Below are 461,373 nucleotides of genomic sequence, written 5' to 3' on the forward strand. Positions count from 1 at the left end.
TTATACTTTTTATCATTTCGTAATACCCGCGTTTATAAGTATTGTAATATGTTTCAATCTGTTCTGGAGAATATGCTTCTAGGGCAAGTAATACTTCTTTGGTAAACTCAAGATAGCCTGTACCATTTGCAGTGATTAGCTTACCATCCCTTACCGCTTGTTGTTCTAAATAATTCTTTTCTCCTAGATACTTAGTTTCAGAAATTGTTTTTAATACTTCAAGGGTATTACTTGTATGTTTATTGGCATTTAAAAATCCATTTACACCAAGAAAAACTGTAGTATCACAGATGGCAGCTAAAACCAGATTTTTTGATAGAGTCGTTTCAATGAGTGGTATTATTTGTTTTGCTTCCTCTGTATGCCAAGAATGATTGGCACCAACTAAAACAAGTGCAGAATACTCTTCTGGAAGACTATTAATATCATAGTCTGGAAAGGTATAGAAGCCGCCAAAAGACTGTATTGGTGCTTTTGTTAAACCCAGTGTTTTCACACAATATTTTGTAGGACCATCTTGAATTCCTCCGTGCAGAGCTGGTGCAAGAAATCCACTTTCCCAGTCCGCATACTCATTTAACAGCACAAAAATTACTTCTTTTTTATTCAATTCAATCTCTCCTTTTTTCTTATCATAGCAGAATTAATATGATAGACTGTCGTCAAATTAATTCTAAATTAATCTATTATGCTAGCTAATTTACATTATATCTGAATAATTACATTTAAATCATTGAATTCCTTCTATCTCTAAATCTAATCTTTTAAAAAAGTCATCCATTAATTTTAATCGTTCAATACCAATTTCTTTTGCTTTTTTAGTATGTAGCTTTTCTGGAATTTTCTTAAACTTTACTTCATACTCAATAAAAGGTGAATGCTTTGAAACATCTTTTAGTCTTCCATTATCTGAAGTATTTGTATCTATTGGATTCTTTACTGATAAGCTTTGTCCAAATTGCCCTGCAAGCATAAAACAGCGAGCAATTCCAATTGAACCAAGTGCATCAAGTTTATCTGCATCAAAAAGTATTTTAGCTTCTATTGTTTTAGGTCTATTATCAGTTCTAAATCTGTGTGTAATAATGCAGTGCTTTATCTTTTCAATTTTATCTTCTTCATATTTTAAATTTCTTAATATATCCTCTGCCATTTCGCTTCCCAATATAGCATGGTCAATTTCTCCTGATTTATCTTTACTCTCTTTAACTCTAGCAATATCATGTAGTAATACTGCTGGAATAAGAACTTCTAGGTCTACATTTTCCTCGTATTTTGATAAAAACATACATAGATTATACACTCTAAGTACATGATCAAGGTTGTGTGCCGAACATGACAATTCCTTTTCTACAATTTCTCTAATCCTTTTATGTCTTATATCCATATCTATCCCCCATTAATAGTTAATTTTATTTATTATGATTTTATCAAACATATGTTCGCAATTCAATATGTTTTTCAAAATTTGGATGAATATGAATATTATATATTTTAAAAAGATATCATTTTAACTCTAAAATTTACCAATAAATTAAGCCTTGGTTTCCCAAGGCTTAATTGTTTATTACTTTTTACTATTTTTAACTTCAGTCCATATATCGTCGAATAATCTTGTAGCTTCTCCTACATCTTTAATAAGTTCATTACCTTCTACTGCCTCTCTTGGTGGATAAACAGCTATGTCATTTAACTTACCTGGATCAATTAGAGGATAAGCTGCTTGATTTGGGTTTGCATAAGGGAACTCTTCTGATACTTGAGCACTAATTTCTGGTCTATAAATGAAGTTTATAAATTCCTCTGCTAATTTTTTGTTTTTAGCCTTTGCTGGTATAACAAAGTTATCATACTGTGGAACTACCCCTTCTTTTGTTAGAACTGTTTCTAAATTAGGATTCTCAAGTTTGGCAAGATATGCTTCTGTACCCCATACATATCCTATTGAAGCTTCTCCATTTATTAATAAGGTTTTTGGCGATTCACTATCAAAAGCTTTTACATTTGGCATTAGCTTTATTAGATCTTCCTTCGCCTTTTTAAGTTCTTCAGGGTTTGTAGTGTTTATAGAATATCCATTCTTTTGAAGCGCCATACCTACAATAACTCTTGGGTCATCTAAGATAACCATAGAATTTTTAAAATCACTATCCCATAATCCATCAAAGGATGTAATTTCTTTTGATATCTTGCTTCTATCCACTACTATATAATTGCCTCCCCACATATAAGGTAGACTATATTTATTATTAGGATCAAACCCTAAATCTAATACATTTTTATCTATGTTCACAAGATTAGGTACATTAGCCTTATCTATTTCTTGAATTAGTTTTTGCTTAATCATTATCTCAATAGCATAGTCACTAGTAACTACTAGGTCATAAGGTATATTTCCGCCCATAAGCTTTGCAAGCATTTCTTCATTTGAAGAAAAAGTAGCGTAATTAACCTTTACGTTGTATTCTTTTTCAAACTGTTCTACAACTGATTGAGGTAAGAATTCAGACCAGTTAAATAGATTTAATACTTCTTTTTCAGTTTGTCCTACATTTCCGAACATAACAAATCCTGCTCCAAATACCATTAGCGAAACTACTACTGCTGATAATGCTTTTTTAATCTTCTTGTTTTTAAGAGCATTTTTTCTTATACCTTCAGCAATAAGTACCATACTTAAAGTAAATACCATCATCACTGTTGATAGAGCATTTATTTCCGGAGTAACACCAAACTTAACCATTGAAAATATCTTAAGTGGCAGTGTATTACTATCTGGTCCAGAAGCAAAAAAGCTTATAATAACATCATCTAATGATAAAGTGAAGGCAAGCAATCCTCCTGCTATAATCCCTGGTGATATTACTGGCAATGTAACCTTAGTTAAGGTCTGCCAAGGTGTAGCACCAAGATCTAGTGCAGCCTCTTCTAAAGCAATATCAAATCCGTCTAATCTTGCTCTAACCACTATAATAACATAAGCAATACAAAACGTTATATGCGCAAGTATTAAAGTTAATAATCCTGCTTCTAAATTAAGTAAGGAAAAAAAGGCAAGCATTGATATACCCATAACTATTTCTGGAATAACTACTGGAATATATAATAATCCTTCCATAACCTTTTTTCCCTTAAACTTATATCTATACATACCAATAGCAGCTAATGTACCTATAACTACTGCAAAAAAAGTACTCACAAAGGCTATAATTAAACTATTTTTTAGCGCCTCTAATATTTGAGCATTATTTAATAAACTTCTATACCAATCTAGTGTAAATCCCGACCATGTAGCATTTAATTTTGATTTATTAAAAGAAAATACTACTAAAACTAAAATTGGTAAATATAAAAATCCATATACTAAAGCTGCATATATTTTACTTAACAGATTTTTTTTCTTATCCATTAACTACTAACCTCCTCTGTGCCCTTTTTCGGTGTAGTTCCTTTAAAGTAAAGGCCAATAGCTATGAGCATTAGTATTATTACAATTACTGCTATAGCTGAACCAAATGGCCAGTCTCTGGAGGTTAGGAACTGATTTTTAATCAGGTTAGAAATAAGCATCGTCTTACTTCCACCCATTAAATCTGATATAAAGAAATAACCTAATGTTGGTATAAATACAAGCATACATCCTGCTACAATACCAGGCATAGTTAAAGGTAGAGTTATTTCTTTAAAAGTTTTATATGGTGAAGCACCAAGATCATTGGCAGCTTCTATATAACTCATATCTAATTTTTCTATAGAAGTGTAAATAGGAAGCACCATAAATGGTAGCATTATATAAAGCATTCCTATAAGCACAGCACCATCTGTATAAAGCATTTGTATTGGATTGGAAATAAGTCCAAATCTCATTAAATAGGTATTAATTACCCCTTCCGTTCTTAATAATATTATCCATGCATAGGTACGAACTAAAGAATTAGTCCAAAATGGAAGTATAACTAAAAGTAATAGAAGTCCTCTATATTTTTTATTAGCTCTTCCTATAAAATATGCAAATGGATATCCTATAATCAAACATCCTACAGTGGTACTAATAGAAATAATTAATGTCTTGATTAATATTTGTCCGTATATAGGAGATAATAATCTTTTATAATTGTCCAATGTAAAAGGTAACTGGATATCTCCATATTCACCTCTTGATAGAAAGCTAACTATTAGCACAAGAAGTAATGGAACAATAAAAAATGTAATTAACCATATGGCGACTGGACCTATGGTTTTAAATATTGGGGCAGACTTTAAAAATCTTCTCTTAAAACCCTCTTGACTTTCTAATGAAGCATTTTTATTTTCTGTCCTACGCAATAGCTTTCCAAGAAAGTTTGAAAAAGCCTTGCTAAGTTTACCCCACATTATTGTACCACCACTGCGTGTTTAGGATTCCATGTGGCAAACACGTATGGTTTATTATGGGCATCTAAGGAGTATACGTCACTTATAGGTTCTGATACAACGAACTCCATGCCATTTTTAGTAACAACAACGGTTTTAATAACCGAACCATTATAAATTCTCTCTTTAACATTTACCTTTATTCCAACCATTCCAATATCAACATTATTTGAAAGTTTAATTCTTTCTGGTCTAATTGCAAGACAAATTTCCTGTGCCATAGAAATCGGAGAATCACTTATTAGTATTTCTTCTCCAGCATCTTTATTTATAAGATATCTGTCTTCACCTTTTTCTAAAATTGTGCCTTCAAATAAATTAGTTTCACCAATAAAGTTTGCAACAAACTTAGTTCTTGGTTTTTCATAGATTTCTGCTGGAGTGCCAACATGTTCTATAACACCTTTATTCATAACTACAATCCTATCAGACATAGTTAATGCCTCTTCTTGATCGTGAGTTACATAAATAAATGTAATACCTAATTTCCTTTGAAGCTGTTTTAGCTCTAATTGCATTTGTTTTCTAAGTTTTAAGTCTAATGCTCCTAAAGGTTCATCTAATAAAAGCACTTTTGGATTATTTATAACTGCTCTTGCTATAGCAACCCTTTGCTTTTGCCCACCTGAAAGCTCATTTGGCATTCTATTTTCATAACCTTCAAGCTGAACCATTTTTAACATTTCACTTACTCTTGCTTTAATTTGGCTTTCTGATACATTTTTAACTTTTAAGCCAAAAGCTACATTTTCAAAAATATTCATATGAGGAAATAATGCATAACTTTGGAATACTGTGTTAACACATCTTTTGTATGCAGGTACTTTTGATACGTCTTCTTCATCTATAAAGATAGAACCTATACTTGGATCTTCAAATCCTGCTATCATTCTTAATGTTGTTGTTTTACCACACCCACTGGGACCTAAAATTGTTAAAAATTCTCCCTTCCTAATATCTAGAGAAACCTCTTTAACTGCTAAGGAATCACTTCCTACGAATCTTTTGCTAATACCTTCTAATTGAACCATTACGTCAATCAAGAAAATCACCCCTACCTTATATTGTTTGTTTATGTAAATTTAAAATTACTAACTTTATATAATTCACAATTTTAATTGCAAATCATCAATTTCCTTAAATCATGTTTTATAAAAATAAAAAACCCCTTGCATAAAAATTGCAGGGGTGTAGATTTCATAAGTATTTATCTCTTTGATAAAACTAGCTGTCTTTGTATATGGATTATAAATTACTTTATAAATTTAGGACAAACTCCAAAGCGTTAACCAACGTTATCTTAATATTGTTTAAACTACTTCTTTATTAAGATACTGTTGCTCCTATTTTCTCCATTAACCCCTCTTCTTTATTTATTTTAAATAATTGGTTTTTACTACTTATCGACTTATCCGTACTCATAATATCCCTCTTATCTCAAAATAAAATTCTTAATATTTATCTCTTAAATTTATAAAATGATAACCTATATAATAAAGCTATCAGCTTAGATTATACCAAAGCTATCAAGAAAATTCTACAATTTATTTATATTTATTTAATGTAAATTTAGACAATTGATTTACTTAACAATTATCTGATTAAGTCAAGTGATTTATAATATTATATTCTAGTATCTCTATAAATTTCATGTTTTTTATAAATACATAAAAATATCCCCCAAATTCAATTGAAGGACATTTTTAATATCTCAAATTTAAACGCTATAAATTATTTAACTACCCTAAAAAAGTTACCTAAAAAATATTAGGTATTTGGCAGGGGCAGCAGGACTCGAACCCGCAACCAATGGTTTTGGAGACCACTACTCTACCAATTGAGCCATACCCCTATAACGAAGATTATTTTATCATATTTTAGTATATATTGTCAATATAAATATGGTTCAGTATCTTTATATTTTAAAACAATTTACAACTTAATTTAATCCACAGTTCACAATGTAAAACTTAACTTAATTCACAATTCACAATTCAAAATTCACAATTGTGGATATTTCTCAGCAGAAGCTGAGAAATTTAGAATTAATTCTTAATTCCTATAATTTCTTCATAGTACTAGTTAAATTTATTAGTATTGCCCAAACTATACTGCACCTCAGTGGAACCCTTTCAGGGATTCACTACTGTCCCCCAGAGGTGGAGAGCCGGGAATTGTATTGCTAGTAAAAAAATTAATTTCAACATTAACTGCAAATTGTAAATCAAATAAGGAAGAAACTTCTATAAGATGAATTACAAATTGAATAGTTCTAATTTAAAACAATAAAAAGTACCAGCTTTTTGATGTATACATTAATTTTAAATTGGCATATCTATATATGTATATAAATATTAATATTTTAAAATAATGATTTATTTTTTGACATTATTTAATAATATGATACAATCTATTATTAAATATAAAAAAATTCAATATTGTTAGGAGTGAATACTATGGGAAATATCGCAGCATTTTTTGATATTGATGGAACAATATATAGAGAAGGTTTGATAACAGAAGTTTTTAAAAAGATAATAAAATATGAATTAGTAGAAGAAAAAAAATGGTATAGTGAAGTTAGACCATCTTTTATTAAATGGGATAAAAGACAAGGTGATTACGATACTTATTTGTTAAAAATGGTAGATATATATATAGAAGCTATAAAAGGTATAAGTAAAAATCATATAGATTACATTGCAAAAAAAGTAATAGAACAAAAAGGGGATAGAGTATATACATTTTCAAGAGAGAGAATAAGATGGCATAAAGAACAAGGTCATATAGTTATTGCTATATCTGGTTCTCCAATTGAGCTTGTAAGAGAGATGTCAAACAAATACAATATGGATGATTATAGAGGCTCAATATACTTGCTAGATGAAAATGAAACTTATACAGGTGACATAATACCTATGTGGGATTCTGAAAGTAAAGAAAAAGCATTGATGGAATTGAAAGAAAAATATAATATAGATCTTGAAAGAAGTTATGCATATGGTGATACATCTGGTGATTTTACTATGTTTAAGTCTGTAGGAATACCTTACTGTATAAATCCTACTAAGGAGCTTTTAACAAAAGTTATGGAGGATGAAGAAGTAAAGGATAAAATAAAAGTTATAGTTGAGAGAAAAGATGTAACTTATAACTTAAATATAGATAATATACAATTTTTATAATATTTTTAAAAAACTTTCTAGAGAATTTATCTGAGGTTTTGTTTTCACAAACCTAAAAGGCTTAAAAACTAGTAATGCTAAATGCTCAGCTACTAAGCCTTATAGGATTGTTCTACTTAACTCAGCTTCTTCTCTATATCTTAACTAAAATAACAATCAGTGAATACTACATTAAATTGAGTATTCGCTTTTTTAAAATATTAATTCTATTTTCTATTTCTTTAATTCTAGTAGCAAATCTTTCATGTAATTTAGGAATAATCTTATTTTCTCGCTCATCCTTTAGTAAAACTTTAAAAGTCATACAATAAATTTAAATTAATTCAAAAAACATTATTGGTTCACTAATTTTCTTCCTAATAAAAATATCCATGCTATATTTACAGCTAAACTAAAAACTAAAATCTTTCCATTTATATAGTTATTTCTTATTATTTCTAAACTATAATAATTAGGTATTATATAGGTTAGAAATTTTATTTTACTATCTATAAAATAATTTATTGCAGGTATAAACAATATAAAACTACAAAGCTTAGTTAATGTTAATCCTTGAAGTTTATTTTCTCCAAAAGCTCCCATAAAAATTGTAGTTATAGGTGCTAAAAGTGAGGTTAGAAATACTATTATAAAAATATTAATCATTCTAGCTTTTATTAAATTTGTAGTTATGAATAATATTAAGTTCATTATAAAACTAATGGCAAAAGGCATTGATAATCTGTATATTAAGTAATTTATTCTTTTAAGGGGTGTTACAGAAAAATATATTATTAAATTTTGATCTTTTTCATCTAATAATATTAATCCTACAAGTACTCCTATAAGAAAAGGTGTCATTATTAATGCCATCCACAGTATAAGAGCATAGTAATTGCTTAAAGACATTCTAAACTTACTCTCTATAAATTTAATTCCTATTGTACAAAATATAATTAATAATAATGGACAAGTAAAAGAAATTAAATACATAGGATCTTTATATATGTTTTTTAAATCTTCCTTTATTAAAATTAATAATTTTTTCATGTTTTCACCTACCCTAAACAAACTTATCTTTTAGAGTTATTTCTGCTAAATAATATAATACCATCATCCAAATTATAGAGATTAGAAAATATATAATATTAATTTCACTTCTATAAATAGCTCCTTCAATTAAGGCTATGGCTATATAAGTAGGAAATAGATTGAAAGGTCTAAAGCTTGTAACTTTAAAATAATTTAAAAGTGGAATTGCTATTAATATACCTACCAGTGTTGCTATTAAAAAATAGTGATTTAAAGTTTTTGAATACATCCCTGTTATTAATCCTATTAATGTAAAAATTATTGAGCTTACTACAACTACACTTGTTAATAAAATTATATTGAATTCTATTCCTTTAACTGTAAAAGTAATAATTAAGCTTACTATGACTGAAATAAGGCTTAAGGATATACATTTTGATATTATATACTCCTGTAATGTTAGTGGAGTTATAGATAACACTAAAGGTATACCTTGATTCCTCTCTAATAACACCATAGCTCCTACAAAGAAAAACCCTAAAAAAGTAGGATCTGAAAAAATTAAAAATATTAATGCCCTATTGGTGAAATTATTAGGTATTAATTGAAGGGCTAACATATAAATAGTAGAAATAAACCCATATACGAAATAAATGCCATTTTTATACTGAGACATAATATCATATTTTATGCTGTGTAAAATTCTCATACTAGAATCCTCCCTGTAACCTCTCTAAAAATTTCTTCTAAGGACGCTTCTAATGTATAAATCTTTTCCACTTCTTTATCGTTAATAATATGAATGAATTCCTTGTTTTCTCCTAAACACTTTAAGTTAAAATCCTTTTGCAGAATACCATTTTCTTTATATTCGACTCTAATTTTCTTATCTCCATATTTAAGCTTTAAATCTCTTGGGTTATCTATAAGTTTAATTTCACCATCTACTATAAATGCAACCCTATCACATATTTTTTCTGCAATGCTCATATTATGAGTAGTTAAAATTGTAGTTTTTCCTTCATGTTTTTTCTTTAGAATAATATCCTCAATCACCTTAGAATTATTTGGATCAAGGCCTGAAGTAGGCTCATCTAAAAATAATAATTCAGGATCATTTAAAAGTGCTCTACAAAAATTTAGTCTCATCTTCATACCCTTTGATAATTCTTCAACCTTTTTATGTCTATGACTTTCTAAGCCCACTATTTTTAGCAATTCTAAAATATTAGTGCAACTATTCTTATAAAGTTTATTAAAAAATTCTAAGTTTTCTATAGCGGTTAATTTCATATATAAATTAGGAAGCTCAAATCCTACTCCAATTTTCTCATAATATTCTCCATTACAATTTTTCACTTCTTGATTCATTACCTTAACAGTTCCTCTATAGTTTTTCATAAGTCCTAGAAGAATCTTTTGGACCGTACTTTTTCCTGCTCCTGATGGACCTAAAAATCCAAAAATTTCACCTCTTTTAATGTTAAAATTCATATTTCTGATACTGTCTTCTTTGCTACTTTTATATCGAAAATTTAAATTCTTAGCTTCTATCATAAACTTCCCTCCACAATAAAAGTCAATTGTTCGTTTTTGTTTTTTAATAAAACATACTGCAACTTTACAGTATGTTTTATTTGATTAATTTAAGTTTCTATGTCTATATAACTTATGTATTATAATTCAATTCCTTTTATAAATATAAATAAATAGCTATATAATGCTTCTTTTGATAATTTTTCACAAGGATTGTACTTAATCATGGTCAAAATTCCTTGTAAAAAAGCTGCTGCTATCATTTTTGATAATAAGACATTATGCTGATTTTTTTCTAAATGGCTTAAAAAATGTCCTTCTAACATTGAAAGAAATTTAAAATTAAAGCCATCAAATTCACTGCCTTTATTTCCTTCCATTAGAATTACAAAGTTTTTATTAAAAATTTCTTCAAAGCCTAGTGGGAAAAAATCATTTAATTCTGAAAAAATCATTTCCTTAGAAAAATTATTGACTTCTACATTAGTTTTATGATGATGGTTTATTAAATAATCAACCTTTTCTATAATAGGCTTCACTACAATTGAAAAAACCTCATTTTTGCTTTCAAAATAGTTATAAAAATTCCCTATGGTAGTTCCTGCCTTTTTAGCGATAGTTCTAATTGCTGCTTTTTCAAAACCTTTCTCATAAAACTCATCTTTAGCAGCCTCAATTATATAATTTCTAACTTCATCCTTTAGTACTTGCATAAAAAATCACCCGTTCTTTATTATACCTCTATAATATGCCAGCCTTTATAAAATGTCAACTTAATTTAACAGAAATAATCATCCTTTTACACCTTTTCTATTAGATTAGTATTAAAACTAAATTAGTTCATAACTAATAATTATTATTCTATGATATAATTGTTTTATATTTTGCATGAAGGGGAGATGTAAATGGAGAATTTAAAATTACAGATAAAGAAAAATCTCCATATATTAGTTATAATTTTATTAGCTTATATAGGAATTAAACTTATTGACAACTACTCAATAGTAGCTGATGCTTATAAGTTTATTATGGGGATATTATCACCTTTTATATTAGGTGCAGTTATAGCTTATGCGTTAAATCCATTGATGGTTTATATTGAAAAAAAATTGAAGGTTTCTAGGGGAATAAGCGTACTCTTAACTTGTGTAATAGTGATTTTAGTATTCACTCTTTCTATAGTATATTTAGTTCCTGGAATTACTGGAAACATTAAAAATCTTATTAATTCTACACCAGATATGGTTGCATCCGCTAATGGATGGATTAGAGAAAATGTTAATAGTAAATTCGTTCTAGAGTTAACTAAAAAATTTGATCTAGCCAAAACCTTAGGAGCATGGTCTACTACCTTATTTAATGCCTTGCTTTCATCATTGGTTTCAGTAACTGCTTCTATTATTAAATGGGGATTTGCTCTTATTATTGCTGTATATTATTTAATTTACAAAGAAATTTTTGTAAAATCTCTTAAAAAAGGAATATTCATTATATTCAAAAATAAGTATGGTGTAAAAATATTAGAATTACTACACTGTACAAATGATATGCTGGGAACATATCTAGGGGTTAGAGCTCTAGAATCTTTAATAGTTGCTATAGCTTGTTTTATAGGATTAATATTTATAAAATCTCAATATATCATACTTATTTCCGTATTCTTTGGAATAACCAACATGATTCCAATCTTCGGACCATTTTTAGGTATAGTATTTGGGACAATCTTAAATATATTCCATTCACCAGTAACAGCTTTAGTTGTGTTTATATGGCTGTTTATTTTACAACAAATAGATGGTAACTGGCTTGGACCTAAGATGTCTGGTGATAGCGTAGGTATTAATCCTGTTACTTGTATACTTTCGCTAAGTATAGGTGGCGCAGTTTACGGAATGGTAGGTATGCTTATTGCTGTTCCTATAGCTGGAGTTATGAAAATATATTACGAAAGATTCATGAAAAGATATGATGATAGACACCCAGAAGTTGCCCACATGGTGGATAATACTAAAATAGATATAAGTCACTTAAAGCCTGAAAAGAAAAAAACATCTTAAAAATATCTTTTTAAGATAGAATTCACAATTTATAAATAGGTCATCTCTCAATTTTTCTGAGAAATGACCTATTTATTTTAAGAATATAGATCATATTTTACTAACTATGATCTATATAAAATTTATTAATATCCAAGTTGCTTTCCAACAAAAATAACTTTTATTCTTCCTTTAATAAATTGTCCTCTTATAATTACAAAGTCATTGCAAATTCTATTTGGACTTTTGCAATCAATACAATATCCTAAAGTTGTACATGGAGTGTTTTTATTTAGCCTTTTAGCATCAATAGGAGCTGAATAATTTCGAACTCTTTTTTCCGCCTCATCTATGTCCTTAACTATCTTATTTATTCCAGCTACTAATATAACCTGCTTAGGTCCATATAACATTGGCGCAACTCTACTTCCATTACCATCTATATTATAAAGTTCGCCACTTTCAGTGATAGCATTTGTACTGCAAAGAAAAGTTTCTGCAGAAAAGTTTTTCTCATAAATTTTTCTTTTTTCTTCCTTTGTAATGCCATCTTTATATTTATCTAAAAAGATGTATTTTTCATTACGAAGAAAGTCTATAACTCCAGTTTCAAAAAGCGTCATAGAATCGCCAACTCCAACTATAGAATCATGAGGAATTAGATTTTTTAATAATTCTATTAATTCAACTTCGTCGTTAACAAAGTAACCTTCCATATTCCGTTTACCTAAACTTTCTATGGTTCTTTCTACTCTTTTTTCAACATACCATGAAAGATTTTTATCCATTTTAAATACATCCCTTCGAATAAAGTGATTTAATTACATTAGTTCTTTTAAATATACTCTTTTATTATATTTGCAAATGCTACTATATCATCTAGGCTATTTAAAATTATATCATACCTCTTATTTCCTTATTCTATAAGCTATTATTTCTATTATAAACCATTTCTACATGTGGAATATTAACATCTAAATAAACTTCTGATACTTCCTTAAATCCAAATTTTCCATAGGCTTTTCTTAAATATTCCTGTGCAGAAATTTTTATGCTTTTCTCATTTAATTCATTTTCTATAAAATTTATAGCTTTTTCCACAAGTTCTGTAAAAATCCCCTTGCCTCTATATTCTTTAACAGTTAAAACTCTACCGATAGCAACTTCATCATATACCAATCCTTTAGGAATTATTCTAAGATAAGCAATTACATTATTATTCTCTTCTTTAAAAAGATGATAGGATTTTAAATCTAAGCCATCTAATTCTTCATATATACAGTTTTGTTCTACTACAAATACATTAATTCTTTCCCTTACAATGTTATGTAGCTCCAGTGTAGTTAACTCTTCAAATTTTTTTAGTTTCCAAGTCATAATATATCCTCCTTCATTTGCTTTTTATATAAGGGATTTTTAAGAAAATAGCTTTTTATTATATTAGCTTATTTTATTTCAGATGCCCAAGCATATAATTAAATATTTATAGTTTATATTATAGTATTATTTTAAAATACATGATAGGACTTTCATAATTAAATATAGAAATACACTATATAAGCATATTACGAATTGATACAAGAATCACCATATATTATATAATACCAATGCAATAATATAATACCGGGTATTTACTACAGACAGTATTAAATATGATTTAATGAGGTGACTATAAAATTGAGATCACAGATAAAATTAATTCTTACTCTTCTCCTAATTTTGATATTAACTATAACAGCATGTAATAAAAAGCAAAAAGAATACTTTAATATTAATTTGGTAAAAGGCAAAAGTTATAATGAAGCTATTGAAAAAGGATTACAACAAGATGGAGCTTCTATTGAAGATTTACTTTATGAAGAAGAACTTGATAAAAACAAAATAATATTTTTTACAGTGGATAATTCTTTAGGTATAGCATGCGTGAGTAAAGATAAAGAAGATTGGATTTGGTGTAGATTGTCTTCATTTTACAGATTCGAATCTGATCCAATTTCACCTTCTCCATATATGGCTGCATGGTCAGAAATCACAATGCCTAATGGAAATAAGTATTATTTAGTAACGGGAAGAATATATGATTCAAATATATCAAAATTAACTTTATCCAGTAAAGAAATAAATGCTGTGATAAAAGAAAAAAATGGAGCCATATTTTGGTTTAAGCTATTAGATAATAAAACTTGGGACGAAAATATTAAAGCCTATGATAAAGATGGGAAAATAATAGAATGAAAATTTAACAGCCAAACTTAATATTAAAACATTAACAAATTATGACAAAAGATGCTTTTTAAAATAACTAGTCAGTATGCTATAATCCTTTATCTCACACAAAATATCTGTTTTATCTTTGACTAGTTATTTTATATATCTTATAAGTTATGTAGATATTCTTAAGAAAACCACATAATTAGTAACTCGTAATTTGAAATTATTATAGAGTTCTTATAAAATAATAATACAATTGTCATCTAAAAATTCAGCTAAACCTTTTTACTATAGCGGATTAAGCTTCTCTATAGTCAGTTATTAAAAATCTATGTTAGGCATCTTCAAAAAAATAACTAGTTAGTATACTAGTCTATTTTCCATCATACTACGTCAACAGAACTCACTCATAGCTTAAACTATGAGCGAAGCCTGTTTCCTTGTCTGACACAAAATAGACGTCACATCTTTGACTAGTTATTTTATTTCAGATGCCTTATTTTTTATTTTAAGCCACTCATCTTTTAATATATCCATGTACACTATATCTGAAAATTCACCAATCCTAGAGTCAAAACAGCCACTTCTAATTATGCCTATTTCTTTAAATCCTAATTTTTTATAAAGACTTTGTGCTCTCCTATTATCTATCATTGTAGTTAATTCTATTTTGTTTAGATTTAAGAACCTAAACATAAAATCTATAAAATGATATAATGCATCTATGCCGTAGCCTTTACCCTGTTCATCAACTTCACAAATTTTTATTCCAAATTCAGATTTTTGATTTCTGCTATCAAAACCATTATAATTAATTTCTCCAATAGGCATCATATCTTCTTTTCTTAATATCAAAAATCTCTTTCTTTCTGGATAAAGTTCATTATTTTCTATTTCTTTTAATATGCTCAATCTAATTCTTTCTTTACTTTGAAGAGTACCAAAGGCAAGAGTAGCATGCTCCATCATACTTTCATCATTCCACCATCTATATAGGTATTCTTCATCCCCAATTTCAAGTGGTCTTATAATAACCTTTTTTCCTTTAATCAATTTATATCCCCCTAAAATTTATTTCATATAAATTAATACTATAACAGTTGTGTTTCTAGATATAAATAAGCTTCTAATAGCCATGGATGTATAACCTTAAGATTTTCTTTATTATCCATCTGATATTTAATAAATTTAAATACGGATAATTCTAATGATGTATTAAGGGCTTTTTCCACTTCATTAATATAGGGTGGCGCCCCTTTTTGATCCCACTCTATTTTATCTGCTATAAATAAAACCATATCTAATGGAGAAGCATTGGATCTTAATGTAGTATGGCAACTAATAGCTTCTAAAATTTCCTCATTACTAATATTAAATATTTCTGTAGCCATAACCCTAGATATTTTTTGATGAAGAATCATTGGAAACTTTTCTTCCTCTAATAAAACCTCTATATTAAGTTTCTTACAAAGTTCTAGTTTTTCTTCATTTGGATAAACGCCACTTATATCGTGTAAAAGTCCTGCAATCTCAGCTAAACTTTCATTAACCCCAAATTGTTTAGCTAAAAGTTTAGCTTTTTCTGCAACCCTCAATGAATGATTTGCTATTATAATTTTATTATGTTTCATAAGAAGATTATATGAATCTTTTCTAATGTCTCCTGTTAAAGTTACATCTCTTGTTATTTTCTTGAATATATCATTCATTTCAGCTACCTCATTTTTCAATTATTTTAATATATTTAGGGGACAGTTCGTTAAAAATTGCAAAAATCACTAAACAGCTTGTCTAAAAATTTTAAAGTTTTAATGAAAAATTATGAACCGTCCCTAGACTCTTTTATCCATAACAACAAATTTAAAACCTTCATATTCTACATATTCGTCACATTCTGTAAAATTAAGTTTCTTAAATAATTTTAATGCAGGTATATTATTTTCGCTAGTTTCTATATATATTCTTTTTATATCCATGTTACTAAATATATACTCAGTTGCCACTTTTACTGCTTTATAGGCAATACCTTTATTCCAATATCTTTTATCCCCTATTTCTATGCCCATTTCTCCTTCTTTTCTTACTCTATCTATACTAAAAAAATTTACAAAACCTATAGGAGAGTCTTCGCAGTTTGTAATCATAAAATATTTATATTTTCTATCGCTTATATTTTCATTAATTATTTCATTATCGAATCTTCTACCACACTCTATACATTCCTTAATCAATTCTTTAGTATTTCGAGGAATTGGTCTTGGATCATGCTTATTTACTTCTTTATCTATTCTCCATGAAAAAAGACTTATAATATCTTCACCACAAATATCCCTTATCTTAATTTCATCATCTTTATAATAAATCATTTAATCCTCCTGTTTTAGGGACGGTTCATCAAAACTTTTAAAAATCAATAAACTGCTTGTCTATTTTTTTAGTTTCAATAAAAAGTTAGAACCGTCCCTTATATAAAATTTATAAACAGCTTGTCTAAAAAATTATAAATCATCCCTTATATTTAATTAAAACAATAAACTATCTTTTATAAATTTTGTTTATTTCTTCTATCATATCCATTGCAAACTTTTTAAGTTCTTCTCCACTCCACTTTTCTTCGTCAAAGTTTCCATTGTATATATTTAATGCCTTTTGTATTAAGTTCTCATAAATCTTATAATTTGCTTTTCCCCAGTTTCCACCTTCATGTTTAGAAGATACTACTCTTTCCTTTAAATAATAAAGGACTCTACATAAATTTAATATTATATATACTGGATTTTCCACTATCTCATCTATTGCATTTTCAACATCATTTAAAATAGAATTTATATAATATTTTTCAGGAACTTCACCGAAAACTTCCTTTATGTCTTTTCCATACAAACAGCGTCCTCTTTTATTTATTATTGTTATATGTGCTGCTAAGTCAGCATCGTCTCCATTATGGCAAAGAAATTCCTTATCTCTTATATATCTCTCTTTATACTCTTTTGAATAATGAAGTTCAAAAGGAGTAGGATATACAAAATTATTACTATACTTTTCTAAAATCACACTAACTTCAAATCCTTTTTTAGGTGCGAAATCAGATAAATCTATTAAAATATCTATAAGCTGCCTTTTAATATTAAAACTTAATTTATCTCTTACAACTACAAGAAAATCAATATCACTAGATTCACTATTAAAACATCCCATAACCAATGAGCCATGAAGATATATTCCTACGAGATTTTCTCCTAATAAATTTTTATATTTTTCTATAATTTCTGTTAATAAAATATTTATATTCATCTTCATATATTATCTTTAGCAATTACTATTATATAGGATGAAATTTATTCTAAAAAACTCCAAAGGCATTGACAGTGGAGTTTTAACCATAATTCTTAATTTTTAATTCAAAGCAAAAAATCTGCTATGAAAATTAAAATAATGTATAAATTAAATTTCAATTAAGAAATCCTATATAATACTATCCTTCACCAAATTAACCTCCTTCCTATTTATGTATATTCAAAAAATAACTAGTTCTATTTTAATTTGTTTTGTATTATGCTATATTAACAAAGTCCCTTGAGAACTCATGCATCCAAAATTATTAGTTATTCTATGAATTCTTATAAGAGAATATCTTCCCTCTCTTAATTTGCAATAAAATAAAAAGATATAGTAAAACAACTAATATTGAGATTACTCAATATTAGTTAACCATTCATCTGCTAAAACTGCATATTCATATGTATCATTCCAAATAGGTTTTCTTTCTCTATCATACTTGAAAAATACATTCTTTTGCAAATACCCTTCTCTTCTCATATTTAATCTCTCTAATAACTTCCATGAAGCTATATTCTCAGGATCACACATAGCAATTATTCTATGTGCATTTAACTTATTAAATCCATAATCTAAAATTTTCTTGCAGCTTTCTGTGGCATAGCCTTTTCCATAATATATAGAGTTAAAAACATATCCAATTTCCCATGTAGCAAATTCTTTAGGTTCTTGTTGCTTAAAATATATATTTCCTATTAATTTATTATTTTCTTTTAAACAAACTGCCCAAAAATCATCTTCCTTTGAACGATATATTGCTTCTTCTTTACATTGTTCTCCAGTATAAATATCATATGGCTCATATTTTACCACTGTTTCTTGAGAAAGATATTCGTATAAGTCCTTCCAATCATTTGGGGAAAATTTTCTCAATATCAGCCTTTCCGTTTCTAAAATTCCCATCTCTGCACCCTCTATTCCCAAAACTTAAACTCTTATAAAAATTATCATAACTTTTTAATATTTCCCTACTTAACTTGAACTTAATAAATACTATATGGCTTCTTGCTATAAAAACTAGCAATAAAATTGCTAGTTTTTAAAAATTTCATACCCTAATTATATGAAATTAAATTATTAAATTTTAAATAAAATTTATATTCTGCATTCAAACACTACATTTTCTTCATCTGGATCTGAAACTATACCGCAGTTTCTTATTATTTTTATGTGTTTAAATCCTACATTTCTTAAAATCTCTTCAAATTCACTGATATCATATAATCTCATAGAAAAATCCATTTCTTCACTTTCAATTATTTTATCACCATCTAAAAGTTCATATCTTAATGGAGAAGAAATGATTTTATTTATTTTATCATAATGGGATTTTGAATATTGTACTATAACTTTACCATCAGCTCTAGTTATTCTATTTGTTTCTTCCCATTTATCACATTCTTCTGCTTTACATTCTGTTGTTAATACATCTAGTAATAAAGTACCATTATCATTTAAATTATCTTTTAATCTATTAAGACTTGATACAACAATTTCTTCATCAAGCAATAATGAAAATGAACCTGCAGGTATCATAATTAAATCATACTTAGTTTCTGTCTGAAAATTATGAATTCCCGCATTAAAAACATTCCCATTTAAATTCTTAGCTTTCATCCTTTCCCTACAAGAATTTAACATATCATCTGAAATATCAAATCCTTCAATATTAAATCCCTCTTCTAGAAAAGGTATGATAAATCTACCTGACCCACACATAGGTTCTAATATTCTCATCTTCTTATCCGTTACATAACTCATATAAAAATCTAATTGTTCTTTGTCTGCTGTCGGCTTATCTAAATCATAAATTTGTGTACATAAGTTTCCGTAATAACTCAATATTATGTTCCCCCTATTTATTTAATTATTTAATAATAGCTTTTTACAGTAAAATCTTTAAAAATGAATCTTACTTACAAGCTTTAAAAACAATTTTTCTTACACTATCTTCTGATAGGCAATAAAGTGTTGATAATTTATTTATAGACAATCCAGAATTAAAAAGAGAAACTATTTTGCTATTTCTTTCATTTAATTCTTTTCTATATCCACTTTTTTCACCCCAAGAAATCTTCTTACTTTTTTTGGGTATATAAATGATTTCACCTTCCACATACTTTTGTATCTCTTCTAATAATTCCTTAGGTAAAACATTTTTTCCATTTATATAACTCAATACTATATCCTCCCTATTTAAGTCCATTAGTAAATAGACTCTAAAAACAAGGAAAACCTCATGTAAATATTCTAGATTTCACAGGTTTATTCCCTGTTTATAGAATTCTAACCTCTATTTCTAGATATTTGCTGACTGTCATTTGAACCTCTCCCTTCAAAATATATATGTAAATTTTAACATATTAATATAATCTATTCTACTAAAGTGAAGCTTATTAAAAGCTTATTATTTAAATAATCTATTTTATTTTGCTAATGCTCATAAATAAATATATAAAAACTACTACTAGAAGCATAAAAGATGTTACCGCTAGTCCATATCCCACAGAAAACTTTGTAGCTATATATCCTATAACTGGCCCTCCTATAATTTGTCCCAAAGAATTAATCTGCCCATAAGTCGAAATAATAGTCGCTTGATAACTCTCATGAGAATTGCGAACTATTATAGCATTATATAATGGAGCATTTAATTTTGTAAATATTATAGAAATCCAATAAAAAGTTATTCCGCAAATAAAGTTTATGCTAAAAGCAAAAGCACAAATGCTTAAGGATGTAACTAAATTAAAAACAAATAACAATATTATCTTTTTATCAGTATTTTTCTTTTCTAATTTTTTGTCCACATAATCTAGTAAAAATATACTAATTAATGCTGCTACAATGTTTACTATTCCAACATAACTTATTTCATTAATATTTATATTTTTAGGTATTCCAATATCTTTTACCAAATGTATAATCCAAAGTCTGTCAAAGCCTTCACTGTGAAGTCCATAGAATATAGCTACAATTAAAAGCATACTTAATACTTTATTACTTGTAATATGCTTCAATCCTTCTTTAAAAGTAGCAAACATTTTTTCATAGTTACTTAATTCATCTCTTTTTATTTTTTCAAAAGGTCTTTCATCCATAAAAATATATAAATAAATGGCTAAAATTAAAAGCCCTACTCCACCAAAAATAATAGGTATATTTAAATTAAAATTACCTAAGTATACACCTATGATAACACCTAAAACAGATGATATTTGTTCTAATTTCATCCCTTTTAAGAACACATTTTCAATATTTTCTCCCTTTAATTCATTACTTATCCATGCTATATCTGAACCACTAATAAAGGTAAATCCTACTCCCCATAAAAATTGTGATAGCATTACTGTCCATATCATCTCAATACTTCCCATAACTACAAAAGCTATTCCTATTAGTGCTACTCCTATAATTATTGAAAGTTTTCTACTATATAAATCTGCTAATATGCCAGTGGGTATCTCAAAAATAAAACAAGTACTTTCAAGTACAGTTCCAACTATTATGAGCTGTAGTGGATTTAAACCCACATTATTAATCTGATATAAGCTACTACTAGTAAATACTACAGTAAGAAATAATGAAACTAGAAATATATAAATAAAATATATTTTTCGTGAATTAATTTTATTTTTCATATGTACCCCCTATTCTATATATTTATTATCATAGAACTAAAATTTTTTCTCAATATAAAGAACAATTATATTCAATAATTCCTTATATTAAGTCTTTGTAGCATATAATATATAGGGATACAATGAGAAAATTAAAATATACTCTGAAAAATAGATTTTCTATAAAAATAGCTTAAATCTTTTAAAAATTATGGGGTAAATTCATTAAGTTTTATTTTTTAAATAAAACTTATTTATCCTTTATTTTTTTGTACATACTCCATGTACCTACTTCTTCAAACCCGATTTCTTTATAAATTTTCCCTACTTTTGGATTCTCATAGTAAAGACATAGAGTTTTTCCTTCTTTCAACAGTTCTTTGCATAATATATTTAAACAAGCAGAAGCATAACCATATCCTCTATATTTTTCCTCTGTCATTACATTTACTATCATTGCAGAGAAACTATTTTCAATAGAGGTTTGTGCGTAAGATATCATATTACCATCTATCTCTACATAGTAACCTCGTGCAGTTTTAGTTTCAAAATCTTTTAACAGCATTTCTTTAAAATTTTTACTTTCACCCTTAAATTCTTTAATTTTATCTCTTAATTGAACTATCCTATCCACATCATCTACTGTAACTCTTTTAACTACTATATTGTTATTTGCTTTAAATTTAGGATTAATGCTGCGTAAAATACTATAGTAATTTTTTTGTGGAGCTTCTAAATGTAAAACAGTTTCTTCAAATTTTGAAACAACTTCTTCTTTCCCTACTAGCATATAAAAATTGCCAAAGCCCTTTATAATTTTTGTCATTGCTTTTACATCAAATTCATTCTTAGCATATACCATAATAAATCCAAAGCACTTAAGAAGAATACTATTCAATTTATTGTTATTAAACCCTCCATAGACTTCCTGGAATCCTCCATCATATCCAAACTCTTCAATATCGCTTATTAAATAATGATTAAATTCCGTCTCTTCTTTTAAGAATTCCATAACTATTAAATTATCGCTTTCATTTAATTTTTTAATCATAGCTAACCCCCTTTTAATCAATATTCAAATGTAACAACTCAATTTATCTCTGCTTTTTTGCCCTTAGCAAATATTTTATTACAGTAACATAAAACAATAATTGATGTACATAAAAATCCAATTATACCTGAGATAGTGCCATAAACGTGATACTTATAAGTTAATGCTTGTGATAATGCAATCCCCCAAAATGTTATTGGCACAATTAATAGAGTTAAATTTAATAGGTATAATTTTGTTTTCTTAATATAAAATAACTGAATAATGGTATATATTAATATTCCTATTATAAAGTTTATAAGTTCCTCTAAAGAAATAGAAACTGGAATATCACTGGATAATATCATCTTATATGTAAAAATTAAAAATGTCCAAATAGATAAAATAAGACTTATGAATAAATCTGCTGCTTTCCTCATATTGAATCTCCCTTAATCATATAAATTCTACTCTTTCACTTAAAGTTATATTAACAAAATTTTACTATTTAAATTCAATAAATCTTTTATAATCCCTTTTTATTATAAAAATTAACACCTTACACATATAGATATACTTATCCTAAATTTAATGTATATATTAGAATAAATGCTATTCTTTAGTATTTTAGCTAAAACTATTAAATTCACAATTCTAAGTTTCTCAGCAGAAGCTGAGAAATATCCACAATTGTGAACTATGAATTGCGAATTCAATGGCTCAACTATGATATCAAAAAATACCGATTATTTTCACGTATATATTAAATTTAGAGCTGGCAAGGTGTAATATATTAAATGAAGTCGCATTTTTCTCCAGTATAATATACAACTAGTCGGTGCAACGCTCTCGTAGAGGCTATATATAAAAGCTTTCTATCAAATTCACTTGTATAATTATCCTTTGAAGCATTATATATAATAACCACATCAAATTCTAATCCTTTTGCCATATATGCAGGAATAACTAAAGTACCTTTTTCAAATTCACCACCTTTTATATTCAATAATTTAATATGGATTAATCTATTTAATCCTTCTTCAATTTCCTCTGACTCTTGCTGAGTTTTACAAATGATCGCAATAGACTCATAGCCTTCTTTATAGTAGTAATCAATATCTTTTATGATACTCTCATAAATTAATTCTTTATTTTCTTTGAATGTAATTGCTGGTTCATATTCATGTCTTTCAAAAGAAATAAAATCCTCTTTAATATTTAATATTTTTTTAGAAAAAGAATTTATTTCTATAGAGGATCTATAACTTCTATTTAAAAAAAGTTTCACTGATTTTTTCTTATGTAGTATTTCTTCTATATCATTATATAGGGATTTATCTCCATATTTTTCAAGTGTCTGATTAAAATCTCCTAACACCGTATACCTTGCCACATTAAATAAAAGCTTAAAAACCTCATATTGAAGTGGATAATAATCTTGTGCTTCATCAATAACTACCTGCCTAATTTCAGAAAACTCTTCATTACCTTCTAGTTTTAATTTAATATATAAAAGTGGTGCACAATCTTCATAACAAATGTGTCCATTATTAAGATTTTCTTTAGTTTCTAATATTATTTCTTCAATCTCTCTAGGAAGCTTCAATCCTTTAGAAAGTTTTAATAGAATATCATTTTTATTAAAAAGCATTTTATATAGGTTCATATAATCAACTTTAGTGAATCTATGGATATTCTTCATAAACACTTTTGATTCTTTTATAGAAAGTAGTCTACTAAAGGATTTTATTTCAAATTCATGATTAGGACTATTCTGTACAATTTTCTCAATTTTTTCAACCCTTATCTTTCTTAAAGGATGAATTTTATTTAATATGATATTTTCAATTCTTCTAAGTCGTTTTGCTATTGACATACCAATTTTATTATTAAGAAATTGATTCTTTATTTGTTGTCTTGTTTCAATAATTTTACCGTCATAATAAACATCTTCAAACTCAATTAAATTATGCTCAAAATATTCTATTAATCTATCAAGAAGTTTTATAAACTCTTTAGAACCTTTAAATTTTATACTTTGCATTTTTACATTTGATTTTTGAAGATTATTAAGAAGAATTAGAGACTCAAGTTGATCATTTCTACTTTCAAATTTAAAATTATTTCCTAAAAATTTATAGATAATATCATCAAAAGTGATTTGTTCCACATTCTCCTCTCCTAGTTCAGGTAAAACACCAGAAATATATTTGCTAAAAATAGAATTCGGAGAAATTATTATAACGTTGTTAGAATTTATTTTTGACTCCATTCCTATATAAAGTAAAAATGCGATTCTATGCAAAGCTATAGATGTTTTACCACTGCCCGCTACTCCTTGCACAATTAAAAGATGATTTTCAGTATCTCTAATAATTATATCTTGCTCTTTTTGAATAGTTTCAACAATATTCTTCATCTTTGAAGATGAATTATTACATAATACCTGTTGTAAAATTTCATCATTAATTCTTATACTGCTATCAAAAAAGTATTTAAGTTTTGAGTTTTCAATCTTATACTGTCTTTTCATTAAGATATCACCATAAATTATTCCAACTGGTGAGTTATATGAGCCTCTACCAACCTCACATTGATAAAACATACTAGAAATAGGAGACCGCCAATCATATACTAAAATTGAATTTGTTTCTTCATCCATTAAATTATAGATACCGATATATATTTTTTCTGTGTCATCAAAATCATCTTCTTTAAAATCAAATCGTCCAAAATAAGGGGATTTTATCATACATTCATATTTTTTTATTTTTTTCAATGTACTTTCATAACTCTGTGTTTGATTATTTACTGCAAAAAGGTATTGGTTCATTTCTGGAATTTTATCAAAATCATTTGAAGAATGGGATGTTTGTTCCCACATCTCTTTTCCTAAAGCTATAACTTTACTTAATCTGCTATTTAACTCTTCCTTTTCTTCCTCTAGTTCTTTTTCTATAAAGCCTAATGTACTCTCAAGATATAGAATTTCATCATGATTGTCTGGTTCAAAATTATTCATTCTTTCACTCTCCCATATTTTCTAAAATACCTATTGACATTAGCATTTATTTTATGATATAATTATTATGTAATATAAAATGTATAATTGGGATTTTTATGCCTATTTTTATTATATGTAAAAATCATATTTAAGTAAACCTTAAATGTGATTTTATTTTATAGTTTAATAATAGAATTTCTTCATAATTATTTTTCTTATGACATAATGATTATGAACTTATATAATCCTTCAAACTTAAATGCTTAAACTTTTCAGAATATTTAGTTATATTGTATTTAAAGTAGCTTTATGAATATATAATCAAAGATCTTTTAAATTTTAATAGTAAGAATAAAGAATAAAATATCTGTACATAATTTAAGATAAAAATATTTATTTATCGACATTTCAATGTAATGTTTATATCTCTAGATAGATAATATATAACTATTAAGTTGAATAAAGGAGGACTAACATGGAATCTTTAGATAAATTATTTGATGATGATTGGGAAGGTGACAGATATACTAATGATGATTTAAAAGAATGTGAGCAATGTGGCAAGCTCTGTCCATCAGAAGATTTATGTAAAATTGATGGTTTCTTTGGGAAATTCATAATTGCTTGCCCACAATGTGCAGTAGATATAGATTCAAGCATATATATGTGTTTTAATGACAGTGATGATATTACTTACGATGAAGCTGATTTTGATTCATATGATTAATATTTTTTTGTAAACTCACAAAAGAACCTTTGTTTATACAAGGGTTCTTTCTTAATATAATGCTAATATTAAAATTTCTTATCTAATTTTAAAGTTTTATTCTCCATAATACTCCTCTCTTAAAATTCCCATAACAACTTCATCATGATATTTGCCATGTCTGAATATCTCTTTTCTAAGTAATCCCTCTTTTTTAAATCCACATTTTTCATAGCTTTTTACTGCTCTCTCATTGAAGGAATATACATTTAACTTTATCTTATTTATATTCATTTCCTCAAATATAAAATTTATAAGAACTTTCATGGCATCTGTTCCATAGCCTTTACCTAAGTAACTTTTATCTCCTATAAATATTCCAACTGTAGCTACACTATTCTTCCAATCAATATTATTTATACCACAGCCGCCAATATATTTTTTATCATTTAAAGTTTCTATAGCAAAGTTATATAGATCTTTATTTGCTGACAAACCTTCAAACCATTTTACTTCATCTTCATAAGTATATGGATATGGTATGTTAGGAGCTAACAAACCTCTAATTTCTCCATCATTCATATATTCCTGTGCCTTTTTTATATCTTCTTTTCTATACTCTCTTAATTTAACTTTTTCACCAATATACATTAGTTTTCCCCCTTTATTTAATTTCTTAGATACACCTTAATCAAGTTCCACCATAGTTTATAAATGGTTTCAACAGCCAAATATGATATAACTAAACTAACATGCTAATCTATCATTTTTTTAAAGATATCTAAATTTATTTAATCAATCATCTATTTAAGTGATTGAAAAAAGAGCTTTAAATCCTGCTTTATATCTTGTGGTAAATCATGCCATCTTACGCCCTTTACAGCTCCTTCTAATGCACATAGCATATTACAGCAAGAGTTATCATCAATATTTTTTATTTTAATAAATGCTTCTTTACTTCCTATAGCTTTTAACTCATCAGCATTTTTAATTCCTGCATCAATTAATTTTTTCTCTAAGACTTTGCCTATATTAGGCATTTCAGATAGCCTATCCAAGATACTCTCCCCCTAATTTACATGTTTATTATGTTTCAACCTTTATTTTAAAATATCTCTATATTTCTAAATATCAACATCCCTATGATTATTGCAGCAATAATGCCTAATAATACAGAAAATATTACATATTGAGCATTGTTTTTACTCTTTTTAAATATATAGGAACTAAGGAAATATATTATAAATGCAAAAATAGCTGTAATCAAAATATTTCTAAAATCAAAATTCGTTGTAAATTCTGGGCTAATTGCAGAACAAAGCCTTGAATTCATCAATGTGGCTATTGATAGTAAATATAAGCACGCAATATTAGTTTTTCTATTTCTTTCTTTAAATTTTTTATCTTTTAAATTAAAATTATCATAAAACTTAGGACTTACAAATTTAATATACTTATCATAAAATTCTTTCTTAAAAGAAAATAATATTCCCATAATAAGAAATATAACTGACATAATTAAAAAAGTGATACTTGGACCTAAAACATTATAAAAAAGAGTATATAATAATAAAAGAACTATCATAAATAATACTATTCTCATTTAATTCTCCCCCTCTAGCTCTATAATATCAATTTAGGCATCTTTAAATAAATAATTTCACTTAAAGCATATTCAAAAATATTTAGTCAGTATGCTCGTCTATTTTTCATCATACTACATCATCAGAAATCCGTGACAGCTTGTCTATCATGGAAACCTTTCTCCTTATATGGCGCAAAATATACTTTCCATCTTTAACTAGTTATTTTCTTTCATATACCCTAAGTTTACATTTATTTTTCTATAATTCTATTTCTTTATTAAATTTACCTTTATTTTGAAATCTAAAGATACTGCTTAAAGTTTAGAGTATTATATCACATTTTTCTTTTCTTAACATCCTAAATATACTTCTTTATGGAAAGCTTATAAATTAATACTTTCTATAAAAATAAAGACTATTATCATAAATAGTCTTTATTTTTATAGAAAATCCAATATTTTTTAATTTCGTTTCATATATTCTTTTCTCAACATAGAATATACACTTATATTGCCATATTCACCCATTTCATAATTATAATAGTGTTCTCTTAATACTCCATCTTCACAAAAACCTATTTTTTTCACTAAGGCTATAGATGGAAAATTGTCTCTATCTATCATAGCAATAATCTTATTCATATATAATTCCTTAAAGGCAAATTTAAGGAGCCTTTCTATACATTCACTGGCAACTTTTTCTCTCCAATGATGTCTAACAATGGTATATCCTATCTCAGTATTATTTGAATATAAATCAATATTATAAAGCCCTATATCACCAAGAAATTCATTAGTTGTTTTATCAACTATAACCCACCTAATACCTTCTTTATTTTTATACATCACTTCTACTTTCTCTAAATACATATTTGCTTGCTTTTTAGCATCTATAATCTCCGTGCCAGAATACTTCATCACTTCTTTATCAGAAAAAAGTGCCTCTATATCTTTCAAGAAAATTTCATTATATCTGTAAAGTATAAATCTCTTTGTCTCCAAGGTAGGAAATTCTTCAAAACATTTATCTCTTAATCTAATATGATATTCTGGTTCACTATTCATTTACATCACTCCCTTATTCAATGGAGAATTGAGAATTGTAAAGACTTCTCCTTTAAGAATAAACTTTTAAATAAATTTAAAATAGTTATATTGGTTAGCATACTAACTAATTATTTTTTAAGATACTTTAGTTAAATTCTTAATAATCTTGATTAATATGTACAAAAGTATTCTTTATTATATATTACCAAATATTCAGAATACTTTCATGGTACTTTATACTATTATAAAGCTTATATAATACTATTACAGTTGATTATTATAAGTATAATGCTTATAACTCTTTAATTTAAGTTTTATTTTATATTTTTTATTTTTATCGCAATAGCTCTTAAATCTATTACTCGTTGTATATTTATAGATAAACTACCTTAAGAATTAATATATAGCTAAATATAACTACACCCTTAAGTTTTTCAATTCACAATTCACAATGCAAAATTCACAATTAAGGTGGAAATTATTTTTGATCAAAATAATTTCTTTAATGAATTTTTAACTAGCAATGCGATTGCTAGTGTTTTATTGTAGATGTCAACGGTGTTCATCAGTTATTTTTAATACGCCTTATAGTTTAATATTTATTCAATAATATATGAAGAACACTGATCGCCGCTACAGTTAATCAATTCTAAATTTCTCAGTTACCACTGAGAAATATCCGAAATTGTGAATTGTGAACTGTGAATTTTGAATTTGGTGGTTTTAGTGACAATATCAATAAGTTCTAATTATTTTCAGAGATAGATTAAATTTAGAGCTGATATATCTATATATCCATATTCATTATCATAAATTATTGACAATTACCCAAGTTAGCAGTAAAATCATTTTACAATCAGCCAGCCGACCGATAGGAGGTTTTTTATGGAAAAAAGCACTAAAGAAATTATCATAGAAAAAGCTACAAAAATTATTGAATTAAAAGGTGTTAAAAATACCAGTCTTTCAGATATATCAAAAGAATGTGAAATTAGTAAAGGCACTCTTTACTACTACTATCCCACTAAAGATGAACTGATATATGATATAGCAGACAGGCATCTTAAAGCCTTAACTGATCAACTTGTAAACTGGATAGAAACTATTGAAGATGAAAGTAGCCCTGAAGAAATTTTATCTACAGTTTACAAATCTATTTTGTCTCAAGAATTTAGAGGAAAACTCCATATATATCTTATAAGCGAGGCATTAATGGGAAATAAAAAACTTGAGGAATACTTTAAGGAAAACTACAACTATAGCAAAGAAGCTATAATTAAGGGGTTAAAGAAAATATATAAAAAAAATGATAATAGCTTTTATGCAATGGCCTCATTAATTTCTGCTACAATAGATGGTTTCTTAATTCAAAATATCCTTAAAATTAATGAAATACCTATAGAAACAATAACAAAATTCATTGTAGCAAATTACAATAGTGTATATAAAGAAAAATAGCTAATCAAAGATGAGTGATACATTTTCCATCAAATAAGAAGATAGGTTTCCATAATAGTTGGGATATTAAAATCTTCTAATTATTATTTTTATAAAATTAAAAGGGGATGATTACATTGGCATTAGGCAATTTTTATTTTGAGGATAAACTAGAAAAAGATATACATGTATATAAATGGACTCCAGAAGAATCAGAAATAAAAGGAGTAGTACAGATAGTTCACGGAATGGCTGAACACGCAGGAAGATATGATGATTTTGCAAGATTTCTAAACGAAAACGGGTATATCGTTTACGCTGATGACCATAGAGGTCATGGTAAAACAAGTCCTAATGAACTTGGATACATGGGTGAAGGTGATGTATTTCATCTTATGGTAGACAATCTTAAAGAATTAACAGATATAATAAAAAAAGAGAATCCTAAATTGCCTGTATTCTTATTAGGTCACAGCATGGGTTCCTTTATTTCTTTAAGATATAGTGAACTTTATGGCAGTGAGTTAAAAGCATTAATTTTATCTGGAAGTAATGGAAAACAAAATCTTAAATTTTCCTTTGGGACATTGGTAGCTAAAATGGAAATGAAGAAAAAAGGGCCTAAAGCTCCCGCTACTCTTATGGATAAATTAAGTTTTGGAAATTTTAATAGTAAATTTAAGCCTAATCGAACAAATTCTGATTGGCTTACAAGAGATACTAAGGAAGTGGATAAATATCTTGAAGATACTATGTGTGGCACTATACATTCCACATCATATTTTTATCATTTGTTAAAAGGACTTAAAAACAATTACAAACATGAAAATTTAAGTAAAATACCTCCAAATTTACCTATATTATTAGTGGCAGGTAAAAAAGATCCTGTAGGATTAATGGGACAAGGCGTTAAAAGGCTTCAAAATAGTCTAAAAGATGTAGGCATTAAAAAAGTCGACATGAAGCTTTATGATAATGCAAGACATGAGATATTAAATGAAGTTAATAAAGAAGAAGTCTATGGTGATATATTAGAATTTTTAGATAGAAATCAAAAATAGCTTATGCAATTGAGAATTGACAATAGGCAATTACGAGCTTTTCACCCCTGGGGCCTATATGAAAATTATAAGTCTTAATTAACTTTAAAATAACTACAAAAATCTAACCTGCAGTTATATTATAAGTTAAACCCCTGAGGTGAAAAAACTAATTTTAATCTCAATTTTCTATTTACAGATTTCCATTGATTAACTCTCTTTTCAATTTACTTGCCATATTCTATTCATTACTTATAATGTATTTTGTATTTTCATATGTAGTATAATAATTTAAAATATATATCTAAATACAAACTATAAATTTAAGAAGAGACATTTAAATATTTAAGAAAATATTTAAAATTAGGAGGAATCTTATGGATTTTAGAATTCAATATGACTGCTTAAATATAGATTGGAATTACGTATCTGAAACTTTAAAAAGAGTTGGAATGGCATATTTTGAAGGCGAGATACATAAAAAAGCTTTTGAGAATAGCCATGCAGTTGTATTTGTTTTTGATGATGATACTTTAGTTGGTTTTGGTCGTGCTATTTCCGATGGAGTCTATCAAGCTGCAATTTATGATATTGCTGTATTACCAGAATATCAAAGCAAAGGAATTGGAAGAATAGTTATAGATAATATTACCAAAAGCTTACCTCAATGTAATTTTATATTATATGCTTCACCTGGTAAGGAAGTATTCTATGAAAAAATGAATTTTAAGAAAATGAAAACAGGAATGGCATTATTTCTAAATCAAAAGAATATGCAAGAAAAAGGATTTACAGAATAATTAATCCACAATTGATATCTCTGTAAAAAGTTTAATTATTTTATAGAGATATCAATATAGTTATGATAATTGGGGTTATTAAAAATAACCCCTTTAATTTACGTCTTATTGATTTTAATTATTAAAATTTTCTGCCAAATTAGACAATGCTTCGTTATGCACTCTATAAACAGTCCATTCATCCATAGGAACTGCTCCTATCTGTTTATAAAACTTAATTGACGGCTCATTCCAGTCAAGACACCACCAGTCAAGTCTACCACAATTTCTATCTACAGCAAGCTTAGCTAAAAATGAAAGTAGTATTTTTCCAAATCCTTTTCCTCTCATTTCTGGCTTTACATATAAATCTTCTAAATAAATACCTGGTCGTCCCAAAAATGTTGAAAAATTGTGAAAAAACAATGCAAAACCTACTGGTTTACCTTCATATTCTCCAATTACAACTTCTGCTACCTTACGTTCAAATAATGATTCTTTTAAAATTTCTTCTGTAGCAACAACCTCATGTAATAATTTCTCATAATCTGCTAATTCCTTAATAAACTCTAGAACTAAAGGAATATCTTTCTCTTCCGCAAATCTTAAATTAAAATCTTTTACTTTAGTATTAATTAAAGTACTCATACTTTACCTCCTAATAATTAAGTATAATCTCTATAAATATATTAAATTATAGATTGTACATAAATGATTATAACATGAATTTGAAATAAAAAGAATATTCGGGATTATTGTCTTATGCTGTCATATATTAATGAAACAATAATTAATATAGAATTTTAAAAATATTTGCTCTATTATATAATTTTCTATACTAATATAAACAATGACCTATAGATATATCAGCTCTAAAATTAATATACATGAAAATAATTGGTCTTTTTTAGTATCATAGCTGAAACTGTTGAATTCACAACTCACAGTTCACAATTCACAATTGTGGATATTTCTCAGCAAGAGCTGAGAAATTTAGAATTGATTTATTTTTAAAGTAATATAGTCGCTTTTTATGAAAAATTAGCAGCTGTAGTTTCTCCATAGTACTAGTTAAGTTTATTAGTATTATTCCGAGCTATACTGCATCTCGGGGAAACCCTTATACAATTGAGAATTGGCTATTGAGAATGAAGAATTTTTGATACTTTTCCTTTATTGGAAGAAGTCTTTAATTGATTTATTTTTAAAGTGACATAGTCACTTCTATAAAAAAATCTATTAAAGAAATTAGTTTGATTAAAACTAATTTCAACCTTAATTGTGAATTTTGAATTGTGCATTATCTTAAGTTGTGAATTAAAATACTTAAGGGTGTAGCTATATTCAACTATACATCAATTTTTAAGGTAGCATATCTATATATAGAAATATACCTGTTCTAAAATTAAATAACTTATATTGATTTTCTAATAAAATAAAAGAACTCAGTAAAACAAAGTTTACTGAGTTCTTGGCAGGGGCAGCAGGACTCGAACCCGCAACCAATGGTTTTGGAGACCACTACTCTACCAATTGAGCCATACCCCTATAACGAGATTAATTATATCACATTCTTTTTATAAATACAATATGAATTTTATTAAAGTGATTTATCCAATTTTACAAAATTACTTCCGCTTTCAAATGAAAAATTTAAATTCATTTCTTATAAATTTTTTATAGTTTCTTAAAAAATAACAATCCAGTATGTTAGCCTATTTTCCATTATACTACGTTATCAAATCCTTCTCATAGCATCACTACGAACAAACCCTAACGCTTTATATTATATAAAATAGGCTAACCTCTTTATCTTGTTATTTTTTTTAAACTCCTAATTTAAGCTTATCCATATTTTAATTATTATTGCACATTAAAACCTGAGGATTTAACTTTTGATAATATCTCATCAAAGTTTTCTGTTCTAACCCTTACCACAATTTCTTTAACTTCTGTTTTGCTCTTTGGATCTACAACAACAAAACTTATTATGTCTCCTTTATTTTCAGTAATAATCTTAGATAGTTTTGATATTTGTCCTGGAATATCATGTGCTATGATTGCTAAACGATGTCCTTTATTTAATCCAAATAGTTCAGTAAATTGATGGAATATTCCATAGTGAGTTACTATACCTTTAAAATCTCCACGTTCATCTACAACTGCTATAAATGAAACACTTCTAGTTTCTAAGAAGTGTGCTGCTTCTTCAACTTGTTCCAATGGTTTTATTGTTGGTACATCAGTTCTCATAACGTTTTCTACTAAAAAATCAGAAAGTAAACATTCTCTTTCTACACATTTCTCATAATAATAAGTGTATATTTTTTCTTTTGATATAGCTCCAATAAACTTATTTTCTTCTGCAACTGGAATTGATAAAAATCCATGCTCTTCCATAAGTTCTAACGCCTCACCTATTGTCATTTTTGGCGTAACAGTTATAAGTTTATCTCTTGTCAACATTAAATTGCTTACAAACATTGTTTATCCCTCCTTGTATTAAGGTACTCATGAATATTATATATCAATTATTAGAATTTTTAAATATTTCCTAAGTATTTTTATCGTTATAATATATAATTATAATAAAATGTTCATTAATTGGTACTCTCTATGATAATATATTTATATAAGTTTAGTTTTTTTACATAAATATAGTTTGATTTGAGTAAATATTTAATATAGGATACGGCATCTTTCAATTGTTATTTTCCCCCAGATGCCTAAGTGGGGTTGATTTATGAAAATTAGTTTAAATAAAATAGTTCACGCACTTTCAATTGCTCTTGATTTAGCTATGGTTAATTCTGATATGGGATTAAAAATGATGGAAGATATAGATAGTAATAATAGCACTAAGTTGAAATTTTCTCATCATTCTAATCGAACAACTTATATTTCATTAAGAATAGGTAAACAGTTACAGTTAAGTGATGAATCATATAAAAACTTATATATATCAGCTATGCTCCATGATATTGGATGTCAAGGTATTTTTGATAAAGCTCATACCTTTAAAGAATATATAAAAGAGCACTGTATTGAAGGTGCTAATATGATATTAAAAATCCCTATGTTTATCCATATGTATGATATCATTTTATATCATCATGAAAATTATGATGGTAGTGGAGCAATGAAACTGAAAAATTATTTAACTCCTATTGAAAGTCAAATCATAAGACTAGCAGATTCTGTAGAAATTTTATATGATGAAGCTATACCTTTTTATATGCAGAAAGATAAAATAATAGAATATGTTAAGAAAAATGAAGGAATAATTTTTTCTCCTAAAATAGTAAAGGCATTTTTAGAGATATGTCCTGCTGAAAGTTTTTGGCTAGATATAAACAATACACCTTTCTTTCCTTTTATATTACAAGATATTTTACCTAAAGATATTACTTATGTTACTTTAGAAGAATTTGAATATATAGCAGATATTTTTGCTTCTATAATAGACAATAAAAGTTCTTTTACTGCAAGCCACTCTAGAGGTATTGCAAACCTTGCTTATGAGGTTTCAAAGCATATTGGATATAGTGATTCTAAATGCTTAAAGATGAAAATTGCAGGACTTTTGCATGATATAGGAAAGGTGGCTATTCCTAATGATATTTTAGATAAAAATACCTCACTAACTAATGAGGAATTTTCAATTATTAAATCTCATACCTATTACACAAAGCTAATATTAGATAGAATTGAGGAAATATCTGATATATGTGATTGGGCTTGTAATCATCATGAAAAACTTAATGGTGAAGGATATCCTAGAAAATTAAAAGCTGAAGAAATCTCTGAAGAAGCTAGAATAATAGGAGTTTGTGATATTTATCAAGCTTTAACAGAGGATAGGCCTTATAGAAAAGGAATGTATATGTATGAAGCATTTAGTATACTAGATGATATGGCTAGCAATGGATTTATATGTAAAAAAGCAGTTAAGCATATGAAAGATACTTTAATTGCTAAGGCTCAAAAAAATTCTACTAATGTGCCTTCAGAAAATAATTAGTTATTTTTCAAAGACATTTTAATAATATTTATTTTTAGTTATAGTTTACAACTACTATGGCAATACTTTGTCTATTGCCTTTTCTTTTTATTGCTTTTGGGCTAAAATATTAAATGAGGTGAACTTAATGGAATTTATCGTTAATACTATAGAAGAGACAGAAGGACTAGGTGTTCAAATAGGTAAGCTTTGCAATAGTGGGGATATTATCTGCCTTATAGGTGATCTAGGTACGGGTAAAACTCACTTAACAAAAGGTATTGCAAAGGGACTAGATATACAGGACAACATTACAAGTCCTACATTTAATATAGTTAATGAATATGATAATGGGAGATTAAAATTTTACCATTTTGATGTTTATAGAGTTAATGATTCTGACGAAATTGCAGCCATTGGCTTTGATGAATATATTTTTGGTGATGGAGTTAGTGTTATTGAATGGGCAAATTATATTGAAGAATTAATCCCTGAAGATAGTCTAACAATTGTTTTAGAAAAAATTCCACAATTAGGCTCTTGTTGCAGAAGAGTCACTATAAATTATACTGGTTTAAGATATGACTATATAAAGGAGTTAACACTATGAGAATTTTAAGCTTAGATTGTGCAACAGAATGTGCTACTGTAGCTATATTAGAAGATGATAAATTAATTGGAGAAATAAACTTTAACTATAAAAAACAACATTCTGTAATTCTTATGCCAATGATAGATGAGGTTTTAAAAAATACCTCATTAAATATAAATGATATAGATGGATTTGTAGTTTCTAAAGGTCCTGGTTCTTTCACTGGTCTTAGAGTTGGTATGGCTACTATTAAAGGGTTGGTTCAAGCTTCTAAAAAACCTTTTATAAGTGTTTCTACACTGGACGGTTTAGCAAATAACTTATTCTATGCTAATGGACTTATATGCCCTATTATGGATGCTTTAAGAGGAAATGTATATACTGCCCTATACAAATTTGAAGATAACAATCTTATATCATTAACTGAGCCTATGGTAATTTCTCTTGATGAGCTTATAACTACTTTAAAGGAAAAAGATGAATCTATATATTTCATAGGTGATGGAACTTATAAATTTAAAGAAAAGCTTTCTAATGAATTAGAAAATATTAATTTCGCTCCATCCCATCTAAATTTAGCAAGAGCAGCTTCTTTAGGACAAATAGGCATAAAATATTTAAGTGATGGAATACAAGATGATATATATGCTACTGCTCCAATTTATTTAAGACTTTCTCAAGCAGAAAGAGAATATGAAGAGAGAATGAAAAGTAATGGATAGTCTATATACTGAATTAATGAATGCTAAGACTACTAAATATGTTCAAGAAATATCATCATTAAGCTTTCCTATTCCTTGGAGTTTACAATCCATTGAAAAAGAATTAACTAATAAATTTGCTCGCTATGTAACTTTAAAAAATAATGATAAAGTTATTGGTTTTGGTGGAATGTGGATTATTTTTGAGGAGGCTCATATAACTAATATAGCTCTTCATCCAGAATATAGGGAGATGGGCTATAGTCATATAATTCTTGATAGTCTTGAATCTATATGTAAAGATGAAGGTGTAACTGCTATGACTTTAGAGGTTAGAGCTTCAAATATAGCAGCACAAAAACTTTATGAACGTCATGGATTCAAAGTTGAAGGGATTAGAAAAGGTTATTACGAAGATAATAAAGAAGATGGACTTATAATGTGGAAAAGAGATATTTAAAGAATCGTGAATAATCATCACGGTTTTTTATTTTATGTTAAAATGTTCATAAATTTCTCAGTAAGTAAAAAATCCTTTTAGAATATTTATTATTTTTTAACAGTGACTAAAATATTAATAAGATAATATAACTCATTCACGACATATAAAAAGCTAGGATAAAATCCTAGCTTATTTTTCTATCTAATTTTTTAGCCATAGGTTCCACTTTAAATATTGATACAGAAACTCTTTTATATAATATAAATGTAAGTGCTGAAACTATTACTGCTTTTATTCCATTGAATGGCACTATTCCATACATTACATATTTTATTAGTTCACCTTGTGGCATATCTGGCATATATAGTGGAATTAATAAAAATACATTAGCAAGCACACCTACTATCTCCATAGATATAAGACCTACACTCATTGAAATTAATGCTGTTTTTATAGTTTTATTCTTATGATAAATATATGCTGCTGGACAAACTAATGAAATCCCAATTAAAAAATTTGCTAATTCTCCAATAAATCCAGTATGAGTTCCTTTTAGTATTAATATTAATACATTCTTAAAAGCTTCTATTATTACCCCAGCTAATGGTCCAAAAGCAAATGCTCCCATTAATGCCGGTACATCACTAAGATCCATCTTAAGCCATGGAAAAGTCGGTAATACCGGAAAATCAAAATACATAAGTATAAAAGCAATTGCTGATAATAATGAAAGTTTAATCATCTTATCTAATGTAAAATTTTTTCTCATTTTAAATACCTCCCAAATTTATACAACTTCTAGGAATCATATAAAAATTAAAAAACCTGACATATAAAAATACGTCAGGGCAGAATAATTCTTACACAATCTTCTTTCATCCAGACTATACTGTCGGCTTCGGAGTTTCACCGAATCATGCCTCTCGGCTCGCGGGCTTTACCGCCGGTGGGGACTTACACCCCGCCCTGAAGAGTATCAAAATATTTTTTTCACAATCTAATTATATACCAAAATCAAAAATTCCTCAATAGAATAATGATAATTAGTTATAATTATTTGAATATTTATTTAGATTTTGTCCCATAATTTAGATATAACAATTTAGATACAATATTATATACGTAATTACCTCCTCTGTATATAGGGCTTATTAAAGCTTACGGGAGGTGATATAATGGGTAATATCATCCTTTGCATCGTGGTTCTTTCAATAACATCAATAACCACAATAACTATATTAGCTATTTTCTGTTACAAACAAGAGAACATTAAAACGCTAATGAAAAACAAAAATGATATAAAAAATAATAAAATTTCATCAGATTTTAGGCATCTGAAATAAATAACCAGTCAAAGATGCGACGAATATTTTGTGTCATACAAAGAGGAAGGTTCCACTGATAGTGCTACTATCAGTGGGTTCTAACAATGAAGTGTGGCACAAAATAGTCTAGCATACTGACTAGTTATTTCTTGAAGATGCCTATTTAAGATAGATAAAAAAATAGTAAATAACTTCTACCAAAAGTTATTTACTAAAACTCATTTATTGCGTATATAATCGAGCTAATTACAGAGCTCTATAATCCTCTCTCCTATATTATGTCACTTTCTTTTAAAAACATACATATTATTGATTATTTTTTAATTTAAAGTATATAAATCAAATAGGCCATAAAGCTTCTAATCATATTTTATATCTAATAAAAATCAGTTTTCATAGATATAAGTACTATTGATTTCGCAATTCACAATGCACGATTCATAATTTTGGATATTTCTCAGCAATAGCTGAGAAATTTAAAATTAATTTATCTTTGGAGTTATGAAGTAATTTGAAAAGAAAAAAACTAGCAATTGTATTGCTAGTAAAAAAATTAGTTAAAGAAATTAGTTTTATTAAAACTAATTTCCACCAAAATTGTCAATTGTCCATTTTCAATTCTCCATTGATTAAAAGTAGTCTATCTATATTCCAGCTTAAGCAATATCTACAATAAATTTATCTATTCTATAAATACTTTAACTGTACTTCCTAATTTGTTATACTTTGAAGATATTTTAATTAAATTTTCTATGTACACTAAAAAGTTCGTGTTATTCTCAAGAACCATTTTTCCCTCTTTAAAAAAGGTTATACATTCATAGCAAACTCTAATATCATATTTTGAGTCAACATATATATGTTCAAGTACACTACCATGACCGAGATTATCATAATTTCTTTTTTTAGCTAAACTTACTAATTCTTCAAAATCTTCACATTCTCTTATAGGATTTAAAACTTCTTCTTTTAATTCATCTTCTAAATTATAGAATTGAAATTGAGTCTTTAAAAAATCTTCTATATTTTCTATTAATACTTCCTCTTTTAATACATATAGTATAATTTTTTCTGATTCTTTTTTATTATACAAACTCATATCAATTTTTTCATCTAACGCTCTTAAAACTTTATCAACTTCTAAATTACTATCTTCAAAATCTGGTTTGTAAATTATAATATTATAACAAATTCCACCTTGTAAATATGCTCCCATATTAACTCCTTCCTCATTTCTATAACTAGGCATCTTCAGCAAAATATTCGTCCTATATTTAACTAGTTATTTTAGACACTCTATTATTTTATATAAATTTAAACCTTTTAATAAATTCTCTTTTTACATAACAAAATATAAAATACTCCTTTTAAGTGATGAAATCAATATCGAAATTTGTCTATTTTAACTTAATTATCTTCTTAATTTTCTATTTGAATTTATCAAAGTCTATTTCCGTAAATTTATATCTATTTTTGATATATTGCTCAATTATTCACCATTTTGCTCTTTAAAACTAAAGATTGATAATATAAAAATTTTAAATCTATGTAAACAATTTTAAATCTATGTAAACATCTATATTGTATGGTAAATTAAAGAAAATAATACAGGTAGAAAATATTTTGATTATTTTTATATTAAACTAAGAAGATTTTAAAAAGACTTATAATAAAATTTGAATTTATACAAATTTTATTATAAGTCTTATTTAAGTATTTATTTCTTCATTACTTTCTCATAGATAGTGATATTCTTTTTCTTTTTTCATCTACTTCTAGTATTCTAACTTCTACTATATCTCCTACTTTAACTACATCTAGTGGATGCTTTACAAATTTATCACTTAATTGACTTATGTGTACTAATCCATCTTGATGCACTCCTATATCTACAAAAGCACCGAAGTCTGATACATTTCTTACTGTGCCCATAAGTATCATTTCAGGTTTCAGTTGAGACATTTCAATTACTCCGCTTTTAAATATTGGTTTTGGAAGCTCCTCTCTTGGATCACGACCTGGCTTTTTAATTTCTTTTATTATATCTTTTAATGTAGGAACTCCTACCTCTATTTGTTCTGCTAAAGATTCTTCACCTATAGTTTTAACTTTTTCATCTATATCCTTAAGCTTAAATTTCTTTAATTCTTCTTTACTATAACCTAAAATATCCAATAATTTTTTTGCTGCTTTATAACTTTCTGGGTGAACAGATGTATTATCAAGTGGATCCTCACTTTCCATAACTCTTAAGAAACCAGCACATTGTTCAAAAGCCTTAGCACCTAATCTTTTTACTTTTAAAAGTTCTTTTCTATTTTTAAACTTACCATTTTCTTCTCTATAGGCTACTATATTTTGTGCAATGGTAGAGTTTACTCCTGAAATATAAGATAATAATGAAGGTGTGGCTATATTTAGATCTACTCCTACATTATTAACACAATCCTCAACTACGCCTTTTAATGATTCATCTAATTTTTTAGGAGTTACATCATGCTGATATTGCCCTACCCCTATAGATTTAGGATCAATTTTAACTAGTTCTGCTAGGGGGTCTTGAAGTCTTCTTCCTATAGATATAGCCCCTCTTACAGTTACATCTAGGTTAGGATATTCCTTAGTAGCAAGCTCTGAAGCAGAATATACTGAAGCCCCTGCTTCTGAAACTACTACATAGTATATATCCTTTCCATTCTCTTCTTTTACTTCCTTTATAACCTGTGCTAAAACCTCTTCTGATTCTCTACTAGCAGTACCATTTCCTAGAGAAATAACATCAACATCATATTTTATAGCCATTTCTTTAAGGATTTTTATAGATTTTTTAATACTATCTTCACTGGATGCTGTAGCATAAACAGTAACATTATCTAGAAATTTCCCTGTTTCATCTAATATTGCTATCTTACATCCTGTTCTAAAGCCTGGGTCATATCCCATAACAGTTTTTCCTTTTATAGGTGAAATCATAAGTAGCGCTTTTAAATTTGCTTTAAATATATCTATAGCACCATTTTCACCTTTATCTGTAAGTTCTGAACGAATTTCTCTTTCTATCGAAGGATATATTAATCTTTTTAAACTATCCTCTACAGACTTTTCTATAAATTCATCAGTTATACTATTATGTTTTAAAGTTTGCCTTTTTAAATATTCTATAATCTTATCCATATCACAGCTTATTTTAACAGAAAGTATTTTCTCTTTTTCTCCTCTGTTAATTGCAAGTATTCTATGAGAAGGAATGGATTTTACAGCTTCACTATATTCATAGTACATTTCATAAGGTGTAGTTTCTTCACTATCTCCTTTAGTTTCAATAATGCCTTCATTAAAAACTAAAGTTCTTATATACTTTCTATACTCAGCTACATCAGAAATCTTTTCACTTATAATATCCTTAGCACCATTTAGTGCATCTTCTATAGCGTTTACACCTTTTTCTTCATTTATGAACTCGCTAGCTAAAGCTTCTATATCTCCTTTAAATTCACCTTCAAATATAGCTTCTGCTAATGGAGTTAATCCTTTTTCTACTGCAATAGTAGCTCTTGTTCTCTTTTTAGGCTTAAATGGTCTATAAATATCTTCAATTTCTGTTAATGTTTCAGCTTTTATAAGAGATGTCTTTATTTCTTCTGTAAGCTTTCCCTGTTCATCTATAAGCCTTATAACATCTTCTTTTCTTTCTTCTAAATTTCTAAGATAGTTAAGTCTTTCTGAAAAGCTTCTTAAAACTATATCGTCAAGACCTCCTGTTCTCTCTTTTCTATATCTAGCTATAAAAGGAACAGTGTTACCTTCATCTAACATTTCTATAACATTATCAACTTGACTTTTACTTAAACCAAGTTCTTTTATAAGTTTCTCATTAATACAATTCATTCATTTACCTCCATTATTAATTCTTTAAAAAACTACTAATATAATTCACAACTTAATTTAATTCACAGTTCACAATGCACAATTATAGATATTTCTCAGCGATTACTGAGAAATTTAAAATTGATCCTGTAGCGGCGAACAGTGTTCGCCACATAATAGAAATTATTTTGCTAAAAATAATTTCCTCCTTAATTGTGAACTGTGCATTGTGAATTATCTATACACTTCCTATCATACCTTATTATACACATACATATTATTAATAAGAAATATTTTTATTAGGAGAGTGTTATGAAAAAAATTATTGTACGCTATCTACTTTGTGTTTCCCTTGTTTTGTCTTCCTTAAGTTTCCAAAATTATTTTAACATATATAACTTTAATACTTCAAATGTTAAAGAAACTATAGCATATTTATCTCATGATGATTTAAAAGGAAGATTGGCAGGAACCCTAGAAAATCAAATAACTGAAAAGTTCATAAAAGATAAATTTATAAAAAATAATTTAATTCCTTTTGATGATTCTTTTTTACAATCTTTTAGCATTAAATATCCTAAAGTATTAGAGGATGATCCTTCATTATTAGTAATGGATAGTAATAATAATATAATTGAAAAATTTGATTATGGAGTAGAGTATAAAGAAGATTTTATTAACTTTAAAGTAAATGAAGCAACCTTTGATAAAAGTCATATTAAAAATAATAATAATGAAACCTTAGTTATTAAAACTGATAATGCTTCAATAGTGTTTTATGCTACAGATACTGATGACTTAAACTTTAGAAGTTCTTTTATGGTTTATTCTCCTTTTGATTTATATATAAAGATGAAGATGCAAGAGTTAAAAAGATTAAATGATTTTTTAAATATGGGTAATTCTATATATGTATATATACCTTATGAAATTTCTCAAGCTAATGTAAATAATGTTATGGGATATATAAAAGGTGCTGATAGTAAAAAAAGTCCTATTATTTTATCTTGCCACTTCGATCATATGGGACAAGATATCTTAGGAAATGTTTATAATGGTGCCTTAGATAATGCTTCCGGTACTGCTTTTCTTTTAGAAATGGTAAATTATATTCAAAAGCTAGGAAAAGCTGATAGAGATATTTTATTCGTAGCCTTTAATGCAGAAGAGTTTGGTTGTATTGGTTCAAATGAATTTTTAAATAAATATAAAGATAAAATTGCAGAAAGCAAGCTTTATAACTTTGATATGATAGGGAGCCTTAAAGGTGTACCTCTTTGTATTATGGGTGGGGATAAAGATACTAAGGAAACTTCACTAATAAAAGATTTATCTAAAATTTTTGAAGAAGAAAAAATATACTTTAATTATCTATTTGAAAATTCTAGTGACCATGAAGGTTTTAGACGAAATAATATAGAAGCAGTAACATTATCAGATTATGATTTATCTAGAATTCATACTCTTGAAGATAAAGTTGAATATATAGATGAAGATGCAATAAAAAGATGCTTTAACGTAATATCTCAGGAATTAATTAAAAATTATTATAAGTATAATCCTTTAGTTTATTATAATAAACAAGTATTTACAGGATCCATATTAGGTGTATTTTTATTTTCTTATCTTTATAGAAAACATGAACATTAAATAAGAATTTTTATTCTAATAAAAGTAACTTTTTAAATTATATCGTTGACTAGCAATAAAATTGCTAGTTTTTTATTATAAGAAAACATGTGATAGCCTAATGCTTCTTTATAATGGTGCACACCTCTATAACTTATTAGTGTTTTAAAGGATAAATACAATTTATAAAGAATAAATAACTATACTACAGTACTTTTAAATTATTCTATTATATTTTATTTGAAAATTATCAAGCTATGAGAGGTTGAACTATGATTCTAAAAACATTGAATTTTTTATTGATTTTATTAGCAGTTTTAGTGCTAATAGATATATTTAAAGGAATAAAAAATGTGAAGAATAAAACTAAGATTTATGTTATAGAAAGTATAGCCTTATCTTTATTAGTAGGCTCTTTATTGTATATCATAGTAGATAAAATTTCCTTTAACCATATATCTTATATTGTATATGCTATAGCAACATTGTCTTATTTAATAAAACTATCAATAGAATTGTTGCATAAAAAAAATAATTCTAAACATTATGTATTGCAAAGTATTTTAAATATACTATTAGGAATATTATTTATTTTTGATAGAGGATTATATATTTATTACAATAAATACAATTCTCATTTAGGTACTATAGTATTTTTCTTGCTTATAGCTAAGCTATATGCTTATTTAATCTTTGGAGGAGATGAAATAAATAACGAATAATTGTAAATTATAGTATTTTAGAGATTATATTTTTAATTTCTTAAACACCTAGATTGAAAATTAATACAAAAGAAAAGTAAAGAGCTTTTAATACTTAAAGGAGATGATATTATGAATATAAACTCACCAATCTCTATTCCTCATGGACAATTAGGAATTATAGCCTTAGAAAGTAGTGGTGAACTAGGCAATAAAATTGATAGTTATTTAATAGAAAAAAGAAAAAATGACTTATACGATAATTTCAATGATGGTAATACTTGTAGAAAATCTTATCTCATTCCTACTAATGAAGTTCGCTTCTCTAATGGTGAAGGTAAAGTCGTATTAGAAGATACTGTACGAGGTAAAGATATCTATATATTATGTGATGTTGGAAATTATAGTTGCACCTATGAAATGTTTGGATTTAAGAATCATAAAAGCCCAGACGATCATTTTCAAGATATAAAGAGAGTTTTATCTGCAATAGGCGGTAAAGCAAGAAGGATTACTGTTATAATGCCACTAATATATGCTGGAAGACAACATAGACGAAAGGTTAGAGAGTCATTAGATTGTGCTATTGCCCTCCAAGAGCTAGAAAGATTAGGTGTTGGTGATATAATTACCTTTGATGTCCATGATCCTAATGTTCAAAATGCTGTACCATTAATATCTTTTGATAATCTTTATCCTACATATGAAATTCTTAAAACTTTTATAAAAGAAGAAAAAGATTTGCTTATAGATAAGACAAAAATGCTTGTAATAAGTCCTGATACAGGTGCAATGGATAGAGCTATCTATTACTCTAGTGTACTTGGTCTTGATATTGGTCTTTTCTATAAAAGGCGAGATCATTCAAAAGTAGTTAGTGGTAAAAATCCAATTGTTCAACATGAATATATAGGTAGAAGTATAGAAGGACAAAATATATTAATTGTTGATGATATGATTTCTTCTGGAGAATCTATATTTGATATAGTAACAGAACTTAAAAAGCACAAAGCTGAAAAAATATATGTATCAACAACCTTTTCATTATTCACTGAGGGTATTGATAAATTTAATGAGTTTTACGAAAAAGGATTAATAAATAAAGTATACTCAACAAATCTGACCTACATTCCTCAAAATGTTAAAGATTCTAAATGGTTTAAAGAGGTTGATATATCTCAATTTATAGCAAATATAATAGATAATTTAAACTATGATAAGTCAATTAGTCCATTATTGGATGCAACAAAAAATGTTAAGGATCTTTTAAATAGTACGAAATCATAATAAGAATGAAAATCTCCATTTAAGAAATTTAAGATCCTATTTCTTAAATGGAAATCTTTATAATTAAATTTAAAATAAATAACTTCTTTACTACCATAATAAAATTCTAGTAAATATACTTAGTTTATCTATTAACATTTGGCAATCACATGACTTTAAAACTTTTTAATGCATTGTTTCATCATCTTCATTTTCTAAAATTAATTATTAATTTTATCTTTACTATTTATTTTTTCATCTATATAAATATCAAGGGCTTTAATCCCTCTACGAGCAAGTTTAACAAACAATATAAAACCATATACTCCCATAACAATTGTACATAAAATAACTATTATATATACAATTGACATTAATGTAACAAGAACATTCAAAACTATTCCCCCTTAAATTCCATTTAACATCTATATTCTGTCATCTCTAGAAAAACACCTTTTAAAAATCCTATAAATTCCTTAATATAGTTTAAAATATCCTTATAAAATAATGATTTAGAATAGTTTCAAATTATATTAACCTTATTTTTTTAACCTTACCTTATTTTGTATGTTACTAATAGTAATATTTAAAATAAGGAGTGTAAAAGAAAATAATAGATTATTATTTCCTTTTGCACTCCACATATAAATTTGAAATTCTTATTGTTTATCTAATTTTTAATCTTTTCTATTATTTTATCAAGAGTTAACTTATACTGATTTCCAGTATTCATATCTTTTAAAGTTAATATATTACTTTTCACTTCTTCACTTCCAATTAAAATTATATTTGATATACCTAGTTTATTTCCATAATTCAATTTCTTAGATATTTTTCCTTCCTCAAAATACACCTCAGAAATAATTCCTTCCTCTCTTAGTTTACTAGCAACATTAATAGAATAATCTAGAGAATCATCTACTGGAATTACTAAAACCTCTGTTAATGTTGAAACTCCTTTACTTTCTATAATTCCAGCTTCTTTTAGTTGATAAAAAAGTCTTGTAAGACCAATGGATATCCCAACCCCTGGAAGTTTCTCCTTAGTATAATATTCTGCTAAATTGTCATAACGACCACCAGAGCATACAGAACCAATTTGTGGATACTTATCTAGCATAGTCTCAAAAACAGTACCTGTATAGTAATCTAATCCTCTAGTAATCTTTAGATCTATAATAAAATTCTTATCTGATACTCCAAAGCATCTCATATAGTGGATTACTTTTGAAAGTTCTTCTACTCCTTCAATATAGGAAGTATTTGAAATCTCTAGCTTCTTAAGAGAATTTAATATTTCATCATTATTTCCTTTAATATTAATAAACTCGATAATTTTTTTAATATTGTCAATAGGAATATCTATTTTTTCTAATTCTGACTCAACTGCCTCTGTACCAATTTTGTCTATTTTATCAACAATTCTTAAAGCTTCTACTTTATTTAAAACTTTAAAATGCTCAAAAACACCATTCATTATTTTTCTATTATTTATGTGTATTTTAAACTCTTTCAATCCTATTTCATTAAATATAGAAAAAATTATACTTGGAATTTCTGCATCATTTATAATATTTAATTTTCCATTACCAATAATATCAATATCACATTGATAAAATTCTCTAAATCGTCCCTTTTGATTTCTCTCTCCTCTATACACCTTTCCTATTTGATATCTACGGAATGGAAAAGTTAAGTCTGACATATGCTCAGCTACATATCTTGCTAGTGGAACTGTTAAATCAAACCTTAAAGATAAGTCACTACTTCCTTTATTGAATCTATAAACTTGCTTCTCTGTTTCTCCTCCCCCTTTAGCTAATAAAACCTCTGATTTTTCAATCACCGGCGTATCCATAGGTATGAATCCATATCTCTCATAAACCTTTTGTATTTTTTCAAGGATTTTATTAAACAATATTTGATCTTGTGGTAATAATTCCATAAACCCTGGTAGTATAGATGGTTTTACAATTTCTTTACTCATTATTTTCCCTCCAATAAATTATAAATTTTTATAATAAAAAAACCCTATAGGTGCTGTACCTATAGAGCTGATAATTTAGTATTTATCTTATCATCACCATAGTTACAATATCCTAGTAACATTAATAGACTTGTATCTATGGCTAATTTTTTTCCATAAATCAAGTCTTAATAATGATGATGATGAATTGTGTAATTTATTAACTGATATTTTAAAATCACAGTTATTCCTCCTGAATCAAAATTTAGAATATTTTAACATATATTTTGCATATATGCAAGTTGAAGTTATACATCTTAAATGAAATAACTAGTCTATAGGTGAATTATGTTGATCTAATATTATAGAAAATAGATTACATAATTATCTTTTAAAGATATCCACATACTAATTCTATAATATTCATTTATAACCTCTATAGTTCTTATCCATAAAACTTATCTTCTTTATCTTTAATATAAAAGAAAATAATGAAATAAATATATTAATTATTTTTTTATATAAAAATAATACCTCTAGGTAAAGTTCCTAGAGGTATCATTTCTATTTGTTTTGCTTTAAATATCCAGTTATAAACTCATCAAGTTCTCCATCCATCACAGCATTTATATTCGCAGTTTCTACACTTGTTCTATGGTCTTTTACTAGATTATATGGATGAAATACATATGAGCGTATTTGACTACCAAAACTGTTATCTTTAACTTCTCCAGTTAAATCTTCTATTTTATCTTTATGTGCTCTTTCTTTTAAATCGATAAGTTTTGCTTTAAGCATTTTCATGGCATACTCTTTATTAGTATGCTGGCTTCTTTCATTTTGACATTGAACTACTATACCTGTTGGTATATGCATGATTCTTATAGCTGATTCTGTTTTATTAACATGCTGTCCTCCAGCCCCACCAGATCTATAAGTATCGATTTTCAAATCTTCTGGCCTTATTTCAATGTCTTGGCTCTCAGTAAGCTCAGGTAAGACTTCGCATCCAGCAAAAGATGTTTGGCGTTTACCATTAGAGTTATATGGAGATATTCTAACAAGTCTATGGACACCTTTTTCAGCCTTCAAATATCCATAGGCATATTCTCCACTTATTTTCAAAGTAACACCTTTAATTCCCGCCTCATCTGCCGGTATATAATCTAATACTTCAACCTTAAAGCCCTGTTTTTCACAATATCTTGTATACATTCTATAGAGCATTTCTGTCCAGTCTTGAGCATCATTACCACCTACACCGGTATGAAGGGCTACAATAGCATTATTTTTATCATACTCACCAGATAGTAGTATTTCTATTTTAAACTTATCAACAATATCACTTAATTCCTTAAATTCTTTTTTAATTTCTCTGTAAGAACTTTCATCCTCTTCTTCTATACTAAGCTGTATTAAAACTTCCAAATCTTCAACTTTTTCACTTACTGAATCAAATTTTTCTATTTTATCACTAATAGCCTTAGCATTTTGAGTTATCTCTTGAGCCCTATTTACATCATCCCAAAAGTTTTGTTCCTGCATTTTCATCTCTAATTCATGAAGATTTTTTTTAAGAGATGCAAGGTCAAAGAGAAACCCTCACTTCCGCTAAATTTTCTTTAAGATTATTTACTTCATTTAATGCTTCTTCTAATTGTAGTATCAATATTATTCTCCTCTTCCACAACAGTTTTTATATTTATGTCCTGAACCACATGGGCAAGGGTCATTTCTATTTGGCTTTTCTTTCTTTTTCAAAGGCACTTTTGTCAGTGAACTATCTTCATTAGTTGAAGTTTCTTTAGCTACTCTTTCTCTTTCTGGTGCCTTTTCTATTCTCACATGGAATAAATATTTAACCGTTTCAACTTTAATATTCTCGATCATTTCATCAAACATATCGCTACCTTCCATTTGATATGCTTGAGATGGATCTTGCTGTTTATACGCTCTTAAGCCTATACCTTGTTTTAAATGATCCATATTATCTATGTGATCCATCCATTTAGAGTCAACAACTTTAAGAAGTATAACTCTTTCTATTTCTCTCATTTGTTCTTCGCCAAATACCTCTTCCTTATAATCATACATTTCTTTAGCAACTTTTAAGAAACTTTCTTTAAGCTCATCATTTGACATTTTCTCAAGCTCTTCGAAGGTGTATGTTCCCTTTTCTATAAATAACTCTTCCATGTAGCTTATAAGATTTTTAAGTTCATCATCAAAGGTTTCCTCAACGCCACTAATATGAGATTTAACTGCTGATTCTATAACATCTTCTATCATGCCTTGAATTTGATCTTTTAAATCTTCTCCAGTAAGCACTTTCTCTCTTTGACTGTAGATAATTTCTCTTTGTTTATTCATAACGTCATCATACTTAACAACATTCTTTCTAATATCAAAGTTATTACCTTCAACTTTCTTTTGTGCACCTTCTATAGCATTACTTACCATCTTACTCTCTATAGCATCATCTTCTGTTAGCCCTAGTTTTTCAATAACTCCTGCTATTCTTTCAGAACCGAAAATTCTCATTAAATCGTCTTCCAATGATATGTAGAATCTTGATTCACCTGGGTCTCCTTGACGACCTGAACGTCCTCTAAGCTGGTTATCTATACGTCTAGACTCGTGTCTTTCTGTACCGATTATTTTTAGTCCTCCAAGGTCTACAACACCTTCTCCAAGTTTTATGTCAGTACCACGTCCAGCCATGTTAGTAGCTATTGTTACCATGGATTTTTGTCCAGCTTGAGCAACTATTTCCGCTTCTTTTTCATGGTATTTAGCATTTAACACCTGGTGCGGTATTCCTTTCTTTTTTAACATCATAGATAATATCTCTGACTTCTCTATACTTACAGTACCAACAAGTACTGGTTGACCTTTTTTATAAGTTTCAGCTATTTCATTAACTATAGCATTATATTTTCCTTGTACAGTTTTATATATAGTATCTGGCTGATCTTTTCTTACAACAGGTCTATGTGTTGGTATAACAATAACGTCTAATCCATAAATTTCTCTAAATTCACTTTCTTCTGTTTGTGCTGTACCTGTCATACCTGCTAATTTTTTATACATTCTAAAATAATTTTGGAATGTAATTGTTGCAAGAGTTTTAGACTCTTTTTCTACTTTAACATTTTCTTTTGCTTCTATTGCTTGGTGAAGACCATCACTATATCTTCTACCTTCCATTAGCCTTCCAGTAAATTCATCAACTATTATAACTTCACCGTCTTTAACGATATAGTCTTTTTCATTTTTCATCATATAGTTAGCTTTTAGCGCTTGAACTACGTGATGTTGAATATCCATATTCTCTGGATCTGCATAGTTTTCAACATGGAAATATTTTTCTGCTCTTTCAACACCTTCATCTGTTAATATAACAGAGTTAGCCTTTTCATCTTTTGTATAATCTGATTCTTCTTTTAATGATTTTACAAAGAAATCTGCAACTCTATAAAACTCTGTAGATTTCTCTCCTTCACCAGATATAATGAGCGGAGTTCTAGCTTCATCTATTAATATAGAGTCAACCTCGTCAACTATAACATAATTAAGCTCTCTTTGAACCTTTTCTTCCTTATATACAACCATGTTATCCCTTAAGTAATCAAATCCAAACTCATTATTTGTTCCATAAGTTATATCTGCACCATATTGTTCTTGTTTTTCAGCTTGACTTTGTCCATGAATAATAACTCCAACTGTAAGTCCTAAAAATTCATGAACTCTTCCCATTTCATCCCTATCTCTTTTTGCAAGATAGTCATTAACTGTAATTATATGAACGCCTTTACCTGTTAAAGCATTTAAGTATGCTGGAAGAGTCGCCACTAAAGTTTTTCCTTCTCCAGTTTTCATTTCTGCAATTCTTCCTTGGTGTAGTATAATTCCACCAATTAACTGAACGTCATAATGCCTTAGGCCAAGAACTCTTTTAGATGCTTCTCTTACCACTGCTGCTGCTTCAGGTAGTATATCATCTAAAGTTTCACCGTTGTTAAGTCTATTTTTAAACTCTTCTGTTTTTGCTCTTAATTGTTCATCATTTAGTTTCTCTATATCTGCTTCTAATTCGTTTATTTTTTTAACTATAGGCATAATATGTTTTATTTCTCTTTCACTATATGTTCCAAAAATCTTTTCAAAAAGTTTCATGACCGTCATCCTCACTCTTCATCTAAACTTTGATTTATGTATAACTGGTTTTAGCAACTACTGATATTATAACATATAAAAATTATAGCCCAAATAAGCTAATAATAATATGTAGTAAATTCATCTTTATGTTTAATAGTAAATAAATATGCACTTTAAAATTATAGCATTTATTTATATTTCCTTCAACTTTCTGTGTTATATTATTCAAAATTATTAAAAAAATAATGTAAATTTAATTTAACATTTTAAAAAAGAATTGGAACAAAATTAAATTAAAGCTGGTAGAGTGTCTACCAGCTTTTTATATATTAAATATTAAAATTGTTGTTCTATTAAACCATAATTTCCATCTTTTCTTTTATATAATACATTAACTTGAGATGTTTCCCCATTCTTATATACAAAGAAATCATGTCCTAAAAGTTCCATTTGAAGAATTGCCTCTTCAGTAGACATTGGTTTTATTGCAAATCTTTTAGTTTTAACTATTCTAGGTTCAACATTATCATCGTCATAAACATAATCATCTATATTATGAAATCTTAATGAATCGCCATGATTTTTTCTTTGCAATTTTGTTTTTTGTTTTCTTATTTGTCTTTCAATTTTATCTAAAACTAAATCTATTGCTGCATACATATCTTCATTTTTCTCTTCAGCTCTCAATGTCACACCATTAAATGGTATTGTAACCTCTATTTTATGTTTATTTCTTTCAACACTTAAGGTTGTATTAGCCACAACATCCTCCGCAAAGTACTTGCTTAACTTTGAGATTTTCTTGTCTACCACTTCTTTTAGTGCCTCTGTTAATTCGATGTTTTTACCTATTGATTTTACTTTCATAATTACAACCCCTTTCTAGAGTTTGTAGCACTCATGTTCCATATTTAGTTTGTATCAATATTGTAATACTTATGCTGATTACTTTCAATTTAATTTTTTTGAATTTTTTGAAACATAAAGCTAATATCCCTCTACATGTCTTTTACTCTCTTTCACATTATATTTTTCTATAGACTTTTACAAATGCAGTTTATTTATAATTATGATATAATAATTATATGCGTGGGTATGAGAAAATATAGCATAAGACGCACTAAGTTCTTATTACTTTTCAGTGCTATTATGCCTTTTTTAAGCATTATAAATTGCATATAGATATTTTTATTATAATCTATGTTGAAATTTTTTAATTATTAATATGTAAAAACTATTTAATGAAAATAATTTTAATTAGATTAAAAGTAAAAAATTTTTTTTTTTTTTAAAAATAGCTCTTTGTAAGTTCAAAGAGCTATTTTAAATTTATATAAAATATTATATTATCTTAATTGCTTAACTGTTAGTGAAATTGATACTGTTGATGCTAATGATAAAGTTACCGGAATAAGCGAGTTATTAACTATAGTTATTTGATCTCCTGCAGCTAATGTTAAAATTCCCTGTCCACTAACCTCTCCTGTTGCTACTAGAACACTATAATTAATATTAGTTTGAATTGTACCATTTACCGCAATTGCAAAGGCTGCATTAACACCTATAGTTGTAGCAACTATGAACTCAACTTCATAATCACTAGCATTATTCACTGTTACCTGTGCATTTCCTGGTGTATGAGTCAATCCTACAACCACACCATTATTTGTTAATGTTAAGCTGGCTCCTCCTAAAAATACTTCTAGTCCAAGGGCTGTACCTGGTGAGTAAAAATATCCATAACTGGTTATTCCAGCTCCAGTTAGATCATTTGGCCCAGTTGCTCCTGATCCGCATGAACCTGTTGCTTTATGCAGTGCCAAGTATAGACAAAAAAATAATTTTAATTTTTTCGCAAACGTTGCTCTTTTTTCTTTCAGAAAAGCATTTCTTTATAAGCGCAGACAGCACTTTATCATAAAACCCCACATCAATACCGGTTTAATATATCCGCCATTTTGCTATAGTCTTTGTACAGTTTTGTTTTCATAATATAATTCTACACCAATTTGCAGGCTCTTAGGAATCTGCTTTTTGGTTTCTAAGCATAGAGATTGGGCTATCTCAATGCTTTACTTTTGAGACAGCCCCATTATTTTTATTAGGTTTTTAAGGATTATAATTCTTTCACACATCGAGTCTTTGTAGTGCAGTTTTGATCTATTTGATTTAGGATATTGTTATTATATATCCTTGACCAGCTTGCTTGCAAAGAAATTTACAAGTATGGTTTAGCTAATCTTTTGAATCAATATAGAGGCATTGGCGTTAATTTGTGTTCCGCCTGCTAGCGTTTGCAAGGTAACTGCCGCAGCACTTGTATGATTTCTCAAAGTTAAAACATCACCTGCTGCTGCAGTGACAATTACCATACCTGGGTTTGGCTGAGTTCCGGCACCAGACCCATAAATAGCCCCGGCAACGGGAGCCCCATTTTGGAAAACAGCAAACTGGTTTGGTTCTACACCAGCAGCATTAAACCAGACAGCATAATCTCCCGCAGTGCCAATAGTAATTGTAGATGTTCCAGGTGTATGGGCAATCGTACCTACAATAACACCGTTAGTACTAAAGATTATATCTGCTTCTAATGCAACAACTTGAGCTAGTAGATTATAAATATAGGCATATTCAGATAATCCCTGAGTACCAGTCACTCCTGTTGCTCCCGTTGAACCCGTCGCTCCTGTTGGACCTATTGGACCGGTTGGGCCTTGTCGTTCCTGTTGCACCAGTTGCTCCTGTTGGACCTATTGGGCCTGTTGCTCCTGTTGCCCCAGGTGTACCTGGCGCTCCTGGAGCTCCATCTGCTCCATCTGCTCCAGCTGGTCCTGGAGGACCTGCTGGACCGGTTGCTCCTGGAGCTCCATCTGCTCCTGGAGCTCCAGCCGCTCCTGCTGCACCAGTAGGACCTGTCGGACCGATTGGACCAGTTGCTCCTGTTGCTCCTGTTGGACCAATTGGACCTGCTACCAGTTGCTCCTGTTGCTCCTGCTGGACCTGCTGGTTGTTACCGGTTGCTCCTGTTGCTCCTGCTAGGCCTGTTGACCGGTTGCTCCCGTTGCTCCTGCTGGACCTGCTGGACCTGCTGGACCTGTTGCTCCTGTTGCTCCTGCTGGACCTCTGTTGGTACCGGTTGCTCCTGTTGCTCCTGCTAGGCCTGTTGGGCCGGTTGCTCCCGTTGCTCCTGCTGAACCTGTTGGACCGATTGGACCTGTTGCTCCCGTTACTCCTGTTGGACCTGTTGGACCTATCGCTCCTGCTGGGCCTGTTGGACCGGTTGCTCCAGTTGCTCCTGCTGGGCCAATTGGACCGGTTGGGCCTGTCGCTCCTGTTGGGCCTGCTGGACCAGTAGGACCTGTTGCTCCAGTTGCTCCTGCTGGGCCTGCTGGACCGGTTGGGCCGGTTGGACCCGTTGCTCCTGCTGGGCCAATTGGGCCGGTTGAGCCTGTCGCTCCTGCTGGACCTGTTGGACCGGTTGGACCGGTTGGGCCTGCTTGGCCTGCTGGACCTGTTGGACCTGTTGCTCCAGTTGCTCCTGCTGGACCGGTTGGACCGGTTGGGCCCGCTTGGCCTGCTGGACCGGTTGGACCTGTTGCTCCCGTTGCTCCTGCTGAACCGGTTGGACCGGTTGGACCTGTCGCTCCCGTCGCTCCCGTTGCTCCCGTTGGACCGGTTGGACCTGTTGGACCTACAACACATTGTATGCAGTGATTACAATGATTACAATGATTATGACAACATCCTCTAGAGATACTTCTTTCTCCATACTCTTCTAATTCATCATCTTCATCATAATAATAAAATTCAACTTCAATATAAGGTGAATTGTCGCTCCTACTTGAATCATATTGTATTAAAGTAGCCGTATCATTTTCTAATCCAACTAAAGTCATTCCATAATTAGGATACTTATTATTAATCCATCCATTTACAAATGAAGTAATATCAAATTCAATATAAGAATCAACTTTTACATCATCCATAGTAGTACAATAGAAATCTTCAGAATAACTTGGGGAATGATTCCAAGTAGCTAGATAATCATCAAAATCTTCTACATTTCTATAAAGTCTAATATCTTCATTAAATAAGTGCATGTCTAACTTATGACTTACATATAAATATAAAGAGGCTTTTTCTATTTTTACATTCTCATTCTCAAAATCACTAAAATCAAATTTTAGCAATGATCTAAACAATTTATTGAATGGTTGAGTTATCGATTTATTACCTGTAAATAAATATCTTACATTTGAAAAATTAGCATTAAAAAACTGTGATGTCACAAAAATATCCGCTTTAGGATACAATGTTATATTATTCATATATATATCCCCCCTATCATATTTATTTTATGCTTAAATCTATAAATTGGTTATAGTTATTTATACATTTATGATAGTAAGTATCTTAAATAGAATAACCTTTATTTTTAGTAAAATTTATTCTATTTAAAATCTAAATTATTTTTCTATTTTAACTAAATTACTTTAAAAATTATAAGTTACATAAAAGGATTATTATGTTTTAAAACTTTTAATTATATTTTTCTTAATAAAAAATAATGCTATGTATACAATATTGTACACATAGCATTATTTTTAAGCCGTTTGACCTGGTCTTTGACCCCACACTCGCCTGCTGGAGCTTTCGCTACCCAGATTTACCCTCTCACTACTAACCCTCTCGTTTTTCACGGCAGGACTTACTTCTAAGCCGCACCATGCTCATTAAAACTTTGTTTAACTTACGTGGATCGTTTTGCCTGCGACTGGCATCGACTTTCAACCACAAACCCGACTCATATTTTATTATTATACTACACTTTTTGAAGCAGTCAAGATGTATACTCTTCCAGCTCCAAATTTTTTTAATAATTTTACACAATTTACAGCTGTGGCCCCAGTAGTTATAACATCATCAATTAATAAAATATTTTTTCCCTTAATACATAACTTCTCATTAAACTTAAAACAATCACAAACATTGCTCCATCTTTCTTCCTTATCTAATCCTATTTGATCCTTAGTTTCTTTGAATTTTTCTAATATATCTAAGCAAGGTTTATTAATTTTAGAAGATGCTACCTGAGCTAGAAGTTTAGCTTGATTATATCCTCTTTTTCTTCTTACATTTTTACTTATAGGTACAAAAGTAATTATATCAACTTTTAAAGCTTCTTTCTCAATTAAATCACTCATATAATTACCTAAAAGCTCTGCTGCTAAATAATTATTAAAATATTTTAAAGACAATACAAGTTTTTTAATAATGTCATCATGCTTTGCTATAATATAGCATTTATATCTCTTATTTTCCCTTATTATATAAAAACTCTTATTAATAAACTTTATTTTGCTTTCACAACTATTACATATTATTTTATCTTTAGTATAAGATTTACATATAATGCATTGTTCTTTCGTCGGATATATTACTAAAGATATACAATGTATTAAATATTTTAAAACTTTAAAAATCCTTCTTCCCACGCTTTCCTATTTAATTCTCTCATTATAAATTTAGCCTTATGTATATCTTGTGTTTCTTCTTTACAAAGAAAAATCACTTCTCCTCGTTCTAATGATTCCGCTCTTTCTACCTTACTTGTAATATAAACTAGAGTTTTATAATCATAAATTTTATCATCTGCAAAAAATACTATTACATTAATATTATTTAAATCTTCATGAAACTCATCATAATCATCGGTAATTAAAATACTATTATTTGAAAATAAAAATTTTTTAACATATGTCTTATCTTTTTTGTCTTTTATATGGTAATATATATTTTCTGTTAATTTTCTTTTTAATTTATCCATATAACTATAAATATTTAGAACTTTAACCTTATCTGGTACATATATTATAGTTCTTCTATTTAAAGATATAGCCCAAGTTAAATATTCATAAGCTGCTAATGGTAAATCTTCATTTATGTTAATTCTCGTAGTAATTACTCTTGGTTCAATTAGTGGTGTTTTATTCTTATTCATAGGAAAATATATATTATCATCCTTTAAAAACACAGATTCAATAGAATATGAAATAGCTATTCCACTATCACTACAAAGCCCAATTAGAATTCTTTCTATACTCTTTTTATCTTGAAGTGGCATATATCCTAAATCATCAAAGATAATTAAATCATATCTATTACCTAAGTATAATGCCCTATTATAGTTACATATAATCATCTTATCTTTAACTTCCTGTGATGAGTCTTTTAAATACACATATTTTTCTTTATTAATATGATTTAGAATCTCTATTTTATCTTCAACTTCATTAGTTATATACACTATAGATTTACTATTATTTAAATAATAGAATATGGTAGCTAAAAAAATTGTAGCTGTATTATAAAAATAAGAAATAACATTTAATCTATCATGTTTATTTCGACAATATCTTAATATATCTTGACTTACTTCTTCCTTACCTCTAAACATGTTTATATTTATAGCCATAGTTATCTCCTCAAATCATATATCAAATATTTCTTCTATTCTCCATTTTAGTCCTGAATATCTTTCAAAAGTTCTATCATTATCTTTCATAAAACTAATAGCTTTTTGCGAACCTACAAGAACAACCATTTGTTTTGCTCTGGTTATACCTGTATATAATAAGTTTCTATTCATAAGTAGTGGTGGCCCCATAAACATTGGCATTATAACTACAGGAAATTCACTACCTTGACTCTTATGTATAGTTATTGCATAGGCAAGTGTAAGTTCATCTAAAAATACAGAGTCGTACTCTACAATTTTATCATCTTCAAAACTAACTACAACTGTATCATTTTCTTCTTTAATATCAATTATATAGCCTACATCACCATTAAATACCCCAACACCAGTAGCTTCGTCTTCTGTATTATATTTATTCCACTTTAAAGTATAATTATTTTTTGTTTGCATTACCTTATCACCAATTCTAAAAACTATATCTCTAAATTCCTTTTCCAATTTATCTTTTGATTGAGGATTTAATATATTTTGAAGCTCTCTATTCAAATTATCTATTCCAACTATACCCTTTTTCATAGGAGATAAAATTTGTATGTGCTTTGTTTTATCCCATGATCTATTAAATTTGGGAAGTCTAGTATTTATTAAAGATATAATTTGTTCTAATATCTTTTCTGTATCATAACATTCTATAAAATAAAAATCGCTACCTTTTTTATTTAACATAGGCATTTTACCATCATTAATTAAGTGAGCATTTACTGTTATCATACTTTCTTTACCCTGTCTAAATATTTCATTAAGTCTTACAGTCCTTATAGAATTACTCTCTATAATATCTCTAAGCACATTTCCTGGACCTACAGATGGAAGTTGATCTACATCTCCTACTATTATTAATCTTGTGCCCAATGATATTGCTCCTAAAAGGTTATTCATTAAATTAATATCTATCATTGAAGCCTCATCTACTATTAGAACATCACATACAAGAGGACTACTTTCATCTCTCAAAAGTTCAATACCTTCTTCTCCTGCACCTATCTCTAAAAGTCTATGAATAGTTTTGGCTTCTCTTCCAGTAGCTTCTGTCATTCTTTTTGCAGCACGACCTGTAGGCGCAGCCATAAATACCTTCATACCAGCCTTTTCAAATATGCTAACAATACAGTTAATTATTGTAGTCTTTCCTGTGCCAGGACCTCCTGTAATAACTTCAACCCCATAAGATATTGCTCCTTTTATAGCCTCAATTTGTGATTTTGCAAACTTTAAATTATTTTCTTTTTCAAAAGACTTTATTTCCTTTTCTCCATTAACCTCTAACTCATCATAGGAATTTGATGCAAGTTCAACAATTTTTCTTGTTACACCCAATTCTGCATAAAGATATGGAATAGTAAAAACTGCACTTTCTCCATATATATTCTCTATCTTTAATTTTCCTTCTAAAACACTATCATATACGGATTTTTGAATGTTTTCTTCATCAACAGATAAAATCTCTTTACACCTAACAATAAGCCTCTCTAATGGCATATATGTGTTTCCTAAAAGGCAAAATTCATTTACAACATATCTTATTCCACTTTTAATTCTAAAAGGAGAATCTTTATCTATGCCTAAATTTTTTGCTATATTGTCTGCTGTTTTAAAACCTATTCCTGATATAGTTTCTGTTAATATATATGGATTTTCTTTAACAATTCCTACAGAATTTGCTCCAAATCTTTTATATATTTTCATACATTGATTAGCGGAGATTCCATAGGTTTGAAAAAAAATCATAATGCTTCTAAGTTCTTTTTGTGAGGAATAAGATTTCATTATAAGTTCAATTTTTTTCTCCCCTATACCATTAATTTCTCTTAATCGCTCTATATTATTATCTAAAACTTCTAAAGTTCTTTCTCCAAAAAAATCAACTATCTTTTTTGCAGTAACAGGTCCTATTCCTGAGATAACCCCACTAGCTAAATACTTCTCTATCCCTAAAATACTACTTGGTAAAATTTCTTCAATACTTAGTACTTTTAGCTGTTCACCAAATTTAGGATGAATTACCCACTCTCCAGTTACCTTATAATGCTGACCTTCACTAATATAAGGGATTATACCTACAATAGTTTTTTTAATATTACCATTTCTTATATTGGCAATGGTATAACCATTATCCTCATTTTTAAAGACAATATCATCTATTATCCCTGTTATATCTGTCATGAAAATCTCTCCTAAAAATTCTTCTTTTGATTAATTATAACATAGCCCCTTATAGGGTTTCTAATTTTAAACCCAATATATAGATAAATCTAATTGCCTTATTAAAGTATTTCAATGTACAACCTAAAATAATGCACAATTCACAATTAAGGGAAAAATTAGTTCTTCACCTCTAGGGAATAGTTTAATCAATGGAGAATTAAGAATTGACAATTGACAACTATAGTTGAAATTAATTCTGTAAATTAATTTCTTTAAATAGATCTTTTAATTAAAGTGACTATGTCACTTTAAAAATAAATCAATTTTAAATTTCTCAGATTCTGCTGAGAAATGTCCATAATTGTGAATTTTGCATTAATTGTGAATTTTGCATTGTAAATTGTGAATTAAATATAATATACCCTATTCATAATATATTTTTACCATTTCAGAATCATTACAAACCTTTTAAATGTAAATTAACAATTTTCTATTTAATGATTAATATATGTAGCATTATATATAAAATAAAACCCTGTACTAAATCAAGTACAGGGTTTTATTACTATATATATCTTCTAATTTGAGCTACTTTACTTAATTTTTCCCATGGAAGATCTAAGTCTGTTCTTCCGAAGTGTCCATAAGCAGCTGTTTGTCTGTATATCGGTCTTCTTAATTCTAATTCTTTTATTATAGCACCAGGTCTTAAATCGAATACTTCTTTAATTATTTCGACAATCTTATCATCTGATACCTTTCCTGTTCCAAAAGTATCAACTTCAATTGATACAGGATTAGCTACTCCTATAGCGTATGCAAGTTCTACTTCTAGTTTATATGCAACTCCTGCAGCTACTAGATTTTTAGCCACCCATCTTGCAGCATATGCAGCTGAACGGTCAACTTTTGTTGGATCTTTTCCTGAGAATGCTCCACCGCCATGTCTTCCGTATCCACCATAAGTGTCAACAATTATTTTTCTTCCTGTTAATCCTGAATCACCTTGTGGTCCACCTATAACAAACTTTCCAGTTGGATTAATATAGTATTTAGTATTTTCATCTAATAATTCAGATGGTACTATAGCATTTATAACATGTTTCATTAAGTCTTCATAAATTTGCTCTTGAGAAACATCTGGGCAATGTTGAGTTGATATAACTATTGTATCTATTCTTACTGGTTTTTCATCCTCATATTCAACTGTAACTTGAGTTTTTCCATCTGGTCTTAAATATGATAAAGTTCCGTTTTTTCTAATTTCTGCCAATCTTCTTGATAATCTATGAGCCATAGCTATTGGAAGAGGCATATATTCTTCAGTTTCAGATGTAGCAAATCCAAACATCATTCCCTGATCTCCAGCTCCTACAGCTTCAATTTCCTCTTTTTCTTGTCCTCTTTTTTCTATTGCCTCATCAACACCTTGAGCTATATCTGGAGATTGTTCATCAATAGATGTTAATACAGCACAAGTATTGCAATCAAATCCAAATTTAGCCCTTGTATACCCTATTTCTTCTACAGTTTTTCTAACTACCTTTGGAATATCTACATAACAATTAGTAGTTATCTCTCCCATAACCATAACCATACCAGTAGTTACTGCTGTTTCACAAGCTACTCTAGCATTAGGATCGTTCTCTAATATACTATCTAAAACCGCATCTGATATTTGATCACACATTTTATCTGGATGTCCTTCTGTAACTGACTCTGAAGTAAATAATCTTCTCATTTCTTAATCTCCTCCTCACTACGTTTATAAAATAAAAAAACTCTTCTTAGATAAGAAGAGGCTAAATATACATACTTGCACTCTCTTATCTTGCAGAATTACTTCCGCAGGAATTGGCACCGTTGTACATACGCACCGGTTGCCGGGTTTCACAGGGCCCGTTTCCCTCCACCTCTCTTGATAAGAGTAAATATTTTATTATTAAGTTTACTAGATAAATACTAACATAATGTCATTTCCCTGTCAACATTGCTACTGTAAATTATATTAAGGAGAAAATTTTCCCACAAATCTTACATATATTACAAAAAGACACTCTATAAGGATGTCTTTTGCAATATATACATAATCTAGGTATAACTTATTTTAAGTCAAAAGTAATTGCAATTTATTTTCAGTCAAAGTCTCTATTAAATAAACTTAATAAATTCTAAATTACTATCCCTTCCTCTCTCCCCATAATTTTTTTATACGTAAAAATACCTAAGGTATCTGATAAAAACCATCCAATAGGAATTGCTAAACATATCCCAGTAAATCCTAAAGGTGTTATTGCAAGACCATATGCCAAGAGTACTCTAGTTCCTTGGGAAACAAAAGTGAGAATAATAGACACATTAACTTCGCCAAGTCCACGATAAAACCCATAAAACATTTGTAAAAATCCAAGCAATGTATAAGTAACACATACAATACGTAAATAATACACGCTAACTTCAATAACATCAATAGCTTCCTTCTTAACGAAAATTAATACCAACTGTGGTGCAAAAACAAAAACCAGTATAGAAATAGCCAGCGAAAATATAACTATAACTTTTGAAACACCACGGATCCCTTCACGAATTCTTTTCATATTTCCTGCACCTTTATTTTGCGCAACATAGGTAGAAAAAGCATTACCAAAATCCTGCATAGGTATATTAGCAAAAGAATCAATCTTTGAAGCAGCTGCAAAGTACCGCCATTACTATAGCACCAAAAGTATTAACGATACTTTGAATCATCATCATACCAAAGCTTGATGCAGATTGTTGTACAGCAGTTAAAATAGAATAACTAGCAACTGTTTTAAACATCTGCCTATCAAATACAATATCTTGACGCTTAAATTTAATAAAATCTATACGTTTAATTGCATACACAGCACAGCTAACCGCTGAAATACCTGAGCAATAAATGTTGCCAATGCAACACCTGTTACTTCCATATTTAATATTATAGTAAAAACCAAGTCTAAAATTATATTGATTACAGCAGATAAAATTAAAAAGTAAAGTGGGGATTTGGAATCGCCAATAGCTCTAAGTAAAAAAGAAAATGCATTATAAACTCCTGAAAAAATTAGCCCTGCAAATATAAATCTCAAATAATCAGCAGCATATGCTCTTGTTTCTGGTGGCATTTGAAACAACTGAATTATTTGCCCCATAAATAGAGATGTTATTACCGTAAGCGTAATGCTTATAATAAAAATAAATATAAAGGAAGTTGAAATTGCTTTTTTCAATTCTTCATATCGCTTTGCACCAAAAAGTTGAGAAAAAAGTGCAGACGCTCCCATAGAAAGCCCAATCAAAATAGATGTCACAAATGTCATAATTGCAAAGGATGAACCAACAGCAGCTAATGCCTCTTTTCCCACAAATCGACCCACAATAATTGTATCAACAATATTATAAAATTGCTGAAACAAATTACCAATAAACATTGGAATTGCAAATCGAATGATCATCTTCATTGGCTTCCCTTTTGTCATATCAGTTTCCAAATCAAACACCTCCAAATATCTATTTAAGTTAAAAACTTAAATTTCGTCTTCTAGAATAGCATTTTTTCTTTTTTCACATAATTTAAAGTAATCTATATATCTTTAAATTATTGAAATAAATTATGTTCAATTTAATATAGGATTGTAAGCAATAGCTAGTCCACCAGTTACAGGATTCTTATAAATTTCACAATCAATTTCATATACGTGCTTTATAAGCTCTTTTGTTAGAATTTCATTAGGAACTCCATTTGCAATTACTTCTCCACTTTTTAAAACATATAAAATATCACAATAGGTTGCAGCAAGAGAAAGATCATGTAATGCAGCCAAAGTGCCAACTTTTAAAGACTTAACAATTGATAAAATTTGTAATTGGTATTTAATATCTAAATGATTTGTTGGTTCATCAAGTATTAAAAATTTAGGTTGCTGAGCAATAGCTCTAGCTAATATAACTCTTTGTTTTTCACCGCCGGAAAGAGTTAGATAACTTCTATTTGAATATGAAACTAAATCTACTTTCTTAAGGGCTTCATTAACAATTTCATAATCACTTTTATTATTTGATTGCATTAAATTTTTGTGAGGGGTTCTACCCATCATGACCATTTCATATACAGTAAAGTCAAAACTCATATCATTAAATTGTCCAACAACTCCCATTGTTTTGGAAATTGACTTTGGACTAGATTTTAAAACATCTTTCTCATCTAAAAATACCGATCCTTGTTTAGGCTTAATTACTTTATATATACTTTTTAACAAAGTGGATTTTCCACATCCATTAAAAGGCCCAATAATACCAACAAATTGTCCACTACCAACATAGAGAGAAATGTCTTTTATAATATCAGCTCCTGAAAGTGCAACTTGCATATTATCAACTTTTAAATTCATATTATTTTCCTCCAAATCCGTAACTTTTCTTAATTAACATATACATAAACATAGGAGCACCAAGAAGAGCTGTGACAATACCAATTGGCAATTCACCTTTTGGTATGATTGTTCTTGCCAATATATCTGTCCAAATAAGGAAAATCGCACTAGTAAGGATACCTGCTGGTAAAAGCCGCTTATGATCAGAACCAACAACACTTCTAACTATATGAGGAATAATTAAACCAACGAATCCAATGATACCGCATGTTGCTACAATTACACCTGTAACTATAGATGAAATAACCATATAAAGCCTTCTATAAAAATTAAGATTAATTCCTAAAGTAACTGCAGCTTCATCGCCCACTAACATTGTGTTCATTATTCTTGATTGTAACAAGAAAAAATAATAGCTATCATCACAACCGTTCCGATTAAGGGTAAATCCTCCCACTTGGCAGAAGCAAGACTACCCATTGTCCAAAAAGTTATAGAACGAATTCCTTCTGAGTCTTTTGCAAAATAAACAATAAAATTTGAAAATGCACTACATAACGCATTAATTACTGTTCCAGCAAGAACTAACTTGACAGAAGACATTTTGCCACCAATACTCGAGAGCACCAAGACCAAAATAGCAGCTCCTAAAGCTCCAATAAATGCCCAAAAAGCAATCCCCATCTCACCGATAATACTTGTACTAGCAAAACCTATCATTATAGAAAATGTTGCTCCTAAAGAAGCACCTGAGGAAATACCCAATATATATGGATCAGCCAATGGATTTTGTACAGAAGCTTGCATAACAGCTCCACATAAAGCAAGCCCTGAACCAACAATCATTGCTAACAATACTCTTGGAAAACGAATCTGCCAAATAATATCTACAAACATTCCTGACGTAAGTTGACTAAGATTCCCAATTTGTATACCTGTTAATTTATAAATCAATATTCTACAGGATTCATTAAAAGGAATAGACACTTGCCCTATAGATACTGAAATAATAATAGAAAATACAATAGTGACAATTAATAAAAGGATTATTGAATTAAACATATATCGGCTTTTTAATACAGACTCAAAATTTGTTGAAGTATCTTTCCTATCGCTTTGTTTTATCTTTAATATCATTTTTCCCTTCCCCCAAATAATTCAGGATGAATAAATGCTGCTACATCTTCATATAGATCAGCAAGTTGAAGACCACCATTTATCGAATTTGTATATTCTGCCACCATTACATTTCCTGTTTTTATTGCACTGACATTTTTGAGTCTTTCGTTTGAAAGTAGTTTGTTTTTTATCATCTCACTGTTAGGCTCCTGAAATTCTGTGATAATAATTTTTTCCGGATTAGCAGCAATAATTGCCTCAATTGACATCTCGATATATCCATTCTCTGACAATTTCATATATTCTCCGCCTGCACCTTCAATCATTTCATCAATAATGCACCAAGAAGGTGGATAGTAATAATAGGTTTCTCGTGCACTTCCAATAAGCAATACCTTTGGAGTTTCTTTAGCACCTTGAGCTATCCTTTTAACATTATTGATTCTAGAGTTCTGCTCTTTTAGATATATATCGGTCTCACCCCTAACATTAAAAGCCATTCCAAAATTCTTAATTTCCGTAAAATATTCCTCGATGCTGCGTCCTATTGTAAAGTTTACAGCGGAAAGTACTTGAATACCCCTGTCATTCCAAAAAGAAATATCCCCCAATAATTCTTCTTTAAAAGCTGAAGATATGGAATAGATAATGTCAGGTTTCAATGCAAGTACAGCTTCTTTAGATAATTGCACGATTCTGTAATAATTGGCATCTGGTTAATTTGATTAGCATATTTTGAAAAGGATTGATTAAGATAACCTACACCAACAACTTTATCCTTTTGCCCAAATTCAATCATGAGTTCAGCCATAGTTTCTCCAATAACTACAACTTTTTTAGGTTCTCTTTCAATGGTTTGTTCTATTTCTTTACCTTCATTCGTATACATTTTAATAGTGACAGGATAATGATTTCCCCCTTTTGCGTCACTTTTTTCTTGATTTAGTTTTGCATCTTGATTATTTTGGCTTTGCTCTTGATTATCTTGCACCTTCTCAGTATGAGAGCACCCCACCAACATAGAAATACAAAAGGCTATTGCTAAAAACAACGTTGTAAATTTTTTTGACATTTTCCTACCTCCTAAGTAATTCTGTTGTCTTGTAAATAATATAAATTTTTAGAATTCAATTCGCCGCCTTATTTAGACGAACGCTAATTGTATTCGTGTAATAATTAAGCACATAATCTGTGTCTTCTATTAAAATTATCAATGACTAATTTTAATAGAAGAATATACTATGTTATATGTTCAAGTAATCACTATAAATATTATCTATAATACTTGGCAATTTTCTATTTGGTCAGTATTAGAATCTAATTCCTATTTTTGATAATACTTAATTTATGTGTCTTTAAAATGTTCCTATAACTTTAATTAAGTTCTTTAAATAAGTAGCATATATAGATAAACTGCCTTAAATATTTCAATTCACAACTTTAATAAATGGACAATTGACAATTGTAGTGGTAATTAGTTTTAATCAAAATAATTTCTTTAATTATTTTTTACTAGCAATATATTACTCGTGCTTTATAAGAAGTGATTACATTACTTTAAAAAATTATTAGGTGGCTAAACGCTTCACTAATCTACATAAATTTCATATATATTTACATTTTCGTCTCTTTACTGGTAATGATTCTTAATTTCATATGAATCATGTACTATTATACTGAAATAATATCTACTAACTATGTTGATACAAGCATTGTTTATGTTGATAAAAGAACTTTTGAAATCACAAATATTTATGTGTTATGTTCTATCAAATTACCTCATCATCTTTACTAACTTTAGTAGATTAAAAAGAACATGATGATTTTGAAAAGAAGATGTAAAAAATAACCATGGTAAGCTTAATATGAAGGAAAAATTTATATATAGTAACTATAAGTTTTACTTAAGACTATTTCATACTATATTCGTTAAAATACTTCAAAGAATTTATTATTTAATAGTTATTAACTTTTAAAATTGAAATTTATCTTAAGCAAAACAAAGCCACAGGTATTACCCTGTGGCTTTAAGTTTAAAGAGAAATTGATAAACTAAGAAACTGTACAAATCTAAGAATAAAACTTGCAAATAAGTGAGTATTACAAAATTATATATTTAGCAATTGGAAACTAAAGTGATGTAGTTCTATACTGTAATGGTGTTATTCCAAATTCCCTTTTAAATGCACAACAAAAATTACTTGGATTTGAGTATCCTACATCCAAAGCAATTTCATTAATTGACCTATCTGTATCCAGCAATAATGTAGCAGCACGCTGCAAACACATTTTTCGATGATATCTAAAGATAGTGTCTCCATATACAATTTTAAAGCCTTTAGCCAATTTGTTTCTGTTAAGAGCTAATTGCTTTGATAGGGTACTGACAGTTGGAAGTTCATATAAATTCGTCATTAGTATTTCTGGTACTTTTTTAATTTGATTGATTTCAAATTCACTCAAAGATACTTGCTCTATTATGTCTGTTCCGAGGATTTCATAGGATACTATTTTCGAGAATATTTCCATTACTTTACTTTCAAAAATAAAATTTTTGATTTTTTAGGCAAACTACAATTGAATATTTGTAAAAATACATTTCCAATTTCAGGAGATACTTTTATTCCTTGATAATACTGTTGTCGAAGTGTATTTTCCAATTGTTCTATTGTATCCTCCCAAAGTTCAATTCCACAACTTCCGAAATAAGAATCAATAGTCCCTTTTTCAGCAGTAATGGAGATCCCTTGATATTTCTGACCGGCACAATATCTTACTGAACCACATGTTCCTCGAGACATTGATACAGAAAGATCATTTGGAGTCAAACACATATTGCCGACCTTGGACTCTTTTATGGATAAACAACCAGCAACACAGTATTCTACTTCAAAGTATTCTTGTGATAAATCAAACTCTGTTATAATATCATGGTGGAAGACTACATCAAAAATTGTAAGTGTTACATTTCCCATTAGTTTATAAACTTTTATGCATCCTTCTCCATAGTTGGAATCTATATCATATATAGTTTCCTTGTCATTTTGATTGGCTTTGAAATCACGTATCGTTGAAAACCGCCTTCGCATTTCTGAATATTGCATAAGCATGTCTTCATATCCTTCTTTTATATCTATGTGAAATCTATATTCCATATTTATAATTGCCTTTCTAGTAATTAAAAAATATTTTACCATAAAACTTGATATATTCATTAAGTAGTTAGTTTTTGGTGGAGAATTAAGTCTCCAAATCACCAACAAGTTTACAGTCTGTACTCTTAACCACTTAGAAATCGTCTAAATTACAAAATCAACAGTACCAATAGGAGTTACAGCCTAATAATTACAGATAATACTAGCATAATGGAATTTTCTTGTCAATATTGCTTATATAACTCTCAAAATGATAAAATTTTTCTATTAATTCTCTATGAAAATAAGAAAAGACATCTTACTAAAGATATCTTTTGGGAAGTTAAGTAAATATAAATGCCATTGTTTTCTTGCTCTCTATGATTATTATCTGTAGCAATAGCATATTAAAATACTGTTAGTTTGAGAATTATGATTATTACAATCACCCCTATAGGAACAAGCTCACTATTAGATACAATCGGCCACGTGAGCACAATTTGGTTTTCTTTTGCCTATTTTTCTTTTTTTCAAAAGAAAAGCAAGTAGGATTAATGAACAAGAAAGATGTTGCATAATCCATGAGAGCAGCTCGAAAAATTTTTCACATGATACCATGAGCAAAGTGGTTTCTCTTTTGCTCTCTAAATATCACTTTTTTTCGGAATGAGCCGGATAATCTTATCATCATCTATATTAGGATTGCCCCTGCCATCCATATTACTAGTTGTCAGATAAATTGATCCATCTTTCGCCTGAATAACCTCACGCAAACGTCCATACTCACTTTTTAGCCATGATTCCACATTCTCCACTTCTGTTCCTTTTTCATTTAATGAAATTGCAAGTAGTTGTTCTCCACGCAAAGTAGCAACTAGTAATTTTCCTTGCCATGGTCCTTGATTTACGAAGGCAATACCAGAAGGTGCCCATGTATCTTCTCCGCTGTGTATCAAAGGTTTTTGTGTTACAACTTCTTTGGATTCTTCGTTTCCTTGAACGAGAGGCCATCCATAATTAGCTCCTGGTCGTATAATGTTTATTTCATCATGTCCTGTCTGTCCATGTTCTGATTCATACAAGATATCTTCTGAATTCCACGCTAAGCCTTGAGGGTTTCTATGCCCTAAGCTATAAACAGGTGAATTAATAATTGGATTATCTTCAGGAATACTGCCATCTAATTCTATTCGCAGTATCTTTCCCGCTGTGCTGGTTACCTCTTGTGCTAATGCAGAATTTCCTGCATCTCCTGTTGTTATATATAATTTCTGATCCGGTCCTATCTTTATCCTTCCTCCATTGTGAATTTGTCCACCAGGGATTTTATCTAGAAGAATCCGGTCAATGGTTGCCTTGTTATTCTGTTCAACTAATCTGACAACACGATTATAGATTTGATTACCCTCTACATATGAATGCATAACATACATATAACGGTTTTGTGAATAATTTGGATCTAGCACAATCCCCATTAATCCACCTTCCCCCTGACTTGTAAAGGGTGCACCAAATGTAATGAGCGGCTGAGTATTAAGTTTACCATCTTCAATTATTCTAATTGCTCCAGACCGCTCCGTAAAATACACTTTGCCTTCATCGCTTATCGCTATAGCCCACGGTACATATAGATTCTCAGCGATAATTTCAATCTCGTAAGGAAATTGCCTTGATGTGACTACATTAGCTTTGGCATTAGTTGCATTACGACTACGCAATATAATATTAGACAAAACATTGTAAATCGTTTCTCTCATACTATTATCCTCCAAATTTAAATAAATCCATATCTAAATGCATACTTTAATTATATTATAAGATATTTGTTTTAATGCATTATTGGCCATGCCTTAAAACTTTCACTAAAGCATCATTGAAAAATAGTAGAAATAAAGCAATATTTTCATATTAATAAGTTAATTTAAGGATTTCGTCTGAAAAACGAGGAATTTAATTCCAGTATACAAGCAATAAAAAACGTAGCAGACTTCTGACTGCTACGTATAAAAACATGATTATTTATAAAATAAAAGCTACATTTGAGCCCTCAAAATAAGGTAACAAATGTAGCTTTTTGCTTGGTGGAGGAGGACGGATTCGAACCATCGAAGCGAAACGCAACAGATTTACAGTCTGCCCCCTTTAGCCACTCGGGAACTCCTCCATATATTATGGAGCTGGCAATAGGAATCGAACCTACAACCTGCTGATTACAAGTCAGCTGCTCTACCGTTGAGCCATGCCAGCATATTATACAATTTTTAATGGTGGTCGCAACAGGGATCGAACCTGTGACCCTCTGCTTGTAAGGCAGATGCTCTCCCAGCTGAGCTATGCGACCATAATTTGGTGGAGGAGGACGGATTCGAACCATCGAAGCGAAACGCAACAGATTTACAGTCTGCCCCCTTTAGCCACTCGGGAACTCCTCCATGTATTATGGAGCTGGCAATAGGAATCGAACCTACAACCTGCTGATTACAAGTCAGCTGCTCTACCGTTGAGCCATGCCAGCATATTATACAATTTTTAATGGTGGTCGCAACAGGGATCGAACCTGTGACCCTCTGCTTGTAAGGCAGATGCTCTCCCAGCTGAGCTATGCGACCATAATTTGGTGGAGGAGGACGGATTCGAACCATCGAAACGAAACGTAACAGATTTACAGTCTGCCCCCTTTGGCCTCTCGGGAACTCCTCCACGTTATAAAACTGACTATTTAAAGTAGAACTTAAACTTATTCACTACAAATTAGCTACTCTACTATCAATGAATGCCAGTATTTTCACAAGTTCTTCAGAAAATTCCTGAGAACATTGACAAGGAATAGTATATAATTTTATAACTATTTTTTCAAGTTTTTTTTATACCGTTTTCAGTATTTATACTTTATTATCTCCATTTTTCTTATTTTTACTTCATATTTCGTATAGCTACAATTATTGTTTTAATTATATATGATTTATTTCAAAGCTAAAGATTCAATTAAATAATGTGCATCAAAATTCCTCAATACACGCTATTTGCTCATATTATGATTATTGTATATCTTATATATTAAATTAAAGTTTATTGCAACTCTTCTTTGTTTTTCATATTTAAAGCAACTGTTTTCATGTTTGTAAAGAATGAATCATCTTTAAAAAACTTTTCATATTTTTCACAAGCTTCTATACAATGGTCATATTGATCAGTGGATAAATAAACTGTTATTAAATCTTTAATATGATGTAATTGTGGAGTTACAAATAATAAATCATCTAAAAAATTATCTGTTTTATAGTTTAATACTTTATTTGTAAATATAGAAAATAAAAGTATTCCCGATATCCAAACATACTTTGCTCCCATAGCTCTAAATTCACTAATATCCCATCCACTTAGATGTTGTTCTGCATCATTACCATAGCATTCATCTTGTTTATAAAAAATATATGGTGTTGATATTATAACACTATCCGATGTCTTAAAGCATGCTTCTAATAGCTTTTTTCCATCTGATTTTTTCAAATGCTCTATAACATCTGCAAGTACTATTAAGTCATATTTAGGAAAATCCTTTTTATTTAAAATATTCATTGCATTACCAATATATATATTATCATAAATATAACCATGTATTGGTGTGATATATTTCTCATATATTTCTATTCCATCTATTAATATATTCCAAGGTGCATATCCACCATCATTATTCTCTCTTAAATCTAAATATTCTCTAACTAAAAATCCTATCTTGCCAAATCCAACTCCTATTTCTAGTATAGATTTAGGTTCCAAACTATAAATTGCAGGAATTAAATTTGACACTGAAGCTAAATTACTAGAAGGCATATCACCAACTCCTAAAATATTTTAAATTCTTCTAGTTATAATATAGATTTCAAAAATAAAAATGTTACCTTGGCCTTAGAAAATACTAAAATATATTTAAATTATTATCTTTAAGAAATTTACTATATAAATTAATCAGCATTCTCTACAGTATCCATATCTATGAACTTTCTCGCTATTTTCTTAACTTCATAAAGCTCTTTTTCTGATAAATAATTTTCTAATACATCTAAGCTCTTTCTTACTCCTATTTTTTGATTTTTATATTGGAGATAATCGTTAATTTTATTCTGTTCCTCTTTTGGTATTTTATCACTTATTGTAAAAAGCTTCACTTTATCATTAATGGATAATGCTGTTTCAATCTCTTCTGGTGGAATTTTTATTACTGAATTTTTTTTCCTCTGCTCAATATTATAAGAATCGAATTCTCCTTCTACTATTACTTCTGTATTCTCATCAACTTCATCTAAAAATAGTTTCGTATCCAAATTTCTGTCATTAAATTTGCTTTTATTATTATCTATTTGAATATTTTTTTCTAGTTTTTCTTCTTTTTCTAAATCTTTTTCTTTATGTAGCTCATTTTTTTCATGGATACTGAAAATTTGATTATTATTTATCATTATGTTGTCTCTATTAAATATATTTGATACTATCTCTTCGTCTCTTTTATCTGTAGCATAAAATTTTAAAATGCATATAGTAAATATAGTATAAAGAATAACTATAAAAGAATAAATCTTTCTTTTCATTACATCACATCCTTGTAGTTAAAATATCTTTTATAATTCTTTACCTAAAATTTAGCAAATATACATTTATTACGATGTAATCTTTAGCAATTCCAATAGCAATTAAAAACATATCTTAAATACTTATATTTTCAATTATTAGTTTTTCTTTTAATTGCTTTACTTTCCTATATATCTCTATATTTTTATAAAATTCAATAATTACTATATATTATTTAGCATATATATTTTATTAGGGCTATTGTATATAGTGTATAAAATTCTTTAATATTATTTAATTTATGAACTTATTAATTCCTCTTTGATAATTAGTAAATGTATTTATAAAATCCTAAGATAAATATTTGAGTTCTTTAAACAATATTAAATTTTAATATAGCTTTTTGATTAAATAGAATATTAATATACTTATTCCTATATTTTATACTTTTAATTTTTAATTAATTAAGAATACACATTATTCAAAATATAATTATAAATAATTAATTAGGAGGTGTAATAGGTGACTAGAGTGAAGACACATTATAACAGTCCCTTAGCCTATTATAATTTAGCAAATTTTATTAAAGACTACTTGGATGAAAATACTATTATTATTTGCATAGGAACTGATAGATGCATAGGGGACTCTTTAGGACCTTTAGTAGGAACTTTTTTAAAGGAGAAACAGTTCCCACTACCAGTTTATGGCACAATATCAGAACCTATTCATGCCTTAAATCTTGAAAGTAAACTATCTCAAATAAAAATCAAACATCCAGATGCAAAAATAATTGGTATAGATGCTTGCTTAGGTCCTTTTTCAAGTATAGGAGAAATACAAGTAAGAGATTTCCCCATTAATCCTGGAAAAGGTGTAGGAAAACAACTTCCTCAAGTAGGGGATATATCTATAATTGGAATTGTCGATTCTAGTGAGGATACTGAATTATTTACAAATAGAAATATAAGACTAAATCTAATAATGCAATTATCTAAAGTAGTAACTCGCGCACTAATACACTCTTATTATTTAGTTTTTAACGAAGAAATTTTAAAAGAATCCTAAAGAGTTCTCTCTAATTTTAGAGAGACTTTTTCATTTCAATCTACAGTATCAAAATAAAGAATATAGTTGCTTTAATGTAGAGAATTGTAAAGTAAGATAGAGTTACAAAGAAGAAATTTTAAAATTTTCTCATTTTACTAATTAAATAATATATACAATTTTCCTGTACGCAACTTTCTTATCCTTCCTTCTAAAGCATCCAGCCTTTAAGCAATAAGTTTTAGTAATATTGCCTTGGCTGAAGGACTTTTACGAATTAAAATGGTGAAGCTTTGCTGAGAAGGGTAAAATTAAAAGGACATACTTTAGAGTATGTCCTTTTAATAACTAACTTTTATATTAAATTAATAAAATGATAAATCTTCTCCGCTGAATGAATCATCCATTTTATCTATGAAGTCTAAAGCTTTACCAGTTCCTAGCGCAACACAGGAAACTGAATCTTCAGCTACATATACAGGAACTTTAGTATAATCTTGTATTAGCTTATCTAATCCATCTAGAAGTGCTCCACCACCAGTCATAACTATACCTTTTTCAGCTATATCAGCTGCAAGTTCAGGTGGAGTTTTTTCTAATACTGCATGAGTACATTCCGCTATAGCTGCTACTGCCTCTCCTAGAGCCTCTCTCATTTCTGTTGAATTAACAACTATATTTTTGGGAAGTCCTGTAATAAGGTCCCTTCCTCTTATTTCCATACTTATTTCTTCTTCTTTTTTATAGGCAGAACCTATATTAATTTTTAAATCTTCAGCAGTTCTTTCACCTATCATAAGTTTATGCTTCTTTCTTATATAACGAGTTATTGATTCATCAAAATTATCTCCCGCAACTTTGATTGATTCTCTAACAACCATTCCACCTAATGAAATAACTGCGATATCTGTGGTACCTCCACCAATATCAATTACCATATTTCCACTTGCCTTTGAAATATCAAGACCTGCACCTATCGCTGCAGCTAAAGGCTCTTCTATTAAATGAACTTTTTTTGCACCAGCATTTCTTGCTGCATCTTCAACTGCTCTTCTTTCAACTTCTGTAGCTTCACAAGGAACACAAATCACTACCCTTGGAGCTGATTTCTTATTTCCACAAGCCTTTCTTATAAAGTGTTCAAGCATTTTTTCTGTTACATCATAATCTGAAATTACTCCATCTCTTAGTGGTCTAATTGCCACTATATTTCCTGGAGTTCTTCCTATCATTTTTCTAGCTTCTTCTCCAACTGCTAAAACCTTATTTGCATTTTTGTTTATGGCAACTACTGAAGGCTCTTTTAAAATAACACCTTTTCCTTTAATATACACAAGCACTGTAGCGGTACCCAAATCTATACCCATGTCTGTCCCCATTCCGAAAAAAAACATCTTAAAATTCACTCCTGCTCTTTCGTATTTTAATATATACAGACTTATAATAAAAATCTTTTATATTCTCTTATTATAATACGAAATATTTTATCCTTCAATCGTTTTGTATTTCATCTTTGTGGCCTTACCGCCTCTTATGTGCCTTTCAGCTTTGTTTAAATCCAAAATATTTTTTGCCTCCTCAGCAATCTTTGGATTTATCTTGGGTAATCTTTCTGTCATATCCTTGTGTATAGTACTCTTACTTACCCCAAATACTACAGCTGTTTTTCTAATAGTAGCTTGAGATTCAATGATATATTTTGCAACCTCTAGTACTCTATCTTCGATGTAGTCTTTCAAAGTGTTACCTCCTTAACCCTTCTATATTTATAAATATGCTAAAAACTTGGTTTAAATTACTTTGTTATCAGTCATTTTCCGACATAATCGGAAAATGACTAATATTTAAGTTAGTTATGAACTAATATTTTTCACTTAAGATAAATGGTTAACTAAATAGTTATTTTTTATAACTAACAAATTTAGCTGGATCTACATTTTTACCATCTTTTAATACTTCAAAATGTAAATGTGGACCATATTCTTCATAAGCAAAGTTTGTTGTATTTCCTATTTTTCCTAATTCTTGAGAAGCTTTAACATTATCACCTTTTTTAACGTTTACTTTTTCTTCTAAGTTACAATACTTAGTAAGAACTCCATTTTGATGATCCACTTCTACATATGTTCCTTCTGTTGAAACATCTATGGTTTTAATAACTCCATCCATAGCCACCACAACAGATGCTCCTTTTTCAGTCTTAATATCCATACCAAAGTGTGGTCTATAATCCTTAGTTGATGCCATATATACAGGATCTTCTGAATAAGCTCTTGCTAACGAACCTTTAACAGGATTTATAGCTTCACTATTAGCTTCTTTTGATACAGCCTTACTATCATTTTCCTTTTGAACTTGAATATTTGGTACAGGTTCTAATTCTTCTTTTTTAACCTGTAATGCATCATTAAAGTTCTTAGGATCTACTACTGCATCACCTTCAGCTTTTGCAGTTTCTTCTATTACAGGTGGATTAGTAGCAACATCTTTTCTATTTCCAGCTGTTATAACTGCTACTGTAGCCACAGCACATAAGCATACAAATAAGATTACGTAGAAGCCCTCCTTCTTCAAGAATTGTTTAAATTTAGATTTATTATCCATAAAAACACCTCCACTAATATTGTTGTCCTATATAAATAACTTCATTCAATTTGCATATGAAATTTTTTCCTTATTTTTCGACTAAATTTACTATTTAAATTAATTTATTAATATATATATTTGTATAAGTATGTTTTTATAGATATATTTTTAATATAAATAAAAATATATTAAAAATAATAAGGTTTAATTGAAATTGAACTATAATAATGAATACTTATATATTTTGTAAATATAAAAATAGTTAATTAATTTTATGTATAATAAAAGATATTTACTTATAAAAAAAAGAAAAGCGATTTTATCACTTTTCTTAAAAACTTTTTAAAAAAGTCAGTTCATTAATATTATATTTTCCTTAATTATTCATATTTAAAACATTACAAATAAAATAATTGATTAAAAATGCGTAGGTATTTCTTAGTAAAAGCTGAAAAATTTAAAATTATTTATTTTTAAAGTGATGAATCACTTCTTATAAAGGACTAGTAAGATATTGCTAGTAAAAAATTAGTTTAAGAAATTAATTTCAACCATAATTGTGAATTTTCCATTGTGAGTTATGGATTAAAGTATGCAACAGTTTAACTATATTAGCTATACATTAACTTTTTTAGGTAGTTTATCTATAGAATGCTGATTAGTTAATTTTTAAAGATAATTAATTTTTATTTTTAAATTTACCTATTAATTTTAGTTACTTCTACACCTTTATAATAATGACTTAATATTTGTTTATAATCTTTCCCATCTTTAGCCATAGCGTTTGCACCCCACTGACTCATACCTACACCATGTCCAAAACCGCTGCAACTTATTTCTAATTCACTATCTAAAAAATTCAAATTGAAATTAGCGGAATTTAAATTATATAACGCTCTAAATTTAGTTCCTGCTATAACGGTATCTCCTAACTTTATTTCCTTGACACTTCCCCCCTCAGTTCGTCCTAGTATTTTAATTTGACTTTTAATATTGCTTACTACCATATTGGCATTATATTCATTATTCACTTTATCTACTAACTGGTCATAAGGTACTTTCACAGTGCTTTTATATCTAGGTGCCTGTTCCTCGCCTTCACTTTCAACACTTCTTAAATATGGAAGAGCATTAACAAATACATCCTCAGAATTTTCTGTTCTTCCACTACTAGTTGAAAAATAATATGCGCCTCTTGCTAATTCGTTATTATAAGTAATAACTTGACCTTCTGTTGCTTTCACAACTTCCTCAACTTTCTTCCAATTTTCATTTGCCGAATCTCCCCAAAGTTCCATTCTTTTTTCCTTATTCATATAAACTTGACAATGAATAGTATCACAAAGATCTGCCCCATTTCCTTTTGAGCATCCTCCTCCCAATACTTTAGTATGTGCGATGGTATATGTTCTTGCAGCTACTGCTTGTGCCTTTAAAGCCTCTACTTCAAAATTTATAGGCATTTCACTACTGATTACTCCTTTTATATACTCTTCTAATGGTAGTTCTACAACTCTATTCTCTTTACTAAGATAAATTTTTACTATAGGTACGTTAATATTATAAGTAGTTGCTGTCCCCTTTTCACTCTTACCATCCTTTATTTTGACTTCCTGTTCTTTTATTTCGAAGGGATTAGTAGTTTCTTCCTTATTATCTCCTAAAATGAAATAAGTTGATAATAATAAAAATACAAATCCTAAAGCTAAAAATATTAACACTCTAATAATTTGTGAAGCTAAATCCTCAGAGACTATCCCTTTACATTTGTTTATATTTTTATAGTTATTTGTAGATCTCATTTTATTCTCCTCCCACTCAGTATTTCATAAGCTTTAATGTTAATTTACTATATATGTTTATAATATTGTCATTAAGATATTATTAAAGTTATTAGATATTTATTAATAAATATCTAATAATATAACCACTAATTTATTTTAAAAATTATTATAGTAATATTAAATTTAAAGTTGATGTTTACAGTAATATAATTAATACCTTTAAGTAAGAAAATAAAAGAACTTTTTTAAGTAAAATAAGAAGAGACTATGAATAAAATCCATAATCTCTTTTATCTATACTTTAATTCTTTCAATATCTGCTCCAAGCTCTCTCAATTTATTTTCTATAGAAACGTATCCTCTATCTATATGGAATACATCTGAAACTATAGTTTCCCCTTTAGCACAAAGTCCTGCCAATACTAACGCCGCACCTGCACGTAAGTCTGTTGCTTTTATTTCTGCACCTGTGAGAATATCTACGCCTTCTACTACCGCACACCTTCCATCTATTTTAATATTTGCTCCCATTCTTATAAGCTCTCCAACCTGCATAAATCTATTTTCAAATATAGTTTCTGTTATTAGACTAGTTCCTTTTACCGTACATAAGAGGCTCATCATTTGAGACTGCATATCTGTTGGAAATCCTGGATATGGCATAGTTTTTATATCTATAGGTTTCAATATACTATTGCCATCAACAATTAAACTATTACTATCACATTCAATTGTAACTCCCATTTCCTTTAATTTTGCAATAATTGGTTTTAAGCACTCTTCATTAATATTATTTATCTTTATTCTGCTCTTAGTAATAGCAGCGGCTATCATAAACGTTCCTGCCTCAATTCTATCAAATATAGGCGTGTGACTTACTCCATCTAATGCATCTACACCTTTTATTATTATGGTGTCTGTTCCTTCACCTTGGATATCTGCACCCATTTTTCTTAGGAAAGTAGCTAAGTCAACAATTTCTGGTTCTTCCGCTGCGTTTTCAATAATGGTTTCTCCCTCTGCTAAAACCGCCGCCATCATTATATTTTCTGTTGCTCCTACAGAAGGAAAATCTAAATATATTTTTTTGCCTATTAGCTTTCTTGCCGTAGCCTCTACATATCCATGACCCATAGTAATATCCGCTCCTAAAGCTGATAATCCTTTCAAGTGTAAATCTATAGGTCTTGATCCTATATTACATCCTCCTGGAAGAGAAATTTTAAACCTTCCAAATCGTCCAATCATTGCTCCCATTATTAAAAAGGAAGCTCTCATCTTTCTCACTAATTCATGATCAACATTACTATCATTTAATCTTGAAGTATTTATTGTTACAATATTACTTTTGGAATCTATATCTACGTCTGCATAAAGTGACCTTAACACATCGCAAAGCACATAAACATCTTCTAGCATAGGTGCATTTTTCAAAGTACACTGTCCGCCGCTTAATATGGTCGCTGCTAATATAGGCAACACTGAATTTTTAGCTGAACTTATGTTCACTTCTCCTCTTAATGTTTTACCACCTTTTAAAATAAATTTATCCATGTTAATCCTCCATCAATAGTGCTGATTTAAAACGCTAAGGTTATTTCTGGGGTACCCATAATTAAATAATTACCTGAAGAGTATCTTACAACAGCAAATTGGAAGTCTATTAATTCATTATTTACTCTTTTAGCAACATAATTTTTAGTATTACAAATAGTGCTATAACCATTATTCAATTTTACAGTATTTAAACCTATAGCTTTCTTGTTTTCTAAAGCGTTTATTATACTATAATTAATAGTTTTCAAATTCTTTTCTTCAAGCATAGACTTAACTTGACGATAATATTGTACATTATAAGCATGTTCTGATAACACTTTATCTAATACCCCTTTTAAATCTTCTAATTTATTTTCATTGGTCTTTTCTACTAAATTTATAGTTATTAGAGTTTCGTCTTTATAGCAAGTTTTCTCAATATAACCATAAATCTTATCAAACTTAAATTCTCTATAATTAGAGTTATCATATATTGTTTTCTCTTCTATTGAAGTTGTGTATTCTCTTAATAATAGTAACAAGTTTTCATAGTAGTAATCATAGTTTTTATCTGCCTTAAAGGTGGTCGTAATAGAAACTTCTACTATATTACTATTTGTTGTAGATAAGATTTCATTAAATACGTCTGTCCTCTCTTTAGCCTGAAAGAAAAATATATTAAAATTAATTATAACTATAGTCATTATCAAAAAAATTACTGCTCTTTTTCTCTTAATCATACCAATTCCCCCATTCACTTAAATTATTGACTTGGGTATAAAATTTTATTCCCTTATTCAGGAAAATAATAAATTATCCCTCCTCAACTAAGAAGAGGGTTAATAATTAGGGAATTGATATATTATATATTATTAATATATAACCAAAGCATCGAAATTGTGCATTATTGTTTAATAATGTAGAAAAATAAAAAAAATATTATTAATTATCATAACTTTTCACATATATAATTAAAGATTTAAAATAATAAATATTATATAGTTATAGATAAAAATTAGAAATTATCAAATCTCTATTAAAATTTTCCTACAAACATAAATATTATAAAAATTAAATATAATACTATTTTAAGTTTAAAGAAAATCTCAAAATATATTTATCAATTACATAAAAAAAGAAAAGTGACTAGGCACTTTTCCTAAAAATCATAATAAAAATCCATAATTGTAGCTTTATTTAATACTAATTAAATAACGAAGAAAAAGTAGAAACATTTTTTAATAGTTTAATGGCAGTATTTAAATCAATATACTTCTCTCCATCTAATTCTATGCTATTATTCATAAACTGCTTTACTGCTTCCTCATACTCGTATTCAATATTAACTACAGAAGAATCCGGCACTTTAATTCTATTATTCTCCATTTTCCTCTTCCTTTCCAAGATAATATATACATAGTATGTATTAAAGTAGAAATTTTTATCCTTAAATATATATTTCCTAGGAAATCGACAAGATTATACATTTAAAATTTTACATTTTATATTTAACACATTGTCTAATAAAAAAGATATCTTTTTCAAAGTTCTTTTAACCGCAATTTAAGCCTTCCCTAAAAATAGCTAGTTAAAAATTCTAAAGATATTTATATTAGACAAAAAATAAGCTTCCACAAATAGTAATCCTATCTGTGGAAGCTTACATTGCAGTATTTATATACAATATATCAAAATACTGATTAATTATTTTATTGAAGATATTTTAAGTCTCATTAAAGATCTTCTAAGAGCTCTTTCTGCCCTTTTAATGTCTATATTATCTTTATTTTTTAACCGTTCTTCTGCTCTTTCTTTAGCAGATTTAGCTCTTTCTTCATCTATGTCTTCTGGCCACTCAGCCACACTACATAGCATTGTAACTACATTATTTTTTACTTTTATAACTCCGTTAGATGTAAAGCCATGAAATTCTCTATCATTTATATCTTGAAAGGTAGTTATAGTTGGTACTAAGTCAGATGCCATAGATATATGGTTAGGAAGTATTCCAAATCTTCCTTCACTACTTTCTGAGTTTAATTTCACAACTTCACCTTTATAAAATTCTTTATCTGGAGTCATTATTATAAGTTTGAAACTCTTCTCCATAGCTTTCCTCTTTCATAAATTTTATTCTAAAGTTTTAGCCTTTTCTACTGCTTCGTCAATAGTTCCAACGAATAAAAATGCAGATTCAGGTAACCCATCATGTTTACCTTCTAGGATTTCCTTAAAACCTCTTATAGTATCCTTTATAGGCACATATTTACCTTTAATTCCTGTAAACTGTTCTCCTACAGTAAATGGTTGAGACAAAAATCTCTGAATTTTTCTTGCTCTACCAACTACAAGTTTATCTTCTTCTGAAAGCTCATCTACTCCTAATATAGCAATTATATCTTGAAGTTCTTTATATCTTTCTAATATATGTTTAACATTAGTAGCTACCTCATAATGTTCTTCTCCAACAATTCTAGGATCAAGCATTCTTGAGCTTGATTCTAGCGGATCTACTGCTGGATATATTCCTAGCTCAACTATGGATCTTGAAAGAACTGTTGTTGCATCTAAGTGTGAAAATGTTGTTGCTGGTGCTGGGTCTGTTAAGTCGTCTGCTGGAACATATACTGCTTGAACAGAAGTTATAGAGCCGTTCTTAGTAGAGGTAATTCTCTCCTGAAGTGCTCCCATTTCTGTAGCAAGTGTTGGTTGATATCCAACAGCACTTGGAATCCTTCCAAGTAATGCTGAAACCTCAGAGCCTGCTTGTGTAAATCTAAATATATTATCTATAAATAACAAAACATCCTGACCTTGATCTCTAAAGTATTCAGACATTGTAAGACCTGTCAACGCAACTCTCATTCTCGCTCCAGGCGGTTCATTCATCTGCCCAAAAACTAAAGCTGTCTTGTTAATAACTCCAGATTCCTTCATTTCGTTATAAAGGTCATTACCTTCTCTTGTTCTTTCTCCAACACCAGTGAAAACAGAAAGTCCACCGTGTTCTTTTGCAATATTATTTATAAGCTCTTGAATCAATACAGTTTTTCCTACTCCTGCACCACCAAATAGACCTATTTTCCCTCCACGTTGGTATGGTGCTATAAGATCAATAACCTTAATTCCAGTTTCAAAAACCTCAGGTTCTACAGATTGTTCTTCAAAGGAAGGTGCTGGTCTGTGAATTGTGTAATAGCTTTCTCCATTAAATTCACCTTGATCATCAATTGGCTTTCCTAGTACATTGAAAAGTCTTCCAAGTACAGGGTTACCTACAGGGATTGCAATTGCTCTTCCTGTATCTACTGCCTTAACTCCTCTTTTTAAACCTTCTGTGCTTTCCATTGCTATAGTTCTTACTATATCATCACCTATATGTTGTTCAACTTCTGCAATTATAGTTTTACCATCCATTTTTATTTCTATAGCATTGTATATATTTGGAAGTGATCCTGATTCAAACTTTATATCTATAACAGGTCCTATAATTTGTACGACCTTTCCTATTCGCTGTGACATATTACCCCTCCAAATTCATCAGTCTTTTTAGAATTATTCTTGTGCCTGTGCTCCACCTACTATTTCTGAAAGCTCTTGAGTTATGGCACTTTGCCTTATTCTATTATACTTTAAGTTAAGCTCATCCAATAAGGTATCTGAATTACGAGTTGCTCCATCCATAGCTTCCATTCTGTAACTTTGTTCACAAACCTTAGAATGAAGCATAGAATTTAGCACTTTTCCATTTAAATATAAATCTATTACATTTTCAGTTAAAGTTTCTGAATTAGTGTTAAACTCCAAAGTTCCATTAGAATGAGTAAAATTCTCCATATTAATTGGCAGTATTTTTTCCATTCTAACCTGTTTTTTAAGCTGAGAAATAAACTCTGTATAAACAATATGAACTTCTGAAACTTCTCCTTTTCTGTATAAATCAAAGGCATGATTGTATATAGCTGAGGATTCTTTAACTGTAGGTACATCACCTACGTCAACATATTCTGCCACTGTGTCAACCTTATATCTATTGAACAATGTTTTTCCTCTTGCTCCTACAACTAGTACTAAACTATCTTCTCTATTATTTTCAATTTCATCTATAACATAATTTACTATAGAACCATTAAAGGAACCACATAAACCCATATCAGAAGTAAGTACAATATATAATTTTTTAGAACTATTGTTTTTGACGGTGTAAATACTCTCATCTTCATAGCTTTTTAAAACCTCATTATATACTTCTTCACACTCTTTAAAATAGTAGTTATTAGCGGACAATTTTTGTCTCGTCTTTTTAAGCTTTGAGGTAGCAACTAGTCCTAATGCCTTTGTAATTTTCCTAGTGTTTTTTATAGATTTAATTCTTCTCTTAATTACTATAAGTCCTGTTGCACTCATTTTCTACACCCCTATAGTTCTAATGAGAATTCACTTTTAAACTCTTCTATAGCAGCTACAAGTTTATCCTCAATTTCTTTATCTAATTCTTTTCTTTTTAATATAAGTTCTCCAACTTCCTTATAATGTGTACTCATAAATTCTAAGAAATTTCTTTCAAAATCCTTAATTTTAGATACAGGTATATCCATTAGATGTCCATGAACACCTGCATATAAAATCATAATTTGCTTTTCAACTGGCATAGGAACGTATTGATCTTGCTTTAGTATTTCAACTAATCTTCTACCTTTTTCAAGCCTTCTTTTAGTTTCTTTATCAAGATCAGAGCCAAATTGAGCAAAAGATGCTAACTCTCTATATTGAGCAAGTTCTAATCTTAATGTTCCTGATACTTGCTTCATAGCTTTTATCTGAGCATTTCCTCCTACCCTAGAAACTGATATACCTGCATTAACCGCTGGTCTCTGTCCAGCGTAAAACAACTCTGTTTCTAAGAAAATTTGACCATCAGTAATAGAAATAACGTTAGTAGGTATATATGCTGTAACATCACCTGCTAAAGTTTCTATTATTGGAAGAGCTGTTAATGACCCTCCACCTAACTTATCAGAAAGTTTTGCAGCTCTTTCTAATAATCTTGAATGTAAATAGAAAACATCTCCTGGATAGGCTTCTCTTCCTGGTGGTCTTCTAAGTAGTAATGCCATTGTTCTATAAGCAACAGCGTGCTTAGATAAGTCATCATATACCACTAAAACGTCTTTACCTTTATTCATGAAATACTCACCCATACTACAACCTGCAAAAGGTGCTAAATATTGTAGTGGTGCTGATTGTGAAGCAGTAGAAGCTACTACAATTGTATAATCTAATGCACCCATTTCTTTTAAAGTGTTAACTATGTGTGCAACCGTTGATTGTTTTTGGCCTATTGCAACATAAATACAAATAACATCTTTACCTTTTTGATTTAATATTGCATCTAAAGCTAAAGCTGTTTTTCCTGTCTGTCTATCTCCTATAATTAGCTCTCTCTGACCTTTTCCTATCGGAATCATTGAGTCAATTGCCTTAATACCTGTTTGTAATGGTTGTTTAACTGATTGACGCTCAATAACACCTGGCGCATTTACTTCAACTGGCCTAAATTCTGTTGTATTTATTGGTCCCTTACCATCAATAGGCATTCCTAATGAATCTACAACTCTACCTATCAGCTCTTCACCTACTGGTACTTCTACAATCTTACCAGTTCTGTGTACTATATCGCCTTCCTTGATTCCTTTTTCTGAACCAAGTAAAACACACCCTACATTGTCTTGCTCTAAATTTAGAGCCATACCATATACTTTATTAGAGAATTCTAAAAGCTCTCCCTCTAAACAATCATCTAATCCATATACCCTAGCTATACCATCACCTATTTGAATTATGGTGCCTGCATCTACGGTATTAATCTTATTTTCGTATTTATCTAATTCTTTTTTTAGAAGAGCTGTTATCTCTCCTGGTTTAATATGCATTATTTCACCTCAATCCTATATAAAGACATATCTACTTTTAATGTACGGATTGTCTCATATTCTTTATCTTACCTTTAACGGTACCGTCTATTATATCTTCTCCTATTTTGATATAAACTCCACCTAAAATATTTTCATCAATAACTTCTCTTATAACAACATTAACGCTATAGAATTCTGACAATCTCTTTTCTAGGTCTTTTCTTTGAGTATCATTTAAAGAAGTTGCTGTTCTAACTTCAGCCTCAATAGTTTTCTTTTTATTATCATAGTTTCTTAATTTTTGTTGTTCGTCTATACTTTCATCAAGTTCTTCAAAACTTCTGTCTGATAATGGTCCTTTAAATAAAATTCCTCTATGCTTAAAGTTACTAAGCTTTCCTTTTACTGTAGCATCAATTACATCCTCACCTACAGTTACATGAATTCCACCTAAAATACTACTATCTATAACTTCCTCAATAACGAACTTTCTTTCATAGAACTTTTCAAGATTAGCTATTAGATTTTTTCTTTGAATTTCAGTAAGTGGATTAACGGTTTTAACTATTCCTGTTAATACTTTAAACTTATCTTTCAAATAAACTTTATCTGTTCTCTTCTCTTCCATAAGTCCTTTCATTGCTTCAAATCTATTCCTTACAGTTCCATCTATAACGTCATCTCCAACTTTTATAAACATACCGCCTAATAAATTTTCATCAACTTTTTCTGAAATTACAATCTCTTTATTATATTTTTTTTCTAGTTTTTCTTTTAAACTTAATTTTTGTTCATCACTTAGTTTTACAGCAGTTCTAACTTCAGCTTCAATCATATTATGACGTTCAAAATAAATAAGTCTCATTTGGTTATATTTTTCTTTTAAATATAATATTCTATCTTTCTCAATTAATAAAATTAAGAAATCCAAAAGCTCCTCACTAACTTGATCTTTAAAAAGTTTTGTGAAAATTTCCTTTTTAGCTGCTCTGTGTATTTGAGGATGCTCTATTATTTTAATAAGTTCATCACCAGTTTCCATACTTTCGACAATGATACTTAGGTCCTCTAAAGTTTGTTCTAAAGTTCCTCGCTTTTCACAAACATCATATAATGCTAATGCGTATCTTCTGTCTAGAAATTCATACATTTTAATTACCTACCTTGGAGATAAACTCATCAATAAGTCTTTTATGCTCATCCTCATCAATTTTCTTCTCTAATGCTTTCTCAGCTAAAACTAAAGATAAATCAATAACTTGTGATTTAATTTCACCTTCAGCTTTACGTTTTTCTCTTTCAATGTCCTGCTTAGCCCTTGCACGAACTATATCTGCTTCTTTTTTAGCTTCTTCAATCATTTCGTCATAAACTCTTTCAGCCTTAACCTTATAAGTTTCTATTAGCTTCTGACCATCTTCTCTATATCTCTTAATTTTGTCTTCTTGCTCTGCTTTTAAGCTTTCGACTCTACTTTCTTCAAGCTTAGCCTTTGCAAAAGAGCCCTCAACTTCCTGCTTCCTTGATTCTATCATTTCCATTGTTGGCTTAAAAACAAATTTTCTTAGTATAAAAAAGAATATAAAAAAGTTTATTGTTCCAGCTAAAACTATACTTAAATTTATATCCATATAAAATCCTGGTTCTATATCCTAGACCAGGATTTTCACCTACCCTTCTTAATAAATTTTTTAGCCTTTTACGCCAAATAGAACTAGTAATAATCCTATAAGGAAACCATATATAGCTGTAACTTCTGAGAAAGCTCCTCCTATGATTAATGCGTTCATTATTTTTCCGCTTGCATCTGGTTGTTTTGCTATACTTTCAACAGCTTTAGCAGTTGCGTTTCCTGTTCCTATACCTCCACCAATAACTGATAATGCTGCTATTCCAGCACCTACCGCTGACATACCTGCTATAAATGCACCTGAATCTATATTCATAATTAAAATCCTCCTTAAAATACTTTAATTTATTTATAATTTTTTTAGTGTTCTGATGTTATCTTGATATGAATCATAGTTAACATTACAAATATTATGGTCTGAATTATCCCATCAAAGAAGTCAAAATAGAAAGCAAAGGGAACTGGAATTCCTATAGTTGCAATAAAATGAATATGACCTAGTGCTTCATATAAAAGCTCCATAACCATTGTTGCAGCAAATACATTACCAAATAATCTTAAACTTAATGATACTGGCAACATTACTCTTTCCAATATATTTATTGGTAATAATAGTGCTATAGGGCTAGCATACCCTTTAAAATACCCTTTTAATCCTAGCTTCTTAATTGTATAACCTTGGATTACTAAGAATGTTGTAAGTGCCAACCCTATGGTTACACTCAACTCTGATGTGGGTGGCTTTAATCCAAACATACCTATCATATTTAATGAAAATATATATAATGCTAATGCTCCAATATAAGGAACAAAGGCTAGTTTATCTTCTCCCATATTTTCACTAACTATTCCACTAAGCTTTTCAATTATTATCTCTATGGCACTTTGAATCTTTCCTGGAATCCTTTTAACTGTCTTACTATAAAGAATAGATAATATTGCTGTTACGCCAATAAAAATCCATTGAATTACTAAACTTAATGTAATATCAAACGGAAACCCAAATATATTTAACGTAAATATAGGTAAAACTTCCTCCATGTAAACACCCCTTTCTTATTGTTTAGCTTTAAAACCATATAATATTAATGAAATAATTTGAGAAGTATATCCAGCAATAAATATGAAAAAGTTAATAGTGCTTCTATTAACTATATAAGCTGCAACTAATGAAACTATAACTACTCTATAAATTTGGCTCAGTATTAAAATTATTTTTGACATTGAGTTATTTTCTTTCACTGATATATTTAACACTAAGCTATTTACTAATAAGTTAATTAGTGCAATTCCTATTCCTAACATAAAAAATAAGCAGGCTTTTCCAAATATAAAATATCCTATGGATATAAATATTAATGATAAAATCAAATCAAAGCTTGCTACTTGTTTTAAAAGTGATGTATTCTCATTATACACTTGAAATTCCTCTCTCTATGGGCTTACTAAGATATACGCTCATTAAGCTACAATAAATTATATGCTTAGACATAATATTAATAAACATTGTAATTTGACTAAATTAGCTCGTTTTTGTGAATTGCAGTTCAATATACCTAAATATTTCATTGTGGATATGTTTTACTCTCTTTTAATCTATTTTTCTGAGCCAACAGATATTTCCTTCAATTGTTATTCAATTCTTCAACAACGTGGAATTTTCTGACTGATTAGTTCATAATGGTTATGAATAACGCTTCATAATATAATTCAATAAATTAATAGCTCATTAAAAATTAAACGATTTTATGAATTTATTGTTTTTTAATGTTTCATTTTACTGAAAACTCTATAGACGTTATTGTTTATCACTTTTAATAATATGAATAATCCAAATTGAACTTTATTCATTTTTTATTATATTTATATAGTATTTTGTGAATTAACATCTGAAAATATTCAAGTTTAATCTGCTTTATACTTTTATTTACTCTTATTTTCTCACTAATTCAAAAAAAGTAAAAGCATTAGAATTATGAAAGTTAATTCTAATGCTCTATAATTTTACACATTAATTGGAAAAGTAAGCTTTTAATATATTGCATATTTCAATAGAAGTTTTTCCATTCCCATAAGGATTTGAAAGATTACTCATATGTTCATAAGCATTCTCATCTCTAAGAAGTTTGTTAGCTTCAAAAACAATCGTGTTTATATCTGTTCCTACTAGTTTAATAGTACCTGCCTGTAGTGCTTCTTGTCTTTCGGTAACATTTCTCAATACTAGTACAGGTTTACCTAAATGAGGAGCCTCTTCTTGAATTCCTCCTGAATCTGTCATAATCATATAACATTTATTCATAAGATTATGAGCTTCTTCAGTATCTAATGGATTTAATAAATGTATTCTTTTAATTCCACCTAAATGTTTTTCTACATCTTCTTTAACTATAGGATTTAAATGAACTAAATATATTATTTCTACATCTTCATTTTCATTAACTATTTTTTTTAAAGATGTACATATATTTTCTATTCCTTCTCCCCAATTTTCCCTTCTATGAGCAGTTACCATAATTACCTTTTTATTTTCAAAATCAATGCTATTTAATTCTTCAGTTTTAAATTTATAGTTTTTCTTAACAGTATAATTCATAGCATCAATTACAGTATTGCCCGTAACAAAAACACTATCTTCTTTAACATTTTCTCTTAATAAATTTTCTTTTGTAAGATTAGTAGGTGCAAAATGTAAATCTGCTATAGAACCTGCTAACTTTCTATTCATTTCCTCAGGGAAAGGAAAATATTTATCAAAAGTCCTAAGCCCAGCTTCTACATGTCCCACTTTTGTTTTATTATAAAAAGCAGCTAACGAAGCTACAAATGTAGTAGTTGTATCTCCATGCACTAATACTATATGTGGTTTTTCCTTTTGTATAATCTCACCTATACCTTCGAGTGCTCTACAGGTTATTCTACTTAAACTTTGCTTTTCAACCATGATATTTAAGTCATAATTTGGTTTTATAGAGAAAATTTCTAATACCTGATCTAGCATTTCTCTATGCTGTGCAGTTACACATACTATTGAATCAAATTCTTTTCTTTTTTCAAGCTCTTTAACAAGTGGTGCCATTTTAACTGCTTCTGGTCTTGTTCCAAAAACAGACAAGACCTTAATTTTTTCCATAGGTTTCACTCCTTAACTATTGTTCTCCATCAAACAAACCAAGTTCCCAAGCTATAAAGGCAATAAAAGTAACTACTGATGCCAATAAAAAATATGCTTTCTTACTGCTTATTTGCATTGCAATTATAGCTATACCACCTAATATTGCACTAATTAAATACATTATTAAAACAACTTGTCTTTGCGTTAAGCCAAGTCCTAATAATCTATGGTGAAGATGTCCTTTATCTCCTTGCATTATAGGTTTACCATTTACCTTTCTTCTTATCATAGCAAATAGTGTATCGTAAATTGGAAGCCCTAAGGCTAAAAGTGGAACAGCTATAACCAAAGCTGTAGCAGATTTAATTGCTCCATCAATAGAAATAGCAGCTAATAAAAATCCTAAAAGTTGTGAACCTGTATCTCCCATAAATATACTTGCAGGATTAAAATTATAAGGTAAGAATCCAATAATTGCGCCACTTAATATAGCAGTTAAAAAAGCTGCATCTACTCTTCCATTTATGATAGAAACTATAAATAAAGTTACAGAAGATATAAATCCTACTCCAGCAGCTAAACCGTCAACTCCATCTATTAGATTAAAAGCATTTGTTATACCTATAACCCAAATAATAGTTAATGGAATTCCTAACAACCCTAGATTTAAAAAGCTACCTCCACTATTTAATGGATTTGTAACTAATGTTATCTTAAGCCCAAATACTATTAAAATAATTGCTGCTACTATTTGAAAAACTAACTTATATTTTGGTCTTAATTCTTTAATATCATCAATTATTCCACCAATTACAATTACAGTAGCACCAATAAGAAGTCCTAAATCTTGAATAGAAAAATTACTTATGTTTAGAACTACTCCTACGATAAAAGCAATATAAATTGCTACTCCACCCATAAGAGGAGTAGGCTTGTTATGTATTCTTCTTGAATCACTTGGAATATCTATTGCCTTTAACTTAATGGCTAATTTTCTAACTAATGGTGTTACTACTCCTGATATAATTGCTGTAATAATCACCAATAAAACTATACTATCCATATAAAACCTTCCTATGAAATTTTATTCGCTTTAGTTTCTAAACTAAAATAATGTTGTTTAATGTTACAACTACTAAAACTCAATAATTTACATAATTATAATTAAGTATTAATTTTTTAAATTTATTAATTAAATCCATACTTATAATAATAAATATAAATGCTCATTAGTTAACTCAATTCCTAACTAACTAAAAAAATATATTTTTGTTATTTAAATACGAAACTTTTTCTAAAATATTATCTTAGTTTTAATATCCTTCTTCTTCTGTAAGAGAGTCATCATTTTCAATCCATTTGTTAACATACACTTCCCTATAATCTCTCTTGCTATCTCTTATTATAACCTTTTCTATACCAGCGTTTATTATAAATCTTTTACAAAGTGCACAAGGAGATGCATTTTCAACTAAATTTCCCGTAGATTGCTCTTTTCCCACTAGATACAACGTTGATCCTATCATATCATGTCGTCTTGCAGAAATTATGGCATTTTGTTCTGCATGAACTGATCTACAGAGCTCATACCTAGTTCCCCTAGGAACTTTTAATTCTTCTCTTCTACAGACACCAATATCACTACAATTTTTTCTTCCACGAGGTGCTCCTGAATATCCGGTAGCCATTATCTCATCGTTTTTCACTATCAACGCTGCAAAGTTTCTTCTTAAACAAGTTCCTCTCTCCAAAACTGTTTCACATATATCTAAATAATAATTATGTTTATCTATTCTCTTCATAAAATCCCCTCAAAAATTAATATGTATTCTACCTTATTATATAAAAAAACTATAATAAAGTCACGTATTTTCAGTTTTCATCTTAAATCGCTATAATATTAACTACTTTTAATTCACTATTAAACGCTAAATAGAATTTCATAAATTATTTTAGTTAATGGATTTTATTTAATAATAATTTGTAAGTAATTTCAAAAATCTTATGAAGTAAAAATAAAGTAAACACTACGAATTATAAATAGGCTTTATTAACATTTGTCTAAATGTGTAATTTGTAGTAAAATAATTTATATGTAAATTATGTAAATACCTTTGAAGTTTAATATAATATAAAATATAATTAACTAAATACTTATAAAATTGCAGAGGTGTATTATGGATTATATAACAAAAGCACTTAAAAAATGCATTCTTTTTAAAAACTTATCAGAAGAAGAAATTAAAAAAACTCTATCCACAGCCAGATATACTATATATAATCAATGTAAAAATTGTGTTAATTGCAAAACTTGTGTTTTAGCACTTGAAGGTGATGATTGCACTTCCTTAGGTATTGTACTTGAAGGAACAATAGAAATTCAAAAGCAATATCCTAATGGTAAAATAGTATCACTTAGTACATTAAAAACAGGAAATATATTTGGGGAAGCCATTGTTTTTTCTACACATCATAAATATCCTGCTACGATTATCAGTAATAAAAACTCAATAGTTATGTATATTTTAAAAGAAGATATCATATCAATGTGTAGTGGCAATACATTAATTTTAAACAATTTCATGGAGCTTCTATCTAGTAAGATACTTAATTTAAATAAAAAAATCACTGAACTATCTTTAGAAACTTTAAGACAAAAGCTTTGTTTTTACCTATTACAAGAATATAAAAAACAAAAAAACTTAAAATTAACTATTCCTATGTCTAAAAAAAGTTTATCAGAATATTTTGGTGTTCAACGGCCTTCTCTTTCGAGAGAATTAATTAATATGAAAAATGATAAATTAATTAACTCTAACAAGAATATGATAGAAATTTTAGACTTAGATAGACTTCAACAATATATTGATATATATTAATTATTAGCTAAAGCTTTATATTTCAATGGGTTATCACTTCAACTTAAAAATTTCTAAAAATTTCGTTAAAAAATAATAATTTTCTCTTGATAATTATTATCCGATAGTATATAATAAATTTGTAAGGAAGATTAAAACAATTAAACAAAATAATTCATTAAATTAGTAAATCATATTACACTATAAACTAAAAAATATTTTTATTTATTATTAAGGAGGATTTTTTTATTATGAAAAAGTTTGTTTGTACAGTATGTGGATATATTCACGAAGGAGATTCAGCACCAGAGTTTTGCCCAATTTGTAAAGCGCCAGCTGACAAATTTATAGAAAAAGTTGAAGGACAAATGGCTTGGGCTGATGAGCATAGAATAGGAATAGCTAAGGACGTAGATCCAGAAGTTATAGAAGGATTAAGAGCTAACTTTGTAGGAGAATGTACAGAGGTTGGAATGTACTTAGCAATGAGCCGTCAAGCTGATAGAGAAGGATATCCAGAAGTTGCTGAAGCTTATAAAAGAATAGCTTGGGAAGAAGCAGAGCACGCTTCTAAATTTGCTGAATTATTAGGAGAAGTTGTAGTTGCTGATACAAAAGCTAACCTACAAGCAAGAGTTGATGCTGAGCATGGAGCTTGCCAAGGTAAAAAAGATTTAGCTACATTAGCTAAGAAATTAAACTTAGATGCAATACATGATACAGTTCATGAAATGTGTAAAGATGAAGCTAGACATGGAGCTGCATTCAACGGATTATTAAACAGATATTTTGGAAAATAATAAATAAAATAAATTATATTAATATAGGCTATAGCATACTCTATAGCCTTTCATTCCCTATCCCATAAAAAAAGCATGGTAATCCATGCTTTTTTTATTAAAATGAATGTTTTATTATGATTTTAGTTGATAGTTATATAAACTAAAATTATTTATTTCTCTTTTAAATTTTTCTATAAGCAAAAGGTATCTGATATTTCTCACTTAAATCATTTTTATTGGTAAAAATAATATATCCCTCATAATAACCTAATTCTGAATTTTCAGGTACAGTTATCCTGACAGTAATTAATTTACTGCCCATACTATTTATAGTTATATTCTCATCAGTATCAATTGTCACATTATTTTCAACAGCATTATTTCCTATTTGACTCTTTAAATATTTAATATCTATGTTAAAATCCTTATTTAATACTGAATTATTGCTTATTTTAAGATTTTTAGTTTTTACTATTTGATTACTGGTATTTTCATTAAAATTTAAAGAGGATGTTATATTATCTATCTCTATTTTTTCGTAGTTTTTATTTAAAGATGCTGTCTTATCTAAAACTTGAAATTTAACTTTTGAATATACTGCTTCGTAAGCATCTATCATTCCTGCTCCAATTTCATATACACTATAATCATATTCTAAATCATCAGCAGTATTCATTAAAGCTGATTTTATATCAGAAGGATTATAGCCCTTATTCTTCTCTAATATTAAAGCAACAACTCCAGTTACATAGGCAGTTGCCATAGAAGTACCTGATTGTCTTTCATATGCTTTATCATAATTTCCTATTCCTTCTTCTCCTTTAAAATAGCTAGGTACAGACGATAGTATGTTAGCTCCTGGCGCAACTATTTCAGGTTTTATTATATAAGTTTCATTCACTGGTCCACGAGAGCTAAAATCTAATAATACTCCTTTAGTTATTTCTAATTCAGAAAAACTATTAATTTTAAATTGTATTTCTCTTTCTTTAAGTATAGATAAAATGGCTTGTCCTTCTTTAAACGGCAAAGTAAATACAGTAGGATAATCTTTATGCTCTCCAAAGTACATAGGTATATATCCTTGTTCTTCATTATCATTAATTACTATAGTAAAAACCGCTCCTTTTTCTTTTGCATTTTTTCCTTTTTCCAGTAAAGAATTTTTTCCTCTACTGACCAAAGCTATAGAATCATTTAGTTTCTTATCTTTAAAATCTTCTTTCATTCCATATCCACAATAAATAACTTTAAGATCCCTATTATTATAAAGCTGTAAATTTTGCATTTTATCTTTTAGTAATAATCTTAAAGTATAACTTTCATCTAAGGAACTAGAATTTCCTTTTATAGTAGGTATTATCATATGATTATTACTAGCACCTACAGTTATTCCTAAGGAAGCTGTTCCCGGCGTAGATATTGTATATAGCTCTGAACCATTATTTCCTGATGCCGCTACTACCATAACTCCTAAATTCATCGCATTATTTATAGCTATTGATGTAGGATATAGTGGATCATTTACATCTATTCCTAGTGATAAATTTAAAATATCCATACCATCCTCAACAGCCTTTTCTACTCCGCTTATAATACTCTCCATAGTCCCAATTCCATAAGGCCCTAAAACTCTATATACATATATCTCCGCTTCAGGTGCTACTCCTAAGACCCCTAAGTTACTATTTCCTTCAATACCTTGTCCAGCTATTATTCCTGCTACATGAGTACCATGAGTAGTGTAATAAGTATTCTCGCCCTTTTCATCATATTCAGGCGCTTTAGAATTTTTCCACTGTTCATATGTAGTCTCCATAGGATCATTATCCTTATCAATAAAATCATATCCACCTTTATAAACATCTTTTATTGCTGGATGATTATAATCAATTCCTGTATCTAAAATTCCTATCTTTATATTTTTTCCTTTAATCCCTTCTTCATGTAATTTATCAATATTCTTTAAAGGCACTGAACTAATTAGCTTTGAATTTTCACTCAAATTTGCTTCAGCTTTAATAGGTTTTATTTTTACTTCACAATCACTATAGATACTCTTAATCATAGGTATTTTCGACAATTCCTCTATCTTATTAGCGGGAATACTTACTGCTGCTCCATTAAATACCTTTTCATAAGAATTTGTAACTTGAACCTCAGGAATTTTCTTTTTATTAACTTCTTTAATGAAATCTTCATTAGCCTCATCATTTTTAAAGTTACTAATAGTACTTCTATATTCATACGGATTTTTTTCATCAAACTGAACAATCACTTTTACTTTCTCATTACTATTTAAATTTATATCCTCATCTAACTTTAGTACTTCTTCAGCTGATTCTGCATTGTTATTTAACGTCTCCCAATATTCTTGTGCCATTATTATTTCACTACCACTTAAAGTAATAATAAAAGTAGTGCAAATAAATATAGCTAACAATTTCTTAAAGTTTCTCTCCTTCACTTTTATCCCCCTTAACCATTTTATTATATATACTCATCCTAAATTTAATATATAGTTCAATATAATTACACCCTTCAGTATTTCTATTCTCAACTTAAAATAATGCACAATTCACGATTCACAATTCACAATTAAGGTTGAAATTAATTTTACAAATTAATTTCTTTAAAAATAAATCAATTCAAAGCTTCTCATGTAAAAGAGAAGTATCAATAATTCTCCATTGTCAATCGTCAATTTTCAATTGGCGAAGGGTGCAGTATAGTTCGGAAGAACACTAGTAAATTTAACTAACACTATGAAGAAACTACAGCTGTTAATTTTTTATAAAAAGTGATTGTATCATTTCAAAAAATTATTTCTAAATACATATCGACCTTAGAGCTGGCATATCTATATATATTTGTACTTTAATTGTAAATTCCCTTCTTTTTTTCAATATAAATCTATTTAATAAATATGTATAGTACTATTCTAATTCATAATATCTATACTTATTTATTTTTATTTTTGATATAGTATAAATGATGATTATAAATTAAGTCTATATTTTCCTATGAAAAATGAACGAGATTAGAAAAAGCTTTTCAAAAGCTGTTTTCTTAATGTTCTCCTACACTTATAGCTTGTATTTTAATGCAAGCTATTTTTTATACAATAAAACAATATATAAAATAATTGAGAATTGACAGTTGATAATTATCATAAAAATTAGTTTTAATCAAACTAATTTCTTTAATAGATTTTTTAATAGATTAATTTTAAATTTCTTAGCCATCGCTAACAAATATTCAAAATTAGTAATTTTCCATTTTGAATTTAATAGTTCTAATTACAATACTAAAAAATATCAATTATGTTCACACATATGCTAATTTTGTAACTTGTATATCTAAAGATTATCCAGCAATTTATAGATATTTCTTTTAATAATAAAATACAAAGTAAAGCCCCGAAATTATATCGGGGCTGTTAGCAGGTATCTGAAAGAAAATAATAAACCAAAGATGTTAGTATTTTAGACATATGAAATAAAATAACTAGTCAAAAATGCGAAATATATTTTGCATCAGACAGGTCGACAGGCTTTCATGATAGTCTACCTATTATGAAGTTATGACGACGCAGTATAATAGAAAATAGACTAACATACTGGTTTATTATTTTTTGAAGCTGCCTTGGTTATTTAATTAAAAATTTTAATAATACTCCACCATATTCGGCTATTAATGGAGCAAATACTAATGATATTATAGTCATAAGTTTAACTAATATATTCATTGATGGACCTGAAGTATCTTTAAACGGATCTCCTACAGTGTCTCCAACTACTGCTGCCTTATGAGTTTCGCTGCCCTTTCCTCCAAAATGTCCTTCCTCAACATACTTTTTAGCATTATCCCAGGCTCCACCAGCGTTAGCCATCATTATAGCCATTAAAACTCCACTGGCAACTGCACCACTTAGTAATCCTCCTAAAGCCTCTACACCAAATAAAAATCCAGTTAATATAGGAACTACTATAGCTAATACGCCTGGAAGTATCATTTCTCTTAATGCAGCATGAGTTGATATTTCAACACATTTTGAATATTCTGGAGTATTCTTTCCTTCCATTATTCCATCTATTTCTTTAAATTGCCTTCTTACTTCTTTAACCATGTCATTTGCTGCCTTACCTACTGATTCCATTGTTAAAGCACTAAATAAGAATGGAAGCATTACTCCTACAAGTACTCCAACTAAAGTAACTGGGTTTAATATATTTATCTCAATAAGCTCAGAAGCTTCTGCAAAAGAAGCAAATAATGCTAGTGATGTTAATGCGGCAGACCCTATAGCAAATCCCTTACCTTTTGCAGCTGTAGTATTTCCCACGGAGTCTAGCTTATCTGTAATTTCTCTAATTTCTTCAGGTAAATCTGACATTTGAGCTATTCCACCTGCATTATCAGCAATTGGACCATAAGCATCAACAGCAACAATAAGTCCAGTTATTGATAACATTCCTACTGCTGAAAGAGCAATTCCATATAGCCCCATTGAACTGTTACTACTTCCATCCATCACAAAGTAAGCTATTAGTATTTCTAGAGCTATTAATAATATTGTTCCCATAGTGGATTTCATACCAACTGCCATACCAGAAATAATATTAGTTCCTGCTCCTGTTTGTGATTGATCAGCTATTTTTTTTACACTCTTATAATCTGCTGAAGTATAAACTTCTGTTAGTTTACCTATCAAAATTCCTATAATCATTCCACTACCAACAGCAAAGAAACTGTTCAAGGTACCAAAAATCATCTTACTAGCAAACAATGCTCCTAATAAGAACAATCCACCAGCAATGTAAGTGCCTGAATTTAAAGACTTCTGTGGATTTTCACTTTTAGAAACTTTAACATATATGGTTCCTATAATTGAAGCTATTATACCTAAAGATATCAGAATTATAGGATAGGCTACTCCATTTGAACTATCTTTATAAACTACAGCTCCTAAAGTTATTGCTGAAATAATCGATCCAACATAGGATTCAAATAAATCAGCTCCCATACCTGCAACGTCTCCAACGTTATCTCCAACATTATCTGCAATAACTGCTGGATTTCTTGGGTCATCTTCTGGTATTCCTGCCTCAACCTTACCAACAATATCTGCACCTACGTCAGCGGCTTTAGTATATATCCCCCCACCAACTCTTGCAAATAGTGCTATTGAAGATGCACCTAGTCCAAATCCTGTTAATATACTTGTATCTCCATTAAAGACTAAATATATTATTGAAATTCCTAGTGTTCCTAATCCTACAACACTCATTCCCATAACTGCTCCGCCAGAGAATGCAATAGATAATGCCTTTCCTATACCATGCTTTGTAGCTTCTGCCGTTCTCACATTGGCTGATGTAGCTATCTTCATTCCGAAATATCCGGCTAAGATTGAAAATATAGCTCCACAAAGGAAAGATATACCAGTTTGAAAATTTATAAATATGCTAAGTAAAATTACAACTATAACTATAAAGACACTTAAATAAGTATATTCTTTTCTTAAGAAAGCCATTGAGCCCTCTTTTATATAGGATGCTATTTCTGTCATCCTTTCATTTCCTTTTTCTTCTTTGACAATTGTTTTACTTAAATAAAACGCGAAAATTATTGCAAGCACTCCGCCTACAATTCCTAATAAATATGCTTGTTCCATAATATCACCCAAATATAATTTCTAATATTTTATTAAAATATTAAATAAAATTATATTTTTATCCTTTTCCTTTAATTAAATTCCTTCAATTGGACTAATTTACCCTATAATATATAGAATAAATTTTTTAAAATATTTCAAAACCAAAACTTTTTTATTAAATAAATATAAATAATGTTATCCATATTTATTATAATTAAAAACATTGAACACTCTCATATCTCAACTACCTCCCTTTAACAATATTAAATTTTCTGAATATAAATTAGAGTAGTTAAATTTATAAAATTATAAATTTTTAAAATAAAAAAATTTTTATTTTTAATTATGTTTATTTTGAATTAATATGCAAAATATTATGCCTTAAATGTATAAATTAACTTTAACATAAATGTAAACAATTTCAAATACATTCTATATTAAATTATATTCTTTAAATCTTATTTATGAATTATTTCTTAAAAATATTAAAATAATACTTAGTTATTTTTGAAGTTTTTTCAAGTAATTTAAAATTTCCATATAAAAGCTAAATAAAAAGTTATATTAAAAAGTTTCAAATTTGTTGTATTTAAGCCTAACGCGAAAACATTAAACAAAAGTGAAACTTTTATAATAGTTTATTAGAAAAACTATTAAATTTCAATATATAAATTGAAAATTTTTTCAATTCACTATTTTCAGTATAGTTTTTAAATGATAAATCTTTAGTATTTAAATATTAATAATACCCTAAATAAAATATTTTTATCACAAATATAATTCTTATTATAAATTACAATTTAAGTTACTTAATTATTAGTATATGTATTCTTTAATGTCTTTATTTTCTATACTCCTTGTTACTTTCATATATCTTATTTATAATTAAAAAAGATATAACTAATTTATTAAAGGAATGATGGTATTGAGAGAAACAAATCTATCGGAAGATAAAAAGCATAATATAATCTATGCTTCAATTGATGAATTTAGTGAAAAGGGTTATAGCAAAGCTTCTACTAATACAATAATGAAAAATGCAGGAGTTTCTAAAGGCCTTATATTTCATTATTTTGGTAATAAAAAAAATCTATATATTTATATAGTACAATATACTTGTGATTATATGTCTCAATTTTTATCTTTAAATACACTTAAAGGTAAATATGATGTCTTTGAATTAATAACAGATATTCTTATAAGAAAAGTAAAAATTGCATGTGAGCATCCCAAAATGTATATGCTTATTTTCGATGCTTTCTATAATACTCCAGATGAAGTTAAGGAGGAATTTGATAATAAATCAGTTAATATTAAAAGCTCAACTATAACTATGCTTAAAGACAAAATAGATACCTCTAAATTTAGAGATGATATTGAATATGAAAAAGCTATATATCTAATTTATGTATTCATAGAAGCAATGATTAATAAGCACATAGATTCTTTTAAGAGCAAGCCAGATAAAGGATTGAGTCAAATAGATATGTTACTTGAAGAATTAAAATCTTATATAGATATACTAAAAAAAGGTGCATATAAATCAAAGTCGTGATAAAGTCACGACTTTTTCCATAGATAAATTTAAATATTTTTTCTACTATAAAAAATATTATATTTTAATATTACTAATTTAATTTTATATTTAATCTCAACTTAGTAAAATAATCATCTTCATTTTCATCTATATGTCTATATCCTAAATTTATAATCCCTTCCCCTTCATTTCCTGATTGAAAGTACATAAAATTTCTGCTATTCGATTGTCCATCTCTTTTTTTAGGATTAATTTCAAATGGATTTATTTTTTTATACTCTATAAATTTTATTACATTAGGATTTAACTCATTAATAATATCCCACTTAGCAGTTATAGTTGAATTTTCATATAGAGATATAATGAATTTAGAATTCTTTGGTATTGTAATGTTAATGCTATCATTATTATTAATATTATATTGATGAAATTTAAGTAAACCTTTATTATCAATAATTATATAAATATTTTCAGAGCCATCTACAGGATTAACATACTTATGATTTTCAAGCCATAAGTCTCTAAAACATAATTTAATTACCGTATTAGAGTAAAACTGAAAAATGTTAAATAAAGATATCAATATTATAAATAAAATAATTGCATTTTTTCTTCTCATAGTATACCCTCCTCTCATTATAGCTAATATTCATTTTTACTATTTTATGAACTATTCTTCATTTGCATATCTATAATATTTTTTACCAATACCCTTAGTAATTTTTTAAATATAGAACATTAATTAATTCTATATTTAATTGGACATACCTTTATTTTTAAATTTTTTATATTATCTCTTTAAAATTTTATTTATATATTGTTATTGCGAGTTCTCTTAACACTCTTTAAGTTCATAGCTTAGTTTGTTTAAAGATAAAAATTATACTGTTTATATTAAGCTTTTAGGTAATATTATGTAATTTTATTATCTACATAACTTCTCCACAACTTACTGATATGATGTACTCAAAGCTTATAGTAAAAGGAGAGATTGTTTATGAACAAAAAAATTTTAGTAATAACAGCTTTAACACTATCACTAGGAATTACATCCATTGCTTATGCAAGTAATTTATCAAATAAAGATTATGATATTCCTAAGGTTAATAGCTCAACTTCTCAAGATTCATCAACAAAAGAAGATGTTTATAATGACGATTTACTTAACGAGTTTGACAACGTAGATGTAAAATATAGAAAACAGATTCTAGAAGAAAAAGCTAAAGCTGTAGATAAAGCTATAGAAGATGGTAAAATTTCTGAAGAAGAAGGAAATAAAATAAAAGAAAACCTTCAATATAGAATAGACGAATGTAATAAAATTATGAATAGAGGATCTTTAAGCAGAAGTGGCAGATTTGGTTGTCACTAGATGTATAAATAAAACCGTGACTGATAGTCACGGTTTTATAATTTAAAATTAAAAATAATTAAGGCATCTTTAAAAAATAGCTAGTCTATTTTATTCAGATGCCTAATTTCATTCTTAATTCATATTCTTAATTCTCTACATTATTCATATCTTAATGCTTCAATAGGATCTAACTTTGCTGCCTTTCTTGCAGGATAAATTCCAAAGAAAATTCCTACTGAGGAAGAAAATATTATAACTGCTATTATGGATGTTATCGATAATACAGGAGTTATTCCTGCAAAACTACCTAGTCCATAGGCTGCTGCAATTCCTAATATCATTCCTATAATTCCACCTAAAAGTGATATTATAACAGATTCTGTTAGAAATTGAAGGAGTATAGTATTAGTTGTGGCACCTATTGCTTTTCTTATACCTATTTCTCTAGTTCTTTCAGTAACAGATACAAGCATTATATTCATAACTCCTATACCACCTACTAATAATGAAATAGCTGCTACTGCTGATATAAATCCTGTAAATATTCCTAACACTTCATTTACTTGATCTAATTGCTTCATAAGGCTTTCTGCAGTATAAACTTCTCTATCTCGATTATTATGTCTACTTTTTAAAACATTAATTGCACTATTTCCTGCTAGTTCAATATTTTCCTTTGTATCAGCCATGATATATAGAGTATCTATAACAAAATCTGTAGGATATAAACTTTCTAAGAATGACAAAGGAACCATGCTCATAATAGGCATATCCTCATTTTCTGCCATAAACATCATCTGTGAACTTTTTGTAACTCCAATTATTCTTGCTTTCTTAGCAGCTGCTTTAGGACCTACAGTAACATACTCTCCCACTACATCCGTATATCCAAAAAGAGATTTAGCTCCTATTTCATCTAAGACAATCACTGCTTTGCCTTCATTAGCTTCTATCTCATTAAAAAATCGTCCATGGATCATTTCTACACTTTGAATAAAAGCCAAATCTTGATTTCCTGCTGAAATTGATGCTTTTTTAGATTTTGTTTCTGAAGATATGTTACCCATTTTATAAGAAGAAGGGGTTATATATTTTACTGTATTAACTCTCTCAGCTATTTGCTTAATATCATTCTCACTAAAATAATCGGACATAGTAGCCTCATTTGAATTTACTTTTATACTTACTGTGGAGGATCCTATTTTCTCAAATTCACCGGTTATAGAGGATTTTCCACCTTCCCCTAAGGATAGAATAGCTATAACTGAACTTATTCCTATAATTATCCCTAACATAGTTAGAAAAGATCTTAGCTTATTAGCCTTTATGCTATCCATAGCCATTTTAAAATTTTCTATAAAGTTCATATTAAGCCTCCTCTCCATTTATCTTTATGATTCTAGATTTATTAAGTATTATTCTATTATTTACTATCTCATCATCTACAATTAAACCATCTTTAAACCTTACAATTCTCTTAGTATGTTGAGCTACATCTGGTTCATGAGTTACCATTATTATAGTTGAACCTTCATCATTTAAATCTTGAAATATTTTTATAATATCATCTGTAGAATTAGAATCAAGATTTCCTGTAGGTTCATCTGCCATAATCACCGCTGGATTATTAACTATTGCACGTGCAATTGCAACTCTCTGTTTTTGTCCACCTGAAATTTCAGTAGGTTTATGTTTAATCCTATCTAAAAGCCCTACTCTCTCAAGTGCTATTAATGATTTTTCTCTTCTTTCTTTAAATGACACTCCTGCATAAACCATAGGAAGTTCTACATTTTCTAATATTGTCATGCGAGGAAGTAAGTTGAAGGCTTGAAACACAAAACCTATTTCTTTATTTCGTGTAATTGCTAATTCGTTATCACTCAAATTGGATACATTTTTCCCATTTAACAAATAAGTACCACAATCCATCCTATCCAAACAGCCTAGTATATTCATAAAGGTAGATTTACCTGATCCAGAAGGTCCCATAATTGAAGTGAACTCACCTTTTCCAACCTTTAAAGTAACTCCCCTTAAGGCCTTAAAGCTAATATCACCTTGAGCATAGGTTTTTTCAACATTCTTTACTTCTAGCATTATTTAACCTCCTCTACATCTGCCTTTACCTCATCCCCATTATTAATGTTATTAGGGTTTAATATTATTTTTTCTCCCCCTTCTACACCTGATAGAACTTCAGATTCCATATCAGACTCTAATCCTAATTGAATTTCTTTTTCTACTGCTTTATTATCTTCTAACATATAGATAAAGTTTTTACCTGACTTATCTGCTTTTATAGCCTCTGCTGGTATTTTTATAACTTCTTTTTTCTCTCCCAAAAGTATATTTACATCTACATCAAATCCTGCCATCAATCCCTCTATATTATCTAAGATACTTAGTTCTACTTTTAGTGTAGTTTCTCCACTTCCCATAGCAGACATCGGCTGTTTAGCTATAGGATCTACATGTTCTACTTTCGCTTTATAACTCTTTCCATTAAATTTTACTTCGGCACCTTGCCCTACTTTAACTTTGTGTGCATCAAATTTACCAAGACCAACTTCTATTTTTAAGTTATCTAAATCTTGTACTACTACTGCAGGTTGATTCATATTTCCTATAGTACCTTCTAAAATATTTATTTCTGTAATAGTACCATTAAATTCTGCATCAATACTTCCCATATCATAAGATACTATTATATCTCCATCTTTTACTTTATCTCCTACTTTAAAATTAACTTCTGAAACCTTTGATTGAGGACCATAGTATTCTTTGACTTTCTTTGAAGCTATAACCCCTGCAGTACTTAAATAGGATTTAACTTCTCCTTTTTCCGCTGATATAGTTTTAACTTCTGGAACTTTTCCTTCTTTTTTCTTTGCTATAGGTAATGACATAGCTACTAAAGCTAAGGCTACTACCAAAATACCTATTATAGTTTTTCTTTTCATTCCTTATCCTCCCGTAATATAAAGTTATCAAGATATTTTATTTTTTCCATCAATTGATAATTTATTTTGTTATGTTTTCATAACTATTCTACCATCATTTTTAATAAATTCAACTAACAATTTTATAAATTCGTGTTATAATTTAAGTGTAATTATCTTATAGTTAGGAGTAATGTTTATGGATGACAAAGAACTAACTGTCATTGCAGAAAATATGCTTTCAATTTTTCCACTACTTATAAAAAAATTTTCTAAAATTGGAGACTTTGAAAATAATCAATGTTTACCAATTTCTCAATGCAATATATTATTTTTACTACATACTTTAGGAATATTAACTATGTCTGAAATATCAAAAAGACTATCCATAAATAAATCTAATTTAACACCACTTATAGATAAATTGATAAGTGAAAACTTGGTAGAAAGAATACCTGGAGAAAAAGATCGCAGAATCATACAGATTTCACTTACGGAAAAAGGTGTTGGATTCGTGGAAAATCATAAAGCACTTATAGCATCAAGGTTAAAGGAAAAATTTTCTCAATTTAATGAAGAAGAATTAAAAGAATTATCCTATCACTTTGATGGTATAAAGGAAATACTTTCTAAAATGCAAAGTTAATAGCAAAGTGAACTAGTTCACTTTGCTATTACGAATTTTTTATTAACTTTAATCATTAGTTATCCTAAGTATTCTTTTATTGAAACTCTCTTATGCCCATCTCTTCCCTCTGTTGTTTCTGCATAAACCATAGAATTTAAAACACTTTCTTCAACAGCTTCTGCCGCTGCTCTAAAAACTAAATCCATCTTCTCTTCATTTATCGCTTCAAAGGAAGTTATAAGTCTTTCCTCATAATGATTTATTTTATTAGCAGTTGTAAAGGAAATTACTACATCTCCACTTCCATTTCCAACATAAGAACCAGTTCTCGCCAATCCTATAACTGCTCGTTTAGAAACTCTTTTAAGTTGTCTTTCATTTAAAGGTATATCAGTAGCAATTATTGTTATTATTGATCCCTTATCTGTTTGTTCTGTTTCTTCAAGGTCATAGATTTCTTTTCCTAGTTCTCTATAATTAATTATTAAATCTTTTTTTCTTCCAAAATTAGAAAGCACTAATACTCCTAAAGTATATTCCTTGTCATCTAATTCTACAATTCTTGATGCTGAACCTATTCCCCCTTTTAATCCATAACAACTCATACCTGTTCCTGCTCCTACAGCACCTTCTTCAAAAATTACATCAGCATTTTTTATAGCTTCTAGAGCATGGTCACTTTTAATTGCTAATTGTCGTATATCATTTAAATATCCATCATTACATTCACAAACTACTGGATTTATTGTACCCGTTGTGTCTCCTATATCAGCATTGTTATTAAGCATATATTTTATTAAACCTTCACATACTGCTCCTACACTTAAAGTATTAGTAAGCAATATTGGAGTTTCAATATTACCAAGTTCCTCTATTTGAATAGTTCCTATGGTTTTACCAAATCCATTTATAATATAGGAAGAAGCCATAACTTTCTCCCTAAAAATATTACCTTCATGTGGAAGAATAGCAGTAATTCCCGTCTTAATTCTATCCTTGTTTAAAGTAACATGTCCTACTTTTACTCCTTCAACATCAGTAATTAAATTATTTCTACCTGTTTTTAACTCTCCTATAACAATTCCATATCTTCTAATTCCCATATTACCCATGATAATCTCTCCTTTATGAGTTTTAAAATATAAAACTTAAACTACAGCTAAATTATATCAAAAATCTTTTCTATGAATTGAAAATTAAGAATAGAAAATACAAATTATGGTTAAAACTTCATAGTCAAAACCTTTGGAGTTTTTTAGAATAAATTTTATTTTAAAAAATTCACTAAAGGTGATTTTCATCCTAAATTCGTACTCTTAATTATTAATGCCAAATTTCTAAGGATTTAAGCTGTTTCTATAGAAAATTTATTTTCCACAGTATATTTTAAGGTTTTATATACATATATAAAACCCTAGATATAAAATTTTATATCTAGGGTAAATAAGCGTAATCTAAAATTCATAAATGACAAATATATTAATCAAATTAAGAATTCTTAGGATACAGTAAAGCATTAGGGATTATGCTTTAATATATAAGAGGTTATTTAAGGTTTTAAGTAATCTTAATTTTTGTACTAACTATTTTATTGTCAGAGGGATTAATGATGTTTTAGTTACGCTATTTTGCTATATTTAATTGTACGTAAATTATATATCATTCATTTTAGGTTCAAGTGCTAGCCTTAGCACATCTCCTAAAACATTAAAACTAAGTACAGTTATCAATATTAAAAGTCCTGGAAATACTGCAAGATAGGCTTTATCTGACATTCTAGCCTGTGCTGCTTGAAGCATACTCCCCCATGAAGCCATAGGTTGTTGTACTCCTAAACCTAAAAAACTAAGTGCAGACTCTGTTAATATTGCGTCAGCTATATTAATACTTGATGCCACTATAACTGTTGGTAATACATTAGGTATAATATGGGTTTTAATTATATACCAATTACTTGCTCCTAGGGATTTTGAAACAAGAACATAATCTCTTTCTTTATAAGACAAAGTTTCTGATCTTACTATTCTCGCTATACCCATCCATCCAAAAGCTCCTATTATCACTATTGTATTTACTATGCTTGGCTTTAAATAAGCATTAGCAATTAATATTAAGAAAAATACAGGAATACACATAAGCATATCAATTAGCCTCATTATAATTGAATCTAAAATACCTCCTACATATCCACTTATAGCACCTACAACAGTTCCAATTATTACAGACACAACCATAGATAGTATACTCACAATAATGGATACTCGTCCTCCATATAATGCCCTTGTAAAATAATCTCTCCCAAGTTCATCTGTTCCAAATATGTGATTAATACTTGGACCTTGAAACTTAATTGCTATATCTATTTCATTGGGATCATAAGGAGATAAAAAGGCAAATATTGAAAATATAAAAATTACACAAAGAGATATAAGTGAAAACTGTGCTAATTTATTTTTTCTCATTTGCATTTTAAAATTAGTTTTAAATCTGCTTTTTACCACTTATGTCCCACCACCTTAATCCTAGGGTCAACTACTATATACAATAAATCTGCTATTAAATTACCTAAAATCACCATAATAGATGTCATCATAGTTATTGCCATAATTACTGGATAATCCATTGAAAATATTGAATTAATTCCAAGTCTCCCCATACCAGGCCATCCAAAAACTGTTTCTGTGATAAAAGCACCAGATACTACTGATGGTAAGCTCATGCCTAATATAGTTATTATAGGAATTAACGAGTTTTTCATAACATGTTTAAATAGAATCCCTCTCTTTGATAATCCTTTAGCCATAGCTGTAACAATATAATCTTCTTGAAGCTCTCCTATAGTAGCTGACCTTACATATCTAGTTAAAACTGCTATATTAGGAAAACTTAATACTACAGTAGGTAATATACCGTGTTTTAAAACATCTAAAAAAGAATTAACACCTACGGTTCTCATACCTACACTAAGAAGCAATCGAAGCTTTAACGCAAATATAGTTATAAGTATCATTGAAAACCAAAAGCTTGGTATAGATATACCTATATAGCTTAAAGTACTAACAAAATTATCTACAAATTTATTTTTATTAAGAGCTGTATACATTCCTAACGGAATTGATATTAATATAGATAAAACCATTGATGCTCCCATAAGACCTAATGTAGCAGGAAGTCTTGATAAAATTTCCTTTGCTACTGGCTGATGAGTTATAAGAGAATAACCTAAGTTTCCGCTTAAAGTGCTTTTAAGCCAATAAAAATATCTAATAAAAACTGGTTTATCTAATCCTAAGCTTGCCCTAATTATAGCTACTTGTTCTTCTGACATTTGAGGTGTTCTAAACCCCTGCGCTGGGTCACCTGGAGCTAAATTCATCAATATGTATGATATGAAGGAAATAAATAATAGCATAGGAATAGCTTCTAATACTCTTTTGAATATATGTTTCTTCATAGTATTTTCCTCCATCTCTTTATTCAATTAACAATGGACAATCATATAGGGTTCCACAATTAAAATTCAACTTATACATGATTTTAATTTCCATAATAAAAATTCTTTTCTATGAATGAAGAATTATGCTTAAAACTTTACGGTTAAGACCTTTGAAGTTTTTGAGAATAAATTTTATTTTAAGAAATTCACTAAGGGTGAATTTTTCCTAAATCCTTCATTCTTAATTATTAATCCTTAATTTTTAAGGAGTTAATCTGTTTTTATAGAAATTTAATTTTGTTCCAATTGTCCATCGTTAATTCTAAGTTTATTTAGATTATTTTTCTATCATGTAAAGCTTAGATAAATCTTCAAACATATATATAGGTACTGTTTTAGCTTCTTCTACTCCTCTAAAATTAGAACTTATAGCAATTAATGACTTTGTATATTGTATTGGGTATATTGTTGCATCTTCTGCTATACCCTTTTGTATTTTTTCATATATTTCTTTTCTTTTACCTTCGTCTGCTTCTTTTGCCCCTTCTTTCCATAAATCATCCATTTCTTTATTTGAATAACTCATGGCATTAAACATTGCACCAGTAGTATAGGCACTAGCATATCCGTTAGGGTCTACCCCCATAACATATCCATTTAATATTAAATCAAAATCTCTCTCTTGTTCACCTACAAGCTTACCAAAGAAAGCATTTCCATCTATAAGCACTGGTTCAACCTCAATACCTATTTCTTTTAATTGTTGTTGGATAATCATAACCGTATCTTTATCACGATCATATTGAAAATTTAATTTCATTTTCTCAACACCAGCACTTTTCATAAGCTCTTTTGCTTTTTCTATATTATGTTCATATTTAGGTACATCTTCAGTATAATATTTAGTGCTAGGCGCTAGAATTGAATCTGCCACTGCTGTATTTTCTAAATTCTTAAATTGCCCTTTTAATATCTCTTCTTTATTAAGTGCATAGCTAATAGCTTGTCTAACTTCTTTTTTCTTTAGATTCTCATTTTTTTCATTAAAAATCATATAGCTTAACATACCTTCTTCAAAAGAAGTTGTACTAAATCTATCATCATTGGAGAATTTTTCAAGTTCTTCTTCCGTTACATAAGCTGCATTAACTTCTCCATTTTCAAAAGCAATTTTAGAAGTATTTTTATCTGGAATTATTCTATAAACTATGCTTTCAAGATGAGGATTACCTCCATGATAATCTGTAAATCTTTCTAAGGTTAAACTCTCACCTTTTTTCCACTCTTTAAATTTGAAGGGACCTGAACCTACAGGAGTATTATTTTTCTCTGATTTTGCAAAATCTTTTTCTCCTTCAAATATGTGCTTAGGTATTGGTCTTAATGAGCCTAAATTGGCATCAAAAGGAGCAAATACTTGAGGTAGTTTAAATTCAACGGTTAATTCATCTTTTTTAACTACATCAATATTTTTTCCATCTACTACAAAAGACTCTCTATCAGCAATACCATTCTTTTCATCTTGTACAGCTTGAACCGTAAAAACTATGTCATCGGCAGTGATTTTTTGCCCGTCATGCCATTTTAAATTATCTTTTAATTTAACTGTATATGTAAGTTTATCTTCTGACGCTTCCATCTTTTCTGCAAGATAATATCTTGTCTCATCTTTATCTACAATGAATAATGGATCAAACAAGGCATTATTCACAGTGAATGTAATTCTATTTTGTTGAAAAAATGGATTTAAACAAGTAGGATCTGTATTAGCAGAAAACACCATTGTACCTCCATCCTTTTTAACTACCTCTTCTGTTTGTTCTACTTTTTTTCCTGTTGTATTGTTATCTGTTGATGTATTGGCCCCACAACCTATTAATCCTAAAGTTAAAACTATTGAAAGGGCTGTACATAAAAACCTTTTACTTTTCATAACTTTCCCCCCATAAATATAAGGTATTTAATTTACCCCATGTCTCCATATAGAATTCTATTAAAAATTTACTGAAAATTCAATGTTTTATGACTATTATATTAACTTTCTATGAACTTACCTTTTACTATTTGTAAATCAAATAGATACAATTCCTTTTTCCTATATCAATAAAAGTACTTTAAAATATTTTTATTCTTTATACTTTCAATTTTAATTAAATTTATTCTATGTATATAAATCCACTTTATTTTTTTATTTCTCATCAAATTTAGCCTTTTTAATGTTAAAATAGATTTAAATATACAAAAGGAGGACAATAGATGAAAGGTAAACATATTTCATTTATTTTATTAATTATAGCCACATTATTAGGAACTACATGGGGATTAAAAGCCTTAAATAATAGATATTATTCAATTGAAAAAAGTATTAAATATTTAACAAATTCTAAGTTTAAAGGAAGACTTACAGGAACAAAAGAAAATAAAAAAGTTGAAGATCATTTAAGTATTTTACTAGGGAATATAGGTGTAGAAAGATATAAGAACAATACTAATTATGCCATTCCCTATAATCATATATACTATCCTCCAGAGAAACAAACCTATAATATAGACCTAATCCTCAAAGATGATAAAAGACTTTCCCTTAAACGAGGAGAAGATTTTCTAGAAAATATTTATAGTGATATGAAAAAAACTTTGGATTTTACTTTTGATACTGATAATAATGATGACAAAATTCTAGTTGCTAATGATGTAAATAAACTTAAAGATATAAACTCCAATGAAAAGATAATATTTCTTAAAGCAAACGTATTTAAGAAAAACATCAATACTTCCGAAAGTTTAGATGATACTAATATAAATCTAATACAAATTTCACCTAAAACTTATGAGCTTTTAGAAGAGAATAAAGGTAGTAAGATTGAAATTAACTTTAAATCTCTAAAGGAAGATGTACAAGCTAATAATGTAGTTGGAATGATTAAGGGAAAAGATAGTAGTAAAGCATTAGTTCTATCTGCCCATTTCGATCATATTGGTAATGTAGATGATAAAGTATTTAAAGGTGCTATAGATAATGCCAGCGGAACTTCGCTCTTACTTGATCTAAGTAAAAAGCTAAAAGAACATTATAGCGAAAATCCTCCTGAGCATGATATAGTTATTTGTTTTTTTAATGGTGAAGAATCTAATCTTCAAGGTAGTAGTGCCTTCGTTAATACTCTAGTTAAAGATTATAGTGAATTATATAATATTAATATTACATCTATAGGAATAAAAGATGATGTTAATACTATTTTTTCAACTACAGATAATAGAGAAAATGAATTAATGGTAGATTTGAAAAATCATTTTGATAAAAATGGTTATAAATCTAAAATTGGTACTTCTTATTCTTCAAGTGATCATGATGCTTTTATAAGGAAGAATATTGTAGCAACAAATATTTCTAATGAGAGTATGGATAAAGTTCACACTTTAGAAGATACTTTAGATGGAATAGACTTTAAATATTTAAAAAATACTAGCAATGTACTTTTTGATTTTATAATAAATAATAAAAAATCAACTTATAAAATTTCTAATTCTAATGAAAATAATGTAGTTTCAACTCCTTCCCCTGAGGATATAAAAAAGCTTAATAAAGTTTTCGATATCTTAAAGTATCATCAGTATATGCTTGATCCAAATAATAACAAAGGAGTTATAATGAAATCCAATATAGTATTAGATAGTAATCCAAATACTGATAATAGTATACGTACATTAAACAAATACTATCCTAATCTAAATGTAGATAATAGTATAGGTAATTTCAAATTAACTTCTCTAAATATTTCTGAATATTGGTCTAATATAGATAGAAATTCTCTTGAACCAAATAAAATATATTTTAGAGATTATAATATTGATGATATCGATAACTTAGAGTTACTCTTTAAAGATAAAAATGAAGATCAATTAAAAGTTAATTTATTTATAGAAACTCCTTCAAACAATATGGATATATCACAAGAATATCCTATAAATAAATATAAAATTAGCAATGATACAAAAAATATAAATGGAGAAAGTTATTATTTATGCTTAAAAGATAATTCTCCAAAAGCATTATACAAATCAATAAAGATAAAGGGTAAAACTTTTCATCTATTGATTACCACTTCTTCAAATAACGAAGAAAATATTAATATTTTAAAAAACTTAGACTTAAAATCACCAATAGATAACTTAATAAATTCTTTTTAAAACTTCATATGTTGTACTTACATGATATTAATATATTAATGCCAATGAAATTAACTAGTGTAATAGATTAGATAAATCTATTACACTAGTTAATTTTTTAAATTATATCTCTAAAGTTTTGATATCTTTTTTGAAAATATAGAAGAATTTTTTTATAATCTTCCATGGTATCTATATCCATTAATATTCCAGGTTCCTCAACATTTACAGATTTAAAGCCTTTAATATTGATAAACTCTCTTAACGTATTACAATATTTGGACTTTATTAGTTCTTCTATTAGATAACTTTTCATTAATAGTGGATGACCTTTTTTTCCTTTATACATTGGAATAACTATATCTTCATCTAGTTTTAGCATCTGTTTATATATTTCTTTATTAATAATCGGATAATCTCCAGGAATCAAAAAAAATTTCTCCTCTTTAATATTCATTAATCCTTTTTTTACTGAGCTAAACATTCCATCTAAATAATCAGAATTATAGATTAGTTCTACTTTAGGATATTTGTTAAGTATGCCCTCTATTTCTTCTATCCTATTGCCGCCTACTACTATAATTTTAGAACATAAATCATACATTCCATAAATACATCTTTCAATTACAGTCTTTCCACCTATGTCTAATATTAGCTTGTTTGTACCAGCTCTCGTTGATAAACCAGCAGCTAAAATTATTCCCTCAACTTTCATATTTAATTACTTCTTATAAATTCCTTTCTATTTTTTAAACTTTACCATTTAAAATTGATTTTATGGCACTTTCAATTTCTTCATATCCTGTACATCTACATAGATTAGATTCAAGCCATTGTTCTATTACAGTATCATCAGCATTGGGATGAATCTTTGAGAGTGAATGGCAAACCATTAAAAATCCAGAAGTGCAATAACCACATTGAAATCCCCAATTTTCAACAAAGGCTTTTTGAATAGGAGCATCTTTTAGTCCTTCAACAGTAAGAATACTCTTTCCTACAGCTTCCACAGTAAGCATTAGGCAAGCTTTTATGGGCCAATTATCTACCAGAACAGTACAAGTACCACAATCTCCATTTTCACAACCAGGTTTTACACTAGTAAGGCCAAGTTCTTGACGTAAAGTATGTAATAAAATATCCGAAGGCTTAGCAATTACTTGCCTATCTTCTCCGTTTATATTCAGTGTTAAAACAGTATTATTTAATATCTGAAGCATTTTTACTAACCCTCCTTAAACTCTTCTAATACTTCACATAGCATTGTATGAAGCATAAACTTTCTATACTCAGAAGAACCACCAAGATCATTTATTATACTATCAGATATGTTATTAATAATTTTATTTATTCTTTCATTTGTAGAAATCAAGTTATTATTTAAAATGTCTTCTATTAGGTAATTTCTAAATGGATATTCGCGTAATCCACTAAAAGCAATATTAATTCTATTATTATTTTTTAATGCTGCTATTGTAATTAAAGGATAGTCTATCTTTTCATTTTTTGTTCTTTTTACATGTATGCACGGAAGCGAAAGAAATTTAGATTTTATAATTACTTGTACAATAAGCTCCCCTTTAGCAAGTTCAATTCTTTTATTAAATATGTCTTTTAGAGGAATACGCCTTTTTCCACTAATACTTGCTACTACTATCTCACTGTCCGATACCATAAGAGGTAGTATAGCTTCTTTATATATAATAGTTCCAGCTAAGTTTCCTCCTAATGTTATCTTATCCTGTATTGTATGGTCAGCTATCCTTTTAACTGTCAAACTAAGTAATGGAAAAAGATTTGATTCTGCAATATTAGTAAGTGTTACAGCAGAACCAATTATTAATTCGTCATTTTTCAATTCTTGTTTATTACATTCTAAAATACCTTTAATATCAATGACTGCTCCTGCATATACATTATGCACTCTTGCCATGCTAATAAATTCAGTTCCTCCACCATAATATATTGGTTCTTTCCCTATAGAATTTAATTTATGAAATAAATTAGCAGCTTCTTCTACGGTTTCTGGTTTATAATATTCAAAATCAAAGGGGATCATATTTACCTCCAGTCTCAGTTTTCCATATTAATTCAGGCGATATTGGCAATTTATCAAAATCTGATTGTGCTGCTAATGATATAGCATTAGCAAAAGCAGCTGATATTCCTAGAATGCCATGCTCTCCCATACCACGAGCGCCAAAAGGAGCATCTACTTGAGGAGTTTCTACAAAGTCGACTATATATTTAGGATTTTGCCCATAATGAATTGGTTTATAAGTTCGTAAAGAAGTATTTTCTAATATCCCAGCATCATTGTATAAAAGTTCTTCTCTAGTAGCTAATCCTAGCCCCATACTCATACCACCCATTATAAGTCCTCTAGCAGTTTTAGGATTAATTACCTTACCTACATCAATAACAGTTGCGGCTTTTAATAATTTATAAGTGTATTTTTTAGGATCATATTCTATTTCTACAGCTTGAGCACCTACAGTCCACGATACTCCTGACTTACCTTTTCCTGTCTCTTTATCTAATTTGGTCAAGTGCTTCATAATATAACTACCGCGTCCAATCATTTGCCCTCCTATAGATGTCCCTCCAGGATATTCATATCCGTAAACTAAATCTTTAAATGATACATATATTTCAGGATCATCTCTTAAATATACCTTTTCATTTTCAACCTCTAAATCTTTTGGAGTACATTTAAGTACTATAGCTCCAAGTTCGCGTAATTGTTGCATTAAATCTTCTGCAGCATCAATAACTGCATTTCCTATCATAAAAGTTGTCATACTTGCAACTGTCTTCCAATGCTTAGGTGAAGTTTGAGTATCTACGTTCATAACTACGTAAACTTTGTTTATATCCATTTTCATCTTTTCTGCAAATATCTGAGCTACGGTAGTTTTCATTCCAGGTCCAATTTCCACAGCGGAGAAATTAAGATTTACACTACCATCAGTATTTAGAGTAATAATAACACCAGATGAGGCGTTGGTTGGCGAGGTAGATGTTTTCCAAAAACAGCTCACTCCTTTAGTTCTTATCATACCGTTACTTAACTCTACCCTTGTACCTTCCTGCCAATTAATTACCTCTTTTAATTTTGATATACAACTTACTAAGTTACCTGTATTACTTAGTGTTATTTTATCTTGTGTTGGTGAAGAACTTCCAGAATATATAGCATTTTTCATTCTCAATTCTAAAGGATCTACTCCTATTGAAGCTGCTACTTTGTCTAAGATTCTCTCAATACAAAAAGTGAACTCTGCGTGGCCGAAGCCTCTATAAGATGTAACATACGTATGATTAGTATATACTGTGAGTGCATCACACCATACATTTTCAATATTATATGGACCACTACAATCAACAGCTATTGCTTTTGCCATACGTGGACCAGTATCAGCATAAGCACCACAATCTACATGGTAAGTACACTCTAATGCTTTTATTAAACCATCTTTAGTAGTGCCTATTTTAAGTTTAGCTTCAATTCCTATTTTAGATGGTGATGTAGTTATATCTTCTTCTCGAGAGTTAGCTATTTTAACCCTCCTTCCTCCAACAGCTTTTGAAGCAAGATATGCTATAAATTCAAGCTGAACAGTAGCTTTTCCACCGAAAGCTCCTCCAACTAAAGGAACTCGAACAATAATATTACCTTCCGGTATATTATAAAGTTTACTTAATCTCTTTTTTACTGAAAAAGGTGCTTGAGAAGATGTATATATTATTACATTTCCATCAGGTAGTATTTGAGCTTTAGCATTTCGAGTTTCCATAGCAATATGGTCAGATTGTGGAAGTGAAAAACTTGATTCTATAATGACATCGCTTTCTTCCCATCCTACACTCATATTTCCTTTTCTAATCTTCACATGGTCAGCAATATTTGAATTAAGCTGAGGATATACATCATCAACTGGACAGTGGTATTGTCCCAGATTTTCATGTATTAATGTAGCAGATGGTTTTATAGAATCACCTATTGAATTTACTACAGGTAATGGCTCATAAACAACTTTTATAAGCTTTACAGCTTTCATTGCCTCTTCCTCACTATTTGCTACTACCACAGCTACTGGCTCACCAAAATATCTTACTTTATCTTTTGCAATAGGAGGCCTGTCTTCAATTACAGAACCATTTAGTACAGGATAATACTCACCAGTGATTACAGCTTGAACGCCAGTAACTTTTGATGCTTCTGAAGTATCAATTGATTTTATAATGGCATGAGCATGAGAACTTGTGAGCATTTTAGCATGCAAAATATTAGGAGTTGTTGTATCATCATTATATTTTGCAGCACCAGTAACTTTATCCCAGGCTTCTTTTCTAGGGGTATTTACTCCAATTCTCGATATATACTCCATGTGATTCTCTCCTTTATATAAATCTTTAATAAATAAAATTCCACTTATATTAAAATAGTTTTTCCACATTTATCTATGATATTCATAAATGAAGGAAATCCATTAAAAGGCCTCAGTAGCATAAGGGTAATATTGTTAATAACTTTAATATAAATTTAAAAAATATTTTCTAAATTAATACCAAAGTTATTAATTTTTTTATGAATATAACGCTTGTTATATTCATAAATTTTCTATATTTTATTTGATTTTGTGACACTTTATTAACTATCTATTAATCTTTTTTTACAAATAAGAAATAATATTTTGTATATTATTGGTAGTATTTGTAATTTAATTTCATTTTTTGTTTTAAAAAACTTTGATTGAAAACAGTTACAAAATTCCTCTTTATTACTCTTTTATTTTAAAAGACTATAAAGTAGGTGAATAAATTATGAACAACAATCTATGCGAATTATTAAGGCAATGTAAAAATAGGGATTCTAAATGTATTTTAGAAATAATTAACAAGTTTAGTCCCCTAATAAGAAAGTACAGTAACTTGTTAAACTATGATGATGCTGAACAAGATCTAATAGTAGCTCTTATTGAAATAGTATACAAGCTCCCATTAAGCACAATTTCCAGCAAATCTCCTGATAAATACATTGTATCTTACATTCATTCCTCATTAAAAAATAAGTATATATACTTATCTAAAAAACAATCGATTTTATTAAAAGAAAGTGATGAGTTAAACTTAACTATATGTGAAGATCCTATAATGTCATATGACTTACATAATTCTATTTTTATAAAGGATTTACTAAGTCAAGTTACTGAATTGCAAAAAAACATATTAATATTAAAATTTATACAAAACTATAGTGAAATTGAAATTTCTAATATTTTGGAGATATCTAGGCAATCTGTAAATAGAGCTAAAAATAGAGCTTTAGTAACATTAAGAAAGTATTTAAGTGCATAAAATAGGAGGTTAAAAATGGATGATTTTATAAAATTAGCTTCAACACAAGGAATATGGAGTGCTTTAAGCATAGTTCTTATTTTTTATATATTAAAAATGCAAGAGAAAAGAGATTTGAGACAAGAAGAGCGGGAAAAAAGTTATAAGGAGATAATTTCTAAATTGACAGATAAATTGAACATAGTTGAAGATGTAAAAAAAGATGTAGAGGAAATTAAAAATCATGTATTTAAAAAAAATAAATGAAAGATAATTTTATTCTAAAGAAAATTGTTATATAACTCATTGATATTATAGATATACCAGTTCCAACTTTAATGTATCAAAAATATAAATTGTCCTAATAATAACTATAATCAAATGCCAAGGAGAGGTTATTATGGAAAGGAAACAAACTCAAGTAGCTACATTACACAATCATACTTTAGAAAATTTAATTAAATTAGAGCAAGAACATACTAGTAAATATTCTCGTAGAGCTCTTCGAGCTGTAATTATGAGCTATCAAGGTATTCATCTAGACGATATAGAAAGAATCTTAAATGTTTCAAGAGTTACACTTTTAACCTATATAAAATCTTGGAACAAGAATGGACTTGATTCTATTGAAGATGGTCGTGGTGGTTCTGAAAGCTCATTTACTAATGAAATGTTAGATGAAATTAGAATGATTTTAACAACTAAAGACCCTAGAGAATTCGGTTTCATTTCATCAGTATGGAGTATTGACCGCGTAAGAGAATATGTTGATAAAAAATTTGGTAGGCTATACTCCTATGAAAGAACAAGACAAATAATGATAGAACTTGGTTTTTCATATAAACGTGGAGAATACCATCCTACTTTAGCAGATCCTCAAAAGCAAATAGCTTTTAAAAAAAATGCGCAAGATACTCCGTATTGTAGAAAGCTCTTCTAATAAACTCTTATATGCAGCAGATGAAACTGCTATCAAAATAGAGGCTAATAATAGAAAAAGTTGGAGCCCTATAGGTCATCCCCTCTAATCGAAAAAAACGGGTTAAAAGATGGCTTAAAACTTATAGGTGCTACAGAACTTTCTAAAAAGTATGATTCAATTGTAGATGCATATCCTTATAATACTTCAATAACTTCAGACAATTTCATAGCATTTTTACAACATTTATTAGATTTAAATGAAAATAAAAAGATATATATGATATTAGACAATGCTAGAATTCATAAATCTAAAACAGTTGAAGCATTTCAGATAAGTAATAAAAAATATTTAGAGTTAATCTATCTTCCACCATATTCTCCTGAACTAAATCCTCAAGAAAATGTGTGGAATAGATATAAATCTTGTATACATACTTATCTATCTAAAGGTTCTAAAGATGTTTTGTACAATGAAACAGCTAATTTTTATGAAGTTTTCAATAAAAATCTTGAAGGTATAAAATCCTTGGTAAATCCTAGCAAGTATTACGCTGAATAATTTAAGTTTTGACTTGGTATATCTATAGAACTATATATACCAGTTCCAAATTTAATCTATGAATTCATAAAATTGTGCTATTAAATTATTTGAGTTTACATTAATATGAAATTGAGAATTGACGATTGACAATGGACAATTATTGATACTTCTCTTTTATAAGAGAAGTTCTCAATTGATTTCTTTTCATGTGGCACAGTTACTTGTATTAAAAAAATCTATTAAAGAAATTAGTTTGATCAAAACTAATTTCCACCACAATTCTCCATTGAATAAAGTTTATCTATAAAAAAACATATGAATATCCAATAACATTTTTTTATAAAATAAAAACTATTGTTATAAATCAAGATACCACGTTAATAATCTATATATTAACATGGTATCTTGTGATATATCTTATTTATATACTATCTTTAAAATAAAAATGCTAATATATAAACTTCTTCTTTATATAAATAAAATGTCTCAAAAATTACATAATACATATTTATCATATGGTAAATAAGATGTTTATAAAAGAATAAAAAAGCAATTCTTTAACAAATTACTCTTTCAATTAGGCTACGTAAAATATATATTGGATATATTTATTAATGATTTTTCACAGTAATTTTATTGCCTACTTTTACTATTTCTGCAGTTCCTATAATATTTTTATAGTTATTATTGATAACAAATTTTACTCCATCCTGTTCTACTATTAAATCATTTTCTTTTTGTTCATCCAGAACAACATCGAATTTACTCCCACTTCAGCAGAAGCCAATAGCTACAAGTCTTATAGCAGTTTTATTTTGCTTGTTTAAAAGCATCATAACGTCATTTAATACTGTAGGTGATATTATAATATTAAAGTTTGACTTTTTCTCTTTTTGTACTTCTTTACTTCTTTTTAAAAATGAAAATATCCCCATTTTATACCTCCGTATATATAGATAAACTACTTTAAAAATTAATGTATAGCTCAATATAGCTACATCCTTAAGTATTTCAATTCACAATGCAAAATTCACAATTCTGGTGGAAATTAATTCTTTATGAATTAATTTCTTAAACTGATTTTTAACTAATACTTGGAGAAGCTACAACTATTAGTTAGTTACTGCGTAACTTCAAAAATAAATAATTTTAAATTTCTCAGCTTTTGCTGAGAAATATCCACAATTGTGAATTATGAATTGAAAAAAGTTGTGAATTTAATAGTTCTAATTATAATACTAAAAGCATCAATTATTTTTACTTTTCTCATTCTAATAATTATTATAAAGAATAGATGTGGAGATGTTATGAAGATGGCATTATCACAGAAGCTAAAAATACCATAATAGGTATAAATTATATGAAAGAAATAATGAAATAAAAATAATAAAACAAAAACTGCTGGCATATTTATCTTGCCAACAGTTTATTAATTATAATTAACTATTTTGTTCCGAAAAGTCTATCTCCTGCGTCTCCAAGACCTGGTACTATGTATCCTCTATCGTTTAATTTTTCATCAAGTCCTGCTAGATATATATCAACCTCTGGATGAGCTTTGTGAACAGCTTCTACTCCTTCTGGTGAAGCAACTAAGCACATAAGTCTTATATTCTTAGCTCCTCTTTTCTTTAATGCAGAAATTGCATCTATAGCTGAACCACCAGTAGCTAGCATTGGATCTGTTACAATTACATCTCTTTCCTCTATATCCTGCGGTAATTTGCAGAAATACTCTACTGGCATTAATGTTTCTTCATCTCTATACATTCCTATATGACCTACTTTAGCAGCTGGTATAAGTTTAAGCATTCCATCAACCATACCTAATCCTGCTCTTAATATTGGAACTATCGCAAGCTTCTTTCCCGAAAGCATTTTACAAGTTGTTTTACATATTGGAGTTTCTATCTCAACATCTTCAACTTGTATGTCACGAGTAACCTCATAAGCCATAAGCATAGCTATTTCTTCAACTAGCTCTCTAAAGTCCTTCGCACCTGTATTTTTATCTCTTATAATAGCTAATTTGTGTTGTATTAATGGATGTGTTATTTGTATTACTTTACTCATGAATTTTGCCTCCTACTTGTTGTATTTTTTTTCTATTTCTGTAATTTTATCAATTCTGTTTTGATGACGATTGCCTTCAAATTTAGCATCTAAGAAAGTATCAACTATATCAAGAGCTAAGCCCTTGCCAACAACTCTTTCCCCTAAAGCTAATATATTTGCATTATTATGCTCTCTTGTTGCATGAGCACTAAAAGTATCACTACAAAGAGCTGCTCTTATTCCTGAAACCTTATTTGCAGCTATACTTATTCCTATACCTGTACCACAAATTAATATTCCAAAATCAAAGTTTTTAGCTGCTACTTCCTCAGCTACTTTTAATGCGTAATCTGGATAGTCACAAGAGTCTGATGTGTTAGTTCCAAAGTCCTGCAATTCATGTCCCTTAGCTTGTAAATGCTTTATGATTTCATTTTTTAAGCCTAATCCACCATGATCACTACCTAATGCTATTCTCATATTTGCACCTCCGAACTTCATTGTTTTCTATTTATTATTATAAAAAAAAGATATTAGTTAAATACTAGTATCTTTTTTTATTTTCTCAATAAGTAATAGAACATTCTCCTCTAATTCATTAAAGGTTTTAGAATATATGTCAATATCTCCTCCAAAAGGATCAATTACATCTCCTGACTTTCCTATATACTCATTGAAGGTAAATACCCTGTCGCTAAACTGCGGTACCTCCGTAGTCAAATAAGTTTTCATATAGGTTGTCATAGTTAAAACTAAGTCAGCTTGTTCTAATATATCAATATTCAATTGAACTGCATCTCTACTACTAATATCAATGTTATACTTATCTTTCAAAAGATTTGAGGTATGTATTGAGGTTTTAGAAGAAGGATTAATAAATAAACCTGCTGAAATTGCAGATACATTTTCTAATTTGCAATGATGATTGAAAAGCGCTTCTGCCATATTACTTCTACAGGTATTTCCTGTACATATAAATAATATCTTCATAATTACTCCTCCTTTTAAAATTTATATAATCATACTAAATAATCTTAAAGTAAGTCAAAAGTTCGCTATAACTTTTATTCTTACCCTTTAATCTCAATTCTTTTAATCATAGATTTATTATATCAAAACCAGCACTTTTGTTTAATCTATTCATTATTGCAAGGCCTACACCTTCTTCTGTAAATGCCTCACAAAGTATAACATCAACATCACTATGATCAAAACTTCTTAAAACTTTAAATAGGTTTTTTGCTACATCCTCTAAATTTTTTCTACTTCCTAAAGATACCACGGTACCTAGCTTATAATTTTCTATAGTTTCATCTGTAGCTATTACTCCTACCTTTTTATTATTTTCTATATAATTTAACATCATTTCGTTGATTTTTGCAATAGTTTTTTTAATATCTCCATTAAATACCTTTACTGGAGCCTTAGGTGCATAGTGTCTATACTTCATTCCTGGCGCTTTAGGCTTAAATTCTTTTGTAGGTTTTGAAGTTATAGTAGGATCTATATAAACATCTTTATCAATCTCTCTAAGCATTTCTATAGTTATACCACCTGGTCTTAGTATACAAAGTGGTGATGATGTACAATCTATAATAGTAGATTCTAAACCTACTTCACTTCTATTGCCACCTAAAATGTAATTAACCTTCCCACCTAAATCTTCTATACAACTCTCTAAATCAGTAGGACTAGGTCTACCTGAAATATTAGCAGAAGGTGCTGCTATAGGAGTATTAGATGCCTTTATAAGCTCAAGTGCTATTTTGTTTGATGGCATTCTTATGCCTATGGTTGGAAGGTTTGCACTTGTAGTCTCTGGAATTATATCACTTTTTTCAAATATTATAGTTATTGGCCCTGGCCAAAACTTATTCATTATTTTTTTAGCAACCTCTGGCACATTTTTGACATAAGGAGATATATCAAAATCTGCTACATGAACAATAAGAGGATTATCTTGAGGACGGCCTTTAGCAATAAATATCTTTTTTACTGCTTCACTATCTAATGCATTTGCCCCTAATCCATATACAGTTTCTGTAGGAAAAACTACAGTTCCTCCATCTTTTATCACATTTCCTGCTTCCCTTATTATATCTTTATCTATATTTTCTTCAACTAAATTCGCAACCTTTGTTTCCATATATTTATTCTCCTAAATTTTCTATTGTTTAAGGCATCTAAAAGAAAATAATAAATCAAAGATGTAAGTCTATTTTACATCAGACAAGGCGTCAGGCTCTGCTCATAGTGGTGCTATGGTCAGGTTCTGACAACGCAGTATGATGGAAAATAGGCTAACATACTGGTCTATTATTTTTTTGAAGGTACCTTAGGCATCTGAAAGAAAATAATAAGTTAAAGGTGTTAGTCTATTTTATATCATACAAGGCATCAAGCTTCACTCATAGTAGTGCTATGGGCGGTTCTGTGAGCGTAGCATGATATAAAATAGGCTAACATACTGGCTTGTTATTTTTTGAAGATGTCTAAATTACATTTAACATTATAAATCCTAAAACTATACCACTAAGTATTGATAAAGTAGTAGTAAAATCATCTGTTAGTTCATTACTTTCTGGCAACATTTGGCCAAAAATAACATAAAGCATTACACCACTAGCAAAAGCTAGGCACTTTCCTAATATTGCTTGTGAAATGGTTCCTAAGATAATTCCTAGCCATGCCCCTATAGCTGTTGGCAATGCAACTAAAAAAGCGTAGAACAATATTTTAGAAGGCTTAACTCCTGAAATAATAAGAGGAGTCGCCATAGCAAGTCCTTCAGGCATATCATGGATTGAAATCAATATACTCATCTTTATACCTAAATCTGCTTCTTTTAAAAAACCAAATCCCATAATAAGCCCTTCTGGAAAATTATGAAGCATAATACCTAATGCCATTAAAAAAGCAACTTTCATATGTGTATCTTTATGAAGGCTTGTTTCCTTACTTAGCATATCCGTTAATAATATAATTATTATGCCAAACAAAACAAACAACAATGTATTAATAAATCCATTATAATTTAAAGCTTCTGGTATTAGCTCTAAAAAAACTATGGATACCATAATACCTGTAGCTACTCCTAAAATTGTTCCCATCAATTTTTTAGAAGGATTCTTTATAAAGACTCCTAGTGCTGCACCTAAAAGTGTTCCCGCAAGCGATACTAAAGCAGAAAATAAACCTACATAAATTACAGTTTTCATGTGTGTCCCCCTAACCTCATGACAATTAATAATTTACGATTACTAATACCTTGTTTATAATGTATCTTTAAAAGTACTTAGTTAGTATATTAGTCTATTTTAGACCCTAATATAAAAATACAAATTAGATTTTTAAATGTAAACTATAAACCATCATTACCAATTCTATTACTATCAATTTATTTTAGGTTAGGGAAATTTATTCTTATCTTCTGCATTCTTTTATTATTTCTACTGCACTGTCAGTGAAAATTGCATTTACACACATCTTATATAAATACTCAAGTAAAATATACTTTTTAATTCCACCCTTTCTAATTATAAAGTAGAAATAGGGGTCTTCCTCTAGCAATCTTACCCTACTATAGTATTTTGCTACTGTACGTTGTTTTCGCAAAAATTTAGGGCCTATTTGATAAATCCTTTTATTTCTAAATTTTGATTTGGTTATAATCATAATATTAAAATATTTATCACTAGGAATAGCATGAACTATTGCAATCTTATCTATTATGATGTTATATTTATTTTTTAATATTCCTGTCTCAATAAAAAGCCTATCATCTTTTTGTTCAAACTCTAAATAATTTTCATTATATCTTATTAACATAGCTTGAAATATTAAAAATTCCGTTACTAATAAATATATAATAAAAAATATATTGAACTTTTTAGAGTAAAATAATACCACTGGTAATAAAATGAAAATAAAGCCCATAGACAGCATAAACCTTTTATAAGATTTTTTTTGCTTCTTAAGAGCTTTATTTATGTCCATAATCTCACACTCCATAATAATAAATTAATTTAGCTAATTAAAACATAACAATTTAATAAACATATTGTTATCAATATTCTATTATATAAACATTAAATTAACTCTAAAATAGTTATTTATAATACTATATAATAGTAAGTTAAAATATCCTTCATAAATACTACATAGTTATTTTTTCAAGATATCTAATTATATTTAATTATTATTTCCCATTGCTTTCATTTTTTCTGCTTGGTCAGTTGTGATTAATCCATCTAACATCTCGTCTATATCTCCATCAAGGAACGCTTCTAATTTATATAGTGTTAAACCTATTCTATGATCTGTTACTCTTCCTTGAGGATAATTATAAGTTCTAATTCTTTCACTTCTATCCCCTGTACCAACTTGACTTTTTCTGTCTTCAGCTATACCCGCAAGTCTTTCAGCTTCTGCTGCTTCAAATAATCTAGCTCTTAATATTTTAAGTGCTTTTTCTTTATTTTTAAGCTGAGATTTTTCATCTTGGCATGATACTACAAGCCCTGTTGGTAAGTGAGTCATTCTTACTGCTGAGTCAGTGGTATTAACGCATTGCCCACCGTTTCCTGATGCTCTAAATACATCTACTCTTATATCATTCATATTAATTTCAAGATCAACATCATCAACTTCAGGAAGTACTGCAACAGTAGCTGTTGATGTATGAATTCTTCCACTTGACTCTGTATCTGGAACTCTTTGTACTCTGTGAACTCCGCTTTCGTACTTAAGCTTACTATAAGCCTTGTCACCTTTAACCATGAATACAATCTCTTTGAAACCACCAATATCAGTTTCATTTGCACTCATTACTTCAACTTTCCATCTATTTCTTTCAGCATATCTTGTATACATTCTAAAAAGATTTGCAGCAAATAGTGCAGCTTCGTCTCCACCAGCTCCTCCTCTTATTTCTATAAACACGTTTTTATCATCATTAGGATCCTTAGGTAATAATAAAATTCTTAGTTCTTCTCTTAATGCTTCTATTGATTCATTAAGTTCTTTTATTTCTTCTTGAATCATCTCTCTCATTTCTCTATCTGATTCTTCATTTAACATTTCTTTATTAGTATCTAAATCTTCTAAAGAGGTTTTATATTGTCTATATTTTGTTACAACAGCTTCAAGATCAGAATGTTCCTTACAAAGCTTTTGCCATTCTTTTTGGTTAGCCATAACAGATGGGTCACTTATTTTGTTTGAAAGTTCATCATACTTGTTTTCAATAAAATCCAATCTATCTAACATAAAATTATCACTCCGTATAATCAATTTAAATTTATCTAAAATCTAGTTTAATTTATCGTAAACACTTACATACTATTATTCTACATCATATCATTATACCAATAAAATAATTTGTTTGCAATTTGTGAAATAAAAATTTCACTGTGATATCTTAAGTAAAATAATTAGCAAAACATACTAGAAGTTCTCTAAAATATTTGACCAATTACAACCCTATCATTTTGGTATAAATCTTTTAAAGAATAGATATTTTCAAACCCATTTTCCTTTAAAATTTTTATCACTGCTTCTTTCTGGTCATGACCTATTTCAAAGGCTAAATATCCTCCACTTTTTAAAGTATATTTACTTCCTAAAGTAATTGTTCTATAAAAATCTAAACCATCATCTCCACCATCTAATGCTAAATGAGGTTCATAATTTTTAACATCCTCCATTAAAGCTTCAATTTCATCCTTTCTTATATAAGGTGGATTAGAAACTATCATATCAAAGTTTTTCTTTTCTTCTATTCCTTTATTTAATAAATTACTATAGTAAACCTTACATCGCTCTCTTACCCCTAACTTTTCTATATTCTTTTCTGCTACTTCTAACGCTACGTCGCTTATATCATAAAGAATAACATTTGAATTACTTATGTAATGTGCAATAGAAATTCCTATTGCACCACTGCCTGAACAAACATCACATATATATTTAAGATTATTTTCTTTTATAATTTTTATACATTCTTCTACTAATGTTTCCGTGTCTGGTCTTGGAATTAAAACCCCTTCCTTAACATGAAAATCTAACCCCATAAATTCTGAACTTTCTAGTATGTATTTTATAGGCATTTTTTCACTTCTAAGTTTTATAAGAGATAAAAATTCTTCTTCATCTTCTTTAGAGACCTCAATATCCCTATTCATCATTATATACAGTTTTTCTACCTTCAAAACATGGCAAAGTAAAAGATTAGTATCTATCATGTAACTTTCAATTTGATTATCTTTTAATATTTCATAACCTTTAGTTAATAATGCTGCTATTTTCATAAGCTACCTCATCTAATACTTTATCTTCTATTCCTTCTGCTTCCTTTAGAGCTTTTATTGCTACCTCTATCATTTCTAAATCTGGCTCTTTAGTAGTTAGATGTTGAAGCATAAGTCCTGGTTTTGCAATAATTCTTGATAACTTACTTTCACTTTTCCCCAAAAATCTTATAATTTCATAAGTTACACCAGATACTATAGGAAGCAATAATAGTCTAGAAATAATTCTTTGTGATATTGATTGCCAACCTGTTAATGAAAATATTAATATACTTATAATCATAACTAGAAATAAAAAATTTGTTCCACATCTTGGATGTAATCTACTAAATTTTTTAGCATTTTCTGGTGTCAACTCTTCTCCACTTTCATAGCAGGCAATTGACTTATGTTCTGCACCATGATACATGTAAACCCTTTGTATATCCTTCATTTTTCCTATTGCAACAATATATATAAAAAATATAGTTACTCTTATTATTCCTTCTACTATATTTAATATTAGAGGAGTATCTTTTATATAGTTTTTGGTAACATTAGCTAAGAAGGTTGGGAGTATAAAAAATAATAGTGTTGCAAACCCAAGAGATATTATCAATGAAATTCCAAGTATTATATCCTGTCCTTTATCCTTAAAGGTTCTTTCAAACCATTTATCAAATTTACTTTCTTCCTCTTCTTCTGTTTCAAATAATGATGCTGAATAGTTAAGGCTTTTTATTCCTATAATTAAAGATTCAATTAAAGATACAAATCCCCTTATTATAGGTAGAGATAATAGCTTATTTTTTTTGGTATTACTTACATAACTTTCACTTTCAACTTTAATTTCTCCGTTAGTAACCCTCACAGCAGTAGCTATGCCTTTAGCTCCTCTCATCATAACTCCTTCTATTACAGCTTGCCCTCCTACGGAAGTCTTTCTTTTTTTTAAACTTAAATCCTTATTCACATAAACACCTACCTACCTAATTATTTGCTTCATTTTAAAATATTTAGATTATTTTATAGAATTAAGATTTTACCATACAGTATGATATAAAATGTACTAGAATATCAACTAATTATTTTTAAGATATCCTATTTTAAAAAATCAATTTAATATCTCAAGTTTAAATATGCTTCTAATGGATATTTAATTATTTTTCTCTCTCATACTTATCTTTATATTCAAAATAACATTTTGGGCAAAGCGCCTCATATTCTACATTATCTTCTTTATCTATAGCAATCTGTTCACCTTCAAAAACAAACTTTCCATTAATCATTCTTCCATTTAATAGAGCTTTCTTACCACAATTACAAATAGTCTTTAATTCTTCCAAACTATGTGCTAAAAGTAATAATCTCTCACTTCCTTCAAAGCCTCTCATTTGGAAATCCGTTCTTAATCCATAGCATATAGTTGGTATATTCATTTTAACTGCAATCTCAAAAAGTTCATCAATTTGTTTAGCCTTAAAAAATTGTACCTCATCTCCTAAGATACAATCTATAGGACCATTTTCTTCTATATATCTACCTATTTCATCATATAAATTTACATCGCCTGGTACCCAAATGTCTGCTTCTCTTGTAACACCTAATCGTGAAACTACCTTATTTCCTCCTTTAGTATCAGTTTTAGGTTTTACTATAAGTACTTTCATACCTCTCTCTTCATAATTATGAGCTACCTGTAATAAGTTTGTTGATTTTCCACAATTCATAGCACCATATCTAAAATAAAGTTTGCTCATTATAATTACCTCCACTTTTTAACACAAAAACATAACTATACAGTTTATTAGCGAAAATTTAACTTATACATCATTTTAAATTTCTTAAAAAATTCTTATTTATGAATTGAAAATTAAGAATGAAAAATACGAGTTACGGCTAGAACTCCATCGTCAAAGCCTTTGGAGTTTTCTTAATAAATTTTATTTTAAGTTTTCACATTGAATCTCTATATATTATGATGTTTTCACTATTACAAAATCGTATAATTTATTTTAATCCATAATTGATTGTAAATCAAATTAAGCTTTAATAAAAATTGTTGGAAATTTCTACACTAGGCTCTAAATTTATTGACTTAAAGTTTTAAATTATGCTATAATCAAGTAGTTGACAATACGGGTAAGTATGTTCGAAAGAGGTGAAGATAATGAGAGAAGGAATACATCCAAATTACAATCATGATACAGTAGTTAAATGTGCTTGCGGAAACACTTTTACAACTGGTTCAGTAAAAGATGAACTAAAAGTTGAAATCTGTTCAAAATGTCATCCATTCTACACTGGAAAACAAAAGATTGTTGATGCTGGTGGAAGAGTTGATAAATTCATGAAAAAATTCAACATTAAAAGCGAATAGTAATGAATATATAAGGCAAGAAAATGTAATTTCTTGCTTTTATTTTTTTATGGACAAACTTATATATAAAAGTCGTGATAAGCTATCACGACTTTTTATTTCATAATGTAATGGACAATTTTTAATTGTTAAGATTCTATTTATTGTTTTAATAAATCTGTATTTTTACTTAGAATATCAAAAAAATCTTTATTGCTCTTAGTTTTCGATAGAAGATTTATAAGCTTTTCAGTTACTGCTTGGGAATTCCCCTCATTATACATAAGCTTTCTAATACTATATGTAATCTCTAATTCTAATTTATTTAATAATAAATCTTCTCTACGAGTTCCTGACTTATATATATCTATAGCAGGAAATATCCTTCTTTCTTGAAGAATTCTATCTAAATGAACTTCCATATTTCCTGTACCTTTAAATTCTTCGAAAATCATATCATCCATTCTACTTCCTGTTTCCACTAATGCCGTTGCAAGTATAGTTAAACTTCCACCTTCTTCAACATTTCTAGCTGCACCAAAGAATTTTTTTGGCATTAAAAGAGCCCCAGTATCTAGTCCTCCAGATAAGGTTCTTCCTGTTCTTGTTATTGTAAGGTTATACGCTCTTGCAAGTCTTGTTAAACTATCTAACAATATTACAACATCCTGCCCCTGTTCAACCATCCTTTTTGCTCTTTCAAGTACCATATATGCTACTTTAGCATGATGTTCTGGCTCTTCATCAAAAGTTGAGTAAATAACATCTCCATGAATACATCTTTGCATGTCCGTAACTTCTTCTGGTCTTTCATCTATCAGTAAAACTATTAATTTGGTTTCTGGGTGATTTGTGGATATGCTTTGAGCAATTTTCTTTAAAAGAGTCGTTTTACCTGCTTTAGGTGGAGCAACTATAACTCCTCTTTGCCCTTTTCCGATTGGCGATATGATATCCATAAGTCTGGAAGATAAATCATTAGAATTGGTTTCAAGTTTGATTCTTTCTGTTGGATATATTGGAATAAGCTTTTCAAAAGATGTTCTTCTAGAAGCTTTTTCTGGATTTTCCCCATTAATACTTTGAACAAACAATAACGCTTTATATTTTTCGCCTTCTTTTGGTATTCTGACTTTTCCTTCTACTTCATCTCCAGTTTTTAAATTGAATCTTCTAATTTGCGATAGTGATACATATATATCATCTGGTCCACTTAAGTAATTGTTGGACCTTAATAATCCAAAATTTCCGTTATCACTTATCTCCAATACACCTTTTGCTGTGTCTGATTCATTTATTAACTCTCTAAGTCTCTCTTTTTTCTCTTGAACTGTTTCAATTTTTTCTTCCTCAAAATCTGTAGAATCTTCTTCTCTTTGAAGTTCCTTATTAGTTACTTCTACTTTACTATATTCAGGTTCTACTATTTCTTGTTCAATTTTATTTTCCTTGGGACTAATTCTCTCTCTTAAAATAATTCCCGATTTTTCTATTGATACTGGCGACACTTTTTTTATTTCTTGTATAAGTTCAGCTTTTTTAAACTTAGAAATATTTTTTATACCCAAGCTCTTTGCAAGTTCCTTAAGCTCGCTAAGATTCATTTCATCTAAGTCCTTACTCATGAGAATTTCCACCTCCGAATTCTTAAATTATCTATTTTAAGTACAAAATTATTCTCTATGATACATATGTAAATATTGTTAGGTTAAATTATATCCTATTTAAAGAGTTTTATCCATATTTTTCAAGAAATAATTGGAATACTTTTAATATGTATTATAAATACTTCATGTTTTATGTATTTCTAAAAAACAGCAACTATTAGTAAGGTTACAGTGCCTTATTATACATATACCATATATCTTTTGCAATATTTTTTCAAATGTTTTATTTGTTTTTTCTATTTTTATATTTTAAGTTTAATAATTTATCCTATTTTAATTATACTCTTTTTGTATTCAAAATAAATTTATCTTAAAAATATATTGCACTTCATTACATAATATGAATAAAATGTAATTGTATTGTATACATTTGTTGGAACTATTTCTATTTAAGAGGGGGAAATAAAATAAAATGAAATTTAAAAAATTAAAGAATATCAAGATTGCTACACTTACCATAATACTAGTAATTTTATCTAGTATGTCTACTCTAATTTTAGGTGGAGATGGTACTCTAAGTATTAAAAAAATGAATGATAATTCTGTTAAATTATCTTCAAAGTCTATTACATCACTTTCTACTGTAACAAATATAAGGGCTAACTTTATAAATCTTAGACTTTATGTATTGAGAAATATAAATTCTTATAATGTTGATTTAGAAAATGCTCTAAATTCTCAAAAAAGTGATTTAGAAGATGAAATTAAAGATTACTTAAGTATAAATATGGATTCTACTGAAATGACTCTCTTTAGTTCATATAGAGATTTATTTAATGATTACTGGAATAGCTGGTTAGAAATTAGAAAAGATTTAAAGCAAGGAAAACCCATATCAAATAATAGAATAAATGATTTAAGTAAAATAGGAGATGATTTAGAAAACATATTAAATAAACTTAGACTTCACTTACTAGATAATGCTAATAATATAATTAATGAAAATAGTGAAGTGTATAAAAATACTATGATGAACTTTCTTATAATTCTATCAATAGTTATATTTATTAATATTCTAGCTTCTATATTGATAGTTTCAAGACTTAGAAAATCCTCTAAGGAAATGGTTGAACTTTTAGATGTATTTTCAAAGGGAGATTTATCTATAAAAATTAATGAGTCTAGAAATGACGAATTTGGAATGATGAAATCTTCATTAAAGTCAACTAAAGATAATATATGTGAGATGATTACTGTAATAAAAGATAAAGCTGAATATATAACTGACGCCTCTGAGGTGTTATCAAATATTTCTAAGCAGCTTTCATCTGCTTCTGATGGAGTGAGTGCTACTATTCAAGATGTATCAAAAGGAACTCTTTCGCAGGCAGAGGATTTATTATATATCACTACCTTAATGAATAATTTAAATGATGATCTTAATAATATGATAGAATCTATAAAGGAAGTAGAACTTAATAGTTCAAATATTTATATTAAAGCAACTGAGAGTAATAAGGATATGGAGAATCTTAATTTATCCATGAAGAATACCTCTGAATCCTTCTCTAAGCTAACAAACATAATGTCAACAGCAGAAACATACCTATCACAAATATCTTCAATTACAGATTTAATTAATAGCATTTCAGAGCAAACAAATTTATTAGCCTTAAATGCTGCAATAGAATCTGCTAGAGCAGGAGAAGCAGGAAGAGGCTTTTCCGTAGTTTCTGATGAAATTAGAAAACTCGCTGAACAATCTAAAACCTCATCTCAAAAAATCAGCAAGCTTATAGAAAATATTTCTATTGAGTCAAATAAAATGTTAAAAACTGCTGATGATATGAAAAATGAAATAGAGAACCAAAAATCAAATATAGATATAGCCATTGAATCTTTTAAAGAAATTACAAAATCCGTTGAAGAAATGAGTCCTAGAATTGTGGCTGTTAATAATAATACTATTAATATTATAGATAAAAAGGCTTCTATATTAGATAAAATCCATTCAAGTTCTGCTATTGCTCAACAAGTTTCTGCTTTTTCACAGGAAATAGTAGCTTCATCTGAAGAAACATCAGCTTCCTCCCAAGAAGTGGCATGCACTTCCCAAAATTTAACTTTTAAGGTTAGAGAAGTTCTAGATGAAGTAAATAAATTTAAGTTAAAATAAATATATTATCTCTTTTAAAAAGATATATACGGAGTCTGAAACTATATATCTTTTTTATTATGAGAAACTTAATTTAATTCACGATGCACAATGCAAAATTCACAATTGTGGATATTTCTCAGCAGAAGCTGAGAAATTTAAAATTGATTCTGTTTGAAGTGACACAGTCACTTTTATTAAAAAATCTATTTAAAGAAATTAATTTGCAAAATTAATTTCAACCATAATTGTCAATTGTCCATTTTCAATTCTCCATTGTTTTAAGTTCTCCTTATAAAATAGAAAATGGAAAACTTTTCATTTACCTTATTTTTCTTTTCCTTTAAGAGAAGCTCTTATAAAATTGCTAAACAATGGGTGAGGTCTATTTGGTCTTGATTTTAATTCTGGATGAAACTGTGAAGCTACAAACCATGGATGGTCTTTTATCTCAACTATTTCTACTAATCTTTTCTCAGGGCTTGTTCCACTTAATATTAACCCAGACTCTATTAATTGCTTTCTAAATTGATTATTAAACTCATATCTATGTCTATGTCTTTCGTATATCACTTCATTATTGTAGGCTTCATAAGCTTTTGTATTTTTCTCTAATCTACAAGCATACAAACCAAGTCTCATGGTCCCACCTTTTTCATCTACTTCTTTTTGATCTGACATTAAATCTATTACTGGATGAGGTGTTTCTGGCATAAGCTCTGCACTATTAGCACCTTTAAGCCCTAATACATTTCTAGCATACTCTATAACAACACATTGCATTCCTAAACATATACCAAGAAAAGGCACTTTGTTTTCTCTTGCATATTTTATTGATTCTATCTTACCCTCTACCCCTCTATCACCAAAGCCACCAGGTATTAATATTCCATCTACATCTTTCAAGTGCTCTTCTACATTAGTACTTGTAACTTCAGCCGCATTTACCCATTTAATTTCTATTTTAGCATCATTATTCAATCCACCGTGATTTAACGCTTCAACAACTGATATGTAAGCATCGTGCAATTCTACATACTTACCTACTAAAGCAATTTTAACATTTCTTTTCAAATTCTTAAGTTTATCAACCATGCCAATCCATTCACTATTATCTATAGAATTTGAATTTAACCCCAGTTTTTCACATACTAATGTATCCAATCCTTCGCTATGTAACATTAATGGAACTTCATATAAATTTTCAGCATCTAAGTTTTGTATTACCGAAGAACCTTGTATATTGCAAAATAATCCTATTTTATCTTTTAAATCATTAGAAATTTCTTTTTCAGAACGACAAACAATTATATCTGGTTGAATCCCTATTGATCTTAATTCTTTAACTGAGTGTTGAGTTGGCTTTGTTTTAAGTTCACCTGCTTTTCCTAAGTACGGAACTAAGGTAACATGTATAAAGCATACATTTTCTCTTCCAACTTCATATTTTATTTGTCTTATAGCTTCTAAAAATGGTAATGATTCTATATCTCCAACAGTGCCACCAATTTCAGTTATAACTACATCAACATCTTTTTCTTTTGCGACTCTATATACTCTATCTTTTAGTTCATTTGTTATATGAGGAATTACTTGAACAGTGCCACCTAAATAATCTCCTCGTCTTTCTTTAGAAATTACTGACCAATACACTCTTCCTGAGGTTACGTTATTATTTTTACTTAAGTTTTCATCTATAAATCTTTCATAATGCCCTAAATCCAAGTCTGTTTCTGCACCATCATCAGTTACAAAAACTTCTCCATGTTGATATGGACTCATTGTACCTGGATCAACATTTAAATAAGGATCGAATTTTTGTATAGAAACTTTTAAACCTCTGTTTTTCAATAATCTTCCTAAAGAAGCTGCTGTAATTCCTTTTCCTAAAGAAGAAACAACTCCACCTGTAACAAATACATATTTCGTGTTCATAATAACTCCTCCTCACTAATTTTACCTATACATTAATTTACCAATATTTTATAATGCAAAAACAAAAATTCTAAAAATAACAATAATTTTTCTATTAAAACATGTTGACAAATTAAAATAGTTTGATTATAATAGAAATTACCCTATCGTATAATGGGATATTTGTATTTAAAAAACAAGTACTATACTATCATAATTTTTTGCTTTATGCTAGTGTTTTTTTGTTTTTTATTTTTATATATTCTCTTTTGGGTTAATACACAAATACAAACAACAATAAAAGGTGACTTATGTCACCTTTTTTATGTGTAATTTATATTAAGTTACAATACTAAAGATTTAAATTCCTGCAACGTAAAAAAGTAATCCTAATTAAAATTAGAATTACCTTTTATCTACATTAAAGTTATTAATACATGAGCCGACTTTCTTTCTGTGTCCAGAAGCATTACACTATCTTTGCCTATATCTTGCTTTATATAAAATTTAAAATTACTTAAATTAGATCTTAAATATCTAAAATATTCTTGTTGTTCATTGTCTAATTCATTAAACTTATTAATTTTTCTCATTATATTGTGTGTAAAATTCTTCTTATAAATTCTTAATATTTATATCTAATGTTGTATATAGAATTTCTTGTCCTTGGACTACCATCTCATATTCTATATGTATGTCACCGCCATCATTATTAACATCAATCTTTAAAGCTTTAGTTCTAAGTTTTAAAGATAATCCTCCATGAGGAGTACTATACAAAATATCTTCTTGATGATTTTTTTCAAAATTCATATTAGTAGTTATACTACCCTCTCTTATAAGAGAAAATTTTTCTTTTTCTATTTTTAAGATAGTAGTAGTACCTTCCATACCTGAAACTTCTGTTTCTTCATATTTTGCATGGAATACTCCTTCTTCTTCATAAAATACTCCTGGTGTTACTACCTTAATTTCTTCTTCATCATTTTGTTTACTATTTAAAGTTATTATAGCATTATCAACCATATATCTTCCTCACTAATTAATTATATATTTTTCAAGTTCACTATCATTTACTGTTTTTACTTCTATTATATTACTTGAAGGCTTGCCATACTTCCCATATTTAACAGTAACAGACTCTTCATCTTTTCCTTTACTATAACGTGCTGTTACTTTTGCTGCTAATTCTATATCGGCTTCTGTAGGATCACCAATTATAACAACCATTGATCCTTTAAAATCTGCTGCTAAAAATATAGTATCATTTTTAGCTAAAAGGTCTTTTATAATTTCTGCTTCCTCAGCCGTTCTTGTAGATATAATCTTAGAGTTAGTACCTATCCTAAAATGTCTTCCTATTTTTAATAGTTCTAATTCCCTATCAGATGCATCTCCTTGACTTTCTAATATGTCCTTTAACCTTCTGGAATAGTTAGGTTCTGTAAGCTTGCAACCTCCTGCTGGCGATGGATACTCAACTATATTCCACTGCTTAGCAAGTTCCATTTGAACTTTTCTATTTCTCCCTTGAATATCTAAAAGATTTTCTCTGTTTACTAATTCCTTTTCTTCCATCTCTGTAGGCGGAAGATTTTTAGCACACAGTGGTCTTAATATTTTAGTACCTATTCCACTTTCATTTTTAACCTTATCTAGAGCACTTCTATTTTGAGACATAGGTCTTTGATTTAAAACCTCACCTGTTATTATAAAATCTGCATTGAACTTTTCTAATAGTTCTCCACAGTATCTCATCATCATTGCATGACAATCTATACACGGATTCATGTTTTTTCCATATCCATGCTTAGGTTTTTTTACCATTTTGAAATGTTCTTCACTAAAATCTATTACTTCAAGTGGTATATCAATTTGTTTAACCATCTTTTTAGCATTTTCTTCATTAAAAAAATGTGATTTAAAACAAATGCCGATAACTTCCACTCCTTGATCCTTTATTAGCTTTGCAGCTAATATACTATCTAAGCCACCTGAAACCATCGCTAAAGCCTTTGTCATGTTCTTTCCCCCATTTAGTTCAATTTATACTTTGTCATACCTCAGTTCACAACTTAATTCAATTCACAATTACCAACATTCAACAAATTAGCTAATACTTTAATTGTATTACTTATCTCCATTATTCTAGTTAAGTAAACAGATTTTGCTCCGAACTATACTGTACCTCAGGGGAACCCTTATACAATTGAGAATTGACTATTGAGAATAAAAAATTATTGATACTTTTCCTTTATGGAAGAAGTTTTCAATTAATTTATTTTTAAAGTGACATAGTCACTTTTATTAAAAATCTATTTAAAGAAATTAATTTCAACCATAATTGTCAATTATCCATTCTTAATTCTCCATTGATTAAACTGTTGCCCAGAGGTAGAAACTAGCAATTGTATTGCTAGTTTAAAATCAGTTGAAGAAATTAGTTTGATTAAAACTAATTTCAACTTTAATTGTCAATTGTCCATTAATTAAATATATTATCTATTATTTCTTTCCATTGCAAGCTCTATTAATTCACTAATTAAATCACTATAAGATAATCCTGTTGCTTGCCACATTTTAGGGTACATACTTATGTGAGTAAAGCCAGGAATTGTATTTACTTCATTTAAATATACTTCTTCAGTATCTTTATCTACTAAAAAATCTACTCTTGCCATTCCTGCACAATCTAGAGATTTATATATTTTTACTGACTGCTCTCTTATAAAATCTAACTTTTTTTCATCAAGTGCTGCAGGTATCAATAATTTTGAAGCTGCATTTTGATACTTTGCTTCATAATCATAGAATTCTTTAGCAGGTATGATTTCTCCTGGTATCGATGCTTTAGGATCGTCATTACCTAAAACCGCAACCTCTATCTCTCTAGCATTTAATCCTTCTTCTATTAATATCTTTCTATCATGTTTTAACGCTTCTTCTAATCCAGCTTCAAGCTCTTCGCTGTTATGAGCCTTAGTTATCCCTACGGACGATCCACTATTCGAAGGTTTAACAAATACAGGATATCCTAATTTTTCTTCTATTTTTTTTATATATTCATCTTTTGATGTTTTATAATCATAATTAGTTATAACTACATAATCAGCTTGCTTTATTCCAGCATGCTCTAATATATACTTTGTATATATCTTATCCATACAAAGAGCTGAACTCATTACCCCTGGTCCAACACAAGGTATATTAAGTAATTTACATAACCCTTGAACTGTTCCGTCTTCACCAAATTGACCATGAAGAACAGGGAACACTACTTCTACTTCTTTATTAAAAACAACTTTTTCTCCATTAGGGCTTTTATGAAACTCATCCTTTTCCCAATCTCCACTTTCAATATTATCTATTTTTCCTGAGTATTCAAACCATTTGCCATCTTTATTAATCCCTATTGGGTATATATCATATTTACTTTGATCTATATGTCTTAATACAGAAGAGGCAGATACTCTTGAAACTTCATGTTCTGTTGATTGTCCACCAAATAATACTGCTACTTTTCTCTTCATTTAACATCTCTCCTAAATTGAAATTCATATTATTATAATATTCTCTTGTTTTAATTTGGAATCTCTATCATAATTACCGCTACAATATAGTTTATTTATTTTCACTAACTTTATCAAGGAAAATTATTAAAATTATAATTAACAATTAATACTTTTTAACTGAACTACATTATAAATTTACATATAATAACACTATTAAACAAGATTGTTAAATAGTGTTATTATATAAATTAAAAATTACGAATGAAAGGCACAGCAGCATAATAACTAATTATTTTCTCAAATATGTGTAGCTTGCAATGTAAAAGAAAATAAGCCTAACTTTTTAGAAGATTAGGCTTATTTCCTATTTGTATTATTTATATTAAATTTGGGGAGTTTACTTAAACACACTTTCAAATATCTCAAAAACTTTAGATTTAATTACTATATTATTATCATTTGAGTTATCTATTAGATCTACACCTTGGTTGCCATTAACCAAATTATTTACTTTATTATACTCTTTTTCATTTAGAACCTCTTTCATTTGCTTTTCAGTTTCCTCATAAGCAATTGAACCCTTAGTAACATCTACAAAACAAAGCGGGGGAAACATTACACACCACCAATTTTGACCTTCTCCGCTGCCTATAATTATTCTATAAGCCTCATACTTTCCTTGTGGTAAAGTTATGTTTCCATAAGTTTTAATAGGAAAATATTCTTTTGATAATGTGCTTTCCACGTCATAATTATATCCATTCTCATTTATTACTTCTTTTGCTATGTTTAATATATTTTCATTTTCTATGTCTAATATTTCCCTTGACTCTTCAATAGATTTTGAATTATTTAATTTTGGTGATATATATTGTAAAACTCTATCTCTAATCTGAAGTTTTAACGCTTGGTCACTTTCATTATCACTATTTGCTATTACATGAAATCTTATAAGTTTATTAGAAATATCATCTATAGATACATCCGTTGCTTTAACAGAATTTGATTTATAAGCTGAAAATATTGTAATAATTATTGTTAAAGTTAATAAAATTGACATCATTCTTTTCATATTTAAATCCCCCTAATTGCTTTTTTATTGTTATATTACAATTATTTCCAGTTATATTTTTTCTATACAACCTTTTTTATTTTTTTAAAACTTTATAGCTATTTGTCTAAATAAACATCTGCAAGGTAGTACTTTTAAAATTGTTATATATGTAAAAATAATTAATATTACTTAATATCATAACTGAAACTATTGATAATTATTCTAGAGGCGAACAGTGTCCCCCCCTAGAATAATTCTTTTAAAGAAATTAATTTGAAAAATTAATTTCTACTATAATTGTAAATTTTGCATTGTGAATTTTGAATTTAATCCACTACCCCTACATTCATTATCTTATTATTTACATCTACAGTTATCTCAGCATTTTCATATAAGATATTCCATTTATCTTTTATTTCTGCCCATAATTTAGGTTTATATCTCTTAATATACTCTCTAATTTCTAGCGAATCAGCTTTTATATCTGTTTGGAGATTTTTTGCTACCTTCTCTAATTCCTTTTTCATCGACACATTTAAATTTTCTTGAATCTCCTTAATATCTTTCTCATTTAAAAGTTTAGCCCCTTTATAATATCCCTTAATAGCCCCTTCATTTGTTATTTTGTAATTTACAAATAATTTCCCCTCTTTATAATCAACCTTAACTTTACTTACATTTTCATCTATATAATAATCAATTGGACGTCCATCTCTATACACAACTTTCTTCCCTGATCCTAACTTGCCTCTAATTATCTGAATATCTTGAGTTTCAACATCATTGACATATCCAATTATGCTAAAATCTCTAATTATGGCCATTCCTGAAAGTGATAAATCTTGTTTTGCTTTTAGCTCTTCTTTTTCATTTGTACTTTTCTTTTTCTTTTCTTGCATCATATCTGCTTTTTCTTTCTCTTTTTCTTTTTTCTTTCTTTCTTCTTCTGGTTCTTTTTCTTCTTCTAATACAATATAAGGCAGCATACTATCTTGCTTTTTTACATCCTCTAAATAATTATGTAAAGTAACAGGAATAATTGCTCCATATCTACTATTATTACTCATAATACCTGAGATATAAGACTCTAAATTTTCTTCCATTGTAGGTTTGTAAGAAACATAATTTTTAGCCACATCTTTTACAATTACTATCATCATTGATCTATTTAAAATAGCATCTCTTTCCACATAATCAAATACTTCTCTTAATACTTCTGGATAACTAAATAGCCTATCACTTATAACTAATAATTTCGTATGTCCAAAATGTAATGCCCTACTGCTTTGAGCAATAGCTTTAAAATAAGTATCCGTCATAGAGTACCCACTGGTAGTTATAGCTATCTCCTCTGCAGTTCCTTTTTGCGGGTTCAGATTTCTTATATCAGGAAACCCATAAGTAACTTCAATAATCGATAATGGCTTTTCTGAAAAAGCTTCTTCTGATCCTATATGCTTTAGCTCTTTTACTCTATTAATATCTGCTCCTATATCTACTGCAATAGTTGATACAAAAGCTCTTCTATCTATTTCAACGTTATCCCAACAACCTGTTAAAAGTAAGCACATTATAAAAATTATGAAAAATTTTTTAACTCTCATTTTTTATGCTCCTTTTCTTTTTAAGTAAACTTATCAAATAAGATATAATAATAACCACAATTATAGATATTATAAAAATCATTTTAGACATACTAATATCTCCACTATGCGTTTCTATCATGCTCTCAGGATATAATGCAGCTATATAAATAACAGGTATAAATAATATTGATGAAATTCTTATATGTTCTAAATTTAAGACTTTCTTTACTATATAAGAAGAAAAATAATATGTATTGCAAAAAGTAGTAAAATAAAACAATACCCATAATGCCATAACCAATCCATCCCAACGCTCCAATATTCCGCTCCTTGTATTTATGGATTTAAGCATAGTTATTGTTGGAAATATTCGCTCTGCTGTTTGTTCAACAGATAAAGTAGAAATTACAAATATAAAAGTTACAGCATAAAATAATGCTATAAAAATACTACTACTTCTAAATATTTTAGTTATACTTTCTTTTTTTTTAACATGTGGAAGCAGTACAAACACTATGCAAAAACCATTGATTAAAAAAAGTATATCTAAAACTCCCTTTACATATGATATAGGCTTTTCCCTTAGCATTGGAAGTAACATAGTGAAATTTGCGTTTGGAATATTAAGTAGTAATATAAAAATAGTTGGAATAAACATAATCCAAAATGTAATTTCATTAAAATTTACTATATTCATAAGTCCGCCTCTTACCAAATAAACTCCTATGAAAATCATAATTACAATTATAAATTCCCTTGGCGTTTTCTGAAGTAAGTACATGTTTATAACATCAGCAAAAATTCTAAGTGAAATAGATAATATATAGATCATTACAATTGCATAAGCTAGGGATATTATGTTTCCTAATATTCTTCCATAAGTATTATTTAAGATTGTTACAATATCTCTATAATCATTAAGTTTCATAAGATGGTTAATAATATAAAGAAGTAAAAATAATACTACTCCCATAATTAAAGCTGAAATCCAACCATCACGCCCTACAATCTTAGCAAGAGAAGATGGCCCATAAAATACCCCTATACCTATCATTGAAACTACTAGACTGGTAAACAATCCATGTTCTCTTATAAAATCATTATTCTTCATTTTCACTCCTCCAACCTTAGTAATTTATTTTTGCCTTATTTTATCTTGAGGCTTCATAAATTCTGGTCTTTGTTTAAATTTTATAAAAGGAAGTCTAACATATAAGTCTTTCATATCCCTAGTAACAAGATTTACTGATGGTGATAAATAAGGTATTCCAAAACTTTCTATTCTTGTTAAGTGTATTAAAAAGAATATTATTCCAACCATAATTCCATACAAACCTAATATGGCAGACAATATAACAAATAATACTCTAAAACAGGCAAAAGCATTAGTTAAAGAATAGTTTGGTATTAAAAATGTAGTAATAGCTGTTATTCCTACAACTATAACCATTATAGGGCTTATAAGCCCTGCGCTTACCGCAGATTGGCCCATTATTAATCCTCCAACTATCCCTATTGTAGAGCCTACAGGTTTAGGTAGCTTTATAATGGCTTCAATCAAAAGAGCTAAACTTAACTCCATAAATATTACTTCAATATAAGATGGGAAAGGAACGCCCTCTCTGGAAGCCGCTATAGCATAGGCAAGCTTAGTGGGTATTATAGAAGTATGAAAAGATGTAACCGCCACATACATTGCTGGCATAATTAATGAAATTATTATAGCAATTAATCTTATAATTCTAACACCGGATCCGTTAAGCCATCTATTATAATAGTCATCAGGAGATTGTAAAAATGTAGCTAGTACTGCTGGAACTATTAATGCAAAAGGAGAACCATCTACTATTAAGGCAATTCTCCCTTCATATAGAGCCGCCGCTACTACATCTGGCCTTTCAGTACTTTGCACCTGTGGGAATGGAGTAAAACTATTATCTTCAACATATTGTTCTATATAACCACTATCTAAAATAGCATCAAGATTTATTTTATCTAATCTTTTCTTTAATTTTTCTAATACATCTCTATTTACTATGTCATCTATATACATTATTACAACGTCTGTTTTTGATCTTGTACCAATTTGAGAAGATTCAATTTTAAATCTTGTGTCTCTTATTCTTCTTCTGACTAATGCAGTATTAAATCTTAAAGTTTCAGTGAAACCTTCCCTTGAACCTCTAATCGCCGTTTCACCTGAAGGCTCTCCTATGCCTCTATTAGGCCACGCTCTATTTGCTATAGAATAGCAAACATTCAAACCATCTATAAATAAAATGGTTTCTCCAGCTAAAACTATATTTATTCCATCACTAAGTTTGTCAATTTCTTTCATATCAGAAATAGTAATCAATTTATCTTTTATTTCACTTGGAGATTGAATTTTTATATCTCCAGTCATAAGTGGCATCATGAGATATTCATTAAGAAGATTTTTTTCTGACATTCCATCTATATAAACAATAGCAGCTTTGTATTTATCATCTATATCAAATTCCCTATAAACAACATCGGTTGCATTTTTGAATAATTTTTTAACATACTCAATATTTTCTTTTGCACTAGTATATATGGTATCGTTTATAACTTCTTTCATGCTTTACCCTTCCTCTCACTATTTTTTAAATTTATAACTTATAAAACATTCTTATTAAGTATACTGATACCGCAAAAATCATAAGACCAAACCCTACATATTTTGCCTCCTTATAAGCTTTCATCTCATTATTATTTTTAAAATAAGCTGTATCAATAAATGCTACAATGCCACCATTTAAAATACATAAAATCAATATATATATATCGAAATTTTCTAATATCTTCATAAAATACCCTCACTTTTGCATTTTTATGTAATCCTATTGTCTACAGTAAAAGAGAAAAATATACTTTTCTCAAACTATATGAGATCTTAAAAATTAGAAATAAAAAAATATGAACTTAAAAAAATTCATATTTTCAAGAATAGTTTAAAATGGATTTTTAGATATCTTCAAGAATAATTAGCCAATATACTAATGTGCTTTGTACCATATTCTGTTGTACATTTCTACTGAAAAATCATTCTCATTGAAAACTACCGCCTTATCTTATACACAGTATTCATTCCATCTTTAATTAGCTATTTTAGGGACTTTAAATAAACTAGTTAGAAAAAATAAAACCGCGACTATCAGTCACGGTTTTATATAGTTCTTGTTATAAAACATTCTTTATATTTAATTTTTAACTTTTCAAAACATCTTTGAGCTTTTAACATATCATCAAAAAAACCAAATACTGTAGGACCACTTCCACTCATCATAGAGCCTAATGCACCTAATTTTATCATTTCTTCTTTTATATGTTTTAAAAAAGGATATTTTTTTATTGTAACATTCTCAAGTAAATTTCTCATATTTTTGCTCACAAATTCTATATCACTATTTTCCATGGCAGAGATTAATCCTTCTGTATCAGGATGTTTAAATATCTTTTTTATATCTAAAGCTTTATAAACGTCCTTAGTAGAAACTCCAAAGTTAGGTTTAACCACAACTAGTATATGATTATTAAAAGGCTTTAGCGGAGTTATAACTTCTCCTATACCTTCACATAGTGCAGTTCCGCCTAAAATACAATATGGTACATCAGCACCTATTTTAAGCCCTACGTCCATAAGTTCCTCATCACTCACATCATTTTTATATAAATCCCTCATAGCTTTTAAAGTTGCTGCAGCATCAGCACTTCCCCCTGCCATTCCAGCGGCTACAGGTATATTTTTAGTAATATTTATTTTAACTCCTTCAGAAATTTTATATGTATTTTTAAATAATTCTGCTGATTTATAAACTAAGTTATTACTATCCACAGGTAGAAAATGTTTATTACACTTAATGTGTATACCTTCACCACACTTTTCAAAATCTAATTCATCATATATATCTATATTTTGCATTATCATTTTTAGCAAATGATATCCATCTTCTCTTTTTCCTACTACATCTAAGGATATATTTATCTTTCCATAAGCTTTAATCTTCATTTAATTCACCACCATAAAAATATTTTTCATTAGTATAGTATAACAATTATAACAGATATATAAGCTTTTTTTAAAGAGCTAGCAAGTTTTTAAATATACAATTTTATCCAATAATTATAAATTAGAAAGTATCACATTTAAATTTTTATCCTAAATAAATAAAATAAAGCTGCAAGGATAATTCCTTGCAACTTTATTTTACATTACCGCTCTACCTGGGATAATCAATTTATCCATAGGTTTAATATCATTTTCTTCTTGTAATTCATTAATATTCATGATTTCTTCCTTAGTTGTATAATATTTTTTAGCTATTTGCCACAAAGTATCTCCTGGTTGAACTACATAAATAGTTATACTAGCTTTCTTATTAGGCATTTCGCCTTCCATCGGCATCATCTCTGTCAAGAATTTTTTCTTAACTGTATATAGCACCTTACAGTAATTCCTAACTATTGCTCTTACACAAATATTACCCGCTTCAATACTTGCTTCTAACATTTCAAGATACATTTTACATATAGCATTCATGTCTATCTTAGCGCCATTTACATCAGTACTTGTAGTAAATGGTATCTCATCACTTACAGAAGCCACATAATCTTTTTCATCGTTAGTAGAATATAATACATCTACCTTAAGCACTCCATCTAAAGCCACTTTATCTTCCATAATTTTTTTATCAGTAATATTAACAGTACCAGTAGACATTATAATCCTATTTGGCTTAGGCATATCGTTATCTAACTCAATATCACCCTTAACTAATGTTTCATTTCCAACATTTCCTTGGACTACGTTCATATCAAAGTCTTGCTTTTCCATTTTAATCATTTGACTTGGAGAATAAGCGTCTTCTATCATTTCGACTTCGTCCTTGCTCATAACATTAGTAGTAGTTTTAACTAAAAATTCTACTTCTAATATTCTATTTTCCCCCATATCATCTTCCTTAACTTCACATTCAATTGGATGAATTAAAAAGTCTGTATTATGTTCCATTCTTTGTGATATTTTTTCTACGTCTAATTCCTTTGTTAATAATACATTTTCACTTACACATATAAGCTCTCTAGAATTTTTAGCTTTATATAAGACTTGAACGTTAGCAACAGCTTCTATATGAATTCCACCATCATAGAGTCTAATATCTTTTTTTCCTAGTGTAATAAAGCATTTAACTATTCTACCTATCTCAGGCTTATCCATATCTATCTTAAAATCAGTTTTACCTATAATCTCTCCTTGGAATTGTCCTACAACCTTATCTACTATCATAGGATTTTTCAAGAATTGAATATCATTATTGCTATCAACATGCTTAACTATTTCAAAACTATTTTTTTTAATAACTTCACATTCAACATTCATAACACCTTGAATACAAATTTTTCTCTCATTAACTATTATACAATGAATATGTTCCATATCTGCCTTTGCTTCGCAGAGCATATCATCTGTTGCATCTGGAGCATCAAGATTAGTATTAAATTTAGTATTATAAGTAATTGCATGAGCTTCAGTATTCTCATCTTCCCTAGCCATATATAAAACATTAAACTGAATTTGGCCTTCTACTACTACTTTTCCATTCATTACTTCTTTATTGGTAACTAACGGCGTTGCATCAAGCATCAATATTTCAGTTACATCCGGAAGAGTATCTGGTACTACGTATTCTTCTTTTATAACTATATCTTGAGATTTTTCACCTAATGATTGTTCATAGTCTATATTGTCTTTAACTAGATTCAAATCCATAACTTAATCCCTCCTATAAATACCTACTAATAATTTATATATATCTCTTAATAAAAATATGACTTAAATACAAAACAATAAATTCATATTTTCGTCATATTACGATAGTTTAAATATTTTTTTTAATTTTTTTTATCATTTTTGTTGACATTTGTCGATATTTGTTCTATTATAAAGATGGTTATTGACCATATAACCTCTCATAAATTCTCAATACCCTTTTATACCATAGCTGAAAGATGGATACCCCATCTTTCATTTTTTTATTTATATAAGATGACTAAAATAAAATAGTTGTTCAAATATATAATGAATATGTAATAATATCAATATAATTTAAAATCTAATTTAACATAAAAAAAGAAAAACGATACATGAAATTTGTATCGTTTTTCTTTATTTATGTCTAAACCTTATCCAGCAAATACTAATTGAACAGTCTTTGTTAGTACATCCGAATAACTGTATGTAACAGTCCTCTGAGATCCGTTTTCTAATCTGATGACAAAAATACTATCATAAGTTTTTTCTAAAATTCCATCATTTATTAGTATTTTTCTTCTGCCACCATTAGCCTTTAATGTTACCTTCTCGCCAACATGACGTTCAATATCTTTTTTAATTGAAGTCAGTACATCCCTTCTTTGCATGGTAAACACCTTCTTTCATCTTATATTATACGCCCAAATTACATTTATGTCAAAATAAAACTTATAATTTTATCACTTTTAATTAATCGTTGTCAATAATAATTATACGGGAAATTCTTTGATAATTTTATAACTAAATTATATTTGCTAAGGATTGGTTGAATTTTCATGTGTTTTTAAATATGAACTCACTTGTGTAACTTTAGTATGGCTGTATTTGAAGATTACTATACTTATATAATTTTTATTCTTAGATTGTTAACAATTAACAAAGTTTATTTTAAAGCCTTCTTCAATATAAAAATGAAAGATAAAATTACAAATAAAAATTGAGAATGAAGGCCTCATAGATATTCCTTCAATAGTTCAACAGTTATTTCTTCAAAGTTATTTAGTAACTTCTTATAAAAAAGAAAAGTGACCCAGTCACTTTTCTAGAAATAAATTTATGGCATAAAAATTATTTTTGACTTTTTAGGCAATATCTTTTTTTTAATTATCTTATATATTGAGACTTAGGAAATCCTTCTCTATATTTTCCTCTAGTTTGAAGTCCTCCAACTCCTTTTATTCCTGTTATACTATTTTGAATTGCATCCTGAATATCTACTATAGTATCGATACTTGTATAAGCTATTCTTTCGCATATAAGTACAGGATCTAAACAATGAATTAAAACTCTATTAGGTGAACTAGCAAAATTTGCTCCTGCATCTAAAAGTGCTTCATAACATGATTGACAAGCACCTGCGAAAATAACTAAGTCATCATAATTTGATTTGTATTCTCTTAATATGGATACACACTCTACAAAGTTTTTAGAATTTCTATAGTTATCTAAATTCATATAATCTGTTACTCCTTTTGTCATACCATCATGACCTGTAATAACAACTATATCTGGATTTACTTCCTTAACTACCTCCAATATCTTACTTGGTTGTTCCTTTTCATTTATTATTCTACCTACAGCATCTATTGAAAGTTGTTTGTACGTTTTAAGACATACTTGAAGATAATTAGGATCTCCATCTACATGAAGTACTTTGCCTGGTCTTCCAAAAAATAATTCTCTATTTTGTAGCCCTGTTTTCTCTCTTCTTACATAATCATAATAAGATTTATCTAATACTTCAGCTGCTTCGCCTCTATAATTAGAAGTTCTAGATAACAATATTTTTTTAATAGAAGAATTTATTTTTTTATTGAAAACTTTATCTATTTCTCCTAATCTATCTCTAGATACAGGTTCTAAATCCTCTTTAGAACAATCTGCCTCAATTCTTATGTTTAATCCTTTTAATACATAAACCTCTTTTCCATTCTCTTCTTTAATATCTATAATCTTAAAAGCTATATCTCCATCATAAGACTTTCTTACTACAACATCTCCTATTTTCATATACAATCCTCTCCATTATAACTAGCTATAATTATATGATATGGAAATGTAAAATTAAGGTGATAGATTTAAAAGTAACCAGACAGTATGTCCTCTGTTTTTTCTTATACTAGGTTGTCAGAGCTCTGTGATATAGGGTTTCATAATGAAAGTTTAACTTATACATGATTTTGATTTTCATAGCAATTTTTTCTATAAATTAAAAATTAAAGATACGAATTATGGTTAGAACTCCACTGACAAAAGCTTTGGAGTTTTTTAGAATAAATTTTATTTTAAGAAATTCTTCATTCTTAACTATTAATTTTTAATTTTCAAAAGGTTAAGCTATTTTTTTAGAAAATTTATTTTCAAGAGTATATTTCGAGTTTTTACATTGTATCCCTACAGCTGTGCATCATGGAGATTTATTTCTTTGTCTAATGCAAAATATACTACCATCTTTGACTAATCTTTTCTTTCTTATGTCTAACACATAAATAAATTAAAGCTATGTAATTAATATAATTACATAACTTTAATTAACTACAATGGATAAATTATTCCAAATTATAAATACTACTGAATTCTTTAATAAATGTTGTAAATTTTTCCTGTTCAGAGATTAACTCCTCCATCTTCTTGTTAAAGGTGTTCTGAATCCAATTTACTTCGTTATAATAATATCTGTTGCATAATCTCCAATAACGCTGAGGAAATAATAAAAATGAATATAAAACCTTATATTCTTCTTTTGTAAGTGGACTTATACTATTATATGCATCTATTATTAAATTAGCATATTTAATATCCCACTCTCTTCTTTTTAGTACCTTAATTAAAAAGTTTGATATGTCGTAAACTCGTACTTCTCTCTTACAGTAATCAAAGTCAATAACATTAACCTCATTATTATCACTAATTATTATGTTATGATATGTGTAATCATGATGACAAAAACTTTTACTCTCCTCTGTTTGTCTACAAATTTCAAAGTAATCAGAAGAGTTAAGATTGTCTAAGGCTTTTTTACTTAAATTTTTATAATAGTCTACTGTCTTTAAATAGTTGATGTCAAATTCATATTTATGATTTTTCTTTTTTCTCACCATTTCCTTCATCTTATCAAAGGATTTAATTCTTTTTTCAATAAGATGTGGCCATCTTCCTAAATCTGATTTTAATTTACTGTTTTCAGGTGGTTCATACCCTTTAGAAGCAATATGCATATGTGCTAGATTCTTTGCAGCTATAACTAAGTCGTCATCATTATAGAAGTCACACTCTCTACCATCAATCCACTGAGATAAAGTATAAATATCTTCATTTACCAGTGCATAAGGATTCCCTTCTTTATTTAAAAAATACCTATCTATATTTAGAAATCCACTCTTATATAAGTGCTCTTTTGCACCATATACAAATAATAGCTTTTGAGTGCCATAATTAATTTTTTTAAGGCATTTTGCGCCATCATCGGTCTTTAAGAAATATACACCTTTATTAGGTTTTATACTCTCTATTTTAATATCAAATTGACGCTCAATCTCAAATTCTCTCATCATAGTTAACACCTCCCCTATAATTTATATGTATTTATATATGCGTTTAGAATATGATTATAGGAACTTCTCACTTATACAATGGAGAACTTAATTTAATTCATAATTCATAATGCAAAATTCACAATTGTGGATATTTCTCTTTTATAAGAGAAGTTCCAAATTTATCTCTTTTTAAAGTGACACAGTCACTTTTATTGAAAAACCTATTTGAAGGAATTAATTTATAAAATTAATTCCTTCCATAATCCTTTATTCTTCATTATTAATTCTTAATTTTCATAAGCTGTTCATTATAAATTTTTCGTTGATTAAAGTTATGAATTAAAATACTTAAATAAACAACTATATTAGTTTATATAGCTATCATATTAAGTAGTATATGTATACTATAAAACCAATATTAATATTTGTTATACAACTTACCCGACCATAACATATTTTTCTATACTCAATTAATATAATTTATTAATAGTAATTTTTCTAAAGATATCTGAAAAAGTATGTTTAAGGAGTTTTAATATGAAAATTGGAATAGATGCGAGAGCAGCTAAATGGTACAGAGGAACAGGTATTGGTACGTATACTTATCAATTGATAAATTCATTAAATAAAGTAGACTTCATAAATGAATATTTATTGTTTACTGCTGAAAATTATAATAATCATATAGATTTTAAAAAAAATTTTTTTCTTTCACCTATTAAAGAAAGTAACTCTTCTAACTTTTGGGATGAAGTTAATATACCTAATATGTTAAATGGAAAAGATATAGATATTTATCATGTTCCTCAAAATGGAGTAGGGCTTCCTATTGAGAAAAAGTGTCCTTTTATTATAACCCTTCATGACACTATTCCTATTCATATGCCTGAAACTGTAGGTGATAGATATTTAGAAATATTTACAACTAAAATGAAATCCATTGTAGAAAACTCCGATGGTATAATTACTGTTTCGGAGTTTTCTAAAGAAGATATATCTAAAGATTTTAATTATCCTAAAGAAAAAATTTTTGTAACTTATCTTGCTAGTGAAAATATATATAAACCTATAGATAAAGTTATCGCAAGTTCTATCTTAAAAAAACAGTATTCTCTTCCTAATAATTATATTTTATATGTAGGTGGTTTTAGTCCTAGAAAAAATATTTTAGGCCTTATAAAAGCATATAGTAAATTACCCAAAAATATAAGAGAATCTCATAACTTAGTTATAGCAGGCAATAAAGGTAAATCCTATGAACTGTACAAAGAATGTGCTGAAGAATACAATGTAGATAATCATGTTATATTCCCTGGATTTATCTCTATGGAATACATGCCTTATTTATATAACGCTGCCTCATTATTTGTCTATCCATCATTTTATGAGGGTTTTGGTTTACCCCCTATAGAAGCTATGGCTTGTGGAGTTCCTGTAATAGCTTCAAATGTAACTTCTATACCTGAGGTATTAGATGATGCAGCAGTATTATTTAATCCTAATGACATTGATGAGCTGAGTAGTAAATTATATGAGGTCTTAATGGATGAAAATATTAAACAGGAGCTTATTCATAAGGGTTTCATTAAGAATAACTCCTTGTCTTGGGAAAAAACAGCTTTGGATACTTTAAAAGCTTATAAAGCAATACTTTCACCATGATAAATTATTAAAATAATTTTTTTAGATTATTTTAGAATTGCATAAAAAAGCTGCTTTAGAATTAATTTGAAAAATTAACTCTAAAGCAGTTCTTATTTATATTCAATTTTGAACTCATTATAAATTTTTTAATGTTTATTTGAAATTTTTCTTTTATAAAAATCTTCCCAACACCACTTAATTGGAGTTGGATTTTCTATCACTATTATTGATTGAAAATAATCTGTAGTTACACCTTTATTAGTTTCAAAAAGCTTTTTATCTACATGTAAGGTCTCATGACCTTCATATACATCAGAAAATGAAAAACACTCTTTAAAAATTTTCTTTTTATATGGACTTCTTTTATTATCTAATACAATTATTTTGCTTCCCTTTTCTATATCAGCTTCTTTTAAAGTATTTTTTAAATCTGTGGTAATGCTATAAAAATACTTTGGCCTCAACCAACCATAATCATAACATTGTCCTTCTTTATATATTATATTTATACTATATATTTTATCTTTAAAATTAGAGTCTTCTTTAATATTTGCGCCTAAAAATTTTACAGTATTGATTTCATTTTGATAAGCATTTTGTGTACCATAATGAAGATAATACTTGCCACCATCAAAATGTTCATATATTTTCTTAAAATTCTCATAATTCATTTTATCTCTTTGTTCATAACAATCTTTATTAACATATACTGGTGCATTAAACACTTCATTTATTCCAGAGTTGTTTTTTAAATTATTTACTATTAACTTAAGATCAAATACTCCTTCACTACCTAAATATTTTACATATATATTTTCATTTTCTTCTAAATCTTTATCTAGATCTTCAAGGGATTTTAAAAATTCACTGCTTTTTCTTCCTATAGTCCATTCTAATTCAGAATATTTTAGAACCTTTTTCATTTTATCCAATTGTTCTTTAGGAATTTCCTTATATTCCTCTAATATATTTTTAAAATAATAAGTTACACCACCTTGCTCTTCCCCAATATCTAACCCAACTATAGTTAATTTTTTATCCTCTGGTAAACTTTTATTTTTTAGATATAATTTTTTCATAAATTCCTTTGCTTCTTCGGTATTTCTCATTTCTATAATTTCCCATTTAAAAATATCATCTAATAATTTTTCATCTCCACTTTGTAAATACTTATTAAAAATAACTCCAGACGCATGCCCCCATTCCACTAGAAAATATTTTAAATCCCAATTATCTATCAAATAATTTATAAATTTATATTGAATATATGAGTTTTCTTTAACTGCATGGTACTTATTTGTGAAAATTATGCTTTTATCTTTTATATTTTCCCATATTAAATCTAAGTCGCTATTATCATTAATATCATTAAGTTTTAAATCTCTGCTGTTTTTCTTAATATAATCAATGTTATTAATAGGACGATTATAAAAAACAAATGCTCCTACTAAAACACATAAGAAACATATAATAGATACAATTTTTTTCTTCAAATATCTCACTCCTTAATTTTTTTAGTATCATGATACAATTCTAATGTAAATCATTTCAAAGCAATTATTAATTAATAATTCATGAATGTTATTTCATTTTTTATCAATCTTTCATTTTTTCAATTTATTATAAAATTATTAAACAATATCCATAACTTCCTCTTGCTTTTTAACAATTTATGCAAAATTTAAAAATAGCAATAATAAAATGCGAAAATTTATTTCTAATTTGGGATCAAATTATATTAAATAAAGTTAATTTTTTATTTCGAATATTTAAACTGAGTTGAGTATGTTTTGTCTCATAAAGTACGTCAGTAATTAGTCTTGATAACTTTGTTATTAGTGAAATATTTATGAAATGCTATTATATATTTATATAATAAAAAGAATAGCTATAACCTCATCATAGCTATTCTTTTATGTTAATATTTTATATTATAATAACTTTTAAATTGCTCTAAGAATTCTTTTCTCTCCTCCTGATATTCTAATTTTCTTTTAAGTTTAAATAAAAACACTTCTTCTGTCCATAATTTTTTTCTTTTATAGTAATTCTTACTTACACTATAAAAATCCTCAGGAAAGTATAACATTCCGTATAATACTTCTAGTTCTCTATTATCAAGATTTATATTTTCTTTATAACAATTTATTATATTATGCGCTTTTTCAAAATCAAAAGCAAAATTCTTAATTACTTTATTTATAAAATTACAAAGGTCATGGACTCTTAAATCTATAATTGCATAGTCAAAATCTATAAAATAAACATCATCCTCTTTGATTAATATATTATGATATGCTAAATCATGATGACATAAAACTATTTTATCTTCTTCGCTGCAAAGTTTTAAATATGGAGATGAATTTAAAATTTCTATACTTTTATCCATTTCCTCTATATAATAATCTACATTTTTTATAAAAATTTTATCAAATTCTTTTTTATTTTCATAAGTTTTAACTAAATTCTTAAAAATTAAAAGTTCTTCCTTCTTTCTAGCTAAATTGTCGATTAGAGTTCCTACCATATATCTATAACTATTTTCTTTATATCTAAAACCTTCAGATGATAAATGAAGCTTAGAAAGTGCTCTAGATGCCATACTAACCTCTATGGGATTATTAAATTCGCATTCTCTTCCTTCAATTAAGTTCATAACTACGTAATAATTATTATAATGTTTAGTACATATTTTACCTTTTTTATTCTTCTCAAAACTAAAAGTGTTCTTAAAATTATTATTCTCTATATAATTAATAGCACTATCTATAAATTCTAGATGATTTAAATCATAATCTAATTTCTTTAATATTTTATTTCCCTTATTTGTAGAAATTATAAATAGCTTTCTAATCGGAATTATATCATTAACCTTATAATTATATTTCTTAAAAAGTCCTATATCTAAATCATATTTACACAAAAAGTCTTTATCTCTAAATCTTCCCTCTATCATTACTCCACCTCACCTATTAGGGAAAAACCATCCTCCTCCATAGCCTTTATTAGTTTGCTACTATAATCTTTATCACTCCAATTTTTTTTATTTTTTCTATATTTATCATATATTTTCATAAATTCATGAGGATATGATAGCATTGCTAATATAAATCTTTCACTGTTATTATCTAGCTTTTCTAAATCGCAAAATTTCTTAACATGTTTTTCCCAATTTAAATTTGCTCCTTTTCTTTTAAGCTTAGATAATAAGTAATAGGCATCCATTTCAACCATATTATAGGCTATGTCGTAAAAATTAACTATTTCTAAAGTTTCTCCCTTATCTAAATTATCAAAACCTACATCACTTAGACACACCTCAACATTTTTCATACTTCTTGAAATCAAGTCCATATAATTTGAACTATAAATATAATTCATGCATTCTTCAGCTCTTTTTAAATATTTATCACCATTAAAGATTAATAATTTTTCAAATTCATTCTTAGGTCCAACTTCCTTTATTGTTTCCATATGCTTAGAAAACCTCTTTATCTGTACTTTATATTCTTCAACTAGCTTACAAGTATCATTATTTATCCTTCTTTTTAAATAGCCATTAAAGCCACAAGAATTAGCATGAAATTCAGAAATTAATTGTAGTTGATTAGCTACCCTTTCATCTAACCCCCTCTTGCTCAATGACTTATTATCTTTCAATATAAAATCGATCTTTTTAACTCCTTTTTCTTTTAAATATTCTCCAAAAGTATCATAGAAAAATCTTCTCATAGCACCACCCCTACTTGTGCTTTCTTTTTAGCCTTTTAGACATTTTATTTAATATTTCTTGCTTCTCTTGTTCCAGTTCTTGAAGCTTCTTTTGTCTCTTCTTAATCTTCTTAAGCTCTTTAATATTCTCCTCCATTTGTCTTAGCTTTTCATCATAGTCGTCAACTGTTTTTAGTCCATTATCCTCTTCATAATCTTTTTCATAGTTCTCTATTTTGTTTTCTTCATCTCTTTTATATGACATAACACCCCTCCATTTAAAATGATAAATTTAGGCATCTGAAAGAAAATTATAAATCAAAAATGTTAGTATATTTTAAGCATATGAAATAAAATAGCTAGTTAAAGATGCGAAATACATTTTGCATCAGACAAGAAGACAGTTTTTCATGATAGTTTAACTATCATGGAGCTCTGACGACGCAGTATGATACAAAATAGATGAGCATACTGACTAGTTATTTTTTTGAATATGCTTCATATCAGACAAGGCATCAGGTTCTGTTCATAGTGCTTCTATGGGCGGGTTCTGACAACGCAGTATGATGAAAAATAGGCTAACATACTGGTTTATTATTTTTTTGAGAATGCCTCAGATTATGAGATTTCTAAAACGCTCTATAAATTCTTGTTTTTCCTCTCGATCATCACAGAAAAATTTTAATTTTTTAAGAAAAAACTCTTCACCCCATGGTTTCTCTTCCCAATAATATTGAATACCTCTTTGCCAATAATCTTGAGGGAATTCCATAAATGCTGCCATTATAGGAATATCATCTTGCTCTAATCTATGAGTCTCCATATAAGCATCTAGAATCTCCCTAGCACTATTTAATTCCCATTTACTATATTTCATCCTTCTAATTAAAAGACTACTTAAATCATGAAGATAAGAATCTAATATACAATAATCAAAATCTATGATATTTATGTCTCCATTATGATTAATTAATACATTATGGTGAGCATAATCATGATGGCAAAAGCCTTTATTACAAACATGATTCTGCATTTTCTCCATATATTTACTACTCAAAAGATTTTTTATACTGTTATCACATCTTTTTAATTCTTCTTCCATAATGCTTAGATAAATCAAATCAAATTGGGATTTACATTCTTTCTTATCAATCCTTATCTTAAAATCTATAATTTCGTTTTTTCTTATCTTGTAAGTTTCTATCCATCTAAACCACCCAATTCTAGGCTGCATATTTGGTTTTATAATAAAATTTTCACTTTTACTGTGAAGTTCTCCTAATTTTTTAGCCGCATTTTTAACATCAAAAGGATTATCATAATTACTTTCTCTTGCATTTATCCACGGAGTTAGATAAGCATAATTGTCATATACCTTAATATAATCTAATCCATCTATAGTTTTAATTATTTCAGGAACATAATTAAAATCATTGTTTTGAAGATGTTTAATTGCCCCCAATATAAACAAAAAATGCTCAAATTCATAGCCTATGACTTTTAAGCAATAGATATTATAAGGAGTTTCCACTCTATATACACTTTTATTTTTTTCTACATAAGTTATATCAAGATTATAGTTCTCTTTAACTAATTGGCTAATAGTAGAAAGGTTCAAAAATCTCCCTCCAAAACAGTCTTCTATTTGTAATATATGAAAAGTATTTATAATGTGTGTTTTAATTTGTAAAGTTTGTAACATATATTTTTAATTAAACTAATATAGTAATATATAGTTTTGGTTTATTATTCCTTTATAGTGATACCATTCCTAAATTTAATATGTGATAAAATAATTGCTATTTTTTAATGTTTTAATTACCATCTATTTAATTGAAAAATTGTTGATTACTGCTGAGAAATACTTACAGTTGTGGATTATCCATTTCCATTGTTAAATTAATTACTATAAAGAAGAATACATGTTAATTTATATTAATTATAAGGGGTGAAATTCTATGAGGATTGCAATTGATGCTAGAGGTATCAATTGGTATGGAGGAACAGGAATTGGTACTTATACAGAGAATGTTCTACGGAATCTACTTAATATAGATAAAAATAATTATTATCATATTTACTGGTCTGGGGAGAATTATGAAAAATATGAGAAAAGTAATAGTAAAATAGTAATGGCATCAAAAAAATATCATAGATTTTTTCAAGATCATTATTTTCCTTATAATATGAAATCTGAAGATATTGACATATATCATATCCCCCAAAATGGTATAGGACTAAATTCTTCTATACATTGCAAGAAAATAGTTACTATACATGATTTAATACCTTATATCATGCCTGAAACTGTAGGTAGTGGATATTTACTAAAATTTTTAAAAGAAATACCTACTATTATGGAGCAAGCTCACGGTATAATTACTGTTTCTGAGTACAGTAAAAAGGATATATTGAAGTTTTTTCCTGTAGATGAAAAGAAAATTTTTGTAACCCCTTTAGCTGCAGATATAAAGTACAAACCTTTAGACAAAGAGGTTTGCAAAGAGTTTATTAGTAAGAAGTATAATATAGACAAACCTTTTATATTATATTTAGGTGGATTTAGTGAGAGAAAAAATGTACACTCTCTAATTTCAGCTTTTACAAAGATATATAAAGATTTAGATAAAGAATTTAATCTTGTAATTGTAGGTTCCTATAGAGATGCTTCTCAAGAACTGGTAAAACTTAGAGATAAGTTGAATATGACAGATAAGATATTATTTACAGGTTTCGCCGATGAAGAAGATCTCCCTCTTTATTATAATGCCTGTGAGACTTTTGTTTACCCTTCTTTTTATGAAGGCTTTGGACTTCCTCCATTAGAAGCTATGAATTGTGGTACTCCAGTTATAACTTCTAATGTAACATCTATACCTGAAGTAATAGGTGATAGTGGTATGCTAGTAAATCCTCATAGCATAGATGAACTTTCTAATGCCATAGGTGAAATGCTCTCAAATGAAAGCTTAAGAACATACTATGGAAATCGTGGCTATGAAAGAGCTAAGTTATATTCTTGGGAAAATACAGCTAAAAACACACTAAATGTATACAACGAGATTTATTCTAAAGTAGATATATACTAGGCTTTCTCTTAGATTACTTTACTGTCCTATCAATAAAATATAAGTTTTCCCTAAAAATATAAAAATAAAAGTGTAATAAATTATATTACACTTTTATTTTTAGCCTAAAATTAGTATTAAAATATATTCCAAGAATTTACGCCTAGTTATTTTAATTTAAGCATCTGAAAGAAAATAATGAAGCAAAGATGTTAGTATATGTCTCATATCAGACAAGGCATCAGATTCTGCTCATAGTTATGTTATGAGCGGCTTCTGACAACGCAGTATGATGGAAGATAGGCTAACATACTGACTTGTTATTTTTTTTAAGATGCGTTATTAATATATTCTTAGCATATCATGGCTGAAAGTTTTTATCTATATTACTATTGTAACTCAAAGGATACAATAAAATTATACTTCTTTGTCGCTTTATTTAAATTATAACTTTAGATTTTATCAATACCTTTTTCCACTTTCTTCTCAAACCATTTAGAAAAAACTAGTTCTTCTTTAAAGCCATATTTATTATAAAAATTGTAAGCTACTTCATTTGAACTTATAACTAAAAGCTTAATTTCTATTACATTTCTCTTTTTTAGTAATTCAATGGATTTCTTAACTATAGCCTTTCCTATTCCATTTCTTCTAGAGTTATTTAATACTCCAATATTATCAATCCAGCCTTCATTATCTATATCCGCTAACATATAGATTCCCACATTGACACCATTATCTTTAACTATACCTATAAGTTCCTCATTTCCCTTATACTGATGAATAAAATTTTCTACCTCTTCCTCACTTAAAGTTCCAGCATTAGGAGTACCTTTAAATGCTTCATTGTGAATTATTCTAAATTCACTAATATTCTTCTCTGTCAAAGGAATAAATTCTACTTCTATATTATTTTGCAACTGTGATAATTTATCAAAATTATACTTCATAATAATGGCATCATGAATATATTTAAATTTATAGCTTTCTATATAAGGTGATAAATATATGATTTTATTTCTAATACCTAAAATTATTCTCTTACTAAAAGCCTTATCACAAGCGTCTTCTGCTTTACTCATCAACAAAGATAGTATATTAGGATTTTTCTGTAATGTTTTTTCTGCTATGTAAATATCAGTAATATATCCATCTCCAGAGATTTTAACCTCTCTTGTTATGGCAGATATTGACCCCTTTATATCTCCATCTTCAAAGATAGCAAAAACATTCTTTCCGTAATTAAAAATCTCACTTTCAAAAAGTTTTATCATATCTTCAAGAGTTCTATTATAATTTTCATCTAAATTAATTATAAAATTGTACAAATCTTCTCTATTCTTATCATATAATCTATCAAAGGTTAGTATTCTCATTACTTCCTCCCAGTAAGATATAAAATTTAACATTTATACTATATTATATCATTAAATTTTAGATAATGATAAGATATATATCAGTTCTAAAATTAATATATGTGAAAATAATCGTTGCTTTTTAGCATTATAATTAGAACCATTGAATTCACAACCTTTTCAATTCAAAGTTCACAATTGTGGACATTTAATACATTAGTTAATACTTTAATTGCATTACTTATCTCCATTGTTATGGTTAAATAAATAGGCGTTGCTCCGAACTATACTGTACCTTAGGGGAATCCTAAAGGGCTTCACTACTGTTCCCCTGAGGTGGAAACTAGCAATTGTATTGTTAGTAAAAAAATTTATTAAAGAAATTAGTTTCAATCAGACTAATTTTCACTATAACTATCAATTGTCCATTAATTAAAGTTGTAAATTGGGATATTTAAGGACGTAGCTATATTGAATTATATATTTCTTTACTAAATATGAGAAAATCTTAATTAACTATTTTTTATAAAAACATACAAAGAATTAATAGTGAAGAATTAATTCTTTTCTTAATTCCTCACTATTAATTATTGCTTCTTGTAAATTCTTTACCTTTTAATTCTTCCTTAAATTTCATATATAGTTTACCTAGATTCCAAGCATCATCAAGGGCATTATGCTGCTGACCTTCAAATTGGATATCATACGCTTTCAGAGCATTTATTAATGAAATTTGAGTCTTGTTATTTAAGTGTTTCGTTAAAACAGCTTGAAAATTACCATAATTATCTATCATTTTATTCACAATTGAAAGATCACATTTATTTAATCTTACATCTCTTTTTAAAGCTCTTATATCATCATTTCCCCAACTTATGAAAATCGCTTCATCTTCTCCTACCCATCTTTCAAATCTAGAAAAAACTTTTATAAAATAGTCCGCATTATCTATTTCCTTCTGTTTTATATTTGTTAGTGTTTTGCAACGATCACTTAAAATCCAATTAAAAGATGGTTTTATATAAGAGTAAAATACTTTATTATCATTGTTACTATATCTTACTGCTCCAATTGAAATTATTTCATTATTTACACCTTCCGCATTGGTACAGTTCATTTCAAAATCAAAAAATATAATATCTAAATCATTATTTTCTAATATTTTATTTATATTTTTAGTATCATTATTTTCTTTATTTCTTCTTTTTGAATCTTTTATTTTTTTATTATTACCATAAAATTCTTTTAAAAACTTATACAGTTCTTTACTATTATTCTTATTAAAAACCAATTCCCAATTTTTATGCCATTGTAATTTTAAAGCTATTTTAGATAATTTTTTTATACTGCATTTATTTTCCTTAAATCCATTTAAAATTTCATTTATTTTATCTATTACTGCTTTAGAATCAGTATTAATATAAACTATATCCTCAGAAGTTATCTTTCCTTTTATCTCTAATCTTTCAATTTCTGCCATTAAACATTTTAAGCATTTTATATGTGCTTCTCTTAAATCTTCAGCATTAAAATTCTCTCTTGATTTGAATATTAGCTTTTTTTCATTAATAATCAAAAATAATCCTTTACTATTACCATTATCAGCATTAAACTTCATGCTGTAATAACATATAATATGTCTCTGCTGATTTTCCAACTATTACATCTCCTTTAACAGTGTAATTTATAATAAGCATTCTAAAAAAATAATTAGTCAATATAGCTAATTTTATCTTATATTACATCTATAGAATTTACTGATAGCTAAACTGTTTGTAAAATACAGTAAATTACCTTAACTAACTTTTATGTATACAAAAATTTATAGTTTAAAATACATTATTATTTTATATATAATACCGATTTTAATAGCTTATACCTTAAAATATTTATAATTCCTACTTACCATTTGGTATAACTTTATAAATTAAAATGAACTATATATAATTACTTATACATTATAATCTACAAGTTTATATTTTTATATTAAAATTATAAATCACTATTGAAAATCATAACTAAAATTAACAGATAAATCAAATAAAAATTATAAAAGTACTAAATCCTTTTAAAAATAAACTATAAACATTACTTTATCGACTTTACAAAATTTATTATAAAAAAGAAAAGTGACTTCGTCACTTTTCTTAAAATATCTTAAACTTCTCAATATGCTTGAGAAGTTTCTGTAATTCTTAATTCCTTACTCTTTATTTTATCATAAAATTACTCATATATATCTTTATAAGAATCCCCTTAAATCCTCTTCTTTTTTAATTTCATTTAATAAATGCTTTATTTCTTGATCTTTAGATTTGTCCATTACCAATATAACATCCCCAGCATCTACAATAACTAAGTCCTTAAGCCCAAAGCCAATAATTAAATTTTTACCTCCAAATACAGAACAGTTTTCACTACTATTCAGAAAAGCTGGTCCAGATATACTATTTCCTCTATAGCACTTTAAAAATCTCGTAAGTGCTGCAAAGCTTCCTATGTCATCCCAAGTAAATTCACATTTTATCACATAAGCCTTACGAGTTTTCTGCATTATTCCAAAATCTACAGATATTCCGTCTATAAGGTTATATTGTTCTTTAATAATATCCTCCTCATATTCTTCACCTATATGCATATAAATCTCCGTTATACAGCTATGCATCTTAGGAAGATATTTTTCCATTTCTCTTAAATATACATCTGCCCTCCATACAAACATACCGCTATTCCAAAGATAGGTTCCTTTTAATAAAAAATCCTTAGCAACTTCAATATTAGGTTTTTCAGTAAATCTTTCAACTTTGAAGGTTGGAATATTTCCCCCTATAGGTTTACCCATTTCAATGTATCCATAACCAGTTTCTGGTCTTGTAGGGTTTACACCTATAGTAACCAATCCTCTCTTTTTTTCTGCTATCTCAATAGCCTGATTTAAAGTATCGATAAACTGCTTTTCACCTTCTATATAGTGATCTGATGGCAATACCACCATAACAGCATCTTTATCTTTCTTTAACAATTTAACAGCAGACAATCCTATACAAGTTGCAGTTTCTTTATTCGCCGGTTCTAGAAATACATTCTCCTTACTTATTTCAGGCAATTCTTCATATATCTTATCAATATATTCTTGATTTGTAACAACAAAGATATTTTCTTTACTTACTATTGGCTTAATTCTATCTACAGTATTTCTTAAAAAACTCTTATTGTTTACAGTTTTTAAAAACTGCTTGGGATTATTAGCTCTTGATAAGGGATACAATCTTGTTCCTTTTCCACCTGCCAGAATTAATGCGTACAACAAAATATCACCTTTACATATTGCTTAATTTCATACTATGATATCTTCTGTTTTTTTGTGATAATAACGGATAAATTTATATTTTATTCCATATAAAGTTATAAATTTTTTTTATAATAATAAAACCTTAATGAGATTTTTAATCTATAATTCTTATTCAATTAGTTAATTATTTCAATATAATTAACTAATTGAATTATTTTTTATTTATATTTATAACTTTTTTGTTGACAAGGAAACAAAAAGCATATATACTTAAATTGTTTCCTAGGAAACTTTTTTTAAAATAAAAGGAGGTAATATTATTAATAAGTCACATGTTCTTTTCCATAATTTTAAACAAGTATATGAAAAACAAGATTTATTAGGTAAGCTTACAGACACTTATGGATATTTCAATGATTTTCGCCTTTCAGAAGTACACTGTATTGATTTAATAGGAAAAATAGAGGATCCCAATGTTACTAAATTATCAGAAGCTCTAGATATGACAAGGGGAGCTATTAGTAAAATGACTAAAAGAATGCTGGAGCAAAAGGTAATAACAAAATATCAAAAGCCAGACAATAAAAAAGAAATATATTTTGCGCTCACTGACCTTGGAAAAGAAATCTATATAAAACATGAAAAAGCACATAAAGATTATGAAAAAAGAGATTTAGAATTTTTCCAGCAAATAAGAGAAGAAGAACAAGATATTATAATTAAATTCTTAGAAGAGTTTAATCATCATTTAGAAAATAAAATTAAGGAGTTAGATATATATGAAGATTGATTTAACAGTTAAAATAAGTAAGGATATGTGGAATAAGCTTTGGAATGAAGCTTCAGAAAACAAAAAAATGACAATATTAGGTCATATAGGAACTCATTTTGATGTTATGGATAAAGAATTCTCATTGGATAACACTGAAAGAAATGGAAAAGTATTTGATGTAAGTCATATTAAGGATAGAGAAATAGAACTAGACGATATAGATATAACATCAATAAAAGAAAATGATTTTGTAATGTTTTATACAGGATCTTTAAAAGAAAAAGGATATGGTACAAAGGAATATTTTAAAGACTATCCTGAGCTGTCTGAAAAGCTAATTCAATACCTTCTTGATAAGAAAGTAAGTATAATTGGTATAGATACAGCAGGAATAAGAAAACCTTCTGAACATGTAAAAATAGACCAATATTGTGCTGATAATAATGTATTTGTTATCGAAAATCTTGATAATTTAGAAATACTGTTAAAAGAAACAACAAATAAAGAATTTAAGGTTCATACCTACCCAATAAATATAGAAGGCATGTCAGGACTTTGTTGTAGAGTAATTGCTGAAGTTTAAAGTAAAAAATCTTAGAGAAAAACTCTCTAAGATTTTTTATTTAGACATGTGAAAGAAAATAATAGGCTAATATATTTGTCTATTATTTTGGGGAAATTCCTTATATAGATTTTATTATTTCTAGAATTAACTTAGTTGAATCTACTAAATCTTTTATGTGTAGATGTTCTTCTAATGTATGAGGTTTTCTTTCCCCTATTCCCAAGTTTACTGCTTTTATTCCATTGGCATTTAATACATTTGTATCACTTCCACCGCCTGTAGCAGCAATTGATATTGGAAAGCCTAAGCTATTAGAAGCATTTTTTACAATCTCAACTATTCTATCACTTTCTTCTACTGAAAATGCACCATACATTCTTTGTACATCTATATCAACTTCTGCACCAAATTTTTCTGCAGCATCTTTTAAACATTTAACCATATGTTCTGATTGTTTATCTAATTTTTCATTAACTAAACTTCTAGCTTCAGCCTTTATAGTTAATTCTGGTGATACTATATTTGTAGGACCATCTGCAATCATTGAACCTATATTAGCAGTTGTATCTTCATCAATTCTAAGTAATTTCATATTACTTATAGCATGTGAAGCTACTTCTATAGCACTTATTCCTTCTTCTGGACAAACACCAGCATGAGCAGGTCTTCCTTTTACTACTGCTGTTATTTTATCTTGAGCAGGTCCTTTAACTATAATTTTTCCTGGTTCTCCACCACTATCAAGCACAAATCCTAGTTTAGAATTTAGCTTACTATAATCTAAATTTTTAGAACCAAATAATCCACCTTCCTCATAGATTGTGAATGCTATTTCAATTGGTCCATGTTCTATATTGTTTTCTTTTATAACTCTTAACGCTTCAACTACAGCAGCTATTCCTGCCTTGTCATCTCCACCTAATATAGTTGTTCCGTCACTATATATAACATCATCCTTTATAACAGGTTTTATACCTTTTCCCGGAGATACTGTATCCAAGTGACAACTGAATAATATTGGTTCTACCTCTTTTGTTCCTGTAAGCTTAGCTATGACGTTTCCAGTATTTGAACCTACTTTTTCCCCTGCATCATCTATTGTCACTTCTAATCCAATTTCTCTAAGCTCGGTTGCTATAAAATCTGCAAACTGTTTTTCATTTTTAGTTTCACTGTCAATTTGAACATATTTTAAAAACTCATTTACTATTCTATCTCTATTTATCATAACATCCTCCATCTTTAATCAATTGACAATTGAAAATAGACAATTGACAATTGAGGTGGAAATTATTTTTATATAAAATAATTTCTTCAAATTTGTTTTAAACTAGCAATACAATTGCTAGTTATTACGTGGCGAACACTGTTCGCCGCTACAGAATCAATTATAAATTTCTCAGTTTCCACTGAGAAATATCCATAATTGTGAATTGTGCATTGTGAATTAAAGAAAAAGGCACCGTACAGTGCCTTTAATTTTTATTAAAAGAATAATGGTGCTCCTGGTCCTAAGTTAAATCCTAGTAGGTACCAAACTATTAATAATGCTGTCCATCCTAATAAGAATATTAATGTATACGGAAGCATCATAGATATTAATGTACCTATTCCTGACTCGTCATCATAAACTTGTGCTGTTGTTACTATGAACGCGAAGTAACTCATAAGCGGTGATATAATGTTTGTTGATGAATCTCCTATTCTATATGCAACTTGAGTTAACTCTGGAGAGAAACCAAGCTTCATAAACATTGGTACAAATACTGGCGCCATGATTGCCCATTTAGCAGAAGCTGAACCCATAAACAGATTTATGAATCCTGATAATAATACAAAGGCAACTATTAATGGTAGACCTTTAAATTTTAATGCTTCTAAGAATGCTGCTCCTTTTACTGCTAATACTGTACCTAATTGAGTATAGTTAAAGTAAGCTATAAATTGAGAAGCCGCGAAAGCAAGTACCAAATATCCACCCATGCTCGCCATTGCTTTAGACATAGCACTTACAATTTGTTTATCATTTTTTATTGTTCCTGAGCCTATACCATATCCAACTGCTGGTATGAAGAAGAATAACATTATTATAAATACTATTCCGTTCATAAATGGAGAGTGTCCAAGAATTTCTCCTGTTTCAGGATTTCTTAATATACCGTTAGCTGGTATTAATAATAAACATAATGCTCCTATAAATAATAGGAATGCAATTCCAGCAAATAAAAGTCCTCTTTTTTCTTCTTTACTTATTTTATCTAGTTTTATTTCCGCTGAGTTTCCTTTGTATTCACCAAGTCTTGGCTCAACAATTTTCTCAGTTACTAATGTACCTAATATTGTGATTAAGAATGTAGACACAAACATAAATGCCCAGTTTGCCATTGGTCCTACTGTATAAGTTGGATCTATCATTTTAGCAGCTTCCGTACTTATACCACCTAATAATGGGTCAATAGTTCCTATAATTAAGTTAGCGCTAAATCCTCCAGAAACCCCTGCAAAAGCAGCTGCAATACCTGCAAGTGGATTTCTTTTAAAGCTTGCAAATATTAAGGCACCTAATGGTATTAGAACTATGTATCCTGCATCTGATGCTACGTTTGACATTATACCTGCAAATACAACAACTGCTGTTATTAAACTTTTTGGAGTTGATAAAACTAATTTTCTAATTAATGTTGATATAAGTCCTGTACCTTCTGCAACTCCAACCCCTAACATTGCAACTAGTACTGTTCCTAATGGAGCAAATCCTGTAAAGTTAGTAACAGCATTTTCAAACATGTATCTTATTCCATCTGGTGTCAATAAGCTAACTACACTAACTATTGTATCTTTAGCTTCATAAACTCCCGCATCATTTTTTGCGATTTTTGTGAAATTAACAGCAACTTCAGCTTTATAGCAAATATGCGATATTATCATAACAATAACACATAATATAAAGAAGATTGTTACTGGGTGCGGCAGTGCATTTCCAGCTTTTTCTACACCGTCAAGAAATTTTTGAAACAAACTTTTTCTTTTCTTTTCAGCCATAATTACCTCCTAATATTTTATTTTTTTGTTTGAATAGATTAACCATTCTTAAATGTAATCCATTACTTAATAGCTTGTACGAATTTTCGACAAATTTGTACAAAAGCCATTGCTGATATTAGAATATTATCATATGACTTTGCCCCAGTCAATCCATTTTATTGTCAAAAAAATTTTAAAAATATAAATTATATTAAAAATAAATTAATTGTACTATAAATTAGATTAAATGTAAATTAGTAGTACATTTAATTCAAAATTTTAAGGTATTATGGCGTATTAAATACCGCATTATGTGCACCACCAATACCGTATAAAAGGTAATATTATTTTATATTTTAAGATATATAAAGGTTGTATCTTTATCTTATTCTTTAGTTTGAATATTCTAATTAACTGTATTTTCAAAAAATTATAATCAAAATATAAAAAGCTACTGTAATATAACTAAAATATTACAGTAGTTTTTTCTTATAAATTGATTTTTATTTTTTCTCCATTTTTACTTGAAATATCAATAATATTTATTCCTCTATATTCTTTCAGTATCTTTACGAAACTTTTTACATCATTTTTCTCTAAATTTTCTATAAATTCAACGTTCTTACATGCTATTTTATTTAATAATTTCTTCCTACAAAAATCACTAAGTGCAACGCTCAATAACCAATAAGGACAATAAATAGTTATTTTCTTCTTTTCACTATGCTGAATTTTAATTTTTATCATTCTATATAAACCTGCACTATATCTCCATCTCCACTTTTTATATCGACAATAGTGCCTTCTAACCCTGAATCTATAGCCTCCATAATCATACCTACATCTACACCATTTTCTTGTAACTGTGGTATGTTTTTTATAGAATTTCCAAAAGCTTTAATTACCTTTAAAGGTATACTCATATTTACCTTATCACTGTTGTCTTTCTGAGAAGTAACTTTGATTTTTAAGCTTTTTTCCAATTTATCAAACTTATTAAATTTATCAACTTTATTTTGAATAATAACTTCACTTTTATCATTATTAAGTGATTGAATAAGCTTAGCCCCCTCCTCAGCAGTAATTTTGTTTTCAGAAATCATTTTTGTAATTCTTAATACTTCTTCATTCATAATTAACCCTCCCCAATTAGGCATCTGAAAGAAAATAATAAGCCAAAAATGTTAGCTTATTTTATATTAGACAAGGCGTCAGGTTCTGCTCATAGTGGCACTATGTGCGGGTTCTGACAACGTAGTGTGATAGAAAATAGGCTAACATACTGGTATATTATTTTTTGAAGATGCCTTACCTAATTATTTTTTTAACATTTCTATTGCCTGCTCTGCTGTAATTTCTCCTAGCTCTAACATATTTAATATGTCATCATTGCTATCATTCTTTCTAGCTAATTTGTATCCTAATGCTTCTACTACATCATCAAGTTTTGCTCTTACTGTTGGATAAGATATTTTTAATTCTTTCTCAACATCTTTAATACTTCCCCTACACTTTAAAAATACCTCCATAAAATGTATTTGTTCATCATTTAAATAGTTTATAGCTGGTAAATCAAATTCATTTTCTATTACTGTATTGCATGTGTTACATTTTAATCTTGTGATTTTAAGGTTAGAAGCACATACCGGACATTTACTTATAAGTTTGTACATAGTAATCACTTCCATTTGTTGTTTTATAATTTAATTATACTATACATTTTATATTTTTCAATATATATTTTAAATATTTTAATTATAATCAGGAAATAAATTAATATTATTAATTTACTTATTAATAATATTAATTTTTATAATTGGTATTTCATAATAAATTAATTTATTAAAATATCCTAATTACAATATATATTCTTGTACTGGAATAAGTTTCATAGCAAAAATTTATTATATAGCAATAATATATGTTTATTCATCAATTAAATACATTATATCCTAAATACTTACATTCTTTATGTAATCTGTATATTGATAATAAGTTAACAAAGAGTTATAATTTATATGAACTAGTTATCAGAATCATATTATAGGGGGGATATTTATGTTTAAAAAATTTACTAACGGTTGTGTTAAGTTAGTACAGAAGTATTTACCTGATCCATTTATCTTTGCTTCCGCACTTACTTTCATTGTTTTCATCCTAGGAATATTCTTAACTAAACAAAGTCCGTTAGATATGGTAAAACATTGGGGTAATGGTTTCTGGACCTTACTTGCCTTCTCAATGCAAATGGCTTTAGTACTTGTACTTGGACATGCTTTAGCTAATGCACCTGCATTTAACAGACTGCTTAAAAGACTAGCACGAATTCCCAAAACACCTTTTCAAGCAATTATAACTGTTACCATGGTATCTTTGTTAGCTTGTTGGATAAATTGGGGCTTTGGTCTTGTTATAGGAGCAATATTTGCAAAAGAAATTGCTAAAGTTGTAAAAAAAGTAGACTATCGTTTACTTATTGCTTCTGCTTACTCTGGCTTTTTAGTTTGGCATGCAGGACTTTCTGGATCAATTCCATTAACAGTTGCTGGCGGTGGAGAGGCTGTAAAAAAACTTACTCAAGGAGTAATTGATGCTCCTATATCTACTAGCGAAACTATTTTTAATCCTGTTATGCTTGGAATTGTAATCGTTTTATTTTTAACCTTACCTTTGGTAAATAGAGCAATGCATCCTAGCGAAAAGGAAACAGTACTTATTGATCCTTCTTTATTAGAAGAAGCTAAGGTTGAGGCTGCCAGCACTGTTGACATGACTCCTGCTGATAAAATTGAAAATAGTCCTGTAATTTCAATAATTTTGTGTTTGCTTGGTTTTTCTTATATAATTTATTACTTTATAGAAAATGGATTTAATTTAAATCTTGATATTGTTAATACTATATTCTTATTTTTAGGAATTTTACTTCATAAAACACCTAAAAATTATGTAGCTGCTATATCAGATGCTGCAAAAGGTGCTTCCGGTATTTTACTACAATTCCCATTCTATGCTGGACTTACTGGAATGATGATTGGAGCAAATTCATCTGGTATTTCAGTTGCTGGATTAATTTCAACCGGCTTTGTTTCAATTTCAAATAGAGTTACTTTCCCTGTATTTTCTTTCCTAAGTGCAGGTATAGTTAACTTCTTTGTTCCTTCTGGAGGCGGACAATGGGCGGTTCAAGCTCCTATTATGCTACCTGCTGGTCAAGCTTTAGGAGTATCTCCAGCAATAACTTCTATGTCCATTGCATGGGGTGATGCATGGACAAACATGATACAACCATTCTGGGCATTACCAGCCTTAGGAATCGCTGGACTAGGTGCTAAGGACATAATGGGATACTGTATAGTTGACCTTATATATTCAGGATTAGTAATAACAGCTGGATTCCTATTGTGTGGTATCATATTCTAAAACAATTGGCTTTTTTCTAACATTTAAAGGGATAGTATTAACTATCCCTTCTTTTTATTAAAACTATGACTTTTCATATAAAGTATCTAATTTAATGAATTTATAATTTCATCTGTCACTTTAAATAAAAATGGATTATGAGATACTATTTTAATAAATAATAAAACATACACTATCCTTTAATTATATTTACCATTAGAATTACGTGCCAATTACGAATATAAGATAGAGCCATGATAACCATTTATGTCCTTAGCAAATTGGTTTACGTTTTGGAGAACATAATTTTCCCCAACAGAAACTCCGACAACAACTGTCATCATCACTTATCGCAAATATATTTTTGTTTATAGATTTTACTAAATATTTCATTATATTTTCTCCTCCTTTTTTATTAGTGCAAATTAATAAAAAACGATTAAAATAATATAATTTTAGAAAATATTTAATAATAATTTTTTATTAGAAAATGAATAATTAGTAGTTTTTAGCATGGTTCAGCTTTAGCACCACTACATAGTTTTCCCCAGCAAAATGTTGGGCAACATGGGCCAGGACTTGATGCAAATATCTTCATGTTTTTTGGGCTTACTAAATATTTCATTTTATTTTCCCCCTTATATTTTTACTATAAATAATTAATTACTAAACTTGTTAATCTTTTAAATAGTCTCTAATTTTTTAGCATGGTTCAGCTTTAGCACCACTACATAGTTTTCCCCAGCAAAATGTTGGGCAACATGGTATTTTCAGGACTTGATGCAAATATCTTCATGTTTTTTGGGCTTACTAAATATTTCATTTTATTTCCTCCTCTTCTAATTTAAGTTTTATTGATTTATATGGACATTGTTTTCCCTCTAATCATGATAAGATTACTTTAAAAGGAAATACAATGAACAATACCAACAATAAATTTTACATCTTGCAGTTCTTATAAATCATTAAAAGCTTAGCAAGAACTATGAATCATTGGCTACTGATAAGTAATGGTTAGCAGCCTTCTTTAAGTAATCTTCTAATACGTATTTATATTCTGAACACCTAATAGAATCAAATTCATCTATTCTATATCTTGGACATCCACCCATGCATATAGGTAGTATATTACAATCTTTACATCTTACATCTTCACTAGCATCATATAAAAGATATTTAAATATATTATTAGCATTTGCCTTTTCTTCATTTAAGCTACCTATGCTTAAATTTTCCATTCCTATATCACTCCAGCATTTATATAAATATCCTTTAGGGTCTATAACATAGCTATTTATCATATCTGCACCACAATAATTGTGAACTAACGAAGGGTATCTTATTGGAGTATCTTCTTCAAATCCATATTTTACAAGTTTACCCGCAAATTTAAGTTGTGCTTCTGAAAAAGCTTGTCTACTTAAACATTTCTTATTTTCATAGCAATTATTGGTTGGTTCCACAAATCCTAGATATACTAAAATATTATTTTCAGTATTAATATGATTTATTTCTTTAAGAACTTCCTCCACTTTTTCTTCATTTTCCCTATCTACATTTATTCTTACAGATATTCTATTGATGTATTTTTTAATAATATCTAAATTAGAAATTATTTTGTCATAAGTTCCTTGTCCACCTAAAAGAAATCTTCTCTTATCATGGGTATCTTTTGGTCCATCTAACGTTATCTGCATAGATAAAATATTACATTCCTTTAATTTCTTAGCAATATCTTCTGTTATACCAAATCCATTGCTAATCATCTGCCCAATATAAGTAATATTCTTTTCTTCACAAATCTTAATTATCTCTTTAGACATCTTTTCAATCACATCCATCGCTAAAAGAGGTTCCCCTCCATACCAAACAATTGATAAAGTATGTATACTTGATGAATGTTGTTTTATTAATTCTATTATTTGTTTCTGTATATCTTCATCCATTACAGTAGTATTTCTACTATTTTTTTCATAGCAATACACACATCCAAAATTACAATTTAATGTAGGCGCTATAGTAAGTCCTAGTGAAGTTGTCCCAAATCTACTTTTAAATAATGAATATCTTATTTCTTTTAGTTCATCATAATCATCCTGTACAATAAATCCCCCATATTCCAAATCATTAAGTAATTCTTCACTAATGCTATTTTTTTCTTTCTCAAAATCTAAAAATTTATTTAAATCTTTCTTATCCATCAAAGCTAATGAATTAGTTCTAGCGTTATAAGCCACTACTTTTTTCTCATCTCTTTCAAAATCAAAGAAAAAATTGTATCTAGATTTTTTCATATTATTTTTCCCTCGCTTTCTGCTTTGTATCTATATATTCTATATTGTTGAATTTTTTCCTTCTTATGTAATTATTTTTTTAATATTCAAAAGTAATTGTTATAAATTCATCTTATTTTATTGAAAATTATTTAAAATATACAATTTAATAAGCTTATTTACTAAATTTAACTCTAAATTACATATTAAAAAAGTTAAATAAATATGAGATTTAAACCAAAAAAAAATTTGAAGGGGCTGTTTTAGAATTAATTTAAAAAATTAATTCTAAAACAGCCCCTTTGCATCAATACATTATAAAATTCCTTAAAATGACGGTATTATACTTCCATTATATTTCTCTTCTATAAATTTTTTAATTTTTTCTGAAGCTATAGCTTCACATAGAGCTTTTATATCTTCTTTATCTTCATTTCCACTTTTAACTGCTATTATATTAGCATAAGGTGATTCCTTATCTTCAATTACTATAGCATCTTTAGTAGGATTTAAATTAGCTTGCAGTGCATAATTTGTATTAATTATAGAAGCTTCCACATCATCTAAAGTTCTTGAGAGTTGAGGTGCATCTATTTCTTGTATCTTTATATTCTTAGGATTCTCTACTATATCTAATTTAGAAACTAAATCTTTGTTTTGAAGTTTTATAATTTTATTTTCCTCTAATAGTTTTAATGCTCTTGATCCATTAGTAGGATCATTTGGTATTGTTATAGTTATACCGTCTTTTAATTCATCTAAGTTTTTTATTTTCTTTGAATATAATCCTAATGGCTCTAAATGAACTTTATTTAATGCAACTATATTAGTTTTGTGATTCTTATTAAATTCTTCGAGATATGGAATATGTTGAAAAAAGTTTGCGTCCAGCTCACCATCTTCTACTGCTCTGTTAGGTAATACATAGTCGGAAAAAACTTTAATTTCAAGCTCATATCCTTTTTCTTTTAATATTGGTTTAACTTCCTCTAATATTTCTGCATGAGGTACTGCTGTTGCACCTACTGTTAATTTTTTACTATCAGCTTTTTTCCCACATGCTCCTAATGTAAAGACTAATAAACCACTCAATATTATTGTTAAAATTTTTTTCATTTAAATTACCTCCCTATTATTTCAATTTCTTATAAACTATATTTCCAAAGGATTGAATGCATTGTACTAAAAGTATTAATACAATAATCGTATATATCATTACCTTTTCATTAAACATGTTGTATCCATACATTATAGCAACAGAGCCTAATCCTCCTGCCCCTACTGCACCAGCCATTGCTGAATATCCTATGATAGTGATTGTAGTTAAAGTTATAGCTGATATTATAGAAGGCATAGCTTCCTTTACTATTACTTTAAATAATATTTGAAAGTTGCTGGCTCCAAAGGATTTGGCTGCTTCTATCAATGATTTATCTACCTCATTTAATGCTGACTCTACTACCCTTGCGACAAAAGGTGCCGCTCCTATAGTTAAAGGTACAATCGCTGCTTTTTCACCAATTATTGATCCTGTTAAAACTTTAGTCAAAGGAATTATGGCTATTATTAATATTATAAAAGGAAATGATCTTAAAATATTTATAACCACATCTAGAGCTTTATATATTAATCTATTAGGCTTTAATCCATCTCTATTAGTAACTGTCAATACTAATGCTAATAAAAACCCCAATATTACAGCAAATATTGTAGACCAAAATACCATATATAAAGTCTCTAAAAAACCTTTTAATAATATACCTTTTAATAGGGTTATAATCTCACTACTCATTATTAATCACCTCCCAAGATATATTTCTAGTTGAAAGATAATCAATAACTTTTTCTTTATTACAATTATCAATATTAATTACGAGACTTCCTAGCACATCGTCTCTAAATCTTTCAAGCTTTCCCCACACTATAGACATATCAATATTTAATTCTCTTGCCATAGAAGTTATAATGCTTTCATTAGATGCTTCTTTAGGAAAAAATATTTTTATATTTACTCCACTAGCTGGAACAATTTCTTCCTCTCCTATCAATCTTTTTAAAGCTTTAGGCGGCTTTATAAAAAGCTCTTCAACCTCTCCCATCTCTACTATTTCTCCACTCTCCATAATTGCAACCCTATTACAAGCTTCTCTTATTACTTCCATTTGATGAGTAACTATAATTATAGTTATGTTAAGTCTTTCATTAATCTCTCTAAGAAGATTTAGTATATCCTTAGTTGTTTTTGGATCCAATGCAGAAGTTGCTTCATCACATAAAAGTATATGCGGATCTAAAGCTAATGCCCTAGCTATTGCTACTCTTTGTTTTTGTCCTCCACTAAGCTCTTTAGGTTTAGAATTAACTTTATCTTCTAAATTAACTACCTTTAATAGTTCTAAAACTTTTGACTTTATATAATTTTTATCAAATCCCCAGCATTCTAATGGTAACGCAATATTTTCAAATACAGTTTTCCTTTCAAGAAGAGAAAAATTTTGAAAAATCATTCCTAAATTTTTTCTAAATTCTCTCAGTTCCTTTCCTTGCAAGTTATTTATTTCTCTATTTTCTATTTTTATAATGCCACTATCATACTTTTCTAGTTTATTTAGACATCTTAGTAATGTAGACTTACCTACACCACTATGACCAACTATGCCAAATATTTCTCCTTTATTTATCTTTAAGTTTATATCCTTCAGTACTTTTAAGTCTCCGAAGCTTTTTTCTACTGACAAAATTTCTATCAAAAGTATCACCCCTTTTTTTAGTACATAATTTGCTATACACTATATCTATTTCATAATTGTGAATAATTTTTAATATTACTAAAAACTTTTTTCTATCATAAAAGAAATCAATAAAGTTCTAGATATAAATTACTAATTATTATAATTAGCTGCTTATATTCTAAGATACTTATTTAGTATCTTCAAAAATTGACTTGTGAATGTATCACTACAGCTTTCATTTTATTATTTCATCAGAATATAGTAATAACTCAAACTTAAGTCGAATTTTATATCTTACTAGCAGGAAATAGATATTGTATCTTAATTAATTGTTTTATCTTATATATATTAGATGATAAATATTATCTAAAAATAGTAAATATTGTATAATAAATATTATTCGCGAATAAATAAATTAAAGCCCGAGGAAATCCTCGGGCTTGATATACCAAAGTATCCTCATCTCTCAACATAACGTTGCAGGATTTAGCACCAATGTACATAATGTACTGGTTGCCGGGTTTCATAGGGCCAGTCCCTCCACCACTCTTAATAAGTGTTATTATTTTTTTATTATTTTTTTCTTACATACTATTCTATATCTATTTTAAATTTTTTTCAAGTACTTTTAATTTTTTTTCAATTTTAATTTGAGTTTTTTTAGTCCTTCTCCTAAATAATCCTTATATACAACCATTAACAGAATGATTTCACCTATTCCTATAAGTATATAAACTAAGTTAACTTCCATAAAAGTTGAGTATAATACGTAGAGTGTTAATGCTACGGTCATTATAGAGAATTCCTTTATATGATAGTTAACTCTAAAATGCTTTAAAGATATAAAAGTTCTCATAGCAAAGAATATTATATAAGAAATTCCTGTTGAAATAGCTGCACCTTTTGCACCATATATAGGTACTAATATAATATTACCTATTATATTAGCTATGCATGATACTGCTGCAATATATATATGTGATCTAGGATTTTTAAGGAAATTAATTCCCATAACAGTAGTTTCAGATATTGTGTACATTATTGGCATAAAACTTAAGAATGGAATTAAGAAAATAGCACTTCTATATTCTTTACCAAGTAATAATATTATTAAATCTCTAAATAATATTAGAAGTATGCCTCCAAGCATCATTACCACTGTTATTAATAAGTTCATTTTCTCAAAAAACTTTGTATCATTAGGATCTTTTTCATAACGTTCAAATGCTACTGGAACCCAAAATGTTGTAAAAGAACTTTGAATTATATTTAATATAGAAATAATTTTAAAAGCTGATCCATATATTCCAACTTCATTCAAGTCATTAAAATGTTTAATCGCTATTTTATCTGCTGATTGGAAAAGCCAAGTGATTACAAAAGTAAATAGCAATGGTATTCCATATTCTAATATTTCTTTTTGACTTCTCTTATAATCTTTTTTATTTAAAGTAAATATGTTCCAATAATTAAGTTCTACCACTACCCCCACCAATGTAACTACAAGATTAGAGAAAAAGGCTGCATAAGCTAGTGTTCTAAAATCTCTGTTAAAAAATCCTGCTGATAGAAGTATAAATATTAAATTTGAAACTTTCTGTGCTATTAAAAGTGCAGAATATGCTTTTCCCTTTTGCTGCATTCTAATTAGCATAGTTGCAAATCTATTAAGTATTAGAAATGTTGTATGTACTATTAATAATATAATTATTCTTATACTATATTCTCCAAATAAATAGTTAGATATTTGTTTGCCAAATAAAACTAATATCAATATAGAAGCTATATTTAGTATAAAAGGAATTTTTAAACAACTAAAGAGTAAGTTCTTTCTGTCCTCCTCTTTCTCTTCATAAAAAAATCTAACAAAGGCTTGGTCTATTCCACAAATTATAAAAGCCATTGTTATATTTGTGTATAACTCAAACATTGAAAATTTACCAAATTCCTCTGGTGATAAAAGTCTAGTAGTTATAGGAGTTGTTACAACTGCTATAAGAATGCTAATCCAACTTCCAATGGAAAAAGATAAAAACTTACTTATCAAACTATCCTTCTTCATAATAGTTCTCCTTCATTTAACGTTCTCTTTATAGTTGTCTTAAAAGACATATAACTTTATTTTATACTTCTATATTATTATGTCAATATTTTAGTTCCCTTAACATATAGTCATAATGGTTAAAAAGTTGTTGTATATCTAAGTATAGCTATGCCTTTAAATATTTTAATTAACAACTTTGTCAATGGAGAATTGACGAGGACAATTGACATTTAAGGTCGAAATTAATTCTCAATTAGTTAAAGCATCTTAATTTTTCATATAATAAATTAAGATGTTTTTAATTTTGCTGTAGTATATATAAACTATTTCTTAATATACTTTTTAATAAATATTGATATTCCCCTATTTATATAATCTTTATAAAGTATATATAATAATAAAAGCTCTCCAATTCCTATAAATATATAAATCATATTAACCTTATTAAAAGTTGCATATAGTACATAAGATGTAAATGCCAATGTTATAATTGAAAATTTCTTTAAGTGATAATTTACTTTAAAATGCTTTAGTGAAATAGAAGTTCTCATTATAAAAAATATAATGTTAGAAAGCCCTGTAGAAATAGCTGCTCCCTTTCCTCCATACATAGGAACTAATATGATATTCCCTATTAAGTTTAATACAAGACATACTACTGAAATATGAATATGAGCTTTAGGATTTTTAAGAAAATTAATTCCTATAACAGTTGTTTCAGATATGGCGTACATTATTGGCATAAGTGTTAAAAATGGAATAATAAATCTTGCTACTCTATATTCTACCAAGAATAAGTATTATTAAATCTCTAAAAAGTATTAAGAGTATTCCTCCTAAAAACATGACTATGGTTATAATTTGATTCATGTTCTCAAAAAATTTTACATTTTCAGGTTCATTTTTATATTTTTCAAAAGCCACAGGTGTCCAAAATGTAGAAAAAGAACTTTTAACTATATCAATTATTGTTATAACAAATAATGCTGAACCATAAATTCCAACTTCTGATTTTTTACAAAAATACTCTATAGTTCCTATATCTGCCGTTTGAAATAAAATTGATATTAATGTTGTAAAAGCTAATGGAACGCCATAATTTAAAATTTCTTTTTGAGCTTTACCATTTTGGTGATTTTTTAAAGTGAAAGGATTCCATATTTCTAATTCTACCAATATAGCAATAAGTGTCATTACTAAATTTGAGAAAAAAGCTGCATATGCTAAGGTCATAAAATTACTACCATATCTAATACTATAAACTATTATAAAAATTAAATTTGAGATTTTCTGTGCTACTACTAACGCTGAAAAAGTTTTTCCTTTTTGCTTCATTCTAATTATGGTTGTGGAAAACCTATTAAGTATTAAGAAAGTAGTATGTAGCCCTAATAGTATAATTATTCTTTTATTACCTTCAAATAAATATGAGCTAATAGCATTTCCAAATATAATTAAAAATAATATAGAAATAAGATTAACTATAAAAGGCGTTTTTAAACATTTAAAAAGTAAATTCTTTCTATGATTTTCACCATCATCATAAAAAAATCTAATAAAAGCACTATCAGTACCACAAATAATACAAGCCATAGCAACGCTTGTATACATTTCAAACATTTTAAAAACACCTAAATCGTGAGTTTTTATAAGTCTTGTGATAATCATTGATTGAAAAAATCCTATTATAATAGCTATCCAGCTTCCAATAGAAAATGATAAAAATTTTTTAAATAAATTATTATTACTCATAATTAAACCCCTTAAATCCTATCTAGTAAAATCCATTATAAAAAATAATGGAGACTTTAATTTTATAATTTAAAAAAATAAACTAAACTATAAGGCTTAGTTTAAACAAGATTATTCTATAACTTTTATACCTATATTCTACTTTTGTGCTTTAAACCCTTTTCTACAAAATTTTAATCCTTATACATAAATTCTTTATATTTTGAACAATATATAGTTATAAAGAGTATTAAGGAGGTTTTCTCATGAAGAAAAAATCCATTCCTCTAGTTTATCCATTAGAATCTGAAAACCATAATAATTTTCATAGTATCTCCTATGATATTGAATTATCTTATGAAAAAAAAGATACGATAAAAGATTGGACTTATCATTATTTACCTGTGGAAAATCATTGCAATTGTGATTTTAATACCAATGTATATTTAAATGAATTTCATGAAGATCTATCTATTGATAGTAAAGATACAAACTATATACATAATGATTATGAATACTATTCAAAGTATTAAGAATAAAAATTTCATTTCATAAATCCTACCTAATATATAAAAAACGTGAGTTTAAAAACTCACGTTTTTTATATATTAGGTAGAATGAAAAAATATTTATAAATGTTAAAACACATTTTTAATTTCTAAAGTACAAAATTTATTTTCAACTATTAGCTTATATCTCTTATTCACTCTAACTTATTCATTACATATTGTTTTAAGTTACCTAATTTTTCTTCACAAGATTTAAGAGAATTTCCTCTAGCTGATATATAAATTTTTATCTTAGGTTCTGTACCAGAAGGTCTTATAACAATCCAAGAGCCATCCTCCAATATAAACTTGATAACATTTGATTTAGGTAAACTTATATTCTTTATATTATTATTCTCTAAAGTCTTAGCAAATCCTAATTTATAGTCTTCAATTTCTTTTACATTGTATTTACTTATGCGAGTTATATCTTTCCTAAAAGAATTCATTATATTATTAATTTTATTTACTCCTTCAATTCCATTAAACTCTAAAGATATTAATTCTTCTTTATAATATCCATACTCTTCATAAAGCTTTGTTAAGGCTTCATATAATGATATACCTTTAGTTTTATAATAAAGTGCCATCTCACATACAAGCATTGCCCCAATTATTCCATCTTTGTCTCTTACAAAATCTCCACATAAATATCCATAACTTTCTTCAAAGCCAAAAATAAATTTTTTAATCTTTAATTCCTCGATAAGCTCGCCTATATATTTAAAGCCTGTAAGAACTTCTAAAATTTCTACTTCAAATTCTTCACCTATAGGTTTAACCATGTCCGTAGTTACAATGGTTTTAATTATTACCCCATTAGAAGGAATCTCATTTATTTCTCTTAATGAGGTTAAAATATAATGACTTAAAAGTGTTCCTAATTCATTTCCTGTTAATAGTTTATATTCTCCTGTATGGTATTTAGCCATAACACCTATCCTATCACAATCAGGGTCTGTCCCTAATATAACATCAGGGTTAATATCTTTAGCCAATTCTAAGGCTATATTAAAAACCTTGGGATTCTCTGGATTAGGATAAGGTGCCGTTGGAAAATTTCCATCAGGTTTTTCCTGATCTTTAACTACAAAAGTATTTTTATAACCTAGTTCCTTAAATAACCTTCTAATAGGAACATTTCCTGCACCATGTAGCGGAGTATAAATAATATTTAATTCTCTACTATTTTCTTTTATTAATTGCTTTCTTATAGTTACATTTTTAACCTTTTGTAAATAAGAAGAATATATATCTTCTCCAATATAATTTAATAACCCTTTGTTTAAAGCCTCATTCTTTGAAATCTTTTTTATATCATCGAAATCTTTAATTAAACTAATATGGTATAGAATTTCTTCTGCTGCTTTATCAGTTATCTGAACTCCACTTTCATTATAAACTTTATAACCGTTGTATTCTTTAAGATTGTGAGAAGCAGTTATAACTATACCAGCTTTACAATTTAATTCCCTAACAGCATAAGAAAGAATAGGTGTTGAAGTTAAAGTATCAAATATATATACCTTTATATTATTTCCACAAAAAACTCTGGCTGCAAACTCTGAGAATTCATAAGACATATGCCTTGAATCATATGCTATAGCTATAGAAATATTTTCTTTATATTTTTTTGTTAGATAATTGCTTAAACCTTCTGTTACCTTGCCTATAGTATAAATATTTAATCTATTAGTACCTGCCCCTATAATTCCCCTTAATCCTCCAGTGCCAAAATCTAAATCCTTGTAAAATCTATCTTTTATTTCATTTTCATCAATGGCTTTAAGCTCAAATTTTGTTTTTTCATCTACTGAATTAGAATTCAACCATAAATTATACTTTTCTTTATATAGCATATTTCCTCCTAATTTTAATTAATAAAAGCTATATTAAAAAACCGTTACTAAACTTTATTTACTATATAGATCTCCAAAATAACTATTCAAAAGTATAATGAATATTTTAGTATACTGGTTAATTACCTTTTAAACATGCCTTGTTTAAAAATAAAGGCATCAATTTCCATAGAGAAAAGAAACATGTACACATTGTAGTACATGTTTCTTATATCAGTATATGAAAAACCGTCAAAATATTGCATATTTTCCACAAAATATTATTTTAAACTATTCTACTTTCTCTTCAGTTTCTTCAACTTCTTCTTTTATTTCAGGATTAAAAAACTCTAATTCATCCTCATCAAGCTTTGCACCTGTAGTTTTTATTAAGTCAAAGATTTCTTCATCATTTAATAACCTTGCTTCTACCCTATCAGCAAAAGTTCTAAACATTTCTTCTCTAAAATACTCTGAATTTATTCTAGGTAGGTTTGGAAGTGGTGTAAATCCATAATCCATTGCTTTTTTTACGCCTTCAACATCATATTTAAAGTAAAATTTAGATTTTTTCTTTACAAGTTCTCCAACTTTAATCTTTTCTCCATCACTATTCTTAAACATTAACCATAGTATGTCTTCCCTATTATTCATATCTTGAAGCTCCTTTATTTCTAAATTAAAGAAAAGCAAGTATATTCTTACTCATTTTTCTTCATTATATTTACATTAAAATTTTATGTATCATATCTATATATGATTTATTCTAATCCTTTTAGTTATCCTTTCGCAATATTAATTATTGCTTTTAATGATACAAGCTTTTTAAAATTAATTTCCAATACCAGCCATAGTGCCTATATATTCTTAACCTTTTAAGTCTTTTTCCAGTTATATCCTTTTAAATTCCAATACTCATCTTAATTATAAAACACTTTTTAAGAACTAAATATATATATACTATAGATATATAATATTATTGCCCCCCTAATAATAATCAATTCATAATACATATTTCATAAAAAGTTTAAATATATAAAAAGTGCTAATAATTTATACCAATTATTAGCACTTTTGTATTAATTTACAGAATCATATAATCTTTTTATAGTTTCTTTAGGATTTAAGTAAAATTCGCTACTTCTAATCTTATAAAATCTCCAACCTACCCTTTCTAGAGTATGTTGGCGTTCGAAAGATTCTTTCCATGAATATTTTTCTTCTCTTCTCGAACCTAAACATTCAATAGCAATTTTATGTTTAGCCTTTATTACAAAATCTATTTCGTATTTACCTACTTTAACTTTAGAAATTACCTCTATATTGAGATCCTTAAGCTCCTTTAACACATCTTCTTCGAAGGTTGTAAGAATATAGTGTCCAGTTTCTTCTCTTTTAGTAGTACATTCTTCATACTCCATAGCATATTCTAATAAGTTATGTCTTACTCCCTTAGGATTTAAATCCTCAAGATCTATAGAGTGGAATAACCACATTTGATTTCTCGCCCTACTTGCTGCAACATTAAATCTTCTTATATCTGAATCCTTAGAAAGCACTCCATATTTTACATTATCCGCTATAACAAAAGATAAGAACATTACGTCTCTTTCATCCCCTTGGAATGAATAAGCATCTCCACAAACTATTCTCCTCTTAACCATTTCTTCAATGCCTAGTTTCTCAATTATAAGATTTTCAATGAACTCTGCTTGTGCATCTCCTAAGAGAGATACTACTCCCATGGTCATATTTTCATATTTAGAATCATTACAGCATTCAATAATCTTATCCACTATAGCATAGGCTTCTTTTATATTTATGGCCTTACTTTCATCTCTAAAAGCTTCTTCTACTTTAACAGTAACTATAGGCTGTTCTAATGGATTATCGTTTTTGCCACATCTTAGAGGTACAATTTCATTAGAATAACATAGTTTATTACTGAATCCTATAATCTCATCAACACTTCTAAAATGCTCCTTTAAAATTAGCCTGTTAGGGAAAATTCTTAATGCTGTATTATATAAACTTGTTTTTAAATCAAACCACTCTGCATGTGGAATTCCTTTAAGATGAGTTTCAATTAATTTTTCTACCATTGAGTTATCCTTGCCTATTGCTTCTGGACTTATTTGTTTTTCATCACCAACTATTACTGCTCTTTCTGCTCTCATCAATGCAGTTAATGCAGTAATGTCACTTTGACTACTTTCATCTACTATTATAACATCAAATAAATTTTCATTTATCTTTAAGTTCTCAATAACTCTGTTTATAGGCATTATCCATACAGGAATAACATCTTTACAATTTTCCATTTCTCTTTGAGCAATTTTTCTGTATTTAACCGCTTGGGTACCAGTACCCTTACCTATTCTTTTTATAGCTTCCATCCAAGTAAACAAACTTCTCTTCTGTAATTCAGTAGTTCTCAATATTTGATTATACCAACTTTGCTTACAAACTATTTCTTTAACTAGCTTATCTTCAATTGCCTTTTCTTCATAAAGCGCTCTTTCTAAACTTTTAATATCAACATCAAGCTCTGTAGTTATATAATCGTTCCATACTTTATGTTTAAAAGCCCCTTCAAAGTTTTTAAAGTTTGATTTTAAGGTTTCTCTTTGATGAACTAAAATGTATTTTGTAAATTTAGGGCAACTATCCATAAGCATATCTCTAAACTTCATTAACTTTTCTATATCTTGAGAGCTTTTATTTAAATAACTTATACGCTCATAATATTTTAATACAAAACTACTGTTATTTTCTTCTATTTTATCTGCAAGCTCCTCAAAACAATTATATTTTCTTAATGCTTTAATATTATCATCTAAGTACTCTGCTAAATCCTCAAATTCTTTAATTGCCTTTAAGCTAAGAAGAGAATCTTTAATATAGCTATAGCTCTCTTTTTCATAGAGATTTATTTCTCTATTAAAATGTTTAGCTTTAAGTAACCCTAAAATTTTATCTTTATAATTGTTTTCCCATTCAATCACCATAGTTATCTTTTCAATAGCATCTTCTATAATACTATTGAAATTCACATCAGCAGGGGTTATTATTCTTCCTCCATACTCTTTCATAGTATTATTATAATAATTTTTAAGATCACGCTCTAATTTATATAATTTTATATAATTATTTATAACTTCAGCATGTTCCAGTGTAGATATAGGTTCATAATCAATCTTCACACTGTCTAATATATATTTAACATTTCCATGAAGTAATTTAAAGATAGCACCTATCTTACCTTTTTCTCTAAGAACCTTTTCCACTATTTCAAAGTCCTTTTTGAAATTATTCATATCAACATTTTCAGGAAGTTGAACTTTATGCTTATTAAGCTCACTTTTTAATCTTGAAACTTCTTTTAAAGTATCTCCACAGTGCTCTATAAATTCTGTCCATATATCTCCTTTAACTTTACTACAATAATAATTTTTCATTATAGTATAAACATAGGTATTTTCAATTTCTTCTATATTTTTATAGGCTTCATCTAATAAATTTAATAAATGATTATTAGAATAACTGGTAACTTCCTTATCACTCCACTGACTTACAACTTTTCTATGGATATAGATATCACTTAAAAGCTCTCTATATTTATCTATTTTTTCTACCAACTCTATTAATTCAGGAAGTTTGTCCATATATTCTTTAGTATTTTCATAGTTCTCTACCTCTATTAAAGAATATATTTCCAATAGCTCTAAAAATTCTTCAAATTCTTCATTGGTTAAAGGAGATTTGTCCTTTATAGAAAGACTATCGTCTATATAGCTTAGTTCTTTGCTATTTTCTCTTATGTACTTTGCCATATCCATTAAAGTATAATTTTCATTATTATAGGTAACATTATGATTCTCACTATACTCTATCTTTCTTAAACTTTCATAAATTCTATCCTGATTATCCTTACACTGTTTTAATTTAAATTTTAGAAGTTTAAATTGTTTTTTAAGTTCAGTAGTGTCTAAAGATAAATTTTCAGTAATTTTGCGTACTGCATCATCTAAATCTTCCATGGCCTTTGCATCATCACCTAATATACTCATACAAAGAGATCGAATTTCTTCTGGTATCTTGTTATTTAATACTTTAAGTGCTCTATCTGTTTGACTTGTAACTAATACTCTCTTACCATGAGCTAAAAGATGACAAATTAAATTTACTATAGTATGACTCTTGCCTGTACCCGGAGGCCCTTGTACTACCACTCCAAAATTTTCTGATAATCTCTTTGTTATTTCTTTTTGATCTTCATTATATGGCAGTGGAAATAATAAATCTTCACCTATCTCTTTCCATTTTTCTACTGTAACTTCATCTATTTCAAGTTTTTCATTATTAACTAACGCTTCTATAGTCTTAGGAATCTTATAACCCTTTCTTATCTCCTCAAGCATAGAGTTTAATTCCATATTCCACAGTCTTGTATCAACTTTTCTAAAGATTATAATAGGTTCATCATAAAAAATTATATCTCCAGTTTTTTCCATATCTAATAAAGAATCTAGTTTTTTATAATCATTACTATTATTTTGTATATCTAAAATATCTATAATTTTATCAATTGCCTCAGTTACTTCATCTTTATTTCTAGCATCTATACCTAGAGAATTTATTTGTGAAGTAGCTTCAATTATTTTTTGTAACGGAAAAGCCTCAAAACCACTTAAAATATCGAGCTCTATATTAGTTAAGTTATTATAAGGTTTTAATGAGAATACACTATTTTTATCGTTAAAACTTAAATCCATTTTTGTAGTAAAAATAGGGTGCATTATTTTAACATCTTCAACTTGTCCAATTAATAATCCATGAGCATATATAACTTCTAAATTTTCACTATTTTTCTGTAATTTTAAATATATTTTAGAAAATTTATTGTATATATCCTTAGCACTTTTATTTATCTCTAACCATTCATCTCTATTTTCACTGTTAATAACATTACAACCATCTATATCTAATATATGAGATTCAAAGAATACTTCCTCATATTCATTTATATTTCTTATTCGCTTATCATTGATATTTTTAATACTATGCAAATAAGTAAATATCTGCTCTACTTTCTTATTACTGCTCAAATCTAAACCCTCCAATTTTACTATTCACTCTATGTAAACTACTTTAATTTTTTATAATAAATCCTTTAAAACAATCATTCAAATATACTACAAATATTTTTATAGCAAGCTCATAACTTCCATTGATAGTTGTATTATCAATGGCTCCTCTAACTTAGTATGTCATAAAATAAGTTAGAATTTATTTTTTCAAAATTTCTAACTTTAATTACATTATAATTTATGTCAATAATATTGTAAAAGATTTTACAATATACAGTACTATCTTAAAAATTAATGCACAACTTAGTCAATGGAAAATTGAAGATGGACAATTGACAATTGACAATTGTAATTAAAATTAATTCTACAAATTAATCTCTTTAATTGGATTTTTAAAAAGTAACTGTGTCACTTCAAAACAAATTAGTTCTAAATTTCTCAGCTTTTACTGAGAGGTTTTCTAAATCGTCAATTGTAAATTTTCTACTCTCCATTGTATAAAGATGCAGTGTAATTCGGCATAACCCCTATTCATTTGACTATAACAATGTAGATAAGTAATAGATCAGCTAATGTATTAAATATCCACAATTGTAAATTGTGAATTGAATATCTATAATTTAAAATTAAAAATAATAATTATTTTGATATATACGTTAGTTTTACAACTAGTACATCTATAATATTGTACTACTTTTTTAATTATAAAAAAACTTATAACAATAATTCGTCATAAATTCCCTCTATTCTTGCCTTGTATTGCATTATCCTTCAAATTTTATTACTTGTTTTATGCTTTAACTGAACAGTTCAGAAAAATGAAAATTTTCCGTCAACTCTAGATTTTTTTCATTCAAATTTTGTTATTTTTTTAACGATTTTATGTTATAATATATCTAGAAATCTTGAGGGTGAAATCCTCATTACTAAAACTATATGGGTATAAAATTATTTAAAGGGGATTAGGTATATGTTTATTTTTGAAACACATTTAAAAAAAGTTAAACATGATGTTTTAAAAAGTATCGCTATTTTAGCAAAAAAGGACAAATTAACGCTTGAAGAATTAGGAAAAATTCACGAATGTATAGTAGACAAAGATAAACCTCAGTATAGATGCTGTATCTATAAAGAAAGAGCTATTGTAGGACAAAGAGCTAAACTCGCTGCAGGTTATTTACCTTCTGGTGAAAGCCTTGATGATCTTGTAGACATAAAAAATGATGATCAAATTATATATGTTATAGAGGCTGCTTGTGATAAATGCCCTATTAACAAGTTTACTGTAACTGAAGCCTGTAGAGGATGTATTGCACATAAATGCATGGAAGTCTGTCCTACTAAAGCGATGGTTCGAGTAGGTGGAAAAGCTTATATAAATCAAGAGCTTTGCAAAGAATGTGGCCTTTGCAAAAAACAATGCCCTTATGAAGCTATTTCTGAGGTCTTAAGACCATGCAAAATAGTTTGTCCTACAGGTGCACTTTCTGTAGCAACAGATAGGCAAGCTATGATTAAAAATGAAGATTGTATCCAATGTGGTGCCTGCATGACTGCATGTCCTTTTGGTGCTATCTCTGATAAAAGTCTAATTGAACCTGTAGCAAGAAGAATATCTCATGGTGAAAAAATGTATGCTATTGTTGCTCCAGCAATTGCAGGGCAATTTGGCGCCAAAGTATCAATGGGCCAAATAAAGACTGCACTTCAGAATATAGGATTTATAGAAATGTATGAGGCTGCTTGTGGAGCAGATGTAGTAACTGCCCATGAAAGTAAAGAATTTATTCATAAAATGGAGAATGGTGATAAATATATGACCAACTCCTGTTGTCCAGGCTTCTTTAGTTATATTGAAAAAAAATTTCCTACTGAGACAGCTCATATATCTACAACAGTTTCGCCTATGATAGCCACTGGTAGATATATAAGATCTTTAGATAGTGAGGCTAAAATTGTATTTATAGGACCATGTACTGCTAAAAAGTCTGAAATAAGAAGAGAACCTATAAAAGATATTATAGATTATGCTCTAACCTTTGAAGAATTATCTGCACTATTAGATGCATTCGATATGGATCCTGAAAAATGTGAGGATTCTAATGTAGATGGTGCTTCAATTTATGGTAGAGGTTTTGCCGCTGCTGGTGGATTAACTGCTGCTATAGAGAATTATATTAAAAGTCAAAATGTAAATGTGGAATTTAAACCTGTAAAAGTTAGTGGCCCTATGGAAATAAAAAAGGCTATGTCATTGGCTAAAGTTGGGCGATTACCAGGAAATTTCATAGAAGGTATGATGTGTGAAGGTGGATGTATAGGCGGTGCTGGAACAATTCTTCCACCACTAGCAACAAAATTAACTTTTACAAAGCAAAATAACCAAGCTACTAGAAAATCAGTAATTGAAAATGAAAAAATTGCAGAGTTTGAAGCTTTAAATTTAGAAAGATTATAATATAAAAAAAGTTCTATATTATACCAATAAAAAATTAAATTCTACGAAATAGAAAAATGGATAAGAAAATTTTCTTATCCATTTTTCTATTTATTAAAAGCCTAAGTCAAAATGTAATAACTTTAATGATGCCAATTTTTACTCAATATAAAGTACTTTTATTTTGCTTTTTAATGATACAAATTCTTTTGAGATTTTAGTTAATATGAATTCTCCTGTTACTTGCTCAATTTCATTTATACCAGTAACAACAGCAACTGCAATGGAAGCAGATCCACATGAAGTTTCATAATAAAAGGTATTGACTTCATTTACCCAAATAATAGGATGAATTTTCACTTGTTTATTTTCTCTCTTTGTATACCAAACTACACCTACAGCACTTCTGCTTAAAAGGTCTAATTCACTAGTAACTTCCTTATGAATATCTTTATAGTTACTAGGTAATTTCCCCTCAATAACAATATGAACGATTCCACCAAGATCAACTAAAAATGCTTGTGTACCATTAGAAAGTTTAACTTCTTTTGAAAGTATATTCATTCCATTAAATATACTTTCAACATTATATTCATTATCGGAATATTTATTTACAGTTGAATGAACACTACCATTAAATCCAGAAACAGTAAAATTAACTATTGATTCTTTTCTTAATATTGAAAAAACTACTGCTGCAGCTCGAGAAGCATTTCCACAAAACTCACTTCCAGCCATTTCAAAATGTAAATCCTTTGGAATAAGAAAACCAGACTGTTCAACTTCAAAATTATCATACTTTTTTATTAATTCATTGCCATTACTGCTATACCATTCTCTAGTTTGTGAATTTTCAATAAGTTGAATTACTGTAGTATTTCCTCCAGCTGCACTTACCAAATACTTCATATTACCATTCCCCTTATATAATTTTTTACTGACCATATTTATATAAACAAATTATTTAAAAATATACTTAATTGGATTAATCATAAAATTTTTATAGGTTTTTAATTATGATAAATCAAATGTTTCTTATAACTGGATAACTAGAGCTTTACTGGATTGCTACAACTAACATCTATATAGATAAACTACTTTAAAAATTAGTGTATAGCTGAATATAGCTACACCCTTGAATGTTTCAATTCACAATTCACAATGCAAAATTCACAATTATGGTGGAAATTAATTCTTTAGAAATTAATTTCTTAAACTAATTTTTACTAGCAATGTATTGCTAGTTCTTTATAAGAAGTGATTGTATCACTTCAAGAATAAATAATTTTAGAACTGGTATATCTATAAATATGCTACTTTGAGGTTTTGTTTGTAAATTCTATAAATTCTTAAAATTGTGTTATTAAATTATTTAAGCTTACACTAAATTCAAACAAAAACAGGATTTGCTTGCGCAAATCCTGTTAACTTATATTGTCTACTGCAAGACTTTCATTTATTTTCTTAAAACATTTAAAAATTTTTAAAATAATTTTTTGTAGAAAATACTTTTTAAAGGAAAGTCCTTCTATTTACAAGAATTTCTCTCTATTATTTCATAAGGTAGAACGAAATATTTTTTATCTATTTCTTCCTTATTTATTATTTTTATAAGTAATCTCATACTTATTGATCCCATATCATAAAGTGGCTGAGATATAGTTGTTAAGGTTGGATAATACATAGAGGCTAAATCCGTATCACTAAATCCCATAACATCTACGTCATCAGGTACAGATATATTTCTTTCTCTCAACGCATTAATAACACCTACTGCTACTTCATCGCTTCCACAAAATACAGCATCTACTTCATTATTCTCAAGTATAGTGTTTATACCTTTATATCCTTCTTGAGCATTTAAGGAAGAGAAATAAACTAGAGACTCATCAAATTCAAGTTTTTCTTCTACTGCACTTTTATAACCTTTGAAAAGTTTCTCGTAATTTCCACCATACATTGATGGGAAGAATCCTATAAAAGCAACTTTTTTATTTCCCTTATCAATTAAATAATTAGTTGCATCATATGCAGCTTTATAATTATCTATAGTTACACTTGGGTATTTACCCTTCTTATCACCTGTACCTACAGATACAATTGGTAGTTCAAGTTCATTAATAAGCTCTTCAACTTCATCTACAAGAGCATTACCTATATAAACAACCCCATCTACCATCTTCTCTTTTAGCATTCTAAAGCTTTCTTTTTCCCTTTCTAAGTCCAGATCTGTATTGCAGAGCATTATGTTATAGTTATAAATATTTGCAACATCCTCTGCACCTCTAACCACTTCTGGGAAAAGAGAATTTGCAATATCAGGAATTATTATTCCTATTGTACTTGACCTATGTGTCTTTAAACTTCTTGCTAAAATATTTGGTCTATATCCTAGTTTGTCTATTGCATCTAATACTTTTCTTTTCGTATCTTCGTTTACAACATTTATTCCGTTTAAAACTCTAGAAACAGTTGCTATTGAAACTCCCGCTTCTTTAGCTACATCTTTTATTGAAGCCGCCACGTTAATCACTCCTATTATAAATTAAGCTTTATTATTTATAGTAAGTTATAGAAACATAATTTACAATAGTTTTTCCTAATAAAATGTATTCTATGTTAACTATTAGCTTAATCTTTCAATTTCTTTTTCTTTAAAATAGACTGTTGAAAATGTATAGGCTAAAACTGAAATTACTATTGTAGAAATAATTAATAGTTCTGACATATTATCCTCTCCTTACACCCAATCTTTAACTTAACTATAATATATTGGGCAATTTATTTGGTTACAAATGAATTACATTTAAATAAATATAAATTTAAACTTGTAATTTTTCTTCCCTATAATATAGACGCTTTTTAAAGATAAAAAGTTTCATCATTTATTAAATTTTAATCAAACTTTAATAAAAGTCTTCTATATTTCTTATAATTGACATAAATTCCTTTTTTGACCCCTTAATTTTACATATGAGTGGCCACAATATTCTTTTTTCAATATAAAAAAAGAAAAGTGATTAGTCACTCTTCTTAAAAATTAATTGGATATGTCCTATATACTATTTTAAAAATTTGTTTATTTTATTACCTGTAATAGCTTATCCACTAATATAAATTCTATAGCTAATATAATTATGTATATGAATATTAAGAATAACAAATGTCCTTGAGTCTTGCTTTTATGCTTTCCTTTTTTCCTTCTATTCTTCTTTGAAAAGAAACTAAAATATATAAATATAAATAATGGTATGTTTGCTATAAGTAGTATTGCTATAAACTTTATTGGGTCCTGCATATCTTAGTCATCTCCTAAAAATTTAAATTCATCGTCTATCCATAAATTTTATATTACTCTTAATCTTTTAACAATTTTTTTAGCTTACATTTATGTTCATAGTACTTACACTTTTGTAATATATAGAATTTACTACTAGCATACCTTATACAATGAAGAATTGACAATGGGCAATGGAGAATTATAGATACTTCTCCTTTATAGGAGAAGCTTTAAATTGATTTCTTTTTTGAAGTTACACAGTAATTTTCTATATTGAAACTAGTTCTACAGTTGTTATTTAAATTAAGTAAATTAAATTCAACTATAATTATCAATTTTTCATTATTTTATAATTTATATTACTATGTAAAAAACCTTATTAATCAAATTTGAATTTGATTAATAAGGTTTAAATCGTGCCAAATAAAATAACTTATTTTAATTTCTTAAGCTAACTTTTCTACAGCAAGGTTTAAGCTTTCTCCATTTATCTTAACTTCTTGATAATTAGAGTCTGCATTATACACTATCTCAACAGCTAATGTATCTTTAGCAATTTGCTCTTCAAATTTTCTAATAATATTTTCAAGCATTTCATTTCCAGATACATATATGTTAATCTTATCTGCAACCTCAAAGCCACTTTCTTTTCTCATATTTTGAATTTTACTTAATATTTCTCTTACATGACCTTCTTCTCTAAGTTCATCTGTAATATTAGTATCAAGTACAACTCCTATATCTCCTTCACCTGCAAAAGCATATCCCTCTAAACCTTGCATTGTCACAAGTAGATTTTCAGATGTTAACTCTATCTCTGTTCCATCTACATTAATGCTAACAATTTTACCATTGTTTATAGCTTGTGCAAGCTCCATTTGATTCATTGAACCGATAGCTTTTCTTATACCAGGTATTAATTTACCATAAGCTTTTCCGAGTATAGGTAAATTTGGTTTTATTTCAAAGTTAACATATTTTGAAATGTCAGCACCAAGTTCTACTTCTTTTATATTAAGTTCATCCTTAACTATATCTCCATAATATTCTGGAAGTGTTCCTATTGAAACAAGCATTTTAGATAACGGCTGTCTATTTTTAATATTAGCACCATTTCTTGCACTTCTTCCAAGCTTAACTATTTTATATGCTTTATCCATTTCCATCTCTAATGAGTTATCTACTAAATCTTCTCTGTACTCAGGCCATTTGCATAAATGAACACTTTCTTCAGCATTTTCATCAAAATTAACTACTAAATTTTGATATAACTCTTCTGTAACAAATGGTATAAATGGAGAAGCTACTTTAGCTAAAGTTGTTAATACTCTATATAAAGTCATATATGCTCCTATTTTATCCTCTGTTAGATCTTCAACCCAATATCTTGCTCTATTTCTTCTTACATACCAGTTAGAAAGCTGATCTACAAAATCTTCAAGTTCTTTAGCACCTTGAGTGATTCTATAGTTTTCTAAATGTTCATCTATGTTCTTAACTAAAGTATTAAGTTTAGACATCATCCACTTATCCATTATGTTTTCTGATACAAAGTCTTCATACTTAGTTGGATCAAATTTATCTAATTCTGCATATAGAACATAGAAAGAATAAACATTCCATAATGTTCCTATAAATTTCCTTTGAGCTTCTATAACTGCATCTTCATAAAATCTTGAAGGTAGCCATGGTGCACTAGCTGTATAGAAATACCATCTTAATGCATCTGCTCCTTGATTTTCTAGTACAGTAAATGGACTTAATACATTTCCTTTATGTTTAGACATTTTTAATCCATCTTTATCTAAAACGTGTCCAAGTACTATGCAATTTTCAAATGGATTTCTCTCAAAAACAGTTGTTGATATAGCAAGTAATGTATAGAACCATCCTCTTGTTTGGTCAACTGCCTCTGATATAAATTGTGCTGGGAAATTAGACTCAAATATTTGTTTATTTTCAAATGGATAATGATATTGAGCAAATGGCATTGAACCTGAATCAAACCAACAGTCAATAACTTCTTCTACTCTCGTCATTTCTTTAGCACATTTTGGACAATTTAAATGTACGTTATCTATATATGGCTTATGAAGCTCTATTCCTTCTGGTACATTTATTCCCTTTTCATGAAGTTCGCTAACACTTCCTATCATTTCTCTGTGACCACATTCACATTCCCAAATTGGAAGTGGAGTTCCCCAGTATCTATTTCTTGAAATACCCCAGTCAATAACATTCTCTAAGAATTTTCCCATTCTTCCTGTTTTTACGTTATCTGGCATCCAATTAATTTTATTATTATTCTCTAATAATTGATCTCTAACAGAAGACATTCTTACAAACCAACTCTCTCTTGGATAGTAAAGAAGTGGTGTATCACATCTCCAACAATGTGGATATGAGTGTAGGAATTTTTCTCCTTTATAAAGAATATTGTTCTCTTTTAAGTAAGCAACAATCTTCTCATCTGCTTTTTTAACAAAGATACCAGCCCAAGGAGTTACCTTTTCAACAAATTTTCCTTCTGCATCAACCAAGTTTATCATTGGAAGATTGTAACGCTTACCTGTTTGGTTATCCTCATCCCCATATGCAGGTGCTGTATGAACTATACCTGTACCATCTGTTAATGTTACATAATCTGCATGAACTATATAGAATGCTTTTTCTTCTGGAGTTTCAAATTTAAACATTTGCTCATATTCTTTTCCAAGTAGAGCTTCTCCTTTGAATTCCGCAACGATTTCATATTCTCCCTCAAGTTTATTTAAAAGTGTTCTTGAAAGTATTATATTTTCTTCATTGTGCAGTACTTCTACATAATCATATTTTTTATTTACTGCTAATGCTACGTTACTTGGTAATGTCCAAGGAGTTGTTGTCCAAACTAATACATATTTATTCTCATCTTTTAGTTTGAATTTAACATATACGGAGCTATCCTTAACATCCTTATATCCTTGTGCAACCTCATGAGATGAAAGTGTAGTTCCACATCTTGGACAATATGGCATTATCTTATGACCTTTATAAATTAAGTCTTTATCCCACATTTGTTTTAATGCCCACCAAACTGATTCAATGTAATCATTGTGGAAAGTTACATATGGATCATCCATATCTACCCAATAAGCTAATCTTTCAGACATTTGTCTCCACATTTCAACATATGTAAATACACTTTCCTTACATTGTTTAACGAACTCTTCCACACCATACTTTTCTATTTCTGGTTTACCTGAGATTCCAAGCTTCTTTTCTATTTCAAGTTCTACAGGAAGACCATGGGTATCCCATCCTGCTTTTCTTAAAACCTTGTAGCCCTTCATTACCTTATATCTTGGAATTATGTCTTTCATTACTCTTGTTATAACGTGTCCTATATGAGGCTTACCATTTGCTGTTGGAGGACCATCATAAAATGTAAAATATTCACCATCTTCATTTGAATCAAAATTCTTTTGAATTACGTTTTTTTCTTCCCAAAGTTTTAATACATCTAATTCAATATCCATAAAACTCTTTGAAGAATCAATTTTCTTATACATAATAAATCTCCTTCCTAATATTTAATCTATATTTTATTGTAATCTATACTAACGATAATAAGATTAATCCTCATTATTATCATTAACACAATATATACTTCCTATAATGAAATATATTTTAAAAAATAAAAAACTCCGTCCTAAATAGGACGAAGTGAACTTCGCTATACCACCTATGGTAATATCATAAACTCAAACACTAACATGTTCTATCCTTTAACGCAGAAATACGGACAAACTTACTAAAATTCAGTCTTCAGCTCCTAGGTGATTTTCCCTTAACCATCACTATGAGGTTTCACCAAATCCTCACTCTCTGTAAGTTACTTGTTAAAGTACTTTTCCTAATCTTAGCCTTTTAAAATTTTCTAAATTAATTTTATATCAATTATAGTACAGTAAATTTTTATTGTCAATTTATTTCTATCCTTTTTTTATCTTAAATATTCAAGATATTTAAGATAAAAAATTAAACTCTATCTAGTATTTTTACATATTACATTTATTAGGATATATTAGAAAGAATTTTTTAAAGTATATTATTTAAAATAATGCTAATAATTAAATGAAATATAGTTTAATTTTCAACAAAATTAATCTTAAATTACAACTTTAGTTAAATTTTTAGATTAATATAGCAAAACTTTTTATTTATAAACTTAAAAATCTTTTACCTAAATATTTATAATAATTCCAATTATTTATATCCTATACTATAATTAAGATAAATTTAACAAGGAAATGTAAAATAAATAATTTATAAGGAGAGATGAAAATGAAATTAACTTGGCTTGGCCATGCTTCTTTTTTACTTGAGGATAGTGATGGTAGAAAACTTCTTACAGACCCTTTCGACGAAACTGTAGGATACACTGTTTTTAAAGGTAGAGTTGATGTAATTACCATAAGTCATGATCACTTTGATCACAATTACATTAAGATAATTGGTAATGAAGCTAAAATCATAGATAAAGTAGGCTTTTTTAATGAATGTGATATCCCTATTAGAGGAATACCATCTTTCCATGATGAAGTTAAAGGAGCAAAACGTGGAGAAAATATAATTTTCATAATTGAAATGGATGGATATAAAATTTGCCATCTAGGAGATTTAGGTCATTTATTAACAGCTCAAGACTTAGATATGATTGGTGATGTAGATATACTCCTCATTCCTGTAGGTGGAAACTATACCATAAGCGGCAGTGAAGCTGCTAATATCGCAAACTCAATTCAAAGTAAGATAACTATACCTATGCATTATAAAACTCCTCGCTTAACTTTTCCACTAGATGGAGTTGAAACTTTCTTAACTCACATGAAAAGCGGAGAAAGAATTAATAGTAACTCCATAATAATTGAAGATATATTAGATGAAGATAAAAATAAGGTGCTAATACTTACAACATAAAATTACAACTATAATATAGTCATTACATTAAAGCTTAATCCTTATACAAATATGCTTACTTGCTAAAATATTTTTAAATTACAATTACAAAAACTTATCTATTATACAATTCACAACTTAAAATAATGCATAATGTCAGTTCACAATTATGAACTGAGCATTATGCATTCAATAGCACTAATTAAAATACTAAAAAATAGCGTTTATTCTGATATATACAATAAAGTTAACATGAATATATCTATATAAAGTATTTATATGATAGCTGATAATTATAGAAGCAATATGATTTCTATAATTATATAATAATGTTATAAATTTTTAACTTCTTTAATTTTATTATTTATTATAATGTATTGGAGATAAGTTATTTTATTAAAGCCAAGTTTTCCATAAATAAATTTATATAATATATAATTACAACATAATAATATGTAAATAAAAGAAGGTGAGAGTATGATATTAAAGAATATCTTGATAGGAGTAGAGTACTTACTAATTCAAGGAACGTTAGACATATCTATAAATGAATTAAAATATGACTCTAGAAAGATAACTTCTAATGACGTGTTTATATGTATAAACGGAACATTAGATGATGGTAATAAATACATAGATGATGCTGTACTAAAAGGAGCAACTGCTATAATAACCAATAAAAATATTAAAATTGCTCCCCATATTACAGTAATTAAAGTAGATGATACAAGAGAAGCCCTTGCTATTATGTCATCTAATTACTATGGTAATCCTAAAAATTATATTAAGATAATAGGAATAACCGGTACTAACGGAAAAACTACTACTAGTTACATGATAAGAAATATCTTAAAAAATGCAGGATTTAAAACAGCATTAATAGGTACTATATGTAATTATATAGGTGATAAAAAAATTGAAACAGATAAAACAACACCTGAATCTTTAGAACTTCATAAACTTTTAAGAGAAATGGTAGACAATAATATTACTCACTGCATTATGGAAATCTCCTCTCACTCCTTAGCTTTAAAGAGAACATACGGAATTACTTTTGAACATGGGGTATTTACTAATATAACTCATGATCATTTAGATTTTCATGGAAATTTTTATAACTACTATCACTCTAAAAAAATTCTATTTATAAATTCTAAGAATTCAATTATAAATATAGATAATGAGTATGGTAAATCACTTTTAATTGAATTTAAAAATCGTTACACTTACTCACTTAAAAATAACGGTTCAATAAGCGCTAAAATATTATATTCTTCCTTAGAAGGTTCCTCATTTTATCTTAATTATAAAGAGAATTCTTTACCTATTAATTTAAGAATAGCAGGATTATATAATATTCATAATGCTTTAGCTGCTTCTATGGTAGGAATTCTGGAAGGTGTAAGCTTAGATTTAATAAAATTTTCTCTTGAAAATCTTCCTATAATTGAAGGTAGATTTCAATATGTATGTGAGGAATATCCTATTGATTATAAAATAATAATAGATTTTGCCCATTCTCCTGATGCTATAGAAAAAATATTAAATACAGTAAAGTCTTATACCGATGGAAGAATAATAACTGTATTTGGATGTGTAGGCAATGGTGATAGAGATAAACGCCCTATTATGGGACAAATTGCTACTGGTTTAAGTGATTACGTTATAATTACTACAGACAACCCTAAAAATGAAGATCCAGAAGAGATTATAAAAGACATTAAAAGTGGCATATCTTCTGATAATTATTCTATAGAAATACATAGACCTGCTGCAATTAAAAAGGCACTTTCAATTGCTAAAAAGAATGATATTGTTTTAATTGCTGGTCGTGGTCATGAAAGTTCTATGAAAGTTAAAGATAGAACACTATATTTTACAGATGAAGAGGTTGCAATAGACTTTCTAGAAAGAAGAATATAAGAAATTCATGTATAAAAAAAAATTACTTAGACTACTTAATTGCAATTAAGTAGTCTTTTATACTCTTATTTTCTTATATAATATTTCTTATTAAAAATTGTATATCTGTTATACAAAATGACATGCTACTATTACAATCATCTAACATATTTTTAGGCTTTGGTTATCTTTCTTTACATATGACCTTTGCACAAGTACATTAGAAATAAAGGAATATACCTAAGCCCACAATTACAACTCTTAAACTAACTATATAATTTCTAGCATTCTTCTACTATAACAACTTCTCCTTTTGATAAGCTTCTTTTTACATCCACTATTCTTTGATTTGATGATCCTCTGTACTTTAAATTATCATCTTTTTTACTAATATCAAATTTTCCATCTACAAGTACATCAATATTTTCAATTAATTCTCTCAATCCTACTTTTTTATTACTATTATTTAAAATTTCTTCAAAGGTATATCCTGTATAACACCATATATCTTTATTTAATTTCTTAACTTCCTTAGCTATTTGTGAAAAAGCTTCTGCTTGTTCTACAGGATCTCCTCCACTAAAGGTAACTCCTTTAATTAATGGATTTTTCTTTATATCATTAATAATATTATCAATATTAAAAGCTTGACCATCATTAAAGCTATGAGTATGAGTATTAAAACAACCTTTACAATTATGCATACATCCTTGAGCAAATAAAACTCGTCTCATACCTGGTCCATTAGTTAAACTTTCATGTATTATTCCTGCTAATTTTACTGTTTTATTCATTTAATCACCTATATACTTATAATTTCTGTCTTTCCAAATTGTTTATATATTTTACTAATAATATAATTTAGTTATTAATTTTAACTTTATTTTTTCATTTAAGTAATCTTAATAAATATTTTATCATAGATAAAAGTTACTAAACAAATATACAATTAAAACTTTTTATAGACTTAAATATTGGAAATAAGCCTTCTTAAAACAACTATTCTGCTATATCTTGTTTCTAGTTAAAAGCAAGACATATTAATTTTAGAAATTAAAAGCACCAAGAAATATTCCTTGGTACTTTTAATTATTTATTATTTATATTATAAACTTTTTTATGGTCTTCTGTATGAGAAATTCTATCTTCTCTCTCATGATATTTTCCTGGCCCAAATCTTTCATCTAGACTTAAATACCCTGTTACTCTAGATACACCTTGAATGTTTGTACTTCCACAAGTTGTACATTCAAACTTTTCACTATCCAAATAAGTACCACATTCTCTACAATATTTTATATGAAAATTAATTCCAAGATAGCTTATATTGGTATTTTCATAGGCATACTTAATTATATCCATTATATTGTCACCATTTGGGTAATCATCAACCTCTAAATAACTTATATGGCCTGAATTACAAAGTTTATGATATGGTGCTTCTATATGAATTTTATCTATTATAGATATTGGGAATCCTACAGGTACGTGATAACTATTTGTATAATATTCCTTATCCGTTACCCCCTCTATTTCTCCAAATATCTTTTTATCTTGTAATATAAATCTTCCACTTAATCCTTCTGCTGGTGTTGCATAACAACCCCAATTTAAGCCAGTTTCTTTAGTTAGCTTATCCGTAAAGTTTCTTATAAAAGTTATTATTTCAACCCCTAAGTTTCTTGAAGCTTCATCTTCTCCATGATGCTTTCCAGTCAAAGCCACTAAAGTTTCAGCAAGTCCTATAAAACCTATAGCAAATGTACCTTGCTTTAATATTGGTTCAATTGAATCATCTTGTGATAATCCTTCTGATCCCTTTAAAAGTCCTTGACCTGCAACAAAAGGTAAATCTTTTATTTTAAGCTTTTTAAGTACATTATATCTATGCATTAATGCTTCACTTGCTTGTTCTAATCTATTTTCTAGTAGTGAGAAAAACTTTTTCACGTCACTTTTTGCAAGTATTCCAACTCTTGGAAGGTTTATTGTAGTTGGTGCTATATTTCCTCTTCCTTTTGTGCCTGGCTCTCCATTGCAATTACTCATTACATAAGTTCTACATCCCATAGTCGCTGGCACTATTCCTTGATCATAATAAACTTTATTAAAGTCAGAATCTATATTCATGAAAGTAGGATTCATTCTCTTACTAGCTACTTCACATGCAAGTTTAAATAGATAGAAATATGGATCATTCTCTTCCCTATTTACACCTTTTTTAACTCTAAATATTATATTAGGAAATATAGGTTGTTCTCCACGACCTAATCCTTTTTCGTATTCTTTTAAGAATATTTCACATATAAGTGCTGCATCTTTACTTTGAGGTATTCCTATATTCATAGAAGAAAAAGGAACTTGACTACCTGCTCTAGAATGCATTGTATTCAAATTATAGACAACTCCCTGCATGGATTGCTCTATTATTCTTCTTAATTTTTTTTCTACTGCTTCTTCTAATACTTCTTCTGATATTCCTAACTCTTTTAATTCTTTTCTTATTTCTTCTCTTGTTGGTTCTACAAAAGTGGCTAAGTCATTATCAAAATCTGCATGGGATTGTCCTCCAAACATATCGTTTTGAGTAGATTGAAGTAATATACAAGAAAGTTCTGCTGCCGAATCTATACGTTTAGCCTTTCTTAAATAACCATATCCAGTATTAAAACCTCTTTCTAAAATTTCTTTAGTAGGGATATGCAAGCAGTTTATAGTTAAATTATAACTATCTAAATCGTGGTAGTATAAATCTCCATTTTCATGGGCTTTTGATAGGTGCTTAGGCATAGTAGATAAGTTATACCATTTATTGGACTCACTAGCTATTCTGAGTAGTTTAGAACTAAAATTGTTTCCAACATTAGCATTGTCTCTATCAGTTTCTACTCCTATTCTTTCTATAGCTTTCATCAAATCAGATTTTATTTCTCTAATTCTAGTTCTCTCTTTTCTATAATTTCCATAAGCAACACCTATAGGCTTATGACCATTTTCAAGTAAAGTACTCTGTACTATATTTTGAATTTCTTCTACTGTTAATTCTTCTACATTTAAATTCTCTATTCTTTTTATTATCTTTTGAGTTAACTCTATTTTTTCACTTTCTAGTAAATTATAAGATATTTCCTCTGCTGATCCTTTAATAGCATTAGTTATCTTAACAGAGTTAAATTCAACCTTTCTACCATCTCGCTTAACAACATATAGCATAAATTACCCCCCTAAAACACAACATATTGCACTCGGATAATTATACTCTACTAAAAAAATTATATCAATTTATAAAAATATCTATGAAAATGGACTATGGTTTATTAATTACATTTAACTTGTAATTGTTCCTTTTTTCATGTGGACATCATAATTGACATAAAGATTTATTTAAAATATCCATTAATCTAAAGTATAAAACTATCTAAAAATGCTCAAGCTATATTTATAATGAAAATTCAATGTTAACTATAGCCATATTAAGCTTAAATTTTATTATTACAGTAAATATGGTACAATCATAACAAGTGAAATTTTTTTATTCAGGAGGAATTTAGATGAAAACAGGTACAGTTAAATGGTTTAATTCTGAAAAAGGATTTGGTTTTCTATCAGTTGAAGGCGAGGAAGATGTATTTATTCATTTCTCTTCAATTCAAGGAGAAGGATACAAAACTTTAGAAGAAGGTGACAAAGTACAATTTGAAGTTGTAGAAGGTTCTAGAGGACCCCAAGCAGCTAATGTTGTTAAGTTATAATTTAGCTTATATAATTAAATATTTTTATTTCTTTATAAACAGCTACACCCTTCACATTATTATGAAGGGTGTTTATAGCTTAAGTAATATTCAAAATTTAACTAGTCAGTATACTAGTCTACTTTTCATCATACTGAGCCGTTAGAACTTAATGATAGCTTGAAGCCTCTGAGCCTGTGTGATGCAAAATATATGCCTACCTTTGGCTAGTTGCTTTTTCATATGCCTAAACTATTTCTTTATTAAATTTTTTATACTTATACATCTTCTTATCTGCACCACAGATTATAGTCTTAAAATCATATTTTTCTCCTCCAGCTATTTCAAAAATTCCGTAACTAAAATCTAAAGTATAGTCTTGTTCTCTATGATTTTTACATATCTCTCTCAAATTTTCCATAATTTCAATTGCCTCATCTTCTCTACACTTATCTAATAATATTAAAAATTCATCTCCGCCTAGTCTACCATATAAATTATTGCTATTGATATGAGATCTTAATGCTTGAGAAAATCTTATCAATAACTCATCACCTATAGTATGTCCATAGTTATCATTGACATATTTAAAATTATTAATATCTATAAAAACTATAGAACTTGTATAGTTTTTATTATAAAATTCGTTAAGATAATATTCTATTATCTGTTCTAAATAACCTCTGCTATAAAGGCAAGTCAGACTATCATAAGTTGCTTTTTCCCTTAATTTGCCTTGAATCAAATGACTTCTAACTGCCAATCTAAATTCATTCAGTATATATTTTACTGTTCGTATATCTTCACTTGAAAAAGCCTCTTCTATAACAGTACTATCTAAATTTAATATTGCAGTTAAAACTCCATCTAAATATATAGGTGCACTTAAAGTATTGTGTATATTTAAAGATTCTGTTGAAATAAGTATATACTTTTTTGAAGGATCCATATAAACTTCATTAAAATTTCTAGGATTTTCTATTATTGCAATATCCTTAAAATTATTTATTTTATGAAGATATATTTCCTCTTTTTTTAATATTATTTTTTTTAAATCATCAGAATATCCATGAAGAGATATAAACCTAAATTCACTTCCATCTTCTGTTATTTTAAGTAAGCTACCTTTAGACGCCTTCGGTACCAATTTTATAGCTGTATTTAATATTAGATCATAGACCTCTTTTTCATTTTTAAGGGAAATTATCTTTTCACTAACAGCATATAGAACTTCTTTTCTTTTTTCTCTTTCTATTAAGCTTTTTTTATAGCTATATATTATGCAACCCTCTATAACACATATTAGTGTTAATACCCCAGTCAATGTTACTAGTAAATTATTTGTCAACATATTAACCCCACTTTTTAACATATATGTTTATTCTTAATTATACAGAATAATTGTGAATATTTGCTATAAAAAAGATAAAAATAATATATATGAGTATTTGTTTTGTAGAAAAATAATTTAAGTTTTATATTTATGCAAGATTTTTGAAAATTGTTTTGTATATCTTTAAATTAAATCTATTTATTAGTCTAATACAAAATTTATAATACAGTTGAAAGGGTGATTTAATGTTTGGCAAAGTAATAGATATGAACAATACAGATGCATTTGTAGAACTTACAGAGGGTATAACTATAAATGTATCTGTAAGCAAACTCCCTAATCATATAAAAGTTGGTGACAAAGTAGATGTATCTTTTTCTAATTCTTCAACTATGCTATATAATAAAATAATAGATTTCTTATAATTTTTATTGTGTTTTCTTTAGTTACATAATATAATGAAATTGTAATAAAAATCTAATAAATTGCTAGGGGTGCCTTATGGCTGAGAGATGAACAATTCATTAACCCTTGTACCTGAACTGGATAATGCCAGCGTAGGAAAGCGTCTATATTAAAATAGAAATTAATATACCTTATGCCTATATTGGCATAAGGTTTTTTATATATTTAGCACTTTATAATATACAATTATTAGATTTATATTTCTTTAATATACACTTTTAAAAGTAATTTTATTTTTAACATATATTTAAAGCATCTTTGATTTATTATTTTAGATGTCTAAAATAAAAGGGGGGTTCAACTATGTTAAATGCATTACAAGAAAACTTATCAAAAGTTTTAAGTAGTAGTACTACAATTTTTACATTAATAGGAGCTCTAATAATAATTATTGCTTTTACAAAAATTAAAAAAATTAAATTTTCTACATCCATGATAACTCAAATTGGTGTAGCTTTAGGTGTATCCCTAGCACTTAGCTTTATAAAGCCTTTTAATGCACCTTATGGTGGAAGTGTTACTTTGGGAAGCATGGTTCCAATTATAATTATTTCCTATATTTATGGCCCTGTAGTTGGAGTTTTAACTGGATTTTTAAGAGGAGTATTAGATTTTATAATTGGTCCAGCTCAGATACTCCATCCTATACAAATACTATTTGACTATGTGCTACCATTTATGGCAATAGGTCTTTCAAGCTTAATTAAGAATAATAAATTATTAGGGACAGTTTTTGGTACCTCGCTAAGATTTGTATTTCACTTTATTTCTGGCTTTATATTTTGGTCAGCCTATGCACCAGAAGGTATGTCTCCTTTAGTATATTCATTCTTATATAATATTTCATACGTATTCTTTGATGGGTTAATCTGCGTATTAATATTAGCAGTTCTTCCTCTTGAAAGATTACAAAGAGAATTTAAAAGAGCCTAGGGAACTCCCTAGGCTTTTAAATTTAAAAATCATCTGGTTTTTTTTCGTATATTCCTATTTTCCATTCGCCTTTTTCATATTTATTAACTACATAATAGTTAGTTTCATACTCACCAGCATGTCCCTTAAAAGTAATTATCGCTTTATATTTTGTAGAAGTATATCCTTCAGTATTTATATTCATTACTATATCAAAACCTTCTACCTTTGCATCCTTCACTAAAGTTACATCAGACATCTTATTAAACCTTTGCTCAAAGTTCAATAAATCAGTAGATAAAATAAATTTTGACATTTCTAAATCTGAACTCATATTAATTCCTATTTTAGGATTGTCTTCTTTACTCTTTTTATACATGTCGACTGCTTCGTATATTGTATCATAATAAACATTTTGAAAATCTATAGGTTTTCTTATATTCCAGAAATTTTTAATTATGTCATTATCAAGTCTTTTTGATACTATATAGTTTTTATCATCATTATAAAAATTTGCACCATCATTCTTGTCTAATCCAGCAATATAGTTGAATTTATGAACCTTATCAGGTCCTTCATAAATTTCAAAAATATAATCTGCTTCTAGTGGACTTTTTGTATCAACTTCTTTAGCACTTGATAAGATTTTATATATTTCCTGTGCTACTCCAACATCAGTAACAGTAAATTTATAACTTTTATCTCTTGTACTTTGAATAGTGATTTTAGTTGCTCTTTTTTCTTTCATAAATTCAAAAGCATTGTTATTGCTCTTTAGCATACTACAACCAGTAAATATAAATACATTTACTAGAAATATTAATAATACCGTTGCATACTTCTTTAACTTATACACACTCTTCCTCCACACTATAAAATTAATAAAAGAGAAGCTTATGATACTTCTCTTTTATTTTTTATATTTTTAATTATAGTACTTATATGATATTAAATCAAATATTAATTGGCTTTAAAAGTCTTCATTATATTTTCAAATATTATAGGAATATTTTCTTTGTGACTTTTATCTTTTATATAGAAACTTGATTTTATTTTATTTCCATTCAAATTTAAAAAATAATCATATGTTCTATAAAAATCTTCTTTAGAAAGAGAAATATTATATTGCATTGAATAAACTTCGTCTTTCCCTATGTTTAACTTAACTAGTTTATAATCTTCAATACCTATATCCTTTATATGTTTTTTATTTTCCTTAATTATAGACTGTATGTCCTCATTTTCGTCCCAAAGTTCTACATGCCCTTTAATTATATTGTCATCAGAAATAAAATCACTATGATATTTAACTTTTTCATTGTTTACTTTAGTCTCACTATTAATCCAAGATTCAGGTAATCCATAAGTAATCTTTTCTTCTATTTTATATGTCTTGAAGGATCCTATATTATTTTGAGTCAATGTAGCAATTTTTAGCTTTTCTTCAAAGTAATTTCCAAGACCAATTATTAAAACCATAAGACCAACCATTATAATGGCTAAACCAGTTTTTCTCTTATTTATCGTTAATACCTTCATCAAATTTTCCTCCATAAATTATTATTAATATAATATATGAGTGCTAATATTAAATTATTAGAAAAGATTGTAACTTTATTAAATTTTAGCTATATCTTAAGGCCTATAAAATAAATACTTAATTAAAAATTAGAAGAATATTTTGTATCATATAAAAAGCTACCCTCTACGTGCTGAATTGTAATATACATAAAATATTACAATTCAATATGTTTTAAAATCTTAACAAATTATTTTTTATATGTAAAATAAATGTATTTACTAATTTACTCAATATTAGAAATTTGTTGATACTAAACGATAATAAAAAATGAAGGGAATTTTTCCCCTCATTTTATTTTTTTATATTATCTTTTAACTGGTACTACTACTGTAGAATTTTTAAAATCATAGAACATTAACCAATATCCCATTTCTGTATCATGCTTATGTGGCATCCATGCTACAAATCCTGTCTTTCCTCCATACGGTTGATCAGACTCAGATTTTTTGCCAGGTAACGCATATACGATATATTTTAAAATTCCATTACTATCATACTTATGACCTATCATAAAATGCTTATGCTTTGCAATATAAGGATAATAACAAATCATTGGATAATAAATCACTGTATATTTTTTATAATCATGCATGCAATACATTTCTTCCATTTTTTCAACAGGAACTTTATACCACACACAATTTTTAATATCATCATATTTATCCATTTTTTCAAACTCTTTAACTATATCTTTAAAGAATTTAGTCATCATATTCTTCATGTCTTTTTTGTAGTTATCGTCTTTATTATACATTTTTTCATGTTCTTCATAATAAGGATAACACTCATGTTTCATTTTGTGATCATAATCTTCTTTCATATGCTCATAATGCTTTTTCATTTCATGATCATACTCTTTATTCATATATCCATAGTCTTTTTTCATATGATCACAATCTTTTTTCATGTGATCGTAATATTTATTTATATAATCATAATCCTTTTTCATATGATCATAATGTTTATTCATATGTTCATGATCTTCCTTCATATGGTCACAGTCTTTTTTCATATATTCATATTCTTTCTTCATTTTATGATCGTGATCTTTTTTCATGTGATCACAATCTTCCTTCATATACTCATATTCTTTTTCCGTGTAATCGCAATCTTTTTTTATTTTATAATCATAATGCTTGTTCATATAATCACAATCTTTCTTCATATCATGATCATAATCCTTTTTCATATGACTGCAATCTTCTTTCATATACTCATATTCTTTTTCCATGTAATCACAATCTTTTTTCATTTCATGATCATGATCTTTTTTCATGTGTTCACAATCTTTTTTCATTTCATGATCGTGATCTTTTTTCATGTAATCACAATCTTTTTTCATTTCATGATTGTGATCTTTTTTCATGTGTTCACAATCCTTTTTCATTTCATGATCGTGATCTTTTTTCATGTGTTCACAATCCTTTTTCATTTCATGATCGTGATCTTTTTTCATGTGTTCACAATCCTTTTTCATTTTGTGATCATCACAATACTCTTTTTCCTTATGATGTTCTTTTTTCTCTTTATGATCATGTTTATCGTATTCATAATCTTTGCACTCATGCATTTTTTCTTCTTTCTTCTTCTCTTCTTTTTTATATTCTTTCTTTTCTTCTTTCTTATGATCATCTTTTTCTTTACATTCACAATCAGACTTATGTTTTTTCTTTCTCATTTCTTCATCTAATTCAGAGTTTTCGATATCTTTCTTAACAGTAGCTATATTTTCTTCTATACTACTTTCCTCTATATTAATTTGTGCTATATCACTTTCTTCTATATTACTTTTTTCTATGTTACTTTGTGCTATATTACTTTCTTCTATATTATTTTCTTTTACAGCTTCTATTTGTTGCTCATATTCATCAAATTTAACTTCTCTTGGCATAGGTTTCATATCTTCTTCCGAAATAACCTCATATTCCTTCCAATCCTTAGATACATCTGAAGTAATAAATCCATGCATTGCACATGTGATTTTGCTACCATCAAACTTAACAATGGCTGCTCCTGCTATTTTATCAGCACCTATACCACTATTTGCTATATTATCCATGTCATATTCATAAGTAACATCGGCTCTGCCATAATCATCTATGTTCATTTTAGCTATTTTCATTATTTTTTTAGTATCTTTCTTATCGCAAATAAGTACCATATAGCAAGGTCCTTTTTGTTTATTCATGTTTTGAACATAATATGATAATTTACATTTATTATTTTTCATTTCTAATTTAGCATAACCTGATGGAGCTTTATCTTGGTCTAAAGAATATCCTTTTTCATCTTCTTGCAATATAATAAAGAATCTACTATAACTTTTTTTAGGTGTCACTTCACGTTACCTCCATTTAAATTTATACACTATAAATATATGAGAGGGAACTTTAAAAAATGATAAAAACCTATACAAGATAAAGTTTAAACTCCTCCCATTTTGTCTTATAGTAGATTATATTTATACTTATTAAATAATATTCTATTTAATGTTAAAAACATTTAATTTTTAACTAGCTATTAATTATAAAAAATACCTCTTAGCTTTCTTAAAATATTTTTAGTCTTATACAAGATATATTTATAACCTCTAACTAATTATTTTCTTTCAAATATTTACAAATTCTTTTAAAATGAAAAAATCATTTTTACTAACTAAATTTTTAATTAGCAAAAATGATTCTTCAAATTAATTTTTAATTCTTTTTTTCTTCTAATATATTATTACTTAATGTAGCAAACTCTTGTATCGTTAAAGTTTCTCCTCTTCTATTAGGGTCTATACCTGCCTTTTCAAAAGCCCTTTGCAGTTTCTCTTTATCCATACTTAAGTTTTTCATTCCATTCCATAGTGTCTTTCTTCTCATATTAAATGATTGACGTATTATATTAAAAAATAATTTTTCATCTTCTACATCTACAGGAGGCTTATTTAATTTATCCAATCTTATAACTATAGAATCAACCTTAGGGGATGGTATAAAGCATGATGGTGGCACTCTTCTTATTATTTTTGTATTACAATAATATTGGACTAATAATGAAAAAGCTCCATATTCTTTAGTACTATGCTCTGCATCTATTCTTTCCGCAACTTCCTTTTGAATCATTATAGTTAAAGATTTAAAATTATAATCACCATTTAATAGATTAACTATAATAGGAGTTGTTACATAGTATGGAAGATTCGCAACAACTTTTACGCTCTGTTCATCACCTATAAGCTCATTATAGTTTACCTTTAAAGCATCTTTATGTATAAGTTCAAAATTGTCATATTCTTTAAGCTCTTCTTGTAGTATAGGTATTAATTTATCATCAAGCTCAATACTAGTTACTTTTTTAGCCTTTTTTAAAAGTTCTTTAGTTAAGGTTCCTACACCTGGCCCTATTTCTATAACATAATCTTCCTTTGAAATCTCTGCTCCATAAACAATATCCTTTAAAACATTATCATCAGTTAAAAAATTTTGTCCTAAACTTTTAGTAAACTTAAAACCATACTTATTCACTATATCTTTAGTCGTTAAGTTTTCCATAATCCATCTCCTTATCTATTTTTTTAAGTGCTTCTACAAACTCTTCTTTAGATATACCATAGTTATTTAATCTAGTTACAAATTGAGATGCATTACAATATCCTATGCCTAAAACTCTACCTAATGCATCTCTTCTTTCTTTAGATTTGCTATCCCCTGTAAGCTTAAAAAAGTACATATCTTGAATATCAAATTCTTTTCGAACTTCTTTCATTTCACACTTAGCATTTTGTAATGCTTTTATTATAGTTTCCGGTGATGCATTTTCAACTCCTATATCCCCATCTTTAGTACCTTCTTTTTGACTTATATATGCATGTTTAACATTGGGTACTCTTTTCGCTATTATCTTTCTTATTTTCTCTCCAGCAAAATCAGGATCTGTGAGTACTATAACTCCCTGCCTTTTTTGTGCTTCTTTTATCTTATTTATTGTACTTTGATTTATACCAAATCCACTTACTGCTATAAGCTCTGCATCTACAGCTCTTTTTACAGCAGTAATATCATCTCTTCCTTCTACAACAATAACTTCTTTAATCATCTGCTCCTCCAATATATTTCCATATTCCTTTATGTCATTTATAATTTTCTTCTATATATTTATTAATGTCAACTGAAAGTTATATACAAATTTAATTTATACAAAAACTATATGTAGTCGTTAGGTGGGCACTATCTCTATTATATGTTGAAAAATACTTTTTAATATATAAATAAGCTTTTAATTCTCAGTTATACAATTAACAATGAAGAATTATTGATACTTTTCCTTTATGGAAGAAGTTTTTAATTGATTTATTTTTAAAGTGACATAGTCACTTCTATTAGAATATTTATTTAAAGAAATTAATTTACAAAATTAATTTTAACTATAATTGTCAATTGTCCATTCTTAACTCTCCATTAATTAAACTGTTCCCCAGAGGTGGAAAAACTAGCAATTGTATTGCTAGTAAAAAGTCTATTAAAGAAATTAGTTTTAATTAAACTAATTTCCACCATAATTTTCAATTGTCCATCGTCAATTCTTCATTGACTGAGTTGTACATTAATCTTTAAGGTAATTTATCTATATATTCTAGTTCTATATAAATTCTGACAAGAAAAAAATAGGAGCATTGCTCCTATTTAAGAATATAAACATTTACTGTTCTTCTACCCCAATTGATCATTTCATTATAAGTATTAAAATATACATCAATTATATTTCCTTTGATAGCTCCTCCAGTGTCTTGCGCTATAGCATATCCATAACCCTCAACATATACTTTTGTTCCAAGAGGAATAATTCTTGGATCTACAGCAATTGTACTGTAACCATCTGGATCACGAACACAGTTTACTCCTATAGCAGCAACACCATTGTCATCTCCTCTATCAGCTGTATAAGCCGTAGATGACATAGTTAACATTTCCGTATAATAATCCTCGCCACCACGAGAAGGTCTTAAAACCCCTAATGTTCCTACATCAACTACTTGATTAATAGGTTGCTTTTTAACCTTTTCATTTAAAACTTTACGAGAAATTTCTTTACCATCTTCATACACAATCTCTGTTGTGATTAATTTCTCGCCTTTTTCTCCTTTTTGGACTACATTCTGTGTTCCTTGAGGCAAGTCTTCATTTTTTCTAACTTCTGTTGCAAAATTTAAATGCTTAACCTCATCTTTAACTTTCTTATTTACTCTTGTTATTTGAACTTTCAATCCATTCTGTAGAAGTTTTGACTTCTCAGGTATTATTTTATCAAGCTTACTTAAAGCTATATTCTCTGCTTGTAGCATTTTTTCTACATTATCCTCTGCAGACTTAATCTTTAACACCTTTCCATCAACATTCACTTCAACATCTATAGCTTTATTTATATATATATTGTCTCCATCTTTCACTTCACTGTCTAATGCCACAGATACTTTATCAAATTTACTTACTACAATACCCTCATTTTCTAGTATTGTATCTAAATTATTTGATAATGTTGTAATTTGTACTTCCTGGCCATCAATAACTATTGATATGGTTTTTCTCATGTTTATTATAGTAATAGTTATTCCTAATAATACTAACATTACTATAAATAGTGCCTTCTGCCAAGTTGAAAAATAAGTATTCAACTTCAGTTTTGCATTCATAATCATAAAATTACCTCCCTTAGACAAGAGTACTTCGAAATTATAACCTAAGTTTTGCAATTGTGTCAAATTTCAAGTATCTTTACATTGAATTGATTCTGTAAGCATACGTAGTGTACATACCTACAATGATGTGGTCAGCACTTATAATCGCAGAAAAATCAATCCTTAAGGGTAGATTTGTAGAAGACCATATTAAATATTTTTTGATGATGTTATGATTAAATATATTTAATAAACTATATAAATATTACTTTGAAATAAGATTTGTTCATAATTTATTAACATTTTTACTGCTGCTTTTTTCATGGAAATCATAGAATTATATATATTAAAAACCATTTAACTCCATTAATTCCACTGAATTTCCTTATTCTTTTGTGATTTTTAGGAACTTTTTTCAACAAAATGGATTTTATATATTCGTATTATACCCTATTATTTTATATTAAACAACCTTTTAGTGTTATTTATGGTATTTATTTCCACGGATTCTCTATTTAAATTTTTAATTTCCATTATCTTTTCTATTATATATTCTATATAATCGGATTGATTTCTCTTTCCTCTATAAGGTGCAGGCGCCATATAAGGACAGTCTGTTTCAACAAGTAATCTATCTAAAGGGACTTCTTTAACAACTTCCTTTATTACTTTTGCATTTTTAAATGTAACTACTCCTGTTACACCTATATAGTATCCTAATTTCAAGCACTCTCTTGCAAATTCTACACTGCCTGAAAAGCAGTGGACTACCCCCTTAACTTCAGGATATTCCTTTAGTATATCTAAAGTATCCTTATGTGCCTCTCTATCATGAATAACTACAGGCAAATTTAATTCTTTTGCAAGTTCCATTTGCATTCTAAATGCCTTTTTCTGAACTTCTTTTTCAGGATTTTCTTCCCAATAATAATCCAGTCCTATTTCTCCTATAGCTTTAACTTTAGAATTTTTAGATATTTTTCTAAACTCCTCAATTAATTCTTCATTTACAATGTCCGCATAGGAAGGATGTATACCTATAGCAGCATACATAAATTCATATTTATTAGAAAGATCAACAGAAATTTTAACCCCTCTTAAATCTGAACCGCAGTTTAAAACCCCTATAACTCCTTTTTCTTGTATATCTTTTATAATATTTTCTCTATCTTTATTAAAAGCTTTATCATCATAATGTGCATGTGAATCAAATATCATTTTTCCTACCTCTCCCTTTGTTTATAATGATGAAAGTAGTGGTGATAATAATCCCATTATCCCGCCTAATAATGCACCTAGCCATGTAATAGCCTTAAGCTCTTTACTTGCAATATCCAATATTAACTTTTCTACGAACATCACATCAAAACTATTTATTTTATCCTCTATAATTCTAGCTATATTAAAGCGCTCAATAAGCTGCGGTGCTTTATTATCTATGAATTTCTTATATAGGTCTATTAATACTTTGGAAAGTTTATTTACTGTTTCCCCATTGGTATTTATTAATAAACTTCTTGATGATTTTTTAACCACGCTATTAAGTCCATATTCAATTATAGCTTTAATTTTGTCCACAAATTCTTCTTTATATACAGTGTTGTCCACAATTTTTATTACCATATTATTAATAACTTCATCATAAGAAAAGTCCATATTTTTCAGTACTTCTTCTAAAGTTTCCATACTGCAAAATTTCTCTTCTAATTTATTTAATAAATTTTCTACTATATTACTTTCCTTTAATTGTTCTATGAAAAAATTAGATATAGTTTCAACAGCAGAATCTTTGCCTTCTTTAGATGTATTATTAACTATCTCGCTTAATTTTGTTTCCAAAATTTTGTCTACAATATCGTTTATTACCATTACTATATCAGTAATGTTTTGTTCTTGTGAAAGCAATTCTTCTGCTCCATTAACTATTTTTTCATATATACTATCTGATTTAATAAACATAGCAATCATAGGGCTCATTCCACTTAAAACTTCAGTTATTATATCTTTTATCTTGGCTTCTGCTTTCTCGCTCTTTATCCCTGTCTTAATATAAGATGAAATATCATATCTTTTATTATATGTATAGATTTTTAAATTGCTTGTCAATCCTTTAGGTATAATGTCATTTAATGACTTATCGCAATTATCTAAGTCTTTCATCTTATCATTTAATACTTTTTCAATGCTTCTCTTTAACTCATCACTATCTATATAACCTTTGCTCTTAGCTATTAAACTTCCTTTTACAGTATTATAAACATTATTACCTAAAAACTCCTTAGGATTATTTTTAAGTTTATTTTTAATTTCTATAGTTATAGCTTCACAAATTCCTTTTTTAAATTCTATACTTCTAACATTCTCTAATAAAGATTTAGATAAGCTATCTCTTATTCCATAATAGATTTTATTATAGTTTTCATTTAGCAGCTCTTTTGCTTTATCCTCGATTGTGATATCGCTACTCTGTAATTCTTTAAACTTCTCTCCTACATAATTAGAAATTCCCTCATTTATATTTTCGTTACAAAGAGCTTCTAATATTGTTTCTTTAGTTAGTAAATGATCTCCTACTGTTTCTCCTACACTTTTTGATATTCTTTCTTTCTCTTTAGGAATAAGCCCTGGGGTAAAAGGTATTTTAAAACTACCTATTCTTAATTCCTTATGAGGTCTAAACAACATTTTTATAGCTAACCAATTAGTTAAATATCCTATTACTGCACCTACCATTGATCCAATAATATACTTCATTTCTTCACTCCCTTTTAATATATAAAATCATAATTCAATATACAAAATATAATAACATAACTCTTAAGATATAGGCACTTAATATGATAAATTTTCTGATTAATTCGAAATGGTATTATAGTAAATATAATTACTGTCGATATATGTATGATGGCTACATGTTAAAAAAATCTATTTGACTAAATTTTAAATATTATTATATAATTCAAAATATGAAGTTATCTATATAAATAATTAATTACTAGGGGGAAATTATTATGACGTTAAAATTGGACATGATTCAAACTTTAGCCTTAGCAATAGTTGTCTACTACATAGGTAGATGGATAAAAACTAAGGTAACTATTCTAGAAAAATTTTGTATACCTTCACCAGTAGTAGGCGGTCTTATTTTTGCCATATTAAATTTAATACTTACTGAAAGCAATATAATGACCATATCTTTAGATTCAACTTTACAGAATCCTTTTATGCTTGCTTTCTTCACTACTATAGGCCTTGGAGCAAGTTTTAAACTTATAAAACAAGGTGGAATTCAAGTTGGATTATTTTTTATTGCAGCTTTATCATTAGTAATATTCCAAGATATACTTGGTGTTTTTCTTTCTAAAGCTATAGGAGTGAGCCCATTATTAGGACTTATATCTGGTTCAATAACAATGACCGGTGGACATGGTACTGGTGCAACTTGGGGGGCATTATTTGAATCTAACTATGGTCTAGCTGGTGCAACAACTACAGCTGCGGCAGCTGCTACTTTTGGACTTATATGTGGTAGCTTAATCGGTGGACCTATTGCTAAAAATTTAATTAATAAAAATAAACTAAAAAACAATGCTGATGCTTTTGTAGCAACAGATACAGAGATTAAAGAAAAAGTAAATTACGAAGAATTATTTAAAACTACTTCTATTATCTTTATATCTATGGGTCTTGGAACTATCTTAGAAATGATTTTCACTAAAATAGGTATTACTTTACCTGCATACATTGATGCTATGATTGTAGCAGCGATAATATTAAATACAGGAGAAGGTACAGGTAAATGGAAAATTAACTCAAAATGTGCAGATATTATTGGCAATATAAGTTTAAATGTGTTTTTATCAATGGCACTTATAAATTTACAACTATGGGAATTAAAAAGCACAGCAGGTCCACTACTAATTTTACTTATTGGGCAAGCAATATTAATGGCTATATTTGCTTACTTTATAACCTTTAGGCTTATGGGACAAGATTATGATGCAGCTGTTATGGCAGCAGGCCATTGTGGATTTGGAATGGGTGCTACACCAAATGGAGTGGCAAACATGGAAGCTATAACTTCAAAGTATGGAGCTTCACCAAAAGCATTTTTTATACTCCCAGTAGTAGGTGCTTTTCTTGTAGACTTTTCAAATTCATTGGTAATAACTCTCTTTGTAAACCTTTTTAGTTAATTAATTCCAGTATATGCTTATTTTTTAAATTTTTTAAATTTTTCACTTTTTTAAATTTTTGAATGTACTTTGCAAAAGACATGATTTTTATCATGTCTTTTTAACTAAAGATTTAAAATAAGACATCTAAAAGAATCTCAAATCAAAGATATCAAATTATTATTGTTTTCAATAGGTTTTAACAATTTATCAATCTTCTACAGTAAACTGCATATCATGTGTATTAAAGAAGCTGTAGATTATTAGCACTATATTCTTCTTATATTTTTACTGATATAATGTAATTAATATGTTTTAAGGATGGTGCAAATATGTTTGATACTCATATTCATACTGATTTTTCTAGTGATTCAAAGATGAATATAAAGGATGCTATTAATTCAGCTAAAAATTTAAACTTAGGAATAGTTATAACAGATCATATAGATTTAAATTATCCTGATAAAACAAAATTTAAAGTAGATTTAAAAGAATATTTTAAATGCTATAATTCTTATAGAAGTAATAATATATTAATAGGCATAGAATTAGGAATGGATATGGACTATCAGAAAGAAAATGAACTAATTTCCTGTCATCCCTTTGACCAAATAATAGGTTCTCAACATTCAGTAAATGGAATAGATGCTTTTAATCAGTCATTATATAAAGAAAAAAGTAAAAAAGAAATATTCTCACTTTATTTTGAAGATATGATAAACTCTATAAAAACTCATAATTATATAAATACTTTAGCTCATATAGACTTTATCTCAAGATATTGCCCTTATGAAGATAAAGAGCTATATTATAATGAATATAGTGATCATATAGATGAGATTATAAAATTGTGTTTATCTCACGAAATCTCTTTAGAAATAAACACAAAACGGTTAAATAATTCGCTAAGTACTAAAAATCTTATAGATATTTATAAGAGATATAAGGAACTTGGAGGGAAATATGTAACTATAGGTTCTGATGCTCATATTCCATCGTCTATTGGTTTAAATTTTGAACAAGCTCTACAAGTTTGTGAGTATGTAGGACTAGTTCCTATATACTATAAGGAAAGAAAAGCTGAATACATAAAAAGGTGTGACTAATAATCACACCTTTTCTAAATTATTTAAAGTAACTATCGTCAATTATGAATTTAGGCATCTGAAATAAAATAACTAGTCAAAGGTCAGACAAAGAAACAAGTTTCGCTCATAGTTTAAGCTATGAGTAAGTTCTGTTGACGCAGTGTGATGGAAAATAGACTAGTATACTGACTAGTTATTTTTTTAAAGATGCCTTATCTAAGCTTTAGTATCATACATAATTTCGAAATATCCCTGTGGATGTTTACAAGCAGGACAAACTTTAGGCGCTTCATCCCCTTCATGTATATATCCACAATTTCTACATTTCCAATATTGTTTCTCTTCTCTTTTATATAATCTACCTTCTCTTAGCGCATTCATTAAATCTAAATATCTTTGTTCATGAGCTTTTTCAACCTCTATTATATGGTTAAAAGCAAACTCAACTTCAGGATATCCTTCTTCTTTAGCAATTTTAGCAAACTCAGGATATGCTGTACCCCACTCTTCTTTCTCACCTTCTGCTGCATATTCAAGATTTTGTAATGTATTTCCCACTCCTATAGGGTATTCTGCATCAACCTTTATGTGAGCTTTTCCTAATCCTTCTGTTAATAGATTAAAAAAAACCTTAGCATGAGCTCTTTCATTATCTGCTGTTTCTTCAAATATTGCAGCAATATGCATATGTCCTTCTTTACGTGCTATGTTAGCATAATAAGTATACCTATTTCTAGCTTGAGATTCTCCTGCAAAAGCTTTAGCTAAATTATCCGCCGTTCTGCTTCCAACTAAACTTTTCATAAAACAACACTCCTTCAAAATTTCTCATTTCATATTTTTACCTAAAAGCTCAAAATTAATTCATAATGAATTAATTTGGTAATTGAACCTTTATACAATAAGTGTAACAAATAAATATATTTTTTTCTATATTTTCCAAATATTATAAAAACTTTTTTTTTCAAAGTACTTCAGCAATTACGTGTTACCCTAAATAATCTACTTTTATACGTCAATAAACTTTTATAAAATAAGAGTTATGATATTTGCATGCTGTACTTTTCCGTATTCATAATTTTTTTAAAATAATGACATATTAATATAGTGCAAGATAAAATAAAAAGAGCGTAATAATTATAACGTTATAATTATTACGCTCTTTTTATTTTAAATATCTTGAAAAATAATAGGTCATTATGTTATCTTGTTTTGCATTATACTAACTTGTCAGAACTTAACCATAGCAACGCTATGAGTGGAACCTAGTGCCTTATCTTATATAAAATAGACTAACATATTTAACTTCTTATTTTCTTTCAGATAACTTATCTTACTATACTACCTGTTGGCAGTTGGCCTGGATCTACTGTAAATAACTTACTATCATCATCCGTTGCTGCACATAATATCATACCTTGGGATAATTCTCCTCTTAAAGTTACTGGTTTTAGATTAGCAACTAATACCACATTTTTACCTATTAATTCTTCTGGTTTGTAGTTCATTGCTATTCCTGATACAACTTGACGAATTTCTCCACCTAGATCTACCTTTAGTTTAAGTAATTTTTTAGCTTTTTTAATAGGTTCACACTCTATAACCTTAACAACTCTTAAATCTATTTTATCAAAGTCATCAATTGTGATTTCTTCTTTTATAGGCTCCATTACTGGTGCTTCAGTTGCTTTTTTAGCTTCTTCAGATATCTTATCCAATTCAGCTATTTTAGCTTCCACATCTATTCTTGGGAACATCACTTCTCCCTTAGAAACTTTAACTCCTGATTTTGTTCCATTAAATGATGATAAGCTTTCCCATGTTGTTTCTGTAATATTTAATTGGCTATTAATTTTTTCACTTGTACTTGGTAAGAAAGATGATATTAATACAGAAGCTATTCTTAATGACTCTGCTAAATTATATAAAACTGTTGCAAGTCTTGGCTTTTGTTCCTCATCCTTTCCAAGTATCCATGGAGTTGTTTCATCTATATATTTATTTGTTCTTCTTATTAATGTCCATACATGATCTAAAGCATTAGATATATTTAATTCTTCTATAGCTTTCTCAACTAATATAGGTGTTTCAAGTGCTAATGAAATTAACTCTTCATCTACGGCTTCTTTAATATCTGGTGAAGGTATTACTCCATTAAAATATTTCTCTATCATTGTAGCTGTTCTTGAAACTAGATTTCCAAGATCATTAGCTAAATCTGAATTTGTTTTCTTAATAAATATTTCATTATTAAATAAGCCATCTGAACCAAATGGTATTTCATGTAGTAAATAATATCTAACAGCATCTACTCCAAAATGATTAACAAGTACTACTGGATCTACTACGTTACCTTTAGATTTAGACATTTTGCCTCCATCAACTAATAACCATCCATGGCCAAATACCTGTTTAGGTAACGGTAATCCTAAAGCCATAAGCATTATAGGCCAGTAAATAGTATGGAATCTTAATATATCCTTACCGATTAAATGAACATCCGCTGGCCAAAATTTATTATAAAGCTCTGTGTCTTCACTATTATATCCTAATGCAGTTATATAGTTTGAAAGCGCATCAATCCATACATATATAACATGACTTGGATCAAACTCTACTGGAATTCCCCAAGTAAATGAAGTTCTTGATACACAAAGGTCTTGTAACCCTGGCTTTAAAAAGTTATTAACCATTTCATTTTTTCTTGATTCTGGTTGAATAAATTCCGGATGAGCTTCTATGTACTCAAGTAATTTATCCGCATACTTAGACATTTTAAAGAAATATGCCTCTTCCTTAGCTTTTTCAACTGGTCTTCCACAGTCTGGGCAGTTTCCATTAGATAATTGTGTTTCTGTCCAGAAAGACTCACAAGGAGTACAATACCATCCCTCATAAGAGCTTTTATAAATATCTCCTTGCTCATGAAGTTGATTAAATATTTTTTGAACTGCTTTTTTATGATAATCCTCAGTAGTTCTTATAAATTTATCATATTTTATATCCATAATGTTCCACAGTTCTTTTATCCCTGCTACAATTTCATCAATATATTCTATTGGTGTAACGCCTTTTTCCTCAGCTATTCTTTGTAATTTTTGACCATGCTCATCTGTTCCTGTTAAAAACATTACCTCATGGCCTGTTAACCTTTTAAATCTTGCTAAAGCATCTGCTGCAACAGTTGTATAAGTATTTCCTATATGAAGATTTGCAGATGGATAATAAATTGGTGTAGTAATATAATATGGTTTTTTGCTCATGCTTTTACCTCCTGTATTTTAAAATATAAACTTTCACTCTACCTTTTAAGAGATTCAAATTGAAAAAGAAATTAATTACTAATCTCTTTTTTATAATTTTATAATAAAAAAGTCTCTATATGGAAATTTTTCCATATAGAGACGTTATATACGTGTTACCACTCTATTTTATACTTATTTCACAATAAGTACCTCATTAAGTGACTGGCAAAAAGCTTTTATCACCCTGCAATATATCGGTTGCTACCGTACCTCCCTTGCTCTTGCTCAAAAGGTCTGCTCCAAGGCCATATTCATAAAGCTTCATGCTACTAGCTTTCACCTAATCTAGCTCTCTTTAAAACACTTAACTTTATTACTCTTCTTTTCATAGCATTATATTATTATTACTATTATGATATGATAAAGTAGTTTTTATGTCAATATAATAAAAATTTTAAGTATTTTCCAAAGTACCTCATTTGCCTTTTATAACTATTGCCCTAATAACTATATACTATATTAAATGTATTTACTATTTTATAAAGCTTATATATAACATTAAAGTTACAATGCTGTCAACAATCAATGCAGATGGAATTCTTAATGCTATAACATTGTGTTCTAAATCTTTTTTATATTTGCCATATCCATATAGAGCACAAAGTAGGCTTATGGTAAACATACATAAAAAGCCAACAACACTATTATAATAACTAGGTAAGAAATTTACTCTACTAATGTGAAAAGCTTTATTTATAAAATAAAATTTTATAGTAAAAATAATACCATATATCACAAAATACATTATTTTTCTTAGCCTTTTACTCAACTTATATTCTATAAGAGCTACAATAGATACTATAGACATACCTGGTATAATCCATATAAGTCCCATAGAAACTATATAAACAGCTCCGAAAAACATTCCTTCTAAAGTTTGAATAAATGCATTTATTGCTTCCTCTTTTCTATTCCCAGAATTTTCACTTATAAACTTCGGATTTTTTGACGTAATATAAAGTTTTGCTTTACCTTCTTCAACAGAATCAATAAAAATTACTGAATCTTTATAATTTACTGGATTTATAGATACTTTTTTACTTCTTGATAATGGTTCTTTAAAGTCTCCTCTATACAAAACTTCACCAGACATATCCTTTTTATCTTTTGATATTTTCATCTTAACTATATCTGTTTGTCTTTTTAATTTTTCTGCTGTTCTACTAGTACTAACTAAAAATGTACCTAGCTCTTCACCATAGGTAGCTACAGTACCTATATCAACATCATAATCCGAAGCAATTTTATTTTTATCTGTTCCTATTTTTACTCCAAATGGTCCATAATGGCTAGCTTTTTCACTGTTGACAGGAAAATTCAAAAGGTTAAATCCAAATTCCTTACCTTGAAATATATACTCTATTAAAACATAAACATTTTCTTCATCAATTGCCATTGTAGCATTTCTAAATTTTACCTTTGAGATTTCAACTAAATTTCCACCTAGTTTAGGTTCTGTAACTTTACCATCTTCTATCCAAATGTAGTAAAATTCATCCAACCCCATCATATAACCAAGTAGATATTTATTCTTATATTTTGCACTTACCGATAACTTTATATTATCATCTATATTAACTCTAGAAACTTTGTTTATTAAATAATCCCTTATTTCAACATATCCATCATAAAAAACTGCTACTATATTTTCTGAAACTTTTGTTTTATTAATTACATTTTTTATACTTGTTTTGTCTACTAGATTTAAATCATCATCTAACTTTAATATTTCAATAGTGTTTTTATCAGCACCTGTTAATAAGAAGTTTATATAAATATTCTTATTGTCTGTAATAATATCAATATCTCTTGGTTCACTATCAGACGCTATAAATTGAGACTCTTTAATTTTTTTCCCTAATTTATCTATTAGCATTACCTTGATACTATCACTATCTTGATGGGCAACCACATAATTGCCCTTATATTCAATTATATCTGGAAACTCTGTTATGTTTCCTTGTGACAAAAATACTTCCTTACCCCATTTTTCACTTGGTGGCTTTATAGCTTCTTTATAATTTAAACTATAGTGAAAACAAAATATAGCTATAATTATCCCAACTACAATTGTGTAAAATTTTCCCCTCTTCACATATACCCTCTACTTTCTATAGTTCTAAAGTATACAATTATATATAAATTTCCAATAAGAATTTTTCTTTTATCTTAATATTCAATAACAATCTTAGTTTCTTTATATAATAGCCATATCTTACAATATAAAGATTATGTTTTTACATAATAAAACCAACAAATAATATTAAAGTTAAAAGTGAGTCTATTAATATTGGCTTTGAGAAACTTAGTACAATTACATTATAATCTAAATTCTCACTATAGCTTTTATATCCATAACTTAAGCAAACTAAGCTAATTAATAATGTACATGCTATGCCCACATTTAAGCTAAAAAAAGATGGTATAAGCATCGCTTGGTTAACATAGAATAGTTTATTTATAAAATAAAGCTTTAATAGATAAGCTAAACTATAAGTAAATATAAATAATATCTTTCTTATAGTTTTATTAAATTTAAATTCGATTATTGAAATAAGAGAGATTAAAGAAAGAGATGGTATAATCCATAATGAACCATAAATCACTAAATAAGCCATGCCAAAAAGTGTACTTTCAGAAGTACTTATAAGTGAAGAAACAGCTTCACTTAGTATTCTACTCTTATTATTAACTAATTTAAATTGTTCATCTTTTGAAGTAATATATACATTGCTTCTATCATCTCCTATAGGTTCACAAAATACTATTGCATTTTTATAGCTAACAGGGTAAATAGAGTTATTCCTACTATTTGATACAGGATTTTTTACAACAGCGCCATATTTATCATCAAAACGTCCACCTATTGAATTTTCATTATCTTCAATAGAAATTTCCACTATATCAGGTTGTTCTTTCATCTTAAAAACCTTTCTTCCACAACTCCCTAGAATCATTCCCTCTTGATTTGGATAATTAGCTAAACTAGTTACATCTACATTAAATTTCCTCATTTCATCTATATTATCACTAAAATTTTCCATTAACCTAAAATCACTTATATAAAGATCATTTTTATCTAATGAAAATTTGAAGTTTTTTACAGTATATTCTGTACTCTTATATACATACTCTACAATTGCATATATATCATTTTCTTTATAAGTAATAGTATTTGAAATGAAAGAAGAATTAGATCCACCCTGTACATCAAATGCAATTTTAGGTTCAGTTGTTTGTCCATTTTTATCTATAAAAAAATACTTATATGCACTTCTATCAGATATATATGTTATTAAATATTTATCTTTATAAGGAATACTTGTAGGCATCTCTGCTTTATTATTTAAATTAATTTTAGAAGAAGAATTTTTAAGAAAATCAATAAATTCTATATGATCATCATAAAAAATACATAATATATTTTCTGATAGATCAAGTTTACTTCTCATCTTATCAATTTGTTTTTTTCTATTAATTCTAAGTTATCATTTAATTTTAAAATTTTTACTGTATTATAATACATATCTGTTAGCATATAGGTAATATATATATTTTTATTATCAGTAATCACTCCTAAATCTCTAGGTTCTTTCCCATCTGCTTTAAAATTACTTTTCTTTAACACTTTACCTAGCTTGTCTACTATTATTACTTTTATATCATCTCCGTTCTGGTGAATAACAATATAATTATCATTATACCCAGTTAAAGCAGGATATTGCTTAATATCTCCTTTAGATATTAATACTTCCTTTGCCCATACTTCTGAAGGTGGTTTAATTGCTTCCCTATAGTTTAGATAATAATGAAATGCAAATATACATACAAATATTAATATAACTGCAGTATAGAAACTCTTTCTTTTCATACTTTATCCCCCCTATCACAATATGGATTCTTGAGGATTTAATGCATCTCTTAAAACATCCCCTATAACATTAAAGCAAATTATAGTTATGGTCATAATAGAAGCTGGAATAAATACTTGATATGGATAAAACATAAGTGAAAACCCTGTATTATACATAAGTGATCCCCAACTTAATAGAGGATATCTCATACCAAATCCAACGTAACTTAATAATCCTTCTAGTATAATTACGTTAGGAATTTCCATAGTTATAGTAACTATTGCTACGCTAATTACATTTCTAATTAAATGATTACAGATAATTCTAGAAGTACTAGCGCCTAATGCTTTTGCAGCTAAAACATATTCCTGTTCCTTTATTTGTAATAGCTGTCCTCTAATCACCCTTGCAACATTTCCCCATCCATTAATTGTCATAGCAAGAATCAAACTTAAAGGCCCAGGTCCTAAAATAAGATACATTAGCGTTATTATTACAATAAGTGGCACACTTGTTACTATTTCTAGTATTCTCATTATTATGTCGTCAATAATACCACCATAAAAGCTGCAAATACCTCCATAAACTATTCCTATAGATAAGTTTAAAAATGCTATAATAAAACTAATACCTAATGAACTTCTAGCTCCCTGCCATACACCTGCAAAAATATCTCTTCCTTCATCAGTAGTACCAAAATAATGAATACTATTTGGCCTTAAATTTTTCTCTTTAACAGGTTCGAAGTAATCAAATTTTGTAAAAAGCGGAGAAAAAATGGTCATTAAAATTACAGCTAATAAAATAATTGTAGCTAAAATTGCAAATTTATTTTTTAAAAATTTTATTTTTACACTTTGCCAATAACTTAAATTCCTCTCCCCCATTATTTCTTTTTCTTTAATCTTACAACCAACAACCTCAAAATCTTTCTTTTTTAATTCTTTCATAAACTCTCCCCCTAAAGTTTAAAATACCCGCCTCTTTAAAATATGTTATACCATATTCTACATATTTTTTAATAAATATAGAATTAATTTACTAATTATTAATAATATTCATAATAATAACAAAAATATTGTTATTTTGTCATTTGTTATTAACAGTATAATTTGCTTCTGATATAATTAAGTAACGTTGATATTTAAAAGGGGGGAGGTAATTATATGTTAAACAAAAAAGAAGTTAAAAGTGTACTTACCATTGCACTGCCTGCCGTTGGAGAAATGGTTTTATACATGATGGTTTGGGTTTTAGATACTCTTATGATTGGACAATATGGAGGACAAATAGCCGTTAGTACTGTTGGCATTTCTGGAGAAATATTATATACCTTTGCTAATATTTTTATAGCTATGGGTGTATCTATTGCCATAACCTCTATTGTAGCAAGACGTTATGGTGCTAAAGAATATGATACTGCTGAGGAATATGCTACTATTGGGTTTGTAGTAGGTACTATAATTAGCATAATTTGTACTGTTATAATTTTTATTTTTTCTAAACAACTCTTAACTGCTGCCGGTTGTGAACCTGAGGTCCTAGAAATTGCTATGAGATATATAAGAATTGTTTGTTTTGGAATTGTATTTAATATGATAACTAGCCTTTACTCAGCAATACAAAGAGCTTATGGAAATACAAAAATTCCTCTTATAACATCCTTCATAGTAATATTAATAAACATGACTTTAGACTATATACTAATTTTTGGTAAGTTTGGCGCTCCTGAATTAGGAGTTACTGGTGCTGCATTAGCAACTATAACTGCTCAAATTTGTGGATTTTTATTTTCTACATACTATACCTTTAAAAAGTCTAAGATTAAAATTAAATTTAAATATTTAAAATCCTTAACTATAGAAAAGACTAAAACCTTATTTAAGTTGTCTATACCTGCATCACTTCAAGAAGGTGCTTTTAGTATTAGTAGGTTATTTACAACTTTTATGATAATGAGGCTAGGAACTGTTGCTTTCTCTGCTAATACAATAACCTCAACTCTAGAATCACTATCTTATATGCCTGGCTGGGGATTTGCTGTAGCATGTACGACAATTGTTGGAAATAAATATGGTGAAAAAGATTACAAAGGTGCCATGAAATACGCTTATAACTGTGCAATTTTAGGATTAATTTCAATGATTTGTACAGCTTCATTGTTTATAATTATGCCTAAATTTTTGATTGGTCTATTTATAAATAGTAGTGAAGCTGAAGTTATTTCCTTAGGTGCTAAATGCTTAATGATAGCAGCACTTCAACAGCCTAGTATGGCAATTTCCATGATATATGGAGGCGCTCTAAAAGGAATAGGTAATACAAAAATACCATTTAAGGTATCTCTATTTACAGGATGGTGTATTAGATTACCATTAGTATTTTACTTCATTTATATAACTCAAAGCTCAGTAACATACTTTTGGTGGATTTGTGTAATTCAATGGATAGTTGATGCTGTACTAATTTATATTGCTTATAAAAGAAAATTTAATAGTCTAATAAAAGAATACCCTATTGAATCAACGCAGAATATTTGATAAAAATTTATAGACACACCTAATCAACTTAAATCCTTTTAAGTTATATGAAATAGAGTAATCCTTCAAGGCTGTGAGCTAATTGTCATAATACAAAACAGATTTTTTAGGATGTGTAAATCAGTGCACCTCTAAAATATTTAGAGGTGCTTATTTAATTTATTTTGATCTTATAATAATATATCAACTTATAAAACTAAGGACTAATAATTAAGAATGAACGATTTTAGTATATTATAAACTTTGCTACATTTACTGCTATAAGTACTGCACATATATCTACTAATACTGCCACCCATAAGGTATGTCTTATCTTTTTAATTTGTACTGCTCCATAATAAACTGCTAAAGTATAAAATATTGTTTCTGTAGACCCCATAATTATAGAAGCACAAGTACCTATAAAGCTATCTGGCCCATACTCTTTTACGATATCTGTAAAAATTCCTATAGCTCCGCTTCCTGATAGAGGTTTCATTAAAACTAAAGGTACGACCTCCGGTGGTACTCCTACTACATCTACTGCAGGCTTTATTAATGAAATTAAAAAATTCATAGCTCCTGATGCTCTAAATACATTAATAGCTAAAAGCATTGCTAAAAGATAGGGAAATATTCTAACACAAATTCCTATTCCATCTTTTGCACCTTCTATGAAACACTCATATACTTTAACCTTTTTAGAAATTCCATAGGTTGTAATTAAAATTATTATTATAGGGATAATAGCTTTTATTATATATTGAATTAAGGCTCTCACATCCATAGTACTCTCCTTATTTTAATTAATAATTTAAAGTCATATATAAATCTATATAGGTGATAAATAAAATTAATCTTATTCTTTAAAAATGCTTTTGCAGTAGTTTACAAAGAACTATCCCTATTATAGATGCACAAAATGTTGTAATAAAAGCAGCCAAAATTATTGCTCCAGGATTTTGAGAGTTTGCTGCTGCTCTTATAGATATCACTGTTGTAGGAATAAACTGAATACAAGCGGCATTTAAAATTAGGAATAATACCATGTCATTGGTGGCTCTACCTTTCTCCACATTTAGTCTGTCCATCTCCTCCATAGCTTTTATACCAAAAGGTGTAGCAGCATTTCCAAGCCCAAACATATTAGCAGTAAGATTCATAGCTATAGCTCCCATTACTTTTTCATCTTTACCTGCATCTCTGAATATTAGTTTTAATATAGGAGTCAATACTCTAGAAAGTTTTGAGGTTAGTCCACTTTTCTCTGCTATTTTCATAACTCCACACCACAGACACATCATTCCAACAAGTCCAATTACTAAGTCTACTGTTGAAGAAGTAGTTGATACTATTGCTTTAGAAACTATCTCTCCATCTCCATTTAATATGCCGAATCCTATACCTATAGCTAGTATAAGAAACCATATTACATTTATCATGCAAATTCCCTCCATAAAATTAATTTTTCTAATCTATAATGCAACATTTAGTCGTATAACCTGCACACTTTTATTAATAGATTAATAATATATATGAAGAATGGAACTATAAAATTTCACTTTGTACAAACTTTTATAATATGTAAAAAGTTAATGTAAATTATACTATTATGAACTTTAGTACGAAGCATCCACAATTTTTTTATTTTTAAATATTAATTTTTATTTAAAATTATAAACATATCCGTTGTTTAAGTTATAAATGAAACTTTAAATTTATAGGAGGAATTCATAGATGGATACTAGTAGGCTTTTAGAAATTCAAGAATCTAATGAAAATATCCCTGTATATTTTAATAACCATATAGTTTGGATAAATCATATAAATACTAAGCAAGAAATAGCTAAAATTATAGACTTAGATATATTAGAAACTTATGTAGTTCCTATTCGTAAATTATGTGAAGAAAATAATATTTTATAGTATATAAATTATTAATTAAACTTATTTTTAACTTGAAATTAATGCTATGCAATGCTAACATTTTATTAAGAAATAATTCGTAAAAAACAAGAAGATTAAATTTAAAAGGAGATTTTTATGAAGGAAAACAATTTACAACTAGCTCAAAAAGATATCGATGAGGCGCTATATACTATTGAAAAACTAGAAAAAAGTATAAAAGAAGATGCTCTTTCAGAAGATTTTGTTAAGAAAAACTTTTTAGAACTAACTAGAAAAATGCAAGAAATTGAAAACCTATTAAAAGAAGAAGGAATATTATAATAAAAAGTCGTGATTTTTTTAATCACGACTTTTAAAGTGAAAATTATCTTCTTTCTTTAGTTGTTATATATAACTTCCTTTAAATAAAGTCCTTTAGCTTGTGCAATTGGACCTGCTTCTTCTCTTTTCTTTTTATCTAATATAGTTTTAACCTCATCTACTGATATTTTTCCAGTTCCTACTTCTAAAAGAGTTCCTGTTATAATTCTTACCATATTCCATAAGAATCCATCTCCATTAAATTCTATTTCTATTAAATCTTCATTCTTATTTATATTAATATAATTTATAGTTCTCACTGTAGATTTTTTCTTTGTTTTAAGCGTAGTAAAGCTTTGAAAATCATGAGTTCCAACTAATATTTTGCTTGCCTTTATCATATTTTCTAGATTTAACTTTTTATCTATATGGTAAACATACTTTCTATTAAAAACATTTCTAAATTTACTATTATTTATTCTATAAATATAAGTTTTAGCTTTAGCATTATATCTAGCATGAAATCTTTCTTCTACTTCTTCTATTTCTTTAACTACTATATCTTCAGGTAAAAATTCATAAAGATAATCAATCATCATTTCTTTGCTTAACATACAATTAGTATGAAAATTTGCTATGTAATTTTCTGCATGTACTCCTCCATCGGTTCTCCCACAACCAATAAGCTCTATTTTTTCACTAGTCATTTTAGAAAGCACCGCTTCTATTTTTCCTTGTATAGTATTATCACTATCACCAAGTCTTTGCCATCCCTTATATCTACTTCCGTCATATTCTATAGTTAATTTTAAATTCTTCATAATATAAATCCACCTTTTTTATATATTCTTTCTAAGTTTACTATAATTTAATCTCTTTATTCAATAAAAAAAGACTACCAATTATATGGTAGTCTATATGGTAATGTTATACGAATTATTTTGTGTGTTCTTTTACTAATTGATATAAAATTCTTGATCCTGCACCTGTAGCACCAGATGTTATATAATCTAATGGTTTACTACTCCATGAAGAACCTGCTATATCAAGGTGTAGCCAAGGTTTGTTTTCAATAAATTCACCTATAAATAATCCAGCTGTTATTGTACCAGCATTACGTCCGCCAGTATTTTTAAGATCTGCATTTTCTGATTTTATAAGTTCTTTATATTCATCAAAAGCAGGTAATCTCCAAACTTTTTCTCCTGTTATTTTTGAAGCTTTATCAAGAAGTGAATAAAACTCATCACTATTTGAAACAACACCAGTTGCTGTATCTCCTAATGCAACTAAAACAGCACCTGTTAAAGTTGCTATATCAACAACTTTAGAAACTTTTTCATTTCTTATAATATAAGTTACTGCATCAGCTAATGTAAGTCTTCCTTCTGCATCTGTATTTAAAACTTCGATAGTCTTTCCTGCCATTGATCCTATTATATCACCTGGTTTATAACTTCCTCCAGAAATACAATTTTCACAAGAAGCTACTACAGCTACTACATTAACTTTTAATTTCATTTTAGCTATAGTGTGCATAGCACCTATAACAGCACCCGCACCACCCATATCTGATTTCATAGTATCCATACTTGCTGATGGTTTTAATGAATATCCACCAGTATCATAAGTCAATCCTTTACCTACAAGACCTAGTATGTTATCTTGATTTTCACTATCTCCCATATATCTCATAACAATAAGCACAGATTCCTTGTCTGAACCTTTTCCTACTGTCAAGAATGAAGTCATTCCTAATTTTTCAACTTCCTCTTCACTATAAACTTCAACTTCAAAGCCTGCTTTTTTACCTATTTCAACTGTTCTATTAGCAAGCTCTCTTGGAAATAAAACATTTGCCGGTTCGTTTACTAATTGTCTAGTAATTATATTTCCTTCTCCTAAAGAAATACCTTCGTTTATTATGTCCTCATATGAATCCAAGTTACAAGCCAATATATTTACTGTTTCAAGTTCTACTGGTTTCTTTTCACTCTTATATGTGTCAAATCTGTAGGTTGACATTACTGAAACTTCTGTTATTGCCTTAATAGCATCACCCATAGAATCAGTTTCTTTAAGTGCACCTACATGTATATCCACTGACTTAGCTTTTAATTTTATAGCTTCTTTAATAGCCTTTCCTGTGACTTTTCTTAACTTCTCTATTTCAAAACTTTCTTTTTTACCTAATCCTGCTAATATTAGCTTAGTTGGAGCCTCTTTTCTTAGAAGATTTAAAACTAAAATTTCTCCATTTGTACCTTTAAAATCTTCAACCTCTAAAACGTGAGCAATTGAATTTTTTATAACATCATCAGATAAGTTTTTGCCAACTTCTTTCATACCTTCAAATATAAATATAGCTTTTACATCGGATAACTCATTAAAATTTTTAAAATCATATGCTTTTATATTCATTCTATTATCCCCCTTCATAAATCAATACGGATAATTAGTATCAATTGATTTTCTTTATTATTTAGATTTTATCCCTATAAAATCTTATTGTCAACTACATTATATCAGAAAATTCTTTAATTTATAACAAATACTATTTTCCTTAAAGATAAAATTATTAAAAAGTAAAATTATTACTAAACATTACATTGTTATTGACTTTTATATTTAGTTATTTAAAGTAAAATAACTAGTCAAATGTATTATCATACTTACTAGTTATCTTTCCTATAATCTCTTATTATTTTATAACTTGTGGTTCTGAAAAGCCTTTACCAAAAACTTCTTTAATATCTGTTATTGTTAAAAATGCTTTATCATCTATTTCTTTTACTATTCTTTGTAATTCTACTATTTCATTTTTATCGCAGACAACAAATAGTATTTTTTTATTTTCTTTAGTATACATTCCTGTACCGTTTAGACCTGTAACTCCCCTATTTAACTCTTTCATTAAAGCTACTGCAATTTCATCAGCTTTATCAGAAATAATATGTACTGATTTCGAAGCATTACCACCACTTATTATATTATCTACTACTGTGGATATAATATATATAGCTATTAATGCATACATTCCCTTTTGTATGCCAAATACTACTATTCCTAAAATAATTATACATGTATCTATAAGTCCCATGACTTTAGCTAAAGATACACTTGGAAACACATGTTTTATAATTGTTGCTGCAAGGTCTGTTCCTCCTGTGCTAGCAGATGCCTTTAATACTAGCCCTATTCCTGCTCCTAATATAATGGATCCAAATATACTTACTAATATTAATTCTACATTTATAACTGGTAAAAACTCTGTATACCATAACGCAAAGGATAAGTATAATGAAGCAAATATAGCTTTACCCCCAAAGGACTTTCCTTTTAATTTTATCCCTAATATAAATAGTGGGATATTAACAACTATATTTGTTATCCAAAGTGGAATTCCATATCCAATTATTTTAGATGTAATGTATTCTAAAACTATGGCAAGTCCTGAAATTCCTCCTATAACTAATTGATTAGGTTTAAAAAACATATTTATAGCTGAAGCTAACAGAGTTGTTCCTAATATTATCATAAAATATTTCATTAGTTCTTCTTTTTTGAAAACCTTTTCCATCATCATTCCCTCCTTTGTATCAATAAACACTCATATGTTATAACATATTTAATATTAGTTGTAAACAAACTATTAATGTATTGTAAATAAACTATTTATGGAAATATAATTCTTATAATATAATGATATAATATAGGATTTACATCGTAAGCTAATTTAATTATATTTAAAATAATTAATCAGTATTTCTAGTGATTTTATTTAAAATACCTAGTATATTCTTTCTTAATTATAGAACTTAATAGTTACTTTAATTCATTTTTAAATTTAAATTATAATTATTTTTAAAGCTTATAACTATAATTTGTGTTATCATATTATTGGCTTCTTAAAATTTTATAATAATGTAATATTTTAGAGCTAATATTTATTTAGTAATAGTGAAAACTAATAATATAGTTAACACAAATGAAGTTAAGATTATATAACCGTAACTCTAACCTAATTTTCTTTATAATTATAACTTTAAGGAGAGTATGATGGAATTTTATAGTATTTTTAAAGATATTTTTAATTTTATATTTTTAATTAATATAGTTTTTGCTGTTATAGTAATCCTTTTTGAAAGAAGGAATCCTGCAAGTACTTGGACATGGATTATGATTATGTATTTTATTCCCATTTTGGGATTCGTACTCTATTTATTTGTAGGTCAAGACTTAAGAAAGCAAAAATTTTTCTATTATAAAAAAGAAGAAGAAGATAATTTACTTTCTATTACTAAAGATCAGAAAAATATATTAAAAAATGATTATATAGTAAAAAATAATGAACTATTATCTGAATATCATGATTTTATTAGGTTAAATCTAAGTACAGATAATGCTATTTTTACAAGCAATAATGACATCCAGCTTTTAAACAATGGCGATGAAAAATTTCCTAAGCTTATAGAGTGTCTTAAAAACGCTAAAAATTTTATACACATGGAATATTATATATTTAAAAATGATGATATTGGAAATGAGATATTAAATGTATTGGTAGAGAAGGCTAAAGAAGGTATTGAAGTTAAACTTTTATATGATGGAATGGGATGTTTAAGACTTCCTAAAAATTTCTTTCAACCCCTTGTAAAAGCTGGTGGTGAAATTAGCTGCTTTTTCCCACCTTTTATACCTTATATAAATTTAAGAGTAAATTACAGAAATCATAGAAAAATTTGTACTATAGATGGAATTCATGGTTTTATTGGTGGCCTTAATATAGGAGATGAATATTTAGGCCGTTCTAAAAAATTTGGATTTTGGAGAGATATGCATCTTTATATAACTGGAGATGCTGTAGATTCTTTGGAAATGAGATTTTTACTTGATTGGAGATTTGCTGCAAAAGAAGATATAACAATGGGACCTAAGTATTTCCCTATAAAAGGACAAATAGGTAATAAATGTGCTCAAATTATTTCTAGTGGTCCAGATTCTCAATGGGGTGCTATAAGAAATGCTTATTTAAAAATGATTAATAGAGCTGAAAAAAATATTTATATAGAAACGCCGTATTTAGTTCCAGATGATAGTATATTAACAGCACTAAAAATAGCTGCACTATCTGGTATTGATGTAAGAATTATAATACCTGCTAAACCTGATCATATGTTTGTTTATTGGGCTAGTAAATCTTACGTATGGGACTTAATTGAAGCAGGTGTAAAATGTTATACATATAATACTGGATTTATCCATAGTAAAATGATAGCAGTAGATGGAAGAATGTGTAGTATTGGAACTGCTAATTGGGATATACGAAGTTTTAACTTAAACTTTGAAGTAAATGCTATAATATATGATGAAGATACTACTAAAGATGTAGAAGATTCCTTTTTAAATGATATTAAAAGCTCAACCTTTCTAACTGAAGAACATATGAAAAAAAGGAGCTTAATAGTACGAATTAAGGAGGCTGTATCAAGACTTTTATCACCAATGCTATAGGGATACAATGTGAAGACTTAAAATATACTGTGGAAAATAAACTTTTTATAAGAATAGCTTAATTCCTTGAAGATTAAGAATTAATAGTTAAGAATGAAGAATTGATGATGAAATTTACTAAGAGTGAATTTCTAAAATAAAATTAATTTTAAAAAACTCCAAAGGCTTTAGCCGTGGAGTTTTAACTATAATTCTTCATTTTTCATTCTTAATTTTTAATTTATAAAAAAGATTTTTTGTTATGGAAATTAAAATAACGTATAAATTAAATTTTTATTGTGGAATCCTATAATATACTGCATATCAGTTGCCTCTTACTTATTATTAATTTTAATTATAAAGTTATTTCTGTTGCATAAATTATACCATTGATGGTACAAAGACTAATAAAGTTAATGCTGTATCTATTAATAATCCTATAGAAAAGGAAATCATCATAACATTATCTAAATCTTTTTTATACATTTCATATGCTAAAGCATAGCTAAAGAAGCTTATTATTATACAAATCATTGCTCCTATAAATTTCGATGCAATTACATCTGGAATTGCATAATGATATTGAGTATATACTACAGAAATAATGCTCATAATTTTTATGATTGTAGTTATAATCCCACTACCTATAAATAATTTAAGTCTCTTACTAGTACTAATACTATAATCAAAAAAGCTTATTATTCCTACTAGTACTAATGAAGGTATTATCCATCTTAATCCATATACAAATATATACGCTAATGCATATAAAGAACCTTGCAACATTGCAGTAAATGCCATACCATACTCTGAATTTCTAGGAACATTATTAACTTCTTTAAACTCATCATTCATGGAAGCTAAATTAACATTATATTGATCTTGTCCAGAAAAACTTATGAATGCCATTATATCCTCATTTATAGAAGGATATATACAAAGATTTCTAAGCCTTGTTGCATAATCAAAAAACTTAACTTCTCCATCATCAATAACATAATCCACTATATTTTCTTGAATATCTTTTTTACCAAAAACTCTTTCTGTAGTGGCTAAGAACCTAGCACCTTCTTCTGAATAAATACCTACATTATCATGAGCATTCTTGTTATTATTAACTTTTAATTCTTTTAAAGTTACTTCATCTCCCTTTAAATCAAACTGAATTACTCTAGTACCCATAAATTCACCTTTATATTTTTGCTCTATTAATATATATCCATATTTATCATCCTGTGAACAAGCTAGGTTACTATAAGATAGATTGTCTATTCTTTCTATTGTTATTATGTCCCTTATCTCTTGAAACTTATTATCTTTTATATATACTGCCTTAAAATCCCTTTCATCTTGTAATAAACTTATAAAGTAGCCATCTTTATTTTTTACTGCTGAAATCATATCTGCTTTTTTAGTATTAATAGAAGTTTTATAAGAGGTTTCCGTATTTATTAGTTCCAGCCTGTCATTATAGCTTATTAATAACAAGTTATCTTCTAATTGACACATGGAATTTACATTAGTTATTCTTCGCTCATCAATTTTGTTAAAATCTTTATCTAAAACTAAAGTACCTATATAACCTATTGAATTTTCCGTAGATCTGAAGTTAAATAAATATCCATCTTTAGTTTTAACAAGTGTAGTATCCATTATAAAGTCTTCATTTACATTATAGCTTTTCTCATTTAATTTTTTTCCTACTCTATCCGTTGCAACTAAGCATAGTTGATCTTTATTTTCATACCCTACTATAATTTTATCATCATCTTTAATCAGAACCGGATTGTTTTTAATATCTCCCTTACCTATTTGCACTTCCTTGCTCCATCTATCAGATGGTGGATTTTTATAAAGATTTACATTAATAACATACTGAAATATTAATATAGATATTAACATAATCCCTATTATTATAGAATAAATTTTCTTAGTATTTTTCATTAAGCTGTCCCCCTACCCCATAAATTTAAAACCTTTGATATATTTTGTTTAATTAATTATTCTTGGCTTCTCCTTTCGTATTCAATTGTAACAAAAGTACTGTTAGACTACTTTGCATTCTAAGTACAAATATGTAGTAAATATGAATGCAAAATATAGCTTACTTAGTTATTAAATACAATTTGAAATTTAATTATAAGAATATTATAACAATTTTCCATAAATATTCTATTCCAAATCTAATATTATACAATCTATTAAAGATATTATTTCTCTACGTAATTACATATATTTACCATTTAATACTTGCAATCTTGAAAAGCATATTTCAATTTATTAAAATTTATTTCTACTGTTTTTAATCTCATTAATTCTTTAATTTTATATTCCTTAAAAAAACAGAACTATTTTCTTCTAATCTTTCTACATCTATAATTTTCTTTTCTAATAATTTTACTTTTATATTTGCAGTCTCTTATAAAATCTAATTCACAATACATACTATTTCTTTCACCAACATTCAATTATGTGATATTATATACTTATCTAGATTTTAACAGTAAAATATTTATTATATCAATAATAAAATTAATGGTTTTTAAACTCAAATCATGTGCTTAATATAAAATCTACAGCAGTTTATTTAAGGCATATTCAAGAAATAACTAGTCAGTATGTTCATATATTTTGTATCATACTGCGTCGCCAGAGCTCTATAATAGTATACTATCATGAATACCTATCTTCTTGTCTGATGCAAAATATATGTCCCATCTTTAACTAGTTATTTTATTTCATATGTCTAATTCTAATACTTAGATGAAAGAGTGATTATTTATGGATAAAACTGGTAAGGTCATTAATATTGATGGTAATAAAGTTTATCTAGTTACAAAAGGCAAAGAGTTTGTTACTGTAAGACGAAACAATGTAAAGCCTGTTATTGGGCAACTTTATACTGGCAGTGTAATTAAAAAACCTACTTTCTTCTCATATTTAATTCCTGGAATAATATTTATCTTCTTAATTGCAGGTATCATATATATTTTTAATGCTTTTTCTGTTAAAACATCTTTAGTTGCAGATATGAATTGTACTGTTAAAATAGATGTTAATAATAACAATAAGATAGTAAAAGCATCTGCTACAGATTCTAATGGATTTAAATTAACTAATAGCGTAAATATTGTGGGAAATTCCCTAAATGATGGATTAATGATGTTATTTGATGAGGCTATTAACCAAAAGCAATTAAAGATACCGGATGGATTTCATATGGGTGAAGTAAAAATATATGTAACTAAAAATAAAAAGAATAATATTTTGGATCTAGAAAAGTTTATAAAATATGCTGATGAGAAAAAATATATTATAAATGTAAATAATAATAATAATAAATTTTAATAAAATAAAAGGTTTTGACTAAAAGTCAAAACCTTTTATTTTACAAATCTAGGTATTTCAAATTGCAATTTAGCATTTGGTATATTATCTAATATATTTTTAATTCTACCTACCTGTTTATAAGCCCAAGCTATATCTGTTGCATACTGATGCCAAGGACTGGCAAAATTTTCTACATTCCATTTCATTTTATATAGTGTATCTTGGTCTGGCTCTCTGGATGATGATTCTGACCTATGTATATAATTTTCAGCTATCCATTTTGCTCCACCTTCAACAGCTTTTTCAGGAGTCATCCATCCTTCTTCATAGGCTCTTTTAGCTCCTCCATTTATAGGATCACTATCGAATGCGCCTATACCAAACAAATTGTACACTTTAACAGTCTTTCCATCTGGAGCTTTATAATCCACACCAGTAGCAAGTTTAGAAGTTCCATTTCCTGTTTCTAAAATTGAGTGTGCCACTAAATAAGCTTGGCTTACATTATACTTCTTTGCAGCACTATCGAAAGCTTTTCCTAATCCATTTAAAATACCTTTTCCTTTAAGCTGAACATCTAAATCATTAGCAGTTATGCCTTCCATATAGTTCAACTTTAAAAATTGGTACATACCATAATCACTTACTGAAAATCTTTCTGCATCAGCAAATTGCTTAACACTTATACGGCTTGCACTTGTATTAAACGGTGCCCAACGGTTATATATTGGACGTTGATTCATCTGCTTGTCCACAAATTGATCTAAGGTAAATCCATAATCTTTGTAAGTTACTGTTCCCTTACTTGTGTTTACTGTACTATTTGGTGCTTTAACCGTAGTAAAATCTATAACTGCACCTGAAATAAGTTTAACTCCATTTTCGCTAACTAGAGAATCTTTCACCATAATGCTATAAGTTTCATTATACTTATAACCACCAGATGGCGGATTTACTCTAATTGTTTTATTAGTAGCATCATAACTAAAAGTTACAGCTGGACGCTCACTATTAGCTGTTATGACTATAATATTATCAGATAGATTATTTATCATATTGCTGCTCAATCTATCATTAAGATATATCGTCCAAACTTTATTAATAGGTTGATCAATCTTATGTTCTATTTCTAAAATTGAAGCCTTAGCAATGTTAATATTTAACAAAAATATAAATATCATAGTCATAACTATAGTACCTAAACTACGCCAAAGTTTTTTCATATGATTTCCCCTCCCCCCTAGTTTAAAAATTTTTAAAAATTAAAATAAGCTTTATAATATTTTACATATATTATAAAACTTATTTTAAATTATACATGAAATTCCATACCTTTTATATAATTATTTTCCCTTTTTAATAAATTTTCTCATATTCTCCTATAATAAATTTGTATTTTAAGCGCGTTAATATAGATTTTATAATCATAAACGTGACGAGAATACCCGTAACTTCAGTCATAGGATGAATCGCCAACGTATGTTATAATCTTAAAAAGGAAGGTGAAAAGATGAAATTAAGCTTTAAATATTATCCTAAATTAGATCAAGAACAATTAAAAATTATAGAAGAAATAATTTCATTAAAGATTATATTCATAAATCAAGTAAAAGATAATAAGTTTAGCTATAGCTAATAGATGTCATACTGTTGCTATAGGTGATTTTAGTGGAATTAAACAAGAAAACACTGCTAAAAACTTTGTTCAAATACCTCAATAACAATTAGTACATAAGGTTAAATATAAAGCTAAATTATTAGGAATAACAGTTAATATATAAAATGAAAGTTATACAAGTGGTTGTAGTGCTTTAGATTTAGAGCCAATAGATAAAAAGCACTATAATAAATCAAGAAGAATTCAGCATGGATTATTTAAATCAAATGGAGGTATATTAATTAATGCTGATATAAATGGAAGCTATAATATTTTAAGAAAGTATTTAAAATATACTCCAAAGTCTTTAGATAAGATAATGGATTTTTGAACAATCCAATACGTTTAAGGGTGGCTTAATTATAAGCGGAAACTTAAATATCAAACAACGTATAAAGAATCTCGCCACTTTAGTGGTGAGAGGTTCAAAGTATATAATAATTAATAATGTTGATATTTAAAGGAAGGTGTAATATGACTGGCCATATTAGTGAAGAAATAAGACTAAATAAATATATTAGCGAAAGTGGATTTTGTTCTAGAAGAGAGGCAGATAGACTAATCGAAAAAGGCTTCGTATATATAAATGATAAAAAAGCAGAAATAGGCTCAAAAGTAACTTCTGAAGATATAGTTAAAATTAATAATAAAATAATTAAGCCTAAAAAGAAACAAGTTTATATTGCTTTCAATAAACCTGTAGGAATTACTTGCACTACTGAAAGACATATAAAAGGAAATATAATAGACTATATTAACTATCCTGAAAGAATATTTCACATAGGAAGATTAGACAAACCTTCTCAAGGATTAATATTCTTAACTAATGATGGAGATATAGTAAATAAAATTTTAAGAGCAGGAAACAATCATGAAAAAGAATATATAGTTACTGTTGACAAGCCCATTACCAATGAATTCATTCATAAAATGAGCAGTGGAGTGCCTATATTAGATACAATAACAAAAAAATGTAAAATTAAAAAAGAAAGCAAATATGTCTTTAGAATAATATTAACTCAAGGTTTAAATAGACAAATCAGAAGAATGTGCCAATATTTAGGATATAACGTTACTAAATTAGAAAGAATTCGAATCATGAACGTGACCCTTGATAATATACCTATTGGTAATTGGAGATATTTGACGAAAGAAGAAATGAATACTATAAATCAGCTTGTAGAAAGCTCAGTAAAAACAGAAGAAGCGTCTATAAAAATTAATAAGTAATTTCTAATTTTATAAATTAGCCATACAGCTCCTTTTCATAATTTCCTATAATAAAAAGCATGGAGCATATGCTCCATGCTTTTTTAATCCACAGTATTAACATGTTCACTGTGGATAACTTGTTAATTTACTGTTGAAAACTATTTTACTTCATCAGCAAATAAAGTTTTAAATTGATCATCAACTATATCTTTTGTTTCTTTAACTTCTTTTAAGCTTGGCTCAAATTCGTCTGAAATATTTAATACTATTTCATAAACTGTAGTAGGAGCTTTATCATCTCCATAAACAACTACATAATCTTTCTCTGATTTATCCCCATTTGCATTTCTATAATATGGATAAACTTTTGCTTTTGCTACTTCTATTTTATTATCTTCCATTGCTTTATCAACTATAGCTTTTGCTTTTTCTTGATACTTAGTTACATCTTCTTCTTTCATTATTTTTATAGTGTCAACCTCTGAATAGCTATAATCTTTTTCTGCTATTGCATTTAATAATGATTCAAAGCTTTCATGTTTAACCTCTTCTGTTTTTGTTTCTTCTTTAGTAACTTCTTTACTTGTTTCAGTTGTTGCCTTACTTCCACAAGCTGTTAGTGAGAATGTCATCATTCCAGCTAAAATAATAGATAATACTTTTTTCATAATTATTTCCTCCTAAAAACAATCAGCTATTTAGCCATCTGCTATTTAGCTATAAAAATTAATATTAGTTTAAAATATTTAGTATTTTAATAAGAAATATTTGGTATTTTAATAAAGCATTATAGTTCCTTATTTTTGACATTTTTAACCTTAGTGATCACCATGGATAATTATATCACTTTATTAAATTTTTGCAAATTCTTTAAATAATATTAATATTTAGATTTAGTTAATTAATTAACACTAATAAGTTATCAACAATCAATATACAGCTTCTAAGATATTTCTATTTAAAAGTCTAAAAATTTATCAAGATTCTGTGGATAAGCTTTTACTTATACACATTGTCCACATTTTGCATGTTGATAATTTGTGGAATTGATGTTAATAGTCTAATAAAAAAGTGTTTATTTGAAAAATATAATATTATCAAAATATTTTTTAAAATTATTTTACTTTTATTATATTATTTTATCAATATTATTAACATTATCCACATAATTGTGAATAATTTGGGGATAAGTTGCATATACTAATTTTTATATTTTTTATATAATTCTTCTTTTACTATAAACTCTGTTAATTAATTTACAATCTTTTAATAATTGCTAAGATTTTAAATATTCCATTATTTCTCAGTTCATGATATAATTTAAATTGCAAACAGAACCATGAGCTTTTAATAAAAATTTTAAGTAAGGGGCTGGTATGATGAAGAATAATATAATTTATGTGAATTTTCAGACTAAAACTAGATACAAGCTTAAACCTAAAATAACTTTAAGCCTAGTTATTTTTCATCTAAAAAATATCTTTAAAACAAAAAATAAAGAAATCCCACCAAAAGCACAAATATATGATTTTAGGAATTTATTATAGTACGCAAAGGCGTACTTTTTTCTATATATTATAAATTGATTATGTATTTAATTAATGATATATTATAGTTTAATTAAATTTTAATTTAGGAGGAATAATATGAGAATTGGTCTTGGATATGATGTACATAAATTAGTTGAAAATAGAAAGCTAATTATTGGCGGTGTAGAAATCCCTTATGAAAAAGGATTGTTAGGACATTCTGATGCAGATGTTTTAATACATGCTATAATGGATAGTCTATTGGGTGCTTCTTCACTAGGTGATATAGGAAAGCATTTTCCTGATACTGATCCTAAATACAAAGGAATTTCAAGTATAACATTATTAGAGTGTGTTGGTAAGCTCTTAAAGGATAACAATTTTGAAATAAGTAATATAGATTCAACTATAATTGCTCAAAAGCCTAAGATGGCACCTCATATATCTACTATGGTAAAAAATATAGCTAATGCTTTAAATATAGAAGAGAATAAAATAAATGTAAAAGCTACTACAGAAGAAGGTTTAGGTTTTACAGGTAGTGGTGAAGGAATATCTTCTCAAAGTATTTGTCTTTTATTAGAGAGCTCAAAAGAAAAGCGTGACTAAACATCACGCTTTTTCCACTGAAAATTGAAATATAAAAACTGTATTCCCAAACCTCGTTTCATTCTTATAATATATTTTTGTACTTCAAATACCTTATAGAATTTACTTTCACCTTTAAATTAGACTATATCATTATCTTATTCTTGCTCAGGTTTATTTTCTTCTCCTTCAACTAATTCAGTAGGCTCTAAAAAAGTAACTGCTAATCTTATAAAAGTTCTTATATCATCATCACTTAATATATTATCAAATTTTAAAATATCTAATTGTTCCTTAATAAAGTTAAAAGCTTGGTTCTCTTTAACATTATTAGGGGAATCTTTAAAATTATCTTCTACATATTTTACTCCTTCCATAATTAGCCTTAAATTTTTTTTAGTTTCTTTATCAGCAAATCCTAAGCTTTGGAGCATTATCAATATAGTATAAATATTTTCAAACGCTTTTTCCTTTGGTTCTATATTATTCTTTTTAAATATTAATACTATACCTGTAATTCCGAGCACTATAGTAATAATAATTAAAACTTGTACCAAAACTCCACTCATAAGAACATCCCCTTCCAAAATATACTTTAATACCTTTATATTCTTAAAGTGGAAATATTGATACATATACATGATATTGATATTTATATAATTATTTTCAAATATTCCGTTTTATATAAATTATTTGTATTAGATATATATTATTATTTTTTCTATATCAATGAAAATATACTTTAAAGGAATCAAGAATTTAACGAAGAATATAACTCATAAATAACTCCAAATTAGATATAAGCTTGAAAGGATTTTAGTATATGAGAAATTTATTTTTAACTGGTGAAATGGGTATAGGAAAATCTACTATATTAAAAAAGTTAATTGAAAAAATCAACACTTCTATAGGAGGATATATTACAGAAAAAATTATAGATAACCATACTGTTAAGTTTAACTTAGTTTCTTTATATGATGGTAATGAGGAATATACCATATCAAAAATGTCTTTAAATGATCACCTCAATGATGCTGAGATTTTTTTATCTTCTTTTAACGAAGGTGGCTTTAGTATATTAGAAAAAAGCTTCTATAAAAGAAATGTAATTATTATGGATGGGCTGGGCTTCATGGAGGCTAAAACTTATAAGTTTCAAGATATTGTATTTAAACTATTAGATAGTACTACTACAGTTATTGGAGTTTTAGAAAAGAGAGATTGTGAGTTTTTAAATAATATAAGAAGTAGAAATGATGTTATTATAATAGAAGTTAATAAAGAAAATAGAGATATTCTCCTAGAAGAATTAATACCTATATTAGCTAATTTTGAAGTAGCACTTAAGAAAAAAGATGCTTTCTATTGGAGTGAGGAATTAATTCAATTCTATGATGAAGCTATTAACTATAAAAAGTGTGAATATATAAAAATCATTGTAGATGAGATAAAAAATTATGTACCTAATTTAAAAAATAAAACTCTCTTAGATATAGGTTCAGGTATTGGTACATTTTCTATTCCCCTTTCTAAAGACGTTAAGCATATAACTGCTGTAGATTCTTCCTTCAATATGTTAAACTTTTTTAAAAGGAAAGCAAAGTCAAAGAAAATATATAATATTGATTTTATATTATCACCTTTTGAAAATGCTAAAATAAAGCCTCACGATATTACATTAAGCATTCATGGTGGCGGTGCAACTTCTAGAGAAAGCCTATTAAGATTTTATGATTTAATTATTGATTATGGTTTTATTGTAATTCCAACTAAGTCTAACTTTAGTGCTGAAATATTTTATAAAATGATTAATAGATCTACACGGAAATTTAACATCAATGACACCTTAGAGAATTTACAATTGCTTAACTGTAAATATGAGCATAAAGAATTAACCTATAACTTCCCTCAATTTTTTAAAAACTATGATGATGCCTTAAAGTTTTTTAAAGAGCACTTTAGAGTAAAAAATGAATTGCAAATATCTATACTTAAAGAATTTATAGATAAATATATTTATAAATATGAAGATGGATATCTATTTGATAATATAAAGACCTCTTCATTTATTGTAATAAAAAAACCGTGACATCACAGTCACGGTTTTTTATTATTCGCCTAAAGCAGCTTTTAAATCTTCTTCTACAGTTGATATTGGGGCTATATTAAATTTTTCTATTAATACATTCAGTACATTTGGAGACACAAATGCTGGTAGTGATGGTCCAAGCTTAATGTTCTTAATTCCTATTGATAACAATGTTAATAATATACATACTGCTTTTTGTTCATACCATGAAAGTATCATTGATAATGGTAGATCATTCACTCCGCATTCAAAGGCTTCTGCTAAAGCTAATGCAATCTTAATTGCTGAATATGCATCGTTACATTGGCCTACATCTAATAGTCTTGGAAGACCTGCAACTGTTCCTAAATCTAATTTATTAAATCTATATTTACCACAAGCTAATGTTAATATTACTGTATCATTTGGAGCTTTTTCTGCAAAGTCAGTGTAGTAATTTCTTCCTGGTTTAGCTCCATCACATCCGCCTACTAAGAAGAAGTGTCTTATAGCACCTGATTTAACAGCATTAATTATAGCATCTGCATGATTTAATGTAGCTTCATGTCCAAATCCTACTAATATTTTCTTTTCTGCCTCATCTTCACTCCATCCGCCTAGTGCTAAAGCTTTTTCAATAACTAGAGTGAAATCTTTAATTCCATTTGTTTCTTCTATATGTGCAACATTTGGCCAACCTACTACACTTGTAGTAAATATTCTATCACTATAAGTTTCTCTTGGTTTTTGTATACAGTTTGTTGTCATTACAACACAACCTGGAATGTTGTCAAACTCTTTTTGCTGATCTTGCCATGCTCCACCATAATTTCCTACTAAGTGCTTATACTTTTTAAGTTCTGGATAAGCGTGACATGGTAACATTTCTCCATGAGTGTATATATTTATTCCTTTTCCTTCTGTTTGCTCTAATAGTTGTTTTAAATCTGTTAAGTCGTGTCCTGAAACTATTATAAATGGACCTTTTTTCTTTGTAATTAATACTTCTGTTGGCTCAGGAACTCCATAGAATCCTCTATTTGTATTACTTAATAATTCCATAACTATTAAGTTAACTTGTCCTAATTCCATCGCTAAATCGAATAACTCTCCAATTCCATTCTCTAATTTAGTTATTCCTGCTAAAGCTTTATAGAAAAAGTTATTAACCCTTTCATCAGACTTTCCTAAAACATTCGCTTGATGTGAATAAGCTGCTATACCTTTTAGTCCATATACTATTAACTCTCTTAATGAACGAATATCCTCATTTGGTGACCCATCATTCATTACTCCATGTTTCATTCCTTCATTAACCATATCATCAACAGTTTTTGGTGAAATGTACATAGCTATATCGTTTCCAACCATTGCACCGGCTTTATTCTCTAATGCTCTTTTAATCTCTTCTGATCTATTTATATATTTAACAAATCTCTCCTCATCAAAGTTAACATTTGTTAATGTGGAAAATAGTCCATCCATCATAAACTCATTTATTTCATTTTCAATTTTAATATTTTTTTCAATTAGCTTTTCTCCATATAATCCTATACCCTTTAATTGATGAATTAATAAATCTTGTAGTGCTGCAACTCTAGGATTTTTACCACAAACTCCTACTTTAGAGCAACCCTTTCCTCCAGCTGTCTGCTCGCATTGATAACAAAACATTGACATTTCTTTTTCCCCCTCTGCCTTTGATTTAAATATATTTTTAATTGCTTCAAACATTTTTGTTTAACTCCTTCAATAAATAGAAATACTTTTTACTTCAATTTATCTAAACAATATTTTCTGTTTATTTACCTTACAATGAAATTATATCAATTAAATATAAAATAATCGGTAACAAATGTTACCTAAAATAAAAAAACTCTACGACTTTTTCGTAGAGTTTTTTATTAGTTCTATTATCTAATATCATTTACTAAAGTATCAAAGTTAGTTCTAATATCTGTCATTGTTTTTCCATTCATAACATCGTTAGCCATAGTTTGTATTCTGTCAAATAGAGTTGTATCGTTAGTTATTTTAACAGTTGTAATATTAGGGTCTACTTCTTTAACTGCAGTTTCTATAGATCTTCTCATGTTATCATCTAATTTCATATCAGTGTTTTCTAATGTAACACCAACTATAGCAGTATTGTCGTTAACAACTACAGCATCTCTACTTACTCCTTTTACAGCTTTAACTTTAGTGCTTATATCTTGTGCTCTTTTTGTATCCGCATTTCCGTTTGTTGTATTGGTACCATTTGTTGTATTGTTTCCATTTGTTGTGTTAGTACCATTTGTTGTATTGTTTCCATTTGTTTTATTAGTACCATTCGTTGTGTTAGTACCATTTGTTGTGTTAGTACCATTTGTTGTTTTATTACCGTCTGTTGTTGTAGTTGTACGACATCCCATTAAAGGAAGTGTGAAAATAGATAATACCATTACTGAGCATAATAGTGTTTTTAAATTTTTCTTCATAGTTTAAATCCTCCTCGTTCTTTTATAGTATTAGTTTGCACAAATTAGAAAAATTTATTTATATTTTTTTAGAAGTTTTTACATAAATAAAAAGAGCAACTTCCAATAATAGAATTGCCCCTTTTACTTTAAAATTATACCAATATTATCTCTCTAAAAATTTTCCTGTTTAAAACATACTTGTCATCTATATATTTAAGTTCAAATTCACTTACAGCAGTAACTTTTTCAGCTTTTTCTATATGAAGTATATAACCTTCTTCATCTCTATTTTTGAAAAAAATTTTAGAAGCCTTTATTACTCTCATAGGAATTCCTTCCAAATCATAAATCACCGTTGGAACTTCATTTAACATAATCTTCTCTCCTTCTGCCTAATTTATAACCTAATTGATGATATATAATATTAAGAGTAATAAAGTTTTATGATTATTTTTTTATATTATAAAAAAGCCACTATTAAAATAGTGACTTTTATTATGTGTAAATTATATTTTATTCTTCCTCGAATTGATCTTTACCTACTCCACATAATGGGCATAACCACTCTTCAGGAACATCTTCCCAAGATGTTCCTGGTGCTACTCCATTATCTGGATCTCCTTCAGCTGGGTCATAAACATATCCACATACTACACAAACATACTTTTTCATAATATTTCCTCCTAAATTATAAAATTATCATATATATATTTTTCTAGAATTAATCGAAAAATATACCTAATATTCTATTTTTAATATATGCAAATTAATCAAGTTTCTCTCTTTTATTGTAATTATAATTTAACAGATATTATTGTTACTGTAAAGAATAATAATGGTATTATCAGAAAATATTTTAAATTAATATTCTATATCATTTAATAATAATTACTCCTTATATAATATTAAATATATCGATATATTTAATATTTCCTTTAGCTTTTTTTCCTATGGCTTCAACTTTTACATTTTTATTATCCTCATTAGAAATCTTTATAGTTTCGTCTATTAAACCACTCTTTTCAAATAATATTTTTTTATCATTGTAAATTTTTATTATTAACTCACCTTTATCAACGTCAGTGTTAATTTTCATATCATAAGCAGATTTATCTGTAATTATTTCCTTTGTGTCTGTTCCATCAAATACTTTAAATTTAATATTATACATATTATTCTTACTATTATCAGTCCAAAGTGTTGTTTCTGCTTTCCAATCTACATCTCTTATTTTAAAAATATCTTCTCTGTTAAAATCTATATACTTATAGACTCCTATTAAGGATAATAAACAAATAGTTATAACTATACCTTTTTTTGTATTCTTCATTACTATTGATCTTCCTATTGTATTTAAAATAAAACAATTTTAAAACTTTATAATTTACATATATACAACACTAATAGTTCCTATTATCTACTCTTCCAAATATATCTGGATAATCAATTATTAAACCTTCTTTATCAACAAAAAATTCAGTAACAAAGCCACTATTTAAATTTTCATATCTATACTTAAATCCCTCTAAGTTTGACTCTAAACAAGTATATTTCTGGGTTACAGGCTTTAGTTTAAGATTATGAACGTCAATATAAATTACTTTTATTTTACTTGATTCACCAAGATTTAAAGATAATCTCCTAATTGGAATAGTATTAGTAAAAGGTGTAATAGAAATATCAATATCTACACAGCCTCTTAAATCTTCTATCTCTTCACCACAACTTTTTCTCCAAATTCCATTACCATCTGATAATAAAGTGATATTTGTAGATTTACTATCAAATCTCCTTATATCAACTTTATTTACCTTCCAGTTTAAGTCACAATTTATCTCATAATTAATACGAAATGGTGTATTTTCATTCATTCCTATAACAACAGAGTTAGCTATTATTCCATCTTGATCTTCATAAAGGCATAAATGCTCTGTAGAAAATCCATCTAATGCCTTCCAAATTAATTCTTTTTTCATATAACATATCCTCTCTTTATCTTATTATGTAATTATTAAATTAATTTGCTTTAAGTGTATATCATTAAATACGTTAATAAATTTACATATAAGGAACATATTGGTTCAATTGTTTGTTATATACTTATATTACTATTATCACTCAGTATATTTCAAATCAAATATATTAAATAATATCGACAAAATAATAGTTTAATATAAATTCTATAAACTACAGAGTATTTATAAATTGTTACTTAGTAATCTTAAAAAAGTATTAGCTTATTAATTTATTAAAAATAGCTTAAATAAAAACTAGCCCAAAGGATTATTCCTAGGGCTAGCTTAACTATCTTACTATCCTAAAGTTGCAACCATAACAGCTTTTATAGTATGCATTCTATTTTCAGCTTCATCAAACACTATAGAAGCAGAGCTTTCAAATACTTCATCAGTAACTTCCATTGATTCTATGCTGAATTTTTCATATATCTCTTTTCCAACTTTAGTTTTTACATCATGAAAAGCTGGTAAGCAATGCATGAACTTAACATCTTTATTACCTGTTAACTCTAGCATCTTTTTATTAACTTGATACGGCATTAATAATTTAATTCTTTGTTCCCAAACCTCATCAGGCTCTCCCATTGATACCCAAACGTCTGTATATATAACATCTACGTCTTTAACACCTTCTTCAACATTATCAGTTAATGTTATTTTACCACCAGTTTCACTTATAATTTTTTCACATTTTTTAACTAATTCATCTTCTGGGAATAATGATTTTGGTGCTACTATTCTAAAATCCATTCCCATTTTAGCGGCACCTATCATAAGAGCATTTGCCATATTATTTCTACCATCACCAGCATAAACAAATTTTATTTCACTAAGTGGCTTTGAGAAATGTTCTCTTATTGTTAAAAAGTCAGCCAATATTTGAGTTGGATGATCTTCATTTGTAAGTCCATTCCATATCGGAACTCCTGCATATTTTGCAAGCTCTTCAACTATTTCTTGTCCATATCCTCTATATTCTATTCCGTCATACATTCTTCCTAAAACTCTAGCAGTATCTGCTATAGATTCCTTTTTTCCCATTTGACTACCTGTTGGTCCAAGGTATGTTACATGAGCTCCTTGATCATGTGCAGCAACTTCAAATGCACATCTTGTTCTTGTTGAATCTTTTTCAAACAATAATGCTATGTTTTTACCTTTTAATTTTTGCTCTTCAACTCCAGTATACTTAGCTTTTTTTAAATCTTGAGCTAAATCAAGTAAAAAATTAATTTCCTTTGGTGTAAAATCCATAAGTGTTAAAAAGTGTCTGTTTCTAAGGTTAAACATATTCAATTCCCCCTAATTAATATTTTTATACTTAGCTATACTTAAATAATCATTAAGATTTATTACTTTAAATCTTAACTTAATACTTTAATTTTTCTCTAATAAACGGCATTGACATACATCTTGGGCCTCCTCTTCCTCTAGAGAGCTCACTAGAAGCAATAGAAAACACCTCTATATTATGTTTATCTAAAAGTTCATTAGTTACATAATTTCTGTCATAAGTTATAACTTTACCCGGCGATATAGCTAGGGTATTAGAACCATCATTCCATTGTTCTCTTCCTGAAATTATTTGATCTCCATTACCACATCTTATAAGGGTAATATCACGACCTAAATATTTAGATAATATAGCTTCTAGACTATCTTCCTCTTCTATTGCAACTATTTCATCTTTAGTTTTATCATAACTTAAATTTGTTACTTTCAAGCTAGCTTCTATAGCTGGATGTATGGTGAATTTATCATAATCAACCATTGTAAATACTGTATCTAAATGCATAAATGCCCTTATTTTAGGTATGTCGAATATTAATATATTTTTAAAACTTTCATTAGCTCTAAAAATATTTTTAGCTAAAGCAAATATAGCCTCTTTGTCCGTTCTTTCACTATATCCTACTGCTAAGACATCCTTAGACAATACTAATTGATCTCCACCTTCTATGTGAAATTCATTTTCTCTATCGTAATAAATTTTAATATTAGAGTCTTTGAAATGAGGATGATATTTAAATATATATTTACTAAATATACTTTCTCTTCTTCTAATAGGCTTTTTCATAGAATTAAGAGATATACCATTTCCTATACAAGCAAATGGATCTCTAGTAAAATATAAGTTTGGCATAGGGTCTAGCAAGAATGGATACTCATTAGAGCTCTCCTTCATAGAGATATCAATTTTTCTAACTCCTGCCATTACAGTATCTATCATCTCTTTAGGTAACATAGATGAAAGATATGACTTTATTTCACTTTTAATATAATCCTTTTCTATATTACTTTCACGTATAACTTCATTTATAAATCTTTCTTTAATTTCTGAATTTTTTACAACTTCAGCTGCTAAATTCTCAAGATATAAAACTTCTACTCCATTGATTTTAAATAAATCTGCAAATTTATCATGCTCATCTCTAGCAATTTTTAAATATGGAATATCATCAAATAAAAGCCGTTCTAGATACTCCGGTGTAAGGTTCTCTATTTCTTTTCCAGGTCTATGAAGAAGAACAGTTTTTAAATTACCAATTTCTGAGTAAACTTCTATATTTCTTTTTTCCATAAACTATCACTTCCTTAATTCATAATGAGAAACCTCTCATTTCTCTATAGGATACCCTACTTTCAATTCATAAATCTATTTAACTATCTTAGTACCTGATAGTCCCTTCAATGCTTCTTTTGCTTTTGAAAGAGAAGCAATTATTGCAACTTTATTATTATCATGCATTACAAATTTTTTACATGCCTCTACTTTAGGTAACATACTTCCAGGTGCAAATTGACCTTCTGATATATATTTATCAACTTCTTCTAAAGTTATAATATCAAGTGACTTTTCTTCTGGTTTATTATAATTTATACAAACTCTCTCTACTGCTGTTAATATTAGCAAGCAATCAGCATCTAATATCTCACTTAATTTCTCTGCTGCAAAATCTTTATCTATAACTGCGGCAACTCCTTTAACCTCTGAATCTTCTCTGATTACAGGTATTCCCCCTCCACCGCATGATATTACTATATTGTTACTATCAACTAAATATTTAATTGTATTTTTTTCTATTACATCTATTGGTTTAGGTGATGCAACTACTCTTCTATATCCTCTACCAGCATCTTCTTTCATAATATATCCTTGTTCTTTTTCTAATTTCTCAGCTATTTCTTTACTGTAAAATGATCCTATTGGTTTTGTTGGATTTTGAAACCCCTTATCATTTTTATCTACAACAACTTGAGTGATTATTGTGGCTACAGGTTTATTTATATTTCTTCTAGCGAGTTCCTCTGAAATGGCATTTTGAAGGTGGTATCCGATGTATCCTTGTGAGAATGCTCCACATACATCAAATGGAAATAATACATTTGTTTCATTTTGCTTTATGGCATCCTCTACAGTAGCTACTATTTGTCCAACTTGAGGTCCGTTTCCATGAACGATAGATATTGTATGACCATCTTCTATCAAATCTACTATTGATTTTGCCGTTTCTTTACATGTTTCTAATTGAGCTTTTGCACTTTTATCTTTTGGATTTGATTGTAATGCATTTCCCCCTAAAGCTAATACAATTTTCATTATTAACCCCCCCATATATTTTTAACACTATTTTATCCGACGCACATATTCAGAATATTAAGATATTTATAACTTCATAGTAAATTTTTTTCACTTTCATGTCAATAATTACAAATTATCACATTATACAGAGGCGCTACAAAAAAATGCATAACAGCCTAAAATATTATGCATTTTTACTTTATTTGATGCAAATTTAATACACTGTTTGAATATTTATTCTTAACTGATGAATAAACTTTTTTTATAGACTAATTACGACAATTATTTTATAATTCTACTGCCTGGCTTAAAGTAAGGAACCTGCTCTTTACACAGCGGACACTCATCAACATCAAAGACTTCTATATTTAATTTTATGGCACTATATAGAGGTAATTTTAATTTACAATCCTCATTTCGTCTATCAACTATTGAACAAACTCCTACGATTTCCGCTCCTAACTTATTTAACACTTCAATAACTTCCATAGTTGATTTTCCTGTAGTTACAACATCTTCAGATATAATGACTTTTGTTCCTTTTGCAATTTCAAATCTTGATAAAGTCATAATCCCATCTCTTCTCTCAGTAAATATTGCTGTCTTGCCTAGTTGTCTAGCAACTTCATAAGCAACAATGACCCCTCCCATAGCTGGACCTACAACTACATCAAAATCTATATCCTTTATCTTTTCTACTACTAATTTTAAAATCTTTTCTGCTTTATCTGGGTATTGTAATAATCGTGCACATTGACAATATCTATCACTATGTTTTCCTGAGGACAGTAAAAAATGTCCTTCTAATAATGCTCCTGATTCTAATAATGTATCTATAACCATTTTATCCCTATTCTCCATTATTAACCTCCAATATATATTTGTATTTTAGTAAATTTTTTTTGATTTAAAGATGAAGATTCAACAACATTTTTAACTATATTAAGAAAGTTACTATTAATGTTTAATTTATTCTATATTTCATCATTATTCATCTTTAGCCCTTTAAATTATCCCTCTTATTTCGTTTATATCTTTAATTCCCTCAGATTCTAAATATTTTTCTATACCATTTATTATATCTAAAGCTATATCAGGCTTTATAAAATTTGCAGTTCCTACTTGGACTGCCTGTGATCCTGCCATTATAAATTCTATAGCATCTTGCCATGTTCTTATTCCACCTAAACCGATAACTGGAATATCTACTATTTGGCAAACTTCATGAACCATTCTAAGTGCTATAGGTTTTATTGCTGGTCCAGATAATCCTGCATATATATTATCAAATACAGGCTTTTTCTTATATATATCAATGGCCATTGCCTTAAAAGTATTCACGAGAGATAATGCATCTGCACCTGCCTCACAGCATCTATATGCCATATCTCTTATGTCTTCTGCGTTAGGCGATAATTTTACTATTAACGGCTTCTTACATAATCCTTTAACTTGTCTTACAGCATCATAAGCAATATGAGATTTTATACCCAATGCCATTCCACCTTCTCTAACATTAGGACAAGATATGTTAAGTTCAATCATATCTACATTACTATCATTTAATTTTTCTATACCCTCTAAATACTCCTCAATTGTAGAGCCTCCTAAATTAGCTATTATTACAGTATTTAACTTTTCCATTTTCTTAACTTCATTATTTAAAAAGTGGTGTATTCCAGGATTTTGGAGTCCTACACTATTAATCATACCTGATGAAGTTTCTATCATTCTAACTCCACAATTTCCTTCTTTAGAATTAATGGTAAGTCCTTTTGTGCTTATTCCTCCAAGCCTTGATACATCAAAGAACTCCTTATACTCTTGACCAAATCCAAATGTACCTGAAGCTGCTATTATGGGATTTTTAAAATCTACTCCACATATATTAACACCTAACACTTTAGTCAACTCCTTTACAATAAATTAAAATTCTATATCCTCTCCTAAAAACACAGGCCCATCTACACAGGTTCTCTTATTACCATGCTTAGTTTTACATGTGCATACTAAGCAAGCTCCTATCCCACATGCCATCTTCTTTTCTTCTGAAATATAAACTCTAGTATTTTTTTCTCTACACATTTCTATAACTTTATGCATCATTATTTCTGGCCCACAACATAGTACTAAATCATAATTTTGAGGTTTAAATATTTCTGTTATATATCCTTTATGACCATAACTTCCATCTTCTGTTGATATATTCACTGAGTTTACCTGGTCTTTTATTTCTTCTAGCCCATATACATCATGTTTAAACCCTGCAAGCACATCTATTTGGGAATTTTTTATTTTCTTTGAAAGATAGTGTATAGGAGCTACACCTATTCCCCCTGTTACTAAGGCTATTTTTTTACCACTAGCTTCTTCTATATCAAATCCATTTCCTAGTGGACCTACAACACTTATTTGATCTTCACCTTTAAGTCTGCTTAAAAGTTCAGTTCCTTGTCCTACTACTGCATATAAAAACTCTATATTTTTACCATTTTCATCTATGTTATGTACGCTTATAGGTCTCCAAAGTATTGGTTCATTATCCCAGCTTCTTAACATATAAAATTGTCCAGGTTCTGCTTTAAAGTTTCCTTCTATTTTTAACTTATATATACCCTCACATACTTGAATATTTTCTATAACTGTATTTACTGTATACTTCTTTTTTATATTCATTGTAACTACTCCTGCCTTATAGCCCTTAGTATTTCATCTCTCATTCTTATAACTTCTTTTCTAGCATATTTTGCAAAATTTGCTTCTCCGTCCTCATATTTTTTATAAGCAAGCATTATGCCTCTTGATGAATTTACAACTCCACCGTTTCCATTCTTTAAATATAGTGCAACATCTTCTGCCTTTCCTCCCTGTGCACCATATCCAGGTATTAAGAAGAACATTGAGTTTAGTTTTTTTCTAAGCTCTATTCCTTCTTCTACATGAGTACATCCTACAACTCCTCCTATTGAGCTATATCCACACTCTCCTATACATTCTTTTCCTAAGTTCTGAATTTTTTCCCCTACTAAATTGAACACCTTTTTTCCATCTAGTGTATCAATATATTGAATGTCCTTAGCCCCTTTATTTGAAGTTCTAACTAGCAGAAATACACCTTTTTCTTTTTCCTTAATATATGGAAGATAAGGTTCGATACTATCTAATCCCATATATGGATTCAATGTTATAAAATCAGCTTCAAAATCTCCTTCAAAATGAGCTTTAGCATACATTTCAGCTGTTTTTGATATATCTCCTCTCTTTATATCTCCAATGCTTATTCCACCTTTAATCTTTATATACTCTAATGTTTTTTTATAAGCCATAAGTCCTGATATTCCTAATGCTTCATAATAAGCTATTTGTGGTTTATAGCAAGCTGCAACATCAATGGTTTCATCTATTATAGCCTTATTAAACTCAAATATTGCATCTCCTAATGAACCAAATTTATTTAAAAAAGTATTTGGTATATAGCTTAAATCTGTATCCAGTCCCACACATACGTGTCCTTTTTCTTCAACAGTTTTAAATAATTTATCTATTATCATTTTTTTCTCCTTACCAATCTTATTTATAGGATAGATTATCAGTTTTCAGCCATAAAACTTTTATGACTGATCTCTGATAACCTAGTATTGAAAATAGTTTTTCTTATTAACTTATTTTTTAAACCGTCTAGTTATATTCATCATTAGAATAAACTTCTTTTCCGCCTTTTATAGTTTTAACTATTTTCCCATATACTTTCATTCCGTTTAACGGGGTATTTTTTCCTTTGGAATAAAATTCTTTTGAATTTATCTCGTAACTTGCATCTAAGTCCAGTAGTACTAAGTCCCCCTCATATCCAATTTCAATTGTTCCCTTATTTACTCCTAACAATTCGCTTGGATTTTTGCTCATTATTTCACTTAACCTACTTAAGCTTACATTCTTTTCTCTTACTAACTTTGTGTAAGTTGTTGAAAAGGATGTCTCTAATCCTGAAATTCCTGGTGCTCCCTTTATCTTATCTTCTTCACTATGAGGAGCATGATCTGTAGCTATTGCATCTACATATCCCTCTTTTATAGCTTTTATTAAAAAATCTATATCCTCTTTATCTCTAAGAGGAGGATTTACTCTATAATTGTATTTATTAGTTAATGCCAAATGATGAGGTGTAACTTCACAGGTCACTTTCAATCCTTGCTTTTTAGCTTCAATGATATCATTCATTGCTTCTAAAGTACTTACGTGTGCAATATGCAGTTTACAATTGGTAATTTTAGAGAATTCTATGTTTCTTTTAGTCATTATGTTTTCAGCAATTCTCATATCATAATTTGATAGATATGGATCCTCACAATGACACATTACAGTAAAATCTTTCTCTTCTGCCTTTTTCATTGCTTTTAGCATCACCATGCTATCAACTACGTCTTTTCCATCCTCAGAAATTATTTTTATAGAACTATCTATTTCATCTAAATGGCTAATATCTTGTCCATCAAAATTTCTAGTTATTGAAACTACTTGATGTATATCTATCAATCCTATTTCTTTAGCTCTATTTTTAACATAGTTTACAGTATCCATAGAACTACATATTGGATTTGTATTCGCCATAAGGTTAACCATTGTAAATCCACCTTTAACTGCAGCTTTAGAGCCTGACTCTATATCTTCTTTATAGATTAATCCTGGATCTCTAAAATGAGCATGTAAGTCTATAAAGGATGGCATTAAAGTTAGTCCATCTGCATCTATTGTATTGCAGTTCTTTTTTAAATCTTTGCCTATCTCTACTATAATCCCATCCTTGATATAGACGTCTCCTATAAATACTTTGCACCAATCAACTACTTTAGCATTCTTTATACAAAGTTCCATAAACACTCTCTCCCTTTTATAGTTATTAAATAAGCTCTCCTACTTTTCTTATATCATCACAGTATTTACATCTGTATTCTTTTGTCTTTTCATTCACTAGATAGTGAACATGCTTTAAATATGGCTCTATAGAAGTTATACATCTTGGATTTTTACACTTAATAATATCTTCTACTTCTTCCGGTAATTTTAAATTTATCTTTTTAGCTATTTTTTCATCCTTAATTATATCTATTGTCATTCCTTTATCCATAAGTCCTAGGATTGTGAAATCTATATCTAGAACATTTTCTATCTTTATAATATCTTTTCTTCCTAGCTTTTCACTTTCAACATTCATTATTAACGCAACTCTATAATCTACTTTGTCTAGCCCTAAATAATTGAATATTTTTATTCCGCCGCCTGATTTTATATGATCTATAACTATACCATTTTTAATACTATTTATTGTTAACATATTCATACTCCTCCTACATCCAATATTTAGGCTAAGCCTAACAGTTTAGCAATTAAAGCCATTCTTACAAACATTCCATATTTAGCTTGTTTGAAGTACACTGCTCTTTCATCATTATCAACATCATAAGATATCTCATTTACTCTTGGCAGTGGGTGAAGTACTATCATATCGTCTTTAGCCATATTCATTTTTTCAATATCTAAGATATAGGAATCCTTCAATCTTACATAATCTTCTTCATTAAAGAATCTTTCTCTTTGAACTCTTGTCATATATAGTATGTCTAGTTCTCCTATAACATCTTCCATTTTTTCTACTTGAACAAATTCTACGTTTTTCTCTTCTAAAAGTCTTATTATATAATCGGGAACTTTAAGCTCTTGAGGTGATATCAATACAAATTTATTGTTTTCATATCTAGATAAAGCTTTTATAAGTGAGTGTACTGTTCTACCAAATTTTAAATCCCCACAGCATCCTATGGTTAAATTTGATAAATTGCCTTTTATACTTCTTATTGTTAAAAGATCTGTTAAGGTTTGAGTTGGATGTTGATGTCCTCCATCTCCAGCATTTATAACTGGTATGCCTGAATTAGATGCTGCAACTAATGCTGAACCTTCTTTAGGATGTCTCATTACAGCTATATCTGCATAACAAGCAACGGTTCTTATAGTATCTGAAATGCTTTCTCCTTTAGCTACTGAACTTGAATTTGGTTCAGAAAATCCTATTATACTTCCTCCTAGTCTTAACATAGCCGCTTCAAAGCTAAATCTTGTTCTAGTACTTGGCTCATAAAAAAGTGTAGCTAATAATTTTCCTTCACAAAGTTTTGAATACTTCCATGGATTTTTGATGATATCATCAGCAAGTATAAATATTTCCTCTAGTTCATTTAAATTAAAATCCATTGGTTCAATTAAATTTTTTCCTTTTAACATAACAACATCTCCTTTTTACCTCACTGGGTTAATTTAAAGGTATTAATGTAACTTAATAGTTTAAAATTTTATAAAATAAAAAATGCTTTCCTGAAAGGAAAGCATTTTTATTTACTATAACCATATAGCTATAGCTATAATTATAGCTACACCTATATACCTACATAACACTACTATCTTCCCTTTCTGATCTCACAGGATCAAATTTAAAAGGATTATATTAAAGTTTTAACATATTTTTTTATCTTAAAATACATATTATATAAATCTTTAATAGTTGTCAAGATATTTTATTCAATTACAAATATTTTACTTCAATGTATATTATATTAATAATTTTATAATTAAGCATAAATTCTTATAAAGAACTAGTAATATATCGTCAGTAAAAAATCAGCTAAAAAACTCTCATTATCTGCTAAGAGCTCACCATAATTGTTCATTGCTAGTGGTTAATTATCAATTTTGCAATTATAGAATTTAAATGATTATATGAACTCATAAATCAAATTTACATTTAATATATATCATATTCACCAATACTTGCTAAAATAACATAATATGTATTATAAATTTATTAAAATAAAAATAATTTTAAATTATTATATTCAAATATATAGATATTTGAATATATATATAGTATAATATAAATATCCAACATGAAGACTTAAAATATACTGTAAAAAATAGATTTTCATTAAGGAACCCTATAAATATACTATAACAAATATCATGAGATATACAAATATACTAAATATTTTTATTAATAATCTAAATTTGATATGTAGCTAAACATTACCACTAACTAAATGATTTATATCATAAGTTTTTGGTACACTAATATTATAACCAACTACTTAAAATAAAGGAGGAAAATTTTAATGAAAATATCATTTGACGACAAAACAAAAAAAGCTCTTTTAAGTAAGCTTGAAAAAAGTGATAAGGACGCTTTCAGATTGATGATTAAAGGCTTTGGTTGAGGTGGCCCAACTTTAGGAGCTGTTCTGGATGAGCAGAAACAAAACGATATAACAGAAACAATTGAAGGAATAAAATTCGTTGTAGATAATGAGGAAGCAGAAATATTTGAAAACTGTAAAGTATTCTATTCAAAAACAATTTTTGGAGAAACTTTTAAGGTAGTATCAGGTATAGTAGCACCAAGTACTTGTTAATAAATAGAACTGTTTTAATATCATAGTTTTTACAAAAATTATTCAATACTTGTTATATAACTAAAAAAAAGCTATGAAAATTCATAGCTTTTTTTATTCCTATACAAATAATTTTGTACCTATTCTCCTGTCATATTCGGACCATGTTCCTGACTCAGTTATAGCCTTAATTTGTTCTACCTTATTCATTGTTGCATCCACATAATCAGCATAATGAACTATAAAAGCCTCTTCAGTATTAGGCGCTTTAGGAGAGCCATATTCCACCTTTCCATGATGTTGAACTATGCACCCCTTTATTCTATGTTTAAATTCTTCTGTATAAAGTTCCGGTCGATTTTTAAAAGCATCTTCTATCATAGTTATACCTATTACTATATGCCCTTCCATTTCTCCCCTCATACTCATAGAAAATGGTCCATCATAATTATATTCATATATTTTACCTATATCATGAAGTTTTGCAGCTAAAATAGCAATTTCTTTATGTTTACAATTGTATCTATATGCAAAAACCTTAGTCAAATAAGTAACATTTAGAGTATGTTCAGCAAGTCCACCTAAATATCCATGGTGTTGACTTAGTCCTGCAATTGCTCTTTTAAATTTATTTAAAAATTCTATATCATTAAAGAAATAATCATTTAATGCTTTTACTTCACTATCTTTAAACTCTTCATCAGATATAGATTTAAGTTCATTCATTATATCTTCTATAGATCTTTTAATAGTAGGAAGAAAATCTTCTATTCTAAAATTTTCTATTTTTTCAGATTTATTTATTTTAAATTTACCATCTGAAATTGCCTCTATTTTTATAACATCGCCTATATTATATTTAGCACCTTCTGGTATAAATACCTTTAAATCTCCACTATTATCTCCCACATAATGCATTACTCTTCCTTCAGCATCATAAAACTTCTTTTTAATCATAACAAGCATGGTAAACTTCTGGGAAGATTGTTTATCCTTAATATCAATTATACGTAATCGCTTCATATATTCAACTCCTATACCAAAAATAATTTCTTAAATTTATAATTATTTTGTGATATATGATAGTATTTTATCCATTCTATTAAGGAATATTGTAATTTCTAATTTTCATCAGTATATTCGCTAACAATTCTTCTTACAAGCTTTTTAATTGAACTAGCTTGAGCTACTAATGTCATCACAACTAAAAATACAAGAATTCTTTCATGTTCTTCTTCTTTAAAATCATGATTTTTAAAGTAATCGCTTAATTTTTCTTTATCGTTAAATTCCTCATTTATGAAAAGCCCATTAAAACTATCCTTTTGCATCTTTGAAAAAACTTCATAAGTATCTTCCCATGATAAAATATCATCTTCTCTATTGTTTATTTCATTAAATGCTAGCTTAAATACTTTTCTTATCTCTTCTGTAGTTAGTATAGGTCTCATATAACTTAACAAAACTAATTGTATTAAGTGAATTTTTGTATAGCCTCTTTTTTTACCATCTTCTGGTTTAGATATTACTTCACTTTTTATATAATTTTGAAGTATATTATTAGTAAAGTTATCATCATCAAATCTATCATTTAAGTAATCCTTTACCTGTGATAAAAACAAATCATATTGTGGTAGTTCTTCATAAGGAATCACGCTTTTTTCAGCAATATCCTTTGCCATAACGGATATTCTATCTAATATGGTAGATAGAGCCTCAGGGCTAAAGCCTTTTTTCACATTACTATTTTCTTGATTCGAATTATTTTCCATATGCTCACCTCAAATTCAATTTATTACTACATTAATCTTTAATATTTTCTTCGTATTCATATTATATGTTATATATAAACTTATTACAAATTATTTTTAACCATAAAATACATATTATTCATCTCTTGAAAGTTGTTTTCTTATTATTAATTTCGACAATATTATATTAATTGCAAATCAGGAAATAAAATATTGCAATCTTTTACTTATTAACATCATTTAATAATATCCACAGCAAGTTATACACATTTTATTATAAGTTATTCACAAAATCTGTGCATAACTTTCCCTTTATTCATGCCAATTTCCAATATTGTTGTTTATAACTGTGAATATTTGCATATAATTATCCACATTATCAACAATTGGCCTGTGTATAACTTGTTATGTTTTTGTGGAAATAATTGAATCAAATCCGTCATTTTATTGTATCTAGTGTCCTTTTGTATACTTTTATTAATTATTATGTAATTTATGGAATTTTATTTAAATGATATTATATTCTTAATTTTTCTACTATATAAATACATGTAAACCAATATTTTTAAAAATAAATATGAAAATTTTTGGAAATAAATAAAACTAACTATGTATTTTGATTTTAATAAAAGAACATATAATACGATAAATTGTTCTAAGAAGTATTTAGTTTAAAAATATATATATTATTATACATCTAAGTTACTTTTTTAACCATAATATATAAGGTTTTCTTGTAATATTCGACATTGTTTAATACTATAACCATATTGTTACATTTATTTCTTAAAATATTTTTATTAATATAATTGTTAAATTTATGAGCATAAATGCTCTATTTATCAGCGAATCGCTTGATTTCAACGTTTATCATCGGTGTTTTTTTTTATATTTTAAATTAAAAATAATATTGACATTTGTATAATATGGTAGTATATTAACTATAGATGGAATTTAGTAGAAATTTTGTAACTTTATAAGAGTATAGGTTTAAGAAATTATGCTAAATATCTAAGAATATATAATATTAAATAATATTTTGTCGAAAAAACTTTTTTGCGTTAGGAGGAAATACATTATGAAATCAACTGGTGTTGTAAGAAGAGTAGATGAGCTTGGAAGGATTGTTATCCCAGTAGAGCTAAGAAGAACATTAAATATAGGTGAAAAGGACGCTCTAGAGATATATGTAGATGGTGAGCAAATAATATTAAAAAAATATGAACCTGCTTGCATATTCTGTGGAGATGCTAGAGATGTTATAAACTACAAATCTAAAAACGTTTGTAAAAACTGCTTAGAAGCATTAAAATCTGAATAATCACTTTTATAATAAAAGGCGTTAGCATAAATTTTGCTAACGTTTTTATTATGTTCTAAAACACTTTTAAACGTAGATAACCTTTTATATATATTAAACTATAAAGTTGTAACTAAAGCCTATTAGGCCTATTTAAACACTATATAGCTTTATTTTTTCATATTACATCCTACTATTTTATCTACTAACTATTTATTAAATTAATGGTTGGTTAAATTTCCGTATTTTATATATTTTCTACTTTATTAAAAGTTATATAATAACTTTTTTATATTTTGTAATCTTTTTTTAACTTTCTCTATGTTCTACAATGGTACAATTATAATAAATAATATTATAAAAAAATAAACCATCGAAGAAATCAATGGTCTATTTATATAAATTTCATTTATTTTCAATGTTTAAATTAATAATATCTAGCTCTAATGACTATTAGTGAACTATTCTTCTTCCAGTCATATAGTCACTTCTAGTCATTGGAGATACTTTAACTACTTCTCCTGTTTGTGGAGCGTGTAAGTACTGATTTCCTCCAACATAGATACCAACGTGATCTGGACTTCCATTATATCCAAAGAATACTAAATCACCAGGAACTAATTGGTCTCTTGACACATATGAACCTTGTCCAATTTGTGTATAAGTAGTTCTTGTAATATCTATACCAAAATGGTTATACACATATTGAGTTAATCCTGAGCAGTCAAATCCTGATGGATCATTTCCTCCCCATACGTAGTCTATACCTAAAAAGCTATAAGCATAATCAACAATAGCTTGTCCACTAGCACTAGGTGCTGATGTTCCGCCACCAGACGGTTCCTCATAATTACCTTCATCATAACCGCCACCTCTTGATGGTTTATTATTTGCTTCTTGTTCTGCTGCTATTCTTTGTTGCTCTGCTATTCTTTCTTGTTCTGCTATTCTTTGTTGTTCTGCTATTCTATCTTGTTCAGTATTAAATGCACTTTGTTTACCTTGTGCTGCTTTTAACTCATCTTCTGCTTTAGTTTTTTCTGCTTTAGCCACTTCAAACTCTTTATTATGGCTTTCTTTCATAACTTCTAAATCTTTTCTTTTATTGTCATTTCCTTCTTTAAGAACTACCAATTCAGCTTTTTTATCTTCTAGTTCTGATTTTTGTTTTTCTAATGCAACTTTTTTATTTGTTAATTCAGTCATAAGCTCTTTATCATAACTTATAATTTCTTTAACATTTTCAACTCTTGAAACTAAATCTGAAACTCCTTCTGAATTTAGGATAACTTCAACATAGCTATCCATTCCATTCATATACATAGCTCTCATTCTTTGATTGAATAAATCTTCTTCTTCAACCATGTTATCTTCTGTTTGTTTCACATTTTCTTTAGTACTTTCTATTTCATCTTCAGTTTTTGCTATCTTACCATTTGTTTCGTCTATTTCAATAATTATGTTTGATATTTCATTATCTAATTTTTGAATTTTTGAATTTATTTCGTCTACTTTTTCTTGAGCACTTTTATATTCATTATTTTTTTCACTAACCTGACTATCGAACGGATTAGCATAAGCTATTACACCCATATTCGAAGTCACTATTGCCATTGCCATAGCAATTGCTACAATCTTTTTATTCACATCAATCCCTCCCCGTAAAATTTCTTTTTAATTATAACACCATTTAAAGGACAAACTCAAGGTTTTAACCAATATTTCTTTTATTTTGTTACAAAAACTTTACTTTTTCCATAAAATATGTGTTATAATATACCATTTAAGTTCATATATATATATATTTATATATCAATGGAATACTTATAAACTTCAGATTTTGGCATTTCTCTATCTTTTGCAACCTTTTTTATGGCATCTTTTTTATTAAATCCCTCTTCTATATAAACTTTGATATGTTCTTCCACAGTTAAGTTATTCCACTTAGACCGCTCTTCTTCCTGTAATTCTTCTAAACTTTTTCCTTCCAAAACTAAAACATATTCACCTCTAGGTGAATTTTCTTTATAGTATTCTATAGCTTCACCTAAAGTCATCCTTATAATGTCCTCATACATTTTAGTAAGCTCTCTACATATTGCAATTTTTCTATTTCCTAAATTTTCATATAAGAATTCTAATGTATTTAGTATTCTATGTGGTGCTTCATAAAATATTAAAGTTTCTGTTCTATTTACTAAATCATCAATAATAGGTTTTCTATCCTTATTTTCTCTAGGTAAAAATCCTCTAAAAATAAATTTAGTTGTATCTAATCCTGAGTAAACAAGTGCTGTAGTAATAGCCGTTGCACCTGTAAGTACTTCAAAATCTATATTTTCTTCTATACACTTTTTTACTATTACTTCACCGGGATCTGAAATTCCTGGCGTACCAGCATCACTTACAATTGCAATATTTTTGCCTTCTTTTAACATTTCAATTATATCTTCACTTTTTCCATTTTCATTATGCTTATGATAACTAATTAAGGTCTTCCTTATATTAAAATGATTTAATAGCTTTAGACTTTGACGAGTATCCTCACAAGCCACAACATCTACCATTTTTAATACTTCTAATGCCCTTAAAGTTATATCTTTTAAGTTTCCTATAGGAGTTGGTACTAGATATAATTTACCACTCATTTAAATCATCCTTTGCAATAATTATTTTAAAACTTGAGAATTATACATTTTTATTATTTCTTCACTATATCCACCATCTTCAGTGTGAACATTTAACGGTTCATCCCATTTTAAAAAGGCACCACCATCTCTTTGCCCTTCTATTAAAACTATATTAGGTGCTTTTCCTGGAGACGGATGAACCATTCTTATCCTCTTAGGTTCTATCTTATGTTTTCTCATAAGCGTTACTATATCTATAAGCCTGTCTGGTCTATGCACCATAAACATTCTCCCATTATCCTTTAATAGTATTCTACATGCTATGATAACATCCTCTAATTTACAGCATATTTCATGGCGAGCAATAGCATTTTTATCATTCACATTAATTATCCCTGAATTATAAAGTTTATATGGTGGATTAACTGTTATTACATCAGCTTTTGGAATAGTCTTTAAAAGTTTTATATCTGTTAAATCTCCATTTATAAAGCTAACTCTATCTTGAAGCTTATTATAAACTATTGAGCGATTTGCCATCTCTACAAATTCTTCTTGGATCTCTATTCCCATTATACTATTACACTCTGTCTTTCCTGATAAAATGAAGGGAATTATACCTGTTCCACTACATAAATCTATAACTCTATGACTTCTTTTAACCTTAGAAAAATTTGCTAAAAGTACTGCATCTACACCAAATCTAAAACCTTCTTTTTTTTGGATAACATGAATGCCTTTTAATTGCAGATCATCTAATGTTTCATTATCTTTTATAAAATTCATATTTAAACCTCACTTTTAATGAAAGTAACTTTTTAACTTAGACATATAAAACAACTATTCAAAAAACAAGTATATCTTGTGTGAAACAAGAAAACAACTTTCCTGATAGTTATCTATCCTGTTCTCCTTATCATACAGTATAAGGAGAAATAGACGAATATAATGATTAGTTATCTTTGAGTATGCCTTAATATTAAATATAGAAAACATTATATAATAATAGGCTAAAAATTTCATTATGAAAATTTTATAAACTATCCCTATCCACTTAACAATTAATTATAATTTATTTGTGCCTAAAATTCGAAATCACTTATATTACCACCAAATAAAAAAGAACCTTTCGGTTCTAAACTATCTATATTTTAAAATAAAGTATAATTTTTCTTTATAGGGGGAGAAGCAACAAACAAATTTATATAGGTGTATATTTACTAAATAAACACTATAAACTAAAACATAATATCTGAATGTTGCTTCTAGGGTTTTATATTTTGCTTAAATCTTATATTAGTATATTTGCCAAAAAAGTATTAAAATATACAATGGAAATAAATTTTTATAATTTCTTGCTTTAAATTTTTAAGTAATGTTTTAAGAAAATGTTATTGAAATCTAGGTGGCCTACTATAAATATGGATAAACTACTTTAAAAATTAATATATATCTGAATATAACTACGCTCTTGAGTGTTTCAATTCACAATGCAAAATTCACAATTACCGTGGAAGTTAATTCTTTATGAATTAATTTCTTTAAAAGATTTTTCAATAAAAGTGATTGTGCTACTTTTAAAAGGAATAAGTTCAAAACTTCTCTTATAAAAGAGAAGTATCTGTAATTGTCCATTGTCAATCATCAATTCTCAATTGTATAAGTGATTGTATCACTTCAAGAATAAATAATTTTAAATTTCTCGGCTTTTACTGAGAGATATCCATAATTGTGAATTGTGAATTCAATAGTTTGAGCTATGATACTAAAAAATATCTTATTTTCACATATACATTAATTTTAGAGCTGGCATATCTATAGTTTTAAAGCAATTAAGTTTTAAACATTAAATTTCATAAACATAATATTTATTTTAAAACATAACTAACTTTAAAATTAAATAATTAGAGAAACGAGAGTGATAAAATGAAGATTTTAAAGCAACTATCTATCATACTGCTTATTACATTTCTTGGTGAAGCTATAAGTAGTCTTCTTAAATTACCTATACCAGGAAATGTATTGGGTATGCTTTTATTACTTTTAGCCTTAATGACTAAAATAATTGAACCTAAAGCTATAGAAGATGTATGTAATTATTTTTTAAGTAATTTAGCATTCTTCTTTATTCCTGCAAGTGTGGGAGTGCTTGGGTGCTTTGATATTTTAAAAGGAAACATATTTAAAATATTACTTGTATGTATAGTAACAACAATAATAGTACTATTAGTAACAGCTTATACAGTACAATTTGTATCATCTTTACAAAAGAAAAAGACTAAGAATATATATGAGGAAGTGAATATTAAATGAAGGAGTTATTATCAACACCATTATTTGCTATACTAATTTCATTATTATCTTACATATTGGCACAGCACATTAGTAAAAAAACTAAAATAGCATTATTTAATCCCTTACTATTATCTATGGTATTTATAATATCATTCTTAGTAATATTTAAAATCCCACTAGAAGACTATAATAGTGGGGGTAAGTTAATTTCTTTCTTTTTAACCCCTTCAACCATAGTTTTAGCACTTCCACTTTACAATAAAATTGATTTATTTAAAAAAAATGCATTACCTATAATCGTTGGTATAACTGTCGGTAGTTTTGTAGGTATGATTTCTATTATTATTTTGTGTAAATTGTTAAATATAGATAATACTATTGCTCTTTCACTAATACCTAAATCTATTACCACACCTATAGGTATGGAAATTTCAAAACAACTTCAAGGTATACCTGCTATTACAGTGACCGCAATAATTATAACAGGAATAATTGGTGCTATAATATCGCCTTTAGTATTTAAAATATTTAAAATAAAGGATAGTTTATCTATTGGTATAGGAATAGGGACTTCCTCTCACGCAGTAGGTACAACAAAAGCAATAGAGATAGGTGAAACAGAAGGTGCAATGAGTGGACTAGCTATAGGGATTGCTGGATTAATTACTGTATGCTTAAGTCCAATAATATTAAAGATTTTTAACATCTTAATGTAATAACTAAAGATATACCTTAATAAACTTTAAATATACTATGTGTAAAGAAGGTATATCTTATGGAAATGATTTTATATCCCTTTAAAAGTGTTACATTTGATGAAAACACTTCAATAATGCTAGATACCTCCTTTCTTTTATCTTTAGTTTATGATGAAGATATAAAGCATTCTGAATGTATAGAAATTCTTAGAAAATTATTACTAAATAAATGTATTTTATATGTTACCTCTATAATTTCTTCTGAGGTATTAAATCAAATTATGTATAAGGTATTTATGCTTGATATGCAATTTAAATCTGGGAAGAATACACCTTTCAATAGTCGTAATAATATACGAACTATTATATCTAGTTTTAATAAGTACGATAGAAAAGCGCTTAAAGAAAAAAGAACTGATAAGCTTGTTGATATACCTTATAAAAAGTATTTTGATAACCTTTCTAAAAATATTTTAAAAAAGGAATTATTAACCATATATTATAAAACTGCTGTTAATATGCATACTCAGCTTGAAAACACTATAAGATTCAATTATTTAGACATAAATAAAGATTGTATATTAAAAGCTAAAGAACTTATGGTAAAACATTTAATTTCTGTGAATGATGCCACTATATTAGCAACTGCAGAATGTCATTGCATCAATTATTTGCTAACTTTAGATAGTGACTTTTTATATGCAGAAAGTAGTAGTATAAATATATTAAAAATATAACCCTATAAGTCAATTATTAAACTTATAGGGTTACTATATTTTTAGGAGTAATATAACTTGTTACAAATTATTTAGCTGGTATATATATTACTTCTCCAGTTCTTATAGCATCTTCATCTTTAATTTCATTAAAAGCTTTAATTTTTTCAACTGCTTCTTTTAATGAAATTTCAGGCATTTTTTCCTTAGCTATACTATATAGATTATCGCCTGATTTAATTTCATACTTATTTCCACTTAATTTTTCTTTATTATCTTCTTTTTTTTCATCTGTGTTTTTTTCATCTACTTTTTTATCAGTTTCTTTTGAAGGCTCTTTTTTGTCATCTGTATTTTTGTTATTTTCTTTTAAATTATCTTTTTTCTTGTCATCTTCTGTTGAAGCTGATGTAGCTTTAGTTTCTAAAGCAACTTCATAAGGAATTATAATTTCTTGTCCTTGGATTATTTTATTAGAACTATTTAAATTATTTCTTTTCATTATAGTTTCTATAACTAAGCTAGTATCATGACTTGGCATGTATGCATTAGCTATACTGTATAATGTGTCATTTTTCTGGATTACATATATTCCTTCTTTTGTTCCCTCTTCTTCATTTAAACTTGAATTAGAGTTTTTATCTGAAGGCTTATTTTCATTTTCCTTTTTGTCTTCTTGCGGTTTGTCATTGTTGTTATTAACTTTCTTCTCATTAGCTTTTTTTTCTTCAGGATTATCTGGATTATTAGTTTCTACTTTCTTTTCTTTATCATTATTTTCTTTATCCTTTGTCTCTTTGCTGTTAGTTTTTTTACTCTCGTTGTCTTTATTTTCATCCTGCTTTTTCTTATCCTTTTCAGTTTCTGTTACCTTTTTATCATTTCCATTATTAGTGGATAAGGCAGCATCTTTTTTTCCTATAAAGCTAACAGTTAAAAAAATTCCTACTAAAACTACAGCACAGGTTATAGCTGCAATTATTTCCTTTTTAAATTTCATAATGTAATACACCTCACTAATTTCTAATTTCTATCTAAATAATTAACAGATATTTGAATTTTATTCACTTTTCTAAAATTTATTTATAACTTTTTTTATATTAGATCTATGAAATAATATAATTTGTTAAAAATGTGACAAATGTTTCATTTTAAGCAAAATAAAAATATCATATACTCTGCTTAAATATTAAGACTATAATATAGGCCTATGCCTAAAATCTAAAATGATAAAGGAAAAATCACTTTAGATTTTTCCCATTTAAATTAATTTTATTATTTAAATTGATTTTCTAATTGATCTTTTACTTGTTGTGGAGTCATACCGTCAGCATTAATTATTGGAGCACTAATTGATGCATTTTGTATTCCCATCATGTTCTCTTCTTCTCCAGTTACTATTACAGCATCAAATTTATTTAAAAAACTCTCTGTGTTTTTCTTGTTTCTATCAAATTCTCTAACTGTATACCCTTCTTGATTTAAATAACTTTTTACTGGATTTAATCCCTTTTGAACAGCAACTTTTTTCATAAGTAAATCGCCTCCTTCTAATCTTATTATTAACCCTTTTCACTAAGTATATTCAAATTAAGTCATCTTAAATAAAATAGTAGTTAAAACTATAACTAAGTATCATATAAGATAGGTTGCTATGCTAACTAATTATCCTTTAACGTGCATAATAAGAGTTAAATTTTTTCTAGAAAATCTATAACAATTATTTTTTACTTTATGTTATAATCTTAGTGCATCTTTATAGATGAGGGTGGGTGAGGGATATAGAAAAAGAAGGTAGAGAGGATGAAAAAGTTTTTCAACCTTAAAGAACATCAAGTAAGCTTTAAAAGCGAATTTACTGCAGGTTTAACTTCATTTTTTGCTGCAGTGTATATCATTGTAGTAAATGCAAGTATTTTAAGTGATACAGGAATGCCCTTAGAAGGACAGATTGTAGCTACTGTTTTAGCTTCGTTAGTTGGTTGTTTATTAATGGCATTTATAAGTAATTCGCCGTTAATATTAATGCCAGGCATGGGAGTAAATGCATTATTTACATACACTATAGTTAAATCCATGGGACTAAGTTATGAGCAGGCTTTAGCTGCAGTAGTTATGTCTGGAGTGTTATTTTCTATAGTAGCATTTACAAAATTATCTACTATAATATCAAAAGCTATTCCAGAATCATTAAAAGAGGCAATAACAGTAGGCATAGGTTTATTTATTACTTTTATAGGACTTCAAAAAAGTGGGCTTATTATAAGTGATGCCAAAAACCTTGTAGCATTAGGAAGTTTAAATTCTCCAGAGGTTTTAGCATTTTTAATAACTTTAGCAATAACCTTATTTTTATTTCTAAGAGATATTCCTGGTGCATTTTTAATTAGTATTATCGTTGGAACTTTAATTTGTTTTAGCTTTAATATTATTGACCTTACTGGAATCAATTTTGGTAGTATTGATATTTCTAGCTATAACAAATTGTTTTTTAGTATGGATTTTAGTCAAATATCTACTTTATCCTTTTGGATAGCTACATTTTCATTAACTCTAGTTTTAGTTTTTGAAAACATAGGATTGCTACATGGTCAAATAAATGGAATGCTAAAATCTGAAAATAAGTTTAGCCCTGCATTAAAAGCAACTGCATTATCAACTTTATGTTGTGGATTATTAGGTACTAGTCCTTCTGTGTCAACGGTAGAAGGTACTGCTGGTATAACTGCTGGTGGAAAAACAGGTCTTACTTCGCTAATTACTGGTATACTATTCCTTGTTTCACTATTATTTATACCATTTATAAAAATAATACCTAATGCAGCAATTTCACCAATATTAATAATAATAGGGGGATTAATGATAAAAAATGTAGAAAATATTAATTTCTCAGATTTTACAGAAGGATTTCCTGCTTTCTTAACAATAGTGCTAATACCTTTAACTTACAGTATAGTTGATGGTATCGCCTTTGGTTTTATAGCTTACCCAATGATGAAGTTCTTTAAAAAAGAGCAAAAAGAATTATCAGCTTCCATGTATATTATTTCGTTATTATTCTTAGCTTACTTCATACTACATGGAATTAATATTTAAAGCGTGACTTTGTCACGCTTTTTTAAAAGATGAAAATTTAAATTTTTATTTATATATAATAAGTAAAAAAAGCGACCTAAGCCGCTTTTTACAGTACTGTATATCCTTTGTCTTCTATTGATTCAATAATATCATCAATACTAATAAAGTAGTCATCATATACAATTTCAATTTCCTTACTTTCAGTTAATATCTGACAGGCTAAAACTCCTTGATTATTTGAAATTGCACTTCTAACATTAGAAATATCTTTTGATGTCACCATATCGCACACTTTAAGTACTGATTTCATATTTTTCCTCCTAATTTTCCTTAAATAATTCTTTTATCATATCTGGATCTTCTACTTGGCCTTCCAGTTCTTTTATATCTACATCGTTAATAATATCCTCATAGCTACCAGAAATCAATGTTAAATCTTCAATTTTTACAACCTTTAATTCATCTTCTCCATCTTTGATTCGAACCTTAACTTTAACACTTTCTTTAATTACGCTATTGCTAATTACTTCGCCTTCACCATAAGGCGTATCAACTATGGATCCAACCTTTGGAAGTTTTTTTCTTATTTCTTCATATATATCTTGCTCGTAATTTAAGCAACACATAAGTCTTCCACATATACCTGATATCTTTGTAGGATTTAATGATAAGTTCTGTTCCTTAGCCATCTTAATTGAAACAGGAACAAATTCACCTAAGAATGTAGAACAACATAAGGTTCTTCCACAAGGACCAAGTCCTCCTGTCATCTTAGCTTCATCTCTAACCCCTATTTGTCTTAACTCGATTCTAGTTCTAAATATAGAAGCTAAATCCTTAACTAACTCTCTAAAATCTACTCTACCATCAGCTGTAAAATAAAATATAACCTTATTATTATCAAATGTATATTCCACATCTATAAGTTTCATATCTAAGCCATGTTTTAATATTTTTTCAACACATATATCGTAGGCTTCTTTTTCTTTTTGCTTATTCTCAATATTCTTCTCTATATCCTCTGGTTCTGCTTTTCTTATAACATTTTTAAGTGGAGAAACTATTTCCTCTTCGCTAATGCTCTTGATTCCAATTACACATTCTCCAAACTCCACTCCCCTAGCAGTTTCAACTACTACAAAATCACCTTTTTTTATATCTAAACCACTTGGATTAAAGTAGTATATCTTACCAGCCTTCTTAAATCTAACACCAATTACTGTAACCATGTTACACCTCCTGCATCTTCAGTAACATAACATCAAAAGCTAACAAATTATTTACATTTCTATCAATGTTCTCTCTGGTTTCATTTATTATACTAATAATATCATTTAATTTAGTGAATGAAAACATATTTGCACATTGTTTTATTTCTTCAAGTTTATCTTTATTTATAATTAGTTCTTCACAACCAACTTCCTTATAAATAATGGTATCTCTTATAAAAGAAATAAAAACTTCCATTATATCTTCCCACATATTACTGTTCTTCGTGAAAAACTCATCTTCCCTAAATATATCTAATTCTCTCATATTTTTTAAGAGTAATATTATATTTATAGCTTTATTCCTTAATTCTCTAAATTCTTCATTGTTCATCAGAAATTCAGCTTTTCCTGGAACACCATTACTAAAAGACAGTAATAATGCTATATTGTCCTCATTTAATTCAGGATAATTAACTTGCAAATATGTACGCATGTCATCTTCACTTAATGCATTAAATTTATGTATTTGACATCTTGATTTGATAGTATCCAATATATTTTCTATATTTTCACATAAGATAAAAACAAAAACATTTTTAGGCGGTTCTTCTATTGTTTTTAGAAGTGCATTTTGTGCTTGAATAGTCATTTTATGACCTTCATGGATAATGACAACCTTTTTTTCTGATTGATAAGGCTTTTTATTAATTTCTTCTATAAGCCCTCTTACGGCATTTACTCCTATAGAAGCTTTATTTTTTTCTAATCTAAAATGAACAATATCAACATAATCTTTATATTCACTTTCTCCAATAAGCTTTATTGCTATATTCTTAGCAATAACACTCTTACCAATACCATCTTCTCCTAAGAAAATATGAGCATGAGAAAATCTATTATTATTTATTGTAATATCAAAAGTTTTAATTATTTTTTCGTGTCCTATTATATCTTTATAGCCCACAACATTCCTCCTAGTATACTACAAATTTACAAGTTTATATACTATATTATATCTATAAATAATGTGCAGTAAAATACTATATTTTACTGCACATTATTAAATTCAAGTTTATATTATTATACTCTTAAAAATTTGTCTACGTCTACTACAAATATAGTAGCTCCCCCAATATCTACTTCTACAGGATAAGGTACATACACCCCTGTTGAACCTGCTACTGGTGAAGGCGATGAAACTATTTGCTTTCTAACCTTGCATATATCTTCTATTAATGCTAGAACAGTATCAACTTTATCATCTTCAACACCAATCATTAATGTAGTATTTCCTGATTTTAAAAATCCTCCTGTAGTAGCAAGTTTTGTTACTCTGAATCCATTCTCAGTTATAACGTCTATTAAATCGCCTGCATCATCATCTTGTACTATTGCAATAACTAGTTTCATAACAATCCCTCCTTAATAATTAATCTTAATATATAAATTTTATTATTTATATATTATAAATATTCTATCATATTCTTTAAATATTTTTTAATATATTTTTTATTAACCTATAAATTTTTCTACTTCTCTTACAATATCTTCATGAACCTCTTGCAAACTTCTATTGCCATCAATAACTATTATATTATCCATATTGGTTGCAATATATTGATATCCTTCATAAACTTTCTTATGAAAATTGTTACCACTATTTTCAAGTCTATCTAAATCTCTTTGATTAGATTTTCTCTTTAGCCCCTCTTCATAAGATACATTAATCATAATAGTTAAATCTGCTTTTACTCCATTAAGTGCAGCGTCATTTATATACTTAATTCTATCAATACCAAGTCCTCTACCTATACCTTGATATACAATAGATGAGTATACAAATCTATCAGAAAGCACTATGCAACCTCTTTCAAGAGCTGGCTTTAAAACCTCTTCTGCAAGTTGCGCTCTAGATGAAGCATATAACAATGCCTCACACATATCACACATTTCTGAATTTGAGTTATCTAATATAATTTGACGTATCTTTTCACTTATATCTGTTCCTCCTGGCTCTCGAGTTAACAGAACTTCATGATTCTTAGTTTCTAAATAATCACAAAGCATTCTTATTTGAGTGCTTTTTCCACCACCATCTGGTCCTTCTAATGCTATTAATAACCCTTTTTTCATAGGTTCCTCCCTAATTTTAAAATATCTATTCCGCTACTACACTAATCTTATTCTCTTCTACTCCTAGTATTGTAACATGATTTTCAATGTAATAATTAATAGACTTTATAATATCTTTATTTATAATCTCGCCTGGCATTACCAATGGAATTCCTGGTGGATAAGGAACAATTGAATCTCCACAAATTCTATTTAAAGAACAATTTATATTAATTTTAGTTTTATTCTTTTCCATAACTTCATATGGAAGCAGTCTTAATTCGGGTATTTCCTGCTCTAAAGCCTCTATTCTATTCTCTCTTAACTTTTCTATATTACATCCCTCTAAAGCTCTATATAGAGCTTCAAAATCAGTTCTATCATTAAATGGTGAAAATATAGCTACTACATTTCTTGCATCACTTAACTCACATTGAATTTTCTCTTTCCTTAAATATTCTAGAAGTTTATGCCCACTATATCCACTTTTAACATTAATTATATATCTTGTTTTATCTAAGTCTATATCTGAATATAAATCTTTTTTATTTATAATATGAAAATCTTCTAATTTATTTATTTTAATTCTATACTCTTCACATAACTCTATTAACTTATCATACACATCTTTTCCATAAGTCTCTAAAAAAAATCTTCCATAATCCATAGATGCCATAAGCATATAAGAAGGACTTGTACTTAAGAATGATGAAGTATAAAAATCAATCTTTTCTATATCTATTCCATGGTTTACATGAAGAAAAGCAGTTTGAGTAAAGCTTGGCATAGTTTTATGTGAACTTTCAACTACCATGTCACATCCTAATTCTAAAGCATCTTTAGGTAGTTTTTCATTTGCTCTAAAATGAGCACCATGAGCAGAGTCCACTAGAACTTTCATATTATATTTTTTAGCTTCATTAACAATATAAGATAAATCACAGCATATTCCATAATAGTTTGGATAAGTTATAATTATTCCCTTAGCATCATTATGCTCTCTTATAATACACGAAAAATGCTCCTTATCTATGGAAAAAGGAGCATCATATTTATAATCCATCTTATTTTTAATATATATTGGCTTTAATTTCCTCATAATGATTCCATTATATATAGAACGATGACAATTTCTTTCTACTATTATTTTATCACCTTCATTAAAATTTGAAAAAATCATTGCTAAATTTCCACTAGTACTCCCATTTATTAAAAAATAAGACTTCTGACTATTATAGAAATTTCTTAAAAGCTCTAATGACTCCTTTATTATTCCATCAGGATTATGAAGATTATCTAATCCATCTACTTCTGTAATATCGCAACTTACAATATTATTGAGAAGCTCAATGCCCTCTTTAGTATAATTTAGTCCCCTTCCAGCCTTATGTCCAGGCATAGAAAAAGGTACATTATTTTCCTTCACATACTTCAAGAGCCCCTCTACAAGTGGTAATCTTGACATTCATTATTCACTCCTCTTAATAAGAACTGTATTAAACTTCTCCTAATACAGATTTTATAAAATTCGTAGAAGTCTGTTTCAATATTCGAATTTATTAGTCTGTGTTCACAGCTAATACAAATACCTCTACCATATATTATTATACCATTATTTAGAGGCTTTCCGCATATTATACATTTCATTTTTATTATTAATCCCCCTTGCAATTGCTAAGCTTAATATATCCCAATTATCGCCCCTTGTACTATATTTTATTCATGAAGTATTGATTATTTATTTTGTCCACTAAAATTTTTGCTAAAATTTTTCCTAATATTTCTACCTATTTTAACAATACACTACTTAATTCAATTTATAAGTGACAAAATATAATTATAATTTAAAGATATTTCTTAATGAATCATAAAATTTTTTAAGATATAAAATATACCAATAAATAAATTTTTCTTGGATATACTAACTATGATGCATTTTAATTTGAATGGAGAGATATTTAGTGAAGCAAAATATAATAAGTTTTTTATCAACTATCAAAGAAGATATCTATTCCCTATGCGAGTTTTTATATAATAATCCTGAAAAGCCTTTTTATGAAAATAAATCATCAAGATATTTAATAGATATGTTAAAAAAGTATGATTTTAATATTACAGATAACTTCTTAAGTATCCCAACTGCTTTTTATGGTCAATACGGAGAAGGTCATCCTAAAATTTGTATTATTTGCAAATATAGTGCTGATGAAAAAGATGGACATATCTATGGAAACAACGCTAATGCTTCTATTTCAATGGCTACTGCCATAGCTTCAAGAATAGCAATAGATAAACTTTCTGGTAGTATAGTCATAATAGGTTGCCCAGGACTTTACTCCAATGGTAGTGAAATCAAAATGACCCATGAGAATGTATTTGAAGATATGGATGTTATTTTAGCTCCTCATGTGGATAATTGTAGCTCTGAAAGTGGTACATCTATGGCATCTATTCCATTAAAAATACAGTATATATTAAATACTCCATATAATAATTCCTTAGATTATTCTATTTTCAATCTTAGTAGTATAAATGAATTAGTTAAATCATCCTGCGATAAATGTTATATAGATAATTTATGTATAGATATAAATAATAGAGTTCACGGCAAAAAAGTTAAGGAAATGTTCAAATTTAATATAAAATCTCCTAATATAAAAGATGCGGAAGAAATAGAACGTAAAATTAGAAACTACCTTAAGGCATTAGATACTATTTTGAATGTTAAATATGAAATAACTCTTTATGAACTTCCTTCAAAAGAACTTGTAAGTAATGCTATATTGTCTAGGATATTTTCTAATAATTTAAAGGAATGTGGTATTATTAATATTTGTACCCCTAAAACTATGGAATATTCCCTTGGTATAGGAACTATTAGTCATACTACTCCCACAATATATCCTTCTATAGCAATTACTGAAAATCAGGATATTAACTGTCCTTCACTAGAATTTAGAGAATCAACTTTATCTTCTCTATGTAAAGAAAGAATTATGAAAGCAGCAGAAGCTCTTGCAATAACTGCTGTAGATTTTATTGAAAGAAATGATTTATTAGAAGAAATAACAATTGAGCTTCATAAAAATATAAAAAATAATTATTAATTGTTATAAGTTAAAAAAGAAAAAAGAAGGATAGCTATTAACTATCCTTTGTTACTTCTTAATATATTAAGTACATTAACTATTATAAACATTGTCCATAACATAGTGCATTTTTTTCTTTAACATTTTTTAACTTTTGAACTAGTTCATTACTAGGTTCAAAATAAAACTTAAAAATTTTACCATTTATTTTATAAACACAACAATATTTATTTAATTTAAAAATTGAGCAAATATATTTTTTAGGACTTATAATTCTAAAAAATTTACTTCCTTGAGAGCATTGACCTATATACTCTATATCTTTTATTTTTATATCTTCTAATAAAAATTGAGCATCTCCTCTTATTCTATGAATAATGAGTTGATCAGCTATTATAGAATATTTATATTTAATACTACACTTATAGGCTTCAAAAATACAACACCCTATAGTTAAAAATAAAAAGAATATATTACAAACGAATCTCATACTTCCTATCAAACTATTTATAAAATCCGACAATAGTATGAAAATAAGCATTATACCAAATAAAAATAATAGCACTGGTAATTTTTTTCTATATATAATTTCCTTATACATAGTCCCCATCACTAAATCCTCCTAATTTTTACACCTTAAAATTTTCTTGTTATCTTGTCCTAGAGTATTATACTAGGCTTTATAGAAATAATCCACTTGACCTAAAGGCTTTTAAAGCTCACTAATAGTTAAATTACCTCTTTAATAGGGTTTATTACAAACTATTATTATATAGCACCATTTATCTTGTGTTATATTGTCCATACTTTCTAATGCAAATATTCTCTAAATTAAAAATTTTAGGATTAGAAGCTAAATAATGAATTTTTTATTTTATCTTCTATATTTTTGCTAAAATTAATCATTCAGCTTACTATAACCTCATATTATAATCACTTCCTCAATTTTACCTTACAGATATATAATATTTATATCATCTAGAATTGATATCAAAAGTTTGATTAATTTTTAATTTTTTTTAGACATTTGATGACATTTGAATTAGTTATTTTATATTTTGCAATTTTCATTTGAAGATATAATGTCATCTATATAAATATTTCGCATAATTTATATATAGGACTATTTAGGAGGAATTTTGTGAGATCTAGAGGAAGATGTTGCAACCGTAAAAAACGTTGCAAACGAGATTCTGACTTTCTTGAAAAGGCATTTTTAATCGTGCTTTCAGTAATAGTAGGTCTTATATTATTAAAATCAATTGCTAAAATACTTATATTTTTATTAATAATTGCAATGCCAATATTAATAGTTGTAGTTACTGTAAAGAAATATAAACGTTAATTTTTATAAAAAAGTGGGTAGTTTACTATGAAAAGATTCTTAATAATATTATTAATAGTATTAGACATATGTACTATATCATGTAATTACAATCCAAAATCTATTTCACTAAAATATGTTGATAATATCACTATAAAGTTGCTTTATTTTCCTCCTAAAATGAAAAAAATAACTAAGAAAAAGGACATGGAGGAAATTATAAATTTTTTAAATACACTTGATTATAATGCCACAAAACAAGTGAATACAACTGAACCATTACTTTCAATAGAAGTAGAGGGAGAACTAAACTGTTCTTTAATATTTGTAGATAATTTAGTAAAAATTAATGGCACATGGTATGAAGTAAATGATAATACGCTAATAGAATTAAGAAATATATATAATAATTTACAATACGATGAAGTGCTAATTTCTTTGTTAGAATACAATAATTATAATAAAGAAAATTAAATTTTATTGCATATTTTATAATTGTATAAAAAATGTTAAAGTTAAATCCAGAGTTTTTTATTCTCTGGATTTTTTAATCTATTAATTATTTTTTTTAAACTTTTAGGGTACTTATAAAAGTTTAATCTATACTCTACTGTTAACATATTCATATATAACATTATTATATTTTGTATTTTCTACAGACTTACAAAATAAACTTTCTAACCTTTCTAAAGAACATCAAATCCTTCTAAAACTTTTACTGCATCATCGCCGCAATTTAAATAAAAATTTTTAAACTTTTCATTACCTCCATATATTTCTCAAATTTCTTCTAGAGTATTACAAAAATAATAGTTGATTTTCCTGCCCATATTAACTTGAAAAACTCCGTATATTTCTTCATAAAAGCTTTCTTAAAGCTTAATAACTTTACCAATCTCTTCTTCAGCTAAAGACTTTCTCTCATAATGAAATAACTCATTTTTTATTTATAATTACTAGTTTAATAACAACTTTATAAATATCGCATACAAATTAGTAAAATTTAGGTATAATGTTTATACAAGTAATAATTTTAATGAGGTAATGCTATGAAAAATAAAATTCCTGACATGATAGTAAAACTTTTAGATGATTATTATTCATCTATTAACAGTGCCTTTAGAGATAAAATCTTTGGAGTTTATGTTTATAATTCACTGGCATTAGGTAAATTTGATGCTAATAAAAGTGATATAGATTTTATAACTATACTTAAAAGGCCTCTATCAAAACAAGAATTGGAATCATTATCTTCAATACATAAAAAGCTTAATATAGAAAGCCCTTATGGGAGAAAAATGGAGGGAATGTACATTCAATTAAATGATTTAGGTAAAAGTAATTCACAAATTACACCTTATCCTTATTTCGCTGATGGTAAACTCACTGCTAGTGGGTATTATGATATTAATTATGTCACATGGTGGACATTAAAGCATTATGGCGTAGGAATAAACAGCCCTAAAGCTTATGATCTTAATTTTGAAGTTGAATGGAATAATGTATTAGATACAATGGATTATAATTTAAATATTTATTGGAAAGATAAACTAAATAAAAGCATAGTCTTCTTATTTGATAATTGTATAGAATTTTCTATTTTAACTTTATGCAGAATTTTATTTACTCTTGAAAATAAAAAAATAACCTCAAAAGTTGAAGGAGCTAAATTCTCAATTGAATTTTTACCTTCCAACTGGAGATTAATAATTGAAGAAGCTATTCGCATAAGAGAAAATACTTCCAAAAATTCTCTTTATACATCAAAAGTTAAAAGAGCAAAAGAAGCTAAGAAATTTATTTATTATATAATTAATTATTGCAATAAGAATTATAAACTAAAGTCTTAATTATCTCATATTTTAAAACAATACATAATAAAAAAGGATTAAATAGTTTTTTCTAATTAATCCTTTTTTATTATGTATTTCTAAAAATTTTTATTAGAAGTTATTTTATAATGAATTTTCCATTTTTATATTTCTTACTTCTTCAATAATTTTTTGCGGATTCTTCTTAAAGTTCTTCTTTATTTCATCATTATAACCATATATAGCCCATGGAGCTTTCTGTGAAAGTAATTCTATAATCCCTATTGCCTTTTCTTCATCTTTTTTTCCGCCTACATTTAATGGAAGTTTTTCATTTTTATCGGAGTAGCACATTACCGAAAATGATGTACCTGTTCTAATTCCATTTTGATAGTGTTTAGTCCTCACATTATATACCCATACTAAATTTTCTATAGGCATAAATCTTATACTAAAAGGTGTTTTATCTATTATCCAATTATTTGTAATAGTTATTCTTCTACTAACATACTCTGGATAATTAATTTCTTGATTTATTTGGTTTTCCATATAATCTATATTTCCATATTTGCTTAATTTTTTAATAACTTTACTACTTCTATAATTTGTTACGGCAATTACTCTTTTTATGACAAGTATGATTAAATATATTAATCCAATAAATATACCTATGTAAAATATTTTTTCTAGTACTCTATCCGTTTTTGAATCTTTAAGCATAACATCTATAAATCCATTATTTACATCTTGTATAGGTACTCCAAATCCTTCTGCAATTTCTTTCTTTATTTCACCAAGTAATTGAACCTTACTAGCATTCTCTAATCCATCAAATCTTTTAACTACAAATGAGACGTTTTCCATTTCACTTGGATTTTTTGAAGATACTTTAGCAGGTAAAGCTACTGTAACAAATTTATCCTCAATAATCGCAATATATACATTCTCTGTTACTGCTCCCTTTCCTCCATCTTTAGCAATATAATAACCTGAGTCTGCTATATACTCTATATTTAAAGTTGCATACCCCTCTCCAGTCTTATTATATTCTTCAAGTTCCTCTACAGTATTGATTTCTTCTGGGCTTCCTAAAATAGATGTAATTTTACCTTTCGACTCAAATAACACTAGTATAATAATACTAATTATTAAAATAAGCATCAGTCCACTAATAATACTTGTTTTTCTTATTGCTTTTTTAAGAAAATTATTTTCCATTTGATGCTCTTTCCCCCTTTTTTCTATAAAATAATCATATAAAAAGAATCAAATTAAATTTTTTTACTAATGTCTCATATTTTGTTGGGCATAAGCTTTAATATAAACATAGTAGAAACTCCTATACTCTTCAATATATCGATATATTAATTTGAAACTTAATGTTTGATATTGAAATAATAATTATCTTAGTACTTTAATCAATTACAAAAGTTTAACTTATTTATAATTATGATTTTTAAAGACAAAAAAAGCTTACAAATATATATTTGCAAGCTTTCCAATTTGGAGGCGCCACCCAGATTTGAACTGGGGATAAAGGCTTTGCAGGCCTCTGCCTTACCACTTGGCTATAGCGCCAAAACTTTGGTGGCTCGAGCAGGAATCGAACCAGCGACACGAGGATTTTCAGTCCTCTGCTCTACCGACTGAGCTATCGAGCCATATTGTTAGCTAAGTTTTCTTAGCTAACACTACCTGGCAACAACCTACCCTCCCACACAGTCTCCCGTGCAGTACTCTCGGCGTCCTAAGGCTTAACCTGCCTGTTCGGAATGGAAAGGGGTGTTACCCTTAGGACCATCATCACCAGATAAAAAATTCCTATAAACTTCGCATTATTTCGTCAGTTTCAGTCGCTGCGGCGTTCATTTACTTTAGTAAACTCCACTCCTCGCTCCTTCACTTCCTTATACTGCTCGTTTCTATTAATTTTTTGAAAATTTCATATAAGCTTCGTATTACTTCGTCAACTTCAGTCGCTGCGGCACCCATTTACCTTAGTAAACGATCTTCCTTGCTACTTTGTTTCCTTGTACTACTCGCTTCTATTAATTTTTAGAGAAATTAATTATTCTCTGAAAATTGCACAGTGAAATTAATTAGGTCAAGCCCTCGACTTATTAGTATGAGTCAGCTGAACATGTTGCCATGCTTACACCTCTCACCTATCAACCTGGTGTTCTTCCAGGAGTCTTACTAACTTATGTTATGGGAAATCTCATCTTAGGGGGGGCTTCACGCTTAGATGCTTTCAGCGTTTATCCCTTCCAGACATAGCTACCCAGCTGTGCCACTGGCGTGACAACTGGTGCACCAGAGGTCTGTCCATCCCGGTCCTCTCGTACTAAGGACAGCTCCCTTCAAATTTCCTACGCCCGCGACGGATAGGGACCGAACTGTCTCACGACGTTCTGAACCCAGCTCGCGTGCCGCTTTAATGGGCGAACAGCCCAACCCTTGGGACCTACTTCAGCCCCAGGATGCGACGAGCCGACATCGAGGTGCCAAACCTCCCCGTCGATGTGGACTCTTGGGGGAGATCAGCCTGTTATCCCCGAGGTAGCTTTTATCCGTTGAGCGATGGCCCTCCCACGAGGAACCACCGGATCACTAAGCCCGACTTTCGTCCCTGCTCCACTTGTCTGTGTCGCAGTCAGGCTCCCTTCTGCCTTTGCACTCTTCGAACGATTTCCGACCGTTCTGAGGGAACCTTTGGGCGCCTCCGTTACTTTTTTGGAGGCGACCGCCCCAGTCAAACTGCCCACCTAACAATGTCCCGTGACCTGATTCAAGGCCTCCGGTTAGAATTCCAGTACTATCAGGGTGGTATCCCAAGGATGACTCCACAAAGGCTGACGCCCTTGCTTCCAAGTCTCCCACCTATCCTGTACAGATAGTACCGAAACTCAATGCTAAATTGCAGTAAAGCTCTACGGGGTCTTTCCGTCCAATCGCGGGTAGCAAGCATCTTCACTTGCACTACAATTTCGCCGGATTTGCTGTTGAGACAGTGCCCAAATCATTACGCCATTCGTGCGGGTCGGAACTTACCCGACAAGGAATTTCGCTACCTTAGGACCGTTATAGTTACGGCCGCCGTTTACTGGGGCTTAAGTTCATGCCTTCGTTTGCACTAAGCAATCCCCTTAACCTTCCAGCACCGGGCAGGCGTCAGCCCCTATACATCAGCTTTCGCTTTAGCAGAGACCTGTGTTTTTGCTAAACAGTTGCTTGGGCCTATTCTCTGCGGCCTACTTGCGTAGGCACCCCTTCTCCCGAAGTTACGGGGTCAATTTGCCGAGTTCCTTAACAGCAATTCTTCCGATGGTCTTAGGATTCTCTCCTCACCTACCTGTGTCGGTTTGCGGTACGGGCACTAACTTCCTCCATAGAGGCTTTTCTTGGCAGCGTGGAATCAGATACTTCACCCTTAAAGGGTTTCCCCATCACGCCTCAGCTAATGTAGGTGGATTTGCCTATCCTACATACCTAAACGCTTAGACTAGCATCCAATAGCTAGCACATCTTATCCTCCTGCGTCACCCCATTTGTAATAACGTCTGCTAGTGGTACAGGAATATCAACCTGTTGTCCATCACCTACGCCTTTCGGCCTCGGCTTAGGTCCCGACTAACCCTGAGCGGACGAGCCTTCCTCAGGAAACCTTAGGTTTTCGACCGACAGGATTCTCACCTGTCTCTCGCTACTTATGCCAACATTCTCACTTCTGCATCGTCCACCGCTCCTTTCGGTACGACTTCAGCCAATGCAGAAAGCTCCTCTACCGCGTACACATAGTGTACACCCATAGCTTCGGTGGTAAGTTTTAGCCCCGGACATCTTCGGCGCAGGATCTCTTGACTAGTGAGCTATTACGCACTCTTTGAATGAGTGGCTGCTTCTAAGCCAACATCCTAGTTGTCTTAGAAATCCCACATCCTTTACCACTTAACTTACACTTTGGGACCTTAGCTGATGGTCTGGGCTGTTTCCCTTTTGACTACGGATCTTATCATTCGCAGTCTGACTGCCGAAATACAAGTATATGGCATTCGGAGTTTGATAAGGTTCGGTAAGCGATATGCCCCCTAGCCTATTCAGTGCTCTACCTCCATTACTTAATTAATCGACGCTAGCCCTAAAGCTATTTCGAGGAGAACCAGCTATCTCCGAGTTCGATTGGAATTTCTCCGCTATCCACAGCTCATCCCATGGTTTTTCAACACCAACGTGGTTCGGTCCTCCACGAGATTTTACTCTCGCTTCAACCTGGCCATGGATAGGTCACCCGGTTTCGGGTCTACGACATGCAACTTTGCGCCCTATTCAGACTCGGTTTCCCTTCGGCTCCGTACCTTAAGTACTTAACCTCGCTACATATCGTAACTCGTTGGCTCGTTCTACAAAAAGCACATCGTCACACATATAAAGTGCTTCGATCGGTTGTAGGCACAGGGTTTCAGGTTCTATTTCACTCCCCTTCCGGGGTTCTTTTCACCTTTCCCTCACGGTACTTCTCCACTATCGGTCACTAGGTAGTATTTAGCCTTGGGAGGTGGTCCTCCCTGCTTCCCACAAGGTTTCACGTGTCTCGTGGTACTCTGGATCAGAACTTAAGGTCTTCTCGTTTCACTTACAGGTCTATTACCTTCTACGGAGTAGCTTTCCAGCTATCTTCAGTTACAATAGCCACCTCTTTTATGTTCTGTCCTCAACCCCCAAGCCAAAGGCTTAGGTTTGGGCTCTTTCCCTTTCGCTCGCCGCTACTTAGGAAATCGATTTTTCTTTCTCTTCCTCCGGGTACTTAGATGTTTCAGTTCCCCGGGTTTACCTCTATATACCTATGTATTCAGCATATAGTACATGGCGTAGCCATGTGGGTTCCCCCATTCGGAAATCTTTGGATCACAGACTATTTGCGTCTACCCAAAGCTTATCGCAGCTTATCACGTCCTTCTTCGGCTCCTAGTGCCAAGGCATTCACCCTGCGCCCTTTGTAGCTTGACCTATCAAAATAAATATAAGCTTCGTATTACTTCGTCAACTTCAGTCACTGCGGTGCTCACTTACCTTAGTAAGTTCTGCTCCTCGTTCCTTCGTTTCCTTGTACTACTCGCTTCTATTTGATTTTATAAAGTTTCATTAACTTTATAAAAATGTCTTATACAAATTCGCATAAATAGAATTCAAAAACTTTAGTTTTTAAATTTATTTTTGTTTGTCTTGACGAAATTGTTTATTTATCTTTTAATTTAAAAGGATATTTAAACAAATATTTTCACTGTGCAATTTTCAAAGAACAATTGAGCTTTTCCTTTGTCCCGTAGGACCTTGGTCGCTCAAAATTAAACAGAGTATAGTACCAGTGTTCGTAGAAGAGTTACCAACTACGTCGACTCCCTAGAAAGGAGGTGATCCAGCCGCAGGTTCTCCTACGGCTACCTTGTTACGACTTCACCCCAATCACTAATCCCACCTTCGGCCGCTGGCTCCTTACGGTTACCTCACGGACTTCGGGTGTTACCAGCTCTCATGGTGTGACGGGCGGTGTGTACAAGGCCCGGGAACGTATTCACCGCGACATGCTGATTCGCGATTACTAGCAACTCCGGCTTCATGTAGGCGAGTTTCAGCCTACAATCCGAACTGGGATTGGTTTTTTAAGTTTAGCTCCACCTCGCGGTCTTGCATCTTGTTGTACCAACCATTGTAGCACGTGTGTAGCCCTAGACATAAGGGGCATGATGATTTGACGTCATCCCCACCTTCCTCCCGGTTAACCCGGGCAGTCTCACTAGAGTGCTCAACTTAATGGTAGCAACTAATGATAAGGGTTGCGCTCGTTGCGGGACTTAACCCAACATCTCACGACACGAGCTGACGACAACCATGCACCACCTGTCTCCCTGCCCCGAAGGGCTTCCCTCATTACAGGTAATTCAGGGGATGTCAAGTCTAGGTAAGGTTCTTCGCGTTGCTTCGAATTAAACCACATGCTCCGCTGCTTGTGCGGGCCCCCGTCAATTCCTTTGAGTTTTAATCTTGCGATCGTACTCCCCAGGCGGAATACTTATTGTGTTAACTGCGGCACAGAAGGGGTCGATACCTCCTACACCTAGTATTCATCGTTTACGGCGTGGACTACCAGGGTATCTAATCCTGTTTGCTCCCCACGCTTTCATGCCTCAGCGTCAGTTACAGTCCAGAAAGCCGCCTTCGCCACTGGTGTTCTTCCTAATCTCTACGCATTTCACCGCTACACTAGGAATTCCGCTTTCCTCTCCTGCACTCTAGACACCCAGTTTCAAATGCAGCACCCAAGTTGAGCTCGGGTATTTCACATCTGACTTAAATGTCCGCCTACGCATCCTTTACGCCCAGTAAATCCGGACAACGCTTGCCACCTACGTATTACCGCGGCTGCTGGCACGTAGTTAGCCGTGGCTTCCTCATATGGTACCGTCATTATCTTCCCATATGACAGAACTTTACAACCCTAAGGCCTTCTTCATTCACGCGGCGTTGCTGCGTCAGGGTTTCCCCCATTGCGCAATATTCCCCACTGCTGCCTCCCGTAGGAGTCTGGACCGTGTCTCAGTTCCAATGTGGCCGATCACCCTCTCAGGTCGGCTACGCATCGTCGCCTTGGTGAGCCTTTACCTCACCAACTAGCTAATGCGCCGCGGGTCCATCTCATAGCGGATTGCTCCTTTGGTATAAAAGTCATGCGACCTTCATACGTTATGCGGTATTAATCTCCCTTTCGGGAGGCTATTCCCCTCTATGAGGCAGGTTACCCACGTGTTACTCACCCGTCCGCCGCTAATCCACTCCCGAAGGAGCTTCATCGCTCGACTTGCATGTGTTAGGCACGCCGCCAGCGTTCGTCCTGAGCCAGGATCAAACTCTCAATTTAAAAGTTTGTATCTTGATTGCTCAAGTAAAGTTTGCTGACTATTAATAGTCATTTTAAGTTTCTTTCGAAACTCAATGAATTAACTGGTTTTACCTATTTCTCTGTTTAATTTTCAAAGACCAAGTTTTTTACTATTTTGCCGTCGTTTTCCGACTGCTTAATCAGTTTATCACTTAATTTTTTCCTTGTCAACAACTTTTTTTATTTTTTTAACATTATTTAAAATATTATTAAAAAGTTAATTAAAAAGAAACCTTTAAGCTATTCTGTATGTCTTAGCTCCCATGGGGAGTTGCGACTTTTACATAGTATCATACGATATATATACTTCTCATAATAAAATATATCGTAATATAAATTTATTTTTTTATTTCTCCTATTATCTTTGATTTTCTTCATATTTTACATAGAGATACACGTGGAATTGTTTATAGACTTAATGCAATCTATAACCGGTTTATAGCTTTATTATAAGTTTTATAATGTTATAAATTTAATTTTATAATTTATATTAAATGTAAATAAAATCCCATAGTATTCGCTATGGGATTCTTAATTATTTCATTTCTACTGAATAGATACCTTTTAATTTTTCAACTAATGCTAAAAACTCTTTATTTTGTTTTTCATGTAATAAATTAGTTGTTATCATAGGCTTAACTTCTTCTAATGGTTTTATTGAAGGTTGTTTCTTATCCTCAACTTTTATAATATGAAATCCAAATTGAGACTTAACTGGCTCACTAATTACCCCTACTTCTAATTCAAAAGCAGCCTCTTCAAATTCTGGTACCATTCTTCCTCTTCCGAATTCTCCTAAATTTCCACCTTGTGCTTTTGATGGACATTTTGAATATTCTGTAGCAGCATCTTCAAATGATTTTCCGTTTTCTATTTCTTCTATTATTTGTTTAGCTTGTTCTTCTGAATCAATTAATATGTGTTTAGCTAATACAGTTTCTTCTGTTTTAAACATAGTTTGATTATTATTGTAAAACTCTTCTATTTCAGCATCATTAACTTCAACTTTATTAAAAGTTTTTGTTACTCCTATTTGTATTAATAGATCTCTTTTAAGCAGTTCTAATTGTTTTTTATACTCTTCTTCATTTTCTAAATTTTCATCTTTAGCATAGTTGTATATTAATTCATAATTAACAATTTGATCTAATAGTTGCTTTCTGCCTTCTTCAGTTTGGAAATAACTTTGATTTTGCTCTGGAAATCTAGCTATTGAAAAATCTAGATCCATCTGAGTTATTTCATTTCCATTAACTACGGCTAAAACTTTATTTTCCATAATACGTCTCCTTTATTACCTTATTGAATTATCCTATTCTCCTATCATAACATAGCCTATGCAAAAACGAAATAATTTTCTAGAAATGACAGGAATTATATACTTATATATAGTAATTATATTAGATTAAAATCTTTTCATGAATGATTTTATTATAAAACAATAAAATTTTTTATTAAATTGGAGATTAAAATCATGAATTCTAATATTGTGCATAGCCCCAACTATATTAATATAGATGACAATCTAAGATTAAAGACTATAATAGAAGATGATTATAAGCTAGCACTACCATGGTATAGAAATCCTAAAGTACTTTATTATTCTGAAGGGGTTACTAATAGATTATATGATTTAGAAACTATAAATAAAATGTATAAATACTTAAAAAGCATTGGTGAGGTCTATTTTATAGAAATACTTGAAAATAATATTTGGAAAGCAATCAGTGATACTGCACTATCAGATCAAAATATTTAAATTTGCAGAAAATATCTATATCAATATATAAGTATAATGAAAGATCTAAAAATTTATTTACTTCTTTTGGATTTGTTGAAACTTATGAAGATCATGAATTAAATTATTATGAGCTAAGCTTAAACTAATTTTAGGAGGAATTGACTGTGAAATTTTTATTACTAGTATTTATTGTATTTATAATATTTTCTTTAGTATTATGTTTAAAATCATTTAAAAAGCATAAAATAGTGAAATTAAATAAACCCATACTAATATTACTATTATTCTCAATAATAATTACTATTTCTCTTGGAGTAAATTATGTAGGTGCTTATAACAATATGGAACATACTGTTGATATTAATAACTTTTTATCCTATTTAATAATAGGTAAAAATACTCCTTCTTTAGAATTATTTAAAAATTATTTTGATAAATCAATGCTTGTAAGTATTGTTCTAATTGTAGGATACGCTTTCTGTCTTATATTTGAGACATAAATTAAAATCATATACTCTTTAGTTATTCTTTGATTACAGAATATTTCATTTATTCAGGAAAAATTTTTGCACTATATGCTATAATCATTTTATGCTTCTATAAGTACAAAATAAAGGAGTGCAATGATTATGAGAAAATCTTTAGTTATTAAGATAATAAGTTTCTTTCTTCTCATATGCATAGTACCATTTACACTATTTACTCTTTTCTTTGTTCAAGAAAGTAGAACTATAGAAGAGAAGAATATGAAAGAAAATCTAGGTGCACTTGCTAAAGAAAAAGCAGATGTTATTTCAAAAGACTTAGATCAAGTAGAAAGAGAAGTGGAAAATTTATCTCAATGGACAGAGTATATCTTAAATGAAAAGCAAAGTAGAAACTCTATTCCAGATCACTATTCTTTCGATAGTAGAGGAGTGTTAGAAAGACAAATAAATAAAGAAACTTCTTTAAGCAATATTTCAAATGTATATATGCCTAATAATATTGAATTTACTGAAGAAGTAATAAATGATCTTATTAATACGGAAAAGTTAGATAATGTTTTCAAAAAAATAAAAGAAAGTAACTCTTCTATAGAATACATATATATGGTTTCAAATAATGGATTTATTAGAGTATATCCTTATTTGTCCAATTTGACTTTTGCCCCAGATCATGATCAAAGAAAAGATCCATTTTATACTTTAGTAGCGCAGGAAAATAATAATAAGTCTAAAGCAATATGGACTAACCCTTACTATGATTACGGTGGAAAAGGATGGGTGATCACCTGTTCTCATCCTGTTTATATAAATGGAAATTTTAAAGGGATTGTATGCATAGATGTTTCTTTAAACAAAATTAAAAAGGCGCTTGCAGACTTTAGTTTAGGTGACTCAGGATTTGCCTTTATAATAGATCAGGAAGGAAGTGTTATTTATCATCCAGAGTATATGAGGACAAGTCCTATACAAGGTGAATTGCTTAATACTAATATTTTTAAACAGCAAATTAGTGAAGATTATGAAAAAATACTATCTAGTATGATATATGGTGAAAAGGGACTCCTGTTATATGATAAAGAATCAGAGAAACACCTCGTTTCTTTTGAACCAATTAATAACTTAGGATGGAGCATAGGTATAGAAGTTAATAAGAATGACTATGTAGTTGGTTTTAAAAATTTAGCATCAAAGTTTTGGTTAGCTATAATACTTATTATATTTATGCTTTTACTTATGGGAGTTCATCTTTCTTTAAAAATAACAAATCCTATTTTAACTCTTACTCAAGATGCTAAAAAAATAGCTAATGGAAAATTTGGTGAGACTGTAAAGGTAACCTCTAAAGATGAAATAGGTGTTTTAGCTGAGTCTTTCAATACCATGAGTAGAAAAATTGAAGAATATACAGAAAGTATAATTAGAAATAAGAATCAGCTAGAAACTCTTTTTAATAGTTTTAGTGGAATAATGATGATTTTAGGACCAAATTATCAAATTAGAAGAATTAATTATAAGGGTTTAAATATAGCTAAAAAAAGTTTTAAAAATGACAATATTATAGGTATGTTTTGTTATGAAGTTTTCAATCAGTCAAACTGTTCTTGTGGAGATTGTCCTATAATACATACATTAGAAACTAAAGCCGAATATAAAAGTGAAATTTTAAGAGACTCAGAGGTGTATCATCTTTGGTCATTTCCTGTATATAATAGTTCAGGTAATATTGATGAAATAGTTGTACATAGTAGAAAAGTAACGGAGCAAGTTATGCTTGAAAAAGAACTTATTCAAGCTGAAAAAATGGCTGCAATTGGGCAAATGTCTGCAGGAATTACTCATGAATTAAAAAATCCTTTAGCTGTAATAAAAGGTGCTTCATACTTACTTAATTCTTGTAGTAATGCCCATAAAGATGAAATAGTTAAAGAGGCTATTGAAGAAATAGACTCTAACATTATAAGAGCTGAGAAAATTATTTATAATCTTTTAAATTTCTCTCGTCCTTCAGATGAAAAAATAAAAAAAATAGAAGTTAGAAATCTTCTTGAGCAAGTGCTTCTTTTAGAGAAAACATCTATCATTAAAGGAAATATTGATGTAACTATAAACTTACCTAATGAACCACTATATGTATTTGGTAAATCTAGTTCTATAAAACATGTATTTTTGAATCTCATTACTAATGCAGTTCAAGCAATGCCTAAAGGAGGGAAACTAAATATTAACGGTAAAAACCTAAATAATGAAAAAATAGAAATATGTTTTTCTGATACAGGTTTAGGAATACTGAAAGAAAATCTAGACAAAATATTCAAACCTTTCTTTACTACAAAAGAAACAGGTAAAGGTACAGGACTAGGGCTATGGATTGTCAATAAAGAGATTGAAAAGCATGGAGGGCAAATTAAAGTACGAAGTAAATATAAACATGGGACAACCTTTATGATTATACTCCCTTCTAAGGAAAGGTGTGATATAGATGCCTAATAAGCTAAATAAAATTTTGATGATAGATGATGATGAAAGTTTTTTAAAAATTCATTCTAGAATTTTAAAGTCTAAAGGATATGATGTTGATATAGCTACTAATGGAGAGTATGCTCTTACTATGCTTAGAAATGAACTTTATGCCGTAGTTATATGTGATATTGTAATGCCAGGTATTAGTGGTATTGATGTATTAAATAAAATTAAGAATGAACATATTGATATTCAAGTAATTATGCTTACAGGGGAAGCTTCAATCTCAGGTGCAGTTGAAGCTATGACCTTTGGTGCTTATACTTATCTTGTAAAACCTTTAAATATAGAAGAATTTCTTTTAAATGTGGAAAGAGCAGTAAACTTTTACAACTTAAATACTGAGAATAGAATCCTAAAAAATAGAATTGAAGCAATGGAAAAAAGAGTACAGTTATTAGGTAATAGTGCTGAAATTAGAGAAATTAAAAGAAACATTAATATTGTTGCGTCTGCAAATGCCACTGTATTAATTACTGGTGAAAGTGGTACAGGAAAAGAAATTGTTGCTAATCTCTTACATCAAAATAGCTCTTGTAGTGATGGTACTTTAGTAAAAGTAAATTGTGCAGCCTTGTCCGAGAGCATTCTAGAAAGTGAATTATTTGGTCATGAAAAAGGGTCTTTTACAGGAGCAATATCAACGAAAATTGGACGATTTGAAATGGCGAATGGTGGAACCCTTTTTCTTGACGAAATTGGTGAGATTTCTCCAAAACTTCAAAGTAAACTTCTTAGAGTGTTACAAGAGAAGGAATTTGAACGTGTAGGCGGTACTAAAATTATTAAAGCTAATTTCCGCTTAATAGCGGCTACTAATAAAAATTTATCTGAAGAGGTAGCTAAAGGTAATTTTAGAGAAGATCTTTTTTATAGAATAAATGTAGTTCCTATTCATATGCCACCATTAAAAGGTAGACTTGAAGATATTCCTATACTTCTTAATCACTTTCTGCAATATTTTTGTAGTGAAATGCGCAAACCTTTCATGGCTTTTTCTGATGAAGCATTAAAAATCCTTTTGGAGTATAGTTGGCCTGGAAATGTCCGTGAGCTAAGAAATCTAGTGGAGAGGTTAGTAGTCTTTTCTTCTAGCACTATAATCCATACTCATGCTTTACCAAAAGAAGTAAAAAATGAGGAAATAACTAATATTAAAGATGATGAAATACCTTTTCTCGAAGCGAAAAAAATTTTTGAAAAAAACTACATAACTCAAGCCTTAAAAAGAAATAACTGGAACATTTCTGCTACGGCAAAGCAAATAAATATTGCTAGAAAAAATCTACAATTAAAAATTAAACAACTAGATTTATCAAAAGATGATACAAAAATGTAACACTATGCAACTAAAAGGTATCACATAAAAAAGAAGGTATTTAGTAAAAGTGTGAAATTTCTCACTTTTTCGATACCTTAAAGTACCAGTTTAAAAAAACTACATAGTTTTACCATTCACAAAGCAAGAAAATCAGTAGATTTCCTTGCTTTTTTAATTGGCATGTCACTTGCTTTATATAATATATGTGTGAAATCACATTTATAATAATCATATAATTTTAGGAGGTCTCATTATGAGTAGCATTATTCAACAATCAAAAGCAGGGAGGATGTTCAATGACATCAAGAAATTAGCAGGACTTGGAAATAGATTTGCAGGCTCAGAAGTAGAACATATGGCTGCAAAGCTAGTAGCAGATTCCTTTAAAGATTCAGGAATTCAAATAATAGAGGAGGAGTTCCCTATAAAAGCATTTAATGAAGAGTATTCTTTTATAAAAATTAACAATGAAATAGAAATTCCTTCAAGAGCTATGTTCTTCTCTGAAGCAACCTGCGATGGTGGATTAAATGGAGAATTAATTTATGTAAATAAAGGATTAGAGGAAGATTATGAAGGAAAAGATGTTAAAGGAAAAATAGTTGTTTTTGAAAGAGATAAAGAAACAATGAAAGATCAATTTTGGCCTGAAATATGTAACGCAGCAAAAAATGGCGCAATAGGAGCAATTCTTATTAATTTTGATCCTTGGATATTTATCACTACTTTAGAAACTGGATATTTTGAAAGTGAAAGAAGATTTCTTCCAATTGATCCGCAGCCAATTCCAGCTGTAGTTATAGATTGTATTGAAGGCGATAAACTCTTAAAACTTATGAATAATGAAACAGTGTCAGTAAATCTTGTAGTAAAAACTGAAAATAAAGATGGATATTCAGTTAATATTAGAGGAATAAAAAAAGGTAGTAAATTTCCTGAAGAAAAAATTATTATTTATGGACATAGAGATTCTGCTGGAACACCAGGTGCAAACGATAATGGTTCTGGTACAGCAATTATTATGGAACTTGCAAGAATATTACAAGATAAAAAGCTTCATCGTACAGTAGAATTTATATCACTAGGTGCTGAAGAACAACTTGGTTCAGCAGGTTCGGATGCCTATATTAAAAAACATAAAGATGACTTAGAAAAAATTAAAGCAGGTATTGAAGTAGATATGGTAGGTGCTGGCAGTGAACTTTGGGTAATGAAAGGTGGAAATTGGCCAGGTAGACAAATTCATTTTCCAGAAAAACTATGTAATTATGTAGTAGATGTAGCTGATGAAATGGGATATTATCTAGAGCAAGATTATTGTGTATTAGGTACACCTGATAGTGGAAGATTTACTGAAGCAGGTGTTCCAACTACATGGATTTGGGGACCTGGAGATAAGCATTATCATAGCCCAGAGGATAAGCCAGAAAGAGTAGATCCAAATAAATTAAAAGCTTTAGCTGACATATTAGCAACAGTCATTTGTAGACTTGCAAATGCAGAAGAAATTAAATGGTAAAGTTCGTGCTAAAAGATAGGAGGATATTTAATTGAATACAGAAGTTGAAAGCGTAAAAAAAACAAATTCACAAAATGGAAATTCTGGTTATAAAGATGAGTTAAAAAGAGTTTTAACATTAAAAGACTTAACTATTTATGGAATTGCTTTTATGACTCCTATTGCACCAGCATATATCTATGGCACAGCATCACAATTAACAGGTGGAATGCTAGCGTTGGCATATCTTTGTGCAATGATAGCAATGTTATTTACAGCTTATAGCTATGGTCGTATGGCAGCGGCTTTTCCAGTGGCTGGATCAACTTACACATATACTCAGCGTGCTATTAGTCCCTATCTTGGCTTTTTAGCTGGATGGTGTATGTTCATGAGTTATGTTTTAGTTCCATTGGTGGTATTCATGGTAGGTGCAGCTTATGCTAATGTGGCAATACCATCCATCCCTTATTGGGTATGGGTACTTATCATAGGTGGAGTAACTACTGTTGTAAATTATTTTGGTGTAGAAATTGCTGCTAAGGCAAATCTTTATTTAGTAGGATTGATGGGTGCCATTGTAGTAATATTTGTATTTATCTGTGGAAAGTCACTCTTAGGCGGAGTTGGTGAAGGAACACTATTATCAATTAAACCATTCTATAATGAAAGTACTTTTTCAGTTTCAACCCTTATAGCTGGTGGTGCAATTGCTTGCTTCTCTTTCTTGGGCTTCGATTCTATAACTACTATGGCAGAGGAAGCAATTAAACCAGAAAAAGATATTGGAAAAGCTGCCCTTATTTCCTGTATTGTAGGTGGATTAATCTTTATAATTCAAGCTTATATTATACAATTAGTATGGCCTGATTATTCAAGCTTTGCATCTTCAGATACCGCTTTATTTGAAGTAGCTAAACTTGCAGGAGGAGCTTTCTTAGCAGGACTTTATACTTTTGCAGTTGTTATTTCTACCCTTACCGCAGGACTTACAGGACAATCTAGTGCTGCACGCTTACTTTTTGGTATGGGAAGAGATGAAGTATTGCCAAAAAAATTCTTTACTCATTTACATCCAAAATATAGGACTCCGACTTACAACATTTTTATAATGTGTACTATAGGAATTATAGGTGCACTTACTCTTAACATATCTTTAGTAACAGAACTATTAAACTTTGGCGGACTTGTTGGATTCATGTGTGTAAATCTTTCGGTAATTGTATATTACTTTATTAAAAAGAAAGAGAGAAAGATTTTCTCTAATTTAATAATACCAGCTTTAGGGTTTATTGTTTGTTTCTATTTGTGGACTAATTTATCAACCTTTGCCTTAACTGTGGGCTTCACTTGGCTTTCTTTAGGTATAGTCTATGGAATTATACTTTCAAAGACATCTAAAAAGAAATTACCAATGATAAGCGATATGTAATATAAAGTTATAAATATGAGTTTTTTTTATTAAAATTATAATGCCAATATCAATTGTAGATATTGGCATTATTTTTAATAAATTTTATTAACTTTAGTTTTTTACTGCTCTTTTTCATTTTGATTCTTAATATATAATTAATTATCCTTGCATGAGGTTAGCTTTTTAAGAAATTAGTTTTTCAAATTCCTTCTGTTTTTCAACTTTGTATATATTTATTATTAATCTCATACATTCATAATTCTATCATATGCAATTAATCCATATTAATTATATATGATATTTTACAAAAAAATAAAATATGATATTTTACAAAAAAATAAAAAACTCTTACTTTAAAAGTAAGAGTTATGGTGACTCCTAGGGGAATCGAACCCCTGTTACCACCGTGAAAGGGTGGTGTCTTAACCGCTTGACCAAGGAGCCAAAGCTTTGGTGGCTCACCGGGGGATCGAACCCCGGACACCATGATTAAAAGTCATGTGCTCTACCGACTGAGCTAGTGAACCGCTTGGCTGGGATAGCAGGATTTGAACCTACGAATGCCAGAGTCAAAGTCTGGTGCCTTACCGCTTGGCGATATCCCAATATATGGTGCGTCTTAAGGGATTCGAACCCCTGGCCCACGCCTTAGAAGGGCGTTGCTCTATCCAGCTGAGCTAAAAACGCATATTTTGGAGCGGGTGAAGGGAATCGAACCCTCGTAACTAGCTTGGAAGGCTAGCACTCTACCATTGAGTTACACCCGCAAGTGGTGCAGATGAAGGGAGTCGAACCCCCACGCCGTAAAGCGCTAGATCCTAAGTCTAGTGCGTCTGCCAATTCCGCCACATCTGCATATTTTATGGTGACTCCTAGGGGAATCGAACCCCTGTTACCACCGTGAAAGGGTGGTGTCTTAACCGCTTGACCAAGGAGCCAATTGTGTTAAGCGTAGCTTAAGCTACCTGGCAACAACCTACCCTCCCACACAGTCTCCCGTGCAGTACTCTCGGCGTCCTAAGGCTTAACCTGCCTGTTCGGAATGGAAAGGGGTGTTACCCTTAGGACCATCATCACCAGATAAAAAATTCCTATAAACTTCGCATTATTTCGTCAGTTTCAGTCGCTACGGTGTTGATTTACTTTAGTAAACTCCACTCCTCGCTCCTTCACTTCCTTATACTGCTCGTTTCTATTAATTTTTAGAGAAAGATTTTATTCTCTGAAAATTGCACAGTGAAATTAATTAGGTCAAGCCCTCGACTTATTAGTATGAGTCAGCTGAACATGTTGCCATGCTTACACCTCTCACCTATCAACCTGGTGTTCTTCCAGGAGTCTTACTAACTTATGTTATGGGAAATCTCATCTTAGGGGGGGCTTCACGCTTAGATGCTTTCAGCGTTTATCCCTTCCAGACATAGCTACCCAGCTGTGCCACTGGCGTGACAACTGGTGCACCAGAGGTCTGTCCATCCCGGTCCTCTCGTACTAAGGACAGCTCCCTTCAAATTTCCTACGCCCGCGACGGATAGGGACCGAACTGTCTCACGACGTTCTGAACCCAGCTCGCGTGCCGCTTTAATGGGCGAACAGCCCAACCCTTGGGACCTACTTCAGCCCCAGGATGCGACGAGCCGACATCGAGGTGCCAAACCTCCCCGTCGATGTGGACTCTTGGGGGAGATCAGCCTGTTATCCCCGAGGTAGCTTTTATCCGTTGAGCGATGGCCCTCCCACGAGGAACCACCGGATCACTAAGCCCGACTTTCGTCCCTGCTCCACTTGTCTGTGTCGCAGTCAGGCTCCCTTCTGCCTTTGCACTCTTCGAACGATTTCCGACCGTTCTGAGGGAACCTTTGGGCGCCTCCGTTACTTTTTTGGAGGCGACCGCCCCAGTCAAACTGCCCACCTAACAATGTCCCGTGACCTGATTCAAGGCCTCCGGTTAGAATTCCAGTACTATCAGGGTGGTATCCCAAGGATGACTCCACAAAGGCTGACGCCCTTGCTTCCAAGTCTCCCACCTATCCTGTACAGATAGTACCGAAACTCAATGCTAAATTGCAGTAAAGCTCTACGGGGTCTTTCCGTCCAATCGCGGGTAGCAAGCATCTTCACTTGCACTACAATTTCGCCGGATTTGCTGTTGAGACAGTGCCCAAATCATTACGCCATTCGTGCGGGTCGGAACTTACCCGACAAGGAATTTCGCTACCTTAGGACCGTTATAGTTACGGCCGCCGTTTACTGGGGCTTAAGTTCATGCCTTCGTTTGCACTAAGCAATCCCCTTAACCTTCCAGCACCGGGCAGGCGTCAGCCCCTATACATCAGCTTTCGCTTTAGCAGAGACCTGTGTTTTTGCTAAACAGTTGCTTGGGCCTATTCTCTGCGGCCTACTTGCGTAGGCACCCCTTCTCCCGAAGTTACGGGGTCAATTTGCCGAGTTCCTTAACAGCAATTCTTCCGATGGTCTTAGGATTCTCTCCTCACCTACCTGTGTCGGTTTGCGGTACGGGCACTAACTTCCTCCATAGAGGCTTTTCTTGGCAGCGTGGAATCAGATACTTCACCCTTAAAGGGCTTCCCCATCACGCCTCAGCTAATGTAGGTGGATTTGCCTATCCTACATACCTAAACGCTTAGACTAGCATCCAATAGCTAGCACATCTTATCCTCCTGCGTCACCCCATTTGTAATAACGTCTGCTAGTGGTACAGGAATATCAACCTGTTGTCCATCACCTACGCCTTTCGGCCTCGGCTTAGGTCCCGACTAACCCTGAGCGGACGAGCCTTCCTCAGGAAACCTTAGGTTTTCGACCGACAGGATTCTCACCTGTCTCTCGCTACTTATGCCAACATTCTCACTTCTGCATCGTCCACCGCTCCTTTCGGTACGACTTCAGCCAATGCAGAAAGCTCCTCTACCGCGTACACATAGTGTACACCCATAGCTTCGGTGGTAAGTTTTAGCCCCGGACATCTTCGGCGCAGGATCTCTTGACTAGTGAGCTATTACGCACTCTTTGAATGAGTGGCTGCTTCTAAGCCAACATCCTAGTTGTCTTAGAAATCCCACATCCTTTACCACTTAACTTACACTTTGGGACCTTAGCTGATGGTCTGGGCTGTTTCCCTTTTGACTACGGATCTTATCATTCGCAGTCTGACTGCCGAAATACAAGTATATGGCATTCGGAGTTTGATAAGGTTCGGTAAGCGATATGCCCCCTAGCCTATTCAGTGCTCTACCTCCATTACTTAATTAATCGACGCTAGCCCTAAAGCTATTTCGAGGAGAACCAGCTATCTCCGAGTTCGATTGGAATTTCTCCGCTATCCACAGCTCATCCCATGGTTTTTCAACACCAACGTGGTTCGGTCCTCCACGAGATTTTACTCTCGCTTCAACCTGGCCATGGATAGGTCACCCGGTTTCGGGTCTACGACATGCAACTTTGCGCCCTATTCAGACTCGGTTTCCCTTCGGCTCCGTACCTTAAGTACTTAACCTCGCTACATATCGTAACTCGTTGGCTCGTTCTACAAAAAGCACATCGTCACACATATAAAGTGCTTCGATCGGTTGTAGGCACAGGGTTTCAGGTTCTATTTCACTCCCCTTCCGGGGTTCTTTTCACCTTTCCCTCACGGTACTTCTTCACTATCGGTCACTAGGTAGTATTTAGCCTTGGGAGGTGGTCCTCCCTGCTTCCCACAAGGTTTCACGTGTCTCGTGGTACTCTGGATCAGAACTGTTGCCTTATCTCTTTCGCTTACAGGCCTATTACCTTCTACGGAGTAGCTTTCCAGCTATCTTCAACTAAAGATACAGCAAATTTATGTTCTGTCCACAACCCCTAAGCCAAAGGCTTAGGTTTGGGCTCTTTCCTTTTCGCTCGCCGCTACTTAGGAAATCGATTTTTCTTTCTCTTCCTCCGGGTACTTAGATGTTTCAGTTCCCCGGGTTTACCTCTATATACCTATGTATTCAGCATATAGTACATGGCGTAGCCATGTGGGTTCCCCCATTCGGAAATCTTTGGATCACAGACTATTTGCGTCTACCCAAAGCTTATCGTAGCTTATCACGTCCTTCTTCGGCTCCTAGTGCCAAGGCATTCACCCTGCGCCCTTTGTAGCTTGACCTATCTAAAAATCAATATAAACTTCGTATTACTTCGTCAACTTCAGTCACTGCGGTGCTCATTTACATCAGTAAACTCTGCTCCTCGTTCCTTCGTTTCCTTGTACTACTCGTTTCTATTGCTTTTTATAAAGTAATCTTAATCACTTTATAAAAAAATGTCTTATACAAATTCGCATAAATAGAATTCAAAAACTTTAGTTTTTAAATTTATTTTTGTTTGTCTTGACGAAATTGTTTATTTATCTTTTAATTTAAAAGGATATTTAAACAAATATTTTCACTGTGCAATTTTCAAAGAACAATTGAGCTTTTCCTTTGTCCCGTAGGACCTTGGTCGCTCAAAATTAAACAGAGTATAGTACCAGTGTTCGTAGAAGAGTTACCAACTACGTCGACTCCCTAGAAAGGAGGTGATCCAGCCGCAGGTTCTCCTACGGCTACCTTGTTACGACTTCACCCCAATCACTAATCCCACCTTCGGCCGCTGGCTCCTTACGGTTACCTCACGGACTTCGGGTGTTACCAGCTCTCATGGTGTGACGGGCGGTGTGTACAAGGCCCGGGAACGTATTCACCGCGACATGCTGATTCGCGATTACTAGCAACTCCGGCTTCATGTAGGCGAGTTTCAGCCTACAATCCGAACTGGGATTGGTTTTTTAAGTTTAGCTCCACCTCGCGGTCTTGCATCTTGTTGTACCAACCATTGTAGCACGTGTGTAGCCCTAGACATAAGGGGCATGATGATTTGACGTCATCCCCACCTTCCTCCCGGTTAACCCGGGCAGTCTCACTAGAGTGCTCAACTTAATGGTAGCAACTAATGATAAGGGTTGCGCTCGTTGCGGGACTTAACCCAACATCTCACGACACGAGCTGACGACAACCATGCACCACCTGTCTCCCTGCCCCGAAGGGCTTCCCTCATTACAGGTAATTCAGGGGATGTCAAGTCTAGGTAAGGTTCTTCGCGTTGCTTCGAATTAAACCACATGCTCCGCTGCTTGTGCGGGCCCCCGTCAATTCCTTTGAGTTTTAATCTTGCGATCGTACTCCCCAGGCGGAATACTTATTGTGTTAACTGCGGCACAGAAGGGGTCGATACCTCCTACACCTAGTATTCATCGTTTACGGCGTGGACTACCAGGGTATCTAATCCTGTTTGCTCCCCACGCTTTCATGCCTCAGCGTCAGTTACAGTCCAGAAAGCCGCCTTCGCCACTGGTGTTCTTCCTAATCTCTACGCATTTCACCGCTACACTAGGAATTCCGCTTTCCTCTCCTGCACTCTAGACACCCAGTTTCAAATGCAGCACCCAAGTTGAGCTCGGGTATTTCACATCTGACTTAAATGTCCGCCTACGCATCCTTTACGCCCAGTAAATCCGGACAACGCTTGCCACCTACGTATTACCGCGGCTGCTGGCACGTAGTTAGCCGTGGCTTCCTCATATGGTACCGTCATTATCTTCCCATATGACAGAACTTTACAACCCTAAGGCCTTCTTCATTCACGCGGCGTTGCTGCGTCAGGGTTTCCCCCATTGCGCAATATTCCCCACTGCTGCCTCCCGTAGGAGTCTGGACCGTGTCTCAGTTCCAATGTGGCCGATCACCCTCTCAGGTCGGCTACGCATCGTCGCCTTGGTGAGCCTTTACCTCACCAACTAGCTAATGCGCCGCGGGTCCATCTCATAGCGGATTGCTCCTTTGGTATAAAAGTCATGCGACCTTCATACGTTATGCGGTATTAATCTCCCTTTCGGGAGGCTATTCCCCTCTATGAGGCAGGTTACCCACGTGTTACTCACCCGTCCGCCGCTAATCCACTCCCGAAGGAGCTTCATCGCTCGACTTGCATGTGTTAGGCACGCCGCCAGCGTTCGTCCTGAGCCAGGATCAAACTCTCAATTTAAAAGTTTGTATCTTGATTGCTCAAGTAAAGTTTGCTGACTATTAATAGTCATTTTAAGTTTCTTTCGAAACTCAATGAATTAACTGGTTTTACCTATTTCTCTGTTTAATTTTCAAAGACCAAGTTTTGCTGTCGTTTTTCGACTGCTTAATTATCTTATCATCTACTTACGACTTTGTCAACAACTTTTTTTCACATTTTTTTCTTAGTTACTAACACTTTATCTGTCGCTTTCGACAAAAAATATAATATCATCATATTTGGACATAGTCAACAGGTTTTTCAATAATATTTAATTATTTATTAAAATATTTGCTATTTAGTAAAACTTTATACATTAATTATCATTTTTATATGAAAAAGTATTACAATAACATAACCTTCATTTCATTACATCAGTATATATTTTTTCAAAATTAATTTTAAAAATTTTATTCTAATTAAATTTGCCATATGGTTACATTGTGACTTTTATTACGTTAATGAATAAATATTCCATATTTCGGTTAAATTAAAGCATATTATAAAAATATTAATTGATTTATGGTGGTTTTAAATGAAAATAAGAAACAAAATTTCCAAAGATAAACTAATTAGTATACTTTTCACTTATGTTATAGTATTTTGCTGTATATGCACCTATACCTTAATATATTTATCTAATAATAATGAGCAGTTTCATAAAGATAATTCTCTAAAAGAAGATTCTTTTAGCAATTTAACTACTTTAAATAATTATGAAATATCATACAATCTAAAAGCCAAATATACCTTTAATAATCAAACCGATAATGAAGTACTGGCTTTTTCTAACAATGATATATACTATACTACAACACTTGATCTTACTAATGAAAGACAAAAACATCTTTCAAAAATGTATAAAGAAATTGCAAGAGAATCAAAAAATGCTCATCTTCATGATAGTTTTAAATATAGAGAAATAGATAGGGCTAGTTTAAAAAAATATCTATCTACTAGAAATTCAATCTTAATGGAAGAGCCCTACTTTTCTACTATAATAAATATCTCAGAAGAGTTTAATTTAAATCCATTGCTACTCTTTGCAATAGCTGGCCAAGAACAAAGCTTTGTTCCTAAAAATCATTACAATGCTGAACAAATAGCTAATAATCCCTTTAATGTATTTAATAGTTGGCAGAAATATAATACAGACATTGAAGACTCAACTAAAATAGCTTCAAGAACTGTAGTCAATTTGTCTAAGGATAGACCTCCGAATGTAGATCCCTTTATATGGGTAAATAGAAAATATTCAGAAGATAAGAACTGGTCTCAAGGTGTTAAAAATATATACTATCATCTAGAACAGTTAGTACCATATGTGAATTAAAAATTATGACTTGTAAATATTTGATTACATAAATTTCTTAATATAGTTTATTTCATAAGTACTTCATATATTTTATATTTATTTTGGACTTTAAATTTTTATTTAAAGTCTTTTTATTATCTTTTAATTGTGATAAAGTAATTAAATTAAGCATATTATTTATTTAATAATTTTAGTTAGGAGGTTTTATTTATGAAATTAGACTTAGGAATAAGTAAATCGGAACTTATTAAATTCTGCATTATGATAGTGTTAGGTAGCTTTATATGTGCTGTTGGTATAAACCTATTTATTATACCTTCTAACCTATTGAGTGGTGGACTTTCTGGTATAGCTTTAATACTTCAGTACATAGCTAAAATCCCTATGGGGTACACTATATTGATATTAAATATTCCACTATTTATTTTAAGTTCTCGTAAAATAAATAAAAAGTTTACTGTTTTAACAGCCTTTGGTACTTTATCTCTTTCTTTAGGGTTAATAATATCTCAGCCTTTAAATATTGTATTATTACCTGTATCGGAATCAAATCTATTATTATATTGTATTTATGGTGGAGTTTTAAACGGCCTTGGTCTTGGAATAGTATTTACTAATCATGGTTCAACTGGTGGATTAGATATAATAGGCGTATATATGAAAAAGAAATTTGGTATAAACTTAGGTTCTGTAAGTTTTGGCATAAACCTTATAATAGTATCAATTGGAAGTTTATTATTTGGTTTTAATGTTGGATTATATACTCTTATCTCTATGTATACAACTGCTTTTATTATGGAGAAAGTTATTAAAGGCTTTAATAGTCAAAAAATGATTTTTATAATTACTCAAAAGCAAAAAGAAGTTACAAAAGCTATCATGGAGGAATTAGGTAGGGGGGTTACTGTATTGTATGGTGAAGGCGCTTATACTCATGATAAGAGAAATGTACTTTATTGTATAGTCTCCTTAGGACAGCTTCCTAAAACTAAACATATTATAAAATCAGTTGATAGCTCTGCATTTGTATCAATTATAGATACTGCTGAAGTTCAAGGAAAGGGTTTTTCTAATCCTTTATCATAGTAAAATTATATATATTTATTTAAAATTAAAAGTAATAATTTATCTATAATTCATATGTAATATACAATATTAAATAAAAACTTTTATAATTAAAAAAGTAAAACCCCAATATTAGGGTTTTACTTTTTTAATTAAATTTAACTGCTGTACCATAACAAATAACTTCAGAAGTTCCATTCATTATTGAACTTGTAGCATACCTTATATTAATAATTCCATCAGCTCCTAAGCTTTCAGCTTCTTCCACCATTCTCTTTGTTGCTATTGCTCTAGCTTCATTCATCATTTCAGAATAGGCTACTATCTCTCCACCTACTAAAGTTTTAAGTCCGCTTAATATGTCTTTTCCTACGTTTTTAGACCATACAACTGATCCTTTTACCATAGATATTGTCTCTATTTCTTTTCCACTAATATAATCAGTATTTACTAATATCATCTTCATCACCTCGTTTAATTTCCTTAATTCTCTCAATCATATTATATACAAGTGCTAAAACTAAAATTATACCAAATATTAGCATAAAAATCATAGCAACTTTTGATATTAAATCGCCAGGAAATCCACCCATTATAATAAATTCTTCAATTGATGAGTAAATAAATGCCCCACCTAAACATAGAAAAATTAGTGTTATAATTATAGTTGTTAATATTTTTTTCATAAACTCACCTTATTTCATAATAATTAATTATAATTAATTATTATTTACTCTAATACTAATAAATTATATTATTCTTGAGAATTTTCTATATATATACTTCTCGTAGGAAAAGCTACTGAAACTTTTTCTTCCTCCAGTATCTCCATTATTTTAAAATTAATCTCTTCTTTAATAGTTAAATAATCCTTAAGTCCTGCCTTACTAGTGTAATAACAAATAGATATATCTAAACTATTTATGTTAAAATTATCAAAAGTAACTAAGATACCGTCATTATCAACACTTTCATGTAATTCTAACATCTTCTTTATTTTATCAATACAGGTTTGTATTTTTTCTCTAGGAGTATTATAGGTTACTCCTAAAATAAATTTAATTCTTCTTTTATCTCTTCTATTAAAATTAAATATTGAATCATTGGCTAAAATTGAATTAGGTACTGTAATTAATGCCTCATCAACAGTTCTAATCTTAGTACTTCTAAATGAAATATCTTCAATAGAACCTTCTAGTCCTTTACACTGAATCCAGTCTCCAATTGAAAAAGGTTTGTCTAATATTATTATAATTCCTGCAATAATATTAGAAGCAGCATCTTTTGACGCTAAAGCAAATGCTAATCCCCCTAATCCTAATCCTGTAATAAATGCTTTTAGATTATATTCCCATTTTTCGGCAATCATATATATTGCTAAAGCTATAACTATAAGTTTTAATGTTTTTGATATAAAAGGATATAATATTTTATCTACTTTAACATCATAATTTTCCATTTTATCAAATATTAATGATGAATCATCTGTTAAATTCATTAATCCTTGAGCTATCAATATAATAACTGAGCTATCAAATATTCTTTGTATTATTTTAGGACTTAAATAAAGCATATCCTTAAAAGCCATAGCTACTATATAAAAACCTAATATTAAAAAGAAGTTTCTTAATGGTCTTTCAAAAGCTTTTACTATTTTTAAGGCACCTTTAATTCCAGCTTTAGATAAAACTTTCATTAATGCTTTCATCACATACTTAGCAAATATATTTCTTAAAAATAGTATTAATACAAATACTCCAACAGCAATAGCAATCTTTCTCCATGTAACATATAACGGATTTTTAACTATAGCTTGTATAAAATCATTATTAAATACATCACTTAAAACTAATGCTAACATAAAATCTCCCTTCTTCTTTATCCTATTAAATAGTATGTATTAAATTTTCCATATTTATATTCTATAGCAATTATATACATGTATGCGTTGTATTCGCCACATATTGAGATATTATGATAAAATATCTACTTTAATAAAATATAAATCTTTTTATCAAATTTTGCAGAAAATTTTTAATACTATTTTAAAGCATTATACATAAAAATACATATAGTCTCTAAATTTTATTATAAATAAAAGTAATCTACATAAATATAATTTATAAACTTGTATTTATATATGTTAATACTTATTATTATAAATATATCTTTATAGATTTAAAAGACATTTCGACAAATTATGATGTAAAATTACAAACTTTAATTATTTCATATTTCATTTTATTTACTTTAAAGCATAAACTTCTAAATATGGAAATTTACTACTAATTATCAGGTTTTTTTACTAATTTAAAAGTTAAGAATGAAAGGTTATTGATGTCTATCTCTCAAATTTACTTATCTTAGCAATCTGAAATTTGAGTTAAACGAAGATATGTACTTCATATATAGTAATACTATATATAAATTTCAGTAATTTAGTATGATATAAAATATATCAAAAGGAACTCTTAATTCTTATTTTTTCATAAAACTAAAAAAAGCTTAGTACTTTGTACTAAGCTTTGGTGGCTCACCGGGGGATCGAACCCCGGACACCATGATTAAAAGTCATGTGCTCTACCGACTGAGCTAGTGAACCATATTGTTAGCTAAGTTTTCTTAGCTAACACTACCTGGCAACAACCTACCCTCCCACACAGTCTCCCGTGCAGTACTCTCGGCGTCCTAAGGCTTAACCTGCCTGTTCGGAATGGAAAGGGGTGTTACCCTTAGGACCATCATCACCAGATAAAAAATTCCTATAAACTTCGCATTATTTCGTCAGTTTCAGTCGCTGCGGCGTTCATTTACTTTAGTAAACTCCACTCCTTGCTCCTTCACTTCCTTATACTGCTCGTTTCTATTAATTTTTTGAAAATTTCATATAAGCTTCACATTACTGCGTCAGTTTCAGTCACTCCAGTGCTCATTTACTTTAGTAAACTCCGCTCTTCGTTCCTTCACTTCCTTGTTCTGTTTGCTTCTATTAATTTTTAGAGAAAGATTTTATTCTCTGAAAATTGCACAGTGAAATTAATTAGGTCAAGCCCTCGACTTATTAGTATGAGTCAGCTGAACATGTTGCCATGCTTACACCTCTCACCTATCAACCTGGTGTTCTTCCAGGAGTCTTACTAACTTATGTTATGGGAAATCTCATCTTAGGGGGGGCTTCACGCTTAGATGCTTTCAGCGTTTATCCCTTCCAGACATAGCTACCCAGCTGTGCCACTGGCGTGACAACTGGTGCACCAGAGGTCTGTCCATCCCGGTCCTCTCGTACTAAGGACAGCTCCCTTCAAATTTCCTACGCCCGCGACGGATAGGGACCGAACTGTCTCACGACGTTCTGAACCCAGCTCGCGTGCCGCTTTAATGGGCGAACAGCCCAACCCTTGGGACCTACTTCAGCCCCAGGATGCGACGAGCCGACATCGAGGTGCCAAACCTCCCCGTCGATGTGGACTCTTGGGGGAGATCAGCCTGTTATCCCCGAGGTAGCTTTTATCCGTTGAGCGATGGCCCTCCCACGAGGAACCACCGGATCACTAAGCCCGACTTTCGTCCCTGCTCCACTTGTCTGTGTCGCAGTCAGGCTCCCTTCTGCCTTTGCACTCTTCGAACGATTTCCGACCGTTCTGAGGGAACCTTTGGGCGCCTCCGTTACTTTTTTGGAGGCGACCGCCCCAGTCAAACTGCCCACCTAACAATGTCCCGTGACCTGATTCAAGGCCTCCGGTTAGAATTCCAGTACTATCAGGGTGGTATCCCAAGGATGACTCCACAAAGGCTGACGCCCTTGCTTCCAAGTCTCCCACCTATCCTGTACAGATAGTACCGAAACTCAATGCTAAATTGCAGTAAAGCTCTACGGGGTCTTTCCGTCCAATCGCGGGTAGCAAGCATCTTCACTTGCACTACAATTTCGCCGGATTTGCTGTTGAGACAGTGCCCAAATCATTACGCCATTCGTGCGGGTCGGAACTTACCCGACAAGGAATTTCGCTACCTTAGGACCGTTATAGTTACGGCCGCCGTTTACTGGGGCTTAAGTTCATGCCTTCGTTTGCACTAAGCAATCCCCTTAACCTTCCAGCACCGGGCAGGCGTCAGCCCCTATACATCAGCTTTCGCTTTAGCAGAGACCTGTGTTTTTGCTAAACAGTTGCTTGGGCCTATTCTCTGCGGCCTACTTGCGTAGGCACCCCTTCTCCCGAAGTTACGGGGTCAATTTGCCGAGTTCCTTAACAGCAATTCTTCCGATGGTCTTAGGATTCTCTCCTCACCTACCTGTGTCGGTTTGCGGTACGGGCACTAACTTCCTCCATAGAGGCTTTTCTTGGCAGCGTGGAATCAGATACTTCACCCTTAAAGGGCTTCCCCATCACGCCTCAGCTAATGTAGGTGGATTTGCCTATCCTACATACCTAAACGCTTAGACTAGCATCCAATAGCTAGCACATCTTATCCTCCTGCGTCACCCCATTTGTAATAACGTCTGCTAGTGGTACAGGAATATCAACCTGTTGTCCATCACCTACGCCTTTCGGCCTCGGCTTAGGTCCCGACTAACCCTGAGCGGACGAGCCTTCCTCAGGAAACCTTAGGTTTTCGACCGACAGGATTCTCACCTGTCTCTCGCTACTTATGCCAACATTCTCACTTCTGCATCGTCCACCGCTCCTTTCGGTACGACTTCAGCCAATGCAGAAAGCTCCTCTACCGCGTACACATAGTGTACACCCATAGCTTCGGTGGTAAGTTTTAGCCCCGGACATCTTCGGCGCAGGATCTCTTGACTAGTGAGCTATTACGCACTCTTTGAATGAGTGGCTGCTTCTAAGCCAACATCCTAGTTGTCTTAGAAATCCCACATCCTTTACCACTTAACTTACACTTTGGGACCTTAGCTGATGGTCTGGGCTGTTTCCCTTTTGACTACGGATCTTATCATTCGCAGTCTGACTGCCGAAATACAAGTATATGGCATTCGGAGTTTGATAAGGTTCGGTAAGCGATATGCCCCCTAGCCTATTCAGTGCTCTACCTCCATTACTTAATTAATCGACGCTAGCCCTAAAGCTATTTCGAGGAGAACCAGCTATCTCCGAGTTCGATTGGAATTTCTCCGCTATCCACAGCTCATCCCATGGTTTTTCAACACCAACGTGGTTCGGTCCTCCACGAGATTTTACTCTCGCTTCAACCTGGCCATGGATAGGTCACCCGGTTTCGGGTCTACGACATGCAACTTTGCGCCCTATTCAGACTCGGTTTCCCTTCGGCTCCGTACCTTAAGTACTTAACCTCGCTACATATCGTAACTCGTTGGCTCGTTCTACAAAAAGCACATCGTCACACATATAAAGTGCTTCGATCGGTTGTAGGCACAGGGTTTCAGGTTCTATTTCACTCCCCTCCCGGGGTTCTTTTCACCTTTCCCTCACGGTACTTCTTCACTATCGGTCACTAGGTAGTATTTAGCCTTGGGAGGTGGTCCTCCCTGCTTCCCACAAGGTTTCACGTGTCTCGTGGTACTCTGGATCAGAACTGTTGCCTTATCTCTTTCGCTTACAGGCCTATTACCTTCTACGGAGTAGCTTTCCAGCTATCTTCAACTAAAGATACAGCAAATTTATGTTCTGTCCACAACCCCCAAGCCAAAGGCTTAGGTTTGGGCTCTTTCCCTTTCGCTCGCCGCTACTTAGGAAATCGATTTTTCTTTCTCTTCCTCCGGGTACTTAGATGTTTCAGTTCCCCGGGTTTACCTCTATATACCTATGTATTCAGCATATAGTACATGGCGTAGCCATGTGGGTTCCCCCATTCGGAAATCTTTGGATCACAGACTATTTGCGTCTACCCAAAGCTTATCGTAGCTTATCACGTCCTTCTTCGGCTCCTAGTGCCAAGGCATTCACCCTGCGCCCTTTGTAGCTTGACCTATCTAAAAATCAATATAAACTTCGTATTACTTCGTCAACTTCAGTCACTGCGGTGCTCATTTACATCAGTAAACTCTGCTCCTCGTTCCTTCGTTTCCTTGTACTACTCGTTTCTATTGCTTTTTATAAAGTAATCTTAATCACTTTATAAAAAAATGTCTTATACAAATTCGCATAAATAGAATTCAAAAACTTTAGTTTTTAAATTTATTTTTGTTTGTCTTGACGAAATTGTTTATTTATCTTTTAATTTAAAAGGATATTTAAACAAATATTTTCACTGTGCAATTTTCAAAGAACAATTGAGCTTTTCCTTTGTCCCGTAGGACCTTGGTCGCTCAAAATTAAACAGAGTATAGTACCAGTGTTCGTAGAAGAGTTACCAACTACGTCGACTCCCTAGAAAGGAGGTGATCCAGCCGCAGGTTCTCCTACGGCTACCTTGTTACGACTTCACCCCAATCACTAATCCCACCTTCGGCCGCTGGCTCCTTACGGTTACCTCACGGACTTCGGGTGTTACCAGCTCTCATGGTGTGACGGGCGGTGTGTACAAGGCCCGGGAACGTATTCACCGCGACATGCTGATTCGCGATTACTAGCAACTCCGGCTTCATGTAGGCGAGTTTCAGCCTACAATCCGAACTGGGATTGGTTTTTTAAGTTTAGCTCCACCTCGCGGTCTTGCATCTTGTTGTACCAACCATTGTAGCACGTGTGTAGCCCTAGACATAAGGGGCATGATGATTTGACGTCATCCCCACCTTCCTCCCGGTTAACCCGGGCAGTCTCACTAGAGTGCTCAACTTAATGGTAGCAACTAATGATAAGGGTTGCGCTCGTTGCGGGACTTAACCCAACATCTCACGACACGAGCTGACGACAACCATGCACCACCTGTCTCCCTGCCCCGAAGGGCTTCCCTCATTACAGGTAATTCAGGGGATGTCAAGTCTAGGTAAGGTTCTTCGCGTTGCTTCGAATTAAACCACATGCTCCGCTGCTTGTGCGGGCCCCCGTCAATTCCTTTGAGTTTTAATCTTGCGATCGTACTCCCCAGGCGGAATACTTATTGTGTTAACTGCGGCACAGAAGGGGTCGATACCTCCTACACCTAGTATTCATCGTTTACGGCGTGGACTACCAGGGTATCTAATCCTGTTTGCTCCCCACGCTTTCATGCCTCAGCGTCAGTTACAGTCCAGAAAGCCGCCTTCGCCACTGGTGTTCTTCCTAATCTCTACGCATTTCACCGCTACACTAGGAATTCCGCTTTCCTCTCCTGCACTCTAGACACCCAGTTTCAAATGCAGCACCCAAGTTGAGCTCGGGTATTTCACATCTGACTTAAATGTCCGCCTACGCATCCTTTACGCCCAGTAAATCCGGACAACGCTTGCCACCTACGTATTACCGCGGCTGCTGGCACGTAGTTAGCCGTGGCTTCCTCATATGGTACCGTCATTATCTTCCCATATGACAGAACTTTACAACCCTAAGGCCTTCTTCATTCACGCGGCGTTGCTGCGTCAGGGTTTCCCCCATTGCGCAATATTCCCCACTGCTGCCTCCCGTAGGAGTCTGGACCGTGTCTCAGTTCCAATGTGGCCGATCACCCTCTCAGGTCGGCTACGCATCGTCGCCTTGGTGAGCTGTTACCTCACCAACTAGCTAATGCGCCGCGGGTCCATCTCATAGCGGATTGCTCCTTTGGTATAAAAGTCATGCGACCTTCATACGTTATGCGGTATTAATCTCCCTTTCGGGAGGCTATTCCCCTCTATGAGGCAGGTTACCCACGTGTTACTCACCCGTCCGCCGCTAATCCACTCCCGAAGGAGCTTCATCGCTCGACTTGCATGTGTTAGGCACGCCGCCAGCGTTCGTCCTGAGCCAGGATCAAACTCTCAATTTAAAAGTTTGTATCTTGATTGCTCAAGTAAAGTTTGCTGACTATAATAGTCATTTCTAAGTTTCTTTCGAAACTCAATGAATTAACTGGTTTTACCTATTTCTCTGTTTAATTTTCAAAGACCAAATTATTAGTAATTTTTACCGTCGTTTTTCGACTGCTTAATCAGTTTATCACTTATTTTTTTGCTTGTCAACAACTTTTTTAATTTAATTTAAAAAGTTAATTGAACAGCTTGTCACCACCGAGTCTGTGTCGTAGCGACAAGGAATATACTATCATAAAGTATACTGCACATTTATGCTTTATATCTTATAATTCGCTATTAAATTTGACATTCTCTATTTTTCTTTATATTTCTAGTTTTTTTTTATAATGATACACCTGGGGTAGTTTTATTTTACTTATTCCTTCTTTATCATTTTATCTTATAAAAATCCATAATAAAACACATGTAATTAAAACTTAAATTTTAAAGTAAAACTTTAAATTCAATTTCATACTTAGTTTATCATTGATATAAAACGATTATTATAATTTCTTGAAATTATAATAATATTACTACTGATAAGAAAATAAATAAATGAGAAGTAAAGTTTAATAGAATAGATGATTGCTATACGAAATGTAGTTAAAGAAGTATTATAAAGTTTATAACAAATTTACATGTATAGAAAAAAGGATTGGTTTATCTAACCAATCCTTTTTCTATATTCCTAAAAACATCGCTGCCATTCCAAAGTATATTATTAACGCTAAAGCATCCACAATAGTAGTTATTAATGGACTAGCCATTATAGCTGGGTCTAGTTTTAACTTTTTAGCAGCTATAGGAAGAACGCATCCTACTACTTTTGCTATTACTACTGTAAAAAATAAAGTCACACATACTGTTATTGCTACATATAATTCTACTTTTTCTAAAAAATATACTCTTAAAAAGTTTACTCCTGATAGTGCAATACCAACAACAACACTAACTCTTAGCTCTTTCCATAACACTTTAAATACATCACTTAATTCAATTTCACCTAAAGCTAATCCCCTTATAACAAGAGTTGAAGCTTGTGATCCTGCATTTCCACCTGTATCCATTAGCATTGGTATAAATGCTGCTAGTATAACCACTGATTGTAATACTTCATCATATCTTTTAATTATATTTCCTGTAAATGTAGCTGATATCATAAGAACTAACAGCCATACTATTCTATTCTTAGCTAAATTAAATACACTAGTTTTTAGATATTCTTCTTCTGAAGGCCCCATCGCAGCCATCTTTTGAAAATCCTCTGTGTTTTCTTGTTCTATAATATCTACTATATCATCTATAGTTATAATACCTACTAATCTATTCTCATTATCTACTACTGGCATTGCTAAAAAGTCATATTTTTTAAATAAATCCGCTACTGCTTCTTGGTCATCTAATGTATGAGCGCAAATAACATTATCATCCATTATATTTTTAATGATTTCATTATCATCATTTAATATTAAATCTCTAATAGATAATACACCTTCTAATTTTCTCTTTTCATTAGTTACATAGCAAGTATCTATTGTTTCCTTGTTTAACCCTGTTCTTTTAATATGATCAACAGCTTCCTTTACTGTCATTTCTTTTCTAAGTCTTACATACTCTATAGTCATTATGCTACCTGCAGAATTATCTGGGTAATTTAAAAAGGTGTTAATTAATCTTCTTTTACCTTCTTTAGTGTTTTTAAGAACCTTTTTAACAACATTTGCAGGTAATTCTTCTAGTATATCTACAGTATCGTCTAAAAATAATTTATCAACTATATGGCTAAGCTCATCATCTGTTATAGCTTCTATAATATATTGTACATCTTCTGTAGACATATAAGAAAATACTTCAGTAGCTATGTCTTTTGGTAAAATCCTAAATATAATTAGCATTTTGTCTCTATCTACTTCTTCTAAAAATTGAGCAATATCTACTGATTTTTCCTCAATTAATAAGTTTCTTGCATCAACAAATTTGCTTGCTTTAATCAAATCTAATACTTTTTTGAATTCCATATGCAATACCTCCTATTAGGCACTGCTATTCATCTTCTTTGTGGCTACATGAATAGCAGTGAATATTAATTTTTTCAAAATACTATAACTCCCGCCATCTTCCATGACAGCCACCTCCAAAATCAAAATTAAAAATCTCTTTACTCCACGAGTAAAGAGATTAGAACACTCAAATTAAAAGCTCCAATAAAATGCATTAATGTAAAGCACCCTCAACTCGTTGAGTTTTAGCTCTGTAAGACGTAGAGAAATTCTCAGCCACATTAGATAAAACCTTAATTCGATAGTATCTGCTAACCCATTGGTGTCTCTGGACATTTCTGGGCAGTGGCATATTTTCATACAGTAACCTCACCTAACAAGATTTATTAAGTTTCTAGTGAATTATATCATCACCATATTTATAATACTACTATACTCTACAAAAGTAAACCCAATACTCATTATTTTATGTTTCTATAAAACACAACATGATCTTGCCATTTACCATTTATATATAAATATTCTTTGCTAATACCTAATTCCTGAAATCCACAGCTTTTCAATACTCTTTGCGATTTTTCATTAGATACCATTGTACTAGCCTCTATTCTATGAAGCTCTAATTCTTCATAAGCATAATCTATTGCAAGTTTTACCGCTTCTTTCATGTATCCTTTTCCTTGCTCATTCTCATCTATAGAGTATCCAATAAATGCATTTCTAAACACACCCATAACAATATTATTTATCTTAATTCTACCTATGAACTTTCCTTCTTTATAAATTCCAAAATGTACAGCTTGACCCTTTATAAATTGTTTATAACTTTCAATTAAACTTGTAGATTGCTCTTCTAAAGTATAAAAATTTTCATCTCTTAAAGGTTCAAAAGGGGTAAGATATTCCCTGTTTTTAACATAATAATTTAATATTTCCTCTGAATCTTCTGGAGTTAAGATCTTTAAGTATATGTTTTTCCCATGTAAAATTAATTCTTTTTCTATATAGTTTCTTTCATAACTATTTTTATTTATACCAAATAAAAGTTCATGCTCTAACTTTGATTTATGTATTATATTGTCTGATATAATTCCCTCAAGATCAAATCCTAAACTAGTAAAGGCATTTAAGTTAATATCTTCTCCACAAAGTACATTAACCTTATTTACTTTGTTATTCTTAAATAATATATTTAAAATAAGAGTAATAGTATCTTTTAAATAATCATAACTTTCCTCTTTACTTTTATAAAACTTCAGCCTAAACAAACAACTTCTGTTGTCACTATCTATTTCTATTATATATATTCTTCCTATAGTTATACCTAAACTATCCCTTATTATGTAATCTCTTCTACTTCCATTTGCTAAATTTAAACTAACCCATTTTCCTTTATTCATTATAAAATCCCTACCTTAAGCTAAAGTTTTTTTAGTATCTTTATAAATTAATGACACAAAGATTATAGATATTAGTAAACTCATAGGTATTATATAAAAAGCTAAATTTGAATTAATTAAATCATTAAGTTTAGCTATAATATTATTTAATACCATATTTATAATGCTTTCTGCAGTAATTATAACCCCTGTAATATATATTGCATCGTCCTTAAAAGTCTTACTTATAGTAATAACTACAGTAGGATAAGCTATAGAAAAAAATAACCCTGATATATAAACTAAAACTATGATATTACTACCTATTATTATCCTTGATACATATAAAATAAGTCCTATAAATAAAGACATCATTACTGAAATTAAGTATCCCCTTTTTTCTACCACAAAACCACCTAATAATCTTCCTACAGTAAGTGTAGTAAAAAATATTGATAAATATGTAGAGCTTTGTTTATAGCTAAAGCTTTCTTGTATAAAATTTACTAACCAATTTGATGTACCACTCTCTGCAAAACAATAAAAACCTAACGCAAGTACATAAAAATAAACCATCTTATTTTTAAAAATCCACAATAGATTTACTTTATTATTTCCTTTCTTTATATGTGCATGTGGTGCTTTAACGAATATAAATACTATAAAAGCAAGTGAGAAAAGTATAGCTATAACTAGATAAATGCTTCTCTAGTTTACTCCATTTTCTAATAAGCTACCGGTTGTATATTGTCCTACCGTTGAACCCAATCCATAACAAAAATGAGTAGCACTAATTATTATTGCTTGAAAACTCATGGCGACAATAGGTACAAGGGTATTAATACTAATGCTAAGTAGAGATATCCCAACATTTAATAAAAACATACATATTAGGAGCATAATATAACTTGATATCTGTGAAAATAAAAATAAAGTAATAGTACATATCCCCAACCCTAATAAGAATACTTTTTTCTGACCTATTTTTTCGCAAAGTAATCCATCTATATATGTAAAAGAAATATATCCTATGTATCCAATTGTAATCATATATCCTATGCTGGAATTATCTATTGAAAAATCTTCTTTGAATGTATGAATTAAAACACCCTTTATATTATCTGATATAGCTATTAAAATCATGATTATAAACATAAAAATTAATATCATCAAGCTATTTCTTTTTTTCAAATAAATCTTCCCCTTCAAATAATAATTATATAGTATAATTATTACTTATTGAATACTTCAATAGATTTGTAACATTATATTTTTAAAATTTAATATTGGATAAAATATATATAGATAAACTACATAAAAGGTCAATGTATAACTAATATCTACGCCATTAATATTTTAATTCAAGCTTAAAATAATGCACAATTGTGGTTGAAATTAATTCTTACAAATTAAATTCTTTAAAATTCACTTAAAAAACATAGATTTTTAACTATTTTCTAATAAAAGCTTATTATTTTTATTAGCATATGAAAGTAAATTCAATTAGCTTTGTAAATTAATCAGTTTAAAAATTCTCATGCTTTGCTGAGAATTCACCATAATCGTCCATTATCAATCGTCAATTCTCAATTTTATATTAATGTAAACTTAAATAATTTAATAACACAATTCTATGAATGTATAGATTAAACTTAAAAGTGGTACATCTATAATATACTTTATTCTTTTAGAAAATAAAGGATTTTGATATACTTATAATAAAAATAAGCGAGAGGTTTGATAACATGAATAAGGCTAATATTAATAAATTAAAACTCTTTTTAATGGGATTAGAAAATAGATTTGAGGAAAATAAGGCAATTTTCAAACATATAACAATTAATTATGCTGCTGGTTTAAAAGACTTTAAAGGTATAGCAAATTTTGAAGATGATAAATTAAATTATAACTTTAATGGAATAACAAAAGCTTTAACTATATCTGAACTATTTAATGAAGTGATAAAACAAGCTGAAAATTATGACTCTATATCTTTGACCTATAGCGAACGAGGAGAAGTTATTTTAATAACTGCTGATAATAAAAATGTAACTATGAAAACTGTGGATGTAGAAGATGAAGAGACCCTTTCTACACCTAATATTTCTAATAAAAAAGGTTTAAATTTCCAAGGCAATACTTCTACAATATTAAATAGAGATTATTATATAAAAGTAGGAAAAGCTGATTCACTTCTTAAAGAAATTGGAATAATGAGTAAAGAAGGTAAAATTAAGAATGATAAAATAAGAAAATATAATCAAATAGATCACTATGTAGAGCTTTTAGAGGGTATATTAGATGATTTGCCTAAAAATACTACTATAAATATATTAGATTGCGGTTGTGGTAAATCTTATTTATCTTTTGTACTTAACTACTATTTAACAGAAGTAAAAAAAAGAAAATGTCATTTTATAGGTTTGGACTATTCTGAAGGGGTTATTGAAAGTTCTAAAAAAATGTCACAAAACTTAGGATATAGAAATATGGAGTTTCATGCTATAGATATAAAAAACTATACACCAGATAAAAAAATTCATGTAGTTATATCTCTTCATGCTTGTGATACTGCAACAGATATGGCCTTAGCATTAGGAATAAAGGTAGATTCAGATATAATAATAGCAGTTCCATGCTGTCATAGAGAAATGTTAGACCAATATAGTTTTGAGCCCTTTAAATCTATATTAAAACATGGAGTATTTAAAGCAAGAATGGCAGATATATTAACTGATGGAATGAGAAGTTTAATGCTCGAAGCAAAAGGTTATGATGTTTCTGTAGTAGAATATATATCTCCATTAGAAACTCCTAAAAATTTAATGATAAGAGCTATAAAGAAAAGAGAAGAGAATCCTAAGGCAATGGACGAATATATGACGCTATTATCAAATCTTAATGTATACCCTGCATTGTATAACTTTTTAAATGAATGGTAGAAAAAAGCATGATTTTTATCATGCTTTTTTATTCTTTATTATTAATTTAAAAACAGTATAATTATCCTCTAGATATATCTGAGCATTTCCACCTGTACTCTCTACAATTCTTCTTACATTATAAAGGCCATATCCTCGCCCTTTTCCGCCTTTAGTAGAGAAACCTCTTTCAAATATTTTGTCTACATTTTCAGGTTGTACTGTTATTCCACTATTTCTAACTTCAATTATACTGCTATCTTCTTCTTCGTATATCTCTACTTCTATTAATTGATCCTCTTGATTTACAACTGCTTCAAAAGCATTATCAATTAAATTACTCAGTATCTCTGACATCTGAAAATCTTCTAATGGCATATTGTCTAGTGAACTTGTTATGCAATAGGAAAATCCAATGTTTTTCTTTTTTGCCTCTTGAAATTTACTATATATAATTGCTCTAATTATAGTATTATCTATGTATATTATTTTTTCTATATCCATCATAGAATTACTTAATTTTCCTATATAAGCTTTTATCTTATCTTTAACTTCTCTCTCATCACTGACCTGTGCTAATCCATTAATAATATTTAAATGATTCCTAAAGTCATGCTGCCGTTGTCTTATCTCTTCTGTTAGACTTTTTAATATATTATTATATTGTTCTTGTGCCTTAGCATTATTCTTTTGTTTTTCAATTTTAGTAACATAAGAATACATTAATATATTAAATATGAATATTGATGATATAAGAAAAATTATTTTAACCATATTTTTTAAAATTATATTTTCATCAAAATTCCATATTATTTTTAAAATTAATATATAGCTTAATAAGTTGATTACAAAAAAACCTACTGCTTTTTTATCTATATTTTCTATGTAGTAGATTTTATTCTTAAAAACAACGTTGCATATTATATATGTAAACACAAAAATGCTTAACTGAATTATTAAATTATAGCCATAGGTATTATTATAAGTTCCAATTAAAAATTTAAAAATACTTACACCTATTAATTGAAGTATTATATTTAAGGATAAAACTATTAAGAATTCTATACATGTTTTAATAATATTCTTTTTATGGACATATGAAATTAAAAGCAGTATAACTAATTGGCTTAAAATCACTTCAACATATATATTAAAGTTAATTAGTGACATAACTAATGTTCCTATAGCTATTATGAGAGTGTTCTTAAGCAAATAATTTCTTAGTCCTAGTTTCCTCCATAATATTAGCATACAAATTCCTTCAATAAAGCTAACTATAAACTCCTTAAGTATCTCCATTTGCTTATCCCCTTTTAATTAGCAGAGCTTATTAACCCCTAAGCCTTTCAACTACTAATTCCTTAAATTTATATCCCATATACGCTTTATCTTTATAATTATGAAAAGTTACACTATAAGATTCTGATGAGGCTTGCTCTAGTTTAACAACAAATCTAAGTTACAATATGAAATTTATGCTATTATATATCTATTAGCTAAAAAACCTCCTTTAAAGTTAAACCCTTTATTTTATACTTTTTTCTTGTTGAATATATAATACATACCCTAAAATCTACCCTAAAATCTACCCTAAAATATTATTTAACAAATATATCTTTAATGTATTTTCTTGCTTTAAATCAATTGTAGATTTACAATTTTAATATTATATGAAAAACCCACCTCATCAATTAAAAGATAACTCCACAGAAATAAATTCTTTTAAGAGATATCTAAGTTATAATTTTTTTATTTATTTTATATTATACAAATATATCAAAATTAAAGTTTCTATTAAAGAAAAACTATTAACCCTTTTTTAAACCTAAAATTTAAATTTTTTATATTTATTACCTTAGTAAAAATGTTATTATTTATTATTAATATATTCGAAATCCCAAAACCACATTGCTTTAATACCATCTTTCAAAATTCCATCCTCAGCTATAACAATATTATTATGTAAAATCATTTAAATATTTCCATACCTTAATTCTATTATAGAAAAGGTATTTTTTCAATTTTTTTCAAGTACTGTTTTAATTTGTTTGAAATAAACATCTTGCTACTAAAACGTTTTTATTTTCTAAAAGCCCCAGTTTTACTAGCTATTTGTTATTTATTAAATAATACAAATAATGTATTATTTCGTCTAATTAATTTGATATAAATGTTAAAAAAACTATATTTATTACATTAAATTCAAAAATATATCATTATGCATAAATTGTTTACCATAATAAATATTTATTAGATTTTATACATAACAAAATGCAGATTAACTATACTTTATAATCTGTGTTTCTATTTATCTATAGGAAAGAAAATAACTAGCATACTGACTAGTTATTTTGTAAAATATTTCAAATTATAATTTTAATACTTTCTTACTGTCTTCTATTCTAAGAACTTCTTCTATTAAATCGTTTATAACTTCCCCACCTATTATCATTCCCGCAACTGGTGGTACAAACGATATGCTTCCTGGTATTTGTCGTTTTGCAGTACATTTTTTAGAACCACCAGTACATACACAACCTGTTTTGCAAGTTATAACATCTTCTGTTTTAGGTTTTCTTGGCATCTCTTCAGAATATAGCACTTTAGCTTTTTTAATTCCTCTTTTTCTAAGCTCATGTCTCATTACTTTGGCTAATGGGCATATCTTTGTATCATATATATCTGCTATTTTAAATTGAGTAGGATCTAGCTTATTACCTGTACCCATAGAACTTAATATTGGTATGCTTTTTTCATCACAATAAACTATTAAAGCTATTTTAGATGATACTGTATCTATAGCATCTACTACATAATCTACATCATCTGTAATTATCTCTTGAATATTATCTTTAGTTACAAAGGTTTGATGAGTTATAACATTACATTTAGGATTTATTTCAAGAACTCTATTTTTCATAGTTTCTACTTTGCTTTTTCCTATAGTTTTATAGGTTGCATGTATCTGTCTATTTATATTAGTTAAACATATTTCATCATCATCTATTAATATAAGTGTTCCTACACCGCTTCTTGCTAATGCTTCTGTAGTAAAGCTTCCAACTCCACCTATTCCAAATATTACAACTTTACTTTCTTTTAACTTATCTAATGAAGCTTTTCCAATTAAAAGCTCTGTTCTTGACAGTGAATGTTGAGCCACAAAATCACTCCTTTATTTTTTTCTTATAAACATATTAAATAATAATTCTTTTCAATTGAATTATCAAGAGAAATGTTATTAATCAAATATATTCTTATATTTGATTCTCATATTATTAATTGTAATATACAGGTATCTATATGCTACTAAAAAACTCAAACATTCATTATAGAATGTTTGAGCTCTTTAATATAATTATTTTAATTATAACCATCTATTAAATTTTTTAATATACATAGTTTTTACTATTTGAGTTAGTATACAATAGGATAAAAGATTTCCAATAAGCCATGGAAAATAGGATAATGGTAATGCTTGAAGTCCTATTGATGCCCCAAAAGAAGTAAATGGTATAAATATACCTACTACAACTATAACACCTGTTAATAATAAAACTGGAGCTGTTGCTCTACTTTGAATAAATGGTATTTTCTTAGTTCTAATCATATGAACCACTAAAGTTTGTGATAATAGTCCTTCTACAAACCAACCAGATTGGAATAATGCTTGCATTGCTGGAGTATTTGCCTTAAATACAAACCACATTACTAAATAGGTAATTATATCAAATATAGAACTTATTGGTCCTATAAAAATCATAAACCTACTAATATCATCTGCATTCCATTTCCTTGGCTTTTTCAAATATTCTTGATCCATAGTATCCCATGGAATTGATATTTGAGAAATATCATAAAGTAAGTTTTGTACTAAAAGATGAATAGGAAGCATTGGTAAGAATGGTAAAAATGCACTAGCAATTAATACACTAAATACATTCCCAAAGTTTGAGCTTGCAGTCATTTTAATATACTTTATTATATTTCCGAAAACTCTTCTTCCTTCTATTACCCCTTCTTCAAGTACCATTAGATTTTTTTCAAGTAAAATTATATCTGCTGATTCCTTTGCTATATCTACCGCAGTATCTACTGATATACCTACATCAGCCTGACGAAGAGCTGCAGCATCATTGATGCCATCTCCCATAAATCCTACAGTATGCCCTTTATTCTGTAATACTTTAATAATTCTTGACTTTTGAAGTGGAGAAAGCTTAGCAAATACATTAGTGTTATCTACTAATTTTGACAATTCCTCATCATTGATTTTTTCTATATCAGAGCCAAGAAGTATATTATCTACTATTAAACCAACTTCTTTACATATCTTTTTCGTTACTGCATCATTATCACCAGTTAATACTTTTACATTTACTCCATTTTCTTTTAATGCTTTTATTGCTTCTGCTGCTGACTCCTTTGGTGGATCCAAGAATCCTATATATCCCATAAGGACCATATTGCTTTCATCCTTTATACTGAATGTGTTTTCGTCAGGAATATCATTTTTTTGTGCAACTGCAATAACTCGCATACCTTCATTATTTAATTTAGTAACCATATTAAGAACTTTATTCTTTATTTTTTCTGTAAGTTCTACTACTTCTCCGTTATATTCTGCAAAAGTACATATTGAAAGCATTTCTTCAACGGCACCCTTTGTTACAAGTTGTCTTTTTCCATCCTTATTTTTTAATACCACTGACATTCTTCTTCTTGAAAAGTCAAATGGGATCTCATCAACTTTCATATAATTTTTTTCAAGTTCATTAAAACCTTGATCTTTTCCATGTTCTAATATTGCAACATCCATTAAATTACGAAGTCCAGTTTGATAAAAACTATTTAAATAAGCATGTCTCAATACTCTTATATCTTCTTCTCCATTAATATTTAAATGTCTTTCTACAACTATCTTGTCAAGAGTAAGAGTACCTGTTTTATCAGTACATAATACATCCATAGCTCCAAAGTTTTGTATAGCATCTAGTTTTTTTACTACAGTTTTACGCTTAGCCATTGAAACAGCACCCTTAGCAAGATTGGAAGTTACAATCATAGGAAGCATTTCAGGTGTAAGTCCTACTGCAATAGATACTGCAAAAAGAAGTGCTTCTAACCATCTACCTGTGGTTATTCCGTTTATAAAAAATACTATAGGTACCATTATAAGCATAAATTTTATAAGTAATACACTTACACTATTTACACCTTTTTCAAAGCTTGTTTTAACTCTTGGTCCTGAAAGTGAAGATGCCATAGAACCAAAGTAAGTATCATCTCCTGTTGCAATTACTACAGCGGTTGCACTTCCACTAATAATATTTGTCCCTAATAAACAAATATTATCAAGTTCAGTTACTCCCAAATCCTTATCCTTTTCTTTTAAATTTGGATATTTTTCAACAGGCTCTGATTCCCCAGTAAGTGATGACTGACTAACAAACAAGTCTTTACTTGCTATTATTCTTATATCAGCAGGTATCATATCACCTGCAGCAAGGTACACTATATCTCCCGGAACAATTTCTACTATATCTATTTCTTTTTTTCCCATATCTTGTCTATCAACTAATGTAGTAGTTTTTACTAATGCCTTTAATTTTTCTGCTGCTTTACTAGATTTAAATTCTTCAGAAAATTTTAATAATCCGCTAATGATTACCATTATACTAATGATTATTACCGTTATATAACTTTTGTCTTCTGGTGCAGCAAGAATAATATCAGTTATTAAGGATACAACGGCAAGTACTACTAATACTATGATAAATGGATTTATAAAAGCTTTAATTAACTCTATAAACCATGGTGTTGGTCTTTCATATGCTATTTGATTTAGTCCATATTCTTCAATTCTATCTTCTATATCTGTGTTAGATAGTCCATTAATATCTGTGTTAAGTTCTTTATAAATTTTTTCTAAATTCATCTTACTAAAACTAATAAGTCTGTTTACAGAATTTTCTACTCGCTTTTCTATATTCATATTTCTTTTTTTAATCATAATTCACACCTCCAAATTCTAAAAAAGACAATAAAAAACTAAAGGTTAATAAAAATATTTTTTAAACCTTTTTAAAATAGTATTTAATTTGAGGCCAATAAATATACGAATTATATTCAATAAAGAAACAGTGAAGATAATAAATTTGATTAACAAAAATGCATATATTTTAAGAAGATATATTTGATAGGTTTTATCAAACTCCTGTGAGAAAAAATAGAGTTTGACATTAAATGTCCATTATTCTTTAAATATATATCGTTACCTCCACTGTCCGTACTACTACTGCCAGCCTCCATTCTTTCCACCTCCTGAAAATTCAAAATAAATTAAAAAAACCTCGTCAAAACTTAAACATGACGAAGGCATTATAAACAACACTTTCTCGTCCAAGTTTTGGCTCTGCAAGGCAATGAAATTGCATTAGATTAAGCCTTCTTTGTTCGGCAAAACCTGCTAACCAGTTAAGAATGTTTCCACTCTTTCACGGCAGCAACCCGTATCCTTGTAGTAACCTCACCTACCGAGGTATATTTAATTTTCACTATTATTGTATTCTTATCAATTATATATGTCAACGTTTATTTTATTAAATTACGTTAAGATTATGTTAAGTTACTAATTCATCTAATAAGTTATCTATAACAATTAGCTTTCTTTGGAATTATTATTAATAGTATTTCAATAAAATATATCTCATAAAAGACTCAAACATTCATACAAAATGTTTGAGTCTTTTATAAAATATATTTATTTTAGCTCGTGAACGAATATTCCACTTCTTAGTTTTGGTTCAAACCAAGTTGATTTTGGTGGCATAACTTCTCCTGCATCAGCTATGTTCATAAGTTCAACTATACTTGTAGGGTACATTGAGAATGCTACTTTCATACCATTATCAACTCTTTTTTCAAGTTCTTTAAGTCCTCTTATTCCACCAATAAAATCTATTCTATCACTAGTTCTTGGATCTTCTATACCAAGTAATGGCCTTAATAGATTATTTTGTAATATTGAAACATCTAAACTTGCTACTGGATCTTTCTCATCAAAAGTCTCCTTTTTAGCAGTTAACTTATACCACTTTTTATCTAAGTACATTCCAAAAGTACCTTTTTCTTCTGGTTTATATTGATTACAACAGTTATAAGCCTCCATATCAAACTTTTCAGATACCTTGCTTAAAAACTCCTCTGTAGAAAGATCATTTAAATCTTTTACAACTCTATTATAATCCATAACATATAAATCTTCCGCCGGGAAAATTACAGATAAAAAGAAATTGAATTCCTCTTCTCTAGTATATTGTGGATTTTGCTCTCTTCTTAATTGTCCAACTTTAACAGCTGATGCTGCTCTATGATGACCGTCAGCAATATATAAATATTTAACTTCTTTAAATAAATTTTCTAATTTACCTACAGTATTTTTATCATTTATAACCCATACAATATGAGTTATTCCATCTTCTGAAACAAAATTATATTCCGGCTCTTTTTTAGTCCATTCTATAACAATTTTATCAATTTCAGATACATTCTTATAAGTTAAAAATATTGGACCTGTATTTGCATTACAATAATCAACATGATTAATTCTATCTTGCTCTTTCTCTGCCCTTGTATGCTCATGTTTTTTGATTATATCTTTCATATAATCATCGATAGAAGTGCATCCTACTATACCTGTTTGAACTCTTCCATCCATTATTTGTCTATATATATACATACAAGATTCATTATCTCTTATATATACTTTTTCATCTATCATGTTATAAAGATTTTCTCTAGCCTTTTCATAAACAATCTTATCATATTGATTTATACTTGGTTCTAGGTCTATTTGAGCTTTATCAACATGCAAGAAAGAGTATGGGTTTCCTTTTACCATCTCTCTTGCTTCTTCAGTGTTCATAACATCATAAGGTAGTGCAGCAACTTTATCTACCAACTCTTTTTGTGGTCTTATCCCTTTAAACGGTCTTACTACAGCCATTTTTCGTCCTCCTCTGTATTTTTAGAATATTATTTAAAGAATTCAGTAATAATACTTACTATTTCTTCTCCAATTCTTGTTTGAGCTTCAACAGTTGAAGCACCTATATGTGGTGTAACAGATACCTTAGGGTGATTTACAAGCTCAGTATTTTTAGTTGGTTCTTCCGCAAATACATCTATTCCTGCTGCTTTTATTTTACCACTATTTAAAGCTTCTATTAATGCTGCTTCATCAACAACTCCACCTCTAGCACAATTAATTAAATATGCTCCATCTTTCATCATATCAAATTGAGCCTTACTTATAGTAGCACCTTTATCTTTTGCAAATGGAATGTGTAAAGATAAATAATCTACTTGTGGTAATAATTCTTCTAGAGTAGCATATTCAAATTCATTGCATCCTTCGACTTTACCACTTCTATTTGTATATATAACTCTCATTCCTAATGCATTTGCTCTTTTAGCTAATTCTTTAGCAATTCTTCCGAAACCTATCAAACCAAGAGTTTTTCCACTTATCTCAGTTCCTTCATATTTTTTCTTGTCCCATTTTCCTTCTCTCATAGAAACATTAGATATGTTTACAAATCTTGTAATAGCAAACATATGAGCAAGTGCTAACTCTGCTACTGATGCACTACTTGCATTTGGAGTATTAGCAACCTTTATTCCCTTTCCTTCAGCATAAGCCACATCTATATTATCAACACCAACGCCACCACGAATTATAAGTTTTAATCTTCCAGCTTCAGCAGCCTTATCTATAATAGGCTGTCTAACTTTTGTTGCACTTCTTACTACTACAACATCAAATTCTTTAAGAGCATTTCCTAAATCTTCTGGTTCATAGAACTGTTCTACTACTTCAAATCCTTTGGATTTTAAACTTTCAACACCACTGACTTCCATACCGTCTGTAACCAATATTCTTATCATAATTATACCCCCAATTTATCTATTTTTTTAATAATTATTTTTAATAATAGAAATAAAAGTATTCAATGATTTATTAGTAACAACTATTCTTTTAATGCCTAATGTAAATTAAGAATGAAAAATCAAACAATTTTTCATTCTTAATCTTCTATTTAAAGTTATTTAAGTCCTAATATTTCATCAATTACTTTTAATAATTCTACTAATTCTTCTGGCTTTGTCTCTGCCATATGTGCTATTCTAAAAGTCTTGTCCTTAAGTTTTCCATAACCATTAGAGATTTGATATCCTCTTTCTCCTAATGCTTTATTTAAAGCAGCTATATCAATATTTCTTGTATTTTTAATATTAGTTAATGTATTTGACATATATGGCTCTTGTGGTAATATTTCAAAATGTTTTGCTGCCCATGCTCTAACTATTTTAGCACCTTCTATATGTCTATTATATCTATTTTCTAAGCCCTCTTTATTTATAATTTTATCTAGTTGATATTCTAATGCAAACATATGTGATAATGATGGAGTTGAAGGATATTGATAATCTTTCTTTTGTATATATTCATACAATCCTAATAAATCTAAATAAATCCCTCTATTCGGAACTTGTTTAGCTCTTTCAATAGCCTTCTTAGAGAATGTACACATTGACATTCCTGGAGGAAGTCCTATAGCTTTTTGAGTTGAAGTTATACAAATATCCACGCCCCATTCGTCAACCTTTAATTCAGTTCCTGCTGCAGAGCTTACTGTATCTAAACAAAATACTACATCTGGATATTTTTTAACTACTTTAGCTATTTCATCAAGTGGATTCATGATACCTGTAGAAGTCTCATTATGAGTTACTGTTATTAAATCATATTTTCCAGTAGCTAGTACTTCATCTACTTGCTCTGGAGTTGTCGCAGTACCCCATTCAACTTCAAATTTATCAGCTGGAACACCATTAGCAACAGCCATATCATGCCATCTGTTGCCGAAAGCTCCTACTGAAAATATAGCAGCTCTTTTTGCAGTACATGAACGTACAGCACCTTCCATTAGCCCACTACCTGAAGTTGTTGAAAGTAATATTTCTTCCTTAGTATTAAATATCACTCTCATATAGTCGCTTATAGCTCTTTGAACTCTTGAAGCCTCTTTGCTTCTATGTCCTATCATAGGAGTCGCCATTTTTTCCAGTACATCTGGCGCTACATCTACTGGACCAGGTATAAATAATCTTTTATGCATAACAAACCCTCCATATTCGTATTGGTATAAACCCCTTATTTATAATTTTAAGTTAACCTTAAAAACAATATTATTTTACCATTTATCAGAATATTCATCAAGTTATGAATATAGTAACTTAATATAATTTATTTTATATTGCAAATATTTTTAATTTTTTAATATTTATAATGCTATATTTAAGTTCTTAATAAAATATCAATTAATTAATACGTATATTGTCGTAAATGCCATTAAATAAATTTTTGATACAATGGCCTCTAACATAATTTTTGCAATTACTACAACTTTGACTTGATTCTACAAAACTCATCATAGAAAACGTACTTCTTCCTTGATAGCCATGGCAATTTTGTGCAACTCTCATCTTTATTTCACTTGATATCACAGTTGACGCCTCCAATCTTAATTATACTATTTAAAATTAACTTTATAACCTTATTTTCTATTTTAAATGCATTTTTATTCATCTATAAAATATATAAATAGTTATAGTATATAATAAATTTTTTAATTTAAGCTTATAAAATAAAGTGGTTAAAGAAAGATTAGAGGGGTATTTTGTATAAGATAAGAAGACCAAACCCACTAATAGTGACGCTATAAGTAGATTTAGTTGACGAAACATGATACAAAATATACTAATTAGTTATTTTTTGAAAGATACTTTAATATGGTCACTGCTTTTTCCTCTTTAAAATATAAAACTCTTTGGTAGTGTTTTATTTGCCACTACCAAAGAGTTTTATATTTCTATAATTGATTCAGTTTCTCTACAGTACTTAGTTATTATACACTGCGCTAAATTTCTTGGGCAATTTTTGCACATGCAATTATTTACTTTCCCATCACAATCATTAGAAATATATTCTGGGCACTTTTTACAATTAAAAACTACAATATCTGCTTTCATTAAATATTTCCTCGCAAACTACTCTTCTTGTTCTAATTCATACCTATTTCTATGAGCAATCATTATTTCATTTAGTATATCTCCCGTATTAGGTGGAGTATACGTTATAGCATTGGCACCAGCTTCAATAGTTTCTCTAATACTATTTTCATTTGGTCCTCCTGTTGCCATTATCGGGAATTCTGGATATTTTTCCCTTATTTGCCTAACTATATATGGTGTTCTTTTAGCACCTGATACATTTAATATTGTAACACCAGCTTTTATTCGTGACTCTATATCTTCAAATTCTGAGACAATTGTCACTATTATAGGAATATCTATTGTTTCTCTCATTTTTTTAATAACTTCATTAGGAGTAGAAGAGTTAACTACAACCCCCATGGCACCTTTAAATTCAGCATCTAATGCTAGGTTTATTACTCTTTTTCCCGTTGTAATAGCACCTCCAACTCCACAAAAAACTGGAACATCTGATGCTAAAAGAAGTGCCTCTGTTATTCTCGGCTGAGGAGTAAAAGGATATACTGCAATTACTGCATCTGCATTTGTATTCTTAATAACAGCTACATCTGTGGAAAATACAAAACTTTTTAATCTTTTACCAAAAATAATAATACCACTTGCATCTCTGATAACCTTAGGAAGTTCAATCATATGACTTCTTAATAATCCTTTAAATTCTGGCACATGTTTTCTCATTTTTTTCTCCTTTCCGTATAATTTTTAAACTGATTAGTATAATTAATATTATATTATTATAACACTTTAAACAATTATTTTTTACTAAAATTTATATTAGTTGTATATTCATCTGTGATATACTATATTCACAAAAATTTAAGTGCCCATGAGGAGGAGTATATGTATAAACGAATTGAAAAAAGTGCATATTTTCCCTATTATTTTATTTTAGGATATTGTCTATTAATAGCAATAATTGCATTTTTTCTTCAAAGCCCTAAAGATATAATGATAGGATTAAGAAAAATTATTCTTGAATCAGACGTTTTAATAACTGATTATATTGAATTATCTGGCATTGGAGCCTCATTTATAAATTCAGCCTTAGTAATAACAAGCTTGATTATTTTATTACTTATTCTCAAGGTTGAACCTAATGGTGCTATATTAGCTGGTTTATTTACCACTGCTGGTTTTTCATTATTTGGGAAAAATATTTTAAATATCTGGCCTATAGTCATAGGTATATTTCTATACTCTAAATCACAAAAATTGCCATTTACCAACTTTATAGTAATAATGCTCTTTGGAACTACCTTATCTCCAACAGTTGGTGAATTATTTTTTTCAGATTTCTTACCTTTTTATTTATCAATTATAGTTAGTTTATCTATAAGTATTTTTTTAGGATTTATATTAGCTCCTATGGCTTCTTATACCTTAAGACTTCATCAAGGCTATAGTCTAGCAAATGTAGGATTAGCTGGCGGTCTAATTGGTACAGGTCTAACCTCAATCTTTAGAGCTTTTGGAGTGGAGTTTGAAAAAAAACTTTTATGGTCAACTGGTAATAATACGCTTCTATTCTTAATACTATTATTCCTCTTTGTCACAATGATATTAATAGGATATTTTTCGGATAAAAAATGTTTAAAAAATTTATTTATGTTATATAATTATTCTGGAAGATTAGTAAGCGATTATTACTCTATATTTGGAAAAAGTCTTACATTTATTAATATGGGTATGCTTGGTATTTTTGCAACAGCTTTTGTAATGGCTATTGGAGGAGATTTAAATGGTGCAACTGTTTCAGGTATATTTACAGTAGCAGGATTCGGAGCTTTTGGAAAGCATTTAAAAAATATATTTCCAGTTATAATAGGTGCAACTATTTCTGCACTATTAAATGTATGGGATATAACTTCACCAGGTATGGTTTTAGGTATACTATTTAGTACTACTTTGTGTCCTATTGGAGGACATTTTGGATGGTACTATGGAGTTTTATCTGGTTTTTTACATATATGTATGGTAATGAATATAGGATATCTTCATGGTGGAATGAATTTATATCATAATGGTTTCGCTGCTGGTTTTGTAGCTATGATATTAGTGCCACTAATAACTGCATTCAGAAAGGAGCAAGAAAACTAATGAAACATATTAACCAAAGGAATATGAAAATAGTAGATGAAATTATGATGTTTTGTCTTAATCATGGTGGTCATAATATAGATTTAAATTTAAAAAGAGAAGAGAAAAAAACTACTATTTTTATAAAAGCACATATAAATAATTTACCAAAGAATATCTTTAATGAAATTAAATCATCCTTATCTACCCCAAGAAGACCTGAAATGGAAGAATATTATTGGAATTTAAATGGAGATGATGATACTGATTGTGAACTTGCATTAGTAGGAATGATGACAGATGATGTTAATATAGAATATAATAATAATGAGCTTAAAATTGAATTAGTAAGATTAACTTAAGTAATTAATAACTTAAAAAGCTTCTTAACTATGCTAAGAAGCTTTATTTTATAATTCCACATAATGGTTATTTTACGAAATTTAAAACCATCTCTTCAAATAACTTAAAAATTCTTATATCAAAAATAAATTTTAAAGATCTCTTGCTCTAATCTTTTATATAAAACTTTTAATACTAGCTGAAAAGTATTTAGATTGTTAACTCTTAATTAAATTGCCAATTATATGTGCATGCTTTACTTTCTATTTTAAGTTCATCTAATATATGTTTAACTACATTTTTTCCTACTTTATCCTCTACCATTTCACAAAGAGCTATATCTAAATCATGCCAACCTACCCATTCTACTTCTGAAGATTTATTTATTTCTCCATCTTCATATTTTGCTACAAAAGTAAGCATTAATAAGTCTTTATCTTCTATACATTGACTCCCTAAATATTTAATATTTCCTATGGTAATTCCTGTTTCCTCTTTAACCTCCCTATAAACAGTCTCCTCTACTGTTTCTCCATTTGTAACATACCCTGATACCAAAACCTTAGAATTTTTAAATATATAACTTTGCTTTAAAAGAAGTATTTCTGTATCTTTTACTACTGCTACTACTACACAAGGCTTAGGTGTATTAAAGAAAAATATATCATCATTTTCACAGTATGGCACTGTTCCTTCATCCCAACTACTTCTTTCAATAAGCTTATTTCCACAAATAGGACAATAATTATAAATCATAAAATCTCCTCTTTCTTACCCTTATTTCTTAAATTTAAACTTATCACTCTTAGTTTATCATTTTTAAGCTTTTAAATTATAGTATAACCTTAACTTCTTTACTTAAAGTTATAAAGTCATCTCCAACTCCACATTCATAAGCAAAAATATCTACTCCCTTTGATTTTGCATATCTTAATGCTTCCCCAAACTCTTTATCCATTTTATCATGAGGAGAAAAGCTTTCAATATCATTCATTTGAATTAAAAATAGAACTCCTGCTCCTCTTCCTGTATGTTTTACATCTACTAATTCTAATAAATGCTTTCTCCCTCTCTCCGTAGGAGCATCAGGAAACATAGTTTTTTTATCTTCTTCAAGAGTTACTCCCTTTACTTCTAAATAATATTCTTCTCCATTATCATTACTTAACTTAAAATCAAACCTACTATTTCCAAATGTTTTTTCTCTACTTATGATATTATACTTTTTTAAAGAAGGTATATTTCCCAATTTTAGTGCTTCCTCTACTACTTTATTGGGAATATGTGAGTCTATATTTATAAGCTTATCTCCTTTATATCCTGCAATAAGGTCATACCTTGTTTTTCTAGTAGGTGCATTTTCCTCTCTTAATACCACAGTACACCCTGGAATCAATATCTCCTTACATCTTCCTGTATTAGGTACATGTACTAACTCTTCTTTACCATCTATGATAACATATCCTTGAAATCTATTTGGTCTTCTTATAAACTCAGTTTTTAGTATATTATTATTAATTTTCATATTGCCATCTCCATAAATTTTTATTTTATTTAAACTCTATCTGTATTAATATTGTAATATTGATGTAAAATTATAATGTAAAATATGTAACATATAAATTTTATTTGTAACAAATATGTAATAATTATATAATTTATTTGTAACTTATATAATTAGCTGTTTGTATATAATAAGATTATAAAACATTATGCTCGAAAAATATATGGAGGAATGTATTATGAAAGGCTGCAATAAAAAAGTTATTATTGCTATATTAATTCTCTTTGTTATATCAATACTAACCTTTGTGTTTTTTAAGAAAAATGTTCTTAAAGTAGCTTATGGCGAAAACATTTCCCATGCTAAGGATAAAGTATTATATAAATTTTTTAAATTACAAGAAAATACTACTTTATATTATAGTGGAAGTCTAGAATACGTAGAAGAGATAAACGTAAATAGTACAGAAAGTAATGATAATGAAACTATAGTTAACATATCTGGTAAAGTAATTCCTATGAGTGATGAGGGTCTAGATGAGTCAAAGTTAAATATAAAACTTAGTTATATCCTTGATGGTACCTCTGTAAGACAAATTATTGAGAACCCTAATGATATGCATTCTCAATCTATAATTAAGGATAGTAAAATTCTTGTATCACCTTTAGCTGTAGATAATACTTGGATTGAAAACTTTAATTATAAATCTAAAGAATATACTGCATCTACTAAGATAATAAATATAGGTGAAAATGAAGAAGGTAAAAAGATAATAGAGACGGAAACTACAGTTAATAACATTGAAGGTTTTGGAAATAATACTTACAGAGAAATTAAAACTTATACTGAAGGTTTAGGTCTTACTAATTTCACAAGAACTTTACCTAGTTTTGGGGACAGTCAAACTCCTTGTTTTGACTTTACAAAAGAATTGTTTAAAATAGAGTAAAGCGTGACTAATAATCACGCTTTTTTATTGCTTTATATTTTATTATTATCTAAAAGTACTTTTCTTTAAATTTTAAAATTTATCCACAATTACACCAAAACTTGATGCTTTTATCCACGGTTTATCCCTAAGTGTGGATAAAGATTTTTTATCCCCAGTAACTACTACCCCTATTATTCTAATTTTTTCTGCATCTACATTTCCATTGCTATCTTCTAATATTTCAAATATGTTTTTATACTTCTCTCTATATTCTTTATCTAAATATTGTAGATTCGAAATAAATCCTCTTTCTGGCTCTTTATAGCGAATATTTGATGAATCACTTTCCTTAAATCCAATCATCTCATCAGATGTTTCTAATAACATTCTATCTGGATTATTAACATCATTCATTTTAATTATTTCTTCTTTATTAAATGTATCTACCCAATACCAACCCAGATCTATATTTTCAGGAATCAATTTTTGAACTTCACTAACTGAATAATCCCTATCAAAAGATAGTGCCATTTCTATGTTTTTACTATCTTCTAATTCATCTAATAAATTTAAATCATTATTATACTTTTAAAAACTAACTTTGGGATGGTAAAACTTCATTAATCTATGACCTAAACCATTATATACTGTTTTTTCTTCTATGTCTTTAGGATTTTCTGATAATCTAGGTAGAATATCTACAGTATACTCGAATTTTCCATTATTCTTATTCAAAAATCCATAATTATATTTAATACCGCCTAAGCTTACCCGTACTCCATTTACGTATTTATTATATCCAGTAATAGATTGTCCTGAAAAAAATCCTATCTGACTGCCAGTACCACTAAATTCAATATTAGGAGATGAAATATTTAAATAATATGTATTTTGTCGTACCATTTTATCATCTAAATACTCCAAATAATAATAATTACAAAAACGAGTAATTACTAGACAAACAAAGAATACAAATACTATTTTAAATAATGACTTTATTTTTGTTATCCTAATAGATCTTTTGATTTTTTTATCACTGAATATATCTTCTATATTTTCTTTTTCAATATTAGATGCTAATTCTTCATTTATATTTTTATTATCTTTCTCCACTACCTTTCCCTCCATATTCCACTTTAAAACTTTTTCTAGCTCTATAAAGATATATCCTTATAGGATAATCCAATATCATATTTAAGTATCAATAAATTTCTATAGGTTGGATTTAATTTATTTAATATAGATTCTATATCTATTTGATCATTATATTGAGTGCTAAATTCACTAAAAATAGAAGTTATAAAATTTTTATCATCTATATTTACAGAAGGATATTTGGATCTTTTTCTGTATAAGTCATAATATTTATTTAAAGCTACTTTAAATAACCATGAACTAATTTTATTTATATCAATAGCATCAATATACTCTATAGTTTTACACATGGTATCTTGTATAATATCCTCAGCATCATGATGACTACAACCTATTTTTAAAAGATACTTATATATTATTTTCATATCATCTTTGAACAATTTATTTATTAATTCATCATTCATTTAACTCTCCCATATACAACTATTTTGCTATATTAAGCAATCTTAAATGTACATTCATATATATAACGATCAATTATATAAAAAGTAAACAATATATTTCAAAATAAAATATTTTATTATCTTTATAATATCCTAATAAATAAAAGAAGCATCTTATTGAAGTTGCTTCTTTTATTATTGAGTATCTATCTGTTAATTACAATAAAAAAATCCTTAGTACAATGTACTAAGGACTGGTGGCTCACCGGGGGATCGAACCCCGGACACCATGATTAAAAGTCATGTGCTCTACCGACTGAGCTAGTGAACCATATTGTTAGCTAAGTTTTCTTAGCTAACACTACCTGGCAACAACCTACCCTCCCACACAGTCTCCCGTGCAGTACTCTCGGCGTCCTAAGGCTTAACCTGCCTGTTCGGAATGGAAAGGGGTGTTACCCTTAGGACCATCATCACCAGATCTAAATTTGCTATAAACATCGTACTACTTCGTCAACTACATTCGCTCTGGTACTCATTTACCGTAGTAAACTCCGCTCCTCACTCATTTGTTTCCTTGTATTACTCGTTTCTATCAAATTTTAAAAATTTTATAAACTTCAAAGAAATTATTCTCTGAAAATTGCACAGTGAAATCAATTAGGTCAAGCCCTCGACTTATTAGTATGAGTCAGCTGAACATGTTGCCATGCTTACACCTCTCACCTATCAACCTGGTGTTCTTCCAGGAGTCTTACTAACTTATGTTATGGGAAATCTCATCTTAGGGGGGGCTTCACGCTTAGATGCTTTCAGCGTTTATCCCTTCCAGACATAGCTACCCAGCTGTGCCACTGGCGTGACAACTGGTGCACCAGAGGTCTGTCCATCCCGGTCCTCTCGTACTAAGGACAGCTCCCTTCAAATTTCCTACGCCCGCGACGGATAGGGACCGAACTGTCTCACGACGTTCTGAACCCAGCTCGCGTGCCGCTTTAATGGGCGAACAGCCCAACCCTTGGGACCTACTTCAGCCCCAGGATGCGACGAGCCGACATCGAGGTGCCAAACCTCCCCGTCGATGTGGACTCTTGGGGGAGATCAGCCTGTTATCCCCGAGGTAGCTTTTATCCGTTGAGCGATGGCCCTCCCACGAGGAACCACCGGATCACTAAGCCCGACTTTCGTCCCTGCTCCACTTGTCTGTGTCGCAGTCAGGCTCCCTTCTGCCTTTGCACTCTTCGAACGATTTCCGACCGTTCTGAGGGAACCTTTGGGCGCCTCCGTTACTTTTTTGGAGGCGACCGCCCCAGTCAAACTGCCCACCTAACAATGTCCCGTGACCTGATTCAAGGCCTCCGGTTAGAATTCCAGTACTATCAGGGTGGTATCCCAAGGATGACTCCACAAAGGCTGACGCCCTTGCTTCCAAGTCTCCCACCTATCCTGTACAGATAGTACCGAAACTCAATGCTAAATTGCAGTAAAGCTCTACGGGGTCTTTCCGTCCAATCGCGGGTAGCAAGCATCTTCACTTGCACTACAATTTCGCCGGATTTGCTGTTGAGACAGTGCCCAAATCATTACGCCATTCGTGCGGGTCGGAACTTACCCGACAAGGAATTTCGCTACCTTAGGACCGTTATAGTTACGGCCGCCGTTTACTGGGGCTTAAGTTCATGCCTTCGTTTGCACTAAGCAATCCCCTTAACCTTCCAGCACCGGGCAGGCGTCAGCCCCTATACATCAGCTTTCGCTTTAGCAGAGACCTGTGTTTTTGCTAAACAGTTGCTTGGGCCTATTCTCTGCGGCCTACTTGCGTAGGCACCCCTTCTCCCGAAGTTACGGGGTCAATTTGCCGAGTTCCTTAACAGCAATTCTTCCGATGGTCTTAGGATTCTCTCCTCACCTACCTGTGTCGGTTTGCGGTACGGGCACTAACTTCCTCCATAGAGGCTTTTCTTGGCAGCGTGGAATCAGATACTTCACCCTTAAAGGGTTTCCCCATCACGCCTCAGCTAATGTAGGTGGATTTGCCTATCCTACATACCTAAACGCTTAGACTAGCATCCAATAGCTAGCACATCTTATCCTCCTGCGTCACCCCATTTGTAATAACGTCTGCTAGTGGTACAGGAATATCAACCTGTTGTCCATCACCTACGCCTTTCGGCCTCGGCTTAGGTCCCGACTAACCCTGAGCGGACGAGCCTTCCTCAGGAAACCTTAGGTTTTCGACCGACAGGATTCTCACCTGTCTCTCGCTACTTATGCCAACATTCTCACTTCTGCATCGTCCACCGCTCCTTTCGGTACGACTTCAGCCAATGCAGAAAGCTCCTCTACCGCGTACACATAGTGTACACCCATAGCTTCGGTGGTAAGTTTTAGCCCCGGACATCTTCGGCGCAGGATCTCTTGACTAGTGAGCTATTACGCACTCTTTGAATGAGTGGCTGCTTCTAAGCCAACATCCTAGTTGTCTTAGAAATCCCACATCCTTTACCACTTAACTTACACTTTGGGACCTTAGCTGATGGTCTGGGCTGTTTCCCTTTTGACTACGGATCTTATCATTCGCAGTCTGACTGCCGAAATACAAGTATATGGCATTCGGAGTTTGATAAGGTTCGGTAAGCGATATGCCCCCTAGCCTATTCAGTGCTCTACCTCCATTACTTAATTAATCGACGCTAGCCCTAAAGCTATTTCGAGGAGAACCAGCTATCTCCGAGTTCGATTGGAATTTCTCCGCTATCCACAGCTCATCCCATGGTTTTTCAACACCAACGTGGTTCGGTCCTCCACGAGATTTTACTCTCGCTTCAACCTGGCCATGGATAGGTCACCCGGTTTCGGGTCTACGACATGCAACTTTGCGCCCTATTCAGACTCGGTTTCCCTTCGGCTCCGTACCTTAAGTACTTAACCTCGCTACATATCGTAACTCGTTGGCTCGTTCTACAAAAAGCACATCGTCACACATATAAAGTGCTTCGATCGGTTGTAGGCACAGGGTTTCAGGTTCTATTTCACTCCCCTTCCGGGGTTCTTTTCACCTTTCCCTCACGGTACTTCTCCACTATCGGTCACTAGGTAGTATTTAGCCTTGGGAGGTGGTCCTCCCTGCTTCCCACAAGGTTTCACGTGTCTCGTGGTACTCTGGATCAGAACTTAAGGTCTTCTCGTTTCACTTACAGGTCTATTACCTTCTACGGAGTAGCTTTCCAGCTATCTTCAGTTACAATAGCCACCTCTTTTATGTTCTGTCCTCAACCCCCAAGCCAAAGGCTTAGGTTTGGGCTCTTTCCCTTTCGCTCGCCGCTACTTAGGAAATCGATTTTTCTTTCTCTTCCTCCGGGTACTTAGATGTTTCAGTTCCCCGGGTTTACCTCTATATACCTATGTATTCAGCATATAGTACATGGCGTAGCCATGTGGGTTCCCCCATTCGGAAATCTTTGGATCACAGACTATTTGCGTCTACCCAAAGCTTATCGCAGCTTATCGCGTCCTTCTTCGGCTCCTAGTGCCAAGGCATTCACCCTGCGCCCTTTGTAGCTTGACCTATCAAAATAAATATAAGCTTCGTATTACTTCGTCAACTTCAGTCACTGCGGTGCTCACTTACCTTAGTAAGTTCTGCTCCTCGTTCCTTCGTTTCCTTGTACTACTCGCTTCTATTTGATTTTATAAAGTTTCATTAACTTTATAAAAATGTCTTATACAAATTCGCATAAATAGAATTCAAAAACTTTAGTTTTTAAATTTATTTTTGTTTGTCTTGACGAAATTGTTTATTTATCTTTTAATTTAAAAGGATATTTAAACAAATATTTTCACTGTGCAATTTTCAAAGAACAATTGAGCTTTTCCTTTGTCCCGTAGGACCTTGGTCGCTCAAAATTAAACAGAGTATAGTACCAGTGTTCGTAGAAGAGTTACCAACTACGTCGACTCCCTAGAAAGGAGGTGATCCAGCCGCAGGTTCTCCTACGGCTACCTTGTTACGACTTCACCCCAATCACTAATCCCACCTTCGGCCGCTGGCTCCTTACGGTTACCTCACGGACTTCGGGTGTTACCAGCTCTCATGGTGTGACGGGCGGTGTGTACAAGGCCCGGGAACGTATTCACCGCGACATGCTGATTCGCGATTACTAGCAACTCCGGCTTCATGTAGGCGAGTTTCAGCCTACAATCCGAACTGGGATTGGTTTTTTAAGTTTAGCTCCACCTCGCGGTCTTGCATCTTGTTGTACCAACCATTGTAGCACGTGTGTAGCCCTAGACATAAGGGGCATGATGATTTGACGTCATCCCCACCTTCCTCCCGGTTAACCCGGGCAGTCTCACTAGAGTGCTCAACTTAATGGTAGCAACTAATGATAAGGGTTGCGCTCGTTGCGGGACTTAACCCAACATCTCACGACACGAGCTGACGACAACCATGCACCACCTGTCTCCCTGCCCCGAAGGGCTTCCCTCATTACAGGTAATTCAGGGGATGTCAAGTCTAGGTAAGGTTCTTCGCGTTGCTTCGAATTAAACCACATGCTCCGCTGCTTGTGCGGGCCCCCGTCAATTCCTTTGAGTTTTAATCTTGCGATCGTACTCCCCAGGCGGAATACTTATTGTGTTAACTGCGGCACAGAAGGGGTCGATACCTCCTACACCTAGTATTCATCGTTTACGGCGTGGACTACCAGGGTATCTAATCCTGTTTGCTCCCCACGCTTTCATGCCTCAGCGTCAGTTACAGTCCAGAAAGCCGCCTTCGCCACTGGTGTTCTTCCTAATCTCTACGCATTTCACCGCTACACTAGGAATTCCGCTTTCCTCTCCTGCACTCTAGACACCCAGTTTCAAATGCAGCACCCAAGTTGAGCTCGGGTATTTCACATCTGACTTAAATGTCCGCCTACGCATCCTTTACGCCCAGTAAATCCGGACAACGCTTGCCACCTACGTATTACCGCGGCTGCTGGCACGTAGTTAGCCGTGGCTTCCTCATATGGTACCGTCATTATCTTCCCATATGACAGAACTTTACAACCCTAAGGCCTTCTTCATTCACGCGGCGTTGCTGCGTCAGGGTTTCCCCCATTGCGCAATATTCCCCACTGCTGCCTCCCGTAGGAGTCTGGACCGTGTCTCAGTTCCAATGTGGCCGATCACCCTCTCAGGTCGGCTACGCATCGTCGCCTTGGTGAGCTGTTACCTCACCAACTAGCTAATGCGCCGCGGGTCCATCTCATAGCGGATTGCTCCTTTGGTATAAAAGTCATGCGACCTTCATACGTTATGCGGTATTAATCTCCCTTTCGGGAGGCTATTCCCCTCTATGAGGCAGGTTACCCACGTGTTACTCACCCGTCCGCCGCTAATCCACTCCCGAAGGAGCTTCATCGCTCGACTTGCATGTGTTAGGCACGCCGCCAGCGTTCGTCCTGAGCCAGGATCAAACTCTCAATTTAAAAGTTTGTATCTTGATTGCTCAAGTAAAGTTTGCTGACTATTAATAGTCATTTTAAGTTTCTTTCGAAACTCAATGAATTAACTGGTTTTACCTATTTCTCTGTTTAATTTTCAAAGACCAAATTATTTAGTAATTTTTACCGTCATCACCTGACGACTCTTACTATTCTATCAGCTTTGTTTTTTCTTGTCAACAGTTTTTTTAAGTTTTTTAAACTTGTTTAACTGTCTTTAATAAAAACTAAACCTCATCACCAAGATTTGTTTTTACATCTCTTAGGGACAAGCATTATTATATCAAAGCTACAATAACATGTTACTTAAAATCTTCTAATTTACATAAATTATATTTTAAATACTAGTTTTTCCTCTCTATTTCTAGAATTTATGCTTACTGATACACACGGTTAAGTATACACATATTTTTATAATTTTAAAGATAATATACTATATCTATATATAAATAATCCATTTTAACATTTAAAACATACCACTATATAAATGCTTTTCTAAAGTATATATGATAGTTATATTTGAGTTTTAAAATTGATATATCCTTATATTACTCTAAAAGCAATTTTTTAAAGTCTTTAAACACAATAACTAAGAGTATTATAGAAGGGATTAGTGCTATAGTTAATACATTTAAACTTACTATATTAGGAGTTATAACCATACCCGTAAAATTAAAAAATACATGTAGCAATATACTTGCCCAAATAGAATTTGTCCATACATATACTAAAGCTAACATTATAGCTAGTGGAAATGTATAAATAACCTGAATTATATTTCCATGCATTACTGCAAATATAAATCCTTGTATTAATATACTAGTAATTAGTGAAAGATTATCTCTTAACTCATTAAATATTATGCCTCTAAAAAGTATTTCTTCAAAAATAGGTATAAATATTATTCCACTAATTAAAGATAGAATACTTTCATTATAAACTGGAGAACTTACTATAGCATTATAGACTGAAAAAAATTTATAACTAAAACCAACAAAACAAGTGGAAATCACAGAGTAACATATAGATATAATTCCAATAAAAATTATACTTTTCATAGTTATATTACTAAAATTACATCTCTTCCAAAGATTATTCTTATTTTTTCTTAGAATCAATGTATAGATAATTAAGCTGATCATTGCTCCTATAGATACTGTTATTAAGAGATTTTTATCTATTCTTAATAGTACCTCTTTTAATTCTATATTTAAATAAGCATAATAAAATATTGAAGGTATAGTAACCAATAATATTGATAGAAATTGTCCTAATAGATATATGAATAAATATAATACTATGTTTGAGATTAATCTTAAATGACTTTCCATAACACTCATCTCCTGATAACTATTATACTGTTTTTATCTATACCAGTTATATATAGTTCTTAAAATATTTCAATGAAGTCATAGCCCCTTAATTAAAAGCTAATAATTATATTAAAAGCCTATAATTTATTTTCTTATTATTTAGATTTGATATTATTTGTGTAGAAAATGCTTTAATACTTATAAAAAAGAATTGACTATTTAAATTATAGTCAATTCTTTTAAAATTTATTATAAAATCTCATAATAAATTACTATATTTATTTTTATATTAATAGAGTAATAATTTTAAAACAGATATCATATTAAAAAACTATATTTTCTTATATTAATTTTATATGTGATTTGGCATCTCACTTATTTGCTTGTTTATATTATCAATTATGTGTTTATTAGCAGTTGATACTTATATTATTAATATATTCCTATCTACTTTTTATTTTAAAGTCAGTATTTAATTGAAGGTTTTTAAGCCGAGTATTAAAATCACTTTTTATCATACAGTTTATAATTGCATTATATTTGTTTTTTATTAATTCTATAGGTACAGGTTGAATCATAATGTTTCTTGTTTGACCTATTATATCACCATTATCATTATAGACATTTTTAGGAATATAACCTATGTTCTTCTTATTCTCATTTATTTCTTCTATTTGAAGTGAAGAATATAGATTTCTGTATTGTGGTCTAGAAAGCATTCCATCCCATTCCTGTAAAATAGGTTTTAATACTTCTTGATTTTTAACCAATACTTTTACAGTTATCTTTTCTTTATTAATTTCTTTTACTTCAAAATTAGGATTAGATTTTATCTTCTCAACCTCTTCATCAAACTTTTCATGAATAACAAATGTTACAATTATACACTCTCCACTTTCTTCTAATTCAACTGGTACTGGTCTAGAGCCTTGATCTTTTATTTCACTTATCATATTATGAACATCTTGTAATGGCAAATTAGGCTGTGCATTTGCTATAATAATTAAATTGCTAACTATTATTGATGAAGCTAAAACAGATATTATTATTTTGTTTTTTTCATACTTTTCTCTCCTTCTCTATATAACTACCCTTTATATATTCTTTTCATATTTAATTATTTAGTTTCCACCTAATATACGTTATACAATATAAAAAGTTATTTTATTTAATCAATAAAAATCCTAAACATATTTTTACTAAATTCTAAATAAAGTGTTATACTATTTAGTAATAGATGGAATGTTATCTATTACTAAAACTGATTGAGAAGGTGAGAATATGGAAATTTTAAATGAAAATATGAAAGCTCCTGATTTTTCTTTACCAGGTAGTGATGGAAATACTCATAAATTAAGTGATTATATAGGAAAAAATGTAGTATTATTTTTCTATCCAAAAGATAACACTCCTGGATGAACAAAAGAAGCTGTTTCTTTTAAGGAGCATCTAAAAACTCTGGATGAGTTAAATACCATTGTATTAGGAATAAGTAAAGATAATTTAAATTCACATGAAAAGTTTATAAATAAACATGAATTAAACTACATACTTCTATCTGATGTAGATAAAGTTGTTTGTGAATTATATAATGTATTAAAAGAAAAAACTATGTTTGGTAAAAAATCTATTGGTATTGAAAGAAGTACATTTATAATTAATAAAGGTGGAAACATATCAAAAGTCTTTAGAAAAGTAAAAGTTGATGGACATGTAGAATCCGTAGTGGATTTTATATCTAATATGTAATAAGTATAAAAAACCTTCCTCAAAATTGAGTGACGGTTTTTATATTTTTCTGTACTTTAAATCAATGTAACATATATAAGTTAAAAATTCTTAGAACATTAGTTATCTATTCTTTTAAAGATAAACAAACCTAAATTAATACAAATAATTATTAACACAAGATAAAATATTATCCACATTATCAACAAAAATATTAAGAATTATAATATACTTACTTATAATAATATTAAGATTGACTTAAATAGTCTTTAAGGAGGAATTTATGTATATTATTGAGACAAGTAGATTAGGACTACGCAATTGGCTAGATACTGATATTCCAAAATTTGCTGAAATGAACAAAGACCCTAGAGTAATGGAATATTTTCCAAAAGTATTAACTGAAATTGAAACAAAACAAATGGTGGATAAAATCAAAATGCATATATTAAATAATGGATTTGGCCTATGGGCTGTAGAAATAAAGCAAACAAATGAATTTATTGGTTTTGTTGGATTATCAATTCCACAGTTTGAATCAAATTTTACCCCATGTGTTGAAATAGGATGGAGATTAGCATATAAATATTGGGGTAAAGGATATGCACAAGAAGCAGCTAAAAAATGCTTAGATTATGGATTTATTAATTTAGGTTTTAAAGAAATTGTGTCCTTCACCTCTGCATTAAATGTAAGATCAATAAATATTATGAAAAAGATAGGAATGAAATATGCACAAGAATTTGAACATCCAAATATAGCACAGGTAAATAATCTTAGAAAACATGTTTTATATAAAAAAGTAAGTGAAGATTAAAGTGCTAGTAGTAATAGATATATAACTTCTATATTTCAACGCATTTTATAAATATATATTGAATTTTTTATTTTAATTGAAATACTACTTAATGTAATTTAAAACACAGTTATTATTAATATTTTTTACCAAACCAAACACTATCTCCATAAGTAGTTATTTAATTTATGATTAATTTATATAATATTATAGCATTTGGTTCGCTTTATTTTAAAAATGATATTAAATTTAAAATAATGGATGTCTATTAATATTGGCACATTAACTTTAAGTTTGTATCAATAATTAATTCTGCCTCTGTAGCATTTTTTACATCTTCAATTGTAAATTCAGGATTTATTTCTTTTAAAACAATCCCCTCACTAGTAACTTTCATTACGCCCATTTCTGTAATTATTAAATCAACCTCATTAACCGCAGTTAAAGGTAATGTACACTTTTTTAATATTTTATAATTTCCTTTAGCAGTATGCTCCATAGCTACAATAACCCTTTTAGCTCCCACAACTAAATCCATAGCTCCACCCATACCTGGAACCATTTTACCTGGAATCATCCAATTTGCAAGGTTTCCTTTTTCATCCACCTGTAATGCACCTAGTACAGTTGCATCAACATGTCCTCCTCTTATTATTTCAAAGGACTCAGCACTATTAAAGAATGCGCCTCCCTCTTTTATAGTGACAGGTTGTGCCCCAGCATTTACAATGTTTTGGTCTTCTTTGCCAGCTTCTGGTGCAGGACCTAAACCAATAAATCCATTTTCTGATTGTAATATAACATCAATATCATTTGGAATATAATTAGCAACCATTGTGGGTAATCCAATTCCTAAATTTACAACATCACCATCTTTAAATTCTTTAGCAACTCTTTTTGCAATAACTTCTTTAATTTGAGATTTATTCATCCTTACACCTCCACAATATAGTCAACAAAAATACCTGGTGTATTAACTGATTCTTGAGAAATTTCACCAACCTCTACAATTTTCTCTGCCTCTACAATTACAATATCAGATGATTTAGCCATTAAATCATTAAAATTTCTTGTTGCTCCCTTATATAAAATATTTCCTTTTTTATCTACAACACTTCCAAAAATTAATGCAATATCCGCTTTTAAGGGTAGTTCAAGCAAATATTCTTTACCTTCTATTGTAATTTTTTGTTTACCATCTTCTACGATTGTTCCAATACCAGTAGGTGTAACTACTGCACCTAATCCAGCACCATAAGCTCTAACCCTTTCAGCTAGTGTCCCCTGTGGAGAAAGCTCAACATCTAATTCCTTAGTATTCATTTGTCTGCCTGTTTCTGGATTAGTTCCAACATGAGATACAACCGCTTTCTTTACCTGTTTATTTACAATAAGCTTACCAAGTCCAACTTCTGGAAAAGAAGTATCGTTACAAATTATTGTAAGGTTCTTAGCACCACTTTCTGACAATTTATCAAGTATTTTATTTGGAGCACCGGCCCCAAGAAATCCCCCCACCATAACGGTCATCCCATCTTTTATCATCTCTACTGCACTATTCATTGAAATAATTTTGCTCAAATTGCTACCTCCTACTCAAATATAAATTCAATTTAAAACGAACTTAGAATTTTAAAAATGATACAGGGCAGTATGTGCTAATATCCTACTACCCTCTATTAAACTAAAATTTATTTAATACAATTTATAATGATATTATTCTTAAAACTATAGCTACTATAAGCATTACTATAGTACATGCAAATGCAAATGGAATGGTTTTCTTTTGATGTTCTCCAATATCTATACCTGCTAATCCAGTTAGAAGAAATGTAGATGCCGTTAATGGGCTTATAGGAAATCCTGTTGTCATTTGTCCAAGGATTGCCGCTCTACCAACCATAATTCCTTGTACTCCAAATTGATTTGCACTACTTGTTAACACTGGTAATACACCAAAGTAGAAAGAGTCAGGATCAAATAATAAGCTGGCTGGCATAGAAATTACCCCTGTAATTACCGGTATTAGTCTACCTAAAGATGGTGGTATCATATCAACTACAACTTCCGCCATAGCAGTAATCATTCCTGAGTCTTTCATTATTCCTGTAAAACATCCTGCTGCAAATAAAACACTAGCCATCATTAAGGCCTCTTTTGCATGTGCATCTATACGTTCCTTTTGTTCTTTTACAGATGGATAGTTGATTACTAAAGCAATACATAATCCAAGCATAAATACTACATGTGGTTGTAATTTGTTTGTAATCATAATAGTGATTGCTATAACTATTAATAAAATATTAAATAAAAAAGCTTTGGTCTTGCAAGTTTCGCTTTTTCCTCATTAACCTTTTCATCGACTTCTATGATTTTTGTATTTTCAATATTTCCAATATGTTTTGCTTTTTTTTCCTAGTAAAAAAGCTACTATAAGTACAAATATAATACCTGCTAAGAATGGAACTAACATTGGGTTAAATAATTCAGTTGGAGTTACTCCTAATGATGAAGCCGCACGAATAGTTGGTCCGCCCCATGGCAATATATTCATAGTACCAGCTCCCAGTGCAACAATGGTAGCTAAAGTTGTTCTTCTCATTCCAAGTTCATCGTATAGTGGAAGCATTGCTGGTATTGTAATTAAAAATGTAACTGCCCCTGAACCATCAAGATGTACAAGCATTGCTAAAACTGCAGTTCCTATTGCAATCTTCACTGGATTCTTGCCAACTACTTTAATAATTCTCCTTATGATTGGGTCAAATGTTCCTGCATCACTTAATACCCCAAAGAATAAAATAGCAAAAATAAACATAACCCCTGTTGTTGATATACTTTTAATTCCACTAGTCATAAATTCACCAATTTCTAGCCCAAAACCACCAATAGCTGCTGTAACTACCGGAACTACAATTAATGCTACTGTTGGTGATGCTTTTTTTGTCATAACTAACACAAGTAATAATATAATTGTTAAAAGCCCTAAGAATGCTAACATAATTTACCTCCTATATCTTTCATTTCAGATCACGTCCTAAGTAACAGCTACAATATTTATGTTACCTATTAAATAAATACTTATTTAGCTTTTATTTTTACTAGATTTCCATTTCCATTAAAGCCATAACAAGAGCTTTTCCATGTTTGTCATGAGCAAGACTTCTTGTAACTCCACCACCTAAAGTCTTATCAAGAACAAAATTCATAGCACAAATACTATCGATCTCATATCTTACTACTTCACCCTTGCAAATTTCACTAAAATATTCTTTAACTTTTTCTGCAGTAACTTTTTCTTTTAACATAGGATAATCTTCATCTCTGTATGCAATAACAGAAATGTTAGAAATATCACCTTTATCACCAGTTCTTCCATGTGCAACATCTTTTAATTTCATATTATTATACCTCCTGATAACTTACTTCTATATTTACGATATCTCTAGGAACGAATATTGAGCAAACTGAAACAACTTCTACTACTTTTTTAGTTGCTCCACCACCACCTGCAGGCCTCATTAGTGTAAAGAGTCTCAACTTCATTACCAATTAAAATAGCATTTTCTCTATCTTTAGTCCTTCCACTTATACGAAGTCTAATCTCTGGGAATACTTCTGGAGCATACTGACTAGAGATTTTTGTTTTATATAGTGAATTAAAACCAATATAGTCAATTCTTAATTCTTCTATTTGAACACCAGTTAGTTTAAGTCTTTTTTCAACAATATCAGCAGCAAGTTGAGCTTTTGCTAGAGCATTTGTACCGCCATAACTAATTTCGCCTTCGCCAATAAAGCAATCTTTGTAACCTATGCTCACTTTTAGAGTTTCAGGTACTCCTTTAGAATTAGCATTTTCAACTTTAACTAAATCTTTACCTTCTTGAGTAAATGTTACATGAGAAAAATCGGCTATAGCATCTGGAGTCATATAAGCTTCTGGATTATGTATTTCGTAAATCATTTGCTCTTTACAAGTGTCAGTACTAACTAATCCACCAGAACCTTCAACCTTAGTTACAGTAAATTTACCAGTTTCATCGATTTCAATTATTGGGAATCCCAATATTTCAAGGTTTTCAACATCTTTAATACCAGGATCTGCGTAATAGCCCCCAGTAACCTGTCCACCACATTCAAGTAAATGACCAACTAAAACTGCTTGCCCTATTTCATGAGTATTATCATTAATATTCCATCCAAACTCATATCTTAAAGGTCCAATAGAAAGTGCAGGATCAGAAACACGACCTGTTATGATTATATCAGCATCATTTTCTAACGCTTCTATAATTCCTTCCGCACCAAGGTACACATTAGTAGATAAAATAGATTCTTTAATATCACCAAGTTTGCAATCTAATTCAAGAACATCGTTATTATAATAATCTGAAATTTTTGGAAGTATATCATCACCTGTAACAGCTGCAAATTTTAAGCCTACAATTCCAAGTTCTTTAGCTATTTTTATACTTGCCTCAACAGCTGAAACTGGATTAGCAGCCCCCATATTAGTAATAACTTTAATTCCCTTTTCTTTTGCAAGTTTAAGAATTTTTCTCATTCTACTTTCAAGTAATTGATTATAACCTTTTGTAGGATCTTTAAGCTTATCCATTTGCCCAATAGCTATAGTTCTTTCAGCAAGACATTCAAAAATTATATAGTCAACATTTCCTTTTTCCATTATTTCTACTGCTGGCTCAATACGATCACCTGCATAGCCAGCACCACTTCCAATTCTAATTTTTTTCATAAATAATTACTCCTTTCAAATTAAGTAATAATGCTCTTTATGATTAAATTAATCACTCTAGCAATTAGTACACATATTATAAAAATCAATTTTCACTATTATTAATTTACAATATACATAGCAATCTCAAATATTATTTAGTAATACTAAATTTAAATAAAGTATATGTAAAGGTTTGTAGTATAATTTCTTAATATATACTTAAGCAATTTATATGCCAAATTTAGAATATCTAGAAATGCCTTAAAACCGAGAATATATTGCAAATGAAAAGGTTATTATTCTTAAATTTAAGAATAATAACCTCGAAATTTTAACTTATATATTTAAAAACTTGGTGAAATCATTATTAATTATAATTTCTTAAATTTAAGAATAAAAGTATATTACTTTCCTAAATTTAAGAAATGAAATAACTTTTAACTAAGCTTATAATAAAGAGTTGATAAAGATATCCCTAGATGCTTAGCTGCCTCTTTCTTCCCATCAACAGTATCACCAAAATATTCAATTGCTTTATTAATTTCTTCCCTTTCAAACTTCTTAATCTTATCAGAAAGCTTATAAAATTTTGGTTCCGATTCTTTTGAATTTTCAGTAATAGGAGCCGGTAAATTTTCTTCTCTTATAAAACCATCTGTAGCCATTATAGATGAAAACTCAAGAACATTTCTCATTTCTCTTACATTTCCAGGCCAGTCGTAATTATAAAGTGAAGCTTTTGCCTTGTCTGTTAAAGATATCTTTCTTCTAAGCTTATTACTTAACTTTTGTATATAGAAGTCTAATAAATATGGTATATCTTCTCGTCTTTCTCTTAAAGGTACTATATGAATAGGGAAAACTGCAATTCTATAATATAGGTCCTTCCTAAACTTACCCTCTTCAATATATTTCATTAAATCTACATTACAAGCACAAATAACTCTAACATCTATGTCAATTTCTTTAGTTCCTCCAATTTTTCTAATAGTCCCTTCTTGTAATACACGTAATAATTTTGCCTGTAATGAATAATCCATTTCAGATATTTCATCTAAAAATATCGTTCCTTGATTGGCACTTTCAAACAAACCAATTTTTCCGCCCTTCTTAGCTCCAGTAAAAGCCCCATCTTCATATCCAAACAATTCACCTTCTAGCATTGTAGGTGTTAAAGTTGAACAATTTATAGCTACAAAAGGATATTTGCTTCTTTCACTTTCATTATGTATAGATTGTGCATATACTTCCTTACCACTTCCACTCTCACCTTCAATAAGCACAGAAACATCTGAATGTGCAATTTTTTGTGCTATATTTTTAGTGAGTATTGAAGTATCATTTACAGCGATAATATTCTTAAAAGTGTATTTAGTACCATTTGTACGATGAATTTTCTCCATTAAATACTTGTTCTTTTTCTCTAGCTCTTTAATTTTTTTACTTAAATACACAGCATCTTTTAAAAATGTAACTGTTGATATACCTCCAATTGTCTTTCCATCTGAAATAATAGGAGATATATTACAAAAATATTCATCATTATTTTCTTTACGTAGAACTCCTAACTTAGCTACTCCTGTTTCCATTACATCTTGTATCAGGGAGCCTGGACGAATATCCCTTATAGGTAATCCTTCAACATCATTAAGATTTTTACCTATAAAATTTGAATAAGCCTTATTGAAAAATAAGATATTTCCTTCTCTATCTACAATTAGTACTCCTTCATTTAAAGAATTGAATATTTTCTCCATCCATTCTGTAATCTTCATTAGGCATCTCCTTTTTAATATAATCTTATGTTATTAAATACATACTATATTTTTTGCTTATTATACTAGTTATTCTTTTTTAGAAATTCATTAGTATTTAATCCAAATTTTTGATTAAACTTTCTTCTTTCCTGAAGTTTTTATTTCATCGACTATTTTTTATACTTCATACTATAGTTAATATTATTATATATTTATTCTTAAATATTACAAACACATTATAATATATTTATAGATTAATTTATAGATAAACTACTTTAAAAATTAATGTATATCTCTATGGTATTTTAATTCACAATGCAAAATGCACAATTAAGACCAGCTAATAATAGTCAAGTATAATGTAAAAAAATTTTTTCCTTGAAAAATGGGTATGACAAAAAGACCATTTTAAAATACGAACGATTACAAAAAATGGACTTTTTATATAGCGACAGCTATCGCTTTATTTTCTAAAAACATTTGTTTGTGAATTCTAGGATCTCTTAGTTCAAAAGGTTTTTGATTTCTAAGTGTTGCAAAAATATAGTTTAATATTTTATGCATTATAGCAACTAATGCTACTTTTGACTTCTTGCCTTTAAGATTTGTTTGATAGTAATCTAATAAATCTTTATTAATAGGAACTCCGTTACGACTTTTTCTTATGGAGGCTAATGCAACAGTATATAAAGCTCGTCTTCCAATACGAGTTCCACGTTTAGAAATTTTATTTTGGTTACCTTTAAAATTACCAGATTCATTAACAGAACTGTCTATCCCAAAGAAAGCAACTAGATGTTTAGGTTTTATGAAGCCATTAATATCACCTATTTCAGCAACTAGGGTAATAGCAGTTAATCCACCTATACCAGGAATTGAAGTTAAGAGTTCAATATTAGTTCTAACTTGTTTTGGAAAGTTGGTAGAATTAATTAAGTTTTTTACTTCATTTAACAAGTTAAGTGTTTCAGATTCTATAGCATTGATTAATGCTATTTTACTGGTGATTTTAATTGATATACCCGATAAGGGTAATCCAATAACATTAGCTTCAGTTGCAATATTATATAAGTTAGAGTAAATTTTTTCAGCCCACAAAACACCTTTTTTAGATTTAGTAATAAGTATGTCTAAAATAGCATCTTTGGGTGCGTCTAGCACTGCTTTATGTGATGGATATTTACTTAATATAGCAATTGAACTAGGAGAAGTTGTATTTGAGAATACTGTATTGTAACCTGGAAAAATCACTCTTAAATCAGCAGATAATTTTTTCTTAAATGTTGAACAAGTATCAGTTAATTTATAATATTCTCTTATAAGAGATCGTAATAAAAATATATCTAGACTAATGCCTTGTGAAAGTTTAATATTTTGGAATTTACCTATTCTGGCAATAGATAAAGCATCTTTTTTATCATTTTTCACTTTTCTTATATCTCTATTTTTGTTACAATTAGTAATGAGTGGATTGATAACAAATGTGTTATCAAAGTTTTTATTAAGAAAGTGGAAAAGAGATAAGTGGTACACACCAGTGGACTCCATGAAAATGCCAGTTTTCATGTTAAACTCTTCTTCTGCTTTTTTTATTTCTTTTAATAAATAATTAAAACCAGAAACATCATGCTTTATCTTAAATGATTTCTTATAAATATCACCATTAGGTGCAAGTATTGCAACATATGAAAAATCTGCTGAAACATCAATCCCTACTACAGGATTATTAAAAAATTTGGACATTGTATATATCTCCTTTGAATTATATTTGAGATAGAATAGAAATTCCAATCTATCAGATAGCTTATAACCTTGTCTGTGACACGGGTAATTCCCAAAAGGAAACCCAACCAGCTAAACATAGAATTCTACCTGATGGAATGATACGCTTATTTACGGGTATGAGCACTACGTGCTTCCCAGGTGGAATACATCTATCATCTATTCAGGAGTATTATACTAAAAAATATTTAATTTGGTTAGATTCCCGATAGGGATCTTAATAGAAAACTAATTAAAAAATTAAACTAAAGATATGCTGTTTACACCTAAAGGTGTTGTATGAAAAATATTAAATTTAAGAATGTTAATAAAATAATGTGATTCAATGTTCGTTAGAAATGAGATTAGCTTTCTATCAAATATTGTAACTACATTATACAAGGTGGAAATTATTTTGATCAAAAAAATTTCTTTAATGGATTTTTTAGCTAGCAATACAATTGCTAGTGTTTTATTGTAGGGACGAACAGTGTTCGCCGCTAGGGTTAATCAATTCTAAATTTCTCAGAGATAGATTAAATTTAGAAGTGATATATCTATAATATAAAGCTAAAATATAAAATTTTGCATAAAAAAATAACCTAGATTAATAATCTAGGTTATTGGTGGCTCGAGCAGGAATCGAACCAGCGACACGAGGATTTTCAGTCCTCTGCTCTACCGACTGAGCTATCGAGCCATATTGTTAGCTAAGTTTTCTTAGCTAACACTACCTGGCAACAACCTACCCTCCCACACAGTCTCCCGTGCAGTACTCTCGGCGTCCTAAGGCTTAACCTGCCTGTTCGGAATGGAAAGGGGTGTTACCCTTAGGACCATCATCACCAGATCTAAATTTGCTATAAACATCGTACTACTTCGTCAACTTCATTCGCTCTGGTGCTCATTTACCGTAGTAAACTCCGCTCCTCACTCATTTGTTTCCCTGTATTACTCGTTTCTATCAAATTTTAAAAATTCCTATAAACTTCGCATTATTTCGTCAGTTTCAGTCGCTGCGGCGTTCATTTACTTTAGTAAACTCCACTCCTCGCTCCTTCACTTCCTTATACTGCTTGTTTCTATTAATTTTTTGAAAATTTCATATAAGCTTCGTATTACTTCGTCAACTTCAGTCGCTGCGGTACTCATTTACTTTCGTAAACGACCTTCCTTGCTACTTTGTTTCCTTGTACTACTCGCTTCTATTAATTTTTAGAGAAATTAATTATTCTCTGAAAATTGCACAGTGAAATTAATTAGGTCAAGCCCTCGACTTATTAGTATGAGTCAGCTGAACATGTTGCCATGCTTACACCTCTCACCTATCAACCTGGTGTTCTTCCAGGAGTCTTACTAACTTATGTTATGGGAAATCTCATCTTAGGGGGGGCTTCACGCTTAGATGCTTTCAGCGTTTATCCCTTCCAGACATAGCTACCCAGCTGTGCCACTGGCGTGACAACTGGTGCACCAGAGGTCTGTCCATCCCGGTCCTCTCGTACTAAGGACAGCTCCCTTCAAATTTCCTACGCCCGCGACGGATAGGGACCGAACTGTCTCACGACGTTCTGAACCCAGCTCGCGTGCCGCTTTAATGGGCGAACAGCCCAACCCTTGGGACCTACTTCAGCCCCAGGATGCGACGAGCCGACATCGAGGTGCCAAACCTCCCCGTCGATGTGGACTCTTGGGGGAGATCAGCCTGTTATCCCCGAGGTAGCTTTTATCCGTTGAGCGATGGCCCTCCCACGAGGAACCACCGGATCACTAAGCCCGACTTTCGTCCCTGCTCCACTTGTCTGTGTCGCAGTCAGGCTCCCTTCTGCCTTTGCACTCTTCGAACGATTTCCGACCGTTCTGAGGGAACCTTTGGGCGCCTCCGTTACTTTTTTGGAGGCGACCGCCCCAGTCAAACTGCCCACCTAACAATGTCCCGTGACCTGATTCAAGGCCTCCGGTTAGAATTCCAGTACTATCAGGGTGGTATCCCAAGGATGACTCCACAAAGGCTGACGCCCTTGCTTCCAAGTCTCCCACCTATCCTGTACAGATAGTACCGAAACTCAATGCTAAATTGCAGTAAAGCTCTACGGGGTCTTTCCGTCCAATCGCGGGTAGCAAGCATCTTCACTTGCACTACAATTTCGCCGGATTTGCTGTTGAGACAGTGCCCAAATCATTACGCCATTCGTGCGGGTCGGAACTTACCCGACAAGGAATTTCGCTACCTTAGGACCGTTATAGTTACGGCCGCCGTTTACTGGGGCTTAAGTTCATGCCTTCGTTTGCACTAAGCAATCCCCTTAACCTTCCAGCACCGGGCAGGCGTCAGCCCCTATACATCAGCTTTCGCTTTAGCAGAGACCTGTGTTTTTGCTAAACAGTTGCTTGGGCCTATTCTCTGCGGCCTACTTGCGTAGGCACCCCTTCTCCCGAAGTTACGGGGTCAATTTGCCGAGTTCCTTAACAGCAATTCTTCCGATGGTCTTAGGATTCTCTCCTCACCTACCTGTGTCGGTTTGCGGTACGGGCACTAACTTCCTCCATAGAGGCTTTTCTTGGCAGCGTGGAATCAGATACTTCACCCTTAAAGGGCTTCCCCATCACGCCTCAGCTAATGTAGGTGGATTTGCCTATCCTACATACCTAAACGCTTAGACTAGCATCCAATAGCTAGCACATCTTATCCTCCTGCGTCACCCCATTTGTAATAACGTCTGCTAGTGGTACAGGAATATCAACCTGTTGTCCATCACCTACGCCTTTCGGCCTCGGCTTAGGTCCCGACTAACCCTGAGCGGACGAGCCTTCCTCAGGAAACCTTAGGTTTTCGACCGACAGGATTCTCACCTGTCTCTCGCTACTTATGCCAACATTCTCACTTCTGCATCGTCCACCGCTCCTTTCGGTACGACTTCAGCCAATGCAGAAAGCTCCTCTACCGCGTACACATAGTGTACACCCATAGCTTCGGTGGTAAGTTTTAGCCCCGGACATCTTCGGCGCAGGATCTCTTGACTAGTGAGCTATTACGCACTCTTTGAATGAGTGGCTGCTTCTAAGCCAACATCCTAGTTGTCTTAGAAATCCCACATCCTTTACCACTTAACTTACACTTTGGGACCTTAGCTGATGGTCTGGGCTGTTTCCCTTTTGACTACGGATCTTATCATTCGCAGTCTGACTGCCGAAATACAAGTATATGGCATTCGGAGTTTGATAAGGTTCGGTAAGCGATATGCCCCCTAGCCTATTCAGTGCTCTACCTCCATTACTTAATTAATCGACGCTAGCCCTAAAGCTATTTCGAGGAGAACCAGCTATCTCCGAGTTCGATTGGAATTTCTCCGCTATCCACAGCTCATCCCATGGTTTTTCAACACCAACGTGGTTCGGTCCTCCACGAGATTTTACTCTCGCTTCAACCTGGCCATGGATAGGTCACCCGGTTTCGGGTCTACGACATGCAACTTTGCGCCCTATTCAGACTCGGTTTCCCTTCGGCTCCGTACCTTAAGTACTTAACCTCGCTACATATCGTAACTCGTTGGCTCGTTCTACAAAAAGCACATCGTCACACATATAAAGTGCTTCGATCGGTTGTAGGCACAGGGTTTCAGGTTCTATTTCACTCCCCTCCCGGGGTTCTTTTCACCTTTCCCTCACGGTACTTCTCCACTATCGGTCACTAGGTAGTATTTAGCCTTGGGAGGTGGTCCTCCCTGCTTCCCACAAGGTTTCACGTGTCTCGTGGTACTCTGGATCAGAACTTAAGGTCTTCTCGTTTCACTTACAGGTCTATTACCTTCTACGGAGTAGCTTTCCAGCTATCTTCAGTTACAATAGCCACCTCTTTTATGTTCTGTCCTCAACCCCCAAGCCAAAGGCTTAGGTTTGGGCTCTTTCCCTTTCGCTCGCCGCTACTTAGGAAATCGATTTTTCTTTCTCTTCCTCCGGGTACTTAGATGTTTCAGTTCCCCGGGTTTACCTCTATATACCTATGTATTCAGCATATAGTACATGGCGTAGCCATGTGGGTTCCCCCATTCGGAAATCTTTGGATCACAGACTATTTGCGTCTACCCAAAGCTTATCGCAGCTTATCGCGTCCTTCTTCGGCTCCTAGTGCCAAGGCATTCACCCTGCGCCCTTTGTAGCTTGACCTATCAAAATAAATATAAGCTTCGTATTACTTCGTCAACTTCAGTCACTGCGGTGCTCACTTACCTTAGTAAGTTCTGCTCCTCGTTCCTTCGTTTCCTTGTACTACTCGCTTCTATTTGATTTTATAAAGTTTCATTAACTTTATAAAAATGTCTTATACAAATTCGCATAAATAGAATTCAAAAACTTTAGTTTTTAAATTTATTTTTGTTTGTCTTGACGAAATTGTTTATTTATCTTTTAATTTAAAAGGATATTTAAACAAATATTTTCACTGTGCAATTTTCAAAGAACAATTGAGCTTTTCCTTTGTCCCGTAGGACCTTGGTCGCTCAAAATTAAACAGAGTATAGTACCAGTGTTCGTAGAAGAGTTACCAACTACGTCGACTCCCTAGAAAGGAGGTGATCCAGCCGCAGGTTCTCCTACGGCTACCTTGTTACGACTTCACCCCAATCACTAATCCCACCTTCGGCCGCTGGCTCCTTACGGTTACCTCACGGACTTCGGGTGTTACCAGCTCTCATGGTGTGACGGGCGGTGTGTACAAGGCCCGGGAACGTATTCACCGCGACATGCTGATTCGCGATTACTAGCAACTCCGGCTTCATGTAGGCGAGTTTCAGCCTACAATCCGAACTGGGATTGGTTTTTTAAGTTTAGCTCCACCTCGCGGTCTTGCATCTTGTTGTACCAACCATTGTAGCACGTGTGTAGCCCTAGACATAAGGGGCATGATGATTTGACGTCATCCCCACCTTCCTCCCGGTTAACCCGGGCAGTCTCACTAGAGTGCTCAACTTAATGGTAGCAACTAATGATAAGGGTTGCGCTCGTTGCGGGACTTAACCCAACATCTCACGACACGAGCTGACGACAACCATGCACCACCTGTCTCCCTGCCCCGAAGGGCTTCCCTCATTACAGGTAATTCAGGGGATGTCAAGTCTAGGTAAGGTTCTTCGCGTTGCTTCGAATTAAACCACATGCTCCGCTGCTTGTGCGGGCCCCCGTCAATTCCTTTGAGTTTTAATCTTGCGATCGTACTCCCCAGGCGGAATACTTATTGTGTTAACTGCGGCACAGAAGGGGTCGATACCTCCTACACCTAGTATTCATCGTTTACGGCGTGGACTACCAGGGTATCTAATCCTGTTTGCTCCCCACGCTTTCATGCCTCAGCGTCAGTTACAGTCCAGAAAGCCGCCTTCGCCACTGGTGTTCTTCCTAATCTCTACGCATTTCACCGCTACACTAGGAATTCCGCTTTCCTCTCCTGCACTCTAGACACCCAGTTTCAAATGCAGCACCCAAGTTGAGCTCGGGTATTTCACATCTGACTTAAATGTCCGCCTACGCATCCTTTACGCCCAGTAAATCCGGACAACGCTTGCCACCTACGTATTACCGCGGCTGCTGGCACGTAGTTAGCCGTGGCTTCCTCATATGGTACCGTCATTATCTTCCCATATGACAGAACTTTACAACCCTAAGGCCTTCTTCATTCACGCGGCGTTGCTGCGTCAGGGTTTCCCCCATTGCGCAATATTCCCCACTGCTGCCTCCCGTAGGAGTCTGGACCGTGTCTCAGTTCCAATGTGGCCGATCACCCTCTCAGGTCGGCTACGCATCGTCGCCTTGGTGAGCTGTTACCTCACCAACTAGCTAATGCGCCGCGGGTCCATCTCATAGCGGATTGCTCCTTTGGTATAAAAGTCATGCGACCTTCATACGTTATGCGGTATTAATCTCCCTTTCGGGAGGCTATTCCCCTCTATGAGGCAGGTTACCCACGTGTTACTCACCCGTCCGCCGCTAATCCACTCCCGAAGGAGCTTCATCGCTCGACTTGCATGTGTTAGGCACGCCGCCAGCGTTCGTCCTGAGCCAGGATCAAACTCTCAATTTAAAAGTTTGTATCTTGATTGCTCAAGTAAAGTTTGCTGACTATTAATAGTCATTTCTAAGTTTCTTTCGAAACTCAATGAATTAACTGGTTTTACCTATTTCTCTGTTTAATTTTCAAAGACCAAGTTATTTAGTAATTTTTACCGTCATCACCTGACGACTCTTACTATTCTATCAGGTTTATTTTTTCTTGTCAACAGTTTTTTTATTTTTATTTAATAACTGTTTTCAAGTGCTAAACTATGTCGATCAGCTTTGAATTTCTCTGTGCCGTAGCGACAATATCTATCTTATCATAAAGAAAATCCTTGATTTCTTAGAAAACATTATTTATTTGATATTACACTTTAAATACTATGTTTTACTTTAATATGCTTGTCTTTCTATATGTAGATACACCTGGAGTAGTTATTTAAATTTACAATAAAATTTACCATTTATGTATTTTTATTTAAAAACTCTTCACCTTAGATATCCTTTCCTATTATTATATAGATTTTTTTCTACATTTTTCTACTAAATATTATTGATTTTTGTATCTGTAGATACAGATTTATGTGCTAATTGTCAGTATAATATGAAAATAACAAGAAAATTTATTAAATATATTCAACAATAAAGAAAGGGTGTAGTAATCAATGATTAAATTAATCGGTATAGTTATAGTTATTATTGGATTTGCTCTTAAATTTGATACTATAGCAGTAGTTTTATCTGCTGGAGTAGTTACCGGACTAGTTGCAAAACTAAACATTATTGAAATCCTAGATATATTAGGTAAAACATTTGTAAGTCAAAGACATATGTCATTATTTATACTAACACTTCCTGTTATAGGTATATGTGAAAGATATGGATTGAAAGATAGAGCTATCACATTAATCAAAAATGCTAAAAGTTTAACTGCAGGAAAAATGTTAACTCTTTACTTATTCATTAGAGAATTAGCTGCTGCCTTCTCAGTAAGACTTGGAGGACATGCTCAATTTATAAGACCACTTATAAATCCTATGGCACAGGGTGCTGCTATCAGTAAACATGGTGAACTTGATGAAAGCACAGTTGATAAAATTAAAGGGGCTGCCGCTGCTATGGAAAACTACGGTAATTTCTATGGACAAAACGTATTCCTTGCAAGCTCAGGAGTTTTATTAATTGCTGGTACTTTAGAAGAACTTGGATATGCAGTAAACACATTAGATGTCGCTAAAGCTTCAATACCTATTGCTGTAATTTCATTTCTATTTGTAGTAGTACAAAATCACTTGTTAGATAAATCTATAGCTAGAAAAGCATCGAAAAAAAACTAATATAAGGAGGATTTATATATGGATATAAAAGTTATATCAGACATACTGCTTGAAGTTTTTTATATAATGGTTGGACTTTTAATGTTAACAACTGGGATTATTACTTTTAAAGATACAAATCATAAAACTAGAATTGGAACAACTTTATTTTGGATAATACTTTCTATCATATTTATATTAGGTAAGTTTTTACCATCAACTGTTGTAGGTGGAATGCTTGTATTCCTTGGAGTATTAACTGCTATGAAGCAAGTTAATATAGGTAACCTAAAGATGCCTGAAGCTAAATTCAGCGAAGATCAAGCTAAAAAACTTAAAAACAAAATATTTATTCCTTCAGTTTCAATAGCTGTATTTGCACTTGTTATTGCTCAATTTACTAAATTCCCTGGAACTGTTGCCATTGGGATATCTGCTATAGCTGCAATTATAATCACATTCCTTGTTACAAAAGCAAATCCTAAAAATCTTATAGAAGATGGGAACAGAATGCTTCAATCTGTTGGACCTACAAGCATATTACCTCAATTACTAGCTGCATTAGGTGCAGTATTTACTGCTGCTGGTGTTGGTGATGTAATTGCATCTGGAATATCAAACTTTATACCTAATGGAAATATATTAGCAGGAGTAATTGCTTACTGTGTAGGTATGGCAGTATTTACAATGATAATGGGAAATGCTTTTGCTGCATTTGCTGTTATAACTGCTGGTGTTGGTATACCTTTCGTTTACGCACAGGGTGCTAATCCTGCTATAGCTGGAGCATTAGCATTAACTGCTGGATATTGTGGAACATTATTAACTCCAATGGCTGCAAACTTTAACGTTATGCCTGCTGCATTACTAGAAACAAAAGATAATAATATTGTTATTAAATATCAGGCACCAGTAGCTCTACTATTATTAGTAGTTCATATAGCGCTTATGTATTTCTTAGCATTTTAATTTAAACTAAAAAATTCATCTCCATATGATTATAGATTGGAGATGAATTTTTAAAATATATAACCATAAAAATTAATAAATTTAATAAAAATCATAATGATTTTCCATCTACAATTATTATACTAGATGGTAATTATTAAAATAAATTAACATTAGGAGGAAGAACGATGAAAGTTTTAATTACAGGTTTTGATCCATTTGGTGGAGAAAGTGTAAACCCTGCACTAGAGGCAGTTAAATTATTACCTAATACAATTTCTGGAGCAGAAGTTATAAAAATTGAAATTCCAACTGTTTTTAGAAAGGCTTTAGACCATATAGAAAATGCAATAGAAAAACACAATCCTGATATAGTTATATCAATCGGACAAGCAGGTGGTAGATTTGGAGTAACGCCAGAAAGAGTTGCTATTAATATAGATGACGCTAGAATTAAAGATAATGAAGGTAATCAGCCAATAGACCTACCAATATATGAAGACGGACAATCTGCATATTTTAGTAACTTACCAATAAAAGCTATGGTTAAGGAAATGAATGAAAATGGTGTTCCAGGATCAGTATCAAATACTGCTGGTACATTTGTATGTAACCATGTTATGTACGGAATATTGTATTTAATTGATAAAAAATATCCTAATATAAAAGGTGGTTTTATTCACGTTCCATTTATACCAAATCAAGTTATAACTAAACCAAATACTCCTTGTATGTCATTAGCTGATATATCAAAAGGGCTTGAATTGTGCATAAAAGCAGCTGTAGAAAATAACAAAGACGTTAAAATGGTTGGAGGAGCTATTTGCTAATGATTAAACCAACAGAAAAAAGAAAAGTATTTGTATACGGTAGTTTAAGAACAGGATTTTTTAATTATGACAAATATCTAAAAGGCAATGTTTTAAATTGTGAAGCTGCTAAAATTAAAGGTAAATTATTTCATATGCCTAATAAAGGATATCCTGCTTTATTAGACGGTGATGATTATATATATGGTGAAGTTATGACTGTAGCCAATTATGAAGAGATAATGGTAGCAATGGATGGAATGGAAGGCTACTATGGTGAAAATAATACTGATAATGAGTATATTAGAACTATTATGGATGTTGAAATAATTGAAACTGGCACCATTGAAAAATGCTATGTATATAAGTATGAATTAAATGATCAAGATGAATTTAACAAGCATAAAATATATATTTCTCATGGAGATTGGAAAAATTTTATGACAAAATTTAAAAAAGATGCTTAATAATTTTGCTAAATTAAGCTAATATTATATTAAGAGAGTAAACTCCCGTTTACTCTTTTTTATTTATAAAAGGCTGGTGAGTATCCATGTACGAGAAATTATTTAACATGAATAAGCAAAATGACATGAGAGCTTTTTTTTTACAGGAATTAGCACCTTTAGGGAAAATTATAGATTTTAAAAAAAATCAAGAAATCTCTCCTATGCCAAAGCATAATGTTGTTATTGTGATGTCCGGTACTGTGAAAGTTTCTACCTTCACCTCCACAGGACATGAAAAAGTATTATTTTACCTTATAAGCGGAGAAATTTTAGGAGAATCTTCATATTTTGTAGATGATCATATTGATGTTAAAGCATTATCCGTTGAAGATGTAACTGTAAGTTATATTGAAGATACTAAACTTGATAAATTTTTAATACAATATCCCAATACATATAGATTTTTCATACATAGTTTAACTCGTAAATATAGAATTGCCTTATCTCAAATCAATGATTTTTTAGCTGAATCTCCTAAAACTAGGATTGCTTCTACATTGTATAGATTAGCAATATTAACACCTAAAAATTCCAATAACAAATATAGTATAAATTTAACCATGACTCACCAGGAGCTAGCTAATTTAATAGGTTGTTCTAGGGTAACTGTTACGAGAATTATTAATGAACTTAAAAACGAAAACATAATAGATATGAAAAATAAAGAGATCTATATATTAAATATGGAAGCTTTAAAAAAGCTTTCTCAGCTTACTTAAACCATTTATTTTTTAGTAAATGGTTTTTTTGAACATTTTTTATTAATAAATCATATTGTATAAACATATAGTTTAGTATCTTGTATTGTTTAATACTAGCTAGTATAATATAGTTATAAATTAGGGTTTTAATATTTAATTACATATTTGTTTCCTATCAATTATTAGAGGTGATTTAATGAATGTTCAATTAAAAAAAGGAATTTTGGAACTTTGTGTATTATCAGTAGTTTCAATGAAAGATTGCTACGGTTATGAGCTTGTAAATGAGATATCAAAAAATATACAAATCTCTGATGGAACAATCTATCCTATTTTAAGAAGACTTACACAAGAGGGATATTTTACAACCTACCTTCAAGAATCTCAGGAGGGACCTCCTAGAAAATATTATAGAATAACTGATTCTGGAATAAGAACTAAAGAAAAGTTATCTGAGGAGTGGTCTGAATTTATGGAAAGTGTTAATAACATTATTAAAGAGGGGTGTTAATATGACTAAAGATCAATTTATAAGCATTTTGTCGCAAGGTTTATATGATTTTCCCGCAAATGAAAGAATGGAGATAATCTATGACTACGAAGAGCATTTCAGAGTAGGAAAAGAAAATGGAAAGATCGATGAAGAAATAATAAGAGAATTAGGTGATCCTTATACTATTTGTTCTCAATATAAGGCTAATTATGAAATGAACGGTAATGAATACAACACAAGGCAACAATATAGTAATCAAAATCAATATAATAATCAATATAGAAAAGATAGTTATGATAATGGTAGATACAATAGGCCTTATAATTCAGATGATGGATTTTCAAAAGCAATGAAAATTATAGGTATTATTGCTCTAGTTATAATTTGTCTTCCTGTAATAACTACTATAGGAGGATTAATTTTAGGTATATTTGGAATATCTATAGGATTATTCGTTGGTGGAATAGGTACGATTATAGGTGGATTAGTTGGTACTGTTGCAACTCCATTTATATCTATTCCTCTTTCTGTACCATTAATAGGGGTTGTACTTCTAGGAATTGGCCTTAGTATATTAGGTGTTTTAATATTCTTCTTTGGATTATTCATATGCAAAGCTATTTATGTACTAAGTATTAAAGTATTAAATTGGTTTAAATTACAACTACAAATATGATGAAAGGGAGATGCTTTATGTTTAATAGTAAAAAATTAAAAACTGTTATACTATCATTAATAATTATAATGATAGTTTGCTTTACTTCTTCTTTTCTCATTTTCGGAATTTCTATTAAAAATATGAATATTAATAATTTAAATTTAACTCCAAATTTCTATAATATCTATAATGAAATTTTTAATAACAGTAGCTATAAATACCATGATGTTAATGAAGAAAAAATATTTTCATTAGATAATATAAACTTAATATCTATAAATACCACCTCTTATGAGGTTACTATAATACCTTATGATGAAAATGAACTTAAAGTTAAATTATCTTCTAATATGCAGACTAATAATAACTTTAATGAATCTCAACTTAAAATAAATAAAGATCAAAACAAAATTAATATAGAAACTTACAAAATTCTAAATAGCTTCTTTTTCAATATGAATAATGGAAAGCTAGATATATATGTACCCAAAATTTATAATAAATCACTGGATATTTCGACAATTTCTGGTGATGGGTATATAAAAAATTTAAACTTATCTTCTTTGAATTTTAACTCTACTTCTGGAAGTCTAACTTTAAAAGATATGGAAATGAATAATTTTATATTTCAATCTACATCATCAGATCTAGATGCAACTAATATTATTTTAAAAGATAATAATAATAAATTTAATTCTATTTCCGGTGAATTAGATCTTAATAATGTTAGAGGCAATTTAAGCTTTAATACCACTTCTGGCAATATTAGTTGTAATAAATTATTAGGAGATATAAAAGGAGGTACTATCTCTGGAGATATAGATATAAAAATCTCTAAAGATGTTGGAATAAAAGTAGATTTAAAAACAGTTTCTGGAGATATTGACGTATTTCCTCCAATAAAAGTTTTAGAAGAATCTAAGAAAAAACTTCAAGGAACTATTGGAGATAACGCTAAGCATAATTTAAATATATCTACTACATCAGGAAATATTAGTATATATGAATAAAGAGTATCTTTAGGTACTCTTTATTATTTTGTTATAAACTATTTACATTTAAAAATAATTATTTAAATATTATAATTGTAACATTAAAAATCGTGACATTAAGTCACGATTTTTAATTTAGGCATCTGAAAAAAATAATAAAACAAATATGTTAAAATACTTTCTTTCAGATACCTTACATAAATGATTTGAATATAATAAGGAATAAAACTCCAGGAACTCCTAAAAATCCTGCTATAAGCGCTGTAGTAGGATTTATAGCTATATCTATACCAAAAGGTCCACCTACAAAATTTATTAGAAATAATAATATCCCTCCAGCTATGGCATTAATTACTAACTTTCCTAGTATTTTAAGTGGCCATGCAAATAGTTTTCCTACTATAATTAGCCCTAAAACTGCAATTATAAAAAAAATAGCATATTCCACAAATTCATCTCCTCTCATATATATTATACGATAAATATACTACTAATATATAGTATTATCTTCTTACATATGAAAGCTTAATTTGATTACCATCTACTAGCTGGATTTAATTATTCTACCATTAAGGTTGCATCTAATTTTATACCTTTTTCCTTTGCAAGTGAAAGAAAATATATATATTTCGCTTTAGCTTCATCTTCCTTATATATTACTAAATCAATAAGTTTAGGGTCGCTTACAAATTGAAAACAAATTCTAGCATTTTCCCACTCAACTCTTGCCTCTTCAAGATAATTGATTATTTGCTTTTGCTCTTCATCATACTTATTATAGTCACAAATCATTTCTATAACTTTTTTTCTATCCATAAAAAAACCTCCTACTATAATGTATATTTGAAATTATTGACATTTAGTAGAAGGCTTATTCTTATTTACAAATTTTTAGACCAAAACTATAAAAAATAAACATATTTATTATTAAAATCATCTTTATAAATTATTATATTATATCTTGAACTTTCCAATTATTTTATTTAAGTCTATAGATAATTGATTTATTGAATCCATATTATTATTAACTTGTTCAAATGATGCTGCTTGCTCTTCAATTGATGCTGCAATTTCCTGAGAATTCACTGAGTTTTCTTCTGCAATATAAGCAACCTTACTAATAGATGAATTAATTTCTTTAAATTCTTCTTTTACATTATAATTTATCTCTCTAATATGCTTCATTTCTAAATACTCTTCATTAGCTTGCTTTGTAACCTCATTAAATCTCATTTCAACATCACTCATATCTTGTTGGTAAGTAATTATTTGATTTAAGATAACATTCATATACTCTCCAATATTAAATATCTTCTCAAGTCTATATTTAATTATGTTCTCTATTTTTTCTGTTGAATCTCTGCTCTCATCTGATAATTTCCTAATTTCCTCTGCTATAACAGAAAAACCTCGTCCGTGTTCTCCTACTCTTGACGCTTCTATAGATGCATTTAATGCTAATAAGTTTGTCTGAGAAGATATTTGATTTATAATATTTAAGACACCTTGTATATCCTGTGAATCTTTTTCTAATTCATTTACTGTATTAGATAATTCTTTTGTATTTAAAACAAGGCCTTTTAACTCTTCAATTTCTTTATTTAATATTTTCTTTCCTTCAATAGAAGAATTTTTGCTATTTTCTAATTGAATTAGTAAAATATCAATCTTTTCCATAACATTAGTAATTTCCGAATTTACATCCTCTGTCTGAGACATAATATGGTGAATCATATTAGATTGCTCTACACTTCCTGAAGATACATTTTGCATTGATACTGAAATAGTTTCTGTTGCTCTTCCAAGTTCATCATTTATAACTTGCATAGATGCTACTGATTCCTTTAACATTCTTGAAGAATTAAATATAGTTCCTACAATTTCTCTTATTTTGCCAATGAATCCATTAAAGTACTTGGTTAATTCACCTATTTCATCATTATATTTATATAATATTTCTTTTCTTAAATCTCCTTCTCCCTTTGAAATAACTTCAAACTCATCCTTAATTCTTATTAATGGTTTCATTATAACCTTTATCATTAAAGTACCAAAAATTATACTTAAAATTATAGAAGTTCCTAATATAAAAATACTTTTATTTTTAGCAGAGCTAATTTTCCCCTTAGAATATAAAGTATATTCTACAACTACATCATCAATAGAATTAACATATTTATTTACATTATCTTTTATAAATTTCCAAGAATTTTTATTGCCATTTTCTAAAATATTTATATAAGCTGGCTTAAATTCTTTTTCCCATTGAATTTTTACATCATTAAGATTATTTTTTATACTATCATTATCTATAGGTTTTATATCTAATTTGCTATTACCATTTACTAAATCCTCAAACATATTGTCTATTTCCTTTATCTTTACCTCTAAAGCTTCTAAGCTTTCTTTATCATCTGAAGCTAAAACAATATTGGAAGATAGTTGTGCCATCCTATAATTATATGCTCTCATTTTTCCAAAATAATTTATAAAACTACTATCCCCATTTATTTCTTTATATGTGCTAAAATTCATTACTACTGTTAAAGCTATAAGTGCAATATAGCATATACATATAAACTTCAGTTTATCTTTAATTTTTATCTTCATAACGTAATCTCCCCCATATTTAAATTAAATCTAATTATATATTATCATTTAATAAATATTATTAAATGATAATTAATGTGATTATATAACAATATTACCAAAAGTTCAATTTAAAGTTATATAAGGAAATTTAATAACAATTTTATTATAAAAAACATCCTCATTTTATTTAAAATCTAAAATGAGGATAAAATATTAATATATAAATTATTTTATTTAAACGTTAAATTTTAAAGTTTTTCTACTTTCATATCTATTACTGTGTAACTTAAATTTACATCTTCATTTAAAGTATTCTTTGAAACTCCTCTAAAATCTTTTCCACACATGCTATATAAATCAGAAGATATTTTAAGTTCTGGTAATCTTCCAATAAATTTCTCTCCATCAAATAAATAGGCTTGTTGAACAGGAGTTCCAAAATTTCCTTCTGGTGTAAATCCTCCGCCAGATGCTATAAATATAAATACTCCTAATTCTCCACCTAAAAGTTCTTTCACAGTTTTTTCTCCCTGTTTTAATTTCATTTTATTAAATATAGATTCGCTTGATTGTAGTGAGGGTACCTCATCATATTCTCCTGTTGAAGCTGCTGTTAATGGAAGATTATAATTTAAAGCGGTTTTCTTATTGTATAAGGCGATTTTATAACCCCGTTCTCAATTAGAGCATATCTATAGTCTTTTAAAAAACTACCTTCTGCATCAAAGAATAATTCATTAGTGTCTTCTGGATCTGACGTTAACAATAATGTAAACTCATCATTAAACAACTTCTCACCAAGTTTTCCAGAAAAATTAGATGCTTCATTAACAAAATTTACCCCATTTAGATCTTCAAAAAATTTCATAGCTATTAAACCATTTAAATCTGGATTAAACATTACTATTGGAAGCTTTTCTTTATTAGGTAATTCTACTATATTATAATAAGTTGAAAGTATACTATCTACAAAAGATAAGAAATTATCTCTATTATATTTCCTAGTATTATAAGGTATATAAGTATCCATAATATTTACTGAATTTTTATCTTTAACTGTAATATCAAAATTTATTCTCTTATCTTTTTGATATAAATCTAATCCTTTATCATTTTTTAATGAGGTTTCTATTTCAATAAGATTTACTTTATTTGCAAAGGTGAAATTTTTATATCTATTATCAAGTATTGTTATTACTTCTTCAACTTCCTTTATAAAATCACTAATATCTCCTATATTACATTCATTAACTACAAAGTGTTTGTTATTTTCATAAACATTTGCTTCATAAGGAATTTTTAGTTTTAAAGCTTCCTTTGCTTCAGCTTCTAATTTATCTTCATCATACTCTCCAATAGCACCAGCTACACCTATAAAACCATTTTCGTATATTCTTATCCCAGTAAATGTTATATCTTTCATTCTAATATCATCTATTTTAGATTGCATAATACCTATGGATGTTTCTTTTTGATTCAAAGCAAATTTTTCCTTTATCATTTATAAATCCCCCTATTGAACCTCAATATTTTTAACTCTAACATATGGACCACCAATAGAAACTGATAATGGATATTGTTCCATTTTTCCACATCCACCCCATATATTATTTTCAAATTCTAGTTCTTTTGAAACACCATCAATATTATATAATGTTTCCATAACATTACCGGTTATAACAGAGATATTAACAGGCTCAGCTATTTTTCCATTTCTAATCATATATGCTCTATTAGGTGCTATAGTAAAAGTGCTCATTTCTGTACCATATCTACAATTATGAATATATATTCCTTCTTCCACTTCACTAATTAGTTCTTCCTTTGTCTTTTCACCTTTTTCAATATAGGTGTTAGTCATCCTAACTATAGGTTCAAATTGAAAGTTTATTGCTCTAGCATTTCCTGTCAACTCTTCTTTAAGAATAGAAGCAGTTTTTACTGAATGAAGCCTTCCTTTTAATATTCCATCTTTAATTAAATAGGTTTTTTCTCCTTTTGTCCCCTCATCATCAAAAGGTACATAACCAGAACCTAAATATCCACCATAATCCAAAATGGATAATAAATCAGCTCCTACTTTAGTACCTATTTTCCACTCATTCATCATATTTTCGTCTCCAACCATAAAGTCCGCTTCACTCTTATGTCCAAAGCTTTCATGAGCAAACACTCCAACTACCTCTGGTGACATTACTACAGTATATTTTCCTGGTGTAACAGGTTTTGAACTTTTAGCATAATCTAATCCTTCTTTATAATTTTCTTCAAATTTATTTTTTATATTATTGAGGTCATTAAAATTTGAAGATGTAATTTTAGAATTATCCGTAAAACTTTTACCATCAAAATTAAAGGAATAACTAATTTTTATACCACAAATTTGATAATCAAATTTTAAATTGCTACCCTTACTAGAGTAAAATTCTTTGACTATTCTTGAGTCATTATATCTAACTCTAAAATTTTTGCCTTCTTTTTTTCTTTTGTAATTTCTAATGCTTCTTTGGCTAGTTTAAATTTATCCTCTCTCGATACTTTATCAAGCTCAAAACCTTTATATGAATAGTATTCTCCCTTATTAACTTGAAACTTTTTTACAACTTCATCATCATAAATTTCTTCATTTTCTTTTGCCATTTTTGAAAGATTTTTAATTTCTTCTTGAATACTAGATAAATTACTTATGGATTTATAATACCATCTATCCCCATCAAAAACCCTTATAAAAGCACCAGAATACTCTCTTATCTTATTATTTTCTAAAACACCATTGGTAAAATTTATAGAACTCTCATAAACATGTTCAATTCTGACATCTGTGTAAATATTCTCGCAAAATTCAAACATTTTAAACTCCCCCTTTAATTTATTTAAAAATACAATACATATGCTTTTGTATTTTTTATAGTACCTTTTAATATTTCTTAACCTTATATATTATGGACTATATTCTTTTTAAAATTAATAATTCCTTTCTAATCTTTACTAGATTTCTAAAATTAATAATAACCTCCTAATCTTTATTAAAGCTGAAGTTATTCTTAAGATAATCTTAAGTTTATTTTATTCTTAAATAAATTTACAAATTACACTTTACTATGTTTTGAATAAATTTTTATTATAATAAAAAAGTCGTAGATTTAAAGGTTTTTACTTCTTTAAATCTACGACTATCTTACAAAAATTTTTACTTCTAAACATAAATTTATTTTACTTAAGGCATTGTGAAATAAACAATATCATATTTCTTTTCTGCCTTCTAATGCTTTTGAAAGAGTAACTTCATCTGCATATTCTAAATCTCCACCTACTGGTACTCCATGGGCTATTCTTGTTACCCTTATTCCAAAAGGTTTTAATATTTTAGAAATATACATAGCTGTTGCTTCACCTTCAATATTAGGATTTGTGGCAACTATAATTTCTTTTGGCTCCCCATTTATTCTTGTTATAAGTTCCTTTAACTTTATATCTTCTGGACCTCTTCCACTCATAGGTGATATAGTCCCATGTAATACATGATATACTCCATTAAACTCTCTAACCTTTTCCATTGTCATAATGTCTTTTGGTTGTTCAACAACACAAATTGTTGTTTTATCTCTATTAGGGTTAGAGCAAATAGAACACGGGTCACTATCCGTAAAGTTTCCACAAATTGAACAATATTTTATTGTTCCTCTCGCCTTTATAAGTGCATTAGCAAACTCTTCTACTTCCTCTCTAGGAAGATTTAAAACATGAAGAGTTAGTCTTTGAGCTGTTTTGCTTCCTATACCAGGTAGCTTAGCAAACTCTTCTATAAGTTTTTCTATTGATACAGGATAAAAATCCAATCCATTCACCTCTAAAATCCTCCTTAAATAAGAAGAATACTGTAGTTAAATTTATATTAGAACATACCTGGCATATTTAATCCACCTGTTAGTTTTCCCATTGAGCTGTTTGTCTCTTCTTCTGCTTTCTTTAAAGCTTCATTACAAGCAAGCATTACTAAGTCTTCTAACATTTCAACATCATCCGGATCAACAACATCTGGTTCTATGCTAACCTTCAATATTTCTCTTTTTCCGCTTACTGTAGCAGTAACTGCACCACCACCAGCTGTTCCTTCAAAAGTTTTATTCTCTAGATCTTTTTGCATATCCTCCATTTGTTTTTGGAATTTTTGAGCTTGTTTTATTAGGTTATTCATGCTTCCTCCGCCCATTCCTGGGAATCCGCCTTTTGCCATAATAATACCTCCTTAAAATATAGTATCAATATATTAGTATATATAATATTCATTAATAATGTAACTAAAATTAAAAAAATTTCTATATTATTAATGAAATGTCTTAATAATATAATATTCTAATTTCTCTATTCATCCACTATTTCTACTAAATCTTTTGAAAAAGTATCAAATAATATTTCTTCCTTAGGTTTCTCTACATCTTTAGGCTCATCAATAGAATATGTAACCCTAACCTTTACTTTTAAAACCTCAGAAAATATATCATCAATTATTTTTTTACTATCATCTTTTTCTAGTCTGTTTTTATGAAAAGAATATTCTTTAGAAAAAATTATATTTATGACATTTCCTTTTACATAATTAACTTCACTAACCATAAGTGCTGCAGCTAAAACCATATTTTTTCTTCCCTTTAATAATTGTTGAATATCCTTAAAGGATTTTTTAACCATTTCCAAGGTAATATTGCTTTCACCACAAGTATCATCGGTGATTTCCATATCTACAATATCTTCATTAACGACACTTTCTGTCTTAGGTTTTGATATAGGAGCATTTACTTTTTTAATATTATTTATTTCCGATATCTTATTTTCACTTACTTTAATAGTGCCATTTTTTATAGATTCTTCTATTTTATTTAATCTAGAAAGCATTATCTCCATTGATGTATCATATTCAACTTTACACATTTTAATTACAGCAAGTTCTAAATATATTCTTCCTTGTTTTGAGTATTTAGAATTATCCTCTGCCTCTTGAAGTATCTTTATATACCTCATTATTTCCTCTACTCTAATTTTATAGGCTTGACTTTTTAAAAGCTCAATATTTTCTATGGACATATCTAATACATCATCAGGATTATCACTTATCTTAATCATCATTAGGTTTCTCATATGAGTAGTCATGTCTTTTATAAATAAATGAATATCTTTACCTAATTGTACTATTTCATTAATTTCTCTTATGGATTTTTCAATATCTTTATCTATAACTGCATCTGTAAGCTTAATAAGTCCTTCGTTAGTCATAAGTCCTAACATTTGAACTATGTTCTCGTATTCTACCTTACCGTTACTCATAGAAATTGCTTGATCTAATATACTAAGAGCATCTCTCGCTGCACCATCAGAAATTCTTGAAACTAATTCTAAACTCTTATCTTCTGCATATATTCCCATATGATCTATTATGTTCCTAAGCATTAAAAATATATCTTCATTTTTAATTCTTTTAAAATCAAATCTTTGACATCTAGAGAGTATAGTTATAGGTAACTTTTGAGGGTCTGTAGTAGCTAAAATAAAAATTACTCTATTAGGAGGTTCTTCTAAAGTCTTTAAAAAAGCATTTACTGCACCTACTGATAGCATATGAACCTCATCTATAATATAAACTTTATATTTAGCCTCTTGAGGAGGATACTGAACATCTTCTATTATATCTCTGATATTATCTACACCATTATGAGAGGCTGCGTCTAATTCAATTACATCTATTGCAGTACCACTATTAATCTTATTGCACATCTCACATTCGTTACATGGTTCACCCTCTTTAGGGTTTAAGCAATTAACTGCCTTTGAAATTATTTTTGCTGTAGACGTCTTTCCTGTTCCCCTTGTACCACATAAAAGATAGGCATGAGCAATTCTTTCTGTTTTTATAGCATTTTTTAAAGTAGTAGTTATATGTACTTGACCTACTACATCTTCAAAAGTTTTAGGTCTATATTCTCTATATAATGCAGTGTACGCCATATTCTCACCTCTTTTAGCCTTATATATATATTATAAGTTTTTACATATAATAAAAAAAGATGCAATTTTGCATCTTATCTTTTAAAGTTAAAGTTGTACACCTCGCTTTGATAATTAATTTATGTGCGTTACCCATGCAGTTAACTCAAACCAGGTTAATCCACGGCACATGGAGGGTTTCACTTATCGCTGCTTCCTTCCGGATCTGACGAGGTTCATGAATCTCCATTGCGTGGGACCCAATTCTCAACGCCACTTACATAGGCCAGACCACACAAACTAAAACCTAGGCGAGGAATTCAATCCTGCTGTAGCGGATTGCAGGTTACAGGGCACCGCTAACTCCCCATCTAGTACAACATGGCGGAGAGAGAGGGATTTGAACCCTCGGTAGAGTTTCCCCTACACACGCGTTCCAGGCGTGCTCCTTAAGCCGCTCGGACATCTCTCCATATGTTATTTAGTTACTTACGTATATACGATTATACTATTATTAATCTCTAGTTGCAAGTGGTTATTTTAAATAAAATTGGATTATAATACCTCAAAGTAATTTTTTTTATTAAATTTCTTAAATTTTATTAAATCTTACTATTTTTTAATATACTTTTAAGGTATTTCTAAAATACTTTTTTCACAAAAATTTTATAATTGTTTTAAATACTAAAACTTTTGTAATCCCGTATAATAGATATATGAAAAAAGTAACTAGTCAAAGATATGAAATATATTTTTAGTTATATTTATTATTTATTTTTTCAATATGCTTTAAATATATTATATTAATTTATATTTATCCATATAAAAATTATATTAAAGAGAGGTCTACAATATGAATTATGAAATTAAAGGTGGAAATCTTCCCGTTGTGATTTGTTCATTAAATGCTGGTGAAACTCTAGTTTCTGAATCTGGCGCAATGGGATGGATGAGTGACAGCATTGAAATGGATACAAATATGAAAGGTGGTCTTTTTGCAGGCATAGGAAGAGCATTATCTGGTGACAGTATTTTTTTAAATACCTTTACATGTACTCGTGGTAATGGCAGTATCGCCTTTCCCTCTTCAGTACCTGGAAGAATTGTTGCAAAAAATTTATATGCTGGAGAAACATTAATATGTCAAAAGGGTGCTTTCTTAGCAGCGGAAACTTCTGTAGAATTTAAAATTCATCTTAAAAAGAGACTTTCTACTGGTTTTTTTGGTGGTGAAGGATTTATACTTCAAAGAATGACTGGTCCAGGAATTGTATTTTTAGAGTTTGATGGTCATGTTGAGGAAGTAAATTTAGCTCCTGGAGAAACTATTAAAGTAGATACTGGTCATGTAGCTGCTTTCGAAGCTAGTATTCATTTTGATATAGAAATGGTTAAAGGAGTTAAAAATGTACTATTTGGTGGAGAAGGACTATTTTTAACTACATTACGAGGGCCAGGCAAAGTATATCTTCAAACAATGCCAATGAGTAATTTAGCTTCAAGATTATATCCTTATATTCCTATTTCTAGTAAGAGAGATTAAGAGCAAATATATACGCATACTATTAGTAAAGTAAAAGAGTAATTATTTATATTTAAATAATTACTCTTTTACTTTTAAATTATTATGCCTCAGTATTACTATTTCTAAGGTATAAATTTATCAATTTATCAATTTATTAATTTTCTATCTCTATTAAACTTATAGCAGTATATTACCCCTGCTACCCATATTAATATACCTATTATACTTACTAACTGAGCCATCCTTATGCTACCTAGCATTAAACTATCTGTTCTAAGACCTTCTATAAAAAGTCTTGCTACAGAATATAAACCTATGTAGCTAAAGAATACAACACCTTTTTTTGAAACTTTTTTTAACATATATAAAAGTAGTAAGCACACTAATACATTCCATATACTTTCATATAAAAATGTAGGATGATAATATGTTCCCTTTATTAACATACCCTTTTGTATAAATTGAGGAAATTTACTAATAAAAGCTTCTGTTACAGGACCACCATGGGCTTCTTGATTAAAGAAATTTCCCCATCTTCCTATTCCTTGAGCTAATATTATGCATGGTGCAGCCATATCCATAATATCGAAAAAATTGATTTTCTTTTTATTGCAATATATAGCAACTACAATAATTGCTGCTATTATACCTCCATGTATGGCTAAGCCACCTTTTCTTATATTAAAGATACTCATTAAATTATCTCTATATTGATTAAATTCAAAAATAACATAATAAAGTCTTGCTCCAACTATAGCAATCGGAAAAGTTATTAAAAACACAGTTAGCATATCATCATAATTTATATTAACTAATTTACAAGTATATTGAGCTAAAAGTAATGCTGCTACAACTCCAAGAGCTATACAAATTCCATACCATGCTATATCAATACCAAATAAACTAAATGCAACTGGATCCATTAACCTCATCCCCTTTCTTTTTTATTCTTTAATCTATTATACATAGTCTAACTTAAATTAACTATATATTTTTTAGAACTCACCATTTTTATACATGTTTATAAGCTCTTCAATTTTAGGGCTACATCTTCTTCCCTTGCATCCACCACTACCTGAACCTACAATCTTATTTACCTCTTCTACTGTGGTAGCTCCACCTTTTATTGCTTCTTTTATTTTTGATCTTGGTATTGCCTTGCATATACATACTTTTGTCATTTTATCTAATACCATTTTCTTTTTTTCTTCATCGCTAACAAATTTATTACTATCTGTCATCTATTATCTCTCCTTTTCTTTTTAAAAAAATTTTGTAGTAGCATGCTACAGTTTTCTTCATAAGTCCACTTCACATCTACCCAATGATTTAGAAAATCATTTTGCACTATATTCATTACAGAACCACAGGCTCCACTTCTCTCATCAAAAGTTCCTATATAAAGTTTAGATAATCTACTTTGAACTATAGCACCTGCACACATAGGACATGGTTCTAATGTAACATACATACTACATCCACTAAGTCTCCATGAATCTAACACTCTTGAAGCTTCCTTTATAGCAAGAATCTCTGCATGGCAGGTTGGATCATTTAATCTTTCCTTTAGGTTATGTGCTCTTGCAATTATTTTATTATCTTTCACAATAACTGCACCTACAGGTATTTCTTCTAACTCTAAAGCTTTTTTTGCTTCTATTATAGCTTCATTCATAAAGTTATCTTCCATAGTTTCTCCTTAACTTATTATATATTTTGGTCTAAATTCTTTAAAATTATAGCTTATAACTTTATCATATATAAAATAAAAAGCTTAGTAAAGGAAAACTTTACCAAGCTTTGGTGCGCACGAGAGGAGTCGAACCTCCGACCTACCCCTTAGGAGGGGGTTGCTCTATCCTACTGAGCTACGGGCGCAAATATTATAATTACATTATAATTATTTTTTACCGTTAATGTCAAGATTTCTTTATAATACATATGAAAATTATTTTTTATAAGCTAATTTTCATATGTAAAATTTACTTGCTAACAAAAAATATATAAATCTTATAATGAATTTAAGTCTAGTTATAGATATCTATTGCAATAATTCTATAATATATAATTTTTCAGACAAATAAATGATTTATTGCAGATTTTTATTCAGCTTTATGTTAAAATACAAGTGTATGACACTAGATTATAGGGGTGATTATTAATGAAGAAAATTCATATAACTGAGACAGTTCTAAGGGATGCAAACCAATCATTAATTGCAACAAGACTTCCTTTTAATGAGTTTGCACCTATACTTAAAGACTTAGATAATGCAGGATATTATTCACTTGAGTGTTGGGGAGGGGCTACCTTTGACTCTTGCTTAAGATATTTAAATGAAGATCCATGGGAAAGATTAAAGAAAATAAAAAGCATAGTAAAGAAAACTCCTCTACAAATGCTTTTAAGAGGACAAAACATATTAGGATATAAACACTATCCTGATGATGTTGTAAGAGAATTTATAAAAATGTCTGTTTATCATGGAATGGATATAATTAGAATTTTCGATGCTTTAAACGATTTCTCTAACATTGAAGTAGCTATGGATGAAACTATTAAGCAAGGTGCACATGCACAAGGTACTATAGTTTATACAGTAAGCCCTATACATGACGTTAAAAACTATACAAATTTAGCTAAACAATTAGAAAACATGGGAGCTCACTCTATCTGTATTAAAGATATGGCTGGCCTTATAATGCCTGATATAGCTTATGATTTAGTTAAAAGTATAAAATCAGAAGTTAAAATACCAGTATTCCTACACTCTCATTGCACAAATGGATTAGCTGAAATGTCTTATTATAAAGCTGTTGAAGCAGGAGTTGATGGTATAGATACTGCTATATCTTCATTCTCAAGTGGTACATCACAACCACCGACTGAAACTATGCATCAAGCATTAACTTCTGCTGGATTTAATACAAATTTAAGCATAGATAAATTAACTTATATAAATAATTTCTTTAAACCAATAAGAGCTGAAGTATTAAAATCAGGACTACTTGACCCTAAAGTTTTAACTCCTCAACCAGAGGGATTAACAAACCAAATACCTGGTGGTATGCTATCAAATATGATTTCTCAGCTTAAATCTCAAAACTCCATAGATAAATTAGATTCAGTTCTAGCAGAGGTTCCAAGAGTAAGGGAAGATTTAGGTTTCCCACCACTTGTTACTCCTATGAGTCAAATGGTTGGTACTCAAGCAACGGTTAACGTATTAACTGGTGAAAGATATAAAATGGTGCTTAAAGAAGTTAAAGCTTACTGTAAAGGAGAATATGGTAAAGCACCTGGTAAAATAAATGAAGAAGTAATGAAAAAAGCTTTAGGTGATGATGAACCAATAAAAGGCAGATTTGCTGATAGTTTAGAACCTGCTTTTGAAAAGACTAAAGAAATATTTAAAGACAAAGTTTCAACAAACGAGGATATACTATCATATCTTGCATTTCCTCAGATTGCTGAAGAATTCTTTAAAAATAGGGCTTCTAAACCTTCAAATGAAGATTTGAGAGCTCAAACTAAAAGTGAAGTAATTTAATAAAAAAGGTATTGATACTTTAAAGTATCAATACCTTTTTAAATTATCAATTTGTACTATCACTAATCAATTATTTTCACTACATTATAAGATAAAACTTAGCATATGCCACAACATATTATTGAAATTATTTTAGTTATAATTAAATATCATTAAATTATATTTCAAAACAAGAATTAAATTGTAAAAAACAGTTACTTTCAGTAACTTTTTAATATTTTGATAATTTAAATTATTCTGTTATTACTTTATAATTAATAGTGTACTAATTATTTTAAAAGGGGGATTTATCATGGACTTTTTAATTGAGATAGTAAAACGAATAAATGATGTCTTATTGAATTACATTTTATTAGTTTTACTATGTGGAACAGGAATTTTCCTTACTTTCAAACTAAAATTTATCCAAGTAAGAAAATTTGGAGAGGGTTTTAGAAGAATTTTTGGAGGATTGAACTTAAAAGGCAAAAAAGCTGACAAAGACGGTATGAGTTCTTTTCAAGCACTATCAACAGCAATTGCAGCACAGGTAGGAACAGGGAACCTAGCTGGAGCTGCTACTGCAATTGCTTCTGGTGGTCCTGGTGCAATATTTTGGATGTGGCTAAGTGCATTCTTGGGCATGGCTACAATATATGCAGAAGCAATACTAGCACAACTCTTTAAAACAAGAGTTGATGGTGAGGTTACAGGAGGTCCTGCTTATTATATTAAAAATGGATTAAAAAATAAGAAAATAGCTAAGCTTTTAGCTGGTTTCTTTTCAATTTCCTGTATATTAGCTTTAGGATTTATGGGCAATATAGTACAATCTAATTCTATTTCTCAAGCATTTAATAATGCTTTTGGTCTTCCAACATTTATTGCTGGCATAATTGTTGCATTACTTGGAGGATTTGTATTCTTTGGAGGAATGGGACGTATAGCTTCCGTTACAGAAAAAGTTGTTCCTTTAATGGCTGGTTTATATATATTAGCTTCTCTAATAATTATAATATTAAATGCAGGCCAAATTATACCTGCTTTAAACTCAATAATTGTAGGTGCATTTAATCCTCAAGCGGTTGCTGGTGGTGTTATAGGAATAACAATTAAACAGGCAGTACGATATGGGGTTGCTAGAGGATTATTTTCTAATGAAGCTGGTATGGGTTCTACTCCTCATGCTCATGCCGTTGCAAATGTTAAACATCCAGGAGAACAGGGTTCTGTAGCTATTATAAGTGTTTTTATTGATACTTTTGTAATCTTAACTTTAACTGCATTAGTTATATTAACTAGTGGTGCATTAGAATCTGGCGAAACAGGTATTACATTAACTCAAAAAGCTTTTGAGCTATCACTAGGCTCATATGGGCAAGGATTTATAGCTATATGTTTATTATTCTTTGCTTTTTCAACAATTATAGGATGGTATTTCTTCGGAGAATCAAACATTAAATATTTATTTGGTAATAAAGCATTAACACCTTATAGAATTCTAGTTATGATCTTCGTATTTATTGGTTCTCTTTTAAAAGTTGATTTAGTTTGGGAGCTTGCTGATACTTTTAATGCCTTAATGGTTATGCCTAACTTAATAGCGGTTCTAGCTCTTAGTGGCTTAGTTGTTAAAAGCATGAATGATTATGAAAAATTTAGAGGTATTGATATAAATAAAACTAATAATTTTAAAAGTTAATTTTTCTATAAACCAGTAGAGATTTAAAGTAATCATATATTTAGTTACAACAATTTTATATTTTACTATAGATGAAAAACTACTAGTAACTATTACTGGTGGTTTTTTGTTGTAAAATTATTGATTTACATATAATATGTTTATATAAGATGTATGTAAGAAAATAACTGGTCAAAATCAGAAGTATATTGACTAGTTATTTTTTAAATATATATAAATTAGATTTAGAGGTTGATGATATGATAAGGTATTATGATAGAAGAAGTAAATCTTATGAGATAGAAAAAGTAGCAGGAGAAAATATGCTTAAATGGAGTTATGAATCTCCTCTAGGTAAGGGCTTTTTAGAATTATTAGTTAAGCGTAAACTCTTTTCAAAATTCTATGGTCACTACTGTGATACAAAATTAAGTTCAAAAAAAATTAAAAGCTTTGTAAAAGGCTTTAATATGAATATGGATGAATATGAAAAATCTATTGATGAGTATACTTCATTTAATGATTTCTTTTATAGAAAATTAAAGCCTACAGCTAGAGAGATTAATAAAGATAAGAACATATTTATATCTCCTTCTGATAGTAGATTATTATCTATAGACAATATAGATGAAAATCATAGCTTTAAAGTTAAAGGCTTTGATTATTCTTTAAAGGAAATTTTAGGTTCTAAAGAACTGGCTAATAAATATAAAGGTGGAATATGTTTAATCTTCAGATTGTGCCCTACTGATTATCATAGATTTCACTTTATAGATAATGGAACCTGTTCATCTACTACCAAAATTAAAGGCAAATATTATTCTGTAAGTCCAATAGCTCTTGAAAAGGTTAGTAAGGTATTTACATCAAATAAGCGTGAATATAGTATACTACATAGTGAGAACTTTGGAGATTTATTATATCTAGAAGTCGGCGCTACTTGTGTAGGTGGCATAATTCAAACCTATAAAGAAAATTCTAAAGTTTATAAAGGTGATGAAAAAGGCTTTTTTAAATTTGGAGGATCTACTGTAATAATATTGGTAGAAAAGGATAAATTAAAGCTTGATGAAGATATTATATATCATAGTAAAAAAGATATTGAGGTAATAGTAAAAATGGGCGAAAAAATAGGAGTTAGAATTTAAGCTCAGGCATATGAATAAAAATAGCTAGTTAAAGGTGCGAAGTATATTTTGTGTCATACAAGTAGGCAGAACCTCATGATAGTTGGGCTATCATGAGGTTCTGACGACGTAGTATAGCTCAAAATAGACAAGCATACTGACTAGCTATTTTTTTGAATATGCCTTATTCTAACTCCTTTTTTTATAATTTGAACTTTGATGTTATTTCAGTAAGTTTAATAGCACTATTCTTATTCTCAATAGATGCATTATTTATTTCTTCAATTTTATCTACTATATCCTCTGTTTTAGCTGAAATATTAAATACCCCTGAGGAACCTTCACTTAAAGTAGTAGATACATCCTCTATAGCTTTAACTATACCTTCTACATGTGAATTTAATCTTTGAGCCTCATCACTAAATTCAAGCATGAAGTTATTAAATACATCAGCATCTTTTGAGTATTGTTTACCTGTATCAATCATTCTCTCATAATCTCTGTTTATTTGCTTCTCCATAAATTCTATCATTTTTTCTGAGCTCTTAGAAAGATTTTCAACAGAACTATATACTGTTTTTACAACATTTTGTATATTGGACGCTGTTTTACCTGATTCTACTGCAAGCTTTCTTACTTCATCTGCAACTACAGCAAATCCTCTTCCTGCTTCTCCTGCTCTAGCTGCTTCTATTGCTGCATTTAACGCTAATAAATTAGTTTGTTCTGTAATTTTAAGTATAGCATTTGCAAGACTATGAATTTGATTAACTCCTTTAGATGCTTCTATTGCAACTTCTAATTCTTCTTTTACATCATTATATAAAGTTTGAGTTTCTTCCTTAGACTGTTTAGATATCTTTTCGATTTCTATTGCTCTTGTTACTATATCCTTAGTTAATTGTGAGCCATTTAAAGATTCTGAAGCAATATTATTTATACCTAATTTCATATTCTCTGAGGATGCAGACATTTCTTCAGATGTAGCTGCTGTTTCCTGTATTCCTGCAGACACCACTGAAGTTTCCATAGATGTTTCTTCTGCTTTTTCTCTTAGTATAGCTGTAGATTTTTCTACTATTTCTGCATTTTTATTTACCATTTCTTCTACATTTATAAGACTCTTAACTACATCTCTTAATGCACCTCTCATTTGAACAACGGATTTAGATATCTGTCCTATTTCATCTTTACTAAATTTGCTATGATTAATATTATCTTCTGTTAAATCTAGTTTAGAAGTCTTTATTACTAGCTCTTTAGCTCTTATTATAGGTTTTATTAAGAATCTTGCTATTATAAATGCAAACACTAAGCATGCTATTATTACTATTAAAGCTATTAAAATTATAGTATTAGTCATGGCATTTACAGGTGCCATAATCTCTTCTGCATAAGCTGATACTACTAAAGTCCAATTAGTTCTAGGTATTATTCCATAAGCAGATATCATCTTATCATTATAATCTACATATTCTAAAGCTCCTATATCAACTTTCATTCCTTTTTTAGCTTTATCAACAATTTCTTTAATTTCATCTATTTGAACTTCACTACCTAAAAGTTCAGGATTTTTATGATGTATATAATTTCCTGTTTCATCTAATAAAAAACTAAAACTTGAAGTAGTGGCATTAACATTTATATTTTTCAAATACTTAGCAAAGCTGTCTGTGTACACATATGAAGCTATGTATCCTACGCATTGGCCGTGATTATCATAATCTTGAACAGGATAAGTAAATACTATAATTGACCTATCGCTCTTTTCAGACTTCATAGTATTACTTATTACTTTAGCACCACCTGAGCTGCTTTCATGAAAAGAAGTTTCTTCTACGCTACTTCCAACAAACTCACTTTCACTATCTGCAATTATTTTTCCTGATAAGTCTATTAAAGATATTCTTTCCATCGCCAAATTATTTCCTATATAATCTTTAAAATACTTATTCATCTTCTCTGATAATTTAGTAGCTTCTAATTGAACCTTATGATCTGAAGAATTTTTATTTACTAAAATATCACAATTATCTTTGGCACTAGCAAGTGATGCAACCTCCATGCTATACTTTTCAATCATTATACTTATCGTATCTATTGATTTATCCACTATTGATGACATTTCTTGTTTGCTTAAACTAGAAATAATGCTGCTAGCTTTATTATGAATAAAACTTCCTGTAACTATCATTGCAACAATTACTATACCACTAATAATCACTGATATTTTCATCCCTATAGATGACATAGTCATATTTTTAATTGATGAGAATTTAAAGTTTTTAAAATTTATCCTCTTTCTTTCAAATTTTACACCCTTTATTCCTTTATTTTTCCTCCTTAGCTTAATCTTACTGAGCTTTTCTTTAAGCTTTAAAGATTTTGCCCCTTTTTTACCCCCCATGTAAACAACCCCTTATTGCCCAAAATTTCATAATATTAGATTTATTATAGCATAATTTTATCATAAAACTTACAGTTTTGAAGGTTTTAACAAAAAATTGCTATTTATAGATATTTATCGATAAATATCTATTTATCTTTATTAATTAATGAAATGTATATTTTTCCCAGGAAATAATTAATTATAAATTGTATTATATTTTATATATTGGTAATTCTATAAATTATTACGAGAAATAAATAATCCTATTAAAAATGTATTCATATATGCGATCCAGAACATAAGTATTATATAAATAACTTTTAAAGTAACCATCATAATAATTCTTTATTTAAAATAACATAGACTTAATTATACAGTAGTATAAATTTAATATAAAATAAAAAGCTCAAGTCTATTAAGACTTGAGCTTTGGTGCGTCGGAGAAGATTCGAACTCCCGGCCAACTGGTTCGTAGCCAGCTACTCTATCCAACTGAGCTACCGACGCATATATGTTTAAAACATAATCATTATAACAATTTTACAGTAAAAAGTCAATAATAAATATCTCTACTATAAATTTAGTAGAGATATTTATTATTATATATTATATTATATTATTATTTTATTGTATTATCCCATGCATTTGTAAATTTATCTAATCCATAATTTACAAATGGATGACTAAAGCTATCTTTGTATACATCAAAGCCACAAGTTACAATATGAGCACCTGCTTTTGCTGCATCTACTATTTGCTTTCCATTTCTAAGTGCAGCCACTATAACTTCTGTTTTTATATCAAAGTTTTTATATATATCAACTATATCTTTTATATATTGCTCACAATCTTCTCCATGAGTTTCTTTCCAACCAACAAAAGGTGATACAAAATATGCACCTATTCTACCTGCTTGTATTGCTTGAGATGGAGAGAATACTAAAGTAACATTAGTTTTTATTCCCTTTTGATTTAATTTATAAGCAGCAACAAGTCCTTGCTCTGTACATGGTATTTTTACAACAAAATTTTCGGAGAATGATGCTAACTTCTCTCCTTCCGCTATCATATCCTCAGCTTTATCAAGGTGTGGATTTATTTCAACTGATATTGGAAAGTCTTTTCCCTTAAATTCATTTGCTAATTCCTCTATAACAACATTAAATGGTTTTCCACTAGCTTGTATGTGTCTTGGATTTGTCGTAACACCATCTATGCCCCAATTTTCATACGCATATCTTATTTCATGTATTTTTGCACTATCTAAAAAATATTTCATTACATTTCCTCCTAAGAATATTTTTATTGTATGATTATTAATTATACAATAAAAATATAAAAAAATAAAATAAAGAACCTTTTATATTGTTTTATAAAAGATTCTTTATTTTGGCGGAGAAAGAGGGATTTGAACCCTCGCGCCGGTTACCCGACCTACGCCCTTAGCAGGGGCGCCTCTTCGGCCTCTTGAGTATTTCTCCATAATGATTACAATTTTCAATTAATTTTAGATAAAAAAAATGGCGGAGAGAGTGGGATTCGAACCCACGGTACGCTCACACGTACGCCGGTTTTCAAGACCGGTGCCTTAAACCAACTCGACCATCTCTCCGTGTCATTTACATAGATTATTATATTATAATTTAGAATCTATGTCAATATTTTATTTAAACATCACCATGGTGATGATAAACAGGTAGTTAATAAATCAAAAATGCTCAAAATATTGAGCATTTTATGGCGGAGAAAGAGGGATTTGAACCCTCGCGCCAGTTACCCGACCTACGCCCTTAGCAGGGGCGCCTCTTCGGCCTCTTGAGTATTTCTCCACATGTTATGGCGGAGAGAGTGGGATTCGAACCCACGGTACGCTCACACGTACGCCGGTTTTCAAGACCGGTGCCTTAAACCAACTCGACCATCTCTCCGTGTCAAACTCACATTTACCATTATATTTATTTCTGTCATATATGTCAATAGTTATTAGAAAATTTTTGTATTAAAATTGTACAATTTTAATATATCTTAGCTTAATTATAAAAATATAGTAGGAATTTAAAGCTTATATAAGGTTATTTATTAAAAAAACTGATCTACAAATTGAAAAAATTCTCTAATATTCATGCTAATTTTATTAAGAGTTATTTTTACTTCTTTTATTATATTAATTCTTTTAATGTCTTCAACGTATTTTTCTACTTCTTCTATCAAATTATCAATTTTCTGATTGGTTGTATCATGCTTCTTTGAATTTAAATCAAATTCTTTAAATGTTTCTATGAATTCTATTTGACTATCCTCATCTACATTTTTAGATTTACTAACTTCTTTATTATTATCTTTTTCTTTTAAAGGTTTATGTGTATTTGTAGCTATAGCTTGAACTTTTTTTACATGATTTCCTTTACCAAAAAAATTTACTGTTATTATTGATGAAATACATATTAAAATAGTGATTGCTATTAAAAGCACTTTATTTCTTTTCTTCTGTGGCTTTTCCATAATTATCACCTCTAATGCAATATTACCAGTATAGTATGATAAACTTCAATACTTTTTTATGTTTATTACAAAAGAGTAAGATTGGTAAGCATTATGTAAGATTAAATATATGAACTCTTCTATCGCAATGGTAAGGTTTTCATATGAAAGTAGGCTATGAGGATTTAGTATTTCTTTAAAATGTTGATTTTCTTTATAAAAGCAATTCTATAATCCAATTTAGACATTTAAATTTAAATTTAAATAATAAATATATTATAAAATTTATATAATTATGACATATTTATTCGCAAAGGTTATGATTTATTTGCGAGCATGTTCACCACTATTTTTTAACGTTTACGAACACATTTTTAGCCTATCCGCAAAGGTATACCTTTACGAATATGCTGAAAATAAAAAAACCTAAGTAATCAACCTAGGCTTTCCAATCTTTTATTTTTTAGTTTCTGATGCTATTGAATTAATCTGATCAAAATAATTTATCACTTCACTACTTAGTTCAAATCTCCATATCCCTACTTTACCATTTTTATAAAAATTAGATAAAGGTACTTCCTCAAGCTCTTGAGAAATTAAATAAACTTTATTTAATTTATTTATCGCATTATTCACCTTTTCAATCTCTTTGTCTAACTTTTCTGAATTAATTTCATTCAAATAGTCAATAAAAGGTTTCATAGGAGTATTAAATTTTTTATTAATATTGCTAAAATCCAAACTATCATTTAGACAATATAACTTATAAGATAAATTTCTTATTATATCAGCTTTATCTTTAATAGTATTAGCATTATTGATTTCCTTATTATAATCATTCATTATTAATCCAAAAACTTGAACAGAACTATATAAATTCTTATATATCATTTTATTTGCTCTATGTTTTAAGTTAGCTAATGAAGCAATTGAGAATATAAGTATCAATGTCAAAATTACTATAGTAACTTTATGTTTGGTTTTGAATTCAATATTATTCATTGTTACACCCCTTTTTTTATCCCTACTTATATAGTATAGAAAAAAATGACAAAAAACAATAAGGTATTTCAATATATAATACTGAAATACCTTATTATATTTGTGATTTACTTTTGTTAGTCTAGTATTGTAGTTAATCTACCTGTCAATTTCCAATATTGTTTATTCTTTCCTTGATATACCCATACAAAATCTTGGAAAATCGAAACGGAGTTAGCTTCCCCATTTGCCATTGCTCTGTATGCAGTTCTTAAAGTTTCATATGCAGCTTTAGAATAATTTATTTTTTCTGCACTTGATAATGTCTGTGTAACTGAAACTCCTGATACAGCATATCCGAATCCTGGAACCATTGAAAGTAAATCACTTATTACGCTTGTAAAGACATTAACATCTTTAGCAAATACATCGTAAAAACTATCCATAATCCTTTCTAAAGTCCTTAAATCTGTAACTAAAGAACTCTTTGATCTAATCTCTCCTGCTTTTGGCATAATAATATTCCCCCTTAAATTTAATATTTATTTTTTATAAGACCTTTAGTCGACTATGTTGCCTTACATACTATATAAAGAAATTTATGTGGTAAATGTCACCCTGGCTTTTAAATTTATTTTTTATATATAATTTAAAATTTGATATTTATTTTCTATAAGACTTTTAGTCGACTATGTATCTTACATACTATATAAAGAAAGTTGTACACTAAATGTAACCCTGTATTTTAAATTTATTTTTTTATTTTTTCAAATACATGATTTTTTATTTCTTCTACATCTTTTTTTACATCTTCAACTATGTTCAATTTATCTGTTAATTTAGAAATTATATCTTGATAATTCTTCTCTCTTTCCTCTTGCTTCAAATCTCTTTTTTCTTGCATTTTTAATATATAAAAAATAAGAATTATACTTAAAGCACTCCATATTCCCTGCATTGAAGCTAATTTTATAAAATAAAAAAGATACGAACTAAGCTAACCTAGTTCATATCTCTTTAATGTAAATTATTGTTATTTGATTAAACCGATAAATTATCTTTCAACTACATCTTTAAATTTATAAGATTTTTTAACTTTATTTTCTCTACACTACATAACTTCTCTTCCACCCATATATGGTCTTAAAACCTCTGGAATTGTAATTGTTCCATCAGCATTTTGATAGTTTTCAAGTACGGCAGCTACTGTTCTTCCTATAGCAACACCTGATCCATTTAATGTATGTACAAAATTAGGTTTACTTTTAGCATCATCTTTATATTTAATATTTGCACGTCTTGCTTGGAAGTCTTCAAAATTACTACAGCTTGAAATTTCAACATATCTATTATAGCTTGGCATCCAAACTTCTAAATCATACTTAAATGCAGCAGTAAATCCTAAATCACCTTTACATATCTTAACTACTCTATAAGGAAGTCCTAATGCTTTTAAAACGCTTTCCGCATCATTTACAAGGCTTTCAAGCTCCTTATAAGAATCTTCAGGTTTAACAAATTTAACAAGCTCCACTTTATTAAATTGATGCTGTCTTACAAGTCCTCTTGTATCTCTTCCTGCTGAGCCTGCTTCAGATCTAAAACAAGCACTATAAGCAGCATATTTTATTGGAAGTTTATCTCCCTCTATTATTTCATCTCTAAAAAGATTTGTAACAGGTACTTCTGCTGTTGGTATTAAAAAGTAATCTGTATCAGCAACTTTAAAAGCATCTTCTTCAAACTTTGGAAGTTGCCCTGTTCCTGTCATACTATTTCTATTAACCATAAATGGAGGTAATATTTCTGTATATCCATTTTCATCTGTATGCTTATTTAAAAAGAAGTTTATTATAGCTCTTTCTAATCTAGCACCTAATCCTTTATATACTGTAAATCTTGAACCAGTAACTTTTCCACCTGCTTCAAAATCTAATATTCCTTTTTCTGTTCCTAAAGTCCAATGCTCTTTTGGCTCAAATTCAAATTTTCTTGGCTCACCAAATTTTCTTACTTCTACATTATCTTCATCAGTATTTCCACTCGGAACTTCAGGATTTGGTATATTAGGTATTCTAAGCATTATATATTTTATTCTTTCATCTATTTCTGAAAGTTCTACATCAAAGCTTTTAATTTTATCAGCAAGCTCTTTCATTTCTGCCATTATATCATCAACCGATAAACCTTCCTTTTTAAGCTTTGGAATTTGAGATGATTGAGTATTTCTTTTATTTTTTAATTCTTCAACCTCAACTAATATATCTCTTCTTCTTTTATCTAAAGCTACAACCTCATCAATAACACTTATATCAAAATTTTCTCCTCTATCATTAAGCGCTTTTTTTATTTCTTCAATATTGTTACGAATTCTTTTTAAATCTAACATAAAAAATTCCTCCTACAAGTTTATTTTACTTTTATTAATTCTAAATTTTTTCAAACAAAAAAGAGCCTTCAATCCCAAAAGGGACGAAAGACTCCGCGTTGCCACCCTAAATTGAATAATATTTAAAGAATATTATTCCTCTTAATTATAATAACGGTAATTACCGTACTGCTCATCACAGTCCCTTCAAGTTGGATTCACAAAGTTTAACATATCAGCTTACACCATGCACTGACTCTCTTTAATGTTAATAATTTGCTACTAGTCTCTTCAACGGTTTAATCTAAATATTTATTTTGAAGATAATTCTATATCTTAATATATGTTTTGTCAATATAAAATTAATTATTCTTATATATATTTTTAGTACATACAATATCCACACCGGTATTTAATATATTTTTGCATACTACATCTCCTATTTTTATAGGAGGTCCAATATGAATTCTACTTAAAGCTTTTGAACATTCAAGCCATAATTCTTTATTTATAGGCTTGGTGCTCTTTACAGGAGCTATATCATGCTTATTAGAGCCCTTAACTCTAACAATGGTAGTTAATATTTCTTGATTGCACATATTTATCATTCCTTACATTGTATCAAATTCTTTAATTCTACTTAACACTACTTTAGAGTTTTTTGAGTTTTTAACTATTTCTGTTATATGTTTGTCTGTTTCTCTAGCTAATATAGAAATTATAACTTGATTGCAATAAGATCCTCTACAATTTCCAAACCCTGCACCTGTTCTTCTTTTTACGCCTTCTAATGTACGAGCACCTAAAGGTCTTCTTATTGCATCTACAATTTCACCTTCTGTTATATTTTCACATCTACAAACTATTTTACCATACTTCTTATCTAAATCTATTATCCTTTTTCTATCTTCATTGTTTAAATCTCTAAATTTATAGCACTCTCTTCTTCTATCTATAAAATCTTTTTTTAATATACAATTTAAATCATTAACTACCATTTTACAAACCATATCAGCAATAGCTGGTGTCATAGTAACTTTTCCAAAATGCTTAACGCTTACATTAATATAACCATTATCATTTAAATTATCATCAATAACTACAGGCTCGTCGTATAGACTCCAGTCAAGAACCATTTTAATACTCTTTGCATCAACCTTTCCAGTTAAATGAGATAATTTATCTATAACTATATCATAGTTTACATTTTCATCTGTGCTTAATGCTCCTATTATTTCGCCATTCATTGTTGGGCGTATATACCGTCTTTCTTTATTGTCTATATCAAAAATTATGTTCGAGTACAAATTATTATAGCTTTTATCTACTATAAAATATTTTAAATTATTTTTATAAGCATCTTTTATTTTATTTTTGTTATAATCTCTCCCTAAATCCTTTTGAGAGGTTGTGTTTATAACTATTTTACAAGTAAATTTATTTCTATTTGTTTCAACTTTAAATCCTTTTGATGTGTTTTCAATATTTAAAACTTCTTCTTCTAACTTAAATTTTACCCCATTATCAAAGGCAATTTCTCCATAAGCTAATGCTAAATCATAAGAGCATACTACACCCGTATTAGGAATGTATAGTGCCTTTTTAAATCCTCTTTGTAAATTAGGCTCTACTTGATAAATTTCTCCATCACAAAGTAGCTTAACTTCCCTTATTTCCTTCTCTAGAGCTATTTTATACATTCTTTCAATTTGTATTTCTTGCTCCCTATTTTTAGCTACATATAATGAACCACATCTTTTAAAAGGGACATTAAATTTACTTACATAACTGTCAATCATTTTATTGCCTTTTCGAATTAATGAAGAGCTAAGTGTATCTTCACACTCAAGCCCATCATAAATTGTTGCTGTATTTATTAATGCTGCGTCTGAACCAATATCATGGTCTTTTTCTATTACAGCTATATTTAAATTATATTTTGATAATTCATAGGCAACGGCACAACCTATCATGCCGCCACCTAATACAAGCACATCGTAGTCCATAATTCCTCCATAAATTTAACTTGTACTATTTAGAAACTTTTTCTATTTCTTTACCAAGTGAATTTATATATTCGCCATATTTAGCCCAGTCTCCATTCTTTTGAGCTTCTATTGCTTTATCATACAATTCTTTAATCTTCTTAATATCAGCATTATCTGTGGCTGTAATCACTTTATTTTCATCTCCAGCTTTATCCTCATAATTAAACAATTGAGCTAATGCACTTTCAATATTATTAGCTAAAACTATTTGATCCCCGTATCCTACAATTACATTTTTCATTTCTGGAATACTTTTTTCTCCTGCTGCTCTTAAATAAAGAGGCTCAACATATAGTAAAGATTTTTCTATTGGAATAATTAAAACTTCTCCAAATTGAACTTCTGAGCCTTTCGTATCCCAAAGAGATAATTCCTTAGATATTTCTGGATCTTGATGTAATTTTTGTTTAAATAACATAGGACTATATACGGTACCACCTGTAGGAAATTTATAGAGGAACATTTGTCCATAATTTTCTCCATCCATTCTTACTCCATACATAGCTACCATATTATCCCTACCTTTAGTATTAAAATATTCTAATACTACCATTTCATCTTTTGTTTCATTAGGTAATCTCATAATAACATAGGAAGCTTCATTTAATTTTTCTTCTTCACTTCCATCTATTTTTTCTTTATCACTTGCTATGCTCCATACATCATCACCATTATAAAACACTCCAGGATCTTTTACATGATATTTACCTAAAACTTGACACTGAATATTAAATAAATCTTCAGGGTATTTAAAATGTTCTCTTAAAGATTTAGGTGCCTCTTCAACATCTTTAAATAATGGTGGAAATATTTTAGAGTAAGTAACGGCTATAGGATCATTTTTATCTACAACATAAAAGTTTGTAGTACCATTAAATGCATCTATTATAACCTTAACAGAGTTTCTCATATAATTTACGTTATTATCTAAAGGCTGAGAAAAAGGAAACTTATCTGTTACTGTATATGCATCCATAATCCAATATAATTTACCATTATCTACAACTATATAAGGATCTCTATCATATTGCAGAAAAGGTGCTATTTTATTTACTCTTTCTTTTATATTTCTGTGTATAAGTATTTGACTATCCGTATTTATATCTTGAGATAAAATAAACTTAGGATTTTGATATTTGAATGAAAATAAAATTCTATTTAGCATAGACATTCTTATTCCAGCTTCTCCATCATAGTTATTAGTTACATTTTTTCCGCTCATAGGATAATCAATTTCACCAAGATCAGTATTAACTATACTATAGTCATTTGTACTTTCTCCAAAGTATATTCTTGGATTATCTATCTTTATATCCGTTTTATTTTCTATAGGTACATTACTAATAACAAAGTTAGGTTGTCCTTCACTTGTTACTGAATTAACCTTACTCATTACAACTCCATATCCATGAGTATAAGACAAATGCCTATTCTGCCATGTATTTGAGTTATCATCTAATTTATTTAAATCTAACTCCCTAGGTGCAATAAATACTTGACTGTACTTTCCATTAATATTATATCTATCTATATCAATATCATTGAACCCATAATAATATCTTATATATTGAAATTGATTATTAAATTCTAATGCTGGCTTATATGCATTTATCTTTATATTATCAATTATATCCTTGTTATCTTTTATATCTTTTTGAGTTAAATTATTAATAACATTATAATTTTCTTCTTTAATTTCATCAATATTAAAAGCTTTTCTTGTATAATCAATATTATATTCAATAAAGGGTTTTTCTAAAGTCTTTTCATTAGATTGAACTATAAACTTTTCAACAAAGGTTGTAGATACCCCTTCCCCTATAATCAGTACAAACATTAAAACAATTGAATAAATTATAGGTTTTACTTTAGATGTAATTATACTAAAGAATACTACTACTGACGCCACTATCCCTACTATTGAAATAGCCCTATAAAATTTCAAGCTAACTTTCATATCTGTATAACTTGCACCAAAAGCTGCACCCTGTGGTGAATAAACTAAGTTCCATGCATTAATCATATATCCAAAAGCTATAAACAGCATAATTAATGCTGAAAGTACAGCTAACTGTTTACCTGCAAAATTTGTTATACCACTTTTAAAGCTTTTAAAACTTTTATTATTTATATTAACAACTTTGTCCTGTATTTTATCTTTAGCACTAAAAGAAATATAAATTATAAAAGTAATTATTACTAAAATAACTAACAAAGAAATTATGCTGCTATATAATGATTGTATTAAAGGCAGCTTAAATACATAAAAAGAAATATCCTTATTAAATATAGGATCACTTAAATTAAAGGCTGTTGAATTTGTAAACTCTAATATTCTATACCAATAATTTGATGCAAAAATATAGGAAAAAAACATAGAAACTAAAGCATTTATAATTAAAAATACTTTAAATATCTTTTTCTCTTTAGCTCTATTTCTTTCTATAACTTTTCTCATTTTCATGATACTAGGTTTTAAGCTTATATAATATACTGTTATAGCAGTAAAAATAATAATAAATACAGGTATCATTAACTTTAACGTAGCTACAACTCTTTTAAAATATATAGATAAATATCCTAATTCTTTAAACCATTGATAATCAACTAATATGTTTATGCTAGAAGCTAAAATCAAAAGTATTAATATTATCATTATTATAAAAGAAAATACTATTCCCTTCTTCTTCACACTATCACCTCTTATCCTTTTTCAAACAAGTATATATTAAGTTTTATATCTCCTCTCATAATTTTTTTCTTAAAATATATAAAATTAAATAATTAGCTAAAAATTTTAATGATACTCTCTTTTATAGAAATATTGAACATTTATTTTCTTAAAGCACATAAATATCTGTACATCTTAATAATACTATTATTTAAACATAAATCCTATATAGAATAGTATATTAACTTATATATTATCTACCAAAAACCCTTTATTTTTTAATTCATCTATAATGTTATCCATAGCTTCTTCATTTTCTGCACTAATTGTATGAAGATGAATTCCATTAGTTAATAAAAATAATGGTTCTGCTTCATACTTATGAAGGTTATCTATGAAATTTTCTACATCATATAAATTTTTTACCATAAGCATTCCCTTTATTTCTCCATATAACGGATGCTCAACAATAACATCCTCAATTATTCCACCATACTTAACAATAGTTTTCATTTCTTCTTCTATATTTTCTTTATTATGTAAAGTAGCAATTACTTTTTTAACTTTCATAGTATCGTTATTAGGCACAATATAACCTTCAGGAGTAGCAATTATATTAATACCCTCAGCTCTTAATATAGCTATATCTTTTACTATAATTTGTCTTGTAACACCAAAAATTTCTGCTAATCTTTGACCTTTGTAAGCGTCATTACTTTTACATAATACTTCTTTAATTTTTTCTCTACGAATTTGTGAATTCATTTTTTCCTCCATTTTACATATATAAAATATATTTTTAAGGTATAAGTATATTTTAACATTATAAATATCTATTTATAATAAAAATAAATAGATATTTATAAACTATGCTCTTTTCTATAATTCCTGCTATGAAATATATATATTATTATAATATTATTACCAATTAATGTAAATAAGTGATATAATATTTTTATATTTATTTTATAGAAATGGGAGGGTATTAAATGCATATAAGAAATAATTTTATATCATATTGGAGCAATTGGAGGAAGAAAGGACAAATTCTTTACATCTTAAAACATACTATTATCTATGTATCCATATTTATATTAGCTTTTGGAATTATAAATAATATTAAAACAAAACATATTTTAAATAAAAATTCTCTAATATTTACCATATTAATAGGATCTTTTTGTGGAGTTGTTTATGGCATTAACTCTTGGAAAAAATATAATAAAATATATTTAAATAATCTTAAAGAAAATAATTAATTAAAGATTCTTAAAATATTTTATATCTTAGGAAAATCTATATTCGACATATAGTTATCTTATATATTACTTTTATGATTCAGTATACTATAAAATATATAAGAGTACTAACTATCCTTATAATTACTTATCCTCTAAAGATTCTTTTAATAAAATCATTTTACTTCAATATATAAATATTAACTTAAAAAAATCACTATTAAAAATTAATATTTAATAGTGATTTTTCTTATGTAATATGAAGGTAATTTATAATTCTAATTTAAATTTACTTTTAACAAGTAGAATCAATTTCTATCATCACATTTTTTTAATATGTCCATGGAAATATTTTGGTAATTATTTGTATGATGATATCTTATCAAATTTAACAAATTATCATCATAATTATATTCTTTTAATATGTTATATCCTATTTCACCATGATTATAATAAACATTTATAAATTTTATATTATCAAATTTTTTTAATCTGCCTTTAGTAATAAAATCTAAAACAACTACTATAGATTTTTCTATAGGATTTAAACTCTTATATAACTTACCTATATCATGAAGAAAACCTGCTCTTATTAATGTATTTATTTCATCATGATTTAAAGATATTTTTTTAGTTTCTTCTAAAATATCCTTAGCTACATTTATACAATGTTTTCTATCATAAACCTTAAGTTTATTAAATAATTCAATTTCAAAAGGTTCTAAATATCTATTAATAAATTCTATATCTTCATCTGTAATTTTAGCTGTTACAGCCTTAAAAAATTGTTTTACTCTATAAATAAACATATATAACTCCTAAAATGTATGTTTTCATATATATTACTCTTAAATTTAATCTCTCTAAAAATGATCAATCGTTATTAGCATTATTAACCAGACTCAATTCTCCATTATCAGTGGAGAATTGACAATTATTGTTTAAATTAGTTTTATCAAACCAACCAATTTCTTTAACAGATTTATAATAAAAGTGACTTCATCACTTTTAAAAAAATAAATTCAAAACTTCTCGTGAGAGAAGTATCCATAATTGTCGGATTAGTACCCCTCAAATGGGACACTATATGCTAATTACTAGCTCATTCTTAAAGTTACAATTTTTTAGATTATAGAACTCATCAGGAGTTCTATAATCTATTGATGAATGAACTCGTATCGTATTATATCCATATACATATTTATCAATGATGGCTTCCGCCTCTTCTAAACTATTAAATATCTTACCAGCTAGGCACTCATCTTGAAGATATCTATGATATGACTCTATATGTGCATTATAGTTTGGGCTATGTACTGGGATCCTTTCATGAATCGTCTTTTCTTTTATACATAACTTTTCAAAGCCATGAGCTATAAACTGTGAACCATTGTCTGTACGGACAGTAAGTCCGTCGGCAGCATCTTTGATACCTCTGTTGTACAATGCCGTAAGCAATACTTCTTGTGCTGCCTCAGCATTAGCAGAAAGTGATAGCTTACATGCTATAATACTTCTATCAAAAACATCAATAATTGAAGCTAAATAGGCAACTTCACGTGTACCAGCAATATAGACATACTTCGTATCCATCTCCCAAAGTTGATTAGACTGTTTAACTAAGTGATTTTTGCAAATACGTTTATACCTAGTAACTGGTTCTTTAGATTTTTGTATCATCCCTAATACTGTCATTAACCTATGCACCTTTTTCTTGTTTATCCTTAAGCAATACTTTCGCTTAAGAACTGCCGTAACCTTCTTGTAGCCATAGTGTCGTCCATAGTCACAGGACTTTATTTCCATAATATACTTTTGTATCATTAAGTCACTTATTTTTACATTATCAATATTGTAGCTAAATCCAGGAATAATTCCTTCTTTCTTTTTAACTACTATATTTTCATGCTTTTTACTTTGTTTCCTTCGATAGTATGTAGACTTATTCAGTCCAAGTATTCTAAGAATACTTGATACTGGTGCTCCACATGCTATCCATTCCTCTGCATATTCATAATAATCTATTTCATTTTCTTTTTTTTAACAAATCTCTCAATACTGCTATTTCTAGGTCTTTCTGTTTATTTTCTTCAACAAGTTTTTTATACTCTTTCTTATAATTCACAATTATATTTTCTTCTTTAGGTTCCTTTGGTTTCAATGTTTGTTGATATCTCCTATAATTCCCTTTCCACGTTGAAAGCAATTTAGGATTAATATCATATTTTGTAGCAACTAAAGCATTGCTTCCATACTCTAATGCCTCCTTAACAATTGCAACTCGTTCTTCTTCTGTAAATTTTCTTGTAAATTTTATGCTCATAGTTCTCCCCCTTAATCTTACTTTTTATTGTATGGTCATTTGAACGAAGTGTCCAACATCTTGAGGGGTACTATATGAGTTGTCCATTGTCAATCGTCAATTCTCAATTATATAAATATAAGCTAAAATAATTTGTTAACACAAATTTATGGGTATATAGGTTAAACTTATGAGTGGTGCATCTATATATGTCTATTATATACAAATATATTCAAAGAACAAAATTTAAAACTATATTCTTTATCTTAATAGCTATATTCTAAGTTATATTGCTTACAAATAGTATTTACTAGAGCAAATATTATTACTGCTGCAGTATTTGAAGTTATATTATCTTTATCAAATCTTGGAGCTACTTCACATATATCAAAGTTCATAACCTTTCCTGACTTCAATATATGTTTTAAGACTTGAATTACCATTTCAGGATCTAATCCAACAGTTTGAATTGCACTAACACCTGGAGCAAAAGCTGCTGAAAATACATCAGAACAAATGGTTACATATATGTAATCTTGTTTTTTTATAAAATCTTTTAAGACTTTAATAAGTGCCCATCCATCACTAGATACTATGTCTTTTGCAAGGGCATATTTAACCCCTAATTTATTAGCAGTTTTAAAAAGCTCAATTGTATTACTATGTTCTTGAACACCAACACAGAAATAGGAAAAATCCATATCATTATTTTTACAGATATCTGATATTTGCCTAAACATAGTTCCAGAGCTTCCTTCCTTATCATAAGGTCGTAAATCAAAGTGAGCATCAAAATTTATTATGCCAATCTTTGGTTTATCACATATAGTTTGTACATTATTAAAGAGCCCTCTAAAGTTCGCTAAAGCAGTTTCATGTCCGCCGCCTAATACAATTGGGAATATATTTAAACTAAGAAGTCTAGCTACAGATTTAGATAAAAGTTCTTGTGCTTCACTCAAACTTAATCCTTCTGCAACTATGTCACCTACATCAAATATATTTACACATTCATAAAAGTTGCAAGGGAAGTTTGCCATTTGAGTTCTTATGGATATTGGACCATTTATTGCACCAACTCTGCCTTTATTTAATTTTATACCTATATCACAACAAAAACCTAATATGCCAAAGCTTAAGCTTTCTACAGGCTTTATATTTTCATCCCATAAATTTAATGGTTTAACATGTTGGTGCCATCTAAAAGCATCGTAGTTGGAAGTACTGTCCACTCTTCCACTCCAAATGCTCTCATCCATTGGTATATAATTTTTACTACACATAAATTCATCTCCCATTATAATTTTGTAACTATATAAAAAGTAACTCATATTATAGCATTGAAAGCATTAATTAAAAAGGGGAAAATATGTCAATTTTTATATCAATGCCTTATGATCAAGTATCTCAAGGCGTTTTAAAGATTTTATCCCAATTTAGTACTGATCTACGATCAGCTAATGAAATGATAAATACACTATTAACTAATGATAAACTTAATGTTGATAATAACTTTTTAAACTTCGTATCAAATTTCGAGCAAGGTAAATATTATCAATTTAGAAGTGAAGGATACATGGAGGCTTTAGTTCACACAAAGGCTTACAATGAAATGAACTTATGTTATTGGATTAATAATCTACAAACTCCTGCTAATAATTACTTTACAGAAGCTTTTAGTTCATTACATAGAGTTAGTCGTTCATTCTTATCTGATGATGACTTTAGGGATTTAATAATTGAAACAGGTGCACTAAAGCAAATACAGATGAAATTAATAGAAACAATAAGAATGTATAATTTAAATTGTAGCCAATCTAGATTTTAAAATTAATTTATTCTAAAAATAAAAAAAGCAATCCTTCTGGATTGCTTTTTGGTGGAGATAAAGAGATTCGAACTCTTGACCCCCTGCGTGCAAGGCAGGTGCTCTCCCAACTGAGCTATACCCCCAAATATGGTGGACCTTCAGGGACTCGAACCCCGGACCTACCGGTTATGAGCCGGTTGCTCTAACCAACTGAGCTAAAGATCCATAGTGTTAACTAAATTTTCTTAGTTAACACTACCTGGCAACAACCTACCCTCCCACACAGTCTCCCGTGCAGTACTCTCGGCGTCCTAAGGCTTAACCTGCCTGTTCGGAATGGAAAGGGGTGTTACCCTTAGGACCATCATCACCAGATTTAAAATTACTATAAACTTCGCATTACTTCGTCAGCTTCAGTCACTCCGGGGTTCCTTTGCTTCCTTGTACTACTCGTTTCTATTAATTTTTTTAAAGGTCATTCATTAACCTTACTTTGTTATTATAATTTATTAAGTTATCTTTGTCAATAACTTTTTTTATAAATTTTCAAAGAGATTATTCTCTGAAAATTGCACAGTGAAATCAATTAGGTCAAGCCCTCGACTTATTAGTATGAGTCAGCTGAACATGTTGCCATGCTTACACCTCTCACCTATCAACCTGGTGTTCTTCCAGGAGTCTTACTAACTTATGTTATGGGAAATCTCATCTTAGGGGGGGCTTCACGCTTAGATGCTTTCAGCGTTTATCCCTTCCAGACATAGCTACCCAGCTGTGCCACTGGCGTGACAACTGGTGCACCAGAGGTCTGTCCATCCCGGTCCTCTCGTACTAAGGACAGCTCCCTTCAAATTTCCTACGCCCGCGACGGATAGGGACCGAACTGTCTCACGACGTTCTGAACCCAGCTCGCGTGCCGCTTTAATGGGCGAACAGCCCAACCCTTGGGACCTACTTCAGCCCCAGGATGCGACGAGCCGACATCGAGGTGCCAAACCTCCCCGTCGATGTGGACTCTTGGGGGAGATCAGCCTGTTATCCCCGAGGTAGCTTTTATCCGTTGAGCGATGGCCCTCCCACGAGGAACCACCGGATCACTAAGCCCGACTTTCGTCCCTGCTCCACTTGTCTGTGTCGCAGTCAGGCTCCCTTCTGCCTTTGCACTCTTCGAACGATTTCCGACCGTTCTGAGGGAACCTTTGGGCGCCTCCGTTACTTTTTTGGAGGCGACCGCCCCAGTCAAACTGCCCACCTAACAATGTCCCGTGACCTGATTCAAGGCCTCCGGTTAGAATTCCAGTACTATCAGGGTGGTATCCCAAGGATGACTCCACAAAGGCTGACGCCCTTGCTTCCAAGTCTCCCACCTATCCTGTACAGATAGTACCGAAACTCAATGCTAAATTGCAGTAAAGCTCTACGGGGTCTTTCCGTCCAATCGCGGGTAGCAAGCATCTTCACTTGCACTACAATTTCGCCGGATTTGCTGTTGAGACAGTGCCCAAATCATTACGCCATTCGTGCGGGTCGGAACTTACCCGACAAGGAATTTCGCTACCTTAGGACCGTTATAGTTACGGCCGCCGTTTACTGGGGCTTAAGTTCATGCCTTCGTTTGCACTAAGCAATCCCCTTAACCTTCCAGCACCGGGCAGGCGTCAGCCCCTATACATCAGCTTTCGCTTTAGCAGAGACCTGTGTTTTTGCTAAACAGTTGCTTGGGCCTATTCTCTGCGGCCTACTTGCGTAGGCACCCCTTCTCCCGAAGTTACGGGGTCAATTTGCCGAGTTCCTTAACAGCAATTCTTCCGATGGTCTTAGGATTCTCTCCTCACCTACCTGTGTCGGTTTGCGGTACGGGCACTAACTTCCTCCATAGAGGCTTTTCTTGGCAGCGTGGAATCAGATACTTCACCCTTAAAGGGTTTCCCCATCACGCCTCAGCTAATGTAGGTGGATTTGCCTATCCTACATACCTAAACGCTTAGACTAGCATCCAATAGCTAGCACATCTTATCCTCCTGCGTCACCCCATTTGTAATAACGTCTGCTAGTGGTACAGGAATATCAACCTGTTGTCCATCACCTACGCCTTTCGGCCTCGGCTTAGGTCCCGACTAACCCTGAGCGGACGAGCCTTCCTCAGGAAACCTTAGGTTTTCGACCGACAGGATTCTCACCTGTCTCTCGCTACTTATGCCAACATTCTCACTTCTGCATCGTCCACCGCTCCTTTCGGTACGACTTCAGCCAATGCAGAAAGCTCCTCTACCGCGTACACATAGTGTACACCCATAGCTTCGGTGGTAAGTTTTAGCCCCGGACATCTTCGGCGCAGGATCTCTTGACTAGTGAGCTATTACGCACTCTTTGAATGAGTGGCTGCTTCTAAGCCAACATCCTAGTTGTCTTAGAAATCCCACATCCTTTACCACTTAACTTACACTTTGGGACCTTAGCTGATGGTCTGGGCTGTTTCCCTTTTGACTACGGATCTTATCATTCGCAGTCTGACTGCCGAAATACAAGTATATGGCATTCGGAGTTTGATAAGGTTCGGTAAGCGATATGCCCCCTAGCCTATTCAGTGCTCTACCTCCATTACTTAATTAATCGACGCTAGCCCTAAAGCTATTTCGAGGAGAACCAGCTATCTCCGAGTTCGATTGGAATTTCTCCGCTATCCACAGCTCATCCCATGGTTTTTCAACACCAACGTGGTTCGGTCCTCCACGAGATTTTACTCTCGCTTCAACCTGGCCATGGATAGGTCACCCGGTTTCGGGTCTACGACATGCAACTTTGCGCCCTATTCAGACTCGGTTTCCCTTCGGCTCCGTACCTTAAGTACTTAACCTCGCTACATATCGTAACTCGTTGGCTCGTTCTACAAAAAGCACATCGTCACACATATAAAGTGCTTCGATCGGTTGTAGGCACAGGGTTTCAGGTTCTATTTCACTCCCCTCCCGGGGTTCTTTTCACCTTTCCCTCACGGTACTTCTTCACTATCGGTCACTAGGTAGTATTTAGCCTTGGGAGGTGGTCCTCCCTGCTTCCCACAAGGTTTCACGTGTCTCGTGGTACTCTGGATCAGAACTTAAGGTCTTCTCGTTTCACTTACAGGTCTATTACCTTCTACGGAGTAGCTTTCCAGCTATCTTCAGTTACAATAGCCACCTCTTTTATGTTCTGTCCTCAACCCCCAAGCCAAAGGCTTAGGTTTGGGCTCTTTCCCTTTCGCTCGCCGCTACTTAGGAAATCGATTTTTCTTTCTCTTCCTCCGGGTACTTAGATGTTTCAGTTCCCCGGGTTTACCTCTATATACCTATGTATTCAGCATATAGTACATGGCGTAGCCATGTGGGTTCCCCCATTCGGAAATCTTTGGATCACAGACTATTTGCGTCTACCCAAAGCTTATCGCAGCTTATCGCGTCCTTCTTCGGCTCCTAGTGCCAAGGCATTCACCCTGCGCCCTTTGTAGCTTGACCTATCTAAAAATCAATATAAACTTCGTATTACTTCGTCAACTTCAGTCACTGCGGTGCTCATTTACATCAGTAAACTCTGCTCCTCGTTCCTTCGTTTCCTTGTACTACTCGTTTCTATTTGATTTTATAAAGTTTCATTAACTTTATAAAAATGTCTTATACAAATTCGCATAAATAGAATTCAAAAACTTTAGTTTTTAAATTTATTTTTGTTTGTCTTGACGAAATTGTTTATTTATCTTTTAATTTAAAAGGATATTTAAACAAATATTTTCACTGTGCAATTTTCAAAGAACAATTGAGCTTTTCCTTTGTCCCGTAGGACCTTGGTCGCTCAAAATTAAACAGAGTATAGTACCAGTGTTCGTAGAAGAGTTACCAACTACGTCGACTCCCTAGAAAGGAGGTGATCCAGCCGCAGGTTCTCCTACGGCTACCTTGTTACGACTTCACCCCAATCACTAATCCCACCTTCGGCCGCTGGCTCCTTACGGTTACCTCACGGACTTCGGGTGTTACCAGCTCTCATGGTGTGACGGGCGGTGTGTACAAGGCCCGGGAACGTATTCACCGCGACATGCTGATTCGCGATTACTAGCAACTCCGGCTTCATGTAGGCGAGTTTCAGCCTACAATCCGAACTGGGATTGGTTTTTTAAGTTTAGCTCCACCTCGCGGTCTTGCATCTTGTTGTACCAACCATTGTAGCACGTGTGTAGCCCTAGACATAAGGGGCATGATGATTTGACGTCATCCCCACCTTCCTCCCGGTTAACCCGGGCAGTCTCACTAGAGTGCTCAACTTAATGGTAGCAACTAATGATAAGGGTTGCGCTCGTTGCGGGACTTAACCCAACATCTCACGACACGAGCTGACGACAACCATGCACCACCTGTCTCCCTGCCCCGAAGGGCTTCCCTCATTACAGGTAATTCAGGGGATGTCAAGTCTAGGTAAGGTTCTTCGCGTTGCTTCGAATTAAACCACATGCTCCGCTGCTTGTGCGGGCCCCCGTCAATTCCTTTGAGTTTTAATCTTGCGATCGTACTCCCCAGGCGGAATACTTATTGTGTTAACTGCGGCACAGAAGGGGTCGATACCTCCTACACCTAGTATTCATCGTTTACGGCGTGGACTACCAGGGTATCTAATCCTGTTTGCTCCCCACGCTTTCATGCCTCAGCGTCAGTTACAGTCCAGAAAGCCGCCTTCGCCACTGGTGTTCTTCCTAATCTCTACGCATTTCACCGCTACACTAGGAATTCCGCTTTCCTCTCCTGCACTCTAGACACCCAGTTTCAAATGCAGCACCCAAGTTGAGCTCGGGTATTTCACATCTGACTTAAATGTCCGCCTACGCATCCTTTACGCCCAGTAAATCCGGACAACGCTTGCCACCTACGTATTACCGCGGCTGCTGGCACGTAGTTAGCCGTGGCTTCCTCATATGGTACCGTCATTATCTTCCCATATGACAGAACTTTACAACCCTAAGGCCTTCTTCATTCACGCGGCGTTGCTGCGTCAGGGTTTCCCCCATTGCGCAATATTCCCCACTGCTGCCTCCCGTAGGAGTCTGGACCGTGTCTCAGTTCCAATGTGGCCGATCACCCTCTCAGGTCGGCTACGCATCGTCGCCTTGGTGAGCTGTTACCTCACCAACTAGCTAATGCGCCGCGGGTCCATCTCATAGCGGATTGCTCCTTTGGTATAAAAGTCATGCGACCTTCATACGTTATGCGGTATTAATCTCCCTTTCGGGAGGCTATTCCCCTCTATGAGGCAGGTTACCCACGTGTTACTCACCCGTCCGCCGCTAATCCACTCCCGAAGGAGCTTCATCGCTCGACTTGCATGTGTTAGGCACGCCGCCAGCGTTCGTCCTGAGCCAGGATCAAACTCTCAATTTAAAAGTTTGTATCTTGATTGCTCAAGTAAAGTTTGCTGACTATTAATAGTCATTTTAAGTTTCTTTCGAAACTCAATGAATTAACTGGTTTTACCTATTTCTCTGTTTAATTTTCAAAGACCAAATTATTTAGTAATTTTTACCGTCATCACCTGACGACTCTTACTATTCTATCAGGTTTGTTTTTCCTTGTCAACAGTTTTTTAAAAGTTTTTTTAAATTTGTTTAACTGTTTTTAATAAAAACTAAACCCCATCACTAAGATTTGTTTTTGCAGCTCTTAGGGACAAGGATTATTATATCTAAATTAAAATGATCCGTTAAAGTTAAAATACATTGTTTAATCAAACCATATTAACTATTCTTCTTTATTCTTCTTATTTTGCTGTATTTCTTTTATTGATACACCAGGAAAAGTATACTTAAATAATTAAGGATTTAAGGCTAATAATATGATTTTATCAATATTTTTTATTACATATAAAAGTTGTCAATCCGTTGATTTTAAGGTATAGCATAAATTATTTTATAAAAGATTCATGAATTAGCTACTTATAAATCTGAAAATAATTATTTAAATATTCTTAGGATATTTATTAATATGCTTTAATAAAAAAAGACTAAGGCATAAAACCTCAGTCTTTTAATTATTCTTCATTCTCTGTTTGCTCTAAACTCTGATTCATTTCTTCTACTTCATTTACATTTTCTTCTGATTCTTCACCAGAAATATCTTCATCACTTGAATCAGTATAATTTATTTTTGCCATAGCAACAATATTTACATCTTCACCTGTCTTCATAAGAGTTACACCCATAGTATTTCTGCTTGTAGTAGATATATCTGCAACGTTTAATCTTATTATTATACCGTCACTATTAATTAACATTAATTCATCTCCGTCTTTAACTATTCTTGCACCTACTACATAACCTGTTTTTTCAGTTACCCTATAAGTTTTTATACCTTTTCCACCTCTACGTTGCAATGTGTACTCTGATATATCTGTTCTCTTACCAAAACCTTTTTCACTTATAACTAAAAGCTCTTCATTTTCTTTAACAACTACCATTGAAACTGCAATATCTTCTTCTCTTAAAGTTATTGCTTTAACCCCTGTAGTTGTTCTTCCCATTTCTCTAGCATCTTTTTCATTAAATCTTATAGAATAACCCTGTTTAGTAACAAATATTATTTCACTATCTCCAGTTGTGATAGTGGCACCTATAAGTTCATCTTCTTCTCTTAAGTTTATAGCAATTAATCCATTTCTTCTTATAGATGCATACTTATCAAGAGAGGTTTTCTTTACTACCCCTTCTTTAGTTCCCATCACAAGATAATTGTCTGCTTCAAAAGTTTTTAATGATATAACTGCTTGAATCGTTTCATTATTTTCTAATGGAAGTATATTTATAAGGTTAGTACCTTTTGCAGTTCTACTACCCTCTGGTATTTCATAAGCCTTTAATTTATAAGCCTTACCTTTATTAGTGAAGAATATCAGGTTATTATGAGTTGGAGTTATAAAGATATGTTCTACAAAATCATCCTCTTTTGTAGTAACCCCTTGAATTCCTCTTCCACCTCTTTTTTGAGCATTATAAGTATCTATAGGAAGTCTCTTAATATATCCTGCATGAGTTAATGTTATTACAACATCTTCTTCTGCTATTAGATCTTCTTCATCTATGCTATATGGATTTTTTTCAATAGCTGTTCTTCTTTCATCTCCATACTTATTCCTAACTTCCATAAGTTCTTCTTTTATTATCCCTAAAAGAATCTCTTCATTTTCAAGTATAGATTTTAAGTACTGTATTATTTTCATAAGCTCATTATATTCTTCTTCAATCTTTTCACGTTCTAATCCTGTAAGCCTTTGAAGTTTCATATCTAATATAGCTTGAGATTGTTTCTCAGAAAGACCAAATTTGGCCATAAGACCTTCTTTAGCTTCTTGACCAGTTTTAGATGATCTAATTAAAGAAATTACTTCATCTATGTGATCTAATGCAATTTTTAAGCCTTCTAAGATATGAGCTCTAGCTTGAGCTTTATCTAAATCAAATTCAGTTCTTCTTCTTACCACCATTTTTTGATGGTTTAAATAATGAACTAAAATTTGTTTTAGATTTAATGTTTGAGGCTCACCATCTACTAAAGCAATCATTATGATACCAAAAGTATCTTGCATCTTAGTATGCTTATAAAGTCTATTTAAAACAATATTGGCATTAGCATCTCTTTTTAATTCTATAACGATTCTCATACCTTCTCTATCTGATTCATCTCTAAGGTCTGAGATACCATCTATTTTTTTGTCCTTAACTAATTCTGCTATATTCTCTATTAGGTTTGCTTTATTTACTTGATAAGGAAGCTCTGAAACTATAATTCTATTACGTCCATTATGCTCCTCTATCTCTGATTTTGATCTAACTACTACTTTTCCTCTACCTGTTTCATAAGCACTTTTAATTCCAGCTCTTCCTAAAATTATACCTGCTGTAGGAAAATCAGGTCCTTTTATACTGCTCATAAGCTCAGTAATAGTAACATCTTCATTGTCTATTACCATTATAACTCCATCTATAACCTCTTTTAAATTATGAGGAGGTATATTAGTTGCCATACCAACAGCTATACCTGATGAACCATTAACTAAAAGATTAGGAAATCTTGATGGAAGTACAGATGGCTCTTGCTCTTCACCATCAAAGTTTGGAATAAAGTCAACGGTATTTTTATTAATATCTCTAAGCATTTGAAGAGTAATTTTACTCATCTTTGCCTCTGTATATCTCATTGCAGCTGCACTATCACCATCAACAGAACCAAAGTTACCATGTCCATCAACTAATGTATACCTAATAGAGAAGTCCTGTGCCATTCTAACTAAAGCATCATAAACAGAAGAATCACCATGTGGATGATATTTACCTAAAACATCTCCAACAATTCTTGCACATTTTCTATATCCTTTTTCTGGTGTTATACCAAGTTCATGCATAGAATAAAGTATTCTTCTATGTACTGGTTTTAATCCATCTCTTACATCAGGAAGAGCACGACCAACAATAACACTCATGGCATAACTAATATAGGAATTTTTCATCTCGTGTCTTATATCTATGGGTAATATATTTTCTTCCCTATTCATATGTTTCACCTCACCTTATTTTTGTAAAATACTATATATCTAAATTGCTAACCTTCTTAGCGTTTTCTTGTATAAATTCCCTACGAGGTTCTACCTTATCTCCCATAAGAATAGTGAAGATTTCATCTGCAGCCATAGCATCTTCTACTGTAACTTTTAATAATGTTCTTTTTTCAGGATTCATAGTTGTATCCCAAAGCTGTTCTGGATTCATCTCTCCAAGACCTTTATATCTTTGAATATCTGTGTTGCTGTCTTTTCCACCTACTTGATTTAGAACTTCTTCTAATTCTTTATCACTATAAGTGTAGTACTCATTTTTACCCTTTTTAACTTTATATAAAGGTGGCTGAGCTATATAAACGTGTCCTTGTTCTACTAACTCTCTCATATATCTATAAAAGAATGTAAGAAGCAATGTTCTTATATGAGCTCCATCAACGTCAGCATCTGTCATTATTATGATTTTATGATATCTTAATTTAGAAACGTCAAAATCTTTAGCTATTCCTGCTCCAAAAGCAGTAACCATATTTCTTATTTCCTGAGAATTAAGAACTCTGTCAAGACGTTGCTTTTCTATATTTATTATCTTTCCTCTTAAAGGTAAAATAGCTTGAAATCCTCTATCTCTTCCTTGTTTAGCTGAACCACCGGCAGAATCTCCCTCGACTATATATATTTCACATTCTGCTGGATCCTTTGAAGAACAATCTGCAAGCTTACCAGGTAATGAAGTACTTTCAAGTGCAGTCTTTCTTCTTGTAAGCTCTCTTGCTTTTTTTGCTGCTTCTCTTGCTCTTGCAGCATTTAACCCTTTATCTATAATACTTTTTCCTACAGCAGGATTTTCTTCTAGGAAATTGCTTATAGCCTCAGAAACTATGGCTTCAACCACACCTCTAATTTCACTATTACCTAGTTTAGTTTTTGTTTGACCTTCAAATTGAGGATCTATTACCTTAACAGATATAACTGCTGTAAGTCCTTCTCTTACATCTTCTCCACCTAAATTTTTGTCATTCTCCTTTAAGAATCCGAACCTTTTAGCATAATCATTTAAAACTCTTGTTAACGCAGCTTTAAAACCTACTAAGTGAGTTCCTCCTTCAATAGTATCTATATTGTTGGCGAAAGAGAATAAGTTCTCATTGTAGGTATCGTTATATTGAAGTGCTATTTCAACTATACATTCATCCTTATTACCTTCTACATAGATAGGCTCATTGTGTACTTTTCCTTTATTTCTATTTAAGTACTCAACAAAGGATTTAATTCCACCTTCATAGTGAAATTCATGGCTCTTATCTTCTCTTTCATCATTTAAAGTTATTCTTATACCTTTATTTAAAAATGCTAATTCTCTTAATCTTTGAGATAAAGTTTCATAATCAAAATCTACTTCATCAAAAATTTCTTCATCAGGTTTAAAATAAGTTTTTGTTCCATGTTCTTCAGTATCACCAATTTTTTCAAGTGGAGTTACAACTTTCCCTCTTGAAAAGCTTTGTCTCCAAATATGTCCATCTCTTTTAACTTCAACCTCACATATTTCTGATAGAGCGTTAACTACAGAAGCTCCAACTCCATGTAATCCTCCAGATGCTTTGTATCCGCCACCACCAAACTTACCTCCAGCATGAAGCACTGTCATTATAACTTCAACTGTTGGTATCTTTAACTTAGGATGTAGACCTACAGGCATACCTCTACCATCATCGATTACAGTAATTGAATTATCATTGTGAATCGTAACATTTATATTACTACAAGCCCCTACAGTTGCTTCATCAATACTGTTATCAACTATTTCGTATACTAGATGATGAAGTCCTCTAGCACTTGTGCTACCAATGTACATACCAGGTCTTTTTCTAACAGCTTCAAGTCCTTCTAACACTTGTATCTGATTTTCATCATAGTTTTGATTATTATTCATGTATATCCTCCTAACTAATTAAAGCTCACAATATACAATGTCTGTTCTTTTACATAAGGTGGCTGAAGAAATAGGAGATAAATAAACCTTACTTTTCTTATTAACTTCAGCTATAACAAAAGATTTAGGTTTTTCTTTGGTTATTCGCTCTACAAATCCGTCTTCCTCTGCCATCCTTATAAATTGAATTGTATCCGAACTATACATAGTGGCTTCCATATCGAAAATTGCTATTACGTCTTTTACAGGAACCACTACATTTTCTCCTAAATGTAGAAACATGGTTATCCTCCTTAACATGCTACAGCTTTGTTATTTTTCCACTTGAGACCTTAAATATTTTTACATTATTAGTTTTATTCAAATGTTTCTCAATATTACTTATTCCTGTACATGTAATTAAAGTTTGCACATCACTTATAGAGTTTAAAATGTATTCCTGCCTTTTAGTATCTAACTCTGATAACACGTCGTCTAATAATAAAAGCGGATACTCTCCTGTTAACTCTTTAATTATGTGAAGTGATGCAAACTTAATGGAAAGTACAGAAGTTCTTTGTTGACCTTGTGAGCCATAGGTCTTAACATCCATATCATTTATTAAAACTAAAAAATCGTCTCTATGAGGGCCTACAGAGGTGGTTTTTCTTTCAAAATCTTTTTTTCTATTTTTGGTCAATGAATCATAAAGTTCACTCTTTATATCATTACCTTTTAATTGCATTAAATATTTAAACTCTATTATTTCTTTATCTAAAGTTATTTCTTTATGTATAATTTTACCTTTTATATTTAATTTTTCAATATACTGTAATCTTTTTTTTACTATGTATTCTCCATACTCACTAAGCTTATAATCGTATATATCTAATATGTCCGTATTACTGCTAAATTTTTTAAGAACTGAATTTCGCTCATTAAGAATCTTTTTATAAGCTAATAAGTTATAATAATATTTTCCATCAAGCTTACAAAGCTCTATGTCCATAAATTTTCGTCTATAAGATGGTGAATCTTTTATTATGTTTAAATCTTCTGGAGAAAACATAACTATATTTAGTATACCCATAAGTTCTGATAATTTGTTAATTTTTATAGAATTAACATTAATTCCTTTTTTACCCTCTTTAAAGATTTTTATTTCAATCTTTTTATCAAGTCTAATTTTTCCGATATCAACCTTTATGTAAGCCTCATTTTCATTCCATCTTATAAGCTCTTTATCTCTGTTTGTTCTATGAGACTTACCTATACTTGCATAATAAAGGGCTTCTAAAACGTTGGTTTTACCTTGTGCATTATCTCCTATAAATACATTCGTACCATTTGCAAAATCTAAATTTAGTTCATCATAATTTCTAAAATTTTTTAAGAGTAAACTTTTTACGTACATATAAACACCCATCTTAAATTATAACATACTATAAGCTAATAGTGTAAATTTTACTTTAAACAGCTAAAATTTAAAAATATGCACCGGATTTTTTCGGTGCATATATGTTAGCTAAACTACTTTATATTGTTCACCTTGAAACTCAATTATATATCCCTTATAAAGTTTCTTTCCTCTTTGAACCTCTACTTTCTCATTGACTTTAACTTCTCCATTTTGTATGAAGAATTTAGCCTCTGATCCTAGTGAACAGGCACCAGTAAATTTTAAAAATGAATCAAGTTTTATGAATTCAGTATTTATTTTAACTTCTACCATTTCGCACCTTACCTTAATTAATATTTAACTCTAACTGGAAGCAATAAATATGTGCAATTATCTTTATCCTTGTTTTTTATAATACATGGACTTACTGCACTAGATAATTCCATTACAACTTCCTCTTCATCCATGTTTTTAAATATATCAATAAGATATTTTGAGTTAAATGCAGTTTTTAAAGTTTCTCCTTGCAATAAAATAGAAACTTCTTCTCTTGCTTTTCCCAATTGAGAATTAGAGGTCACTATTAAGGTGTCTTCTTGAATATCTAATTTTACTAAATTTGTATTTCCATCTTTAGCCATTAGGGAAGCTCTTTCTATACAACTTAAAATTTCATCTTTCTTAACAGTAACTCTTAATTTATATTCTTGAGGAATTATTGAACTATATTTTATAAATTCCCCTTCTAAAAGTCTTGATATAACTTTAGTATTTCCAAAATTAAATAAAATATGGTTTGGGGTAAAGGTTATTTTTACCGGTTCTTCATTATCTTCTAGTATTTTTGATACCTCATTTAATGTTTTTCCTGGTATCACAGCTTCTTTATTATAATCATAGTCTATATTTTCACTTCTAAAGGCAACTCTAAAACCATCAAGAGCTACTAAGTTCAGCTTATTTTCTTTAAGCTCAAACAAAACTCCTGTTAATATTGGTCGTGTTTCATCTTGAGCTGCAGCAAAAATAGTACCTTTTATCATATTTTTAAGAGTCTTTTGAGGTATGGTAAAAATTATATCCTCATCTATAGATGGCAACAATGGATAATCAGTAGCATTCATATGTATTAAATTAACACAAGACTTTTGACAATTTATCTCTATAGTATTGTCATCTATAGAAGTAATTTCAATTTCTGCATTTGGAAGCTTTCTTATTATTTCTCCAAAAAGTCTAGAATCAATAACTATAGAACCCTCTTCTATAACTTCGACATTTATTTTTGTTTCTATACAAACATCTATATCTGAACCAATAAGTGTTAATGTATTTTTATACGCACTAATGTATATTCCTTGTAATATTTGCATTGTGGATTTTCCAGTTATAGCTTTTTGTACATTTGATATTGCTTCTTGAAGCAGATTTTTTTCAGTTATAAATTTCATTATTTAGTACCTCCTTATTAACAACTTACGTTGTGTATAGAATAGCTTAGATAATATTAAAAAGTTAGTAGTAATAGTAGTAGGGGCTGTGAGTATGTGGATAACCCCTATGAACCTATAAAACAGCTCAAAAATAAGATAAAAATAATTGTGGATAAATTCATTGAAAAAAATATATTTATCCACAATATTAACAATTTTATTATATTATATTTTTTATCCACATAGTTAATTAATTTTATTAATAACAGATGTTAATTATTTTTGATTAATCTTTTTAGTTAGCTCAGTTACTGTATTTTGTAGGTTTTCATCCTTTTTTAAGCTTTGAGATATTTTCTCATAAGCGTGGATAACAGTGGTGTGATCCCTACCACCAAACTCTTCTCCTATTTTAGGAAGAGATGTATCAGTAAGCTTTCTAGAGAGATACATAGCTATTTGTCTTGGAAAAGCAACATTTCTAGTTCTTCTAGAAGATTTAAAATCTTCTATTTTTAAATTATAATAACTTGAAACTATATCTTGAATTAGTTCTATTGTAATTTGCCTAGTATTTCTGCTAGAAATTATATCCTTTAAAGCTTCTGCTGCTAAATCTACGTTTATTTCCCTATTAGTTAATGAAGAGTAAGCTACTATTCTTATAAGTGCTCCTTCAAGCTCTCTAATATTTGACTTTATTTGAGTTGCAATATATACCATTACTTCATTAGGGATGTTCAAATTTTCTACATCAGCTTTTTTCTTTAAAATAGCAATTCTTGTTTCAAAATCTGGTGCTTGTATATCTGCAATAAGTCCCCATTCAAATCTTGAACGCAATCTGTCCTCTAGCGTAGGGATTTCCTTCGGCGGTCTATCACTGGATAATATAATTTGTTTATCTGCTTCATAAAGCGCATTAAAAGTATGGAAGAATTCTTCCTGCGTACGCTCTTTCCCAGCTATAAATTGAATATCGTCAATTAAAAGCACATCTACATTTCTATATTTATTTCTAAATTCTACGTTTTTATCATCTTTAATAGAATTTATAAGTTCATTAGTAAATTTTTCAGAGGATACATATACGACTTTAGATTTTGAATTTACATTTTGTATGTAATGGCCAATAGCGTGCATTAAGTGAGTTTTACCAAGTCCAACTCCTCCATATATAAATAATGGATTGTATGCTTTCGCAGGAGATTCCGCAACCGCTAGTGAAGCTGCATGAGCAAATCTATTGCTATTTCCGATAACGAAAGAATCAAAAGTGTACTTAGGATTTAATATAGCTGACATTTCATCATTTACTACTAATGTAGGTTTTTGCTCTTCTTGTTTTCTAGAAGCTTCTTTTTCCATTGCTTCTTCGGATATAATAAAAAAATCGATATTATATGTTCTGTTAGAAACAGATTTAACAGAATTTATAATTAAATCCTTATATCTATTTTCTAATATATCCTTTGTGAAATTATTAGGAACACCTAATCTTAAATTGCTATTTTCTAGCGATATAGGTTCAATACTCTTTATCCAAGTATTAAAGCTAACTTCCGTAAGTTCCCCTTTGAGAGTGTTTAAGGTTTTTTCCCATAATTCTTTCACTTGGGTGTTCATCTCCTATTCCTATCCTCCAGTCTAATGAATTTATTTTTATAATATATTAATAGAAAAATTAATTTTCACATATAACTCACAAAAAATGAACAACTTTATTAACAGATGAATATTATTATTTAAAGTTGTTGACAATTTTAGATAAAATTATTCACATGTTAATAACTTATTATAAAAATAAAAAATATGAAAAGTTATTAACAGTGTTAGTAAAATAACTATTCACAACAAGTAAAATTGTATAAAATAAGATAAAAAGTCAAAAATATAATAGTAAATACCACTATTTTATAAAAAAGAAACAAGTTATGCACAAAGTTATCAACAGGCTGTGTATAACTTTAAGTATTCAGAAGTTATTAACAGGTCTTATTACATGATATCAAAATCTAATATTGTATTCAAGAAGTTATCCACAAAAAGTAAATTATATAATTGAAAAATATCAACAATAAAGTAGAAGAAACTCGGATTTTTTGTGATTATAGTCATCTTGACATTAGGAGGTTGTAAATATATAATCTAATAGTAAAACCATAAAATAGTGATACTATAATTGCTATAAATTATTTAATCGAAAGAAGGGGGTGTACGCACATGTTCATGACATACCAACCTAAAAAAAGACAAAGAAAAAAAGAACATGGATTCAGAAAAAGAATGAAAACTAAGTCTGGAAGAAATGTTTTACAAAGAAGAAGACTTAAAGGAAGAAAAAGATTGACAGCATAAGGGCCGCTAATGTGGCCTTTTTCTGCAATTGCAGGAAAAAAGGAGCAGTTGATAATGAAGTTAGATAGAATACGAAAGAATCCTGAATTTAGGTTAGTATATAGAAGAGGAAAGTCTTACTCGAACTCAGTACTAGTATTATATGTTTTTAAAAACTACAAAAACAATAATATTAATAGGATAGGAATTTCGGTTAGTAAAAAAGTAGGTAAGAGTGTGATTAGAAGTAGAGTTAAGAGACTTATAAGTGAAAGTTACAGATTGAATAAAGATAATTTAAAGCAGGGTTATGATTTTGTTTTTGTCGCTAGAGCTGCTTCAAAAGATAAAAATTATAAAGATATAGAAAACGCTATAAAAGATTTGTTCAGAAAAAGTGGTTTATACAATGTTGAAAAAAATATTAATAAATCTAATTAATTTTTATAGAAAATACATATCTCCTTTAAAAAGGCCTTGTTGTATATATACGCCTACTTGTTCTCAGTATGCTATAGAGGCTATAGAAAAATATGGTGCTTTAAGAGGTGGATATATGGCGATAAAGAGAATATTACGATGCCATCCTTTTCATGAGGGTGGATATGACCCAGTTAAATAATAACTACACTATAAATTAGGAGGGTTCTATTTTGAAAGAATGGTTAGCAGGAATTTTAGGAAAATTCTTTTATTTTCTATATGATATAATTTCGGCAGGTATAACTGATAAAAATATATCTGTTGGTTTAACTATTATATTATTTACTATTGTAGTTAAATTATTTTTACTTCCACTTAGTATTAAACAAACTAAGTCCTCAGTAAAGATGACTGAGATACAACCAAAGGCTAAAGAAATACAGGACAAATACAAAAATGATCCACAAAGAGCTCAACAAGAAGTTATGAAGCTTTATAAAGAAGAAGGGGTAAACCCAATGGGAGGATGCTTACCATTACTTATTCAATTCCCTATATTAATTGCGTTATTCTATGTATTTAGTACATTAGATTATCAAGGGGCTTCATTCTTATGGGTTCCAGCTTTAAGTAAACCAGACCCATATTATATATTGCCTATATTATCAACTATAACTACATATCTATCATCTAAGGCTATGCAGCCAGCAGGAAATAGTGAAGCGGCAAAGAAAACTTCTTCAATGAATATTGGTATGGCGATTTTTTTTGGATTTATGAGTTTGAATTTTCAGGCAGCCTTAGTTTTATATTGGGTAGTAAATAACTTACTTCAGTTAGCACAAACTTTAGCATTAAAGCCTAAGAAAAATGTTGTGTAATATGTTTATAACTAGAAAATAGTTAATATATATGCCTATTAAATTTAGAAAGGCGGTGTCATAGGGAATGAAATGTATTGAGATGACGGGGAAAACCACAGATGATGCTATTAAAAATGCACTACAAGAACTAAAGTTAACAGAGGATAAAGTAACAGTAGAAATATTAGAAGAAGGAAGCAAAGGTTTTTTAAATATAATAGGAGTTAAACCTGCAAAAGTTAGAGTAACTATTAAGAGAGATCGTATTTATGAAGCTAAAAACTTTTTAAGAGAAGTTTTAGAGTCAATGAATATGAAAGCTGAAATTAGAGTAAAAGAAGAAAATGATGAGATTAAAATTAACTTAATTGGACCTAATATGGGAATTTTAATAGGTTATAGGGGAGAAACTCTAGACTCTCTTCAATATTTAGTTAGCTTAGTTATAAATAAAGACCATGATGAAGAATATAAAAGGGTTATACTAGATACTGAAAATTACAGATATAACAGACAAGAAACTTTAAAAAGACTTGCTGGAAAAATGGCTAGTAAAGTTAAATTAAGTGGAAAAACGTTAAAGCTTGAGCCTATGAACCCATATGAAAGAAGAGTAATACATTCAGCTCTTCAAAATGACCCAAATGTAAAGACTTATAGTGAGGGTGAAGAGCCTAAAAGAAGAGTAGTAATTGAGTTAAAGAAAGCCTAAGGGCTTTCTTTTTAGTTCTATAGGAAAAATAAGATTAATGGATATTCAATAAATTAGAGAAGTTTATATAATATATTTTATAATAAAATATTAAATTACAGAAAAATATTTAATTAATCTCTAAATAAAAATTAATAGAAGATTTACATATTTAAAATTTTAGAGTTTAGCATTACAACAGGATGGCTATTAATAATATCATACAATCAATTTAGAAATATTCATTGTCTAACTTTTAATTTGTAATTAGAGCATGACTTTGTCGTGCTTTTTATAATATAGTAAAATAGTATAATGTTTTTATTTTATTTGTATTTTGGGATAAAATAAGAAATAGTAGTTTGATAATATTACGTATGTATTAAGGATAGATTTAAATCAAAGGAGGTATAGAACAGATGAAAGAGTTTGATACAATAGCTGCTGTTGCCACTACTGTTGGAGAAGGCGGAGTATCTATAATTAGGGTTTCAGGTGATAAGTCTCTTAAAATAGTTAGTTCTATTTTTGAAGGGAAAAATAAGAGAGAATTAGATGATATAAAATCTTATACTATGAGATATGGTCACATTGTTGATAAGGATAAAAATCATATAGATGAAGTTATTGTAAGTTATATGAAAGGACCTAGGAGTTTTACAGCAGAAGATGTTGTAGAAATAAATTGTCATGGTGGTGTAATTGCTACTAACAGGGTTATGCAGGAAGTTTTAAAAGCTGGAGCTAGAATGGCTGAACCAGGTGAATTTTCTAAAAGGGCATTTTTAAATGGAAGGATAGATTTAAGTCAAGCAGAAGCTATAGTAGATATTATAAATGCTAAAACTGAACTTAGTATGAAATCTGCTCTTATGCAAAGTGAGGGTGGAATTTCCAAGGAAATAGAAGTATTAAGAAATGACCTCTTATCTACAATTGCCCACATAGAGGCTACTGTAGATTATCCTGAAGATGATTTAGAAGAAGTTACTGCAGATATGGCAGTTTTAAAATTGAATGAAGTATTATTAACTATAAATAATCTTTTAGACACAGCTGATGAAGGAAAAATTTTGCGAGAAGGCTTAAATACGGTAATAGTAGGAAAGCCTAATGTGGGTAAATCCTCATTATTAAATGCACTAACAAAGGAGAATAGGGCAATAGTTACGGATGTACCAGGAACTACCAGAGATGTTATAGAGGAATATATAAATATTAGTGGAGTACCTATTAAAATAATTGATACAGCTGGAATAAGAGAAACAGAAGATTTAGTGGAAAAAATAGGTGTTGAAAAATCTAAAGAAAAAATAAATGAAGCAGACCTTATAGTATTAATATTAGATAATAGTAGAGCTATAGAGGAAGAAGATAAGGAGATTATAGAATATATAAAAGATAAAAAATACATTGTACTATTAAATAAAATTGATTTAGATGGTAAAATAAATAAAGATGATTTAATAGGTTTAAATTCTGATTATATATTTAATGTTTCCATAAAAACTGGAGAAAATATTGAAAAGATAAAAGAGTGTATAAAAGAACTTTTCTTTAAAGGTGAAATAGCTACTAATGATATAATAATAACTAATACTAGACATAAGGAAGCACTATTTAGAGCTAAAGAAAATATTGAGAGTGCTGTTGATGCACTTAAAAATACATTTGCAATTGATCTGGCGTCTATAGATATTAGAAATGCGTGGACAATTTTAGGTCAAATAACAGGAAATACTTTAGAGGAAAACATAATTGATAAGATATTTTCAGAATTTTGTTTAGGAAAGTAGGTGACTTTATGAAATATTTGGCTGGAGATTTTGATGTTATAGTAATTGGAGCTGGGCATGCAGGCTGTGAAGCAGCACTTGCTACAGCCAGAATGGGATGTAAGACTTTAATGTGTACTATGAATTTAGAAAGCGTTGCTTTTATGCCATGTAATCCTAATATTGGCGGTACAGCTAAAGGGCACTTAGTTAGAGAAATTGATGCATTAGGCGGAGAAATGGGTGTAAATATAGATCATACTTATATTCAATCAAGAATGTTGAATACCTCTAAAGGTCCAGCAGTCCATTCTTTAAGAGCTCAAGCGGATAAAAAAAGATATTCTGAAAGAATGAAAAATGTTGTAGAAAAACAGGAAAATTTATATTTAAAGCAACTTGAAGTTATAAGTATAGATGTAGAAAATAACAAGGTTAAAGGTGTCTTAACAAAATTTGGAGCGTATTTTACTTGTAAGGCATTAATTTTGACCACAGGAACCTATCTAAAATCTACTGTAATTGTAGGTGATATAAGTTATAATGAAGGGCCTAGTGGTCTTTATCCATCAAATCATCTTTCTCAATGCCTATTAGATTTAGGCATTTCTTTAAGGAGATTTAAGACAGGAACTCCTGCTAGAATAAATAGACGTTCAGTAGATTTTTCTAAGATGGAGGAACAAAAAGGAGATGAAAAGGTTGTACCTTTTTCTTTCATGAGCGAAAATATAGAAAGAGAACAAGTAGATTGCTATTTGACATATACAAATAACAAAACTCATGAAGTAATAATGAAAAATATACATAGATCTCCATTATATAATGGTTCAATCCATAGTACAGGACCTAGATATTGTCCATCAATTGAAGATAAAGTTATGAGATTTCAAGATAAAGAGAGACATCAAATTTTTATTGAGCCTGAAGGAGAAGGTACCGAAGAGATGTACGTTCAAGGTATGAGTAGTTCATTACCAGAGGATGTACAAATAGAAATGCTTAAGACTATTCCAGGTCTTGAAGATGTTGAAATGATGAGAACAGCTTATGCTATAGAATATGATTGTATAGATCCTACTCAGTTAAAGCTCTCATTAGAATTTAAACATTTAGATGGATTTTTCTCAGCAGGTCAAGTTAATGGAAGTTCAGGATATGAAGAGGCAGCAGGTCAAGGTATTATAGCTGGTATCAATGCTGTATTGAAGATAAAAGGAGAAGAGCCATTAATATTAAAACGTTCAGATGCATATATAGGCGTATTAATAGATGATTTAATTACAAAGGGTACTAATGAACCATATAGAATGATGACTTCACGTTCAGAGTATAGACTTTTACTAAGACAAGATAATGCAGATTTAAGACTTACAGAGATGGGATATAAAGTAGGGCTCGTAACAGACGATAGGTATAATAAGTTCATAACAAAGAAAGAACAAATTGAAAATGAGGTTAGAAGATTAAAAAATCTTCAAATTACTAATAAAAAAGAAGTACTAGAGTTTCTAGATACTAAAGGGTCAGCTCCACTTAAAAAGCCTATAAGTTTTTATGAGTTAATTAAGCGTTCAGAACTTGATTATTATATAGTTGTAGAATTAGACCCTGAAAGACCTAAGCTTTCCTATGCGGTTACAGAGCAGGTAAATATAATTTCAAAATATGAGGGTTATATTGAAAAGCAACTTGAACAAATAGCTCAATTTAAAAAATTTGAAAATAAATTTTTACCTGAAGATATAAACTATGATGAAGTCAAAGGTCTTAGAATTGAAGCAATGCAAAAGTTAAATAAAATAAGACCTGTAAATATAGGGCAAGCGTCAAGAATTTCAGGAGTATCACCAGCAGATATTTCAGTTTTAATGATTTATCTTGAACAAAGAAATAGATTAAAAAACCAAGAAGAAAATAAAACTGAATAGCTATATATGGAGGGATAATCATGAAATACTACAATATATTAGAGGAAGCAAGCAATAACGAACATTTAAGTTTTGACGAAGATAAATATAATAAATTTATGCTCTACAAAGATATGATTAAAGAATGGAATGAAAAAATAAATTTAACTGCCATTACAGAAGATGATGAAATAATAAAAAAACATTTTATTGACTCTATAAAGGTATTTAAAATAGATGAATTAAAAGAAGCTAAAAGAATAATAGATATAGGTACAGGTGGAGGATTTCCAGGAATACCTATGAAAATTATAAATCCAAAATGTGAAATGGTTCTTTTAGATTCATTAAATAAAAGAATTAACTTTTTAAATGAAGTTATAAGAGAATTAAAGCTTGAAAATATAGAAGCAATACATGGAAGGGCAGAAGATTTTATAAAACAAAATAATTGCAGAGAAAATTTTGATGCAGTAGTTTCTCGAGCAGTGGCTAATCTTACTGTTTTAAGTGAATTTTGTCTTCCATATGTAAAAATCGGGGGATATTTTGTAGCTTTAAAAGGACCAGCTATAGAAGAAGAGATGAATGATGCTAAAAATGCTTTGAAAATATTAGGGGGAGAAGTCGAAAGAATAGAGGAAGTAACAATAGAAGGTAGCGATTTAAATCATAATTTAGTAGTAATAAAGAAATTTAAGGAGACTCCTAAAAAATATCCTCGAAAAGCAGGTATGGTAACAAAGAATCCACTAAGATAATGTAAAAATATGGTATAAACTTCTTTGTAAAAATACACAAAAAAAGAAGGGTTTTTTAAAATAAAAAGAGAATTGTAAATATGAGGAAAAAAATAGAGGGATGGGTTTACTATGGAAAAAAATGTAACTTATATTTCTACGGAACTAATTTCACCAAATAAATATCAACCAAGACAAGTGTTTAATGATGAGACTATAGAGGAATTAGCTCAATCTATTAAAGCATACGGAATTATACAACCATTATCAGTTAGAAAAAATAATGACAATACATATGAGTTGGTAGCAGGTGAAAGAAGATTAAGAGCTGCTAAAAAAATAGGGTTAACAGAAGTACCAGCAATAATAATTGAAATAAGTGATGAGGACTCCGCAGCTATTGCTCTTTTAGAAAATCTACAAAGAGAAGACTTAAATTTCTATGAGGAGGCAGTTGCATATTACAACTTAATTCAAGACCATTCTTATACTCAAGATCAATTAGCTAAAATAATAGGTAAAAAGCAATCAACAATCGCCAATAAGCTTAGAATACTCAAGCTAGATAAAGAGTTAACTGATAAAATTATAAAAAACAAATTAACAGAGCGTCATGCTAGAGCATTACTTAAATTGCCAGATTTAGATCTTCAGAAAGCTGTACTAGATATGGTTATAGAAAAAGGTTTAAATGTAAGTAAAACAGAACAGTTAATAGATAGAGAATTATTAAAGTTATCACAACAAGAAATAGCTGCTGATGGAAAGAAAAGAATAAAAGGTATATTTAATGCTAAGATATATGTAAATACTATTAAACAAGTATTTGATAAATACGGAATAGATGCTAAATATAGATCAAAAGAATTAGATGATAGTATTCAAGTAACAATTACTATACAAAAAAAATAATGATAAAAGAATGTTTCATGTGAAACATTCTTTTTTGCTTTTAAATTTATAAATGTACTTAAAATAATCTATGAAAATTTTATAATAGCTTATTAATAAAAATATAGAAGTAATTATTAAGATTATTTTCATTATACCTTGATAAAAGATGTGAGTTTTTTATAATATTTTTCAAAGAATAAATTCTTATGAAGTAAAGTTATGGGAAAAAACAACTACAAATATCTATTTATATAAGAAATTTATATAAATATTTTAAATAAGACTTTTATTGTATTTTATATACATATATAATTACATATATAAAGTCAAATTACATAGCGGCTTTTAGAATGGGGGTATTAGCTATGAAAGTTATATGTGTATTTAATCAAAAGGGTGGCGTTGGAAAAACAACTACTAACATTAATCTTTGCTCTTACTTAGCGATGCATGGGAATAAAATACTAGCAATAGATATAGACCCTCAAGGGAATACTACAAGTGGATTAGGTTTTGATAAAAGAAAATTAGAATTATCTATGCATGATGTATTAACTGATGATATCTCATTAAATAAAATAATTAGAAAGTGTGAGCTAGTAGATAATTTTTATATAGCACCGTCAACTATGACTTTAGCAGGTGCAGAGGTTGAATTAATTAACAAGGCTAGCAGAGAAACGATTTTAAAGAAAAAAATAAAAGAGTTAGAAGAAGATTTCGATTATGTATTTATAGATTGTCCACCATCATTAGGATTATTAACTATCAATGCACTAACTGCATCTGATAGCGTGTTAATTCCTATTCAATGTGAATTTTATGCTTTAGAAGGTGTAGGACAGCTTATGAACACTGTTGAGTTGATAAAAAAATCTCTAAATAAAAAGCTTCAAATAGAAGGAGTTATTTTAAGCATGTATGACAGCAGGACAAAGTTAAGTAATGAAGTTGTTGCTGAAGTTAAAAAGTATTTTGGAGATAAAGTTTATGAAACTTCAATTCCTAGAAATATTAGATTAGCTGAATCACCAAGTTTCGGATTACCAATAATGCTATATGATGACAAGTGTAAAGGAGCTGAAGCATTTGAAAAATTGGCAAAAGAATTTTTGTCAAAGCAAAGGAGTGATAAATAGTGGTAAAAAAATCTGCTTTAGGGAAAGGTCTCAGTGCACTTATTCCAGAAAATATCGAAGAAGAAGTTTTTGATGAAAAAGCTATTACTACAATTTCTATGAATCTTATAAGAGCTGATAAAGAACAACCAAGGAAAAATTTTGATCCTGATAAAATTCTGGAGCTTTCAGAATCTATAAAACAGCATGGAGTAATACAACCTATTATATTAAGAAAAGAAAATGATACTTATGTCATAGTAGCAGGAGAAAGAAGATGGCGGGCTGCGAAAACTCTAGGATTAAAAGAAATTCCATCTATAGTTATGGATTTAACTTCTAAAGAAGTTGTGGAGATATCTCTTATAGAAAATATAGTTAGAGAAGATTTAAACCCTATTGAAGAAGCATTAGCTTATAAAAGATTAATAAAAGAATATAATCTAACACAAGAAGAAATAAGTAAAAAAGTATCTAAATCGAGAAGTGCGATTGCTAACTGTATGAGATTATTAAACTTAGATAATAGAGTTCAACAGTATATAATTGAAGGAGTAATCTCAGAAGGTCATGGAAGAGCTATACTTGCTATTGAAGATAAAAATCTTCAATATGAAATTTCACAAAAAGTTATAGATGAAGAACTTAATGTAAGACAAACTGAAAAGTATATAAAAAACTATTCAATGGAAAAGAAAAAAAGAATTGGTAAAAGTTTAAATCCTTATTATAAGGACTTAGAAAGTAAATTAGAAAATTATTTTGATACAAAAGTAAGTCTAAACTCTAAAAATAAGAATAAAGGCAAGATAGAAATTGAATATTATTCTGAAGAGGATCTACAACGGATTTTAGATTTGTTAAAGTTATAATGTTTCACATGAAACAATGAAGGAAGGATGAAGAGAATGGACAGAATTATAAACTTTATCAGTGAGTATCATTTATATATTACTCTAGGACTAATAGCATTAGTTACATTATTCGTTATATTATTAATTATTGCATTTATATCATTAAATAAAGTAGAAAAAAAATATAGACGAATGATGAGAGGCGTTAATAATAAAAATCTTGAAGAACTATTATTAAATTCCCTTGATTCTATTGATGATATTAAAGAAAAAAATAGCGAAGTAATAAAAATTTGTAATGCAACTAGAGCATTAACTGAATCATGTATTCAGAAGGTAGCTATTATAAGGTATAAAGCTTTTGAAAATATAGGTAGTGATTTAAGCTATTCGGTCGCTTTTTTAGATGCAAATAATAATGGAGTATTACTAACAAGTATTTATGGAAGAAATGAGAGTACTACATATGCAAAACCTATAGACAAAGGTATTTCAAGATATGATTTATCAGAGGAAGAAGAAAGAGCATTACATCAAGCTATGAATACTAAAATTTAATAATAAGTTATCTTTACAGTCTTGACTAATTATTTTCTATTAAATAGCTAAAAGGTTATTAGTGTTTTCTCTAATAACCTTTCTCATATATTATTGTTTCACATGAAACATAAAATATGATTTATAGTGTAGTTTAATTTATGTAATTAGTAATAAATAAGTATTGGAGTACTATTAATTTAAAATAAAATTAATAGTTTTAAATTATGGATAAATTTCAATTATAATAGAATGCAAAAATTATCGTATTGACAAGTTTTTAATAAAAATATAATTGCAAAAAAATATAAAATAAAAAGAGTATGTAGCAGATGGAAATTAGGAGTTCTTAGTATTAAGAAAATTTTATGGGATACTACATACCCTATGATTTAACTATATTTCAATCTTTTTTAAAACATCATCTATTTCATTTTTATCTTCTATACTAGAAAACCTTTTACCACCTATAGCTTTAAGAATACAATGATATATCCCACTAGCTATAACATCAGCTAATTTCATAACTATATATAATCTTGTATTTTGAAGCACCATAAATTCAAGTGCTCCAGAAATATTTACTATTCCAGTTATACTTAGATCTCCTACTGCTGGTAAATCTTTATTAAGTGCAGAGCCAGGATTTAGAGGTTTTGATTCAATGATTACTTTACCTACATTAGATAGTGAACCAAGAGAGGCATCTACAGCTATAATAAAGGCATTTGGATACAATGTATTAATATTTTCTATTGTTTCCACAAGATTTTTAGCATGAACAGGATTTTCTAAATTGCCATATATATGAACTTTATTTCTTATTAAAAATTTTAATTTTTCTCCTACTAGAGGTCCTAGGCTATCACCGGTTGATCTATCAGTACCAATACATAAAATTACAATATCTCTATTTGATTTAATTATTGGGATAATTTCTTTTATTAATGTTTCACGTATATTATATATACAATCATGAGATAAAGAATCGAATATCATTTTATTTACCATACATAACCCTCCTATTGTAATTATTACCAAAACAGGAATGTTATATACTTGAAATTCATATATATTTTTATTTAGGCATATTCAAAAAAATAGCTATTTATTATGCTAGCCCATTTTATTTTAGATTTTTTATAAATAGTTGTTACAATTTATAAAAACAAAGGGAAGCTCAGCTTCCCTTATTTGTATATAGTTATATATTAAAATATCAAATTCTAATATTTTATTTAAATTTATTATAGAAATCATTTAAGTACCTTATTAATACAATCTAAAGTATAATTTACGTCCTTTAAATCATTAAAATATCCAAAACTAAATCGAATAGAGCCATTAGGATAAGAACCTACTGCTTGATGTGCTAGTGGAGCACAATGAAGTCCAGTACGAGTTATAATGCCATATTCAGAATCTAATATAAATCCTAGTTCACTATTATCAATTTTTTTAGAGTTTAATGATATAGTTGAAGTTCTATTTTCTATATTTTGTTGACCATATATTATTATATCTTTCATATTTAATAAACCATCAATAAATTTATTTGCTAAATATTCCTCATGTTCTTTTATGGTATTTAATCCTTCATTATTTATAAATTTAATACCTGCTAACAATCCAGCAATAGCTGGTGCATTCATAGTACCGCTTTCAAATTTATCAGGCATAAATTGTGGTTGATTAACACTTGAGGAAAGGCTTCCTGTACCACCTTCAATTATTGAAATACATTCTGAGTTAAATTCATCATCAATTAAAAAGCCACCGATACCTTGAGGACCTAATAAACTTTTGTGACCTGTAAATGCTAAGGCACTACAATGTAAATTTTCAAAATTAACATCTATAGTTCCTGCACTTTGTGCAGAATCTATTATAAAGTAAATATTTCTTTCTTTACAGAGCCTTCCAATTTCCTCTAAAGGCTGAATACTTCCTACTACATTTGAGGCATGAGATAAGACAATTAGTTTTGTATTATTTTTAATTTTATTTTTTAATTCTTCAATACTTATAAAGCCATTTTGTGAAGCACCTATTATGTCTAATTCTATAATATTGTTTTCTTTTAATGTATGTAATGATCTTAAAGTACTATTATGATCCATAACAGAAGTTATAACATGCCATCCTTTTTTTACAGAGCCCTTTATTAGCATGTTGAGTGAGTATGTAACATTTGGTGTAAAAATAACATTTTCTATTTTATTAAAATTAAAAAATTCCATTAAAGCTTCTCTTGCTTCATAGATTATTTTATTTCCCATAAGTGATGAACTTGAAGCTCCTCTACCTACATTAGAACCAATTTTAGTCATATAATTAAGAATAGCATTATATACGTTTTGTGGTTTAGGATGAGATGTTGCACCATTATCTAAATAAACTTTCATTCTATGACCTCCTAAAGAATAAGATATATTCATTATTTAAAAAGTTAATTAAAATATTTTATCTATTTACATTTTAAATATTACATTAGTTCTTTTGTTTGATATAATTAATTTAGCTTTTATAAGCTTTATATTAATATAACATAAAATTAATTAAAATTGGAAATGTATAAATTAATATTTAAAGAGTTATAATCTCTATGAAACTAGAAAATAAAGAGGGGGAATTATGATGAGTCATATAATAGATTGTAAAGGACTTAATTGTCCTTTACCTGTAGTAAATACTAAAAAATATTTTGACACTATTGAAAATGGAGCTGCAACAACTATAGTTGATAATGAAATTGCAAAAAATAATGTTGTTAAATTTGCAGAAAATGCAAATTTAGAGGTTAATGTGTCAGAGAAGGATAGTTTATATCATATAACAATTGTAAAAGGTGAAGGACAGTTAGAAAATTTTAAAAATGAGAAAAGCTTTGAGAGTAATGAAAAATTTACAATTGTTGTTTCAGGTGATAAATTAGGAAATGGTGATGAAGCATTAGGTGAAGCTTTAATGAAAAGTTACCTATTTGCTCTTTCAGAAGCAGATATAATTCCTAATAATTTAGTATTTTTAAACAGTGGTGTAAAATTAGTAGTTGAAGGTTCTTTAGTTTTAGAAAGTATTAATAAACTAAAAGAAAGAGGCGTTAGTATATATAGTTGTGGATTATGTCTAGATTTCTATAAAATAAAAGATAAAGTTCAAGTTGGGGAAATAACAAATATGTATGCTATTATAGAGATGATGAATAGCAGCAAAACAATAAAGCTATAAAGTTTAGGAGGTAAGCTATTGGATAGTTATTATATCTTAGTATTTAATAACACCCATGAAGCTATGAAAGCAGAAAGTGGATGTGTTGAAGCTAAAATTAAGGCAACAATGATGCCAACACCTTCTTATATAACTAAAAGTTGTGGAATAAGCTTAAGAGTTGACGAGAATGGATTTAGCGGTATTAAGGAACTGATAAATGAAGAGAAAATTAATGTTAAAAGTATATTTAAAAAAGAAGATAGTTTTTATACGGAAGTACAATTTTAATATAACATATCTTCAAAGATAACCAGTTAAGGCATATTTTATGCTTGCTGCATAAAAGCCCAGAGATAGTGATATTATCTCTGGGTTTTGTAGCGTTCTTTAAGAGAAAATATTTAAAATTTCTGCTTAGCTATTTTAAAGCAATGTGTAATACATATAATACGCTAAAAGTCACTATTTAAATTTTATAATTTAGATGGTGACTTTAATTTTTAAAATAAAAAATTAAAATCTATCATTAAATTTTGTACTAACTAAATATTAAATAAATGAATGTCATTGCTAAAGTTCTAGAAAAAGGATAGAAAAGCCATTAGTTATTATTTTGCAATATAAATAATAACTAATGGCTTTTCTATATAGAGATATACTAAGTACTTTTAACTATAAAAAATATTATTTTTAAGTATTAAATAAATTATATGTTAATCTAAACCCTTAAAGTAATATAAACTATAAATTCTATTAGAAATATTTTAAAAAATTTACTAACATATTTATATTTAGCACAACATACTAACCATATTTTGTAGAATTTTAAGATGAATCAAAAATTTAAACTTACCCTTAAAATTCTTTTTATGGGATTTTATAATTAGCTTATGTCTAAGTTAGTGTGCCCATGTAATTTAAAATCTTTATAAAATCCTTAAAAATAGAGTTTATATTTGTATTGAGAAATAAATTTATGGAGGTAATAGAAATGAATTCAACTCAGCTAAAGATTTTTGCTATGATAACAATGCTTTTAGATCATATAGGTACTGTTCTTTATCCGCAAATTATAATTTTTAAAATTATAGGTCGGTTGGCTTTTCCCATATTTTGCTATTTTATTGCTGAGGGCTATATAAAAACAAGAAATAGAAAAAAATATGCTTTAAGATTATTAATAATTGCTTTAATATCTCAATTACCGTTTATTACTGTATTTAGACAAGCTTTTGGAGAAAACTTTTTAGTACTAAACACTATTTTTGATTTATTTTTAGGGCTTATAGCTATATGGCTATATGATAGTTTAAAGTTAAAACATAATATTATCATCATTTTGGGGATTGCAATTTTAGCATTTTTCCTGCGTATAGATGGAGATTTTATGGGAATATTTATGATATACTTTTTCTTTAAATATCATGATAATTTTAATAAAATGGCTAAAAAACAGATACTTCTTATAGGTATCTCTCAAATAATTTATATGTTGTATATGCTGGCTTATGGTGTTCCATTAATAGCACTTTTAAATCTCCAAATGTGGGAACAACTTTTTTCTATATTAGCTCTTATACCAATAAAATATTATAATGGTAAAAAAGGTAAGAATATAAAATATGCATTTTATGCATTTTATCCACTTCATCTTTTAGTTATTTATCTTATAAAGATAAATCTATAAACAAAGAAATTGCATAAAAATTATGCAATTTCTTTGTTTATGTACAATTTTTAATTTGTTATAAAATTAAAAAGAAATATTTTATATTGTAATTTCTAATAAATTGATCATATTTTATATTGAAAAACCGATAATATTTATATAAAGATTATTGATTTTTTATTTATTTTGTATAGTATAATAAATTTAGAAAAGAAATTTTAATATTGTAATTTAATTTATTTTTTATATGAAAAACCATTAAAAAATTAAGATAATAGAAGGGATGATAATTTTATGAAAGATTTTGATATAAATGATATTGTTGAAACTAAAAAAACTCACCCTTGTGGAAGTAAGAGATGGAAAATTATAAGAATGGGTGCTGATATAAAGATAAAATGTCTAGGATGTGAAAGAATAATTATGCTTCCTAGAAGTAAATTTGAAAGTTCTATAAAAAAGGTAATAAAAGAAGGCGAAGAATAAATAAGTTTATTTATGGGGTATAATTAAATAAATTCCTAAATATGTAGAAAATTCTACATAAAATAATTATTATTTATATTTTACTTGATTTTTTAATTTTAAACTGGTAAAATATATTGATGTAATCCCTGCTGTGTATAGCACAGCCGTTAGTCCGAGGGGAGGAGGTGAAACTAATGAGAGCATATGAAACTATATTCATATTACACCCATCATTAGACGAGGAAGCTGTTAAAGCTAATATCGAAAAATTTAAAGGTGTAATAGAGAACAATGGTGGAGAGATCGAAAATGTTGACGTTTGGGGTAAGAGAAAGCTTGCTTACGAAATCGCAAAAGTTAACGAAGGTCACTACACTCTAATCAACTTCAAATCAGAAGCTGACTTACCTAAAGAGTTAGATAGAGTATTCAGAATCAATGACACTGTTATAAGACATATCATAATCAATCCAGAAAACTAGTAGGTGGTGTTTTTATGAATAAAGTTGTTTTAATCGGAAGATTAACAAAAGACCCAGAGTTAAAATTTACTCCAGGTACAGGAACAGCTGTAACCACTTTTACTGTTGCCGTTAACAGAAGATTTAAGAAAGAAGGGCAACCAGAGGCAGACTTCATTCCAGTAGTGGTTTGGGGAAAGCAAGCTGAGAGCACTGCTAATTACATGAGTAAGGGTAAACTTATAAGTGTAGCTGGTAGAATAGAAACTCGTTCTTATGAAGCAAAAGACGGTACAAGAAGATATGTAACTGAAGTTGTTGCTGATGAAGTTCATTTCCTTGAATGGGGAGAAAAATCATCAGATATGAATACAAGAACTAACAATTATGACCACGGCGGATTCCCACAGGATGATCTTGTATCAACTGATATAACTCCTATGGATGATGGCGAGGACATTCCATTTTAATAGGTAAGGAGGAGAGCGTAATGGCAATGGATCGTAAAAAAGGCGGAAATAGAAAAAGAGCTAAAAGAAAAGTTTGCTCATTCTGTATAGATAAAGCTACAGCTATTGACTATAAAGATATAAATAAATTAAGAAAGTACGTTACAGAAAGAGGTAAAATATTACCAAGAAGAATTTCTGGAAACTGTGCTAAGCACCAAAGAATGTTAACTGTATCTATCAAGAGAGCTAGAAACATAGCTTTATTACCATTCACAACAGAATAGTAAATAAAGTAAAGCAGCAACCGAAAGGAAGCTGCTTTTGTTTTATATAGAAATTGATTTTAAATAAATGTTAAATATAGAGTTGTAGGTTTAATTTGAATTTTATAGTATAATATAAACCATAATATGTAAATGGCTATAATACATTAATTAATTTATAAATATATTTATGTAACTTTATAAATTATAATAAAATGCTCCTAATGTCAATATCTTATTGCATAAATATTGAAAAAAAACTAAAATAGATTTATAGCTTAGGAAAGGATTGGGGATATGAGAAAAGAAGATTTTAATATCATGTCTAGTGTAAAGATTATTGAAAATTTAAAAGCTGAGCTGTTATGTGTTATAGGAGATTTTTTTAAATTGCTAAGTAAAGGTAGCAATGTAGCTCAAGATGCTATTTTAGATTGCATCTCAGGTGCAATAATAATATTGTATATGTTAGCGGAAAGGCTAGGATATTCTCATTTAGCAGTAGATGAGAGTATGAAAAGAAAGCTTAAATTAGGAATAGTTGAAGAAGATAGCTTAGAAAGAGAAGGTAAAGATTTAAGCAAGCTTTACAATCATTTAAAAGAGAGAAACTAACGGAGGAAAGAATGAAAGATCAAAAATATAGCACTAAATCTATAATGGAAGCAGCATTTACGTCAGTATTTATAATTATTCTAATTATTATTACAGCATATGTTCCAGTATTGTCTATAGTAGGAACAGCACTTCTTCCAATACCAATTACCGTACTTTATTTAAGACAAGACTTTAAGACTACTATTAGTTGTATTGTAGTTAGTATTATTTTAACCTGCTTTGTAATAAATCCTATAACAGCAATTACGGCTGCCTTAGATTATGCTATTGTAGGTTTAACTTTAGGATATTGTATTAAGTCAGAAAAAAGTTCATATTTTACTCTAATAGCGTTGATTTTATCAGGAATTTTATCTACTGTACTAACTTTATTATTTACAATATGGCTAGTTGAAAAGAAAAGCATAATGGATTTCTTGAATAACTTTTTCATAACTACATCGCAATATATGAAGGAATCTTTAGAACTTACTAAAAAAGCTTATTTAGATATGGGAATTTCTGAAGAACGTCTTATATTTATGGATCAAATGGAAAAGTTTTTAACTAAAGATGTTCTTATAGGATATATTCCTATAGGTATAGCATTTTACAATTTTATTTCTGCCTATATTAATATGACTATTAGTAGGGTAGTTTTAAGCAGATTAAAAGAAAAATCAGTTAATGTTCTTTCTTTTACGCATTTTTATATAACTAATTTATTTGGGGCATTGTTAATAGCTTTAGTTTGCTTATCAATTATTCTTCAATCTAAGGGAATAATAAATGGTAATTATTTACTTATAACAACATCTGGATTTGCTATAATGACCTTTGTAATAAATGGTGTAGCAACAATTAGCTATTATTTAATTCATAAAAAGAAATTTTCCAAGACTTTAACCTTTATTATAATAATATTTACTTTTTTCTTAAAACTAACAAATATATATATTTTAGTAGGAATAGGAGAAATGATTCTAGATTTTAGGAAGCTAGACCCATATAGAATATTAAGAAGGTAAAGGAGCTTTATATGAAAATTAAAGAAGAAAATTACAGTTATTTTACTAATAATAATAAGCTTTATATGGTTGTAATAGCTTTATTTATACTACTATTATTTTGGTTAAAGCATTATGAAATAGCTTTGATTTCATTAGTGTTTTATTTAATATTAGTTGTATACAATGTAAAGAATTCAAAGGTTAAAAACTATGAATGGAAAAAGTTTATAGAAAACATATCCTCTAAGATGGATGTAGCTACTACAAGTACACTTTCAAACTTACCATTTCCATTAATAATGGTAAGTGGGAAAGGAAATATACTTTGGTACAACCAAAATATTTCTGTAAAACTTGATGGAAAACAAATAATAGGTGAAAACATAAAAGAAGTTGTAAAAGAATTTAACGTAAAGCAGATATTAGAAGGTAAGAAAAATTCTTATAAGGCAGTAAATATTGGAGATGATTATTATGATATTTATACCAATGTAGTAGATACTGAAATTTCTCAAAGTGAAAATGATAAAATAGTACTTTTATACTTTTATGATGTAACTGAAAAAATTAAGTTAATAAAAGATATTAGTGATAATAAAGAAAGTGTCATATTAATTGAGGTAGATAATTTAGATGATGTGATAAAAAATACAGTAGAAGATAGTGCTCCTCAGCTTAAAGCAGATATTGAAAGAACAATAAATAGCTATGGTCAAAATCTTAATGCTATGATTAAGAAATATCAATCTAATAAATATGTACTTACGGTCCAAGACAGGTATATTGAAAAAGAATTGGAAAAAAAATTTGATATTTTAGATAATGTTAGAGAAATAAATGTTGGAAATAAATTAGCAGTAACATTAAGTATGGGTATTGGTAGAGGAGGAAGTACTCCAGCCCAAAATCTAGAATTTGCAGAAGCTGCAAAAGATTTAGCATTAGGTCGTGGTGGAGATCAAGCAGTTGTAAAAAGTTTTGAAAAATTATCTTTCTATGGAGGAAAAACTAAAGAGATAGAGAAGAGGACTAAAGTAAGAGCTAGAGTAATAGCTCATGCACTACTTGAACTTATAAACGAAAGTAGTAATGTTTATATTATGGGACATAAAAACCCTGATCTTGATTCTATAGGAGCTGCTGTAGGACTATACAGTACTGTAAAATCTATAGGAAAAGAATGTAATATTGTATTAGATGAACATAATAATTCAATTAAAGAGTTATTGGTAAGACTAGAAAAAGATGACGATTACAAAGAAACTTTTGTTAGTGTTGAACAATGCTTAGATTATAAGGATGATAAAAGTATATTGATTCTAGTTGACGTTCATAACGAAAGTCATGTACTATCAATGGATATAGTAAATAATTTTGAAAGAGTAGTAATTATAGACCATCATAGGAAGGCTAAAGATTATATTCAAAATACTTTACTAAGCTATATAGAAACTTATGCGTCTTCAACTTCCGAATTAGTTACAGAAATTCTACAATATATGGTTGAAAAGCCATCATTAAAACCAGTGGAAGCAGTAAGCTTACTTGCAGGAATTTGCTTAGATACTAAAAATTTTCATTTTAAGACTGGAGTTAGAACCTTTGAAGCAGCAGCTTTTTTAAGAAGGTTAGGTGCTGATACTACTGAGGTTAAAAAGATTTTTAGTGAGGATTTAAATCATTATATTTTAAGAACAGAGATAATGAAAAATGCTAAAATTGATAATGGATTAGCAATTGCACAGTGTCCACCAGATATAGAAAATACTGTATTAACTGCACAAGCAGCGGATGAACTGCTAAATATTACAGGTATCCAAGCATCCTTTGTTATTGTTAAAATGGGATTAGATGCATATATTAGTGCAAGATCTCTTGGGGATATAAATGTGCAAGTTATACTTGAGTCCTTAGGTGGTGGTGGTCACTTAATGATGGCTGGTGCCAGGATAAAATCTGTAACTTTAGACGAAGCTGAGGAAATGCTAAAAGAAGCTATAGATAAATACTTAAGGGAAGGTGAAAAATAATGAAAGTTATATTATTACAAGATGTTAAGGGAGTAGGGAAAAAAGGGGATGTAGTAAATGCATCAGATGGATATGCAAGAAACTTTTTATTCCCTAAAAAATTAGCTCAAGAGGCAAATGATGCCAATATGCATGTTTTAAATAAAAAGAATGAAGCTGAAAGAAAGAAAAAGTTAGCTGAAATAGAGGCGGCTCAAAAATTAGCAGCAGATCTTAAAGATAAGGAAGTTAAAATAACAGCTAAATCTGGAGATAATGGAAGATTATTTGGAGCTATAACAAGCAAGGATATAGCTACAGCCTTAAATAAACAATATAATGTAGATATTGATAAAAAGAAAATAGTAACAGATACAATAAAAACTATGGGAGCTTTTGAGATAGAAGTAAAACTATATCCTGAAGTATCTACTAAAATTAAGGTTGTTGTTAGTGAACAGTAGTAATTTTATAAACTGAAGGGAGGAAACGCTTTAGTAGGTGTAGTGCTTGGTACACTTACTAAAGCGGATTAAATTTGAATATATTATCAGTTAATGACCTGTACAGTAACGATATGGATAAGATATTACCACTTGATATGCAGGTAGATGTATTATACGAATTGATGTATAAGGTGATAGAAGAAGGCACTATAAAGTCAAGAATAGTTAAATTTAAGCTTCAAAAGCACATAGATAGTCATGATGTTAATAGAAGATTATATGCAGCAAATAAGATTATAAGTAATGGAAAGGGCATAGATATTGTTCCTAATAGCGCTAATATGTCAGAGGTGTTAGAAGAGACAAGCAAACTGTTAGCAGATATAGTTGCTAAAAGATATGTTCAAAATAAAATAGAAAAAGATGTTGAGCAATATTTAATAGAGAAACAAGATAAGTATGTAGATGAGGTAAGACTTTCAATAATTAAAAAACAAAAGGGTCCTGAAAATGCAAAAACCCTTAGAAAGTATGCAGAGCTTGAGATTTTAGACTCTAAAAAACTTACTAAAAATATAATGTCTATGCTAAGACCGGAAAGTTTTTCAGAAATCATCGGACAAGAAAGAGCAATAAAATCATTGATATCAAAAATGGCTTCTCCATATCCTCAGCATATTATACTATATGGACCGCCTGGAGTAGGAAAAACTACTGCTGCAAGATTAGCCTTAGAAGAAGCTAAAAAGTTGAAACATACTCCCTATAATGAAGATGTTAAATTTGTTGAAGTAGATGGAACAACATTAAGATGGGATCCTAGAGAAATTGCAAATCCTCTTTTAGGTTCTGTCCATGATCCAATCTATCAAGGAAGTAAAAGAGATTTAGCAGAAGTGGGAATTCCTGAACCAAAGCCAGGCTTAGTTACAGATGCTCATGGTGGAGTATTATTTATTGATGAAATTGGAGAATTAGACAGTATTCTTCAAAATAAATTATTAAAGGTTTTAGAAGATAAGAGAGTTGAATTTTCATCTTCTTATTATGATCCTGATGATGAACAAACTCCAAAGTATATAAAATATTTATTTGATAATGGTGCACCAGCAGATTTTGTACTTATAGGGGCCACTACTAGAGAACCTAGTGAGATAAATCCAGCATTAAGATCAAGATGTACTGAAGTGTATTTTGAACCATTATCGCCAAGAGATATAGAGAATATAGTTAAAAATGCTGCTAATAAGCTTAATGTTAACCTTGAAGAAAATGTAGCTAAAGAAATTAGCAGATATACTATTGAAGGGAGAAAAGCTGTAAATATATTAGCTGATGTTTATGGTTATGTATTATATAATAATGATGATGATAGTAGTTATAGAACTACAATAAACATGAAAGCTTTACAGGAGGTTATATCTATTAGTAGATTAAAACCTTACGAAGAAGTAGTGCTTACTAATGATAAGGAAATAGGTCAAATTTATGGTTTAGGAGTAGCTGGATATTTAGGTTCAACCTTAGAAATTGAAGCTTCAGTTTTTGAAGCTAAAACTAAGGGGGCAGGAGTAGTTAGGTTTAATGAAACCGCTGGAAGCATGGCAAAAGATTCAGTGTTTAATGCAGCATCAGTAATAAGAAAAATTACAAATAAAGATATTAAGGATTATGACATACATGTTAACGTAGTTGGAGGAGGAAATATAGATGGCCCTTCAGCCGGAGTAGCTATAACTGTATGTATTATAAGTGCGTTACTAGATAAACCATTAAGGCAGGATATAGCAATTACAGGAGAGATATCACTGAGAGGAAAGGTTAAGCCAGTAGGGGGAATATTTGAAAAAGTATATGGTGCTAGAAGAAAAGGCATCAAAACAGTTATCATTCCTAAGGATAATATAAATGAAGTACCTCTAGGACTTTCAGATATACAAGTTATAGCTGTATCAACTATAGAAGAACTATTAGAGATTGTATTTTAATATATATTCGAATATAATTTAAATTAAAAAATTAATTATAACCCTGCTATAACTTTTATTAGCAGGGTTATAATTAATATAAGAGTGTTTAAGGAGATGATGTCATGAACGCACCTCTTAGAAGTATGCCTCATAATCTTGAAGCAGAACAATCCGTTCTAGGGTCAATGCTTATAGATAAAGCTGCAATTGCTGCAGCTGCTGAGACTTTAGAAGGTGAAGATTTTTATAGAGATTCACATAAAATTATATTTAAATCTATAAAGGAGTTATATCAAAAGGATATACCTGTAGATATGATAACTTTGATAGAGCATTTAAGATCCACAGAAAAGCTAGATGAGGCAGGAGGAATATCTTATATTACAGAAATAAGTGGTTCTGTACCTTCTACTGCCAATCTTACCTCTTATATACAGATTGTTGAAGATAAGTCAATTTTAAGAAGGCTTATTAGAAGTGCAACAGAGATTATAGAAACAAGCTACAATAAGCAAGATGATGTTGATGCAGTAGTAGATTTAGCAGAAAAAAATGTATTTAATATATCAGAAAAGAAAAATACAAGTGATTTTGAGCCTATGAGCACTGTACTTGAAAGAGGCTTTGAAGAAATAGAAAGAATTTATAACAATAAAGGAGAAACTACAGGTGTACCATCTGGATTTAAAGATTTAGATGAAAAGACATCAGGATTTCAAAGTGGTGATATGGTTCTTATAGCAGCTAGACCTTCTATGGGAAAAACTACTTTTGCATTAAACTTAGCTCAACATGCTGCGCTTAGAGCAGGCAAAAGTGTTGCTATATTTTCTTTAGAGATGAGCAAAGAGCAATTGGCCTATAAACTTTTATGTGCTGAAGCAAATGTAGATATGCTTAAATTAAGAACGGGAAATCTTGATGAAAGAGATTGGGAAAATATCGCAAGGGCTTCTGGACCACTGGCTGATGCAAAAATATTTATAGATGATACAGCAGGTGTATCTATAATGGAGATGCGATCTAAATGTAGAAGATTAAAGATGGAGCATGGAATAGATATGATTTTAATAGACTATCTTCAGCTTATGAGTGGAAGTGGTGGAGAAAGTAGACAACAGGAAGTTTCAGAAATATCAAGAAGTATAAAAGCTATTGCTAAGGAGCTGAAGTGTCCAGTAATAGCATTATCACAGCTCTCTCGTGCACCTGAACAACGTGCTGACCATAGACCTATGCTTTCAGACCTTAGAGAATCAGGCTCTATTGAGCAGGATGCTGACCTTGTTATGTTCTTATATAGAGATGAGTATTATGACAAAGAAAGTGAAGATAAAAACGTAGCTGAATGTATAATTGCTAAACAAAGAAACGGCCCTGTAGGTACAGTAAAATTAGCATGGCTTGGACAATATAGTAAGTTTGGATCATTAGATATAATTCATAGGGAGTAGGAGACTACTTCCTTTTTATATGCCTAAAATCATAAAAAGGCTAGACTTATGAAAAATTTTAAAAAATAATGTCAAGAAGTTTGTGGAAGTTAAGATTATTATTGGATAAATATTATTACATAAATGAAAATTTGAAACTCCATATCAGGGAGAAATGAGGGGTTACGCTATTATTCTTATAAGGCATGGATTTTTATATAAGAATTGTAAAATTTGTTCTTATATTCTGATTTATGTATTTATTCTGGTTATGTTTGGTTATATAGGAAAGGATTTAATAATGAATTTTAAGATAAATACAATTATACTTAAAACCAAACATTAAATTTCTTTATAAAAAATACATAGGGGGGAAATTTTTATGCTAAGAAGAAAAAATAATGTAGTAGTAATACTTATAGCTTTAGCTACTGTATTAGGTGGATGCAGTAATGCTAAACAAGATACGGAGACATCTATTAAGGATGAGATTCAACAAGAATCAAAAATTGCAGAAAGTAAAATAAAAAGTGATGATAAAAAAGAGGTTAATAATAAAACTTTAAGTAAACAAGTATCAGATAATAAGGTTGAATCTAATAAAGTAGATGATAATAAAAACTCAACTAGTGAAGTACAAGAGTATACAGTAGCTGTTAATAAAACTGTAGAACAAAGCAAGCCAGTAACAGATAATAAAAAAGTTGAAGAAAGTAAAAAGCCGGCAGCGTCACCAGTGAAAAAAGAGACTGTAAGTTCAAATAAAAATGCCGCTAAATCAAATGTTAAATCAACTCCTAAATCAACTCCAAAGCAAACTTCAAAGCCAGCTTCTAAACCGAAAACGGAAACTACAAATAATACTGTAAAATCAGGTAACTATGAATATCTAAATGCAGTTGAAGATGAAGTTTTAAGATTATGTAATATAGAGAGAGAAAAACAGGGACTAGCCCCACTTGCTATGGAAGAAAAACTAAGAGGAATAGCTAGAATTAAATCTGCTGAAATGTTAGAGAATAACTTCTTTGATCACAATTCTCCTATCTCTGGAAGTCCTTCTAATTTGATGAAAATTAATGGTTATACAAATTGGACAGCCTCTGGTGAAAATATTCAAATGAGTCAAGGTAGAGATAAAGCTAGTGTTACAGCTAGTTACATAGTTGGACAGTGGATGAATTCACCTGGTCACAGAGCTAATATATTAAATAAAGAATTTAAGAAAATAGGTGTAGGTATAGTATTTAGAGATTCAGATTTAAAGGCATATGAAACTCAACTATTTTCTAACTAGACCATATGAAAGAAAATAACTAGTCAAAACTCAGTGGTATATTTTCTATCAGACAGTGGATAGATTTTAGATATTATAGATTTCTGATGATGTAGTATGGGAAAATACTTATTTTCAAAATGAGACTAAGATAAATAAAAGGTAGGCCTTTAAGTAGGTCTACCTTTTTATGAAAGAATTATAATTACTTTTAAGTTTTTATTAGATAAATTTTAAGGAATTTCAGTTATATACATTATGAACATATCATAAATTATATTAATGAAGCTTATATAGAGGAGATAGTTTTATGGTATGTTCAAAGTGTAATTACAGTAATGAAGAAAATTTAAGTAGATGTAAAAACTGTGGACAAATTTTATATGAAGAAGTTAGTATTAAAAGTTGGTACATTACTTTAGTACTATGTATTTTATTTGGATTTTTAGGTATCCATAGATTTTATGTAGGAAAAGCAGGAACGGCTATAATTATGTTTTTAACTTTAGGTGGATTTGGTATTTGGATATTAGTTGATATTGTTACACTCATACTTGAGGAGTTCAAAGATGAGGATAATAAAAGACTAGTTAGACATGCTGAATTAGAATTAGTAGCTAGTGATAAAGAAGAAAACATTTAAATAATTTCCTAAGAAATAAATATATAGATATATTACTTTAAAGCTTAATCCATAGCCAAATGCAAATGTTTATCTAAACACTTCAATTCACAACTTTAAATAATTCACAATGCAAAATTCAGAATTATGGTTGAAATTAATTCTTTACGAATTAATTTCTTAAACTAATTTTTTTAACTAGCAATACAATTGCTAGTTCTTTATAAGAAGTGGTTACATCACTTGAAAATTTCTCAGCTTTTGCTGAGAAATATCCACAATTGTGAATTGGATAGATATAATCACAATACTAAAAAACATCAATTATTTTTACATATATATTAATTTTATAAAAACACATAGCTAGCATGCTATGTATTTTTATTTCATAATATAATGACTTTTGAAGAATTATTTTACTTATATAGATAACAGGAAAATCATATGATAAAATTAAATCAATTATATAGATTTTAAACTTTAATGTAAGTTTTTAGCTTATAATTAAACATTGACAACTATAGTTAGAAGGAGGATTTATTATGGGATTATTTAATTTTTTAAAAGGCCAATTTATAGAGGTAATAGAATGGACAAATAGTAATTTAGATACTATTGTATATCGATTTCCAGTAATGAACAAAGAAATAAAAATGGGTGCAAAGTTAACAGTTAGGGAATCGCAAGTAGCTATATTTATAAATGAAGGACAGATTGCAGATGTATTTACTCCTGGATTATATGAGCTTACTACACAGAATTTACCTATATTAACAAAACTAAAATCATGGAAATATGGTTTTAATTCTCCTTTTAAAGCAGAAGTATACTTTGTAAATACTAGGCAATTTACGGATCAAAAATGGGGTACTACAAATCCAGTGATGATGAGAGATCCTGAATTTGGAATGCTTAGACTTAGAGCTTTTGGAATTTATTCTTTTAAAGTTTTGGATCCAGTAATATTTATGAAAGAAATATTTGGTACTAGTGAAATTTTTGATACAGAACATATAAATGGACAGTTAAAAAGACTAATTGTTTCTGGAATGTCAGATTTACTTGCAGAAACTAATATAGCAGCGCTAGATCTTGCTAGATATTATGATGAGCTTGGAGAACAATCCACCATTAAATTAAAGTCTCGTTTTGAAGCTATGGGACTTAGTCTTACAAATATTATTATAGAAAATATATCTCTTCCAGAAGAAGTTGAAAAGGTTATGGATAAGAGAACTTCTATGGGAGTTATAGGAAATATTGATCAATATGCCAAATATCAAGCATCTGAAGCAATAAGAGATGCAGCACAAAATCAAGGTAATGGATTTGCAGGAATGGGTGCAGGATTAGGAGCAGGTTCTGCTATAGGAACTATGATGAATAACGCTCTTAACACTGTAAATTCTAATCAAGCTGCGAGTACTAGAGAGACAGTAAAGTGTAAAAAATGCAATACAGAAATTGATAAAAACTCTAAGTTCTGTCCTGAGTGTGGAGAAACCATAAACTTAAAAATTAAATGTATAAAATGTAATGCTGAAATACAAGATGGAGTTAAATTCTGTCCTGAATGTGGCTCACCTCAAAATACAAAAAAATTATGTTCAAATTGTAGTTCAGAGCTTGATTTAAATGCTAAGTTTTGTCCAGAATGTGGTGCTAAATCTTAGTTATTAGGGGGAGATTATGAATAGTAAAATTGATGAAGAAGTAAAGTCAAAAAAAGGCACTGATAGATTTACTTGTAGTGGTTGTGGTGCAAACATGATTTACGATCCTAATATAAAGATGTTATCATGCCCTTATTGTTCAAATAATAAAAAGATTGAAGCTGAAGGTGGAAATATAGAGGAGCATGATTTTTATAGCACTCTCAATAAACAAAATACTGATTGGGGAACGGAAACTAGGGTTATACATTGTGATAGCTGTGGTGCAGAAACTATTTTGGAAAAAAATAATACTGCTCAATTTTGTGCTTTTTGTGGATCATCACATATAGTTAAAAGAGAAGAGAGCAATATAGTACCAGAATCACTTATACCGTTTAAAATAGGAGATAAAGAAGCTAAAAAAAAGTTTGCTCAATGGATAGGAAAGCATTTTTTTGCCCCTAGAGCATTAAAATATGGACATCAAAGTGATAAGCTTAAAGGAATCTATATTCCATTTTGGACATATGATACAGAAACATACTCTACATACACAGCAGAAGCTGGAACATATTATTATGTTACAGTAACTTATTATGAAAATGAAAATGGTAAACAAGTTGCTAAGACAAGGCAGGAGAGAAGGACCAGATGGAGACAGACTAGTGGAAATTATAACAAATTCTTTGATGATGTACTTATAAATGCTTCTACTCAACTTGATGGGAATTTGATGAATAGAATTAAACCATATGATTTGAAAGAATTAGTTCATTATAATCCTGAGTTTATATCTGGTTTTTATGCTGAACGTTATGGAATAAACCATGTTACTGGATTTAATAGTGCTAAAGAACATATAAATAAAATAATACATTCAGATGTAATTGATAAAATAAATGCTGATGAAGTTAGAGATGTAAATATAAAAACTTCCTTTGAAGATGTGAAGTTTAAACATATATTACTTCCTATATGGATTTCAAGTTATAGTTTTAAAAATAAAGTTTATAAGTATTATATAAATGGTCAAACAGGAGAAATACAAGGGGAAACTCCTGTAAGTGGATGGAAGATATTCTTTATAATGGCATCAATAGTAGCAATAATATTTATAATATATCAGTTTATAAAATAATTAATCTAGGCATTTTATTTTTTAGAAGAAACATCTAAAAATAAAATGTCTTTTTAAGTATGTGAAATTGTGATCTAATTTAGATAAGTAGAATAAAGAATTTAAAATAGTTCATTATAATATATTTTTATGTATAAGGCTATATAATATATTATAATATTAATGATAGAAGTAAATAATTATTATTGATTAATTTTAAGGAGATACAGTATGGAATGTAAAAGAAATGGAGACTTTATGATTAAGAAAATAAGCGAATTTGAAAAGAGCGATAAAATAGAGAATTATTATTTAATAAAATCCGTAGAATGTAAACTAACTAATAATAGCACCACAAATAAATACTTAGATGTTAATTTAACTGACAGCACAGGGGAAATAAATGCAAAGCTTTGGGAAGTTTCACCTGAGATTGAAACATTATTTAGTGAAAATATGTTAGTAAAGGTTAGAGGCATAGTAAATGAATATAGAGGGAAGCTTCAGTTAAAAATAGATAAGATAAGAACAATAAATGATAGTGATGATATTAATATAGAGGAGTTTGTTCCTACTGCACCATATAAAGCTGATGATATGTATGAAGTTGTCTTAGATTATATTTGTAAAATAGAAAATAAAGATCTTAGAAATATAACAGAAAAAATTATAGATGATTGTGGAGATAAGATATTTCATTATCCTGCTGCAAAATCTAATCATCATGCAGTAAAAGGCGGACTTCTATATCACATTACTACAATGTTAAGAGCCGGTGAAAAATTATTAGAAATATATACTCATTTAAATAAAGATTTATTATATGCAGGTGTAATACTTCATGATATCGCTAAGATATATGAAATGAGTGCTAGTAATTTAGGAATAGTCTCTCAGTATACAGTAGAAGGACAGCTTTTAGGGCATATTATACTAGGTATCAATTTAGTAGAAAAAGCTGGGGTAGAAGTAAAGGCTGATAGGGAAGTAGTAATGCTTTTACAACATATGATTTTAACACATCACTATGAACCTGAGTATGGAAGCCCTAAAAAACCTATGATACCAGAGGCTGAACTTTTACATCACTTAGATATAATCGATGCTAGAATGTACGATATGAATAAAGCATTAAAAGATACTGAAATAGGTAGTTTTTCTGAGCGAATATGGAGTTTAGATAATCTTAACATATATAAAAGTTTTATAAGTAATTCACAACAATAGGTTCTAATATAAGTAATTTTTACTAATATTTTACGAATGTTGAATTAAAATATAAAGAAAATATTCGCAATTATATTGACCGTATCTTATCACTTTGATAACATAAATTTTAGATAAATAGTACGGAGAATTTAGATAATATTTTATAGTTGGGCCTACTAAAGATTGACATTTAGCCTTTTAATATAATACACCAACTAGAGTGAAAAGAAGTATTTTTAAATATATCAATGGAAATTATGATAAAAAATAAATTTACGAAAGAGAGGAATTAGAATGTCATCATTTGTAGTTTTAGGAGCCCAATGGGGAGATGAAGGTAAAGGTAAAATGACAGACTATCTTGCAGAAAAAGCAGATGTAGTTGTTAGATTTCAAGGAGGAAACAATGCAGGCCATACTGTTGAGGTAGGAGATAAGCAATATAAGCTTCATCTAATTCCTTCAGGAATATTATATAAAGAAAAATTAAATATAATTGCCAATGGAGTAGTTATAGATCCTGAAGCATTATTTAAAGAGATAGAATACTTAGAAGGACTAGGAGAGAACATAACTCCAAATAGATTAATAGTAAGTGATAGAGCACAAGTTATAATGCCATATCATAAGGTATTAGATAAATTAAAAGAAGAAGCTAGGGGCAAAAATGATATAGGGACTACTCGTAAGGGAATAGGACCTTGCTATAGTGATAAAGTTGATAGGAATGGAATAAGAGTTTGTGATCTTGTAAAGCCTGAAGTTTTAAGAACTAAATTAGAAGAATATTTACCGAATAAGAATAAAGCTATAACTAAGCTTTATGGTGGAGAAGCTTTAAAATTAGAAGAAGTTTATGCTAAATATTTAGATTATGGTAAAAGATTAAAACCCTATGTGCAAGATACATCAGTTAGAATATTTGATGCTATAAAAGAGAATAAAAAAGTTTTATTTGAAGGAGCTCAAGGTACATTACTTGATATAGATTTTGGTTCATATCCATATGTAACTTCATCGAATACCACTGCTGGAGGGGTATGTGTTGGTACAGGAATTGGACCAACAATGATAAATAGTGCAGTTGGTGTAGTTAAGGCATATACTACAAGAGTTGGCAAAGGACCATTTCCAACAGAATTAAATGATAAAGTTGGCGATTGGATAAGAGAAAAAGGTCATGAGTATGGGACAACAACAGGAAGAAGTAGAAGATGTGGCTGGTTAGACCTTGTAATATTAAAAACAGCAGCAAGAGTGTCAGGACTTACAAGCTTTGCAGTAACTAAAATAGACACATTAGCAGGACTTGAAAAATTAAAGATTTGTGTTGGATATAAATTTGAGGATAAAATTATAGACTATTTCCCAGCAAGCTTAGAAGATCTCGCTAAGTGTGAGCCAATATACGAAGAGTTTGATGGTTGGGATGATAGTATTGCAGATGCTAGAACTTACACAGAATTACCAGAGAATGCGAAAATATATTTAAAAAGAGTAGAAGAATTCACTGGTGTTAAAACATCAATAGTATCTGTAGGGCCAAGGAGAGATCAAACAATGATTATAGGTGAATTATAACAAAAAGCACATAATTTTCATGTGCTTTTTACTATTTTTTGAAAAGCTATATATTATTAATAAAAGTAAAAAATTATTATAATTTAATTCTAAAGATTATGTTATATTAAAATAATCTAATATTATTGTAATTTTATATTAATGGTATGTATTAAATAAAAGTTATAGAATAAATATGGACTTAAAGCGTAGGGTGTCTTAGAAAATAACTAGCTAGTATTCTAGCTTATTTTATTTTAGACATCTAGTTATAAATTTTAAGACAAATAGTTTTTTACAAAACAAAGAAATGGATGTGAGACAATATGTCAGATAAGGTAGTTGAGGTTAAAAATGTCTATAAGTCTTTTGGAAAGAAAAAAATAATTAAAGACCTTTCCTTTTCTGTTGATAGAGGCGAAATTTATGGATTTTTAGGACCTAATGGCTCAGGAAAAACAACAACAATCCGTATGATGGTTGGACTTATAGGGATAGATAAAGGTGATATCTTTATTGAAGGATATGATGTTAGAAAAGATAAAATTAAAGCCTTAGAGCATGTAGGTGCAATTATTGAAAACCCTGAATTATATAAATATATGAGTGGAATGCAAAACTTAATTCACTTTGCAAGAATGAGTAAAACTCCAGTGTCTCAAGAGAGAATAAATGAAATTGTTAAACTTGTTAAGTTAGAAGATGCAATAAATAAAAAAGTAAAAACTTATTCTTTAGGAATGAAGCAAAGATTAGGAGTAGCACAGGCGCTTTTACATAAACCATCAATTCTTATATTAGATGAACCAACTAATGGACTTGATCCTGAAGGAATACATGAGCTTCGTGAATATTTAAGATATTTAGCTAAAAAAGAAAATATATCTATAATAATTTCCAGTCACTTATTATCAGAAGTAGAACTTATTTGTGATAATATAATAGTTATTCAAGAAGGTAAATTAATAGGAGAACGTACTATTAAAAATGAAAATAATAGTTTAGAAGAAAAATTAGATGTAGAAATTGAAGTTGATAATATAGATTTAGCTAAAAAATTAATAAATTCTGTTGGTGTTGTAAAAGTAGAAAAAAATAGAATTATAATTAATTTAAGAAGAGATGAAATTCCATTAATTATAAATAGATTAATTGATGGTGGATTGAAAATTTACGAAGTGAAACAAATTACTCAATCCTTAGAAGAAGTATTCTTAAGTATGACTAAGGAGGGGAAATAGACTATGGGTTTTATTCAACTTATTAGAAATGAAATTATGAAGGTAAACACAAAACGAACAGCACCATATTTTTATATATTTATGAGTGTCATAGTTATAGCATCAGCAATTGTAATTAAATTTATAAGTCCTAGTAAGGGCATAAATATGGACTATATAAGTTTTATACAAATCTCAATTATGTGGGGTAGTTCTGTTATAGGTATGTTTGCGATGATATTAGGAGCACAAATATTTACCGATGAATGGAAGGACGGAACTATAAAGCAACTTTTAATACGTCCATGGAATAGAACTGCTATATTATTTTCAAAATATGTAACTGTAATATTATTCTTATTAATTAGTTATGTTGTTATATTTATTTCATCATCAATAGTAGGTATAGCTTTCTTTGGGACAAAAGCAGCAGGTGGATATACTTTGCCTATATTGATAAAGACAGTACTATATTCAATACCAAAAGATATATTTTATATAACTTTAGCCTTTAGTTTAGCTACAATCTTTAAAGGGATTGGAATAGCTCTAAGTACATCAATTATAGCAAGTTCAATAGGTGTGCCAATAATGATGTTAACTAAAAACTATTGGTGGTCTAAATACATTATATTTGGTCATTTAAATCTTGCAGCTTATGACTCAAATACGTTAATAAGTGGTGCTGGACTTCCTCCTATTGAAGGTTCAACTTTAGGTTTTTCATTAGCTATAATAATTGTATATGTAGCAGTATTATTAATTATAAGTAATTTAATCTTTATAAAAAAAGACGTTATTTAAATAGTAGAATAGCATCCTAAAATAGGATGTTATTTTATCATAAAAATTAATAGGTATATAAATTTTTATTTAAAATACAAAAGTGTAACAAAAGTTACACTTTTTTTTGAAGTTGTGTTGTATAATAAAGTTAATCAATAAGGATAAAAAAAACATATAAGAAGATAATAATAAGGTATCTAAAATAACTAGTTAAAGATGCCTAATATATAATTAATGGAAGAGGTGTTATTTATGAAAATTACTAAAGATATGACAATAGGTGAGGTTGTAAGACAACATGCAAATTCTGTAGATGTATTAATGAGCTTTGGAATGGGTTGTGTAGGATGTCCATCAGCACAAGCAGAAACTTTAGAAGAAGCAGCTATGGTTCATGGATTAGATTTAGAAAAATTATTAGAAGCTTTAAATAAGTAAATATAAGTAAGCTAGTCTATAAGACTAGCTTTTCTACTTTAAAAATTTATTTGTTTTATATAGTAATAATTATTAATCTCTAATTAAGCATAATGATTATTATTTATTATTATGATGTTCTGACATTTTGAGGCTTTTGACGGCCACTGAGGCAGAACTCCATGCCCATTGAAGATTAAAACCACCACAATCTCCATCTACATCTAATATCTCCCCAGCAAAATATAGATTAGGAACTATTTTTGATTGTAAGGTGTTCTCATCTACTTCTTTTGTATCTACACCGCCAGCTGTAACTTGTGCATTATCAAAGGAATTAGTACCACTTACTTTAAATGTCCATTCTTTTAATAAGGATAATAACATTTCTTTTTCTTCCCACTCTAGTGACCAACAAGGTTTATGTATATTATCAATATTAGCTTCTTTAAGTATTATGGGAATAATTTTCTTGTTAATTATACCTATAAGAGCATCATGTACAGATCTATATGAGTATGTTCCAAAATGATTTTCTAAAAAGCCCTTTAATTCATCTTTTGAAAAATTATTCATCATATCAATTTTTAAAGATACATATTTTCCTTTAGATAAATTATAAGAAGCAATTCTACTAAGTTGAAGAATAGGAGGACCAGAAATACCGTAATCTGTAAACAATACCTCTCCAAATTCACTTCTTCTTAATTTATCATTTACATATATATGTGCATTTCCATCAAATTTAACACCAGATAGTGCTTTTAACTTATTATGATTTAATTTAAGCTGCACAAGAGCTGGAATAGGATTTATTATATTATGTCCTAGCTTTTTAGCCAAGGTGAAACCAGAACCATCAGAACCGGTTTTAGGTGCACTTTTTCCTCCTGCACAAAGTAAAAGCTTGTTGCAAATAAAGTTTTTTTCATTATTACAATCTATAATGAATTTGTTCTTATAATTTATTTCTTTTACTTTATGATTTAAATAAATAGGAACTTCCCTTTCCTCTAGAGCAAATCTAAAGACATCCAGTACAGAAGAAGATTGTAAGGACATAGGATACATTTTGTCACTATCTAAGGTAACTAAATATAAACCAATTGAATTAAAAAATTCTACGGTATTTTTTAATGTAAAGTTTTCAAAGACCTTATTAAAAAAAGTTTTATTTTCACTATGGTACCTTAAAATATTTATATTTTTATTGGTTATATTACACCTTCCATTTCCTGTGGTAAGAATTTTCTTACCTATCCTATCATTACTTTCTAGTATAGCTACATCTATGCCTAGGTCTTTTGCCATAATAGCAGCCATAATTCCTGAAGCACCGCCACCAACTATAATAAGGTCATGTTTCAAAATAAAATCTCCTTTCTAAAAAGAAAAAATAATGTTAAACTTATTATAAGTATTACTAATAAAACCATCAAGTAATCATTAATAAATAATTTATGGCATATTAGTCATAAATTATTTAATCTAGAATAGAATATATATTGTGAAGAAATATATAAGTTTATTTTAAAATTCTATAATAAATTTCAAATTATGACTTTTTTCTTATAGAAAAGTGCCAGTAAAGTTGTTGATTTATCTAGGTTTATAATATGAAATGAGCTTTTATGATAAAAAGTGAAATTTTTTTTGAAAAATTGTTGACATTGTTAAGAATTTTAGGTATTATATTACTTGTCGGGTGTGCGTAAAGCGCCGACCTAACAAAAGTAAAATGACATATGGCTCCTTGGTCAAGCGGTTAAGACACCACCCTTTCACGGTGGTAACAGGGGTTCGATTCCCCTAGGAGTCACCATTAGTGGTCGCATAGCTCAGCTGGGAGAGCATCTGCCTTACAAGCAGAGGGTCACAGGTTCGATCCCTGTTGCGACCACCACATATGGCCCAGTGGCTCAGTTGGTTAGAGTGCCGGCCTGTCACGCCGGAGGTCGAGGGTTCGAGTCCCTTCTGGGTCGCCACATAAGCTGGCATGGCTCAACGGTAGAGCAGCTGACTTGTAATCAGCAGGTTGTAGGTTCGATTCCTATTGCCAGCTCCATTTTATAAAAAATAAAAAAGTCGTCATTGGCTCCTTGGTCAAGCGGTTAAGACACCACCCTTTCACGGTGGTAACAGGGGTTCGATTCCCCTAGGAGTCACCATTATGGTCGCATAGCTCAGCTGGGAGAGCATCTGCCTTACAAGCAGAGGGTCACAGGTTCGATCCCTGTTGCGACCACCATAATATGGCCCAGTGGCTCAGTTGGTTAGAGTGCCGGCCTGTCACGCCGGAGGTCGAGGGTTCGAGTCCCTTCTGGGTCGCCATAATTGCTGGCATGGCTCAACGGTAGAGCAGCTGACTTGTAATCAGCAGGTTGTAGGTTCGATTCCTATTGCCAGCTCCATGAAAAACTTGAATGGAAACATTCAAGTTTTTTCGTTATGAAGAAATACTATAAAAATAATTATTTATGATTCCTAAGAGTATTTAATATATCTATAGATAGGTACATAATCATTGAAAAACAAAAATTCACAATTGTCAAAATATATGTTAACATTAACTCAAGACGAAGTTGGTTATAGTCGTTTATCCTTTAATTAAAATTTTCCTTTTGTATTTAAAAGCTCAACTACATATAGTTGAGCTTTTAAACTGTAATCAAAAACAACTGGTAGAAGATCTAATATTAATAATTTTATTTTATAAAAAAGCAATAAAATTGGACAAGATAATGAATTGACTGCTTGAAAGATTTAATTAGAGTATTTTAAAGAATAGAATTATTAAAACTAAAAGATATTAAAGTTCAAGTGTTTATAAAGGCTATATAATATTTTACTCACATATTATATATTTGGAGGGTTTGTAATGAATAATTTACCAAAAAATTTTGAAGAGTTTAATGAAACAAGAAGAAACGGATTTATTAAAGTTAAAGAGTTAAAGGATAAAGGACAAAAGGTAGTAGGTACATTTTGTACTTTTGCACCAGTAGAGGCTATATATGCGGCAGGTGCATATCCAATAAGCCTTTGCGCTGTTAGTGAAGAAACTATTCCAGATGCAGAAAAACATTTACCTAAAAACTTATGTCCAC

The 461,373-nt window shown here is 29.4% G+C and carries 380 protein-coding genes, 38 tRNA genes, 18 rRNA genes, 1 other RNA gene, 8 pseudogenes, 6 riboswitches and 3 other annotated features (2 of these 454 only partly in view); of the genes and pseudogenes, 130 read left to right on the plus strand and 315 right to left on the minus strand.

The window, feature by feature from the left end; genetic code table 11:
- The 6 genes from ACWPW7_RS00750 to ACWPW7_RS00775 form a co-directional block, all read right to left on the minus strand.
- On the minus strand, positions 1-610 hold the 5' portion of the coding sequence (locus ACWPW7_RS00750; RefSeq protein ID WP_454052001.1) for a DJ-1/PfpI family protein. The gene continues 8 nt to the left of window position 1, outside the view; the window shows 610 of its 618 coding nt (coding positions 1-610); it begins with the start codon at positions 608-610; its stop codon lies beyond the left edge, outside the window.
- Positions 611-730: 120 nt separating this feature from the next.
- A complete protein-coding gene (locus ACWPW7_RS00755; protein WP_454052002.1) occupies positions 731-1,387 on the minus strand; it encodes an HD domain-containing protein in 657 nt (218 codons plus the stop codon).
- Positions 1,388-1,567: 180 nt separating this feature from the next.
- Positions 1,568-3,409, minus strand: coding sequence for an extracellular solute-binding protein (locus ACWPW7_RS00760; protein WP_454052003.1), 1,842 nt, complete (start codon positions 3,407-3,409; stop codon positions 1,568-1,570).
- Positions 3,409-4,374 (minus strand): ABC transporter permease, encoded by a 966-nt coding sequence (locus tag ACWPW7_RS00765; protein ID WP_454052004.1) that lies wholly within the window; start codon positions 4,372-4,374, stop codon positions 3,409-3,411. The genes ACWPW7_RS00760 and ACWPW7_RS00765 overlap by 1 nt, the downstream gene beginning before the upstream one ends.
- Positions 4,374-5,456 (minus strand): ABC transporter ATP-binding protein, encoded by a 1,083-nt coding sequence (locus ACWPW7_RS00770; RefSeq protein WP_454052005.1) that lies wholly within the window; start codon positions 5,454-5,456, stop codon positions 4,374-4,376. The genes ACWPW7_RS00765 and ACWPW7_RS00770 overlap by 1 nt, the downstream gene beginning before the upstream one ends.
- A gap of 733 nt (positions 5,457-6,189) precedes the next feature.
- Positions 6,190-6,265, minus strand: a tRNA-Trp gene (locus ACWPW7_RS00775).
- A gap of 604 nt (positions 6,266-6,869) precedes the next feature.
- Between ACWPW7_RS00775 and ACWPW7_RS00780 the strand changes: the two genes are divergently transcribed.
- On the plus strand, positions 6,870-7,598 hold the full coding sequence (locus ACWPW7_RS00780) for an HAD-IB family hydrolase (RefSeq protein ID WP_291567294.1): 729 nt from the start codon (positions 6,870-6,872) through the stop codon (positions 7,596-7,598).
- A gap of 166 nt (positions 7,599-7,764) precedes the next feature.
- On the opposite strand, the gene ACWPW7_RS00785 is transcribed toward ACWPW7_RS00780, so the two are convergent.
- The 5 genes from ACWPW7_RS00785 to ACWPW7_RS00805 form a co-directional block, all read right to left on the minus strand.
- A complete protein-coding gene (locus ACWPW7_RS00785; RefSeq protein ID WP_454052006.1) occupies positions 7,765-7,902 on the minus strand; it encodes a hypothetical protein in 138 nt (45 codons plus the stop codon).
- A 29-nt stretch (positions 7,903-7,931) separates the two neighbouring features.
- Complete coding sequence (locus ACWPW7_RS00790) at positions 7,932-8,627, minus strand: hypothetical protein (RefSeq protein WP_454052007.1); 696 nt, start codon at positions 8,625-8,627, stop codon at positions 7,932-7,934.
- 13 nt (positions 8,628-8,640) lie between these two features.
- Positions 8,641-9,318: a fluoroquinolone export ABC transporter permease subunit gene (locus ACWPW7_RS00795; protein ID WP_454052008.1), complete on the minus strand. Its 678-nt coding sequence runs from the start codon at positions 9,316-9,318 to the stop codon at positions 8,641-8,643.
- A complete protein-coding gene (locus ACWPW7_RS00800; protein WP_454052009.1) occupies positions 9,315-10,166 on the minus strand; it encodes an ABC transporter ATP-binding protein in 852 nt (283 codons plus the stop codon). Before ACWPW7_RS00800 ends, ACWPW7_RS00795 begins: the two co-directional genes overlap by 4 nt.
- A gap of 119 nt (positions 10,167-10,285) precedes the next feature.
- Positions 10,286-10,858 (minus strand): TetR/AcrR family transcriptional regulator, encoded by a 573-nt coding sequence (locus tag ACWPW7_RS00805; RefSeq protein WP_454052010.1) that lies wholly within the window; start codon positions 10,856-10,858, stop codon positions 10,286-10,288.
- A gap of 192 nt (positions 10,859-11,050) precedes the next feature.
- Between ACWPW7_RS00805 and ACWPW7_RS00810 the strand changes: the two genes are divergently transcribed.
- The gene (locus ACWPW7_RS00810) at positions 11,051-12,202 is read left to right on the plus strand and encodes an AI-2E family transporter (RefSeq protein ID WP_454052011.1); all 1,152 of its coding nucleotides are present in this window, start codon (positions 11,051-11,053) and stop codon (positions 12,200-12,202) included.
- Positions 12,203-12,327: 125 nt separating this feature from the next.
- On the opposite strand, the gene ACWPW7_RS00815 is transcribed toward ACWPW7_RS00810, so the two are convergent.
- Together ACWPW7_RS00815 and ACWPW7_RS00820 are read right to left on the minus strand one after the other, a co-directional pair.
- A complete protein-coding gene (locus ACWPW7_RS00815) occupies positions 12,328-12,969 on the minus strand; it encodes a lactate utilization protein (protein WP_454052012.1) in 642 nt (213 codons plus the stop codon).
- A gap of 133 nt (positions 12,970-13,102) precedes the next feature.
- Entirely contained in the window at positions 13,103-13,558 is a 456-nt protein-coding gene (locus ACWPW7_RS00820; protein ID WP_454052013.1) for a GNAT family N-acetyltransferase, read from the minus strand.
- 342 nt (positions 13,559-13,900) lie between these two features.
- Here ACWPW7_RS00820 and ACWPW7_RS00825 point away from each other — a divergent pair, with 342 nt between their 5' ends.
- A complete protein-coding gene (locus ACWPW7_RS00825; RefSeq protein ID WP_454052014.1) occupies positions 13,901-14,416 on the plus strand; it encodes a hypothetical protein in 516 nt (171 codons plus the stop codon).
- A gap of 453 nt (positions 14,417-14,869) precedes the next feature.
- Here ACWPW7_RS00825 and ACWPW7_RS00830 read toward each other — a convergent pair whose 3' ends face one another.
- The 11 genes from ACWPW7_RS00830 to ACWPW7_RS00880 form a co-directional block, all read right to left on the minus strand.
- The gene (locus tag ACWPW7_RS00830; protein WP_454052015.1) at positions 14,870-15,445 is read right to left on the minus strand and encodes a GNAT family N-acetyltransferase; all 576 of its coding nucleotides are present in this window, start codon (positions 15,443-15,445) and stop codon (positions 14,870-14,872) included.
- Positions 15,446-15,483: 38 nt separating this feature from the next.
- Positions 15,484-16,101: a bis(5'-nucleosyl)-tetraphosphatase (symmetrical) YqeK gene (gene yqeK / locus ACWPW7_RS00835; RefSeq protein ID WP_454052016.1), complete on the minus strand. Its 618-nt coding sequence runs from the start codon at positions 16,099-16,101 to the stop codon at positions 15,484-15,486.
- 123 nt (positions 16,102-16,224) lie between these two features.
- A complete protein-coding gene (locus ACWPW7_RS00840; RefSeq protein WP_454052017.1) occupies positions 16,225-16,758 on the minus strand; it encodes a GNAT family N-acetyltransferase in 534 nt (177 codons plus the stop codon).
- A 169-nt stretch (positions 16,759-16,927) separates the two neighbouring features.
- Complete coding sequence (locus tag ACWPW7_RS00845) at positions 16,928-17,692, minus strand: aminoglycoside adenylyltransferase domain-containing protein (protein ID WP_454052018.1); 765 nt, start codon at positions 17,690-17,692, stop codon at positions 16,928-16,930.
- Between the two features lie 393 nt (positions 17,693-18,085).
- A complete protein-coding gene (locus tag ACWPW7_RS00850) occupies positions 18,086-18,634 on the minus strand; it encodes a GNAT family N-acetyltransferase (protein ID WP_454052019.1) in 549 nt (182 codons plus the stop codon).
- Between the two features lie 192 nt (positions 18,635-18,826).
- The gene (locus ACWPW7_RS00855; protein ID WP_454052020.1) at positions 18,827-19,573 is read right to left on the minus strand and encodes a class I SAM-dependent methyltransferase; all 747 of its coding nucleotides are present in this window, start codon (positions 19,571-19,573) and stop codon (positions 18,827-18,829) included.
- A gap of 70 nt (positions 19,574-19,643) precedes the next feature.
- Positions 19,644-19,910 (minus strand): CD3324 family protein, encoded by a 267-nt coding sequence (locus ACWPW7_RS00860; protein WP_191741796.1) that lies wholly within the window; start codon positions 19,908-19,910, stop codon positions 19,644-19,646.
- 241 nt (positions 19,911-20,151) lie between these two features.
- Positions 20,152-21,372: an MFS transporter gene (locus ACWPW7_RS00865; protein WP_454052021.1), complete on the minus strand. Its 1,221-nt coding sequence runs from the start codon at positions 21,370-21,372 to the stop codon at positions 20,152-20,154.
- A gap of 229 nt (positions 21,373-21,601) precedes the next feature.
- Positions 21,602-22,402, minus strand: a complete 801-nt coding sequence (locus tag ACWPW7_RS00870; protein WP_454052022.1) for a GNAT family N-acetyltransferase — start codon at positions 22,400-22,402, stop codon at positions 21,602-21,604.
- 38 nt (positions 22,403-22,440) lie between these two features.
- On the minus strand, positions 22,441-22,821 hold the full coding sequence (locus tag ACWPW7_RS00875; RefSeq protein ID WP_454052023.1) for a hypothetical protein: 381 nt from the start codon (positions 22,819-22,821) through the stop codon (positions 22,441-22,443).
- A gap of 353 nt (positions 22,822-23,174) precedes the next feature.
- Positions 23,175-25,403 (minus strand): HelD family protein, encoded by a 2,229-nt coding sequence (locus tag ACWPW7_RS00880; RefSeq protein ID WP_454052024.1) that lies wholly within the window; start codon positions 25,401-25,403, stop codon positions 23,175-23,177.
- A 457-nt stretch (positions 25,404-25,860) separates the two neighbouring features.
- On the opposite strand from ACWPW7_RS00880, the gene ACWPW7_RS00885 reads away from it, so the two are divergent.
- On the plus strand, positions 25,861-26,112 hold the full coding sequence (locus ACWPW7_RS00885) for a hypothetical protein (RefSeq protein WP_454052025.1): 252 nt from the start codon (positions 25,861-25,863) through the stop codon (positions 26,110-26,112).
- Between the two features lie 96 nt (positions 26,113-26,208).
- Here the strand turns inward: ACWPW7_RS00885 and ACWPW7_RS00890 are convergent, their stop codons facing one another.
- The 4 genes from ACWPW7_RS00890 to ACWPW7_RS00905 form a co-directional block, all read right to left on the minus strand.
- Complete coding sequence (locus ACWPW7_RS00890; RefSeq protein WP_454052026.1) at positions 26,209-26,742, minus strand: GNAT family N-acetyltransferase; 534 nt, start codon at positions 26,740-26,742, stop codon at positions 26,209-26,211.
- Between the two features lie 152 nt (positions 26,743-26,894).
- A complete protein-coding gene (locus ACWPW7_RS00895) occupies positions 26,895-27,149 on the minus strand; it encodes a TfoX/Sxy family protein (protein ID WP_454052027.1) in 255 nt (84 codons plus the stop codon).
- 47 nt (positions 27,150-27,196) lie between these two features.
- Positions 27,197-27,694 carry a hypothetical protein gene (locus ACWPW7_RS00900; RefSeq protein WP_454052028.1) on the minus strand — a complete coding sequence of 166 codons (498 nt, stop codon included), beginning with the start codon at positions 27,692-27,694 and terminating at the stop codon, positions 27,197-27,199.
- Positions 27,695-28,138: 444 nt separating this feature from the next.
- A complete protein-coding gene (locus ACWPW7_RS00905; protein WP_454052029.1) occupies positions 28,139-28,741 on the minus strand; it encodes a GNAT family N-acetyltransferase in 603 nt (200 codons plus the stop codon).
- Positions 28,742-29,608: 867 nt separating this feature from the next.
- Here ACWPW7_RS00905 and ACWPW7_RS00910 point away from each other — a divergent pair.
- The 3 genes from ACWPW7_RS00910 to ACWPW7_RS00920 all read left to right on the plus strand — a co-directional run bounded on the left by ACWPW7_RS00910 (position 29,609) and on the right by ACWPW7_RS00920 (position 32,000).
- Positions 29,609-30,181: a TetR/AcrR family transcriptional regulator gene (locus tag ACWPW7_RS00910; protein WP_454052030.1), complete on the plus strand. Its 573-nt coding sequence runs from the start codon at positions 29,609-29,611 to the stop codon at positions 30,179-30,181.
- 116 nt (positions 30,182-30,297) lie between these two features.
- Positions 30,298-31,221, plus strand: a complete 924-nt coding sequence (locus ACWPW7_RS00915; protein WP_454052031.1) for an alpha/beta hydrolase — start codon at positions 30,298-30,300, stop codon at positions 31,219-31,221.
- A 356-nt stretch (positions 31,222-31,577) separates the two neighbouring features.
- Entirely contained in the window at positions 31,578-32,000 is a 423-nt protein-coding gene (locus ACWPW7_RS00920; RefSeq protein ID WP_454052032.1) for a GNAT family N-acetyltransferase, read from the plus strand.
- A 114-nt stretch (positions 32,001-32,114) separates the two neighbouring features.
- On the opposite strand, the gene ACWPW7_RS00925 is transcribed toward ACWPW7_RS00920, so the two are convergent.
- From ACWPW7_RS00925 to ACWPW7_RS00935, 3 genes are all read right to left on the minus strand, one after another.
- Entirely contained in the window at positions 32,115-32,627 is a 513-nt protein-coding gene (locus ACWPW7_RS00925; RefSeq protein ID WP_291567242.1) for a GNAT family N-acetyltransferase, read from the minus strand.
- An 824-nt stretch (positions 32,628-33,451) separates the two neighbouring features.
- Positions 33,452-33,527: transfer RNA gene (locus tag ACWPW7_RS00930), tRNA-Trp, on the minus strand.
- A 315-nt stretch (positions 33,528-33,842) separates the two neighbouring features.
- The gene (locus ACWPW7_RS00935) at positions 33,843-34,463 is read right to left on the minus strand and encodes a CBS domain-containing protein (RefSeq protein ID WP_291567240.1); all 621 of its coding nucleotides are present in this window, start codon (positions 34,461-34,463) and stop codon (positions 33,843-33,845) included.
- Positions 34,464-34,722: 259 nt separating this feature from the next.
- Here ACWPW7_RS00935 and ACWPW7_RS00940 point away from each other — a divergent pair, with 259 nt between their 5' ends.
- The 4 genes from ACWPW7_RS00940 (at position 34,723) to rimI (ending at position 37,732) form a co-directional block, all read left to right on the plus strand.
- The gene (locus tag ACWPW7_RS00940; protein ID WP_454052033.1) at positions 34,723-36,000 is read left to right on the plus strand and encodes an HD-GYP domain-containing protein; all 1,278 of its coding nucleotides are present in this window, start codon (positions 34,723-34,725) and stop codon (positions 35,998-36,000) included.
- Positions 36,001-36,127: 127 nt separating this feature from the next.
- Positions 36,128-36,589: a tRNA (adenosine(37)-N6)-threonylcarbamoyltransferase complex ATPase subunit type 1 TsaE gene (gene tsaE / locus ACWPW7_RS00945; RefSeq protein WP_454052034.1), complete on the plus strand. Its 462-nt coding sequence runs from the start codon at positions 36,128-36,130 to the stop codon at positions 36,587-36,589.
- Positions 36,586-37,293, plus strand: a complete 708-nt coding sequence (tsaB, locus tag ACWPW7_RS00950; RefSeq protein WP_291567235.1) for a tRNA (adenosine(37)-N6)-threonylcarbamoyltransferase complex dimerization subunit type 1 TsaB — start codon at positions 36,586-36,588, stop codon at positions 37,291-37,293. The genes tsaE and tsaB overlap by 4 nt, the downstream gene beginning before the upstream one ends.
- Positions 37,286-37,732, plus strand: coding sequence for a ribosomal protein S18-alanine N-acetyltransferase (rimI, locus tag ACWPW7_RS00955; RefSeq protein WP_291567233.1), 447 nt, complete (start codon positions 37,286-37,288; stop codon positions 37,730-37,732). Before tsaB ends, rimI begins: the two co-directional genes overlap by 8 nt.
- Positions 37,733-37,898: 166 nt before the next feature.
- Here the strand turns inward: rimI and ACWPW7_RS00960 are convergent, their stop codons facing one another.
- The 3 genes from ACWPW7_RS00960 to ACWPW7_RS00970 all read right to left on the minus strand — a co-directional run bounded on the left by ACWPW7_RS00960 (position 37,899) and on the right by ACWPW7_RS00970 (position 42,927).
- The gene (locus ACWPW7_RS00960) at positions 37,899-38,483 is read right to left on the minus strand and encodes an ECF transporter S component (RefSeq protein WP_454052035.1); all 585 of its coding nucleotides are present in this window, start codon (positions 38,481-38,483) and stop codon (positions 37,899-37,901) included.
- 94 nt (positions 38,484-38,577) lie between these two features.
- Positions 38,578-38,692: riboswitch (FMN riboswitch) on the minus strand.
- 1,029 nt (positions 38,693-39,721) lie between these two features.
- Positions 39,722-40,255: a hypothetical protein gene (locus ACWPW7_RS00965; RefSeq protein ID WP_454052036.1), complete on the minus strand. Its 534-nt coding sequence runs from the start codon at positions 40,253-40,255 to the stop codon at positions 39,722-39,724.
- A 512-nt stretch (positions 40,256-40,767) separates the two neighbouring features.
- Positions 40,768-42,927, minus strand: a complete 2,160-nt coding sequence (locus ACWPW7_RS00970; RefSeq protein ID WP_454052037.1) for a Tex family protein — start codon at positions 42,925-42,927, stop codon at positions 40,768-40,770.
- 291 nt (positions 42,928-43,218) lie between these two features.
- Here ACWPW7_RS00970 and ACWPW7_RS00975 point away from each other — a divergent pair, with 291 nt between their 5' ends.
- From ACWPW7_RS00975 to ACWPW7_RS00985, 3 genes are all read left to right on the plus strand, one after another.
- Positions 43,219-44,556 carry a M28 family metallopeptidase gene (locus ACWPW7_RS00975; protein WP_454052038.1) on the plus strand — a complete coding sequence of 446 codons (1,338 nt, stop codon included), beginning with the start codon at positions 43,219-43,221 and terminating at the stop codon, positions 44,554-44,556.
- A gap of 251 nt (positions 44,557-44,807) precedes the next feature.
- On the plus strand, positions 44,808-45,257 hold the full coding sequence (locus ACWPW7_RS00980; RefSeq protein WP_454052039.1) for a hypothetical protein: 450 nt from the start codon (positions 44,808-44,810) through the stop codon (positions 45,255-45,257).
- 111 nt (positions 45,258-45,368) lie between these two features.
- On the plus strand, positions 45,369-46,523 hold the full coding sequence (locus tag ACWPW7_RS00985) for a ribose-phosphate pyrophosphokinase (RefSeq protein WP_454052040.1): 1,155 nt from the start codon (positions 45,369-45,371) through the stop codon (positions 46,521-46,523).
- A 200-nt stretch (positions 46,524-46,723) separates the two neighbouring features.
- Here the strand turns inward: ACWPW7_RS00985 and ACWPW7_RS00990 are convergent, their stop codons facing one another.
- From ACWPW7_RS00990 to ACWPW7_RS01130, 29 genes and pseudogenes are all read right to left on the minus strand, one after another.
- On the minus strand, positions 46,724-46,897 hold the full coding sequence (locus ACWPW7_RS00990; protein WP_291565440.1) for a hypothetical protein: 174 nt from the start codon (positions 46,895-46,897) through the stop codon (positions 46,724-46,726).
- Positions 46,898-47,172: 275 nt separating this feature from the next.
- Positions 47,173-48,489, minus strand: a complete 1,317-nt coding sequence (hisS, locus tag ACWPW7_RS00995; RefSeq protein ID WP_454052041.1) for a histidine--tRNA ligase — start codon at positions 48,487-48,489, stop codon at positions 47,173-47,175.
- Between the two features lie 543 nt (positions 48,490-49,032).
- Positions 49,033-50,137, minus strand: a protein-coding gene (gene prfB, locus ACWPW7_RS01000) for a peptide chain release factor 2 (protein ID WP_454052042.1) whose coding sequence is annotated in 2 segments (ribosomal slippage) — positions 49,033-50,058 and positions 50,060-50,137 — 1,104 coding nt in all. Because the reading frame shifts where the segments join, the coding sequence is not laid out codon by codon here.
- Positions 50,138-50,139: 2 nt separating this feature from the next.
- Positions 50,140-52,644 carry a preprotein translocase subunit SecA gene (secA, locus tag ACWPW7_RS01005; RefSeq protein WP_454052043.1) on the minus strand — a complete coding sequence of 835 codons (2,505 nt, stop codon included), beginning with the start codon at positions 52,642-52,644 and terminating at the stop codon, positions 50,140-50,142.
- Positions 52,645-52,962: 318 nt separating this feature from the next.
- Positions 52,963-53,493, minus strand: a complete 531-nt coding sequence (gene hpf / locus ACWPW7_RS01010) for a ribosome hibernation-promoting factor, HPF/YfiA family (RefSeq protein ID WP_291565433.1) — start codon at positions 53,491-53,493, stop codon at positions 52,963-52,965.
- 479 nt (positions 53,494-53,972) lie between these two features.
- Positions 53,973-54,449, minus strand: a complete 477-nt coding sequence (locus tag ACWPW7_RS01015; RefSeq protein ID WP_454052044.1) for a BclA C-terminal domain-containing protein — start codon at positions 54,447-54,449, stop codon at positions 53,973-53,975.
- Positions 54,450-54,857: 408 nt separating this feature from the next.
- Positions 54,858-55,283 carry a collagen-like protein gene (locus ACWPW7_RS01020; RefSeq protein ID WP_454055560.1) on the minus strand — a complete coding sequence of 142 codons (426 nt, stop codon included), beginning with the start codon at positions 55,281-55,283 and terminating at the stop codon, positions 54,858-54,860.
- A pseudogene (locus tag ACWPW7_RS01025) lies at positions 55,260-56,444 on the minus strand (hypothetical protein); the annotation flags it as partial. The pseudogene ACWPW7_RS01025 and the gene ACWPW7_RS01020, both read right to left, overlap by 24 nt.
- Positions 56,445-56,954, minus strand: a pseudogene (locus ACWPW7_RS01030) (DNRLRE domain-containing protein); the annotation flags it as partial. It lies immediately after the preceding pseudogene.
- Between the two features lie 489 nt (positions 56,955-57,443).
- Positions 57,444-58,121, minus strand: a complete 678-nt coding sequence (locus ACWPW7_RS01035; protein WP_454052045.1) for a ComF family protein — start codon at positions 58,119-58,121, stop codon at positions 57,444-57,446.
- The gene (locus ACWPW7_RS01040; RefSeq protein ID WP_291565423.1) at positions 58,094-59,101 is read right to left on the minus strand and encodes a hypothetical protein; all 1,008 of its coding nucleotides are present in this window, start codon (positions 59,099-59,101) and stop codon (positions 58,094-58,096) included. Before ACWPW7_RS01040 ends, ACWPW7_RS01035 begins: the two co-directional genes overlap by 28 nt.
- 15 nt (positions 59,102-59,116) lie before the next feature.
- Positions 59,117-61,327: an SF1B family DNA helicase RecD2 gene (gene recD2, locus ACWPW7_RS01045; protein ID WP_454052046.1), complete on the minus strand. Its 2,211-nt coding sequence runs from the start codon at positions 61,325-61,327 to the stop codon at positions 59,117-59,119.
- 547 nt (positions 61,328-61,874) lie between these two features.
- On the minus strand, positions 61,875-63,050 hold the full coding sequence (metK, locus tag ACWPW7_RS01050; RefSeq protein ID WP_454052047.1) for a methionine adenosyltransferase: 1,176 nt from the start codon (positions 63,048-63,050) through the stop codon (positions 61,875-61,877).
- Between the two features lie 82 nt (positions 63,051-63,132).
- Positions 63,133-63,237, minus strand: a riboswitch (SAM riboswitch).
- Positions 63,238-63,480: 243 nt separating this feature from the next.
- A pseudogene (locus ACWPW7_RS01055) lies at positions 63,481-64,821 on the minus strand (MATE family efflux transporter).
- 126 nt (positions 64,822-64,947) lie between these two features.
- Positions 64,948-65,721 (minus strand): ABC transporter ATP-binding protein, encoded by a 774-nt coding sequence (locus ACWPW7_RS01060; protein WP_454052048.1) that lies wholly within the window; start codon positions 65,719-65,721, stop codon positions 64,948-64,950.
- A gap of 1 nt (position 65,722) precedes the next feature.
- Positions 65,723-66,765 (minus strand): annotated as a pseudogene (locus ACWPW7_RS01065) (FecCD family ABC transporter permease).
- A 71-nt stretch (positions 66,766-66,836) separates the two neighbouring features.
- On the minus strand, positions 66,837-67,514 hold the full coding sequence (locus tag ACWPW7_RS01070) for an ABC transporter substrate-binding protein (RefSeq protein WP_454052049.1): 678 nt from the start codon (positions 67,512-67,514) through the stop codon (positions 66,837-66,839).
- The gene (locus tag ACWPW7_RS01075; RefSeq protein ID WP_454052050.1) at positions 67,481-67,894 is read right to left on the minus strand and encodes a hypothetical protein; all 414 of its coding nucleotides are present in this window, start codon (positions 67,892-67,894) and stop codon (positions 67,481-67,483) included. The genes ACWPW7_RS01070 and ACWPW7_RS01075 overlap by 34 nt, the downstream gene beginning before the upstream one ends.
- Before the next feature lie 1,058 nt (positions 67,895-68,952).
- A pseudogene (locus ACWPW7_RS01080) lies at positions 68,953-69,977 on the minus strand (helix-turn-helix domain-containing protein).
- A 623-nt stretch (positions 69,978-70,600) separates the two neighbouring features.
- Positions 70,601-71,713: a PQQ-dependent sugar dehydrogenase gene (locus tag ACWPW7_RS01085; protein ID WP_454052051.1), complete on the minus strand. Its 1,113-nt coding sequence runs from the start codon at positions 71,711-71,713 to the stop codon at positions 70,601-70,603.
- 322 nt (positions 71,714-72,035) lie between these two features.
- A tRNA-Tyr gene (locus tag ACWPW7_RS01090) sits at positions 72,036-72,120 on the minus strand.
- An 8-nt stretch (positions 72,121-72,128) separates the two neighbouring features.
- A tRNA-Thr gene (locus ACWPW7_RS01095) sits at positions 72,129-72,203 on the minus strand.
- A gap of 18 nt (positions 72,204-72,221) precedes the next feature.
- Positions 72,222-72,297 (minus strand) — tRNA-Val (locus ACWPW7_RS01100).
- A 6-nt stretch (positions 72,298-72,303) separates the two neighbouring features.
- Positions 72,304-72,388 (minus strand) — tRNA-Tyr (locus ACWPW7_RS01105).
- 8 nt (positions 72,389-72,396) lie between these two features.
- A tRNA-Thr gene (locus ACWPW7_RS01110) sits at positions 72,397-72,471 on the minus strand.
- A gap of 18 nt (positions 72,472-72,489) precedes the next feature.
- A tRNA-Val gene (locus ACWPW7_RS01115) sits at positions 72,490-72,565 on the minus strand.
- 6 nt (positions 72,566-72,571) lie between these two features.
- Positions 72,572-72,656, minus strand: a tRNA-Tyr gene (locus tag ACWPW7_RS01120).
- 369 nt (positions 72,657-73,025) lie between these two features.
- On the minus strand, positions 73,026-73,790 hold the full coding sequence (locus ACWPW7_RS01125; protein ID WP_454052052.1) for a hypothetical protein: 765 nt from the start codon (positions 73,788-73,790) through the stop codon (positions 73,026-73,028).
- Between the two features lie 131 nt (positions 73,791-73,921).
- Positions 73,922-74,545 carry a hypothetical protein gene (locus tag ACWPW7_RS01130; RefSeq protein WP_454052053.1) on the minus strand — a complete coding sequence of 208 codons (624 nt, stop codon included), beginning with the start codon at positions 74,543-74,545 and terminating at the stop codon, positions 73,922-73,924.
- 502 nt (positions 74,546-75,047) lie between these two features.
- Between ACWPW7_RS01130 and yyaC (ACWPW7_RS01135) the strand changes: the two genes are divergently transcribed.
- Positions 75,048-75,593: a spore protease YyaC gene (gene yyaC, locus ACWPW7_RS01135; protein ID WP_454052054.1), complete on the plus strand. Its 546-nt coding sequence runs from the start codon at positions 75,048-75,050 to the stop codon at positions 75,591-75,593.
- 344 nt (positions 75,594-75,937) lie between these two features.
- Here the strand turns inward: yyaC (ACWPW7_RS01135) and mreB are convergent, their stop codons facing one another.
- From mreB to ACWPW7_RS01230, 19 genes are all read right to left on the minus strand, one after another.
- On the minus strand, positions 75,938-76,966 hold the full coding sequence (gene mreB, locus ACWPW7_RS01140; protein ID WP_039635249.1) for a rod shape-determining protein: 1,029 nt from the start codon (positions 76,964-76,966) through the stop codon (positions 75,938-75,940).
- Positions 76,967-77,056: 90 nt separating this feature from the next.
- Positions 77,057-77,311 (minus strand): sporulation transcriptional regulator SpoIIID, encoded by a 255-nt coding sequence (gene spoIIID / locus ACWPW7_RS01145; protein ID WP_039635247.1) that lies wholly within the window; start codon positions 77,309-77,311, stop codon positions 77,057-77,059.
- A gap of 160 nt (positions 77,312-77,471) precedes the next feature.
- Positions 77,472-78,176 (minus strand): peptidoglycan DD-metalloendopeptidase family protein, encoded by a 705-nt coding sequence (locus tag ACWPW7_RS01150; protein ID WP_454052055.1) that lies wholly within the window; start codon positions 78,174-78,176, stop codon positions 77,472-77,474.
- Positions 78,177-78,856: 680 nt separating this feature from the next.
- Positions 78,857-79,960, minus strand: coding sequence for a stage II sporulation protein D (gene spoIID / locus ACWPW7_RS01155; protein WP_454052056.1), 1,104 nt, complete (start codon positions 79,958-79,960; stop codon positions 78,857-78,859).
- 276 nt (positions 79,961-80,236) lie between these two features.
- Positions 80,237-81,496, minus strand: coding sequence for a UDP-N-acetylglucosamine 1-carboxyvinyltransferase (murA, locus tag ACWPW7_RS01160; RefSeq protein ID WP_291562669.1), 1,260 nt, complete (start codon positions 81,494-81,496; stop codon positions 80,237-80,239).
- 26 nt (positions 81,497-81,522) lie between these two features.
- A complete protein-coding gene (locus tag ACWPW7_RS01165; protein WP_291562671.1) occupies positions 81,523-82,218 on the minus strand; it encodes a hypothetical protein in 696 nt (231 codons plus the stop codon).
- 463 nt (positions 82,219-82,681) lie between these two features.
- The gene (locus ACWPW7_RS01170; RefSeq protein ID WP_291562673.1) at positions 82,682-82,864 is read right to left on the minus strand and encodes a hypothetical protein; all 183 of its coding nucleotides are present in this window, start codon (positions 82,862-82,864) and stop codon (positions 82,682-82,684) included.
- 318 nt (positions 82,865-83,182) lie between these two features.
- The gene (locus ACWPW7_RS01175; protein ID WP_454052057.1) at positions 83,183-83,587 is read right to left on the minus strand and encodes a F0F1 ATP synthase subunit epsilon; all 405 of its coding nucleotides are present in this window, start codon (positions 83,585-83,587) and stop codon (positions 83,183-83,185) included.
- 21 nt (positions 83,588-83,608) lie between these two features.
- A complete protein-coding gene (gene atpD, locus ACWPW7_RS01180) occupies positions 83,609-85,000 on the minus strand; it encodes a F0F1 ATP synthase subunit beta (RefSeq protein ID WP_291562677.1) in 1,392 nt (463 codons plus the stop codon).
- 33 nt (positions 85,001-85,033) lie between these two features.
- Positions 85,034-85,885: an ATP synthase F1 subunit gamma gene (atpG, locus tag ACWPW7_RS01185; RefSeq protein WP_291562679.1), complete on the minus strand. Its 852-nt coding sequence runs from the start codon at positions 85,883-85,885 to the stop codon at positions 85,034-85,036.
- A gap of 11 nt (positions 85,886-85,896) precedes the next feature.
- Positions 85,897-87,411, minus strand: a complete 1,515-nt coding sequence (gene atpA / locus ACWPW7_RS01190) for a F0F1 ATP synthase subunit alpha (protein ID WP_454052058.1) — start codon at positions 87,409-87,411, stop codon at positions 85,897-85,899.
- A gap of 37 nt (positions 87,412-87,448) precedes the next feature.
- Positions 87,449-88,543 (minus strand): F0F1 ATP synthase subunit delta, encoded by a 1,095-nt coding sequence (locus ACWPW7_RS01195; protein ID WP_454052059.1) that lies wholly within the window; start codon positions 88,541-88,543, stop codon positions 87,449-87,451.
- 1 nt (position 88,544) lies between these two features.
- Positions 88,545-89,024, minus strand: a complete 480-nt coding sequence (locus ACWPW7_RS01200; RefSeq protein ID WP_454052060.1) for a F0F1 ATP synthase subunit B — start codon at positions 89,022-89,024, stop codon at positions 88,545-88,547.
- Between the two features lie 60 nt (positions 89,025-89,084).
- Complete coding sequence (gene atpE, locus ACWPW7_RS01205) at positions 89,085-89,339, minus strand: ATP synthase F0 subunit C (protein ID WP_039635224.1); 255 nt, start codon at positions 89,337-89,339, stop codon at positions 89,085-89,087.
- A 44-nt stretch (positions 89,340-89,383) separates the two neighbouring features.
- The gene (locus tag ACWPW7_RS01210) at positions 89,384-90,064 is read right to left on the minus strand and encodes a F0F1 ATP synthase subunit A (protein WP_039635222.1); all 681 of its coding nucleotides are present in this window, start codon (positions 90,062-90,064) and stop codon (positions 89,384-89,386) included.
- 15 nt (positions 90,065-90,079) lie between these two features.
- Positions 90,080-90,442, minus strand: coding sequence for a hypothetical protein (locus ACWPW7_RS01215; RefSeq protein ID WP_454052061.1), 363 nt, complete (start codon positions 90,440-90,442; stop codon positions 90,080-90,082).
- A gap of 592 nt (positions 90,443-91,034) precedes the next feature.
- Positions 91,035-92,156: a non-hydrolyzing UDP-N-acetylglucosamine 2-epimerase gene (gene wecB, locus ACWPW7_RS01220; RefSeq protein WP_454052062.1), complete on the minus strand. Its 1,122-nt coding sequence runs from the start codon at positions 92,154-92,156 to the stop codon at positions 91,035-91,037.
- A gap of 16 nt (positions 92,157-92,172) precedes the next feature.
- The gene (locus tag ACWPW7_RS01225; protein ID WP_291562697.1) at positions 92,173-93,201 is read right to left on the minus strand and encodes an MraY family glycosyltransferase; all 1,029 of its coding nucleotides are present in this window, start codon (positions 93,199-93,201) and stop codon (positions 92,173-92,175) included.
- 250 nt (positions 93,202-93,451) lie between these two features.
- A complete protein-coding gene (locus ACWPW7_RS01230; protein WP_454052063.1) occupies positions 93,452-93,940 on the minus strand; it encodes a deoxycytidylate deaminase in 489 nt (162 codons plus the stop codon).
- Positions 93,941-94,315: 375 nt separating this feature from the next.
- On the opposite strand from ACWPW7_RS01230, the gene ACWPW7_RS01235 reads away from it, so the two are divergent.
- Positions 94,316-95,017, plus strand: a complete 702-nt coding sequence (locus ACWPW7_RS01235) for a Crp/Fnr family transcriptional regulator (protein WP_454052064.1) — start codon at positions 94,316-94,318, stop codon at positions 95,015-95,017.
- 230 nt (positions 95,018-95,247) lie between these two features.
- Positions 95,248-95,796 carry an NADH peroxidase gene (locus tag ACWPW7_RS01240; protein ID WP_454052065.1) on the plus strand — a complete coding sequence of 183 codons (549 nt, stop codon included), beginning with the start codon at positions 95,248-95,250 and terminating at the stop codon, positions 95,794-95,796.
- Positions 95,797-95,959: 163 nt separating this feature from the next.
- Here the strand turns inward: ACWPW7_RS01240 and ACWPW7_RS01245 are convergent, their stop codons facing one another.
- Both ACWPW7_RS01245 and ACWPW7_RS01250 read right to left on the minus strand, forming a co-directional pair.
- The gene (locus tag ACWPW7_RS01245; protein ID WP_454052066.1) at positions 95,960-98,245 is read right to left on the minus strand and encodes a S8 family serine peptidase; all 2,286 of its coding nucleotides are present in this window, start codon (positions 98,243-98,245) and stop codon (positions 95,960-95,962) included.
- A gap of 1,182 nt (positions 98,246-99,427) precedes the next feature.
- Positions 99,428-101,455, minus strand: a complete 2,028-nt coding sequence (locus tag ACWPW7_RS01250) for a sodium-translocating pyrophosphatase (protein ID WP_454052067.1) — start codon at positions 101,453-101,455, stop codon at positions 99,428-99,430.
- Positions 101,456-102,362: 907 nt separating this feature from the next.
- Here ACWPW7_RS01250 and ACWPW7_RS01255 point away from each other — a divergent pair.
- Positions 102,363-102,992: a TetR/AcrR family transcriptional regulator gene (locus ACWPW7_RS01255; RefSeq protein WP_454052068.1), complete on the plus strand. Its 630-nt coding sequence runs from the start codon at positions 102,363-102,365 to the stop codon at positions 102,990-102,992.
- Positions 102,993-103,065: 73 nt separating this feature from the next.
- Here ACWPW7_RS01255 and ACWPW7_RS01260 read toward each other — a convergent pair whose 3' ends face one another.
- A complete protein-coding gene (locus ACWPW7_RS01260; RefSeq protein ID WP_291562713.1) occupies positions 103,066-103,593 on the minus strand; it encodes a hypothetical protein in 528 nt (175 codons plus the stop codon).
- Between the two features lie 378 nt (positions 103,594-103,971).
- On the opposite strand from ACWPW7_RS01260, the gene ACWPW7_RS01265 reads away from it, so the two are divergent.
- Positions 103,972-104,346, plus strand: coding sequence for a hypothetical protein (locus tag ACWPW7_RS01265; protein WP_454052069.1), 375 nt, complete (start codon positions 103,972-103,974; stop codon positions 104,344-104,346).
- 140 nt (positions 104,347-104,486) lie between these two features.
- On the opposite strand, the gene ACWPW7_RS01270 is transcribed toward ACWPW7_RS01265, so the two are convergent.
- Genes ACWPW7_RS01270 through ACWPW7_RS01280 form a run of 3 tightly spaced genes read right to left on the minus strand, consistent with a single transcriptional unit; the run spans position 104,487 to position 107,291 of the window.
- Positions 104,487-105,695: an ABC transporter permease gene (locus ACWPW7_RS01270; protein WP_454052070.1), complete on the minus strand. Its 1,209-nt coding sequence runs from the start codon at positions 105,693-105,695 to the stop codon at positions 104,487-104,489.
- Position 105,696: 1 nt separating this feature from the next.
- Entirely contained in the window at positions 105,697-106,428 is a 732-nt protein-coding gene (locus ACWPW7_RS01275; protein ID WP_454052071.1) for an ABC transporter ATP-binding protein, read from the minus strand.
- Positions 106,428-107,291: an efflux RND transporter periplasmic adaptor subunit gene (locus ACWPW7_RS01280; RefSeq protein WP_454052072.1), complete on the minus strand. Its 864-nt coding sequence runs from the start codon at positions 107,289-107,291 to the stop codon at positions 106,428-106,430. The genes ACWPW7_RS01275 and ACWPW7_RS01280 overlap by 1 nt, the downstream gene beginning before the upstream one ends.
- Before the next feature lie 178 nt (positions 107,292-107,469).
- Between ACWPW7_RS01280 and ACWPW7_RS01285 the strand changes: the two genes are divergently transcribed.
- The gene (locus tag ACWPW7_RS01285; RefSeq protein ID WP_454052073.1) at positions 107,470-107,916 is read left to right on the plus strand and encodes a MarR family winged helix-turn-helix transcriptional regulator; all 447 of its coding nucleotides are present in this window, start codon (positions 107,470-107,472) and stop codon (positions 107,914-107,916) included.
- A gap of 59 nt (positions 107,917-107,975) precedes the next feature.
- Here the strand turns inward: ACWPW7_RS01285 and ACWPW7_RS01290 are convergent, their stop codons facing one another.
- The 4 genes from ACWPW7_RS01290 to ACWPW7_RS01305 all read right to left on the minus strand — a co-directional run bounded on the left by ACWPW7_RS01290 (position 107,976) and on the right by ACWPW7_RS01305 (position 113,267).
- Entirely contained in the window at positions 107,976-109,001 is a 1,026-nt protein-coding gene (locus ACWPW7_RS01290; protein ID WP_454055455.1) for a DmpA family aminopeptidase, read from the minus strand.
- 549 nt (positions 109,002-109,550) lie between these two features.
- Positions 109,551-110,366, minus strand: coding sequence for an ABC transporter permease (locus tag ACWPW7_RS01295; RefSeq protein ID WP_454055456.1), 816 nt, complete (start codon positions 110,364-110,366; stop codon positions 109,551-109,553).
- Positions 110,367-110,392: 26 nt separating this feature from the next.
- Positions 110,393-111,352: an ABC transporter permease gene (locus tag ACWPW7_RS01300; protein ID WP_454052074.1), complete on the minus strand. Its 960-nt coding sequence runs from the start codon at positions 111,350-111,352 to the stop codon at positions 110,393-110,395.
- Between the two features lie 319 nt (positions 111,353-111,671).
- Complete coding sequence (locus tag ACWPW7_RS01305; protein ID WP_454052075.1) at positions 111,672-113,267, minus strand: ABC transporter substrate-binding protein; 1,596 nt, start codon at positions 113,265-113,267, stop codon at positions 111,672-111,674.
- A gap of 323 nt (positions 113,268-113,590) precedes the next feature.
- On the opposite strand from ACWPW7_RS01305, the gene ACWPW7_RS01310 reads away from it, so the two are divergent.
- Positions 113,591-115,525 (plus strand): M28 family metallopeptidase, encoded by a 1,935-nt coding sequence (locus ACWPW7_RS01310; RefSeq protein ID WP_454052076.1) that lies wholly within the window; start codon positions 113,591-113,593, stop codon positions 115,523-115,525.
- Positions 115,526-115,622: 97 nt separating this feature from the next.
- Here the strand turns inward: ACWPW7_RS01310 and ACWPW7_RS01315 are convergent, their stop codons facing one another.
- From ACWPW7_RS01315 to ACWPW7_RS01330, 4 genes are read right to left on the minus strand one after another with little or no spacing between them, the layout of a single operon-like run.
- Complete coding sequence (locus ACWPW7_RS01315) at positions 115,623-116,219, minus strand: nucleotidyltransferase family protein (RefSeq protein WP_454052077.1); 597 nt, start codon at positions 116,217-116,219, stop codon at positions 115,623-115,625.
- Between the two features lie 34 nt (positions 116,220-116,253).
- Positions 116,254-116,724, minus strand: coding sequence for a (2Fe-2S)-binding protein (locus ACWPW7_RS01320; RefSeq protein ID WP_454052078.1), 471 nt, complete (start codon positions 116,722-116,724; stop codon positions 116,254-116,256).
- Between the two features lie 5 nt (positions 116,725-116,729).
- Positions 116,730-117,563, minus strand: a complete 834-nt coding sequence (locus ACWPW7_RS01325) for an FAD binding domain-containing protein (protein WP_454052079.1) — start codon at positions 117,561-117,563, stop codon at positions 116,730-116,732.
- On the minus strand, positions 117,550-119,895 hold the full coding sequence (locus ACWPW7_RS01330; RefSeq protein ID WP_454052080.1) for a xanthine dehydrogenase family protein molybdopterin-binding subunit: 2,346 nt from the start codon (positions 119,893-119,895) through the stop codon (positions 117,550-117,552). Before ACWPW7_RS01330 ends, ACWPW7_RS01325 begins: the two co-directional genes overlap by 14 nt.
- A 436-nt stretch (positions 119,896-120,331) precedes the next feature.
- Between ACWPW7_RS01330 and ACWPW7_RS01335 the strand changes: the two genes are divergently transcribed.
- The 4 genes from ACWPW7_RS01335 (at position 120,332) to ACWPW7_RS01350 (ending at position 122,324) form a co-directional block, all read left to right on the plus strand.
- Positions 120,332-120,865, plus strand: a complete 534-nt coding sequence (locus ACWPW7_RS01335; protein ID WP_454052081.1) for an RNA polymerase sigma factor — start codon at positions 120,332-120,334, stop codon at positions 120,863-120,865.
- Between the two features lie 15 nt (positions 120,866-120,880).
- Positions 120,881-121,111 (plus strand): BhlA/UviB family holin-like peptide, encoded by a 231-nt coding sequence (locus ACWPW7_RS01340; protein ID WP_454052082.1) that lies wholly within the window; start codon positions 120,881-120,883, stop codon positions 121,109-121,111.
- Between the two features lie 133 nt (positions 121,112-121,244).
- Positions 121,245-121,784: a helix-turn-helix domain-containing protein gene (locus ACWPW7_RS01345; protein WP_454052083.1), complete on the plus strand. Its 540-nt coding sequence runs from the start codon at positions 121,245-121,247 to the stop codon at positions 121,782-121,784.
- 60 nt (positions 121,785-121,844) lie between these two features.
- On the plus strand, positions 121,845-122,324 hold the full coding sequence (locus tag ACWPW7_RS01350; protein ID WP_454052084.1) for a transposase: 480 nt from the start codon (positions 121,845-121,847) through the stop codon (positions 122,322-122,324).
- Between the two features lie 755 nt (positions 122,325-123,079).
- Here ACWPW7_RS01350 and ACWPW7_RS01355 read toward each other — a convergent pair.
- From ACWPW7_RS01355 to ACWPW7_RS01405, 11 genes are all read right to left on the minus strand, one after another.
- Positions 123,080-123,241, minus strand: coding sequence for a hypothetical protein (locus tag ACWPW7_RS01355; protein ID WP_454052085.1), 162 nt, complete (start codon positions 123,239-123,241; stop codon positions 123,080-123,082).
- A gap of 508 nt (positions 123,242-123,749) precedes the next feature.
- Positions 123,750-124,379: a uracil phosphoribosyltransferase gene (upp, locus tag ACWPW7_RS01360; RefSeq protein WP_291563401.1), complete on the minus strand. Its 630-nt coding sequence runs from the start codon at positions 124,377-124,379 to the stop codon at positions 123,750-123,752.
- Between the two features lie 12 nt (positions 124,380-124,391).
- Entirely contained in the window at positions 124,392-124,841 is a 450-nt protein-coding gene (gene rpiB / locus ACWPW7_RS01365) for a ribose 5-phosphate isomerase B (RefSeq protein WP_454052086.1), read from the minus strand.
- Between the two features lie 57 nt (positions 124,842-124,898).
- The gene (locus ACWPW7_RS01370; RefSeq protein ID WP_454052087.1) at positions 124,899-125,351 is read right to left on the minus strand and encodes a low molecular weight protein arginine phosphatase; all 453 of its coding nucleotides are present in this window, start codon (positions 125,349-125,351) and stop codon (positions 124,899-124,901) included.
- 106 nt (positions 125,352-125,457) lie between these two features.
- Positions 125,458-126,507 (minus strand): L-threonylcarbamoyladenylate synthase, encoded by a 1,050-nt coding sequence (locus ACWPW7_RS01375; RefSeq protein WP_454052088.1) that lies wholly within the window; start codon positions 126,505-126,507, stop codon positions 125,458-125,460.
- Positions 126,508-126,853: 346 nt separating this feature from the next.
- Positions 126,854-127,579 carry a ZIP family metal transporter gene (locus ACWPW7_RS01380; protein WP_454052089.1) on the minus strand — a complete coding sequence of 242 codons (726 nt, stop codon included), beginning with the start codon at positions 127,577-127,579 and terminating at the stop codon, positions 126,854-126,856.
- Between the two features lie 205 nt (positions 127,580-127,784).
- Positions 127,785-128,357, minus strand: a complete 573-nt coding sequence (locus ACWPW7_RS01385) for a hypothetical protein (RefSeq protein ID WP_291563349.1) — start codon at positions 128,355-128,357, stop codon at positions 127,785-127,787.
- A gap of 195 nt (positions 128,358-128,552) precedes the next feature.
- A complete protein-coding gene (gene prfA / locus ACWPW7_RS01390) occupies positions 128,553-129,629 on the minus strand; it encodes a peptide chain release factor 1 (RefSeq protein ID WP_291563347.1) in 1,077 nt (358 codons plus the stop codon).
- 188 nt (positions 129,630-129,817) lie between these two features.
- Positions 129,818-130,669: a peptide chain release factor N(5)-glutamine methyltransferase gene (prmC, locus tag ACWPW7_RS01395; RefSeq protein WP_454052090.1), complete on the minus strand. Its 852-nt coding sequence runs from the start codon at positions 130,667-130,669 to the stop codon at positions 129,818-129,820.
- Positions 130,644-131,552 carry a DUF1385 domain-containing protein gene (locus ACWPW7_RS01400; protein WP_291563411.1) on the minus strand — a complete coding sequence of 303 codons (909 nt, stop codon included), beginning with the start codon at positions 131,550-131,552 and terminating at the stop codon, positions 130,644-130,646. Before ACWPW7_RS01400 ends, prmC begins: the two co-directional genes overlap by 26 nt.
- Before the next feature lie 256 nt (positions 131,553-131,808).
- A complete protein-coding gene (locus ACWPW7_RS01405; RefSeq protein WP_454052091.1) occupies positions 131,809-132,408 on the minus strand; it encodes a thymidine kinase in 600 nt (199 codons plus the stop codon).
- 410 nt (positions 132,409-132,818) lie between these two features.
- Between ACWPW7_RS01405 and rpmE the strand changes: the two genes are divergently transcribed.
- Complete coding sequence (gene rpmE, locus ACWPW7_RS01410; protein ID WP_291563339.1) at positions 132,819-133,028, plus strand: 50S ribosomal protein L31; 210 nt, start codon at positions 132,819-132,821, stop codon at positions 133,026-133,028.
- Between the two features lie 140 nt (positions 133,029-133,168).
- On the opposite strand, the gene rho is transcribed toward rpmE, so the two are convergent.
- Complete coding sequence (gene rho, locus ACWPW7_RS01415; protein WP_454052092.1) at positions 133,169-134,632, minus strand: transcription termination factor Rho; 1,464 nt, start codon at positions 134,630-134,632, stop codon at positions 133,169-133,171.
- Positions 134,633-135,086: 454 nt separating this feature from the next.
- On the opposite strand from rho, the gene ACWPW7_RS01420 reads away from it, so the two are divergent.
- Positions 135,087-136,790, plus strand: a complete 1,704-nt coding sequence (locus ACWPW7_RS01420; protein WP_454052093.1) for a methyl-accepting chemotaxis protein — start codon at positions 135,087-135,089, stop codon at positions 136,788-136,790.
- Between the two features lie 306 nt (positions 136,791-137,096).
- On the opposite strand, the gene ACWPW7_RS01425 is transcribed toward ACWPW7_RS01420, so the two are convergent.
- The 15 genes from ACWPW7_RS01425 to ACWPW7_RS01495 all read right to left on the minus strand — a co-directional run bounded on the left by ACWPW7_RS01425 (position 137,097) and on the right by ACWPW7_RS01495 (position 154,222).
- Complete coding sequence (locus tag ACWPW7_RS01425) at positions 137,097-138,704, minus strand: CTP synthase (RefSeq protein WP_454052094.1); 1,608 nt, start codon at positions 138,702-138,704, stop codon at positions 137,097-137,099.
- A 395-nt stretch (positions 138,705-139,099) separates the two neighbouring features.
- Positions 139,100-139,276: a hypothetical protein gene (locus tag ACWPW7_RS01430; RefSeq protein ID WP_454052095.1), complete on the minus strand. Its 177-nt coding sequence runs from the start codon at positions 139,274-139,276 to the stop codon at positions 139,100-139,102.
- A 22-nt stretch (positions 139,277-139,298) separates the two neighbouring features.
- Positions 139,299-139,709 (minus strand): DUF1934 domain-containing protein, encoded by a 411-nt coding sequence (locus ACWPW7_RS01435; protein WP_454052096.1) that lies wholly within the window; start codon positions 139,707-139,709, stop codon positions 139,299-139,301.
- Between the two features lie 12 nt (positions 139,710-139,721).
- Complete coding sequence (locus ACWPW7_RS01440) at positions 139,722-140,705, minus strand: tRNA 4-thiouridine(8) synthase ThiI (protein ID WP_454052097.1); 984 nt, start codon at positions 140,703-140,705, stop codon at positions 139,722-139,724.
- 476 nt (positions 140,706-141,181) lie between these two features.
- Complete coding sequence (locus ACWPW7_RS01445; protein ID WP_454052098.1) at positions 141,182-142,213, minus strand: D-alanine--D-alanine ligase family protein; 1,032 nt, start codon at positions 142,211-142,213, stop codon at positions 141,182-141,184.
- 379 nt (positions 142,214-142,592) lie between these two features.
- A complete protein-coding gene (gene spoIIR / locus ACWPW7_RS01450) occupies positions 142,593-143,267 on the minus strand; it encodes a stage II sporulation protein R (RefSeq protein ID WP_291563324.1) in 675 nt (224 codons plus the stop codon).
- A 308-nt stretch (positions 143,268-143,575) separates the two neighbouring features.
- The gene (locus ACWPW7_RS01455) at positions 143,576-144,853 is read right to left on the minus strand and encodes a Ger(x)C family spore germination protein (protein ID WP_454052099.1); all 1,278 of its coding nucleotides are present in this window, start codon (positions 144,851-144,853) and stop codon (positions 143,576-143,578) included.
- Positions 144,843-145,946 carry a GerAB/ArcD/ProY family transporter gene (locus ACWPW7_RS01460; RefSeq protein WP_454052100.1) on the minus strand — a complete coding sequence of 368 codons (1,104 nt, stop codon included), beginning with the start codon at positions 145,944-145,946 and terminating at the stop codon, positions 144,843-144,845. Before ACWPW7_RS01460 ends, ACWPW7_RS01455 begins: the two co-directional genes overlap by 11 nt.
- 24 nt (positions 145,947-145,970) lie before the next feature.
- Positions 145,971-147,434, minus strand: a complete 1,464-nt coding sequence (locus ACWPW7_RS01465; RefSeq protein WP_454052101.1) for a spore germination protein — start codon at positions 147,432-147,434, stop codon at positions 145,971-145,973.
- Between the two features lie 31 nt (positions 147,435-147,465).
- A complete protein-coding gene (locus tag ACWPW7_RS01470; protein WP_291563315.1) occupies positions 147,466-147,663 on the minus strand; it encodes a CLC_0170 family protein in 198 nt (65 codons plus the stop codon).
- Positions 147,664-148,022: 359 nt separating this feature from the next.
- Complete coding sequence (gene ispE, locus ACWPW7_RS01475) at positions 148,023-148,865, minus strand: 4-(cytidine 5'-diphospho)-2-C-methyl-D-erythritol kinase (RefSeq protein ID WP_454052102.1); 843 nt, start codon at positions 148,863-148,865, stop codon at positions 148,023-148,025.
- Positions 148,866-149,063: 198 nt separating this feature from the next.
- Positions 149,064-150,626 (minus strand): DUF3794 and LysM peptidoglycan-binding domain-containing protein, encoded by a 1,563-nt coding sequence (locus ACWPW7_RS01480; protein WP_454052103.1) that lies wholly within the window; start codon positions 150,624-150,626, stop codon positions 149,064-149,066.
- Between the two features lie 413 nt (positions 150,627-151,039).
- The gene (locus ACWPW7_RS01485) at positions 151,040-151,276 is read right to left on the minus strand and encodes a Veg family protein (RefSeq protein ID WP_039635127.1); all 237 of its coding nucleotides are present in this window, start codon (positions 151,274-151,276) and stop codon (positions 151,040-151,042) included.
- Positions 151,277-151,772: 496 nt separating this feature from the next.
- Entirely contained in the window at positions 151,773-152,678 is a 906-nt protein-coding gene (yabG, locus tag ACWPW7_RS01490; RefSeq protein ID WP_291563302.1) for a sporulation peptidase YabG, read from the minus strand.
- Between the two features lie 539 nt (positions 152,679-153,217).
- A complete protein-coding gene (locus tag ACWPW7_RS01495; RefSeq protein ID WP_291563299.1) occupies positions 153,218-154,222 on the minus strand; it encodes a CotS family spore coat protein in 1,005 nt (334 codons plus the stop codon).
- Between the two features lie 519 nt (positions 154,223-154,741).
- Between ACWPW7_RS01495 and ACWPW7_RS01500 the strand changes: the two genes are divergently transcribed.
- Positions 154,742-155,866 carry a glycosyltransferase family 4 protein gene (locus tag ACWPW7_RS01500; protein WP_454052104.1) on the plus strand — a complete coding sequence of 375 codons (1,125 nt, stop codon included), beginning with the start codon at positions 154,742-154,744 and terminating at the stop codon, positions 155,864-155,866.
- Between the two features lie 128 nt (positions 155,867-155,994).
- Here ACWPW7_RS01500 and ACWPW7_RS01505 read toward each other — a convergent pair whose 3' ends face one another.
- The 5 genes from ACWPW7_RS01505 to ACWPW7_RS01525 form a co-directional block, all read right to left on the minus strand.
- Entirely contained in the window at positions 155,995-157,341 is a 1,347-nt protein-coding gene (locus ACWPW7_RS01505; RefSeq protein WP_454052105.1) for a hypothetical protein, read from the minus strand.
- A 425-nt stretch (positions 157,342-157,766) separates the two neighbouring features.
- Positions 157,767-158,804 (minus strand): CotS family spore coat protein, encoded by a 1,038-nt coding sequence (locus ACWPW7_RS01510; protein WP_454052106.1) that lies wholly within the window; start codon positions 158,802-158,804, stop codon positions 157,767-157,769.
- Positions 158,804-159,580, minus strand: coding sequence for a protein kinase family protein (locus ACWPW7_RS01515; RefSeq protein ID WP_291563290.1), 777 nt, complete (start codon positions 159,578-159,580; stop codon positions 158,804-158,806). Before ACWPW7_RS01515 ends, ACWPW7_RS01510 begins: the two co-directional genes overlap by 1 nt.
- Before the next feature lie 10 nt (positions 159,581-159,590).
- Positions 159,591-159,824, minus strand: a complete 234-nt coding sequence (locus ACWPW7_RS01520) for a hypothetical protein (protein WP_291563288.1) — start codon at positions 159,822-159,824, stop codon at positions 159,591-159,593.
- A gap of 348 nt (positions 159,825-160,172) precedes the next feature.
- A complete protein-coding gene (locus ACWPW7_RS01525; RefSeq protein ID WP_454052107.1) occupies positions 160,173-161,177 on the minus strand; it encodes a CotS family spore coat protein in 1,005 nt (334 codons plus the stop codon).
- Between the two features lie 340 nt (positions 161,178-161,517).
- Between ACWPW7_RS01525 and ACWPW7_RS01530 the strand changes: the two genes are divergently transcribed.
- Positions 161,518-162,648, plus strand: a complete 1,131-nt coding sequence (locus ACWPW7_RS01530) for a glycosyltransferase family 4 protein (protein ID WP_454052108.1) — start codon at positions 161,518-161,520, stop codon at positions 162,646-162,648.
- A 431-nt stretch (positions 162,649-163,079) separates the two neighbouring features.
- Here the strand turns inward: ACWPW7_RS01530 and ACWPW7_RS01535 are convergent, their stop codons facing one another.
- The 3 genes from ACWPW7_RS01535 to ACWPW7_RS01545 form a co-directional block, all read right to left on the minus strand.
- A complete protein-coding gene (locus ACWPW7_RS01535) occupies positions 163,080-164,003 on the minus strand; it encodes a GNAT family N-acetyltransferase (protein WP_454052109.1) in 924 nt (307 codons plus the stop codon).
- A gap of 562 nt (positions 164,004-164,565) precedes the next feature.
- Entirely contained in the window at positions 164,566-165,639 is a 1,074-nt protein-coding gene (locus ACWPW7_RS01540; RefSeq protein WP_454052110.1) for an exonuclease domain-containing protein, read from the minus strand.
- 585 nt (positions 165,640-166,224) lie between these two features.
- Entirely contained in the window at positions 166,225-167,292 is a 1,068-nt protein-coding gene (locus ACWPW7_RS01545) for a mannose-1-phosphate guanylyltransferase (protein ID WP_454052111.1), read from the minus strand.
- A 301-nt stretch (positions 167,293-167,593) separates the two neighbouring features.
- Here ACWPW7_RS01545 and ACWPW7_RS01550 point away from each other — a divergent pair, with 301 nt between their 5' ends.
- Both ACWPW7_RS01550 and ACWPW7_RS01555 read left to right on the plus strand, forming a co-directional pair.
- Positions 167,594-168,064, plus strand: coding sequence for a MarR family transcriptional regulator (locus ACWPW7_RS01550; RefSeq protein ID WP_454055457.1), 471 nt, complete (start codon positions 167,594-167,596; stop codon positions 168,062-168,064).
- A complete protein-coding gene (locus ACWPW7_RS01555) occupies positions 168,054-168,629 on the plus strand; it encodes a cyclase family protein (protein WP_454052112.1) in 576 nt (191 codons plus the stop codon). The genes ACWPW7_RS01550 and ACWPW7_RS01555 overlap by 11 nt, the downstream gene beginning before the upstream one ends.
- A gap of 100 nt (positions 168,630-168,729) precedes the next feature.
- On the opposite strand, the gene ACWPW7_RS01560 is transcribed toward ACWPW7_RS01555, so the two are convergent.
- The 5 genes from ACWPW7_RS01560 to ACWPW7_RS01580 all read right to left on the minus strand — a co-directional run bounded on the left by ACWPW7_RS01560 (position 168,730) and on the right by ACWPW7_RS01580 (position 173,308).
- Positions 168,730-169,839, minus strand: coding sequence for a M20/M25/M40 family metallo-hydrolase (locus ACWPW7_RS01560; protein WP_454052113.1), 1,110 nt, complete (start codon positions 169,837-169,839; stop codon positions 168,730-168,732).
- A 257-nt stretch (positions 169,840-170,096) separates the two neighbouring features.
- A complete protein-coding gene (locus ACWPW7_RS01565; RefSeq protein ID WP_454052114.1) occupies positions 170,097-171,653 on the minus strand; it encodes an AbgT family transporter in 1,557 nt (518 codons plus the stop codon).
- 471 nt (positions 171,654-172,124) lie between these two features.
- Entirely contained in the window at positions 172,125-172,382 is a 258-nt protein-coding gene (locus ACWPW7_RS01570) for a hypothetical protein (protein ID WP_454052115.1), read from the minus strand.
- Positions 172,379-172,768: a hypothetical protein gene (locus ACWPW7_RS01575; RefSeq protein WP_291563259.1), complete on the minus strand. Its 390-nt coding sequence runs from the start codon at positions 172,766-172,768 to the stop codon at positions 172,379-172,381. Before ACWPW7_RS01575 ends, ACWPW7_RS01570 begins: the two co-directional genes overlap by 4 nt.
- Before the next feature lie 183 nt (positions 172,769-172,951).
- Positions 172,952-173,308: a DUF2089 domain-containing protein gene (locus ACWPW7_RS01580; protein ID WP_039635092.1), complete on the minus strand. Its 357-nt coding sequence runs from the start codon at positions 173,306-173,308 to the stop codon at positions 172,952-172,954.
- Positions 173,309-173,693: 385 nt separating this feature from the next.
- Here ACWPW7_RS01580 and ACWPW7_RS01585 point away from each other — a divergent pair, with 385 nt between their 5' ends.
- The gene (locus tag ACWPW7_RS01585) at positions 173,694-175,055 is read left to right on the plus strand and encodes a short-chain fatty acid transporter (RefSeq protein WP_454052116.1); all 1,362 of its coding nucleotides are present in this window, start codon (positions 173,694-173,696) and stop codon (positions 175,053-175,055) included.
- A gap of 962 nt (positions 175,056-176,017) precedes the next feature.
- On the opposite strand, the gene ACWPW7_RS01590 is transcribed toward ACWPW7_RS01585, so the two are convergent.
- From ACWPW7_RS01590 to ACWPW7_RS01620, 7 genes are all read right to left on the minus strand, one after another.
- The gene (locus ACWPW7_RS01590; RefSeq protein ID WP_454052117.1) at positions 176,018-177,328 is read right to left on the minus strand and encodes a radical SAM protein; all 1,311 of its coding nucleotides are present in this window, start codon (positions 177,326-177,328) and stop codon (positions 176,018-176,020) included.
- Positions 177,329-177,634: 306 nt separating this feature from the next.
- On the minus strand, positions 177,635-178,423 hold the full coding sequence (locus ACWPW7_RS01595) for a MetQ/NlpA family ABC transporter substrate-binding protein (RefSeq protein ID WP_454052118.1): 789 nt from the start codon (positions 178,421-178,423) through the stop codon (positions 177,635-177,637).
- A 16-nt stretch (positions 178,424-178,439) separates the two neighbouring features.
- A complete protein-coding gene (locus ACWPW7_RS01600) occupies positions 178,440-179,099 on the minus strand; it encodes a methionine ABC transporter permease (RefSeq protein WP_454052119.1) in 660 nt (219 codons plus the stop codon).
- A complete protein-coding gene (locus ACWPW7_RS01605) occupies positions 179,092-180,057 on the minus strand; it encodes a methionine ABC transporter ATP-binding protein (protein WP_454052120.1) in 966 nt (321 codons plus the stop codon). Before ACWPW7_RS01605 ends, ACWPW7_RS01600 begins: the two co-directional genes overlap by 8 nt.
- Before the next feature lie 438 nt (positions 180,058-180,495).
- Positions 180,496-180,598: riboswitch (SAM riboswitch) on the minus strand.
- Positions 180,599-180,667: 69 nt separating this feature from the next.
- Entirely contained in the window at positions 180,668-182,101 is a 1,434-nt protein-coding gene (locus ACWPW7_RS01610) for a lipopolysaccharide biosynthesis protein (protein WP_454052121.1), read from the minus strand.
- Between the two features lie 305 nt (positions 182,102-182,406).
- Positions 182,407-182,826 (minus strand): hypothetical protein, encoded by a 420-nt coding sequence (locus ACWPW7_RS01615; protein WP_454052122.1) that lies wholly within the window; start codon positions 182,824-182,826, stop codon positions 182,407-182,409.
- A gap of 34 nt (positions 182,827-182,860) precedes the next feature.
- Positions 182,861-183,835 (minus strand): oligosaccharide flippase family protein, encoded by a 975-nt coding sequence (locus ACWPW7_RS01620; RefSeq protein ID WP_454052123.1) that lies wholly within the window; start codon positions 183,833-183,835, stop codon positions 182,861-182,863.
- 245 nt (positions 183,836-184,080) lie between these two features.
- Here ACWPW7_RS01620 and ACWPW7_RS01625 point away from each other — a divergent pair, with 245 nt between their 5' ends.
- Entirely contained in the window at positions 184,081-184,347 is a 267-nt protein-coding gene (locus tag ACWPW7_RS01625) for a hypothetical protein (protein WP_454052124.1), read from the plus strand.
- Positions 184,348-184,517: 170 nt separating this feature from the next.
- On the opposite strand, the gene ACWPW7_RS01630 is transcribed toward ACWPW7_RS01625, so the two are convergent.
- The 3 genes from ACWPW7_RS01630 to ACWPW7_RS01640 form a co-directional block, all read right to left on the minus strand.
- Positions 184,518-186,221 carry a phospho-sugar mutase gene (locus ACWPW7_RS01630; RefSeq protein ID WP_454052125.1) on the minus strand — a complete coding sequence of 568 codons (1,704 nt, stop codon included), beginning with the start codon at positions 186,219-186,221 and terminating at the stop codon, positions 184,518-184,520.
- A 270-nt stretch (positions 186,222-186,491) separates the two neighbouring features.
- Positions 186,492-186,854, minus strand: coding sequence for a hypothetical protein (locus ACWPW7_RS01635; RefSeq protein WP_291563230.1), 363 nt, complete (start codon positions 186,852-186,854; stop codon positions 186,492-186,494).
- Between the two features lie 425 nt (positions 186,855-187,279).
- Positions 187,280-191,308 carry an AAA domain-containing protein gene (locus ACWPW7_RS01640; protein WP_454052126.1) on the minus strand — a complete coding sequence of 1,343 codons (4,029 nt, stop codon included), beginning with the start codon at positions 191,306-191,308 and terminating at the stop codon, positions 187,280-187,282.
- 952 nt (positions 191,309-192,260) lie between these two features.
- On the opposite strand from ACWPW7_RS01640, the gene ACWPW7_RS01645 reads away from it, so the two are divergent.
- Complete coding sequence (locus ACWPW7_RS01645) at positions 192,261-193,748, plus strand: 4Fe-4S dicluster domain-containing protein (protein WP_454052127.1); 1,488 nt, start codon at positions 192,261-192,263, stop codon at positions 193,746-193,748.
- A gap of 138 nt (positions 193,749-193,886) precedes the next feature.
- Here ACWPW7_RS01645 and ACWPW7_RS01650 read toward each other — a convergent pair whose 3' ends face one another.
- The 3 genes from ACWPW7_RS01650 to ileS all read right to left on the minus strand — a co-directional run bounded on the left by ACWPW7_RS01650 (position 193,887) and on the right by ileS (position 200,558).
- The gene (locus tag ACWPW7_RS01650; protein WP_454052128.1) at positions 193,887-194,636 is read right to left on the minus strand and encodes a hypothetical protein; all 750 of its coding nucleotides are present in this window, start codon (positions 194,634-194,636) and stop codon (positions 193,887-193,889) included.
- A 619-nt stretch (positions 194,637-195,255) separates the two neighbouring features.
- Positions 195,256-196,251: a LacI family DNA-binding transcriptional regulator gene (locus ACWPW7_RS01655; RefSeq protein WP_454052129.1), complete on the minus strand. Its 996-nt coding sequence runs from the start codon at positions 196,249-196,251 to the stop codon at positions 195,256-195,258.
- Positions 196,252-197,453: 1,202 nt separating this feature from the next.
- Complete coding sequence (gene ileS, locus ACWPW7_RS01660; protein WP_454052130.1) at positions 197,454-200,558, minus strand: isoleucine--tRNA ligase; 3,105 nt, start codon at positions 200,556-200,558, stop codon at positions 197,454-197,456.
- A 142-nt stretch (positions 200,559-200,700) separates the two neighbouring features.
- Positions 200,701-200,919, minus strand: a binding site (T-box leader).
- 414 nt (positions 200,920-201,333) lie between these two features.
- Between ileS and ACWPW7_RS01665 the strand changes: the two genes are divergently transcribed.
- Together ACWPW7_RS01665 and ACWPW7_RS01670 are read left to right on the plus strand one after the other, a co-directional pair.
- Positions 201,334-201,969: an MBL fold metallo-hydrolase gene (locus ACWPW7_RS01665; protein ID WP_454052131.1), complete on the plus strand. Its 636-nt coding sequence runs from the start codon at positions 201,334-201,336 to the stop codon at positions 201,967-201,969.
- Between the two features lie 456 nt (positions 201,970-202,425).
- Positions 202,426-203,871: a UDP-N-acetylmuramoyl-L-alanyl-D-glutamate--2,6-diaminopimelate ligase gene (locus ACWPW7_RS01670; protein WP_454052132.1), complete on the plus strand. Its 1,446-nt coding sequence runs from the start codon at positions 202,426-202,428 to the stop codon at positions 203,869-203,871.
- Between the two features lie 260 nt (positions 203,872-204,131).
- On the opposite strand, the gene nrdG is transcribed toward ACWPW7_RS01670, so the two are convergent.
- Complete coding sequence (gene nrdG / locus ACWPW7_RS01675) at positions 204,132-204,644, minus strand: anaerobic ribonucleoside-triphosphate reductase activating protein (RefSeq protein ID WP_454052133.1); 513 nt, start codon at positions 204,642-204,644, stop codon at positions 204,132-204,134.
- A gap of 295 nt (positions 204,645-204,939) precedes the next feature.
- Positions 204,940-207,063, minus strand: coding sequence for an anaerobic ribonucleoside-triphosphate reductase (nrdD, locus tag ACWPW7_RS01680; RefSeq protein WP_454052134.1), 2,124 nt, complete (start codon positions 207,061-207,063; stop codon positions 204,940-204,942).
- A 338-nt stretch (positions 207,064-207,401) separates the two neighbouring features.
- On the opposite strand from nrdD, the gene ACWPW7_RS01685 reads away from it, so the two are divergent.
- Positions 207,402-207,602 (plus strand): cold-shock protein, encoded by a 201-nt coding sequence (locus ACWPW7_RS01685; protein WP_291563184.1) that lies wholly within the window; start codon positions 207,402-207,404, stop codon positions 207,600-207,602.
- A gap of 226 nt (positions 207,603-207,828) precedes the next feature.
- Here the strand turns inward: ACWPW7_RS01685 and ACWPW7_RS01690 are convergent, their stop codons facing one another.
- Positions 207,829-208,932, minus strand: coding sequence for a GGDEF domain-containing protein (locus ACWPW7_RS01690; protein WP_454052135.1), 1,104 nt, complete (start codon positions 208,930-208,932; stop codon positions 207,829-207,831).
- Between the two features lie 227 nt (positions 208,933-209,159).
- Between ACWPW7_RS01690 and ACWPW7_RS01695 the strand changes: the two genes are divergently transcribed.
- Positions 209,160-209,339, plus strand: coding sequence for a S1 RNA-binding domain-containing protein (locus ACWPW7_RS01695; protein ID WP_291563178.1), 180 nt, complete (start codon positions 209,160-209,162; stop codon positions 209,337-209,339).
- 55 nt (positions 209,340-209,394) lie between these two features.
- Positions 209,395-209,495, plus strand: a riboswitch (TPP riboswitch).
- 187 nt (positions 209,496-209,682) lie between these two features.
- The gene (thiT, locus tag ACWPW7_RS01700; protein WP_454052136.1) at positions 209,683-210,312 is read left to right on the plus strand and encodes an energy-coupled thiamine transporter ThiT; all 630 of its coding nucleotides are present in this window, start codon (positions 209,683-209,685) and stop codon (positions 210,310-210,312) included.
- Positions 210,313-210,334: 22 nt separating this feature from the next.
- Here thiT and ACWPW7_RS01705 read toward each other — a convergent pair whose 3' ends face one another.
- From ACWPW7_RS01705 to ACWPW7_RS01740, 8 genes are all read right to left on the minus strand, one after another.
- Complete coding sequence (locus ACWPW7_RS01705) at positions 210,335-211,147, minus strand: hypothetical protein (protein WP_291563172.1); 813 nt, start codon at positions 211,145-211,147, stop codon at positions 210,335-210,337.
- A gap of 104 nt (positions 211,148-211,251) precedes the next feature.
- Entirely contained in the window at positions 211,252-211,830 is a 579-nt protein-coding gene (locus tag ACWPW7_RS01710) for a hypothetical protein (RefSeq protein ID WP_454052137.1), read from the minus strand.
- Between the two features lie 347 nt (positions 211,831-212,177).
- Positions 212,178-214,211 carry a hypothetical protein gene (locus ACWPW7_RS01715; protein WP_454052138.1) on the minus strand — a complete coding sequence of 678 codons (2,034 nt, stop codon included), beginning with the start codon at positions 214,209-214,211 and terminating at the stop codon, positions 212,178-212,180.
- A 358-nt stretch (positions 214,212-214,569) separates the two neighbouring features.
- A complete protein-coding gene (gene rsmA, locus ACWPW7_RS01720; RefSeq protein ID WP_291563163.1) occupies positions 214,570-215,412 on the minus strand; it encodes a 16S rRNA (adenine(1518)-N(6)/adenine(1519)-N(6))-dimethyltransferase RsmA in 843 nt (280 codons plus the stop codon).
- Positions 215,393-215,956: a ribonuclease M5 gene (gene rnmV / locus ACWPW7_RS01725; protein WP_454052139.1), complete on the minus strand. Its 564-nt coding sequence runs from the start codon at positions 215,954-215,956 to the stop codon at positions 215,393-215,395. Before rnmV ends, rsmA begins: the two co-directional genes overlap by 20 nt.
- Before the next feature lie 583 nt (positions 215,957-216,539).
- The gene (locus ACWPW7_RS01730; RefSeq protein ID WP_454052140.1) at positions 216,540-217,556 is read right to left on the minus strand and encodes a 3D domain-containing protein; all 1,017 of its coding nucleotides are present in this window, start codon (positions 217,554-217,556) and stop codon (positions 216,540-216,542) included.
- A gap of 432 nt (positions 217,557-217,988) precedes the next feature.
- Positions 217,989-218,753, minus strand: coding sequence for a TatD family hydrolase (locus ACWPW7_RS01735; RefSeq protein WP_454052141.1), 765 nt, complete (start codon positions 218,751-218,753; stop codon positions 217,989-217,991).
- 21 nt (positions 218,754-218,774) lie between these two features.
- Positions 218,775-220,289 carry a DUF445 family protein gene (locus ACWPW7_RS01740; RefSeq protein ID WP_454052142.1) on the minus strand — a complete coding sequence of 505 codons (1,515 nt, stop codon included), beginning with the start codon at positions 220,287-220,289 and terminating at the stop codon, positions 218,775-218,777.
- A 257-nt stretch (positions 220,290-220,546) separates the two neighbouring features.
- Here ACWPW7_RS01740 and gltS point away from each other — a divergent pair, with 257 nt between their 5' ends.
- Together gltS and ACWPW7_RS01750 are read left to right on the plus strand one after the other, a co-directional pair.
- Entirely contained in the window at positions 220,547-221,731 is a 1,185-nt protein-coding gene (gene gltS / locus ACWPW7_RS01745) for a sodium/glutamate symporter (RefSeq protein WP_454052143.1), read from the plus strand.
- Between the two features lie 311 nt (positions 221,732-222,042).
- Positions 222,043-222,816, plus strand: coding sequence for a histidinol phosphate phosphatase (locus ACWPW7_RS01750; protein ID WP_454052144.1), 774 nt, complete (start codon positions 222,043-222,045; stop codon positions 222,814-222,816).
- A gap of 198 nt (positions 222,817-223,014) precedes the next feature.
- On the opposite strand, the gene rbr is transcribed toward ACWPW7_RS01750, so the two are convergent.
- From rbr to ACWPW7_RS01780, 6 genes are all read right to left on the minus strand, one after another.
- Positions 223,015-223,602 (minus strand): rubrerythrin, encoded by a 588-nt coding sequence (rbr, locus tag ACWPW7_RS01755; protein ID WP_039635033.1) that lies wholly within the window; start codon positions 223,600-223,602, stop codon positions 223,015-223,017.
- Between the two features lie 524 nt (positions 223,603-224,126).
- Positions 224,127-226,061 (minus strand): methionine--tRNA ligase, encoded by a 1,935-nt coding sequence (metG, locus tag ACWPW7_RS01760; RefSeq protein WP_454052145.1) that lies wholly within the window; start codon positions 226,059-226,061, stop codon positions 224,127-224,129.
- 134 nt (positions 226,062-226,195) lie between these two features.
- Positions 226,196-226,441 (minus strand) — a binding site (T-box leader).
- 134 nt (positions 226,442-226,575) lie between these two features.
- A complete protein-coding gene (locus tag ACWPW7_RS01765; RefSeq protein ID WP_454052146.1) occupies positions 226,576-228,198 on the minus strand; it encodes a hypothetical protein in 1,623 nt (540 codons plus the stop codon).
- 142 nt (positions 228,199-228,340) lie between these two features.
- Entirely contained in the window at positions 228,341-229,555 is a 1,215-nt protein-coding gene (locus tag ACWPW7_RS01770; protein ID WP_454052147.1) for a hypothetical protein, read from the minus strand.
- Complete coding sequence (locus ACWPW7_RS01775) at positions 229,552-229,974, minus strand: hypothetical protein (protein ID WP_454052148.1); 423 nt, start codon at positions 229,972-229,974, stop codon at positions 229,552-229,554. The genes ACWPW7_RS01770 and ACWPW7_RS01775 overlap by 4 nt, the downstream gene beginning before the upstream one ends.
- 15 nt (positions 229,975-229,989) lie before the next feature.
- Positions 229,990-230,907: an ABC transporter permease gene (locus ACWPW7_RS01780; protein WP_454052149.1), complete on the minus strand. Its 918-nt coding sequence runs from the start codon at positions 230,905-230,907 to the stop codon at positions 229,990-229,992.
- Positions 230,908-231,123: 216 nt separating this feature from the next.
- On the opposite strand from ACWPW7_RS01780, the gene ACWPW7_RS01785 reads away from it, so the two are divergent.
- Complete coding sequence (locus ACWPW7_RS01785; protein WP_454052150.1) at positions 231,124-232,497, plus strand: MATE family efflux transporter; 1,374 nt, start codon at positions 231,124-231,126, stop codon at positions 232,495-232,497.
- Positions 232,498-232,723: 226 nt separating this feature from the next.
- On the opposite strand, the gene ACWPW7_RS01790 is transcribed toward ACWPW7_RS01785, so the two are convergent.
- Positions 232,724-233,245: a spore maturation protein gene (locus ACWPW7_RS01790; RefSeq protein WP_291563405.1), complete on the minus strand. Its 522-nt coding sequence runs from the start codon at positions 233,243-233,245 to the stop codon at positions 232,724-232,726.
- Positions 233,246-233,342: 97 nt separating this feature from the next.
- Entirely contained in the window at positions 233,343-233,918 is a 576-nt protein-coding gene (locus ACWPW7_RS01795) for a nucleoside recognition domain-containing protein (protein ID WP_454052151.1), read from the minus strand.
- A 295-nt stretch (positions 233,919-234,213) separates the two neighbouring features.
- Here ACWPW7_RS01795 and ACWPW7_RS01800 point away from each other — a divergent pair, with 295 nt between their 5' ends.
- On the plus strand, positions 234,214-234,402 hold the full coding sequence (locus ACWPW7_RS01800; RefSeq protein WP_454052152.1) for an H-type small acid-soluble spore protein: 189 nt from the start codon (positions 234,214-234,216) through the stop codon (positions 234,400-234,402).
- A 117-nt stretch (positions 234,403-234,519) separates the two neighbouring features.
- Positions 234,520-234,705 (plus strand): hypothetical protein, encoded by a 186-nt coding sequence (locus ACWPW7_RS01805; RefSeq protein WP_039635019.1) that lies wholly within the window; start codon positions 234,520-234,522, stop codon positions 234,703-234,705.
- A gap of 56 nt (positions 234,706-234,761) precedes the next feature.
- Here ACWPW7_RS01805 and truA read toward each other — a convergent pair whose 3' ends face one another.
- From truA to ACWPW7_RS01820, 3 genes are all read right to left on the minus strand, one after another.
- The gene (truA, locus tag ACWPW7_RS01810; protein ID WP_454052153.1) at positions 234,762-235,505 is read right to left on the minus strand and encodes a tRNA pseudouridine(38-40) synthase TruA; all 744 of its coding nucleotides are present in this window, start codon (positions 235,503-235,505) and stop codon (positions 234,762-234,764) included.
- 115 nt (positions 235,506-235,620) lie between these two features.
- Positions 235,621-237,105: a leucyl aminopeptidase gene (locus ACWPW7_RS01815; RefSeq protein WP_454052154.1), complete on the minus strand. Its 1,485-nt coding sequence runs from the start codon at positions 237,103-237,105 to the stop codon at positions 235,621-235,623.
- Between the two features lie 280 nt (positions 237,106-237,385).
- Complete coding sequence (locus tag ACWPW7_RS01820; protein ID WP_454052155.1) at positions 237,386-238,264, minus strand: YitT family protein; 879 nt, start codon at positions 238,262-238,264, stop codon at positions 237,386-237,388.
- Between the two features lie 479 nt (positions 238,265-238,743).
- Here ACWPW7_RS01820 and cls point away from each other — a divergent pair, with 479 nt between their 5' ends.
- Positions 238,744-240,198, plus strand: coding sequence for a cardiolipin synthase (gene cls / locus ACWPW7_RS01825; RefSeq protein WP_291569135.1), 1,455 nt, complete (start codon positions 238,744-238,746; stop codon positions 240,196-240,198).
- A gap of 360 nt (positions 240,199-240,558) precedes the next feature.
- Here cls and ACWPW7_RS01830 read toward each other — a convergent pair whose 3' ends face one another.
- Positions 240,559-242,121, minus strand: coding sequence for a hypothetical protein (locus ACWPW7_RS01830; RefSeq protein WP_454052156.1), 1,563 nt, complete (start codon positions 242,119-242,121; stop codon positions 240,559-240,561).
- 837 nt (positions 242,122-242,958) lie between these two features.
- On the opposite strand from ACWPW7_RS01830, the gene ACWPW7_RS01835 reads away from it, so the two are divergent.
- Complete coding sequence (locus ACWPW7_RS01835) at positions 242,959-243,525, plus strand: hypothetical protein (RefSeq protein ID WP_291569137.1); 567 nt, start codon at positions 242,959-242,961, stop codon at positions 243,523-243,525.
- Between the two features lie 35 nt (positions 243,526-243,560).
- On the opposite strand, the gene ACWPW7_RS01840 is transcribed toward ACWPW7_RS01835, so the two are convergent.
- Positions 243,561-244,730, minus strand: coding sequence for an N-acetylglucosaminidase (locus ACWPW7_RS01840; protein ID WP_454052157.1), 1,170 nt, complete (start codon positions 244,728-244,730; stop codon positions 243,561-243,563).
- A 287-nt stretch (positions 244,731-245,017) separates the two neighbouring features.
- On the opposite strand from ACWPW7_RS01840, the gene ACWPW7_RS01845 reads away from it, so the two are divergent.
- Together ACWPW7_RS01845 and rluF are read left to right on the plus strand one after the other, a co-directional pair.
- Complete coding sequence (locus tag ACWPW7_RS01845) at positions 245,018-245,143, plus strand: hypothetical protein (RefSeq protein WP_454052158.1); 126 nt, start codon at positions 245,018-245,020, stop codon at positions 245,141-245,143.
- 495 nt (positions 245,144-245,638) lie between these two features.
- Complete coding sequence (gene rluF / locus ACWPW7_RS01850; RefSeq protein ID WP_454052159.1) at positions 245,639-246,394, plus strand: 23S rRNA pseudouridine(2604) synthase RluF; 756 nt, start codon at positions 245,639-245,641, stop codon at positions 246,392-246,394.
- A 140-nt stretch (positions 246,395-246,534) separates the two neighbouring features.
- On the opposite strand, the gene ACWPW7_RS01855 is transcribed toward rluF, so the two are convergent.
- Complete coding sequence (locus ACWPW7_RS01855; RefSeq protein WP_454052160.1) at positions 246,535-247,044, minus strand: hypothetical protein; 510 nt, start codon at positions 247,042-247,044, stop codon at positions 246,535-246,537.
- Between the two features lie 978 nt (positions 247,045-248,022).
- Here ACWPW7_RS01855 and ispF point away from each other — a divergent pair.
- On the plus strand, positions 248,023-248,514 hold the full coding sequence (ispF, locus tag ACWPW7_RS01860) for a 2-C-methyl-D-erythritol 2,4-cyclodiphosphate synthase (protein WP_291569144.1): 492 nt from the start codon (positions 248,023-248,025) through the stop codon (positions 248,512-248,514).
- 137 nt (positions 248,515-248,651) lie between these two features.
- Here the strand turns inward: ispF and ACWPW7_RS01865 are convergent, their stop codons facing one another.
- Positions 248,652-249,062, minus strand: coding sequence for a hypothetical protein (locus ACWPW7_RS01865; RefSeq protein ID WP_454052161.1), 411 nt, complete (start codon positions 249,060-249,062; stop codon positions 248,652-248,654).
- A gap of 254 nt (positions 249,063-249,316) precedes the next feature.
- Here ACWPW7_RS01865 and ACWPW7_RS01870 point away from each other — a divergent pair, with 254 nt between their 5' ends.
- Entirely contained in the window at positions 249,317-250,582 is a 1,266-nt protein-coding gene (locus ACWPW7_RS01870; protein ID WP_454052162.1) for a nucleoside-triphosphatase, read from the plus strand.
- 21 nt (positions 250,583-250,603) lie between these two features.
- Here ACWPW7_RS01870 and hcp read toward each other — a convergent pair whose 3' ends face one another.
- The 18 genes from hcp to ACWPW7_RS01960 all read right to left on the minus strand — a co-directional run bounded on the left by hcp (position 250,604) and on the right by ACWPW7_RS01960 (position 267,835).
- Positions 250,604-252,295 (minus strand): hydroxylamine reductase, encoded by a 1,692-nt coding sequence (gene hcp / locus ACWPW7_RS01875; RefSeq protein WP_454052163.1) that lies wholly within the window; start codon positions 252,293-252,295, stop codon positions 250,604-250,606.
- Positions 252,296-252,474: 179 nt separating this feature from the next.
- Positions 252,475-253,041 carry a YhcN/YlaJ family sporulation lipoprotein gene (locus ACWPW7_RS01880; protein ID WP_454052164.1) on the minus strand — a complete coding sequence of 189 codons (567 nt, stop codon included), beginning with the start codon at positions 253,039-253,041 and terminating at the stop codon, positions 252,475-252,477.
- A gap of 134 nt (positions 253,042-253,175) precedes the next feature.
- Positions 253,176-253,397, minus strand: coding sequence for a hypothetical protein (locus ACWPW7_RS01885; protein WP_454052165.1), 222 nt, complete (start codon positions 253,395-253,397; stop codon positions 253,176-253,178).
- A gap of 139 nt (positions 253,398-253,536) precedes the next feature.
- Complete coding sequence (rd, locus tag ACWPW7_RS01890) at positions 253,537-253,695, minus strand: rubredoxin (protein WP_069187817.1); 159 nt, start codon at positions 253,693-253,695, stop codon at positions 253,537-253,539.
- 223 nt (positions 253,696-253,918) lie between these two features.
- Positions 253,919-254,353 carry a hypothetical protein gene (locus ACWPW7_RS01895; RefSeq protein WP_454052166.1) on the minus strand — a complete coding sequence of 145 codons (435 nt, stop codon included), beginning with the start codon at positions 254,351-254,353 and terminating at the stop codon, positions 253,919-253,921.
- Between the two features lie 70 nt (positions 254,354-254,423).
- On the minus strand, positions 254,424-254,999 hold the full coding sequence (locus ACWPW7_RS01900; RefSeq protein WP_454052167.1) for a putative glycolipid-binding domain-containing protein: 576 nt from the start codon (positions 254,997-254,999) through the stop codon (positions 254,424-254,426).
- Between the two features lie 336 nt (positions 255,000-255,335).
- Entirely contained in the window at positions 255,336-256,331 is a 996-nt protein-coding gene (gene argF, locus ACWPW7_RS01905; RefSeq protein ID WP_454052168.1) for an ornithine carbamoyltransferase, read from the minus strand.
- Positions 256,332-256,410: 79 nt separating this feature from the next.
- Positions 256,411-257,622: an arginine deiminase gene (gene arcA, locus ACWPW7_RS01910; protein ID WP_454052169.1), complete on the minus strand. Its 1,212-nt coding sequence runs from the start codon at positions 257,620-257,622 to the stop codon at positions 256,411-256,413.
- Between the two features lie 75 nt (positions 257,623-257,697).
- Positions 257,698-258,642, minus strand: coding sequence for a carbamate kinase (gene arcC, locus ACWPW7_RS01915; RefSeq protein ID WP_454052170.1), 945 nt, complete (start codon positions 258,640-258,642; stop codon positions 257,698-257,700).
- Between the two features lie 264 nt (positions 258,643-258,906).
- Positions 258,907-259,485 (minus strand): orotate phosphoribosyltransferase, encoded by a 579-nt coding sequence (gene pyrE, locus ACWPW7_RS01920; protein WP_454052171.1) that lies wholly within the window; start codon positions 259,483-259,485, stop codon positions 258,907-258,909.
- A 144-nt stretch (positions 259,486-259,629) separates the two neighbouring features.
- Positions 259,630-260,526, minus strand: coding sequence for a dihydroorotate dehydrogenase (locus ACWPW7_RS01925; RefSeq protein WP_454055458.1), 897 nt, complete (start codon positions 260,524-260,526; stop codon positions 259,630-259,632).
- 24 nt (positions 260,527-260,550) lie between these two features.
- Complete coding sequence (locus ACWPW7_RS01930) at positions 260,551-261,294, minus strand: dihydroorotate dehydrogenase electron transfer subunit (RefSeq protein WP_454055459.1); 744 nt, start codon at positions 261,292-261,294, stop codon at positions 260,551-260,553.
- Positions 261,295-261,305: 11 nt separating this feature from the next.
- On the minus strand, positions 261,306-262,175 hold the full coding sequence (gene pyrF / locus ACWPW7_RS01935; protein ID WP_454052172.1) for an orotidine-5'-phosphate decarboxylase: 870 nt from the start codon (positions 262,173-262,175) through the stop codon (positions 261,306-261,308).
- A gap of 127 nt (positions 262,176-262,302) precedes the next feature.
- Complete coding sequence (locus ACWPW7_RS01940) at positions 262,303-263,499, minus strand: dihydroorotase (protein WP_454052173.1); 1,197 nt, start codon at positions 263,497-263,499, stop codon at positions 262,303-262,305.
- Between the two features lie 25 nt (positions 263,500-263,524).
- Positions 263,525-263,959 (minus strand): aspartate carbamoyltransferase regulatory subunit, encoded by a 435-nt coding sequence (locus ACWPW7_RS01945; RefSeq protein WP_291568694.1) that lies wholly within the window; start codon positions 263,957-263,959, stop codon positions 263,525-263,527.
- Positions 263,960-263,985: 26 nt separating this feature from the next.
- Positions 263,986-264,906, minus strand: a complete 921-nt coding sequence (pyrB, locus tag ACWPW7_RS01950; RefSeq protein ID WP_454052174.1) for an aspartate carbamoyltransferase — start codon at positions 264,904-264,906, stop codon at positions 263,986-263,988.
- Positions 264,907-266,183: 1,277 nt separating this feature from the next.
- The gene (locus ACWPW7_RS01955) at positions 266,184-267,086 is read right to left on the minus strand and encodes an HD domain-containing protein (RefSeq protein WP_454052175.1); all 903 of its coding nucleotides are present in this window, start codon (positions 267,084-267,086) and stop codon (positions 266,184-266,186) included.
- Positions 267,087-267,184: 98 nt separating this feature from the next.
- A complete protein-coding gene (locus ACWPW7_RS01960; RefSeq protein WP_396152588.1) occupies positions 267,185-267,835 on the minus strand; it encodes a DUF1836 domain-containing protein in 651 nt (216 codons plus the stop codon).
- 1,057 nt (positions 267,836-268,892) lie between these two features.
- Between ACWPW7_RS01960 and ACWPW7_RS01965 the strand changes: the two genes are divergently transcribed.
- Positions 268,893-269,135 (plus strand): AbrB/MazE/SpoVT family DNA-binding domain-containing protein, encoded by a 243-nt coding sequence (locus ACWPW7_RS01965; protein WP_191741413.1) that lies wholly within the window; start codon positions 268,893-268,895, stop codon positions 269,133-269,135.
- Positions 269,136-269,567: 432 nt separating this feature from the next.
- Here the strand turns inward: ACWPW7_RS01965 and ACWPW7_RS01970 are convergent, their stop codons facing one another.
- The 3 genes from ACWPW7_RS01970 to ACWPW7_RS01980 all read right to left on the minus strand — a co-directional run bounded on the left by ACWPW7_RS01970 (position 269,568) and on the right by ACWPW7_RS01980 (position 272,530).
- Positions 269,568-270,761, minus strand: coding sequence for a C40 family peptidase (locus tag ACWPW7_RS01970; protein WP_454052176.1), 1,194 nt, complete (start codon positions 270,759-270,761; stop codon positions 269,568-269,570).
- Positions 270,762-270,919: 158 nt separating this feature from the next.
- Complete coding sequence (rsmI, locus tag ACWPW7_RS01975; protein WP_291568686.1) at positions 270,920-271,762, minus strand: 16S rRNA (cytidine(1402)-2'-O)-methyltransferase; 843 nt, start codon at positions 271,760-271,762, stop codon at positions 270,920-270,922.
- A 21-nt stretch (positions 271,763-271,783) separates the two neighbouring features.
- Positions 271,784-272,530, minus strand: a complete 747-nt coding sequence (locus ACWPW7_RS01980; RefSeq protein WP_454052177.1) for a tRNA1(Val) (adenine(37)-N6)-methyltransferase — start codon at positions 272,528-272,530, stop codon at positions 271,784-271,786.
- A gap of 1,140 nt (positions 272,531-273,670) precedes the next feature.
- On the opposite strand from ACWPW7_RS01980, the gene ACWPW7_RS01985 reads away from it, so the two are divergent.
- From ACWPW7_RS01985 to ACWPW7_RS01995, 3 genes are read left to right on the plus strand one after another with little or no spacing between them, the layout of a single operon-like run.
- Entirely contained in the window at positions 273,671-274,057 is a 387-nt protein-coding gene (locus tag ACWPW7_RS01985; RefSeq protein WP_291568681.1) for a CidA/LrgA family protein, read from the plus strand.
- On the plus strand, positions 274,054-274,755 hold the full coding sequence (locus tag ACWPW7_RS01990) for an LrgB family protein (protein ID WP_454052178.1): 702 nt from the start codon (positions 274,054-274,056) through the stop codon (positions 274,753-274,755). Before ACWPW7_RS01985 ends, ACWPW7_RS01990 begins: the two co-directional genes overlap by 4 nt.
- A gap of 59 nt (positions 274,756-274,814) precedes the next feature.
- Positions 274,815-275,474 carry a type II toxin-antitoxin system VapC family toxin gene (locus ACWPW7_RS01995; protein WP_454052179.1) on the plus strand — a complete coding sequence of 220 codons (660 nt, stop codon included), beginning with the start codon at positions 274,815-274,817 and terminating at the stop codon, positions 275,472-275,474.
- Between the two features lie 67 nt (positions 275,475-275,541).
- Here ACWPW7_RS01995 and ACWPW7_RS02000 read toward each other — a convergent pair whose 3' ends face one another.
- Both ACWPW7_RS02000 and ACWPW7_RS02005 read right to left on the minus strand, forming a co-directional pair.
- A complete protein-coding gene (locus ACWPW7_RS02000; RefSeq protein WP_454052180.1) occupies positions 275,542-276,453 on the minus strand; it encodes a LysM peptidoglycan-binding domain-containing protein in 912 nt (303 codons plus the stop codon).
- Between the two features lie 275 nt (positions 276,454-276,728).
- Positions 276,729-276,986, minus strand: coding sequence for a YkuS family protein (locus ACWPW7_RS02005; protein ID WP_454052181.1), 258 nt, complete (start codon positions 276,984-276,986; stop codon positions 276,729-276,731).
- A 270-nt stretch (positions 276,987-277,256) separates the two neighbouring features.
- Between ACWPW7_RS02005 and ACWPW7_RS02010 the strand changes: the two genes are divergently transcribed.
- Positions 277,257-278,549: an NCS2 family permease gene (locus ACWPW7_RS02010; RefSeq protein WP_454052182.1), complete on the plus strand. Its 1,293-nt coding sequence runs from the start codon at positions 277,257-277,259 to the stop codon at positions 278,547-278,549.
- Between the two features lie 88 nt (positions 278,550-278,637).
- Here the strand turns inward: ACWPW7_RS02010 and ACWPW7_RS02015 are convergent, their stop codons facing one another.
- The 7 genes from ACWPW7_RS02015 to ACWPW7_RS02045 form a co-directional block, all read right to left on the minus strand.
- Complete coding sequence (locus ACWPW7_RS02015) at positions 278,638-278,841, minus strand: ferredoxin (RefSeq protein WP_039634950.1); 204 nt, start codon at positions 278,839-278,841, stop codon at positions 278,638-278,640.
- A 10-nt stretch (positions 278,842-278,851) separates the two neighbouring features.
- Positions 278,852-279,760, minus strand: coding sequence for a PSP1 domain-containing protein (locus tag ACWPW7_RS02020; protein ID WP_291568669.1), 909 nt, complete (start codon positions 279,758-279,760; stop codon positions 278,852-278,854).
- Between the two features lies 1 nt (position 279,761).
- A complete protein-coding gene (locus ACWPW7_RS02025) occupies positions 279,762-280,706 on the minus strand; it encodes a DNA polymerase III subunit delta' (protein ID WP_454052183.1) in 945 nt (314 codons plus the stop codon).
- A gap of 116 nt (positions 280,707-280,822) precedes the next feature.
- A complete protein-coding gene (locus ACWPW7_RS02030; RefSeq protein WP_039634945.1) occupies positions 280,823-281,152 on the minus strand; it encodes a cyclic-di-AMP receptor in 330 nt (109 codons plus the stop codon).
- Positions 281,153-281,254: 102 nt separating this feature from the next.
- The gene (tmk, locus tag ACWPW7_RS02035) at positions 281,255-281,875 is read right to left on the minus strand and encodes a dTMP kinase (RefSeq protein WP_454052184.1); all 621 of its coding nucleotides are present in this window, start codon (positions 281,873-281,875) and stop codon (positions 281,255-281,257) included.
- A 25-nt stretch (positions 281,876-281,900) separates the two neighbouring features.
- Positions 281,901-283,319, minus strand: a complete 1,419-nt coding sequence (locus tag ACWPW7_RS02040) for an aminotransferase class I/II-fold pyridoxal phosphate-dependent enzyme (RefSeq protein WP_454052185.1) — start codon at positions 283,317-283,319, stop codon at positions 281,901-281,903.
- Entirely contained in the window at positions 283,298-283,501 is a 204-nt protein-coding gene (locus tag ACWPW7_RS02045; RefSeq protein WP_396153483.1) for a sigma factor G inhibitor Gin, read from the minus strand. Before ACWPW7_RS02045 ends, ACWPW7_RS02040 begins: the two co-directional genes overlap by 22 nt.
- A 314-nt stretch (positions 283,502-283,815) precedes the next feature.
- Here ACWPW7_RS02045 and ACWPW7_RS02050 point away from each other — a divergent pair, with 314 nt between their 5' ends.
- On the plus strand, positions 283,816-284,961 hold the full coding sequence (locus ACWPW7_RS02050; protein WP_454052186.1) for a hypothetical protein: 1,146 nt from the start codon (positions 283,816-283,818) through the stop codon (positions 284,959-284,961).
- Between the two features lie 82 nt (positions 284,962-285,043).
- On the opposite strand, the gene ACWPW7_RS02055 is transcribed toward ACWPW7_RS02050, so the two are convergent.
- A complete protein-coding gene (locus ACWPW7_RS02055; RefSeq protein WP_454052187.1) occupies positions 285,044-285,553 on the minus strand; it encodes a hypothetical protein in 510 nt (169 codons plus the stop codon).
- A 531-nt stretch (positions 285,554-286,084) separates the two neighbouring features.
- On the opposite strand from ACWPW7_RS02055, the gene ACWPW7_RS02060 reads away from it, so the two are divergent.
- From ACWPW7_RS02060 to ACWPW7_RS02070, 3 genes are all read left to right on the plus strand, one after another.
- Positions 286,085-286,288 (plus strand): hypothetical protein, encoded by a 204-nt coding sequence (locus tag ACWPW7_RS02060; protein WP_291568654.1) that lies wholly within the window; start codon positions 286,085-286,087, stop codon positions 286,286-286,288.
- A gap of 27 nt (positions 286,289-286,315) precedes the next feature.
- Complete coding sequence (locus ACWPW7_RS02065; protein ID WP_454052188.1) at positions 286,316-286,741, plus strand: hypothetical protein; 426 nt, start codon at positions 286,316-286,318, stop codon at positions 286,739-286,741.
- A 575-nt stretch (positions 286,742-287,316) separates the two neighbouring features.
- A complete protein-coding gene (locus ACWPW7_RS02070) occupies positions 287,317-288,117 on the plus strand; it encodes an aminoglycoside adenylyltransferase domain-containing protein (protein WP_454052189.1) in 801 nt (266 codons plus the stop codon).
- 105 nt (positions 288,118-288,222) lie between these two features.
- On the opposite strand, the gene ACWPW7_RS02075 is transcribed toward ACWPW7_RS02070, so the two are convergent.
- The 7 genes from ACWPW7_RS02075 to ACWPW7_RS02105 form a co-directional block, all read right to left on the minus strand.
- Complete coding sequence (locus tag ACWPW7_RS02075; protein ID WP_454052190.1) at positions 288,223-289,296, minus strand: DUF6709 family protein; 1,074 nt, start codon at positions 289,294-289,296, stop codon at positions 288,223-288,225.
- A gap of 286 nt (positions 289,297-289,582) precedes the next feature.
- Positions 289,583-289,656 (minus strand) — tRNA-Cys (locus tag ACWPW7_RS02080).
- 7 nt (positions 289,657-289,663) lie between these two features.
- Positions 289,664-289,739, minus strand: a tRNA-Phe gene (locus ACWPW7_RS02085).
- Positions 289,740-289,771: 32 nt separating this feature from the next.
- Positions 289,772-289,889 (minus strand): 5S ribosomal RNA (gene rrf, locus ACWPW7_RS02090).
- Between the two features lie 289 nt (positions 289,890-290,178).
- A 23S ribosomal RNA gene (locus ACWPW7_RS02095) occupies positions 290,179-293,085 on the minus strand.
- A 397-nt stretch (positions 293,086-293,482) separates the two neighbouring features.
- A 16S ribosomal RNA gene (locus ACWPW7_RS02100) occupies positions 293,483-294,994 on the minus strand.
- Together the 16S, 23S and 5S rRNA genes with 2 tRNA genes alongside form the textbook arrangement of a ribosomal RNA operon.
- Before the next feature lie 556 nt (positions 294,995-295,550).
- A complete protein-coding gene (locus ACWPW7_RS02105) occupies positions 295,551-296,294 on the minus strand; it encodes a peptidylprolyl isomerase (RefSeq protein WP_454052191.1) in 744 nt (247 codons plus the stop codon).
- A gap of 195 nt (positions 296,295-296,489) precedes the next feature.
- Between ACWPW7_RS02105 and ACWPW7_RS02110 the strand changes: the two genes are divergently transcribed.
- From ACWPW7_RS02110 to ACWPW7_RS02135, 6 genes are all read left to right on the plus strand, one after another.
- Positions 296,490-296,774: a hypothetical protein gene (locus ACWPW7_RS02110; RefSeq protein ID WP_454052192.1), complete on the plus strand. Its 285-nt coding sequence runs from the start codon at positions 296,490-296,492 to the stop codon at positions 296,772-296,774.
- A 146-nt stretch (positions 296,775-296,920) separates the two neighbouring features.
- Positions 296,921-297,256, plus strand: a complete 336-nt coding sequence (locus ACWPW7_RS02115) for a hypothetical protein (protein ID WP_454052193.1) — start codon at positions 296,921-296,923, stop codon at positions 297,254-297,256.
- Positions 297,257-297,385: 129 nt separating this feature from the next.
- A complete protein-coding gene (locus tag ACWPW7_RS02120) occupies positions 297,386-299,731 on the plus strand; it encodes a cache domain-containing protein (RefSeq protein WP_454052194.1) in 2,346 nt (781 codons plus the stop codon).
- Positions 299,724-301,103: a sigma-54-dependent transcriptional regulator gene (locus ACWPW7_RS02125; protein ID WP_454052195.1), complete on the plus strand. Its 1,380-nt coding sequence runs from the start codon at positions 299,724-299,726 to the stop codon at positions 301,101-301,103. The genes ACWPW7_RS02120 and ACWPW7_RS02125 overlap by 8 nt, the downstream gene beginning before the upstream one ends.
- A gap of 235 nt (positions 301,104-301,338) precedes the next feature.
- Positions 301,339-302,604 (plus strand): M20/M25/M40 family metallo-hydrolase, encoded by a 1,266-nt coding sequence (locus ACWPW7_RS02130; RefSeq protein ID WP_454052196.1) that lies wholly within the window; start codon positions 301,339-301,341, stop codon positions 302,602-302,604.
- A gap of 31 nt (positions 302,605-302,635) precedes the next feature.
- Positions 302,636-304,015 (plus strand): APC family permease, encoded by a 1,380-nt coding sequence (locus ACWPW7_RS02135; protein ID WP_454052197.1) that lies wholly within the window; start codon positions 302,636-302,638, stop codon positions 304,013-304,015.
- Positions 304,016-304,366: 351 nt separating this feature from the next.
- Here ACWPW7_RS02135 and ACWPW7_RS02140 read toward each other — a convergent pair.
- The 10 genes from ACWPW7_RS02140 to ACWPW7_RS02185 form a co-directional block, all read right to left on the minus strand.
- A tRNA-Glu gene (locus ACWPW7_RS02140) sits at positions 304,367-304,441 on the minus strand.
- Between the two features lie 7 nt (positions 304,442-304,448).
- Positions 304,449-304,524: transfer RNA gene (locus ACWPW7_RS02145), tRNA-Lys, on the minus strand.
- Between the two features lie 3 nt (positions 304,525-304,527).
- Positions 304,528-304,602 (minus strand) — tRNA-Gln (locus tag ACWPW7_RS02150).
- A gap of 5 nt (positions 304,603-304,607) precedes the next feature.
- A tRNA-Arg gene (locus ACWPW7_RS02155) sits at positions 304,608-304,684 on the minus strand.
- Between the two features lie 6 nt (positions 304,685-304,690).
- Positions 304,691-304,764 (minus strand) — tRNA-Gly (locus tag ACWPW7_RS02160).
- A 3-nt stretch (positions 304,765-304,767) separates the two neighbouring features.
- Positions 304,768-304,852 (minus strand) — tRNA-Leu (locus tag ACWPW7_RS02165).
- 8 nt (positions 304,853-304,860) lie between these two features.
- A tRNA-Glu gene (locus tag ACWPW7_RS02170) sits at positions 304,861-304,935 on the minus strand.
- Between the two features lie 25 nt (positions 304,936-304,960).
- Positions 304,961-305,078: ribosomal RNA gene (gene rrf / locus ACWPW7_RS02175) — 5S ribosomal RNA — on the minus strand.
- Positions 305,079-305,244: 166 nt separating this feature from the next.
- Positions 305,245-308,150: ribosomal RNA gene (locus ACWPW7_RS02180) — 23S ribosomal RNA — on the minus strand.
- A 404-nt stretch (positions 308,151-308,554) separates the two neighbouring features.
- A 16S ribosomal RNA gene (locus ACWPW7_RS02185) occupies positions 308,555-310,066 on the minus strand.
- Between the two features lie 556 nt (positions 310,067-310,622).
- On the opposite strand from ACWPW7_RS02185, the gene ACWPW7_RS02190 reads away from it, so the two are divergent.
- Together ACWPW7_RS02190 and ACWPW7_RS02195 are read left to right on the plus strand one after the other, a co-directional pair.
- Positions 310,623-311,420, plus strand: coding sequence for a hypothetical protein (locus ACWPW7_RS02190; protein ID WP_454052198.1), 798 nt, complete (start codon positions 310,623-310,625; stop codon positions 311,418-311,420).
- Positions 311,421-311,612: 192 nt separating this feature from the next.
- A complete protein-coding gene (locus tag ACWPW7_RS02195; protein ID WP_454052199.1) occupies positions 311,613-312,488 on the plus strand; it encodes a YitT family protein in 876 nt (291 codons plus the stop codon).
- A gap of 127 nt (positions 312,489-312,615) precedes the next feature.
- Here the strand turns inward: ACWPW7_RS02195 and ACWPW7_RS02200 are convergent, their stop codons facing one another.
- From ACWPW7_RS02200 to ACWPW7_RS02245, 10 genes and pseudogenes are all read right to left on the minus strand, one after another.
- Positions 312,616-312,927 carry a YbjQ family protein gene (locus ACWPW7_RS02200; protein ID WP_291567603.1) on the minus strand — a complete coding sequence of 104 codons (312 nt, stop codon included), beginning with the start codon at positions 312,925-312,927 and terminating at the stop codon, positions 312,616-312,618.
- Positions 312,908-313,153 (minus strand): hypothetical protein, encoded by a 246-nt coding sequence (locus tag ACWPW7_RS02205; protein ID WP_454052200.1) that lies wholly within the window; start codon positions 313,151-313,153, stop codon positions 312,908-312,910. Before ACWPW7_RS02205 ends, ACWPW7_RS02200 begins: the two co-directional genes overlap by 20 nt.
- A gap of 68 nt (positions 313,154-313,221) precedes the next feature.
- On the minus strand, positions 313,222-314,328 hold the full coding sequence (locus tag ACWPW7_RS02210) for a mechanosensitive ion channel family protein (protein WP_454052201.1): 1,107 nt from the start codon (positions 314,326-314,328) through the stop codon (positions 313,222-313,224).
- A 665-nt stretch (positions 314,329-314,993) separates the two neighbouring features.
- Positions 314,994-315,069: transfer RNA gene (locus tag ACWPW7_RS02215), tRNA-Lys, on the minus strand.
- Between the two features lie 32 nt (positions 315,070-315,101).
- Positions 315,102-315,219, minus strand: a 5S ribosomal RNA gene (rrf, locus tag ACWPW7_RS02220).
- Between the two features lie 289 nt (positions 315,220-315,508).
- A 23S ribosomal RNA gene (locus ACWPW7_RS02225) occupies positions 315,509-318,414 on the minus strand.
- 404 nt (positions 318,415-318,818) lie between these two features.
- Positions 318,819-320,330 (minus strand): 16S ribosomal RNA (locus tag ACWPW7_RS02230).
- Positions 320,331-321,035: 705 nt separating this feature from the next.
- The gene (gene mgtE, locus ACWPW7_RS02235; RefSeq protein ID WP_454052202.1) at positions 321,036-322,373 is read right to left on the minus strand and encodes a magnesium transporter; all 1,338 of its coding nucleotides are present in this window, start codon (positions 322,371-322,373) and stop codon (positions 321,036-321,038) included.
- Positions 322,374-322,577: 204 nt separating this feature from the next.
- Positions 322,578-322,743: riboswitch (M-box (ykoK) riboswitch) on the minus strand.
- A gap of 73 nt (positions 322,744-322,816) precedes the next feature.
- Positions 322,817-323,755 carry a GNAT family N-acetyltransferase gene (locus ACWPW7_RS02240; protein ID WP_454052203.1) on the minus strand — a complete coding sequence of 313 codons (939 nt, stop codon included), beginning with the start codon at positions 323,753-323,755 and terminating at the stop codon, positions 322,817-322,819.
- Positions 323,756-323,770: 15 nt separating this feature from the next.
- Positions 323,771-324,943: pseudogene (locus ACWPW7_RS02245) on the minus strand (MFS transporter).
- A 536-nt stretch (positions 324,944-325,479) separates the two neighbouring features.
- Here ACWPW7_RS02245 and ACWPW7_RS02250 point away from each other — a divergent pair.
- Positions 325,480-326,676 (plus strand): class I SAM-dependent methyltransferase, encoded by a 1,197-nt coding sequence (locus tag ACWPW7_RS02250; protein ID WP_454052204.1) that lies wholly within the window; start codon positions 325,480-325,482, stop codon positions 326,674-326,676.
- Positions 326,677-326,694: 18 nt separating this feature from the next.
- Here the strand turns inward: ACWPW7_RS02250 and ACWPW7_RS02255 are convergent, their stop codons facing one another.
- The 9 genes from ACWPW7_RS02255 to ACWPW7_RS02295 form a co-directional block, all read right to left on the minus strand.
- Positions 326,695-327,954: a sensor histidine kinase gene (locus ACWPW7_RS02255; protein WP_454052205.1), complete on the minus strand. Its 1,260-nt coding sequence runs from the start codon at positions 327,952-327,954 to the stop codon at positions 326,695-326,697.
- Between the two features lie 1,069 nt (positions 327,955-329,023).
- Positions 329,024-329,818 (minus strand): tRNA threonylcarbamoyladenosine dehydratase, encoded by a 795-nt coding sequence (locus tag ACWPW7_RS02260; RefSeq protein ID WP_291560105.1) that lies wholly within the window; start codon positions 329,816-329,818, stop codon positions 329,024-329,026.
- A 204-nt stretch (positions 329,819-330,022) separates the two neighbouring features.
- Positions 330,023-332,668, minus strand: coding sequence for a magnesium-translocating P-type ATPase (mgtA, locus tag ACWPW7_RS02265; RefSeq protein ID WP_454052206.1), 2,646 nt, complete (start codon positions 332,666-332,668; stop codon positions 330,023-330,025).
- A gap of 374 nt (positions 332,669-333,042) precedes the next feature.
- Positions 333,043-333,203: riboswitch (M-box (ykoK) riboswitch) on the minus strand.
- 215 nt (positions 333,204-333,418) lie between these two features.
- Entirely contained in the window at positions 333,419-334,663 is a 1,245-nt protein-coding gene (locus ACWPW7_RS02270; RefSeq protein ID WP_454052207.1) for a DUF1015 domain-containing protein, read from the minus strand.
- 29 nt (positions 334,664-334,692) lie between these two features.
- Entirely contained in the window at positions 334,693-335,604 is a 912-nt protein-coding gene (locus ACWPW7_RS02275) for a D-2-hydroxyacid dehydrogenase (RefSeq protein WP_454052208.1), read from the minus strand.
- A gap of 158 nt (positions 335,605-335,762) precedes the next feature.
- Positions 335,763-336,839, minus strand: a complete 1,077-nt coding sequence (locus ACWPW7_RS02280; RefSeq protein WP_454052209.1) for a pyridoxal-phosphate-dependent aminotransferase family protein — start codon at positions 336,837-336,839, stop codon at positions 335,763-335,765.
- A 202-nt stretch (positions 336,840-337,041) separates the two neighbouring features.
- Entirely contained in the window at positions 337,042-337,227 is a 186-nt protein-coding gene (locus ACWPW7_RS02285) for a hypothetical protein (protein ID WP_454052210.1), read from the minus strand.
- A gap of 357 nt (positions 337,228-337,584) precedes the next feature.
- On the minus strand, positions 337,585-337,752 hold the full coding sequence (locus ACWPW7_RS02290; RefSeq protein WP_291568721.1) for a hypothetical protein: 168 nt from the start codon (positions 337,750-337,752) through the stop codon (positions 337,585-337,587).
- Between the two features lie 18 nt (positions 337,753-337,770).
- Entirely contained in the window at positions 337,771-338,454 is a 684-nt protein-coding gene (locus tag ACWPW7_RS02295) for a hydrolase (protein ID WP_454052211.1), read from the minus strand.
- A gap of 162 nt (positions 338,455-338,616) precedes the next feature.
- On the opposite strand from ACWPW7_RS02295, the gene ACWPW7_RS02300 reads away from it, so the two are divergent.
- Complete coding sequence (locus ACWPW7_RS02300) at positions 338,617-339,873, plus strand: DUF1576 domain-containing protein (RefSeq protein ID WP_454052212.1); 1,257 nt, start codon at positions 338,617-338,619, stop codon at positions 339,871-339,873.
- 23 nt (positions 339,874-339,896) lie between these two features.
- On the plus strand, positions 339,897-340,214 hold the full coding sequence (locus ACWPW7_RS02305; RefSeq protein WP_454052213.1) for a hypothetical protein: 318 nt from the start codon (positions 339,897-339,899) through the stop codon (positions 340,212-340,214).
- Positions 340,215-340,419: 205 nt separating this feature from the next.
- Here the strand turns inward: ACWPW7_RS02305 and ACWPW7_RS02310 are convergent, their stop codons facing one another.
- Both ACWPW7_RS02310 and sfsA read right to left on the minus strand, forming a co-directional pair.
- Positions 340,420-340,950 carry an NAD(+) diphosphatase gene (locus ACWPW7_RS02310; RefSeq protein WP_454052214.1) on the minus strand — a complete coding sequence of 177 codons (531 nt, stop codon included), beginning with the start codon at positions 340,948-340,950 and terminating at the stop codon, positions 340,420-340,422.
- A gap of 76 nt (positions 340,951-341,026) precedes the next feature.
- Positions 341,027-341,719 (minus strand): DNA/RNA nuclease SfsA, encoded by a 693-nt coding sequence (gene sfsA, locus ACWPW7_RS02315; protein WP_454052215.1) that lies wholly within the window; start codon positions 341,717-341,719, stop codon positions 341,027-341,029.
- A 217-nt stretch (positions 341,720-341,936) separates the two neighbouring features.
- Here sfsA and ACWPW7_RS02320 point away from each other — a divergent pair, with 217 nt between their 5' ends.
- Complete coding sequence (locus ACWPW7_RS02320; RefSeq protein WP_454052216.1) at positions 341,937-342,647, plus strand: hypothetical protein; 711 nt, start codon at positions 341,937-341,939, stop codon at positions 342,645-342,647.
- A 72-nt stretch (positions 342,648-342,719) separates the two neighbouring features.
- Here ACWPW7_RS02320 and ACWPW7_RS02325 read toward each other — a convergent pair.
- The 9 genes and pseudogenes from ACWPW7_RS02325 to ACWPW7_RS02365 all read right to left on the minus strand — a co-directional run.
- Positions 342,720-343,181 (minus strand): annotated as a pseudogene (locus ACWPW7_RS02325) (anti sigma factor C-terminal domain-containing protein); the annotation flags it as partial.
- A gap of 36 nt (positions 343,182-343,217) precedes the next feature.
- A complete protein-coding gene (locus tag ACWPW7_RS02330; protein WP_454052217.1) occupies positions 343,218-343,742 on the minus strand; it encodes a sigma factor regulator N-terminal domain-containing protein in 525 nt (174 codons plus the stop codon).
- Between the two features lie 41 nt (positions 343,743-343,783).
- Positions 343,784-344,188 carry an RNA polymerase sigma factor gene (locus tag ACWPW7_RS02335; protein WP_454052218.1) on the minus strand — a complete coding sequence of 135 codons (405 nt, stop codon included), beginning with the start codon at positions 344,186-344,188 and terminating at the stop codon, positions 343,784-343,786.
- A gap of 234 nt (positions 344,189-344,422) precedes the next feature.
- Positions 344,423-344,498: transfer RNA gene (locus ACWPW7_RS02340), tRNA-Lys, on the minus strand.
- 32 nt (positions 344,499-344,530) lie between these two features.
- Positions 344,531-344,648 (minus strand): 5S ribosomal RNA (rrf, locus tag ACWPW7_RS02345).
- A gap of 180 nt (positions 344,649-344,828) precedes the next feature.
- Positions 344,829-347,735 (minus strand): 23S ribosomal RNA (locus tag ACWPW7_RS02350).
- 397 nt (positions 347,736-348,132) lie between these two features.
- Positions 348,133-349,644 (minus strand): 16S ribosomal RNA (locus ACWPW7_RS02355).
- 563 nt (positions 349,645-350,207) lie between these two features.
- Positions 350,208-350,990 (minus strand): CPBP family intramembrane glutamic endopeptidase, encoded by a 783-nt coding sequence (locus tag ACWPW7_RS02360; RefSeq protein WP_454052219.1) that lies wholly within the window; start codon positions 350,988-350,990, stop codon positions 350,208-350,210.
- 425 nt (positions 350,991-351,415) lie between these two features.
- Positions 351,416-351,949 carry a hypothetical protein gene (locus ACWPW7_RS02365; RefSeq protein ID WP_454052220.1) on the minus strand — a complete coding sequence of 178 codons (534 nt, stop codon included), beginning with the start codon at positions 351,947-351,949 and terminating at the stop codon, positions 351,416-351,418.
- A 304-nt stretch (positions 351,950-352,253) separates the two neighbouring features.
- Here ACWPW7_RS02365 and bcp point away from each other — a divergent pair, with 304 nt between their 5' ends.
- Both bcp and ACWPW7_RS02375 read left to right on the plus strand, forming a co-directional pair.
- Complete coding sequence (gene bcp / locus ACWPW7_RS02370; RefSeq protein ID WP_291568873.1) at positions 352,254-352,721, plus strand: thioredoxin-dependent thiol peroxidase; 468 nt, start codon at positions 352,254-352,256, stop codon at positions 352,719-352,721.
- Positions 352,722-352,983: 262 nt separating this feature from the next.
- A complete protein-coding gene (locus ACWPW7_RS02375; RefSeq protein ID WP_454052221.1) occupies positions 352,984-353,517 on the plus strand; it encodes a GNAT family N-acetyltransferase in 534 nt (177 codons plus the stop codon).
- A 247-nt stretch (positions 353,518-353,764) separates the two neighbouring features.
- Here ACWPW7_RS02375 and ACWPW7_RS02380 read toward each other — a convergent pair whose 3' ends face one another.
- From ACWPW7_RS02380 to ACWPW7_RS02435, 12 genes are all read right to left on the minus strand, one after another.
- The gene (locus ACWPW7_RS02380; RefSeq protein ID WP_291568876.1) at positions 353,765-354,427 is read right to left on the minus strand and encodes a 3-oxoacid CoA-transferase subunit B; all 663 of its coding nucleotides are present in this window, start codon (positions 354,425-354,427) and stop codon (positions 353,765-353,767) included.
- A gap of 2 nt (positions 354,428-354,429) precedes the next feature.
- Complete coding sequence (locus ACWPW7_RS02385) at positions 354,430-355,077, minus strand: CoA transferase subunit A (protein ID WP_454052222.1); 648 nt, start codon at positions 355,075-355,077, stop codon at positions 354,430-354,432.
- A gap of 124 nt (positions 355,078-355,201) precedes the next feature.
- The gene (locus tag ACWPW7_RS02390; protein ID WP_454052223.1) at positions 355,202-355,768 is read right to left on the minus strand and encodes a hypothetical protein; all 567 of its coding nucleotides are present in this window, start codon (positions 355,766-355,768) and stop codon (positions 355,202-355,204) included.
- 111 nt (positions 355,769-355,879) lie between these two features.
- Positions 355,880-356,497 carry an SLC13 family permease gene (locus ACWPW7_RS02395; protein WP_454052224.1) on the minus strand — a complete coding sequence of 206 codons (618 nt, stop codon included), beginning with the start codon at positions 356,495-356,497 and terminating at the stop codon, positions 355,880-355,882.
- 100 nt (positions 356,498-356,597) lie between these two features.
- Positions 356,598-356,897, minus strand: coding sequence for an AtuA-related protein (locus tag ACWPW7_RS02400; protein WP_291568882.1), 300 nt, complete (start codon positions 356,895-356,897; stop codon positions 356,598-356,600).
- An 89-nt stretch (positions 356,898-356,986) separates the two neighbouring features.
- Positions 356,987-358,255: an acyclic terpene utilization AtuA family protein gene (locus ACWPW7_RS02405; protein ID WP_454052225.1), complete on the minus strand. Its 1,269-nt coding sequence runs from the start codon at positions 358,253-358,255 to the stop codon at positions 356,987-356,989.
- Positions 358,256-358,674: 419 nt separating this feature from the next.
- On the minus strand, positions 358,675-360,012 hold the full coding sequence (locus tag ACWPW7_RS02410; RefSeq protein ID WP_454052226.1) for a sigma-54 interaction domain-containing protein: 1,338 nt from the start codon (positions 360,010-360,012) through the stop codon (positions 358,675-358,677).
- 423 nt (positions 360,013-360,435) lie between these two features.
- Positions 360,436-361,737, minus strand: coding sequence for an IS110 family transposase (locus ACWPW7_RS02415; protein WP_454052227.1), 1,302 nt, complete (start codon positions 361,735-361,737; stop codon positions 360,436-360,438).
- Between the two features lie 642 nt (positions 361,738-362,379).
- Positions 362,380-362,455, minus strand: a tRNA-Phe gene (locus tag ACWPW7_RS02420).
- Between the two features lie 32 nt (positions 362,456-362,487).
- Positions 362,488-362,605 (minus strand): 5S ribosomal RNA (gene rrf / locus ACWPW7_RS02425).
- A gap of 410 nt (positions 362,606-363,015) precedes the next feature.
- Positions 363,016-365,922: ribosomal RNA gene (locus ACWPW7_RS02430) — 23S ribosomal RNA — on the minus strand.
- Between the two features lie 397 nt (positions 365,923-366,319).
- Positions 366,320-367,831 (minus strand): 16S ribosomal RNA (locus ACWPW7_RS02435).
- A gap of 640 nt (positions 367,832-368,471) precedes the next feature.
- Here ACWPW7_RS02435 and ACWPW7_RS02440 point away from each other — a divergent pair.
- The 8 genes from ACWPW7_RS02440 (at position 368,472) to ACWPW7_RS02475 (ending at position 374,247) form a co-directional block, all read left to right on the plus strand.
- Positions 368,472-369,140 (plus strand): DUF969 domain-containing protein, encoded by a 669-nt coding sequence (locus ACWPW7_RS02440; RefSeq protein ID WP_291564384.1) that lies wholly within the window; start codon positions 368,472-368,474, stop codon positions 369,138-369,140.
- A gap of 18 nt (positions 369,141-369,158) precedes the next feature.
- Positions 369,159-370,088, plus strand: coding sequence for a DUF979 domain-containing protein (locus tag ACWPW7_RS02445; RefSeq protein WP_454052228.1), 930 nt, complete (start codon positions 369,159-369,161; stop codon positions 370,086-370,088).
- Positions 370,089-370,255: 167 nt separating this feature from the next.
- A complete protein-coding gene (gene pcp, locus ACWPW7_RS02450; protein ID WP_454052229.1) occupies positions 370,256-370,897 on the plus strand; it encodes a pyroglutamyl-peptidase I in 642 nt (213 codons plus the stop codon).
- Positions 370,897-371,343, plus strand: a complete 447-nt coding sequence (locus tag ACWPW7_RS02455) for a gamma-glutamylcyclotransferase family protein (protein WP_454052230.1) — start codon at positions 370,897-370,899, stop codon at positions 371,341-371,343. The genes pcp and ACWPW7_RS02455 overlap by 1 nt, the downstream gene beginning before the upstream one ends.
- Before the next feature lie 107 nt (positions 371,344-371,450).
- Positions 371,451-372,104, plus strand: a complete 654-nt coding sequence (locus tag ACWPW7_RS02460; RefSeq protein WP_454052231.1) for a Crp/Fnr family transcriptional regulator — start codon at positions 371,451-371,453, stop codon at positions 372,102-372,104.
- A 178-nt stretch (positions 372,105-372,282) separates the two neighbouring features.
- Positions 372,283-372,597 carry a PadR family transcriptional regulator gene (locus ACWPW7_RS02465; protein ID WP_454052232.1) on the plus strand — a complete coding sequence of 105 codons (315 nt, stop codon included), beginning with the start codon at positions 372,283-372,285 and terminating at the stop codon, positions 372,595-372,597.
- Between the two features lies 1 nt (position 372,598).
- Positions 372,599-373,255, plus strand: a complete 657-nt coding sequence (locus tag ACWPW7_RS02470; RefSeq protein WP_454052233.1) for a DUF1700 domain-containing protein — start codon at positions 372,599-372,601, stop codon at positions 373,253-373,255.
- A 17-nt stretch (positions 373,256-373,272) separates the two neighbouring features.
- The gene (locus ACWPW7_RS02475; RefSeq protein ID WP_454052234.1) at positions 373,273-374,247 is read left to right on the plus strand and encodes a DUF4097 family beta strand repeat-containing protein; all 975 of its coding nucleotides are present in this window, start codon (positions 373,273-373,275) and stop codon (positions 374,245-374,247) included.
- Between the two features lie 175 nt (positions 374,248-374,422).
- Here ACWPW7_RS02475 and ACWPW7_RS02480 read toward each other — a convergent pair whose 3' ends face one another.
- The 11 genes and pseudogenes from ACWPW7_RS02480 to ACWPW7_RS02530 form a co-directional block, all read right to left on the minus strand.
- Positions 374,423-374,695 (minus strand): pro-sigmaK processing inhibitor BofA family protein, encoded by a 273-nt coding sequence (locus tag ACWPW7_RS02480; RefSeq protein ID WP_186269517.1) that lies wholly within the window; start codon positions 374,693-374,695, stop codon positions 374,423-374,425.
- 92 nt (positions 374,696-374,787) lie between these two features.
- The gene (locus ACWPW7_RS02485) at positions 374,788-375,045 is read right to left on the minus strand and encodes a DUF2508 family protein (RefSeq protein ID WP_454052235.1); all 258 of its coding nucleotides are present in this window, start codon (positions 375,043-375,045) and stop codon (positions 374,788-374,790) included.
- A gap of 138 nt (positions 375,046-375,183) precedes the next feature.
- The gene (locus tag ACWPW7_RS02490) at positions 375,184-376,839 is read right to left on the minus strand and encodes a methyl-accepting chemotaxis protein (RefSeq protein WP_454052236.1); all 1,656 of its coding nucleotides are present in this window, start codon (positions 376,837-376,839) and stop codon (positions 375,184-375,186) included.
- A 230-nt stretch (positions 376,840-377,069) separates the two neighbouring features.
- A pseudogene (locus tag ACWPW7_RS02495) lies at positions 377,070-378,322 on the minus strand (metallopeptidase TldD-related protein).
- Positions 378,323-378,334: 12 nt separating this feature from the next.
- Positions 378,335-379,015, minus strand: a complete 681-nt coding sequence (locus ACWPW7_RS02500; RefSeq protein ID WP_454052237.1) for a TldD/PmbA family protein — start codon at positions 379,013-379,015, stop codon at positions 378,335-378,337.
- Between the two features lie 239 nt (positions 379,016-379,254).
- Complete coding sequence (locus tag ACWPW7_RS02505; RefSeq protein ID WP_454052238.1) at positions 379,255-379,671, minus strand: PmbA/TldA family metallopeptidase; 417 nt, start codon at positions 379,669-379,671, stop codon at positions 379,255-379,257.
- A gap of 392 nt (positions 379,672-380,063) precedes the next feature.
- Positions 380,064-380,660 carry a recombination mediator RecR gene (gene recR / locus ACWPW7_RS02510; RefSeq protein WP_039629849.1) on the minus strand — a complete coding sequence of 199 codons (597 nt, stop codon included), beginning with the start codon at positions 380,658-380,660 and terminating at the stop codon, positions 380,064-380,066.
- Positions 380,661-380,716: 56 nt separating this feature from the next.
- Positions 380,717-381,058, minus strand: a complete 342-nt coding sequence (locus ACWPW7_RS02515; protein WP_291564309.1) for a YbaB/EbfC family nucleoid-associated protein — start codon at positions 381,056-381,058, stop codon at positions 380,717-380,719.
- A 128-nt stretch (positions 381,059-381,186) separates the two neighbouring features.
- Positions 381,187-382,824, minus strand: coding sequence for a DNA polymerase III subunit gamma/tau (gene dnaX, locus ACWPW7_RS02520; protein ID WP_454052239.1), 1,638 nt, complete (start codon positions 382,822-382,824; stop codon positions 381,187-381,189).
- 93 nt (positions 382,825-382,917) lie between these two features.
- Positions 382,918-383,183, minus strand: an RNA gene (gene ffs / locus ACWPW7_RS02525) — signal recognition particle sRNA large type.
- 2 nt (positions 383,184-383,185) lie between these two features.
- Positions 383,186-383,275, minus strand: a tRNA-Ser gene (locus ACWPW7_RS02530).
- Between the two features lie 381 nt (positions 383,276-383,656).
- Here ACWPW7_RS02530 and ACWPW7_RS02535 point away from each other — a divergent pair.
- Entirely contained in the window at positions 383,657-384,346 is a 690-nt protein-coding gene (locus ACWPW7_RS02535; protein ID WP_454052240.1) for a TIGR00266 family protein, read from the plus strand.
- Positions 384,347-384,474: 128 nt separating this feature from the next.
- On the opposite strand, the gene lgt is transcribed toward ACWPW7_RS02535, so the two are convergent.
- From lgt to ACWPW7_RS02555, 4 genes are all read right to left on the minus strand, one after another.
- Complete coding sequence (gene lgt, locus ACWPW7_RS02540) at positions 384,475-385,251, minus strand: prolipoprotein diacylglyceryl transferase (protein WP_291564318.1); 777 nt, start codon at positions 385,249-385,251, stop codon at positions 384,475-384,477.
- Between the two features lie 72 nt (positions 385,252-385,323).
- The gene (locus ACWPW7_RS02545; protein WP_291564320.1) at positions 385,324-385,569 is read right to left on the minus strand and encodes a (2Fe-2S)-binding protein; all 246 of its coding nucleotides are present in this window, start codon (positions 385,567-385,569) and stop codon (positions 385,324-385,326) included.
- Entirely contained in the window at positions 385,566-386,018 is a 453-nt protein-coding gene (locus ACWPW7_RS02550; RefSeq protein ID WP_291564323.1) for a nucleoside deaminase, read from the minus strand. The genes ACWPW7_RS02545 and ACWPW7_RS02550 overlap by 4 nt, the downstream gene beginning before the upstream one ends.
- Before the next feature lie 111 nt (positions 386,019-386,129).
- A tRNA-Arg gene (locus ACWPW7_RS02555) sits at positions 386,130-386,206 on the minus strand.
- A 283-nt stretch (positions 386,207-386,489) separates the two neighbouring features.
- Between ACWPW7_RS02555 and ACWPW7_RS02560 the strand changes: the two genes are divergently transcribed.
- From ACWPW7_RS02560 to ACWPW7_RS02570, 3 genes are all read left to right on the plus strand, one after another.
- The gene (locus ACWPW7_RS02560) at positions 386,490-387,878 is read left to right on the plus strand and encodes a pyruvate carboxylase subunit B (RefSeq protein ID WP_454052241.1); all 1,389 of its coding nucleotides are present in this window, start codon (positions 386,490-386,492) and stop codon (positions 387,876-387,878) included.
- Between the two features lie 292 nt (positions 387,879-388,170).
- Complete coding sequence (locus ACWPW7_RS02565) at positions 388,171-389,559, plus strand: alanine/glycine:cation symporter family protein (RefSeq protein ID WP_454052242.1); 1,389 nt, start codon at positions 388,171-388,173, stop codon at positions 389,557-389,559.
- A 239-nt stretch (positions 389,560-389,798) separates the two neighbouring features.
- Positions 389,799-390,686: a phosphatidylserine decarboxylase gene (locus ACWPW7_RS02570; RefSeq protein ID WP_454052243.1), complete on the plus strand. Its 888-nt coding sequence runs from the start codon at positions 389,799-389,801 to the stop codon at positions 390,684-390,686.
- A gap of 181 nt (positions 390,687-390,867) precedes the next feature.
- Here the strand turns inward: ACWPW7_RS02570 and ACWPW7_RS02575 are convergent, their stop codons facing one another.
- From ACWPW7_RS02575 to ACWPW7_RS02650, 16 genes are all read right to left on the minus strand, one after another.
- Positions 390,868-393,072, minus strand: coding sequence for a methyl-accepting chemotaxis protein (locus ACWPW7_RS02575; RefSeq protein ID WP_454052244.1), 2,205 nt, complete (start codon positions 393,070-393,072; stop codon positions 390,868-390,870).
- A 412-nt stretch (positions 393,073-393,484) separates the two neighbouring features.
- Positions 393,485-393,561 (minus strand) — tRNA-Arg (locus tag ACWPW7_RS02580).
- A 112-nt stretch (positions 393,562-393,673) separates the two neighbouring features.
- The gene (locus ACWPW7_RS02585) at positions 393,674-394,333 is read right to left on the minus strand and encodes a transaldolase family protein (protein WP_291564338.1); all 660 of its coding nucleotides are present in this window, start codon (positions 394,331-394,333) and stop codon (positions 393,674-393,676) included.
- A 111-nt stretch (positions 394,334-394,444) separates the two neighbouring features.
- A tRNA-Ser gene (locus ACWPW7_RS02590) sits at positions 394,445-394,535 on the minus strand.
- A gap of 40 nt (positions 394,536-394,575) precedes the next feature.
- Positions 394,576-394,666, minus strand: a tRNA-Ser gene (locus ACWPW7_RS02595).
- A gap of 126 nt (positions 394,667-394,792) precedes the next feature.
- A tRNA-Ser gene (locus ACWPW7_RS02600) sits at positions 394,793-394,883 on the minus strand.
- An 8-nt stretch (positions 394,884-394,891) separates the two neighbouring features.
- Positions 394,892-394,982, minus strand: a tRNA-Ser gene (locus tag ACWPW7_RS02605).
- Between the two features lie 151 nt (positions 394,983-395,133).
- A complete protein-coding gene (locus tag ACWPW7_RS02610; protein WP_454052245.1) occupies positions 395,134-395,556 on the minus strand; it encodes a hypothetical protein in 423 nt (140 codons plus the stop codon).
- A gap of 435 nt (positions 395,557-395,991) precedes the next feature.
- Positions 395,992-396,537: a hypothetical protein gene (locus ACWPW7_RS02615; RefSeq protein ID WP_454052246.1), complete on the minus strand. Its 546-nt coding sequence runs from the start codon at positions 396,535-396,537 to the stop codon at positions 395,992-395,994.
- Positions 396,538-396,653: 116 nt separating this feature from the next.
- Positions 396,654-397,031 carry a hypothetical protein gene (locus tag ACWPW7_RS02620; RefSeq protein WP_291564346.1) on the minus strand — a complete coding sequence of 126 codons (378 nt, stop codon included), beginning with the start codon at positions 397,029-397,031 and terminating at the stop codon, positions 396,654-396,656.
- Positions 397,032-397,267: 236 nt separating this feature from the next.
- Complete coding sequence (locus ACWPW7_RS02625) at positions 397,268-397,474, minus strand: BhlA/UviB family holin-like peptide (RefSeq protein ID WP_454052247.1); 207 nt, start codon at positions 397,472-397,474, stop codon at positions 397,268-397,270.
- 153 nt (positions 397,475-397,627) lie between these two features.
- Positions 397,628-398,905: a serine--tRNA ligase gene (gene serS / locus ACWPW7_RS02630; protein WP_454052248.1), complete on the minus strand. Its 1,278-nt coding sequence runs from the start codon at positions 398,903-398,905 to the stop codon at positions 397,628-397,630.
- A 76-nt stretch (positions 398,906-398,981) separates the two neighbouring features.
- Positions 398,982-399,188 (minus strand) — a binding site (T-box leader).
- Between the two features lie 58 nt (positions 399,189-399,246).
- Positions 399,247-399,483 carry a DUF1667 domain-containing protein gene (locus ACWPW7_RS02635; RefSeq protein WP_291564358.1) on the minus strand — a complete coding sequence of 79 codons (237 nt, stop codon included), beginning with the start codon at positions 399,481-399,483 and terminating at the stop codon, positions 399,247-399,249.
- A 12-nt stretch (positions 399,484-399,495) separates the two neighbouring features.
- Positions 399,496-400,890 carry an NAD(P)/FAD-dependent oxidoreductase gene (locus ACWPW7_RS02640; RefSeq protein ID WP_291564361.1) on the minus strand — a complete coding sequence of 465 codons (1,395 nt, stop codon included), beginning with the start codon at positions 400,888-400,890 and terminating at the stop codon, positions 399,496-399,498.
- A 25-nt stretch (positions 400,891-400,915) separates the two neighbouring features.
- Entirely contained in the window at positions 400,916-403,624 is a 2,709-nt protein-coding gene (locus ACWPW7_RS02645; protein ID WP_454052249.1) for a UPF0182 family protein, read from the minus strand.
- Positions 403,625-403,849: 225 nt separating this feature from the next.
- A complete protein-coding gene (locus ACWPW7_RS02650) occupies positions 403,850-404,368 on the minus strand; it encodes a 3H domain-containing protein (RefSeq protein ID WP_454052250.1) in 519 nt (172 codons plus the stop codon).
- Positions 404,369-404,592: 224 nt separating this feature from the next.
- On the opposite strand from ACWPW7_RS02650, the gene ACWPW7_RS02655 reads away from it, so the two are divergent.
- Positions 404,593-404,862 (plus strand): hypothetical protein, encoded by a 270-nt coding sequence (locus tag ACWPW7_RS02655; RefSeq protein WP_454052251.1) that lies wholly within the window; start codon positions 404,593-404,595, stop codon positions 404,860-404,862.
- Positions 404,863-405,149: 287 nt separating this feature from the next.
- Here ACWPW7_RS02655 and ACWPW7_RS02660 read toward each other — a convergent pair whose 3' ends face one another.
- From ACWPW7_RS02660 to hutG, 4 genes are all read right to left on the minus strand, one after another.
- The gene (locus ACWPW7_RS02660; protein WP_454052252.1) at positions 405,150-405,650 is read right to left on the minus strand and encodes an HD domain-containing protein; all 501 of its coding nucleotides are present in this window, start codon (positions 405,648-405,650) and stop codon (positions 405,150-405,152) included.
- A 274-nt stretch (positions 405,651-405,924) separates the two neighbouring features.
- Positions 405,925-406,866, minus strand: a complete 942-nt coding sequence (locus ACWPW7_RS02665) for an IS3 family transposase (protein ID WP_454055460.1) — start codon at positions 406,864-406,866, stop codon at positions 405,925-405,927.
- Between the two features lies 1 nt (position 406,867).
- Positions 406,868-407,164 carry a transposase gene (locus ACWPW7_RS02670; RefSeq protein WP_454052253.1) on the minus strand — a complete coding sequence of 99 codons (297 nt, stop codon included), beginning with the start codon at positions 407,162-407,164 and terminating at the stop codon, positions 406,868-406,870.
- A gap of 245 nt (positions 407,165-407,409) precedes the next feature.
- Positions 407,410-408,426: a formimidoylglutamase gene (gene hutG / locus ACWPW7_RS02675; RefSeq protein ID WP_454052254.1), complete on the minus strand. Its 1,017-nt coding sequence runs from the start codon at positions 408,424-408,426 to the stop codon at positions 407,410-407,412.
- A gap of 86 nt (positions 408,427-408,512) precedes the next feature.
- Here hutG and ACWPW7_RS02680 point away from each other — a divergent pair, with 86 nt between their 5' ends.
- Positions 408,513-408,971: a hypothetical protein gene (locus tag ACWPW7_RS02680; protein WP_454052255.1), complete on the plus strand. Its 459-nt coding sequence runs from the start codon at positions 408,513-408,515 to the stop codon at positions 408,969-408,971.
- A gap of 49 nt (positions 408,972-409,020) precedes the next feature.
- On the opposite strand, the gene ACWPW7_RS02685 is transcribed toward ACWPW7_RS02680, so the two are convergent.
- The 12 genes from ACWPW7_RS02685 to dnaA all read right to left on the minus strand — a co-directional run bounded on the left by ACWPW7_RS02685 (position 409,021) and on the right by dnaA (position 423,897).
- A tRNA-Ala gene (locus ACWPW7_RS02685) sits at positions 409,021-409,096 on the minus strand.
- A 5-nt stretch (positions 409,097-409,101) separates the two neighbouring features.
- Positions 409,102-409,178, minus strand: a tRNA-Ile gene (locus ACWPW7_RS02690).
- Between the two features lie 32 nt (positions 409,179-409,210).
- Positions 409,211-409,328 (minus strand): 5S ribosomal RNA (rrf, locus tag ACWPW7_RS02695).
- A 212-nt stretch (positions 409,329-409,540) separates the two neighbouring features.
- Positions 409,541-412,447 (minus strand): 23S ribosomal RNA (locus ACWPW7_RS02700).
- A 399-nt stretch (positions 412,448-412,846) separates the two neighbouring features.
- A 16S ribosomal RNA gene (locus ACWPW7_RS02705) occupies positions 412,847-414,358 on the minus strand.
- Positions 414,359-415,004: 646 nt separating this feature from the next.
- The gene (gene gyrA / locus ACWPW7_RS02710) at positions 415,005-417,521 is read right to left on the minus strand and encodes a DNA gyrase subunit A (protein WP_454052256.1); all 2,517 of its coding nucleotides are present in this window, start codon (positions 417,519-417,521) and stop codon (positions 415,005-415,007) included.
- Positions 417,522-417,552: 31 nt separating this feature from the next.
- Entirely contained in the window at positions 417,553-419,460 is a 1,908-nt protein-coding gene (gyrB, locus tag ACWPW7_RS02715; protein WP_454052257.1) for a DNA topoisomerase (ATP-hydrolyzing) subunit B, read from the minus strand.
- Positions 419,461-419,478: 18 nt separating this feature from the next.
- The gene (gene remB / locus ACWPW7_RS02720; protein ID WP_039634431.1) at positions 419,479-419,742 is read right to left on the minus strand and encodes an extracellular matrix regulator RemB; all 264 of its coding nucleotides are present in this window, start codon (positions 419,740-419,742) and stop codon (positions 419,479-419,481) included.
- A gap of 19 nt (positions 419,743-419,761) precedes the next feature.
- Entirely contained in the window at positions 419,762-420,853 is a 1,092-nt protein-coding gene (recF, locus tag ACWPW7_RS02725; RefSeq protein WP_291560331.1) for a DNA replication/repair protein RecF, read from the minus strand.
- 111 nt (positions 420,854-420,964) lie between these two features.
- On the minus strand, positions 420,965-421,171 hold the full coding sequence (yaaA, locus tag ACWPW7_RS02730) for a S4 domain-containing protein YaaA (protein WP_454052258.1): 207 nt from the start codon (positions 421,169-421,171) through the stop codon (positions 420,965-420,967).
- Between the two features lie 17 nt (positions 421,172-421,188).
- Positions 421,189-422,289, minus strand: coding sequence for a DNA polymerase III subunit beta (gene dnaN / locus ACWPW7_RS02735; protein WP_454052259.1), 1,101 nt, complete (start codon positions 422,287-422,289; stop codon positions 421,189-421,191).
- Positions 422,290-422,547: 258 nt separating this feature from the next.
- Positions 422,548-423,897, minus strand: coding sequence for a chromosomal replication initiator protein DnaA (dnaA, locus tag ACWPW7_RS02740; protein ID WP_454052260.1), 1,350 nt, complete (start codon positions 423,895-423,897; stop codon positions 422,548-422,550).
- A gap of 597 nt (positions 423,898-424,494) precedes the next feature.
- Between dnaA and rpmH the strand changes: the two genes are divergently transcribed.
- From rpmH to ACWPW7_RS02800, 12 genes are all read left to right on the plus strand, one after another.
- Positions 424,495-424,629: a 50S ribosomal protein L34 gene (rpmH, locus tag ACWPW7_RS02745; protein WP_039634440.1), complete on the plus strand. Its 135-nt coding sequence runs from the start codon at positions 424,495-424,497 to the stop codon at positions 424,627-424,629.
- 54 nt (positions 424,630-424,683) lie between these two features.
- A complete protein-coding gene (gene rnpA, locus ACWPW7_RS02750) occupies positions 424,684-425,049 on the plus strand; it encodes a ribonuclease P protein component (RefSeq protein ID WP_291560322.1) in 366 nt (121 codons plus the stop codon).
- On the plus strand, positions 425,018-425,230 hold the full coding sequence (gene yidD / locus ACWPW7_RS02755) for a membrane protein insertion efficiency factor YidD (RefSeq protein WP_396153103.1): 213 nt from the start codon (positions 425,018-425,020) through the stop codon (positions 425,228-425,230). Before rnpA ends, yidD begins: the two co-directional genes overlap by 32 nt.
- Positions 425,231-425,261: 31 nt before the next feature.
- Positions 425,262-425,912, plus strand: a complete 651-nt coding sequence (gene yidC, locus ACWPW7_RS02760) for a membrane protein insertase YidC (RefSeq protein WP_454052261.1) — start codon at positions 425,262-425,264, stop codon at positions 425,910-425,912.
- Positions 425,913-425,979: 67 nt separating this feature from the next.
- Positions 425,980-426,606, plus strand: a complete 627-nt coding sequence (jag, locus tag ACWPW7_RS02765) for an RNA-binding cell elongation regulator Jag/EloR (protein WP_454052262.1) — start codon at positions 425,980-425,982, stop codon at positions 426,604-426,606.
- Positions 426,607-427,004: 398 nt separating this feature from the next.
- On the plus strand, positions 427,005-428,381 hold the full coding sequence (gene mnmE, locus ACWPW7_RS02770; RefSeq protein WP_454052263.1) for a tRNA uridine-5-carboxymethylaminomethyl(34) synthesis GTPase MnmE: 1,377 nt from the start codon (positions 427,005-427,007) through the stop codon (positions 428,379-428,381).
- 8 nt (positions 428,382-428,389) lie between these two features.
- A complete protein-coding gene (gene mnmG, locus ACWPW7_RS02775; protein ID WP_454052264.1) occupies positions 428,390-430,291 on the plus strand; it encodes a tRNA uridine-5-carboxymethylaminomethyl(34) synthesis enzyme MnmG in 1,902 nt (633 codons plus the stop codon).
- 20 nt (positions 430,292-430,311) lie between these two features.
- The gene (gene rsmG / locus ACWPW7_RS02780) at positions 430,312-431,031 is read left to right on the plus strand and encodes a 16S rRNA (guanine(527)-N(7))-methyltransferase RsmG (RefSeq protein WP_291560311.1); all 720 of its coding nucleotides are present in this window, start codon (positions 430,312-430,314) and stop codon (positions 431,029-431,031) included.
- 111 nt (positions 431,032-431,142) lie between these two features.
- Complete coding sequence (gene noc, locus ACWPW7_RS02785) at positions 431,143-431,922, plus strand: nucleoid occlusion protein (RefSeq protein WP_291560309.1); 780 nt, start codon at positions 431,143-431,145, stop codon at positions 431,920-431,922.
- Between the two features lie 347 nt (positions 431,923-432,269).
- On the plus strand, positions 432,270-433,043 hold the full coding sequence (locus tag ACWPW7_RS02790) for a ParA family protein (RefSeq protein WP_454052265.1): 774 nt from the start codon (positions 432,270-432,272) through the stop codon (positions 433,041-433,043).
- Entirely contained in the window at positions 433,043-433,894 is an 852-nt protein-coding gene (locus tag ACWPW7_RS02795) for a ParB/RepB/Spo0J family partition protein (RefSeq protein WP_454052266.1), read from the plus strand. The genes ACWPW7_RS02790 and ACWPW7_RS02795 overlap by 1 nt, the downstream gene beginning before the upstream one ends.
- Before the next feature lie 36 nt (positions 433,895-433,930).
- The gene (locus ACWPW7_RS02800; protein ID WP_454052267.1) at positions 433,931-434,434 is read left to right on the plus strand and encodes a DUF4446 family protein; all 504 of its coding nucleotides are present in this window, start codon (positions 433,931-433,933) and stop codon (positions 434,432-434,434) included.
- Positions 434,435-434,809: 375 nt separating this feature from the next.
- Here ACWPW7_RS02800 and yyaC (ACWPW7_RS02805) read toward each other — a convergent pair whose 3' ends face one another.
- Complete coding sequence (yyaC, locus tag ACWPW7_RS02805) at positions 434,810-435,424, minus strand: spore protease YyaC (protein WP_454052268.1); 615 nt, start codon at positions 435,422-435,424, stop codon at positions 434,810-434,812.
- 245 nt (positions 435,425-435,669) lie between these two features.
- A complete protein-coding gene (locus ACWPW7_RS02810; protein ID WP_454052269.1) occupies positions 435,670-436,818 on the minus strand; it encodes an aminotransferase class V-fold PLP-dependent enzyme in 1,149 nt (382 codons plus the stop codon).
- A 232-nt stretch (positions 436,819-437,050) separates the two neighbouring features.
- Here ACWPW7_RS02810 and yedF point away from each other — a divergent pair, with 232 nt between their 5' ends.
- The 22 genes from yedF (at position 437,051) to ACWPW7_RS02920 (ending at position 458,287) form a co-directional block, all read left to right on the plus strand.
- Entirely contained in the window at positions 437,051-437,644 is a 594-nt protein-coding gene (yedF, locus tag ACWPW7_RS02815; RefSeq protein WP_454052270.1) for a sulfurtransferase-like selenium metabolism protein YedF, read from the plus strand.
- Positions 437,645-437,662: 18 nt separating this feature from the next.
- Positions 437,663-437,914: a DUF3343 domain-containing protein gene (locus ACWPW7_RS02820; protein WP_291560297.1), complete on the plus strand. Its 252-nt coding sequence runs from the start codon at positions 437,663-437,665 to the stop codon at positions 437,912-437,914.
- 703 nt (positions 437,915-438,617) lie between these two features.
- Positions 438,618-439,313 (plus strand): TraX family protein, encoded by a 696-nt coding sequence (locus ACWPW7_RS02825; protein WP_454052271.1) that lies wholly within the window; start codon positions 438,618-438,620, stop codon positions 439,311-439,313.
- Positions 439,314-439,589: 276 nt separating this feature from the next.
- Positions 439,590-439,781 (plus strand): DUF951 domain-containing protein, encoded by a 192-nt coding sequence (locus ACWPW7_RS02830; RefSeq protein ID WP_291569096.1) that lies wholly within the window; start codon positions 439,590-439,592, stop codon positions 439,779-439,781.
- A 176-nt stretch (positions 439,782-439,957) separates the two neighbouring features.
- Complete coding sequence (gene rpsF / locus ACWPW7_RS02835; protein WP_291569101.1) at positions 439,958-440,245, plus strand: 30S ribosomal protein S6; 288 nt, start codon at positions 439,958-439,960, stop codon at positions 440,243-440,245.
- A gap of 14 nt (positions 440,246-440,259) precedes the next feature.
- The gene (locus tag ACWPW7_RS02840) at positions 440,260-440,694 is read left to right on the plus strand and encodes a single-stranded DNA-binding protein (RefSeq protein WP_291569095.1); all 435 of its coding nucleotides are present in this window, start codon (positions 440,260-440,262) and stop codon (positions 440,692-440,694) included.
- Between the two features lie 20 nt (positions 440,695-440,714).
- Entirely contained in the window at positions 440,715-440,960 is a 246-nt protein-coding gene (gene rpsR / locus ACWPW7_RS02845) for a 30S ribosomal protein S18 (protein WP_291569094.1), read from the plus strand.
- A 276-nt stretch (positions 440,961-441,236) separates the two neighbouring features.
- Positions 441,237-441,554 (plus strand): MazG-like family protein, encoded by a 318-nt coding sequence (locus ACWPW7_RS02850; RefSeq protein WP_039634480.1) that lies wholly within the window; start codon positions 441,237-441,239, stop codon positions 441,552-441,554.
- A gap of 11 nt (positions 441,555-441,565) precedes the next feature.
- Positions 441,566-442,564 carry a DUF2232 domain-containing protein gene (locus tag ACWPW7_RS02855; RefSeq protein ID WP_454052272.1) on the plus strand — a complete coding sequence of 333 codons (999 nt, stop codon included), beginning with the start codon at positions 441,566-441,568 and terminating at the stop codon, positions 442,562-442,564.
- Positions 442,565-442,575: 11 nt separating this feature from the next.
- Positions 442,576-444,576 (plus strand): DHH family phosphoesterase, encoded by a 2,001-nt coding sequence (locus ACWPW7_RS02860; RefSeq protein WP_454052273.1) that lies wholly within the window; start codon positions 442,576-442,578, stop codon positions 444,574-444,576.
- Positions 444,576-445,019 (plus strand): 50S ribosomal protein L9, encoded by a 444-nt coding sequence (gene rplI / locus ACWPW7_RS02865; RefSeq protein WP_291569090.1) that lies wholly within the window; start codon positions 444,576-444,578, stop codon positions 445,017-445,019. Before ACWPW7_RS02860 ends, rplI begins: the two co-directional genes overlap by 1 nt.
- A gap of 113 nt (positions 445,020-445,132) precedes the next feature.
- Positions 445,133-446,989 (plus strand): Lon family ATP-dependent protease, encoded by a 1,857-nt coding sequence (gene lonC / locus ACWPW7_RS02870; protein WP_454055461.1) that lies wholly within the window; start codon positions 445,133-445,135, stop codon positions 446,987-446,989.
- Between the two features lie 104 nt (positions 446,990-447,093).
- Positions 447,094-448,425 carry a replicative DNA helicase gene (locus tag ACWPW7_RS02875; protein WP_454052274.1) on the plus strand — a complete coding sequence of 444 codons (1,332 nt, stop codon included), beginning with the start codon at positions 447,094-447,096 and terminating at the stop codon, positions 448,423-448,425.
- A gap of 361 nt (positions 448,426-448,786) precedes the next feature.
- Complete coding sequence (locus ACWPW7_RS02880) at positions 448,787-449,701, plus strand: CAP domain-containing protein (protein ID WP_454052275.1); 915 nt, start codon at positions 448,787-448,789, stop codon at positions 449,699-449,701.
- Positions 449,702-449,990: 289 nt separating this feature from the next.
- Positions 449,991-450,323 (plus strand): TM2 domain-containing protein, encoded by a 333-nt coding sequence (locus ACWPW7_RS02885; RefSeq protein ID WP_454052276.1) that lies wholly within the window; start codon positions 449,991-449,993, stop codon positions 450,321-450,323.
- A 521-nt stretch (positions 450,324-450,844) separates the two neighbouring features.
- Positions 450,845-451,975, plus strand: a complete 1,131-nt coding sequence (locus ACWPW7_RS02890) for an SPFH domain-containing protein (RefSeq protein ID WP_454052277.1) — start codon at positions 450,845-450,847, stop codon at positions 451,973-451,975.
- A 16-nt stretch (positions 451,976-451,991) separates the two neighbouring features.
- On the plus strand, positions 451,992-453,095 hold the full coding sequence (locus tag ACWPW7_RS02895) for a hypothetical protein (protein ID WP_454052278.1): 1,104 nt from the start codon (positions 451,992-451,994) through the stop codon (positions 453,093-453,095).
- 210 nt (positions 453,096-453,305) lie between these two features.
- Positions 453,306-454,301 (plus strand): 3'-5' exoribonuclease YhaM family protein, encoded by a 996-nt coding sequence (locus tag ACWPW7_RS02900; protein WP_454052279.1) that lies wholly within the window; start codon positions 453,306-453,308, stop codon positions 454,299-454,301.
- 276 nt (positions 454,302-454,577) lie between these two features.
- Positions 454,578-455,864, plus strand: a complete 1,287-nt coding sequence (locus tag ACWPW7_RS02905) for an adenylosuccinate synthase (protein ID WP_454052280.1) — start codon at positions 454,578-454,580, stop codon at positions 455,862-455,864.
- A gap of 305 nt (positions 455,865-456,169) precedes the next feature.
- On the plus strand, positions 456,170-457,084 hold the full coding sequence (locus tag ACWPW7_RS02910; RefSeq protein WP_454052281.1) for an ABC transporter ATP-binding protein: 915 nt from the start codon (positions 456,170-456,172) through the stop codon (positions 457,082-457,084).
- Positions 457,085-457,087: 3 nt separating this feature from the next.
- A complete protein-coding gene (locus tag ACWPW7_RS02915; RefSeq protein ID WP_454052282.1) occupies positions 457,088-457,867 on the plus strand; it encodes an ABC transporter permease in 780 nt (259 codons plus the stop codon).
- Between the two features lie 234 nt (positions 457,868-458,101).
- A complete protein-coding gene (locus tag ACWPW7_RS02920) occupies positions 458,102-458,287 on the plus strand; it encodes a DUF1858 domain-containing protein (RefSeq protein WP_454052283.1) in 186 nt (61 codons plus the stop codon).
- 99 nt (positions 458,288-458,386) lie between these two features.
- Here the strand turns inward: ACWPW7_RS02920 and ACWPW7_RS02925 are convergent, their stop codons facing one another.
- Complete coding sequence (locus ACWPW7_RS02925) at positions 458,387-459,634, minus strand: NAD(P)/FAD-dependent oxidoreductase (RefSeq protein WP_454052284.1); 1,248 nt, start codon at positions 459,632-459,634, stop codon at positions 458,387-458,389.
- A gap of 379 nt (positions 459,635-460,013) precedes the next feature.
- Between ACWPW7_RS02925 and ACWPW7_RS02930 the strand changes: the two genes are divergently transcribed.
- The 9 genes from ACWPW7_RS02930 to ACWPW7_RS02970 form a co-directional block, all read left to right on the plus strand.
- Positions 460,014-460,088 (plus strand) — tRNA-Glu (locus ACWPW7_RS02930).
- Between the two features lie 5 nt (positions 460,089-460,093).
- Positions 460,094-460,169, plus strand: a tRNA-Val gene (locus ACWPW7_RS02935).
- A gap of 5 nt (positions 460,170-460,174) precedes the next feature.
- Positions 460,175-460,251, plus strand: a tRNA-Asp gene (locus ACWPW7_RS02940).
- A gap of 5 nt (positions 460,252-460,256) precedes the next feature.
- Positions 460,257-460,331: transfer RNA gene (locus tag ACWPW7_RS02945), tRNA-Thr, on the plus strand.
- A gap of 28 nt (positions 460,332-460,359) precedes the next feature.
- Positions 460,360-460,434: transfer RNA gene (locus ACWPW7_RS02950), tRNA-Glu, on the plus strand.
- Positions 460,435-460,438: 4 nt separating this feature from the next.
- Positions 460,439-460,514: transfer RNA gene (locus ACWPW7_RS02955), tRNA-Val, on the plus strand.
- A gap of 6 nt (positions 460,515-460,520) precedes the next feature.
- Positions 460,521-460,597, plus strand: a tRNA-Asp gene (locus tag ACWPW7_RS02960).
- A 5-nt stretch (positions 460,598-460,602) separates the two neighbouring features.
- A tRNA-Thr gene (locus tag ACWPW7_RS02965) sits at positions 460,603-460,677 on the plus strand.
- 467 nt (positions 460,678-461,144) lie between these two features.
- On the plus strand, positions 461,145-461,373 hold the 5' end (the start) of the coding sequence (locus ACWPW7_RS02970; protein ID WP_454052285.1) for a double-cubane-cluster-containing anaerobic reductase. 917 nt of this gene lie beyond the right edge of the window; 229 of the gene's 1,146 nt are visible here — the first part of the coding sequence; its start codon is at positions 461,145-461,147; the stop codon falls past the right edge of the window.

This window comes from Clostridium sp. Marseille-Q7071 (genome assembly GCF_965112025.1).

Bases quoted from the DNA above. Each gene is read 5' to 3' on its own strand.
- ACWPW7_RS00755 (WP_454052002.1), bottom strand. From the start codon at position 1,387: ATGGATATAAGACATAAAAGGATTAGAGAAATTGTAGAAAAGGAATTG.
- ACWPW7_RS00760 (WP_454052003.1), bottom strand. From the start codon at position 3,409: ATGGATAAGAAAAAAAATCTGTTAAGTAAAATATATGCAGCTTTAGTA.
- ACWPW7_RS00765 (WP_454052004.1), bottom strand. From the start codon at position 4,374: ATGTGGGGTAAACTTAGCAAGGCTTTTTCAAACTTTCTTGGAAAGCTA.
- ACWPW7_RS00780 (WP_291567294.1), top strand. From the start codon at position 6,870: ATGGGAAATATCGCAGCATTTTTTGATATTGATGGAACAATATATAGA.
- ACWPW7_RS00785 (WP_454052006.1), bottom strand. From the start codon at position 7,902: ATGACTTTTAAAGTTTTACTAAAGGATGAGCGAGAAAATAAGATTATT.
- ACWPW7_RS00790 (WP_454052007.1), bottom strand. From the start codon at position 8,627: ATGAAAAAATTATTAATTTTAATAAAGGAAGATTTAAAAAACATATAT.
- ACWPW7_RS00795 (WP_454052008.1), bottom strand. From the start codon at position 9,318: ATGAGAATTTTACACAGCATAAAATATGATATTATGTCTCAGTATAAA.
- ACWPW7_RS00800 (WP_454052009.1), bottom strand. From the start codon at position 10,166: ATGATAGAAGCTAAGAATTTAAATTTTCGATATAAAAGTAGCAAAGAA.
- ACWPW7_RS00805 (WP_454052010.1), bottom strand. From the start codon at position 10,858: ATGCAAGTACTAAAGGATGAAGTTAGAAATTATATAATTGAGGCTGCT.
- ACWPW7_RS00810 (WP_454052011.1), top strand. From the start codon at position 11,051: ATGGAGAATTTAAAATTACAGATAAAGAAAAATCTCCATATATTAGTT.
- ACWPW7_RS00815 (WP_454052012.1), bottom strand. From the start codon at position 12,969: ATGGATAAAAATCTTTCATGGTATGTTGAAAAAAGAGTAGAAAGAACC.
- ACWPW7_RS00820 (WP_454052013.1), bottom strand. From the start codon at position 13,558: ATGACTTGGAAACTAAAAAAATTTGAAGAGTTAACTACACTGGAGCTA.
- yqeK (WP_454052016.1), bottom strand. From the start codon at position 16,101: ATGAATGATATATTCAAGAAAATAACAAGAGATGTAACTTTAACAGGA.
- ACWPW7_RS00840 (WP_454052017.1), bottom strand. From the start codon at position 16,758: ATGATTTATTATAAAGATGATGAAATTAAGATAAGGGATATTTGTGGT.
- ACWPW7_RS00845 (WP_454052018.1), bottom strand. From the start codon at position 17,692: ATGAAGATGAATATAAATATTTTATTAACAGAAATTATAGAAAAATAT.
- ACWPW7_RS00850 (WP_454052019.1), bottom strand. From the start codon at position 18,634: ATGGGAATTTTAGAAACGGAAAGGCTGATATTGAGAAAATTTTCCCCA.
- ACWPW7_RS00865 (WP_454052021.1), bottom strand. From the start codon at position 21,372: ATGAAAAATAAAATTAATTCACGAAAAATATATTTTATTTATATATTT.
- ACWPW7_RS00870 (WP_454052022.1), bottom strand. From the start codon at position 22,402: ATGATTAAAAAATTAAATGAAAGCGATAATTTAATAGTTATGGAATTC.
- ACWPW7_RS00875 (WP_454052023.1), bottom strand. From the start codon at position 22,821: ATGAGGAAAGCAGCAGATTTATTCATAAGTCTTATTTTATCTATTTGG.
- ACWPW7_RS00880 (WP_454052024.1), bottom strand. From the start codon at position 25,403: ATGAATAATTTTGAACCAGACAATCATGATGAAATTCTATATCTTGAG.
- ACWPW7_RS00885 (WP_454052025.1), top strand. From the start codon at position 25,861: ATGGAATCTTTAGATAAATTATTTGATGATGATTGGGAAGGTGACAGA.
- ACWPW7_RS00890 (WP_454052026.1), bottom strand. From the start codon at position 26,742: ATGTATATTGGTGAAAAAGTTAAATTAAGAGAGTATAGAAAAGAAGAT.
- ACWPW7_RS00900 (WP_454052028.1), bottom strand. From the start codon at position 27,694: ATGAGAATAGTATTATTTATGATAGTTCTTTTATTATTATATACTCTT.
- ACWPW7_RS00905 (WP_454052029.1), bottom strand. From the start codon at position 28,741: ATGAATAGTGAACCAGAATATCATATTAGATTAAGAGATAAATGTTTT.
- ACWPW7_RS00910 (WP_454052030.1), top strand. From the start codon at position 29,609: ATGGAAAAAAGCACTAAAGAAATTATCATAGAAAAAGCTACAAAAATT.
- ACWPW7_RS00920 (WP_454052032.1), top strand. From the start codon at position 31,578: ATGGATTTTAGAATTCAATATGACTGCTTAAATATAGATTGGAATTAC.
- ACWPW7_RS00925 (WP_291567242.1), bottom strand. From the start codon at position 32,627: ATGAGTACTTTAATTAATACTAAAGTAAAAGATTTTAATTTAAGATTT.
- ACWPW7_RS00935 (WP_291567240.1), bottom strand. From the start codon at position 34,463: ATGTTTGTAAGCAATTTAATGTTGACAAGAGATAAACTTATAACTGTT.
- ACWPW7_RS00940 (WP_454052033.1), top strand. From the start codon at position 34,723: ATGAAAATTAGTTTAAATAAAATAGTTCACGCACTTTCAATTGCTCTT.
- tsaE (WP_454052034.1), top strand. From the start codon at position 36,128: ATGGAATTTATCGTTAATACTATAGAAGAGACAGAAGGACTAGGTGTT.
- tsaB (WP_291567235.1), top strand. From the start codon at position 36,586: ATGAGAATTTTAAGCTTAGATTGTGCAACAGAATGTGCTACTGTAGCT.
- rimI (WP_291567233.1), top strand. From the start codon at position 37,286: ATGGATAGTCTATATACTGAATTAATGAATGCTAAGACTACTAAATAT.
- ACWPW7_RS00960 (WP_454052035.1), bottom strand. From the start codon at position 38,483: ATGAGAAAAAATTTTACATTAGATAAGATGATTAAACTTTCATTATTA.
- ACWPW7_RS00965 (WP_454052036.1), bottom strand. From the start codon at position 40,255: ATGGGAGCATATTTACAAGGTGGAATTTGTTATAATATTATAATTTAC.
- ACWPW7_RS00970 (WP_454052037.1), bottom strand. From the start codon at position 42,927: ATGAATTGTATTAATGAGAAACTTATAAAAGAACTTGGTTTAAGTAAA.
- ACWPW7_RS00975 (WP_454052038.1), top strand. From the start codon at position 43,219: ATGAAAAAAATTATTGTACGCTATCTACTTTGTGTTTCCCTTGTTTTG.
- ACWPW7_RS00980 (WP_454052039.1), top strand. From the start codon at position 44,808: ATGATTCTAAAAACATTGAATTTTTTATTGATTTTATTAGCAGTTTTA.
- ACWPW7_RS00985 (WP_454052040.1), top strand. From the start codon at position 45,369: ATGAATATAAACTCACCAATCTCTATTCCTCATGGACAATTAGGAATT.
- hisS (WP_454052041.1), bottom strand. From the start codon at position 48,489: ATGAGTAAAGAAATTGTAAAACCATCTATACTACCAGGGTTTATGGAA.
- secA (WP_454052043.1), bottom strand. From the start codon at position 52,644: ATGAAACTTTTTGAAAAGATTTTTGGAACATATAGTGAAAGAGAAATA.
- hpf (WP_291565433.1), bottom strand. From the start codon at position 53,493: ATGAAAGTAAAATCAATAGGTAAAAACATCGAATTAACAGAGGCACTA.
- ACWPW7_RS01040 (WP_291565423.1), bottom strand. From the start codon at position 59,101: ATGGCTATAAATATAAACATGTTTAGAGGTAAGGAAGAAGTAAGTCAA.
- recD2 (WP_454052046.1), bottom strand. From the start codon at position 61,327: ATGACAGATATAACAGGGATAATAGATGATATTGTCTTTAAAAATGAG.
- metK (WP_454052047.1), bottom strand. From the start codon at position 63,050: ATGAGAAGATTATTTACTTCAGAGTCAGTTACAGAAGGACATCCAGAT.
- ACWPW7_RS01060 (WP_454052048.1), bottom strand. From the start codon at position 65,721: ATGAATTTAAAAGTTGATAATATGCAAGTTGCACTTTCAGGAGCTGAT.
- ACWPW7_RS01075 (WP_454052050.1), bottom strand. From the start codon at position 67,894: ATGTCAAAAAAATTTACAACGTTGTTTTTAGCAATAGCCTTTTGTATT.
- ACWPW7_RS01085 (WP_454052051.1), bottom strand. From the start codon at position 71,713: ATGAGAGAAACGATTTACAATGTTTTGTCTAATATTATATTGCGTAGT.
- ACWPW7_RS01125 (WP_454052052.1), bottom strand. From the start codon at position 73,790: ATGCCTTCTAGTAATTTAGCTTCAGTGTCAAATTTAATTCCTGCAATT.
- ACWPW7_RS01130 (WP_454052053.1), bottom strand. From the start codon at position 74,545: ATGAAAAGAAAGATTTATTCTTTTATAGTTATTCTTTATACTATATTT.
- mreB (WP_039635249.1), bottom strand. From the start codon at position 76,966: ATGTTTTTTTTCGGAATGGGGACAGACATGGGTATAGATTTGGGTACC.
- ACWPW7_RS01150 (WP_454052055.1), bottom strand. From the start codon at position 78,176: ATGGATAATAAATCTAAATTTAAACAATTCTTGAAGAAGGAGGGCTTC.
- spoIID (WP_454052056.1), bottom strand. From the start codon at position 79,960: ATGAGATCTACAAATAACTATAAAAATATAAACAAATGTAAAGGGATA.
- murA (WP_291562669.1), bottom strand. From the start codon at position 81,496: ATGGATAAATTTATTTTAAAAGGTGGTAAAACATTAAGAGGAGAAGTG.
- ACWPW7_RS01165 (WP_291562671.1), bottom strand. From the start codon at position 82,218: ATGATTAAGAGAAAAAGAGCAGTAATTTTTTTGATAATGACTATAGTT.
- ACWPW7_RS01170 (WP_291562673.1), bottom strand. From the start codon at position 82,864: ATGGAGAATAATAGAATTAAAGTGCCGGATTCTTCTGTAGTTAATATT.
- ACWPW7_RS01175 (WP_454052057.1), bottom strand. From the start codon at position 83,587: ATGGAGAAGAGTTTCAAACTTATAATAATGACTCCAGATAAAGAATTT.
- atpD (WP_291562677.1), bottom strand. From the start codon at position 85,000: ATGTCACAGCGAATAGGAAAGGTCGTACAAATTATAGGACCTGTTATA.
- atpG (WP_291562679.1), bottom strand. From the start codon at position 85,885: ATGAGTGCAACAGGACTTATAGTAATTAAGAGAAGAATTAAATCTATA.
- atpA (WP_454052058.1), bottom strand. From the start codon at position 87,411: ATGCATATTAAACCAGGAGAGATAACAGCTCTTCTAAAAAAAGAATTA.
- ACWPW7_RS01195 (WP_454052059.1), bottom strand. From the start codon at position 88,543: ATGTATGAATTTCTAGACAGAAGATACGCATTAGCATTATATGATGTT.
- ACWPW7_RS01200 (WP_454052060.1), bottom strand. From the start codon at position 89,024: ATGGATATAAATTTAAGTATAGTTTTAGCTGGAACAATAAACTTTTTT.
- atpE (WP_039635224.1), bottom strand. From the start codon at position 89,339: ATGAATATAGATTCAGGTGCATTTATAGCAGGTATGTCAGCGGTAGGT.
- ACWPW7_RS01210 (WP_039635222.1), bottom strand. From the start codon at position 90,064: ATGGAGGAAGTTTTACCTATATTTACGTTAAATATATTTGGGTTTCCG.
- wecB (WP_454052062.1), bottom strand. From the start codon at position 92,156: ATGGAAAAAATTAAGGTCTTGTCTGTTTTTGGAACAAGACCAGAAGCA.
- ACWPW7_RS01225 (WP_291562697.1), bottom strand. From the start codon at position 93,201: ATGGATAGTATAGTTTTATTGGTGATTATTACAGCAATTATATCAGGA.
- ACWPW7_RS01230 (WP_454052063.1), bottom strand. From the start codon at position 93,940: ATGAAGAGAATAGATAAACATAATTATTATTTAGATATATGTGAAACA.
- ACWPW7_RS01235 (WP_454052064.1), top strand. From the start codon at position 94,316: ATGGATTATATAACAAAAGCACTTAAAAAATGCATTCTTTTTAAAAAC.
- ACWPW7_RS01240 (WP_454052065.1), top strand. From the start codon at position 95,248: ATGAAAAAGTTTGTTTGTACAGTATGTGGATATATTCACGAAGGAGAT.
- ACWPW7_RS01250 (WP_454052067.1), bottom strand. From the start codon at position 101,455: ATGGAACAAGCATATTTATTAGGAATTGTAGGCGGAGTGCTTGCAATA.
- ACWPW7_RS01260 (WP_291562713.1), bottom strand. From the start codon at position 103,593: ATGAGAAGAAAAAATGCAATTATTTTATTTATAATATTGATATCTTTA.
- ACWPW7_RS01265 (WP_454052069.1), top strand. From the start codon at position 103,972: ATGAACAAAAAAATTTTAGTAATAACAGCTTTAACACTATCACTAGGA.
- ACWPW7_RS01270 (WP_454052070.1), bottom strand. From the start codon at position 105,695: ATGAACTTTATAGAAAATTTTAAAATGGCTATGGATAGCATAAAGGCT.
- ACWPW7_RS01275 (WP_454052071.1), bottom strand. From the start codon at position 106,428: ATGCTAGAAGTAAAGAATGTTGAAAAAACCTATGCTCAAGGTGATATT.
- ACWPW7_RS01280 (WP_454052072.1), bottom strand. From the start codon at position 107,291: ATGAAAAGAAAAACTATAATAGGTATTTTGGTAGTAGCCTTAGCTTTA.
- ACWPW7_RS01285 (WP_454052073.1), top strand. From the start codon at position 107,470: ATGGATGACAAAGAACTAACTGTCATTGCAGAAAATATGCTTTCAATT.
- ACWPW7_RS01290 (WP_454055455.1), bottom strand. From the start codon at position 109,001: ATGGGAATTAGAAGATATGGAATTGTTATAGGAGAGTTAAAAACAGGT.
- ACWPW7_RS01295 (WP_454055456.1), bottom strand. From the start codon at position 110,366: ATGCAAATGAGAAAAAATAAATTAGCACAGTTTTCACTTATATCTCTT.
- ACWPW7_RS01300 (WP_454052074.1), bottom strand. From the start codon at position 111,352: ATGAAGAAACATATATTCAAAAGAGTATTAGAAGCTATTCCTATGCTA.
- ACWPW7_RS01305 (WP_454052075.1), bottom strand. From the start codon at position 113,267: ATGAAAAGTAAAAGGTTTTTATGTACAGCCCTTTCAATAGTTTTAACT.
- ACWPW7_RS01310 (WP_454052076.1), top strand. From the start codon at position 113,591: ATGAAAGGTAAACATATTTCATTTATTTTATTAATTATAGCCACATTA.
- ACWPW7_RS01315 (WP_454052077.1), bottom strand. From the start codon at position 116,219: ATGAAAGTTGAGGGAATAATTTTAGCTGCTGGTTTATCAACGAGAGCT.
- ACWPW7_RS01320 (WP_454052078.1), bottom strand. From the start codon at position 116,724: ATGCTTCAGATATTAAATAATACTGTTTTAACACTGAATATAAACGGA.
- ACWPW7_RS01325 (WP_454052079.1), bottom strand. From the start codon at position 117,563: ATGATCCCCTTTGATTTTGAATATTATAAACCAGAAACCGTAGAAGAA.
- ACWPW7_RS01330 (WP_454052080.1), bottom strand. From the start codon at position 119,895: ATGGAGTATATATCGAGAATTGGAGTAAATACCCCTAGAAAAGAAGCC.
- ACWPW7_RS01335 (WP_454052081.1), top strand. From the start codon at position 120,332: ATGAACAACAATCTATGCGAATTATTAAGGCAATGTAAAAATAGGGAT.
- ACWPW7_RS01340 (WP_454052082.1), top strand. From the start codon at position 120,881: ATGGATGATTTTATAAAATTAGCTTCAACACAAGGAATATGGAGTGCT.
- ACWPW7_RS01345 (WP_454052083.1), top strand. From the start codon at position 121,245: ATGGAAAGGAAACAAACTCAAGTAGCTACATTACACAATCATACTTTA.
- ACWPW7_RS01355 (WP_454052085.1), bottom strand. From the start codon at position 123,241: ATGGGGATATTTTCATTTTTAAAAAGAAGTAAAGAAGTACAAAAAGAG.
- upp (WP_291563401.1), bottom strand. From the start codon at position 124,379: ATGAGTAAAGTAATACAAATAACACATCCATTAATACAACACAAATTA.
- rpiB (WP_454052086.1), bottom strand. From the start codon at position 124,841: ATGAGAATAGCATTAGGTAGTGATCATGGTGGATTAGGCTTAAAAAAT.
- ACWPW7_RS01370 (WP_454052087.1), bottom strand. From the start codon at position 125,351: ATGAAGATATTATTTATATGTACAGGAAATACCTGTAGAAGTAATATG.
- ACWPW7_RS01375 (WP_454052088.1), bottom strand. From the start codon at position 126,507: ATGGAAACAAAGGTTGCGAATTTAGTTGAAGAAAATATAGATAAAGAT.
- ACWPW7_RS01380 (WP_454052089.1), bottom strand. From the start codon at position 127,579: ATGAAAACTGTAATTTATGTAGGTTTATTTTCTGCTTTAGTATCGCTT.
- ACWPW7_RS01385 (WP_291563349.1), bottom strand. From the start codon at position 128,357: ATGGACATAAATAAAGCTCTTAAGAAGCAAAAAAAATCTTATAAAAGG.
- prfA (WP_291563347.1), bottom strand. From the start codon at position 129,629: ATGTTAGATAGATTGGATTTTATTGAAAACAAGTATGATGAACTTTCA.
- prmC (WP_454052090.1), bottom strand. From the start codon at position 130,669: ATGAAAATAGCAGCATTATTAACTAAAGGTTATGAAATATTAAAAGAT.
- ACWPW7_RS01400 (WP_291563411.1), bottom strand. From the start codon at position 131,552: ATGATGAGAGGAGCTAAAGGCATAGCTACTGCTGTGAGGGTTACTAAC.
- ACWPW7_RS01405 (WP_454052091.1), bottom strand. From the start codon at position 132,408: ATGAGCAAACTTTATTTTAGATATGGTGCTATGAATTGTGGAAAATCA.
- rpmE (WP_291563339.1), top strand. From the start codon at position 132,819: ATGAGAGAAGGAATACATCCAAATTACAATCATGATACAGTAGTTAAA.
- rho (WP_454052092.1), bottom strand. From the start codon at position 134,632: ATGAGTAAGGACTTAGATGAAATGAATCTTAGCGAGCTTAAGGAACTT.
- ACWPW7_RS01420 (WP_454052093.1), top strand. From the start codon at position 135,087: ATGAAATTTAAAAAATTAAAGAATATCAAGATTGCTACACTTACCATA.
- ACWPW7_RS01425 (WP_454052094.1), bottom strand. From the start codon at position 138,704: ATGAACACGAAATATGTATTTGTTACAGGTGGAGTTGTTTCTTCTTTA.
- ACWPW7_RS01430 (WP_454052095.1), bottom strand. From the start codon at position 139,276: ATGAGAAAAATTAATAAGTTTAATGAATTAGACAATGAACAACAAGAA.
- ACWPW7_RS01435 (WP_454052096.1), bottom strand. From the start codon at position 139,709: ATGGTTGATAATGCTATAATAACTTTAAATAGTAAACAAAATGATGAA.
- ACWPW7_RS01440 (WP_454052097.1), bottom strand. From the start codon at position 140,705: ATGACAAAGGCTTTAGCGATGGTTTCAGGTGGCTTAGATAGTATATTA.
- ACWPW7_RS01445 (WP_454052098.1), bottom strand. From the start codon at position 142,213: ATGAAGAGAAAAGTAGCAGTATTATTTGGTGGACAATCAACAGAACAT.
- spoIIR (WP_291563324.1), bottom strand. From the start codon at position 143,267: ATGAAAAGAATGATGTCAATTTTATTAACTTTAACAATAATTATTACA.
- ACWPW7_RS01455 (WP_454052099.1), bottom strand. From the start codon at position 144,853: ATGAGAGTTAAAAAATTTTTCATAATTTTTATAATGTGCTTACTTTTA.
- ACWPW7_RS01460 (WP_454052100.1), bottom strand. From the start codon at position 145,946: ATGAAGAATAATGATTTTATAAGAGAACATGGATTGTTTACCAGTCTA.
- ACWPW7_RS01465 (WP_454052101.1), bottom strand. From the start codon at position 147,434: ATGAAAGAAGTTATAAACGATACCATATATACTAGTGCAAAAGAAAAT.
- ACWPW7_RS01470 (WP_291563315.1), bottom strand. From the start codon at position 147,663: ATGAAGATATTAGAAAATTTCGATATATATATATTGATTTTATGTATT.
- ispE (WP_454052102.1), bottom strand. From the start codon at position 148,865: ATGAAGATTAAAGCTTATGGAAAGATAAATATATCCTTAGATGTAGTA.
- ACWPW7_RS01480 (WP_454052103.1), bottom strand. From the start codon at position 150,626: ATGGATTTGAATCTAGTTAAAGACAATATAGACTATGAACAATCATTA.
- ACWPW7_RS01485 (WP_039635127.1), bottom strand. From the start codon at position 151,276: ATGCAAAGAAGGGATGTACTGACTTCAATTAAAAAAGATATTGAACGT.
- yabG (WP_291563302.1), bottom strand. From the start codon at position 152,678: ATGAAAATAGGAGATGTTGTAGTAAGAAAGTCTTATGATGGAGATATA.
- ACWPW7_RS01495 (WP_291563299.1), bottom strand. From the start codon at position 154,222: ATGATGAGAGAATTTGAGATTGAGCGTCAATTTGATATTAAAATAGAG.
- ACWPW7_RS01500 (WP_454052104.1), top strand. From the start codon at position 154,742: ATGAAAATTGGAATAGATGCGAGAGCAGCTAAATGGTACAGAGGAACA.
- ACWPW7_RS01510 (WP_454052106.1), bottom strand. From the start codon at position 158,804: ATGATAGAGGGAAGATTTAGAGATAAAGACTTTTTGTGTAAATATGAT.
- ACWPW7_RS01515 (WP_291563290.1), bottom strand. From the start codon at position 159,580: ATGAGAAGATTTTTCTATGATACTTTTGGAGAATATTTAAAAGAAAAA.
- ACWPW7_RS01520 (WP_291563288.1), bottom strand. From the start codon at position 159,824: ATGTCATATAAAAGAGATGAAGAAAACAAAATAGAGAACTATGAAAAA.
- ACWPW7_RS01530 (WP_454052108.1), top strand. From the start codon at position 161,518: ATGAGGATTGCAATTGATGCTAGAGGTATCAATTGGTATGGAGGAACA.
- ACWPW7_RS01535 (WP_454052109.1), bottom strand. From the start codon at position 164,003: ATGAGAATACTAACCTTTGATAGATTATATGATAAGAATAGAGAAGAT.
- ACWPW7_RS01555 (WP_454052112.1), top strand. From the start codon at position 168,054: ATGAAGATTGATTTAACAGTTAAAATAAGTAAGGATATGTGGAATAAG.
- ACWPW7_RS01560 (WP_454052113.1), bottom strand. From the start codon at position 169,839: ATGATAAATAGAGATAGAATAGTAAATGAGTTTTTAAAATATGTTCAA.
- ACWPW7_RS01565 (WP_454052114.1), bottom strand. From the start codon at position 171,653: ATGGCTGAAAAGAAAAGAAAAAGTTTGTTTCAAAAATTTCTTGACGGT.
- ACWPW7_RS01570 (WP_454052115.1), bottom strand. From the start codon at position 172,382: ATGATAAAAATTAAAATTCAGCATAGTGAAAAGAAGAAAATAACTATT.
- ACWPW7_RS01575 (WP_291563259.1), bottom strand. From the start codon at position 172,768: ATGAATGAAGAAGTATTAAGAATTACAAAAATGATTTCTGAAAACAAA.
- ACWPW7_RS01580 (WP_039635092.1), bottom strand. From the start codon at position 173,308: ATGTACAAACTTATAAGTAAATGTCCGGTATGTGCTTCTAACCTTAAA.
- ACWPW7_RS01585 (WP_454052116.1), top strand. From the start codon at position 173,694: ATGTTTAAAAAATTTACTAACGGTTGTGTTAAGTTAGTACAGAAGTAT.
- ACWPW7_RS01590 (WP_454052117.1), bottom strand. From the start codon at position 177,328: ATGAAAAAATCTAGATACAATTTTTTCTTTGATTTTGAAAGAGATGAG.
- ACWPW7_RS01595 (WP_454052118.1), bottom strand. From the start codon at position 178,423: ATGAAAAAAATTTTAACAATAATATTGAGTGGTTTATTAGTCTTTACA.
- ACWPW7_RS01600 (WP_454052119.1), bottom strand. From the start codon at position 179,099: ATGAGTAGTGAGATTATAACCCTATTAAAAGGTATATTATTAAAAGGT.
- ACWPW7_RS01610 (WP_454052121.1), bottom strand. From the start codon at position 182,101: ATGAAGAAGGATAGTTTGATAAGTAAGTTTTTATCTTTTTCCATTGGA.
- ACWPW7_RS01615 (WP_454052122.1), bottom strand. From the start codon at position 182,826: ATGCCAATAATGTACGCCATATCTGAAACAACTGTTATAGGAATTAAT.
- ACWPW7_RS01620 (WP_454052123.1), bottom strand. From the start codon at position 183,835: ATGAGTAATAATAATTTATTTAAAAAATTTTTATCATTTTCTATTGGA.
- ACWPW7_RS01625 (WP_454052124.1), top strand. From the start codon at position 184,081: ATGAAGAAAAAATCCATTCCTCTAGTTTATCCATTAGAATCTGAAAAC.
- ACWPW7_RS01630 (WP_454052125.1), bottom strand. From the start codon at position 186,221: ATGCTATATAAAGAAAAGTATAATTTATGGTTGAATTCTAATTCAGTA.
- ACWPW7_RS01635 (WP_291563230.1), bottom strand. From the start codon at position 186,854: ATGAATAATAGGGAAGACATACTATGGTTAATGTTTAAGAATAGTGAT.
- ACWPW7_RS01645 (WP_454052127.1), top strand. From the start codon at position 192,261: ATGTTTATTTTTGAAACACATTTAAAAAAAGTTAAACATGATGTTTTA.
- ACWPW7_RS01650 (WP_454052128.1), bottom strand. From the start codon at position 194,636: ATGAAGTATTTGGTAAGTGCAGCTGGAGGAAATACTACAGTAATTCAA.
- ileS (WP_454052130.1), bottom strand. From the start codon at position 200,558: ATGTATAAGAAAATTGATTCTTCAAAGAGTTTTATGGATATTGAATTA.
- ACWPW7_RS01665 (WP_454052131.1), top strand. From the start codon at position 201,334: ATGAAATTAACTTGGCTTGGCCATGCTTCTTTTTTACTTGAGGATAGT.
- ACWPW7_RS01670 (WP_454052132.1), top strand. From the start codon at position 202,426: ATGATATTAAAGAATATCTTGATAGGAGTAGAGTACTTACTAATTCAA.
- nrdG (WP_454052133.1), bottom strand. From the start codon at position 204,644: ATGAATAAAACAGTAAAATTAGCAGGAATAATACATGAAAGTTTAACT.
- nrdD (WP_454052134.1), bottom strand. From the start codon at position 207,063: ATGCTATATGTTGTTAAGCGAGATGGTAGAAAGGTTGAATTTAACTCT.
- ACWPW7_RS01685 (WP_291563184.1), top strand. From the start codon at position 207,402: ATGAAAACAGGTACAGTTAAATGGTTTAATTCTGAAAAAGGATTTGGT.
- ACWPW7_RS01690 (WP_454052135.1), bottom strand. From the start codon at position 208,932: ATGTTGACAAATAATTTACTAGTAACATTGACTGGGGTATTAACACTA.
- ACWPW7_RS01695 (WP_291563178.1), top strand. From the start codon at position 209,160: ATGTTTGGCAAAGTAATAGATATGAACAATACAGATGCATTTGTAGAA.
- thiT (WP_454052136.1), top strand. From the start codon at position 209,683: ATGTTAAATGCATTACAAGAAAACTTATCAAAAGTTTTAAGTAGTAGT.
- ACWPW7_RS01710 (WP_454052137.1), bottom strand. From the start codon at position 211,830: ATGAAGGTATTAACGATAAATAAGAGAAAAACTGGTTTAGCCATTATA.
- rsmA (WP_291563163.1), bottom strand. From the start codon at position 215,412: ATGGAAAACTTAACGACTAAAGATATAGTGAATAAGTATGGTTTTAAG.
- rnmV (WP_454052139.1), bottom strand. From the start codon at position 215,956: ATGATTAAAGAAGTTATTGTTGTAGAAGGAAGAGATGATATTACTGCT.
- ACWPW7_RS01730 (WP_454052140.1), bottom strand. From the start codon at position 217,556: ATGATTATGAATGCAAAACTGAAGTTGAATACTTATTTTTCAACTTGG.
- ACWPW7_RS01735 (WP_454052141.1), bottom strand. From the start codon at position 218,753: ATGATATTTGATTCACATGCACATTATGATGATAAAGCTTTTAATAAA.
- ACWPW7_RS01740 (WP_454052142.1), bottom strand. From the start codon at position 220,289: ATGAAGTATATTATTGGATCAATGGTAGGTGCAGTAATAGGATATTTA.
- gltS (WP_454052143.1), top strand. From the start codon at position 220,547: ATGACGTTAAAATTGGACATGATTCAAACTTTAGCCTTAGCAATAGTT.
- ACWPW7_RS01750 (WP_454052144.1), top strand. From the start codon at position 222,043: ATGTTTGATACTCATATTCATACTGATTTTTCTAGTGATTCAAAGATG.
- rbr (WP_039635033.1), bottom strand. From the start codon at position 223,602: ATGAAAAGTTTAGTTGGAAGCAGAACGGCGGATAATTTAGCTAAAGCT.
- metG (WP_454052145.1), bottom strand. From the start codon at position 226,061: ATGAGCAAAAAACCATATTATATTACTACACCAATTTATTATCCATCT.
- ACWPW7_RS01770 (WP_454052147.1), bottom strand. From the start codon at position 229,555: ATGAGAAGTAAACTTGATCTATCAGAAAATATATTATGTATTTTTTAT.
- ACWPW7_RS01775 (WP_454052148.1), bottom strand. From the start codon at position 229,974: ATGAAAAGAAAGAGTTTCTATACTGCAGTTATATTAATATTTGTATGT.
- ACWPW7_RS01780 (WP_454052149.1), bottom strand. From the start codon at position 230,907: ATGAAAGAATTAAAAAAGAAAGATTTTGAGGTTGTTGGTTGTAAGATT.
- ACWPW7_RS01785 (WP_454052150.1), top strand. From the start codon at position 231,124: ATGTTAAACAAAAAAGAAGTTAAAAGTGTACTTACCATTGCACTGCCT.
- ACWPW7_RS01795 (WP_454052151.1), bottom strand. From the start codon at position 233,918: ATGATAAATGTAATATGGTTTCTTATACTAGCTATAGGTATAGGATTC.
- ACWPW7_RS01800 (WP_454052152.1), top strand. From the start codon at position 234,214: ATGGATACTAGTAGGCTTTTAGAAATTCAAGAATCTAATGAAAATATC.
- ACWPW7_RS01805 (WP_039635019.1), top strand. From the start codon at position 234,520: ATGAAGGAAAACAATTTACAACTAGCTCAAAAAGATATCGATGAGGCG.
- truA (WP_454052153.1), bottom strand. From the start codon at position 235,505: ATGAAGAATTTAAAATTAACTATAGAATATGACGGAAGTAGATATAAG.
- ACWPW7_RS01815 (WP_454052154.1), bottom strand. From the start codon at position 237,105: ATGAATATAAAAGCATATGATTTTAAAAATTTTAATGAGTTATCCGAT.
- ACWPW7_RS01820 (WP_454052155.1), bottom strand. From the start codon at position 238,264: ATGGAAAAGGTTTTCAAAAAAGAAGAACTAATGAAATATTTTATGATA.
- cls (WP_291569135.1), top strand. From the start codon at position 238,744: ATGGAATTTTATAGTATTTTTAAAGATATTTTTAATTTTATATTTTTA.
- ACWPW7_RS01830 (WP_454052156.1), bottom strand. From the start codon at position 242,121: ATGAAAAATACTAAGAAAATTTATTCTATAATAATAGGGATTATGTTA.
- ACWPW7_RS01835 (WP_291569137.1), top strand. From the start codon at position 242,959: ATGGATAAAACTGGTAAGGTCATTAATATTGATGGTAATAAAGTTTAT.
- ACWPW7_RS01840 (WP_454052157.1), bottom strand. From the start codon at position 244,730: ATGAAAAAACTTTGGCGTAGTTTAGGTACTATAGTTATGACTATGATA.
- ACWPW7_RS01845 (WP_454052158.1), top strand. From the start codon at position 245,018: ATGAAATTAAGCTTTAAATATTATCCTAAATTAGATCAAGAACAATTA.
- rluF (WP_454052159.1), top strand. From the start codon at position 245,639: ATGACTGGCCATATTAGTGAAGAAATAAGACTAAATAAATATATTAGC.
- ACWPW7_RS01855 (WP_454052160.1), bottom strand. From the start codon at position 247,044: ATGAAAAAAGTATTATCTATTATTTTAGCTGGAATGATGACATTCTCA.
- ispF (WP_291569144.1), top strand. From the start codon at position 248,023: ATGAGAATTGGTCTTGGATATGATGTACATAAATTAGTTGAAAATAGA.
- ACWPW7_RS01865 (WP_454052161.1), bottom strand. From the start codon at position 249,062: ATGAGTGGAGTTTTGGTACAAGTTTTAATTATTATTACTATAGTGCTC.
- ACWPW7_RS01870 (WP_454052162.1), top strand. From the start codon at position 249,317: ATGAGAAATTTATTTTTAACTGGTGAAATGGGTATAGGAAAATCTACT.
- hcp (WP_454052163.1), bottom strand. From the start codon at position 252,295: ATGTTTGAAGCAATTAAAAATATATTTAAATCAAAGGCAGAGGGGGAA.
- ACWPW7_RS01880 (WP_454052164.1), bottom strand. From the start codon at position 253,041: ATGAAGAAAAATTTAAAAACACTATTATGCTCAGTAATGGTATTATCT.
- ACWPW7_RS01885 (WP_454052165.1), bottom strand. From the start codon at position 253,397: ATGTTAAATGAAGTTCCAACGGTGATTTATGATTTGGAAGGAATTCCT.
- rd (WP_069187817.1), bottom strand. From the start codon at position 253,695: ATGAAAAAGTATGTTTGTGTAGTATGTGGATATGTTTATGACCCAGCT.
- ACWPW7_RS01895 (WP_454052166.1), bottom strand. From the start codon at position 254,353: ATGAAGAATACAAAAAAAGGTATAGTTATAACTATTTGTTTATTATCC.
- ACWPW7_RS01900 (WP_454052167.1), bottom strand. From the start codon at position 254,999: ATGAAAAAAGAATTAATTTGGAAGGCATTAGATGGATTTTCTACAGAG.
- argF (WP_454052168.1), bottom strand. From the start codon at position 256,331: ATGTTTAACCTTAGAAACAGACACTTTTTAACACTTATGGATTTTACA.
- arcA (WP_454052169.1), bottom strand. From the start codon at position 257,622: ATGGAAAAAAGAAATATAGAAGTTTACTCAGAAATTGGTAATTTAAAA.
- arcC (WP_454052170.1), bottom strand. From the start codon at position 258,642: ATGAAAATTGTATTAGCTTTAGGGGGAAATGCATTACAATCAAATCCA.
- pyrE (WP_454052171.1), bottom strand. From the start codon at position 259,485: ATGGAGAATAGGGATAAAATGGTTATAGATACATTATTAGAATCAGGA.
- pyrF (WP_454052172.1), bottom strand. From the start codon at position 262,175: ATGATAATAGATAAATTATTTAAAACTGTTGAAGAAAAAGGACACGTA.
- ACWPW7_RS01940 (WP_454052173.1), bottom strand. From the start codon at position 263,499: ATGGAACTTTGTATAAAGAATGCTAAAGTAGTTGATTGGTGCAAAGTA.
- ACWPW7_RS01945 (WP_291568694.1), bottom strand. From the start codon at position 263,959: ATGTTAACAATAAATAGTATTAAAAATGGTATAGTTATAGATCATATA.
- pyrB (WP_454052174.1), bottom strand. From the start codon at position 264,906: ATGTTAAAAGGAAAAAATTTAATTGAACCAATGGATTTTAATTTAAAT.
- ACWPW7_RS01955 (WP_454052175.1), bottom strand. From the start codon at position 267,086: ATGAAGCGATTACGTATAATTGATATTAAGGATAAACAATCTTCCCAG.
- ACWPW7_RS01960 (WP_396152588.1), bottom strand. From the start codon at position 267,835: ATGGAAAATAATTCGAATCAAGAAAATAGTAATGTGAAAAAAGGCTTT.
- ACWPW7_RS01965 (WP_191741413.1), top strand. From the start codon at position 268,893: ATGAAATCAACTGGTGTTGTAAGAAGAGTAGATGAGCTTGGAAGGATT.
- rsmI (WP_291568686.1), bottom strand. From the start codon at position 271,762: ATGAGTGGTAAATTATATCTAGTACCAACTCCTATAGGAAACTTAAAA.
- ACWPW7_RS01980 (WP_454052177.1), bottom strand. From the start codon at position 272,530: ATGAATTTTATAAAAGATAATGAAACATTAGATGATCTGCAATTAAAA.
- ACWPW7_RS01985 (WP_291568681.1), top strand. From the start codon at position 273,671: ATGAAGATTTTAAAGCAACTATCTATCATACTGCTTATTACATTTCTT.
- ACWPW7_RS01990 (WP_454052178.1), top strand. From the start codon at position 274,054: ATGAAGGAGTTATTATCAACACCATTATTTGCTATACTAATTTCATTA.
- ACWPW7_RS01995 (WP_454052179.1), top strand. From the start codon at position 274,815: ATGGAAATGATTTTATATCCCTTTAAAAGTGTTACATTTGATGAAAAC.
- ACWPW7_RS02000 (WP_454052180.1), bottom strand. From the start codon at position 276,453: ATGAAATTTAAAAAGGAAATAATTGCAGCTATAACCTGTGCTGTAGTT.
- ACWPW7_RS02005 (WP_454052181.1), bottom strand. From the start codon at position 276,986: ATGAAAAAAGTTGCTGTTCAAAAGGGATTAAATCCAGTAAAAAGTTAT.
- ACWPW7_RS02010 (WP_454052182.1), top strand. From the start codon at position 277,257: ATGAAAAAGTTTTTCAACCTTAAAGAACATCAAGTAAGCTTTAAAAGC.
- ACWPW7_RS02015 (WP_039634950.1), bottom strand. From the start codon at position 278,841: ATGAAATCAGTACTTAAAGTGTGCGATATGGTGACATCAAAAGATATT.
- ACWPW7_RS02020 (WP_291568669.1), bottom strand. From the start codon at position 279,760: ATGGTTACAGTAATTGGTGTTAGATTTAAGAAGGCTGGTAAGATATAC.
- ACWPW7_RS02030 (WP_039634945.1), bottom strand. From the start codon at position 281,152: ATGAAACTAGTTATTGCAATAGTACAAGATGATGATGCAGGCGATTTA.
- tmk (WP_454052184.1), bottom strand. From the start codon at position 281,875: ATGAAAAAAGGGTTATTAATAGCATTAGAAGGACCAGATGGTGGTGGA.
- ACWPW7_RS02040 (WP_454052185.1), bottom strand. From the start codon at position 283,319: ATGTCAAGATTACCACTTGTAGAGGGGCTCTTGAAGTATGTGAAGGAA.
- ACWPW7_RS02045 (WP_396153483.1), bottom strand. From the start codon at position 283,501: ATGAAATGTATAATATGCGGAAAGCCTCTAAATAATGGTATAATAATA.
- ACWPW7_RS02055 (WP_454052187.1), bottom strand. From the start codon at position 285,553: ATGGGGACTATGTATAAGGAAATTATATATAGAAAAAAATTACCAGTG.
- ACWPW7_RS02065 (WP_454052188.1), top strand. From the start codon at position 286,316: ATGAAAAGATTCTTAATAATATTATTAATAGTATTAGACATATGTACT.
- ACWPW7_RS02070 (WP_454052189.1), top strand. From the start codon at position 287,317: ATGAAAAATAAAATTCCTGACATGATAGTAAAACTTTTAGATGATTAT.
- ACWPW7_RS02075 (WP_454052190.1), bottom strand. From the start codon at position 289,296: ATGGAAAATAATTTTCTTAAAAAAGCAATAAGAAAAACAAGTATTATT.
- ACWPW7_RS02105 (WP_454052191.1), bottom strand. From the start codon at position 296,294: ATGGAAAATAAAGTTTTAGCCGTAGTTAATGGAAATGAAATAACTCAG.
- ACWPW7_RS02110 (WP_454052192.1), top strand. From the start codon at position 296,490: ATGAATTCTAATATTGTGCATAGCCCCAACTATATTAATATAGATGAC.
- ACWPW7_RS02120 (WP_454052194.1), top strand. From the start codon at position 297,386: ATGAGAAAATCTTTAGTTATTAAGATAATAAGTTTCTTTCTTCTCATA.
- ACWPW7_RS02125 (WP_454052195.1), top strand. From the start codon at position 299,724: ATGCCTAATAAGCTAAATAAAATTTTGATGATAGATGATGATGAAAGT.
- ACWPW7_RS02130 (WP_454052196.1), top strand. From the start codon at position 301,339: ATGAGTAGCATTATTCAACAATCAAAAGCAGGGAGGATGTTCAATGAC.
- ACWPW7_RS02190 (WP_454052198.1), top strand. From the start codon at position 310,623: ATGAAAATAAGAAACAAAATTTCCAAAGATAAACTAATTAGTATACTT.
- ACWPW7_RS02195 (WP_454052199.1), top strand. From the start codon at position 311,613: ATGAAATTAGACTTAGGAATAAGTAAATCGGAACTTATTAAATTCTGC.
- ACWPW7_RS02200 (WP_291567603.1), bottom strand. From the start codon at position 312,927: ATGATATTAGTAAATACTGATTATATTAGTGGAAAAGAAATAGAGACA.
- ACWPW7_RS02205 (WP_454052200.1), bottom strand. From the start codon at position 313,153: ATGAAAAAAATATTAACAACTATAATTATAACACTAATTTTTCTATGT.
- ACWPW7_RS02210 (WP_454052201.1), bottom strand. From the start codon at position 314,328: ATGTTAGCATTAGTTTTAAGTGATGTATTTAATAATGATTTTATACAA.
- mgtE (WP_454052202.1), bottom strand. From the start codon at position 322,373: ATGGAATTCAAAAAAGTATTAGATTTGATTAAAGCAAGCAAATTTGTT.
- ACWPW7_RS02240 (WP_454052203.1), bottom strand. From the start codon at position 323,755: ATGAATAAAGGAAAATGGGTTAGTTTAAATTTAGCAAATGGAAGTAGA.
- ACWPW7_RS02250 (WP_454052204.1), top strand. From the start codon at position 325,480: ATGAATAAGGCTAATATTAATAAATTAAAACTCTTTTTAATGGGATTA.
- ACWPW7_RS02255 (WP_454052205.1), bottom strand. From the start codon at position 327,954: ATGGAGATACTTAAGGAGTTTATAGTTAGCTTTATTGAAGGAATTTGT.
- mgtA (WP_454052206.1), bottom strand. From the start codon at position 332,668: ATGATTAAAAAAAGAAATATGAATATAGAAAAGCGAGTAGAAAATTCT.
- ACWPW7_RS02270 (WP_454052207.1), bottom strand. From the start codon at position 334,663: ATGGCTGTAGTAAGACCGTTTAAAGGGATAAGACCACAAAAAGAGTTG.
- ACWPW7_RS02275 (WP_454052208.1), bottom strand. From the start codon at position 335,604: ATGATAAGAATATTGGTTACAGACGGTATGGAAGTCAGTGGTGTTGAA.
- ACWPW7_RS02280 (WP_454052209.1), bottom strand. From the start codon at position 336,839: ATGCATAAAAGATTATTTATACCTGGTCCAGTAGATGTAGCGCCAGAT.
- ACWPW7_RS02290 (WP_291568721.1), bottom strand. From the start codon at position 337,752: ATGAAAGCAGATATTGTAGTTTTTAATTGTAAAAAGTGCCCAGAATAT.
- ACWPW7_RS02295 (WP_454052211.1), bottom strand. From the start codon at position 338,454: ATGAGAAAACATGTGCCAGAATTTAAAGGATTATTAAGAAGTCATATG.
- ACWPW7_RS02300 (WP_454052212.1), top strand. From the start codon at position 338,617: ATGTATAAACGAATTGAAAAAAGTGCATATTTTCCCTATTATTTTATT.
- ACWPW7_RS02305 (WP_454052213.1), top strand. From the start codon at position 339,897: ATGAAAATAGTAGATGAAATTATGATGTTTTGTCTTAATCATGGTGGT.
- ACWPW7_RS02310 (WP_454052214.1), bottom strand. From the start codon at position 340,950: ATGATTTATAATTATTGTCCTATTTGTGGAAATAAGCTTATTGAAAGA.
- sfsA (WP_454052215.1), bottom strand. From the start codon at position 341,719: ATGAAAATTAATAATAATATACTAAAAACTGAGTTTATAAGAAGACCA.
- ACWPW7_RS02320 (WP_454052216.1), top strand. From the start codon at position 341,937: ATGAAAGGCTGCAATAAAAAAGTTATTATTGCTATATTAATTCTCTTT.
- ACWPW7_RS02335 (WP_454052218.1), bottom strand. From the start codon at position 344,188: ATGAATGATGAATTAATAAATAAATTGTTCAAAGATGATATGAAAATA.
- ACWPW7_RS02360 (WP_454052219.1), bottom strand. From the start codon at position 350,990: ATGGAAAGTCATTTAAGATTAATCTCAAACATAGTATTATATTTATTC.
- ACWPW7_RS02375 (WP_454052221.1), top strand. From the start codon at position 352,984: ATGTATATTATTGAGACAAGTAGATTAGGACTACGCAATTGGCTAGAT.
- ACWPW7_RS02380 (WP_291568876.1), bottom strand. From the start codon at position 354,427: ATGAATAAATCTCAAATTAAAGAAGTTATTGCAAAAAGAGTTGCTAAA.
- ACWPW7_RS02390 (WP_454052223.1), bottom strand. From the start codon at position 355,768: ATGATTACAAACAAATTACAACCACATGTAGTATTTATGCTTGGATTA.
- ACWPW7_RS02395 (WP_454052224.1), bottom strand. From the start codon at position 356,497: ATGTTAGCATTCTTAGGGCTTTTAACAATTATATTATTACTTGTGTTA.
- ACWPW7_RS02400 (WP_291568882.1), bottom strand. From the start codon at position 356,897: ATGAAATTAAAAGATGTTGCACATGGAAGAACTGGTGATAAAGGTGAT.
- ACWPW7_RS02405 (WP_454052225.1), bottom strand. From the start codon at position 358,255: ATGAAAAAAATTAGAATTGGAAGTGGTGCTGGCTATGCAGGTGATCGT.
- ACWPW7_RS02410 (WP_454052226.1), bottom strand. From the start codon at position 360,012: ATGAAGATTACAGAATGGATGGAGAAAATATTCAATTCTTTAAATGAA.
- ACWPW7_RS02415 (WP_454052227.1), bottom strand. From the start codon at position 361,737: ATGTCCAAATTTTTTAATAATCCTGTAGTAGGGATTGATGTTTCAGCA.
- ACWPW7_RS02445 (WP_454052228.1), top strand. From the start codon at position 369,159: ATGGATATAAAAGTTATATCAGACATACTGCTTGAAGTTTTTTATATA.
- pcp (WP_454052229.1), top strand. From the start codon at position 370,256: ATGAAAGTTTTAATTACAGGTTTTGATCCATTTGGTGGAGAAAGTGTA.
- ACWPW7_RS02455 (WP_454052230.1), top strand. From the start codon at position 370,897: ATGATTAAACCAACAGAAAAAAGAAAAGTATTTGTATACGGTAGTTTA.
- ACWPW7_RS02460 (WP_454052231.1), top strand. From the start codon at position 371,451: ATGAATAAGCAAAATGACATGAGAGCTTTTTTTTTACAGGAATTAGCA.
- ACWPW7_RS02465 (WP_454052232.1), top strand. From the start codon at position 372,283: ATGAATGTTCAATTAAAAAAAGGAATTTTGGAACTTTGTGTATTATCA.
- ACWPW7_RS02470 (WP_454052233.1), top strand. From the start codon at position 372,599: ATGACTAAAGATCAATTTATAAGCATTTTGTCGCAAGGTTTATATGAT.
- ACWPW7_RS02475 (WP_454052234.1), top strand. From the start codon at position 373,273: ATGTTTAATAGTAAAAAATTAAAAACTGTTATACTATCATTAATAATT.
- ACWPW7_RS02480 (WP_186269517.1), bottom strand. From the start codon at position 374,695: ATGAGAGGAGATGAATTTGTGGAATATGCTATTTTTTTTATAATTGCA.
- ACWPW7_RS02485 (WP_454052235.1), bottom strand. From the start codon at position 375,045: ATGGATAGAAAAAAAGTTATAGAAATGATTTGTGACTATAATAAGTAT.
- ACWPW7_RS02490 (WP_454052236.1), bottom strand. From the start codon at position 376,839: ATGAAGATAAAAATTAAAGATAAACTGAAGTTTATATGTATATGCTAT.
- ACWPW7_RS02500 (WP_454052237.1), bottom strand. From the start codon at position 379,015: ATGTCACCAGAGGTAGTTGGAGTGTTTGCTCATGAAAGCTTTGGACAT.
- ACWPW7_RS02505 (WP_454052238.1), bottom strand. From the start codon at position 379,671: ATGTTTGAATTTTGCGAGAATATTTACACAGATGTCAGAATTGAACAT.
- ACWPW7_RS02515 (WP_291564309.1), bottom strand. From the start codon at position 381,058: ATGGCAAAAGGCGGATTCCCAGGAATGGGCGGAGGAAGCATGAATAAC.
- dnaX (WP_454052239.1), bottom strand. From the start codon at position 382,824: ATGGCGTACACTGCATTATATAGAGAATATAGACCTAAAACTTTTGAA.
- ACWPW7_RS02535 (WP_454052240.1), top strand. From the start codon at position 383,657: ATGAATTATGAAATTAAAGGTGGAAATCTTCCCGTTGTGATTTGTTCA.
- lgt (WP_291564318.1), bottom strand. From the start codon at position 385,251: ATGGATCCAGTTGCATTTAGTTTATTTGGTATTGATATAGCATGGTAT.
- ACWPW7_RS02545 (WP_291564320.1), bottom strand. From the start codon at position 385,569: ATGACAGATAGTAATAAATTTGTTAGCGATGAAGAAAAAAAGAAAATG.
- ACWPW7_RS02550 (WP_291564323.1), bottom strand. From the start codon at position 386,018: ATGGAAGATAACTTTATGAATGAAGCTATAATAGAAGCAAAAAAAGCT.
- ACWPW7_RS02560 (WP_454052241.1), top strand. From the start codon at position 386,490: ATGAAGAAAATTCATATAACTGAGACAGTTCTAAGGGATGCAAACCAA.
- ACWPW7_RS02565 (WP_454052242.1), top strand. From the start codon at position 388,171: ATGGACTTTTTAATTGAGATAGTAAAACGAATAAATGATGTCTTATTG.
- ACWPW7_RS02570 (WP_454052243.1), top strand. From the start codon at position 389,799: ATGATAAGGTATTATGATAGAAGAAGTAAATCTTATGAGATAGAAAAA.
- ACWPW7_RS02575 (WP_454052244.1), bottom strand. From the start codon at position 393,072: ATGGGGGGTAAAAAAGGGGCAAAATCTTTAAAGCTTAAAGAAAAGCTC.
- ACWPW7_RS02585 (WP_291564338.1), bottom strand. From the start codon at position 394,333: ATGAAATATTTTTTAGATAGTGCAAAAATACATGAAATAAGATATGCG.
- ACWPW7_RS02610 (WP_454052245.1), bottom strand. From the start codon at position 395,556: ATGGAAAAGCCACAGAAGAAAAGAAATAAAGTGCTTTTAATAGCAATC.
- ACWPW7_RS02615 (WP_454052246.1), bottom strand. From the start codon at position 396,537: ATGAATAATATTGAATTCAAAACCAAACATAAAGTTACTATAGTAATT.
- ACWPW7_RS02620 (WP_291564346.1), bottom strand. From the start codon at position 397,031: ATGCCAAAAGCAGGAGAGATTAGATCAAAGAGTTCTTTAGTTACAGAT.
- ACWPW7_RS02625 (WP_454052247.1), bottom strand. From the start codon at position 397,474: ATGCAGGGAATATGGAGTGCTTTAAGTATAATTCTTATTTTTTATATA.
- serS (WP_454052248.1), bottom strand. From the start codon at position 398,905: ATGTTAGATTTAAAAAGAATTCGTAACAATATTGAAGAAATAAAAAAA.
- ACWPW7_RS02635 (WP_291564358.1), bottom strand. From the start codon at position 399,483: ATGTGCAATCAAGAAATATTAACTACCATTGTTAGAGTTAAGGGCTCT.
- ACWPW7_RS02640 (WP_291564361.1), bottom strand. From the start codon at position 400,890: ATGGACTACGATGTGCTTGTATTAGGTGGCGGCATGATAGGTTGTGCC.
- ACWPW7_RS02650 (WP_454052250.1), bottom strand. From the start codon at position 404,368: ATGAATTCACAAATTCGTAGAGAAAAAATTAAAGAAGTATTATGTAAA.
- ACWPW7_RS02655 (WP_454052251.1), top strand. From the start codon at position 404,593: ATGCATATAAGAAATAATTTTATATCATATTGGAGCAATTGGAGGAAG.
- ACWPW7_RS02660 (WP_454052252.1), bottom strand. From the start codon at position 405,650: ATGTTTATTTATAGAGTAAAACAATTTTTTAAGGCTGTAACAGCTAAA.
- ACWPW7_RS02670 (WP_454052253.1), bottom strand. From the start codon at position 407,164: ATGAGCATAAAATTTACAAGAAAATTTACAGAAGAAGAACGAGTTGCA.
- hutG (WP_454052254.1), bottom strand. From the start codon at position 408,426: ATGTGTAGTAAAAATTATATACCAATGGATGAGAGCATTTGGAGTGGA.
- ACWPW7_RS02680 (WP_454052255.1), top strand. From the start codon at position 408,513: ATGTCAATTTTTATATCAATGCCTTATGATCAAGTATCTCAAGGCGTT.
- gyrA (WP_454052256.1), bottom strand. From the start codon at position 417,521: ATGAATAGGGAAGAAAATATATTACCCATAGATATAAGACACGAGATG.
- gyrB (WP_454052257.1), bottom strand. From the start codon at position 419,460: ATGAATAATAATCAAAACTATGATGAAAATCAGATACAAGTGTTAGAA.
- remB (WP_039634431.1), bottom strand. From the start codon at position 419,742: ATGTTTCTACATTTAGGAGAAAATGTAGTGGTTCCTGTAAAAGACGTA.
- recF (WP_291560331.1), bottom strand. From the start codon at position 420,853: ATGTACGTAAAAAGTTTACTCTTAAAAAATTTTAGAAATTATGATGAA.
- yaaA (WP_454052258.1), bottom strand. From the start codon at position 421,171: ATGGTAGAAGTTAAAATAAATACTGAATTCATAAAACTTGATTCATTT.
- dnaN (WP_454052259.1), bottom strand. From the start codon at position 422,289: ATGAAATTTATAACTGAAAAAAATCTGCTTCAAGAAGCAATATCAAAT.
- dnaA (WP_454052260.1), bottom strand. From the start codon at position 423,897: ATGAACACCCAAGTGAAAGAATTATGGGAAAAAACCTTAAACACTCTC.
- rpmH (WP_039634440.1), top strand. From the start codon at position 424,495: ATGTTCATGACATACCAACCTAAAAAAAGACAAAGAAAAAAAGAACAT.
- rnpA (WP_291560322.1), top strand. From the start codon at position 424,684: ATGAAGTTAGATAGAATACGAAAGAATCCTGAATTTAGGTTAGTATAT.
- yidD (WP_396153103.1), top strand. From the start codon at position 425,018: ATGTTGAAAAAAATATTAATAAATCTAATTAATTTTTATAGAAAATAC.
- jag (WP_454052262.1), top strand. From the start codon at position 425,980: ATGAAATGTATTGAGATGACGGGGAAAACCACAGATGATGCTATTAAA.
- mnmE (WP_454052263.1), top strand. From the start codon at position 427,005: ATGAAAGAGTTTGATACAATAGCTGCTGTTGCCACTACTGTTGGAGAA.
- mnmG (WP_454052264.1), top strand. From the start codon at position 428,390: ATGAAATATTTGGCTGGAGATTTTGATGTTATAGTAATTGGAGCTGGG.
- rsmG (WP_291560311.1), top strand. From the start codon at position 430,312: ATGAAATACTACAATATATTAGAGGAAGCAAGCAATAACGAACATTTA.
- noc (WP_291560309.1), top strand. From the start codon at position 431,143: ATGGAAAAAAATGTAACTTATATTTCTACGGAACTAATTTCACCAAAT.
- ACWPW7_RS02790 (WP_454052265.1), top strand. From the start codon at position 432,270: ATGAAAGTTATATGTGTATTTAATCAAAAGGGTGGCGTTGGAAAAACA.
- ACWPW7_RS02800 (WP_454052267.1), top strand. From the start codon at position 433,931: ATGGACAGAATTATAAACTTTATCAGTGAGTATCATTTATATATTACT.
- yyaC (WP_454052268.1), bottom strand. From the start codon at position 435,424: ATGGTAAATAAAATGATATTCGATTCTTTATCTCATGATTGTATATAT.
- ACWPW7_RS02810 (WP_454052269.1), bottom strand. From the start codon at position 436,818: ATGAAAGTTTATTTAGATAATGGTGCAACATCTCATCCTAAACCACAA.
- yedF (WP_454052270.1), top strand. From the start codon at position 437,051: ATGAGTCATATAATAGATTGTAAAGGACTTAATTGTCCTTTACCTGTA.
- ACWPW7_RS02825 (WP_454052271.1), top strand. From the start codon at position 438,618: ATGAATTCAACTCAGCTAAAGATTTTTGCTATGATAACAATGCTTTTA.
- ACWPW7_RS02830 (WP_291569096.1), top strand. From the start codon at position 439,590: ATGAAAGATTTTGATATAAATGATATTGTTGAAACTAAAAAAACTCAC.
- rpsF (WP_291569101.1), top strand. From the start codon at position 439,958: ATGAGAGCATATGAAACTATATTCATATTACACCCATCATTAGACGAG.
- ACWPW7_RS02840 (WP_291569095.1), top strand. From the start codon at position 440,260: ATGAATAAAGTTGTTTTAATCGGAAGATTAACAAAAGACCCAGAGTTA.
- rpsR (WP_291569094.1), top strand. From the start codon at position 440,715: ATGGCAATGGATCGTAAAAAAGGCGGAAATAGAAAAAGAGCTAAAAGA.
- ACWPW7_RS02850 (WP_039634480.1), top strand. From the start codon at position 441,237: ATGAGAAAAGAAGATTTTAATATCATGTCTAGTGTAAAGATTATTGAA.
- ACWPW7_RS02855 (WP_454052272.1), top strand. From the start codon at position 441,566: ATGAAAGATCAAAAATATAGCACTAAATCTATAATGGAAGCAGCATTT.
- ACWPW7_RS02860 (WP_454052273.1), top strand. From the start codon at position 442,576: ATGAAAATTAAAGAAGAAAATTACAGTTATTTTACTAATAATAATAAG.
- rplI (WP_291569090.1), top strand. From the start codon at position 444,576: ATGAAAGTTATATTATTACAAGATGTTAAGGGAGTAGGGAAAAAAGGG.
- lonC (WP_454055461.1), top strand. From the start codon at position 445,133: ATGGATAAGATATTACCACTTGATATGCAGGTAGATGTATTATACGAA.
- ACWPW7_RS02875 (WP_454052274.1), top strand. From the start codon at position 447,094: ATGAACGCACCTCTTAGAAGTATGCCTCATAATCTTGAAGCAGAACAA.
- ACWPW7_RS02880 (WP_454052275.1), top strand. From the start codon at position 448,787: ATGCTAAGAAGAAAAAATAATGTAGTAGTAATACTTATAGCTTTAGCT.
- ACWPW7_RS02885 (WP_454052276.1), top strand. From the start codon at position 449,991: ATGGTATGTTCAAAGTGTAATTACAGTAATGAAGAAAATTTAAGTAGA.
- ACWPW7_RS02890 (WP_454052277.1), top strand. From the start codon at position 450,845: ATGGGATTATTTAATTTTTTAAAAGGCCAATTTATAGAGGTAATAGAA.
- ACWPW7_RS02895 (WP_454052278.1), top strand. From the start codon at position 451,992: ATGAATAGTAAAATTGATGAAGAAGTAAAGTCAAAAAAAGGCACTGAT.
- ACWPW7_RS02900 (WP_454052279.1), top strand. From the start codon at position 453,306: ATGGAATGTAAAAGAAATGGAGACTTTATGATTAAGAAAATAAGCGAA.
- ACWPW7_RS02905 (WP_454052280.1), top strand. From the start codon at position 454,578: ATGTCATCATTTGTAGTTTTAGGAGCCCAATGGGGAGATGAAGGTAAA.
- ACWPW7_RS02910 (WP_454052281.1), top strand. From the start codon at position 456,170: ATGTCAGATAAGGTAGTTGAGGTTAAAAATGTCTATAAGTCTTTTGGA.
- ACWPW7_RS02915 (WP_454052282.1), top strand. From the start codon at position 457,088: ATGGGTTTTATTCAACTTATTAGAAATGAAATTATGAAGGTAAACACA.
- ACWPW7_RS02920 (WP_454052283.1), top strand. From the start codon at position 458,102: ATGAAAATTACTAAAGATATGACAATAGGTGAGGTTGTAAGACAACAT.